The 452,894-nt window shown below is 70.6% G+C and carries 418 protein-coding genes, 1 tRNA gene and 2 riboswitches (2 of these 421 cut by a window edge); of the genes, 151 read left to right on the top strand and 268 right to left on the bottom strand.

Annotated features, from left to right (window positions below; all coding sequences use genetic code 11):
- A protein-coding gene (locus tag IFU40_RS04045; RefSeq protein WP_191925456.1) for a hypothetical protein crosses the window boundary here: on the top strand, positions 1-1,664 show its 3' portion. Its footprint begins 160 nt before the window's first position; only the last 1,664 of its 1,824 coding nucleotides appear in the window; its start codon lies off the left edge, out of view; it ends in the stop codon at positions 1,662-1,664.
- 62 nt (positions 1,665-1,726) lie between these two features.
- The gene (locus IFU40_RS04040; protein ID WP_191925455.1) at positions 1,727-2,728 is read left to right on the top strand and encodes a WxL protein peptidoglycan domain-containing protein; all 1,002 of its coding nucleotides are present in this window, start codon (positions 1,727-1,729) and stop codon (positions 2,726-2,728) included.
- Here the strand turns inward: IFU40_RS04040 and IFU40_RS04035 are convergent.
- The 5 genes from IFU40_RS04035 to IFU40_RS04015 all read right to left on the bottom strand — a co-directional run bounded on the left by IFU40_RS04035 (position 2,716) and on the right by IFU40_RS04015 (position 6,930).
- Positions 2,716-3,369 carry a biliverdin-producing heme oxygenase gene (locus IFU40_RS04035; protein WP_191925454.1) on the bottom strand — a complete coding sequence of 218 codons (654 nt, stop codon included), beginning with the start codon at positions 3,367-3,369 and terminating at the stop codon, positions 2,716-2,718. The genes IFU40_RS04040 and IFU40_RS04035 overlap by 13 nt on opposite strands.
- A 49-nt stretch (positions 3,370-3,418) precedes the next feature.
- The gene (locus IFU40_RS04030) at positions 3,419-3,727 is read right to left on the bottom strand and encodes a DUF2470 domain-containing protein (RefSeq protein WP_055832886.1); all 309 of its coding nucleotides are present in this window, start codon (positions 3,725-3,727) and stop codon (positions 3,419-3,421) included.
- A gap of 237 nt (positions 3,728-3,964) precedes the next feature.
- Entirely contained in the window at positions 3,965-4,924 is a 960-nt protein-coding gene (locus IFU40_RS04025; RefSeq protein WP_342343470.1) for a DNA-methyltransferase, read from the bottom strand.
- On the bottom strand, positions 4,921-5,970 hold the full coding sequence (locus IFU40_RS04020; protein ID WP_191925453.1) for a lipoate--protein ligase family protein: 1,050 nt from the start codon (positions 5,968-5,970) through the stop codon (positions 4,921-4,923). Before IFU40_RS04020 ends, IFU40_RS04025 begins: the two co-directional genes overlap by 4 nt.
- 9 nt (positions 5,971-5,979) lie before the next feature.
- The gene (locus tag IFU40_RS04015; protein WP_191925452.1) at positions 5,980-6,930 is read right to left on the bottom strand and encodes a DMT family transporter; all 951 of its coding nucleotides are present in this window, start codon (positions 6,928-6,930) and stop codon (positions 5,980-5,982) included.
- A 71-nt stretch (positions 6,931-7,001) separates the two neighbouring features.
- Here IFU40_RS04015 and IFU40_RS04010 point away from each other — a divergent pair, with 71 nt between their 5' ends.
- Positions 7,002-7,910, top strand: a complete 909-nt coding sequence (locus IFU40_RS04010; protein ID WP_191925451.1) for a LysR family transcriptional regulator — start codon at positions 7,002-7,004, stop codon at positions 7,908-7,910.
- A 51-nt stretch (positions 7,911-7,961) separates the two neighbouring features.
- Here the strand turns inward: IFU40_RS04010 and IFU40_RS04005 are convergent, their stop codons facing one another.
- The 3 genes from IFU40_RS04005 to IFU40_RS03995 all read right to left on the bottom strand — a co-directional run bounded on the left by IFU40_RS04005 (position 7,962) and on the right by IFU40_RS03995 (position 11,766).
- Positions 7,962-9,143 (bottom strand): ROK family transcriptional regulator, encoded by a 1,182-nt coding sequence (locus IFU40_RS04005; RefSeq protein ID WP_070409175.1) that lies wholly within the window; start codon positions 9,141-9,143, stop codon positions 7,962-7,964.
- Between the two features lie 101 nt (positions 9,144-9,244).
- Entirely contained in the window at positions 9,245-10,294 is a 1,050-nt protein-coding gene (locus tag IFU40_RS04000; RefSeq protein ID WP_070409174.1) for an ABC transporter permease, read from the bottom strand.
- Complete coding sequence (locus tag IFU40_RS03995) at positions 10,291-11,766, bottom strand: sugar ABC transporter ATP-binding protein (protein WP_055832879.1); 1,476 nt, start codon at positions 11,764-11,766, stop codon at positions 10,291-10,293. The genes IFU40_RS04000 and IFU40_RS03995 overlap by 4 nt, the downstream gene beginning before the upstream one ends.
- A 302-nt stretch (positions 11,767-12,068) precedes the next feature.
- Here IFU40_RS03995 and IFU40_RS03990 point away from each other — a divergent pair, with 302 nt between their 5' ends.
- The 3 genes from IFU40_RS03990 (at position 12,069) to IFU40_RS03980 (ending at position 15,431) form a co-directional block, all read left to right on the top strand.
- Positions 12,069-13,118, top strand: coding sequence for a substrate-binding domain-containing protein (locus IFU40_RS03990; protein ID WP_055832878.1), 1,050 nt, complete (start codon positions 12,069-12,071; stop codon positions 13,116-13,118).
- Between the two features lie 76 nt (positions 13,119-13,194).
- The gene (locus tag IFU40_RS03985) at positions 13,195-14,430 is read left to right on the top strand and encodes a Gfo/Idh/MocA family protein (RefSeq protein ID WP_249404031.1); all 1,236 of its coding nucleotides are present in this window, start codon (positions 13,195-13,197) and stop codon (positions 14,428-14,430) included.
- Positions 14,427-15,431, top strand: a complete 1,005-nt coding sequence (locus IFU40_RS03980) for a sugar phosphate isomerase/epimerase family protein (RefSeq protein ID WP_191925450.1) — start codon at positions 14,427-14,429, stop codon at positions 15,429-15,431. Before IFU40_RS03985 ends, IFU40_RS03980 begins: the two co-directional genes overlap by 4 nt.
- 182 nt (positions 15,432-15,613) lie before the next feature.
- Here the strand turns inward: IFU40_RS03980 and IFU40_RS03975 are convergent, their stop codons facing one another.
- Positions 15,614-16,462, bottom strand: a complete 849-nt coding sequence (locus tag IFU40_RS03975) for an alpha/beta fold hydrolase (RefSeq protein WP_191925449.1) — start codon at positions 16,460-16,462, stop codon at positions 15,614-15,616.
- Between the two features lie 144 nt (positions 16,463-16,606).
- Here IFU40_RS03975 and IFU40_RS03970 point away from each other — a divergent pair, with 144 nt between their 5' ends.
- The 3 genes from IFU40_RS03970 (at position 16,607) to IFU40_RS03960 (ending at position 20,210) form a co-directional block, all read left to right on the top strand.
- Positions 16,607-17,092 (top strand): MarR family winged helix-turn-helix transcriptional regulator, encoded by a 486-nt coding sequence (locus IFU40_RS03970; RefSeq protein ID WP_191925448.1) that lies wholly within the window; start codon positions 16,607-16,609, stop codon positions 17,090-17,092.
- Positions 17,093-17,100: 8 nt separating this feature from the next.
- On the top strand, positions 17,101-18,462 hold the full coding sequence (locus IFU40_RS03965; protein WP_181016026.1) for an MFS transporter: 1,362 nt from the start codon (positions 17,101-17,103) through the stop codon (positions 18,460-18,462).
- A 116-nt stretch (positions 18,463-18,578) separates the two neighbouring features.
- Entirely contained in the window at positions 18,579-20,210 is a 1,632-nt protein-coding gene (locus tag IFU40_RS03960; RefSeq protein WP_191925447.1) for a DHA2 family efflux MFS transporter permease subunit, read from the top strand.
- A gap of 142 nt (positions 20,211-20,352) precedes the next feature.
- Here IFU40_RS03960 and IFU40_RS03955 read toward each other — a convergent pair whose 3' ends face one another.
- Positions 20,353-21,483: a Gfo/Idh/MocA family protein gene (locus IFU40_RS03955; RefSeq protein WP_191925446.1), complete on the bottom strand. Its 1,131-nt coding sequence runs from the start codon at positions 21,481-21,483 to the stop codon at positions 20,353-20,355.
- Entirely contained in the window at positions 21,480-22,304 is an 825-nt protein-coding gene (locus tag IFU40_RS03950; protein WP_191925445.1) for a sugar phosphate isomerase/epimerase family protein, read from the bottom strand. The genes IFU40_RS03955 and IFU40_RS03950 overlap by 4 nt, the downstream gene beginning before the upstream one ends.
- Positions 22,305-22,409: 105 nt before the next feature.
- On the opposite strand from IFU40_RS03950, the gene IFU40_RS03945 reads away from it, so the two are divergent.
- Entirely contained in the window at positions 22,410-23,057 is a 648-nt protein-coding gene (locus tag IFU40_RS03945; RefSeq protein WP_191925444.1) for a TetR/AcrR family transcriptional regulator, read from the top strand.
- Positions 23,058-23,230: 173 nt separating this feature from the next.
- Here IFU40_RS03945 and IFU40_RS03940 read toward each other — a convergent pair whose 3' ends face one another.
- From IFU40_RS03940 to IFU40_RS03920, 5 genes are all read right to left on the bottom strand, one after another.
- Complete coding sequence (locus tag IFU40_RS03940) at positions 23,231-24,487, bottom strand: alpha-hydroxy acid oxidase (RefSeq protein ID WP_055940792.1); 1,257 nt, start codon at positions 24,485-24,487, stop codon at positions 23,231-23,233.
- A 66-nt stretch (positions 24,488-24,553) separates the two neighbouring features.
- Entirely contained in the window at positions 24,554-25,954 is a 1,401-nt protein-coding gene (locus tag IFU40_RS03935) for a rhamnulokinase (RefSeq protein WP_191925443.1), read from the bottom strand.
- Positions 25,951-27,987 carry a bifunctional aldolase/short-chain dehydrogenase gene (locus IFU40_RS03930; RefSeq protein ID WP_191925442.1) on the bottom strand — a complete coding sequence of 679 codons (2,037 nt, stop codon included), beginning with the start codon at positions 27,985-27,987 and terminating at the stop codon, positions 25,951-25,953. Before IFU40_RS03930 ends, IFU40_RS03935 begins: the two co-directional genes overlap by 4 nt.
- A 98-nt stretch (positions 27,988-28,085) precedes the next feature.
- Positions 28,086-29,252 carry an L-rhamnose isomerase gene (rhaI, locus tag IFU40_RS03925; RefSeq protein ID WP_191915498.1) on the bottom strand — a complete coding sequence of 389 codons (1,167 nt, stop codon included), beginning with the start codon at positions 29,250-29,252 and terminating at the stop codon, positions 28,086-28,088.
- The gene (locus tag IFU40_RS03920) at positions 29,249-29,611 is read right to left on the bottom strand and encodes an L-rhamnose mutarotase (protein WP_055832865.1); all 363 of its coding nucleotides are present in this window, start codon (positions 29,609-29,611) and stop codon (positions 29,249-29,251) included. Before IFU40_RS03920 ends, rhaI begins: the two co-directional genes overlap by 4 nt.
- 84 nt (positions 29,612-29,695) lie before the next feature.
- Here IFU40_RS03920 and IFU40_RS03915 point away from each other — a divergent pair, with 84 nt between their 5' ends.
- The 3 genes from IFU40_RS03915 (at position 29,696) to IFU40_RS03905 (ending at position 31,995) form a co-directional block, all read left to right on the top strand.
- Positions 29,696-30,694, top strand: a complete 999-nt coding sequence (locus IFU40_RS03915; RefSeq protein WP_070409963.1) for a LacI family DNA-binding transcriptional regulator — start codon at positions 29,696-29,698, stop codon at positions 30,692-30,694.
- Positions 30,695-30,845: 151 nt separating this feature from the next.
- Positions 30,846-31,004 carry a hypothetical protein gene (locus IFU40_RS03910; RefSeq protein WP_191925441.1) on the top strand — a complete coding sequence of 53 codons (159 nt, stop codon included), beginning with the start codon at positions 30,846-30,848 and terminating at the stop codon, positions 31,002-31,004.
- A gap of 4 nt (positions 31,005-31,008) precedes the next feature.
- Positions 31,009-31,995 carry an aldo/keto reductase gene (locus IFU40_RS03905; RefSeq protein WP_191925440.1) on the top strand — a complete coding sequence of 329 codons (987 nt, stop codon included), beginning with the start codon at positions 31,009-31,011 and terminating at the stop codon, positions 31,993-31,995.
- Between the two features lie 133 nt (positions 31,996-32,128).
- On the opposite strand, the gene rhaS is transcribed toward IFU40_RS03905, so the two are convergent.
- The 4 genes from rhaS to IFU40_RS03885 are packed head-to-tail and all read right to left on the bottom strand — an operon-like array spanning position 32,129 to position 36,842.
- Positions 32,129-33,169: a rhamnose ABC transporter substrate-binding protein gene (gene rhaS, locus IFU40_RS03900; RefSeq protein ID WP_055832862.1), complete on the bottom strand. Its 1,041-nt coding sequence runs from the start codon at positions 33,167-33,169 to the stop codon at positions 32,129-32,131.
- 48 nt (positions 33,170-33,217) lie between these two features.
- Positions 33,218-34,282 (bottom strand): ABC transporter permease, encoded by a 1,065-nt coding sequence (locus tag IFU40_RS03895; protein WP_191925439.1) that lies wholly within the window; start codon positions 34,280-34,282, stop codon positions 33,218-33,220.
- On the bottom strand, positions 34,279-35,313 hold the full coding sequence (locus IFU40_RS03890; protein WP_191925438.1) for an ABC transporter permease: 1,035 nt from the start codon (positions 35,311-35,313) through the stop codon (positions 34,279-34,281). The genes IFU40_RS03895 and IFU40_RS03890 overlap by 4 nt, the downstream gene beginning before the upstream one ends.
- Positions 35,310-36,842, bottom strand: coding sequence for a sugar ABC transporter ATP-binding protein (locus IFU40_RS03885; RefSeq protein WP_191925437.1), 1,533 nt, complete (start codon positions 36,840-36,842; stop codon positions 35,310-35,312). The genes IFU40_RS03890 and IFU40_RS03885 overlap by 4 nt, the downstream gene beginning before the upstream one ends.
- A gap of 143 nt (positions 36,843-36,985) precedes the next feature.
- On the opposite strand from IFU40_RS03885, the gene IFU40_RS03880 reads away from it, so the two are divergent.
- Positions 36,986-37,996: a substrate-binding domain-containing protein gene (locus tag IFU40_RS03880; RefSeq protein WP_191915493.1), complete on the top strand. Its 1,011-nt coding sequence runs from the start codon at positions 36,986-36,988 to the stop codon at positions 37,994-37,996.
- 88 nt (positions 37,997-38,084) lie between these two features.
- Here the strand turns inward: IFU40_RS03880 and IFU40_RS03875 are convergent, their stop codons facing one another.
- Entirely contained in the window at positions 38,085-39,563 is a 1,479-nt protein-coding gene (locus tag IFU40_RS03875; RefSeq protein ID WP_191915492.1) for an MDR family MFS transporter, read from the bottom strand.
- Positions 39,564-39,635: 72 nt separating this feature from the next.
- Between IFU40_RS03875 and IFU40_RS03870 the strand changes: the two genes are divergently transcribed.
- Positions 39,636-40,256 (top strand): TetR/AcrR family transcriptional regulator, encoded by a 621-nt coding sequence (locus tag IFU40_RS03870; RefSeq protein WP_191925436.1) that lies wholly within the window; start codon positions 39,636-39,638, stop codon positions 40,254-40,256.
- Positions 40,257-40,260: 4 nt separating this feature from the next.
- Here the strand turns inward: IFU40_RS03870 and IFU40_RS03865 are convergent, their stop codons facing one another.
- The 5 genes from IFU40_RS03865 to IFU40_RS03845 are packed head-to-tail and all read right to left on the bottom strand — an operon-like array spanning position 40,261 to position 45,263.
- Complete coding sequence (locus tag IFU40_RS03865; protein ID WP_191925435.1) at positions 40,261-41,082, bottom strand: nucleotidyl transferase AbiEii/AbiGii toxin family protein; 822 nt, start codon at positions 41,080-41,082, stop codon at positions 40,261-40,263.
- Positions 41,075-41,722, bottom strand: a complete 648-nt coding sequence (locus IFU40_RS03860; RefSeq protein WP_156784874.1) for a type IV toxin-antitoxin system AbiEi family antitoxin domain-containing protein — start codon at positions 41,720-41,722, stop codon at positions 41,075-41,077. The genes IFU40_RS03865 and IFU40_RS03860 overlap by 8 nt, the downstream gene beginning before the upstream one ends.
- 57 nt (positions 41,723-41,779) lie before the next feature.
- Positions 41,780-42,625 (bottom strand): transglutaminase family protein, encoded by an 846-nt coding sequence (locus IFU40_RS03855; protein WP_055832855.1) that lies wholly within the window; start codon positions 42,623-42,625, stop codon positions 41,780-41,782.
- Complete coding sequence (locus IFU40_RS03850; protein WP_055832854.1) at positions 42,622-43,554, bottom strand: alpha-E domain-containing protein; 933 nt, start codon at positions 43,552-43,554, stop codon at positions 42,622-42,624. The genes IFU40_RS03855 and IFU40_RS03850 overlap by 4 nt, the downstream gene beginning before the upstream one ends.
- Complete coding sequence (locus tag IFU40_RS03845) at positions 43,548-45,263, bottom strand: circularly permuted type 2 ATP-grasp protein (RefSeq protein ID WP_055832853.1); 1,716 nt, start codon at positions 45,261-45,263, stop codon at positions 43,548-43,550. Before IFU40_RS03845 ends, IFU40_RS03850 begins: the two co-directional genes overlap by 7 nt.
- Positions 45,264-45,381: 118 nt before the next feature.
- On the opposite strand from IFU40_RS03845, the gene IFU40_RS03840 reads away from it, so the two are divergent.
- Entirely contained in the window at positions 45,382-46,605 is a 1,224-nt protein-coding gene (locus tag IFU40_RS03840; protein WP_191925434.1) for a carbamoyl-phosphate synthase large subunit, read from the top strand.
- 79 nt (positions 46,606-46,684) lie between these two features.
- Here IFU40_RS03840 and IFU40_RS03835 read toward each other — a convergent pair whose 3' ends face one another.
- The 5 genes from IFU40_RS03835 to IFU40_RS03815 all read right to left on the bottom strand — a co-directional run bounded on the left by IFU40_RS03835 (position 46,685) and on the right by IFU40_RS03815 (position 52,349).
- Complete coding sequence (locus IFU40_RS03835; protein ID WP_191925433.1) at positions 46,685-47,866, bottom strand: zinc-dependent alcohol dehydrogenase; 1,182 nt, start codon at positions 47,864-47,866, stop codon at positions 46,685-46,687.
- Between the two features lie 90 nt (positions 47,867-47,956).
- The gene (locus IFU40_RS03830) at positions 47,957-48,676 is read right to left on the bottom strand and encodes a glycosyltransferase (RefSeq protein ID WP_191925432.1); all 720 of its coding nucleotides are present in this window, start codon (positions 48,674-48,676) and stop codon (positions 47,957-47,959) included.
- Positions 48,673-50,055, bottom strand: a complete 1,383-nt coding sequence (locus IFU40_RS03825) for a PIG-L family deacetylase (RefSeq protein WP_191925431.1) — start codon at positions 50,053-50,055, stop codon at positions 48,673-48,675. Before IFU40_RS03825 ends, IFU40_RS03830 begins: the two co-directional genes overlap by 4 nt.
- Complete coding sequence (locus IFU40_RS03820; protein WP_342343469.1) at positions 50,049-51,098, bottom strand: acyl-CoA dehydrogenase; 1,050 nt, start codon at positions 51,096-51,098, stop codon at positions 50,049-50,051. The genes IFU40_RS03825 and IFU40_RS03820 overlap by 7 nt, the downstream gene beginning before the upstream one ends.
- Positions 51,099-51,182: 84 nt before the next feature.
- Entirely contained in the window at positions 51,183-52,349 is a 1,167-nt protein-coding gene (locus IFU40_RS03815) for an alpha/beta fold hydrolase (protein WP_191925430.1), read from the bottom strand.
- A gap of 129 nt (positions 52,350-52,478) precedes the next feature.
- On the opposite strand from IFU40_RS03815, the gene IFU40_RS03810 reads away from it, so the two are divergent.
- The gene (locus IFU40_RS03810; protein ID WP_191925429.1) at positions 52,479-54,047 is read left to right on the top strand and encodes a molybdopterin-dependent oxidoreductase; all 1,569 of its coding nucleotides are present in this window, start codon (positions 52,479-52,481) and stop codon (positions 54,045-54,047) included.
- Between the two features lie 81 nt (positions 54,048-54,128).
- On the opposite strand, the gene rocD is transcribed toward IFU40_RS03810, so the two are convergent.
- From rocD to IFU40_RS03795, 3 genes are all read right to left on the bottom strand, one after another.
- A complete protein-coding gene (gene rocD, locus IFU40_RS03805; RefSeq protein WP_191925428.1) occupies positions 54,129-55,343 on the bottom strand; it encodes an ornithine--oxo-acid transaminase in 1,215 nt (404 codons plus the stop codon).
- On the bottom strand, positions 55,340-56,236 hold the full coding sequence (gene ddaH, locus IFU40_RS03800; protein ID WP_181015918.1) for a dimethylargininase: 897 nt from the start codon (positions 56,234-56,236) through the stop codon (positions 55,340-55,342). The genes rocD and ddaH overlap by 4 nt, the downstream gene beginning before the upstream one ends.
- 270 nt (positions 56,237-56,506) lie before the next feature.
- Positions 56,507-57,481, bottom strand: a complete 975-nt coding sequence (locus tag IFU40_RS03795) for a carbohydrate kinase family protein (RefSeq protein ID WP_191925427.1) — start codon at positions 57,479-57,481, stop codon at positions 56,507-56,509.
- Between the two features lie 203 nt (positions 57,482-57,684).
- On the opposite strand from IFU40_RS03795, the gene IFU40_RS03790 reads away from it, so the two are divergent.
- From IFU40_RS03790 to IFU40_RS03750, 9 genes are read left to right on the top strand one after another with little or no spacing between them, the layout of a single operon-like run.
- On the top strand, positions 57,685-58,698 hold the full coding sequence (locus IFU40_RS03790; RefSeq protein WP_198424671.1) for a sugar ABC transporter substrate-binding protein: 1,014 nt from the start codon (positions 57,685-57,687) through the stop codon (positions 58,696-58,698).
- A gap of 38 nt (positions 58,699-58,736) precedes the next feature.
- Positions 58,737-60,239, top strand: coding sequence for a sugar ABC transporter ATP-binding protein (locus IFU40_RS03785; protein WP_191925426.1), 1,503 nt, complete (start codon positions 58,737-58,739; stop codon positions 60,237-60,239).
- Positions 60,236-61,237 (top strand): ABC transporter permease, encoded by a 1,002-nt coding sequence (locus IFU40_RS03780; RefSeq protein ID WP_055940749.1) that lies wholly within the window; start codon positions 60,236-60,238, stop codon positions 61,235-61,237. Before IFU40_RS03785 ends, IFU40_RS03780 begins: the two co-directional genes overlap by 4 nt.
- Entirely contained in the window at positions 61,234-62,343 is a 1,110-nt protein-coding gene (locus IFU40_RS03775; RefSeq protein WP_191925425.1) for an ABC transporter permease, read from the top strand. Before IFU40_RS03780 ends, IFU40_RS03775 begins: the two co-directional genes overlap by 4 nt.
- Entirely contained in the window at positions 62,340-63,995 is a 1,656-nt protein-coding gene (locus IFU40_RS17160) for an FGGY family carbohydrate kinase (RefSeq protein ID WP_191925424.1), read from the top strand. The genes IFU40_RS03775 and IFU40_RS17160 overlap by 4 nt, the downstream gene beginning before the upstream one ends.
- Complete coding sequence (locus IFU40_RS03765) at positions 63,992-64,960, top strand: NAD(P)-dependent oxidoreductase (protein WP_191925423.1); 969 nt, start codon at positions 63,992-63,994, stop codon at positions 64,958-64,960. Before IFU40_RS17160 ends, IFU40_RS03765 begins: the two co-directional genes overlap by 4 nt.
- Positions 64,957-65,661, top strand: a complete 705-nt coding sequence (gene mtnC, locus IFU40_RS03760) for an acireductone synthase (protein WP_055832842.1) — start codon at positions 64,957-64,959, stop codon at positions 65,659-65,661. The genes IFU40_RS03765 and mtnC overlap by 4 nt, the downstream gene beginning before the upstream one ends.
- On the top strand, positions 65,658-66,290 hold the full coding sequence (gene mtnB, locus IFU40_RS03755; RefSeq protein WP_191915457.1) for a methylthioribulose 1-phosphate dehydratase: 633 nt from the start codon (positions 65,658-65,660) through the stop codon (positions 66,288-66,290). Before mtnC ends, mtnB begins: the two co-directional genes overlap by 4 nt.
- 43 nt (positions 66,291-66,333) lie before the next feature.
- Positions 66,334-66,915, top strand: a complete 582-nt coding sequence (locus tag IFU40_RS03750) for a 1,2-dihydroxy-3-keto-5-methylthiopentene dioxygenase (RefSeq protein WP_055940740.1) — start codon at positions 66,334-66,336, stop codon at positions 66,913-66,915.
- 145 nt (positions 66,916-67,060) lie between these two features.
- On the opposite strand, the gene arfA is transcribed toward IFU40_RS03750, so the two are convergent.
- Positions 67,061-68,575 carry an arabinosylfuranosidase ArfA gene (arfA, locus tag IFU40_RS03745; RefSeq protein ID WP_191925422.1) on the bottom strand — a complete coding sequence of 505 codons (1,515 nt, stop codon included), beginning with the start codon at positions 68,573-68,575 and terminating at the stop codon, positions 67,061-67,063.
- 519 nt (positions 68,576-69,094) lie between these two features.
- A complete protein-coding gene (locus tag IFU40_RS03740; protein ID WP_191925421.1) occupies positions 69,095-72,916 on the bottom strand; it encodes a proline dehydrogenase family protein in 3,822 nt (1,273 codons plus the stop codon).
- A gap of 189 nt (positions 72,917-73,105) precedes the next feature.
- Between IFU40_RS03740 and IFU40_RS03735 the strand changes: the two genes are divergently transcribed.
- Positions 73,106-74,083 (top strand): acetylxylan esterase, encoded by a 978-nt coding sequence (locus IFU40_RS03735; RefSeq protein WP_191925420.1) that lies wholly within the window; start codon positions 73,106-73,108, stop codon positions 74,081-74,083.
- Between the two features lie 41 nt (positions 74,084-74,124).
- Here the strand turns inward: IFU40_RS03735 and IFU40_RS03730 are convergent, their stop codons facing one another.
- On the bottom strand, positions 74,125-74,685 hold the full coding sequence (locus IFU40_RS03730) for an acyl-CoA thioesterase (RefSeq protein ID WP_055832831.1): 561 nt from the start codon (positions 74,683-74,685) through the stop codon (positions 74,125-74,127).
- Between the two features lie 141 nt (positions 74,686-74,826).
- Here IFU40_RS03730 and IFU40_RS03725 point away from each other — a divergent pair, with 141 nt between their 5' ends.
- Together IFU40_RS03725 and cofE are read left to right on the top strand one after the other, a co-directional pair.
- Entirely contained in the window at positions 74,827-75,333 is a 507-nt protein-coding gene (locus IFU40_RS03725; protein ID WP_191915450.1) for a GNAT family N-acetyltransferase, read from the top strand.
- A 1-nt stretch (position 75,334) separates the two neighbouring features.
- Positions 75,335-76,111, top strand: coding sequence for a coenzyme F420-0:L-glutamate ligase (cofE, locus tag IFU40_RS03720; protein WP_191925419.1), 777 nt, complete (start codon positions 75,335-75,337; stop codon positions 76,109-76,111).
- Between the two features lie 159 nt (positions 76,112-76,270).
- On the opposite strand, the gene IFU40_RS03715 is transcribed toward cofE, so the two are convergent.
- The 3 genes from IFU40_RS03715 to IFU40_RS03705 are packed head-to-tail and all read right to left on the bottom strand — an operon-like array spanning position 76,271 to position 79,836.
- Complete coding sequence (locus IFU40_RS03715) at positions 76,271-78,067, bottom strand: cytochrome b/b6 domain-containing protein (protein WP_191925418.1); 1,797 nt, start codon at positions 78,065-78,067, stop codon at positions 76,271-76,273.
- Positions 78,068-78,094: 27 nt separating this feature from the next.
- Positions 78,095-79,060, bottom strand: coding sequence for an electron transfer flavoprotein subunit alpha/FixB family protein (locus tag IFU40_RS03710; RefSeq protein WP_191925417.1), 966 nt, complete (start codon positions 79,058-79,060; stop codon positions 78,095-78,097).
- Positions 79,060-79,836, bottom strand: coding sequence for an electron transfer flavoprotein subunit beta/FixA family protein (locus tag IFU40_RS03705; protein ID WP_191925416.1), 777 nt, complete (start codon positions 79,834-79,836; stop codon positions 79,060-79,062). The genes IFU40_RS03710 and IFU40_RS03705 overlap by 1 nt, the downstream gene beginning before the upstream one ends.
- A gap of 174 nt (positions 79,837-80,010) precedes the next feature.
- Here IFU40_RS03705 and IFU40_RS03700 point away from each other — a divergent pair, with 174 nt between their 5' ends.
- The gene (locus tag IFU40_RS03700; RefSeq protein ID WP_055832825.1) at positions 80,011-80,538 is read left to right on the top strand and encodes a MarR family winged helix-turn-helix transcriptional regulator; all 528 of its coding nucleotides are present in this window, start codon (positions 80,011-80,013) and stop codon (positions 80,536-80,538) included.
- An 88-nt stretch (positions 80,539-80,626) separates the two neighbouring features.
- On the opposite strand, the gene IFU40_RS03695 is transcribed toward IFU40_RS03700, so the two are convergent.
- From IFU40_RS03695 to IFU40_RS03685, 3 genes are all read right to left on the bottom strand, one after another.
- Positions 80,627-81,415, bottom strand: a complete 789-nt coding sequence (locus tag IFU40_RS03695; RefSeq protein ID WP_191925415.1) for an enoyl-CoA hydratase-related protein — start codon at positions 81,413-81,415, stop codon at positions 80,627-80,629.
- An 80-nt stretch (positions 81,416-81,495) separates the two neighbouring features.
- Positions 81,496-82,674 (bottom strand): acyl-CoA dehydrogenase family protein, encoded by a 1,179-nt coding sequence (locus tag IFU40_RS03690; RefSeq protein ID WP_191925414.1) that lies wholly within the window; start codon positions 82,672-82,674, stop codon positions 81,496-81,498.
- Between the two features lie 81 nt (positions 82,675-82,755).
- The gene (locus IFU40_RS03685; protein ID WP_191925413.1) at positions 82,756-83,475 is read right to left on the bottom strand and encodes a VIT1/CCC1 transporter family protein; all 720 of its coding nucleotides are present in this window, start codon (positions 83,473-83,475) and stop codon (positions 82,756-82,758) included.
- A 164-nt stretch (positions 83,476-83,639) separates the two neighbouring features.
- On the opposite strand from IFU40_RS03685, the gene IFU40_RS03680 reads away from it, so the two are divergent.
- Positions 83,640-87,155, top strand: coding sequence for a choice-of-anchor I family protein (locus IFU40_RS03680; RefSeq protein WP_191925412.1), 3,516 nt, complete (start codon positions 83,640-83,642; stop codon positions 87,153-87,155).
- Between the two features lie 302 nt (positions 87,156-87,457).
- Here the strand turns inward: IFU40_RS03680 and IFU40_RS03675 are convergent, their stop codons facing one another.
- The 12 genes from IFU40_RS03675 to IFU40_RS03620 form a co-directional block, all read right to left on the bottom strand.
- A complete protein-coding gene (locus IFU40_RS03675; RefSeq protein WP_191925411.1) occupies positions 87,458-88,114 on the bottom strand; it encodes a bifunctional 4-hydroxy-2-oxoglutarate aldolase/2-dehydro-3-deoxy-phosphogluconate aldolase in 657 nt (218 codons plus the stop codon).
- Positions 88,111-89,010, bottom strand: coding sequence for a sugar kinase (locus IFU40_RS03670; RefSeq protein ID WP_191925410.1), 900 nt, complete (start codon positions 89,008-89,010; stop codon positions 88,111-88,113). The genes IFU40_RS03675 and IFU40_RS03670 overlap by 4 nt, the downstream gene beginning before the upstream one ends.
- A gap of 7 nt (positions 89,011-89,017) precedes the next feature.
- Positions 89,018-89,833 carry a 5-dehydro-4-deoxy-D-glucuronate isomerase gene (gene kduI, locus IFU40_RS03665; RefSeq protein WP_191925409.1) on the bottom strand — a complete coding sequence of 272 codons (816 nt, stop codon included), beginning with the start codon at positions 89,831-89,833 and terminating at the stop codon, positions 89,018-89,020.
- A 29-nt stretch (positions 89,834-89,862) separates the two neighbouring features.
- On the bottom strand, positions 89,863-90,702 hold the full coding sequence (locus tag IFU40_RS03660) for a class II fructose-bisphosphate aldolase (RefSeq protein ID WP_342343467.1): 840 nt from the start codon (positions 90,700-90,702) through the stop codon (positions 89,863-89,865).
- Positions 90,680-91,654, bottom strand: coding sequence for a 1-phosphofructokinase family hexose kinase (locus IFU40_RS03655; protein WP_191925407.1), 975 nt, complete (start codon positions 91,652-91,654; stop codon positions 90,680-90,682). Before IFU40_RS03655 ends, IFU40_RS03660 begins: the two co-directional genes overlap by 23 nt.
- The gene (locus IFU40_RS03650; RefSeq protein ID WP_206754865.1) at positions 91,639-92,616 is read right to left on the bottom strand and encodes an amidohydrolase family protein; all 978 of its coding nucleotides are present in this window, start codon (positions 92,614-92,616) and stop codon (positions 91,639-91,641) included. Before IFU40_RS03650 ends, IFU40_RS03655 begins: the two co-directional genes overlap by 16 nt.
- Positions 92,617-92,774: 158 nt before the next feature.
- Positions 92,775-93,638, bottom strand: a complete 864-nt coding sequence (locus tag IFU40_RS03645) for an ROK family protein (protein WP_191925405.1) — start codon at positions 93,636-93,638, stop codon at positions 92,775-92,777.
- A complete protein-coding gene (locus IFU40_RS03640) occupies positions 93,635-94,510 on the bottom strand; it encodes an SIS domain-containing protein (RefSeq protein ID WP_191925404.1) in 876 nt (291 codons plus the stop codon). Before IFU40_RS03640 ends, IFU40_RS03645 begins: the two co-directional genes overlap by 4 nt.
- 63 nt (positions 94,511-94,573) lie before the next feature.
- A complete protein-coding gene (gene kduD / locus IFU40_RS03635) occupies positions 94,574-95,344 on the bottom strand; it encodes a 2-dehydro-3-deoxy-D-gluconate 5-dehydrogenase KduD (protein ID WP_342343466.1) in 771 nt (256 codons plus the stop codon).
- Positions 95,341-96,519 carry a glycoside hydrolase family 88 protein gene (locus tag IFU40_RS03630; RefSeq protein ID WP_191925403.1) on the bottom strand — a complete coding sequence of 393 codons (1,179 nt, stop codon included), beginning with the start codon at positions 96,517-96,519 and terminating at the stop codon, positions 95,341-95,343. Before IFU40_RS03630 ends, kduD begins: the two co-directional genes overlap by 4 nt.
- Positions 96,520-96,631: 112 nt before the next feature.
- Entirely contained in the window at positions 96,632-97,723 is a 1,092-nt protein-coding gene (locus IFU40_RS03625; protein ID WP_191925402.1) for a LacI family DNA-binding transcriptional regulator, read from the bottom strand.
- Positions 97,724-97,942: 219 nt separating this feature from the next.
- Complete coding sequence (locus tag IFU40_RS03620; RefSeq protein ID WP_191925401.1) at positions 97,943-101,398, bottom strand: hypothetical protein; 3,456 nt, start codon at positions 101,396-101,398, stop codon at positions 97,943-97,945.
- A gap of 297 nt (positions 101,399-101,695) precedes the next feature.
- Between IFU40_RS03620 and IFU40_RS03615 the strand changes: the two genes are divergently transcribed.
- Positions 101,696-103,435 carry an alpha-L-fucosidase gene (locus tag IFU40_RS03615; RefSeq protein WP_191925400.1) on the top strand — a complete coding sequence of 580 codons (1,740 nt, stop codon included), beginning with the start codon at positions 101,696-101,698 and terminating at the stop codon, positions 103,433-103,435.
- Positions 103,436-103,696: 261 nt separating this feature from the next.
- Here IFU40_RS03615 and IFU40_RS03610 read toward each other — a convergent pair whose 3' ends face one another.
- The 8 genes from IFU40_RS03610 to IFU40_RS03575 form a co-directional block, all read right to left on the bottom strand.
- Positions 103,697-104,599, bottom strand: a complete 903-nt coding sequence (locus IFU40_RS03610; protein ID WP_191925399.1) for a carbohydrate ABC transporter permease — start codon at positions 104,597-104,599, stop codon at positions 103,697-103,699.
- A 37-nt stretch (positions 104,600-104,636) separates the two neighbouring features.
- Positions 104,637-105,644, bottom strand: coding sequence for an ABC transporter permease subunit (locus tag IFU40_RS17155; protein WP_191925398.1), 1,008 nt, complete (start codon positions 105,642-105,644; stop codon positions 104,637-104,639).
- Entirely contained in the window at positions 105,641-106,822 is a 1,182-nt protein-coding gene (locus IFU40_RS03600) for an ABC transporter substrate-binding protein (RefSeq protein WP_191925397.1), read from the bottom strand. Before IFU40_RS03600 ends, IFU40_RS17155 begins: the two co-directional genes overlap by 4 nt.
- 598 nt (positions 106,823-107,420) lie before the next feature.
- Positions 107,421-108,599: a thiolase family protein gene (locus tag IFU40_RS03595; RefSeq protein WP_191925396.1), complete on the bottom strand. Its 1,179-nt coding sequence runs from the start codon at positions 108,597-108,599 to the stop codon at positions 107,421-107,423.
- A complete protein-coding gene (locus IFU40_RS03590) occupies positions 108,599-109,783 on the bottom strand; it encodes a bifunctional 2-methylcitrate synthase/citrate synthase (RefSeq protein WP_191925395.1) in 1,185 nt (394 codons plus the stop codon). The genes IFU40_RS03595 and IFU40_RS03590 overlap by 1 nt, the downstream gene beginning before the upstream one ends.
- A gap of 209 nt (positions 109,784-109,992) precedes the next feature.
- Positions 109,993-110,892 carry a methylisocitrate lyase gene (gene prpB, locus IFU40_RS03585; protein WP_191925394.1) on the bottom strand — a complete coding sequence of 300 codons (900 nt, stop codon included), beginning with the start codon at positions 110,890-110,892 and terminating at the stop codon, positions 109,993-109,995.
- A gap of 76 nt (positions 110,893-110,968) precedes the next feature.
- Positions 110,969-112,495, bottom strand: coding sequence for an MmgE/PrpD family protein (locus tag IFU40_RS03580; protein ID WP_191925393.1), 1,527 nt, complete (start codon positions 112,493-112,495; stop codon positions 110,969-110,971).
- Positions 112,492-113,121, bottom strand: a complete 630-nt coding sequence (locus IFU40_RS03575) for a GntR family transcriptional regulator (protein ID WP_055941018.1) — start codon at positions 113,119-113,121, stop codon at positions 112,492-112,494. The genes IFU40_RS03580 and IFU40_RS03575 overlap by 4 nt, the downstream gene beginning before the upstream one ends.
- Before the next feature lie 213 nt (positions 113,122-113,334).
- Here IFU40_RS03575 and IFU40_RS03570 point away from each other — a divergent pair, with 213 nt between their 5' ends.
- Positions 113,335-113,649 (top strand): YbjQ family protein, encoded by a 315-nt coding sequence (locus IFU40_RS03570; RefSeq protein WP_055832815.1) that lies wholly within the window; start codon positions 113,335-113,337, stop codon positions 113,647-113,649.
- An 85-nt stretch (positions 113,650-113,734) separates the two neighbouring features.
- On the opposite strand, the gene IFU40_RS03565 is transcribed toward IFU40_RS03570, so the two are convergent.
- Complete coding sequence (locus IFU40_RS03565; protein WP_191925392.1) at positions 113,735-114,322, bottom strand: TetR/AcrR family transcriptional regulator; 588 nt, start codon at positions 114,320-114,322, stop codon at positions 113,735-113,737.
- A gap of 100 nt (positions 114,323-114,422) precedes the next feature.
- On the opposite strand from IFU40_RS03565, the gene IFU40_RS03560 reads away from it, so the two are divergent.
- On the top strand, positions 114,423-115,397 hold the full coding sequence (locus tag IFU40_RS03560; RefSeq protein ID WP_191925391.1) for a zinc-binding dehydrogenase: 975 nt from the start codon (positions 114,423-114,425) through the stop codon (positions 115,395-115,397).
- A 365-nt stretch (positions 115,398-115,762) separates the two neighbouring features.
- On the opposite strand, the gene IFU40_RS03555 is transcribed toward IFU40_RS03560, so the two are convergent.
- The 11 genes from IFU40_RS03555 to IFU40_RS03505 all read right to left on the bottom strand — a co-directional run bounded on the left by IFU40_RS03555 (position 115,763) and on the right by IFU40_RS03505 (position 128,585).
- Positions 115,763-116,242 carry an NUDIX domain-containing protein gene (locus IFU40_RS03555; protein ID WP_191925390.1) on the bottom strand — a complete coding sequence of 160 codons (480 nt, stop codon included), beginning with the start codon at positions 116,240-116,242 and terminating at the stop codon, positions 115,763-115,765.
- Positions 116,242-117,918, bottom strand: a complete 1,677-nt coding sequence (locus IFU40_RS03550; protein WP_191925389.1) for a DUF4407 domain-containing protein — start codon at positions 117,916-117,918, stop codon at positions 116,242-116,244. Before IFU40_RS03550 ends, IFU40_RS03555 begins: the two co-directional genes overlap by 1 nt.
- A 123-nt stretch (positions 117,919-118,041) precedes the next feature.
- A complete protein-coding gene (locus IFU40_RS03545; RefSeq protein ID WP_055832810.1) occupies positions 118,042-119,055 on the bottom strand; it encodes an aldo/keto reductase family protein in 1,014 nt (337 codons plus the stop codon).
- A gap of 89 nt (positions 119,056-119,144) precedes the next feature.
- Positions 119,145-119,777 carry a response regulator transcription factor gene (locus IFU40_RS03540; protein ID WP_342343465.1) on the bottom strand — a complete coding sequence of 211 codons (633 nt, stop codon included), beginning with the start codon at positions 119,775-119,777 and terminating at the stop codon, positions 119,145-119,147.
- Positions 119,774-120,937, bottom strand: coding sequence for a histidine kinase (locus tag IFU40_RS03535; protein ID WP_191925388.1), 1,164 nt, complete (start codon positions 120,935-120,937; stop codon positions 119,774-119,776). Before IFU40_RS03535 ends, IFU40_RS03540 begins: the two co-directional genes overlap by 4 nt.
- Before the next feature lie 83 nt (positions 120,938-121,020).
- A complete protein-coding gene (locus IFU40_RS03530) occupies positions 121,021-121,824 on the bottom strand; it encodes an ABC transporter permease (protein WP_342343464.1) in 804 nt (267 codons plus the stop codon).
- Positions 121,821-122,696 carry an ABC transporter ATP-binding protein gene (locus tag IFU40_RS03525; protein WP_191925387.1) on the bottom strand — a complete coding sequence of 292 codons (876 nt, stop codon included), beginning with the start codon at positions 122,694-122,696 and terminating at the stop codon, positions 121,821-121,823. The genes IFU40_RS03530 and IFU40_RS03525 overlap by 4 nt, the downstream gene beginning before the upstream one ends.
- Before the next feature lie 211 nt (positions 122,697-122,907).
- Positions 122,908-124,224: a 23S rRNA (adenine(2503)-C(2))-methyltransferase RlmN gene (gene rlmN / locus IFU40_RS03520; protein ID WP_194716732.1), complete on the bottom strand. Its 1,317-nt coding sequence runs from the start codon at positions 124,222-124,224 to the stop codon at positions 122,908-122,910.
- 140 nt (positions 124,225-124,364) lie between these two features.
- Positions 124,365-125,195: a PRD domain-containing protein gene (locus IFU40_RS03515; protein ID WP_055832807.1), complete on the bottom strand. Its 831-nt coding sequence runs from the start codon at positions 125,193-125,195 to the stop codon at positions 124,365-124,367.
- A 44-nt stretch (positions 125,196-125,239) separates the two neighbouring features.
- A complete protein-coding gene (locus tag IFU40_RS03510; protein WP_055832806.1) occupies positions 125,240-126,691 on the bottom strand; it encodes a family 1 glycosylhydrolase in 1,452 nt (483 codons plus the stop codon).
- On the bottom strand, positions 126,678-128,585 hold the full coding sequence (locus IFU40_RS03505) for a beta-glucoside-specific PTS transporter subunit IIABC (protein ID WP_191925386.1): 1,908 nt from the start codon (positions 128,583-128,585) through the stop codon (positions 126,678-126,680). The genes IFU40_RS03510 and IFU40_RS03505 overlap by 14 nt, the downstream gene beginning before the upstream one ends.
- Before the next feature lie 263 nt (positions 128,586-128,848).
- On the opposite strand from IFU40_RS03505, the gene IFU40_RS03500 reads away from it, so the two are divergent.
- From IFU40_RS03500 to IFU40_RS03485, 4 genes are all read left to right on the top strand, one after another.
- Positions 128,849-129,757: a PRD domain-containing protein gene (locus IFU40_RS03500; RefSeq protein ID WP_191925385.1), complete on the top strand. Its 909-nt coding sequence runs from the start codon at positions 128,849-128,851 to the stop codon at positions 129,755-129,757.
- Positions 129,758-129,947: 190 nt separating this feature from the next.
- On the top strand, positions 129,948-131,807 hold the full coding sequence (locus tag IFU40_RS03495; RefSeq protein WP_191925384.1) for a beta-glucoside-specific PTS transporter subunit IIABC: 1,860 nt from the start codon (positions 129,948-129,950) through the stop codon (positions 131,805-131,807).
- Positions 131,808-131,826: 19 nt separating this feature from the next.
- Positions 131,827-133,242, top strand: coding sequence for a glycoside hydrolase family 1 protein (locus tag IFU40_RS03490; protein ID WP_191925383.1), 1,416 nt, complete (start codon positions 131,827-131,829; stop codon positions 133,240-133,242).
- Between the two features lie 64 nt (positions 133,243-133,306).
- Entirely contained in the window at positions 133,307-134,149 is an 843-nt protein-coding gene (locus IFU40_RS03485; RefSeq protein ID WP_191925382.1) for a Cof-type HAD-IIB family hydrolase, read from the top strand.
- Between the two features lie 159 nt (positions 134,150-134,308).
- Here the strand turns inward: IFU40_RS03485 and IFU40_RS17150 are convergent, their stop codons facing one another.
- Positions 134,309-135,010: a GntR family transcriptional regulator gene (locus IFU40_RS17150; RefSeq protein ID WP_055832800.1), complete on the bottom strand. Its 702-nt coding sequence runs from the start codon at positions 135,008-135,010 to the stop codon at positions 134,309-134,311.
- 187 nt (positions 135,011-135,197) lie between these two features.
- Between IFU40_RS17150 and IFU40_RS03475 the strand changes: the two genes are divergently transcribed.
- The 6 genes from IFU40_RS03475 to IFU40_RS03450 are packed head-to-tail and all read left to right on the top strand — an operon-like array spanning position 135,198 to position 142,422.
- Positions 135,198-136,115 carry an ABC transporter permease gene (locus IFU40_RS03475; protein ID WP_055832799.1) on the top strand — a complete coding sequence of 306 codons (918 nt, stop codon included), beginning with the start codon at positions 135,198-135,200 and terminating at the stop codon, positions 136,113-136,115.
- A complete protein-coding gene (locus IFU40_RS03470; RefSeq protein WP_070409100.1) occupies positions 136,112-137,011 on the top strand; it encodes an ABC transporter permease in 900 nt (299 codons plus the stop codon). Before IFU40_RS03475 ends, IFU40_RS03470 begins: the two co-directional genes overlap by 4 nt.
- Complete coding sequence (locus IFU40_RS03465; RefSeq protein ID WP_191925381.1) at positions 137,008-138,678, top strand: dipeptide ABC transporter ATP-binding protein; 1,671 nt, start codon at positions 137,008-137,010, stop codon at positions 138,676-138,678. The genes IFU40_RS03470 and IFU40_RS03465 overlap by 4 nt, the downstream gene beginning before the upstream one ends.
- Complete coding sequence (locus tag IFU40_RS03460; protein ID WP_055832797.1) at positions 138,675-140,213, top strand: ABC transporter substrate-binding protein; 1,539 nt, start codon at positions 138,675-138,677, stop codon at positions 140,211-140,213. The genes IFU40_RS03465 and IFU40_RS03460 overlap by 4 nt, the downstream gene beginning before the upstream one ends.
- A complete protein-coding gene (locus IFU40_RS03455) occupies positions 140,210-141,433 on the top strand; it encodes an amidohydrolase family protein (protein WP_191925380.1) in 1,224 nt (407 codons plus the stop codon). The genes IFU40_RS03460 and IFU40_RS03455 overlap by 4 nt, the downstream gene beginning before the upstream one ends.
- Positions 141,433-142,422 (top strand): ornithine cyclodeaminase family protein, encoded by a 990-nt coding sequence (locus tag IFU40_RS03450; RefSeq protein ID WP_191925379.1) that lies wholly within the window; start codon positions 141,433-141,435, stop codon positions 142,420-142,422. The genes IFU40_RS03455 and IFU40_RS03450 overlap by 1 nt, the downstream gene beginning before the upstream one ends.
- A gap of 491 nt (positions 142,423-142,913) precedes the next feature.
- Here the strand turns inward: IFU40_RS03450 and IFU40_RS03445 are convergent, their stop codons facing one another.
- From IFU40_RS03445 to IFU40_RS03415, 7 genes are all read right to left on the bottom strand, one after another.
- Complete coding sequence (locus IFU40_RS03445) at positions 142,914-143,744, bottom strand: SDR family oxidoreductase (protein ID WP_191925378.1); 831 nt, start codon at positions 143,742-143,744, stop codon at positions 142,914-142,916.
- A complete protein-coding gene (locus IFU40_RS03440) occupies positions 143,741-144,517 on the bottom strand; it encodes an enoyl-CoA hydratase/isomerase family protein (protein ID WP_191925377.1) in 777 nt (258 codons plus the stop codon). The genes IFU40_RS03445 and IFU40_RS03440 overlap by 4 nt, the downstream gene beginning before the upstream one ends.
- Complete coding sequence (locus tag IFU40_RS03435; protein ID WP_191925376.1) at positions 144,514-145,275, bottom strand: SDR family NAD(P)-dependent oxidoreductase; 762 nt, start codon at positions 145,273-145,275, stop codon at positions 144,514-144,516. Before IFU40_RS03435 ends, IFU40_RS03440 begins: the two co-directional genes overlap by 4 nt.
- Before the next feature lie 45 nt (positions 145,276-145,320).
- The gene (locus IFU40_RS03430) at positions 145,321-146,280 is read right to left on the bottom strand and encodes a hypothetical protein (protein ID WP_191925375.1); all 960 of its coding nucleotides are present in this window, start codon (positions 146,278-146,280) and stop codon (positions 145,321-145,323) included.
- A 361-nt stretch (positions 146,281-146,641) separates the two neighbouring features.
- Complete coding sequence (locus IFU40_RS03425; protein WP_191925374.1) at positions 146,642-147,418, bottom strand: energy-coupling factor transporter transmembrane protein EcfT; 777 nt, start codon at positions 147,416-147,418, stop codon at positions 146,642-146,644.
- Positions 147,415-148,863 carry an ABC transporter ATP-binding protein gene (locus IFU40_RS03420; protein WP_191925373.1) on the bottom strand — a complete coding sequence of 483 codons (1,449 nt, stop codon included), beginning with the start codon at positions 148,861-148,863 and terminating at the stop codon, positions 147,415-147,417. Before IFU40_RS03420 ends, IFU40_RS03425 begins: the two co-directional genes overlap by 4 nt.
- Entirely contained in the window at positions 148,863-149,504 is a 642-nt protein-coding gene (locus IFU40_RS03415; protein WP_191925372.1) for an ECF transporter S component, read from the bottom strand. The genes IFU40_RS03420 and IFU40_RS03415 overlap by 1 nt, the downstream gene beginning before the upstream one ends.
- Positions 149,496-149,606, bottom strand: a riboswitch (TPP riboswitch). (Overlaps the previous gene by 9 nt.)
- Positions 149,607-149,642: 36 nt before the next feature.
- Here IFU40_RS03415 and IFU40_RS03410 point away from each other — a divergent pair.
- The 8 genes from IFU40_RS03410 (at position 149,643) to thiD (ending at position 157,475) form a co-directional block, all read left to right on the top strand.
- Entirely contained in the window at positions 149,643-151,226 is a 1,584-nt protein-coding gene (locus IFU40_RS03410; RefSeq protein WP_191925371.1) for a D-alanyl-D-alanine carboxypeptidase, read from the top strand.
- Between the two features lie 5 nt (positions 151,227-151,231).
- Positions 151,232-151,588, top strand: a complete 357-nt coding sequence (locus IFU40_RS03405) for a GntR family transcriptional regulator (protein ID WP_055832787.1) — start codon at positions 151,232-151,234, stop codon at positions 151,586-151,588.
- Positions 151,589-151,816: 228 nt separating this feature from the next.
- On the top strand, positions 151,817-152,125 hold the full coding sequence (locus IFU40_RS03400; RefSeq protein WP_191925370.1) for a hypothetical protein: 309 nt from the start codon (positions 151,817-151,819) through the stop codon (positions 152,123-152,125).
- Positions 152,126-152,257: 132 nt separating this feature from the next.
- Positions 152,258-153,589: an HNH endonuclease gene (locus IFU40_RS03395; RefSeq protein WP_191925369.1), complete on the top strand. Its 1,332-nt coding sequence runs from the start codon at positions 152,258-152,260 to the stop codon at positions 153,587-153,589.
- 207 nt (positions 153,590-153,796) lie between these two features.
- Positions 153,797-154,462 carry an SDR family oxidoreductase gene (locus tag IFU40_RS03390; protein ID WP_191925368.1) on the top strand — a complete coding sequence of 222 codons (666 nt, stop codon included), beginning with the start codon at positions 153,797-153,799 and terminating at the stop codon, positions 154,460-154,462.
- Positions 154,463-154,502: 40 nt separating this feature from the next.
- A riboswitch (TPP riboswitch) is annotated at positions 154,503-154,594 on the top strand.
- Positions 154,586-155,398 carry a hydroxyethylthiazole kinase gene (gene thiM / locus IFU40_RS03385; RefSeq protein ID WP_055940938.1) on the top strand — a complete coding sequence of 271 codons (813 nt, stop codon included), beginning with the start codon at positions 154,586-154,588 and terminating at the stop codon, positions 155,396-155,398. (Overlaps the previous riboswitch by 9 nt.)
- Positions 155,395-156,039, top strand: a complete 645-nt coding sequence (thiE, locus tag IFU40_RS03380) for a thiamine phosphate synthase (protein WP_191925367.1) — start codon at positions 155,395-155,397, stop codon at positions 156,037-156,039. Before thiM ends, thiE begins: the two co-directional genes overlap by 4 nt.
- Positions 156,036-157,475: a bifunctional hydroxymethylpyrimidine kinase/phosphomethylpyrimidine kinase gene (gene thiD / locus IFU40_RS03375; protein WP_191925366.1), complete on the top strand. Its 1,440-nt coding sequence runs from the start codon at positions 156,036-156,038 to the stop codon at positions 157,473-157,475. The genes thiE and thiD overlap by 4 nt, the downstream gene beginning before the upstream one ends.
- Positions 157,476-157,515: 40 nt before the next feature.
- Here the strand turns inward: thiD and IFU40_RS03370 are convergent, their stop codons facing one another.
- From IFU40_RS03370 to IFU40_RS03350, 5 genes are all read right to left on the bottom strand, one after another.
- Positions 157,516-157,701 (bottom strand): DUF5302 domain-containing protein, encoded by a 186-nt coding sequence (locus tag IFU40_RS03370; protein WP_055832781.1) that lies wholly within the window; start codon positions 157,699-157,701, stop codon positions 157,516-157,518.
- A gap of 106 nt (positions 157,702-157,807) precedes the next feature.
- Complete coding sequence (locus IFU40_RS03365) at positions 157,808-158,734, bottom strand: DnaJ domain-containing protein (protein WP_191925365.1); 927 nt, start codon at positions 158,732-158,734, stop codon at positions 157,808-157,810.
- 87 nt (positions 158,735-158,821) lie between these two features.
- A complete protein-coding gene (locus tag IFU40_RS03360; protein WP_191925364.1) occupies positions 158,822-159,349 on the bottom strand; it encodes a hypothetical protein in 528 nt (175 codons plus the stop codon).
- The gene (locus tag IFU40_RS03355; RefSeq protein WP_191925363.1) at positions 159,346-160,197 is read right to left on the bottom strand and encodes an LssY C-terminal domain-containing protein; all 852 of its coding nucleotides are present in this window, start codon (positions 160,195-160,197) and stop codon (positions 159,346-159,348) included. The genes IFU40_RS03360 and IFU40_RS03355 overlap by 4 nt, the downstream gene beginning before the upstream one ends.
- Before the next feature lie 120 nt (positions 160,198-160,317).
- A complete protein-coding gene (locus tag IFU40_RS03350; protein ID WP_191925362.1) occupies positions 160,318-161,382 on the bottom strand; it encodes a 3-hydroxyisobutyryl-CoA hydrolase in 1,065 nt (354 codons plus the stop codon).
- Between the two features lie 87 nt (positions 161,383-161,469).
- Here IFU40_RS03350 and IFU40_RS03345 point away from each other — a divergent pair, with 87 nt between their 5' ends.
- The 3 genes from IFU40_RS03345 (at position 161,470) to IFU40_RS03335 (ending at position 164,518) form a co-directional block, all read left to right on the top strand.
- The gene (locus IFU40_RS03345; RefSeq protein ID WP_191925361.1) at positions 161,470-162,747 is read left to right on the top strand and encodes an ABC transporter ATP-binding protein; all 1,278 of its coding nucleotides are present in this window, start codon (positions 161,470-161,472) and stop codon (positions 162,745-162,747) included.
- Positions 162,744-163,562, top strand: a complete 819-nt coding sequence (locus IFU40_RS03340) for an ABC transporter permease (RefSeq protein WP_055940919.1) — start codon at positions 162,744-162,746, stop codon at positions 163,560-163,562. Before IFU40_RS03345 ends, IFU40_RS03340 begins: the two co-directional genes overlap by 4 nt.
- 137 nt (positions 163,563-163,699) lie before the next feature.
- Positions 163,700-164,518: a sulfite exporter TauE/SafE family protein gene (locus tag IFU40_RS03335; protein WP_055832774.1), complete on the top strand. Its 819-nt coding sequence runs from the start codon at positions 163,700-163,702 to the stop codon at positions 164,516-164,518.
- Between the two features lie 96 nt (positions 164,519-164,614).
- Here IFU40_RS03335 and IFU40_RS03330 read toward each other — a convergent pair whose 3' ends face one another.
- Positions 164,615-165,004, bottom strand: coding sequence for a hypothetical protein (locus IFU40_RS03330; protein ID WP_055832773.1), 390 nt, complete (start codon positions 165,002-165,004; stop codon positions 164,615-164,617).
- 141 nt (positions 165,005-165,145) lie between these two features.
- On the opposite strand from IFU40_RS03330, the gene cofG reads away from it, so the two are divergent.
- The 4 genes from cofG (at position 165,146) to cofC (ending at position 170,952) form a co-directional block, all read left to right on the top strand.
- Positions 165,146-167,626 carry a 7,8-didemethyl-8-hydroxy-5-deazariboflavin synthase CofG gene (gene cofG / locus IFU40_RS03325; protein ID WP_191925360.1) on the top strand — a complete coding sequence of 827 codons (2,481 nt, stop codon included), beginning with the start codon at positions 165,146-165,148 and terminating at the stop codon, positions 167,624-167,626.
- A complete protein-coding gene (locus tag IFU40_RS03320) occupies positions 167,623-169,113 on the top strand; it encodes an NAD(P)-binding domain-containing protein (protein WP_191925359.1) in 1,491 nt (496 codons plus the stop codon). The genes cofG and IFU40_RS03320 overlap by 4 nt, the downstream gene beginning before the upstream one ends.
- Complete coding sequence (fgd, locus tag IFU40_RS03315; RefSeq protein ID WP_055832771.1) at positions 169,110-170,120, top strand: glucose-6-phosphate dehydrogenase (coenzyme-F420); 1,011 nt, start codon at positions 169,110-169,112, stop codon at positions 170,118-170,120. The genes IFU40_RS03320 and fgd overlap by 4 nt, the downstream gene beginning before the upstream one ends.
- A gap of 196 nt (positions 170,121-170,316) precedes the next feature.
- On the top strand, positions 170,317-170,952 hold the full coding sequence (gene cofC / locus IFU40_RS03310; protein ID WP_191925358.1) for a 2-phospho-L-lactate guanylyltransferase: 636 nt from the start codon (positions 170,317-170,319) through the stop codon (positions 170,950-170,952).
- 164 nt (positions 170,953-171,116) lie between these two features.
- Here the strand turns inward: cofC and cofD are convergent, their stop codons facing one another.
- The 6 genes from cofD to hemQ form a co-directional block, all read right to left on the bottom strand.
- Complete coding sequence (gene cofD, locus IFU40_RS03305) at positions 171,117-172,082, bottom strand: 2-phospho-L-lactate transferase (protein WP_191925357.1); 966 nt, start codon at positions 172,080-172,082, stop codon at positions 171,117-171,119.
- Positions 172,083-172,363: 281 nt separating this feature from the next.
- Complete coding sequence (gene hemL, locus IFU40_RS03300; RefSeq protein ID WP_191925356.1) at positions 172,364-173,704, bottom strand: glutamate-1-semialdehyde 2,1-aminomutase; 1,341 nt, start codon at positions 173,702-173,704, stop codon at positions 172,364-172,366.
- 103 nt (positions 173,705-173,807) lie between these two features.
- Positions 173,808-174,791 (bottom strand): porphobilinogen synthase, encoded by a 984-nt coding sequence (hemB, locus tag IFU40_RS03295; RefSeq protein WP_191925355.1) that lies wholly within the window; start codon positions 174,789-174,791, stop codon positions 173,808-173,810.
- Positions 174,788-175,603, bottom strand: coding sequence for a uroporphyrinogen-III synthase (locus IFU40_RS03290; RefSeq protein WP_055832767.1), 816 nt, complete (start codon positions 175,601-175,603; stop codon positions 174,788-174,790). Before IFU40_RS03290 ends, hemB begins: the two co-directional genes overlap by 4 nt.
- A complete protein-coding gene (hemC, locus tag IFU40_RS03285) occupies positions 175,600-176,598 on the bottom strand; it encodes a hydroxymethylbilane synthase (RefSeq protein WP_191925354.1) in 999 nt (332 codons plus the stop codon). The genes IFU40_RS03290 and hemC overlap by 4 nt, the downstream gene beginning before the upstream one ends.
- A complete protein-coding gene (gene hemQ, locus IFU40_RS03280; RefSeq protein WP_055832765.1) occupies positions 176,595-177,266 on the bottom strand; it encodes a hydrogen peroxide-dependent heme synthase in 672 nt (223 codons plus the stop codon). Before hemQ ends, hemC begins: the two co-directional genes overlap by 4 nt.
- 140 nt (positions 177,267-177,406) lie before the next feature.
- Here hemQ and IFU40_RS03275 point away from each other — a divergent pair, with 140 nt between their 5' ends.
- On the top strand, positions 177,407-178,195 hold the full coding sequence (locus tag IFU40_RS03275) for a bestrophin-like domain (protein WP_055832764.1): 789 nt from the start codon (positions 177,407-177,409) through the stop codon (positions 178,193-178,195).
- Positions 178,196-178,278: 83 nt separating this feature from the next.
- Here the strand turns inward: IFU40_RS03275 and IFU40_RS03270 are convergent, their stop codons facing one another.
- The 5 genes from IFU40_RS03270 to hemE all read right to left on the bottom strand — a co-directional run bounded on the left by IFU40_RS03270 (position 178,279) and on the right by hemE (position 182,019).
- A complete protein-coding gene (locus IFU40_RS03270; RefSeq protein WP_055832763.1) occupies positions 178,279-178,557 on the bottom strand; it encodes a hypothetical protein in 279 nt (92 codons plus the stop codon).
- Positions 178,547-178,957, bottom strand: a complete 411-nt coding sequence (locus IFU40_RS03265) for a phage holin family protein (protein ID WP_055832762.1) — start codon at positions 178,955-178,957, stop codon at positions 178,547-178,549. The genes IFU40_RS03270 and IFU40_RS03265 overlap by 11 nt, the downstream gene beginning before the upstream one ends.
- A gap of 3 nt (positions 178,958-178,960) precedes the next feature.
- A complete protein-coding gene (locus IFU40_RS03260) occupies positions 178,961-179,362 on the bottom strand; it encodes a hypothetical protein (RefSeq protein ID WP_055832761.1) in 402 nt (133 codons plus the stop codon).
- A 111-nt stretch (positions 179,363-179,473) separates the two neighbouring features.
- On the bottom strand, positions 179,474-180,985 hold the full coding sequence (gene hemG / locus IFU40_RS03255) for a protoporphyrinogen oxidase (RefSeq protein WP_191925353.1): 1,512 nt from the start codon (positions 180,983-180,985) through the stop codon (positions 179,474-179,476).
- Positions 180,982-182,019, bottom strand: a complete 1,038-nt coding sequence (hemE, locus tag IFU40_RS03250; protein ID WP_191925352.1) for a uroporphyrinogen decarboxylase — start codon at positions 182,017-182,019, stop codon at positions 180,982-180,984. The genes hemG and hemE overlap by 4 nt, the downstream gene beginning before the upstream one ends.
- Before the next feature lie 100 nt (positions 182,020-182,119).
- On the opposite strand from hemE, the gene IFU40_RS03245 reads away from it, so the two are divergent.
- The 3 genes from IFU40_RS03245 to IFU40_RS03235 all read left to right on the top strand — a co-directional run bounded on the left by IFU40_RS03245 (position 182,120) and on the right by IFU40_RS03235 (position 184,467).
- Positions 182,120-183,463 carry a glutamyl-tRNA reductase gene (locus IFU40_RS03245; protein WP_055833213.1) on the top strand — a complete coding sequence of 448 codons (1,344 nt, stop codon included), beginning with the start codon at positions 182,120-182,122 and terminating at the stop codon, positions 183,461-183,463.
- A 52-nt stretch (positions 183,464-183,515) separates the two neighbouring features.
- On the top strand, positions 183,516-183,797 hold the full coding sequence (locus tag IFU40_RS03240; RefSeq protein WP_055832758.1) for a hypothetical protein: 282 nt from the start codon (positions 183,516-183,518) through the stop codon (positions 183,795-183,797).
- A gap of 94 nt (positions 183,798-183,891) precedes the next feature.
- Entirely contained in the window at positions 183,892-184,467 is a 576-nt protein-coding gene (locus tag IFU40_RS03235; protein WP_191925351.1) for an HhH-GPD-type base excision DNA repair protein, read from the top strand.
- 92 nt (positions 184,468-184,559) lie between these two features.
- Here IFU40_RS03235 and IFU40_RS03230 read toward each other — a convergent pair whose 3' ends face one another.
- Positions 184,560-185,111 carry a hypothetical protein gene (locus IFU40_RS03230; protein ID WP_191925350.1) on the bottom strand — a complete coding sequence of 184 codons (552 nt, stop codon included), beginning with the start codon at positions 185,109-185,111 and terminating at the stop codon, positions 184,560-184,562.
- 164 nt (positions 185,112-185,275) lie between these two features.
- Here IFU40_RS03230 and IFU40_RS03225 point away from each other — a divergent pair, with 164 nt between their 5' ends.
- The 3 genes from IFU40_RS03225 (at position 185,276) to IFU40_RS03215 (ending at position 187,564) form a co-directional block, all read left to right on the top strand.
- Positions 185,276-186,568 (top strand): hypothetical protein, encoded by a 1,293-nt coding sequence (locus tag IFU40_RS03225; RefSeq protein WP_191925349.1) that lies wholly within the window; start codon positions 185,276-185,278, stop codon positions 186,566-186,568.
- Positions 186,569-186,639: 71 nt separating this feature from the next.
- The gene (locus tag IFU40_RS03220; protein WP_191925348.1) at positions 186,640-187,086 is read left to right on the top strand and encodes a hypothetical protein; all 447 of its coding nucleotides are present in this window, start codon (positions 186,640-186,642) and stop codon (positions 187,084-187,086) included.
- 7 nt (positions 187,087-187,093) lie between these two features.
- Positions 187,094-187,564 (top strand): hypothetical protein, encoded by a 471-nt coding sequence (locus tag IFU40_RS03215; RefSeq protein WP_191925347.1) that lies wholly within the window; start codon positions 187,094-187,096, stop codon positions 187,562-187,564.
- A 46-nt stretch (positions 187,565-187,610) separates the two neighbouring features.
- Here the strand turns inward: IFU40_RS03215 and IFU40_RS03210 are convergent, their stop codons facing one another.
- The gene (locus tag IFU40_RS03210) at positions 187,611-192,227 is read right to left on the bottom strand and encodes an SCO7613 C-terminal domain-containing membrane protein (RefSeq protein WP_191925346.1); all 4,617 of its coding nucleotides are present in this window, start codon (positions 192,225-192,227) and stop codon (positions 187,611-187,613) included.
- A 169-nt stretch (positions 192,228-192,396) separates the two neighbouring features.
- On the opposite strand from IFU40_RS03210, the gene IFU40_RS03205 reads away from it, so the two are divergent.
- Complete coding sequence (locus tag IFU40_RS03205) at positions 192,397-195,288, top strand: AAA family ATPase (RefSeq protein WP_191925345.1); 2,892 nt, start codon at positions 192,397-192,399, stop codon at positions 195,286-195,288.
- Here the strand turns inward: IFU40_RS03205 and IFU40_RS03200 are convergent.
- From IFU40_RS03200 to menC, 4 genes are all read right to left on the bottom strand, one after another.
- Positions 195,285-196,088, bottom strand: a complete 804-nt coding sequence (locus IFU40_RS03200) for an ABC transporter permease (protein WP_055832750.1) — start codon at positions 196,086-196,088, stop codon at positions 195,285-195,287. The genes IFU40_RS03205 and IFU40_RS03200 overlap by 4 nt on opposite strands.
- Complete coding sequence (locus IFU40_RS03195; RefSeq protein WP_191925344.1) at positions 196,085-197,095, bottom strand: ATP-binding cassette domain-containing protein; 1,011 nt, start codon at positions 197,093-197,095, stop codon at positions 196,085-196,087. Before IFU40_RS03195 ends, IFU40_RS03200 begins: the two co-directional genes overlap by 4 nt.
- 46 nt (positions 197,096-197,141) lie before the next feature.
- A partial coding sequence (locus tag IFU40_RS03190; protein WP_191925555.1) for a glycine--tRNA ligase occupies positions 197,142-198,527 on the bottom strand: 1,386 nt, incomplete at its 3' end.
- Between the two features lie 77 nt (positions 198,528-198,604).
- Positions 198,605-199,738, bottom strand: a complete 1,134-nt coding sequence (menC, locus tag IFU40_RS03185) for an o-succinylbenzoate synthase (RefSeq protein WP_191925343.1) — start codon at positions 199,736-199,738, stop codon at positions 198,605-198,607.
- A gap of 93 nt (positions 199,739-199,831) precedes the next feature.
- Here menC and IFU40_RS03180 point away from each other — a divergent pair, with 93 nt between their 5' ends.
- The gene (locus IFU40_RS03180; RefSeq protein WP_191925342.1) at positions 199,832-200,641 is read left to right on the top strand and encodes an SDR family oxidoreductase; all 810 of its coding nucleotides are present in this window, start codon (positions 199,832-199,834) and stop codon (positions 200,639-200,641) included.
- Positions 200,642-200,646: 5 nt separating this feature from the next.
- Positions 200,647-200,856 carry a hypothetical protein gene (locus tag IFU40_RS03175; protein WP_055832745.1) on the top strand — a complete coding sequence of 70 codons (210 nt, stop codon included), beginning with the start codon at positions 200,647-200,649 and terminating at the stop codon, positions 200,854-200,856.
- A gap of 45 nt (positions 200,857-200,901) precedes the next feature.
- On the opposite strand, the gene IFU40_RS03170 is transcribed toward IFU40_RS03175, so the two are convergent.
- Positions 200,902-201,588, bottom strand: a complete 687-nt coding sequence (locus tag IFU40_RS03170; protein WP_191925341.1) for a GNAT family N-acetyltransferase — start codon at positions 201,586-201,588, stop codon at positions 200,902-200,904.
- A 174-nt stretch (positions 201,589-201,762) separates the two neighbouring features.
- On the opposite strand from IFU40_RS03170, the gene IFU40_RS03165 reads away from it, so the two are divergent.
- On the top strand, positions 201,763-202,167 hold the full coding sequence (locus tag IFU40_RS03165; RefSeq protein ID WP_191925340.1) for an MFS transporter permease: 405 nt from the start codon (positions 201,763-201,765) through the stop codon (positions 202,165-202,167).
- Positions 202,168-202,207: 40 nt separating this feature from the next.
- Here IFU40_RS03165 and IFU40_RS03160 read toward each other — a convergent pair whose 3' ends face one another.
- Positions 202,208-203,536, bottom strand: coding sequence for an MFS transporter (locus IFU40_RS03160; protein WP_070409059.1), 1,329 nt, complete (start codon positions 203,534-203,536; stop codon positions 202,208-202,210).
- A 173-nt stretch (positions 203,537-203,709) separates the two neighbouring features.
- Between IFU40_RS03160 and purU the strand changes: the two genes are divergently transcribed.
- A complete protein-coding gene (gene purU, locus IFU40_RS03155; protein WP_055833210.1) occupies positions 203,710-204,591 on the top strand; it encodes a formyltetrahydrofolate deformylase in 882 nt (293 codons plus the stop codon).
- A 172-nt stretch (positions 204,592-204,763) separates the two neighbouring features.
- Here purU and IFU40_RS03150 read toward each other — a convergent pair whose 3' ends face one another.
- The 4 genes from IFU40_RS03150 to IFU40_RS03135 form a co-directional block, all read right to left on the bottom strand.
- Complete coding sequence (locus IFU40_RS03150) at positions 204,764-205,654, bottom strand: FHA domain-containing protein (protein WP_194716729.1); 891 nt, start codon at positions 205,652-205,654, stop codon at positions 204,764-204,766.
- Positions 205,655-205,668: 14 nt separating this feature from the next.
- Positions 205,669-205,941 (bottom strand): hypothetical protein, encoded by a 273-nt coding sequence (locus IFU40_RS03145; protein ID WP_055832739.1) that lies wholly within the window; start codon positions 205,939-205,941, stop codon positions 205,669-205,671.
- Positions 205,942-206,050: 109 nt separating this feature from the next.
- Entirely contained in the window at positions 206,051-207,016 is a 966-nt protein-coding gene (locus tag IFU40_RS03140; protein WP_070409946.1) for a serine hydrolase, read from the bottom strand.
- A 48-nt stretch (positions 207,017-207,064) separates the two neighbouring features.
- Positions 207,065-209,044, bottom strand: a complete 1,980-nt coding sequence (locus IFU40_RS03135; RefSeq protein ID WP_191925339.1) for a M13 family metallopeptidase — start codon at positions 209,042-209,044, stop codon at positions 207,065-207,067.
- A 99-nt stretch (positions 209,045-209,143) separates the two neighbouring features.
- Between IFU40_RS03135 and IFU40_RS03130 the strand changes: the two genes are divergently transcribed.
- On the top strand, positions 209,144-210,472 hold the full coding sequence (locus IFU40_RS03130) for an MATE family efflux transporter (RefSeq protein WP_191925338.1): 1,329 nt from the start codon (positions 209,144-209,146) through the stop codon (positions 210,470-210,472).
- A gap of 74 nt (positions 210,473-210,546) precedes the next feature.
- Here the strand turns inward: IFU40_RS03130 and IFU40_RS03125 are convergent, their stop codons facing one another.
- Positions 210,547-210,987, bottom strand: coding sequence for a RidA family protein (locus tag IFU40_RS03125; RefSeq protein WP_191925337.1), 441 nt, complete (start codon positions 210,985-210,987; stop codon positions 210,547-210,549).
- A 20-nt stretch (positions 210,988-211,007) separates the two neighbouring features.
- Positions 211,008-211,670 carry an RNA methyltransferase gene (locus tag IFU40_RS03120; protein WP_191925336.1) on the bottom strand — a complete coding sequence of 221 codons (663 nt, stop codon included), beginning with the start codon at positions 211,668-211,670 and terminating at the stop codon, positions 211,008-211,010.
- Positions 211,671-211,747: 77 nt separating this feature from the next.
- On the opposite strand from IFU40_RS03120, the gene IFU40_RS03115 reads away from it, so the two are divergent.
- The 3 genes from IFU40_RS03115 (at position 211,748) to IFU40_RS03105 (ending at position 214,170) form a co-directional block, all read left to right on the top strand.
- Complete coding sequence (locus IFU40_RS03115) at positions 211,748-213,025, top strand: Nramp family divalent metal transporter (protein ID WP_191925335.1); 1,278 nt, start codon at positions 211,748-211,750, stop codon at positions 213,023-213,025.
- A 9-nt stretch (positions 213,026-213,034) separates the two neighbouring features.
- Positions 213,035-213,670 (top strand): iron dependent repressor, metal binding and dimerization domain protein, encoded by a 636-nt coding sequence (locus IFU40_RS03110; protein WP_191925334.1) that lies wholly within the window; start codon positions 213,035-213,037, stop codon positions 213,668-213,670.
- Positions 213,671-213,738: 68 nt separating this feature from the next.
- Positions 213,739-214,170: a hypothetical protein gene (locus IFU40_RS03105; protein WP_070409053.1), complete on the top strand. Its 432-nt coding sequence runs from the start codon at positions 213,739-213,741 to the stop codon at positions 214,168-214,170.
- A 9-nt stretch (positions 214,171-214,179) separates the two neighbouring features.
- Here the strand turns inward: IFU40_RS03105 and IFU40_RS03100 are convergent, their stop codons facing one another.
- Both IFU40_RS03100 and IFU40_RS03095 read right to left on the bottom strand, forming a co-directional pair.
- A complete protein-coding gene (locus IFU40_RS03100; protein WP_191925333.1) occupies positions 214,180-216,615 on the bottom strand; it encodes an HAD-IC family P-type ATPase in 2,436 nt (811 codons plus the stop codon).
- 42 nt (positions 216,616-216,657) lie between these two features.
- Complete coding sequence (locus IFU40_RS03095; RefSeq protein ID WP_191925332.1) at positions 216,658-217,605, bottom strand: SDR family NAD(P)-dependent oxidoreductase; 948 nt, start codon at positions 217,603-217,605, stop codon at positions 216,658-216,660.
- Positions 217,606-217,797: 192 nt separating this feature from the next.
- Between IFU40_RS03095 and IFU40_RS03090 the strand changes: the two genes are divergently transcribed.
- From IFU40_RS03090 to IFU40_RS03080, 3 genes are all read left to right on the top strand, one after another.
- Entirely contained in the window at positions 217,798-217,968 is a 171-nt protein-coding gene (locus tag IFU40_RS03090; RefSeq protein WP_055832729.1) for a CsbD family protein, read from the top strand.
- 92 nt (positions 217,969-218,060) lie between these two features.
- A complete protein-coding gene (locus tag IFU40_RS03085; RefSeq protein WP_055934863.1) occupies positions 218,061-218,891 on the top strand; it encodes an HAD-IIA family hydrolase in 831 nt (276 codons plus the stop codon).
- A 26-nt stretch (positions 218,892-218,917) separates the two neighbouring features.
- Positions 218,918-219,067, top strand: coding sequence for a hypothetical protein (locus IFU40_RS03080; protein WP_156458661.1), 150 nt, complete (start codon positions 218,918-218,920; stop codon positions 219,065-219,067).
- A gap of 153 nt (positions 219,068-219,220) precedes the next feature.
- On the opposite strand, the gene pyrE is transcribed toward IFU40_RS03080, so the two are convergent.
- On the bottom strand, positions 219,221-219,799 hold the full coding sequence (gene pyrE, locus IFU40_RS03075; RefSeq protein WP_191925331.1) for an orotate phosphoribosyltransferase: 579 nt from the start codon (positions 219,797-219,799) through the stop codon (positions 219,221-219,223).
- A 117-nt stretch (positions 219,800-219,916) separates the two neighbouring features.
- On the opposite strand from pyrE, the gene IFU40_RS03070 reads away from it, so the two are divergent.
- Both IFU40_RS03070 and IFU40_RS03065 read left to right on the top strand, forming a co-directional pair.
- Positions 219,917-220,762, top strand: coding sequence for an exodeoxyribonuclease III (locus IFU40_RS03070; protein ID WP_191925330.1), 846 nt, complete (start codon positions 219,917-219,919; stop codon positions 220,760-220,762).
- A gap of 252 nt (positions 220,763-221,014) precedes the next feature.
- Positions 221,015-221,440, top strand: coding sequence for a YciI family protein (locus tag IFU40_RS03065; RefSeq protein ID WP_191925329.1), 426 nt, complete (start codon positions 221,015-221,017; stop codon positions 221,438-221,440).
- 175 nt (positions 221,441-221,615) lie between these two features.
- On the opposite strand, the gene IFU40_RS03060 is transcribed toward IFU40_RS03065, so the two are convergent.
- Positions 221,616-222,188, bottom strand: coding sequence for an NAD(P)H-dependent oxidoreductase (locus tag IFU40_RS03060; RefSeq protein WP_191925328.1), 573 nt, complete (start codon positions 222,186-222,188; stop codon positions 221,616-221,618).
- A gap of 143 nt (positions 222,189-222,331) precedes the next feature.
- On the opposite strand from IFU40_RS03060, the gene IFU40_RS03055 reads away from it, so the two are divergent.
- The 4 genes from IFU40_RS03055 to IFU40_RS03040 all read left to right on the top strand — a co-directional run bounded on the left by IFU40_RS03055 (position 222,332) and on the right by IFU40_RS03040 (position 226,366).
- Positions 222,332-223,591, top strand: a complete 1,260-nt coding sequence (locus IFU40_RS03055) for a sensor histidine kinase (protein ID WP_191925327.1) — start codon at positions 222,332-222,334, stop codon at positions 223,589-223,591.
- The gene (locus tag IFU40_RS03050) at positions 223,584-224,255 is read left to right on the top strand and encodes a response regulator (protein WP_191925326.1); all 672 of its coding nucleotides are present in this window, start codon (positions 223,584-223,586) and stop codon (positions 224,253-224,255) included. The genes IFU40_RS03055 and IFU40_RS03050 overlap by 8 nt, the downstream gene beginning before the upstream one ends.
- A gap of 111 nt (positions 224,256-224,366) precedes the next feature.
- Positions 224,367-225,251 carry an ATP-binding cassette domain-containing protein gene (locus tag IFU40_RS03045; protein WP_191925553.1) on the top strand — a complete coding sequence of 295 codons (885 nt, stop codon included), beginning with the start codon at positions 224,367-224,369 and terminating at the stop codon, positions 225,249-225,251.
- Positions 225,248-226,366 (top strand): ABC transporter permease, encoded by a 1,119-nt coding sequence (locus tag IFU40_RS03040; protein WP_191925325.1) that lies wholly within the window; start codon positions 225,248-225,250, stop codon positions 226,364-226,366. Before IFU40_RS03045 ends, IFU40_RS03040 begins: the two co-directional genes overlap by 4 nt.
- Positions 226,367-226,452: 86 nt before the next feature.
- Here IFU40_RS03040 and IFU40_RS03035 read toward each other — a convergent pair whose 3' ends face one another.
- The 3 genes from IFU40_RS03035 to IFU40_RS03025 all read right to left on the bottom strand — a co-directional run bounded on the left by IFU40_RS03035 (position 226,453) and on the right by IFU40_RS03025 (position 229,458).
- Positions 226,453-226,833, bottom strand: a complete 381-nt coding sequence (locus IFU40_RS03035; protein WP_191925324.1) for a VOC family protein — start codon at positions 226,831-226,833, stop codon at positions 226,453-226,455.
- A gap of 16 nt (positions 226,834-226,849) precedes the next feature.
- Positions 226,850-227,557 carry a hypothetical protein gene (locus tag IFU40_RS03030; RefSeq protein WP_191925323.1) on the bottom strand — a complete coding sequence of 236 codons (708 nt, stop codon included), beginning with the start codon at positions 227,555-227,557 and terminating at the stop codon, positions 226,850-226,852.
- A 119-nt stretch (positions 227,558-227,676) separates the two neighbouring features.
- Positions 227,677-229,458, bottom strand: a complete 1,782-nt coding sequence (locus IFU40_RS03025; protein ID WP_191925322.1) for a glycoside hydrolase family 15 protein — start codon at positions 229,456-229,458, stop codon at positions 227,677-227,679.
- Positions 229,459-229,571: 113 nt separating this feature from the next.
- Between IFU40_RS03025 and IFU40_RS03020 the strand changes: the two genes are divergently transcribed.
- Both IFU40_RS03020 and IFU40_RS03015 read left to right on the top strand, forming a co-directional pair.
- A complete protein-coding gene (locus IFU40_RS03020; protein WP_191925321.1) occupies positions 229,572-230,933 on the top strand; it encodes a glucose-6-phosphate dehydrogenase in 1,362 nt (453 codons plus the stop codon).
- Positions 230,934-231,320: 387 nt separating this feature from the next.
- Positions 231,321-231,905 (top strand): nitroreductase family protein, encoded by a 585-nt coding sequence (locus IFU40_RS03015; protein ID WP_191925320.1) that lies wholly within the window; start codon positions 231,321-231,323, stop codon positions 231,903-231,905.
- Positions 231,906-232,195: 290 nt separating this feature from the next.
- On the opposite strand, the gene IFU40_RS03010 is transcribed toward IFU40_RS03015, so the two are convergent.
- Positions 232,196-234,394 carry an ATP-dependent Clp protease ATP-binding subunit gene (locus IFU40_RS03010; protein WP_191925319.1) on the bottom strand — a complete coding sequence of 733 codons (2,199 nt, stop codon included), beginning with the start codon at positions 234,392-234,394 and terminating at the stop codon, positions 232,196-232,198.
- Between the two features lie 203 nt (positions 234,395-234,597).
- The gene (locus tag IFU40_RS03005) at positions 234,598-235,611 is read right to left on the bottom strand and encodes a GlxA family transcriptional regulator (RefSeq protein ID WP_191925318.1); all 1,014 of its coding nucleotides are present in this window, start codon (positions 235,609-235,611) and stop codon (positions 234,598-234,600) included.
- Between the two features lie 86 nt (positions 235,612-235,697).
- Between IFU40_RS03005 and IFU40_RS03000 the strand changes: the two genes are divergently transcribed.
- Positions 235,698-235,955 carry a hypothetical protein gene (locus IFU40_RS03000; protein WP_191925317.1) on the top strand — a complete coding sequence of 86 codons (258 nt, stop codon included), beginning with the start codon at positions 235,698-235,700 and terminating at the stop codon, positions 235,953-235,955.
- A 64-nt stretch (positions 235,956-236,019) separates the two neighbouring features.
- On the opposite strand, the gene IFU40_RS02995 is transcribed toward IFU40_RS03000, so the two are convergent.
- The 4 genes from IFU40_RS02995 to IFU40_RS02980 form a co-directional block, all read right to left on the bottom strand.
- A complete protein-coding gene (locus IFU40_RS02995) occupies positions 236,020-237,243 on the bottom strand; it encodes a glycosyltransferase (protein WP_191925316.1) in 1,224 nt (407 codons plus the stop codon).
- 4 nt (positions 237,244-237,247) lie between these two features.
- Positions 237,248-238,504 carry a glycosyltransferase gene (locus tag IFU40_RS02990; RefSeq protein ID WP_191925315.1) on the bottom strand — a complete coding sequence of 419 codons (1,257 nt, stop codon included), beginning with the start codon at positions 238,502-238,504 and terminating at the stop codon, positions 237,248-237,250.
- A 198-nt stretch (positions 238,505-238,702) separates the two neighbouring features.
- On the bottom strand, positions 238,703-240,880 hold the full coding sequence (locus IFU40_RS02985; RefSeq protein WP_249404029.1) for an ABC transporter ATP-binding protein: 2,178 nt from the start codon (positions 240,878-240,880) through the stop codon (positions 238,703-238,705).
- Positions 240,877-242,604: an ABC transporter ATP-binding protein gene (locus tag IFU40_RS02980; protein WP_191925314.1), complete on the bottom strand. Its 1,728-nt coding sequence runs from the start codon at positions 242,602-242,604 to the stop codon at positions 240,877-240,879. Before IFU40_RS02980 ends, IFU40_RS02985 begins: the two co-directional genes overlap by 4 nt.
- A gap of 127 nt (positions 242,605-242,731) precedes the next feature.
- On the opposite strand from IFU40_RS02980, the gene IFU40_RS02975 reads away from it, so the two are divergent.
- On the top strand, positions 242,732-243,325 hold the full coding sequence (locus IFU40_RS02975; RefSeq protein ID WP_055934912.1) for a hypothetical protein: 594 nt from the start codon (positions 242,732-242,734) through the stop codon (positions 243,323-243,325).
- 87 nt (positions 243,326-243,412) lie between these two features.
- Here the strand turns inward: IFU40_RS02975 and IFU40_RS02970 are convergent, their stop codons facing one another.
- The 5 genes from IFU40_RS02970 to IFU40_RS02950 all read right to left on the bottom strand — a co-directional run bounded on the left by IFU40_RS02970 (position 243,413) and on the right by IFU40_RS02950 (position 249,675).
- Positions 243,413-243,850 (bottom strand): heat shock protein transcriptional repressor HspR, encoded by a 438-nt coding sequence (locus IFU40_RS02970; protein ID WP_055832709.1) that lies wholly within the window; start codon positions 243,848-243,850, stop codon positions 243,413-243,415.
- A 96-nt stretch (positions 243,851-243,946) separates the two neighbouring features.
- Positions 243,947-244,942, bottom strand: coding sequence for a DnaJ C-terminal domain-containing protein (locus IFU40_RS02965; RefSeq protein ID WP_191925313.1), 996 nt, complete (start codon positions 244,940-244,942; stop codon positions 243,947-243,949).
- Between the two features lie 11 nt (positions 244,943-244,953).
- On the bottom strand, positions 244,954-245,568 hold the full coding sequence (locus tag IFU40_RS02960; protein ID WP_070409024.1) for a nucleotide exchange factor GrpE: 615 nt from the start codon (positions 245,566-245,568) through the stop codon (positions 244,954-244,956).
- Between the two features lie 9 nt (positions 245,569-245,577).
- Positions 245,578-247,452 (bottom strand): molecular chaperone DnaK, encoded by a 1,875-nt coding sequence (gene dnaK / locus IFU40_RS02955; RefSeq protein WP_055832706.1) that lies wholly within the window; start codon positions 247,450-247,452, stop codon positions 245,578-245,580.
- Between the two features lie 447 nt (positions 247,453-247,899).
- The gene (locus tag IFU40_RS02950) at positions 247,900-249,675 is read right to left on the bottom strand and encodes a DEAD/DEAH box helicase (RefSeq protein ID WP_191925312.1); all 1,776 of its coding nucleotides are present in this window, start codon (positions 249,673-249,675) and stop codon (positions 247,900-247,902) included.
- 127 nt (positions 249,676-249,802) lie between these two features.
- Between IFU40_RS02950 and IFU40_RS02945 the strand changes: the two genes are divergently transcribed.
- Positions 249,803-251,176 (top strand): MFS transporter, encoded by a 1,374-nt coding sequence (locus IFU40_RS02945; RefSeq protein ID WP_191925311.1) that lies wholly within the window; start codon positions 249,803-249,805, stop codon positions 251,174-251,176.
- Positions 251,177-251,422: 246 nt separating this feature from the next.
- Here the strand turns inward: IFU40_RS02945 and IFU40_RS02940 are convergent, their stop codons facing one another.
- The gene (locus IFU40_RS02940) at positions 251,423-251,944 is read right to left on the bottom strand and encodes a MarR family winged helix-turn-helix transcriptional regulator (protein ID WP_191925310.1); all 522 of its coding nucleotides are present in this window, start codon (positions 251,942-251,944) and stop codon (positions 251,423-251,425) included.
- Between the two features lie 106 nt (positions 251,945-252,050).
- Between IFU40_RS02940 and IFU40_RS02935 the strand changes: the two genes are divergently transcribed.
- Positions 252,051-252,758, top strand: coding sequence for a MarR family winged helix-turn-helix transcriptional regulator (locus IFU40_RS02935; RefSeq protein ID WP_191925309.1), 708 nt, complete (start codon positions 252,051-252,053; stop codon positions 252,756-252,758).
- 60 nt (positions 252,759-252,818) lie between these two features.
- Here IFU40_RS02935 and dcd read toward each other — a convergent pair whose 3' ends face one another.
- The gene (gene dcd / locus IFU40_RS02930; protein ID WP_191925308.1) at positions 252,819-253,424 is read right to left on the bottom strand and encodes a dCTP deaminase; all 606 of its coding nucleotides are present in this window, start codon (positions 253,422-253,424) and stop codon (positions 252,819-252,821) included.
- A 105-nt stretch (positions 253,425-253,529) separates the two neighbouring features.
- On the opposite strand from dcd, the gene IFU40_RS02925 reads away from it, so the two are divergent.
- Positions 253,530-253,603 (top strand) — tRNA-Gly (locus tag IFU40_RS02925).
- A 111-nt stretch (positions 253,604-253,714) separates the two neighbouring features.
- Here the strand turns inward: IFU40_RS02925 and IFU40_RS02920 are convergent.
- Positions 253,715-254,854 carry a zinc-binding alcohol dehydrogenase family protein gene (locus tag IFU40_RS02920; RefSeq protein ID WP_191925307.1) on the bottom strand — a complete coding sequence of 380 codons (1,140 nt, stop codon included), beginning with the start codon at positions 254,852-254,854 and terminating at the stop codon, positions 253,715-253,717.
- Positions 254,855-254,978: 124 nt separating this feature from the next.
- On the opposite strand from IFU40_RS02920, the gene IFU40_RS02915 reads away from it, so the two are divergent.
- Complete coding sequence (locus tag IFU40_RS02915; protein ID WP_191925306.1) at positions 254,979-255,494, top strand: TetR/AcrR family transcriptional regulator; 516 nt, start codon at positions 254,979-254,981, stop codon at positions 255,492-255,494.
- 48 nt (positions 255,495-255,542) lie between these two features.
- Here IFU40_RS02915 and IFU40_RS02910 read toward each other — a convergent pair whose 3' ends face one another.
- From IFU40_RS02910 to IFU40_RS02885, 6 genes are all read right to left on the bottom strand, one after another.
- On the bottom strand, positions 255,543-257,945 hold the full coding sequence (locus IFU40_RS02910; RefSeq protein ID WP_191925305.1) for a glycoside hydrolase family 3 C-terminal domain-containing protein: 2,403 nt from the start codon (positions 257,943-257,945) through the stop codon (positions 255,543-255,545).
- Positions 257,942-258,991, bottom strand: a complete 1,050-nt coding sequence (locus IFU40_RS02905; protein WP_191925304.1) for a family 43 glycosylhydrolase — start codon at positions 258,989-258,991, stop codon at positions 257,942-257,944. Before IFU40_RS02905 ends, IFU40_RS02910 begins: the two co-directional genes overlap by 4 nt.
- A 32-nt stretch (positions 258,992-259,023) precedes the next feature.
- Positions 259,024-261,636, bottom strand: a complete 2,613-nt coding sequence (locus IFU40_RS02900; protein ID WP_191925303.1) for an alpha-L-rhamnosidase — start codon at positions 261,634-261,636, stop codon at positions 259,024-259,026.
- Entirely contained in the window at positions 261,633-262,541 is a 909-nt protein-coding gene (locus IFU40_RS02895; protein WP_191925302.1) for a carbohydrate ABC transporter permease, read from the bottom strand. The genes IFU40_RS02900 and IFU40_RS02895 overlap by 4 nt, the downstream gene beginning before the upstream one ends.
- A gap of 7 nt (positions 262,542-262,548) precedes the next feature.
- On the bottom strand, positions 262,549-263,433 hold the full coding sequence (locus IFU40_RS02890) for a carbohydrate ABC transporter permease (RefSeq protein ID WP_191925301.1): 885 nt from the start codon (positions 263,431-263,433) through the stop codon (positions 262,549-262,551).
- Positions 263,434-263,497: 64 nt separating this feature from the next.
- Positions 263,498-264,772: an ABC transporter substrate-binding protein gene (locus IFU40_RS02885; protein ID WP_249404028.1), complete on the bottom strand. Its 1,275-nt coding sequence runs from the start codon at positions 264,770-264,772 to the stop codon at positions 263,498-263,500.
- A gap of 194 nt (positions 264,773-264,966) precedes the next feature.
- Here IFU40_RS02885 and IFU40_RS02880 point away from each other — a divergent pair, with 194 nt between their 5' ends.
- Together IFU40_RS02880 and IFU40_RS02875 are read left to right on the top strand one after the other, a co-directional pair.
- Positions 264,967-266,001 carry a LacI family DNA-binding transcriptional regulator gene (locus tag IFU40_RS02880; RefSeq protein ID WP_342343462.1) on the top strand — a complete coding sequence of 345 codons (1,035 nt, stop codon included), beginning with the start codon at positions 264,967-264,969 and terminating at the stop codon, positions 265,999-266,001.
- 447 nt (positions 266,002-266,448) lie between these two features.
- A complete protein-coding gene (locus IFU40_RS02875; RefSeq protein ID WP_191925300.1) occupies positions 266,449-269,220 on the top strand; it encodes a discoidin domain-containing protein in 2,772 nt (923 codons plus the stop codon).
- Positions 269,221-269,511: 291 nt separating this feature from the next.
- On the opposite strand, the gene IFU40_RS02870 is transcribed toward IFU40_RS02875, so the two are convergent.
- A complete protein-coding gene (locus IFU40_RS02870) occupies positions 269,512-269,871 on the bottom strand; it encodes a hypothetical protein (protein WP_055832624.1) in 360 nt (119 codons plus the stop codon).
- 132 nt (positions 269,872-270,003) lie between these two features.
- Between IFU40_RS02870 and IFU40_RS02865 the strand changes: the two genes are divergently transcribed.
- Together IFU40_RS02865 and IFU40_RS02860 are read left to right on the top strand one after the other, a co-directional pair.
- Complete coding sequence (locus tag IFU40_RS02865) at positions 270,004-270,612, top strand: YdeI/OmpD-associated family protein (RefSeq protein ID WP_191925299.1); 609 nt, start codon at positions 270,004-270,006, stop codon at positions 270,610-270,612.
- 82 nt (positions 270,613-270,694) lie between these two features.
- The gene (locus tag IFU40_RS02860; protein WP_191925298.1) at positions 270,695-271,393 is read left to right on the top strand and encodes an SGNH/GDSL hydrolase family protein; all 699 of its coding nucleotides are present in this window, start codon (positions 270,695-270,697) and stop codon (positions 271,391-271,393) included.
- A 64-nt stretch (positions 271,394-271,457) separates the two neighbouring features.
- Here the strand turns inward: IFU40_RS02860 and IFU40_RS02855 are convergent, their stop codons facing one another.
- The 3 genes from IFU40_RS02855 to IFU40_RS02845 form a co-directional block, all read right to left on the bottom strand.
- A complete protein-coding gene (locus IFU40_RS02855) occupies positions 271,458-271,895 on the bottom strand; it encodes a BLUF domain-containing protein (protein ID WP_191925297.1) in 438 nt (145 codons plus the stop codon).
- Positions 271,895-272,179 carry a hypothetical protein gene (locus IFU40_RS02850; RefSeq protein ID WP_055832616.1) on the bottom strand — a complete coding sequence of 95 codons (285 nt, stop codon included), beginning with the start codon at positions 272,177-272,179 and terminating at the stop codon, positions 271,895-271,897. The genes IFU40_RS02855 and IFU40_RS02850 overlap by 1 nt, the downstream gene beginning before the upstream one ends.
- 162 nt (positions 272,180-272,341) lie before the next feature.
- On the bottom strand, positions 272,342-272,731 hold the full coding sequence (locus tag IFU40_RS02845) for an ester cyclase (RefSeq protein WP_055832614.1): 390 nt from the start codon (positions 272,729-272,731) through the stop codon (positions 272,342-272,344).
- Between the two features lie 158 nt (positions 272,732-272,889).
- Here IFU40_RS02845 and IFU40_RS02840 point away from each other — a divergent pair, with 158 nt between their 5' ends.
- From IFU40_RS02840 to IFU40_RS02825, 4 genes are all read left to right on the top strand, one after another.
- On the top strand, positions 272,890-273,462 hold the full coding sequence (locus IFU40_RS02840) for a hypothetical protein (protein WP_191925296.1): 573 nt from the start codon (positions 272,890-272,892) through the stop codon (positions 273,460-273,462).
- Positions 273,463-273,652: 190 nt separating this feature from the next.
- Complete coding sequence (locus tag IFU40_RS02835; protein ID WP_191925295.1) at positions 273,653-274,360, top strand: ThuA domain-containing protein; 708 nt, start codon at positions 273,653-273,655, stop codon at positions 274,358-274,360.
- Entirely contained in the window at positions 274,333-275,487 is a 1,155-nt protein-coding gene (locus IFU40_RS02830; RefSeq protein ID WP_191925294.1) for a Gfo/Idh/MocA family protein, read from the top strand. Before IFU40_RS02835 ends, IFU40_RS02830 begins: the two co-directional genes overlap by 28 nt.
- 172 nt (positions 275,488-275,659) lie before the next feature.
- Positions 275,660-277,105 carry an HNH endonuclease gene (locus IFU40_RS02825; protein ID WP_191925293.1) on the top strand — a complete coding sequence of 482 codons (1,446 nt, stop codon included), beginning with the start codon at positions 275,660-275,662 and terminating at the stop codon, positions 277,103-277,105.
- Positions 277,106-277,204: 99 nt separating this feature from the next.
- Here the strand turns inward: IFU40_RS02825 and IFU40_RS02820 are convergent, their stop codons facing one another.
- The 11 genes from IFU40_RS02820 to IFU40_RS02770 all read right to left on the bottom strand — a co-directional run bounded on the left by IFU40_RS02820 (position 277,205) and on the right by IFU40_RS02770 (position 289,575).
- On the bottom strand, positions 277,205-278,818 hold the full coding sequence (locus IFU40_RS02820) for a GMC oxidoreductase (protein WP_191925292.1): 1,614 nt from the start codon (positions 278,816-278,818) through the stop codon (positions 277,205-277,207).
- Between the two features lie 26 nt (positions 278,819-278,844).
- A complete protein-coding gene (locus IFU40_RS02815) occupies positions 278,845-280,338 on the bottom strand; it encodes an MDR family MFS transporter (protein ID WP_191925291.1) in 1,494 nt (497 codons plus the stop codon).
- 130 nt (positions 280,339-280,468) lie between these two features.
- Positions 280,469-281,260, bottom strand: coding sequence for an SDR family NAD(P)-dependent oxidoreductase (locus tag IFU40_RS02810; protein ID WP_191925290.1), 792 nt, complete (start codon positions 281,258-281,260; stop codon positions 280,469-280,471).
- Positions 281,261-281,390: 130 nt separating this feature from the next.
- Positions 281,391-282,362, bottom strand: coding sequence for a fumarylacetoacetate hydrolase family protein (locus IFU40_RS02805; RefSeq protein WP_191925289.1), 972 nt, complete (start codon positions 282,360-282,362; stop codon positions 281,391-281,393).
- Positions 282,359-283,396, bottom strand: coding sequence for an amidohydrolase family protein (locus tag IFU40_RS02800; RefSeq protein WP_191925288.1), 1,038 nt, complete (start codon positions 283,394-283,396; stop codon positions 282,359-282,361). Before IFU40_RS02800 ends, IFU40_RS02805 begins: the two co-directional genes overlap by 4 nt.
- Positions 283,393-284,526 (bottom strand): FAD-dependent monooxygenase, encoded by a 1,134-nt coding sequence (locus tag IFU40_RS02795; RefSeq protein WP_191925287.1) that lies wholly within the window; start codon positions 284,524-284,526, stop codon positions 283,393-283,395. Before IFU40_RS02795 ends, IFU40_RS02800 begins: the two co-directional genes overlap by 4 nt.
- Positions 284,527-284,561: 35 nt before the next feature.
- On the bottom strand, positions 284,562-285,551 hold the full coding sequence (locus IFU40_RS02790) for a cyclase family protein (protein ID WP_191925286.1): 990 nt from the start codon (positions 285,549-285,551) through the stop codon (positions 284,562-284,564).
- Positions 285,548-286,495 carry a fumarylacetoacetate hydrolase family protein gene (locus IFU40_RS02785; protein WP_070409008.1) on the bottom strand — a complete coding sequence of 316 codons (948 nt, stop codon included), beginning with the start codon at positions 286,493-286,495 and terminating at the stop codon, positions 285,548-285,550. The genes IFU40_RS02790 and IFU40_RS02785 overlap by 4 nt, the downstream gene beginning before the upstream one ends.
- Positions 286,496-286,528: 33 nt before the next feature.
- A complete protein-coding gene (locus IFU40_RS02780; protein ID WP_191925285.1) occupies positions 286,529-287,545 on the bottom strand; it encodes a VOC family protein in 1,017 nt (338 codons plus the stop codon).
- Between the two features lie 108 nt (positions 287,546-287,653).
- Positions 287,654-288,412, bottom strand: coding sequence for a hypothetical protein (locus tag IFU40_RS02775; RefSeq protein WP_191925284.1), 759 nt, complete (start codon positions 288,410-288,412; stop codon positions 287,654-287,656).
- Complete coding sequence (locus IFU40_RS02770; RefSeq protein ID WP_191925283.1) at positions 288,409-289,575, bottom strand: Gfo/Idh/MocA family protein; 1,167 nt, start codon at positions 289,573-289,575, stop codon at positions 288,409-288,411. The genes IFU40_RS02775 and IFU40_RS02770 overlap by 4 nt, the downstream gene beginning before the upstream one ends.
- 112 nt (positions 289,576-289,687) lie before the next feature.
- On the opposite strand from IFU40_RS02770, the gene IFU40_RS02765 reads away from it, so the two are divergent.
- The 3 genes from IFU40_RS02765 to IFU40_RS02755 all read left to right on the top strand — a co-directional run bounded on the left by IFU40_RS02765 (position 289,688) and on the right by IFU40_RS02755 (position 292,521).
- The gene (locus IFU40_RS02765) at positions 289,688-290,956 is read left to right on the top strand and encodes an ROK family protein (RefSeq protein WP_191925282.1); all 1,269 of its coding nucleotides are present in this window, start codon (positions 289,688-289,690) and stop codon (positions 290,954-290,956) included.
- 84 nt (positions 290,957-291,040) lie between these two features.
- On the top strand, positions 291,041-291,544 hold the full coding sequence (locus tag IFU40_RS02760) for a hypothetical protein (RefSeq protein ID WP_191925281.1): 504 nt from the start codon (positions 291,041-291,043) through the stop codon (positions 291,542-291,544).
- The gene (locus tag IFU40_RS02755; protein WP_191925280.1) at positions 291,541-292,521 is read left to right on the top strand and encodes a restriction endonuclease subunit R; all 981 of its coding nucleotides are present in this window, start codon (positions 291,541-291,543) and stop codon (positions 292,519-292,521) included. The genes IFU40_RS02760 and IFU40_RS02755 overlap by 4 nt, the downstream gene beginning before the upstream one ends.
- A 74-nt stretch (positions 292,522-292,595) precedes the next feature.
- On the opposite strand, the gene IFU40_RS02750 is transcribed toward IFU40_RS02755, so the two are convergent.
- From IFU40_RS02750 to IFU40_RS02685, 14 genes are all read right to left on the bottom strand, one after another.
- Positions 292,596-293,609: a Gfo/Idh/MocA family protein gene (locus tag IFU40_RS02750; protein ID WP_342343461.1), complete on the bottom strand. Its 1,014-nt coding sequence runs from the start codon at positions 293,607-293,609 to the stop codon at positions 292,596-292,598.
- Positions 293,582-294,454 (bottom strand): ThuA domain-containing protein, encoded by an 873-nt coding sequence (locus IFU40_RS02745; protein ID WP_191925279.1) that lies wholly within the window; start codon positions 294,452-294,454, stop codon positions 293,582-293,584. Before IFU40_RS02745 ends, IFU40_RS02750 begins: the two co-directional genes overlap by 28 nt.
- Positions 294,455-294,457: 3 nt before the next feature.
- Positions 294,458-295,462 (bottom strand): sugar phosphate isomerase/epimerase family protein, encoded by a 1,005-nt coding sequence (locus IFU40_RS02740; protein WP_191925278.1) that lies wholly within the window; start codon positions 295,460-295,462, stop codon positions 294,458-294,460.
- A gap of 13 nt (positions 295,463-295,475) precedes the next feature.
- Positions 295,476-296,672 carry a Gfo/Idh/MocA family protein gene (locus IFU40_RS02735; protein ID WP_235561547.1) on the bottom strand — a complete coding sequence of 399 codons (1,197 nt, stop codon included), beginning with the start codon at positions 296,670-296,672 and terminating at the stop codon, positions 295,476-295,478.
- The gene (locus tag IFU40_RS02730) at positions 296,669-297,085 is read right to left on the bottom strand and encodes a C-glycoside deglycosidase beta subunit domain-containing protein (RefSeq protein ID WP_191925277.1); all 417 of its coding nucleotides are present in this window, start codon (positions 297,083-297,085) and stop codon (positions 296,669-296,671) included. The genes IFU40_RS02735 and IFU40_RS02730 overlap by 4 nt, the downstream gene beginning before the upstream one ends.
- Before the next feature lie 8 nt (positions 297,086-297,093).
- Positions 297,094-297,876, bottom strand: a complete 783-nt coding sequence (locus tag IFU40_RS02725) for a nuclear transport factor 2 family protein (RefSeq protein ID WP_191925276.1) — start codon at positions 297,874-297,876, stop codon at positions 297,094-297,096.
- A gap of 26 nt (positions 297,877-297,902) precedes the next feature.
- Complete coding sequence (locus IFU40_RS02720) at positions 297,903-298,949, bottom strand: sugar phosphate isomerase/epimerase family protein (protein WP_191925275.1); 1,047 nt, start codon at positions 298,947-298,949, stop codon at positions 297,903-297,905.
- Positions 298,950-299,044: 95 nt separating this feature from the next.
- Positions 299,045-300,151: a sugar phosphate isomerase/epimerase family protein gene (locus IFU40_RS02715; protein WP_191925274.1), complete on the bottom strand. Its 1,107-nt coding sequence runs from the start codon at positions 300,149-300,151 to the stop codon at positions 299,045-299,047.
- Positions 300,148-300,555, bottom strand: coding sequence for a C-glycoside deglycosidase beta subunit domain-containing protein (locus IFU40_RS02710; RefSeq protein WP_055832566.1), 408 nt, complete (start codon positions 300,553-300,555; stop codon positions 300,148-300,150). The genes IFU40_RS02715 and IFU40_RS02710 overlap by 4 nt, the downstream gene beginning before the upstream one ends.
- A gap of 90 nt (positions 300,556-300,645) precedes the next feature.
- Positions 300,646-302,160, bottom strand: coding sequence for a GMC oxidoreductase (locus IFU40_RS02705; RefSeq protein ID WP_191925273.1), 1,515 nt, complete (start codon positions 302,158-302,160; stop codon positions 300,646-300,648).
- Positions 302,157-302,951, bottom strand: a complete 795-nt coding sequence (locus IFU40_RS02700; protein WP_070408998.1) for a TIM barrel protein — start codon at positions 302,949-302,951, stop codon at positions 302,157-302,159. The genes IFU40_RS02705 and IFU40_RS02700 overlap by 4 nt, the downstream gene beginning before the upstream one ends.
- A 94-nt stretch (positions 302,952-303,045) precedes the next feature.
- Positions 303,046-303,882 carry a carbohydrate ABC transporter permease gene (locus IFU40_RS02695; protein WP_055832560.1) on the bottom strand — a complete coding sequence of 279 codons (837 nt, stop codon included), beginning with the start codon at positions 303,880-303,882 and terminating at the stop codon, positions 303,046-303,048.
- Between the two features lies 1 nt (position 303,883).
- Entirely contained in the window at positions 303,884-304,858 is a 975-nt protein-coding gene (locus IFU40_RS02690; protein ID WP_055832557.1) for a carbohydrate ABC transporter permease, read from the bottom strand.
- A 40-nt stretch (positions 304,859-304,898) separates the two neighbouring features.
- Positions 304,899-306,188, bottom strand: a complete 1,290-nt coding sequence (locus IFU40_RS02685; protein WP_191925272.1) for an ABC transporter substrate-binding protein — start codon at positions 306,186-306,188, stop codon at positions 304,899-304,901.
- Positions 306,189-306,411: 223 nt separating this feature from the next.
- Between IFU40_RS02685 and IFU40_RS02680 the strand changes: the two genes are divergently transcribed.
- Positions 306,412-307,350 carry a LysR family transcriptional regulator gene (locus tag IFU40_RS02680; protein ID WP_055833182.1) on the top strand — a complete coding sequence of 313 codons (939 nt, stop codon included), beginning with the start codon at positions 306,412-306,414 and terminating at the stop codon, positions 307,348-307,350.
- Positions 307,351-307,431: 81 nt separating this feature from the next.
- Here the strand turns inward: IFU40_RS02680 and IFU40_RS02675 are convergent, their stop codons facing one another.
- From IFU40_RS02675 to IFU40_RS02665, 3 genes are all read right to left on the bottom strand, one after another.
- Positions 307,432-308,910, bottom strand: coding sequence for a C-glycoside deglycosidase beta subunit domain-containing protein (locus IFU40_RS02675; protein ID WP_191925271.1), 1,479 nt, complete (start codon positions 308,908-308,910; stop codon positions 307,432-307,434).
- A 9-nt stretch (positions 308,911-308,919) separates the two neighbouring features.
- Positions 308,920-310,221: a C-glycoside deglycosidase beta subunit domain-containing protein gene (locus tag IFU40_RS02670; protein ID WP_191925270.1), complete on the bottom strand. Its 1,302-nt coding sequence runs from the start codon at positions 310,219-310,221 to the stop codon at positions 308,920-308,922.
- 120 nt (positions 310,222-310,341) lie between these two features.
- Entirely contained in the window at positions 310,342-311,553 is a 1,212-nt protein-coding gene (locus IFU40_RS02665) for an FAD-dependent monooxygenase (protein ID WP_191925269.1), read from the bottom strand.
- Positions 311,554-311,613: 60 nt separating this feature from the next.
- Here IFU40_RS02665 and IFU40_RS17145 point away from each other — a divergent pair, with 60 nt between their 5' ends.
- Positions 311,614-312,132: a MarR family transcriptional regulator gene (locus IFU40_RS17145; protein WP_191925268.1), complete on the top strand. Its 519-nt coding sequence runs from the start codon at positions 311,614-311,616 to the stop codon at positions 312,130-312,132.
- On the opposite strand, the gene pcaC is transcribed toward IFU40_RS17145, so the two are convergent.
- Genes pcaC through pcaH form a run of 5 tightly spaced genes read right to left on the bottom strand, consistent with a single transcriptional unit; the run spans position 312,117 to position 316,125 of the window.
- The gene (gene pcaC, locus IFU40_RS02655; RefSeq protein ID WP_070408993.1) at positions 312,117-312,512 is read right to left on the bottom strand and encodes a 4-carboxymuconolactone decarboxylase; all 396 of its coding nucleotides are present in this window, start codon (positions 312,510-312,512) and stop codon (positions 312,117-312,119) included. The two genes, IFU40_RS17145 and pcaC, sit on opposite strands and share 16 nt — an antisense overlap.
- On the bottom strand, positions 312,512-313,294 hold the full coding sequence (locus IFU40_RS02650; protein WP_191925267.1) for an alpha/beta fold hydrolase: 783 nt from the start codon (positions 313,292-313,294) through the stop codon (positions 312,512-312,514). Before IFU40_RS02650 ends, pcaC begins: the two co-directional genes overlap by 1 nt.
- Positions 313,291-314,763 carry a lyase family protein gene (locus IFU40_RS02645; RefSeq protein ID WP_191925266.1) on the bottom strand — a complete coding sequence of 491 codons (1,473 nt, stop codon included), beginning with the start codon at positions 314,761-314,763 and terminating at the stop codon, positions 313,291-313,293. Before IFU40_RS02645 ends, IFU40_RS02650 begins: the two co-directional genes overlap by 4 nt.
- Positions 314,753-315,316, bottom strand: a complete 564-nt coding sequence (pcaG, locus tag IFU40_RS02640; RefSeq protein ID WP_191925265.1) for a protocatechuate 3,4-dioxygenase subunit alpha — start codon at positions 315,314-315,316, stop codon at positions 314,753-314,755. The genes IFU40_RS02645 and pcaG overlap by 11 nt, the downstream gene beginning before the upstream one ends.
- Positions 315,316-316,125, bottom strand: coding sequence for a protocatechuate 3,4-dioxygenase subunit beta (pcaH, locus tag IFU40_RS02635; RefSeq protein WP_055832539.1), 810 nt, complete (start codon positions 316,123-316,125; stop codon positions 315,316-315,318). The genes pcaG and pcaH overlap by 1 nt, the downstream gene beginning before the upstream one ends.
- Positions 316,126-316,215: 90 nt before the next feature.
- Here pcaH and IFU40_RS02630 point away from each other — a divergent pair, with 90 nt between their 5' ends.
- Together IFU40_RS02630 and IFU40_RS02625 are read left to right on the top strand one after the other, a co-directional pair.
- Positions 316,216-316,968 carry an IclR family transcriptional regulator gene (locus IFU40_RS02630; protein WP_055832537.1) on the top strand — a complete coding sequence of 251 codons (753 nt, stop codon included), beginning with the start codon at positions 316,216-316,218 and terminating at the stop codon, positions 316,966-316,968.
- Between the two features lie 114 nt (positions 316,969-317,082).
- On the top strand, positions 317,083-318,264 hold the full coding sequence (locus IFU40_RS02625; protein ID WP_191925264.1) for a 4-hydroxybenzoate 3-monooxygenase: 1,182 nt from the start codon (positions 317,083-317,085) through the stop codon (positions 318,262-318,264).
- Positions 318,265-318,603: 339 nt separating this feature from the next.
- Here IFU40_RS02625 and IFU40_RS02620 read toward each other — a convergent pair whose 3' ends face one another.
- The 5 genes from IFU40_RS02620 to IFU40_RS02600 all read right to left on the bottom strand — a co-directional run bounded on the left by IFU40_RS02620 (position 318,604) and on the right by IFU40_RS02600 (position 323,758).
- Entirely contained in the window at positions 318,604-320,040 is a 1,437-nt protein-coding gene (locus IFU40_RS02620; RefSeq protein ID WP_070409936.1) for an amino acid permease, read from the bottom strand.
- 140 nt (positions 320,041-320,180) lie between these two features.
- Positions 320,181-321,179: a magnesium and cobalt transport protein CorA gene (locus tag IFU40_RS02615; RefSeq protein ID WP_070408988.1), complete on the bottom strand. Its 999-nt coding sequence runs from the start codon at positions 321,177-321,179 to the stop codon at positions 320,181-320,183.
- 65 nt (positions 321,180-321,244) lie between these two features.
- The gene (locus tag IFU40_RS02610) at positions 321,245-321,439 is read right to left on the bottom strand and encodes a hypothetical protein (RefSeq protein WP_191925263.1); all 195 of its coding nucleotides are present in this window, start codon (positions 321,437-321,439) and stop codon (positions 321,245-321,247) included.
- A 131-nt stretch (positions 321,440-321,570) separates the two neighbouring features.
- Entirely contained in the window at positions 321,571-322,479 is a 909-nt protein-coding gene (locus tag IFU40_RS02605) for an EamA family transporter (RefSeq protein WP_191925262.1), read from the bottom strand.
- Positions 322,480-322,486: 7 nt separating this feature from the next.
- A complete protein-coding gene (locus IFU40_RS02600) occupies positions 322,487-323,758 on the bottom strand; it encodes a serine hydrolase domain-containing protein (RefSeq protein ID WP_191925261.1) in 1,272 nt (423 codons plus the stop codon).
- A 197-nt stretch (positions 323,759-323,955) separates the two neighbouring features.
- On the opposite strand from IFU40_RS02600, the gene IFU40_RS02595 reads away from it, so the two are divergent.
- Positions 323,956-324,609: a biliverdin-producing heme oxygenase gene (locus IFU40_RS02595; RefSeq protein WP_055934960.1), complete on the top strand. Its 654-nt coding sequence runs from the start codon at positions 323,956-323,958 to the stop codon at positions 324,607-324,609.
- Here IFU40_RS02595 and IFU40_RS02590 read toward each other — a convergent pair.
- Together IFU40_RS02590 and IFU40_RS02585 are read right to left on the bottom strand one after the other, a co-directional pair.
- The gene (locus IFU40_RS02590; RefSeq protein ID WP_055832523.1) at positions 324,597-325,976 is read right to left on the bottom strand and encodes an ATP-dependent DNA helicase; all 1,380 of its coding nucleotides are present in this window, start codon (positions 325,974-325,976) and stop codon (positions 324,597-324,599) included. The genes IFU40_RS02595 and IFU40_RS02590 overlap by 13 nt on opposite strands.
- Positions 325,973-326,485 carry a MerR family transcriptional regulator gene (locus IFU40_RS02585; RefSeq protein WP_082516413.1) on the bottom strand — a complete coding sequence of 171 codons (513 nt, stop codon included), beginning with the start codon at positions 326,483-326,485 and terminating at the stop codon, positions 325,973-325,975. Before IFU40_RS02585 ends, IFU40_RS02590 begins: the two co-directional genes overlap by 4 nt.
- A 50-nt stretch (positions 326,486-326,535) precedes the next feature.
- Here IFU40_RS02585 and IFU40_RS02580 point away from each other — a divergent pair, with 50 nt between their 5' ends.
- A complete protein-coding gene (locus IFU40_RS02580) occupies positions 326,536-327,369 on the top strand; it encodes an NAD(P)/FAD-dependent oxidoreductase (RefSeq protein ID WP_191925260.1) in 834 nt (277 codons plus the stop codon).
- A 101-nt stretch (positions 327,370-327,470) separates the two neighbouring features.
- Positions 327,471-328,550: a hypothetical protein gene (locus tag IFU40_RS02575; RefSeq protein ID WP_070408984.1), complete on the top strand. Its 1,080-nt coding sequence runs from the start codon at positions 327,471-327,473 to the stop codon at positions 328,548-328,550.
- Positions 328,551-328,556: 6 nt separating this feature from the next.
- Here IFU40_RS02575 and IFU40_RS02570 read toward each other — a convergent pair whose 3' ends face one another.
- Both IFU40_RS02570 and IFU40_RS02565 read right to left on the bottom strand, forming a co-directional pair.
- Positions 328,557-330,542: a cytochrome c oxidase assembly protein gene (locus IFU40_RS02570; protein WP_191925259.1), complete on the bottom strand. Its 1,986-nt coding sequence runs from the start codon at positions 330,540-330,542 to the stop codon at positions 328,557-328,559.
- 77 nt (positions 330,543-330,619) lie between these two features.
- Positions 330,620-330,907 (bottom strand): HU family DNA-binding protein, encoded by a 288-nt coding sequence (locus IFU40_RS02565; protein ID WP_055832516.1) that lies wholly within the window; start codon positions 330,905-330,907, stop codon positions 330,620-330,622.
- A 203-nt stretch (positions 330,908-331,110) separates the two neighbouring features.
- Here IFU40_RS02565 and IFU40_RS02560 point away from each other — a divergent pair, with 203 nt between their 5' ends.
- From IFU40_RS02560 to IFU40_RS17140, 3 genes are all read left to right on the top strand, one after another.
- Positions 331,111-331,263 (top strand): hypothetical protein, encoded by a 153-nt coding sequence (locus tag IFU40_RS02560; RefSeq protein ID WP_156784865.1) that lies wholly within the window; start codon positions 331,111-331,113, stop codon positions 331,261-331,263.
- Positions 331,264-331,338: 75 nt separating this feature from the next.
- Positions 331,339-332,823, top strand: coding sequence for a helix-turn-helix transcriptional regulator (locus IFU40_RS02555; protein ID WP_191925258.1), 1,485 nt, complete (start codon positions 331,339-331,341; stop codon positions 332,821-332,823).
- Entirely contained in the window at positions 332,816-334,288 is a 1,473-nt protein-coding gene (locus IFU40_RS17140; RefSeq protein WP_191925257.1) for a LuxR C-terminal-related transcriptional regulator, read from the top strand. Before IFU40_RS02555 ends, IFU40_RS17140 begins: the two co-directional genes overlap by 8 nt.
- A 60-nt stretch (positions 334,289-334,348) precedes the next feature.
- Here IFU40_RS17140 and rpsN read toward each other — a convergent pair whose 3' ends face one another.
- The 11 genes from rpsN to IFU40_RS02495 all read right to left on the bottom strand — a co-directional run bounded on the left by rpsN (position 334,349) and on the right by IFU40_RS02495 (position 342,340).
- Positions 334,349-334,654 carry a 30S ribosomal protein S14 gene (gene rpsN / locus IFU40_RS02545; RefSeq protein WP_055832510.1) on the bottom strand — a complete coding sequence of 102 codons (306 nt, stop codon included), beginning with the start codon at positions 334,652-334,654 and terminating at the stop codon, positions 334,349-334,351.
- A 4-nt stretch (positions 334,655-334,658) separates the two neighbouring features.
- Entirely contained in the window at positions 334,659-334,829 is a 171-nt protein-coding gene (rpmG, locus tag IFU40_RS02540; RefSeq protein WP_013584775.1) for a 50S ribosomal protein L33, read from the bottom strand.
- Positions 334,829-335,065 (bottom strand): 50S ribosomal protein L28, encoded by a 237-nt coding sequence (rpmB, locus tag IFU40_RS02535; RefSeq protein WP_055832508.1) that lies wholly within the window; start codon positions 335,063-335,065, stop codon positions 334,829-334,831. The genes rpmG and rpmB overlap by 1 nt, the downstream gene beginning before the upstream one ends.
- Before the next feature lie 191 nt (positions 335,066-335,256).
- Positions 335,257-335,931 carry a DNA-3-methyladenine glycosylase gene (locus tag IFU40_RS02530; protein WP_191925256.1) on the bottom strand — a complete coding sequence of 225 codons (675 nt, stop codon included), beginning with the start codon at positions 335,929-335,931 and terminating at the stop codon, positions 335,257-335,259.
- Positions 335,928-337,352: a hypothetical protein gene (locus tag IFU40_RS02525; RefSeq protein WP_191916060.1), complete on the bottom strand. Its 1,425-nt coding sequence runs from the start codon at positions 337,350-337,352 to the stop codon at positions 335,928-335,930. The genes IFU40_RS02530 and IFU40_RS02525 overlap by 4 nt, the downstream gene beginning before the upstream one ends.
- Positions 337,342-338,199, bottom strand: coding sequence for a TIGR03943 family putative permease subunit (locus IFU40_RS02520; RefSeq protein WP_055832500.1), 858 nt, complete (start codon positions 338,197-338,199; stop codon positions 337,342-337,344). Before IFU40_RS02520 ends, IFU40_RS02525 begins: the two co-directional genes overlap by 11 nt.
- Entirely contained in the window at positions 338,192-339,220 is a 1,029-nt protein-coding gene (locus IFU40_RS02515) for a permease (protein WP_055832498.1), read from the bottom strand. Before IFU40_RS02515 ends, IFU40_RS02520 begins: the two co-directional genes overlap by 8 nt.
- Positions 339,207-339,620: a Fur family transcriptional regulator gene (locus tag IFU40_RS02510; protein ID WP_191925255.1), complete on the bottom strand. Its 414-nt coding sequence runs from the start codon at positions 339,618-339,620 to the stop codon at positions 339,207-339,209. The genes IFU40_RS02515 and IFU40_RS02510 overlap by 14 nt, the downstream gene beginning before the upstream one ends.
- Before the next feature lie 43 nt (positions 339,621-339,663).
- Positions 339,664-340,524, bottom strand: a complete 861-nt coding sequence (locus IFU40_RS02505) for a metal ABC transporter permease (RefSeq protein WP_070408977.1) — start codon at positions 340,522-340,524, stop codon at positions 339,664-339,666.
- Positions 340,521-341,333, bottom strand: coding sequence for a metal ABC transporter ATP-binding protein (locus tag IFU40_RS02500; protein WP_055832492.1), 813 nt, complete (start codon positions 341,331-341,333; stop codon positions 340,521-340,523). The genes IFU40_RS02505 and IFU40_RS02500 overlap by 4 nt, the downstream gene beginning before the upstream one ends.
- Positions 341,330-342,340: a metal ABC transporter solute-binding protein, Zn/Mn family gene (locus IFU40_RS02495; protein WP_070408975.1), complete on the bottom strand. Its 1,011-nt coding sequence runs from the start codon at positions 342,338-342,340 to the stop codon at positions 341,330-341,332. Before IFU40_RS02495 ends, IFU40_RS02500 begins: the two co-directional genes overlap by 4 nt.
- Before the next feature lie 168 nt (positions 342,341-342,508).
- Between IFU40_RS02495 and IFU40_RS02490 the strand changes: the two genes are divergently transcribed.
- On the top strand, positions 342,509-344,023 hold the full coding sequence (locus IFU40_RS02490) for a CoA-acylating methylmalonate-semialdehyde dehydrogenase (protein ID WP_070408974.1): 1,515 nt from the start codon (positions 342,509-342,511) through the stop codon (positions 344,021-344,023).
- Between the two features lie 84 nt (positions 344,024-344,107).
- On the opposite strand, the gene IFU40_RS02485 is transcribed toward IFU40_RS02490, so the two are convergent.
- Complete coding sequence (locus IFU40_RS02485; RefSeq protein ID WP_191925254.1) at positions 344,108-345,619, bottom strand: PucR family transcriptional regulator; 1,512 nt, start codon at positions 345,617-345,619, stop codon at positions 344,108-344,110.
- 85 nt (positions 345,620-345,704) lie between these two features.
- Between IFU40_RS02485 and IFU40_RS02480 the strand changes: the two genes are divergently transcribed.
- On the top strand, positions 345,705-347,030 hold the full coding sequence (locus IFU40_RS02480) for an aspartate aminotransferase family protein (RefSeq protein WP_191925253.1): 1,326 nt from the start codon (positions 345,705-345,707) through the stop codon (positions 347,028-347,030).
- A gap of 222 nt (positions 347,031-347,252) precedes the next feature.
- Here IFU40_RS02480 and IFU40_RS02475 read toward each other — a convergent pair whose 3' ends face one another.
- The 4 genes from IFU40_RS02475 to IFU40_RS02460 all read right to left on the bottom strand — a co-directional run bounded on the left by IFU40_RS02475 (position 347,253) and on the right by IFU40_RS02460 (position 350,444).
- Positions 347,253-347,669 (bottom strand): DoxX family protein, encoded by a 417-nt coding sequence (locus tag IFU40_RS02475; protein ID WP_191925252.1) that lies wholly within the window; start codon positions 347,667-347,669, stop codon positions 347,253-347,255.
- Positions 347,670-347,866: 197 nt separating this feature from the next.
- On the bottom strand, positions 347,867-348,466 hold the full coding sequence (locus tag IFU40_RS02470; RefSeq protein ID WP_206754868.1) for a methionine ABC transporter permease: 600 nt from the start codon (positions 348,464-348,466) through the stop codon (positions 347,867-347,869).
- A gap of 53 nt (positions 348,467-348,519) precedes the next feature.
- Positions 348,520-349,545, bottom strand: coding sequence for a methionine ABC transporter ATP-binding protein (locus IFU40_RS02465; RefSeq protein WP_191925251.1), 1,026 nt, complete (start codon positions 349,543-349,545; stop codon positions 348,520-348,522).
- The gene (locus tag IFU40_RS02460) at positions 349,542-350,444 is read right to left on the bottom strand and encodes a MetQ/NlpA family ABC transporter substrate-binding protein (protein WP_191925250.1); all 903 of its coding nucleotides are present in this window, start codon (positions 350,442-350,444) and stop codon (positions 349,542-349,544) included. The genes IFU40_RS02465 and IFU40_RS02460 overlap by 4 nt, the downstream gene beginning before the upstream one ends.
- A gap of 194 nt (positions 350,445-350,638) precedes the next feature.
- Here IFU40_RS02460 and IFU40_RS02455 point away from each other — a divergent pair, with 194 nt between their 5' ends.
- Positions 350,639-352,042, top strand: a complete 1,404-nt coding sequence (locus IFU40_RS02455) for an MFS transporter (protein ID WP_191925249.1) — start codon at positions 350,639-350,641, stop codon at positions 352,040-352,042.
- Positions 352,043-352,068: 26 nt separating this feature from the next.
- On the opposite strand, the gene IFU40_RS02450 is transcribed toward IFU40_RS02455, so the two are convergent.
- The 4 genes from IFU40_RS02450 to IFU40_RS02435 form a co-directional block, all read right to left on the bottom strand.
- On the bottom strand, positions 352,069-353,382 hold the full coding sequence (locus tag IFU40_RS02450; RefSeq protein ID WP_191925248.1) for a 2-oxo acid dehydrogenase subunit E2: 1,314 nt from the start codon (positions 353,380-353,382) through the stop codon (positions 352,069-352,071).
- Positions 353,383-353,461: 79 nt separating this feature from the next.
- Positions 353,462-354,439: an alpha-ketoacid dehydrogenase subunit beta gene (locus IFU40_RS02445; RefSeq protein WP_070408968.1), complete on the bottom strand. Its 978-nt coding sequence runs from the start codon at positions 354,437-354,439 to the stop codon at positions 353,462-353,464.
- Positions 354,436-355,566 carry a thiamine pyrophosphate-dependent enzyme gene (locus tag IFU40_RS02440; RefSeq protein ID WP_191925247.1) on the bottom strand — a complete coding sequence of 377 codons (1,131 nt, stop codon included), beginning with the start codon at positions 355,564-355,566 and terminating at the stop codon, positions 354,436-354,438. The genes IFU40_RS02445 and IFU40_RS02440 overlap by 4 nt, the downstream gene beginning before the upstream one ends.
- 96 nt (positions 355,567-355,662) lie before the next feature.
- On the bottom strand, positions 355,663-356,739 hold the full coding sequence (locus IFU40_RS02435; RefSeq protein ID WP_191925246.1) for a histidinol-phosphate transaminase: 1,077 nt from the start codon (positions 356,737-356,739) through the stop codon (positions 355,663-355,665).
- Between the two features lie 120 nt (positions 356,740-356,859).
- Between IFU40_RS02435 and IFU40_RS02430 the strand changes: the two genes are divergently transcribed.
- From IFU40_RS02430 to IFU40_RS02415, 4 genes are all read left to right on the top strand, one after another.
- On the top strand, positions 356,860-357,264 hold the full coding sequence (locus IFU40_RS02430) for a phage holin family protein (RefSeq protein ID WP_191925245.1): 405 nt from the start codon (positions 356,860-356,862) through the stop codon (positions 357,262-357,264).
- 34 nt (positions 357,265-357,298) lie between these two features.
- The gene (locus tag IFU40_RS02425; RefSeq protein WP_055935022.1) at positions 357,299-357,805 is read left to right on the top strand and encodes a low molecular weight protein-tyrosine-phosphatase; all 507 of its coding nucleotides are present in this window, start codon (positions 357,299-357,301) and stop codon (positions 357,803-357,805) included.
- Between the two features lie 27 nt (positions 357,806-357,832).
- Entirely contained in the window at positions 357,833-359,212 is a 1,380-nt protein-coding gene (gene purB / locus IFU40_RS02420) for an adenylosuccinate lyase (protein WP_070408966.1), read from the top strand.
- Between the two features lie 415 nt (positions 359,213-359,627).
- Positions 359,628-360,668, top strand: coding sequence for a zinc-dependent alcohol dehydrogenase family protein (locus tag IFU40_RS02415; RefSeq protein ID WP_191925244.1), 1,041 nt, complete (start codon positions 359,628-359,630; stop codon positions 360,666-360,668).
- 219 nt (positions 360,669-360,887) lie between these two features.
- Here the strand turns inward: IFU40_RS02415 and IFU40_RS16740 are convergent, their stop codons facing one another.
- Both IFU40_RS16740 and IFU40_RS02405 read right to left on the bottom strand, forming a co-directional pair.
- The gene (locus IFU40_RS16740) at positions 360,888-361,313 is read right to left on the bottom strand and encodes an amino acid transporter (protein WP_249404026.1); all 426 of its coding nucleotides are present in this window, start codon (positions 361,311-361,313) and stop codon (positions 360,888-360,890) included.
- Entirely contained in the window at positions 361,310-361,942 is a 633-nt protein-coding gene (locus tag IFU40_RS02405) for a hypothetical protein (protein ID WP_055832461.1), read from the bottom strand. The genes IFU40_RS16740 and IFU40_RS02405 overlap by 4 nt, the downstream gene beginning before the upstream one ends.
- A gap of 251 nt (positions 361,943-362,193) precedes the next feature.
- Between IFU40_RS02405 and IFU40_RS02400 the strand changes: the two genes are divergently transcribed.
- The 3 genes from IFU40_RS02400 to IFU40_RS02390 all read left to right on the top strand — a co-directional run bounded on the left by IFU40_RS02400 (position 362,194) and on the right by IFU40_RS02390 (position 364,915).
- Positions 362,194-362,967, top strand: a complete 774-nt coding sequence (locus IFU40_RS02400) for an ABC transporter ATP-binding protein (RefSeq protein ID WP_191925243.1) — start codon at positions 362,194-362,196, stop codon at positions 362,965-362,967.
- On the top strand, positions 362,964-364,292 hold the full coding sequence (locus IFU40_RS02395; RefSeq protein ID WP_191925242.1) for an FtsX-like permease family protein: 1,329 nt from the start codon (positions 362,964-362,966) through the stop codon (positions 364,290-364,292). Before IFU40_RS02400 ends, IFU40_RS02395 begins: the two co-directional genes overlap by 4 nt.
- Before the next feature lie 215 nt (positions 364,293-364,507).
- Positions 364,508-364,915 carry an NUDIX hydrolase gene (locus tag IFU40_RS02390; protein ID WP_055832454.1) on the top strand — a complete coding sequence of 136 codons (408 nt, stop codon included), beginning with the start codon at positions 364,508-364,510 and terminating at the stop codon, positions 364,913-364,915.
- A gap of 502 nt (positions 364,916-365,417) precedes the next feature.
- On the opposite strand, the gene IFU40_RS02385 is transcribed toward IFU40_RS02390, so the two are convergent.
- From IFU40_RS02385 to IFU40_RS02375, 3 genes are all read right to left on the bottom strand, one after another.
- Entirely contained in the window at positions 365,418-366,908 is a 1,491-nt protein-coding gene (locus IFU40_RS02385; protein WP_374754285.1) for an SDR family NAD(P)-dependent oxidoreductase, read from the bottom strand.
- Positions 366,909-367,047: 139 nt separating this feature from the next.
- Entirely contained in the window at positions 367,048-367,206 is a 159-nt protein-coding gene (locus IFU40_RS02380; protein WP_191925241.1) for a hypothetical protein, read from the bottom strand.
- A 9-nt stretch (positions 367,207-367,215) separates the two neighbouring features.
- Entirely contained in the window at positions 367,216-368,385 is a 1,170-nt protein-coding gene (locus IFU40_RS02375) for an acyltransferase family protein (protein ID WP_191925240.1), read from the bottom strand.
- A gap of 275 nt (positions 368,386-368,660) precedes the next feature.
- On the opposite strand from IFU40_RS02375, the gene IFU40_RS02370 reads away from it, so the two are divergent.
- Entirely contained in the window at positions 368,661-370,502 is a 1,842-nt protein-coding gene (locus tag IFU40_RS02370; RefSeq protein ID WP_191925239.1) for an AMP-dependent synthetase/ligase, read from the top strand.
- A complete protein-coding gene (locus IFU40_RS02365; protein ID WP_191925238.1) occupies positions 370,499-371,437 on the top strand; it encodes a DUF1295 domain-containing protein in 939 nt (312 codons plus the stop codon). Before IFU40_RS02370 ends, IFU40_RS02365 begins: the two co-directional genes overlap by 4 nt.
- A gap of 44 nt (positions 371,438-371,481) precedes the next feature.
- Here the strand turns inward: IFU40_RS02365 and IFU40_RS02360 are convergent, their stop codons facing one another.
- From IFU40_RS02360 to IFU40_RS02325, 8 genes are all read right to left on the bottom strand, one after another.
- The gene (locus IFU40_RS02360; RefSeq protein ID WP_191925237.1) at positions 371,482-372,141 is read right to left on the bottom strand and encodes a HEAT repeat domain-containing protein; all 660 of its coding nucleotides are present in this window, start codon (positions 372,139-372,141) and stop codon (positions 371,482-371,484) included.
- Positions 372,142-372,329: 188 nt separating this feature from the next.
- The gene (locus tag IFU40_RS02355) at positions 372,330-373,487 is read right to left on the bottom strand and encodes a GTPase family protein (protein ID WP_055832444.1); all 1,158 of its coding nucleotides are present in this window, start codon (positions 373,485-373,487) and stop codon (positions 372,330-372,332) included.
- 196 nt (positions 373,488-373,683) lie between these two features.
- Entirely contained in the window at positions 373,684-374,331 is a 648-nt protein-coding gene (gene pdxH, locus IFU40_RS02350; protein WP_191925236.1) for a pyridoxamine 5'-phosphate oxidase, read from the bottom strand.
- A gap of 111 nt (positions 374,332-374,442) precedes the next feature.
- Positions 374,443-374,595, bottom strand: coding sequence for a PLDc N-terminal domain-containing protein (locus tag IFU40_RS02345; RefSeq protein WP_156784863.1), 153 nt, complete (start codon positions 374,593-374,595; stop codon positions 374,443-374,445).
- On the bottom strand, positions 374,595-375,320 hold the full coding sequence (locus tag IFU40_RS02340; RefSeq protein WP_191925235.1) for a hypothetical protein: 726 nt from the start codon (positions 375,318-375,320) through the stop codon (positions 374,595-374,597). Before IFU40_RS02340 ends, IFU40_RS02345 begins: the two co-directional genes overlap by 1 nt.
- A 14-nt stretch (positions 375,321-375,334) precedes the next feature.
- A complete protein-coding gene (locus tag IFU40_RS02335) occupies positions 375,335-375,655 on the bottom strand; it encodes a hypothetical protein (protein WP_070408955.1) in 321 nt (106 codons plus the stop codon).
- Complete coding sequence (locus tag IFU40_RS02330) at positions 375,655-376,164, bottom strand: hypothetical protein (RefSeq protein WP_191925234.1); 510 nt, start codon at positions 376,162-376,164, stop codon at positions 375,655-375,657. The genes IFU40_RS02335 and IFU40_RS02330 overlap by 1 nt, the downstream gene beginning before the upstream one ends.
- The gene (locus IFU40_RS02325) at positions 376,155-376,463 is read right to left on the bottom strand and encodes a WXG100 family type VII secretion target (protein WP_191925233.1); all 309 of its coding nucleotides are present in this window, start codon (positions 376,461-376,463) and stop codon (positions 376,155-376,157) included. Before IFU40_RS02325 ends, IFU40_RS02330 begins: the two co-directional genes overlap by 10 nt.
- Before the next feature lie 312 nt (positions 376,464-376,775).
- Here IFU40_RS02325 and IFU40_RS02320 point away from each other — a divergent pair, with 312 nt between their 5' ends.
- On the top strand, positions 376,776-377,852 hold the full coding sequence (locus IFU40_RS02320) for an alkene reductase (protein WP_191925232.1): 1,077 nt from the start codon (positions 376,776-376,778) through the stop codon (positions 377,850-377,852).
- A gap of 86 nt (positions 377,853-377,938) precedes the next feature.
- On the opposite strand, the gene IFU40_RS02315 is transcribed toward IFU40_RS02320, so the two are convergent.
- Genes IFU40_RS02315 through IFU40_RS02300 form a run of 4 tightly spaced genes read right to left on the bottom strand, consistent with a single transcriptional unit; the run spans position 377,939 to position 381,779 of the window.
- Positions 377,939-378,565 (bottom strand): RraA family protein, encoded by a 627-nt coding sequence (locus IFU40_RS02315; RefSeq protein WP_342343460.1) that lies wholly within the window; start codon positions 378,563-378,565, stop codon positions 377,939-377,941.
- Positions 378,562-379,578, bottom strand: a complete 1,017-nt coding sequence (locus IFU40_RS02310) for a tripartite tricarboxylate transporter substrate binding protein (RefSeq protein WP_191925231.1) — start codon at positions 379,576-379,578, stop codon at positions 378,562-378,564. Before IFU40_RS02310 ends, IFU40_RS02315 begins: the two co-directional genes overlap by 4 nt.
- Before the next feature lie 46 nt (positions 379,579-379,624).
- Positions 379,625-381,148, bottom strand: a complete 1,524-nt coding sequence (locus tag IFU40_RS02305; RefSeq protein ID WP_070408949.1) for a tripartite tricarboxylate transporter permease — start codon at positions 381,146-381,148, stop codon at positions 379,625-379,627.
- A 1-nt stretch (position 381,149) separates the two neighbouring features.
- The gene (locus IFU40_RS02300) at positions 381,150-381,779 is read right to left on the bottom strand and encodes a tripartite tricarboxylate transporter TctB family protein (protein ID WP_191925230.1); all 630 of its coding nucleotides are present in this window, start codon (positions 381,777-381,779) and stop codon (positions 381,150-381,152) included.
- 147 nt (positions 381,780-381,926) lie between these two features.
- On the opposite strand from IFU40_RS02300, the gene IFU40_RS02295 reads away from it, so the two are divergent.
- Both IFU40_RS02295 and IFU40_RS02290 read left to right on the top strand, forming a co-directional pair.
- A complete protein-coding gene (locus tag IFU40_RS02295; RefSeq protein ID WP_055832427.1) occupies positions 381,927-382,766 on the top strand; it encodes a MurR/RpiR family transcriptional regulator in 840 nt (279 codons plus the stop codon).
- On the top strand, positions 382,763-383,950 hold the full coding sequence (locus tag IFU40_RS02290) for an MFS transporter (RefSeq protein ID WP_191925229.1): 1,188 nt from the start codon (positions 382,763-382,765) through the stop codon (positions 383,948-383,950). The genes IFU40_RS02295 and IFU40_RS02290 overlap by 4 nt, the downstream gene beginning before the upstream one ends.
- A gap of 10 nt (positions 383,951-383,960) precedes the next feature.
- Here the strand turns inward: IFU40_RS02290 and IFU40_RS02285 are convergent, their stop codons facing one another.
- Together IFU40_RS02285 and IFU40_RS02280 are read right to left on the bottom strand one after the other, a co-directional pair.
- Positions 383,961-384,524 carry a dihydrofolate reductase family protein gene (locus IFU40_RS02285; protein WP_191925228.1) on the bottom strand — a complete coding sequence of 188 codons (564 nt, stop codon included), beginning with the start codon at positions 384,522-384,524 and terminating at the stop codon, positions 383,961-383,963.
- Positions 384,525-384,528: 4 nt separating this feature from the next.
- Complete coding sequence (locus tag IFU40_RS02280; RefSeq protein WP_191925227.1) at positions 384,529-385,530, bottom strand: helix-turn-helix transcriptional regulator; 1,002 nt, start codon at positions 385,528-385,530, stop codon at positions 384,529-384,531.
- 98 nt (positions 385,531-385,628) lie between these two features.
- On the opposite strand from IFU40_RS02280, the gene IFU40_RS02275 reads away from it, so the two are divergent.
- The 5 genes from IFU40_RS02275 to IFU40_RS02255 all read left to right on the top strand — a co-directional run bounded on the left by IFU40_RS02275 (position 385,629) and on the right by IFU40_RS02255 (position 389,530).
- Positions 385,629-386,084, top strand: a complete 456-nt coding sequence (locus IFU40_RS02275) for a VOC family protein (RefSeq protein WP_191925226.1) — start codon at positions 385,629-385,631, stop codon at positions 386,082-386,084.
- Between the two features lie 23 nt (positions 386,085-386,107).
- Positions 386,108-386,512 (top strand): oxidoreductase, encoded by a 405-nt coding sequence (locus tag IFU40_RS16990; RefSeq protein WP_446724819.1) that lies wholly within the window; start codon positions 386,108-386,110, stop codon positions 386,510-386,512.
- Positions 386,513-386,611: 99 nt separating this feature from the next.
- Positions 386,612-386,881: a hypothetical protein gene (locus tag IFU40_RS02265; protein WP_191925225.1), complete on the top strand. Its 270-nt coding sequence runs from the start codon at positions 386,612-386,614 to the stop codon at positions 386,879-386,881.
- A gap of 67 nt (positions 386,882-386,948) precedes the next feature.
- Positions 386,949-388,127 (top strand): DUF262 domain-containing protein, encoded by a 1,179-nt coding sequence (locus tag IFU40_RS02260; protein WP_191925224.1) that lies wholly within the window; start codon positions 386,949-386,951, stop codon positions 388,125-388,127.
- Between the two features lie 251 nt (positions 388,128-388,378).
- Entirely contained in the window at positions 388,379-389,530 is a 1,152-nt protein-coding gene (locus tag IFU40_RS02255; protein WP_191925223.1) for a hypothetical protein, read from the top strand.
- 39 nt (positions 389,531-389,569) lie between these two features.
- On the opposite strand, the gene IFU40_RS16735 is transcribed toward IFU40_RS02255, so the two are convergent.
- The 4 genes from IFU40_RS16735 to IFU40_RS02235 form a co-directional block, all read right to left on the bottom strand.
- Positions 389,570-390,253: a hypothetical protein gene (locus tag IFU40_RS16735; RefSeq protein WP_249404025.1), complete on the bottom strand. Its 684-nt coding sequence runs from the start codon at positions 390,251-390,253 to the stop codon at positions 389,570-389,572.
- A gap of 34 nt (positions 390,254-390,287) precedes the next feature.
- Positions 390,288-391,964 (bottom strand): Eco57I restriction-modification methylase domain-containing protein, encoded by a 1,677-nt coding sequence (locus tag IFU40_RS02245; RefSeq protein ID WP_191925222.1) that lies wholly within the window; start codon positions 391,962-391,964, stop codon positions 390,288-390,290.
- A gap of 744 nt (positions 391,965-392,708) precedes the next feature.
- Positions 392,709-393,272 (bottom strand): dihydrofolate reductase family protein, encoded by a 564-nt coding sequence (locus tag IFU40_RS02240; protein ID WP_191925221.1) that lies wholly within the window; start codon positions 393,270-393,272, stop codon positions 392,709-392,711.
- A gap of 127 nt (positions 393,273-393,399) precedes the next feature.
- The gene (locus IFU40_RS02235; protein ID WP_191925220.1) at positions 393,400-394,272 is read right to left on the bottom strand and encodes a helix-turn-helix domain-containing protein; all 873 of its coding nucleotides are present in this window, start codon (positions 394,270-394,272) and stop codon (positions 393,400-393,402) included.
- Positions 394,273-394,425: 153 nt separating this feature from the next.
- On the opposite strand from IFU40_RS02235, the gene IFU40_RS02230 reads away from it, so the two are divergent.
- From IFU40_RS02230 to IFU40_RS02220, 3 genes are all read left to right on the top strand, one after another.
- Positions 394,426-395,691, top strand: a complete 1,266-nt coding sequence (locus IFU40_RS02230) for a multidrug effflux MFS transporter (RefSeq protein WP_191925219.1) — start codon at positions 394,426-394,428, stop codon at positions 395,689-395,691.
- The gene (locus tag IFU40_RS02225) at positions 395,691-396,263 is read left to right on the top strand and encodes a cyclophilin-like fold protein (protein WP_191925218.1); all 573 of its coding nucleotides are present in this window, start codon (positions 395,691-395,693) and stop codon (positions 396,261-396,263) included. Before IFU40_RS02230 ends, IFU40_RS02225 begins: the two co-directional genes overlap by 1 nt.
- Before the next feature lie 78 nt (positions 396,264-396,341).
- Positions 396,342-397,376 carry a zinc-binding dehydrogenase gene (locus tag IFU40_RS02220; protein ID WP_191925217.1) on the top strand — a complete coding sequence of 345 codons (1,035 nt, stop codon included), beginning with the start codon at positions 396,342-396,344 and terminating at the stop codon, positions 397,374-397,376.
- A gap of 103 nt (positions 397,377-397,479) precedes the next feature.
- Here IFU40_RS02220 and IFU40_RS02215 read toward each other — a convergent pair whose 3' ends face one another.
- Together IFU40_RS02215 and IFU40_RS02210 are read right to left on the bottom strand one after the other, a co-directional pair.
- Positions 397,480-397,911, bottom strand: a complete 432-nt coding sequence (locus tag IFU40_RS02215) for a cupin domain-containing protein (protein ID WP_249404024.1) — start codon at positions 397,909-397,911, stop codon at positions 397,480-397,482.
- Position 397,912: 1 nt separating this feature from the next.
- The gene (locus IFU40_RS02210; RefSeq protein WP_191925215.1) at positions 397,913-398,248 is read right to left on the bottom strand and encodes a carboxymuconolactone decarboxylase family protein; all 336 of its coding nucleotides are present in this window, start codon (positions 398,246-398,248) and stop codon (positions 397,913-397,915) included.
- A gap of 121 nt (positions 398,249-398,369) precedes the next feature.
- Between IFU40_RS02210 and IFU40_RS02205 the strand changes: the two genes are divergently transcribed.
- The gene (locus IFU40_RS02205; RefSeq protein WP_191925214.1) at positions 398,370-399,329 is read left to right on the top strand and encodes a helix-turn-helix transcriptional regulator; all 960 of its coding nucleotides are present in this window, start codon (positions 398,370-398,372) and stop codon (positions 399,327-399,329) included.
- A gap of 18 nt (positions 399,330-399,347) precedes the next feature.
- Here the strand turns inward: IFU40_RS02205 and IFU40_RS02200 are convergent, their stop codons facing one another.
- Positions 399,348-400,217 carry a helix-turn-helix transcriptional regulator gene (locus IFU40_RS02200; protein WP_191925213.1) on the bottom strand — a complete coding sequence of 290 codons (870 nt, stop codon included), beginning with the start codon at positions 400,215-400,217 and terminating at the stop codon, positions 399,348-399,350.
- 124 nt (positions 400,218-400,341) lie between these two features.
- On the opposite strand from IFU40_RS02200, the gene IFU40_RS02195 reads away from it, so the two are divergent.
- Positions 400,342-401,322, top strand: a complete 981-nt coding sequence (locus IFU40_RS02195) for an aldo/keto reductase (protein WP_191925212.1) — start codon at positions 400,342-400,344, stop codon at positions 401,320-401,322.
- Between the two features lie 55 nt (positions 401,323-401,377).
- Here the strand turns inward: IFU40_RS02195 and IFU40_RS02190 are convergent, their stop codons facing one another.
- Positions 401,378-402,220, bottom strand: coding sequence for an SDR family NAD(P)-dependent oxidoreductase (locus tag IFU40_RS02190; protein WP_249404023.1), 843 nt, complete (start codon positions 402,218-402,220; stop codon positions 401,378-401,380).
- Positions 402,221-402,275: 55 nt separating this feature from the next.
- Here IFU40_RS02190 and IFU40_RS02185 point away from each other — a divergent pair, with 55 nt between their 5' ends.
- Positions 402,276-402,860: a TetR/AcrR family transcriptional regulator gene (locus IFU40_RS02185; protein WP_191925211.1), complete on the top strand. Its 585-nt coding sequence runs from the start codon at positions 402,276-402,278 to the stop codon at positions 402,858-402,860.
- A gap of 82 nt (positions 402,861-402,942) precedes the next feature.
- On the opposite strand, the gene dnaB is transcribed toward IFU40_RS02185, so the two are convergent.
- The 11 genes from dnaB to rpsF all read right to left on the bottom strand — a co-directional run bounded on the left by dnaB (position 402,943) and on the right by rpsF (position 412,461).
- Positions 402,943-404,310 (bottom strand): replicative DNA helicase, encoded by a 1,368-nt coding sequence (gene dnaB, locus IFU40_RS02180; protein WP_055832400.1) that lies wholly within the window; start codon positions 404,308-404,310, stop codon positions 402,943-402,945.
- A 586-nt stretch (positions 404,311-404,896) separates the two neighbouring features.
- Complete coding sequence (locus IFU40_RS02175; RefSeq protein ID WP_191925210.1) at positions 404,897-405,640, bottom strand: amino acid ABC transporter ATP-binding protein; 744 nt, start codon at positions 405,638-405,640, stop codon at positions 404,897-404,899.
- Entirely contained in the window at positions 405,637-406,503 is an 867-nt protein-coding gene (locus IFU40_RS02170) for an amino acid ABC transporter permease (RefSeq protein WP_055832397.1), read from the bottom strand. The genes IFU40_RS02175 and IFU40_RS02170 overlap by 4 nt, the downstream gene beginning before the upstream one ends.
- Before the next feature lie 5 nt (positions 406,504-406,508).
- The gene (locus tag IFU40_RS02165; protein WP_235560495.1) at positions 406,509-407,375 is read right to left on the bottom strand and encodes an ABC transporter substrate-binding protein; all 867 of its coding nucleotides are present in this window, start codon (positions 407,373-407,375) and stop codon (positions 406,509-406,511) included.
- A gap of 61 nt (positions 407,376-407,436) precedes the next feature.
- A complete protein-coding gene (locus IFU40_RS02160; protein ID WP_191925209.1) occupies positions 407,437-407,865 on the bottom strand; it encodes a cupin domain-containing protein in 429 nt (142 codons plus the stop codon).
- A complete protein-coding gene (locus tag IFU40_RS02155) occupies positions 407,862-409,157 on the bottom strand; it encodes an amidohydrolase family protein (RefSeq protein ID WP_191925208.1) in 1,296 nt (431 codons plus the stop codon). Before IFU40_RS02155 ends, IFU40_RS02160 begins: the two co-directional genes overlap by 4 nt.
- Complete coding sequence (locus IFU40_RS16730) at positions 409,154-410,524, bottom strand: adenosylhomocysteinase (RefSeq protein WP_198424669.1); 1,371 nt, start codon at positions 410,522-410,524, stop codon at positions 409,154-409,156. The genes IFU40_RS02155 and IFU40_RS16730 overlap by 4 nt, the downstream gene beginning before the upstream one ends.
- A 189-nt stretch (positions 410,525-410,713) precedes the next feature.
- Positions 410,714-411,166 carry a 50S ribosomal protein L9 gene (gene rplI, locus IFU40_RS02145; protein WP_055832388.1) on the bottom strand — a complete coding sequence of 151 codons (453 nt, stop codon included), beginning with the start codon at positions 411,164-411,166 and terminating at the stop codon, positions 410,714-410,716.
- Between the two features lie 10 nt (positions 411,167-411,176).
- Positions 411,177-411,431: a 30S ribosomal protein S18 gene (gene rpsR / locus IFU40_RS02140; protein WP_055832386.1), complete on the bottom strand. Its 255-nt coding sequence runs from the start codon at positions 411,429-411,431 to the stop codon at positions 411,177-411,179.
- A 101-nt stretch (positions 411,432-411,532) separates the two neighbouring features.
- Positions 411,533-412,063 carry a single-stranded DNA-binding protein gene (locus IFU40_RS02135; RefSeq protein WP_055935146.1) on the bottom strand — a complete coding sequence of 177 codons (531 nt, stop codon included), beginning with the start codon at positions 412,061-412,063 and terminating at the stop codon, positions 411,533-411,535.
- Positions 412,064-412,068: 5 nt separating this feature from the next.
- On the bottom strand, positions 412,069-412,461 hold the full coding sequence (gene rpsF / locus IFU40_RS02130; protein WP_055832381.1) for a 30S ribosomal protein S6: 393 nt from the start codon (positions 412,459-412,461) through the stop codon (positions 412,069-412,071).
- Between the two features lie 225 nt (positions 412,462-412,686).
- Between rpsF and IFU40_RS02125 the strand changes: the two genes are divergently transcribed.
- Positions 412,687-413,811: a hypothetical protein gene (locus IFU40_RS02125; protein ID WP_249404022.1), complete on the top strand. Its 1,125-nt coding sequence runs from the start codon at positions 412,687-412,689 to the stop codon at positions 413,809-413,811.
- 28 nt (positions 413,812-413,839) lie between these two features.
- Positions 413,840-414,958, top strand: a complete 1,119-nt coding sequence (locus tag IFU40_RS02120; protein ID WP_191925206.1) for a hypothetical protein — start codon at positions 413,840-413,842, stop codon at positions 414,956-414,958.
- Positions 414,959-415,006: 48 nt separating this feature from the next.
- Here IFU40_RS02120 and IFU40_RS02115 read toward each other — a convergent pair whose 3' ends face one another.
- On the bottom strand, positions 415,007-416,077 hold the full coding sequence (locus tag IFU40_RS02115) for a putative FMN-dependent luciferase-like monooxygenase (RefSeq protein WP_191925205.1): 1,071 nt from the start codon (positions 416,075-416,077) through the stop codon (positions 415,007-415,009).
- Positions 416,078-416,103: 26 nt separating this feature from the next.
- Positions 416,104-417,237: a dimethylsulfone monooxygenase SfnG gene (gene sfnG / locus IFU40_RS02110; RefSeq protein ID WP_055935160.1), complete on the bottom strand. Its 1,134-nt coding sequence runs from the start codon at positions 417,235-417,237 to the stop codon at positions 416,104-416,106.
- A gap of 123 nt (positions 417,238-417,360) precedes the next feature.
- On the opposite strand from sfnG, the gene IFU40_RS02105 reads away from it, so the two are divergent.
- Entirely contained in the window at positions 417,361-418,422 is a 1,062-nt protein-coding gene (locus IFU40_RS02105; protein WP_194716727.1) for an LLM class flavin-dependent oxidoreductase, read from the top strand.
- A 356-nt stretch (positions 418,423-418,778) separates the two neighbouring features.
- Here IFU40_RS02105 and IFU40_RS02100 read toward each other — a convergent pair whose 3' ends face one another.
- The 5 genes from IFU40_RS02100 to IFU40_RS02080 all read right to left on the bottom strand — a co-directional run bounded on the left by IFU40_RS02100 (position 418,779) and on the right by IFU40_RS02080 (position 423,695).
- Positions 418,779-420,089, bottom strand: coding sequence for a PLP-dependent transferase (locus IFU40_RS02100; protein WP_191925545.1), 1,311 nt, complete (start codon positions 420,087-420,089; stop codon positions 418,779-418,781).
- Positions 420,082-421,023, bottom strand: coding sequence for an ATP-grasp domain-containing protein (locus tag IFU40_RS02095; protein WP_191925204.1), 942 nt, complete (start codon positions 421,021-421,023; stop codon positions 420,082-420,084). Before IFU40_RS02095 ends, IFU40_RS02100 begins: the two co-directional genes overlap by 8 nt.
- Before the next feature lie 79 nt (positions 421,024-421,102).
- Positions 421,103-421,558: a hypothetical protein gene (locus tag IFU40_RS02090; protein WP_191925203.1), complete on the bottom strand. Its 456-nt coding sequence runs from the start codon at positions 421,556-421,558 to the stop codon at positions 421,103-421,105.
- A gap of 86 nt (positions 421,559-421,644) precedes the next feature.
- Positions 421,645-423,408, bottom strand: a complete 1,764-nt coding sequence (locus tag IFU40_RS02085) for an alpha/beta hydrolase (protein WP_191925202.1) — start codon at positions 423,406-423,408, stop codon at positions 421,645-421,647.
- A complete protein-coding gene (locus tag IFU40_RS02080; RefSeq protein WP_191925201.1) occupies positions 423,405-423,695 on the bottom strand; it encodes a type VII secretion target in 291 nt (96 codons plus the stop codon). The genes IFU40_RS02085 and IFU40_RS02080 overlap by 4 nt, the downstream gene beginning before the upstream one ends.
- Before the next feature lie 195 nt (positions 423,696-423,890).
- Here IFU40_RS02080 and IFU40_RS02075 point away from each other — a divergent pair, with 195 nt between their 5' ends.
- Genes IFU40_RS02075 through IFU40_RS02060 form a run of 4 tightly spaced genes read left to right on the top strand, consistent with a single transcriptional unit; the run spans position 423,891 to position 427,374 of the window.
- On the top strand, positions 423,891-424,820 hold the full coding sequence (locus tag IFU40_RS02075; protein WP_070409928.1) for an ABC transporter ATP-binding protein: 930 nt from the start codon (positions 423,891-423,893) through the stop codon (positions 424,818-424,820).
- Complete coding sequence (locus tag IFU40_RS02070) at positions 424,817-425,614, top strand: ABC transporter permease (RefSeq protein ID WP_191925200.1); 798 nt, start codon at positions 424,817-424,819, stop codon at positions 425,612-425,614. Before IFU40_RS02075 ends, IFU40_RS02070 begins: the two co-directional genes overlap by 4 nt.
- A 28-nt stretch (positions 425,615-425,642) precedes the next feature.
- On the top strand, positions 425,643-426,761 hold the full coding sequence (locus tag IFU40_RS02065) for a sensor histidine kinase (protein ID WP_249404021.1): 1,119 nt from the start codon (positions 425,643-425,645) through the stop codon (positions 426,759-426,761).
- 7 nt (positions 426,762-426,768) lie between these two features.
- Positions 426,769-427,374: a response regulator transcription factor gene (locus IFU40_RS02060; protein WP_082509391.1), complete on the top strand. Its 606-nt coding sequence runs from the start codon at positions 426,769-426,771 to the stop codon at positions 427,372-427,374.
- On the opposite strand, the gene IFU40_RS02055 is transcribed toward IFU40_RS02060, so the two are convergent.
- The 7 genes from IFU40_RS02055 to IFU40_RS02025 form a co-directional block, all read right to left on the bottom strand.
- Positions 427,371-427,667, bottom strand: coding sequence for a hypothetical protein (locus tag IFU40_RS02055; RefSeq protein WP_191925199.1), 297 nt, complete (start codon positions 427,665-427,667; stop codon positions 427,371-427,373). The two genes, IFU40_RS02060 and IFU40_RS02055, sit on opposite strands and share 4 nt — an antisense overlap.
- Positions 427,668-428,214: 547 nt before the next feature.
- Positions 428,215-428,607 carry a DUF779 domain-containing protein gene (locus IFU40_RS02050; RefSeq protein ID WP_191925198.1) on the bottom strand — a complete coding sequence of 131 codons (393 nt, stop codon included), beginning with the start codon at positions 428,605-428,607 and terminating at the stop codon, positions 428,215-428,217.
- 96 nt (positions 428,608-428,703) lie between these two features.
- The gene (gene exaC, locus IFU40_RS02045) at positions 428,704-430,254 is read right to left on the bottom strand and encodes an acetaldehyde dehydrogenase ExaC (RefSeq protein ID WP_055832360.1); all 1,551 of its coding nucleotides are present in this window, start codon (positions 430,252-430,254) and stop codon (positions 428,704-428,706) included.
- A gap of 355 nt (positions 430,255-430,609) precedes the next feature.
- Positions 430,610-431,134, bottom strand: coding sequence for a hypothetical protein (locus IFU40_RS02040; protein WP_055832358.1), 525 nt, complete (start codon positions 431,132-431,134; stop codon positions 430,610-430,612).
- 82 nt (positions 431,135-431,216) lie between these two features.
- Positions 431,217-432,503, bottom strand: a complete 1,287-nt coding sequence (locus IFU40_RS02035) for a GAF domain-containing protein (protein WP_191925197.1) — start codon at positions 432,501-432,503, stop codon at positions 431,217-431,219.
- 198 nt (positions 432,504-432,701) lie between these two features.
- Positions 432,702-434,129, bottom strand: a complete 1,428-nt coding sequence (locus IFU40_RS02030; protein ID WP_191925196.1) for a CCA tRNA nucleotidyltransferase — start codon at positions 434,127-434,129, stop codon at positions 432,702-432,704.
- A 98-nt stretch (positions 434,130-434,227) separates the two neighbouring features.
- Positions 434,228-435,742 carry a DUF7059 domain-containing protein gene (locus tag IFU40_RS02025; protein WP_191925195.1) on the bottom strand — a complete coding sequence of 505 codons (1,515 nt, stop codon included), beginning with the start codon at positions 435,740-435,742 and terminating at the stop codon, positions 434,228-434,230.
- Positions 435,743-435,848: 106 nt separating this feature from the next.
- Between IFU40_RS02025 and IFU40_RS02020 the strand changes: the two genes are divergently transcribed.
- The 4 genes from IFU40_RS02020 (at position 435,849) to trxA (ending at position 441,139) form a co-directional block, all read left to right on the top strand.
- Positions 435,849-438,098 (top strand): DUF6049 family protein, encoded by a 2,250-nt coding sequence (locus tag IFU40_RS02020; protein WP_191916540.1) that lies wholly within the window; start codon positions 435,849-435,851, stop codon positions 438,096-438,098.
- The gene (gene murJ, locus IFU40_RS02015; protein WP_191925194.1) at positions 438,095-439,693 is read left to right on the top strand and encodes a murein biosynthesis integral membrane protein MurJ; all 1,599 of its coding nucleotides are present in this window, start codon (positions 438,095-438,097) and stop codon (positions 439,691-439,693) included. The genes IFU40_RS02020 and murJ overlap by 4 nt, the downstream gene beginning before the upstream one ends.
- Before the next feature lie 73 nt (positions 439,694-439,766).
- Positions 439,767-440,753 carry a thioredoxin-disulfide reductase gene (gene trxB / locus IFU40_RS02010; protein ID WP_055832346.1) on the top strand — a complete coding sequence of 329 codons (987 nt, stop codon included), beginning with the start codon at positions 439,767-439,769 and terminating at the stop codon, positions 440,751-440,753.
- A 62-nt stretch (positions 440,754-440,815) separates the two neighbouring features.
- Positions 440,816-441,139, top strand: a complete 324-nt coding sequence (gene trxA / locus IFU40_RS02005; RefSeq protein WP_191925193.1) for a thioredoxin — start codon at positions 440,816-440,818, stop codon at positions 441,137-441,139.
- A 186-nt stretch (positions 441,140-441,325) separates the two neighbouring features.
- Here the strand turns inward: trxA and IFU40_RS02000 are convergent, their stop codons facing one another.
- From IFU40_RS02000 to rpmH, 9 genes are all read right to left on the bottom strand, one after another.
- Positions 441,326-441,673: a hypothetical protein gene (locus tag IFU40_RS02000; RefSeq protein WP_055832342.1), complete on the bottom strand. Its 348-nt coding sequence runs from the start codon at positions 441,671-441,673 to the stop codon at positions 441,326-441,328.
- Between the two features lie 83 nt (positions 441,674-441,756).
- Positions 441,757-442,728, bottom strand: a complete 972-nt coding sequence (locus IFU40_RS01995) for a ParB/RepB/Spo0J family partition protein (RefSeq protein WP_191925192.1) — start codon at positions 442,726-442,728, stop codon at positions 441,757-441,759.
- Positions 442,728-443,654 carry a ParA family protein gene (locus IFU40_RS01990; protein WP_374754284.1) on the bottom strand — a complete coding sequence of 309 codons (927 nt, stop codon included), beginning with the start codon at positions 443,652-443,654 and terminating at the stop codon, positions 442,728-442,730. The genes IFU40_RS01995 and IFU40_RS01990 overlap by 1 nt, the downstream gene beginning before the upstream one ends.
- 4,819 nt (positions 443,655-448,473) lie before the next feature.
- Complete coding sequence (gene rsmG / locus IFU40_RS01985) at positions 448,474-449,103, bottom strand: 16S rRNA (guanine(527)-N(7))-methyltransferase RsmG (protein WP_191925191.1); 630 nt, start codon at positions 449,101-449,103, stop codon at positions 448,474-448,476.
- Positions 449,104-449,108: 5 nt separating this feature from the next.
- Positions 449,109-449,612, bottom strand: coding sequence for a Jag family protein (locus IFU40_RS01980; RefSeq protein ID WP_055832334.1), 504 nt, complete (start codon positions 449,610-449,612; stop codon positions 449,109-449,111).
- Between the two features lie 17 nt (positions 449,613-449,629).
- Positions 449,630-450,703 carry a membrane protein insertase YidC gene (gene yidC / locus IFU40_RS01975; RefSeq protein WP_156458668.1) on the bottom strand — a complete coding sequence of 358 codons (1,074 nt, stop codon included), beginning with the start codon at positions 450,701-450,703 and terminating at the stop codon, positions 449,630-449,632.
- A gap of 2 nt (positions 450,704-450,705) precedes the next feature.
- Positions 450,706-451,062: a membrane protein insertion efficiency factor YidD gene (yidD, locus tag IFU40_RS01970; protein WP_055832332.1), complete on the bottom strand. Its 357-nt coding sequence runs from the start codon at positions 451,060-451,062 to the stop codon at positions 450,706-450,708.
- Positions 451,059-451,397 (bottom strand): ribonuclease P protein component, encoded by a 339-nt coding sequence (gene rnpA, locus IFU40_RS01965; RefSeq protein ID WP_055935199.1) that lies wholly within the window; start codon positions 451,395-451,397, stop codon positions 451,059-451,061. The genes yidD and rnpA overlap by 4 nt, the downstream gene beginning before the upstream one ends.
- Before the next feature lie 8 nt (positions 451,398-451,405).
- Entirely contained in the window at positions 451,406-451,543 is a 138-nt protein-coding gene (gene rpmH, locus IFU40_RS01960; protein ID WP_013584598.1) for a 50S ribosomal protein L34, read from the bottom strand.
- Positions 451,544-451,837: 294 nt separating this feature from the next.
- On the opposite strand from rpmH, the gene dnaA reads away from it, so the two are divergent.
- Positions 451,838-452,894, top strand: partial view of a chromosomal replication initiator protein DnaA gene (gene dnaA, locus IFU40_RS01955; protein WP_070408910.1) — the 5' portion only. The gene runs 371 nt beyond the window's last position; only the first 1,057 of its 1,428 coding nucleotides appear in the window; its start codon is at positions 451,838-451,840; its stop codon lies beyond the right edge, outside the window.

Below are 452,894 nucleotides of genomic sequence, written 5' to 3'. Positions count from 1 at the left end.
CCGAGTCGAACGCCGCCGCCTTCGCCCCCGGCACGGTGAACCTGCTCTCGGCCGGCATCGTGACCGCCACCTCGGCTGCCGACCGCGTGACCTCGTCGAACTGGAAGCAGAGCGACGGCAACACGAAGATCCTGAAGCGCCAGTCCGACGGCAGCTATGCCACCGCCACCTTCGCGGGACTGCGAACGGATGCCGCCGGCACGACCATCACGACCGGCAACGGCCTGAACTCCGGACACATCGCCGAGATCACCGGCGGAACCGGCACGGTCGACGTCGACGCCAACACGGCGGTCATCCAGTGGACCGGCTCGTTCACCTCGGCCTACTACTCGGGCATGACCCGCTCGTGGATCACCGACCCGAAGCTCACCGTCGCCTCCGACGGCACCGGCACCGTCACCGCCACGCTCGGCGGCTACGGCACCTCGATGGACGACCCCGACAAGTTCGAGACCCTGACCCCGGCGACGAACGTGGTCGTCGCCACGCTCACCGGTGTCGACGTGACCCCCACCGGCTTCACCGTCACCCCCGACTACCTCGGCCGCACGATCACCGTGCCCGAGGGTTCGGTCGCCCAGGTCACCGGTGGGGCGAACTCCGGCGCGTTCCCGCAGACGTTCGTCGACTTCCAGGGCAAGACCGGCCAGGGACCGTACTGGTACTCCTCGGGAGGCGCCGCCGACGCGCGCAAGCCCGCCAGCGCCCTGTCGGTCGCCTACACGGCAGCCCCGGTCGCGGCGACCCCCACGGTCACCGTGTCGAAGACCTCCGGCCTCGCCCAGGGTGAGACCGTCACCGTCAGCGGGAGCGGGTTCCTGCCCTCGGGCACCGCCACCAACGGCACGCGCCCGCCGCTGGCCGGGCAGTTCAGCGGCACCTACGTCGTCTTCGGCAAGTTCGCCGACACGTGGAAGCCCTCGGCCGGAGCCGCCTCGTCGGCGCGCTCGGTGATCGCCCAGAAGTGGGCCGTCCCCGCCGCGAGCATGGCGACCATCGGCGGCGCGAACGGCGGCGCCGTCGAGCTGAACGCCGACGGCACCTTCTCGGTCGACCTGGCCCTGACGACCACCGAGGCGCAGAACCTCGCCGCGGGCACGTTCGGCATCTACACCTACGCCGGCAGCGGCGCGGTGTACGCGCCCTTCGAGACCGCCACCCCCGTCACCTTCGCCTCGTCGTCCGACGTCATCGTCGAGGTTCCGGCGTGGGTCGAGAGCCCCACCGGTTCGTTCGGCTGGGCGTTCGAGGGCACCTCGCCCGCCAACCTCGGCACCGCCGTGCAGGACGGCGCGAACTTCGTGGCATCCGGATCGCTCACCAACCTCGTCGTGACCGACACGCGCGCCGGGGGCTCGTCGCCCTACACCTGGAGCATCTCGGGCCAGGTCGGCGACTTCGCGTCGTCGTCGGGCGGGTCGTTCTCGGGCGGACTGCTGGGGTGGAAGCCCAAGGTGGTCTCCGCGGGCAGCAGCGTCGCCGGTGGCGCCGAGGTGACCTCGACGCGACTGGGCGGCACGGGCCTGGGCGCCTCGCGCGTGCTGGCCTCGTCGACCTCGGCCGTCAGCGCGACCGTGGGCGCCGACCTCTCGCTGGTCATCCCGGGCACCACCCCCGCGGGCGACTACACCAGCAAGCTCACCATCACCGCCCTGCAGTAAGACACTCCCCGGGGGTCCCGGCTTCGGCCGGGGCCCCCTTTCCCATCGACCCGGAAGACACCGTGACCGCCTCGCCCTCCCTTCGCGTCCTCGCCCTCGCCGGCACCCTCGTCCTCGGACTGTCGACCCTGCCGCTCCCCGCCGCGGCGGCCGACGGCGGTGTGGCGTGGAGCGTGCAGACCGCCGACAACGCCAACGGCACCGGACGCGCCAACTTCTCGTACGACGTCGAGCCCGGCGCGGTCGTGACCGACACCATGGTCGTCGTCAACACCGGCACCGAGCCGCTGCCCCTGGCCGTCTACGCGGCCGACGCGTTCACCGCGCCGAGCGGCGAGATCGACGTGCTCGTCGACGGGGCACCCTCGCTCGGCGCCGGCACGTGGGTCGCCGTGCCCCCGACGGCCCTGCAGCTCGCACCGGGCGAGTCCGCCGACGTCGCGTTCACGATCACCGTGCCCGCCGACGCACGCCCCGGCGACCACGCTGCCGGGATCGTCACGTCGCTGACGAGCCAGGACGCATCGAGCACGCTGTCGGTGGACCGCCGCCTCGGCACCCGCATCAACCTGCGCGTCGCCGGGGAGCTCACCCCCGCCGCCGCGGTGACGGGCGTGACCGCGAGCTACGAGGGCTCGTGGAACCCCTTCGATTCGGGCCGCCTGATCGTGCGGTACTCGCTCGAGAACACCGGGAACACCCGGCTGACGGGCCTCGAGACGGTCACCACCTCGGGCCTGGCCGGGGTGCTGTCGACGACGACGACGCCGACGCAGGTGACCGAGATCATCCCCGCCTCCACGATCGACATGGAGCGCGAGATGCCGGCCTTCTCGCTCGGCTGGATCACCGGCACGCTGACGATCGCCCCCGCGGGCGTCGGACTCGGGGCCGGAGCCGTGAGCGAGGTGGTCACCGACTTCGCGATCCCGGCCGTGCCGTGGAGCCTGTACGGCCTGATCGCCCTCGTCGCGGGTGCGGCCGTCGCGATCGCCCTGGTCGTGCGACGCTCGATGCGCCGCCGCGACGCGGGTCGCCCCGCCGCGGACGCTCAGGCGGTCTGAGCGGCCTTGGCCCGCGCCAGGTCGACGAACAGCTCGGTGTTGAAGCGGTAGGCGACGAGCACCTCGGCGATGACGCGCTCCTTCTCGTCGTCGTCCCAGGGGGCGGCGTCGAGCTGCTCGCGGTAGACGCTCTTGAAGGCCTCCGGGTCGGCGATGTCGCCGAAGAGGTAGAACCCGATCCCGTTGGTGTCGAAGCCGAAGCGACGCTGCATGAGGCGACCGATGAACTGGCCCCCCGACAGGTCGCCGAGGTAGCGCGTGTAGTGGTGCGCGACGAAGCCGCCGGGCCAGGTGGCCGCGACCCGGCGGATGCGCGAGACGTACGCCTGCGTGGTGGGCAGCGGCGTGATGCTCTCGCGCCAGTCGGCCCCGAGCAGGAACGCGAGGTCGGCCTCGAGGGCGGGGAGGCGCGTGAGCTTGTCGCTGAGGAACACGGATGCCACGGGGTCGCGGCGCATGCGATCGGTGGCCTCCTCGAGCGCCTCGTAGATGAACCAGTGCTGCACGACGAGGGCGACGTAGTCCTCCCGCGTGCCGGCACCGCTCATCAGGTCGTTCATGAACCCGGCGTGCTCGCTCGTGGAGTGGGCGCTGCGCGAGCGCTCACGAAGAGCCGTGGAGAAGGAGATGAGGTCGCTCATGGGGCCATCATACGCAGGAAGTTAGGTTCACCTAACCTCCATTTTCCGATCAGTGGGGGCGTGGCGTCAGGCCCAGTCGCGCGCAGGCCGCGTCGTACAGGGCCACCACCTCACGGCGCACCTCCCGGCGCTCGGTGATCGACCCCGCCGGCCACGGAATCCGCACCGACGACGTCGCCCCCTCGTCGGAGGTGACGTCCCAGTCGCCGCCGTCGCCGTCGAATCCGGTCATGACCGCGGCCGACACCACCGGGTGCGGTCCGAACGCGCGGACGATCAACACGTTGTCGTCGAGGTGGTCGGCGTTCATGTGCGCGAGGACGGCGCGACGGGTGTCGGGGTCAAATTCGTGCGTCATTAGGCAAGCCTAACTTGGCACCCTCCCGCACGCAGAAGGTCGCGTCGTCCCCGCCCCCGGCGGGTCGACATTCCACGATTGCAGGTCTCGCTCCCAGACATCGGGGCGCAAAACGTGCGCCGGGGCGGTCACCAAACGCCCCAGTGCACGAAACACGCCCCGCTTCCCCAGCACACCCCACCACGAACGACAGGCGAGAACGCTCCCCACGGGCGGCGCCGTCGGCGCCCTCGCGCCTCAGCCGCGCACGGAGGCGTGGGGCAGACGCTTTCGCATCACGGCCACCGCGTCGGCATTGTCGTCGATGAGCACCGCGTCGCGCCCGAGGGGGGCGGCGACGGCGCCGAGGGTGCCGCTGCCGGCGAACATGTCGAGCACGCGGTCGCCGGGGCGGCTCGACGCCTGCACCATGCGGCGCAGGACGCCCTCGGGCTTCTGCGTCGGGTACCCGGTCTTCTCGCGTCCCGTCGTCGGCACGATCGTGTGCCACCAGACGTCGGTGGGCATCTTGCCGCGGGCGGCCTTCTCGGCCGTCACCAGCCCGGGGGCCATGTACGGCTCACGGTCGACGGCGTCGGAGTCGAAGAAGTACCGCTGCGGGTTCTTCACGTAGACCAGGATCGTCTCGTGCTTCGTGGGCCAGCGGCGCTTGGTCTTCGCGCCGTAGTCGTAGGCCCAGATCAACTCGTTGAGGAACCTGTCGCGCCCGAACAGCGCGTCGCACATGACCTTGGCGTAGTGCACCTCGCGGTAGTCGAGGTGCAGGTACAGCGTGCCGTCGTCGGCCAGCAGGCGCCAGGCCTCCACCAACCGGGGTTCGAGGAAGCCCCAGTAGTCGTCAAACCGGTCGTCGTAGGTGCGCAGGTCACCGCGCAACCGCGCGTACTCGCGCCCGTGGAAGCCGCGCTGCACCACGGGGGGCGGCGGCGGCTCCTCTTCGGGGAACACGAGCATGTTCGGGTCGTCGACCGATGCCGCCGCCTCGGGCTTCTCGGCATCCGGGGTCTCGTCGACCGGGGCCTTGCGCGTCGCCGACTCGACCGCTTTGGAGCGCGTGCGCCCGGTGTTGAAGGGCGGGTCGAGGTAGACCAGGGCGAAGGAGCCGTCGGGGTAGCCCGGAGTGACGGCCAGGTTGTCGGCGTGGTGGATCTCGACGCCGCCCGGCTCGGGGGCGTCGGTGGGGATCGGGGCGCTCACGGGACGCGCTGCAGCCACGCGTCGGTGGCGAACTTCGACTGCACGAGCGCCTCGGCCTCGGCGTACTCCTCGTCGGTGATGTGACCGGGGGTCGCGCCGTAGAGGGTCGTGAACGTCTGGATGAAACGCTCGATGACCTCGTCGCGCGGCAGGCCCGTCTGGCTGCGCAGCGGGTCGACGCGCTTGGCGGCCGAGACCGTGCCCTTGTCGCTGAGCTTCTCGCGGCCGATGCGCAGCACCTCGGTGAGCACCTGACCGTCCATGTCGTAGCTGAGGGTCGCGTGGTGCAGCACCCCGCCGTTGGCGAGGCGCTTCTGCGCGGCCCCGCCGATCTTGCCGTGGGGCCCGGCGATGTCGTTGAGCGGCTGGTACACCGCGTCGATGCCCAGCGAGCGCAGCGCCTGCAGCACCCAGTCGTCGAGGAACGCGTACGAGTCGGCGAAGGTCATGCCCGAGACGAGGGAGGCCGGCACGTACAGCGAGTACGTCACGATCGAGTTCGCGGCCATCAGCATGGCGCCGCCGCCCGAGATGCGACGCACGACGTCGAAGCCGTGCTTCTCGGCGCCGGCGGGGTCGACCTCGTTGCGCAGCGACTGGAACGAGCCGATGACGACGGCGCTCTCGTTCCACTCCCACAGGCGCAGCGTGGGTGTGCGCAGCCCCGCGCCCACCCGGGTGGTGAGCACCTCGTCGAGGGCGAGGTTCATGCGCGGCGAGACGGGGGCGTCGTGTACGACCTCCCACTCGAAGTCGGCCCAGCCGGGGGCGGTGACGAGGGCGCGGCGGATGGCCGTGGCGACCGACTCGGGGGTGAAGCCGAGCAGCTGCGCCCCCTCGGGCAGCGCGGCGCGGATCGCCGCCGCGATCGTGGGGACGTCGGACTCCACCGGCAGACCGGTGACGGCCGCGTCGATGTCGTCGAGGGCGTCGTCGGGCTCGAGGAAGAAGTCGCCCGCGAGGTGGAAGCCGTGGATGCGGCCCTCGCGCTCCTCGAGGTCGACGACGACCAGCTTCCCGCCGGGGACCTTGTACTCGCCGTGCATGCTCTCAGCCTACGGCGACGGCGGCGCGACGAGCACGGGGCCGTCCATCGCCCGGGGCTCCCGCTCGGCGAGCGCACGGCGGTGTCGGCGCTCGATGGCCTGACCCGCGTACGACGCGGCGATCACGAGCGCGGCGCCCGCGAGGCCGGGGAGCCCCACCGCCTCTCCCCCGATCGCCACCCCCACCGCCAGCGCCCACACCGGCTCGGTGCCCATGAGGATGCTCGCGCGCGTCGCCGAGGTGCGGCGCACGGCCCACAGCTGCACGACGAAGGCGAACACCGAGCACATCAGGCCGAGGAACAGCACGTGGGCCCATCCGGATGCCGTGAGCCGTCCGACCGCCGGGGGCAGGTCGGCGCCGGCCACCGCTGACGAGGTCACGGCGCACACGACGAGTTGCACGAACACAACGGCGAGGGAGCTGTCGGAGCGTCCGCGGGTGAGGCGCGCGCTGGCGGTGACGTGCACCGCCCGCACGACGGCGGCCGCGATCACGAGGGCGTCGCCGATCGCCGGGGCGCGCAGGCCTCCCCCCGACACGAGCAGCGCCACCCCCACCACCGCGGCCACCGCCGCGACGAAGTACGACCGCGGCAGCCACGACCTGGCCGCGAGGCTCTCGAGCACGGGGGTGAAGACGAGGGCCAGGCTGATGAGCACTCCCGCGTTGGTCGCCGAGGTCAGGTGCACGCCCGCGGTCTCGAGGCCGATGACCGCCGCCTGCGAGCAGCCGAGCAGGGCGGCGACGGCGAGGCCCCGACCCCGCGGCATCCGCTCGCGCCGCGCGAGGCAGATCGCCCCCAGCGCCACCGCGGCCACGACGAAGCGCAGCGCCACGGCGGGGGCGACGCCCACCTCGTCGGTGAGTGCTTTGGCCGAGAGGAAGCTGGCCCCCCACACCGCCGCCACGGCGAGCAGCAACACGTCGACGGCGATCTCGGCGGGGCGGCGGGTCATGTCTCCAGCGTCGTCGCGCCCACTCGGAAGAACAACGGCCAGTGTCTTCACCGTCACGTAAGTTGTGACTTATGGATGCCGCTCACCTGCGCCTGCTGCGCGAACTCGGCGATCGGGGCAGCGTGGCCGCCGTCGCCGCCGCCCTGCACATCTCGGCCTCGGCGGTGTCGCAGCAGCTCGCGACCCTGCAGGCCCACGCCCCGGTGCCGTTGACCGTGCGCCGGGGGCGCGTGCTCACCCTCACCCCCGCGGGCGAGGCCCTCGCCGCCGCGGGCACCCGGGTCGATGAGGCGCTCACGGCCGCGCGCGAGGCGGTCGGAGCATTCCTCGACGCCGCTGATCGCCCGGTGCGGGTCTCGGCCTTCCACAGTGCGGGGCTGGCCCTGTTCGGTCCGCTGCTGCGCGAGCTCGACGGCACCCCGCCCCTGCAGCTCGCCGATGCCGACGTCGCCCATCGCGACTTCCCGGGCCTCACCGCCGACCACGACCTCGTCATCGCGCACCGCCTCGCCCACGATGCGCCCTGGCCGCGCGACCGCGTCGTCGCCACGGCGCTGCTCGCCGAGCCCCTCGACATCGCTCTGCCCGAGGCGCATCCCCTCGCCGCGCGCGATCGCCTGCGAGCGGTCGATCTGGTCGAGGAGACGTGGGTGTCGGTGCACCCGGGGTTCCCGCTCGCCGGGGTGCTCGACCACCTCGCGGCGCACGTCGGTCGGCCGCTGCGCATCGCCCATCGCATCAACGAGTTCTCGGTGACGGCCGAGGTGGTGCGCACGGGCGCGGCGATCGCCGTGCTCCCCCGCACGACCGCGCTCCCCCTCGCCGTCGACGGACTCGTGCTGCGCCCCCTCGCCGACCTCGAGCTCGTGCGATACGTCGACGCCCTTGCCCGCCCGGATGCCCTCGCCCACGCCGCGGTGCGGGACGTGCTGCGCGCACTGCGCACGGTGGCGGAACGGGCGACGGCCGCCGCGGGCTGAGACGCCGCGCGACGAGTTCGGCGGCACCCGTCGTCCGCTGTCGGGCCCGCCTCAGGCGGGAAGGAACGCGGCGGTGAACGACTCGGGCGAGAGCGCGTGCTCGATGGCCAGCATGCTCGCCCCCCGCACACCGGCGTGCTCGGCGGCGACCGACTGCACGATCGAGAGGTACTCCGTCGCCAGCGGCGTCGAGCGCGAATAGACCACTTCGCGCACCCCCGCGATGAGGTGCTCGCCCACGCGCGCCATCGACCCGCCGACGGCGATGACCGAGGGGTTCATCAGGCTGACGCAGGTCGTGAGCACCTCGCCGATGTCGCGGCCGGCCTGGCGCACCGCCTGGATCGCGTCGATGTTGCCGCGCTTGACGAGGTCGACCACGTCGGAGCCCGTGTGCGCCTCGATGCCCTGCGCGCGCAGAGCGCGGGCGATGGCGGGACCGGATGCCAGGGCCTCGAGGCATCCGCGATTGCCGCACTGGCACGGGATGTCGGCGCCGCGCGCGACCTGCACGTGCCCGATGTCGCCGGCGATGCCCTGCGCGCCGCGCTGCAGGCGGCCGTCGGAGATGATGCCGGTGCCGATACCGGTGGCGATCTTGACGAACATGAGGTGGTCGACCCCCGGCCAGGCGAGCCCGCGCTCGCCGAGCGCCATGATGTTCACGTCGTTGTCGACGAGTACGGGAACCGGCATGTGCTCGAAGATCCACGCGGGGATGTCGAAGTGGTCCCATCCGGGCATGATCGGCGGGTTCACCGGCTGACCGGTCGAGTGCTCGACGGGCCCGGGAACGCCGATGCCCATCGCGGCCACGTCGTCGACGGTGCGTTCCACCGAGGCGAGCAGTTCGCGCGCTCCGTCGACGAGCCACGTCAGCACGGGCTCGGGCCCGAGGGAGATGTCGAGGGACGCGCTCGTCTCGGCGAGCACGGTGCCGGCGAGATCGACGATCGCGACGGTCGCGTGCGAGGCGCCGAGGTCGGCGGCGACGACGACCTTGGCGGCCGGGTTGATCGCGAACTGCGACGGCGGGCGCCCGCCGGTCGACACGGCATCGGCCACGGGGGTGATCAGTCCCATGCGCATGAGCTCGTCGACGCGGACGGCGACGGTGGATCGCGCGAGACCCGTGGTCTTCGCCAACTCGGCCCGGGTGCGCGGGATCCCATCACGCAGCAACTGGAAGAGCTGACCGGCACCGTTGGCCGTCTGCACCGCATCTGTGCTCATCCGCTTCACGCCCTCAGTACACCATCACTTGCTATCGACACGATCCGCGAGCCGACGGCGACTGCACGGAAAGCGCAGTCACCGTCGACAGGAGTCGCGCCTCAGCCCCGACCCGGCGGGCGGGAGAAGCGCTGCTGCAGAAGGACCGCGACGACGATGATGACACCTTTCGCAACGGCCTGGACCGACGACGACAGGTTGTTCTGGATGAACACGTTGGTCAGCGTCGCGAAGATCAGCACCCCGAACACCGTGCCGGTGATCGTTCCCCGACCACCCACGAGCAGGGTGCCGCCGACCACGACCGCGGCGATGACGTCGAGTTCGAGCAATTGCCCGTTGGTCGAGCTGCCCGCCGTCGTCCGGCCCAGGAACATGACGCCGGCGATGCCCGACGCGAGCCCGACGAGCACGTAGAGCCACATGACGTGACGCCGCACGTCGATGCCGGCCAGTCGCGCGGCCTCGCGGTTGCCGCCGATGGCGACGGTGCGACGCCCGAACGTCGTGCGGTTGAGCAGCACCCACCCGAGCACGGCGACGATCGCGAAGATCCAGATGAGCATGTTCACCCCGAGGATGTCGGCGTTCATGAAGGTGATGAACCCGCGGTCCTGCACCACGAGGGTGCGCCGCTCGGCGAGGATCTCGGCCAACCCGCGGGCGCCGACGAGCATGGCCAGGGTGGCCATGAAGGCGACCACGTTCCCGTAAGCGATGACGATGCCGTTGATGAGGCCCGCCACCGCACCCACCGCGAGCGCGAAGAGCACGAAGACGATCCAGTGCATCGAGTCGGCGAGGTCCTGCACGACGGCGAGGGTGCCGACCACCGAGGCCAGCCCGGTGACCGAGCCGACCGAGAGGTCGATGCCCCCGGCGATGATCACGAGGGTCATCGCCACCGCGATCACCCCGGTGATCGAGGCCTGACGCAGGATCACGAAGACGTTGTCGACGGTGAGGAACGTGCCCGGCGCGGTGATCGCTCCGACGACGAACATCACCAGCAGCGCGATGACGAGTCCGATGTTGCGCCCGGCGGAACCGGACAGGATGCGCCGCCACGCCGGGGTCGAGGTGGCCGACGGGGAGAGTCCCGCTTCGGCGGGGACCGTGCGTGCACGGGTCGGGGTGGTCGGCTCGCTCACGCGGCGGATCCTTTCATGACGAGATCGAGCACGCCGTGCTCGTCGATCTGGTGGGAGGGGAGGGTGTCGAGGATCCGACCGTCGGCGACGACGAGCACGGTGTCGGCGAGGCCGAGCACCTCCTCGATCTCGCTCGAGACGATGACGACCGCGTTGCCGGCGGCGGCGAGGTCGCGGATGAGCGTGTAGATCTCGGCGCGGGCACCGACGTCGACACCGCGGGTGGGCTCGTCGAGCAGCAGCACGGTCGTGCCGTGCACGAGCCACCGCGCGAGCAGGATCTTCTGCTGGTTGCCGCCCGACAGGGTGCGGGCGGGGCGATCGGGGTCGGCGGGACGCAGTTCGAAGGCGTCGATCTGCTCGCGTGCGACGCGGCGGGCGGAGCGGTCGTCGAGGAACCCGCCCTTCGCGAACCGCTTCATCGAGGCGAGCGCGATGTTGACGAAGATCGGCTCGTCGAGCACGAGCCCCTGGCTCTTGCGCTCCTCGGGGGACAGTCCCATGCCCGCACCGACCGCGGCGCGCACCGATCCGCGGGGCAGCACCGCATCGCGCACGGCCACGCGTCCGGCCGAGGACTTGCGCGCCCCGTAGACCGTCTCGAGGATCTCGGAGCGCCCCGAGCCCACGAGGCCGGCGAGACCCACGACCTCGCCCGCGCGCACCGAGAACGACACGTCGGAGAAGACCCCGGCCAGAGCGAGTCCCTGGACGTCCAGCACGACGGGGGCGTCGGGTTCGATCGGCGCCCGCTCGGGGAAGACGTTGGCGATGTCGCGGCCCGTCATCAGGCGGATGAGTTCGGCGGTGGGGGTGTCGGCGGCCGCGAGACCCACGGCCGTGGTGCGTCCGTCCTTCAGGACCGTGATGCGGTCGCCGATCTCGCGGATCTCCTCGAGCCGGTGCGTGATGTAGACCACGGCGATGCCCTCCGCGGTGAGCTCGCGCACGACCGCGAACAGGTTCTTCACCTCTTCGGTGTCGAGGACGGCCGAGGGCTCGTCCATGATGATGAGCCGGATGTCGTGCGACAGCGCCCGCGCCATGCTCACGATCTGCTTGTTCGCGGCGCTGAGGCTTCCCACCTCGGTGTGCGGCGACAGGTTCGCGTGCCCCAGGCGCCTCAGCAGTTCGGTGGTGCGCCGGGCGGCCTCGGAGCGATGGGTGAAACCGCCGCGCGAGAGCTCGTGCCCGAGGAAGACGTTCTCGGCGATGGTGAGCCCGTCGACGACGTCGAGTTCCTGGTACATCGTGGCGATGCCCAACTCGATGGCCGCGTCGGGGTCGGCGATCTCGACGGTCTCGCCTCGCCACACGAGTTCTCCCCCGTCGGGACGGTGCACGCCGGCGAGCGTCTTGATCAGCGTCGACTTGCCGGCGCCGTTCTGCCCCAGCACGCAGTGCACTTCGCCGGGGACGATGTCGAGATCGACGCCGCGCAGGGCCTGGACGCCCCCGAACGACTTGGTCACGCCCCGGGCGACGAGTAATGACTGTTCATGGTCAACTTTGATCACGCGGCGAACATAACACGGTCACACGCCGGACGCGAGAGGCGTTCGATCCGCGCCGACGGCAGCGCATCCGCCGCGGTGATGAATCGTATGGCCCCGGGATTGCGGCGCTCGGCCCGCGCATTTCGCTTTTGACGAGGCTCAAACAAAAGTTGACTATTCGAAGAACCATTCTGCTAGCGTGAGCCCCGTCAAAGTGGACTCCTCCTCGGATCGGGGCCGCATTGGCACCTGCCGCATCACATTCAAGGAGGAAAGACATGCGCTCACAGCTGACTTCGCGCTCCCGCCTCATCCTGACGGGAACCGCCTTCGTCGCGGCCATCGGGCTGCTGGCCGGCTGCACCGGTTCGAGCGGCGACAACCAGAACGTCGTCGACCAGGGCACCACCACCGAAGAGAACGCCGCCAGCGGTGACACCGTCACCATCGGCTTCTCCGGCCCCGCCGCCGACCACGGCTGGCTCGGCGCCATCAACTCCGGTGCGCTCGCCGCCGCCGAGAGCTTCCCCGACGTCGACCTGCAGGTCGCCGAGGGCACCAACGACGTGAACGCGCAGATCGCCGCGGTCGAGACCTTCATCAACAACAAGGTGGATGCCATCGTGCTGCTGCCGAGCGACGGAGCCGCCCTCACCGAGGTCGCCACCCGCGCGATGGAGGCCGGCATCCCGGTCGTCAACGTCGACCGGGAGTTCTCGAGCCCCTTCGCCGCCCGCTCGACCGTGCTCGGCGACAACTACGGCATGGGCGTCAGCGCCGGCACCTACATCTGCGAGCAGCTGAGCGGCCAGAGCGACGCCGTCGTCGCCGAGATCGCCGGCATCGACTCGCTGCCGCTCACGCAGGACCGCTCGGCCGGGTTCAAGGACGCCCTGGCGGACTGCGGTCTCGACGTCGGCCCGCGCGTCGCGGCCGACTTCACGGTGGCCGGTGGCGAGGCCTCGACCTCGCAGCTGCTGTCGGCCAACCCGAAGATCGACGCCATCTGGAACCACGACGACGACCAGGGCATCGGCGTCCTCGCCGCCATCACGGCGGCCGGTCGCGACGAGTTCTTCATGGTCGGCGGCGCGGGCAGCCGCAACGCCATGGAGGCCATCCAGGCCGGGGACACCCCGCTGCAGGCGACGGTGATCTACCCCTCGACCCAGGCGGCCGACGGCATCGCCCTGGCCCGCCTGATCGCGCAGGGCAAGACCGCCGGCGACCTGATCACGCCGAGCGTCCCCAACCGCATCGTGCTCGACGCGCCGGTGGTGACGAAGGACAACGTGGACTCGTACATCGACCTGTCCTTCGAGTCCTGATCGATCGAACCACCACGGGGGCGTCTGCGATCGACGCGGGCGCCCCCTCCCCTTCCCCCATCGAAAGGCCGCGATCATGACCTCGCCCCTCCGCATCGCCATGATCGGCGCCGGATTCATGGGTGCCGCGCACTCCCAAGGGTGGCGCGTGGCCCCCCGCTTCTTCGACCTCCCCCTCGCCCCCGAGATGAGCGTGCTCGTCGGTCGCGACGCCGCACGCACCCGGGATGCCGCCGACACCTGGGGCTGGAACGAGAGCTCCACCGACTGGCGCGAGATCGTCGAACGCCCCGACATCGACGTCGTCGACATCGTCACCCCGGGCGACTCCCACGCCGAGATCGCCCTCGCCGCCCTGGCTGCCGGAAAGCACGTCCTGTGCGAGAAGCCCCTCGCCAACACCGTCGACGAAGCCCGCCGCATGGCCGCGGCCGCCGACGACGCCGCCACCCGCGGCATCCGTTCGATGGTGGGGTTCACCTACCGACGCCTGCCGGCCACCACCTTCGCGCGCGACCTCGTCGCCGCGGGTCGCTTGGGCACGATCCGCCAGGTGCGCGCCGAGTACCTGCAGGACTGGCTCAGCGACGCCGACGCGCCGCTCACCTGGCGCCTGCAGAAGGACCGGGCCGGCTCCGGCGCCCTGGGCGACATCGGCGCCCACGCCGTCGACCTCACCGAGTACATCACCGGTCAGCACCTCACCCGCGTGGCGGGAGTCCTCGAGACGATCGTCTCGGAGCGCCCGGTGCTCGCCGCGTCGTCGGGACTGTCGGGCACCGCGGGCGCGGACCGCGGACCCGTCACCGTCGATGACCTCGCCCTGTTCACCGGGCGTCTCGAGAACGGCGCCCTCGCCTCGTTCGAGGCGTCGCGCTTCCGCCTCGGCCGCAAGAACGCCCTGCGCGTCGAGATCTCGGGCAGCGACGGCGCGCTCTCGTTCGACCTCGAGAGCCCCAACGAGCTGCAGTTCTACGACGCCACCCTGCCGGCCTCCGAACAGGGCTTCCGCCGCATCCTCGTCACCGAACCCGAGCACCCCTATATGCGGGCGTGGTGGCCGACCGGTCACATGCTCGGGTACGAGCACGGGTTCACGCACCAGGCGAAGGACTTCGTCGAAGCCGTCGCCGACGGCCGCGATCCCCGCCCCTCCTTCGCCGACGGCCTGCACGTGCAGCGGGTGCTCGACGCCGTCACGCAGAGCTCCGGCGCCGACGGCGTCTGGACCGGCGTGGACCGGGCGAGCGCCCCGCCTCCGACAGCCGCGCGTTCGCGGCATCCTGAATCGACGAGAGGACTGACGCGATGACGCGACCGATCACACTCTTCACCGGCCAGTGGGCCGATCTGCCCTTCGAGGAGGTGGCCCGCCTCGCCGGCGAGTGGGGGTACGACGGCCTCGAGATCGCCTGCTGGGGCGATCACCTCGACCCATGGCGCTGGGACGACGAGGAGTACGTCCAGGGCAAGCTCGACGTGCTCGAGCGCAACGGCCTGAAGGTCTGGACGATCTCGAACCACCTCAAGGGCCAGGTCGTGTGCGACGACCCCATCGACCAGCGCCACCGTGACATCGTGTCGGACCGCGTCTGGGGCGACGGCGACCCCGAGGGCGTGCGTCAGCGCGCCGCCGAGGAGCTGAAGAACACCGCGCGCCTGGCATCCAAGCTGGGGGTGAAGACCGTCACCGGCTTCACCGGGTCGAGCATCTGGAAGTACGTCGCGATGTTCCCGCCGGCCACCGAGGAGATGGTCGAGGCCGGGTACCGGGACTTCGCCGACCGGTGGAACCCCATCCTCGACGTGTTCGACGAGGTGGGCGTGCGCTTCGCCCACGAGGTGCATCCGTCCGAGATCGCATACGACTACTGGACGACGAAGCGGGCGCTCGAGGCCATCGGCCACCGCGAGGCATTCGGCCTGAACTGGGACCCCTCGCACATGGTGTGGCAGGACATCGACCCGGTCGCGTTCCTGTGGGACTTCCAGGACAAGATCATCCACGTGCACTGCAAGGACACGAAGAAGCGTCTGACCAACGGTCGGAACGGCCGACTGTCGTCGCACCTGCCGTGGGCCGATCCGCGGCGCGGGTGGGACTTCATCTCGACCGGTCACGGCGACGTGCCGTGGGAAGACGCGTTCCGCATGCTGAACGCGATCGGCTACGACGGACCGCTGTCGGTCGAGTGGGAGGACGCCGGCATGGACCGGCTCGTCGGCGCACCCGAAGCGCTCGGATTCGTGCGACGACTGTCGTCGTACGAACCGTCGGGTGAGGCATTCGACGCGGCGTTCAGCCAGCACTGAGACCCGAGGGGGCATTCGGGAGCAGGGGGGCGTGGGGCCGGGCGCGGGGGGGCGTCCGGCCCCACCGTCGTTCCCGGGCCCCCTCCCCCTCGCGAGATCACGCGCTGTCGTCGAGACACCACGACACGACGGGTGATCTCGCCGACGCCGCGTGATCTCGGCATCCGATCACGCACGCCAGGTCAGGCGCGAGCGGGGAGGCGCGCGTCGAGCCAGGCGAGCAGATCGGCGCGCACGTGCGCCTGATCGATCTCGGCGAAGATCTCGTGGCGCGCGCCCGGGTAGACCAGCGTCGTGATGTCGGTGAGCCCCGATCGATCGCGGTAGGCGTCGGCCAGCAGGTGAACGCTCCGCGGGCCGCCGACGGTGTCGTCTCGACCCACCAGGAGCAGCAGCGGAAGGTCGACGCCGAGATCGCGGCGCGGGCGGCCGAACAGCTTCGCGGCCTCGATCGGCCCGAACAGCGCGAGCAGGGGCTTCGAGGTGGTCAGCGGGTCGGCGACGAAGTCGCGCCCGACCTGTTCGTCGCTCGAGAGCCACTCCATGCCCGACCCGCGCTGATGCTTCCACGGAGCGTTGAGGTCGCCGGCGTTCAGCGCCCCCGGCCACCGCAGGGCCGAGCCGCTCAGCACGACCGCGTCGTAGGCATCCGGATGCCGATCCACCAGCATCTGCGCGAGGAACGACCCCCACGAATGCCCGAGCAGCACCAGGGGCAGGTCGGGGTTCTCTTCGCGGATGCGCTGGCTCAGCGTCCAGACCGCGTCGCGGGCGGCGCCGAGACCGCCGGGCCCCAGCCGGCCGAGCTTGCGGTGATCGCCGTTCCACTGGCGCAGTCCGGTGCGCCCGTGCCCGCGGTGGTCGTCGGCATAGACGGTGTACCCGTCGGCGACGAGGGCCTCGATCAGGGCGCCGTACCGACCGGCGTGCTCTCCGACACCGTGCAGCAGCTGCACGATCGCCCGCGGCGTCTCGGCGACGTGCACGTCGTAGACGATCGTGATCCCGTACGCGTCGACGAACTCCGGCATGGGGCGAGTCTAGGGGCGGGGTGAGGGTGATCGGCCGGCCGAGTCCGCCCGCCACCGGTGGGCCGGAACACGCTCCCGGCGGGCCGGGTGACACGACCGCCATACCGTTAGCAAGACTAATGAGCTAGACTAACGATCACGAATATGAATGACAGCGTCGACGAATCCCCCCTTCACGACCTGACTTCTGCCCGCGGCGCTGAGCCCTCGCACGATCTCAGCGCCGCGGCATCGCAATTGCGCATGGCGACGTTCCGGCTCGCCCGGCGCCTGCGGGCACAGCGGGCCGTCGACACCATGAGCGACGGGCAGTTCGCCGTGCTCGCCGCCCTCACCGTGCACGGCGCGCACACCCTCGGCCAACTCGCCGACCGCGAGCGCGTCACCGCCCCGTCGATGAATCGAACGGTGTCCCTGCTCGAAGAGGCCGGGTACGTGACCCGCACCCCCGATGAGGTCGACCGGCGCAAGGTCACGATCGACCTCACCGACGACGGACGCACCGTCGTCGACGAGACCGTACGCCGCCGAGACGCCTGGCTGGAGGAAGCCCTGGCGGGACTCTCGCCCGACGACCGTCACACGCTGGCCCAGGCCGCGGAGATCATGAGAAAGGTGGCCGAGAGATGAGCACGTCGATGTTCCGGTCCCTCTCGATCTTCAACTACCGCGTCTGGTTCTTCGGCGCCCTCGTCTCCAACGTCGGCGCGTGGATGCAGGCGACGGCGCAGAACTGGGTCGTGCTCACGCAGCTGACCGACAACGACGCCGCCGCGATGGGCGTCACCATGGCGCTCCAGTTCGCCCCGCCCCTGCTGCTGGTGGGCGTGACCGGCTGGGTGGCCGACCGGTTCGACCGCCGCAAGCTCATCATGTGCACGCAGGCGTCGCTGCTGCTGCTCGCCCTCGCGCTGGGGACACTGCTGCTCACGGGCCTGATGACCCTGCCGATGATGTACGGCTTCGCCCTGGCGCTCGGCGTCGTCACCGCGTTCGACAACCCCGCGCGCCAGGCGTTCGTGTCCGACCTCGTCGCGCAGGAGAACGCCTCGAACGCGGTGGCCCTCAACGCCGCGTCGTTCAACACCGCCCGCCTCATCGGCCCCGCCGTGGCCGGCGTGATGATCGTCGTCGTCGGCACGGGATGGGTGTTCCTCGTCAACGCGGTGACGTTCCTCGCGATGATCGCCGCGCTGCTGCTCATGCGCCCCCACGAGCTCGTGGTGCACCACCGTCGTGGCGGACCCGCGCGTCTGGCCGACGGCTTCCGCTACGTCGCGCGCCGCCCCGACCTGATCGTCACGTTCGTGATGGTCTTCCTGCTCGGTGCGTTCGGCATGAACTTCCCGATCTTCGCCTCGACCATGGCGCTCGAGTTCGGTCGCGGGGCCGACGGCTTCGGGTTGCTGAGCTCGTTCGTGGCCATCGGCTCCCTCGCCGGAGCCCTGCTGGCCGCCCGCCGCGAGCGCGCGCGGATGCGCGTGGTGATCCTGGGCGCCGGCGGCTTCGCCGTGGCATCCACCCTCTCGGTCTTCGCCCCCAGCTACGGCGCGTACGCGGCCACGCTCGTGTTCACCGGCTTCGCCGTCGTGACCACCCTGACCACGGCGAACGGCTACGTGCAGACGACCACCGATCCGGCGCTGCGCGGACGCGTGCTGGCGCTGTACATGGCGATCCTGCTCGGCGGCACGCCGGTGGGCGCCCCGATCGTCGGTGCGATCGCGAGCGAGTACGGCCCGCGCGTGGCCATCGCCCTGGCCGCCGCCGTCGCGCTGATCGCGTGCGGCATCGGCGTCGTCTGGACGCTCGCCTCGGGGCGCGTGCACCGGCACGAGACCAAGCGCTTCCGCCTCACGCTGGATGAGACGCAGCCCCTGCACACCATCACGCCCGAGCCCGAGGACTTCAGCGACGAGGTGGCCGGCACGACGCCGCTGCCGCTTCCGCCGGCGGATCGCACGCCGCGCCTGACGTCGCGCCCGCGCCACGGCGGCTGAGTCACGGCGCCTGGGTCACGGCGGCTGGGTCACGGCGGCTGGGCGGCGCCCGGCGCGATGGGCCGTGCGCGAGAAACGGGCTAGATAGCTAGAAAAGCTAGCGATATACTCGTCGCATGGACACCGCCGGGAACCGCACCGGGCGCCGCTGGGCGGGGCTCGTCTTCATCAGCATCGCCGTCTCGCTGATCATCGTCGACTCGACGATCGTCAACGTCGCGGTGCCCTCGATCGTCGAGGACCTGGGGATCTCGTCGACCGAGGTGCAGTGGGTGCAAGAGGCCTACACCCTCGTGTTCGCCTCGCTCCTGCTCGTGTTCGGCAGCCTCGCCGACCGGTTCGGGCGACGCCGACTGATGCTCGTCGGCGTCGTCGTCTTCGCCGCGGCCTCGATCGCCGCCTCGTTCGCCCCCACGGGCGAGCTGCTCATCGCCGCGCGCCTCGTGCAGGGGGTCGGCGGGGCGATGATCCTGCCCACCACCCTGTCGCTCATCAACGCCACCTTCCGCGGGCGGGAGCGCGGCATCGCCTTCGCCGTGTGGGGCTCGACCATCGGGGGAATGGCGGCCGTCGGCCCCCTGCTCGGCGGCTGGCTGACCACCGCGTTCTCGTGGCGGTGGGCGTTCGGCATCAACATCCCGCTCGGGGTGATCATCGTCATCGGCGTGCTGCTCACCGTCGCCGAATCGCGCAGCGATCGCGCCGAGCGCATCGACGGGGTCGGCGCCCTGCTGTCGGTGCTGACCATGGCTCCCCTGGTCTTCGGCCTGATCGAGGGGCGCACCTACGGCTGGTGGACGATCGACGCCGTGCCGCAGATCGGCGGGTGGACCTGGCCGTTCGCCCTGTCGCCCGTTCCCCTCGCCTTCGCCCTCGCCCTCCTCGCCCTCGCCGCCTTCATCGCCTGGGGCCTGCACCGACAGCGGCAGGGACGATCCACGCTGCTCGCGTTCGCCCTGTTCCGCATCTCGTCGTTCCGCAACGGCAACATCGCCGCCGCCGTGGTATCGCTGGGCGAGTTCGGCATCATCCTGGCGCTCCCGCTGTGGCTGCAGTTCGTCGTGGGCTTCGATGCCCTGCAGACCGGCCTGCTGCTGCTGTCGCTGGCCGTGGGCTCGTTCGTCGCGAGCGGTGTCGCCGGAGCGCTCAGCGGCCGGGTCGCCCCGGTCTGGGTCGTGCGCGCCGGTCTGCTGGCCGAGATCGTCGGCGTCGCCGGCGTCGCCCTCACGATCGGTCCGGATGCCACGTGGGGACCGCTCATCCCGCTGCTGTTCGTCTACGGACTCGGGGTCGGCCTCGCCACCGCCCAGCTCACCGGGGTCGTGCTGGCCGAGGTCCCGTCCGCGGCCAGCGGACAGGCGTCGGGCACGCAGTCGACGTCGCGGCAGTTGGGTGCCGCTCTGGGCGTCGCGATCCTCGGCACGGTGCTGTTCTCGACGACGGCCGGGGTGCTCGCCTCGTCGCTCGATCAGCGGGGACTCCCCGCCGATCAGCGCGATCAGGTCGTGTCACAGGTGGTCGACAGCGCCGGCGCCGCGATCGCCGGTCTCGCCCAGTCGCCCCAGACCCAGGGCGCCGCCGCCGACGCGCGCGCCGCCTTCAGCGACGGCACCCGGGCGGCCGCGTTCACCGCCGCGGGCTTCCTCACCCTGGGCCTTGCGTCGACGCTCGCGCTCGGCGCCGGCGGCTCTCGCCGGCGTCCGGAAGGCGCGCCGGTCCACGAAGCAGGGAAAACCGACACGGCCTGAGACGACCCGGGCGGGATCGTCCCCGATCCCGCCGCCCGGGGCGGACTCGTCGGCCCGGTTCCGGTCACGGCGGCCCGTTCGGATCCGGGCGGCCGCTGTGCCGCTGAGCACCCCGGCCGCCCGTCGGCGGCCGGGGTGCTACTTAGAGGGTGCGGGCGAACGGGTCGAAGTCGCGCGGCACCGCCGGCACGGGCCCGCTCAGCGAGCTCCGCACCGGCACGAAGCCCGCTCCCGCAGCCGACTCCTCGGCCGAGAGCAGCACGTCGAGGACGTGGTGTCCGAGCTCGCCGGTCGCCACGTGGGGGCGCTCTTCGGCGATGGCCCGCACCATGTCGAGCACCCCGAGCCCGCGCCCGACGACGACGCCCTCCTGCGGCACCGCGATCCGCGGCTGCTCCGGCCGGTCGTCGTCGAGCAGCACCCCGAGCGGTTCGATGCGGGCGATTTCGCCCTCGAAGTGGTTCGGGTCGGGCAGCAGCAGCGTGCCCTCGGTGCCGTGGATCTCGAGCACGCCCGCGCGCTCGAGCGCCGAGTCGAAGCTGAACTGCCCCTGCGCCTGCTGACCGCCCTCGAACGCGGCGATGAGCTGCACGGTGGTGGCGACCTCGACGTCGAACACGTCGCCGGCGGCGGGCCCGGTGTGGATGCGGCGCTGCCGACGCGGTCGCGTGCCGACCGCGGCCACCCGATCGACCGGTCCCAGCAGGCTGACCAGCGCGCTGACGTAGTACGGCCCCATGTCGAGCAGCGGTCCCGCGCCGCGCGCGAAGAGGAACTGCGGCCCCGGATGCCAGAGGTCGGGCCCCTGCGTCTGGAACGACGCCTGAGCGAACAGGGGTTCTCCGATCGCCCCCTCGAGGATGGCGCGCTTGGCCGACTGGAACCCCGGGCCCAGGAGGGTGTCGGGGGCGGAGCCGATGCGCAGCCCCGCAGCCTCGGCATCGCGGAGCAGCTGCGCGGTGCTCTCGCGGTCGAGCCCCAGCGGCTTCTCGGTCCACACGTGTTTGCCCGCGTCGATCGCGGCGGACGAGACCTCGACGTGCACGGCCGGGACGGTGAGGTTCACGACGAGCTGCACGTCGGGGTGGGCGAGCACGTCGTCGGTCGTGCCCCACGCGGGCACGCCGTACTGCTCGGCGCGCGACCGCGCGCGCTCCGGGTCGAGGTCGGCGACGATGAGCACCTCGACGTCGGGGAACGCCGTGAGGTTGCTCAGGTAGGTGTCGCTGATGACGCCGGCTCCGATGATGCCGACTCCCACGGGGCCGCTCATGCCGCGAGGCCGTTCTCGAGCAGGAACGCGTGGCTGGCGGCGATGTCGTCGAACACGTCGCCGGGCGACTGGTCGTACTCGATGACGGCCCACCGCACGGCATCCGTCGCCCGCATCGCCTCGACGAGCGGAACCTCGCCCTCGCCCGGGCGGCGCTGGTCGAGGTGACGGGTGACGGCACGGTCGACGTCGGGGGCGAAGGGGTTCTCGGCCGGGACGAAGCCGTCCTTGACGTGCACGGCGAGCAGACGCGAACCGAGACGCTGCACGAGGGCGGGCACGTCCTGGCCCCCGGTGAGCGCCCAGAACAGGTCGAGCTCCACGGCGACGCGCTCGTCGGTGTGGGCCACGACGTACTCGAGCGCGCTGGTGCCGTCGAGGTCGATGAGGAACTCCTGCGCGTGGTTGTGGTACCCCACGGTGAGTCCGTAGCCGGCCGCCAGATCGGCGACGGCGTTGAGCCGATCGGCGATCTCGGCGACGCCGTCGGCGGTCGCCCAGCGCGCGGGCTCGACGAAGGGGTCGATCACCGTGCTCAGCCCGAGGGTCGCCGCCGCCGCCAGCACGGCCTCGGGCTCGGGCGTGGAGATGGAACCGTGGGGAGTCCACAGCTCGGTCGACAACAGTGGCGCGTGCCCGGTCGGGGCGGTGAGCCCGCTGGCATCCAGAGCCGCGCGGATCTCGGCGGGGCGGCTCACGAAGTCGAAGGCCTCGACGTGGCGCAGGCCGATCGCGGCGAGGCGATCGAGCGAGCGAGCCGGATCGGCACGGAATTCGTCGACCAGCGTGTAGAGCTGGACGGAAGAGGTGGGGAGCGACATCGGGCCTTCCTTGTTCGTCGTCGAACGGCGCGGGTGTCCGACGCCGGTGGGAACGCTACCATTAAACCATCCAGTGGTCACTTTTCAGCGGTCTACACTGACGGGATGCGGCGCGACGACGAGACCCCCGACGCCGGCGACCCGGCGGGCGACGGCGCCGTCCACGCCGCCGACGATCGCCTCGGCCGCTCCGGCGCGTACTCGAAGGGCGTCGCACGGCGGCAGGAGATCCTCGACCGCGCCATCGGCGTCTTCGCCGAACGCGGCGCCGAGGGGGCGTCGCTGCGCAGCATCGCACGCGCCCTGGGCGTCTCGCACGCGGCCCTGCTGCACTACTTCGACTCGCGCGAGCAACTGCTCGTCGCCGTGTACGACCACGCCAACCGTCAGACTCCCCCGGCACCCGACGCCACCGCGCTGTCCTCGCTCACCGACGCCGCCGCCCACAACACCTCGGTGCCCGGCCTCGTCGAGCTGTACACCACGCTCGTCGCCGCCTCACTGAAGGACGACAGCGCGACGGCCCGCGCCTACTTCACCGAGCGCTTCGCGCGCTTGCGCGGAGAGCTCGCCGCACGGCTGCGCAGCGAACAGGCCGAGGGACTCGTGCGCGCCGACCTCGACCCCGACCAGGTCGCCGCCCTGCTCATCGCCGCCTCCGACGGCCTGCAGGTGCAGTGGCTGCTCGAGCCGTCGATGCCCCTGGCCGACGTGCTCGGGGCGCTGGGCGGCCTGTTGGCGCCCGCCCGCTGACCCGGGCCCGCGGGTCTGCGCACGGCCCCCATCGACGTCGCGCGTACGGAGCGGCGCCGCGCCGGACACAACCTCCGCGATACGCACGACCTCAGCCGCATCCGTACGCATCGCGCGGAGGATGCGCGCATCACTGATCCTGCGCACGCCGCCGCGCGGATCACACCCGCGGATCACACCCGCGCGTCGGTCCCCTGACCGGCGACGGGCACCAGGCGCGTGAGCTGCGTGACGTGACGCGGCTCGAGCTCGTCGAGCGACGAGACGCCGAGCAGCGTCATCGTGCGCTCGATCTCGCTGCGCAGGATCTCGATCGTGCGATCGACGCCCTGGCGCCCCCCGGCCATGAGGCCGTAGAGGTACGCGCGCCCGATGAGCGTGAACTTCGCGCCCAGGGCGATGGATGCCACGATGTCGGCGCCGTTCATGATGCCGGTGTCGACCATGACCGTGGCGTCCTTGCCCACCTCGCGCACCACCTGCGGCAGCAGGCGGAAGGGGATGGGGGCGCGGTCGAGCTGGCGTCCACCGTGGTTCGACAGCACGATGCCGTCGACGCCCAGGTCGACCAGGCGGGCGGCGTCGGTGACGTTCTGCACGCCCTTGACCACGAGCTTGCCCGGCCACATGGCGCGGATGATGTCGAGGTCGTCGTAGCTGATGGTCGGGTCCATGGCCGCGTTCAGCAGCTCGCCGACGGTGCCGCCGGTCGTGCTCAGCGAGGCGAACTCCAGCTTGGGGGTGGTCAGGAAATCGACCCACCACCACGGCCGCGGAATGGCGTTGACGATCGTGCCCACCGTCAGCTGCGGGGGGATCGAGAACCCGTTGCGCTTGTCGCGCAGGCGGGCGCCGGCGATCGGGGTGTCGACGGTGAACTGCAGCGTGTCGAAGCCGGCCGCCGCGGCCCGCTCGACGAGACCGTACGAGATGGCGCGGTCTTTCATGACGTACAGCTGGAACCAGTTGCGCCCGACGGGGTTGGCCGCTTTGACACCCTCGATCGAGGTCGTGCCGAGCGTCGACAGGGTGAAGGGGATGCCGGCCGCCGCCGCCGCGGACGCGCCGGCCGTCTCGCCCTCGGTCTGCATGAGGCGGGTGAAGCCGGTGGGGGCGATGCCGAACGGCAGGGCGGACGGGCCGCCGAGGATCTGGCACGAGGTGTCGACGTGCGCGGCCGGGCGCAGGATGTCGGGGTGGAACTCCACGTCTTCGAAGGCGCGGCGCGCGCGGTCGAGCGAGAGCTCGCCCTCAGCCGCCCCGTCGGTGTAGTCGAAGGCCGCCTTGGGCGTGCGCCGCTTCGCGATCGAGCGCAGGTCGTCGATCGTCAGCGCCGCGTCGAGACGCCGTTTGCGCGCATCGAGCTCGGGCTTCTTGAACTGCATGAGCTCGAGGAGCTCGCCGACCTTCGGCAGCTGACGCTGAACCATGGGAATGCTCTCCTTCGTGTGGTCTGACCACATAATAGGGCCAACCGGACGTCGCCGGGAGGGGGTTCAGGGACGCGGATCGAAACGCCGGGGCGGGAACGCCTCGGCCACCCGCGCACGCAGGTCCTCGAGAGAGGCGCGGCGGCCGAAGACACCGAGCGCACGGGCCTGCACGAGCACGTTGCCGAGGGCGGTCGCCTCGACCGGCCCCGCCAGCACGACGCGACCCGAGCGGTCGGCCGTGGCCTGGCAGAGCAGGGCGTTCATGGCCCCACCCCCGACCAGGTGCACGACGTCGATGCGCCGATCGGCGAGCTCTCCCGCGGTGCGCAGGGTCGCCGCGAACGCCTCGGCGATGCTCTCGACGATCGCCCGCGCGAAGGCCGGACGCCCCTCGACGCCCGGAACCTCACCCCCGAGCAGGGCCGCGATGCGCGTCGGCATGTCGCCGGGGGCGGCCAACGACGCGTCGTTCGCGTCGAACAGGTGCGGGGGCTCGGGTGCCGCCGACGCGGCCGTCAGCAGCGACGGCAGATCGACGGGGGCGCCATCGGCCTCCGACCACGCACGCACCGTCTCGCTCAGCAGCCAGAGCCCGGTGACGTTGTGCAAGAACCGCACGCGCCCGTCGACGCCGCCCTCGTTGGTGAAGTTCGCCGCGCGAGCGGCATCCGTCACGATCGGGGCGTCGAGCTCCAGGCCCACCAGGCCCCACGTGCCGCACGAGATGTAGGCCGCGTTCGGGCTCGACAGCGGCACCGCCACGATGGCCGAGGCCGTGTCGTGCGACCCGACGGCGATCACGGGCCGCGCGCCCAGGGCGTCGGAGGTCGTGCCGATCGTGTCGCCCGGATCGACGAGCGGCGGCAGCACGCGCACCGGGATGCCGAGAGCCTCGGCGAGCGCGGTGTCCCACTCCCCCGTGTGCACGTCGAGCAGTCCCGTGGTCGAGGCGTTCGTGCGCTCGGCGACGGCGCGCCCGGTCAGCCGATGGGCGAGCAGGTCGGGGACGAGCAGGCTCGTCTCGGCCTCGGCGAGACGCGCGTCGGCGGCGTACTGGTACACGGTGTTGAACGGCAGGAACTGCAGGCCGGCGCGGCGGTACAGCTCGTCGAACGGCACCGTGGCGTGCACGAGGTCGACGCCGCGCGCCGTGCGCTCGTCGCGGTAGTGGAACGGCTCGGCGAGCAGTTCGCCGTCGCGGAGCAGCCCGTAGTCGACCGCCCACGAATCGATGCCTATGCTCTCGATCGCGGGTTCGCGGCGCAGCGCCTCGGCGAGCCCCGCGCGCACGTGCTCCCAGAGCGCATCGATGTCCCAGTGCCAGCCGTCGGCGCGCGGCACCGGACCGTTGGCGAAGCGGGCGACCTGCTCGAGTGCGAGAGTGCCCTCGCCGACGCGGCCGATCATCACGCGGCCGCTGGTGGCGCCGAGGTCGACGGCCGCGACCGCGCGGGTACGACTCATCGCAGGAACGCCGCGGCGACGCCGGAGTCGACCGGAACGTGCAGTCCGGTCGTGCGCGTGAGCTCGGGGCCGGTGAGCACGTACACCGCGTCGGCGACGTTCTCGGGAACGACCTCGCGCTTGAGGATCGTGCGGTTGGCGTAGAACTGCCCGAGATCCTTCTCGTCGACGCCGTAGGTCGCGGCGCGGTTGGCGCCCCAGCCCGCGGCGAAGATTCCGGAGCCGCGCACGACGCCGTCGGGATTGATGCCGTTGACCCGCACGCCGTACTCGCCGAGCTCGACCGCGAGCAGGCGCACCTGGTGCGCCTGATCGGCCTTCGTGGCCGAGTAGGCGATGTTGTTGGGACCGGCGAACACGGAGTTCTTCGACGAGATGTAGATGACGTCGCCGCCCATCCCCTGCGCGATCAGGGCTCTCGCCGCCGCCTTCGACACGAGGAACGAGCCCTTCGCCATGACGTCGTGCTGCAGGTCCCAGTCCTTCTCGGTGGTCTCCAGCAGCGGCTTCGACAGCGACAGCCCGGCGTTGTTGACGACGAGGTCGACACCGCCGAAGGCGAGCACGGTGGCGTCGATCGCGGCCTGCACGCCCTCGGCATCCGCCACGTTCGCCGCCACGCCGATGGCGACGTCGCTCGACCCGAGTTCCGCGGCGACCGCTCGTGCCTTCTCGAGGTCGAGGTCGGCGACGACGACGCACGCGCCCTCGGCCGCCAGACGGGTCGCGATGGCCTTGCCGATCCCGGATGCCGCACCCGTGACGAACGCGACGCGGCCCTGGTGGGTCTTGGGCTTGGGCGCCCGCAGCAGCTTGGCCTCTTCCAGCGCCCAGTACTCGATGCGGAACTTCTCGGCATCCGAGATCGGCGCGTACGTCGAGAGGGCCTCGGCCCCGCGCATGACGTTGATGGCGTTGACGTAGAACTCGCCCGCCACCCGCGCGGTCTGCTTGTTCGCGCCGTACGAGAACATGCCCACGCCCGGCACGAGCACGATGAGCGGGTCGGCGCCGCGGATCGCGGGGCTGTCGGCGTCGGCGTGGGCGTCGTAGTACCCCTGGTAGTCGGCGCGATAGGCGGCGTGCAGCCCGCGCAGACGCGCGATCGAGTCCTCGACGGAGGCATCGGCGGGCACATCGAGGATCAGCGGCGTGACCTTGGTGCGCAGGAAGTGGTCGGGGCAGCTCGTGCCGAGCGCGGCCAGGGCGGGAGCCTTCTCGGATGCCAGGAACTCGAGCACGACGTCGGCATCGGTGAAGTGGCCGATCATCGGCTTGTCGGTCGAGGCCAGACCACGGATGGTCGGAGCCAGGGCTGCCGCCTTCGCGCGCCGTTCGGCCTCGGGGAGCGCCGAGAAGCCGTCACGCACGCCGCCGAACGGCTCGGCGACCCCGTGCTGGTCGATGTAGGCCTGGGCGGTGTCGATGATCCAGAGGCTGTTGCGCTCGGCCTCCTCCGACGTGTCGCCCCAGGCCGTGATGCCGTGCCCGCCGAGGATCGTGCCGATCGCCTGCGGGTTCTTCGCCTTGATGGCCGCGATGTCGAGTCCGAGCTGGAAGCCCGGGCGACGCCACGGCACCCACACGACCGCGTCGCCGAAGATCCGCGTGGTCAGTTCCTCGCCGTCGGCGGCGGTGGCGATCGCGATGCCGGCGTTGGGGTGCAGGTGGTCGACGTGCGCGGCATCCACGAGTCCGTGCATGGCGGTGTCGATCGAGGGCGCGGCCCCGCCCTTGCCGTGCAGGCAGTAGTCGAAGGCGGCGACCATCTCGTCTTCGCGCTCGACGCCGGGGTACACCTCGACGAGCGCACGCATGCGGTCGAGCCGCAGCACCGCCAGCCCCTTCTCGGTCAGGGTGCCGAGGTCGCCCCCCGAGCCCTTGACCCACAGCAGCTCCACCGGCTCGCCCGTGACGGGGTCGATGTCGGTGCCCTTGGCGGAGGTGTTGCCGCCGGCGTAGTTGGTGACCTTCGGGTCGGAGCCGAGGCGGTTGCTGCGGGCGACGAGGTCGGCGGCGGTGGAGCGGGTCATGACGGTCCTCACGGGATTCGAAGGGGTGGGCGGCGGCACGACGGGCCGCGCGAGAAGAAGCGCCGGGGCGATGTGGGCGTCGCCCCCGCGGGGCGGGGTCAGGCGCCCCAGCCGGCCTGGGTTCCGCCCGCGCGCTCGTCGGCGAGGCGGGCGAGGTGGCCCGAGGCGGCGAAGGCCGCCATGGGGTCGGCGGGGAGGCCGCGCGATTCCCGCCACTCGGCGAGCGCCGGGCGCACGTCGGTGTAGAACGCGTCCATGAGCACGGCGTTGGCGCCGAGCACGTCGTTCGCCTGCTGCGCGGCGGCCAGAGCGTCACGGTCGACGAGCAGGGCGCGCGCCGTCATCTCCTGCACGTTGAGTACCGAGCGGATCTGGCCGGGGATCTTGTCCTCGATGTTGTGGCACTGATCGAGCATGAACGCCACGTCGGGGTTGTTCAGGCCCCCGCCGCGGACGACCTCGGTGAGGATGCGGAACAGCTGGAACGGGTCGGCCGATCCGACGATGAGGTCGTCGTCGGCGTAGAAGCGCGAGTTGAAGTCGAACGAGCCGAGCTTTCCGAGGCGCAGCAGCTGCATGACGATGAACTCGATGTTGGTGCCGGGCGCGTGATGACCGGTGTCGAGGCAGACCATCGCCTTGTCTCCGAGCGACGCCACCTGCGCGTACGACGTTCCCCAGTCGGGGACGTCGGTGTGGTAGAACGACGGCTCGAAGAACTTGTACTCCAGCACCAGGCGCTGGTCGTCGCCGAGGCGGGCGTAGATCTGCTGCAGCGAGTCCTGCAGGCGGTCCTGGCGACCGCGCATGTCGTTCTGCCCGGGGTAGTTGGACCCCTCGGCGAGCCAGATCTTCAGATCGCGCGAGCCCGTGGCATCCATCACGTCGATGCACGCGAGGTGGTGGTCGATGGCCTTCCGGCGGATGACGTCGTCGTGGTGCGTGAGGGCGCCGAACTTGTAATCCTCGTCCTGGAAGGTGTTCGAGTTGATCGTGCCGAGGCGCACGCCCAGGTCGTCGGCGTGGCGGCGCAGCGCCCCGAAATCGTCGACCAGGTCCCACGGGATGTGCAGGGCCACGCTCGGCGCGAGGGCGGTGAGGCGGTGGACCTCGGCGGCATCGGCGATCTTCTCGAACGCGTCGCGCGGGGTGCCCGGCGTCGGGAACACGCGGAAGCGAGTGCCGGAGTTGCCGAACGCCCAGGAGGGCAGCTCGATCGCCTGCTGTTCGAGGGCGGAGAGGATCTCGGGGCCGAGAGTGGTCATGACGGGTTCCTTCCCGCGTATGCGAGCTGGTCGGCGAGGTGGAAGACCTCGGTGAGGGCAGTGGCGGCCTGGTCGGGACGACCCTCGAGGCCGAGGAAGAACGGGGCCATCTCGGCCTCCCACGCGGCCGCGATCGGCGAGGCGGCCAGGTACGCCTGGGCGGCCGCGTCGTCGTCGGTCTCGTAGTAGCCGATGAGCCGCCCGTGCTCGCCGAGGAACAGCGAGTAGTTGCGTCGCCCGGCCGCGGCGATCTCGTCGAGCATCTCGGTTGGCACGGGCGTGTGCCGTGCGACGTACTCGTCGATCAGCTCGGGCCGGACGCGGAGTTCGAAGCAGACGCGCGTGGTCTGTGCGGACATGGGGCGGGTTCTCTTCCTCGAGAATGAATCGTTTCATCGCACGATAGCACAGCGGGTGTGTGCGTGCGATATCGTCGTCGGATCATGGCGGTCAAGATCACGGACGTCGCGGCGCGCGCGGGGGTCTCGGTGGGCACCGTGTCGAACGTCCTCAACGGTCGGGCCACGGTGTCGGCCGCCGCCGCCGAGCGCGTGCGCGCGGCCATCGACGCCCTCGGGTACGTGCGCAACGACGCCGCCCGCCAGCTGCGCGCCGGTCGCAGCCGCAGCATCGCGCTCATCGTGCTCGACGCCGGCAACCCCTTCTTCGCCGCCGTCGCCCGCGGCGCCGAAGCCCGCGCCGCCGACGACGGCTACGTCGTGCTGCTCGGCTCCAGCGGCGCCGCCCCCGACCACGAGCGCCTCTACCTCGACCAGTTCCGCGAGCAACGGGTGGCCGGGGTGCTGCTCACCCCCGCCGACGCCGACGGCGACGTCGTCGAACGCCTGGCGGCCGCCGGCATCCCCGTCGTGCTCGTCGACGAGCAGATGCACGGCTCCGACGTCTGCGCCGTCTCGGTCGACGACGTCGAGGGCGGCCACCTGGCCGTCGCGCATCTGCTCGCGCGGGGACGCCGCCGGATCGCCTTCGTCGCCGGCCCCCTGACCACGCGCCAGGTCGCCGATCGCCTCGCCGGAGCACGCCGCGCGGTCGCCGAGGTCGACGGCGCCGAGCTCGAGGTGATCGAGGCCGATGCCATGACCGTGCTCGCCGGCCGCGCCGCGGGTGAGCGCGTGCGCGAGCGCGCCGACCGCCCCGACGCCGTCTTCGCCGCCAACGACCTGCTCGCCGTCGGCGTGCTGCAGGCCCTCACGATGCTCGGTGACATCCGCGTGCCCGACGACATCGCGCTCGTCGGCTACGACGACATCGACTTCGCCGCCGCCACCGTCGTGCCGCTCACCTCGGTGCGTCAGCCCGCCGAGGCCCTGGGTTCCACGGCCGTCGACCTGCTGCTGCGTCAGCTCGACGGCGAGCTCGACCCCGCCGAGCGCCAGGTGAGGTTCCGTCCCGAGCTGATCGTGCGGGCGTCGAGCGGCTAGTCGCCGGCGGCCGCGGCCTTCTCGGCCGCCGGGCCCTCGGTGCCTCGACGCGCGCCCGCCCCTTCGCGGTGCCGCGGGCGAGGGAATCGCCGGTGAGGGGTGTACTGACGGGGCGTCCCTGCCCGTCGGGTTCGGGCGTAGCGTCGACCGCATGGACGACAGGGCCGACGGGCGCGGGGTCCGCGTCGCCGAGCCGGAATCGGGCAGCTCCGAGCGGATGCGGCGGCGCGCCGCCCGTCCGTCGACGACCGACGCCGAGTCCCGGGGTGGACTCGCACACGATGCCGCAGCGGCGGCGCGGGAGGAGTGACAGCATGCACACACGGACTCTGGGGCAGGGCCTCGAGGTATCGGCGGTCGGGCTCGGCTGCATGGGGATGTCGCAGTCGTACGGCCCGAACCCCGGCGACCGCGACGAGATGATCGCGGTGCTCCGGTCGGCTCTCGATGCGGGCGTCACCTTCTTCGACACGGCGGAGGTCTACGGCCCCTACGACAACGAAGAGCTGGTCGGCGAGGCACTGGAGCCGATCCGCGATCAGGTCGTCATCGCCACCAAGTTCGGGTGGGACATCCGCGAGGGGGCGATGGCCGGGCTCGACAGCCGCCCCGAGCAGATCCGACGGGTGGCGGACGCCTCGCTCACCCGCCTCCGCACCGACGTGATCGACCTCTTCTACCAGCACCGCGTCGACCCCGACGTCCCGATCGAAGACGTCGCGGGAACGGTCGGCGAACTCGTCGCCGCCGGCAAGGTCCGCCATTTCGGCTTGTCCGAAGCCTCGGCGGCCACCGTCCGCGCCGCCCACGAGACGTTCCCGGTGACGGCGCTGCAGAGCGAGTACTCGCTGTGGACGCGAGACCCCGAGGCCGAGATCCTCCCCACCCTCGCCGAGCTCGGCATCGGGTTCGTGCCCTTCAGCCCGCTGGGCAAGGGCTTCCTCACGGGCACCGTCGACACCTCGACGACGTTCAGCGACGGCGACATCCGTGCGCGCGTCCCCCGCTTCGAGGCCGACAACCTCGCCGCGAACCAGGCGCTCGTCGCGCAGGTGCGCGAGCTCGCCGCGCGAAAGGACTGCACGCCCGGGCAGATCGCCCTCGCGTGGCTGCTCGCCCAGGGGGCGCACATCGCCCCCATCCCTGGAACGCGCCGCACCGAGCGGATCCACGAGAACGCCCGCTCGAGCGAGATCGCCCTCTCGGCGGACGACAGGGCCGACCTCGACGGCCTGGCCCGTCGCATCGGCGTGCACGGCGACCGCTACAACGCGCAGCACATGGGATTCGTGGGCCGCTGAGGGCCAGGGGCGGGCTCGTGCCCGCCGGCTACGGCGCCGCGGTCCACTCCCGGGTGCCACGCGCGCGCCACGCCGCGAACGACCGAGGCCCCGACCGCCGCGAGGGCGGCCGGGGCCGGGGCGGGGCTTCGGATCAGAAGTCGAAGTCCGCGATGTTCGCCGAATCGAACACGTACGGGTCGCCCAACAGCACCGTCGCGTCAGCGCCGACGGTGAACTCGCCGAGCTTGCCGGCTTCGAACGTGTCGCCCTCGGCGCCGGTGATCTGCCCGTCGATCAGCGCCTTCGTCGCGAACGCCGAGAGGTAGCCGAGGTCGGCGGGGTTCCACAGCGCGAACGCGGTGATGGTGCCGTCCTGCACGTACTCGCGCAGCTGGTTGGGCGTGCCGAGGCCGGTGAGCGCGACCTTGCCCTTGTACTCCGAGGTCGACAGGTACCGGCCGGCCGCGGCGATGCCCACGGTGGTCGGCGAGACGATGCCCTTGAGGTTCGGGTAGGTCTGGAGCAGCGCTGCGGTGCGGTCGAACGAGGTCTGGTCGTCGTCGTCGCCGTAGACGACGTCGACGAGCTCGATGTTCGGGTGGTTGGCGGCGAGGTCGGTCTTCATCAGCTCGATCCAGGCGTTCTGGTTCGTGGCGTTCGCGGCCGCCGACAGCACGGCCACCTGACCGGAGTCACCGATCTGCTCGGCGATCAGGTCGACCTGCACCTTGGCGATGCCCTCGGCCGTGGCCTGGTTGATGAAGAGGTCGCGGCACTCGGCGTCGGTGTCGGAGTCGAAGGTGACGACCTTCACGCCGGCGCTGCGGGCCTCGTCGAGCGCGTCGCAGATCGCCGAGGGGTCGTTGGCCGAGATGACCAGGCCCCCCACGCCCTGCTGGGCCGCGGTCTGGATGTACTGCACCTGCGAGGTCGGGGTCGCCTCGCTGGGGCCGACCTGTTCGAAGGTGCCGCCGAACTCGCCGATGGCTTCTTCGCCGCCCTTGTTCGAGGTCTCGAAGTACGGGTTGCCGAGGTTCTTCGGCAAGAAGGTGATGGCCAGGTTTCCGCCATCCCCTCCGCCGGTGGATCCTCCGCCGCTACCGCCGGAGCAGCCGGTGGCGACGAGGGTGACCGCCAGGGCGAGGGCGGCGGCAGCGGTGCCGACGCGGGTCTTGCGAGTGAATGCGAACATCGTTGTTTCCTTCCGTTGTGCAGATGTGTGGCGCGGGTGGTGTGCGGGTCAGACGGTCGACGCCGGAGCGGTCGAGCGTGACCCCTTCCTCTTGCCGAGCGCGGTTGCGCGTCGAGATTGCAGCCAGGCGAGAAAACTGGCGGACACCACCGAGAGCACGAGGAGGGCTCCGGTGATGACGTTGATGATGTCGCTGGTGACTCCGGCCAGGCGCAGGGCGCTGCCCAGGGTGCCGATGAGCAGCACGCCCGCGATCACGCCGTGCAGGGCTCCGCGACCGCCGAAGATCGACACGCCGCCCAGCAGCACCGCCGCGATGATCTGCAGCTCCATTCCCATGGCGTTCTCGCCGCGGGCGTTGCTGTAGAGCAGGGTGAAGTACACCCCGGCGAAGCCCGACACCGCGCCGCTCAGCACGAACAGCAGGAACTTGGTGCGGGCGACGTCGATGCCCGAGAACTGCGCCGCTTCCTTGTTCAGGCCGATCGCGTACAGCGAGCGGCCGAACGGGGTGAGGTGCAGCAGCACCGCGAACACGATGGCGAGCACCGCGAAGGGCACCATGATCAGCGGCAGCGGCGTGCCCGGGATGTTGGCCTTGGCGAGGTCGGTCCACGTCTCGGGGAACTCGGTGACGGCCTCGGTGCCCAGCAGCCCCACCGCGATGCCGCGGAACAGGGCCAAGGTTCCGATCGTCACCGCGAGCGAGGGGAGCCCCACGACGGTGACGAGGAAGCCGTTGATCGCCCCGGCGACGAGGCCCACCACGACCGCGGCGAGGGCGGCGATCTCGAACGGCCAGCCGGCCTGGGTGAGCACCCCCACCGTGACGCTCGAGAGTCCGACGATGCTCGCGACCGACAGGTCGATCTCTTCGGTGATGATGATGAGCGTCATCGGTAGGGCGATGAGCAGGATCGGGGCGATGTCACGCAGCAGATACGTGACCGTCAGTGGGCTGTCGAAGTTGCGCACGGTCGCGATCGACACGACGATGACCAGCAGCAGGATGCCGATGATGGCAGCCTCGCGGGTGAGCAGGGCCCGACGCCAGAACGGGCGGGCGTGCGCGCGGTAGGTGCGCGCGCGGTCGTCGACGGTGGTGGAGGTCATCGACCCGTCTCCCTCTGTGCGGTGAGCGTGCGGGACTGGCGGACCGCGAGCACACGGTCGAGCACGATGGCGCCGAGGATGAGCGCACCCACGACGGCCCGCTGCCAGAAGTCGTCGATGCCGAGGATCGGCAGCGCACGGTTGATCGTGAGCAGCAGGTAGGCGCCGATCGCGGCGCCCCAGACCGTTCCCACGCCGCCCGAGATGGCGACGCCGCCGATCACGGCCGCGCCGATGGCCTGCAGTTCCCAGCCGAAGCCGGCGTTCGAGGCGACGGTGCCGTAGCGCGCGGCGTACAGCACACCCGCGAGGCCCGCCAGGGCACCGCTCGTGACGAAGGCGCCGATGATGCGGCGGTTGACCTTGAGTCCGTAGAGGTGGGCGGCCGCCGGGTCGGACCCGAGGGCGTAGAGCTCGCGACCGCTGCGCAGGTTGCGCAGGTACCAGGCGGCGGCGATCAGCACGATCACGGCGACGATCGTCAGCAGCGGGATGCCGAGGATCTGCCCGGTCCCGAGTCCCCGGAAGTCCGCGGGCAGGTCGCCGGCGTTGACGCGGTTGCTTCCCGCCCAGGCGACGTTGAGGCCGCGGTAGATGTACATCGTGCCGAGCGTGATGACCAGGGCGGGGACCTTGGCGTAGGCGACCAGCGCCCCGTTGACGAATCCGAGGATGCCGCCGACCACGATGCCCGCGAGGAACACCACCACGAGCGGGAGTCCCGGCACGTCGATGAAGAGCCGGCCGGTGAGGTACGCGGTGATACCCACGACGGAGCCGACCGAGAGGTCGACGTTGCGCGTGATGATGACGATCGCCTGGCCGACGGCCACGAGCAGCAGCAGCGAGGGGGTCAGCAGCAGGTCGCGGAAGCCGTCGGGAGAGAAGAGGAAGGTGGGGTTGTTCACCGTCGCGACGACGACGATCAGCACGAGCGCCAGCACGATGCCGCTCTCGCGCGCCGTGGCGACGTGCGAGACGAGTCGTGCCGCGGGGCTCGTGCCCGGACGGATGGGGGTGGCGGTGCTCACGAGGTGGCCTCCACATCGGCGGTCGCGGCGAACATGATGGTTTCGGGGGTGGCATCCGCTCGCGAGAACTCGCCCGTCAGCCGCCCCTCGCGCATGACGAGCACGCGGTCGGCCATTCCGAGGACCTCGGGCAGCTCGCTGGAGATCATGAGGATCGCGAGCCCCTGCTGGGCGAGTTCGGAGAGCAACCTGTGCACCTCCGACTTGGTGCCCACGTCGATGCCGCGGGTCGGCTCGTCGACGATGAGCACGCGCGGCTGGGTGGCGAGCCACTTGCCGATGACGACCTTCTGCTGGTTGCCTCCGCTGAGCGTTCCCGCGGTGGCATCCAGAGCGGCGGTCTTCACCTCGAGCCGGCTCGCCCACTCGCGGGCGGCACGGTTCTCGTCGGTGGTGCGCAGCAGACCCCACCGCGAGAGCTTCGTCCGGATCGCGAGGGTGATGTTGCGCGAGACCCCCTCGTCGAGCACGAGGCCCTGCTTGCGGCGATCCTCGGGGACGAGGGCGAGGCCTCGCGCGGTGGCGAGGCGGACGCTTCCCTTCGGCAGCGCTGCGCCGCTCAGCCGCACGGTGCCCGATTCGTAGGTGTCGACGCCGAAGATCGCACGGGCGACCTCGCTGCGGCCCGCACCGACGAGTCCCGCGAGACCGACGATCTCACCGGCGCGCAGCGAGAACGACACGTCGCGGAACACTCCGCGGCGCGTCAGCCCCTCGACCTCGAGCACGACCTCGCCCGGGGTGGACGGCAGCTTGGGGAACAGCTCGGTGACGTCGCGTCCCACCATCTGGCGCACGAGGTCGTCGACCGTGGTGTCGACCAACGACGTCGTGTGCACGTACGCGCCGTCGCGCATGACGGTGACGGTGTCGCACAGGGCGAAGACCTCGTCGAAGCGGTGCGAGATGAACAGCAGCGCGCGCCCCTCGTCGCGGAGGCTGCGGGCGACCGCGAACAGTCGCTCGACCTCGACGCCGCTGAGGGCGGCGGTGGGCTCGTCCATGATCAGCACGCGGGCGTCGAGCGAGATGGCCTTGGCGATCTCGATGATCTGCTGGTCGGCGATCGACAGCCCCTCGGTCACCCGGTCGGGATCGAGCGAGACACCGAGACGCGCGAAGATGCGGGTCGCCTCGTCGCGCATCTTCCCCCGGTCGATGCGCCCCAGACGCCCGGTGGGCTGGCGTCCCATGAAGATGTTCTCGGTGACCGACAGGTCGGGGAAGAGCGTGGGCTCCTGGTAGATCACGGCGATGCCGGCGGCCTTGGACTGCGCCGTGCTGGCGAAGTCGACGCTCTCGCCGTCGAGCAGGAAGTCGCCGTCGTCACGGCGGTACAGCCCCGCGATGATCTTCACGAGCGTGGACTTGCCCGCGCCGTTCTCACCGATCAGGGCGTGGACCGATCCGCGGTCGAGCGTGAGGCTCCCCGACCGCAGAGCAACCACGGGGCCGAACGATTTCATCACGCGCCGGAGCTCGAGGGCGTGGTGGGGCGTGGCGGGTGTCGCGTCCATCGCGTCAGCCATGCGGCCTCCTCATCGAGGGTGGAGCCGGTTGCCCGGCACAATCTGAATCGTTTCAGATTGGATGCCAGTCACTGTAGGGTGAGCCCGACGACGCGGTCAAGTCGGGATCGCGCCGAGACCGGATCGTGACGTGAGGAGGCGCCGTGTCGATCAGCATCCGCGACGTCGCCACCCTCGCGGGGGTCTCGGTGGGCACCGTCTCGAACGTGCTCAACAGACCCGACGCCGTCTCGGCCGCCTCGATCCAGCGGGTGAACCACGCCATCGAAGAGCTCGGGTACGTGCGCAACGACGCCGCCCGGCAACTGCGCGCGGGCGTCAGCACCACCGTCGGCTTCGTCGCCCTCGACGGGCGCAATCCCTTCTTCGCCGACGTCGTCGGCGGCGCCGAGAACGAGGCCACCGCGCGCGGCCTGGCGCTCCTGCACGGCAACAGCGACGAAGACGCCGCGCGCGAGACGCTGTACATCGACCTCTTCGAACAGCAGATGGTGCGGGGGTTGCTCATCGCCCCGTTCGGCGACGTCACCGCCCGACTCACCCGTCTGCGCTCCCGTGGCATCCCCTCGGTGCTCATCGACCGGTTCTCGGGCGACGCGCGCTTCTCGTCGGTGTCGGTCGACAGCGTCGCCGGGGGCCGACTCGCGGCCGAGCACCTGCTCGCGACCGGGCGCCGCCACCTCGCGTTCGTCGGCGGATCCTTCGACATCCGGCAGGTGACCGACCGCCTGGCCGGCGCCCGCAGCGCCGTCGAGAACAGCGTGCATCGCGCGAGTCTCGAGGTGGTCCCCACGCACGCGCTCACCGTCGACGAGGGCGTCGCCGCCGGTCGACGCCTGCTCGCCCGCGACAGACCGGACCGCCCCGACGCGGTGTTCGCCGCGAACGACCTGCTCGCCCTGGGACTCCTGCAGGGACTCGTCGTCGACGGCCGCATGCTCGTCCCCGACGAGATCGCCGTGGTGGGGTTCGACGACATCCCGTTCGCCGCCGCCGCGGCGGTGCCCCTCACCTCGGTCCGTCAGCCCAGCGCCCTCATCGGCGGCACCGCGATGCGCATCCTGCTCGACGAGGCCGACGACCCCGACCGCCCGACGCGGCAGACGGTGTTCGCGCCCGAGCTGGTGGCGCGGGCGTCGACGGGGGTGCCGTAACGGGGGCGTCGGCGCGCCGCCCGAGCATGACGAAACGCCGCTCCCGCGCGCGCCGTCGAACGGCCCGTGCGGGAGCGGCGTGGAGACGTCAGTGCGCCGGCATCGCCTCGGCGTCGTCGACCTGGGCCGGCGTCCGGACGAACGCCGCCAGCACGATGACCGCCAGCGACAGGCACGCCGCGACGAAGAACGCGGTGTGGATGCCGGATGCCGTGGCATCGACGGCCGATGCGCCCCGGTCGGCCACGGCCGACGCCGCGCCCACGGTCATGAGCGTGACGAACACCGCGGTGCCCGCCGCGCCCGCGAGCTGCTGCACGGTCGACACGATCGCGGAGCCGTGCGGGTAGAGCCGGCGCGGGAGCGATCCGAGCGCCGCGGTCATGAGCGGCGTGAACATGAACGCCAGACCCAGGCTCAGCAGGCAGTGCACGGCGATGACGAAGCCGACGGGGGTCGAGGTCGACAGGGTCGCGAAGCCCCAGAGCGCGACGCTGGCCACGATCGCGCCCGGCAGCACGAGCGGGCGCGCGCCGAACCGGTCGAACAGGTTGCCGACGAGCGGGGCCATGAGCCCCATCAGCAGACCGCCCGGCAGCAGCATGAGGCCGGTGGGCAGGGTCCCGAGGCCCAGCACGTTCTGCAGGTACAGCGGCAGCAGGATGAGCACGCCGAACAGCGTCGTCATCGCCACGACCACCAGCACCACGGCGACGCTGAAGGTCGAGTGCCGGAAGACGCCGAGGTTCAGCAGCACGCGGTCGGTCGCGCCGAGGCGCAGCTGACGCACGATGAACGCCACGAGCGCGACGGCGCCCAGGACCAACGGCATCCAGACGGGGACGATCTCGTGACCGCTCGCCGCTTCGCCGATGCTCGACAGGCCGAAGATGATGCCACCGAAAGCCAGGGCCGACAGCACGACCGAGAGCACGTCGAGGGTCACGCGGCGCGTGTCGGTGAGGTTCTGCACCCACCGGGCGCCGAGGGCGATCGCGACCAGCGCGATCGGGATCATGACGATGAACATCGCCCGCCACGGGAAGACCGACAGGATCAGACCCGAGACCGTGGGACCGACGGCCGGCGCCACCGAGATGACGATCGAGATGAGTCCCATCATGCGTCCGCGACGGTGGGCGGGGACGACGTTCAGGACGGTGGTGAACAGCAGCGGGATCATGATCGCGGTTCCCGACGCCTGGACGACGCGGCCCAGCAGCAGCACGCCGAACCCGGGGGCGATCGCGGCGATCACGGTGCCGAGGGTGAACAGCCCCATCGCGGTGAAGAACAGGGTGCGAAGCGGGAAGCGCTGGATGAGGAACCCGGTCGTGGGGATGACGACGGCCATCGTCAGCAGGAAGGCCGTGGTCAGCCACTGCGCGGAGGCGGCGGTGATGTCGAGCTCGCGCATGAGCTCGGGAAGGGCGACGCCCATGATCGTCTCGTTCAGGATGACGACGAAGGCGGCGACGACGAGCAGCGCGATGACGGCGCCGGGGCGCACGGCGGGCTTGACGCCGGCGCCGGGCGGGGCGGTGGGGACGGTTCCGGTGGAGACCATGGAGGACCAATCTAAGCAGGATGAGACAACTTGGCAGCTACTGCCAATAAGACATCGACTACTGTATCGGACATGAGCCCCCTGTCATCCCCCGCGGGTGGAGGTCTGCGCGACCGACGCCGCCGCGAGACGGCGGTCGAGATCTGCGCGGCCGCCCTCGACCTGTTCGAGCAGAAGGGCGTCACCGGCACCACGGTCGACGAGATCGCCGCCCGCGCGGGCGTCTCGCCCCGCACGTTCTTCCGCCTGGCCGGCACGAAAGAAGACGCCGTCTTCATCGACGACGGCCGCTTCGCCGAGGCGCTCGCCGGCGTCGGCGCGCCGGGCGACGACATCGCCGCACTCACGACGGCGCTGCGTGCCGTCTTCGCGCGCGAGCTGCGCGGTCTGGATGCCGATCCTCAGGCGCGCGAGAGGTTCCTCCGCGTGCGCCGGCTCATCGGCCACGAGCCCGCGCTGCTGGGTGCGGCCGTGCGCCGCGAGGCCACGTCATCCGACCGCTTCATCCCCGAGATCGCCGAGCGCCTCGAACGCCCCGACCTCGATGTGCGCGCCGCGCTCGGTCTCGCCGGCCTCGAGATGCGCACGACCCTCGACGAGTGGGCACGCCGCCACGACCGCGGCCAGGCGAGCAGCCTGGTCGACCTGCACCGCGAGGTGCAGCAGCAGATGGGCCGAGCCGCCGGCGCCTGACCGCTCAGGTCTCGCGCGTGGGCGCCTCGGCTCCCCCGGCGGCGGATTCCAACGCCGCCTCGACGACAGCAACGGCCACGTCCGGCGTGACCCGCACGAGGCACTGATGCCCCAGAGCGCGAGTCCACTCCGTGTGCGTTGGCACATCCACGAAGCTGACCTTCGACACAGTGGTGAGGGGGCCGAGCCGTCGGAAGATGTCGAGCGCCTCGCCCGTGATCTTCGACGCTTCGGCGAGGGCCCAGAGGTCGTAGAGATCGCGAGCGGCACCGCGATCACTCCACGCTGCCAGCTTCGACGCCACGAACGACGCGGCCGTGAGAACGCGAAGGCGCGCCGGCGGAGCATCTCCGTAACGCTGCTCGATGGACACCACCTCGGTCGGCCAGGCAGGATAGCCGACCGCCGAAACCAACTGCACTTGGATTCGCGTCTCCCCCACCTGCAGAACGGAAGCATGAGGATGTCGCGACTCAGTGAGCCGCGGAGTGAACTGCACTGCGCCGAACAGGCGCCCCAGTCGCCGCGAGAGAATGCCCTCGATCTGTTGCGCGACGTGTCGCCGCTCACCCAGGGCGATGAGATCGATGTCTTCGGACAGCCGAGTCTGCGGGAGGTGCGTTCGAGAGAGCGCCGTTCCGCCGAAGAAGACGACATGGTTCGTACTCAGCTCGGCGATGGCCGCCAGCGCATGGGAGACGACATGATCTCGGGCCACCTGCTCTGCGGCGACACCGAAGAGCCGTTGAACCGCGCGCCGCTCTTCCTCGTCGAGGACACCGACCGTCGGTCCACGACCACCGAACGTCGGGCGCGCCTCACTCATACTTCTCTCGCAGGCGTTCGAGTGCGGCGCGAGCAGCTTTGCCCGGGCGAGCAGAGCGTGCGAGGACATCCGCGTAATCGGGGACCTCGACCCGAGCGATCAGATTGTCGACTGCCCCATCGATCTCTTTCTCGAGGCCATCAGCGGGACGCCGCGAAAGCAGATCGAAAAGCGTCTGCGCCGGCGTCGTGACGAGCCCACGCCCAAGACTCGTGCGCTCCAAGACGAGATCGAGCAGATCAAAACGCCGCGGGACGAAGAGGACGGTTCCTCCGTGATCCAGTTCCAAGGCCGAGTGCTTCCCCCGGTCGACCGCGACGGTTGCTACACCGATCGCTCGGGGAAGGACTCCCCAGTAGCGGGCCGCGCTTGTTCCCATCAGGGCGGCCGACCGGCCGCCCACCCGTGCCGCAGCGATAGCCAAGGCGGTGGACTCGAGCGACGGTCGCCAAGAACGCCCGTCTTCCCCATCGGGGGGAGCGGTATAGACACCATGAGACAGTCGCACCAGCGCGCCGCGGTCCGTCAACCTCTCAACGGTTCGCCACGTGTTCCGAACGAGCGGAGGGAGGTCTTTCAGGCGGGCTGTGCGCAACGGTGACGCAGCAATCGACCGTGCGATGTCGACGTCGGCGCCCATGAACCCTCCTATACCCCTGGAACTATACGCTCTGCGTATATTTCCGGGTAACCAGCGTCAGGTCTCGCGCGTGATCGTGACCTTCACCTTGAGATTGCTCTTGCCGGGGCCGGCGTACACGCCGCGCAGCGGCGGCACGTCGTTGTAGTCGCGGCCGCGACCGACGAGTACGTGACGGTCGCCGATCTCGATGTTGTTGGTGGGGTCGAAGCCCTGCCAGTCGCCGGCGAACCACTCCACCCACGCGTGCGACTCGCCCGTCACGGCCTCGCCGACCTCGGCGGACGGCTTCGGGTGCAGGTAGCCCGAGACGTACCGGGCCGGGATGCCGACTTCGCGCAGCGCCCCGATCGCGATGTGGGCGATGTCCTGGCAGACGCCCTTGCGGGCCTCCCACGCGTCGACCGCGGTGGAGTGCACTCCCGTGACGCCCTGCATGTAGTCGATCGCGTCACCCACGGCCTCGACGATGGCGTGCGCGGCCGGACCCGGGCGGTCGTGCTGCGCGGCGATGGCACGGGCGAGCTCGGCCACCTCGGCGTGCGGGGTCGTGCGGCGGGTCTGCGTCAGCTGCTCGACCGTGGTGATCGAGCGCGCCGACTCGGACGCCAACTGCTCCCACGTGATGTCGGCGTGCTCGATCGGGCGCGGCCGCACCTCGACGAGTGAGCGCGCCGTGATCGTGAGCGCCTGGTGCGGCGACAGCACGTCGAACGCCGCGACGCGCGTGCCGAAGTAGTCGACGTACTGGTTCACCGAGGTCGAGGGCTCGATGTCGAGCGACGAACTCAGCACGAACTGGCTGTCGGTGGAGTGCGGCAGCATGCGCGCCTCGTTGTACGACGCCGAGACATCGCCCGGGTAGGCGAAGCCGGTCTGGTGTTCGATGCGGAGGCGTTTCACGAGATCTCTCCGATCCAGCTGGGCTCGGCCTGCGTCGGGAAGAACCGCGAGCGGATGGCCTCCGACGCCTCGCGCGAGACCGTCTGCACGCGCTGCATGTGTTCGGGCAACTCCGCGAGGATGTCGCTGACCGGGCGGTACTCGAGGTCGTTGCGGATCTGTCCGAGGGCGCGCAGCACCGTGTTGGAGTGTCCGACGCGGTCGGCGCGGGGGTCGATCGCGCTCATGCAGTCCTCTGCCCGCTGGATCGAGTAGATGATCGACCGCGGGAACAGACGGTCGAGCAGCAGGAACTCGGCGGCGTTGCGCGCACTGGGCATGCCGCGGTAGGTGCGCAGGTACGCCTCGTACGCCCCGCAGGAGCGCAGGATCGTCGTCCACGACGGACCCGACACCTCGGTGAGCGAGCGGGTGGCCAGCAGGCGAGCCGTCATGTCGGTGCGCTCGATGCTGCGCCCGAGGGTGAAGAACTGCCACGCCTCGTCGCGGTTGGTCGAGGAGTCGACGATGCCGATCGCGAGGGCGGCGCGCTCGCGCACCCACTGGAAGAACTCGTGCACCTTGTCGGTCTGCAGGCGGCGCGGCATGCGGGAGTTCGTGGTGTTGAGGATCTCCCACAGCTCCGTCGACACGATCTCGCGAGCCCGGCGGGCGTTCTCGCGCGCCGCGGTGATCGAGTAGGCGATGCTCGACGGGTTCATGCGGTCGACGGCCAGACGCGCGAGCACGTCGTCGCGGCGCACGGTGTCGAGCTCTTCGGGCCAGGCCGAGCCCATCACGCTGAGCAGCGACCGGCAGGCGGTGTCCTCGTCGATCCACGGATCCTCGAGCAGCAGTTGCAGGTGCACGTCGAGGATGCGCGCGGTCCCGTCGCTGCGCTCGATGTAGCGCCCGATCCAGAACAGGCTCTCGGCGATCCGACTCAGCATTCCGGCACCTCTCGCGCTTGCTGCTGCTGCTCGGCCTGGGGGCCGTGCTGCACGCCGGCATCCTGTTGCTGCTGCTCCTGCTGATCGCGGCCCGGGCGTTGGTCGCGGGGCGAGGTGGCGGGGGCGGGCTGGCCGTCGTAGATGATCGGGATCGACTCGGTGACCGCGGCCTGATCGGCCACGAGACCCGACACGCCCTGACCCTGGCCGTATTCGACGTGCGAGGGGGCCGCTCCGCCGACGATCCACGTGTCCTTCGACCCGCCGCCCTGGCTGGAGTTGACCACGAGCTGTCCCTCGGGGAGGGCCACGCGGGTCAGGCCGCCGGGCAGTACCCAGATGTCGTCGCCGTCGTTGACCGCGAAGGGACGCAGGTCGGCGTGCCGCGGGCGCATGCCGTCTTCGACCAGCGTGGGAATGGTCGACAGCATGACCACCGGCTGAGCGATCCACCCGCGCGGGTCGGCGAGCAGGCGCTTGCGCAGCGTGTCGAGTTCGGCCGGCGAGGCGTCGGGGCCCACGACCAGGCCCTTGCCGCCCGAGCCGTCGACGGGCTTCACGACCAGTTCGGGCAGACGATCGAGCACCTCTTCGAGGGCGCCCGGGTCTTCGAGCCGCCACGTGTCGACGTTCTTGAGGATGGGCTCCTCGGCCAGGTAGTACCGGATGAGCTCGGGCACGTAGGTGTAGAGCAGCTTGTCGTCGGCGACGCCGTTGCCGACGGCGTTGGCGATCGTGACGTTGCCCAACCGCGCGGCGAGCATGATTCCGGGGGCGCCGAGCATGGAGTCGGCGCGGAACTGCAGCGGGTCGAGGAACTCGTCGTCGACGCGGCGGTAGATCACGTCGACGCGCTGGGGGCCGCGGGTGGTGCGCATGAAGACCTTGCCGCCGATGCACAGCAGGTCGCGCCCCTCGACCAGCTCGACGCCCATGAGGCGCGCGAGCAGCGTGTGCTCGAAGTAGGCGGAGTTGTAGACGCCCGGGGTGAGCACGACGATGTTCGGGTCGTCGATTCCGGGCGGGGCCGACGCGCGCAGCGCCGACAGCAGCTTGTTCGGGTAGTCGCCGACCGGGCGCACCCGCATCGAGACGAACAGCTCGGGCAGGGTCTGCGCCATCACGCGGCGGTTCGAGATGACGTACGAGACCCCCGAGGGCACGCGCACGTTGTCTTCGAGCACCCGCATCTCGCCGTGCTCGTCGCGGATCAGATCGATGCCCGACACCTGGATGCGCACGCCGTTGGCACTGCGGATGCCGGCGGCCTGGCGGTAGAAGTACTGCGACGACGCGATGAGACCGGCGGGGAGGATGCCGTCGCGCACGCAGTGCTGGTTGCCGTACGCGTCGTCGAGGAAGGCCTCCAGCGCGCGGACGCGCTGCTTGACGCCGGCCTCGATGCGCGACCACTCGTCGTACGCGATGACCCGGGGCACGGCATCCAGGGGGAAGGGCCGTTCCTCGCCCGCGAAGTCGAACGTGACGCCCTGAGCCAGATACGAACTCGCGAGGGACTCGGTGCGACCGCGCAGTTCTTGCTGCGTCATCTTCGCGAGCGTCTGGTACAGCTCCCGGTACGCCTCGCGCGAGGGGACGGCGTCTCCGGGACCAGCCGGACCGCCGAACATCTCGTCGTACGCCGGAACGCCGGATGCGGTTTTGCGCGGCGCCAGCGTGGAGCCGTAACCGTCGAACAGGTCACCCATGCGATGACTCTACTCAGCGCCGTGTTGCCGACACGTTTCCTCCGCCGGTGACACGTGCGCGGACACGGGCGATCGATAGAGTGACGCCAACGTCCGCCGCCACGATAAGGGTGCCTCCATGCGCGTGCTCGTCACCAGTTCCCGCAACACTTTCGCTCTCGACCTGATCCGAAAGCTCGGCAGCGTCGGGCATACCGTGTTCGCCAGCGACACCTACGACGGGGCCGTGGGAAACCACTCGCGCTTCCTCGCCGGGCACCTCGCGACACCCTCTCCGCGCTTCGAGACCGACGCGTTCATCGCCGCGGTCTCCGACTACGTCGAGAAGCACAGCATCGACCTGATCATCCCCACGTTCGAGGAGGTGTTCTACCTCGCCGCGCGCGTGGCCGACCTGCCCTCGAGCGTGCGCCTGTTCGCCGGGGACTTCGCCGACCTGGCCCGCCTGCACGACAAGGCCAGCTTCCAGCGCCTGGCTCAGGATGCCGGGGTGCCCATCCCCGAGACGGTCGTCGTCACCTCGCCCGACGAGCTGCGCGCCGCCATCGACAGCTTCCCCCGCTTCTTCGCCCGCGCGGCCTTCTCGCGGGGCGGCGTGGGCCTGCTGACCAACACGGGTCCGCTGGCAGGCAAGATCCCCGTCGAGGAGTGCGTGCCCACCCCCGAGCAGCCGTGGCTCGTTCAGCCCTTCGTCGACGGACCCATGGTCTGCACGTACAGCGCCGTCGTCGACGGCAAGGTGCTCGCCCACACCACGTACAAGGCGGCCGAGCAGTGGGCGCACTCCACGGCCATCGCGTTCATCGCCGTCGACAGCACCGACACCCTGCGCTACACGCAGCAGCTCGTCGACGCGCTCGACCCCGGCTTCTCGGGCCAGATCTCGTTCGACTTCGTCGACCACGGCAGCGAGGCCGCGCCCGACTACAAGATCATCGAGTGCAACCCGCGTCCCACCAACGGCGTGATCCTGCTCGAGGCCGGCGATGTGTCGAAGGCGATCGAGGGCAAGCTCGACGAGCCCGTCGTCGCCATCGCCGGCACCGAGCGGCAGATCACCCTCGCGGTTCTCGCCGATGCCTTCACCGAGCCGCTGTCGCACCTGTCGAAGACGCTGCACGACCTGCTGCACGTGCGCGACGTGGGCGCCGGCTGGTGGGACGGCGCGGCGATGCTGTGGAGCCCCGCGACCATCGTGCACGGCGCGAAGATCTCGCACGGCGACCGTAAAGAGATCCTCGCCGCCCTCGGCGACGACATCGTGTGGAACGGCGAACCGATCGAGGGCATGTCCGACGCCGACGCCTCGGCCCTCGAGGCCGTGCACGCCGGCCGCGCCTGACGCGCGCGAGTCGCCGAGATTCGTCGCTTCCGGCATCCGCCGGGCGACGAACCTCGGCGACTCGCGCCACGGGTGCGGGTCAGGAGCCGGGGCGCAGGACGACCTTGATGCAGCCGTCTTCCTTCTTCTGGAACGTCTCGTACAGGCCGGGGGCGTCGTCGAGCGGCGCGTGGTGCGTGACGAGGTCCATCACGCCGAGCGGGTCGGCGGAGTCCTCGACCAGGGGCAGCAGGTCGTCGATCCACCGCTTGACGTTGCACTGGCCCATGCGGAAGGTGATCTGCTTGTCGAACATCGTCTTCATGGGCAGCACGTCGGCCTCACCGGCGTACACGCCGCTGAGTGAGACGGTGCCGCCGCGACGCACGAGGTCGATCGAGGCGTAGACCGCGGCGAGACGGTCGAGACCCGCCTTGTCCATGAGCGTGCGCGCCAGGGGGTCCGGCAGCAGGCCGATGGCGCTCTGCGCCAGCTTGATGCCGCCGTTGCCATGGGCCTCCATGCCCACGGCATCCACGACACCGTCGACTCCGCGCCCCTCGGTGAGGTCGACGAGCTCGTCGACCACCGTGTCGGTGAGGTCGTAGGTGAGCACGCCGTGGCGTTCGGCCATGGCGCGGCGGTCGGCCTCGGGCTCGATCGCGAGCACGCGGTAGCCGAGGTGCACGCCGATGCGGGCGGCGAACTGGCCGACGGGGCCGAGGCCCATCACCGCGAGCGTGCCCCCCTCGGGGACGTCGGCGTACTTCACGCCCTGCCAGGCGGTGGGCACGATGTCGCTGAGGAAGAGGTAGCGGTCGTCGGGCAGGTCGTCGCCGACGCGGATGTGGTTGTAGTCGGCGAGCGGCACGCGCAGGTACTCGGCCTGTCCACCCGGCACCTGGCCGTAGAGCTTGGTGTAGCCGAAGAGGGCGGCGCCGCTGCCGTACTCGCGCACCTGCGTGGTCTCGCACTGCGACTGCAGGCCGCGGCGACACATGAAGCAGTGCCCGCACGAGATGTTGAACGGCACGACGATGCGGTCGCCGACGGCGAGGTTCGTCACGGCCGACCCCACCTCGACCACGACGCCCATCGGCTCGTGTCCGAGCACGTCGCCCTTGTCGATGAACGGTCCGAAGAGCTCGTACAGGTGCAGGTCGGAGCCGCAGATCGCCGTCGAGGTGATCTTCACGATCGCGTCGGTGGGTTCGAGGATCTGCGGGTCGGGGACCTCCTCGACGCTCACGCTGCGCTTGCCCTGCCAGGTCAGTGCCTTCATCGTTGTGCCTTCCGTCGATTCCGGGGGACGCCCAGTCTGCGGCCTCGTGTCTCGCGCGACCGAGGTGGTTGACGAACCCCGGCGGATGGGTCACGCGCCCGGTGCCGCCAGCGGTGGAGCGTCGACCCACGCGTGCACCCGCCGCAGGAACGCGGCGTATCCCGCGGGCGTGCGCCCGGTGAAGCGACCCGAGGTCTCGACCTCGTGGGCGTCGCTCACCCGCACGACCGCACCCACGGCCCGCGCCGCCTGCACGAACGCCACGTCTTCGTGCTCGACGAGATCCCGGATGCCGCCCGCCGCGGCGTACACGCTCGCCCGCACCCCGAGATTGGCCCCGTGGACGTTGCCCGCGGGCTCGCCCCGGCGATGGGTCGAGCGCCAGTACGCCGCGTGTCGGGCGCTGAGGTCGGCGAAGTCGGGGCGCACCGTTCCCAGCACCAGATCGGCGCCGTCGCGCATCAGATCGAGCTGGTGGGTGATCCATTCGCGCGGCACGACGGTGTCGGCATCGGTCATCGCGATCCAGGTGTCTTCGGCGCGCACGTCGACGGAGGCCACCGCGTGCGCCGCGCCCACCCGGCGCGCGGTGCCGACGCTGCGTGCGTCGATCGCGATCGTGTCGACCGCCCATCGCCGCACCTGCAGGGCGGTGGTGTCGCGGCACGCGTCGAGCACCACGACGACCCTCGCGACCAGGTCGGTCTCGCGATCCCGCGCGTGCGCCACCGCCCGGGCCACCGACGCGAGGCAGCGTCCGATCAGCGCCTCCTCGTCGTGCGCGGGGATGACCACCGTCACCGCTCTCACGGCACGAGTCCCGCCTCGGTCGCCACCGACGACGCCCCCGGGCGTCCGAACACCTCGAGCACGAAGTCCTCCTCCTCGTGCCGCACGAGACGGACGAGGTCGGACCGGGCGGCGAGCGCGTCGTGCACGCTGTCTCCGCTGCGCGGGTACTCGGCGACCGGATGCCGCCAATGGCAGGCGACGAGGTGACCGTCGGCGCTCAGCGACGCGACGCTCGCCGTGAGCCCGCGGTCGAGGTCGCCGGCACCCCAGTAGTACGCCACCTCCGACAGCACGACGAAGTCGAACGGACCCTCGGGCCATTCGGCGGGGAGCTTCGCCCGACGCAGTTCGACGTCGTCGCGCGGACCGAGCCGTTCTCGCGCCCGGTCGAGGGCGGCCGGGGCGAGGTCGACCGCGAGGACGTGGTCGCACCGGGCGGCGAGCGCGGCCGTCAGCGCGCCCGTGGAGCAGCCGGCCTCGAACGCCGAGCGGTACCGGCGGCGCGGCAGCGCGGCGAGCAGCACGGAACGCTTGCGCTCCTCGTACCAGCGCGAGTCGAAGCCCCACGGGTCGTCGTGCCGGGCGTACATGTCGTCGAAGTAGTCCTGGCCGACGGTGTCCGCGGTGGGGTGCGGGTCGAGCGTTCCCGCGTCGGGTGCGACGAACACCTCCACCTCTCGCGCGAAGTGCGCGCGCATGCGGTCGTGCACCATCGGCTCATCGCCGGGAGCGGCCGACAGCGGGAGCAGCTGACTGGCGTGGGCGTCGACGGCGCGGGTCTTGGCATCCCGAGCCGCGGCGTCGAGGTCCAGACGCTCCGCGCGCGGCCAGGGCACGTCTCCCGGGCCGCCCCAGTGCCAGAGCCAGATCGGAAAGGCGCGCGAGCGCACGCCCCGGGCCGCCGAGACCTGCTCGACGATCTCTCCGACGACGCGGTGGTCGCGGTGCCCGTCGCCGCGCCACGGGGACAGCACCAGCACGCGCTCATCGCCCGCGCGGTCGAGGGCGTCGTGCAGCGCGGCGGCGATGACCTCCCGGTGTTCGTCGGTGCCGCCGTCGGGAAGACCGAGGAAGAGCGGGTCGGTCGAGAGACCGACGATGTCCGACGCCTCGAGCAGCTCCCGGCGGCGGCGCAGCGCGAGGGTGGCCGGGGTGTGCGTGGGCGATTCGGGGTGGGAGCCCTCTCCGTCGGTCACGACGACGAGGTCGATCGCGATGCCGCGGGCGGCGGCCGTAGCCAGCAGGCCGGCGGCACCGAGGCTCTCGTCGTCGGGGTGCGCGGCCATCACGATCACCCGGTCCACGTCGAGGTCGAGCGGGGCGAGGCGGCGCTCGGCGAGGGCCGCGGTCCAGACGCTCTCGGCGGTGCCGGGGTCGCGGTGGTCGAAGCTCACCATCGCCCGCCCTCCTTCGCCGCGTCGCCGCCGATCCGGGCGATGTCGCGTTCGGCGTGGTGCTGACGCACGTAGACCTGCAGGTCGGCGACGCGCCGCGCGTGGCTCTCGTCGGCGACGAGCGGCGACGGACCCAGCGCGTGCGCAGCCTCGGTGAGGGTCACCTCGACCGCGTCGGCGACCACGGCTCGCGCGCGGGCGGCCCGCAGACCCTCGGATGCCGAACCCCCCGCGCCGAAGACCGTCGCCGTCTCCACCAGCACGGCGCGCGCCGCCCACAGGGCCACGTCGGCCCGGCCGAGGTGCGCGCGAGCGAGCTGATCGGCACGCTCGCCGCGGGCGGCCGCGGCGAGCGCCGTGCGCAGCGGCATCGCCCCACCCCACCAGCAGGCGGCGACCCCGACGCCGCCGTGCGCGAAGCCGGGGCGACGCAGGTACCACCCGGGCTCGCCCACCGGCACGGCGATCGCCGCGTCGACGTCGATCGGGGCGCTGACCACCCGGTCGAGCCCGCGCGCGTGCCAGGGTCCCGGTCGCGCGGTCACAGCCGGGTCGCGCAGGTCGAGGGCGAACAGCTGGCGACGTTCGTCGTCGACCCAGGCCGTGACGAGCGCGTGGTCGAGGTCGGCGGCGAGCGAGCACCAGGGCTTGGTCCCGTGCAGCGTCCAGGTACCGTCATCCTGCCGCGCCTCGAGCCGGGCCCCCGGCCCTTCGGCGGCGAACACGCCCCACGAGCCGCTCGCGTCGAGATCGAGGGCGATGCCGGCCGCGGCCGCTTCGTCGAGGATGCCGAGCGCATCGAGGTGCGGCTCCAGCACGCGCGCCGCGGCGATGTCGCGCGCGGCGACCGAGGCGAGCAGCTCCCACGACGCGGCGAGCGACCGCGGCCGCGGCACGGCGACGACCCAGGCGAGCGTTGCGGCGAGGTCGGTGCCGAGGTCGTCCACGGCATCCGCGCCCCGCAGCGCGGAGCGCACGTCGTCGAGGTCGGTGGAGTCCTCGGGAACCAGCAGGGGGAAGGGGGGATGGTCGCCGTCGTCGGTCACCCTGACAGCATTCGCCCGGGAGCGACATTCGGGCAGATCCTTGACACCGCGGCTCGTCCCGGGCAGTGCACGGGGCGCCGCGGATCAGCGCTTCAGCACCCGCCGGCGCACCAGCGCATCGAAGCGGGCCAGTCCCACGAGCATCCCGGGGAACGACGCCGACAGTCCCTTTCGCGGCAGGCGATCCAGGGCCACCTCGTCTCGGGGAAGGCGGCCCTGCTGCCCGCGCACCAGCCGACGCGTCGCGTTGAGCAGCGCCAGGGGGTGGGTGTCGAGGGCGCTGTGCCCGTTGTGGATGCGCACGAGCACGGCATCCGGAGCCGACGCGACCACGCGCTCGGCGATGGGCGGCGGGGTGCGCAGGTCGCGGTCGCCCGAGAGCACCACGAGGGGCCAGTCGAAGGTGCGCACCGCCTCGACCAGGTCGTAGGGCTCCCCCGCGAAGGCCGGGTAGCGGTGCGCGAGGGGCAGGTAGGTCAGAGCCGGGTCGAGCGGGTGCCCGTCGGGAGTGCCGGCGTAGTGCAGCTCCCGGAAGGCGATGGTGCCCACGAGGTCGAAGTCGTAGGTGCCGGGGATCCGCGCGATCGAGCGACCGCGGGTGGCGTAGGCGCCCAGCGCCCGCCAGGCGAACCCCGGCTCGTGGCGTACGAGCGGGTGCACGAGATCGGTGCCGCCGAGTTCGTACGCCGCGCGCACGATGTCGAGCACGACCCGCTCGTCGACGCCGTCGGCCACGAGGCGTTTCACACCGCGGGCCATGTCGTCGTCGGCGTCCCAGAACAGCTCTCGCAGGCGCGCGCGCTCGAGGCCGATGTCGTGGGTCGACTGCAGGGCCGAGTCGAGCAGCATCGAGGCCACGCGCTGCGGATGCCGCGCCCCGAACGCCATCGCCAGATAACTGCCGTACGAGGAGCCGACGATCGCGGCCCGGTCGATGCCCTCGGCGTCGAGGACCGCGGCGAGATCGTCGAGCACGGCGGTCACGCGCATCGCCTCGGGCGGAAGGGGGCGCCCGTCGAGATCGCTGCGCGAGCGGCCGATTCCGCGGTGCTCGACCATGATCAGGTCGAGCCCGCCGCGGGCGGCCCAGCGCCGCAGCCCCGCGTACGGCAGGACCGACGCGAGGCCCGGTCCCCCCGGGATGACGACGACGGGCGTGGCACCGCGCGGACCGGAGCGGACGTAGGTCAGGTCGAACGCCGGCGCCTCGTCGGTGGCGGGGCGCCGGAGGGATCGCACACTCTCGCGCATGCCTGCACGCTACCCGCGCTCGCGACGGTGCGCGTCAGGCGGGGACCGCGGGTCCGGGACGGATGCCGGTTGGCTGTGAGTTCGGGCGACGACGGCGCCGCGGTCGTCCACGCTCCTTAAGCTCCGTTCGTGACCCCCACGCGCTCTCGAGCCCAGGATGTCCCGGCCGCCGTCGCCGGGATCTCGGCCGCCGTCCTCGGTGCCGGGCTCGGCGAGCTCGCTGCCGCCGTCATCGCCCCCGCGGCGAGCCCGTTCGCGGTGATCGGCGGCGGAATGATCGACATCGCACCCGCGTGGGCGAAAGACCTGGCCATCAGCCTGTTCGGCACGGGCGACAAGCTGGCGCTGCTCGTCGGCATCGCGGTGCTGCTGCTCGTGGTCGCCGGCGCCGCGGGGGTCGTGGAGCACCGTCGGGCCCCCTGGGGCCGGGTCGTGTTCGGGGCGCTCGGCGTCGTGGGCGCGATCGTGGCGATGACGCGCGCCGACGCGGGGATGCTCTCGCCGGTGCCGTCGCTCGTCGCCGGCGCGGCGGCCGCGGTGGTCGCCGCCCTGCTCGTCGCCCGCCTCCGCCGGCCCGCGGTGGCCGCCGCTCCGGCGACCGGGGAGGCCCCCGCCGCCTCGCCTGCGGACGGCCCCACCCGCCGGGGCGTCCTCGCCCTCTCGGGCGTCGCCGTCCTGGCCGGCGCCCTCGCCGCCCTCGGCTCCGTCGCCCTGAGCGGCGGCGCACGGGCCGTGACCGCCGTGCGCAGCGCGCTGCGCCTTCCGACACCCGTGACCACCACCGCGGTGCCCGCCGCCGCGGAACTCGGTATCGACGGGCTCGCTCCCGTCCTCACGCCCTCCGCCGACTTCTACCGCATCGACACCGCCCTCGTCGTCCCCCAGGTCGATCCCGCGACCTGGTCGCTGCGCGTCCACGGTCTCGTCGAGCAAGAGGTCGTGCTGCGGTGGGACGACCTGGTCGCGCTCCCCCAGAAAGAGACCGTCGCCACGCTCGTCTGCGTGTCGAACGGAGTGGGCGGCTCGCTCATCGGCACGGCGCGGTGGCTGGGTGTCCCGCTTCGCGACATCCTCGCGCGGGCTCGGCCCACCGCCGACGCCGACATGGTGCTCTCGCGCTCCATCGACGGGTTCACGGCATCCTCTCCGATCGAAGCCCTGACCGACGAGCGCGACGCTCTGCTGGCCATCGGCATGAACGGCGAACCGTTGCCCATCGAGCACGGTTTCCCGGTGCGCATGGTGGTGCCCGGGCTGTACGGCTACGTGTCGGCGACCAAGTGGGTCACCGAGCTCGAGGTCACGCGATACGCCGACGACGAGGGGTATTGGACCTCGCGCGGCTGGTCGGCGCGCGGCCCGGTGAAGCTCGCGTCGCGCATCGACGTGCCGCGCGCCGGGGCGCGCGTCCCGGTGGGCGACACCGTCATCGCCGGTGTCGCCTGGCAGACGCACGTCGGCGTCGCGGGCGTCGAGGTGCAGATCGACGACGGCGCCTGGCAGCCGGCGACGCTGGCCACGGCCATCTCGTCCGACACCTGGGTGCAGTGGAGCCTGCCGTGGAACGCCACCGGCGGCGATCACACCGTGCGGTGCCGCGCCATCTCGGCCGACGGGCAGACGCAGACCCCGAACGTCGCCGCCCCCGCCCCCGACGGCGCGACCGGCTGGGACGAGCTCACGGTCTCGGTCACCTGACCCCCCTCTCGACCGCGTGAGTCGCCAGGATGTGTCGCTCCCGGGTGGGCCCGGGCGACGAATCCCGGCGACTCGCGCGTGTTACGAGAGAACGTGCCGGAGCTGTTCGACCGCCCAGTCGAGCTCGGTCGCGCGGATCGTCAGCGGCGGAGCGATGCGGATCGTCTGCCCGTGCGTGTCCTTCACGAGCACACCGCGGGCGAGCAGCTTCTCGGCGATCTCGCGCCCGGTGCCCGCGGCGGGGTCGATGTCGACACCGGCCCAGAGGCCCGCGATGCGGACGGCCGTCACGCCGTGGCCGACGAGCGTGTCGAGGCGACCGGCGAGGTGCTCGCCGAGCGCCGCCGCGCGCGTCTGGAACTCACCGGATGCCAGGATCTCGACGACACGCAGTCCCACGGCCGCGGCCAGCGGGTTGCCGCCGAACGTCGATCCGTGCTCGCCGGCGCGGATGACACCGAGCACGTCCTCGTTCGCGACGACCGCCGACAGGGGCAGGATGCCGCCGCCGAGCGCCTTGCCGAGCAGGTAGACGTCGGGAACGACGCCCTCGCGGTCGCACGCGAAGGTCGTCCCCACCCGGCCGAGACCCGACTGGATCTCGTCGGCGATGAAGAGCACATCGTTCGCGGTGCAGATCTCGCGCACCCGTCGCAGGAACCCCTCGGGCGGGATGACGACGCCGGCCTCGCCCTGGATGGGCTCGAGGAGCACCGCCGCGGTGTTCTCGTCGATCGCCGCCGCGATGGCCTCCGCGTCGCCGTACGGCACGTGCACGAAGCCCGGCGCATAGGGACCGAAGTCGTCGTGCGCCGTGGGGTCGTCGCTGAAGCCGACGATCGTGGTCGTGCGGCCGTGGAAGTTGCCGTTCGCGACGATGATCGTCGCGGCATCCGCAGCGATGCCCTTGGTGCGGTAGCCCCAGGCGCGCGCGACCTTGATGCCGGTCTCGACGGCCTCGGCCCCTGTGTTCATCGGCAGCACGAGGTCTTTGCCGCAGAGCTGCGCGAGCGCCGTGGCGAAGGGACCCAGACGGTCGTTGTGGTACGCGCGACTGGTCAGGGTGAGACGTTCGAGCTGCTCGCGCGCCGCCGCGAGGATCGCGGGGTGACCGTGGCCGAAGTTCAGAGCCGAGTAGGCCGAGAGCAGGTCGAGGTAGCGCTTGCCCTCGACATCGGTGACCCACACGCCCTCGGCGCGCGAGACGACGACGGGGAGCGGGTGGTAGTTGTGCGCGAGGTGCGCGCCCTCTTCGGCGATCAGGTGCGCGCCGAGGTCGTCGACGGCGGCGCTCATCGGGATCCGCCTCGCAGCTCCAGCGTGCAGCACTTGATGCCGCCACCGCCGAGCAGCAGCTCGGAGAGGTCCACCTTCACGGGCGTGTAGCCGCGCTCGCGCAGCTGGGCCTCGAAGCCCACGGCGCGGGGCGAGATGATGACGTTCTTGCCGTCGCTGGCCGAGTTGAGGCCGAACACCGAGCCGTCGGCATCCGAGACCCGGATCGCGTCGGGGTAGCGCTCGCGCAGGATCGCCTGGCTCTTCTCGTCGAAGGCGTTCGGCAGGTAGGCGATGTTGGCCTTCTCGGCGCCCCCCGGTCCTTCCACGGGGTCGAGCACCGCGATCGCGGTGTCGAGGTGGTAGAACCGCGGGTCGGTGAGCGTCAGCGACACGACCTCGCGCGAGAACACCTCGCCCACCTCGCGGTGGCTGTCGCCGGTCGAGCGGAAGCCCGTCCCGGCGAGGATGGTGTCGCCCACGAGCAGGAAGTCCCCCTCGCCCTCGTTGACCTCGACGGGCTCGGCGACCTCGAAGCCGTTCGCGGCGAACCAGTCGATGAAGGCGGGCGCCTCGGCGGCGCGCTCGCGGAAGCGGAACTTGGGGCCGTAGGCGACGCCGTCGATGACGAAGCCGCCGTTGGCGGTGTAGACCATGTCGGGCAGTCCCTCGACGGGGTCGATCAGCTCGATCTCGTGCCCGAGCGAGACGTAGGTGTCGTACAGCGCCTGCCACTGCGTCAGGGCCAGGTTGGTGTCTGTGGGCCGCGAGGGCTCCATCCACGGGTTGATGCTGTAGCTCACCGTGAAGTGCTCGGGCCGGCACATCAGATAGCGACGGCGCTGCTGCACGCGCTCGGTTCCGGCCGCGGAGGCGGCGGTCGAGTCGGTGGCGGCGGTGGGGGTAGCGGACATCTCTGCTCCTCGGAGAAAAGGTGCGGCGGACGCTGTCCTGGGGCCTGGTGGCCCTTCAACTCGACGACGCCGGGGCGCCGTGCGGGGAAAGGTCGATCCGAGCACGCCGCGGCCATTCTCGCACGCGGGCGCGTAAGGGCGCGAGCGGCGCTGCGCGGGGGCGTGGCCACACGCTCCGCGATGTGCAGAACCTCCGCGGCATCCGACGCCGGACGACGGAGGTTGCGCGCATCGTGGAGGATGCGCCCCCGCGAACACCCGGGATGCCGCCTACACGGCGCCGCGTACGCCCTCGGCCCGCAGCCGCGCGACGTCGGACACGGAGTGCAGGCCCGCGTCGGAGCCGAGGCCCGTCGCCACGAGGCTGCCGCACGCCAGCCCTCGCTCGGCGGCCTCGACGACGTCGGCGCCGTCGACCAGCCCCCAGATGAACCCCGCGCTGAACGCATCGCCGCAGCCCGTCGTGTCGACCACGTCGACCGCGTATGCCGCGAGACGCATATCGCGCCGCTCGCGCGTGCTGATGCTGACCCCCGCGGCGCCGCGCGTGATCACGACGGTGGTGACACCGGCATCCAGGTAGAACGCGATCGCCTCGTCGAGCGTCGCCGCTCCCGCGAACGACAGCGCGTCCTCTTCGCTGGGGAAGAGGTAGTCGATGAACGGCAGACACGGCAGCACGGCGTCACGATCGGCGGGAGCGCCGGTCGGGATGAAGTCCATCGTCGTCACGACACCGGCCGCACGCGCACGACGGAGCAGCTCGACGCTCGGCGCCCCATCGATGCCGGGCAGCAGGCACGTGCCGCCCAGGTGCAGCACGGCGACCTCGTCGAGGTCGACGGCCGCCAGGTCGTCGGCGCGGATCGCGGCGTTCGACCCGATGACGTGCAGCGCCGGTCGACTGCCGTCGCGGCGGATCGGCAGCATCGTCGCCGAGGTGGGGTGCGCGGACCGCACCGCCAGGGCGTCGACGTCGACGCCCTCGGCGGCCATCGTCGAACGCAGGAACACACCCAGCGCGTCGTCGCCGACCGCCCCCACCGTGGCCACGGGCACGCCCAGGCGCGCGAGGTCGACGGCGGTCGCGGCGGCGGTGCCCGCCACGGTGAGGCGGATCTCGTCGAGCAGGGCGAGTCCCTGACCGGCAGGGATGGCGTCGACGTAGCGACCGAGCACGTCGGCGACGTGGAGGCCCACGGTCAGGACGCGACGGCCGCCGAGCGCACGGGTGGACTGCGACATGGGTCTCCTCGGTGTCGGGAACGGCCGAAGCCTACTGACGCGGTCACCGGTGACGACTTCATTTCACCGTGTGACGCCCGAGTCGAACGTTGTCTCGCCCCCTCCCTACGCTTCGAGAGTCCGCTCCCCGGCGGCACCCCACACAGCATCAGCGGCGACGCGCACCCCGACGCGAGCGCCCTCCGGCCCACAGGAGCCCCACCGTGAGAAAGTCCCTCCTCGCCCTTCCGGCGCTCGTCGTCGCGGCGGGCATCGCCCTCAGCGGCTGTTCGACCGTCTCGTCCGACGGCGCGGCCCCCAACGGCGAGGGCGTCGACGCCAGCCAGCCGCTCGCGGGCAAGACCATCGGCATCGCGGTCGTCGGAACGCAGCACTTCTGGGACCGTGAGGCCTTCCAGGGCGCGGTCGACGAGGTCACCAAGCTCGGCGGCACGCCGCTGACCACCGACGGCAACCGCGACAACACCCTGCACGCGCAGAACCACGACATCTTCCTCGCGCAGAACGTCGACGCGGTCATCACGATCCTCGGTGACGCCTCGGTCGACCCGAAGCTGCAGCAGCTGCACGACGCCGGCATCCCCGTCTTCGGGGTGGACCACGCCTCGGAGTACGCCGTCAACAACGCGCAGTCCGACAACCAGGTCGGCGGCGAGGCCCTCGGCAAGATCACCGGCGACGCCCTCGGCGGTCAGGGCAACGTCGCCGTGTTCAACGCGTTCGGCCAGAGCCTGTCGTTCTGCGGCGAGCGCTACGACGCGTGGAAGAACGAGCTCTCGACGGACTACCCCGGCGTCAAGCTCATCGAGCCCGAGCTCGCCGAGCAGTTCGCCAACGCGCCCGACGACGCGCGTCAGCAGACGCTCGCGCTGCTTGAGAAGTACCCGGTCGGAACGATCCAGGGCATCCACGTGGCGTGCTGGGACCAGCCCGCCATCGGCGTGGTGCAGGCCATCGAGGACTCCGGCCGCACCGACGTGAAGGTCACGGCCTTCGACGCCGGCCCCGACACCCTCGAGATCATGAGCGAGCCGAACAGCCCGTTCGTCGGCAACATCGCACAGCTCCCGCGCAAGATCGCCACGATCTCGGCCGACAACGTCGGCAAGTACTTCCTGGGCGAGACGGTCGACAAGGTCAGCTACGTCGACACGATCCCCGTCGCCGGTCCCGACGAGGCGAAGAAGGTCTCGAAGGAGCTGGGCTACACCCAGTGATCGAAAGCTCCTCCCCCCTCGTGACGCCGGTGCTCCGCATGACCGGCGTCACGAAGGCGTTCGCGGGCGTTCCGGCTCTCCGGGGCGCCTCGATCGACGTGCGCCCGGGCGAGGTGCACGGCCTCGTCGGCGAGAACGGCGCGGGCAAGTCCACGCTCATCAAGATCCTCGCGGGGCTGTACGAGCGCGACGGTGGCACCGTCGTCATCGACGGCACCGAGACCGAGCGGCTCACCCCCTCCGATGCGCACGCCGCCGGCATCCGGTTCGTGCACCAGGAGCTGCAGCTCGTGCCCGACATGACGGTGGCCGAGAACGTGTGGCTCGGCAACGAGCGGAGCGCGGGCGGGGTGCTGCGCGGCCGCGCGATGCGGGCGCGGGTGACCGAGGTGCTGCACGACGTGCTCGGCATCGACCTCTCTCCCCTCCGGCTCGTGCGCGACCTCGGGCCCGCCGAACGCAAGCTCGTGCAGGTGGCCCGCGCGCTCGTCGACGACAACGCGCGCGTCATCGTCTTCGACGAGCCGACCGCCCCGCTCGCGAGCGCCGAGGCCGAGCAGCTGCTCGGGATCATCGGCCGCCTGCGCGAACGCGGCATCTCGAGCCTGTACATCTCGCACTACCTCGGCGAGGTGACGCGCATCTGCGACCGCGTGACCGTGCTGCGCGGCGGCCTCGACGTGGGTCGCCTCGAGGCGGTCGGGCCCGACAGCGGCCGCGAGATGATCCGCCTGATGATCGGGCGCGAGATCGACGACCTCTACCCCGCCCGCCGTCCGCCGGTGACCGCGCCGGCCGTGCTGAGCGCCCGCGGCCTCGGTGTCGGCACCGTGGTGCACGGCGTCGACCTCGACGCGCGCCCGGGCGAGATCGTCGGGGTGACGGGGCTTCTCGGCTCCGGCGCCTCGGAGCTCGGCGAGGCCCTCGTGGGCCTTCACCGCCACACCGGCGAGCTGCGCCTCGGCGAGCGCCGCTTCCGCCCGTCGAGCCCGGCCGCCGCCCTCGAGGCCGGCGTCGTGCTCGTGCCCCGCGACCGCCGTCACGACGGTGTCGTGCTCGACTTCTCGGTGCAGCAGAACCTCACGCTCTCCACGCTCTCGACCGATGCCCGCGCGGGGCTCCTCGACGCCCCCGCCGCCCGCGCGCGCGCCGACGAGCTGTCGGAGCGCCTCGACATCCGCCCCCGCGACACGACCGCCCAGACGCGGCTGCTCAGCGGCGGCAACCAGCAGAAGGTCGTGCTGGGCCGCAGCCTCGCCGCCGGCGCGCGCGTCATCGTGCTCGACGAGCCCACCGTCGGCGTCGACATCGGCGCCAAGCAGGAGATCTACCGCCTGTTGGCCGAGCTCGCGGCATCCGGGACCGCGGTGGTCGTCGTCTCGACCGACCCCGCCGAGGTGCTCGGACTCGCCGACCGCATCGTGGTGCTCGAGCGCGGACGCATCGCCCACGAGGTGTCGACCGACGGTCTCACCCTCGAACACCTCAGCGCCCTCGTCACCGGCAGCGGTGACGCACGATCGGAAGGGGATGCCGCGTGAGCGCCCTCGCCGTCGAGCGCCCCGCGCTCGCTCCCCGCATCCGGAGCCTGCTGGCCCGGCGCGGCCCCCTGCTCGTCGTCCTCGCGATGACGGTGTACCTCGCCGTGACGGCGAAGGGCTTCCTCGGCCTCGCCAACGTCACCGCGAGCCTCACCCAGGCGGCCCCGGTCGCGCTGGTCGCGATGGGGCTCGCGATCGTCGTCATCGGCGGCGGCGACGACGTCGTGGTGGGCGGCATCGACCTGTCGATCCCCGCCACCGCCGCGCTGGCGACCGCGATCGTCAGCGATCAGCTGACCTCGTACGGCACGCCGTTCGCGGTCGCCTTCGCCCTCGGCATCCTGGTCACGACCCTGTTCGGCGTGTTGAACGCGATCCTCGTCGGCTGGGTGGGACTGTCGTCGATCCTGGCGACGCTGGCCGTGTACGTCGCGGTCGTGGGCATCACGCGCGTGGTCAGCGGCAACCGCCGCATCGACGTCACCGACCCTCTCGTCGTCGCCGTGCGCGATACGCGGATCGCCGGCATCCCCCTCGCCGCCGTGCTCATGCTGATCGTGGCCGCGGTGCTCGTGTTCGTGCTGGCCCGCACGCCCTACGGCCTGCGCCTGCAGGCGGTCGGCGGCAACCGGGATGCCGCGACCTTCGCCGGCATCCCCGCTCAGCGCTACATCATGTCGACGTTCGTCATCGCGGGCGTCGTGGCGGGGCTCAGCTCGCTGCTGCTCGTCGCGCGCGGCTCGGGCAGCAGCCCGGGAATCGACGAGCGCCTCATGGTCGACATGGTGCTGGCGACCTTCCTCGGCGCCGCCTTCACCCGCCGCGGCACGGTCACCGTGTTCGGCTCGGTGCTGGGTGCCCTGTTCGTGGCGCTGCTGTCGAACGGTCTGATCCTCTCGCGGGTCGCCAACGCGTGGGTCGACGGGTTCAAGGGCGTGCTGATCCTGCTCGTCGTAGCCGCGGCCGCGGCGCGCAAGAACGAGGAGTCCCGCGCATGAGCACGACCGCCCCCCGCGCCCGGTGGTCGGGCGTCGCCGGCTCGGCCGCCGCGACCGTCACCCGCTACGGCTTCGTCGCCGCGTTCGCCGTGCTCATCGTGTTCTTCTCGTTCGCGAGCGACGCGTTCCTGCGCCCGAGCAACCTGCTCAACGTGCTCGACGGCGTCGCGATCCTGCTGCTGGTCGCCCTGGCCCTCACCGTCGTGGTGTCGTCGGGCGGAATCGACCTGTCGGCGGCGGTCGCCGTGGACTTCGGCGCGTGGTTCGCGATCGTGTCGATGATGTCGTTCGGGATGCCGTGGCCCGTGGCCGTGCTGCTCGGACTCCTCGGCGGCGCGCTCATCGGCGCACTCAACGCCTTCCTCATCGTGGGGCTCGGGGTCACCCCCTTCCTCGCCACGCTCGGCACCTTCTTCATCGGCCGCAGCGCCCAGCAGATCGGCACCAACGGCGGGGCCAGCGTGAGCTTCCGCGCCGCCCCCGAGGGCTTCACCTTCCTCGGCTCGGGCGACGTGCTGGGCATCGGCATCCCCGTGATCATCGCCGCCGTCGCGGCGGTGGGTGTCGGCGTCCTGCTGCACCGCACCCCCGCGGGCGTGCGCATCCAGGCGATGGGCCTGCAGGACCGCGCGGCGGTCGTCGCGGGGCTGCGCACCCGCCGCATCCGCGTGCTCGTCTACGTCGGCGCGGGCGTGCTGTGCGCGGCGGGCGGCATCCTGCTGAGCGCATCGCTGCGCCTGTACACCCCGCTCGCCGGGTTCAGCTACCTGCTCGACGCCATCGCCGCGGTGTTCATCGGCGCCTCGATGCACCCGCGGTCGCGGCCCAACGTCCCCGGCACCGTCGTGGGAGTGCTGTTCCTCGGCGTGCTCGCGAACGGCCTCGACCTGCTCGGCCTCGACTTCAACGTCAAGGCCGCCGTGCAGGGCGTGGTGCTGCTCGTCGCCCTCGTGCTGGCGTACACCGTCGCGCAGCGCGCGCGGGCCGCGGCGGAGCGCCGGCCCGCCCCGGCAGCCCCCTCCGGCACCGTGGGCTCGGCCCCGGCCGGCGAGCGCACCACGATCCCGACCTCGACCACCGACACCACCTCGGGCGGCACCCCGTGAACCCCGCCGTTCTCGGCATCGACGCCGGCACCACCGCGGTCAAGGCCGTGCTGTACTCGCTCGAGGGCGAGACGCTCGCCGCCGGCCACCGGGCCGTGAGCGTCGTGCGCACCCCCGACGGCGGGGCCGAGAGCGACATCGACGCGGTCTGGGACGCCGTCGTCGGCGCCGTCCGCCAAGCCCTTTCGCTCGCGCGGAGCGCCCAGCCCGACGTCGTCGCGATCGGCGTCACGGGCCAGGGCGACGGTGCCTGGCTGGTCGACGACGACGGACGCCCGGTGCGCCCCGCGGCCCTGTGGCTCGACGGCCGAGGCGCCGACCGCGTCGCCGCCTGGCAGCGCGACGGGCGCGACGCCGCCGTCGTCGCCGCAACCGGCTCGGCCAGCTTCCCCGGCACCCTGCCCGTGTTGCTCGACGGTTTCGCCGAGACCGAGCCCGAGACGCTCGCCCGCGCGGCCCACCACCTCAACTGCAAAGACGCGGTGCGCCACCGCCTCACCGGCGAGGTCGCCACGGATCCCTCCGAGGCCTCGCGCACCTACCTCGACCCGGCAACTTTGGCGTACTCCGACGAGATGATTGACGCGCTCGGTCACCGCCGGTTCGCGCACCTCCTCGCCCCGGTGCGCGCCCCGCACGAGGTCGCCGGACCGCTCACCGACGCGGCCGCCGCCGAGCTCGGCCTCACCGCCGGGGTCCCGGTGGCCGTGGGACTCGTCGACTCCGCCGCGTGCCCGGTGGGCCTGGGCGCTCTGGCCGATCAAGACGGCTGGGTCGTGCTCGGCACCACCGCCACCGTGGCCGTCAACCGCGCCGATCGGGCCGCCGCCGACAGCGGGATCGGCATCCTTCTTCCCACCGGCCGCGGCACCCAGGTGATCGAGGCCCTGTCGTCGATGGTCGGCACCCCCAACCTCGACTGGGTGCGGGACTCGCTCGGGCTGTCCGGCCGCGGATGGAGCGAGCTGGAGCGCCTCGCCCGCACCGCGACCGACGGCAGCGGGGGCGTCGTCTACCTGCCCTACGGATCGCCGAGCGGCGAGCGCGCCCCCTTCGTCGACGCCGCGGCCTCGGCCTCGTGGGTGGGCATGAGCGTCACGACCACCCCGGCGCAGTTGCTGCGCAGCGTCTTCGAGGGGCTCGCGTTCACCGTGGCCGAGAGCCTCGACCTGCTGGATGCCGGTGACCGGGTGCCCGTGTGCGGCGGCGGCGCGCGCAGCGACCTGCTCTGCCAGTTGCTCGCCGACGTGTCGGGACGCACGATCGTGCGCACCGCCGACCCCGAGATCGGCGCACGCGGAGCCGCGACCGTCGCACTGGTGGCGGCCGGGCTCGCCGACGACCTGGCGGCCGCGGTGCGGGTGTTCCCCGCCGACACGGTCGAGTTCACCCCCCACCTCTCGCTCGCCCTGGGGGCTGCGCGCGACGTGTTCGCGCGCGTGCGCGCGGCGCTGCGGCCGGAGTGGCCCGCGCTGCGCGTGCTGGGTCGACTGTCGCCCCCGGCGGAGACGGCCGCGTCCGATCCCGCGCGCGAGGGCACGCGCCCCGCCTCCGACCTCGCCGAGACCGAGCGCACCGACGCCGCGGCCCCCGCCGCCCACCTCGACGCGTCCCGCCCCGAATCCCCCACTCCCGAGAGGACACCCGCGTGACCCGCATCGTCATCACGGCCCCCTTCGACCCGCGCACCGCCGCCGAGATCGCGGGCGACGTGCTCGTGGCATCCGAGGCCGAAACCGGCCAGTCGCTCGGCGCCCGCGCCGCCGCCGACCCCGCCTTCGCCGCTGCCCTGGCCGACGCCGACGTCGTGATCGCCGAGCTCGACCGCATCGACGACGCGGCCCTCGCGGCCGCCCCCCGCCTCGCGCTCGTCGTCGCGTGCCGCGCGAACCCCGCCAACGTCGATCTGGCCGCGTGCGCCGCGCACGGGGTCGAGGTGCGCACGACCCCGGGCCGCAACGCCGACGTCACCGCAGACTTCACCCTCGCGCTGCTGCTCGCGACGGTGCGCCACGTGCCCGCCGCCTCGGCGTGGCTGCGCGAGGGCCACTGGAGCGCCGACGACGTGTTCGAGCCCTACGCGCGCTTCCGCGGGATCGGGCTGTCGGGCCGTCGGCTCGGCGTCGTCGGCGGCGGAGCGGTCGGCCGCCGCGTCGTCCGGCGCGCCCAGGGCTTCGGCCTGCGCATCGCCGTGTACGACCCGTTCCTCGCCCCCGGCGCCCTCGGCGACGACGTGCAGCACGTCGAGCTCGACGACCTGCTCGCGCAGAGCGACATCGTCACCCTGCACGTTCCGCTGACCCCCGAGACGACGGGGCTGCTGGGGGCGCGCGAGTTGGCGCTCCTGCGCTCCGACGCCTACCTGATCAACGCCGGGCGCGCCGCCCTCGTCGATCGTGGCGCTCTGCTCGCGGTGCTCCGCGACCGACGCATCGCCGGCGCCGGGTTCGACGTGTTCCACGACGAGCCCCTCGCCCCCGACGACGAGCTGCTGAGCCTGCCGAACGTCACCCTCACCCCGCACATCGCCGGGGCCTCCGACGACGTCGTCGTCGAGCACTCCCGCCTGGCGGCCGCGGCCGTGGCATCGTTCTTCTCCCGGAAAGAGACCTCATGACCGTCACCCCCACCGCCGACGTCGTCGTGCTCGACATCGAGGGCACGACCTCGGCCGCCGGCTTCATCCTCGGCGACCTCTACGACTACGCCCGCCCGCGCCTCGACGAGGTGCTCGGCCGCGACGACGACACCGTCCGCGCCGCCCGCGCCGACGCGATCGTCGAGACGGGCCTGGATGCCGATGCCTCCGACGCCGAGATCGCCGAGGCGCTGCGCGGACTCATGGCGAAAGACGTCAAGTCGACGCCGCTGAAGACGCTCCAGGGCATCATCTGGGCCGAGGGCTTCGCCGCGGGCGAGATCCACTCGCAGTTCTTCGACGACGTGCCGCCACGCCTGCACGCGTGGCACGAGGATGGCATCCGTCTCGCCGTGTACTCCTCGGGCTCGATCGCGTCGCAGGTGCCGTGGTTCCGCCACGCCCCGCAGGGCGACCTCACCCCCCTCGTCGAGGACTTCTTCGACACCGTGAAGGCCGGCCCGAAGAAGGAGCGCGCGTCGTTCGATGCCATCGCCGCAGCGCTCGACGTCTCGCCCGAGCGCGCCCTGTTCCTCACCGACCACCCCGACGAGGTGACCGCCGCCCTCGCCGCGGGCTGGCAGGTCGTCGCCCTCGACCGCGCGGGCGAGCCGTGGGCCGGCGCCGACTTCGCCGCCCCCGCCGTGGCGTCCTTCGACGAGATCGAGGTCACCCGATGAGCCTTCCCGCCGCCGACCGCGTGCAGGCCGCCGGGGCGGCCCTCGCCGCCGAAGCCTCGCGTTTCTCGGGCTACGGCTGGATGCGGGGAACCTCGGGCAACCTCTCGATCGTCGTCGACCGCGACCCGCTCGTGCTCGCCGTCACCGCCTCGGGCCTCGACAAGTCGCTGCTCACCGACGCCGACGTCGTGCTCATCGACGCCGCCGGTCACGCCATCGACGCCGACGACCCCCGACCCCCGTCGGCCGAGTCGGGCCTGCACGCGCACATCGCCGCCCGCACGGGCGCGAACGCCGTCTTCCACGTGCACGCGTTCGACGCCGTCGTCGCCGGGCACCGGTGGCCGAGCGGCGTCGAGATCCGCGACATGGAGATGCTCAAGGGCATCGGCCACCTCGCCGACGACGAGACGGTCACCGTCCCCGTCATCCGCAACCATCAGGACATGACCGTCGAGGCCGGCTGGTTCGACGAGGTCTACCGACCCGCCACCGCCTCGGTGCCCGAGGTCCCCGCCCTGATCGTCGCGAACCACGGCATGTACGCCTGGGGTGCCGATGTGGCCGCGGCCCGTCGCCACCTCGAGATCACCGAGTGGCTCTTGCGCTTCGCCGTCGCGACGCGCTGAGCTTCGGCATCCCTCTTCCCCATCCCCAACGAAAGGAGCGGCCATGACCCTGCTGACCGTCTGGAAAGCGACCGACCCGAGCACGCCCGTGCTCGAGACCACCGAAGAGAGCGAGATCCGCGAGGCCCTCGCCGAACTCGGCGCCCGTTTCTCGCGCTGGGAGGTCAAGGACGTGCCCACCGGCGCCTCGCAGGACGAGGTGCTCGCGCTGTACGCCGACGAGATCGGCGAGGTGAAGGAGCGCGAGGGCTACACCCTCGTCGACGTCGTCGCCCTCGACCCCGCGCAGGACGACTACGACGAGGTCAAGACGCCGTTCCGCGAGAAGTTCCTGTCTGAGCACGCGCACGACGACGACGAGGACCGCTACTTCGCCAAGGGTGCCGGCGTGTTCTACCTGCACGCGAACGAGAAGGTGCACGCGGTGTACTGCGAGGCGGGCGACCTCATCTCGGTGCCGGCGAACACCACGCACTGGTTCGACATGGGCACCTCGCCCCACTACGTCAGCGTGCGCTTCTTCCACGACGACGACGGCTGGGTCGGCCACTTCACCGGCAGCCCGATCGCCGAGTCGTTCGCGTCGTTCGACCAGCTCGCGGAGCGTCGCGCGCAGCTCGCCTGACACCCCCGCGCGGTCCCGGGTCTCCGATCCCGTCGGAGGGACCGGCCCCGATCGCCCGCCCCGTCATCCGTTCCTCGGATGCCGCGGGGCGGGCGTTCTTCGTTCCCGCGGTCGTCCCGCGTCGGCCCGCACGCGCGCTCGGCGATCAGCGTGCCTGCAGCGCCACAGCCGCCCAGGCGATCGGCGGCAGGGTCACGTGCAGCAGGCCGTCGACGATGCGCGCGCCCTCCAGCGCGCGCGGCTGCACGCGCTCGGGGTCGTCGAGCGTGTTGCGGGCGGAGGGGTCGTCGTCGGCGAGCAGGTGCGTCTCGACGATCTCGACCTCTCCCAGACCGGTGATGTCGATCACCAGGTCGACGGCGTCGTGCCGCCCGCGGTGCACGACGAAGATCGCCGTGGCTCCCGTCTCGGCGTCGTGGGTGGACACGGCATCGACCCCCGAGACAGTGCCGTGCCTCGCCGTGTCGATCACGGGGGCGTCGATCCGCAGGCGCACCGCGACGCCCCGCGCGAGACGCGAGGTGATCGCGAAGGGGAAGAACGTCGTCTGACGCCAGGTCGGTCCGCCCGGTTCGGTCATGATCGGGGCGATCACGTTCACCAGCTGGGCGAGAGAAGCGGATGCCACGCGGTCGGCGTGCTTCAGGAGCGAGATCAGGAGGCTGCCGAACACCACGGCATCCACCACCGAGTACACGTCCTCGAGCAGCCGCGGGGCGACGGGCCAGTCGTCGATCGCGGTCGGCTTCACCGAGTCGACGCGATCGATGTACCAGACGTTCCACTCGTCGAACGAGATGTCGATGCGCTTGTCGGAACCCTTCACGGCACCGACGTGGTCGGCGGTGGCAACGACCTTCTCGATGAAGCCGTCCATGTCGACCGCCGAGGCGAGGAACGAGTCGATGTCGCCGTCGTGCTCCTGGTAGTACGCGTGGCACGAGATCATGTCGACGTCGTCGTAGGTGTGCTGCAGCACGACCCGCTCCCACTCGCCGAAGGTGGGCATCTGCGCCCCCGACGATCCGCACACGACGAGCTCGATCGACGGGTCGAGCTGGCGCATGCCCTTCGCCGTCTGCGCGGCGATCTTTCCGTAGTCGTCGGCTGAGTGGTGCCCCAGCTGCCACGGCCCGTCCATCTCGTTGCCCAGGCACCAGACGCGCACTCCGAGGGGGGCGGCGCGTCCATTGTCGATGCGCTGCTGCGACAGCGTCGTGCCGCCGGGCACGTTGCAGTATTCGAGCAGGTCGATCGCCTCGAGGGTGCCACGCGTGCCGAGGTTGACCGCCAACATCAGATCGCTGCCGGCCTTGTCGAGCCAGTCCGAGAACTCGTGCAGGCCGATCTCGTTCGTCTCGGTCGAGTGCCACGCGAGGTCGAGGCGGCGCGGGCGCTGTGCGCGCGGTCCGACGCTGTCCTCCCAGCGGAAGCCCGAGACGAAGTTGCCACCGGGGTAGCGGATGGTCGACACACCGAGCTCGCGCACGAGTTCCAGCACATCGCCGCGGAAGCCCTGCTCGTCGGCCTGCGGGTGACCGGGCTCGTAGATCCCGTCGTAGACGTGACGGCCGAGGTGCTCGACGAAGCCCCCGAACAGGCGGCGGCGCACGGCCCCGATCGCGAAGCGGGGGTCGACGGTGAGTCGGGCAGCGGTCATCGGTGCTCCTCGGGGTTCGCTGCGACGTTACCCCCGCGGGCACGGTCGGCTAAACGTTTTCGAAACCGGTGCCCCAACGACGTGTGAAGGTCACAATCTCGGTGGTTCCGCCGTCGTCTGCCGGAACCCCGTACACCCGAGCGTGCCGGTCAACGGTCACCCAGTTGTCACTCGCATCGAGAGCGTGGTCTTCATACCGGACAAACACTTCCACGGAGTGAGCACCGAGACCATCCGCCCACTCGATTACGGTTACGACCGAGTCGGCGTCAGTGATGTCCCATTCGTCTACGCGCCACGCCGACCCTGCTTCCAACGGCTCATTCCAAGCGCGCACTCTGTACTCGACCTCCTCGTCTGGAAGTGTTCCGACTGCATGAAACGGATCAACTATCTGGCACTGCATACGAAGACGTTATGCCTCGCGCTTTGAGCGCACGAGAGGGCGGCCGAGCATGCCCACGCGCTCAATCAGCGGTGCGGTGACCCTGGCTCCGGGGCTCAGACTCAGGCCCCGCCTCAGATGACCTCGGCGCTCCACGCGTCGCGCCGGCCGAAGCGGAACGCGCCGATCGACACCGACTGCTCGCGCAGGAACGGCAGCAGCTCCAGGCGCCCGGCCGTGGTCACCTCGTCGGCGTAGACCGTCTGCGACACGTCGCCCGCGACGGTCTCGGCGACGGCCGCCCGCAGCGTCGACACGGTCGCGGCGGGACCGACGAGTCGCACGCGGGCGAGCCGCGGGGCGGCGATCAGGTCGGTGGCCTCGGTCTCGGCGGCCTCCGGGGTGCCCCCCGCCAACCGCTGCAACCACTCCGCGTCGCTCTCGACCGAGACGGCGACGTTGCTCTCGCTGAGCAGGTGGCGCACCGCCGCGGGAAGGCCGACGGGTGAGCTGAGGGTGAACGTCGAGCCCGAGCGCACCGCCGCGACGAGGACGCGCAGCACCGCCTGCCACGTGGCGTCGGCGGTGGCGCGGATGGCGACGTCGGCCGGGCGGTACCGCCAGAGGTTGCGCTCGACGCCGAGGCGCGAGACGTCCTTCACGCGACCGAACTCGCGGTCCCAGGCGACGGCGTCCGAGAGCGCTCCGCGTCGCAGCCAATCGAAGGCCTCGTACGACAGGGTCGGCTGGGCCGCTTCGATGAGCCCGGTGATGCGGCTGTCGAGTCCGCGCAGATGCAGCGTCGACGACGCAGCCCCGCCCGACGACGGACGCCACGACCCCAGCGTCACGAGGCGGTGGGGTCCGCCCGACATCGCACCGGTGCCGACCGCGGCTTCGCCCCAGCCGCCGAGGGGCTCGCGCTGCACGACGGCGCCCGAGGTCGGACGGTTCACGCGGAGCACGGCCGCCTCGGCCGTGTCGAGCCAGAGTTCGAGGTCGGCCGCGTCGCGGGTGTGGAGCCCGGCGATGAAGCCCGAGCCGATCGCGTTCTGCATCTCGATCGCGCGGGTGACGGTCGGCGCGTGCAGGATGCCGAGCACCGGGGCCGCGATCGCGGCACGGGTGAGGTGCGACCCGGCGGTGACACCGGTGCGCACGCCCGGCGTCCAGAAGCGTCCGGCCGTCTCGGGTCCGAGGTCGAGTTCGCGCGGCTGCACCAGCCACCGTTCGCCGTCGCCGAGCACGGTCAGCGCACGGCGCACCTCGCCCGTGGGCTCTTCGACGAGCGGGCCGACGTCGGACAACGGATCGACCGCCGGCCCGACGCGCAGCGACGAGACGGCATCCTTCAGCTGGTCGGTGAAGCGCGACGAACGGGCCACGGCGCCCACGAGGATCACCAGCGAGGCGGCGGTGGCCGCTTGGCCCGCGCGCGCGAAGGCGCTGCCCACGATGTCGGCGACGGCCTCGTCGAGATCGGCCGACGGCGCGACGATCACGGCATTGCGTCCGGCGGTGAACGCCTGCACCGGCAGGGCCGGACGCCACGCGGCGAAGCGCTCGGCGGTCGAGCGGGCACCGGCCAGCAGCACGAGGTCGACACCGGGGTGCACGATCAGCGCGCGCCCCGAGGCGTCTTCGTTGAGGTCGACGAACGCCAGCAGGTCGCGAGGAACACCGGCTGCCCACAGGGCCTCGGCCACGACGGCGCCGCTGCGACGCGCCCGCGGCGACGGGGTGAGAAGCACCCCCGAGCCGGCGGCCAGTGCGGCGAGCGTCTCGGCGGCGCAGAGCCCCACCGGCGCGTTCCACCGCGGGGCGACGACTGTCACCCGGTCGGGGACGAACACCGCTCCCGGCACCCGGTCGAGTTCCTTCGCCGTCGCGGCGTAGTAGCCGGCCGCGTCGACCGCCTGGCTCACCTCGACATCGGCCTCGGCGACGAGGGCTCCGCCCTCCGACGCCAGCACCTCGATGAGCTCGGCGCGGCGTTCCTCGAGCGCGCGCGCCGCCGACAGCAGCACGGCGGAGCGGTCCACCGCCGCGAGCGCTCCCCAGGGCTCGGCGGCCGTGCGCACGCGCTCGATCACGGCGTCGAGGCCGGGTTCGTCGTCGATGCGTCCCGCCGCGGCGGTGGCGTCTCCGGCGGTCGACCCGTCGGCGCGACCGAGGGCGGCGAGCGCCCAGGCGCGGTCGTCGGGCACGGTGGGGTCGGTGTCGGCGACGTTGCGGAAACCGGGCGCGCCGCCCGCGAGCTCGGCGCTCTCGCGTGCCGAGAAGACGGCGGTGTCGACGAACGCCTGCCCGCCGAAGAGCATCTGCTGCACGTCGGGGCCGAGGGCGGAGGTGTCTCCGGATGCCGCGGCCTCCCGCGCGATGCCGAGCACCGCCTGGGTGAGTCCGGGCTCGGCGGCGTCGTCGTCGGCGCGCTCGCGCAGGATCGCGGGGTCGGGCGCGAGGTCGCGGTGCGGGGCGCGCCCCGCGGGTGCCGGAGCGTCGGCGGCGGCGAGGGCGCGACGTGCGCGGGCCGCCACGGCCGCGGTCTCGGGCACGACCGCGTCGGGCCGTGACACGTCGTCGAGGGGGGCCGTGTCGGCTCCGTCGGAAGGGTCCCGCTCCGCGGACGAATCCGCCGCGACGGCGTCGCCCGCGTCGTCGGGGTCTTCCGCGCGCTCCGCTCCCGCGGCCGGGCGCGGGGCGGCGGGCGCCGCGACAGGCAGCGCGGGAGCGCTCGCCACGACGCGCGCGTATGCCGCGGCCAGGCGGGCAGCGACCGCGTCGAGGTCGTCGGGATGCACGGCTGCGGCCTCGACGACGTGTGCGGCGTCGGGGAACCACGACGTCGAGGCGGGCAGCACCAGGATCGGCGCGGCCCCTGCGCTCGCTGCGACGGCGAGCACCAGGGCGGCGCGTTCGGGATCGGCGGTCGCGAACTCGACCGTGAGACCCTCGCGGCCGCGGGCACTCACCGCGTCGCGGAGCGCCCGCACGGCGAGGGCGTCGACGTCGTCGCGCCCGGTCACCGCCGGGGCGGCCCATCCGTGTCGGGCCGCGGTCACGGCATCCGGGGTCTGCGAGGGCGCATCGCTCAGCCGCACCGTCAGGCGGGCACCGCCGTCGGCGACGCGCGCGCGCGCCCACGCCGCCAGCTCGCGCACCGCGTCGAGGCTCTCGACGACGGCGACCGGCAGCGCGATCCCCGCCGTGAGATCCCGCAGGCGGGGCTCTTCGAGCACGCGGGTCAGTACGGCGACGGTGAGGTCGAGGTCGTCTCGGCCCTCGACGACGAGCGTCAGGTGGGTGCCGGTCGCGGCGGCATCGAGGTACAGCGGCAGGAGCCGCTCGGCGGCGTGCTCGACGTCGGCGTCGAACGCCCAGGGCGAGAGCCCCGCCACCGCGTCGGCCACCGCGAGCGAGAGCCGTTCGACGTCGTCGCGGGCGGCGAGGGCCCGGATGCCGTCGAGTCGGCGCCGCGCCGAGGCCTCGCCGAGCACGGCGGGACCGACGAGCCGCACGTCGACCGCGGCGTCGGGGGTACGGAGGGCGCCGATGCCGGCACCGAGGCGTTCGGGGCGGACGTCGATCGCGAGGCCCGCGACGAGATCGCGCAGGGCACGGCGGGCGAGGGGAACCGCGGGCGTCGGCAGCACGGGCGCCACCGCCCCGCCCAGCTGGATCGCTCCCCGCACGAACCAGGGCAGGGTCGCGGGCACGTCTTCGGCGAGACGGTGCAGCGCCGCGGCCGCGGCCGTCGTGCTCTCGGGGCGCAGCACGCCGTCGGCCACCGCGGCGGTGAACTCCGCGGCCTCGGCGTCGAGCGGCATCTCGCCACGGCGGGTCGGCGCGGCGGGGGCGGGGTGGCGCGGCACGAAGGTCGCCGCGCGCGCGGCTGCCCGGGCGGGAACGTCGGAGGAGAGCGCAAAACCGGTGGCGCGCGGGTCTTTCGTGCTCATGCGGCCAGCCTAGGGATCGCGCGCGTGGCATCCCGACGGCCCGCCGCGCAACCCGCGGATCGGCGCGGAGCGCGGGTCGCAGCGCGCCGGTCGCGGCGCACGGTTCGTTACGTGGCCGGTCGCGGCGCGGGGCGAGGCGCCGTCGGTTCGCTACTGTCGGGTCAGCCCTTCACCGACGAAAGACCACGCATGGCTCAGACCTTCACCGACCTGCCGCTCGAGCTGCTGCGCGAGTACCGCCCGGCGCTCACCGCACCCGCCGACCTCGACGCGTTCTGGGGCGAGACGCTCGCCGCGGCCCGCGAGGCCGCCGGCCCCACGGTCCTGACCCCGGTCGACGGCCCCGTGCGCGCCCTGAGCGTGCACGACCTGACGTTCACCGGCTTCGGCGGCGACGAGATCCGCGGCTGGGTGGTGCGCCCGCACGGCGACGAGGTGCTGCCCGCCGTCATCGAGTACATCGGCTACGGCGGGGGCCGCGGCCTCCCCGGTGAGCGCACGAACTGGGCCGCCGCCGGGTACGTCCACGTCATCATGGACACCCGCGGCCAGGGATCGGCCTGGAGCGTGGGCGAGACCCCCGATCCCCACGGCTCGGCCGCCGCGTTCCCGGGCGTGATGACCCGCGGCATCCGCGATCCCCGCGACTACTACTACCGCCGCCTCTGCACCGACGCCGTGCGTCTGGTCGACGAGGTCGGGCGGATGCCGGGAGTCGACGCCTCACGCATCGCGGTGACCGGAGTGAGCCAGGGTGGCGGACTCTCGATCGCCGCCGCGGCCCTCGCCGGCGACGCCGTGGCCGCGGCGCTTCCCGACGTGCCGTTCCTGTGCGACTTCCCGAACGCGATCGTGCGCACGCCGTCGGCCCCCTTCACCGAGATCACGAGGTTCCTCTCGGTGCACCGCGACGACGCCGCCCGCGTGCTCGAGACCCTGTCGTACGTCGACGGCGCCATCCTCGCCCGGCGCATCACGGCGCCGGCGCTCTTCTCGGTCGCGTTGATGGACGACGTCGTGCTGCCCTCGGGCGTGTTCGCGGCGTTCCACGCCCTGGCATCCGACGACGCGGCGATCGAGGTGTACCCGTACAACGGGCACGAGGGCGGCGGGTACCGCCACTGGATGCGGCAGGTCGCCTGGCTCGACGCGCGCTTCGCGCGCTGAGCGAGGCCGGGTCGGGCCGGACCGGGGAACCGGCCTTGACGTCACTCCCAGACGCTGGGCGCCGGACGCTTCGTCGACGGCAGCGATGAGCCGTCGGCCCACTCGTGCACCCATGCCTCGATGTCGGGCAGCCCCTCGGGCCGGCCGACCGCGGCGAAGAGCTCGTCGTGCGGCACCGTTCCGCCGGTGCGTCGTAGGATGCGGGCGCGGATGATCGCGCGCGCGTAGATCTCGCCCTTCACGAGCGCCCGGTGCTCGAGGTAGACCGCGCGGTCGTCGTGGCCGATCAGACGCGTCTCGAGGTCGAAGCGCTGCCAGAGCTCGAGCGAGCGGCGGAACGTGATCGTCTCGGCCGCCACCACGGCGTACCAGCCCTGCGCGGTCATCGCCGAGACGAGGCCCGCGCGGGTCAGCAGGTCCCACCGTCCGAGGTCGAACAGGGACAGGTACCGACCGTTGTTCAGGTGCCGCAGCAGGTCGATGTCGGTGGGCAGCACGCGGATGCGCAGCCGCGTCACCGTGTTCGGATCGAGGGGTCCCTCACGCCGCAGGCGACGGCGGGCACGGACGAGCACGAGAAGGGTGCGCCAGAGGACGTTCACGAGGGGCGAGCGTAGCGATTCGACGACGAACCGGCGATTGCTTTGTCGATTCACCACAGCACGCGCGGCGTGCCCCTCCGGCATCCGCGGCGCGTCCTCGCCCGATTTCCCGCGCGCCGAGCCCCCGCGTAGAGTCGCGCCATGACTGCGGAATCCCGAACCGACATCGTCGTCCGTCCGGTGCGAGACGTGGATGCCGAGGCCCTGGGCCGCGTGCACGCCACCTGCTGGCACGAGACCTACGATCACCTGATCAGCACCGCCGCCCTCGAAGCGGTCTCCCCCCGCCGTATGGCCGAGCTCTGGACCCACTGGGCTTCGCAGGGCGACGACTATCGCATGCACGCCGCTCTCGTCGACGGCGAGATCGTCGGCTTCGTCGGCTCGGGCCCCGCCCGCGACGACGACGCCCCGCGCGAGCGCGAGCTGTACTTCATCTACCTGCTCGACGCCTTCCACGGCACCGGAATCGGCCAGCAGCTCTTCGACGCCGCGATCGACGACGGCGAAGGCGTGTACCTGTGGGTCGCCGACGACAACCCGCGCGCGCACCGTTTCTACACCCGCAACGGGTTCTCGCTCGACGGCGCTTCGCAGGTGCAGCCGTTCCTCGGTGAGGAGCTCACCGAGGTGCGCTTCGTCCGCTGACGTGTTGCAGATCTGGGCCCTCGACGGCATTCGTGAGATCACCCCGGGCGACGACCTCGTCGGGGTGATCCTCGATGCCGTGACCTCGACGCCCGGCGACGAGACGGCCCTGCGCGACGGCGACATCGTCGTGGTCACGAGCAAGATCGTGTCGAAGGCCGAGGGCCGCATCATCCACGCGTCGGATCGCGAAGACGCCATCACGCGCGAGACGGTGCGGCTCGTGGCCTCGCGCACCTCGCCGGCGGGACACGTGACGCGCATCGTCGAGAACCCACTGGGCATCGTGTCGGCCGCGGCCGGCGTCGATGCGAGCAACACCCCCGAGGGCACGGTGCTGCTGCTGCCGGTCGACCCCGACGCCTCGGCGCGGGCGCTGGCGACCGGGCTGCGCACCGCCACCGGTGCCCACGTCGGCGTGATCATCACCGACACGCTCGGCCGCGCGTGGCGCGAGGGTCAAACCGACCACGCGATCGGGGCGGGTGGCATCCATGTCTTCGAGGATCTCCGCGGAACCACCGATGCCGAGGGCCGCCCGCTCGTGGTGACCCTGCCGTGCGTCGCCGACGAGCTCGCGGCCGCCACCGACCTGGTCAAGGGCAAGGCCGCCCGCCGCCCCGTGGCCGTCGTGCGGGGTCGCGCCGACCTGGTCGGCGACCTCGACCTGCCCGGTGCCCGCTCGATCGTGCGCGACCCGGCGCGTGACATGTTCCGCCAGGGCGCCGACGAGGCCTACGCCGAGGGCTTCGCCGCGGGTCGGGCGACCGCACGCTGAGCGCCCGCTCGTGCGCCCACCGCGCGCCGCCGCCCGGCGGCGGGGACGGGCGAGGGGCGGGCGTCGCGAGACCGCAGTTGATCGTCGAAGACGCACCCGTTCGTCGACGAACACATACGTCCTGGGCGATCGCGTGCGGTCTCGGCACCCCACCCCGGGTCAGCGCTGCTTGACGTCGCCGAACAGGCGGGCGATCGGCACGAGCACGCGCGGGCGGGCGGCCACCCATCCGGCGGCCATCACCAGCAGGGATGCCGCGAAGATCAGCAGACCGGTCGGATCGCTGGTGTACTCGCCCGGGTCGACGGACCCGCGGGCGGCGTACATGTGATTCAGGTTGCGCAGGGCGCCGGTGGCCAGCACGAGGCCGACGTGCACCACGATGAACGCCACGAAGAACAGCATCACCGGGAAGTGGATCTTGCGCGCCCACTCCACCGGGTACAGCCGGTTGAGGCGCTCGGCGTCCTTCGGCCACACCCCCGACAGTCGCACACCGCTGATGATCGCGAGCGGGGCGGCGACGAACGTGATCGCGAAGTACGACAGCTGCTGCAGGCTGTTGTAGTTGACCCAGCCGTTCTCGGTCGGCCAGTCGAGCGACACGTACTGCAGGGCCGCCGACAGGGCGTGGGGGAAGACCTCCCACGAGGTGGGGACGATGCGCATCCACTGCCCCGTGGTGAACAGCAGCACCACGAAGATCAGACCGTTCGCGATCCACAGGATGTCGACCGCCTGATGGAACCACAGGCCCAGGCTGATGCGGCGCCGCTTGTTCTTGCGCGGTGACCAGAACGCCGCGGGGCGCTTCTCGCGACGCACCTGCCAGCCGGTGCGGATGATGAACAGCAGGAAGAAGCTGTTGAGGAAGTGCGACCAGTTCAGCCACACCGGCAGACCGACGGGCGCCCCCTCGGGCAGCGGGTACTCGCCCGGGAACGCCGCGAGGAACTCCCGCCCCGGCTCGAGCGCCAGGACGAAGCGGGCGAGCAGCACCACGATCGCCGCGAGCGCCAGCGCGAACACGCCCAGCACGGCGGCCGATCCGAGCCACTGCACCGCCGTGTACGGACCGAGCCGCTTCGGCTCCGCGCCTTTCGACCGGTGTGCGGATGCCGCGGCCCCCGGCCAGACGGTTCGGGGCACGGTCAGCGGCGATCGAGGCGCGGCGGGGGTGACGGCATCCGGCGACGGCATCGCCGCGTCGGTGGGAGCGAACGCGGGCGCCTGGTCGGCGGACGGGGTCGGCACCGAGGAGGAATCGGAGCGCGATTGCTCCGCGGGCACCGCCGCGGCGGGCGGGGTCGGCGTCGAGACGGAACCGGAGCGCGATTGCTCCGCGGGCACCGCCGCCGCGGGCGATGGCTCCGACGGCGCGGACGACGGGCGCACGGATGCCGGCGGCCAGGGCTCGCCGCCCGGCTCGCGCGGCAGTCCCCGGCGCACGTCCGACGCGGCGTCACCCGACGCGGCTTCGCCCGACGCTGCGTCACCCGACGCCTTCGCGAAGGTGTCGTCGCCGGCACCGGTCGACCCGGACGGAGGGACCGTCTCGGCCGCCGCAGCCCCCGCGCGCGGACGCGCTTCGGCGACGGTGGGCTCCGCCGCGGTCTCGGGCGTGATGTCGGTCGGCGCCGGCGCGAGAGCCGGCGGCCAGGGCTCGCCGCCCGGCTCCCGCGGCAGACCCCGCCGCACCTCGGGCGCGCTCGCACGCGGGGCATCCGGAACCACGGGGCCGCCGGCGGCGGGGGGCGCGGCCGGGAGTGCGACGCCGGGCTGTGCCTCCGGCGGGCGCGACGCGACCTGCTCGGGCTCGACCGACCCGGTGCCTCGCGGTGCCGCCGACTCGTCGGCGGAGTCCTGCCCGGGCGCGCCGGACGCCGCGGGCGGCCAGGGCTCCCCGCCGGGGATGCGCGGCAGCCCGCGACGCGGGGTGGGTGGTGTGGACGCCATCTACTTCGTGGGGCTACTTCTCGCGGGCTACTTCTTGCGCGCGGCGAGCGCGCTGAGGAGTTGCGGGACGACGGTGAACAGATCTCCGACGATACCGAAGTCGGCGATGGCGAAGATGGGCGCGTCGGGATCTTTGTCGATCGCCACGATCGTGCGCGCGGTCTGCATGCCCGCGCGGTGCTGGATCGCGCCCGAGATTCCCAGGGCGACGTACAGCCGCGGTGACACCGACACCCCCGTCTGCCCGACCTGCGCCGCCGCCGGCACGTATCCCGCGTCGACGGCCGCGCGCGAGGCGCCGACGGCCGCTCCGAGCGCGTCGGCGAGCTGCTCGATGAGAGCGAAGTCCTCGCGCGAGCCCACCCCGCGTCCGCCCGCGACGACGGCCGCGGCTCCGCGCAGTTCGGGGCGCGACGAGGGCGCGGCGGTCTCGGCGAAGCGCTCGATCCGGGCCGCCGGGGCACCGGATGCCGTCACCTCGAGCCGGTCGACGACGAGGGGCTGCGCGTCGAGGCGCCCGTCGATGGCGCCGGGGCGCAGCGTCGCGACGAGGGGGCCGAAGGTCGGAGCACCCTCGACGGTGAAGCCGCCGCCGAAGGCCGAGTGCCGTGCGACGACGCCGAGGTCGTCGCGGCCCAGCCCCACGATGTCGGCCGCGAGCGGGAGCCGCAGGCGCGCCGCCAGTCGCGCGACGGCATCGCGCGTCTCGACGGCGTTCGAGGCCAGCACGAGGTCGACGTCTTCGCGCGCCACCGCCGCCGCCAGCGCGTCGACGACCGGCACGGTGAGGGCGTCGGCGTCGGTGGCGGCGGTGAGCACGCGCACAGCCCCGAGCCCCGCCGCCTCGGCGGCAGCGCCCTCGAGCACCGCCTCGGGGGCGGCGATCAGGGCGACGGGATCCCCCACCGCGGCCGCCGCCGTCAGCAGTCCCGGCGCCGACGCGGCGAGCGCGCCCCCGGGAAGCACCTCCAGCGAAACCAGCGCCGCGCCCATCACGCCACGCCCTCGGCCACGAGGAACGCGGCGAGCTTCTCGCCCGCATCGCCCTCGTCGACGATTTTCGTGCCCGCCGCACGCGGCGGACGTTCGGCGACCGACAGCATGATGTACCGCGGTACGGCGGGGTTCTCGGCCTCGACGCCGAGCGCTCCGGCATCGAGGGTCTCGTAGGGCTTCTTCTTGGCCGCCATGATGCCCTTGAACGTGGTGAAACGCCCCTCGGGGAGCGCCTCGGTGATCGAGACGACCGCCGGCAACGCCGCCGACACCCGCATCGTCCCCGCGTCGCTCACGCGATCACCGGCCACCGCGGCCTCCGATACGTCGAGGCTCGACAGGGCGGTCAGCTGCGGCACCCCGAGCATCTCGGCGATCATCGCGGGAACGACCGCTCCGCCGCCGTCGGTCGACAGGTTGCCCGCGATGACGAGGTCGAACCCGGTGCGTCGGATCGCGGCGGCCAGCACCTCGGCGGTCAGCAGCAGGTCGGCGCCGCGCAGGGTGTCGTCGACCACGTGCACGGCCGACGTCGCCCCCATCGCGAGGGCCTTGCGCACGGTCGCGGTCGCCGAGGCGGGCGCCATCGTCAGCACCACCACCTCGGTCCCCTCGTGCGCGTCGGCGTAGGCGAGGGCGGCCTCGACGGCGCGTTCACCGATCTCGTCGAGCACCGGCGCCGACGCTCCCCGGTCGGTCAGACCGGTTTCGAGGTCGAGACGACGCTCTCCCCAGGTGTCGGGTACTTCCTTGATCGCGACCACGATCTTCATCGACGCGGCTCCTTCGGTCGGGGGACGGATGCCGCGGCCTCGCCGCGGTCGGAAAGTGGCGGCGGGGAATGCACGGCCCTCGCGTCCGTCGAGGGGACGAGAACCCGCCGCCCGGCGCACCGCCGCCCGGCGCGGGCCGCGCGCGAGGGGTACCGTGAAGCGCGAGGAGGACCGATGACGCGACGACTGCCCGCCGACCCGATCGCCGAGGCCAAGCGCCAGTGGCTGGCGCACGGGTGGGACGACGCCGCCGACGGCATGACGGTCGTGACCTCGGTGATCCGTGCGCACCAGTTGTTGATGGCATCCATCGACCGGGCGCTGAAGCCCTTCGACCTGTCGTTCTCGCGGTTCGAGCTGCTGCGGCTGCTCGCCTTCACCCGCGAGGGACGGATGCCGATGGCCAGCGCCATCGCGCGTCTGCAGGTGCATCCGACGAGCGTGACGAACACGGTCGAGCGACTCGCGCGCGACGGATACGTGACCCGCGAACCGCACCCGACCGACGGCCGGGCCGCGCTGCTGTCCCTCACCGAGGCCGGTCGGCGGCGCGTCGACGAGGCGACCGACGCGCTGAACGCGGTGTTCGCCGACCTCGGGCTCGACGATGACGACGCGACGGCGCTGGTGCGGATCATCGCGCGCTTCCGCAAGGGTGCCGGCGACTTCGCCGACCCTGCGCCCGTGCCCGACCCGCTCTGAATCTCGCCGAGGCCCCGTGCCGCGGTCGTCCCGCGCGGCAGCCGCACGCGGCGGACGCCCGCCGCGAGATCCCGCCGCGCCACGCCGTTCATCGGTGGGTGAACGACGGAGCCCGCTTCTCGCGGAACGCCGCCATCCCCTCTTTTTGGTCGGCGGTGTCGAAGAGGGCGGCGAACGCCCGTCCTTCGAAGCGCAGGCCCTCGGCGAGGGTCGACTCCATCGCCACGTCGAGGGCGGCCTTCGCCGCGTACAGGGCGGGCAGGGGCTTCTCGGCGATCGTCGTCGCGACCGCCTCGGCCTCGGTGAGCAGGTCGGCGGCCGGCACCACGCGCGACACCAGTCCCGCGCGTTCGGCCTCGGCGGCGTCGATCATGCGGCCCGTCAGCACGAGTTCGGCGGCCTTGTAGTAGCCGAGCGCCCGCACGAGCCGCTGCGTTCCGCCCATGCCCGGAATGACCCCCAACTGCACCTCGGGCTGACCGAACCTCGCGCGATCGGAGGCCAGGATCACGTCGCACATGAGCGCGAGCTCGCACCCGCCGCCCAGGGCGTACCCCGACACCGCGGCGATGACCGGGGTGCGGACGGCGGCGAACCGACTCCACGCTCCGAAGTGGTCGGTGAGCGTCATGTCGAGTCCCGACATCTGCTCCATCTCTTTGATGTCGGCACCCGCGGCGAAGGCCTTCTCGCTGCCGGTGACGACGATCGCGCCGATACCCGTGTCGGCGTCGAAGGTTTCGGCGGCGGCGACCACGTCGCGCATCGTCTGGGTGTTCAGGGCGTTGAGCGCCTCGGGACGGTCGAGCGTGATCCACCCCACGCGACCTCGCCGTTCGACCCGGATCGTCTCGTACCCGGCATCCTGCTCCGTCATGTCACTCCCGTCGTGTCGGCGCGGACGACCCCGCACCGGCATGCTCGCACGCTCCCCCGACATCGGGCGAGGCTCTGGCGTCAGGCGGCCAGAACGCTCCGACCGACGATCAGACGCATGATCTCGTTGGTGCCCTCGAGGATCTGGTGCACGCGCAAGTCGCGCACGACCTTCTCGATGCCGTACTCCTGCAGATAGCCGTAGCCGCCGTGCAGTTGCAGGGCTTCGTTCGCGACACGGAAGCCCGCGTCGGTCGCGAAGCGTTTCGCCATCGCGCAGCGGGTCGCGGCATCGGGGGTCTTCGCGTCGAGGGCCCGCGCCGCGTCGCGCACGAGCAGCCGCGCGGCCTCGAGCTCGGTGGCCATGTCGGCGACGGCGAACACCACCGACTGCTTCTCGGCGAGCGCCTCACCGAACGTGAAGCGCTCGTGCACGTACGCGACGGAGCGGTCGAGGGCCCAGCGGGCGCCACCGATCGAGCAGGTCGCGATGTTGAGTCGCCCGCCGTTCAGCGCGGTCATGGCGATCGAGAACCCCCGGCCCTCGCCCCCGAGCAGGTTCTCGGCCGGCACGCGCACCTCGTCGAGGATCACGGGACGGGTGGGCTGGGCGTTCCAGCCCATCTTCTTCTCGTTCGCGCCGAACGACAGGCCCTCGGCGTCGGCGGGCACGAGGAACGCGCTGATCCCGCGCGCCCCCGGCTCGCCCGTGCGAGCCATGACGACGTAGACCGAGGCCTCGCCGGCACCCGAGATGAACTGCTTCACACCCGTGAGCACGTAGGTGTCGCCGTGGCGGATGGCCGAGGTGGTGATCGCCGCGGCGTCGGATCCGGCGCCCGGCTCGGTGAGGCAGTACGCACCCAGGTCGTCCATGGCGACGAGGCCGGGGAGCCATCGCGCTCGCTGCGCCTCGTCGCCGTAGGCGTCGATCATCCACGCGACCATGTTGTGGATCGTGATGTAGGCCGTCACCGTGGGGTCGCCGTACGCCAGCTCCTCGAAGATCGCCACGGCGTCCGCCCGCGACAGCCCGGCGCCGCCCACGTCCTCGTTGACGTAGACGCCGCCGAGACCCAGCTCTCCCGCGCGACGCAGCACGTCGCGGGGGAAGTGCTTCTCGGCATCCCATTCGAGGGTGTGCGGGGCGAACTCGGTCGCGGCGAAGTCGCGGACGGCGTCGAGGATGGCGGTGCGCTCTTCTGCCGACAGCGCGCCCGCGGGTGCGGCGGCGAGCGCGGGAGCAGGGGTGGTGTCCATGCGGCTCTCCTTCGTGGAGCGACGGCGTCGTCGCTTTCCTCAGATTACCTGGACGTCCTTGTAATTGATAGGGGGGTCGACTTACCCTGCCAGGCCGCCGAACAGCGAGCCGACGAGGTACGTCGCCCCGAGCGCGAGCGCCCCGCCGACCACCATCCGCACCACCGCGCGCCCCCGGCGGGCCCCGCCGATCCAGGCGGCGACGTACCCGGTGACGGCCAGCGCGAGCAGGACCGCAGCGAACGTCGCCGCCACGCGCACCTCGACCGGGAGGAGCAGGATCGTCAGCAACGGCAGCAGCGCCCCGACCGTGAAGGCCACCGCCGAGGCGAACGCCGCCGTCCACGGGCTCACCACGTCGTCGGCGTCGATGTTCAGCTCGACCGAGAGGTGGGCCTTCAGGGCGTCGGATGCCGTGAGCTCGGTCGCCACCCGCGTCGCCGTCTCGGTCGACAGTCCCCGGGCTTCGTACAGTCCCACGAGCTCGGTGAACTCGGCATCCGGGGCCTCCGCCAGTTCGCGGCGCTCCTTCTCGATGAGCGCGTGCTCGCTGTCGCGCTGACTCGAGACCGAGACGTACTCGCCGAGCGCCATGGACACCGCCCCACCGACCAGCGCCGCCATGCCCGCCACGAGCACGGGGGCGACCTCGCTCGTCGCCCCGGCCACGCCCACGACGACGGCGGCGGTCGACACGATGCCGTCGTTGGCCCCGAGCACCCCGGCGCGTAGGCCGTTGAGTCGCTGCGCGAGGCCCTGACGGTGCGGTTCGTCGGGGTGGGCACCGGACGGCGTGGTCATGCGCTCAGGCTAGACCGGCTCGGCCGCAACGGGAGCGCCGCGTCGCCGTTCGCCCCGCGTTCACCCGCGGGACACCGCCCCCGGGCAGACTCGCCCCGTTCGCCGCCCCCGCGGCGTGCCCGTGCCGCCCCACCGCACGCCACCCCTGCCCCGAGGACACAGCCATGCCTTCGCCCTTCCTTCGCCGTACCGTCGCGCTGACCGCGACCGCGGCGGCCGTGTGCGCGCTCGCCCTGTCGAGCGTCACCGCGGCGTCCGCCGCCATCGTCGCCGATCCGGTGCGCGACTCCCCCGCCGACAGCGCGGTGAGCCTGCGCCCGATCGGCACCTATGAGACCGGGGTGTTCGACCAGTCGGCCGCCGAGATCGTGCACGCGTACAAGAACCGCCTGTTCGTCGTCAACGCCCAGGCCGGGGCCGTCGACGTGCTCGACAGCAGCACCCCGACCGCCCCCACCAAGCTGTACTCGATCACCGGGACCGGCGTCGCCAACTCGCTCTCCGTGCGCGCCGACGGACTCGGCGTGATCGCCCTCGAGAACGTCGACAAGACGGCCCCGGGTCGCCTGGTGTTCTTCGACGCCGACGCCGCCGAGCCCACCGTGCTCGGCGAGGTCACCGTCGGAGCCCTCCCCGACATGGTCACCCTCTCGGCCGACGGCACGGTCGCCGTCGTCGCCAACGAGGGCGAGCCCGCCGACGACTTCACGGTCGACCCCGAGGGGTCTGTCGGCATCGTCACCCTGCCCGCCGAGAAGGCGGCCCCGAGCCAGGATGCCGTGCGCGCGGCCGGGTTCGGAGCCTTCGAGCAGGGCGGGTCGATGACCCTCGACCCCGCCGTCCGCGTCTTCGGCCCCGACGTCGCCGCCCCCGACCAGGGCGACACCCCGCTCGACGCCAACCGCGTGAGCCGCAACCTCGAGCCCGAGTACGTCGCCCTCGCCGGCGGCACCGCCTACGTCGCCCTGCAAGAGGCCAACGCCGTCGCGACCGTCGACCTGGCGTCGGCCTCGGTCACCGGCATCCGCCCCCTCGGATTCAAGGACTACGGCGTCGAGACCCTCGACGCGAGCGACCGCGACCCCGAGGACGCGCCGACCTACACGCAGAAGACCTACCCCGGCCTGTTCGGCATGTACATGCCCGACGGCATCCAGGCCTACGAGGCGAACGGCGAGACCTTCCTCGTCACCGCCAACGAGGGCGACGGCCGCGAGTGGGGCGCGTACAACGACACCGCCCGGGTGAAGGACCTCGGCGACGACGGCCTCGCCCCCGTCTGCGCCGACAGCCCGCTCGCCGGCTCGCTCGACGACGCCGACCTGGGCCGCCTCAACGTCGCCACCGACATGGGGCTGAACGCCGACGGCACCTGCTACTCCGAGCTGTACACGTTCGGCGGCCGCGGCTTCTCGGTGTGGACCACCGAGGGCGCCCAGGTGTTCGACTCGGGCTCCGACTTCGAGCGGATCACGCACGACGCCAACCCGGAGTTCTTCAACTCGAACCACTCCGAGTCGAACCTCGAGGGCCGCAGCGACGACAAGGGCCCCGAGCCCGAGAACCTCGCCATCGGGCAGGTCGACGGACGCACCTACGCCTTCATCGGCCTCGAGCGCGTGGGCGGCGTGATGACCTACGACATCACCGACCCCACCGCCGCGAGCTACGCCGGATACGTCAACAACCGCGACTTCTCGGTGTCGGTCGAAGACCAGCTGACCGGAGACGAGACCGCCGACCGCGCGCTGCTCTCGAACGCCGGCGACCTCGGCCCCGAGGGCATCGACTTCATCCCCGCCGACGCCTCGCCCACCGGTCGTCCCCTCGTCGCCGTCGGTAACGAGGTGTCGGGGACGACGACGCTGTTCGCGGTCGAGAACCCGAACGTGAAGAACATCGACATCCTCACGATCAACGACTTCCACGGTCGTCTGGAGGCAGGGTCCCAGGGCGAGGCCGGCGCCGCGGTCATCGCCGGAGCGGTGAAGGCCGCCGAGGCCGCCAACCCGAACACCGTGTTCGTCTCGGCCGGTGACAACATCGGAGCCTCGACGTTCACCTCGCTCATCCAGGACGACTCCCCCACGATCGACACCCTCGTCGCCTCCGGCCTCGACGTCTCTGCCGTCGGCAACCACGAGTTCGACCGCGGCTTCGCCGACCTGACCGACCGGGTGCTGCCCGAGTACGGCGGCGGCGAGTTCGGGCTCGGCGCGAACGTCTACAAGAAGGGTACGAAAGAGCCCGTGCTCGACGAGTACGCGATCAAGGTCGTCGACGGCGTGCGCGTGGCCTTCATCGGCACCGTCACCCCCGACACCGCCACCATGGTCGACCCGGCCGGCGTCGCCGACCTGGAGTTCGGCGACCAGCTCGAGGCCGCCGACCGCGTCGCCGACGAGATCACGGCCGCGGGCTCCGCCGACGTCATCGTGCTGCTCACCCACTCGGGCGCCGCGGTGTCGGACGACTGCGCCGCCATCGCGGCCGACCAGGCCGGCTTCGGCAACCTGGCCGTGAACGCCTCGCCCGAGATCGACGCGATCGTCTCGGCGCACACGCACCAGACGTACGCCTGCGACCTGCCCGTGGCCGGAACCGACCGCACGCGTCCGGTGATCCAGGCGTCGGAGTACGGCAAGGCGATGGGTCAGCTCTCGCTGAGCTGGGACACGCGCACCGGCTCGCTGGCATCCGTCACCGGCACGACCTTCCCCCTCGAGGGCGCGTTCGCCCCGGATGCCGCGATCGAGGCGCGCGTGGCCGAGTACGTCGCGCAGGCCGACGTCATCGGCGCGAAGCCCGTCGGCGAGATCAGCGGCGACATCCTGCGCGGCGGTACCCCGTCGGGCAGCGACCGCGGCGTGGAGTCGTCGATGGGCAACTCCGTCGCCGACGTGTACCTCTGGGCGACGTCGCAGAACCCCGCCTTCGCCGGCACGAAGGCGCAGATCGCCCTGATGAACCCGGGCGGCCTCCGCGCCGACCTGCTCAAGGGCGACGACGGCGTGGTCACCTACAAGGAAGCGGCACTGGTTCAGCCCTTCGCCAACACTCTCGTGACGGTGACGCTGACGGGTGCGCAGATCCGCGACATCCTCAACGAGCAGTGGAAGGCCGAGGGCGACCGCCCCAAGTTGCACCTGGGCGTGTCCGACGGCTTCACCTACGAGTACACGCAGGATGCCGCGAACCCCCGCGTGGGCTCGGTCGTCTCGATGGCGTACGAAGGCACGGCGATCGCCGACGGTGACACGTTCACCGTGGTGACGAACTCGTTCCTCGCGAACGGCGGCGACGGCTTCCCGACCTTCGCGGCCGGCACCGACCGCACCGACACCGGTCAGATCGACCTCGACGCGACGCTCGCGTACTTCGCCGCGACGCCGCTGGTCGACCCCGCGCCGCTCGGTCGCGCGATGGTCGCCTCGGGCGAGAACCCGAGCGAGCCCACGCCGGGTCAGCCCGTTCAGCCGGGTCAGCCCGTTCAGCCGGGTCAGCCCGTTCAGCCGGGTCAGCCCGCCGCGCCCGCTCCGGGCAAGCCGGGTGCGGAGCGCCCCGGTGGCGGCCTCGCGAACACCGGTGTCGAGGCCCCCTGGGGTATCGCCCTCGCGGGCGGGTTCCTCGTGGTGGCCGGCGGTCTCGCCTTCGCCCTGCGCCGACGCCGCACCGTCTGACGCCGCGCACCTGGCACGGGAACGGCCCTCACCCTCGCGGGTGGGGGCCGTTTCCCGTGGAGTGAGGGTCAGGAACCGTCGTCGGTCGGGCTCGAGGAGGTGCTGCGCGCCGACCTCGAAAGCTTCGATGAGCACCGGGGACGTCTGCCTTCACGCGACGGCTATCACCCGGGGTGCACGCGCACCGTCGCGGTCGATGGGGCGGATGCCCGCGCGGTCACTGTCCGGCCCCCACTCCCCTGGGCTCGCTCGAGGTTCTCGAACTCTGCGAAGGGTGCCATGGCTGACCTCCTCCGAGAGATTCACGGGCGAGCGCGGGGGCCCGCGACTGACGATGCCGAGGTCCGTCGGTCGTCCGCGGTGAGGAGGTGCGCGAGCTGCGCGAGTTGGGTGGGGTCCTCGAGGGCGGAGCCCACGGCGACGACCCGCACGCCCGCGTCGAGGAACCGCGCCGCGTTGGAGGCGTCGAGGCCCCCGGTCGCGACGAATCGCACCTGCGGGAACGGACCGCGGATGTGACGAAACCAGTCGGCGCCGAGCCAGGTCGCAGGAAAGGCCTTGAGCCACGTGAGGCCCAGCGCGACGCCGCGCTGCACGTCACTGGGCGACGCGACTCCGGGAAGGGGCGGGATGCCGCTCGCCTGCGCCGCGCGGACGATCTCGGGATCGAGTCCCGGCGAGACGAGGTAGCTCGCCCCCGCGGCCCGCGCGACGGCTATCTGATCGACCGAGATGATCGTGCCCGCACCGACGAACTTGCCGCGCTGCTCGCCGAGCCGAGCGACTTCGCGCAGCGCCCGCTCGTCCTCGGCGCTCTGCAGTGGAATCTCGACGGAGTCGATGCCGAGGTCCCACGCCGTGGCCGCGAGCGCGACGGAGCGCTCGATGCCCATGCCGCGCAGGATCGCCATGACGGGTGCATTCCCGAACAGCGGCGCGAAGTCCTGGTCGCTCGTCATGAGGGGTACCTTTCATCGACGAAATCGCTCGTGGTCTGCAGGGTCAGTGCGGCGCGGGCGTGACCGCGCCGCAACCGTTCGGCGAGGGGTGCGCCGTCGAGCAGGGCTCCGAGGTAGCCGCCGGCGAACGCGTCGCCCGCCCCGACCACCTCCACGACCTCGACGGGCCGTGCGGGTTCGAAGACGGTGTCGTCTGCCGTGAAAACGGTCGCCCCCACGTCGCCGTCCTTGACGACGAGCTCGGCGACCTCGGGGAGCAGGGCGCGGACGGACGTGGCATCCGTCGTCCCCCACAGCGTCTCGGCTTCGTCGCGGCCGACGAACACGACGTCCGCACGACGCGCGAGTGCTAGAAGCGCCGGGGCCGCCGCCGTGGCATCCCACAGCGGCGCGCGGTGGTTGACGTCGAAGCTCACCCCCACGCCGGCGTCCTGCGCGGCGCCGATCACGGCATCCAGGAACGCCGCGGCCGACCCCGAGATCGCGGCGGTGATGCCCGAGACGTGCAGAATCGAGACGCCGCCGAAGTCGACTCCGGCGGCATCATCAGCCGAGAGGCGTGTCGCCGCCGACCCCGCGCGGTAGTAACGGACTCCGCGCCCCGGATCTTTGACGTACACCCCGGTGGGATGCTGGCCGTCCAGCACGACGCTCGACACGTCGATTCCCCGGGCGGCGAGCTGCCGCACGATGCGGTGCCCGAGCGGGTCGTCGCCGAGGCGGCTGAACCACCGCGCCGAGTGTCCGAACGAGGCGACGTGGGCGGCGACGTTGGACTCGGCGCCCCCGGCGTCGACCTGGAAGACGATGGCATCCGTCAGTCGTTCCGCCACCGCGGGCGCCACCATCGCCATCGTCTCGCCGATCGCGAGCAGGACTCTTCGGGGTGTCGTCATCGCCGGGTCATCGCAGATCGGTGACCAGCGCGGCGTCCATGTCGTCGAACGCCTGGTTCTCGCCCGCCATCGCCCACACGAACGAATACGCCGCGGTCCCGACACCCGAGTGCAGCGACCAACTCGGCGAGATGACCGCTTGACGGTCGGCGACGACGAGGTGGCGCGTCTCTTCACGCTCGCCGAGAAGGTGAATGACGCGCGCGTCCTCGGCCACGTCGAAGTAGAGATAGCACTCGGTACGACGGTCGTGCGTGTGCGCCGGCATCGTGTTCCACATCGAGCCGGGATGCAGCTGCGTGACCCCCATGACGATCTGGCACGACTTCACGCCGTTCTCGTGGATGTACTGGTTCAGCGTCCGGCGGTTGGAGGTGAGCTGGTCACCGAGCTCGCGGACCGTCCCCTCGCCCGGCGCGACGAGGGCCGAAGGGTACGACGTGTGCGCGGGCGCCGAGAACAGATAGAACTGTCCGTCACCGTCGAAAACGATCGACCGGGTGCCGCGACCGAGATACAGGCACGCACCCTTGACGATCGTGTACACCTGGGCGTCGGCCGTCACGGTGCCCGTGCCACCGATGTTGACGATCCCGAGTTCACGGTGCTCGAGGAAGAAGTCGCTGCGGATCTCGGGATAGCCCGTCAGCTCGAGCGGCGATCCCGCGGGCACGACGCCCCCGAGCACGATCCGGTCGTGGTGCGTATAGACGAGACGGATCTCACCCGGCACGAAGACCTCAGGCACGAGGTAGCGGTCACGGAGATCGGCTGTCGTGGCGCCGGGGATCTGTTCGGGGTTGGTCGCGTATCGCTGTTCCATGGCTGCTCCTTGTCGTGGTGGGGTCTGTGTCAGTCGGCAGAGCGCAGCACTCGAAGCAGGCGCGCGATCTCGGTGGTGATGGTGTCGCGACCCTTGCCGACGTAGCGTCGCGGGTCGACGAGGGACGGCGCGTCCGCGATCACGCCGCGGAGACTGTCGGTGAAGAGCGAATTGAGATGAGTCGAGATGTTCACCTTCGTCATGCCGCTCGCGACCGCGAGTCTCAGCTGGTCGTCGCTGAGTCCCGAGGATCCGTGGAGCACCAACGGGGCGGAGACCGACTCGGCGATCCGCCCGACGAGGGGCGCGTCGATCGATGCGTTCCTCGTCGTCATCGCGTGCGACGTTCCCACCGCGACGGCGAGCCAGTCCACCCCCGTGGCTTCGAGGTAGCGTCGGGCGTCCGCCGGGTCGGTGCGAGCGCCCGGCGCGTGTACGCCATCCTTTCCGCCGACTTCGCCGAGTTCTGCTTCGATGAGCACGCCCCGTTCATGGCACCTCCGTGCGATGTCACGAGTCGAGGTGACGTTCTCGGCATACGGAAGCCGAGAGGCGTCGAACATGACGCTGTGCATGCCGAGCTGGATGGCCTCGTCGACGAGAGCGGGATCGTCGGCGTGATCGAGATGGACGAGGGACGGCACGCTCAGGGACTCGGCGATGCTGAGTGTGGCCAGAGCAAGGGGGGCGAGGGAGCCGTGGTAGGCGACGCAGTTCTGACTGATCTGAAAGACGACGGGGAGGTCCGCCTGTTCCGCCGCCTCGGCGATGGCCTCGGCGTGCTCGAGCAGGACGACGTTGAAGGCCCCGATCCCCGACACTTCTGCTTTGGCGTCGCGGACGATGTCAATCCTCGTGCGTGTGGTCACGGTGTGCTCCGATTTCTCGTGGAAGAGAGGGGGGGTCGGTCCGACGGCCGGTGGGTGCCCGCTCGGCGAGCGCCGCCAGCGCATCGGGGTCGATTTCACCGGCGAGGTCGCTGAGGACGGCGGCGGCACCGCAGGCGACCGAGGACAGCAGGGCGGAGCGCGGATCCTGGTCCACTGCGAGCGCCGCGACCAAACCCGCCGTCGCGGCGTCACCGGCACCGGTGGGATTGCCGGATATCCCGGGGATCGCCGGCTGAAGGTAGGTGGTGCCGTCCGGCAACCTCAGCGCCACACCGTCGGCGCCCCGGGTCACGACGAGGACCACACCGCGCTGCGCGAAGATCTCGACGGCGCCGTCGAGAAGGTCCGCACCCGTCGCCTCGCAGATCTCGCTTTCGTTCGCCTTGACGACGTCGGCGCCGACTTCTGCCGCGGCCACGAGCAACGGACCGCTCGTATCGACGAGCACTCGTGCCCCGCCGGCATGGGCTGCGTCGATGAGGAGAGCGAGATGTGCGGTTACGGATTGCGGAGGGAACGAACCTGCGATGACGACCCATCCGCCGGGCACAGCGTTGTCGCGGACTGCGGCAGCGAGACTCGTCCACTCGCTCTCCGCCAAGGGCGTCCCCGGCTCCGCGTACAGCGTCGGATGCACGATGCCGTCGACGACCGCCACGGTGGTTCGGGTGGACCCGCTCACCGGGCACGCCAGGAACGGCATCCCCGAGCGCGTCAGCTCGTCGCGAAAGAAAGCTCCTTGACCGCCGAGCGGAAGGATCGCGGCCGCGTCGCAGCCGAGGGCACGAAGCACGCGAGCCACGTTGAGGCCTTTTCCCCCGGCCGTCCGGCGCACGCCGTGGACACGGATCGTCTCTCCGATCGCCTGCTGCTCGACGGTATACGTGACGTCGATCGCGGGGTTGGGTGTGACCGTCAGGAATCGAGCCATCGTCCGTCTTTCATCGTCGAGATCGCCCCGTTCGCCGAGGCGACCAGGTTCGCGGGTGCACCCCTGTCCAGCCGCGGCGCGGGAAGTCCGAGGAGCTTCGCCGGGAGCGTGGCGGCGGCGTGGACGAGGAGGTCCCAAGCCATGCCGCGAGCGGACTGACGACGGACGATCTCCCCGAGAGTCCGCACGCTTCCGGCCAGGGAGGTGCCGTCGGCCAACCGGGCGGTTCCGTCCTCGACGACCACTGGTGACCCGGCGATGCCGTACGTGCCGTCGCCCAACCCGGTGGCTGACATCCCGTCGGAGATCAGGACGATTCGACCGGCAGCGGCGCTGAAGGTGGCATCCACGACGCGGTCATCGAGATGTGTGCCATCCGCGATCAGTTCGACGGCGACGTCGGTGCGTCCCAGTGCGACGCCCACGACACCCGGGTTCCGGTGGTGCAGTGAGGGCATGCCGTTGTACAGGTGGGTGATGACCGACGCGCCGGCGTCGATCGCCCGCTCGGTCGTCTCCGCGTCCGCGTCGGTGTGCCCGATCGCCACGACGACGCCATGGGCGGCGAGCAGATGGATGGCCTCCAGAGCGCCCGGCAGCTCCGGTGCGAGCGTGACCATTCGAATGCTGCCCTCGGCGGCGTCGAGGAAGAGGCCGACCTCGCGGACAGTCGGGGAGCGCAGGAGTTCGGCTGCATGAGCGCCACGTCGCGTCCGCGACAGCCACGGTCCCTCCAGGTGCAGCCCTGACAGTGCTCCCGACGCGACGAAGGGCCGCAGCTCGCGGATGCGCTCGAGCATCGCCCCTGTGACGCCGGTCGCCAGCGACGCGATGATGGTCGTCGATCCGGTGGAGTGATGGTGGTCGATAGCCGGCTGCGGGTCGACACCGACGTCGGAGAAGTCGACGCCCGATGCCCCGTGCACGTGCATATCGACGAATCCCGGGACGAGCGTGTCCACATGCCGCGTCTCCGCTATGGACGTGAGCTTCGAGGATGGTCGGCCATCGCCGCGCCCGACGATCGCCGCACCCTCGATGAGGAGCCAGCCCTCCCCGGCCTCTCCGTCCGCATCGACGATCCGCTCGGCGCTGAGCAGGGTGTGTTGGTGGTCCTGCGTCATCGGTCGCTCCACGCGAGTGCCGCGGCACCCATGGCCGCCGCCCTGTCGCCGAGCGCCGCTGCGCGCAACGCGGGCCGACGGAGACCACCCAGCTGGCCGTCCAGTCGTGCGGCCAGCGGCGCGAGCAAGGTTGCGCCAGCGAGCGACAGTCCTCCGCCGATCACGATCGTCTTCGGTGCGAGCACGGCGGTGAGTGCGGTGAGAGCCTCGGTGAGCACATCGATGGTTTCGTCCCACGCCCGGCAGGCCCGCGGATCGCCCGAGTCGACTCGGGCTGCAACCGTCTTGGCATCCGGCGCGCCCGCACGACGTGCGATGCCGGCTGCGGAGGCGACGGCCTCGAGGGGATCTCCCGCGTACGGACCGGTCCGGATCGGCATCTGCCCGATCTCGCCGGCCCACCCCTCGCCGACGATCGGTCGGCCGTCGACCAACAACGCGGCGGCGATTCCCGTGCCGATCGGCACGAACGCGATGATGCCGCCGGCGTCAGCGGCAGCCCCCCACATCGCTTCCGCGAGCCCACCGGCGCGAACGTCGTGCCCGAAGGCGACAGGTCGCCGGAGGCGGTGCTCCAGCATGGCCGCGATCGGCAGATCCGACCAGCCGAGGTTCACCGACTGCACGGCGATCCCGCGGGACTCGTCGACGATCCCCGGCACGACGACTCCGACGGGCTCGCCGCCGTCGCGCGTGAGGTCGGCAACAACCTGCGCGACTGTCGCGACGACCCCCTCACCATCGGGGTCGGGCGACGGCGTCGGCCGACGCACTTCGGACTCCACGCACCCCGCACGGTCGATCAGGACACCCTTGACAGTTGTCCCCCCGACGTCGACGCCGACCGTGCGGGGGCTCACGTGAGGATCACCGAGCGCGTCAGCGAGCGGGGACGATCCGGATCGAGACCGCGCCGCTTCGCGAGCGCGACCGCCAGTCGCTGCGCCACGATGAGTCGTGCCAGCGGGTCGAGGTCGTGATCGACGTAGGTGGCGCCCGCCGCCGCCACCTCGTCGGCGAGTCCTTCCGGGCTTCCACCCAGATTCCATACGAGCCGGCCCGGCTGCGCGATCGAGATGGGACCGTGCCGATAGTCCATGGCGGGGTACGACTCCGCCCAGAACTGGGCTGCTTCGCGCGTCTTGAGGGCGGCTTCGTAGGCGAGACCGATCGCCCAGCCCGTGCCGACGAACGTGGCCTGATCGATGTCGAGGAGCGGATCGATCTCGATTCGCAACGCGTCGCGGGCGTTGTCGATCGCGGTCGTCAGATCTTCGCCGGACCCGGCACGAAGCAGCGCAAGCACGCTTGTCGCGAACCGCGTCTGCACGACCGACTGCTCGTCGGCGAACGGCAGTTCGATCGTGTGGTCGGCCGCGGCGGCGGCCGGCGAGTCGGACACACCGGTGATCAGCAGCGTGCGTCCCGTGACGCGCGAAAGCAGCTCGACGACCTCCGTTGTCGTCCCGGATCGCGAAATCGCCACGACCAGGTCGTACCGGCGATTCGATGGGAACTCGCTCGCAGCGAACGCATCCGACTCGCCCAGCCCCGCGCTTTCGCGGTGAGCCGCCGCCGACATCGAGATGAACCAACTGGTGCCGCAGCCGACGAATGCAACCCGCTCCCCCACGGCGGGCAGCATGTCCACTGAATCACGTGCGAGCCGGGCCGCTGCCAGCCAGGTCTCGGGCTGGGACGCGATCTCCGCGTCGACGAATGTCTCTTCCATAACTTCTCCGTGTCGTTGTCGTTCATTCACGTCGGTCATCTGGGCTTCCGCGTTCGAGGCCTGTCAGCGAACGAGCCAGCCGCCATCGACGGGCACGATGGCTCCCGTTACGTAGGCTGCGGCGTCGGATGCGAGGAAGACGAAGGCGCCCTGCAGGTCGGCGGCATCGCCCCACCGACCCATCGGGATGCGGGCGACGATGGAGGCCTCGCGCACGGCATCGGCCCGGATCGCGGCTGTGTTGTCGGTCGCCATGTAGCCGGGCGCGATCGCGTTGACGGTGACGCCCGACGAGGCCCACTCGTTCGCGAGGGCTTTCGTGAGCCCCGCCACCGCATGCTTCGACGCCGTGTAGGCCGGGACGAGGATGCCCCCCTGGAACGACAGCATCGACGCGACGTTGATGATGCGCCCGCGACCCTGCGCGAGCATGTGCCCCCCGGCGGCCTGCGACAGGTGGAAGACGGCGTCGAGGTTGATGGACAGCACGTCGCGCCAATTCTCGACCGCGTACTCGGCGGCGGGCGCCCGGCGAATCGTGCCGGCGTTGTTGACGAGGATGTCGAGGTGTCCGTACTCGACGACAACCTCGTCGATCACCGACGCCAGGTCTTCCGCAGACGCGCCGATCAGATCTCGTCGGATGCTGTGCGCCCGGCGGCCTCGGGCCTCGATCTGCGCAATCGTCTCGGCGGGCTCGCCGCGGTCGAGGAGGGCGATGTCGGCACCCGCCTCAGCGAGGGCGATCGCGGCGGCCTTTCCGAGACCGCGGCTCGACCCCGTGACGAGAGCGACACGGCCGTCCAGACGGAAGGAATCCAGGATGCCGGTCACCAGTAGGTCTTCCAGCCAGGTCGCGCGATGCGCGCAAGCGCTTCGAGGTAGAAGTAGTCGCCCCAGAGGTTTCCCTCGTCGACCCCCACCCCGTGCGGGAGGCTGTAGACGCCGTGCAAAAGGAGGGCGTCCGAGTCCTCGGGGCGCGCAGGAGCGCAGTGTGCGGTCAGCGCGGCGACCATGTCCCGTGCCGCACGCTCCGCGCGCTCCGCCCTGATCGGATCGGGGTCGATCTCGGCGAGTTCGAGCAGTCCGCACGCCGTGATCGCGCCCGCGGAGCTGTCGAGCGGCTCGTCGTCACCGTCACCGAAGTCGAGGTCCCAGTACGGCACGAGGTTCGCGGGGAGGTGGGCGAGGAAGTAGTCCGCGCAGCGCCAGGCCGCCTCGAGATCCCGTTCGTCTCCCGTCGTTCGGTAGTTCAGCGCGAAGCCGTAGACACCCCACGCCTGACCTCGCGACCAGCTGGAGCCATCGTTCGCACCCTGCGCCGTCGAGCCCCGCAGGGGCTCACCCGTTTCGGGGTTCCAAAAGAACGTGTGGAACGTCGAGTCGTTTTCGCGGATGATGTGCTCGCGCAACTGGGCAGTGTGGCGTCGGACGGCGTCGGAGTATCGAGCGTCACCGGTCTGCTCGGCCGCCCACGTGAGCAACGGCATGTTCATCAGGCTGTCGATGATCGTGCGCCCTTGCTGATCCGGGTCCTCGAGATCTCCCCAGGCCTGGATGATTCCGGCCGGCTCGAGGAATCGGCGCATGAGCACGTCCGCCGCGAGGAGCCCCGCATCCCGGGCGTCCTCACTCCCGAGCAGGCGCCACTCGGCGACCGACGAGAGGCTGTAGAGGAACCCGATGTCGTGCATATCGAGGTCCTCACCGCTCTGCGCGCGGCGGGCGAAGTCCACGGTGTAGATGTGCGCGGAGTCGCGAAACAGCTCGTCCCCGCTGAGCTCCCACGCGAGCCACTGCATGCCCGACCAGAAGCTCGTCGTCCAGCCCTGATTTCCCCCCTTGGGGATGCCGTCTCTCGCGGGACGGAGCGGGTACCGGCCCGCGACTGTGGTGTCGTCAGGAAAAACTCCGGGGAAGGAAGCGACGTTCCGCCGGATGGTGAGCAAGGCTGCGGCAAGCGCCGCCTCGGTCGCGGGTGACGTGAATGTGGGCGAAGCGGAAGTCATCAATGAGGTCCTTTGGAAGCAGAACGGGTCACTGACCCGCAACTCCCACGTTCCTCGTCCTGAGGATCTAATGCACGGATGTGCACACGTTCGCACACCTCAAGGATGAAAGTTAAACGGTCTCCCGCCGTCTAGTCGAGTCCCGCACGACGAGTGCCGGCAGCAGTTGTACTCGTGCCTGTGCAGGCAGGCGACCGACTCCATCACGCTGATTGATGAGTCCTACGCACGTGCGCACGGCGACCGCGCCCACGTCGAACTTGGGTGGGGATACGGCGGTGAGCGGGACGGTCGCAAGCGAAGCGATCTCGTCGTCGTAGGCGACGATGGCCAGCTCCTCGGGAACCTTGATGCCCCGGTCCATCGCCCTGTCGAGGAGGGCGATGGCGACGGCGTCGGGGAGGACGAGTACGCCGTCGACCTCTGCCTTGACGAGCTCGTCGAAGATCTCTTCGCAGGATGCGCGCTGCTCCGGAGTGCCGACCGACCCTGTGAGATCGAACTCGAGGAGAGGTGAGTCGGGAAGCAGATCGGCCATCGTGCGACGGTATCCCTCGTGCAGGGGGTCCGCGGTGGTGCCGCGTGTCGGCGAGACGATGGCTATGCGCTTCCGACCGGATTCGACGAGATGTCGGATGGCGAGCATCGATCCATAGGCGTGGTCGCTGCGTACGCCCCCTAACGGCACCTCAGCGGGTTTGTCGGCGAGTGAACGCTCCATGATCACGACGGGGATGCCGGCGTCTGCGAGCAGGCGGTAACTCTCCTCGGCTCCGGAGGCGGTCTCTCCAGGCGGCCCGCTCGGAGTGACGACGAGCCCGTCGATGCCGATGTGGATCAGGCGTGCGATCTGGTGCCGTTCGATGTCCTGCTGGTATTCGGTCACTCCCAGTACCAGCCGAACGTTCTGTTCTGCTGCTGCGGCCTTCGCACCGTTGATGAATCCGGGGAAGTAGTAGTTGGCGGAGGGAACGATGAAGCCGATGGTCAGCATCGGGGTGCGGCCGCGTGCGGCAGACGGAGGCGGGCGTCGCACGGCGCCGCCATGGACGCGGGTCAGGAGACCGTCGCGTTCGAGATCGAACAGGTCGCGGCGGATGGTCATGCCCGAGACTCCGGTGCGCGAGGCGAAGTCCGAGACCGTGACGCCCCCTCGAAGCTCTACTTCACGGAGGATTGCCTGTTGTCTTTCGGAGGGCAACATACACCCATTGTCGACTAATGCTCAGATCTGCACAAGAAGACGCACATGAGAACAGAGTTGGACGAATGTCGAGTGCGAATCCATGCCGCCCACCCCGTGCGCGACAGCCGACATCGTCCGGGGTCCGATCCGCGGCAGGTGTTGCGCGATCGACCGTCGCGGTGCTCGCGGACCCGGCGTCGGCCAGGCCCGCGAGCACCGGATGGGGTTCTCGGTGGGTCACCCGCTCCCGGGGCTCGTGGTGACGGGGACGTCCGCGGCGGCACGATCGGGGGCACCCGTGACCGACCGGGCGAACAGGGCGTAGGCGTCGCCCGCGATCGCGACCTTCGGGGAGAAGGTGGTTTCCACGCCGCCGCCCGTCAGCGTGAAGGGGGTGAACGACTCGAGGGTCAGCACCGTGTCACCCGCGTGCTCCTTCACGCCGAGGACCTTCATCGAGAAGCCGGAGCCGTCGCCGAATGCCGTGAGGATTCGCTCGCCGATCAAGGCAGCCGGATCGGCAAAGGTGCCGTCGACGGTGATCGTGTTCTCGCGGTCGACCTCCGGGTCGAGCCCGAGATTGGTCGAGGATGTCGTCGCAGCGATGATCTTGACGCGCTCCGTGTCGGCTCCGATCAGGGCGTAGTCGTCGGCTATGACTTTCCCCGTGCCATACACGTACGACGAGAGAAGTTCACCGGTCTGCGCATCCGTCCGCGCCAGCGCGATGCTGCCTGCGAAAGTGATGCCGTCGACGATCCGCTCGGTCGTGTCGTCGCTGACGTAGACGATGTCGGTGTATTCGCCCGAGTGCACTCGCGCGATGGTGGTCATCGGGTCACCGTCACTCGGTGCGAGCCAGTCGACTTCATTCACGAGACCTGATTGCCCACTGGCGGTCGCTTCGTACACGGCGCCGTACTGCGTGACCTGACCAGGCGCGTCGAGGATCGTTCGGCGCGTCAACTGCGGCGCGGTGAGTCGCGTTTCGTCGGATTTGGTTGTGATGACCCGGGTGCGCGGTAGCTGCGACATGAACAGGTCTGACCCGGGCACGCCGTTCATGAACGTGTGCACGGCTGAGCCGGACTCGGCACCCGTCCAGGTGAAGTCGAACCCGTTGGTTCCGCTTCCTACCATCGGGTCGAGGAACCAATTGCGGTGCTGGGGGTACCCCTGCGTGCTGTTGATACTGGTGAGGTACGCGGCCAGGTTCGGCTGGCCGGTTCCGGTCATGGTGACGCCATTGGTCTGCACCGTCATGGCCTCGAGTTCGGCGCCACGCTGATAGATCTCGTGCGCCTGCCCGCCCTTCAGCCTTGCAAGGTCGAACGTGTAATTGCGGTTGCCGCCGAGGTTCACCAGCATCTCGAGCCGGCGGTTGACGTCCGCGCCTTTGCCCGCGACGCCGAGCACGGAGGTCTCGACGACCTGCACCTGCTTGTCGTTGGCGCTGCCGTCGTCATAGGCGAGCACCGCGGGGCGCACCCACTGCTCTCCCGGTGTCTGGTTCACACCGTCCGCACGCCACACCCAGGGGGTGTTGCCCCACACGGGGCTCATCGACGGGTAGCGCAGGTTGGTGCCGCTGCCGTCCGGGTAGGTGGTGCCACGGACGTAGCCACTGTACGGAAGCAACTCCACACCGCCACCCCACAGGTCGATCCGGTTGGCGTTGAAGTGGTGGTGACCGGAGCCCCAGCGGTTGGTCTTCGGCGCGTAGATGCCGATGTGGGTGGCGTCAGCGGTGTCACCTTGGTGCAGGCCGTAGTAGCCCGTGTCGGCCAACTCGATGTTCTTGAGGCCCTTCTGGACGATGGGCAGCGGCGTCGGGCTGCCGGACTTGCCGTCGGCGTCGTTGACGGGAATCGTCGTGCCGTCAGGGTAGATCAACTGCTCGGACGCGAAGTCCGCCGACGCGGTCAGCAACGGCCATCGTGGGGTGAGGTCGGTGCGGTCGAGGGCGAGACCCAGACGAGTGTCCGTGAAGCCGGCGGGATCGCTGTACGCCTTGATCACGTCGACCGTCGTGGTCACGTTGCCTCGTACTTGATCACTGTACGCAGCTGTCTCTTCGTGCCAGAAGCCGTCGGCGAAGTAGTTGTCCGGGCTCAGAAGCCGGTCGTAGACGTCGACGACACGGCGCATCAGCAGCGGGTCGTCGAGGAGGGATGCCGCGACGGCCGCAGGGCGGGCACTGTACGGATCGCGGTTGTCCATCCGCGGACGAGACAGCACGGCGTCGGTCGCAACGTACGCCGACCCGCGAACGAGGACCTCTTGGACGAGGGTCTTCAGCTCGTCTGCCGCGATCGTCGGTTCGAGCAGGCCCCACACGTCGGCGTCGAACATCGACCCGAAAGCCCAGGTGATGTCGGGCTGTGCCGCAGAGGCGGTCGCGTCGCCGTAATTCTTCAGGTTCACGATCCGCGGGTAGTCGAGGGCATAACTGTGCATGATGAGGAGGGAACGCTTGGCATAGGCCGTGTCACCCGTAACTTCGTAGAGTCGCGCGAACAGGCGCGCGTACACTCCGAACTTCGACGCCGTGTTGAGAACCGTGATCCCGGCGGAATCGGCCCGCACGGCCTTCACGAACGCGTCTTCGTTCATATCCATATACGTCTGCACCAGCGGATACGCGGCAACGATCTGCTCGACGTTCCATTCCGACTGCGCTCTCACCCCCGAGAACAGCGCTGCGTTCAAGTGCGAACGGCCGATCGAGCGCGCCGATCCGACGTGAACCGGTTCCGTGACCGTGAGCTCAAAAGTGGTGCTCACCCCGGAGCGGGTCTCCGTCGCCGTTATCGTCGCGGTGCCGGCGCTGCGCGCGAGAATCGCCTGGCCGAACGGCCATGCGACGGCGTTGTCCGATGAGGTGAAGGTGTAGCCCGAAGCGACGGCTTCGACCGGAACAGCCGTCGCCACCGGGTAGTACACCGTGCCTTTCTCCTTCGCCGCGTCCGCAATCGCCAGCGACTGCACAGACGGTGTGATCGTTCCTGCCCGGACGGAAGCGAGATACGTTCTGGTCGGCGTCTTCGCAGCGTTCGCGGACTGAACGATCTTGTTCTGGAGCACACCGACGTACGTGCCGAGGTCAAGGTCCCTGATGAGGGGCGAACCATTGAGCCACACGCTGTATCGGTGGTTCGGCGAGTCGAGGTCGATGGAAATGTCGTACCACTCGTTTGCCGCGTACGAGCGGAGGACGGTGCCGTTCCAGTCCTTGATCTTGCCCGCCGCGTCGAATGTCAACAGCGTCGGCCAGGAGCCGGTTCCGCTTGCTGGTGTCATGCTGCGCACTTCGAACAGGCTGCGCGTGGAGTCTGTGCTGGAAAACTTCACGCGCGCTTCGATCCCTGTACGCAGGGTGCGATTGATTCCGCCGCGGAAGGCGTTCACCGCTGTTGTGGTCGCCTCGAGCATGAGCGCCTTGCTGTCGCCGTCGACGACGGTGCCAGCGTTGTTCGCGCCGGCTGTGATGGCGATGCTTCCGAAGAATTTCGTGTCGACGGCGATCTTGTTGTCGACGGGCTGGAGATCGCGTGCGGTGAAGTCGTGATTCACCCAGTCACCGGTGACCACACCTGGCACGGAAAGGTTGGCCGCAGCAGCGGGCAGGACAGTGGAGCCACCCACCAAGATGGCGGTGATGGCGAAGACGACAGCCGCTTTCATGCTCTTCATCGAGCATCCCTTCGAAGTAGTGCTCCCGCCCGGCGGGAGAGGCGTGTTCATCTGGAGAACTCCTCGACCGTCCGAGAAGTCCTGCGGAAGTTATCACCGCCTCGGGTGCGCTGTTCCCGAATTGCGCACAAGTGAACACTCTCCGCCCGAGGAACACGAGGGGCGCTGAGCAGTTCTGAGCAATTGGGATCGCCATGCCCCTCCCGCGTGCTAGACAGACGACACCTGCATCACGGAGACCCGCATCGATGCCGAGGACACCAGCGAACGAAGGAGAACAAGCTCTTGCCTCCGCAATTGAAGGTCACCGGCGGCGAAGAGCTGCATGGCGACATCCCCCGGATCGGACAAACGATCGCTGACATCGAACGTCGACGCGCGTGGGAATCGTGGCGGTTCGGAGCATTTGTTCACTGGGGCCCCTCCGCCGTGCTCGGGGGGTGGCGCGACGGCGAGCCCGTCCCCGGTTTGGCCGAGTGGATCCAGTCGACCGCACGTATCCCGCGCGAGGAGTATCGGGCCCTCGCCGCGCAGTTCGACCCGATCGGATTCGACGCCGACGAGTGGGTGAGGCTCATCGTCGGTGCAGGTGCGCGATATCTGGTGTTCACCGCGAAGCATCACGACGGATTCTCGATGTACCACTCCACGGTGAGCGACTTCAACATCGTCGATGCAACTCGGTTCGGGCGCGACCCTCTCGCAGAACTCGCCGCCGCGTGCCGTCGTCACGGGATCGCTCTCGGCTTCTACTACTCGCACATGATCGACTGGGCCGAGCCGGATGCGGTCGGCCCGCGCGGCAACGATTGGGACTTCGACCCTGCCGAAGGCGTCTTCGAGCGCTACTGGCGCGGGAAAGCAATTCCACAGCTCACCGAGTTGCTCACCGGGTACGGAGACATCGCATCGGTGTGGTTCGACATGCCCGCCGGCATCGACCCCGGGCACGCCGCAGAGGCATCGGCTCTCGTGCGCCGCCTCCAGCCGGATGCCGTCATCAACAGTCGTCTCGGCGGTGGCAGCACTCCCGACTACCTGTCGATGGACGACAACTACTTCAACGCGATCCTTCCGATGAGCGCGTGGGAGACCGCCGCGACAACCAACGACTCCTGGGGCTATGCGTCCGGCGAGAGAGTCTGGAAGACATCCGCGAGCCTGTGCGAGACGATTGCGTTCGCGGTTTCGCGTGGTGGCAATCTTCTCCTCAATCTCGGCCCGGACGGCGAGGGGCGAATTCCTCCCGAAGCCGGCGCGCAGTTCCTCGACATCGGTCGATGGATGCGGCGTGACGAGAGTGCAATACGAGAAGCCGGCAGGTCACCGTTCCCCACGGGATTCGACTGGGGATACATCACGTCGCACGGCACGACGCTCTACGCCCACGTGACCCATCCCTCGCGCGACGCGATCGCACTGCCCGGACTGAGGACAGCCATCGTCGCAGCGCATCACGTGCAATCCGTCGGCAGGTCAGAACTCGTTCGGATCTCGCCGAGCCCGGATGACGCGGAGCACAACGCCCCGATCATCGCTGGCCTCCTCGATCCGATCGACGAGCTCCCCCGCGTCGTCCGCATCGAGCTCGCTGGGCTCCCGCAGGTCGATCCTGTTCCCGTCCAGGCGTCCCAGGACTCCCTCCGCCTCGACCTGTGGGCGGCCGACGATGCACCCGACGACATCGCGTGGAGCTTCGACCTGACGACCACCGGCGACTATCGGATCGTCCTGCTCAGCAAGGAGACCTCGGGCCATGCTTCTCCCCGATGGGACGGCGAAGGCCTCACCGGACGGCTCGAATGGGTGGGCCCCGATGGCATCCAGCTCGCACACGAGTTCACGGTGCATGACGACGGCCGGGAACAGAGCCCTGTTCTGTTCTTCTGGCAGATCGTCCGGAGCGTACTCCGCACGGTGACTGTCGCCGCCCCCGGTCGCCACATGCTGCGCATTCGGGGACTCAAGATCGCCGACTCGAAGTGGACCGTCGATTCGCTGAACCTCGTGGCGGTGAGGCTCGAACCCCGATCGTGAGGGGTTCCGCCCGAGATACGACAGCCCCGCGCCGGCGGCGTGAACGCTGTCGGCGACGACGGCCGCGGCACCCGCGGCCTCGGCCGCCCGCCGAGGTGGATGCGCAGGACTCACGCGTCCGCTGCGCTCGGGTCGCACAGCGCCCCTCCGGCGATGAGCAACGCCGGAGGGGCGTGGCAGACCACGCGGAGCAGGAGAGTTCGTCGCGCTCCGGGACGCGTGACGCTGCGGGGGAGCGCGTTCGAACGTCCTCCCGTCGGTCTACTTCGTCGCGCCCAGCGTCATCCCCTCGATGATCCGTCGACCGACCCAGAGGTACAAGACGAGGATCGGGAGGACCGTGACAGCGATGCCCGCAAACATGCCACCCCAGTTCATACCGTTGTACTGCATCTGCTGGAGATACCCGAGCAAAGCCAGGGGGAGGGTCTGGAGCTCCTGGGACTGCAAGAAGACGAGCGCGAAGAACGTCTCCCCCCAGTGGCCGATCACGTTCAGGATGACGAGCGTGATAAGCCCGGGCCGCGCGAGCGGGAGCATGACGCGCCAGAACGTGAGTGCCGGCGTGGCGCCGTCCAGGGCGGCCGCCTCTTCGAGTTCGACAGGCAGCGTGCGGAAGAACCCGGTGAGGAAGAACACCGCGAACGGAAGTGAGGTTCCGACGTAGATGATCAGGAGCCCGAACAGGTTGTTGACCAAGCCGATCGGGGCGAGCATTGCGAACATCGGGAGGAAGATGGCCTGGGCGGGGATCCCGACGCAGATCGCGAACAATGAGGTCAGCGGATTCGCTGCGCGATTGCTGAAGCGGCTCAGCGCGTATGCGGCTGGTGCCGCGAAGAGAATCGTGAAGAAGGCCGTACCCAGCGTCAGTACGACCGAATTGAACGTGGCCACGCCGAAGTTGCCGGTGGACCACGCCAGGGCGAAGTTCTCCCAATGCAGTTGGGTCGGCAATGCCCACGGCTGGTTGAGGATGTCGCGGCTTTCTTTGAACGCCGACATGAGGAGCCAGGCCAGCATCGCCACATTGGCGATGACGACGATCGCGACGATGGGCGTGCTGAGCACTCGTTGGAGACGGCTGGCAACGGCCGGCTTGCGCACGCGCCGTCTGCGACGTGCGTCCGGGACGACCGCAGTGACGGTGTCGTTGAGGGTCATGATCCGTCCTTCTAATTGCAGTGGGTGAGGCAGTCCGTCACATCTCGATGCTCTCGCGCCGCATGATGCGGCGGATGAGCACGACGAGAACGCCGATCAGAGCGAGCATGACCAGGGCGCTCGCCGCGCCACGGCCATAGCTAGGGATGCCTGCGGGGTTGAAAACGGATGCGTACGTGTAGAGAGCGATGGTCCAGGTTGCCGGGTCTGGCAGCCCGCTGGACGACCCGGCGATGGCCAGGATGAACTCGAAGGTCTTGAGCGCGTTGATCGTCCAGAGCACGGCGCAAACGGTGATGACGTCCCACGACAGCGGCAGTGTCACGTATCGGAATCGCTGCCACATGTTCGCCCCGGCCAAAGCGCAATCCTCGTAAAGGTAGGGAGGGATCTGGTCGGCTCCGGCGAGCAGGACAGTTGCGTAGAACCCTGTGCTGAACCAGATGATGCCGAGCAGGATCACTCCGAACCGGTTCTCTTGCGACAGCCATGCCGGCGGGTCGCTGATTCCGACCGACGTGAGGACCTCGTTGACGAGCCCATCCGCCTGGAAGAGGAAACCCCAGACGATCGAGAGGACGATGCCAGGGATGATCACGGGGAAGAAGACGACGGCGCGCGCGAACGCCCGACCTCGCCCGATCATGTCCTTCATCAGGGCCAGGAGGATGAAGCTGCCCGCGAAGACACCAGCTCCTGCGACCAGGACGACGAGACCGGAGTTCGTGAACGACTTCAAGAAGGTGGGGTCGCGGACCAGGTAGAGGTAGTTCTTCAACCCGACCCATTCCATCGGCCCGGCACCCGGCCAGTTCTGCAAGCTGATCCACGACGTGCCGACCAGCGGGATGAGCATCAGGACGGTGAACAGGATGAGGGCCGGCAGCACGAACGGCCAGAACAGCCGGCGTCGGGCTGCTTCGAACGAGCCGCGGCTCGGGCGTCGGGGCGTGCGCGCGGCGCGAACGGCAGACCGAGGCCCGCGGGCCGGGGCCGACGTGACGTCGGCCCCGGCCTGCGGGCGAGCCGCGGTGTGAGTCGTCACTGGTTGAGCTCCCAGTAGCTGATCGTCTGCTGCTTGATCTCGGCGATGAAGCCCTTGGCGTCGGTGCCGCCCGTGATGAGCTTCGTGACGAGCGGTTGGTACACCTTGGTCGCCCAGTCGCCGCCGTAGCTCTGCCCGATACCGTCATCGTCCAGGACGAGCTCGTCTGCCTGCTCGAGCGTGGCAGCGGCACCCTTCACCGCATCGGCCTCGATCACGTCGGCTCGTGCCGAGATGGTCGCCGTCGCGTCGGTGTACGCCTGCGCGCGATCCTTGCCGTACAGGTAGGCGATGAACTGCTGTGCCGCGTCGGCGTGGGCAGCTTTCGACGGGACCACCCAGCCGTACGCCGTCGTGGGTGCGTACGCGGCACCCGCCCCGTCGTCGGGGAATGCCAGGCTCGCGAAGTCGAATCCGTCGGCGGCGTTCGGCGCCGTCTCCCCGGGGAGCCACGAGCCGTTCAGGATGAAGTTGGCCTCCCCCGATGCCCACTTCTGCTGGATCGCGGGAAACTTGCTCGCGTTGTAGCCGTCGATGAAGTAGCCGCCGTCGACGAGGTCCTGAATGCGCTCGGCTGCTTCGAGGTAGCCCTCCTCATCCCACGTCGCGCCCGTCTTGTCGCCCGCGGCCTTGTTCAGCGCGCCGGGACCGAGACGGTGAAGGAGGAGGTTGTTGTACCAGTAAGCGTTGTAGCCGAGGATGTCGGCATCCAGGGCCAGCGGGGCCCCGAGATCCCGCGATTCGTCCAGCACCTCGACGAAGTCGTCCCACGTCGCGACGGCCTTGTTCGCGAGCTCCGGGAACCGAGCCGCGTCGTACCAGATGTCGTAGCTCGTCATTGTCCAGGGAATGACGACCTGGGCGCCGTCCTTGGACTGGCTGGCCTTCAGGTACGTCTGCGGGATGACATCACCGACGGTTTCGTCGCTCCCCGGGATCTTCAGGTCGAGCACCGCGGACAGATCCGCGGCCGTGCCACTGGCGACCATCACCGACTCGACCGCCCACAGCGGCCTGTCCGTGAGGTCTGCGGCGGGCGATGTCGCAAGCGTCGGCTGCAGCTTGGTCAGCACATCCCGCCCGACCCACTGCGCGTCGACGGTGATTCCGGTGTCTTTCTCGAAGTCCTCGATGATTCCGGCAAGTGCAACCTGTGCGGGCTCGCCTTCCTTGAACATCGACCAGTATGTGAACCCGTCGGACGTCGCTGCTTCGTCGCCTGAGGCGCCGCCGCCTGCACAACCGCTCAGCGCGACGGCGCCCACCGTAACGAGTGCAGCACCAATCCAAGCTCGGGTCTTGCGAGGGTGAAGTGTCATCTACGTAACTCTCTGTGAAGGGTCGGGGACGAGGTGTGACGCAGTTACGTCGTCAGCGGCGGTCGAGTACAGACCGAGGACACCCACACGCTCTCGACACCCATCGTCGCTGGCTTGCGCGGGGCGTGGTGCTGCCAGGCGGAGCGAGTTGGTTGATGCGTGAGATCTCCGTTGATCAGGATCGAACCGTCACGGTAAATAGTGCGCGTTTGCCTCAAACTGCCCAAGCGTTTGAACATTTATGCACAACAGGTGCCCAGACCTGGACGGGGCCGTCAGATATCCGCGGCCCCGGGCGGCACGAGGCGAGAACGCGGCTCGCCCGAATGGGGAGTCTTCAGACGGGGAGGCACCGCCGGAGCGCGCCGACCCGCGGACGACGCCGTCGGGATGCCGAGCGGCACGGCCCTGCGTCGGCCTGCCCGCGGCGGACCCCGCCGTTGTGCACGCCGAGGCGTCAGTACCGCCGCAGCAGCGCCGCCAGCGCCTGGCCGCCGCCGATGCACATCGTCACGACCGCGTACTCGAGGTCGCGGCGCTGCAGGTCGAGGGCCGCCCGCACCGTCAAGATGGCGCCTGTCGCGCCCACGGGGTGGCCCAGGGCGATCGCGCCTCCGTACGGGTTCACCTTCTCGGGGTCGAGTCCGGCGTCGCGGATCACGGCGACCGCTTGAGCGGCGAAGGCCTCGTTCAACTCGATCACGTCGACGTCGCCGGGGGTGAGCCCGGTCTGCTCCCACAGCCGTTGCAGCGCGAGCACGGGGGCGTAGCCCATGATCTCGGGGTCGACGCCCGCGGTCGTCACGGCCTCCAGGGTGACGAGGCCCGTCAAGCCGCGCTCGCGCACGTCGTCCTCGCGCATGAGCACGGTCGCAGCGGCGCCGTCGTTGATGCCCGACGAGTTGCCCGCCGTCACCGACCCGTCCTTCTCGAATGCCGGGCGCAGTCCCGCGAGCGCCTCCCTCGTGGTGCCGGGTCGCGGATGCTCGTCGACCGAGACCTCGACCGGCCGCTTACCGCCGGTGGTCACGGGCACGATCTCCTCGGCGAAGGCCGCGCGCGCGGCATCCGTCGCCGCCCTCCGCTGGCTCTCGACGGCGAAGGCGTCCTGCTCCTCGCGCGACACCCCGTATCGGGATGCCACGACCTCGGCCGTCGTGCCCATGTGCCGGCCGCTGAAGGGATCGGTCAGGATCGCCAGCGTCCCGTCGAGGAGGGTGCGGTCGCCGAGCCGGCTGTTGCCGCGGGCGCCGTAATCGAGGAAGGGCGTGCGCGACATGCTCTCGTCGCCGCCGGCGACCGCGACGTCGATGCCACGCCAGCGCAGTTCCTGCGCCGCCGACCAGATCGCCTGCAGGCCCGAACCGCAGAGGCGGTTCACCGTGAACGCGGGCACGCGGGTCGGCAGCCCCGCCGCGAGGGCCACGCGGCGAGCGTTGTAGGCGTCGGGGCCATTCTGGGCGATGCAGCCCATCACGACCTCGTCGACGGCGTCCTTGTCGACGCCCGCTCGCCGGAGAGCCTCGGTCACGGCCACGGCGCCGAGCTCGAAGGCATCGACGCCTGACAGCGCCCCGCCGAAGGAGCCGATGGGCGTGCGCGCCCCCGACACGACGACGATGCGCGGTGCGGTCATCAGCCCGCCGCCTCTTCGGGGCGCTCCTGGGCGTCGATCACGGCCGCGTCGGGGACGTACCCCGCGATGTGCCGCTCATCGGGGCCGACGTACTCCGACAGGGGCCGGATGAGGGCGTTCGACGCCTGCTGCTCACGGATGTGCGCCGTCCAGCCGGTGATGCGCGCGGCCACGAACAGGGGCGTGAAGGTGAGCGTGTCGAAGCCCAACAGCGCATACGCCGGACCCGAGGGGTAGTCGAGGTTGGGGTAGATGCCCTTCCGCTCCACGAACTGGCTCTCGAGCGCGTCGTACAGCGCGGCGACGTCGGGGCGGTCGTAGTGGGCGACGAGGGTGTCCAGCGCGGCCTTCATCGTGGGCACACGCGAGTCGCCGCGCTTGTACACGCGGTGACCGAAGCCCATGATCTTGCGCTTCTCGCCCAGGGCGGTGTCGAGCCAGGGGCCGACGTTCTCGGCCGAACCGATCTCGTCGAACACGTGCAGCACGGCCTCGTTGGCGCCGCCGTGCAGCGGCCCCTTGAGCGCGCCGATCGCCCCGACGACGGCGGAGTAGAGGTCGCTGAGCGTCGACGCGATCACGCGCGCGGTGAACGTCGAGGCGTTGAAGGAGTGCTCGGCGTACAGGATCATCGAGCGATTGAAGGCGTCGACGACGACGGGGTCGGACTCCTCGCCGAACGTCATCCAGAGGAAGTTCGCCGAGTAGTCCAGGTCGTCGCGGGGCTCGATGGGCTCCTCGCCCCGCCGGCGGCGCTGACCGTACGCGACCACGGCGGGCAGCTGCGCCCACAGACGGATGCTGCGCTCGAGGTTCTCTTCGGGGGTGCCCACGGCATCCATCACGTTCGCGATGCCCGCGGTCTCGCGCGCGCCGATCACGCTCACGGCCGTCCGCACCTCATCCATCGGGTGCGCCGAGGTGGGCAGCAGGTCGATCGCGGCGCGGACGTCGTCGGGCAGCGCCCGGTGCTGACGCTCGGTCCGGCGCAGGGCGTCGAGCTGCGCGGCATCCGGAAGCTCACCGTTCCACAGCAGGTACGCCACCGCCTCGAACGGCTGCGTCGCGGCGAGCTCCTGCACGGGGTACCCGCGGTACAGCAGGCTGTTGGTGTCGGGGTTGACCTTGCTGATGGCGGTCTCGTCGACCGTGACGCCGGCGAGGCCTTTCTTGATGTCGGTCATCGTCTCTCCCTCGAGTCGTGCTCGGTTCTACTCTGTCTCACCCCGGCCGCCTGCCGGCAACCCACCCGTGTCCCACTTGGTGCAGAAAACAGGCGCTGAACCTGCACGGAGTGGGACACCCCGCCGTCGCGAACCCGCCCGTGTCCCACTTCGAGCAGAAAACAGGCGCATAACCTGCACGGAGTGGGACACGCTGGCCTGCCGCCGCCTCAGCGCTCGACGGTGAAGTCGAACACGTCGGCGTCGAAGCGCGTGTAGCCCTCGTAGTCGATGAGGTCGTACAGGTCGGCGCGGTGCTGCATCTCGCCGAGCTGCTCGCGCAGGTGCCCCTCGGATGCCAGGGCGTCCAGGCCCCGACCGGCGGCGCCCATCGCGAGGCGCAGCAGCGACACCGGCCAGATGACCAGGTTCACCCCGGCGTCCTGCAGCTGGGCGGTGGAGAACAGCTCGCTCTTGCCGAACTCGGTCATGTTGGCCAGGATCGGCACGTCCAGCGCGGTGCGCATCGCCTCGAACTCGCCGAGATCGCGCATCGCCTCGGGGAAGATCGCGTCGGCGCCGGCGTCGACCAGGGCCTTCGCGCGGTCGATCGCGGCATCCAGCCCCTCGACGGCCCGCACGTCGGTGCGCGCCATGATGAGGAAGTCGGGGTCGCGCCGGGCATCGACCGCCGCACGGATGCGCTTGATCGCGGTGTCCGCATCCACCACGCTCTTGCCGTCGAGATGGCCGCAGCGCTTCGGATTGACCTGGTCCTCGATGTGCGTGCCGGCGAGCCCCGCGTCTTCGAGCGTCTGGATGGTGCGGGCCACGTTCATCGGCTCACCGAACCCGGTGTCGGCGTCGATGATGGCCGGCAGCTCCGTCATGCGCGCGATCTGCTGCCCGCGTCCGGCGACCTCGGTGAGGGTCGTCAGGCCGATGTCGGGCAGGCCCAGGTCGGCCGAGATGACGGCCCCCGAGATGTAGACGCCGTCGAAGCCCTTGCGCTCGATGAGCCGAGCCGACAGCGGGTTGAAGGCTCCCGGCATCCGCACGAGTTCTCCGGATGCCAGCTTCTCGCGCAGCGCGCGACGCTTCTGCTGCGGGGTGGTCTGGGCGTACAGCATCAGCGGGCTCCCTCGGGGGTGTGGAGCTCGCGCACCGGCGGCTCGGGCTTCTCGGGCGCGCATCCGCCGCCGCGCATCAGAACAGCCCCTTCGGGGCGGGGGCCAGGGCCAGCACGCCGGGCTTCGCCACGATCGTGAGCTGCATGACTTCGGCCGGGGTCAGTTCGGGCAGACGCTGCACGAGCTCGAGGAAGCGCTCGATCTCCTCCGACTGCAGCACCGGTTCGGCGAGCGTGCGGAACTTGCGGATGTAGTCCTCACGCGCGAACGGACGGGCACCGAGCGGGTGGGCGTCGGCGACGGCGATCTCGTCCTGCACCGTCGAACCGTCGATCAGCGTGATGACGACGCGGCCGCCGAACGCCTTCTCGTTCGGATCCTCCGAGTGGTAGCGGCGCGTCCACTCGGCATCCTCGGCCGTGGTGACCTTGTGCCAGAGGGCCACCGTGTCGTCCCGGCCCGCGCGCTCCGGCGCATAGGAGTCGACGTGATGCCACGCGCCGTCCTGCAGGGCGACGGCGAAGATGTACGGGATCGAGTGGTCGAGCGTCTCGCGCGACGCGGTCGGGTCGTACTTCTGCGGGTCGTTCGCCCCCGAGCCGATCACGTAGTGCGTGTGGTGGCTGGTGTGCAGCACGATGGATGCCACGTTCGCGGGGTCGCGCAGGTCGGGACGCTCCGTGCCCAGGCGGCGGGCCAGGTCGATCCAGGCCTGCGCCTGGTACTCGGCCGAGTGCTCCTTCGTGTACGAGTCGAGGATGCCGCGCTTGCTCTCGCCCTCGCCGGGCAGCGGCACGTCGTACGAGGCCTGGGGGCCGTCGAGCATCCACGCGATGACGCCGTCTTCGCCCTCGTAGATGGGCGAGGGACTGGTCTCGCCGCGCATCGCCCGGTCGACGGCCTCGATCGCCATCTTCCCCGCGAAGGCGGGGGCGTGCGCCTTCCACGTCGAGATCTCGCCCTTGCGCGACTGGCGCGTGGCGGTGGTGGTGTGCAGGGCCTGACCGATGGCCTGGTAGATCGTCTCCTGATCCAGGTCGAGCAGGGTGCCGATACCGGCGGCCGCGGCGGGGCCGAGGTGGGCGACGTGGTCGATCTTGTGCTTGTGCAGCGAGATCGCGCGCACGAGGTCGATCTGGATCTCGTACGCCGTGGCCAGGGCGCGCACCACGGCGGCGCCGTCACGTCCGGTGTGCTGCGCGACGGCGAGCACGGGCGGGATGTTGTCGCCCGGGTGCGAGTAGTCGGCGGCGAGGAAGGTGTCGTGGTAGTCGAGCTCGCGCACGGCCACCCCGTTGGCCCACGCGGCCCATTCGGGGCTGGAGCGGCGTTCGAGCGCGCAGCCGAACACCGTGGCGCCGGATCCGCCGATCGACACGGCGTGATCGAGTGCCTGCTGGCGCGCGGCGCTGACCGGCTGCCGCGTGATCGACGCGGCGGCGACGGCGGCGTTGTCGATGAGGCGGTTCACGATCATGTCAATCACGTCGTCGTCGACCGCGACGGCGTCGGTGGCGACCCGGGCGAGCGCCCAGGCGAGCTGTCCCTCGCGAGCGAGGTTCTCGTCGCTGCGGTGTACGCGCACGTGGTGGGTGATCGTCATGAGGGGTCCTCCGTGAGGGCTTCGAGGATGGTGGTGAGGGCGTTGTGCAGGTGCACGTGGGTGGCGTGGGCGGCGAGTTCGGGATCGCCGGCGCCGATCGCTCGCGCGATCAGTTCATGCTCCCCGGCGGAGGCCGAGAGGCGGAGGGGGTTGTCGCGCGCCATGCGCCGCACGCGCACGAGGTGGGTGCGGACGCTGCGGAGGGCCGCGGAGAGGTAGGGGTTGGCGACGGCGTCGTCGATCCGGGCGTCGAAGCGCGCGATGAGGGAGTAGTACGCGTCGGCATCGGCGGTGTCGACGGCGGCGAACTCGCCGGCGAGCGCCGTGAAGAGGCGACCGTCGCCCCGAACCGTGGCGCTGCGCGCCGCCTGGGTCTCGAGGGCGCGGCGGAGTTCGAACAGAGCCCGGATGTCGTCGGCGTCGATCCCGGCCACGACGGTGACGCGCGGCGAGGCCTGGGCGACGAGACCATCGGATGCCAGCCGACGTAACGCCTCGCGCAGGGGGGTGCGACTGACACCGAGGCGGGTGGACTGCTCCACCTCGCCGAGGACGGTTCCGGGGGCGAGAGCGCCCGTCTGGATCTCGTCGAGGAGGGTCGCGTAGGCCCGTTCTCCTGCTCGCATACCGCACCCCCTCGTCGTGTATACATTACGCGCCGTTTGGACGGATGGCCAGCCGACAGGAGCCCCCTGGGTATACACACGGCGTCGCCAGCGCGCGGCATCGCGGCCGCCCTCTCGCACACCGCCGCACCGCTCGGCATCCGCTCGACTCACCGTCCGTGGGGCGCGGATCCGCACTGGCGCCCCCGCCCGCCGCGCTGCCACACTGGGCGCATGCTCGTCACAACCATGAACGATGTCCCCGGCCGCCAGATCGTCGAGGTGTACGGCGAGGTGACCGGCCTCACCGTGCGCGCCCGCAACATCGGCGTGCAGTTCGGCGCCGGCCTCAAGTCGATCTTCGGCGGCGAGCTCGAGGGCCTCACGAAGCAGCTGCAGCAGAGCCGCGACGAGGCCAAGCAGCGCCTCGTCGAGCAGGCGCAGGCCCTGGGCGCCGACGCGGTCATCGCGATGCGATTCGACACGAGCGAGGTCGCGCAGAACTTCCAGGAGGTCGTCGCCTACGGCACGGCCGTGAAGCTGGCCTGATCCCGCCGCACCCGTCGCGCTCCTTACGCGCGAGGTGCCGGATTGTGTCGCTGAGGTGGTCGCGCGAGCGACGATCTTCGGCGACTCACGCGCTTCGTTGCCACGACTCCAGGGTCGTCGGAATGGATGCCAGGGTCGCCAGCGACGCGTCACGGTCGGCGCGCGCGAGGGTGAGCCCGGCCACCACGAGCGAGGCGCAGACCGCGGCGAGGGCGTCCACGGCATCCGGGGTCAGATCCGGGCGACGATCGGCGACCGCCGCGCGGATGGCGGAGCGCATCTCTGCCGCGTAGTCCGACACGAGGGTGCGCACCTCGGCGTCGTCGGTGGCGAGCGGCGACGAACCGGCGTTGAGCAACAGGCAGCCGAGTCGAGCCCGCGGGGTGTCGGCCTCGATCGCCGCGCGCATCTCGCCGACGTACGCCTCGAGGGCGCCGGGGTCTCCCCCGCCCAGGGGACGCAGGCGCGTGCGCACGATGTCGTCGAGGTAGCCCGCGAGCACGGCGTCGAACAGACCGCGTTTGCTGCCGAAGGCGTGGTAGATGCTCGAGCGGGTGAGGCCGGTCGCCTCTTCGAGCTCGGCGATGCCCGCCTCGGCGTAGCCGCGCCGCCAGAATACGTCGCGCGCGGCGTCGATCACGACGGAGCGCTCGAAGCTCGGCATCCTGCCCATGGGTGTCCTTCTCTCGCGCCGCTCACGAACTCCCGGGTTGCGGTCTCAGACCCGAGGTCTATATTAGACCGGTCGTTACAAAATAACCACAGGAGGAATCATGCGCGCAGTCATCCACCACGAGTTCGGCGAGCCGGCCGACGTCGTCGGCGTCGAAGAGGTCGAGAACCCGACCCCCGGCCCCGGCCAGGTGCGCCTGCGCGTGCTCCTGTCGCCCATCCACAACCACGACCTGTGGACCATCCGCGGCACCTACGGCTTCAAGCCCGAGCTGCCCGCGCGCGCCGGCACCGAAGCCGTCGGCGTGATCGAAGAGCTCGGCGAGGGCGTCGAGGGCCTGACCGTCGGTCAGCGCGTCGCCACCGGCGGCACCTTCGGCGTGTGGGCCGAGCAGGTCGTCGCCCAGGCCGCCGGGCTCATCCCCGTCGCCGAGGGGCTGTCCGACGAGGTCGCCTCGCAGCTCGTATCGATGCCCTTCAGCGCCATCAGCCTGCTGCACTCGCTCGACCTGAAGCCCGGCGATTGGATCGTGCAGAACACCGCCAACGGCGCCGTCGGCCGCATGGTCGCGCAGATCGCCCGGGCGCGCGGCGTCAACGTCGTCGGTCTGGTGCGTCGCCAGAGCGCCGTCGACGAGCTCGCCGCGCAGGGCATCGACAACGTCGTGTCGACCGACACCGACGACTGGCGCGACAAGGCCCTCGCCCTCGTCGGCGACGGAAAGGTCGTCGCGGGCGTCGACTCCGTCGGCGGATCCGCCGCGGGTCAGGTGCTGTCGCTGCTCAGCGAGAACGGCACCCTCGTGATCTTCGGCTCGATGGGCGCGGGCACGCTCGAGCTCGGCGCCGGCGACCTCATCTTCCGTCAGGCCACCGTGAAGGGCTTCTGGGGCAGCGTCGTCAGCAAGACGATGGATGCCGAGACCCGCGGCGCCCTGTTCGGCGAGCTGTCGCGCTACCTCGCCGACGGCACCCTGACGCTCCCCGTCGCCGCCACCTTCGGCCTCGACGACATCGTCGAAGCCGTCACCGCGAGCGACGCCCCGCGCGTGGGCAAGGTGCTGCTGCGCCCGTGACCCGGTAGCGCCGCGGTGCCCGCCCTCGCGGGGGCACCGCGGCGCGCCCGCCCCGCGTGCTCGCCCCGCGCCCGCCCTCGCGCCGTCCGAACCCGACGTTGAGTGTCCAGGACACGCCGCACCGCGCACCGGGGACACGGCGTGTCTTGGACACTCAACGGTTCTTACCCGCCCGGGCGGCGGCGAGACGCCCCACCCCCCACGCCCCCACGCCCGCGCCCAAATACGCGGCCGAGCCCGCGCCCGCCCCCACGCCGCCCAAACCCGACGTTTCAGTGTCCAGAACACGCCGCACCGCGCACCGAGGACGCGGCGTGTCTTGGACACTCAACGGTTCTCACCCGCACGGGCGACGGCGAGACGCCTCACGCGCCGCGCGAAGCCTCCAGCGCCGCGGCCAGCGCGTCGATCGCGGGACGTTGGCCCTTCACGAGGGCGTCGCGGGCGGCATCCAGGCCCATCCATTCGACGCGGTCGACCTCGGGGAACGCGGCCGTTTTTCCCGAGCGCGGTGGCCAGACCATCTCGAAGGTGCCGAACGTGAAGCCGGATGCCGTGAACCCGGCGCCGTCGCCCGCGAACACGACGACCTTCTTGCCCGACGAGTACGCGAACGTGCCGAGCTCGGCCCACGGCGTCTCGGGCGGTTCGACACCGAGCTCCTCGCGGAACTCACGGTGGGCGGCATCCAGAGCGCCCTCGGTCTCGGGGTCGAACTCCCCCTTGGGGATCGACCACGCGCCCGCGTCCTTCTTCGCCCAGAAGGGCCCGCCCATGTGCGCGACGAGCACCTCGGGCGCCGGGGTCAGCCGGTACAGCAGCAGCCCCGCGCTCCAGGCGACCATCAGGCCGTCGCCACCGGCACGCGGGCGGCCTCGTCGGCGATCACGTCGGCACGTTTGCGGAACGTGCGGGCGGTGACGCGGTCGAGGGCGATCTGCCCGCGCATCTTCTCCGCCTTCTCGTACAGCGACGGGCCCCCGAAGCCGGTGAGCACCTTCACGAGCACGGGGAGCAGCTCGATCATGAAGAACAGCGCCGCGATCAGGTAGTGCGCCCAGCGCAGGGCGGGCTCGCGGTCCGACAGGCGCTCGAGGGCCGTGATCTGGCTGAGCAGTCCGACGGCGCCCGCGTTGCCGTCGGCGATCGACGACGCGCGCGCGTTGTACGCGGCCAACGCCGACTCGTACTGGGTGCGGGCGGCGGGCAGCTGGTCTTCGGCCTGCTGTTTGTTCTGGTCGGCCGACGACGCTGCGGCCTCGGCGCCCGAGGTGTTGGCGGCGGCGAGGGTGGACTGCGCCTGCTGCAGCTGCGTCGACAGCGCGTCGTACGACGACTGCGCCTGGGCGAGCTGGGCTTGGGCGGCGTCGGAGCTCGCGCCGGTGCCGGCGAGACCGGTGCAACCGGGCACGGTGCCCGCGCCCTGGCCGGTGAGCTCGCACTGGTAGACCGCGCGCGCCTGGTCGATGACGCTCTGCTGAGCGGCGAGCTGCTGGGTGAGCTGGTCGACCGTCTGCTGCGCCGCGGCCGACTCGGCCGACGTCGACGAGGTACCGCTGACGATGCCGGTGGCCGCCTGGTTCTCGAGGGCCGACACCTGGGCGCTCGCGGCGTCGAGGGCCTGCTTCTCGGGACCGCTGGTCACGGCATCCTGATCGGTCAACGCCTGGGTGACGTTCGTGGAGTTCACCTCGCGGGCGATGTCGTTCTGGAACACCTGCAGCACGAGCGGCTCGGCGACGACGATGCCGATGAGCGCCGCCATGATGATGCGGGGGAACGCGAGGCCGAGCAGGCGGAAGACGTTCTTCGTCGAGCGCATCGTCGAGGTGAGGAAGCGGTCGAGGTTGTAGATGATGAGGCCCCAGATCAGGGCCAGCGGGATCGCGAGGAAGATGCTGACGCGCACCCCGGTGAGCAGGGCGAACATCATCGACAGCGACGAGACGAGCGCCGTTCCCGCAAGCACCAGGAACATCTGCACGAAGCGCGGCACCTCTTCGGGAACCTCGTCGAGCACGTCGTTGTCGGCACCGCCGAGCACCGCCATCCGTCGCACGAGCGACAGGCGCGGGCGCCGCGGGTCGTGTCGGCGCAGGCGCGGCGGGCGGGGATCGGATGCCACCGGGGCGGCGACGGCGGCGGGCTCGCCGTTCGCGGAAGGCTCGTCGTGCGCTGCGGGCTCGTCGTGCGCGGAGGTCACCGCGTCGGCCTCGCGATCGAGCACGACCGTCTCGTCGGCGCCGGCGTCTGCGGCCGGGAGCGGGGTGGTCTCGCTCTCGGCGCCCGCGCGATCCGCTTCACGCGGCTCGGCGGGGCGGCGCTCGATCGGGAGCGTCGGGTCGTCGTCGGCGGGCGGGGCTCCCCACGGCTCTGACGTGTGGTCGTGCGGCGCGGGACGGGCCGCCGCGGTCTGCGCGGCGAGGATGTCGTCGAGGTACTGCGCGCGTTCCTCGTCCGTCGTGAACTCGATGCGACCGCCGGAGCCGAAGCGGCCGGGTCGTGGATCGGAAAAGGACATTCGATGAGGGTAAGACGCGTTCCTGTCGATCAGATGAGCGAGGCCGGGGGCGCGCGCGGGTCTCACAGCCCCGGAATGAGTCGGGCGGGCCGGACGCGAACGTCCGACCCGCCCGTACGGTCGTCAGACCAGGCGTTGCTTCGGCGAGACCTCGTACGTGTTCTCGGGGTCGGAGAACACCTCGTCGCCGAGCGCCGCGTCGATGGCGGCGAGCGTGTCGGCATCGAGGGTGACGCCCGACGCCTTGACCGTGTCGGCGAGCTGCTCGGGACGGGAGGCTCCGACCAGGGCCGCGGCGATGTTGGGGTTCTGCAGCACCCACGCGATCGCGAGCTGCGGCATGGCGAGCCCGGCCTCGTCGGCGATGGGCTTGAGGCGCTGCACGGCCTCGAGCGTGTCGTCGTTCAAGAAGCGCTTGATGAAGGTGGCGCCGCTCTTCTCGTCGGTGGCGCGCGAGCCCTCGGGCGCCGGCTGGCCCGGCAGGTACTTGCCGCTCAGCACGCCCTGCGCCATGGGCGACCAGACGATCTGCGAGATGCCGAGCTCTTCGCTGGCGGGAACCACCTTGCCCTCGATGACGCGCCACAGCATGGAGTACTGCGGCTGGTTCGAGATGAGCTGGATGCCGAGCTGCTTCGCCAGCGCGTGTCCCTCGCGCAGCTGCTCGGCGGTCCACTCGGACACACCGATGTAGAGGGCCTTACCCTGCCGCACCACGTCGGCGAAGGCCTGGAAGGTCTCTTCGAGCGGGGTCTCGTAGTCGAACCGGTGGGCCTGGTACAGGTCGACGTAGTCGGTGCCGAGGCGCTTCAGCGACCCGTTGATGGAGTCCATGATGTGCTTGCGGCTGAGCCCGGTGTCGTTCGGACCCGCGGGACCGGTGGGGAAGTACACCTTCGTGAAGATCTCGAGCGACTCGCGCCGCTGACCCTCGAGGGCCTTTCCGAGAACCGTCTCGGCCGCTCCGTTGGCGTAGCCGTCGGCGGTGTCGAACGTCGTGATGCCCGCGTCGAGCGCGGCGTGCACCGTCTTGATGGCCGCATCGTCTGCGACCTGCGACCCGTGCGTCACCCAGTTGCCGAGGGTGATCTCCGAGATCTTGAATCCACTGTTTCCGAGATAGCGATAACCGACCATCACTCCACGCTAGCCGCGGCCTCCGACACCGGGGCCCGAATCCCCTGGTGGCGAAATCGGCCCCGCGCACCGCGGTCCCGCGCACCGCGTCACAGGATGCCGAGCTCCATCGCCCGCGTGACGGCGCGGGTGCGGTCGGCGACGTCGAGCTTGGCGAACGCCTTGAGCAGGTGCGTCTTGATCGTCGCCTCGCCGAGGTGCAGGCGCACCCCGATCTCGCGGTTGCTGAGTCCCTGCGCGACGTGGCCGAGCACCTCGACCTCGCGGGCGGTGAGCGCAGGTCTCTCGGCGGGTCGCCCGGTCTGCGCGACGAGCACGCGCGCCACGCTCGGCGCGAGGGCCACCTCGCCGGCGGCCACGGCGCGGATCCCCGCCAGCAGCTCCTGCTCGGGCGCGGCTTTCAGCAGGTACCCGCTCGCCCCGGCGGCGATGGCCCGCACGACGACGTCGTCGCTCTCGTAGGTCGTCAGCACGATGATCCGCGCCGTCGGCACGCTCTCGCGCAGCATCGCCGTCGCCTCATCGCCGTCGCGGCGCGGCATCCGCATGTCCATCAGCACCACGTCGGGGCGTTCGCGCTCCACGACGGTCACCGCCTCGATCCCGTCGGCGGCCACGCCCACCACGCACATGTCGTCGGCGGCATCCAGGATGCCGGTGAGCCCGGCCCGCACGATCGGATGATCGTCGACGACCACCACGCGGATCACACGGCCGGTCACGCGCGCACCGCCGCGCGCGGAACGCGGGCCGTGAGCACCGTGGCCCCGGGGCTGCCGTCGATCAGCAGGTCACCGTCGAGGTGCCCGAGCCGCGCGCGGAGCCCCTCGAGCCCGAACCCCTGCGCCCGGGCGGCGGGGTGGAAGCCGGCGCCGTCGTCGGCGATGCGCAGTTCCACGCCGTCGTCGAGCTCGGTCAGCGTCACCTCGACACGTCGTGCGCCCGAGTGCCGGCGGGCGTTCGACAGGCCCTCCTGGGCGCACCTCAGCAGCGCGACCTCGCTCTCACGGTCGAGGCCCGTGACGGCGTCGGCGCGCAGGTCGATGCGCAGCCCCGATTCGCGGCCGAGACGGTCGACGAGCACCGTCAGGGCGGCGACCAGCCCCTCGCCGTGCGACACGGGCGCCCCGCCCGCGACGAGGGTGCGCGTCTCGGTGAGGGCCGCGCGCGCGGCCTCTTCGACCAGGCCGAGGGTGGAGTCGGCCAGGACGCCCGCCGCGAGCTCCCGGCGCGAGCGCTGAACGAGCAGCACCGTCCCCGCCAGCGTCTGCGCGATGGTGTCGTGGAGTTCGGCGGCCAGACGTCCACGCTCCTCGACGACGCCCGTATCGCGGTGCAGGGCGGCGAGTTCGTCCTGCGCGGCGGTGAGTCGATCGAGCAGGCCCTGGGTCTCGGCTGCGTGCCGGTAGACGGCGGTGAACCACAGACCGAGGCCGATGTTGCCGGCGAACGACGTCGCCTGGATGATCGCGGCGCGCTCCCACGCGCCGCCGTCGCCGCCCCAGGCCAGCGCGACGAGCACGAGCACGCTCGACAGGGCGGTCCAGGCGATCGCCGTGCGCCGGCGCGACGAGATCACCCAGAGCAGGGGGTACGCCGCGAACTGCAGCATCGCGATCCACGGCACGCACGCGATGGCCAGGGGAAGGAGCAGCAGCGTCGACACCGCCAGCCCCGTGGCGACCCGCGGCGCTCCCTGCTCGCTCAGCACGCGAGGGAGGGCGACGAGCACGAGCGCGGCGTGCACGACGACGGCTCCCAGCGCCACGAGCGCCGGCCCCCAGGGGACCGCCCCGACGACCCCGGCCACGAGGGCGATCGCGATGCCCACGGCACCCGCGATTGCGTAGACCAGGGTCCATCCGCGCACGGCCGAGGCCACGGCATCCGCCCGCTCCCGCTCCCCGTGCGGGCCATCGGTCCCAGTCGCTACGGCGCCACCGGAGGCGACGATTCCCGCGCCCCTCACGCGTCTTTCCGGATCCATCGGAACGTCGCCCGCACCACCGCGAGCCCCACGACGAGCCAGAGTCCCGTCACGAGCAGGATCAGCGGGTGCTCCCACGACCCCGACGGCTCGGCCGCGGCGAAGCCCTCGGGCAGGAAGACCGAGCGGAAGCCCTGCGCCAGCCACTTCAGCGGGAACACGCTCGCCACGTTCTGCAGCCACTCCGGCAGGGCGGCGAAGTTGATGTAGACCCCCGAGATGAACTGCAGAAGCAGCACGATCGGGATGACGACGCCCGTGGCGCTGCGACCGGTGCGCGGGAGGGCCGAGAGCCCGATGCCGAGGATCGCGCAGGTGGTGACGCCCAGCAGGAACACCCACGCGAAGGTCAGCCAGCGCTCCGGTTCGGTGGGCAGCGGCACGCCGAAGAAGACCGCCGCGACGACGATCAGCAGCACCGACTGCAGAAAGCCGGTCACCAGCACCTGCCCGAGCTTGCCGATGAAGTACGACACGGGGCTGAGCGGAGTGCCACCGAGGCGCTTGAGGGTGCCGTCGCTGCGTTCCATCGCGACGTCGATCGACATGTTCTGCAGACCCGACAGCAGCACGCCCGCGGCGAGCATGGCGGGCAGGTAGAACTGCGCGGCCTTCACCTCGTCGCCCGGGGGACCGAAGGTCTGCGCGTCGAAGGCGACGGCGAAGATCAGCAGGATCATCACGGGGAACAGGAAGGTGAAGAACACCGAGTCGCCCTGGCGGAAGTACGCGCGCACCTCGAACCCCACGCGTGCGGCACCGAGCCGCAGCACCCGGCTCACGCGGCACCCCCCGCAGCCGCGGTGCGGCGCTCATCGGCACCGAGGAACGACAGGTACACGTCTTCGAGGCTCGGGCGCACGACCTCGAGCCGCTCGGGTTCGCCGCCTCGGGCGTAGAGGGCCGCGACGAACGCGCCCGGGTCGTCGGTGCGCTGCTCGCGCGTCACCCCGCCCTCGCGCCACCGAACGAACGGCACGCGGGCGTCGGGTCCGCCGAGTTCGTCGATGCGGCCCACGGATGCCACCTGCCCGGCCACGATGATCGCCGCGCGCTCCGAGAGCTCGGCGGCCTCGTCGAGGTAGTGGGTCGTGAGCAGGATGGTGGTGCCCTCCGCTTGGAGCAGGCGGATGAGGTCCCAGAACTGCCGCCGCACCTCGGGATCGAAGCCCGTGGTGGGCTCGTCGAGGAACAGCAGCTCGGGGCGGCCGATGATCCCCAGCGCCACGTCGACGCGGCGACGCTGCCCGCCCGAGAGCTTGCGCACGCTGACCGTGGCCTTCTCGGTGAGACCGACCGCGGCGATGACCTCGTCGACGTCCCGCGGGCGCGGGTAGAACGAGGCGAAGTGGGCGAGGAGCTCGCGCACGGTCGCGGTCGGCACCTCGCCGGTGTTCTGCAGGACGATGCCGAGTCGCGCCTTCCAGTCGAGGCCCCCGCGGTGCGGGTCGACGCCGAGCACGCTCACCTCACCGCTCGTGCGGTCGCGGTAGCCCTCGAGGATCTCGATGACGGTGCTCTTGCCGGCGCCGTTGGGGCCGAGCACCGCGAACGTCTCGCCTCGTCGGATGTCGAAAGAGACCCCGCGCAGCGCTTCGACGCCTCCGCGGTAGGTCTTGCGCAGGTTCTGCACTCGCACGACGTGTTCGCTCATGCCCTCAGTCTGACCGCGCGCGGCACCGGCCGGGAACGACGGACCGGTGGACTCGGCATCCACCGATCGGTGGACGCGCGACCACCACCCCCACGCAGAAACGCCGATCCTGCGCATGAACGCTCAGCCAGCGGGTTTCTGCGCAGGAAGAGCGTTTATGCCCGGGGTTGCGAGAGCGCTCGACGGGCACCGCCGAACGCACGGGCGGGCGTCAGCCGACGGGCGTCGCCGCGGCGGCCACCGCGTCGTCTTCGGTCGCCACGAGCTGACCGCAGGCGCCGTCGATCTCTTTGCCGCGGGTGTCGCGGAGGGTCGTCGGAATGCCCGCGTCGTTCAACCGGCGCACGAACTCGTTCTGCACGGGCACCTCGGATGCCGTCCAGATCGACCCCGGAGTCGGGTTCAACGGGATCGGGTTCACGTGCACCCAGCCGCGACCTCGGGCGTTGAGCTTCTCGGCAAGAAGGTCGGCGCGCCAGGCGTGATCGTTCATGTCCTTGATCAGGGCGTACTCGATCGAGACACGGCGGCCGGTCTTGTCGAAGTAGTTGCGCGCGGCATCCAGTGCCTCGTCGACCTTCCACTTGGAGTTCACCGGGATGAGCTCGTCGCGCAGGTGGTCGTCGGGAGCGTGCAGCGACAGGGCGAACGTCACCGGGATGTCTTCGTCGGCGAGCTTCTTGATCGCGGGTACGAGTCCGACGGTCGAGACGGTGATGCCGCGGGCGCTCATGCCCAGGCCGTGGTCCTTGTCGACCATCACGCGCACGGCCTGCATGACCCGCGCGTAGTTGGCGAGCGGCTCGCCCATACCCATGAAGACGATGTTGCTGACGCGGTCGAGCGAGTGATCGTCGTGCTTCTTGCCGCCCAGGCCGCCGGCGGCGATGAGGGCGTTGGCCCGGACGATCTGCTCGATGATCTCGGCCGCCGACATGTTGCGGGTCAGACCCGCCTGGCCGGTGGCGCAGAAGGGGCAGTTCATGCCGCACCCGGCCTGGCTCGACACGCAGAGCGTGATGCGGCCGGGGTAGCGCATGAGCACCGACTCGACGAGCGCGCCGTCGTGCAGCTTCCAGAGGAACTTGATCGTGTCGCCGCGGTCGGTCTCGAGCCGGCGCACCTCGGTGAGCAGCGGCGGCAGCATTCCCGCGACGAGCTCTTCGCGACCGGATGCCGGCAGGTCGGTCATGTCGGCGGGGTCCGACGTGTAGTGCGTGAAGTAGTGCTTCTCGAGCTGCTTCGCGCGGAAGCCGGGCAGGCCCAGCTCCTTGGCCTTCTCGACCCGCTCCGCGGGGGTGAGGTCGGCGAGGTGCACGGGGGGCTTGCCGCGCTTCGGGCTGGCGAACTGCAGCAGCGGACGACCGGTCTCGTCTGTCGCCTGCTTCCATCCCTCGGTCGCGGGGCGCACCTGGCGGACGCGCGTCGACGGCGCGGGGCGCGTCTCGCGGATGCCGGTGTTCGCCGGGGCCCCCTCGGGGCGCACCTGCCGGGGCGTGGTGGAGCGCACGGGGGGCTGATCGGTCATGGTTTCCAGGTTACCCGGCGCGCCTGCACCGCGGCTGGACGCCCCCGCCCGAGAGCCGCGTGAGTCGCCAGGAATCGTCGCAGCGGACCCTCACCGGGCGACGAATTCCGGCGACTCACGCAGCAGCGCAGCGGGGGTGCTCAGGCGGATTGCGCCCGCGCGATGTGCAGAGCGAGGTAACCGACCTCCTCGTCGGAGATCTCCACCTCGTGCTCCTTGCGCACGAAGGCGCGCACGCGCTCGGCCGTGGCGACCGCCCGCGGGTGCTTCTGCGTCATGGTCGCGAAGAGCAGGTCGTCGTCCTGCCCGGCCAGGCGGCCCGAGAACAACCGCTCGGCGAAGAACTGCAGGTGGGTGAGGAACCGCCGGGTGTGCAGATCGTCGCCGTCGAGCGCCACGCCCCCGGAGTGCGTGACGATCGTGGTGATGTCCGACACCAGCCCCACCACGCGGATCGAATCGACCGCCGGACGCCCCACCTCGGAGTTGACGAGATGGAACGCGATGTTGGCGGCCTCCTCGTCGGGCAGGGCGACGCCGGTGCGCTCGCGCAGCAGCGCCAGCGCCCGTAGGCCCACCTCGTACTCGCCGGGGTAGACCGTCCGCACCTCCCACGCCAGGCGGTTGGTCACCTGCAGCCCCCGCCGTTGACGTTCCACGGCGAAGTGCAGGTGATCGGTGAGGGTCAGGTAGATGTGCGCATCGAGCTGGATGCCGGAGTTCTCGGCATCCAGCACGATGGCCCGGGTGAGCTCGACGAACTCCCCCGGAATCTGAGCCAGCAGCTCGACGAGGTTGCGCTGGTCGGCGTCGTCGAGGGCGACGAAGACGCGATCGGTCGCCTCGGGGGCGACGCTGTCGCCCTGCTTCGCGCCGAAACCGATGCCCTTGCCCAGCAGCACGCGCTCCACGCCGCGCTCGTCCTCGACGAGCACGACGCTGGAGTTCAGCACCTTCTTGATGATCTGCATGGGTGTCTCCGTCGACCCCGGGGAACGCGCATCGAGTGCGGCGGTCACTCCAGGTCGGCCCCGTTCGAGGAGATGACCTTCTGGTACCAGAAGAACGAGTCCTTGCGGCGCCGCTCCCCGGTCCCGTTGCCGAGGTCGTCCTGATCGACGTGGATGAAACCGTACCTCTTCGAGATCTGCGACGACGAGGCGCTGATGATGTCGATCGGGGCCCAGCTCGTGTAGCCGCGCAGGTCCACGCCCTCGTCGACGGCGCGGATCATCTCCGCGAAGTGCGAGCGGAAGTAGTCGATGCGGTACGGGTCGTGGATGCGCCCGTCGTCGGTCAGCTCGTCGCGCATGCCCAGACCGTTCTCGACGATGAACAGCGGCTTGCCGTAGCGGTCGTAGAGGTCGATGAGCGCGATGCGGAGCCCCACCGGATCGATCTGCCAGCCCCACTCGCTCGAGGCGAGGTACGGGTTCTTCACGCCCAGCACCGTGTTGCCGGGCGTGCGCTCGGCATCCGGACGCACCGACTCGGTGAGGGTCATGTAGTACGAGAACGAGATGTAGTCGACCGGGTGGTCGCGCAGCAGCTCGACGTCGCCGTCCTCGAAGGGGATGACGACACCCTGCCGCTCCAGCGCGTTCAGCGCGAGGCGCGGGTAGGCGCCGCCGGCCTGCACGTCGGTGCAGAGGTAGAGCATGCGCTCCTTCGCCTGGGTGGCGGCGACATCGTCGGGGTGACAGGTGTTCGGGTAGGTGGTGAGCATGGTGAGCATGCACCCCATCTCCGACGCGGGCCACATCTCGTGCAGCATGCGGGTGACCGACGCCGACGCCACGAACTGGTGGTGCAGAGCGGTGTAGCAGGCCTGCTCCAGCGACCCCTCGACGGTCTCGTCGATGATGCCGCCCGAGGTGAACGGGTGCCGGATGATGCCGTCGATCTCGTTGAACGACAGCCACAGGTCGACGAGGTGGCCGAAGCGCTCGAAGCACGTGCGCGAGAAGCGCTCGAACAGCGCGATCGTGCTCCGGTCGACCCACGCGTTGTTCTTCAGCGCGAGGGCGAGCGGCGGGTCGTAGTGCGACAGCGTGACGAGCGGACGGATGCCGAGACGGCGCATCTCCGTGAACAGGTCGAGGTAGAAGGCGATGCCCTCCTCGTTCGGTTCGAGCTCTTCGCCGGTCGGGTACAGGCGCGACCACGCGATCGACACGCGCAGCACCGAGAAGCCCATCTCGGCGAACAGCGCCAGGTCGTCGCGGTACCGGTGGTAGAAATCGATGCCCCGGCGCTTCGGGTAATACGCGATGTCGTCGTCGGCCATGGCCTCGCGGATGCTCTCCAGCGTGTGCTGGTGGTGCACCGCGTACTCACGCGGGTCGACGTGAGGCCGGTATTTCGCCACGTCGGAGACCGCGGGACCGCGACCCCCTTCGTTCCAGGCACCTTCGGCCTGGTTGGCGGCGAGGGCGCCGCCCCAGAGGAATCCGTCAGGCAATCCCATTCGCGGTCTCCTTCTCTTCGGTCGACAGGAGCGCGGCGCCCGCGGCGACGCGTCCCGTCACGAGGGGGGCGACGTCGTAGGCGTCGCCGTTGAGCACGACGACGGGCGTCGTGATGTCGAGGCCCGCGGCTTCGATGGCCGCGAGGTCGGCGATGAGCACGGGCTGGCCCGCGGTCACATGATCGCCCTGCGCGATGAGGGCGGTGAAGGGGACGCCTTCGAGGCGCACCGTGTCCAGGCCCACGTGCACGAGCACTTCGAGACCGTCGTCGCCGAGGATGCCGAGGGCATGGCGCGAGGGCAGCAGGCTCGACACGGTGCCGGTGATGGGCGCGCGCACCTCGCCGTCGGTGGGGCGGATGGCCACGCCCGGTCCGAGGATGCCGCCCGAGAACACCGGGTCGTCGACCTGATCGAGCGGAACGACCTCGCCGGTCATCGGGGCGATGATCCCGGCGTTCGAGACCGGGCCGGCGTCGGCTGCGGGCGCCGCGACCCCCGCCTGCTCGTCGAGCAGGCGCACCGTGGCGGAGTCGGAGTCCTTCCAGATCACCAGCGACACCGCGAACGACACGATCATCGCCACGAGGGCGCCGATGACGGCGTGCAGCAGGTTCCAGGGGTTGGCCATGTCGATGAACATCGAGATGCTCGCCGCTCCCGGGCTCACCAGGGCGAAGGCCGAGATGGCCGCGATGCCGAGGTACGCGCCGCCCACGAACGAACCGATGACGACCGAGATGATCGCGCGGCGGTTCTGCAGCGTCACGCCGTACAGCGCGGGCTCCGTGATACCGAAGAACGCCGAGATGCCCGACGAGATGGCGGTACCGCGCAGCGTCTTGTTCTTCGTGCGCACGGCGATGGCGAGGCTCGAGCCCGACTCGGCGAGGTTGTGAGCGAGCGAAGCGACGAGGTAGAAGCTCTCGCGACCGCTCGCGGCCATCGTGGCCACGGTGGGCGGGATGAAGGCCTTGTGCATGCCGACCGAGACGATGAAGGGCAGGGCTGCGGCCATGAGGGCGACGGCCACCCAGCCGAGGGTGCCGTACAGCCACAGCATCGCGCCGGTCAGGAGCGAGCCGAGCCAGAACCCGAGCGGGCCGAGCAGGAAGATCATGGCCGGGGCGACCACGACGAAGCAGATCAGCGGCACGAGGAACGTGCTGATGACGCTCGGGCTGACGCGGCGGGCGAAGCGCTCGACGACGGCGAGCAGCAGCACGGCCAGGATCGGGGGGAAGACCTGGGCGTTGTAGGCGATGGCGGGGACGGCGATGCCGAAGAGGGCGACGCCGCCTTCCTGCGTCAGCAGACCCGCGAAGGTCGGGAAGACGAGCAGTCCGACGATGCCGAGGGCCAGCGGGATGTTGGTGTCGAGCTTCTTCGCCGCGGTGTAGGTCACGAGCAGGGGCAGGAAGAAGAACACCGCATCGGGGATCGCGGTGAGCACCTGATAGGTCTGGTCGCTGGTCTGCAGCCACCCGAGGGCGACCGCGAGGATCAGGAACGACTTGAAGATTCCGGCGCCCGCGACGGCCGGGATGATCGGGGTGAAGACGCCGACCACGAAGTCCATCGCGATCGATCCGGCGCCCTTCCACGTCAGCTTCGGCTTCGCGGCATCCACGCGGGCCGCGGAGCGGGTTCCGCCCCCGCGCACCTTCTCGATCTCGCGGAAGTAGTCGGCCACGTTCGAGCCGATGATGACCTGGGTCTGGGTGCCGCGCACGACGCCGATCACGCCGGGGGTCGCCTTCAGCGCCACCTCGTCGGCCTTCGTCTCGTCGGTCAGGGTGAATCGCAGACGGGTCGAGCAGTGGTGCAGAGCGGCCACGTTGGCGGCTCCACCGACGTGCTCGAGAATGCTGCGCGCGCTGTCTGAGGTGGTCATCGACGTCCTTCCTTGGATCGACGGACACATCGACCGGGCGTCGGCGCCGCGGTCGCCGGGCACAAAAAAAGGACCCGAAGGCGGCGCTCTCGCACTGCTTTCGGATCCTGCCTGCATGACCAGTCACATGTCCGTCGGCGACTCTACACGAGTCCGCCGCCCGGCGCCCCGCGCGTGAGTCGCCCGGATTCGCCGCCCGGCACCGCCTCGCGGCGACGAATTCTGGCGACTCGCGCGCGACGTGCCGCTCTAAACTGCATCCCATGCCCGGTGCCGGTGATGCCCCCATCCCGCCCGGCGGCGTGCAGAAACTTCTGAACAACAACGTCGTCGTGGCGATCGACGCCGACGGCCGCGAGCGCGTGCTCATGGGACGCGGCATCGGCTTCCAGCTCAAGCACGAGGGGCACGTCGACCCCGCCAAGGTCGAGAAGACGTTCGTGCTCGACCAGGCCACCGACACCGCGCACGCGCAGAAGCTCCTCACCGACGCGCCCTACGCCCTGGTGCAGGCGGTGCTGCGCGCGGTCGACGAGGCCGAGCGCGAACTGGGCCGCGACCTCGGGCGTCGGCTGCCGCTCGCCGTCATCGACCACGTCAACTACGTCATCGAGCGCCTCGACCAGGGCATCCGCATCCCCGTCACCTCGATGCCCGAGCTGCGGATCCTCCACCCCGACGAATCGCGTGTCGCCGAGCGCATGGCGGCCTCGATCGCGGCATCCCTCGATCGCGACCTCCCGCGCGAAGAGGGCGTGTTCCTCACGATGCACCTGCTCAACGCGACGCGCGACGAGCCCAACGGCACCGCGGCCCTGCTGTTCCGGCGCGTGCAGCACGTCGTGCGCACGGTCGAGACGGGCCTCGGCGTCACCCTCGACACCGCCGGCCCCGACTACGCGCGGTTCATCCTGCACGTGCGGTTCCTGCTGCAGAGGCTCGTGGACCGCTCGATGCTCACGAGCGGCGACTCGTCGTTCTTCGAGTTCGCGAAGCACCGCTACCCCCGCGCCTTCGGCATCGCCGAGGCCGTGAAGGCCTACGTGCTCGCGGCGACGAGCTCGACCCTCACCGACGAGGAAGTGCTCTACCTGACCGTGCACGTCGAGCGATTGGCGACGAGCATGGGGCGCGCCGACACCTCTGGCGCACCCGACGCACCGGTGCTATAGTCACGGACGCAGGTTCACACCTGCCGACGATTTCCGGATTGTTACCGCGCGAGCGGGCAAGACCTGAATCCACATCGCTGACGAGCGATGAACGGATTCGGGTCTTTTTTATTGCCCGAAAACAATCCGGGTCGTCGCCACAGAACATTCGACGGGCCGCATGGATGCGGCGAAAGGCAGGCGGATTCCGATGGCGGATTACGCGAAGACAGCGGCGGCGGTTCTCACCGGCGTCGGCGGAGAAGGCAACGTCACCTCGCTCGTGCACTGCGCGACGAGGCTCCGATTCGTGCTGAAAGACGAGAGCAAGGCGAGTGCCGCAGCCCTCCGCGCCACCCCCGGCGTGATCACCACCGCCCAGGCGGGCGGGCAGTACCAGGTCGTCATCGGCAACGACGTGCCCGAGGTGTTCGCGGCGATCCAGTCGCAGACGAAGCTCGGCGCGGGCTCCGACGACACCGGCGAGAAGACCCCGAAGGGCAACCTCTTCAACCGGTTCATCTCGATGATCTCGGCCATCTTCACGCCGATCCTCTGGGCGCTGGCCGGCACCGGTCTGCTCAAGGCGTTCCTCGCCGCGGCCGTCACCTTCGGGTGGATGGATGCCACGACCACCACGTACACGATCCTCAACGCCCTCTCCGATGCGCTGATCAACTTCCTCCCCCTCGCCCTGGCGATCACCGCGGCCCGCTACTTCAAGGCCGCCGAGTTCACCTCGCTCGCCATCGCGGGAGCGCTCGTCTACCCCTCGATCACGGCCCTCACCGGCGTTCCCGACGTGACGTTCTTCGGCATCCCGGTGACGATGGTCAGCTACGTCTCGAGCGTCATCCCGGTCATCATCATCGTGTGGCTGCAGAGCCACGCCGAGCGTTTCCTCTACGCGAAGCTGCCCGGCGCCATTCGTCGCTTCGTCACCCCGATGCTCGTCGTGCTCGTGGCCGTGCCGCTGATCTTCGTCGTCATCGGTCCGCTGTCGGCGCTCGTGGGCGGCGGACTCGCCTCGGCCATCGGCTGGGTGTTCCAGACCGTGCCGTGGGCCGGTGGCGCCATCATGGGCGGCCTCTGGCAGGTCTTCGTGATCTTCGGCCTGCACTGGGGCCTCGTGCCGCTCTTCCAGCTCGAGTACCAGACCACCGGCATGATCCTGCTCATCGGACCCGTCTTCGCCGCCGTGCTCGCCCAGGCCGCCGCGGTCGCCGGTGTGCTCGTTCGCACCCGCAACAAGAGCCTCCGCTCGCTCGCCGCCCCGGCGACGCTGTCGGGCTTCCTCGCCGGCATCACCGAGCCCGCGATCTACGGCATCAACCTGCCGCTCAAGCGCCCCTTCGCCTTCGGCATCGTCGGCGGCGCCGTCGGTGGCGCGCTCATCGCGATGGGCGGGGTCTTCTCGAAGGCGTTCGTCGTCCCCTCGGGTCTCGCGCTCCCCGCCCTGCTGGGCAACGGCAACATGGTCATGCTCGCGATCGGCCTCGCCGCCGCGATCATCATCCCGTTCCTGCTGGTCGTGCTCATCGGCTTCACGGACCCCGTCGACACCGCCGCCCCCGCAACCCCGGCCGCGGCGACCGACACCGAGGTGTCGAACCCCGTCGACGGCACGGTCGTCGCCCTCAGCGAGGTTCCGGATGCCGCCTTCGCCGACGGCTCGCTCGGCAAGGGCGTCGCGATCCGGCCCACCTCGGGCGCGGTCTACGCCCCGTTCGACGCCACCGTCGTCGCCGCTTTCCCCACCGGTCACGCGATCGGCCTGCGCGGCGTGGACGGCGTGGAGCTGCTGATCCACGTCGGCCTCGACACCGTCAAGCTCGGCGGCCAGCACTTCACCCTGAAGGTGCAGTCCGGCGCCGAGGTGAAGGCCGGCGACCTGCTGCTCGAATTCGACGGCGCCGCCATCGAGAAGGCCGGGTACGACCTGATCACCCCGGTCATCGTGACCAACGGCGACCTGTATCCCGACGTCGCCGACGTGGCTTCCGGACCCCTCTCGCACGGCGAGACGCTGTTCCGCGCCATCTCGGTCGACTCCCTCTCCACCGCCCGCTGACCCCCTGGAGGCACAGACTATGACGACCACTTCCTTCCCCGACGGCTTCCTCTGGGGCGGCGCGACCGCCGCGAACCAGATCGAGGGCGCGTACGACGCAGACGGCAAGGGGTACTCGGTGCAGGACGTGATGCCCCGCGGCATCTCGGGTCCCCGCAGCGACCAGCCCACGCCCGACAACCTCAAGCTCGTCGGCATCGACCACTACCACCGCTACGCGGAGGACATCGCGCTGTTCGCCGAGATGGGCTTCGGCGTCTACCGGTTCTCGATCGCGTGGAGCCGCATCTTCCCGAAGGGCGACGAGACCGAGCCCAACGAAGAGGGCCTGGCGTTCTACGACCGCGTGCTCGACGAGCTCGAGAAGCACGGCATCGAGCCGCTCGTGACGATCTCGCACTACGAGACGCCGCTGCACCTGGCCGAGGCCTACGGCGGCTGGACGAACCGCGAGCTGATCGGGTTCTACGAGCGCTACGCCCGCACGCTGCTCGAGCGCTTCGGCTCGCGCGTGAAGTACTGGCTGACGTTCAACGAGATCAACTCGCTGCTGCACGCCCCGTTCATGAGCGGCGGCATCCCGATCCCCGAGGGCGGCGTTCCCGAGCAGCAGCTGTACCAGGCGATGCACCACGAGCTCGTGGCATCCGCCCGGGCCACCCGCATCGCCCGCGAGGTCGCCCCCGAGGCGAAGGTCGGCTGCATGGTGCTGTCGATGCCGATCTACCCCCTCACCCCGTCGCCCGACGACGCCCGCGCCGTCATGGACGCCGACCACGGCAACCTCGTCTACGGCGACGTGCACACCCGCGGCGAGTACCCCGGGTACTTCCTGCGGACGCTGCGCGAGAAGGGCATCGAGCTCGACATCACCGATCAGGACCGCGACGACCTGACGAACACCGTCGACTTCGTCTCGTTCAGCTACTACATGTCGATCGCCGAGACCGCCGACCCCGCGAAGCGCGCCGAGGGCGAGGGCAACATCATGGGCGGCGTCTCGAACCCCACGCTCGAAGCGAGCGAGTGGGGCTGGCAGATCGACCCCGTGGGCCTGCGCCTCGTGCTGAACCAGTTCTGGGACCGGTGGCAGAAGCCGCTGTTCATCGTCGAGAACGGCCTGGGCGCGCGCGACCAGCTCGTCGAGGTCGACGGTGAGAAGACGGTCGTCGACGACTACCGCATCGCCTACCTCAACGACCACCTCGTGCAGGTCGGCGAGGCGCTAGAAGACGGCGTCGACGTGCTCGGCTACACCTCGTGGGGCTGCATCGACATCGTCAGCGCCAGCACCGCTCAGCTCAGCAAGCGATACGGTTTCATCTACGTCGACCGCAACGACGACGGCACCGGAACGCTCGACCGCTACCGGAAGAAGTCGTTCGGCTGGTACGCCGACGTCATCCGCACCAATGGCGCGTCGCTGACGCGCTGACCCCCCCCTGATCGGATCGGCCCCGGGTCCTCACGGCCCGGGGCCGACCTCTTGGAGTACATCTATGACCCGCATCGCCTTCCTCGACGTCGACGGCACGATCCTCGAGCACGGTTCGGTGATGGCGCCCTCGACCGCGACCGCCATCCGACAGGCGCGAGAGAACGGGCACCTCGTGTGGCTCAGCACCGGCCGCTCCGCCGGCGACATCCACCCCGACGTGCTCGCCATCGGCTTCGACGGCGCGATCACCAACGGCGGAGCGTATGCGACCCAGGCCGATCGGACGCTGGTGGAACGCCCCCTCGCCCGCGCCGACGTCGACACCCTCGAGCGGTACTTCGAGGCCCACGGCATCCACTACTTCCTTCAGACCCACGGCGGCGTCTTCGCCAGCCCCGGCATGGGCGCCGTGATGAACGAGTACCGGCGTGAGCGTCACGCCCAGCGCGCGGCCGAGCTCGAGGCCCAGGGGCTGCCCCCCGAGCAGCCGCTGTGGCGCGAGCCCCGGCCGGTGTCGGAGGTCGACCGCGACGCCGTCGCCAAGGCCGTCTTCGTCAGCCCCTCGACCGACACCGTCGCCCACGCCGCCGCCGAACTCGGCGACGGGTTCCACGTCATCCCGGGCTCGATCCCGCTGCCCGGCGGCTCGAACGGCGAGATCGGCCAGGCCGGCGTCACCAAGGGCTCCGCGATCACCGACGTGCTCGCCGAACTGGGCCTGTCGGCGACGGACGCCATCGGCATCGGCGACAGCTGGAACGACGTCGAGATGTTCGAGGTCGTCGGCACCCCCGTCGCGATGGGCAACGCCGTGCCCGAGCTGCAGCGCCTCGCCGGCCGGGTGACCACCGCCGTGCTCGACGATGGCGTGCACAACGCGTTCGCGGAGCTGGGCCTGATCTGACGGGTCGTGGGCCCACGCGGTCCACATGCAGGAGCGTTGGTTCGTGCGGCGCCTCACACGCAGCGCGACAGCACATGCGCCACACCGGTCATGCAGATGGACCCGCGGCCCGCGTTACTCGCAGCCGGGTGGGGCAGCGCGGGCGCCCTTTCGGCGCGGTCAGGCCCCCGACGTCACCCGGCGCGACCGCCGGCGACGCTCCGCCCGCTCGACGGGGGGAAGCCGCTCGACCAGACCCGGCATCGACTCCACGCGGGCCCGCTCGACGTGCGCGGCGGCGAGCGTCTGCGCGAGCGAGACGTGCCCGCCCACGATCGCCTCCACCATCTCGGCGTGCTCGTCCCATCGACCGGGGGTGTCGCGTTCGGGTGTCAGACGGAAGAGCCATCGCGTGCGCCCCGTGAGCAGACCGCTCATCCGCGAGAGCAGCGCGTGACCGGCGAGGGCGAAGATCTCGTCGTGCAGATCGGAGTTGCGCGACGAGGCCGACGCCGCGGCGACCGACGCGACGTGCGCCACGTCGAGCGCGGCCCGCAGCGCTGCGGTGTCGGCGCCCGCGGCGGCGCGCTCCGCGGCGAGTGCCGCGGCGAAGGGCTCGAGGTGCATGCGCATGTCGAACAGCTCCCTCGCGTCGTCGACCGTGAAGCGGTGCACGACGGCCGCACGGCGATGGGCCGACGACACGAACCCCTCGGCCTCGAGCACGTGCAGCGCCTCTCTGACGGGCACCCGCGAAACGCCGAGCTCCTCGGCGATGTCGCGTTCGCCGAGCTTGTCGCCCATGTCGATCTCACCGGTGATGATGCGCTCGCGCAGGATGTGCGCGATGCGCCGGCCGGTCGCGTCGATGTCGTCGTCCACGCCTCCATCCTGACAGGGGTGAGACGTGGGAGGAAACCGTCGTTTGGTATTCCAAACGACGCAATATGGGTCGCTCGAATGGCTTGAATCGCAATTTGGTACTCCAAAGTGACGCCCGCGTAAGGATCACATTGCGTGTTCGTTACATCGCCTTGGTATACCCGTTGCGCGCCGTAGCGTCACCTCCGTGCTCGCCTTCCTCCTCCGCCGCCTCGCCCTGGCCGGCGCCACGGTCTTCCTCGTGGTCACGATCGGCTTCGTCCTCGGTCGCCTCACCGGCGCCCCCGGCGCACTCCTGCTCCCCGACAACGCCAGCAGTGCCGACGTCGACGCGCTCAACGCCAGCCTCGGCTTCGACCGCCCGGTCATCGTGCAGTACCTCGACTTCCTCCGCGGAGTCGTCGTCGGCGACCTCGGCGACTCGTACCGCCTGCACGAGTCCGCGCTCGGGCTCGTGTGGGAACGCCTCCCCGCCACGGTCGAACTCGCCTTCTGGGCGTTCCTGGCCGGCTTCGCCCTCGCGCTCGTGGCAGCCGTCGTCATCCACCTCAGCGGCAGCCGGATCCTGCGCGCCGTCGTCGGCTGGCTCGGCGCCACCCGGCAGGCGGTGCCCGACTTCTTCTTCGCCCTGCTGCTCGTGCTGATCTTCTCGGTCACGCTCGGCCTGCTGCCGTCGCTGGGCCGCACGAGTCCGGCGAGCCTCGTGCTCCCGGTCGTCACCCTCGCCACCGGCCAGTTCGTGATGTATCTCCGCCTGCTCGACGCCGCGCTGAGCGATCAAGCCGAGCAGGACTACGTGCGCACGGCCTTCGCGATCGGCCAGTCGCGACCGACCATCCTGTTCACGCAGATGCTCCCCAACGCCCTGCCGCCGGTGCTCGGCATGGCCGGCCTCAACCTCGGCGGTCTGCTCGGCGGCACCGTCGTGGTCGAGGTGGTGTTCGCCTGGCCGGGGCTCGGCAGCCTGCTGACGGCCGCCGTGAGTCAGCGCGACTTCCCGATCGTCCAGGCGGGGCTCCTCTTCGTCGCCGTCGCCTTCGTCGTCGTCAACACCCTCGTCGACCTGCTCGTCGCCCGCATCGACCCCCGAACGGCCACCTCATGACCACCGTCGCCCTGCCCCCGCTCCCCGAGGCCGCGACCTCGGCACCGCCCCCTCGCCCCCGTCGTCGGCGCCTGCGCCCCTCGGCCGTCGTCGGCATCGTGATGCTCGCCGTCGTGGTCGGCGCGACCGCGCTGCGTCCCGTGCTGCCCGGCTTCGACCCGCTCGGGCAGGACCTGTCGCGCGTCCTGCTCCCGCCCTTCGTCGACCCGGCGCACCCGCTGGGCACCGACCCGCTCGGGCGCGACCTGTTCAGCAGGATCGCCCTCGCCTCCGCCGTCACCCTCGGCATCACGGTGGCCATCGTGTGCCTCAACGCGGTGATCGGCACCACGGTCGGCATCCTGGCCGGCTTCTTCGGTGGGCGGATCGAATCCGCTCTGTCGGTGCTGTCGAACACCGTGCTGGCGATGCCCGTCGTCCTGCTGCTCATCGCCGTCTGCGCCGTCGTCCCGCCCAGCGCGGGGCTCACGATCCTCGTCGTCGGCTGCACCTGGTGGGTGGGCTACGCCCGGGTCACCCGCAACGTCGCCGCGGCCCTTCGGGCGCAGGACTTCGTCGTGGCACCGCGCACACAGGGTGCCGATCGCTTCTGGTCGCTCACCCGGCACGTGCTGCCGAACGTCTGGCCGCACACGCTCATCATCGCCGCGACCGACATCGCCACGATCGTGCTCGTCGAGGCGTCTCTGGAGTACCTCGGTCTCGGCGTGCAACCGCCCACGCCCAGCTGGGGCGCCATGATCTACGACGGCCAGAAGTACCTGGCCACCGACCCCTGGCTGGTGATCCTGCCCGGGATCGCGATGTTCCTCGCCGTGGGCGGCGTGCAGTTCCTCAGCCAGCAGTTCACCGCCGAGGCGCGTGGCGCCTTCCTGCGCAAGGGAGCCCGACGATGACCCGTCCCGTCCTGTCCGTCGAGAACCTGCGTCTGGATGCCACGACCGACGAGGGCCACCGCACCGTGGTTCACGACGTCTCGTTCGAGGTGGCGCCCTCGTCCGCGCTCGGCGTCGTCGGCGAGTCCGGCTCCGGCAAGAGCCTCACGATGCTCGCCGCCCTCGGCCTGCTGCCCCCGGGCGTGCGCGTCGCCTCGGGCAGCGTGCGCATCGACGGCCGCGACGTGACGTCGATGAGCGAGCGGGAGCTCCGCAGCATGCGCGGTCGGGTGACCGGGATGGTGTTCCAAGACCCGATGTCGGCGCTCAACCCGCTGCGCTCGGTGGGGGCGCAGGTCGCCGCGGCGGTGCGCGCCCACTCCCCCGCCACCTCGCGCACCGCCGCCCGCCGACGCGCGGTCGAGCTGCTGCAATCGGTGGGCGTCCGCGACGCCGCTGACCGCGCGGCGTCGCGGCCCCATCAGTGGTCGGGCGGCATGCGCCAGCGCGCGGTCATCGCCATGGCCATCGCCAACGACCCGCTGCTGCTCATCGCCGACGAGCCCACCACGGCACTCGACGTCACGGTCCAGGCGCAGGTCATGGCCCTGCTGGACGACGTGCGCGAACGCACCGGGTCGGCGTTGGCGCTCATCAGCCACGACCTGGGCCTCGTGGCCCAGCACACCGACGACCTCGTCGTGATGCGGTCGGGACGAGTCGTCGAGCACGGTGAGACCCGCGCGGTGCTGTCGGCCCCCGCTCACGAGTACACGCGGCGGCTGCTCGCGGCGGCGCCGTCGACCCGCACCGGGGCAGACCGCCCGGCGCTCGTCGAGACCGCCGAGGAGCCCGCCCTGGAGGTGACCGACCTCGTCGTCGAGTACCCCGGTCGTCGAGGCCGGCGCACCCGGGCGGTCGACGGGGTGTCCCTGCGCATCCGCGCCGGAGAGACCGTCGCCGTCGTCGGGGAGTCCGGATGCGGTAAGTCGTCGCTGCTGCGCGCCATCCTGGGCCTCACCCCGGCGAGCGCGGGCACGATCCGCTTCGAGGGGCGCACCGTCTCACCCGACATCGCCGGGCGCAGCGCCGAGATCCGCTCGCGTGCTCAGGTGGTGTTCCAAGACCCGTCGTCGGCGCTGGACCCGCGCATGAGCGTCGCCCGCTCCGTCGGCGAACCGCTGAAGATCCGCCGGAGCTTCACGTCGGCGCGCGTGCGCACGCTGCTCGACGGGGTCGGCCTCGACAGCTCGTTCGACGATCGTCTGCCCACCCGCCTGTCGGGCGGGCAGCGCCAGCGCGTCGGCATCGCGCGCGCTCTCGCCCTCGACCCGGCGATCGTGCTGCTCGACGAGCCCGTCTCGGCGCTCGACGTGTCGATCCAGGCGCAGGTGCTCGACCTGCTGGGCGGTCTGCAGCGCGAGCAGCGACTCGCGTACCTCTTCGTCTCGCACGACCTCGGCGTCGTCCGCGGCATCGCGGACCGCGTCGTCGTGATGCAGGCCGGACGCATCGTCGAGGAGGGCCCGACCGAGCGCGTCTTCGCCGAGCCCCGGCATCCGTACACCCGCACCCTGCTCGACGCCATCCCGCACCTCTTCTCCGACTCACCCACCCGCCCCGCGTCACCCGCCCTCGCCGACTCACCCACCCTCTCTGCGTCGCCCACCCGAAAGGCCCTCTCATGACCCGCTCGACAGCCCGCCGCGCCCTCGCAGGCGCCGCCGCCCTCACCCTCGGCAGCGTGATCCTCGCCGGATGCGCCGGCGGATTCGACTCCCCCACCGGCTCGGGCGAGACCGCCCGCACGAGCCTGACCGCCGCTCTGCCCACCGATCCGAGCTCCATGGACCCCATCCGTTCGGGCGCGCTGGTGGTGCTGTCGGTCTTCTTCCACACCCACGATCAGCTGGTGAAGATCGCCGCCGACGGCACCCTCGAGCCGAAGCTCGCGACGGACTGGAAAGCCAACGACGACCTGACCCAGTGGGAGTTCACGCTCACCCCCGACGTGACCGCCAGCAACGGCGAGGCCATCGACGCCGACGACGTGGTCTTCACGTACGAGACGATCCTGGGCGATCCGAGCGGCGAGAACTACGCCTACCTCTCGTCCCTCGACAGCGTCGAGGCGGTGGATGCCACCACCGTGCGCTTCACCCTCAAGCAGCCGTTCTCGGCCTTCCCCCGCAACACCTCGCTCATCTCGATCGTGCCCGCCGACACCTACCAGCAGATGGGGGCCGACGCCTACGCCCGGGAGCCGATCGGATCGGGGCCCTACGTCTTCGACAACATCACCACGGGCGTGTCGTACGACCTGAAGCGCAACGACGACTACCGGGGTCCGGCCCCGGTCATCGAGGAGATCTCGCTGCAGCCGGTGTCGTCCACCGAATCGCGCGCGAACGGCGTGCTCTCGGGCAGCCTCGACGTCGCCCAGATCGGACCGACGCAGGTGGCCTCGGTGCAGGCCGCGCCGTCGGCGCAGACCTTCTCGGCCGCCTCGAACGGGGTCGTCTTCCTCGGCGTGAACTCCACCGCCGGCCCCCTGCAGGACGTGCGCGTGCGCCAGGCGGTGGCCAAGGCCGTCGACACCCAGGCGATCGTCGACTCCCTGCTGTCGGGACTCGCCGAGCCCGCGAAGGCCATGATCGCGCCGGCGGTGGAGGGCTTCTCCGACTCCGTCCAGCCCGTCGGCTACGACCCCGACGGCGCGCGTGCGCTGCTGGCCGAGGCCGGCTACGACGGCACGCCGATCCCGTTCGACTACGCCACCGACGGTCGCATCCCGCTCTCGAGCGAGGTGGCCCAGAGCATCCAGGGCTACCTGCAGGCCGTCGGCATCGCCGTCGACATGCGCGGCGCCGACCAGCAGAGCCACACGCTGAAGGTGCGCGGCCGCGAGATGCAGGGCGTCTACCTCAACACCTGGGCCCCCTCCACGCTCGACGGCGACCTGCCCCTCACCGACTTCTACGAGACGGCGGGCAACAACAACTACGCGCAGGATCCCGCCACCGCCGCCTGGGCGGCGGAACAGCGCGGGGTCGAGGGCGACGCACGCCAGCAGGTCTTCGAGGAGCTGTTGGACTACAGCAACACGCAGGGCTACTTCGTTCCGCTGTACGTGCCCTTCAACAACTTCGCCGCCGTGAGCGGACTGCGTTGGACCCCGCGCGCCGACGGTCTGTACGACTTCACCGGAACGAGCTTCGAATGACCTCCACCGTCCTCACCGACGTCCGCCCCTGGGGCGGTCCCCTCTCCGACGTCGTCCTCGCGGACGGCCTGATCGCCGGCATCCATCCGGCGGGCACGGAACCCATCGACCCCGCGACCGAGACGGTGTCGGGCCGCGGACGCATCCTGCTGCCGTCGTTCGCCGACGTGCACGTGCACCTCGACTCGACGCGCATCGGCCTACCGTTCCGGCCGCACACCGGGGTGCCCGGGGTGTGGGGCATGATGCTGAACGACCGCGACAACTGGCGCCACGCCGAGCGGAGCATGGAGCACCGCGTGGCGACGACGCTCGAGGGCGCGATCGCGCGCGGCACGACCCAGGTGCGCACCTACGCCCAGGTCGACGTCGACGCGGATCTCGAGAGATTGGATGCCGTGCTCGCGGCGCGCGAAGCGAACCTCGACCGGTGCGAGGTCGAGATCATCGCGTTCCCGCAGGCGGGTCTGCTGCGCGAGGCGGGATCGATCGAGGTGCTCGATCGGGCGATGGCCCGCGGGGCCGATGTGGTCGGCGGGATCGATCCGTGCGCCCTCGATCGCGACCCGGTCCGGCATCTCGACGCCGTGTTCTCCATCGCGGAGCGCTACGGCGCCCCCATCGACATCCACCTGCACGAACCGGACCAGCTGGCGAAGTTCTCGGCCGAGTTGATCGTCGAGCGCACCCGCACCCTCGACATGCGGGGCCGCGTCACCATCTCGCACGGCTACGGCCTGGGGCGCCTCCCCGAGGCGCAACTGCGGGCGCTGCTCGAGCAGTTCCGCGACCTCGGCATCTCGATGGCCACGATCGCACCCCCGTCGCCGCTGCCCACACGCCTGCTCGACGAGTACGGCATCGCGCTGGGCCTCGGGCAGGACGGCCAGCGCGACTACTGGTCGCCCTACGGCAACACCGACATGCTCGATCGCACCTGGCAGCTGGCCTTCACCAACGGCTTCCGCCGTGACGACGACATCGAGCACTGCGTCGCGATCGCCACGGTGGGCGGTCGCGCGGTGATGGGCCGCGCGGCCATGCCCGCCCTCGGCGCCGACCGCCCCGGCGTCGGGATCGGCGACCCCGCCGACCTCGTGCTGGTCGCCGGCGACACCGTGACGGCGGCCGTGATGGACCGCCCGAGCGACCGCACCGTGCTCTTCCGCGGTGTCGTCGTCGCCGACGCCCTCGAGCTGACCGACGGGAGCCGCGCCTGATGCTGCTGCTGAGCACGCCCCAGCTGGAGGGTCTCGTCGACCGCGAGGCCATCGCCGAGGCCGTCTCCCGCGGGTTCGCCGAGATCGCCGAGGGCCGCGCCGATCAGCCCGGCCCGACCTCGATGTCGACGCCCGCGGACTCCAACCGCTTCATCCTGATGTCGGCGGTATCCGAGGCCTCCGACCTCGCGGGGGTCAAGCTCCTGGCCGACGTCCCCGACAACGCGGGGCGCCGGCTGCCGACCCAGCGCTCGATGATCCTCGTCGTCGATCGCGTCGACGGGTCGCCGGTCGCGCTGCTGCACGGCGCCGTGCCGACCCGGGTGCGCACCGCCGCCGCCAGCGCGGTGGCCACCCGCACGCTCTCGCGCTCCGACAGCCGGACCCTCGGGCTGATCGGCGCCGGGGCGTTGGCCCGCGAGCACGCCCTGGCGCTGCGCGACGTGCGGCCCTTCGACCGCGTCGTGGTGTGGTCGCGCACGCGCGAGCGCGCCGAGGGTCTCGCCGCCGACCTTCGAGACGAGGGATGGCCCACGACGATCGACGTCGTGGCATCCCCCCGCGAGGTGCTCGAGGAGGCCGACGTCGTCTGCACGCTGACCCCGTCGGTGGAAGCCATCGTCGAGGGCGCGTGGCTGCGCCCGGGTCAGCACCTCAACGTCGTCGGCGCCCGCCCGCGCGCGGATGAGCGCGAGGTCGACGGTGCGGCCATGGCCCGGTCCTCGATCTGGGTCGACGACCGGGCGACGGCGCGCACGAAGTCGGGCGACCTGCTGCGGGCGATCGCCGAGGGCGCGATCTCCGAGGCCGACGTCGTCGGCACGATCGGAGAGGTCGTCGCCGGTCTGGCGCGGGGCCGTCGGTCGCCCGGCGAGATCACGCTGTTCGACTCGGTGGGGATCGGTGCGCAGGACGTCGCGGTCGCCGACGTCTTCATCCGCGCCGCCCGCGCGCAGGGCCTCGGCACGACGGTCGACCTGAGCGCCTGAGCGCCTGTCGCTCGCCGGCGGCTCGGACGCTGCCGCCCCCGCGCTGCCGGCCCGAGCTGGTGCCCCGCGCTGAGAAACGCGATCCACGCGGCATCCACGCGGCGGCGCCCGCTCGGCATCCGCGATGTCGATAAACGCTGTTCGTGCGCATAAACGCGGTGACGGGGCGTTTATGCGCACGAATGGCGTTTATGGACGCACCACACCACCGCGACTCCTCGCCCGCTGGGGGCCGTGCGCCATTGCGGCACCGCGCACCTCTTGCGCGTCGGACTCGCCCGTCGGTCTGTCGTGCGAGCGGGCCCCCCACCGATAAACGCCATTCGTGTCGATAAACGCGGTGACAGAGCGTTTATGCGCACGAATCGCGTTTATCGATGCCGACCGCAGCGCCCCGCGCCGACGGAGGACGCCACGCCCACCGCGGGGCCCCACGACCCCACGCCCACCGCACGACCTCCACCGCCCGGCGAAGAGACCGGAACGCCGCGTCAGTCCAAAAAGATGTCGGGGTACATCGCGGCATCCGGCGTTCCGGGCACGGCGGCGTAGCCCGAGAAGTCCGTCACCCCGGCGGCCAGCAGCACGTCCTCGACGATCAGCGTCTGCCCGGTCCGCTCGCGCGCCGGTGCGGTGAGCACCTCGTACGCCGCGTCGGCGTAGATCTCGGGCGTGCGCGACACGGCCATGAGCCGGTCGCCGCCGATGACGTTCTGCACCGCCGCGGTCGCGATCGTCGTGCGCGGCCACAGGGTGTTGGCGGCGATCCCGTCGCCCGCGAACTCCTCGGCGAGGCCCAGCGTCGCCATCGTCATGCCGAACTTCGCGAGGCTGTACCCGGTGTGCGCCCCCAGCCAGCGAGGAGTGACGTTCAGCGGCGGCGAGAGCGACAGGATGTGGGGGTTCTCGGCATCCCTCAGCGAGGGGACCGCGGAGCGCGAGAGCAGAAACGTGCCGCGGACGTTCACGTCCTGCATGAGGTCGTACTTCTTCGTCGCGAGCTCGAGCGAACCCGACAGGTCGATGACGCTGGCGTTGTTCACGACGATGTCGATGCCGCCGAACTCCCCCACGGTGCGCCGCACGGCCTCGGTGATCGACTCCTCGTCGCGCACGTCGCCGACGATGGGCAGCGCCTGACCGCCCGCCGCGCGGATCGCCTCGGCGGCGGTGTGCACCGTGCCCTCGAGCTTGGGGTGCGGGGTGTCGGTCTTGGCCAGCAGCGCGATGTTCGCACCGTCGCGCGCGGCGCGCAGCGCGATGGCGAGGCCGATGCCGCGGCTGCCGCCCGACATGAGGATGGTCTTTCCGGCGAGCGTCACGAGCGTCCTTTCGCGGAGGCGGCGGCGAAGGCGGCGACCCGCGCTTTCGCCTCGGGGGTGTCGAAGGCGGCGCCGATCGTGGCGGCCTCGTCGGCGAGGTTCTCGGCCAGCGTGCGTCCGGCGCCCACGCGCACGAGGCGCGTCGCCTGACCGAAGGCCGTGGTCGCACCGTCGAGCCAGAACCGCGCGATCTCGTTCACGCGCGGCGTGAGATCGCCGGATGCCACGACCTCGGCCACCAGCCCCCAGTCCAGGGCCTCGGCGGCCGAGAGCATGCGGTCCTGCAGCAGCAGCTGCAGCGCACGCCGCTGACCGATCGCCGCGGGCAGCAGGGTGGAGACGCCGAGGTCGGGGGTGAGCCCGATGTTCGCGTAGCGACTGACGAAGCGGGCGTTTTCGCTCGCGACGACGTAGTCGGCGGTGAGCATGAGACCGAGCCCGCCACCCGCGACGGCACCCTGGACGGCTGCGACCATCGGCAGCGGCGCCTCGGCGAAGGTGCGGATGCCGTCGTGGATCGCCTCGGCCGTCTCGGTCACCTCGCGACCCGACGCGCCGGTCGTCGCCATGGCCACCACGTCGCCGCCCGCGCAGAACGCGGGGCCGGTGGCATCCAGGATCACCGCTCCGACGGACGCGTCCGACGTCACCTCGTGCGCGACCTCGCGCCAGCGGCGCGCCATCGGGAAATCCATCGCGTTCAGCGACGCGGCGCGGTCGAAGGTGACGCGCGCGAGCCCGTCCTCGACGTGGAGCAGGATGCCGTCGGTCATTTCGGTGCCATCCGGATCGCGCCGTCGAGGCGGATCGTCTCGCCGTTGAGGTAGCCGTTGTCGGCGATCGCGAGCACGAGACGCGCGTATTCGTCGGGGGTTCCGAGGCGGGAGGGGTAGGGCACCTGCTGGCCGAGCGAGTCCTGCGCCGCCTGCGGGAGGCCCTTCAGCATGGGGGTCTCCATGATGCCGGGGGCGATCGTGACCACCCGGATGCCGTAGCGGGCGAGCTCTCGCGCGAGGGGCAGCGTCATCGCGTGCACACCGCCTTTGCTGGCGGAGTAGGCGGGCTGGCCGATCTGTCCGTCGAAGGCGGCGACACTCGCCGTGTTCACGATGACGCCGCGGTCACCGCTCTCGGTCGCTTCGGTCTTCGCCATGACGGCCGAGGTCTGCGCGACGACGTTGTAGGTGCCGATGAGGTTGACGCGCACGACGCGCTCGAAGTCCTGCAGCGAGGTGGGCGCGCCCTCGCGGTCGAGCACCTTGGCGGGAGGCGCGATGCCGGCGCAGTTCACGACCACGCGCAGGGGGCCGGCTTCGGCGGCGCGGGCGGCAGCGTCCGCGATCTGATCGGCATCCGTCACGTCGGCCGCGACGAAGGACCCACCGAGCCCCTCGGCGACGTCGGCGCCGTTCGAGGAGGGCAGGTCGACGATCGTGACGTTCGCGCCCGCCGCGGTGAGACGGCGGACAGTGGCCAGGCCCAGGCCCGAGGCACCGCCGGTGACGAGGGCGGAGGCTCCTGCGATATCCATGCATTCTCCTTCGAAGCTGAAACCGGGTCCCACCCTAGTCGAGACTCAGGATCGCGACGAGCCCCGCCCGCGCGTGCGCCCGGGGTGGGTGCGGATGGCCGCGGTGGCCGCTCCGTCGACGAGCAGGATGACCTCTTCGGGATTCCAGTCGTACGCGGTGCGCAAGCGTTCACCGAGCGCCGTCGTCGCGTTCGGCACCGACGTCTCCACCCCGCCCGCCACGTCCGCCGCCTCGGGATCGAGGTCGCGCGCGGCGGCGCGCAGGTCGGCGAGAAGAGCGCGCATGCGGTCGGGCCCGTACGCCGCGGATGCCAGATCCCAATCGCCGAGGACGACGGCGGCGCCGGGTGCGCACCGCGTCGGGGGCTCGGCGACCCGGGGACCGAAGCGCAAACGCACCACCGACGCGCCGTTGAACAGCACGGCGAGCGCGCCCAGCACGGTGGCCGGAGCGAACGAGAAGGCCGTGAGATACAGCGGGGAGTCCCAGCCCGCGCCGAACCCGACCACGACGCGCGCGAGGCTGTACAGCGCGTAGACCGCGGTGACGACGGCGATGACCCGCAGCGGCCCCGACGGTTCCACGCGAGCGCGGATCGCCGCCCACGCGCAGGCCCCGCTGACCACCGTCAACGCCAACGCCTTCACCGCGAGCGACGTCGGCAACGGCACGGTCGCGGTGACCGTGGCCACCAGCAGCGCCAGGACGAGCGTCGCCATCGAGGTGCGAATGGCCCGGGACCCGTCGAGCACGCGCACCGCCACCAGGAGCAGGGCGGGCGCGAGCACCATCGCCACGTCTCCCGCGACCAGGGTGATCATGCCGCCGCCCGTGCCGTAGATGAGGTACATCGCGCTCGAACCGACCGCGCACACTCCCGACACCGCGGCGAAGCGCAGGAAGAGGGTCATCGCCCCGGGGGTCGCGACCCGCGGCAACGCCACGAACAGCACCGCGGCCGCGACCGCGACGCTCACCGCCAACAATCCGATCGACAATTCCATGGCATCCCCCGTGCTCATTCTGCCGCGCTCCGACCCGCCGCACGTACCCCTCGCCCCGCCCCGCCCAGCGCCCCGCCGTCTCCCCGCCCGCGCCCCGCCCGCTCCCCCGTTGAGTGTCCAAGACGCGCCGCGCCGCCCGGGCCCACCCCGGCGTGTTCTGGACACTCGACGGCATCGCCGCCGTCCGCGGGTCGCGGGGGTGCGCCGGGCACGCGAGGGTCGTGCGACGAGCATCCCCGTTGTCGGAGAACGGCACGCGACCTGAGCGTTCTCTTCCCCCCTCACCCCCCGTTGAGTGTCCAAAACACGCCGCGCGGGGCCCCCGGGCCGCGGCGTGTCCTGGACACTCAACGGAAGTCGGTCACGTCCCCACCACGCGGAACGCCCCCGTCACCACCGCCGCCGCCAGCGCGACGGCGATGAGCGCGACCGCGCCGGCGAGGGCCACGGCATCCCGACCCGACAACGTCGACGAGCGCGACCAGGTGCGCTCGACGTCGGCACCGAAGCCGCGGGCCTCCATGGCCGTGGCGAGGGTCGTGCCGCGGCGCACGGCGAAGACCAGCAGCACGAACGCCATCGACAAGAAGCGGCGCACGGCCCCGCGGTCGCCCAGACCGCGGGCACGGCGGGCCAGGGTCATCGTGCGCCAGTCGTCGACGAAGAGTCCGACCGTGCGGGCTCCGGCGAGCACGCCCAGCACGAAACGGCTCGGCAGTTTGGCGATCTGGGCGAGGGCGTCGGCGACCTCGGTCGGGTCGGTGCGGGCGAACAGCAGCAGGGTCGGTAGAGCCAGGGCGAACACGCGCAGCAGCACGGCCACCGACAGAGAGAGGGAGTCGTCGCTGATCGTGGCGAAGAGGAACGAGCCGTACACCGTTCCCCCGGGGCGGGCGTACAGCAGCATGCTCACCGCAGCGACGGGGGCGAACAGCGCGATCGGCAGCAGGCGTTTCGCGAGCGTGCGGTAGCCGACGCCCGTCAGCGGCACGAGCAGCAGCTCGAACACGATCGCGGTCGCCGCACTCACCACGTCGATCGAGGCGAGCAGGGGAACCGACAGCACGAGGGCGATGGCGATCTTCGTGACCGGGTTCACGCCGTCGAGCCAGGCGGCTCCGCGCACCTCGACGGTCACGCCGCGCCCCCGAGCGTGATGCGGTGCTGCCCGAGGTGGCGCACCACGTCGGCGTCGTGCGTGACGGCGACCACCGTGCGCCCGCGCGCGATCTCGCGCTGCAGCAGGCCGACGAGCTCGCTCCAGCCGCGGCGGTCCTGCCCGAACGTCGGCTCGTCGAGCACGATCACCTCCGGAGACGCCGCGAGCACCGTCGCCACCGACAGCCGCCGCTTCTGCCCGCCCGACAGGGTGAAGGGGTTGGCCAGGGCCAGGGATGCCAGATCCAACCGCTCCAACAGCTCGTCGACGATCGCGTCGACCTGCGCCGCCGGCATCCGCAGGGCTTTCGGTCCGACGGCGAGCTCGTCGCGCAGGGTCGCCGCGAGGAACTGGTGCTCGGGTTCTTGGAAGACCGTGCCGATCCGCGTGAGCAACTCGGTCGAGCGCCACCGCGACGGCCGTCGCCCCCCGCGGGCGGCGAGCGACTCGGCGGCGACGACCTCGCCCGACAGCTCGGGCAGGAGTCCCGCGAGCGTCAGCGCGAGCGTCGACTTGCCCGCGCCGTTGGGGCCGGTCACGACCGTGCCCGCGCCACGCGGTACGACCACGTCGAGCCCGGATGCCACGACCGTGCGCTTCTCGCGCCCGATCGACAGCGCCGCGGCCGAGAGCACGGCATCCGGGGTCTCGATCGGAGCGAGCACGGGGAGGTCGACCGGGCGACCGGGCACCCAGACGCCCGCCGCGGCGAGCGCGTCACCGTGGTCGGCGAACACCCGCGCCGGCGGGCCGTCGGCCAACACTCCGCCGCCGGGGGCGAGCACGACGACCCGTGTCATGAGGTCGGCCCAGACGGCCGTGCGGTGCTCGATGAGCACGACGGTCGTCCCGTCGCTGCGCGTGATGTGCTCGACCGCCCGGCGCACCTCGGCCACGCCGTCGGGGTCGAGGTTCGCCGTCGGCTCGTCGAGCAGCAGCAGTCCGGGGCGCATCGCGAGCACGCCCGCCAGCGCCAGACGTTGCTTCTGCCCGCCCGACAGCGCCTTGGTGGGGCGGTCGAGGGGAACGTCGAGACCCACGGATGCCACGGCCTCGGCCACCCGCGCGGGGATCTCGGCCGCGGGGAGGCCGAGGTTCTCGCATCCGAAGGCGACGTCGTCGCCCACCTTGGACAGCACGATCCCCGCCTCGGGGTCTTGCAGCACCAGGCCGATGCGGCCGCGCTGCGACTCGGGGGCGGCGCCGTCGACGAGGATGCGTCCGGTGCGCTCGCCCTCGTCGCTGCCGCCGAGCAGGCCCGCGAGTCCCGCGAGCAGCGTCGACTTGCCGGCCCCCGAGGCGCCGAGCAGCAGCACGCGTTCGCCGGGCTCGACGATCAGGTCGACGTCGCGGGTGGCGGGGAGCTTGCGGCCGGCGTAGCGCCAGCCCCATCCCTCGACGTCGACGCGGGCGGGGCCCGTCATCAGACGTCGCGGCGCAGTTCCCGCCCCACGGCGAATCGGCTGAGCGCCCCGGTGGCGGCGAGCGCACGCACGAGCAGCCAGCCGACGAGGCCCGCCAGCAGCGCGCCCGAGATCACGAGGGTGCCGAGGTACAGCAGGTTGAACTCGACGGTCTTGGCGATGTTCGGCGAGCTGCCGACGAAGAACTCCAGCACCCAGGCGCCGACACCGGCGCCGACGCCCGCGAGCATCGCGACGGGGAGCGTGAAGCGCAGGTAGAGGAAGGCGAGGAAGATCAGCTCGGCACCGAGGCCCTGCGCGAGGCCCGAGAAGATCGTGCCGATGCCCCAGGCGTTGCCGATCAGGGCCGACACGACCGCCGCGATCAGCTCGACGAGAAGGGCGGCGCCGGGCTTTCGGATGATGAGCCCGCCGATCACCCCGCCGATCAGCCAGATGCCGACGGCGATGCCGCCGAGGCCGGGCGTGAGGGCATCCATAGCGCCGAACCAGATTCCGCCGACGGTGTTCCAGCCCCAGAACACGAGACCGATCGCCACGCCCAGCACGGCGGCGACGACGATGTCGACGACGCGCCACTGGAAGCGGTTCGCGGGGGCGACCGCCGAGCGGTTCGCGGGGGCAGACGTAGACGTGTGCATTGTGCTCCTCCCTGCGCCGGCATGATCCGGATCAGGTTCGACGGTCGAAGCGTGGATTCGCTTCCTCTCAGCCCGGCTCACCGGACTCCCGTGGTTGTCGTGACGAGTATAGGGGTGCGCCCGGGGTAGCGTGGGCGGGTGCACGAGCAGACCCCGGAGACACGGCGCGCGCGGCGTGACCCGGCGGACCCCGCGCCCGAGGGCGAAGCGACACCGGATACCGAGATCCCGCCCGTGACGGCGGACGGCACGGCCACCGCGGAGCCCGGTGCAGAGGCAGCCTCCTCAGGCGCGGACACATCTGCTCCCGTCGCGGCCGGGGACCCGGCATCCACACCGCCCTCCGTCTCACCGACCTCCGACGCACCGGCCGCAGAGTCCACCACGGCCGCCTTCGCCGCCCTGGGCTGGGTCGATCCCGCCGAGGCCGGCGCCGCGCGACCCGCACCGGCGTTCGTGGTGTCGGGTGCGACCGCGCGCCAGGCCGACCTGCTCGCCGGCACCCGCCGCCGGATCCTGCGGCCGGCCACGGTCGTGCCGACCGTGCTGCTGATCTTGCTCGTCGCCGGCTACGCGGCGGCGACCCTGCTGTGGCCGCTGACCGCCGTCGCCCCCACCGTGCGCGCCGTGGCCGTGCAGCCCACGGCCGCTCCCTCCGCCGTGCCCGCCTGGCCCGCGCAAGGAGAAGCCGCGATCGCCATCGACGGCGTGCCCGAGACGCTGTCGTCGTCGGCGAGCGCGCCGGAGTCGATCGCGAGCATCACCAAGGTCGTCACCGCCCTCGTCGTGCTCGACCGACTCCCCCTGGCTCCCGGCGAGCAGGGCAAGTCGTACGCGTTCACGCAGGCCGACAGCGCCGATTACTGGCAGTACCGCGCCCGCGGCGAATCGTCGCTCGACGTTCCCGTCGACGGCAGTCTCACCGAGCTGCAGATGCTGCAGGGCATGCTCATCGCCTCGGCGAACAACTACGCCCAGCGGTTGGCATCCGACCTCTTCCCCTCGGATGCCGAGTTCGCGGCCGCCGCGAACGCGTACCTCGCCGAGCGCGACATCACCGGAGTCACCATCGTGAACCCGACGGGGATCGAGGCGGGCAACACCGCCACCCCCGCCGCCCTCATCGCGCTGGCGGAACGGGCACTGGCCAATCCCGTGATCGCCGAGATCGTGCGGACCCCCGAACTGACGCTCCCCGGTGCGGGCACGTTCAAGAACGGCAATGCGCTGTTGGCCGATCCGGGAATCGTCGGGGTGAAGACCGGCACCCTCGACGCGTGGAACCTGCTCACCGCCAAAGACATCGCGGTCGGCGGCACGACGGTGCGCGCCTACGCCGCGGTGCTCGGCCAGCCCGGACCCGACACGCGCAATCAGGCGGCGCGCGACCTGTTCACGCGCATCGAGCAGGAACTGCAGCCCAGCCCCTCGGTGACCGCCGGCACCGTCGTCGGCAAGGTCGAGACGCTGTGGGGCCCCGACATCGACGTCGTCACCGAGGCCGACGCGACCGTCGTGCTGTGGAACGGCGGCGCCGCGAAGCACACCGTCGACTTCGACCTGGGCGACGCTCGGGAGCCCGGCACCACGATCGGCACGCTGACCGTGACCGGCCCCGTCGACGCCGACACCGTCGACGCGCAGCTCACGGGCGAGATCGAACCGCCCGACCCGTGGTGGCGCCTCACCCACCCCCTCGACCTCTTCGGACTGAACGGCTGACGGTCATGGATTTTCGACTGGATGCCGCCTCCCCCACCCCGCCGTTCGAGCAGGTGCGCGCGCAGATCATCGCCGCGATCGACGACGGAACGCTCGTCGCCGGCACCCGGCTGCCGCCGGTGCGCACTCTCGCGGGCGACCTGAACCTCGCGGCGAACACCGTCGCCCGCGCCTACAAGGAGCTGGAAGAGGCGGGGTACGTCGAGACGCGCGGCCGCGCCGGCACGCTCGTCAAGGGCACCGACGCCGCATCGTCGCGCGCCGCCCAGGCGGCACGGACGTACGCCGAGACGGTGCGCCGCCTCGGCGTGGATCCGGGCGACGCGGTGGAGCTCGTGCGCGCGGCCCTGCGCGACGGCTGACGGGATCGCGGCGCTCGGCCCCCGGCGCGGAGCGTGCGCTGCGCGGGGTCTGTCGAACGGCTCGTTCGCGCGTGCGGCCCTGTCGCCCCGCTCCCGCGTGGCGGGGGCTCTGCCCCGCGGCTCGTGTCGTCGTGGCGGTCCCGGGGCGCGCCGAAGGGAGCGGACTCGCCCCGGCATCCCGAGGTCCACGGTGCACCTGGAGCCCGCCTCCTGCGATAGACATCTCCCATGCCCGATCACCACGAGCCCGGGAGCGGCACGGAGCCGGAACGGCGCGCAGAACTGGCGCGCATCGAGCGCCAGCTCTCGGAATCGGTCGAGGCCGCCCTGCGCTATCCCAACAGCCGTCGGTTCGCGATCCACCAGGACGAGCTGCAGGCGCGCGCCAATGTCATCCGGTCGCAACTCGGCGAGCCCGAACGACCCCTGGGGCCCGTGGGGGGACGCCCGGGCCGCTGGCAACGGGCGCTTCTCCTGGCCTCGCTGGCCGCGGCCGTCCTCGTCGTCGTCTGGCTCGTGGCGTCGAGCATGCTCTGACGGCCGCACGAGACGGACGACGTCCCAGCCCGGCCACGCACCTGTCCTCCACAGGCGAGGAAAGTGCAGATCCGTCCCCGGAACGCTCCTCGCGGACCGCCCAATGTCGGAGGTCCTCGCTAGCATGCACACATGCACATCGACACCTCACCGACGGGCCCGAAGGGCGGGCCGAAAGCCCTCTCCGCGGTGCTCGCCGAGGTGCTCCGCACCGGTGCCGATCTGGCCGTGGCCGAGGTTCAGCGCACCCGCGCGCTGGCCGAAGCGGGGCACCTCGCGCTCGGCGCCATGGCCGACCGACCCCCGTCGGGGCGGGTGGCCGAGATGGCGTTGCGCGAAGTGGCGTCCGAGCTCGCCGCCGCCGAGAATCTCTCGGACCGCAGCATGCAAACGCAGATCAACGCGGCGATGACCTTGGTCGACGACTACCCCGCCACCCTCTCGGCATGGGAGGCCGGCGCGATCGGTCGACCTCACGTCCGCACGATCCTCGACGCCGGCGAGCCCCTTTCTCCCGACGTCCGCGGTGAGTTCGACGTGCTGGCCGTGGCCACCGCCGAGGGGCTGAGCCCCGGGCGTCTGCGTTCGCGTCTTGCAGTCCTCGCCGAGCGGCTGCAGCCGACCACCCTCACCGAGCGCCACCAACGGGGTCGAGAGACGCGGGGCGTGCGCATCGTGACCGGTCGCGACGGCATGTCCGATCTGGTGGCGACCCTGCCGACCGTTCTGGCCGTGGGCGTCTACGACCGGCTCACCCAGCAGAGTCGGGCGCTGATCGACGCGCGCGGCGAGACCACGGTGTCGGTCGCCGACGAACGCACCATGGCGCAGGTGCGGGCCGATGTGCTGGCCGATCTGCTGCTGACCGCCGCACCCGAGGCCGATCCGACGCGGGGCGATGACGGCCCCGGCGTCCTGGGGGCGATTCGCGCTCGGGTGCAGGTCGTCGTGCCCGCGCTCACCATGATCGACCCGGGCAACGAGAACCTCGAGCCCGCCGAACTCGTCGGGCACGGCCCCATCGACGCCGATACGGCGCGCAGCCTGGCCGAGTCGACGACCGTTCCGTGGGACCGCGTCATCACGCACCCCGTCACGGGCTCCGTGCTGTGCACCGACACTTACCAGCGCACCTCCGCGATCGACCGGTTCCTGCGGGCCCGCGACCGACACTGCCGCTGGCCCGGGTGTACCGTCCCCGCGGTCCGCTCCGAGGTCGATCACACCCACGACTACGCCCTCGGCGGCGCCACCGAGGTGGGCAACCTCAGCCACCTCTGCCAGCGACATCACACGCAGAAACAGTTCACCCGCTGGACGGTCAGACAACTGGCCGGTGGGGTGCTCGAATGGACGAGTCCGACCGGCCGGGTCTACAGCGACGAACCGCTCCCCTACTCGCCGGCGGTGAGGTTCCTGCCCGCCGACCCCTCCCCGCCCGAACGGGAACGCGCCCCCTTCTGAGCGCTCTGGGGTGCACGCCCTCTGCCCGCCAATCTCCGCGCTCGGACCGACGAGTCGCACTTTGGCGCGCGGGAGCAGGACGTGGGAGTATCACGCGGGAGCAGGCCGCCGGGACGAGCCGCCGCTTCCGCCGCCTCGACTCCCGTCCTCGCTACCCGAGCAGGTCCACGATCGCGCTCCCCGAGCACCCGCCCTACGCTCGACTCCGTGCCCCTCGCCCTCGTCACCGGCGCCGCTCGCGCGAACAGCATCGCCGCGGGCATCGTCCCGCGCCTCGAGGCCGACGGATGGGAGGTCGTCACGAGCGACCTCGCGACCGGCGACTACCCGTGCGATCTGTCGAGCCCCACCGCCCCGACCGACCTGGTCGCCCGGATCTCGAGCGAACGCGGACCCCTCCACGCGCTCGTGCTCAGCCACGCGCACGACGTGGAGACGGGCATCCTCGACACCACCGCCGAGAGCTTCGACCACCACGTCGCCGTCAACGCCCGCGCCTCACTGCTGCTGATCGCCGCGTTCGCGCGCCAGGTCGATGCCGGCGGCGGCGCGATCGTCGCCTTCACGAGCGACCACACCACGGGCAACCTTCCCTACGGCGCATCGAAGGGTGCCCTGGATCGCATCGTCATCTCGGCCGCCCGCGAGCTCGGACCCCGCAACATCTCGGCCAACGTCGTGAACCCGGGCCCCATCGACACCGGATGGATGGATGCCGAGACCCGCGACGCTCTGACCGGGTACCACCCGCTCGGCCGCATGGGCACCCCGCGAGACATCGCGGGTGTCACGGCCTTCCTGCTCTCGGAGCCGGGACGCTGGATCAGCGGTCAGCTGCTGCAGACCGACGGCGGGTTCTCGGCGCGATACTGAGCGGCGCGGTACCGACCGTCGCGCCTGTGCTAACGTCACCGGCAGTGACACGGGGTGCCCTTCGGGGCTGAGAACACACCCGTCGAACCTGATCTAGTTCGTACTAGCGAAGGGATGTCGCGAATGGTCGTTCGCACGTCGTCGTCTCCGTCCGCCCCTCTCACCGCCCCCGCCCCCGCCGAGGCGCTCGCGGCGCTGCGCGAAGCCGCGCCGCTCACGCAATGCATCACCAACGCGGTGGTCACGGGCTTCACCGCCAACGCCCTGCTGGCCCTCGGCGCCGCCCCCGCGATGTGCGACATTCCGGGCGAGGCAGGCCTGTTCGCCGGCATCGCGGGCGGAGTGCTCGTGAACCTCGGCACCCCCACCGCCGAGCAGCGCGAAGCCGCCCGCGAGGCCGTTCGGGCGGGAACCCCGTGGGTGCTCGATCCGGTCGCGGTCGGTGCGCTGCCCGTGCGCACGGCGCTCGCGCACGAGCTGCTCGACGCACGCCCGGCGATCATCCGCGGCAACGCGTCCGAGATCCTCGCCCTCGCGGGATCCGGCGCCGGCGGGCGGGGCGTCGATGCGACCGACTCGACCGACGACGCCCTCGAGGCCGCTCGCGCGCTCGCCCTCCGCACCGGCGGCACGGTCGCCGTCTCGGGAGAGACCGACCTGATCGTGGATGCCGAGCGCACGGCGTCGGTGCCCGGCGGCAGCATCCTGTTGACCAGGGTCACCGGCGGCGGCTGCGCCCTGGGGGCGGCGATGGCGGCCTTCGTCGCCGTCGTGCCGCCCTTCGACGCGGCCGTGGCGGCGAGCGCGGTCTGGGCCGTCGCGTCGGAACGCGCGGCAGCGCACAGCCGGGGACCCGGGTCGTTCGCGGTGGCGTTCCTCGATGAGCTGGCCGCCGTGCGCCCCGCCGATCTCGACGGCCGGGTGCGACTCTCGTGAGCGACCTGTCGCTCCACCTCGTCACCGACCACCGCGTGCCCTTCGCTCGACTGCGCGACATCGTCGACGCGGCCGTCGACGCGGGCGTCACCGTCGTGCAGCTGCGCGACAAGGTCGCCTCGGGCCGCGAGCTGTTCGCCCGCACCCTCGACCTCGCCGATGTGGTGGCCGGTCGCTGCGCGTTCGTCGTCGACGATCGCCTCGACGTCGTGCTGGCCGCCCGCGACCGCGGCGCCCGGGTCGACGGCATCCACCTCGGCCAGGACGACGTGCCGATCGGTTCGGCGCGCGCCCTGCTGGGAACCGACGCCCTGATCGGATGGACGGCCCACACCCCCGCGCACCTCACCGCCGCGGCCGCGTTGCCCGCGGGCACGGTCGACTACCTCGGCGTCGGCGTCATCCGCGCGACGACGACGAAGCCCGACCATCCGCGACCGCTGGGCATCGACGGCTTCGCCGAACTGGCGGCCTCGACCGCGTCGCCGTGCGTCGCGATCGGCGGGATCGACGTCGACGACGTCGCCGCCCTGCGCGCGGCGGGAGCGGCGGGGGTCGCGGTGGTGTCCGCCGTGTGCGCGGCCGACGACCCGGGCGCCGTCGTGCGGCGACTGCGTGCGGCGTGGGGAGCAGAAGGGTGAACGGGTCGAGCCCGCGCGTGCTGAGCATCGCCGGCACCGACCCGACGGGCGGCGCCGGCATTCAGGCCGATCTCAAATCGATCGCCGCGTTCGGCGGCTACGGCATGGCGGCGGTGACGGCGCTCGTCGCGCAGAACACCTCGGGCGTCCGCGACGTGCACGTGCCCCCGACGGCGTTCCTCGACGCACAGCTCCGCGCCGTGAGCGACGACGTCGAGATCGACGCGGTCAAGATCGGCATGCTCGGCTCGGCCGAGGTGGTCGCGACGGTCGACGCGTGGCTCGCCGACGTGCGTCCGCCCGTCGTCGTGCTCGACCCCGTCATGATCGCCACCAGCGGCGACCGCCTGCTCGACACCGATGCCGAAGCGGCCGTCCGCGCCCTGTGCCGACGCGCCGACCTCGTCACCCCGAACCTCCCCGAGCTCGCGGTGCTCGTCGACGAGCCCGTCGCGACGACGTGGGAGGCCGCCGTCGTCCAGGCTCAGACGCTCGCGGCCTGCGCCGACACCGCCGTGCTGCTGAAGGGCGGGCACCTCGGCGGCGCGAAGAGCCCGGATGCCATCGTCGACGCCACCGGCGTGCACGTCGTGCCCGGCCCCCGCGTCGCCACCCGCCACACCCACGGCACGGGATGCTCCCTGTCGTCGGCGATGGCCACCCTGGCCGCTCACGGGCTGAGCTGGCCCGAGGCCCTGACGCGGGCGAAGCGCTGGCTCACCGGCGCGCTCGAGCACGCCGAGGCACTCCAGGTCGGCGTCGGGAACGGCCCCATCGACCACCTGCACGAGCTCCGTCCGCACATCGACCTCGGCCGCTCGTGGAGCAGCGAGCGGTGGGAGGCCACGGCCTCGACCCGCGCCGACGTCGACGCGTGCGCGTTCGTGCGGGGCTTGGCATCCGGAGACCTCGACCGCGGCGCCTTCGAGTGGTACCTCGGCCAAGACCTGCTGTACCTGCGCGAGTACGCGCGGGTGCTCGCGCGCGCCGCGGCCCTCGCCCCCACGGTCGATGAGCAACGCTTCTGGGCCACGGCGTCGGTGTCGTGCCTGGTCGAGGAGGCGGCGCTGCACCAGTCGCACGTCGACCCCGCGGGCCTCGCTCCCGCTCCCGCGACCTCGGCGTACACGGACCATCTGCACGCGGCATCCACCGCCGGGTCCTACGCGGTGCTGGTGGCCGCGATCCTGCCGTGCTTCGTGCTGTACACCGACATCGGCGTCCGTTGGCGCGGCACGTTCACGTCCGGGCATCCTTACGCGGACTGGCTCACGTCGTACGGCGACGAGGCGTTCGAGACGTCGTCGGCCGAGGCGTCGCTCATCGTGGATGCCGCCGCCCGAGAGGTCTCCGCCCGCACCCGTGCGGCGATGGCCACCGCGTACGACCGGTCGATGCTCCTCGAGCTGGCGTTCTTCGAGGCCCCGCTCGTGTGAGGGGCCGGGGCCCCTCACACGCACGCGATGCGGGGTGGGATCATCCCCCGCTCTTGCGGCGGAACTCCCTCTTGGTGACGGCTCCGTGCGTTCCCTGCACGGCGGAGTTTCCGTCGAGGTGCGCCTGACCGGAACGGTGCTGGCCGTTCTTCTTCTCGAGCGCTTCTTTGAACTTGCGCTTCATGTCGTCGGATGCCGAGGCATCCGAGGTCTCGTCGGTACTCATGCCTCCACCCTAGGCACGTGCGCGCGGGGTGTCTCGCGGGCCAGGCGAGAACGCCGCGATCGGCGAAGCGGCGGGACAGCCCCGGGAGCCCCTCCGGAGACGCCCCTCAGACGTGACGCACGCGCTGCTGCAACCGCGTGCGGATGTCGAACAGCTCGGTGCCGCCGACCTCGCGCGCCCCGGTGATGCCGCGCCGCAGCAGGGTGGTCAGGGCACTGCGCGTCACCAGCGCGACGGGGGTTCCGCGCACCTTTCCGAGCTCGGTGATGGCGTCGAGCACGGCGTCGTCGGGCAGCACGACCATCGCGCCGCTGAAGCGCACACCGGCCGCCCGCGCGATCACGCGGGCGCGAGACACGAGCTCGGTCACGGGCGACCCGATGACGTGGGCCCCCGAGATCTCGCCGCGGCGCACCCCGACGGGGCCGCCGAAGTCCTCGCTCAGCAGGGCGTACAGTCCGCTCGGGCCGAGCACGAGATGGTCGAGCTTCTGCTCGGGATCACGCCCGTCACGATCGGCGAACACGTCGTGCCACACGGTGTAGCCCATGCCGAGCTCCGAGACGAGACGCGCGGTCTCTTCCTCGGCGAGCGCGTCGGCGAGGATGTGGCGGATCTCGGGCGGCGCCGAGCGCACGAGCGCCGGGTCGTACGGGTCGGCGATGTCGACGCCGCGGCCCACCCACTCGCGGATGAGGTCGAGGTACCTCTCGCGCCGCCACCCGCCGGGCTGGCCGTGCGATCGGGCGCGCGGGCGCGTGTCGGCGGGGCGGGAGGGACCGGATGCCGAGACCCCGCCGCCCCACTCCCCGGGCACCGTTCCGCGACCGCGGTCGTAGGCGCTGCGGGCATCGGGCGTACCGATGAGCTCCCACGCGCGCTGCACCTGCACGAACAGGGCGGCGTCGCCGCCCGTGTCGGGGTGCGTCTCGCGCAGGCGCACGCGATACGCGCGACGCAGGCCTTCGTCGTCGACGTCGGGCGCCACGCGGAGCACCTCGTATGCCGAGGACGACATGGGGCTGTCGAACACGTCCGTCTTCCGTTCCGCCGCGGGCGAGCGGCACCTCTCAGGCTAACCCGCCGAGATCCCCCGGGGTCGCGAGCGCCACCCGGTCGCTCAGCGCCGCCGATCCTTCCGCCGCGCGTACGCCGCCGCATCGCGGCTCGACAGTGCCAGCAGCACGAGCACGTCGAGGCTCAGGGTCGCCAGCGTCGTGCGCACCGTGATCTCCTCCCCCAACTGCCACCAGCCGGTGAACGCCGCCGAGATCGACACCACCGAGATGAGCATCACGGCCACGCGGGCGAGGTTGCTCCCCCACAGCAGCAGGATGCCGAACACCACCTGCACCACGAAGATCGTCGCGAGCACACCGGCGAACAGACCGAAACCGACGTCGAGGTCGGACAGGGTCAGGGTGTCGGGCTCGATGGCCGAGCCGTTCGCCGCCCCCGCCACCGCCCGCATCCACGACGGGAGCCCGAACACGACGGTCGCTCCCCAGAGCACCCCGGCCACCGATCGCAGCAGCACCAGCACCGCACCGGCGACCGTCGCGACGGGGCGACGCATGGCCGGGTCGACGGGGACGGGGGCGGCGAGGGGTTCGAAGGCCGCGCGCTTGCGGGGATGCCGAGTGATCACGGTCGCACCTCCGTCGAGGCGGCGGGGGTCACGGCATCCGGGATCTGCACGGCCCGCACGTCGATGATCGGCAGGTCGCCGTCGGTGGTGATGCTGTCGCCGCCGCCGTTGCGCGAGTGGTACCCGGTCGCGAAGTCGCGGATGACGTCGACCGCCACCGCGGGCACGGCGGTGACGCTGGCGACGATGTGGTCGCGCTCGATGTCGGTGTCGGCGTCGATGCGGTGGGTCACCTGCAGTGTGAACAGCGACAGGCCCACGGCCCGGTCGAACGTGCCGGCGGCGAGCCAATCGACCCGACGCCCTCCCGGCAGCAGCCACCCCTCGGGGCACCGCCACAGGCGCACGTGGTGGCGTTGGGCGGGAGAGCCCGCGACCTCCTGCTGGTAGGCCAGGTCCTGCATACGTCCGAAGAGGAAGAGCGGGCTGACGGGGGCTCGCGGATAGCTGCGGCGCCGCAGCGTCGAGGCGATGATGCGCCACGACGAACCCATGCTCACCGGGTCGGCGGGGATCCAGCCGGCCTCGGCCATGACCGCTTCGATGCGCGCCCGGTCGCCCTGGAACGCGAGGTTGACGGGGTCGCCGAGCAGACCGTCGGAGGTGCGGGTGCGGCCCATGAAGTAGTCGGGCACGTAGATCGCGGTGAGGATCCGGTGCAGTCGCGGCAGCACCAGGTAGGCGAGCAGACCCCAGAACGCGATCGCCATGAGCACCCCGCCCCACCCGAGCCGGAACGACTGCGTGAAGCTCAGGTAGGCCAGCCAGATCGCGGCGAGACCGGCGAACACGAAGAAGAACCCGTCGAGGGCGTGTCCGAACGACCAGCGTCGTCGCGGCGCGGTCATCTCGTCGCCGCCCGCGAGTCGCTCCCCGCGCCGAAGGCCGGGGGCACGGCGATCACGGGAACAGAAGACGTCACGGCCGAGGGCACGGCGATCACGGGAACAGGGGACATCATGGCCGGGTCACCACAGCGCCGGGTTCGGCTCGTACGCGAAGGCCTCGGCCACGCGGTCGGTGGGGAGATCGTCGAGGCGGGCCGGCGACCACGACGGCGAGCGGTCCTTGTCGACGACCTGCGCGCGGATGCCCTCCACCAGGTCGGGCTGCGTCTGGGCGAACCACATCACCAGGCCGTATTCCTGGGCGAGGGCCGCGCGCAGCGACGGCAGGGCGCGCGCCCGACGCACCGCCTCGAGCGTCACGGCGAGCGCGGTCGGCGCCGACGCGGCCAGCAGCTCGGCCGTCTCGCGGGCCTCGGGCTCGGGCCGCGCACGCAGACGGTCCACGATGGCGGGAACGTCGTCGGCCGCGAACGCGTCGTCGATCCATTCCCTCGCCGCGATCAGCCTCGACGGCTCGGGGCTCTCGTCGAACAGCAGCACGAGCTCCGTCGGGCTCGACGGGTCGGCGCGGTTCTCGAGGGCTTCGTACAGGGCCTCGAGGTGGGCGGCGGGCACCATGTGGTCGGCGAAGCCGGCGTAGATCGCGTCGGCGGCATCCATCGACCCCCCGGTCAGCCCGAGGTACTCGCCCAGGCGACCGGGCGCGCGAGCCAGCAGCCAGGAGCCGCCCACGTCGGGGGTGAAGCCGATGCGCGTCTCGGGCATGGCGAGCCGCGACCGGTCGGTGACGACGCGGATGGCCGCGTGGCCGGCGAGGCCGATGCCGCCGCCCATGCACACGCCGTCGGCGATCGCGACGACGGGCTTGGCCGAGGTGGCGATGAGGTGGTCGAGCGCGTACTCCTCGCGGAAGAACGCGTGCACCTCGTCGCCGCGGCCGCCGACGACCATCTCGTGCAGGGCGCGCACGTCGCCGCCGGCGCAGAACCCGCGCTCGCCGGCCCCGTCGAGCAGTACGACGTCGACGTCGGTGTCGCGCTGCCACCGGTCGAGAGTGAGGGTCAACGCGCGGATCATGTCGAGGTCGAGCGCGTTGATCGCGCGCGGACGATTCAGCGTCAGACGACCGAGGCCGCGCCTCGACCGCACGAGGACGCTGTCGTCATCGGTTCGCTGAGCGTGCACGGTGCCACGTTACACACGCCCCGAGATGGGTTTTCGGCCTCGGATCGGGGAAGATAGGCGGAACGCCCATCGAACGAGAGGTGCCCGATGCCCGACGGACAGGTGCTCGAGCTCAATGGGCTCACCAAACGCTTCGGAGCCGTCTCGGCGGTCGACGGCCTCGACGCCCGCATCGAGCCCGGCCAGGTCACCGGCTTCCTGGGCCCGAACGGTGCCGGCAAGACCACGTCGCTGCGCATGCTGCTGGGTCTCGTGCAGCCCACCGCGGGCACCGCCACCATCGGCGGCAAGCGCTACGCCGACCTCGCCTCTCCGCTGCAGAGCGTCGGCGCCGCCCTCGAGGCGTCGAGCTTCCACCCCGGCCGCTCGGCCGCCAACCACCTCAAGGTCTATGCGCGCGCGGCGTCGCTGCCCGTCTCGCGCGTCGACGAGGTACTGGGCCTGGTCGGTCTCGCCGACGTCGCCGGACGCCGCGTGGGCGGCTTCTCGCTCGGCATGCGCCAGCGCCTGGGCCTGGCCACCGCGCTGCTCGGCGACCCCGGCGTGCTCGTGCTCGACGAGCCGTCGAACGGCCTCGACCCCGAGGGCATCCGGTGGATGCGTTCGCTGCTGCGTCACCTCGCCGAAGAGGGACGCACGGTGCTCATCTCGTCGCACCTGCTCGCCGAGGTGCAGCAGACCGTCGACGCGCTGCTGATCATCTCGCGCGGTCGCCTGGTGTTCCAGGGCGGGGTCGAAGACCTCGCCGACCCCGAGGAGTACGCCACGGTCGTCGACTCCCCCGACCGCACCGCCCTGTCGAGCGTGCTCGACGAGCGCGGCATCGACTACCAGCTGCTGCGCAACGGCTACACGATCCGCCACCACGAACCGGTCGAGATCGGCGCCCTCGCCGCGGGCGCCGGTATCGCCCTGTCGAACCTGCAGAGCAAGGGCGCCAGCCTCGAAGACATCTTCCTCGAGCTCGTCAGCGGCGTGCGCGTGCACGCGAGCGCTGCGGCGGGCGGCGCTGCGGCGGCTCCTGCTCCGACTCCGGATGCCGAGACCCCCGCCCCCGCGTCCACGCTGGCGCCCGAGCCCGTGCTCGCACCGGCGGCTGCCTCGACGGCGACGACTGCCACAGCCGACGAGGTCTCCCCCCGACCCCACGAGTTCGACGACGACGATCCCCGCCCCTCGACCGCGATGGTCGCCGTCATGGCCCCGCCGCGATCCGCGCGCGTCACCGCCTCCGAGGGGGCGTCGTCGAGCGACGACTCACCGCGCCGCTCGTACTCCGTCGCCTCGACCGGCGTGATCGATATCGTGCCCACCGCCGACCTCGACCACACGGACCAGACAGACCACACGGGGGTGCAGCGGTGAGCCTCGTCGCAGCGACACGATCCGAGTACACCAAGCAGTTCACCACCGCCGGCTGGTGGGTGCTGGCGATCGTCCTCGTCGCCTACGTCGCCTTCACGGCCGGCGTGCTCGCCTTCGTCTTCGGCGGCGTCGCCTCGGGTCGCCTCGGCGGCGCCACCGGCCCCGCGATGTCGGCCGAGGGCGTTCCGGGCCTCGTCTACAGCTCGGCCAGCGCCGTCGGGTACGTGTTCCCCCTCCTCGTGGGCACGCTCATGGTCACGACCGAGTTCCGTCACAAGACGCTCACGCCGACGTTCCTCGCCACCCCGCGCCGCGGCGTGATCCTGGGCGGCAAGTTCGCCGTGGGCGTGCTGGTGGGCCTGCTCTACGGCATCCTCGGTTCGGCCGCCGCGATCGGCGCGGGCGCCGGAGTGCTGAGCATCTTCGGCATCGACACCGCCCTCGGCTCCGCCGACACCTGGGAGCTCGTGGGCCGCATGCTGCTGGCCTTCGCCCTGTGGGCGCTGGTGGGCATCGGCGTGGGCACGGTGGTGCGCAACCAGGTCGCCGCCATCGTCATCGTGCTCGCCATCACCCTCTTCATCGAGCCGATCGTGCGCACCATCGGCGGCGTGGTCGAGGGCTTCGACGACGTCGTGAAGTGGTTCCCCAGCGCCGCGAGCGACGCCCTGGTCGGCCAGACCATCTTCAGCTCGGTGTCGACCACCGGCGCGTCGACGCTCGACTGGTGGGTCGGCGGCCTCGTGCTGCTCGGGTACGCGGTGGTGCTGGTGGTCGTGGGGATGCTCACCACCTGGCGCCGCGACATCGACTGATCGGCGATCGCCCGGCGCGCACCGACGCCGCTCGCCGACCGCGGCGCCCGTCACGGGCGACGCCGCGCAGACCACGCCGCCCGTGACGGGCGACGCCGCGCATTTGGCGCCGCCGCCGGCACCGGCGAGAATCAACCGTGCTCGATGGACCGGTGATCGCCGAATGGCTCCCCGTGTCGGTGGCATCCCTCCTGCTGCTGCTGGTCGCCGCGGGCGTCGCCGGATGGGTCGACGCGGTCGTCGGCGGCGGCGGACTGATCCAGTTGCCGGCGTTGGTCATCGCCGTGCCGAAAGACGTCGCGACCCCGTTCATCCTGGGCACGAACAAGCTGTCGTCGTTCTTCGGCACGCTCTCGGCGAGCGGGGTGTACCTGCGCAAGATCAGGGTGCAGCTCGTGCTCCTGCTGCCGCTGGTCGCCGGCGCGTACGCCGGTTCCACGGTCGGTGCCGCCCTCTCGCGCTTCGTTCCGCGCGAGGTGCTGACGCCCGTGGTGCTCGTCGCGGTGATCGCGGTGGCGCTGTACACGCTCTTCAAGCCCCGCATGGGACTGCACCACGAGCCGCGGCACACCCGACCGGCGGCCATCGCCTGGCGGGCGGGCGTGATCGGTCTGCTGGTGGGTTTCTACGACGGCATCCTGGGTCCGGGGACGGGGTCGTTCTTCGTCATCCTGATCGTCGCCGTGCTGGGGTACGGCTTCCTGCAGGCGAGCGTGAACGCCAAGATCGCGAACCTCACCACCAACCTCGCCGCCCTGGCCGTCTACGGCGTGCACGGCGAGATCCTGCTCGCCCTGGGCTTCGCCATGGCCGCGATGAACATCACCGGCGGGTTCATCGGCGCGCACATGGCCACCCGCAAGGGCAGCGGCTTCGTGCGGATCGTGTTCCTGGTGACCCTGTCGCTGCTCGTGGTGAAGCTCGCGTGGGACACCGTGGTGCAGTTCACGGCGTGAGCCCGAACGCCGGGCGCGTGGAGCGGGCGCGTGTAGCGGGCGCGTGTAGCGGGCGCGTGTGGCGGGCGCGTGTAGCGGGCGCGTGTAGCGGGCGCGTCAGCGGACGATGTCGGCCACGTCTTCGGGCTCGGATGCCACGTCGAGACGCAGCGCCCGCAGCAGCGCCACCCCGTGCTTGGTGGTGAGCACCAGACGCTCGTACTCGTCGTGACCCGTGAGGTCGACGACGACGCTGGGTTTGCGACCGCGGATGACGACGAAGTCGTTGCCGCTCGCCGACTTCCACGTGCCCATCCCGACGGCCACCGGCAGGTTGATGCCGGGATTCGGCACGCCGCGCAGCCACGTCCAGGCGTCGTCGGTCAGTTGCACGCGCTCGATGTGCTCGCGCGGCACGACGATGTTGGTCTTGCGGAAAGACATCGCTCGCTCGGTCGGCGACAGCACGACTTCGAGCTGCGTCGAGTCGAGCAGCAGGGTCACCATGCCTTCCATCCTGCCAGCGTCGACGGGGCGCGACGGGCTCGGCACCTCACGAGAGCGCAACGATCACCCGCCGCACGCACGCGCCGCGCGACGCCCCGCCTCACCGGCCCGGATGTCGGAGGCGAGGGATAGCCTGGGACGATGAGTACGGGCAGTGTTGCGCCGCGAGTCGCACCGGCCCGCGGCACGTCGATCGACGACCTCCTCGCGCGCATCCGCGCCGGGCACCGCCCCGACGTCGATGAGACCGACGCCCTTCTGCACGCACCGCTCGACAGCCTGCTGCCCGTCGCCGCCGCGCTCCGCGACGAGGGGCTCGTCGACGCCGGCCGCCCCGGCGTGGTCACGTACTCGCGCAAGGTCTTCGTGCCGCTGACGACCCTGTGCCGCGACCGCTGCCACTACTGCGTCTTCGTCGACACCCCCGGCCAGCTGAACCTGCTGCGCAAGCCCGCGTACATGAGCCCCGAGCAGGTGCTCACCGTCGTGCGGCAGGGACAGGCCCTCGGCTGCAAAGAGGCGCTGCTCACCCTCGGCGACCGCCCCGAAGAGCGGTGGCCCGAGGCCCGCGCCTGGCTCGACGCGCACGGCTTCGCCTCGACCATCGACTACGTCGCCCACATCGCGCGCCTCATCACCGCCGAGACCGGCATGCTGGTGCACGCCAACCCCGGCGTCATGCACCCCGACGAGCTGGCGGCGCTGCGGCCCGTCTCGCCCTCGATGGGCATGATGCTCGAGACCACGTCGCGTCGCCTGTTCGAGGAGCCCGGCCAGGTGCACTTCGGCTCGCCCGACAAAGACCCCGACCTGCGCCTCAGCGTCATCGACGACGCCGGCGCCGCCGGCATCCCCTTCACCACCGGCATCCTGGTGGGCATCGGCGAGACGGTGCGCGACCGGGCCGAGTCGCTCGTGTCGATGCGCGACCGGCACGACCGGCACGGACACGTGCAAGAGATCATCGTGCAGAACTTCCGCGCCAAGCCCCGCACGGCCATGCAGGGCGCGCCCGACGCCGATCTGGCCGAGTACGTCGCGGCGGTCGCCACGGCCCGGCTCGTGTTCGGTCCGCGCATGCGCATCCAGGTGCCGCCGAACCTGTCCGACCCGGGCGAGCTGGGTCTGCTGATCGCGGCGGGCATCGACGACTGGGGCGGCGTGTCGCCGCTCACGGCCGACCACGTCAATCCCGAGCGTCCCTGGCCGCAGATCGACGACCTCGCCGCCCAGACGGCCGCGCACGGCTACACGCTGCGCGAACGCCTCACCGCGCATCCGGAGTTCGTGCGCGACGCGGCGCGCTGGATCGACCCCGCCCTGCACGCTCCCCTGCGGGCGCTGGCCGATGCCGAGGGGCTCGCCGCCGACGTGACGCCGCACGCCAGCCTGCCCGAGGACACGCACGCCGTGACGAGCGGAGGACGGGGGACGGAGGGAGGACTCCCTCTCGACGTCGCGTCCTCCGCCCGTCCCTCGTCCTCCGCCCATCCCGGCTCGACACCCTCAGCCCACCCCGGGAGCCCCGCCGGAGTGCCCGGCGGAGTGCCCGGCAGCGACCTGGGCGTCCGCCGTCTCGCCGAGCGGGCGGCATCCGATCCCCTGTCCCTCGACGACGCCGACTGGGTGCGCCTGCTGCGCACGACCGGCGCCGAGCTCGACGACCTCACCGCCGCCGCCGACGACGCGCGCCGCTACACCGTCGGCGAGCCGATCACCCTCGTGCAGAACCGCAACCTCACCTCGACGGGCTTGCGCCGCACCGGCCGCACCGCGCCGGGCGAGTTCGACCTCGACGACGCCACGGCCATCGCCGCCGACGCCGCCGTCCTCGGCGCGACCGAGATCTGCATCCAGGGCGCGTTGCGCGGCGACGAAGACCCCGCCGGCTATCTCGACCTCGTGCGGGCGGTGAAGCGCGGGGCTCCCGGCATCCACGTGCACGCTTACCGTCCGCTCGACGTGCGCGACCTCGCCGACCGCGGCGGACTCGGTCTCGCGGGCGCCCTCGCGGCCCTGCGCGAGGCGGGCGTCGACACCGTGCCGGGCACCGGCGTGAAGGTGCTCAGCGAGCGGGTGCGCGCCCTCGTCGCGCCGGGCGACCTCGAGATCGACCACTGGGTCGAGGGCATCACCGCGGCTCACCGCGCCGGTTTCCGCTCGACCTCGGTGCTGTTCTACGGCCACGTCGAGACCGCCGAGGAGCGCATCGCGCATCTGCGGCGCCTGCGCGAGATCCAGACCGAGACCCGCGGCTTCGCCGAGTTCGTGCCCATCCCCCTGCCCGGCGGCGACGTGCCGCTGGTCGCCGACCGCGCCCCGATCGACGAGCATCGCGCGATGGTCGCCGTGTCACGGCTGATGCTGTCGGGCAGCATCCCGCACGTGCAGATCCCCTGGACCCGCGTGGGCCGAGACACCGCCGCCGTGCTGCTGCGTTCCGGCGGCGACGACCTGGGCGGCACGCTGTACGACGGACGCGTGCGGCCCGACACGGGCATCGAGCAGGGACTCGAGCTGCCGGTCGCGGCGGCCGAGCGCATCGCCCGCAGCCTCATGCGACCGTTCCGCCTGCGCACGACCGACTACCGCGTCGCGGCAGAGGGCGGAGCCCGCGCGTGAGGGTCGTCGACGTCGCGATCGTCGGCGCAGGCTTCGCCGGCCTCGCCATGGCCGGGGCGCTCCGCCGGGCCGGGCGCGACGACTTCGTCGTGCTCGAGCGCGCCGATGACGTGGGCGGCACCTGGCGCGACAACACCTATCCCGGCGTCGCGTGCGACGTGCCCGCGCACCTCTACAGCCTCGCCGCGCACCCGAACGCCGGGTGGACGCGCACCTTCGCACCCGGCGGCGAGATCCAGGCCTACCTCCGTGACGTCGCCGATCGCGAGGACCTCGGCGATCGGCTGCGGCTGCGCACGCCCCTGCTTGGAGCGGAATGGGATGCCGCCGACGCCGTCTGGCACCTCGACACGGGTCACGAGACCCTCACCGCGCGCTCCCTCGTCCTGGCCTGCGGACGCCTCACCGAGCCGCACGTGCCGGCCATCGACGGCCTCGAGTCGTTCGACGGGCCCCTCTTCCACTCCGCGCGGTGGGACCACGACACCGACCTCGCCGGCATGCGGATCGCGGTCGTCGGCACCGGCGCCAGCGCCGTGCAACTGGTTCCCGAACTCGCCCGCCGTGCCGCCCACGTGACGCTCTTCCAGCGCACCCCCGCGTGGATCGTGCCGCGCGGCGGAGGCGACATCGCGCCCGCCGAGCGCGCGCACCTCGCCGCGCACCCGGGGGATCTCGCGCGACTGCGCGCCGAGCTGTACGCCGAGGGTGAGGCGCGCTTCGCGTCACGCTCGGGTGACGCCGTGGCCTCCGCCGATGCCCGCGCCCACGCGCTCGCGCACCTGCACGCCCAGGTCGCCGACCCGGCTCTGCGCGCAGCCCTCACCCCCGACTACTCCTTCGGCTGCAAACGCGTGCTGCTGTCCGATGCGTTCTACCCCGCCGTCGCGTCCGAGGCCGTGAGCCTCGAGCCCACCGCCCTGGCCGCGGTCGACGGCTCGACGCTGACGGCGCAGAGCGGCGCGACGTACGAGGCCGACGTGCTGGTGCTGGCCACCGGGTTCACCGCCGCCGAGCAGCCCTACGCCAACCTCGTGCACGGAGAAGACGGCACCCTCGCCGCGCACTGGGCCGAGGGCATGACCTCGTTCGGCTCCACGGTGGTCGCCGGCTTCCCCAACCTGTTCGTGCTGAACGGCCCGAACGCGAGTCTCGGGCACAACTCCTCGGTCCTCATGGCCGAGGAGCAGTCGGCGTACGTCGTGCGGGCCCTGGCCGAGCGCGACCGCCGACCCGAGCGGGTGCTGCGGGTACGCCCCGAGGTCGAGGCGGCGTACACCGACGAGATCGCCGCGGCCGCGGCATCCACCCCCTGGCTCACCGGCGGATGCCGCAACTGGTACGTCGACGACCGGTCGGGGCGGCTGACCCTGCTGTGGCCGGGCACCGTGCAGGCGTTCCATGAACGACTCGCCGGCACCGACGGGTCGGAGTTCGAACCCGCGCGCACCCCCGTGCGCGGTGGCGACGTTGAAGGAGAGAAATGACCGTTCCCCTGCGTTTCGGATACAAGGCTTCGAGCGAGCAGTTCGGACCCAACGAGCTCCTCGACTTCGGCGTGCTCGCCGAGAAGATGGGTTTCGACTCGGTCTTCCTCTCGGACCACCTCCAGCCGTGGATGCACGACGGCGGACACGCCCCCAACGCCCTGCCCTGGCTCGGCGCCCTCGGCGCGCGCACCGAGCGCGTCATCATCGGCACGAGCGTTCTCACCCCGACGTTCCGCTACCACCCCGGCGTCATCGCCCAGGTGTTCGCCACCCTCGGCGTGATGTACCCCGGCCGTGTCGTGCTGGGCGTCGGCACGGGTGAAGCCCTCAACGAGGTGACCCTGGGCCTCGACTGGCCCGAGGCGCCCGAGCGCTTCCAGCGCCTCAAAGAGGCCATCGCGATCATCAACGAGCTCTGGGCCGGCGAGCGGGTCACCTACGAGGGCACCTACTACTCGGTGAAGGATGCCACGATCTACGACCGCCCCGAGCAGAAGGTGCCGATCTACATCGGCGCCTCCGGCCCCGCGGCCACCCGCCTGGCCGGACGCATCGCCGAGGGCTACATCACCACGAGCGGCAAAGACCCCGCCCTGTACACCGACACGCTGCTGCCCGCGCTCGACGACGGCCTCGGCAAGGCCGGCCGCACCCGCGACGACGTCGACACGCTCATGGAGGTCAAGGTGTCTTACCACCCCGACCACGACACCGCGCTCGAGAAGACGCGGTTCTGGGCCCCGCTCGCACTCAGCGCCGACGAGAAGATGAGCGTGCACGACCCCCTCGAGATGCAGCGGCTCGCCGCCGAACTGCCGATCGAACGCGTTGCGTCGCGGTTCATCGTCTCAACCGACCCCGACGAGCACGTCGAACGCATCGCGCGATACGTCGACCTCGGCTTCCGCCACCTCGTGTTCCACGACCCGGGCCACGACCAGGAGGAGTTCCTGCGCATGTACGGCGAGGAGATCCTGCCGCGCCTGCGCAAGCGCTTCGCCTGAGTCGGGTCGGCGGGGCGCGGCGACGACGCGGCGGGGCTGGCGACTCAGCGGCGCCGCGGAGGCGGCCGCGCGAGCGGCCCGCTTGCGGGGCGCCGGTGGGCCACACTCCTGAGAAAAGGTCCCCACGCTGCCCCCTACCCGCCGAAAGCACGACCCCCAGCCCGAGATCTCAGGAGTTCGGCACACAATGGAGGCGATGAACATGCTTGACGTCCCCGCCTGGACGATCATCGTGCCGGTCAAACCCGCCGCGGTGGGCAAGTCGCGCCTGACCGACGTCGGCGTCGACCGCGAGGCACTCGCGCGTGCCATCGCGCTCGACACCGTGACCGCTGCAGCCGCGGCGGCCCGGGTCGCCCGCGTCATCGTCGTGACCGACGACGCGGGGGTGCGCGCCGAGCTCCGCCGTACCCGCAACGTCGAGGTCGTGCCCGAGGGCGACACCCGCGGCCTCGACGCCGCCATCGCCCTCGGCGCGGCCGCGGCCGGTGTCGCCACCGCGCGCGCCGCCCTGCTCGGCGATCTGCCGGCCCTGCGTCCCGCCGATCTCGACGCGGCCCTCGAGCTCGCGGCATCCGTCGAGCGGGGAGTGGTTCCGGATGCCGAGACCACCGGGTCCACCCTCGTCACCGCCCGAGCGGGGGCGGTGTGGGTCTCGGCGTTCGGCGAGGACTCCGCCGCCCGTCATCGCCTGCTCGGGTGCACCGACCTGGCCGTCGAGCGTGCGTCGTCGCTCCGCCGCGATGTCGACACGGCCGATCAGCTCTCGCAGGCGGTCGCGCTGGGCGTGGGCCCGCGCACGTCGGCCGTGTTGGCGTCGGCGGCGGCCTGACCGCTCGCCCGCGCGCCCACGCGCCCGCCCACGCCCCGCGCCCACGCCCCGCGCGCAGCGCGCGGCGGCTCAGGCCGCAGCGCCCACCGGCGAAGCGCATGCCCCGCGCAGAGCGCACCGGCGAAGCGCAAGCCCGCACGCAGCACACACCCGCGAACGGCTCCTCAGGCGCGCAGCGCCGCCTCGGCGATCGCCGCCGAAGTCGTCTCGTCACGCATCCACAGCGGCGCGACCACCGTGCGGATCCCCGCCGCCTCGACCTCGGGCGCGGCGGCGGCGTCTTCTTCCGCCAGCAGCCACGCGTCGAGCACACCACCCGCCGACCGTGCCGCGTAGTGCCGCGCGACGGCCGATGCCGAGGTCTCGACGCCGATCGCCGTGAGGCAGACATCGGCCATGCCGCGCACGACCCGCCCGGCGATGATCGGCGAGACGCCCACCACCCGCGCCGACGTCGCCCGCAGGGCCTCGCGCATTCCGGGGACCGCGAGGATCGGACCGATCGACACCACCGGGTTCGACGGCGCCAGCAGCACCACATCGGCCTGGGCGATGGCATCCACGACCCCGGGGGCGGGCACGGCGCCGGCGATCCCGGGATTCTCGAAGGCCCGCGGAGTCAGCGTGGCGCGGTGCCGCGTCCACCATTCTTGGAAGTGCAGGCGTCTCCCGTCCTCGAGCAGCACGTGCGTGTCGACCTCGGTGTCGGTCATGGGCAGCAGCCGCACGCCGAGCGGCCAGCGCTGCGCCATGCGGGCCAGCACCTCGGTGGGGGTGAGGCCGTCACGGAGCCAGCCGGTGCGGGCGAGGTGAGTGCCCAGGTCGAGGTCGCCGAGCGTGAACCACGGCCAGCCCGCCCCCCAGGCCTGGAGTTCCTCGTTGACCCGCTCCGTGTCGCCCGCGCGTCCCCACCCGCGCTCGGTGTCGTTGACCCCGGCGAGGGCGTAGGTGAGGGAGTCGACGTCGGGCTGCAGGCGCACACCCGACAGCCACAGGTCATCGCCCGTGTTGACGACGACGGTCGCATCGGGGGCACCGAGGCGCCGCAGCGCCGCGCGGACGCCGAGCGTGAACTTCGACCCTCCGACTCCACCGGCGAGGACGACGACACGGGGCTGGGGAGAAGTCATGCGTCCAGTCTTCCACCGGGCCCGGGGACGAGCCCGTCGTCGAGCTCAACTCGGTCGGGCGCCGCCCCCTCCGCGGGGGCAGGGCTGCCAGGTGGCGCGCCGACGCCGCGGGGCCATCGACGTGGGCCACCACGCCGAAAGTCGCGAGAGGAACGCCGAGAAAGAGGGCGGGGCGGCGTGGGCGGGGAGCATGATCCCAGCCTCGTCGCCCGGGTCCGCCCGCACATCATCACGAAGGACGAAACCGCTCCCTCGCGAGGATGACCCCGGCGAGGGCGCCGTTACTGGGCGAGCAGCGTCGGGTCCAAGGCCTCCGCCGCCGCCTTCGCCGCGGCCGGCAGGGCGTCGACCACGTGCGCGAGGGCGTCGTCGTCGTGCGCCGCGGTGAGGAACCACGCCTCGAACACGCTCGGGGGCAGCGAGATGCCGGCATCCAGCATCGAGTGGAAGAACGCGGCGTACCGCCACGACTGCTGGGTGAGCGCCGTGGCGTAGTCGAGCGGGATCTCGGGCAGGAACGCGACGCCGAACAGCGAGCCCGCGCGCGGGATCGCGTGCACGACCCCCTCGGCGCTCAGGGCGGCGTCGAGCGCGTCGGCGACCCGCTCGGCCGCGGCGTCGACGGTCGCGTAGACCTCGGGCGTCGCGAGGCGCAGCGTCGCCAGGCCCGCGGCGACCGACAACGGGTTCCCCGACAGCGTGCCCGCCTGGTACACCGGGCCGAGGGGCGCGAGGTGGTCCATGATCTCGGCGCGACCGGCCAGGGCGGCCAGCGGCATGCCCCCGCCGACGACCTTGCCATAGGTGAGGATGTCGGGCAGGTACGTCTCGCCTCGCGAGGCCTGGAGCCCCCAGAAGCCGGCGGGGTGCACGCGGAAGCCCGTGAGCACCTCGTCCATGATGAGCAGCGAGCCGTGGCTGTGCGCGATCTCGGCGAGCGCGGCGTTGTAGCCCGGCAGCGGCGGCACGACGCCCATGTTGGCCGAGGCCGCCTCGACGATGATCGCGGCGATGTTCTCGCCGTGCACCGCGAACGCCTCGCGCACCGCGTCGAGGTCGTTGTAGGGCAGCACGAGCGTCTGCGCGGCGATCGGTGCGGGAACACCGGCCGAGCCGGGCAGGGCGAGCGTGGCGACCCCCGATCCGGCGGCCGCCAGCAGCCCGTCGGAGTGACCGTGGTAGTGCCCGGCGAACTTGATGAGCAGGTCACGGCCGGTGACTCCGCGCGCCAGTCGGATGGCGGTCATGGTCGCCTCGGTGCCGGTCGAGACCAGGCGCACCTTCTCGATCGGTGCCAGATCGCCGACCTGCACGCGGTGGGCGATCAGGTCGGCCAACTCGACCTCGGCCCCCGTCGGCGCGCCGAAGGACAGACCCCGGGATGCCGCCGACCGAACCGCCTCGACCACCTCGGGGTGCGCGTGGCCGAGAAGGGCCGGACCCCACGAGGCGACGAGATCGACGTACTCGCGCCCTGTGGCATCCGTGATGCGCGGCCCCGACGCCGACTGCATGAACCGCGGTGTCCCGCCGACGGACCCGTAGGCGCGAACGGGTGAGTTCACCCCGCCCGGGATGACGTCTTTGGCGCGGGCGAACCACTGGTCGTTGAGATCGGTCATGCGTCAATTCTCCCGGGTGCACGCGCGTGAGTCGCCAAGATCTGTCGCTTCCGCGGACAGCGAAGCGACAAATCGTGGCGACTCACGCGAAAAGAAGGGGGGCTCAGAGCTCGGCGCGCAGCCAGCGGGCCGCCTCGACGGCCCAGTACGTGAGGATCGCGTCGGCGCCGGCGCGGCGGATGCCGAGCAGGCTCTCGAGGATGGCACCGCGGCGGTCGATCCAGCCGTGCGCCGCAGCGGCCTCGACCATCGCGTACTCGCCCGACACCTGGTAGGCCCACACCGGCACGTCGACCGAGGCCTTCACGTCGGCGAGCACGTCGAGGTACGGCAGTGCGGGCTTGACCATGACCACATCGGCGCCCTCTTCGACGTCGAGCAGCGCCTCCCGCACGCCCTCGCGGCCGTTGCCGGGGTCGAGCTGGTACGAGCGGCGGTCGCCCTTCAGCTGCGAGTCGACGGCCTCGCGGAAGGGGCCGTAGAAGGCTCCGGCGTATTTGGCCGAGTAGGCGAGGATCAGCGTGTCGGTGAAGCCCTTGGCATCCAGCGCCTCGCGCACCGCGCCGACCTGGCCGTCCATCATTCCCGACAGGCCCAGCATCGCCGAGCCCGCCCGCGCCTGCGCGAGACCCATGGCCGTGTACCGCTCGAGGGTCGCGTCGTTGTCGACGGCACCGTCGTCGCGGAGCACACCGCAGTGCCCGTGGTCGGTGAACTCGTCGAGGCACAGGTCGGTCTGCACGACCAGCGCGTCGCCCACCTCGGCCACGACGGCCTCGGTCGCGACGTTCAGGATGCCGCGGGGGTCGTCGGCTCCCGAGCCCACGGCGTCGCGCGTCTCGGGGACGCCGAACAGCATGACGCCGCCGATGCGCTGCTCGGCCGCCTCGGCCGCGGCGCGGCGGAGCGAATCGAGCGAGTGCTGCACGATGCCGGGCATCGAGCCGATCGGACTCGGCTCGGTGATGCCCTCGCGCACGAACATCGGCAGCACGAGCTGCGACGGCACGAGGTGCGTCTCTCGTGCGAGACGACGGACGGCGGGGGTGCGACGCAGGCGCCGCGGGCGGTGCTCGGGAAAGCTCATGAGGTCGATTCGTCGGGGGCGAGGGTGAAGCGGGCGACGGCCTCGATCAGCGACTCGACCGTCTGCGTGTCGGCCACGACGTCGACGCTGAGACCGGCGCGCTTGGCGTCCTTCGCGGTGCGCGGGCCGATCGCGGCGATGACGGTGGATGCCGGAATCTCGGGGAACTGATCGACCACCTGCTCCGCGACCGAACCACTGGTGACGAGGATGGCGTTGATGCGACCGGAGTGCACGTCGCCGGCGATCTTGTCGGACACCGGCACACCGACGGTGCGGTAGGCGACCACGCTGCGCACGTCGTGCCCGGCCTCGATCAGCAGGCGCGTGAGCACGGGCTTGGCGATCTCGCTGCGCAGGGTCAGCACCTTGCGCGGCTCGGACTCGAGGTCGATCATCTGCTCGGCCATGCCCTGGGCCGAGTTGTCGCGCTCGGGGACGAGGTCGACGTGGTAGCCCACGGCCTGCATCGCCGCGGCCGTGGTCTCGCCGACGACGGCGACCTTGGTGCCGGCGGGGATGACGGCCTTGTAGGCGTAGAGGACGTCGACGGTGGTCGCGCTGGTGAGCGTCAGCCAGTCGAACACCCCGTCGGCCAGCTCGGCGAGCGCCTGCTCGAGGGTGGCCTGGTCGTTCGTGGGCGCGAAGTTGATCAGCGGTGCGATGACGGGAACGGCCCCGCGCTGACGCAGACTCGCCGCGACGCCGTCGCCCCAGGGACCACCGCGCGGCACGAGGACGCGCCGGCCCGCGAGGGGCTTGGGCGTGCTGCCCGTCGTGGGGTGCGGCGTGTGCCGGTGGCCTTCATTCATGTGGTCGACTCTCGTGGTACCAGGTCGGCCGCCCCACGTTCGAGCAACCGACGCGCGGCTTCTCGGCCCGCTCGCGTCGCTCGCGCGATCGGACCCCCGTCGTCGGCAGCATCCGCTCCATTGCCGCTGCCCGTTTCCCCACCATACCCCGGTGCGAGACGCACAGTTCGGTCTATGCCGATCCTTCGTGCACCGTCGAGCGCGTAGACCACCGCGCGCAGCCGCAGGTCCCCGTCGGCGAGGGAGGCGTGCGTGCCGACGGGAGCACTGCACCCCGCGTCCAGCGCCGAGAGCACGGTGCGCTCCGCGGTGATCGCGACGCGGGTGTCCTCGTCGTCGAGCTGCACGAGCGCGGCCAGGATCTCGGGATCGATGTCGTCGCGCGTCTCGATGGCGAGCGAGCCCTGCCCCGGGGCCGTCGGCCACTCCGCGAGCCCGAGCGCCTCGGCGTGCAGTCCGCCCAGGTCGCCCCCGAGGCGCGAGATGCCCGCGGCGGCGAGGATGACGGCATCCAGTTCCCCGTCGCGCACGCGCCCCAGACGCGAGTCGACGTTGCCGCGGATGTCGCGGATGTCGAGACGGGGGTTGTGCCGCCGGGCCTGGGCGATGCGGCGGGGCGATCCGGTCCCCACCCGCGCGCCCGCGGCCAGCGACCCGAGGGGCGCGCCGTCGCGGGTCACGACCACATCGCGCGCGTCTTCTCGCGGGGGCGTGGCGGCGATGACGAGCCCCTCGGGCTGCGCCGTCGGGAGGTCTTTGAGCGAGTGGACGAGGAAGTCGCAGCGGTCGGCGGCGAGAGCCTCGCGGAGACCGTTCGCGAAGACGCCGCGTCCGCCCAGCTGAGACAGCGAGGCGCGGTTGACGTCGCCCTCCGACACGATGGGCACGAGTTCGACGGGGCAACCGGATGCCGCGGCCACGGCATCGGCGACCATCTGCGACTGCGCCATCGCCAGCGTGCTGCGACGAGTCCCCAGCCGCAGGGGCGCGCTCACTGCAGGATCTCGGGGATCTCGTCGAGCGCGACCAGACGGCCGGTGTAGAACGGCACCTCCTCGCGCACGTGGCGGCGAGCCTCGGTGTAGCGGAGGTCGCGCATCATGTCGACGAGGTCGGTGAGCACATCGGCCTCCATCGGCAGGAGCCACTCGTAGTCGCCGAGGGCGAACGAGGCCACCGTGTTGGCGATGACGCCGCGGTACTGCGACCCCTTCTTGCCGTGCTCGATGAGCATCTCGCGGCGCTCCTCCTCGGGGAGGAGGTACCACTCGTAGCTGCGCACGAAGGGGTACAGGCAGAGCCACTGCTGCGCCTCGATGCCGCGGAGGAAGCCGGGCACGTGCGAGCGGTTGAACTCCGCGTCGCGGTGCACGCCCATGGCGTTCCAGGTGGGAAGGAGGTTCTTCAGCAGCTCGGTGCGGCGCAGGCGCCGCAGGTCGCGCTGAAGGGCCTGGGGGTCTTCGCCGTGGAGCCAGACCATGAGGTCGGCGTCGGCGCGGAGGCCGCTGACGTCGTAGAAACCGCGGACGGTGACGCCGTCGGCCTCGACGAGCGAGACGAGGTCGGCGAGCTCGGTCGCCTCGGTGGCGGTGACCGGGTTCTCGGGATCGCGGCGGAAGACCGCCCACAGCGTGTACACGGAGGAGGAGCTGTCGTGGGACATGCCTCCAGTTTCGTCCCGTCGGGGCGGGGGGCCAAACCGGTTGACTCGCCGCCGAAGCACACTCTTGCGTGCACGCGTCGACGCGCATTGATAATGTGCGTCGACGGCGTCGGGGGACGCCGCCCGCGAAAGGGTGCCCGATGTGGCTGTACGACCTCCCCATGGCTGTGGGGTTGCCGATGTTCATCCTGCTCGTGGTGGGAGGCTCGTGCGGAATCCTGCTGGTGCTGCGCAAGTGGGTCTTCAGAGTCGCCCCGCAGGGTGACGAGTGGGACCGCGTGCTCAGCTACGCGGTCGGCGCCTACGGCGTCTTCTACGGCGTGACGCTCGCCCTGATCGCGGCCGCCGCGTACGGCAACTTCACCGAGGTCGACGGCGTCGTGCTCGATGAGTCGTCGTCATTGGCCACGCTGTACCGCAGCGCCACGCTGCTGCCCGAGCCGCAGGCCGACGAGCTGCAGGAGCAGATCGTGCAGTACACGCGCAACGTCATCGACGAGGACTGGCCGATGCAGCGGCACCTGGAGATCCCGATGGAGACGGATGCCAACATCACCGCCATGCAGAGCGCCATCGAGGCCGTGGAGCCGACCTCGGCGGTCGAGGTGGTCTACGTGCAAGAGGCCCTCGAGCAGTTCCAGCAGTTGGTGCACGACCGGCGCGACCGCATCGCGCTGACCCACCTGGCCCTTCCGAGCGTGCTGTGGATCGTGCTCGGGGTGGGCGCGGTGCTCAACGCCATCCTCATCGGGCTGATCGAGGTGCGGAACCTGCGCGTGCACCTGCTGATGTCGGGCATGCTGGCGCTGTTCGTCGCCCTGCTGCTGTACGCCATCGCCGGGTTCGACCACGCGTACGCCGGTCCGATCGCGGTGACGCCGGAGTACTTCCAGGATCTTCTGGACGGGTTGTTCGCGAACGAGCCGTAGACGGACTCGGATCGGCGCTCGGGCCGGTCCCTGCGAACGACGAAGCGGCCCGCCCCGACGGGGACGGGCCGCTTCGATGAGCGTCAGCGCGTGTAGGCGCGGACGATGCTCCAGACGGCCAGGCCGACGAGGCTCGCGACCCCCGCGACGACGGCGGCAGCCGCGGCGGGATTGCGCTGCGCGCTCTCGCGCACCTCACGGACCTTGTCGTCGACGGCCTCGCTCGCGCGGCGCGGGATGTTCGCCTTGTCTTCGAGGGCGGCCAGGGCGGCCTTCAACTCGGCGCGGGCCGACTGGACGGGATCGGTGATCCCCAGTGGCACGGCGGTGCGGGGCACGGGAACGGGACGATCAATACTCATCGCGGGCCTCCTTGACGATGCGGACGTCTTCGGCGATCGCTTCGCCGGGGTTCTCGCGCTTCGACAGCTTCTTGAAGCGCAGGTAACCCAACAGAGCCAGGATCGCGGTGATGACGATCATCACGCCGAACACGACGATCGCCGAGAGCCAGACCGGCCACCACGACGACAGTCCCGCGATGACGAACGCGAAGAACACCGGCACGGCCCAGAACAGCACGATGAGCGCGCCGACGAACCAGCCGGCGCCGATCCCGGCGTCTTTGGCCGTGCGCTGCGCCCACGCCTTGGCGCCGTTGATCTCGGCGACGACGAGGTTGCGCACGAGCTCGGGGATGTCGCCGACCAGAGTGAACAGGCTGTCGTCGGAACGATCGCGGAATCCGCGAGGAGTGGTCATGCCTCAGCTCCCGGACGAGGTGGAGCCGCTCTTGGACGCGCGCGCACGCGTGGTCGCGGCCTTCTCGGCTTCCTTGGCGTCGTCGACGGAATCCTCGACGACGTCGGCGACCTCGGAGGCCGACTGCTTCGCCGCCCGCGTGGCGCGCTCCGCGCGCTCCTGGGCGGTGCCGGACTGGGTCGCGGCGCCGGTGACCGACTTCGCGCCCTTCCACACCACACCGGGGACGGACTTGAGGGCCGAGACGCCGAACGCCTTGACCTTCTCGACCTGTCCCTGGACGACGGGCTGGTCCCAGACCTTCTCGGCCTGCGTCTTGATCTGCTCGTACCGGTCGCGGCCTGCGCGTGCACCGAGCACGTAGCCCGCCACGAGTCCGACGACGAGTGCTGCTTTGCCCCTCATGGGGTCTCCTCACGCTCGAACGAGTGCTGGTCGACTCTCACAGTAGCCATGTATTCCCATTACGGCATCCACCCTTGACACACGGCGGCGGATGACGAAGAACGGCGCCCGTCAGTGTCGCCAGAGCGCGTCGCTGCGCACACGGTCGGCCTCGTCGCGCGCATCGGGGATCACCTGCGCCAGCCCGGTGCCCGAGATCCACGCGCCCGTGGCCCCGAGCCCCGCGACGGAGCGGATCGCCCCGCGCGCGGCGGCCGTCTCGGCGGCCCGTCCGATGGTCGCCGCCGGCTGCGACTGCACGTAGCGCACCCGGTGCGCGGCACGCAGGGTCGAGCTCGGCAGCTCGACGCCGAGCAGGGCGGCGGCCTCCGAGAGGGCGAGGGCGGCGGCGGCATCGTCGTCGAGGGCGGAGGTGGCGGGCTCTTCACCCTGTGCTCCGAACGAGACCCGCACGACGTGGACGCCGGGCTCGGTGGCATCCCGCACCCAGTCCCACTTCGCACTCGAGTGGGTGAGCGCTTTGGCGATGTGGCTGCCGGGCACGGTCAGCACGCCGGTGCCGCGCGGCGCGCGATCGAGTTCGGGCGCGTGCACGACGAGCGTGACGACCTCGACCACCGGCGCCACGGGGTCGCCCAGGTCGAGACCCGGGACGACCGGGGCGAGCAGGGCGCGGGCGGCGCCCTCGGGAAGCGCCACGATCACGGCGTGCGCATGGAGGGGCTCATCGTCGGCCGAGGTCGCCACGGTCCATTCGCCGCCGTCGCGCGGATCGAGGCGCTCGGCGGCGACGCCGGTGCGCAGCTCGACCCCGCGCTCGACGAGCTGATCGACGAGGGCGTCGACGAGACGCGACATGCCGCCCGCGATCCCCTCGACCGCTCCGCCGGGCGCCGCGGTCTTCGACGCGGGACCGCCGGCGACGGGGACATCGGATGCCGGAGCATCGGCGGGCCGCGGAGCCGAACGACGCGCCCGCAGGTCGGCGACGGCGCCGGTGAGCGAGCCGACGCGGGTGAGGGCGGCGTTCAGGCCCGGGGCGGCCAGGTCGACGTCGATGTCGTCGGGGCGGGCGGAGTACACCCCGCTCGTGACGGGGGCGACGAGGCGGTCGAGCACGCGCGCGCCGAGACGCGAGCGCACGAGCTTGCCGAGGCTGTGCTGGTGCCCGATGGTGAGCGGGGGCCGCAGGCGGTCGACGTAGGCACGCCACGCTCCCGACCATCCGATGACACGGCGCACGTCGGGCGCCCAGGGATTGTCGGGGATGCCGAGCACCCCGCCCTTCGGCAGCGGGGCCGCCCCGACGCCCGGCACGCCGACCACCCACGCACCGGCCGGATTCGGCGACACGATGTCGTCGGCGAGGCCGAGGTCGTCGAGGAGCTCGCGCACGATGCCGCCGCGCGTCGCGAAGCTCTCGGCCCCCACGTCGAGGGTGATGCCGCCGACCTGGGCGGAACGCACGACACCGCCCACCGCGTCGGACGCCTCGAGCACCGTGACCCGCAGGCCGACCTTGGCGCACTCCCGCGCCGCGACGAGACCCGACACTCCCCCGCCCACGACGACCACGTGCGTCTCGTGCGCGTGACGCGCCAGCCGCTCGAGGGGCTCGCTCACGCGTCTGCGCCGTGCGCGCGGGCGACGATGCGCGTCAGCACCTCGGGATCGGTGTCGGGGGGCACGCCGTGGCCGAGGTTGAGCACGTGCGCGCGGGCCGCGCGGCCGCGGGCCAGCACGTCGTCGACGTGCGCGGCCAGCACCGACCAGGGCGCGCCGAGCAGTGCCGGGTCGATGTTGCCCTGCAGGGTCACGTCGGGACCGACCAGGGCCGCCGCCTCGTCGAGCGGCATGCGCCAGTCGACGCCGACCGCGTCGGCGAGCCCGCCGAGGCGCATGTCGTCGAGGAAGGCTCCGGTGCCCACGCCGAAGTGGATGCGCGGCACCTCGATGCCCTCGAGCGCCGCGTGCGAGTGCGGGGCGATGAACTCGCGGAACGTGGCCGGCGAGAGCGACCCGGCCCAGGAGTCGAACAGCTGCACGGCCTGCGCGCCCCCGTCGATCTGCGCGTCGAGGAAGGCGCGCGAGACTTTCGAGAGCCAGCCGGCCAGGCGGTGCCACGACGCCGGGTCGGCGTGCATCATCCCGCGGGCCCGCAGGTGCTCCTTCGACGGACCGCCCTCGACCAGATAGGCGGCGAGGGTGAAGGGCGCCCCCGCGAAACCGATCAGGGGCACCGCGTCGTCGAGCTCGGCGGTGACCAGGCGCACGGCCTCGCGCACGGGCTCCGCCGCGGAGGCCACCTCGGCCGGGTCGATCGCGGTGATCCGCGCCACGTCGTCGGCCGTGCGCACCGGATCGGCGAACACCGGCCCGCGGCCCGGCTCGATGACGACGTCGACGCCCGCGAGCCGCAGGGGTACGACGATGTCGCTGAAGAAGATGGCGGCGTCCACGTCGTGCCGGCGGATGGGCTGCAGCGTGATCTCGGCCGCGAGGTGCGGGGTGAGGCACGCGTCGAGCATGCGGGTGCCCACGCGCAGCTCGCGGTACTCGGGCAGGGAGCGCCCCGCCTGTCGCATGAACCACACCGGCTGCCGCTCGGGGCGGTCGCCGCGGAGGGCACGGAGCAGGGGCGCGTCGAGGGAGGCCATGGCATCCATCCTCCCACTGGGCGACGGCCGACCAGGGGGATGCCTCGACGTCGAGCGGCCCACCGGAATACCCCACGGGGCGCGGGCGTAGAATATGAACGTGCTGCTGTGCGTCAGCGCGAGTCATAAGACCGCGTCCTTCGAGCTCCTCGAGCGGCTCAGCGTACCCGCGACCCCGGTCGCGCCTCTGATCGCCGAGCACGACGAGTGCGTTCAGGGCGCCGTCGTGGTGGCGACCTGCAACCGCTTCGAGGCGTACGTCGACATGGACGAGCCCGTCACCGCGGGCGTCGCCCTCGGCATCGAGGCCACCCTCGCCGCCATCGAGACCGCCACCGGCGTTCCGGTCAGCGAACTCGAGGGCTCGTACACCGTGCTGGGCGGAAGCGACGTGGCCGAGCACCTGTTCTCGGTGGCATCCGGCCTCGAATCCGTCGTCGTCGGCGAGGGCGAGATCGCCGGCCAGGTGCGCCGCGCGCTCACCGAGTCCCGCGCCCTCGGCACCACCTCCGCCGAACTCGAGCGCCTGTTCCAGCGGGCCTCCGAAGCGCAGCGCGGCGTGAAGAACTCCACCGCCATCGGCCGCGCCGGCCGCTCGCTCGTGCGCCTGGGCCTGGAGCTCGCCGACAGCCGCATCGCCGACTGGTCGACGCAGCGTGTGCTGCTCGTCGGGACCGGCGCGTACGCCGCGGCCACGGTCGCCGCCCTCCGCGATCAGGGCGCCGCCGACATCTCGGTGCACTCCCCCTCGGGTCGGGCGACCAAGTTCGCGACGAAGCACGGCCTGCGTGCCGTCTCGGCCGAGACGTTCCCGATGGCGGTCGCCCACGCCGACCTCGTCATCACCTGCACCACCAGCGAGCACCACGTCGTCAGCGCCGCGACCTTCGCCGCGGGCCGCACCCGCGCCGAAGCCGCCGTCGAGGCGACCGCGGGCGGATGCCCCGTCGACCACACCGCGCGGCGCCTGGTGATCGACCTGGGCCTGCCCCGCAACGTCGACCCCGACGTCGCGACCGTGCCGGGCGTCGACCTGCTCGACCTCGAGACCATCCGCCTGCACGCCCCGCTCGAAGAACTGCAGGCCACCGACGCCGCCCGCGACCTCGTGCGCGACGCCGCCCGCCGCTTCGTCTCGGTCGGCGAACGCAAGAACATCACCCCCGCCGTCGTCGCCCTGCGCGCCCACGTGTTCGGCGTGCTCGACGCCGAGGTGGCGCGCGTCCGCGCCCGCGGCGACGAGGGCGGACAGACCGAGCAGGCGCTCCGCCACCTCGTCGGCGTGCTGCTGCACACCCCCACGACCCGCGCGCACCAGCTGGCCGAGACCGGCCGGGCCGATGAGTACGTCGACGCCCTGTCGGCGCTGTTCGGCATCGAGGTCACCGAGCCCCTCGTCGAGCGCGGCACCGCGCGCCCCGACGGCATCGCCGACGCGGGCTGAGGCACGCCGGCTCGCGCTGAGGCGCGGGCGTCCGTCGGGCAGGATGGATGCCGTGAGCACACCGGCATCCGAGGTCTACGTCGTCGCGGGAGAGGATCGCGCCCGCAACGGACTGCGGTGGGCGAGCACCGTGGTGCTCGGCCTGTTCGACGCGGGCAGCGTCGCGCCATCGGTGAGCGAGGTCGTGATCCGGCGCGTCGACGGGTCGATCGTGAAACGCCTGCCTCCCGGTGACGTCGACGACTTCACCGCGCAGCTGAACGAGATCACGGCCGACCTCGCGACGATGTCCGCCGTGCCCTTCGCCGAGAAGTGGATCGCCGAGCCGGCGTGAGCGGAGACCGACCGCGAGACCGCCCCCGCTGATACCTCGGGTGCACGATTCCCTCGCCGCACCCCTCGCGCGGGGAACGCGCGAGAATGAACGCATGAGCCTGCGCATCACCGACGACCCGGCCGCCGACGAACTGCTGTCGAGCAACCCGCTCGCGCTGCTGATCGGCATGCTCCTCGACCAGCAGGTCGCGATGGAGACCGCGTTCGCCGGTCCGCTGAAGATCCAGGAACGCGTCGGATCGATGGATGCCGCGACCCTCGCCCACGAAGACCCCGACGACTTCGCGGCCACCTTCTCGCAGTCGCCCGCCGTGCACCGCTATCCGGGCTCGATGGCGGGGCGCGTGCAAGCGCTGTGCGCGGCCCTCGAGGAGGACTGGGGCGGCGACGCCAAGAACCTCTGGACACGCGACGACCCCGACGGCGCCACGGTGCTGAAGCGCCTGAAGGCGCTTCCCGGCTTCGGCGAGCAGAAGGCGAAGATCTTCCTCGCCTTGCTCGGCAAGCAGTGCGGCTTCGACGGGGCCGGGTGGCGTGAGGCCTCAGCGCCCTACGGGGAAGACGGATCGTTCCGCTCGGTCGCCGACATCACGAGCCCGGAATCGCTCACCCGGGTGCGCGAGCACAAGCGCGCGGCGAAAGCCGCAGCCAAGGAAGCGAAAGCCTGAGGCTCGCCCGCGGGCGCCGAGGGGCAGCCTGCTGTTCCTCGCGTTCACCGCGTTCACGCGAACGAGCGCCTTTCGGGCACGGGCCTTTTGCGCTACTCGTCGCGCCCCGTGAAACTGCAGTCGACGGATCCGGCGCGTTCGTCGGAGACCAGGATGTTGCCGTCGCGGCGGATCTCGCACGAGATCACCGTGGTGGGGGTCGACGCCTGTGCTCCGATGCCGATGACCGTCGCGCTGGAGTCGAGAGTGATGGTCTCGCCCGAGTCCCACTTCTCGTTCGTGCGATCGGCGCCTTCCCTGATGACCACGTTCACGGGTTCCGGCGAGTCGACCGTGAGCGTGTACGTCGCGGACGGGGCCAAGGCTCCCCCGAGGAGTACTGCGCCGATGGTGACGGCGGGAGCGACGATCGCCAACGCGGACAGCACGATGGCGATGATCCGGCCGAAGCGAGGGGCGGCGACTCCGCGCGCCCGGACCGCGAGAACGAGCGCGACCGCACCGATGACCACGGGCACGATCAGCACGGCCACGCGCGACCAGGACAGGAGCATGCCGACCGCGAAGAAGGCGAGAGCGGCGACCGAGAGAGCCATACTCGCCACACGCATCCGCGACACCGCGAGCGTTCGACCTTCGGTCATTTGTTTCCCCCATTCACGACACGACGATCTTAGGTGGGGTCAGGCACTTTCACCCGTTGGGGTTCTCTTTCGCGACGCGATATGCAGAATAGGGGGAGGGGCGGCTTCGGTGGTGGAGATGATCAGCGGTCGCCCGTTCGCAAGCGACGGATGAGGACATTTCTGTGAGCTACGACGACTTGGACAGTTCAATCGGCGCGTTGAAGAAGGCGGCGATCGACGCCTTCATGGCTGACGACGGCTTCTACGAAGACAAGTTCGGCACCAACTACTACTACAAGTGGGGCTGGGCGCCGAACGGCTACGAGATGCCGAACGCCTCCGGCGAGGGCGGCGGCAAGGTCGACGGCATGCCCTGGAACGACGACATCTCTTACGACGGCGTCCGCTCGCGTGTCGACGACGTTGTCGACAAGTGGCGCGCCCTGCCGACCGGCGCCGACGCCGGGGTGTACAAGACGTCCACGTCGAGTGCGGCCGCCAGTCTCGGGGCATCCGGAAGCGGTGCGTCCGTCGCCGACGACGGAGCGATCCTCACCTCGACGAACACCATGGGCGATCTGCTCACGCAGGAGTTGGTCGCGTCCTTCATCGGGCCGATGCTCGACAAGTACTACACCCAGTTCAAGGGTGTCTCGCAGAGTCTCGGAGCCGCTGCCGCGATCCTGCAGATGAACTACACGATGCAGTCGACCATGTGGGAGGGCGTGCGCGACGACGTGGCCACCATCGTGGAGAACGCCAAATCCGCGTGTGCCGAGTACGCCGAGAGCAAGGGTTCGGCCGACTTCCAGATCACGCTGGGAGTGGTGGCCACGGTCGCCGCAGCGGTGGCGACCGTGGCCACCGCCGGCGCGGCAGCACCCCTTGTCGGCGCGATGGTCACCCTTTCGTCTGCCGCCTCGACCGCGGTCGCCGCCATCAGCGCGGATGCCTCGATCACCGGCGGAAGCTACGACGAGATCATGTCGTCTTTCGAGGAAGCCCTCGAGACACTCCGCGTGGCGGTCTCCGATCAGGAGTCCGAGGTTCGCACCATGCTCTCCGGCGCCGTCGATGCGATCATCGCCGACCCGGGCGGCTTCGATCTGAACCGCTACCGGATCGAGCCGCAGGATCAGAACTTCTCCGACGAGATCGTGATGGTACGTCAGCACACGAATACCGTGTCGAGCAATATGCAGCGTGTGATCGAGGGCCTTGATGCCGCGAAGACCGCGCTCGGATCCCCGCCCTATTCGGACCCGACGCCGCACGCCGCGATCTCGAGCGGAACGCACTCGAATGCGCTGAATCTGTTCGACTACACGGCCGATGCGATCAATTCGACCCTGCAGGAGTACTCGCGCGGCAAAGATCTCTTCGACGCCGAAGTGGAGAACTACTTCAACGCCGACGAAGAGAACCAGCGACTCGTCGAGCAGCTCGCTGCGTCGGAAGCCCTCACGCCCAACTGATGAGACTCATCCGGTACCCGGACCACAGCAGAACGGATCACATCGCAATGGAAAGCCGTGTCTTCGGACCCGTGGAGCTCGTCGGCGGCGTCGGCGGCGCCGTGTTCGAAACGACGACCGAGCTCAGCGGCGCCACCGTGCCGTTCCGCCTCGAAGTGGACTACCCGTCTCGATTCGATGAGCGGCAGGTCGAGCAACTCGACGCCATCCTCCTGGGCTGGGAGCGGATCGACATGATGGCCCGTGACGCGCTGACCGCGGCTCTGGACGATCCCGATTCCGCTCCATCGGCACTCTTCCGGGAATGGGAAGAGGAGTTCGCGTCGGGGAACGGCGACACCCGCGATTTCCTGGCCGAACTCAAGCCGGAGAGCGTCACGATGCTGTGGGACGCTCCGGGCTCCCACCAGGATCGCATCGTGATGCCCTGGGGCTATTCGCTGGCGGCCGGCTCGGTCGTTCTGCGCTTTCGCGAGCGCGTGGGTGTCGAGATCGATCCGGTCCGCAGCGCCGTCTGAGGGCGTCGTGCTCTCCCTTCGCGAGCCAGTGAGCGATCCGGTGCAGCGGGCGATCACGCGCTCCGCCCTCCGGCGTGGCGTGATCGCCGCGGTTCTCGTTCCGGTCACGCTCGTCATCCTGCTCGTGGCGCTCGACGTGTGGCGCGCCTCGGTTGGTGCGGCCTTCCTCGCCCTCCCCGGCAACCTGCTTCTCGCCGTGCTTTTCGCGGTGGTGGCGATTCGGGCGTTCCTCCTCGCCCGTCGAGGTGCGCAGACCGAGCGGGGGGCGTCCACCGATCGTGCGCTCGTGCTCGTCTGCCTGGTCGTCGGCGGCTTCATGCTGGTGCTTCCCGCCCTCACGGCGCTCGGTGCCCCCGGCGGTATCGCCGTGGCGATCTACGCCGTGGCGATCACCGCGGTCCTGGTGGTCCTCTGCCGCTCGAACTGGAGGACCCCCTCTTCCGGGGCTCCGCTCGCCGCTCACGGCCCCGTGATCTGAACCCTCCGGGCGACTCGGGTTACCTGTCGGTCGCCCCGAGTCGCACTCAGCGCAGGGAGCGGATCGCCAGCGCCACCGCCTTCACCTCGCGGATGCGACGCTCGTACGTCGCGGCGACGACGATGAGCAGGACGCCGGCGATGCCGAGCCACAGCCACCAAAGACCCGTCGCGCTCTCGTAGAGCGCGGTGATCCCCGGCCACAGCTGGGCGACGGCGTGCACGATGAGCACCACCCCGCCGAGCAGCACGGGGGCCTGCCAGCGCAACCGTGCGCCGATGAGGAGCACCGCGAGAGCGACGACGCCGAGCGCGAGGACGCGCCAGAGGGCGTTGTCGGCGCCGAAGTCGAACAGCAGCGAGGGGACGAGAAGCAGCCCGAGACCGATCCCCAGGGCGGGCCATGTGCGCAGCTCGGGATGCCGATGCAGGGCCCGGATGCCGTGGAAGACGACGGCTGCGGCGAGAGGAGCGGTGGCCGCCTCGACGGGGTCGGCGCTCCCGAGGACCATCGCGGTGAGGGCGAGGACGGTGGACAGGGCGATCACGGCCCAGAACACGATCCGGCCGCGCCACCACAGCCCCAGGGTCAGGACGGCGACGAGCGTCACGACCAGGCGCACAGCGCCCTCCCCCGTCGCCGACAGACGCGCCAGTGTCAGCGCGACCGCGACCGAGGGGGCGGCGAGGGCGAGGACCACCGGCATCCACGAGGCGACGGCTGCGCGGCGCCGGAGCAGCAGCACGGCCACACCCGCCAGCGGGACGGTCGCGAGGAGCATCCAGACGTCGAAGAGCGGTGTGGCGAGTTCGCGCAGGGCGCGGAGCGACGCGGCGACGATCAGCGCCAGTCCCGCGACCGCGATGACGGGCGTCAGGAGCGGGGCGAACGCGTGCCGCAGAAGGAGCACCGCCCCCACGAGCACGGCGTTCGCCGCGACGGCGACGCCGATCGCCCGGGCCGGCGACGCGTCGGCGAGCACGGCGGAGGGCAGCAGTCCCACGGCCAGCCCCGCCGCGGCGAGCAGCACGAAGGGCGGCGTGATCGGGCGGCGGCGCTCGAGCAGGGCGGCGGCGATCCAGGCCAGGGCGAGCGGTAGCGTCATCCACTCGATCGGGCGCACGTCGACTCCCACCCCGGCGACGGCGACCAGACCCGCGCCGCCGAGTCCGGCGATCGACAGAGGGATGCCGAGCAGCGGCGATGCGGATCGGACAGCGCCGACGCCGAGGGCGCCGAGTACGACGATCGCTCCCACCGTGCGGACGATCGGCCCCCCGTCGGCGGCGACGAGCGCCGTCGAGCCCAGGGCGAGGATCGCGGCCGCCGTCACCGCGGCGATGCGCGCCGATGCCAGCGCCCACGGCGCAGGGCGACGGGCCACTCCCTGCGCGGCCACCCCGATCGCGACCGCCGTGACCATCAAGACGAGATCGGCGAGACCGATGCCCTCGCGACCGGCCGCGTGCCCGAGCTGCGAGACCGTCAGCAGCACGAGGGCGAGCGCTCCCGAGGCACCGACGGCGACGGGCAGCTCGTCGGGAGTGCGCGCGGGGCGCACCCAGGCTCCGGCGACGAGCACCGTGGCCGAGACAGCGCCGACGACGAGAGTGCGGACGGCGTCGTCGGGAGTGGCCAGGGCGCTGGGGGCGAGAGCGACGGTGATTCCCGCGGCGGCGATGACCGAGGGACCGGCCACGGAGCGACCGTCGACGAGACGTCGCGCACGCTCGTGACCGGCGGCCAGAGCGAGGAGCGCAACGCCGACGGGCACCGTGAACGCTTCGACGGCCTCGGTCTGCTGCCAGAACAGTCGGGTCCACAGCGCCAGCGTTCCCAGCAGGAGCGCGAGCCAGACGAGATGACGCCGCGGGCCGCGCGACCGGAAGAGGCCATCGACGTCGGTCGCCCAGATCATCGCGGTCACCGCGGCGAGCAGGAGGGGGATCCACCGCACGCCCTGCGACGGAGCATCGGCGATCGACAGGGCCACGACGATCGCCGTTCCGGCGTCGAGGAATGCGCGGGTGAGAGCGTCGGCGCGCAGCAGGCGGAGCGCCACCGCAGCGACCACGAGGGCGATCGCCGCGAGAACGACCACGCGCGCGAGAGGGGCCGCGTCGACGAGACGCAGTGCCGCCCCGGCCGCGCCCGCCACGAGCAGGGGAGACAGGAGGGCCGCGGCCGGCCTCGCCACACGCCACGACCGGTAGGGCGCCGTGAGCACGGCTGCCGACGCCCCCGCCGAAAGGGCCGCCGAAGCGACTATCCAGACGTCGGCCGCCACCCCCGTGCGGAAGAAGAGCGCCAGTGGTCCCACGGAAGCGATCACCGCGAGGGCCGACACGATTCCGGATTGGCGTTGCGCCGCGGTGAGCCCCACCCCGCGGGCGAGCGGGAGCACGAGGACGATCAGACACAGGGAGGCCATGACGAGCGACGCGATGAAGAGGGAGAACCCCTCGATGACGACATCGGCGCCGATGCGCATCGCCGGGGGCACGAACGGAGCGCTCCCCGACACGAACAGCACGACCGACACCGTAGACGGCACGCGGAGCCCCGGGTGCACGCCCGCGGCGGCCGCGAGGACGGCGGCCACGACGATCGAAGCGAGCCCCCAGGCGAGCGGAGACGAGAACGACAGCAGCCACCCGATGCCGAGGGCCATCGACCCGGCCACCGCGGCGAGCGCGATGTCGCCGCGCCGGCGCCGGAGGACGATGAGGGCGACGACGGCCAGCACGAGGTACCAGCCGACGACGAGCAGGAGCACCCGCAGCTGGGGCCCGACGAGCAGGGCGACGGTCGCCGCGGCGATGAGCGCGGGCGATCGGCGTTGCGGCCACGACCCCGAGAGGCGCCAGACGACGGCGGCGAGGGCGACGATGGCGGCGAGCGCGATGACGGCGGCGGTGCTCGTGGCATCCGGAGCTGTGGTGTCGACGGCGGACTGCCCGAACGTCGAGATGATCGAGCGCACCGGGGCGCCGAAGGCGGTCAGCGCCCAGAAGAACGGGACGACCGCGGCGAGCGCGGCGGCGAGAGCGGCCGCCCAGGCAGCGGTCACGACGGTGGTCCGACCCACGCCGGGGGTGGCGCGGCGCGCAGCGGCGTCGAGACCGAGCGCGAGAGCGGCGGCGATGAGCACGGGAACCGTCGCCGACAGCGCGGCGTCGGCCGTGCGGACGGCGGAGGCGGCGACGCCCACGCCCAGGACGAGCACCGACAGCACGGCCGCGGTGGGGGCGAGACGCGCGGCATCGCGCCGGGCGAGCGAGCGGGCGTGCAGCGCGAGAGCCACCGCGAGGGCGGCCGACAGCAGAGCGGGAGTGACGGTGCTGCGCGGGTCGACGAGCAGGGCGGCGGTCAGTGCGACGGCCGCACCGACGGCGGCTAGTCCGCGTACGACGGCGATCTCGACGGCGAGTGTCGGCCGCGGGCGGCGGGCGAGGAGCGGGGCCAACGGGGCCGCCAGGGCGACGACGAGGAGCGCGAGGCCCCCGGCGTACCCGCCGAGGGCGGCATCTCGCTCGACCAGGCCGGTGACCAGCACCGCCGAGCCGATCGCGAGCGACACGACCGCGGTCGACAGCGGGGCACGGAGCCGCGAGAGCCGCGCCCACCCGACGAAGGCTCCGCCCGCGACGATCGAGGTGACTCCCCAGAACACGCGGGGCTCGACGTTCATCGCCCCGCCCAGGTCGTTGGCGCGCACGGCCCAGACGTCGAGGGCGACGAAGGCGATGCCGAGCAGAGCGATGCCCTCAGCGGTGGCTCCGAGACCGCGTCGGCGCAGGATCGACGCGGCGGCGATGATCGCGGCGGTCACCAGCCCGATGATGATCGACCGCAGCACGAGGCCACCGCTGATCCACGCGACGGTGAGGAAGAAGGCCGCCGCGACCGCGAGCAGCACCACGCCCACCGACAGCAGGAACACCTGCACGCTCGAGCGGCGCGGCTTCGCCCGCGCGGACGGGGCCGGCGGGAACCCGACGGGCGGGGACCCCGTCGGCGCCGCCACGGCGGAGGGCGGGCCCCCGACGAACGGCGGGGCCGGGGCGGGGGAGGGCGGCGTCGGCGCCGCGGCCGGGGCGTGTGCCGAGGCGGCGGCCGGGGCGGTCGACGGGGCGAGGGGCACAGGAAGAACCGGCGCCCCCGATGGCGGCGCGAAGACCACCTCGGTCGCCGCGACCTGAGCCGAGGCCGCCGCGGAGGGCTCCGCCGCCACCGGGGTCGCAGCGGCGGCGGCGGTCGTGGCGGCGGCGCCGGTCGCGGCGGGGGCACGGGGCACCTCGGTCGGGACCGGTCCCGCCGGCGCGGGGAACCCCGGCGGGGTCTCCGACACCGTCGGCGTCCGCTCCCCCGCAGCCGGAGTGGCCGCAGCCGGAGCGGCCGCAGCCGTCGCTTCCGCGGCCGCGGCTTCGCGGTGGACCCGCAGGAGCACGTCGGTGCGCTCGTCGACGAGCTCGACGATGCGTTGCGACAGCTCGAGCACGTGCGCGGTGCGTGAGTCGGCGAGGTTCAGTCCGCACGAGACGCACGGCGTCGCGGTGATCGGGGTGAAGCACGACGGGCAGCGCGAGGTGTCGACGAGCGCTCCCGACCCCGGCGGCCAGGCAGGACCGGAGAACTCTCGTCCACCATCGACTTCCGTCATCGTGCCCCCTCGGCGTCGGTCGTCGACCCCAGGCTAACGAAGTCCCGCCTCCGGCCTGTGTCATCCACCCCCGCCCCTCCTCCCCAGGGGGCGCGGTGCGGCCGTCGACCGAACAGCCGATCCCCCCGCGCTCGGCGGGGACCGTCTCGCGCGACCTAGTCTGGACATCGTGCGGGTGAGGTTCTTCGGCGGCCTGGCCGTGACATCCGACGACGGCGAGGCCGTCGTCGTTCCCGGGCGTGCGCGACAGGCCCTGCTGCTGCGCCTCGCCATCGATGCCGGGACGACCGTGGGCACCCGCGCGCTGGCCGAGGACGTCTGGGTGCGCGACGCCCCCGACGATCCCCGCGCGGCCCTGCAGTCGCTCGTCTCGCGCCTGCGCGGGTCGCTGCCGGCGGGGCTCGTCACGTCGACCCCCGGCGGGTACCGGCTCGAGCTCACACGCGACGACATCGACGTCACCCGCTTCGCCGACCTGGTCGCCGAGGCCCGAGCGGCGAACGACCCCGAGCGCGCTCGCACGGCGCTCGCGCTGTGGACCGGCGACGTGTGGACCCCGCACGAGGGCTTCGACTGGCTGGTGCGCGACCTGCTCGAAGACCGCGCCCACGCCGAGGGCCTGATCGCCGCCGCCGCGAAAACATCGACGGCATCCCCGCCCACCGCGTCCGCATCCCCGCCCGCCGCGGCCGCACCGGCGGCGTCGCCCGTCGGAGCCGCGCTGACCGCCCTCGTCGGCCGCGGCGACGAGCTCGACGCGATCCGCGAGCGGCTCCGCACCGACCGCCTCGTCACCGTCATCGGTCCCGGCGGCGCCGGCAAGACCACGCTCGCCATCGAGACCGCCCGCGCGGTCGCCGATTCGATCGTCGTCGAGCTCGCCCCGGCCGCCGCCGGAGACGTGTGGACCGCGATCGCCGGCGCCGTCGGCCGTCGCATCCGCCTGCCCGAGACCGCGGCCACCCCGGTCTCTCCGCTCGACCGGGTCACCGAGGCCGTGGCCGGCCGCGACGTCGTGATCGTGCTCGACAACTGCGAGCACCTCGTGCGCGAAGCCGCGGAGGCCGCCCTGGCGCTGCTGCGCATGAGTCCCGGCGTGCGCGTGCTCACCACCAGCCGCGAGCCCCTCGGCATCCCGGGCGAGGCGTTCGTCGATCTCGGGCCGTTGCCGCCGACCGATGCCCGGGTGCTCTTCGCCCAGCGCGTGCGCTCCGCACGCGGCCGCCTGCCCGACGACGACGAGCGCGCCACGGCGGAGCGCATCGTGCAGCGCCTCGACGGCCTGCCGCTCGCGATCGAACTCGCCGCCGCCCGCACTCGAACACTCACCCTCGCCGAGATCGACGCCGGCCTCGACGACCGGTTCGCGCTGCTGTCGCACGGTCCCCGCCTGAGCGTGGAGCGCCACCGCACCCTGCGCGCCCTCATCGACTGGAGCTGGGACACCCTCTCTGCGGGCGAACGCATCGCACTGCAGGCCTCGGCCGTCTTCGCCGACGGTATCGGCGCCGGGGACGCGGCGGCCGTGGCTGCCGCCTTCGAGGTGGATGCCGAGGAATTCGACGCCCTCGTCGACCGCTCGCTGCTCGTGCGTCGCGACGCCCGCTTCCGCATGCTCGAGACCGTGCGCGAGTACGGGCTCGACCGCCTGCGCACCGACGGCGCCGCCGAGACGTACCGCCTGCGCGCGGCCGTGGTGCTGACGGAGCTCGCCGCCGCCCGCGAGGCGCGTACCCGCGGACCGGGCCTGCGCGACGCCCTCGCCTGGTTCGACGCGAACGACGAGAACCTCACCGCGGCCCTGCGCGTCTGCGCCGAGGCGCACGACCGGCGCGCGGGGGTGCGCCTGCTGCGGAGTCTCGTGTGGCCCTGGGCCGTGCGCGAACGCACCGACGACCTGCGCCGCGCCGTCGCCGAGTTCGCCGATCCCACCGCCGCACTCGACGACGAGCCCCGCGTGGTGGTCGAGGCGGTCGCCCTGTTCGCCGCGGCGTTCCCCGCGCCGGGTCGGCCGTCGACGGTGACTCTCGAGAGCTACACCGCCCGCCGCGCCGAACTCGAGCAGGCGGCTCACCGGAATCGATCCGACGTCACCGCGCTGGTGCCGCCCCTGCTGCGCCTGGCCCAGACGGTGCTGCGCAGCGGCGCCGGCGACGCCGCGCGCACGTGGCACGTCGACGTCACCGACGAGGAGTTCGCCGCCGCCCCGGCGTGGACGCGCGCGATCCTGCACGCGCTGCGGGCGGGAGCGGCGCAGAACTCCGGCGACATGACCGCGTTGGACCGCGAGAGCGAACGCGCGCTCGCGATGTTCGAGACGATCGGCGACCCGTGGGGCACGGGCTTCGCGAGCCAGCTGCGCGCGGAATGGCTCACGCTCGCCTGCCGCCTCGACGACGCCTTGGCGGTCACTGACCGCTCGGCGGCGGCCGTGCAGGGCCTGTCGTCGGTCCCCGACGTTCTGCAGCAGCAGTCGCAGGCGGTGGGCATTCTGCTGCGACTCGGCCGCCTCGACGAGGCACGGGTCCGCGCGCGCGCGATCGACGACGCGGCCCAGGCCGACGGATCGGTGCGCTCGCTCGCCCAGGCGTACATGACCGCGGCCCAGGTCGAGGTCGCGGCGGGCGACGGCGAGGCCGCCCTGCGGGTGGTCGGCCTGGTGGATCTGCGCGGGCAGCCCGGCATCCCCGAGCAGTTCTCGGCGTGGCTCGACGCGCAGCGCGCCCAGGCCCTGCTGCTGCTCGGCCGAGACGACGAGGCCCGCGTGACGCTGCGCACCGCGCTCTCGGCGGCGATCTCGTCGCAGGACCACCCGATCATCGCGTCGGTGCTGCTCGCCGTCGCGGGGTGGAACGCCGTCACCGGGCGCTCCGGTCGCGCGCGCGAGGCCCTCGCCCGGGCCACCGCGGTGCGCGGGGCCGCCGACGTGCACGACCCGTTCCACGTGTGGGTGAGCGCACGCACCGGAGCGGGCGCCGAGGAGACCTCGACGCCCGCTGGTGGCATCCGTTCCGCCCTGTCGGACGTGGATGCCGAGACCCTCACGGCCCTGCTCGACTAGGCCTTGCGCATGTAGGCGCGCACCGTGAGCGGGGCGAAGACCGCCACGATCACCGCGGCGCCGAGCAGCGACACGAGCACGTCGGAGCCGACGACGCCGTTGTTGACGAGGTCGCGCACCGCCGACACCAGGTGCGACACCGGGTTCGCGTCGACGAACCACTGCAGCCACGAGGGCATGGTGTTCGAGGGGACGAAGGCGTTCGAGAGGAACGTCAGGGGGAAAAGGATCAGCATCGAGATGCCCTGGACGCTCGACGCGCTGCGCGCGATGACGCCGAAGAAGGCGAAGATCCAGCTGATCGCCCACGAGCAGACGATGACGAGCAGTCCCGCAGCGACCACGGCCCAGAGACCCCCGGCCGGACGGAATCCCATCAGGTAGCCCATCGCGAAGGTGATCGTGGTGGCGATCGCGTAGCGGACGGTGTCGGCCAGCAGGGCGCCCGACAGCGGCGCGATGCGCGCGATCGGGAGCGAGCGGAACCGGTCGAAAACGCCCTTGTCCATGTCTTCGCGCAACTGCGTCCCCGTCACGACCGAGGTCGTGATCACGGTCTGCACGAGGATGCCCGGAATGATGATGGGCAGGTAGTTCTGCACGTCTCCGGCGATCGCCCCGCCGAAGATGTACGTGAACATCAGGGTGAACAGGATCGGCTGCACCGTGACGTCGATGAGCTGCTCGGGCGTGCGGCGGATCTTCAGCAGACCGCGGCCCGCCATCGTGAGGGTGTTCTGGACGGTCTGGGCGAGACCCGCGGTGCGGGGCAGGTCGCGCGAGAGGGTGAGGGCGCTCATGCGCGGACTCCTTCGAGAGGGGCGGCGCTCTCGCGCACGCCGGCGTCGTCGGCCGGCACTCCGGCGCCGGTCAGGGTGAGGAAGACCTCGTCGAGGGTGGGCTGCTGCACGCTGAACTCGCTCAGGTGCACCCCCGCCTCGCGGAAGGCCACGAGCAGATCGGTGACCCGGTCGGGGTCGGACATCGGCACGGTGAGGCGCGCCGCCTCGGGCGAGACGATCGCCGTCGCGTCGAGCACCCGGGCCACGGTCGTGCGGGCGAGGTCGAGGTCGGAACCGGGCTGCAGCCGCAGCACGAGCGAGGCCTGACCGACCGACGCCTTCAGCTCGAGGGCCGTGCCCTCGGCGACGACGCGGCCGCGGTCGATGACGGCGATGCGGTCGGCCAGCTGGTCGGCCTCGTCGAGGTACTGGGTGGTGAGCACGACGGTGGAGCCCGACGACACGAGCCGCCGGATCGTGTCCCACATCTGCCCGCGGGTGCGGGGGTCGAGGCCCGTGGTGGGCTCGTCGAGGAAGATGAGCGGCGGCTGGGCGATGAGGGAGGCCGCGAGGTCGAGCCGGCGACGCATGCCGCCCGAGAACTTCGCCAGGGGGCGGGAGGCCGCCTCGGTCAGGCCGAACTCCTCGAGCAGGTCGCTCGCCTTGCGGCGCGCATCGCGGCGCGAGAGGCCGAGCAGCCGGCCGAAGATCATGAGGTTCTCGGTGGCCGAGAGCTTCTCGTCGACCGAGGCGAACTGCCCGGTCAAACCGATGAGCTGGCGCACGACGTGGGGCTCTCGAGCGACGTCGTGGCCGAAGATCTCGGCGCGACCGCCGTCGGGACGCAGCAGCGTCGTGAGCATGCTGATGGTGGTGGTCTTGCCGGCGCCGTTGGGGCCGAGCACGCCGTAGACGGTGCCCGCCTCGACGACGAGATCGACGCCGTCGACGGCCCGGTTCGAGCCGAACGTCTTGACGAGGCCCTCGGCGCGGACCGCCGGGACGCGGGTGGATGAAGTGGTCATGACGCAAGAATGCGCCGGGGGCTCTGTCGCGCCCCTGTCACGGGGNGGCTCCGCGCAGGCGCTCGGCCAGGTAGCCCTGCAGGGCGTCGAGGCCGATGCGCTCCTGGCCCATCGTGTCGCGGTCGCGCACGGTCACGGCGTTGTCGTCGAGCGAGTCGAAGTCGACCGTGACGCAGAACGGGGTGCCGATCTCGTCCTGACGGCGGTAGCGGCGGCCGATGGCGCCGGCGTCGTCGAAGTCGATGTTCCACCCGGCCGCACGCAGCGTATCGGCGACCTCGCGCGCCAGCGGCGACAGGCGCTCGTTGCGCGACAGCGGCAGCACGGCGACCTTGACGGGCGCGAGGCGCGGGTCGAGCTTGAGCACCGTGCGGGTGTCGGTGCCGCCCTTGGCGTTGGGCACCTCTTCTTCGCGGTAGGCGTCGACGAGGAACGCCATCATGGCGCGCGTCAGACCGAACGAGGGCTCGATCACGTACGGCGTGTACTTCTCACCCGAGGCCTGGTCGAAGAAGGTGAGCGACTGGCCCGACGCCTCGGAGTGGCTCTTGAGGTCGTAGTCGGTGCGGTTGGCGACGCCCATGAGCTCGCCCCACTCCTTGCCCGGGAAGCCGAAGCGGTACTCGACGTCGATCGTGCCGGCGGAGTAGTGCGCGCGGTCGTCCTCGGGGACGTCGAAACGCTTCATGTTCTCGGCGTCGATGCCCAGGTCGAGGAACCAGTTCCAGCACGCCTCGACCCAGTGCTCGAACCACTCGTTCGCCTCGGCGGGCGGCGTGAAGTACTCGATCTCCATCTGCTCGAACTCGCGCGTGCGGAAGATGAAGTTTCCGGGGGTGATCTCGTTGCGGAACGCCTTGCCGACCTGGCCGACGCCGAACGGGGGCTTGCGACGGGATGCCGTGAGCACGTTCGAGAAGTTCACGAAGATGCCCTGGGCGGTCTCGGGACGCAGGAAGTACAGGCCCGACTCGTCGTCGACGACCCCGAGGTAGGTCTTCACCAGGCCCGAGAACGACTTGGGTTCGGTGTACTGCCCCTTGTTGCCGCAGTTGGGGCAGGGCACGTCGGCCAGACCGTTCTCGGCCGGGCGGCCCTTGCGCGCCTCGAAGTCCTCGATGAGCGTGTCGGCGCGGAAGCGCTTGTGGCAGCTGAGGCACTCGACCAGCGGGTCGGTGAAGGTGGCGACGTGCCCCGAGGCCTCCCAGACGCGCTTGGGCAGGATGATGCTCGAGTCGAGCCCGACCATGTCGCCGCGCCCGCGCACGAACGTCTGCCACCACTGCCGGCGGATGTTCTCTTTGAGCTCGGTGCCGAGGGGGCCGTAGTCCCACGCGGAGCGGGAACCGCCGTAGATCTCACCGGCCTGGAAGACGAACCCGCGGTGGCGGGCGAGGGCGATGACCTTGTCGAGGCGGGACTGTTCGGCCACGGTGGCTCCAATGGTCGGGAAAGCTGTGGGGATGCGGCGCGAGTGCGCGGCTCCAGTTTATCGAGCGCCGGCCCTGCTCACCGTGTGAGCCTCTCGCGGCGCACGGTGAAGCCCTCGAGCGCCGCCGCGTCGATCTCGACGCCGAGGCCCGGACCGGTCGGCACGCGCACGTGTCCGTCGTCGAGCACGGCGGGTTCGGTGACGATGTCGCGCTCGTAGAAGCGGGCGGATGCCGAGATGTCGCCGGGCAGCGTGAAGCCCGGCAGGGCCGCGAGGGCGGCGTTGGCGGCACGGCCGATGCCCGTCTCGAGCATGCCGCCGCACCAGACGGCGATGCCGGCGTCGCGACACAGGTCGTGCACCGCGACGGCCTCCAGGTACCCGCCGATCCGACCCGCCTTGACGTTGATGATCGACCCCGAGCCCAGCGCCAGGGCGTCGGCCGCCGCCTTCGCCGACACGATCGACTCGTCGAGGCAGACGGGGGTCCGCAACCGCGCGGCGAGCGTCGCGTGGTCGACGAGGTCGTCTTCCTGCAGCGGTTGCTCGATGAGCAGCAGGTCGAAGCGGTCCAGTTCGGCGAGGGTGTCGGCATCCTGCAGCGTGTAGGCCGAGTTCGCGTCGACCTGCAGCGGGATGGATCCGAAGGCCTCGCGCACGGCGGCCGTGTCGGCGAGGTCGCGCCCCGGTTTGATCTTGATCTTGATGCGCACGTAGCCCTCGTCGAGGTACCCGCCGACGACGTCGACGAGCGCCGCGGGGTCGCGCTGGATGCCGACCGAGACGCCCGAGGGCACCCGGGTCTTCTCGGCGCCGAGGTACTGCCCGAAGCTGCGCCCCTCGGCGCGCAGGGCGGCGTCGATCACCGCGAGCTCGAGCCCCGCCTTGGCCATGCGGTGCCCGACGAACGGACGCAGGATTCCGGGGACCTCTTCGGGCGCGAAGGCGCGGCGCTCCAGCAACGCCGGCGCCAGGTACCTCGCCAGCACGTCCCACGCGCTCGCGGTGTACTCGCTGGAGTACAGCGGCGCAGCCATGGTCACCACCTCGCCCCACCCCCGCCCGTCGGGGGTCTCCGCCGCGACGACGATCACCTCGCGCACGGTCTCGGTGCCGAACGACGTCGTGAAGGGCGAGACGAGCGGGATCTGCAGCACGCGCAGCTCGATGGCATCCAGGGTCACGGGGGCGGCGGCGCGGGTGAGCGGCATGACGGCAGGGTAGCCGGGCCGGGACCGTAACGCCCGCGTCCGACGCTGGCAAGGCCGCCGACTGCGCCGGGGCGCACGCGTAGCGTCGGTCGCATGAGCGACTTCACCCCGCGCCACGCGATCGTCACCGGCTCCGACTCGGGCATCGGTGCCGCCACCGCCCTCGCCCTGGCCGACGCCGGCATCGACGTCGCGATCACCTACCACTCCGACAAGGACGGCGCCGAAGAGACCGCCGAGGCCGTCCGCGGCCGCGGCGCCCGCGCGATCGTCGCGCAGTTCGACGCCACCGACTTCGACTCCGTCCCCGGGGCCGTGAACGCCATGGCCGATGAGCTCGGCGGACTCGACGTCTTCGTCAACAACGCGGGCGGCGGCATCGGGGGCACGTTCCTCGACCTCGACCTGAAGACCTGGCGCACCGATATCGCCCTCAACCTCGACGGAGCGTTCCTCGCCCTGCACACCGCGGCCCGCCGCATGGTGCAGGCCGGCAACGGCGGTCGCCTCATCGCGGTGTCGAGCGTGCACGAGCACCAGCCCCGCGTGGGCTCCGCACCCTACGTCGCCGCCAAGCACGGTCTCGGCGGCCTGATCAAGACGATGGCGCTCGAACTCGGCCAGTACGGCATCACCGCGAACGCCGTCGCCCCGGGCGAGATCGCGACGCCCATCAACGACATGTCGGCCGACGACGCGGAGCGCACGCATCGCCCCGGCATCCCCCTCGGCCGCCCCGGCAAGCCGAGCGAGGTGGCCGACGTGATCCGCTTCCTGGCCTCGCCCTCGGGATCGTACGTCTCGGGCGCCAGCTGGGTCGTCGACGGCGGAATGCTGCAGATGGGCCCGCAGGCGGGCTCCCACATGGAGTCGGACGCCTGGCGTTCGGCGGGCGAGGAGTGAGCGCGATGAGCGACGAGAAGAGCTTCGAAGAGAACCGTCACGACCAGTTGACGAGCGCACCGAAGGCGACCGAAGAAGACGCCGCCCCGCGTTTCGACGTCACCGAGCACGACGGGGTCACGCGCATCGACGTGCGCGACGACGCGGCTGTGCGCCCGGGCCCCGGCCAGGGCGACCCGGCAGCCGAGAAGGACACCCCGATCACCGAGCAGTGATCCCTGCTGCGTCGCCCGCCCCCAGGGAGCGGGCGACGCGAGGCGTCACCGCACGATGAGGTATCCGCGTCGATCGAAACCGCCGACGCGGCGACCGGATGCCCGGTGCTCCCGCAGCTCGTCGCGCACGCGTACGCGCCACCCGGCGGCGGCCACCGGGTCGCTGCGGCGGAGCGCCGCGACGTCGTCGGGCACGGCCACGGCGGCGAGGATCTCGGCATCCGCGGGGGGCGGTGCAGGCGGCTCGGCGAGCGCCCACGCGACCATGAGGCGGTCGGACTCGTCGCCGCGGTTCACGGCGTCGTCCATCTCGCCGTACTGGTTGACGAGGTAGTCGGTGACGCGGGCGCCGAGCACGGCCAGGTTGAAGTGGGCGTTGCGCGCGACGAGCGGGTCGAAGGTCCAGGTGATGTGCCCGACCCCGCGCTCCAGCGCCCAGGCCCGTTGGTGCTCCTTCAGCTGGCGACCGAGGCCGCGGCCCTGGTACCCGGGCACGATGCCGGTGATGTGCGAGTGCATCGAGCGTTCGGCGGGCGGTGCGAAGAACGCCGCCGACGCGCCGACCATGCGATCGCCGTCGAACAGGCCCACGACGTAGTTGCCCGCGTGCTCGAGGGCGCGCAGGATGTTCGCCGGCATCGTTCCGCGCTCGCCCCACACCTCGTCGAGTACCCCCGCGGCCCGGTGGATGCCGTCGATGTCGCCCAGCGTGCGGATGTCGATCGCGCTCATGCTCCGAGTCTCGCACCGGGTCCGCCGGGCGCATGTCGGGGAAACCCCGTCGGAGCGTGACGATTCCGCCGCCCGGAACGTCTCCTCCGTGACGACACCGTCACCTTCACGAGAGGACATCGACATGGCATCCACGATCATCGACTCCCGCGTCACGTCGCTCGAGGTGCACCCGTGAGGCGCGTGACCTCGGGTGCCCGTCGCCGGCCCCGCGGCGTGTTCATCGCCACCGGCGTGGGTGCGGCCCTCACGGTGATCATCGCCCTGGCGCTGTACCTGCCCCTCGTCGGCTTCCTCGCCGCAACCACGGCCGGCACGGCGGGCCTCGTTCCGTTCCCCGCCGGCGGTGTCGCCCTCGCGACCCTGCTCGGCGTCGTCGTGGCCGCGGGCGCCCTGCTGGTGGCGGTCACGCGCCGCCGCGTCTGGCTCGCGTGGACCTTCGCGGTCGTCGCCGTGCTCGCCGCCCTCGCGACGACCGTGTATCCCCTCGTCGCGGTGGCCGTCGGTTCGGCCGACCGGGCCTCCGACGTGGTGCCGCTGCTCATCGACCTCTGGCAGCGGGTGACCGGCCTGGGCTGACCGGAGCGATCCGTCCTCCCTGCCGGCCTCACCGCAGGCGTCAGCGCGGCAGCTTGTCGAACCCGCCCACGTGACGGATCGTGCGCCCGCGCTCGACGGCGATCGCGATCCCCCCGACGAGCCACAGCGGCACCTGAGTGAGGAACGCCAGGCGGAAGGCATCCAGAGAATAGGTCGCCGGGGTCCCCGCCCCCTGCACGTCCATCGCGACGCCGATGAACAGGATCGCGAGGAGCGCGGCGAGGAAGCCTCCGCCGTTGACGATGCCCGTCGCGGTGCTGAGCCGGTGGCTGGGAGTGAAGGTGCGCGCGTGGTCGAACGCGATCATCGAGGCGGGTCCCCCGGTCGACAGCGCGAACATCAGCACGATCAGCAGCCACACCGGGGCGGGCCCCGGCCAGGCGATCACGGCGATCCACACCACCGCCTGGAACGCCACGACCGGGAGCACGAGCCAGCGCGAACGACGGGTGGGATGCCGACTCGACAACGCGCCGATGACCGGACCGCACACGATGCCGAACAGCACGAGCGTCGTCATGATCAACGACGCCGTCGCCGCCGGCAGCCCCTCGCCCGCGGTGAGGAACGGGAAGCCCCAGAGCAGCATGAACGCCGTTCCCGCGAAGGGGGTGGCGAAGTGCGACCAGAAGCCGAGGCGGGTGCCGGGGTGCGCCCACGACTCGCGGAACCCCTGCCGCAGGTCGGCCGCCGAGGTCACGACCCGGATCGCGCCGGTCTGCGTGTCGACCGAGGTGTCGACCGGGTCGGTGCGACGCTCGGGCGGACGGTTGCGGATGATCGCGTACGTCAGCACCGCGAACAGCACCCCGAGTCCCGCGACGCTGCCGAAGGCGACGCTCCAGCTCGTGGCGTGCAGCAGCGCGGCGAGCGGCACCACGGCGATGATCTGGCCGAACTGGCCGATGATGCCGGTGAGCTGCACCAGCAGCGGCGCGCGTTGCGCCGGGAACCACGTCGCGATCACGCGCAGCACGCTGGGGAAGATGGCGGCGTCGCCCGCCCCGATGAGCACGCGGGCCAGGATGCCGATCCCCACCGCATCGGCGAACGCCATCACCAGCTGGCCGAGCGCCATGAGGACCATGCCGATCGCGATCATGGGCCGCGCGCCGAAGCGGTCGAGCAGCAGGCCCACCGGGATCTGCATGGCGCCGTAGACGAAGAGTTGGATGACGGCGAACATCGACAGCGCCGACGCGTCGGCGTGGAAGCGGGTGGCGGCATCGACGCCCACGGCCGAGAGCGACGTGCGGTTGACGATCGAGACGACGTAGGCGAGCAGACCGACGCCCCACAGCACCCAGGTGCGCCACCCCGGCCGGTCGAGGCGCAGGGCGTTGTTCACGTCTCCCAGGCTAGCCCTGCCCGCCGACATCGAGGCTGGTGCGGTCAGCCCGGCGCACCGGGGCGCGATCGGTGCACCGGGGCGCACGATGACCGCCCCGCTGCACGAACAGCGCCCCGCTGTGCGCCGCAACCGTGGTCGGGGACCCCGTCCGCGCACGGCAGAATGGTCCGATGGTCTCCGCGAGCCCCCACCTGCAGCCCGATCACGCGTGTCTCATCGTGCACGGCAGTGACACCCCCGGCATCATCGCCGCCGTCTCGGCCCTCATCGCGCGGCAGGGCGGCAACGTCGTCGCCTTCGACCAGTACTCCGACCAGCTGCGCGGCGGCGCGTACTTCCAGCGCGTGGTCTTCCACCGCCCCGACCTGCCCGCGGCCCTGCCCGAGATCGAGGCCGACCTCGCGAAGACGCTCGGCGACGGCTTCGAGCTCGAGTGGACCCTCACCGACCTCTCGACGCCGAAGCGCATGGCGATCCTGTCGTCGAAGCAGGACCACTGCCTCCTCGACCTGCTGTGGCGTCACCGCCGTGGCGACCTGCCCGTGAGCATCCCCATGGTGGTGTCGAACCACACCTCCTCGGCCGACGACGTGCGCTCTTTCGGCGTTCCGTTCTTCCACGTCCCCTCGACGCCCGGGCCCGACAAGTCGGCATCCGAGGCCCGCATCCTCGAGCTGCTCGTCGGCAACGTCGACTTCATCGTGCTGGCGCGGTACATGCAGATCCTCTCGCCCGACTTCCTCGAGAAGATCGGGGTGCCGGTGATCAACATCCACCACTCGTTCCTGCCGGCCTTCATCGGCGCGGAGCCGTACAAGAAGGCCAAGCAGCGCGGGGTCAAGCTCATCGGCGCCACCTCGCACTACGTCACGAGCGACCTCGACGAGGGCCCGATCATCGAGCAGGACACCGTGCGCGTCACGCACGCCGACTCGGCGGCCGAGCTCGCCCGTCGCGGCGCCGACGTCGAACGCCAGGTGCTCTCGCGCGCGGTCCTGTGGCACGCCGAAGACCGCGTGCTGCGCGACGGGAACCACACGATCGTCTTCTGACGCGGTCGTGAGGCGGCGTCGCTACCGCCACGCCCGACCGAGGACGCATTCGTTCGTCGAGACCGCATCCGATCGAGCGCACTCACGTGCGGCCTCGACGAACGGATGCGTCCTCGACGAACGGATGCCGCTTCGACGGCGCCCAGCCCGCCCGGCCAGCCCGTCCACCGTCTCAGTCGGGATCGCTCGCGCGGCTGAGCGGGCCGCTCCCACCCCGCGGCGGCTGCTTGCGCTGACGCGCCAGCTCGCCGCCGACGCGCCCGCCGTACGGTCGGCCGTGATCGGCGAACTCGGCGCGGAAGTAGGCGAGCCGCCAGTCGCCCAGCTCGATGCGCGCACCGGTGCGCAGGATGCGCCCGCCGCGGTCGCGGCCGGGACCCTGCTCGCGCGCCCCGCCGCCCCCGACCTCGTCGAAGCCGTACAGCACGTACTCGTCGTCGCCCTCGTGGCGGATCTCGGCGTGCACCGGCGCCAGGCCGGGCAGGCGCAGGTCGACCTCTTCGCCCGAACCGATCACGGTCTTCTCGGGCAGCAGGTCGAACTCGCGCGGCCGCGAGCCGTCCCACGTCGCGTCGCCGACCGCGAAGATCAGGCGCGGCCGCCCCGAGCCGGGCGTGTAGTGCGTCGTGGTGATGCGGCGACGTACCGTGCGGTTGACGGTGGGAACCAGCGGCATCGGGGTGCCCGGCGGGATCGGGAAGACCGACCCCCGACCGTTCCGTTTCATCAGCAGCGGTGCCACCGCCGCGACGGAGCCCAGTCGGATGTGCGCCGACCCCGTGACCGCCCGCTGCAGCGCGCTGCGCTTGACGTCGCCGAGGTGCAGGATCGGACCGTCCGGCCCCTCCACGCGCACCGAGATGCCCCGGGATGCCAGGGCATCGGCCAGGGTGGACAACTCACCCAGGGTGCGCCGGCCGCGGCCCGGCAGGCGCGAGGGGTCGCTCACGAAGACGCGCACCTCGGAGCCCGCGGCGGTCACCGTGCCCTCGAACGGAGGCGACCCGGCATCCTCCGTCTCGTCGCGCTCCGAGAAGGCGAGGTCGATGTCGAGACGCACCATGACGGCGCCGCCCCTCAGCTGCCGCGGTGCGGGTCGGACCCGGCCGCGGTGTCGTCGCTCGTCGTGACGCGCAGGGTGCCGTTGAGCTTCCAGGTCGCGCGCGGGGCGTCGGGGCCGATGTCGCGGGGAACCTCGACGGTCATGTCGACGAACGAGTAGTTGACGGCCGCGCCGCGACCGGTCAGGTACGACCACATCTCGCGACCGAGGTCGGTCCAGTCGGTGATGGAGTGGCCCTCGGGGCCGGCGTTGTCGGCGAACGGGTCGGTGGTGGAGGAGTCGGACATGGCCCCGGTCCCTTCTTTCGTGTGGAGGCCAATAGCGTCCCAGCGACCCTCCGCGCCGGGGAAGGGATTGCGTTCGCGAGCCCGGTGGGGGAGCATTCTTCACCGCCCGTCAGTACACGTACTCCATCAGCTCGACACCCAGCACGCGGAAGGCGTCGTGCGCCCGCAGACGGTGGGCGATCGAGAGGTCGTCGAAGTTGACGATCAGCGCGAACGCGACGCCCGCGCGCGGTCCGCCCAAGACGCCGGCCTCGGCGCGCACGCCCGCCGCGCGACCCGTCTTGTTGACGAACAGCAGCCCGTGCTGATCGTTCTCGTGGGCGAAGGGATCGAGGCCGGTGGCGGATGCCACGAGCGACAGGTCGTGGTTCAGGCTCAGCCACTCCGCGACCTGCGCGCTGACCCCCGGCGACACGATGGTCGAGTTCACCAGACCGGCGAACACGTGCGCCATCTCGCGCGCCGTGGACAGGGCCAGATGGGGGGCGTCATCGGGTCCGCGGGCGTCGCGGAACCGGTCGAGCAGCGCCGTGCGCCGCAGGCCCAGCTGTTCGACCCGCGCCCGCACCGATTGCAGCCCCACCCGGTGCACGAGGGCGTTGACCGCCAGAGCGTCGCCCGACGACGCGGCCAACGCCGCGAGATCGGCCACGGGCAGCGCCGGGGCCTTGAGGTGCTGCCAGACCCCGCCCTGGGCGGCGTCGTGCACCGACGCGCGGTCGACGATCTCGAGCGGGTCGAGGCGCCCCGCCTCGATCGCGGCGGCGACCTCGATCAGCAGCGGCACCACGCCGAGGCCGCCGACGGGCAGCGTCACGAAGTCGTCGCCCGACAGCACCTCCGCCCCACCGTCGAGATCGTCGATGCGCACCGAGACCTTGGCCCCCGACGCCGCCAGCTCGTCGAGCGAGCGCAGCGTCGCCGTGAACGACCGACGACCGGCCGCGGCGCGACGCGGGAGGCGCTTGGGCCCCTTGCGTCCCGCCCCGCGCAGGGCGGGGGCGTCGCGACGAGACGACGACTCCACCGGCCCGCCGACGGGGTCGGGCACGGCGGGCTCGGGAACCGGGGGCATGCCCACGAGCGTGGCTCCTTCCGGGTCAGGAGGGCAACAAACGCGACCTCACCAAATGGTGACGCGCTGGTCGGCGTCGAGCCAGAGGGCGTCGCCCTCGGTGACGCCGAACGCCTCGTAGAATGCGTCGATGTTACGCACGATCTGATTGCAACGGAACTCGTTCGGCGAGTGCGGGTCGATGGTGAGCAGACGGATCGTCTCGGCGTCGCGCCCCTTCTGCTGCCAGATCTGAGCCCAGCTCAGCAGCAGACGCTGGATGCCGGTGAACCCGTCGACGTCGGGGCCCTCACCCGCCGTCTCGCCCTGGCTCTCGAGGAACAGGCGGTATGCCGCGATCGCGATGCCGAGGCCGCCCAGGTCGCCGATGTTCTCGCCGATGGTGAGCGCGCCGTTGACGTGGTGCTCATCGGCGAGCCCCTGCGGCACGAGCGCGTCGTACTGGGCGATGAGGGCCTTGGTGCGCTCCTCGAAGGCCGCGCGGTCGGCATCCGTCCACCAGTCGCGCAGCGACCCGTCACCGTCGAAACGGCTGCCCTGGTCGTCGAAGCCGTGTCCGATCTCGTGACCGATCACCGCACCGATGCCGCCGTAGTTGGCCGCGGCGTCACGGTCGGCGTCGAAGAACGGGTACTGCAGGATCGCGGCGGGGAACACGATCTCGTTCATGAGCGGGTTGTAGTACGCGTTCACGGTCTGCGGGGTCATGTACCACTCGTCGCGGTCGATCGGCTGGCCGACCTTCGCGAGCTGGCGGTCGTGCTCCCACAGGTGAGCGCGGCGCACGTTGCCGATCAGGTCGTCGGCGACGACCTCGAGCTCGCCGTAGTCCTTCCAGCGCACGGGGTAGCCGATCTTCGGCGTGAACGCGTCGAGCTTCGCGAGGGCGCGCTCGCGCGTCTCTTCGGTCATCCACTCGAGGCCGCGGATCGACCGACGGTACGCCTCGATGAGGTTGGCGACCAGGCCGTCCATGGCGTCCTTCGCCGCCGGCGGGAAATGCCGCTCGACGTAGACCTTGCCGATCGCCTCGCCCAGGGCGGCCTCGACGAGACCCACCCCGCGCTTCCAGCGCTCGCGGTTGACCGGCACGCCCGTCAGCTGGGTGCCGTAGAAGGAGAAGTTCTCGGCGACGAAGTCGTCGGAGAGGAACGACGCCGCGGAGTGCACGATCTTGAACCGCACCCACGCCTTCCAGTCGTCCAGGCGCTCCTCGACCAGCAGCCCCCCGAGCGACTCGATGAAGCTCGGCTGATAGACGACGACCTCGGCGAGCGCGTTCTCGTGCCCCGGCGCGACGGCGGAACGCCACGGCTCGAGGTCGAGCCCGGCCAGGGCGACGGTGTCGTCCCACGACTTCAGGTTGTACGTCTTGACCGCGTCGCGGTTGTCTTCGCGCGACCAGTGGTGCGTGGCGATCTCGGTCTCGAGGGCGAAGACGCGGTCCGCGGATGCCGCGGCCTCGGCGACGCCGGCCAGGTCGAGCAGGCGCTCGATGTGGCCGCGGTACGCCGTGCGGGTCTCGTCGAAGTTCTCGAGGCGGTAGTAGCTCTCGTCGGGCAGCGAGATGCCGCTCTGGTACAGCACCGGGACGTAGCGGGTGGGCGCGCCCGGGTCGGGCTCGACGAACAGCGCCAGCAGACCGCTGACGCCGTCGCGCTCGAGGTCGCCGATGAGCTGCAGCAACGAGGCGATGTCGGTCACGGCGTCGACGCGCTCCAGGCGGGCCTCGATGGGCGCGCGGCCGAGCTGCTCGATGCGCTCGGTGTCCATGAAGCTCGCGAAGAGATCGCCGATCTTGCGGGCCTCGGTGCCGGGCTCGGCATCCTGCGACTCCTGCACGATGGTGCGCACGTTCGCCTCGGCCTGCTCGGCGATGAGGTGGAACGAGCCCCAGCGGGCCTTGTCGTCGGGGATCTCGGTGCGCTCCAGCCAGCGGCCGTTCACGTGGCGGAACAGGTCGTCCTGCGGGCGGATCTCGTCGCTGAGCTCTTCGAGCGCGAGACCGGAACGGAGGTTGTCGGTCATGCAGTCAGGATAAGTGCCCCACATCGGTGCGGGCTCGGAACGGCGGTCGCTGACCGCACGGTCCCGGGCGGTGTCGCACCCCCGCCCTAGGCTCGGAGCGTGACCACCCGCCCACCCGAGACGCTGAACCGCGCGATCCTCAGGCTCGCCGTCCCGGCGCTGGGCGCGCTCATCGCCGAGCCGCTGTTCCTCATCGTCGACGCGGCGATGGTCGGGCACCTGGGCGTGGCGCCCCTGGCCGGTCTCGGTATCGCGGGAGCGGTGCTGCACACCGTCGTCGGGCTCATGGTGTTCCTCGCGTACTCGACGACCCCCGCCGTGGCACGCCGCTTCGGCGCGGGCGAGTTCGGTCGCGCGGTCTCGGTGGGCATCGACGGCATGTGGCTCGCCGTGGGTCTCGGCGCGCTGCTCGCGGCGGTCGGCGTACTGGCGACGCCCGCGATCGTCGACGTGTTCGGCGCCGCCCCCGACGTCGCCGAGAACGCGCGCACGTACCTGTCGATCTCGATGTGGGGCCTGCCCGCCATGCTGGTCGTGTTCGCGGCGACCGGGTTGCTCCGCGGGATGCAGAACACCGTGACGCCGCTGTGGATCGCCGGCCTCGGCTTCGGCGCCAACGCGCTGCTCAACGCCGTCTTCATCTACGGCTTCGGCTGGGGGATCGCCGGCTCCGCCGCCGGAACGGTCGTGGCGCAGTGGGGAATGGTGGGCGCGTACGTGCTGGTCGTGCGGCGATTGGCCCGTCGGCATTCGGCGTCCATCCTCCCCGAGCGCGCGGGGCTGAGCGGCACGGCCCGTTCGGGCGGCTGGCTGTTCCTGCGCACGGTGAGCCTGCGCGTGGCGTTCCTCGCCACCGTGGCCGTCGCGACCGGTCTGGGCTCGGCGGAGCTTGCGGGGTGGCAGATCGCGTTCACCATCTTCTCGACCGCGGCGTTCGCCCTCGACGCGCTCGCGATCGCCGCGCAGGCGCTGATCGGCAGCGCCCTGGGCGCCGGTGACTCCCCGACCGTCGGCCGGGTGCTGCGGCGCACGAGCGCCTGGGGTGTGTGGTTCGGCCTCGCCGTGGGGGCGATCGTGGCCGCCGCGTCGGGCGTGGTGGGGCTCGTGTTCACCGGCGATCCCGCGATCGCCGCCCTCATCCAGCCGGCGCTACTCGTGCTCGCCCTGGCGCAGCCGCTCGCCGCTTTCGTGTTCGTGCTCGACGGGGTGCTGATCGGCGCGGGCGACGCGCGCTACCTCGCCCTCGCGGGCGTGCTCAACCTGGTGCCGTACGTGCCCGCGCTGGTCCTCGTGGCGCTCTTCGCCGGCGGCGGCGCCACGGGGCTCGCGTGGCTGGCCGCGTCGTTCTTCGGCGTCTACATGCTCGCGCGCGCGCTCACCCTGGGGCTCCGCGTGCGCGGGCAGAGGTGGATGACGGCGGGCGGGTGACGCCCGCCCCTCGATCCCCCGGGCCGACCTCGCCGCGGAGCCGGTGAGGGCATCCACCCGACCCGCGTCGGGGCTCAGCCGCGGGCGTCGACGCCCTCGGCCGCGACCTCGTCGAGCACCGCGGCGACGGCTTCGATCTCGACCAGCTGGCTGTCGTAGCCCAGCACCGTGACCCCGATCAACGTGCTCGGCACGTCGTGGTCGCCGAACGCGGCGCGCACGACGTCCCACGCCGCGACCAGGTCGGTCTGACGCGTGGATGCCACGAGCACCCGCGTCGAGATGACGTCGGTGAGCTGCGCCCCGGCATCGGCGAGCGCGGTGACGAGGTTGTCGACGCAGCTCCGGGCCTGTGCCGCGACGTCGCCCACCCCGACGGTCGCGCCGTCGGCGTCGAGGGGGCAGGAGCCCGCGAGGAAGATCAATCGGGCCTCGGCGGGGGCTGTCGCGGCGTAGGCGTACTCGGCGACGCTCGACAGCGAGGCCGAACGGATGAGGGTGACGGCTTGCGGCATCCCTCCACCCTCGCACGGGCTCACGCCCAGCGACGGCACCATTCGTACATGATCACGGCGGCCGCCGACGCGGCGTTGATCGACCGCGTCGACCCGTACTGCGTGATCTCGACCACGCCGGTCGCGGCCTCGATCGCCTCGGGCGACAGACCCGGGCCCTCCTGGCCGAACAGCAGCACGCAGCGCTCGGGCAGGTCGGCCCGGTCGACCGGCACCGATCCCTCGACGTTGTCGACGGCGATCACGGGCAGACCCGCCTCGCGCGCCCAGGCGGTGAACGCCGCGACGTCCTCGTGGTGACGCACGTGCTGATAGCGGTCGGTCACCATCGCGCCGCGGCGGTTCCACCGGCGCTTGCCGACGATGTGCACCTCGGCGGCCAGGAAGGCGTTGGCGCTGCGCACGATCGATCCGATGTTGAGGTCGTGCTGCCAGTTCTCGATCGCGACGTGGAAGGGATGCCGCTGCGCGTCGAGGTCGGCGACGATGGCCTCCATCGACCAGTAGCGGTATCCGTCGACGACGTTGCGCGTGTCGCCGTGGGCGAGGAGATCGGGGTCGTACCGCGGGTTGTCGGGCCATTCCCCGGGCCAGGGTCCGACGCCGTGGGTCGGAACGGCGGCGCCCCCGTCGGGTTCTGGCGCGACCCGGGGCTCGGGCGCGGGGTCAGCGGCATCCGTCACCGGTTCAGGCTACCCGGGCCGCACCCGCGGCCACTCCCCCGCTTTTCGGTCGCCCGAAATATCGATAGGGTTTCGGCATGCCGAAAAATGACCTGGCCGCCGACCGACGCCACGCCCCCGGGCGCGGGCTGTGGCTGCTCGGACCGGCGATGGTCGCGGGGGTCGCCTACCTCGACCCCGGCAACGTCGCCAGCAACATGACCGCCGGCGCGACCTTCGGCTACCTGCTGGTGTGGGTGGTCGTGCTGGGCAACGTCATGGCGTGGCTCATCCAGTACCTCTCGGCCAAGCTCGGCATCGTCACCGGCGAGAGCCTGCCCCAGGTGCTCGGACGCCGCATCCAGCGGCCCTGGGCCCGACGCCTCTACTGGGTACAGGCCGAGCTCGTCGCCATGGCCACCGACATCGCCGAGGTCATCGGCGGCGCCGTGGCCCTGAACCTGCTGTTCGGCATCCCGCTCGTGTGGGGCGGCGCGATCACCGGTCTCGTGTCGATGCTGCTGCTCGTCGTGCAGTCCCGGCGGGGTGCGCGGGCGTTCGAGACCGTGCTGATCGGGCTCCTGCTCATCATCGCGGCGGGATTCACCTTCGGCCTGTTCTTCGCGCCGCCCGACCCCGCCGGCGTGGTCGAGGGGCTCGTTCCGCGTTTCGAGGGGACGAACTCGGTGCTGCTGGCCGCGTCGATCCTGGGCGCGACGATCATGCCGCACGCCATCTACGCGCACTCGGCGCTCAGCCGCGACCGCTTCGCCCCCGGGTCGCCGACGGCGGCAGCCGACCTCGAGCAGGCCCGCGGCATCTCGACGCTCCGACTGCTGCGCGCCACCCGCTGGGACGTCACCATCGCCCTCGTGGTCGCCGGAACCGTCAACCTCGCGATCCTGCTGCTGGCCGCGGCGAACCTCGCCGGCGTCGACGGCACCGACAGCCTCGAGGGCGCCTACGCGGCTCTCCGCGACGGACTCGGCCCGGTCGTGGCGACCATGTTCGCCGTCGGGCTGCTCGCGAGCGGGCTCGCCTCGACCTCGGTCGGTGCGTACGCCGGCGCCGAGATCATGCACGGCCTGCTGCGCGTGCGCGTCCCCCTGCTGGTGCGGCGGCTCGTCACCCTCATCCCCGCACTGGTCATCCTGGCCCTCGGCGTCGACCCCACGCTCGCCCTGGTGCTCAGCCAGGTCGTGCTGTCGTTCGGCATCCCGTTCGCGCTCATTCCCCTCGTCGCCCTCACCGCGCGGCGCGATCTGCTCGGCGCGCACCGCAACCGGCCGCTCACCACCGCCGGCGGGGTGCTGGCATCGGTGTTCCTGGTCACTTTGAACGCCGTGCTCCTGTGGCTGGTCTTCGCCGGCGGATAGGCTGACGACGTGGAATCGCCCGTGTCCGACGACTATCTCAAGGCGATCTACCACCACACCGAGTGGCAGGACTCCCCGATCACGCCCTCGCAGCTCGCCGCCGTGCTGGGCCTCGCTCCGTCGAGCGTGACCGAGATGGTGAAGAAGCTCGCCGCCCAGGGCCTGGTGACGCACCGGCCGTACGGTCCCGTGTCGCTCACCGCGGCGGGCGGCCGCCGCGCCGCCGGGGTGATCCGGCGCCACCGCCTGATCGAGACCTGGCTCGTGCGCGAGTTCGACTACGCCTGGGACGAAGTGCACGACGAGGCCGAGGTGCTCGAGCACGCGCTCAGCGACCGACTGCTGGAGGGCATCGACGCCCGGCTCGGGCGACCGCGCTTCGACCCGCACGGCGATGCGATCCCGGATGCCGACGGCACGGTGCACCGCGAAGCCTTCGTGCTGCTCGCCCAGGCGTCGACGGGCCACACCGGGCGCGTGCTGCGGGTGAGCGACCGTGACCCCGAGCTGCTGCGGGCGCTGGTGGAGCGCGGCATCGACGTGGGGCACGAGATCGAGGTCGTCTCCGACGCCGTGGTGCGCGCGGACGGCGTCGACGTGACGCTTCCCGACGGCGCGGGCACCTCGGTCTGGCTGACGCGCTGAGGATCGCCCCCGCTGTCGCTACGCTGACCCCACCGGCACCCTGCCCCGCCGTCGATCGTGAGGCCCCCATGACCACTCCCGCCACGGTGCGCCGCCCCGTCGCCGTCACGGTCGCGATCGTGCTGGTCTACCTGGGCGGGCTGCTCAACACCGCGCTCGGCATCCTCGTGCTGCTCACCCGCTACGAGGTGACCGACGACCTCGTGCTCCCCGTCTCGCTCGTGGGTGCCGCGACCATCCTGCTGGGCCTGCTCACCGTCGCCGGCGGCTCGGCGCTCGCGCGCGGCAGTCGCCTCGCCCGCACCCTGCTCACCACCTACCTGACGGTCCTGGTCGTCCTGCAGGCCGCGGCGCTGGCGTTGACCGAGCTCGACCCGACGATCATCGTGGCGCTGATCGCGGCGCTCACGGTCATCGCGGCGATGTGGATCCCCCCGCACGCCCGACGCTACTTCGCGCGCACGGGCGCCGAGTCTGCGGCCTCGACGCCGGTGATCTGACCCGTCGCGTCAGCGTCGAGACCCCTCGGCATCGGCCCGCAGCAGACGCCGCACGAACCGGCGATGGGCGAAGCGCACCGCCTCGATCGCGGCGATCGCGACCACGACGATCATCGTGATCAGCACCGCTCCGTCTTCGCCCGGGTCGCGCAGCTGGAAGAAGTCGCCCAGCGCCGGCACCGTGAAGATCGCCGTGAGGGCGATGAACATGGCCCCGATGACGAGCACCTTCACCCGCGTGACCGGCCGCGAGAGCACCGTCAGCACCCAGATCGCGACGATGGCGAGGATGATCGTCGCCCCGGTGCGCAGCTGCTCGACGCTCAGCCCCATGCCCAGCGCGAACCGCGTGTACACGGTGAGCGCGATGGCGATCACGATCCCGGCCGGGATCGCGAAGCTCAGCGACCTCTTCAAGAAGCCCGGCACGTAGCGCTGTGTGTTCGGGAGCAGGGCGAGGAAGAACGCCGGGATGCCGATCGTGAGGCCATCGGTGATCGACAACTGCCGCGGGAGGAAGGGGAACTCCATCACCAGCGCCCCGAACAGCACGGCGAGACCCGTCGCGTAGACGGTCTTGGTGAGGAAGAGCATCGACACGCGCTCGATGTTGGCGATCACCTGACGACCCTCGGCGACCACCGACGGCAGGTGCGAGAACCGACCGTCGAGCAGCACGAGACGCGCCACCGCCTTGGTGGCCGCCGCGCCCGAGTTCATCGCGATGCCGATGTCGGCCGTCTTGATCGCGAGTGCGTCGTTGACCCCGTCGCCCGTCATGGCCACGACGTGCCCGCGCGCCTGGAGGGCGGTGACCATGCGCCTCTTCTGGTCGGGGGTGACCCGGCCGAACACCGTGTGCTGTTCGAGGATCTCGCCGAGCTCGACGTCGTCGTCGGGGAGGCGCCGGGCGTCGTAGCCCTCGTCGACCTCGAGCCCCACCTCGCGCGCGATCGCGGCCACGGTGCGGGGATTGTCGCCCGAGATCACGCGCACGCCCACGCCCTGGTCGCGGAAGTAGGCCAGCGCCTCGGCGGCGTCGGGGCGCACCGCCTCGACGAAGGTGAGCACGGCGACGGCCACGGGCGCGGCGGGAAAACGTTCGGCTTCGACATCGGCGTCGTCGAGCGGTGCGTCGGTGTGGGCGAGAACGAGCGTGCGGCGCCCCGACGACGCCAAGCGGGTCACGGCCGCGCCCAGCTCGGTGCCGGCGTCGCCCGCGACGTCGCCGAAGACCATCTCGGGCGCACCGAGCACCCAGGTGCCGGACGGGCCCGCGGCGAACGACACCGCGCTCCATTTGCGTGCCGACGAGAACGGGATGCGCCGGGAGGCGTCGAGCGGGGCCTCGACCGGGAACGGCTCGCGCAGGCACTGCGCCGTGGCGTTGGCGTCGGGCGCCGCGCCGTACCACCCCAGGGTCTGCTGCCACCCCGCCCGTTCGGCCAGCGGCAGCGCGGCGTCGAACCGGATCTCGCCCGCGGTGAGCGTGCCCGTCTTGTCGAGGCAGATGACATCGACGCGCGCGAGGCCCTCGACCGCCGGCAGCTCGTTGACGAGCACCTTCTGCCCCGCCAACCGGGCCGCCCCGACGGCGAACGCGATCGAGGTCATCAGCACGAGCCCCAGCGGGATCATCGCGGTGAGCGAGGCGATCGTGTTCACGACGGCCTGCGACCAGGTGCCCTGCTGCCACGCCTGCACCCACCCGCCGGCGACCATCATCTGGGCGTTCAGCACCAGCAGTCCGATGGGACCGACGCCCCAGCCGACCCACCGCAGCACGCGGTCGATCGAGGTGCGCAGTTCGCTCGAGACGAGCTGGAAGCGTTTCGCCTCGGTGGCGAAGGCGTTCGCGTACGACTCGGCGCCCACGCGCACGACGCGGGCCGTGCCCTCGCCCGCCACGACGATCGATCCCGACAGCGCCTCGTCACCGGGCCTCTTGTCGACGGCATCCGATTCGCCGGTCAGCATCGACTCGTCGATCTGCAGCGCCCCCGAGTCGACGACGACGGCGTCGGCCGACACCTGGTCGCCGGCGCGCAGCACCAGCAGATCGTCGCGCACGACCTCGGACGGGGCGATCTCGACGTCGACCCCGTCGCGGCGCACCCGGGCGCGCGGTGCGTTGAGCAGCGCGAGCCGGTCGAGCGCCGCCTTCGCGCGGAACTCCTGCACGCATCCGATCACGGCGTTCGACAACGCGGCCACGCCGAACAGGGCATCCTGCCACCGGCCGAGCAGCAGCAGAACGAGGAAGCACGCGCCGACGATCCCGTTGAAGAGCGTGAAGACGTTCGACCGCACGATGTTCCACGCGCTGCGGCTGCTGTCGGCGGTGAACGCGTTGGTCTGCCCCGAGGCGACCCGTTCGCCCACCTCGGCCGCGCTCAAGCCACGGGCGTCGTCGAACTCGATGCTGTCGGCGATCGCCTGGTCCATGCGATCACTGTAGGGCCCGCCGGCGACATCGACGGGGGCGGATCACGACGCCGCGCGCCGCGCGCGGTCGAACGGCCAGCGCACGTGCGTCGCCGTCTCGCACGCGCGCCACAGCTCGGCGCCGAGTTCGCTCCCGCGGATGCGGCGCGCCGGCGTGGCCGGGCGCGGGGCCCCCCGCGCGACGAGTGCCGGCCCGTACATGGCCCCGCCCTCGGCGTGCGGGTCGACGAGCGCCCGCACCAGCGCCCAGGCGCCGTGCTCCTTGGACTGGGTGATGGGCGCCTGCAGGTTGTCGAGGAAGCGCTCGAGCCGCGTCGGCTCGTTCACGCCCCGGACGCCGCGGGTGCGCCCGCTCGTGGAGTAACCGGGGTGCGCGACGAGGCTCTCGACGGGGACGTCGTGGGCCCGCAGCCGCCGGTCGGCCTCGAGCGCCAGGGCGGTCGTCGCCGCCTTCGACTGCACGTACGCGCGCCACGGGGTGTAGCCCTCGGTGAGCTCGGGGTCGGTGGGAACGTGCCTCCACAGCGAGGTCGACATGCTCCCCACCCAGACCATGCGGCCCCGCGCGGTGGCGAGGGGCTTGAGCAACTCGCCCGCCAGGGCGAAGTGCCCCAGCACGTTGGTGGCGAACACGAGCTCGTGCCCGCCGGCCATCTCGCGGGTCTTGGGCGGATGCACCACGCCGGCGTTCAGCAGCAGACCGTCGAGCCGGCCGCGTGCGCGGGCGGTGGCGGCCGCCGCCCGCACCGACCCCATGTTGCTGGTGTCGAGCAGCAGCGTCTCGATGTCGGCATCCGGATCACCGCGCGTGACGGCGGCCTTCGCCGCGGCGAGGGCGTTGGGGTTGCGTCCGGTCAGCACCACGTGGGCTCCGGCGGCGGCGAGCTGCACGCACGAGAAGAAGCCGAGGCCGCGGGTGGCTCCCGTGACCAGGTAGGAGCGCCCCGTGAGGTCGGGGAGGTTCTCGGGGTCCCATTCGGTGCGCGCCACCCTTCGACCCTAACCAGATCGCGCGCCGCCGTCACGGGTGCATTCCGTGCGAGGAATATCGGCACGCGGGAAAATTTTCCGAACATCGCGTGACGAATCGTCCCGTCGTCTCGTCTCATCCCCGAGCGCACCCGCTCCGTCGCGACGAACACCCGCCGCCGACGCCGTCACGACAGGTAAAGGAGTCAGGCCATGGGTCTCGACGACAAGATCAAGAACGCCGCTCAGGACATCGTCGGCAAGGCGAAGGAAGCCATCGGCAACGCGACCGACAACGACAAGCTGGCCGCAGAGGGCAAGGCCGACCAGGTGAAGGCGGATGCCAAGAAGGCCGGCGAGAACGTCAAGGACACCTTCAAGTAATCCGCCACCGCGGACGGGCGGGCATCGGCTTCGGCCGTGCCCGCCCGCGCTCGTTCCGGCGGCGTGTCGGAGGCCGGGGCTAGGCTGGCCGCATGCGGACCCGAGGCGACATCGAGTGCTGGCTCACCGACATGGACGGCGTTCTCGTCCACGAGAACACCCCCATCGCGGGAGCGTCCGAGTTGCTCGCGCAGTGGCGCTCCGAGGGCACTCCGTTCCTCGTGCTGACCAACAACTCGATCTTCACCCCGCGTGACCTCAGCGCGCGGCTGCGGGCATCCGGCCTGGTCGTGCCCGAGGCGTCGATCTGGACGTCGGCGCTCGCGACGGCCGACTTCCTCAAGTCGCAGATGCCCGGTGGATCCGCCTTCGTCATCGGCGAAGCGGGTCTGACGACGGCCCTGCACGAAGCCGGGTTCATCATGACCGAGACCGCTCCCGACTACGTGGTGGTCGGTGAGACGCGCAACTACTCGTTCGAGGCCATCACCAAGGCCATCCGTTTCATCCGCGGCGGAGCCCGCTTCATCGCGACGAACCCCGACGCCACGGGCCCGTCGACCGAGGGTGTGCTGCCCGCCACGGGCGCCATCGCCGCCCTCATCACGAAGGCGACCGGCAAAGAGCCGTACATCGTGGGCAAGCCCAACCCGATGATGTTCCGCTCGGCGCTCAACCGCATCGGCGCGCACAGCGAGAACACCGGCATGATCGGCGACCGCATGGACACCGACATCGTCGCCGGCATCGAGGCGGGCCTGCACACCGTGCTCGTGCTCACCGGCATCAGCGACCAGCGCGAGATCGAGCGCTATCCCTTCCGCCCCGACGAGATCCTCGGCTCGATCGCCGAACTCGTGCGCCAGGAGCCCCTCGAGACCGACCTCGCCGACGGCGAGGAGGGCCTCGAAGCGGGTCTCTGAGCCGCCCCGACCGAGAGGACGACCGCATGGACGACCGCACGCTCTGGCTGATCGTCGCCTTCTTCATCACCCTGGGAACGCTCGTCGCGTTCGTGGTGCAGTGGAGACGGTCGCGCCGCGGCGGCGGTGGCCGCGATCCGTTCGATGGGCCGGGGCCCGGAGACGACTCGCCCTGAGGGCGGGATCGAGGCGGCGCGCCGGGTGCCCGGCATCCGTGGGTCGGACCGCGTCAGGAGACAGGCGACGCCACCGACTCACGCCTCGGCGGCGTGTTCGCGTCGTGGGCCCCGCTCTCGTGACGGGCGCGGACGGGCGGCGCGGCGATCCGACTACTGCGGCGCGAGCCCCAGGTCGTCGAGGTCGACCGAGGCGAGCCACTGCAGGCCCTCGGCCTCGATCGCGGCCTGTGCGCCGGTCTTGCGATCGACGATCACGGCGACGGCCACGACCTCCGCGCCCTCGCGGCGCAGCGCCTCGACGGCCTTGAGCGCCGACTGACCGGTGGTGGAGGTGTCTTCGACGACGACGACGCGCTTGCCGACGATGTCGGCCCCCTCGATCTGACGACCGCGGCCGTGGTCCTTCGCCTCTTTGCGCACGACGAACGCGTCGAGCGGACGACCGGCGTGCACCGACTCGTGCATGACGGCGTTGGCGATGGGGTCGGCGCCGAGCGTGAGCCCGCCGACGGCGACGACGCCGTCGAGGTCTTTCACGAGGTCGAGCACGAGACGCCCGATGGCGGGGGCGGCACGGTGGTCGAGGGTGAGCTTTCGCATGTCGACGTAGTACGTCGCCTTCTTGCCGCTCGAGAGGGTGAAGTCGCCGTGGAACACCGCCTCGTCGGAGATGAGGCGGATGAGCGCCTGACGGTCGGCTTCGAGCTCGGAAGTGGAGGCGGTGGTCACGGCGTCGAGTCTAGAGGGGCGGGCACACGGCGGGCGGGCACGGGGGCGTCGCGGGGTGACCGTGTGGCACCTGTCGCACGCTCATCGATGTCGACGCACGAAAGTAGGCTGGATGCCATGCGCCTGGCCACCTGGAACGTCAACTCCATCCGTGCCCGCGTCACCCGCACCGTCGAGTTCTGCGTGCGCGAGCACATCGACGTGCTGGCGATGCAGGAGATCAAGTGCAAGACCGAGCAGTTCCCCTACGCCGCGTTCGAAGAGGCGGGGTATCACGTCGCCGCGCACGGCCTGAATCAGTGGAACGGCGTCGCGATCGCCAGCCGCGAGCCCCTCGAGGACGTCGAGATCGGATTCCCCGGCATGCCCGGTTTCGAGAAGGGCAAAGAAGGCCCCGATCTTCCCCAGGAAGCCCGGGCCATCGGTGCGACCGTGGGTGGCGTGCGCGTCTGGAGCCTGTACGTGCCCAACGGGCGCGGGCTCGACGACCCGCACTTCACGTACAAGCTCGACTGGCTCGAGAAGCTCCGGCAGTACACCGCCGACACCCTCGCGGGCGACCCCGACCTGCCCCTCGCGCTGACGGGCGATTTCAACATCGCGCCCACCGATGCCGACAACGGCGACCCGACGATCGTGCAGGGCGCGAGCACGCACGTCTCTCCCGCGGAGCGGGCGGCGTTCTCCGCCTTCGAGACGGCCGGACTCACCGACGTCGTGCGGCCCCTCCTTCCCACCGGTTACACCTATTGGGACTACAAGCAGCTGCGCTTCCCCCGCAACGAGGGGCTCCGCATCGACTTCATCCTCGGCTCGCGGGCCTTCGCCGACGCCGTGCAGGGCGCCGAGATCCACCGCAACGAACGCAAGGGCGAGGTTCCGAGCGATCATGTTCCCGTGGTGGCCGACCTCGACCTCTCGGGCGCCGACGATGACGACGACCTGCCGATGATCTTCGGCTGAGCGCCGGCTCAGCGGGCACCCGACCGCTTGGGCGGCGGCGCAGCATCGAACGCGCGCACCGGAATCTTCTCCGTGCCGCCGCGGGCTCTGATTCCGGGGCACTCCCGCGATTCCGCGCCGCACCACGTCCGCGGCATCCGGAAATTCTCTCGGCCCCCGACGATTCCGCCCGGCGCCGTTCGACGCGATAGTAGGGGAAGGCATTCGCTCCCCTCAGTTCGCTCGCGAGAGCACCCACGAGAAGAGTCCACGATGAAGTTCATGCTGATCATGCGCGGCACCGACGAGGCGTACGCGGCGTACAAAGAGATCCCCTTCGAGCAGGTCATCAACGAGATGGGCGCGTACAACGAGTCCATGATCACCGCGGGCGTGCTCGTCGCCGGCGACGGCCTGGCCGAGGACATGAGCGCCAACTTCGTCGTCGAGTTCGGCGGTGAGGAGCCGGTCGTCACCGACGGCCCGTACGGCGAGACGCACGAGCTGTTCAACGGCTTCTGGATCATCGAGGTGTCGACGCGCGACGAGGCCGTCGAGTGGGCCCGGCGCGCACCGCTCATCGCCGGCAACAAGCTCGAGGTGCGCCGCGTGACCGACGAGACCGACTTCGCGGCGTTCGCCGACAACGAGTACATCCAGAAAGAGGAGGGCTGGCGCGAAGAGCAGTCCTCGCGCTGACCCCGCGGTGAACGCCGACACCGACGTCTCGCGTCGCGTCGTTCGGGGCGCCTTCTGTGCATCGGGGCGTGCGTCGTCCGCCCCCGTGCACAGAACGCGCCCCACACCCTGACCGCCCCGCGTCGAACGACGGCGGGGCCGGGGCGAACCCCGACCCCGCCGTGATGCCCGATCGTCAGGCCGCGGGGACCTCGGCGGGCGCGGTGCGCTCGATGAGCGTCACGAGCGCCTCGATGATCGACCGGAGGAACGCGGCCGTGCCCTCGTCGGTCACGGTGCCGTCTTCCTCGAAGAGGCCGGGGGTCGACTGGATGTAGCCCTCGGGCTGCCCCAGGACGAGGGCGTTGTAGTGCAGGAGCACGGAGCGCAGGTGCTGCTGGCCCGCGGCGGTCGCGACGCCGCCCTGCGAGGTGCCGATGACGGCGGTCGGCTTGTCGTTGAACGACGCCTCGCCGTAGGGGCGGGCCGACCAGTCGAGGGCGTTCTTGAGCACGCCGGGGATGGAGCGGCTGTACTCGGGGGTGACGATGAACATGCCGTCTGCGTCTTCGATGGCCTTCTTGAACTCCGTCGCCACTTCGGGGAAGTTGCCGTCGTAGTCGGGCGAGTAGAAGGGGAGGTCCTTGATCGGGATCTCCTTCAGGGTCACGCCCTCGGGGGCGACCTTCTCGAGCGCCTTCGCGAGACGGCGGTTGATCGAGGTGCTGGAGATGCTTCCGACGATGTAGCCGATCGTGTACTCGGTCACGGTGATCCTCTCTGGGATGACGGGGGCGCCGAACGCCCAGGTTCATTCACGTGCAAGCATCGTGAACGCCCCGGTATTCCCCGGGTCGCGTGCTCCGTCGCGCGGGGGATGCGTGTGCCGCGGCTCACCCCTACCGTGGAGGGATGCCCCGGCTCACCCGCTCCCAGCAGCGCAACGACATCGTGCTCGCGGTCGTGCTGCTTCTCGGTGGGCTGCTCAGCGCGGTGCTGTCGTCGGTCTCGGGCATCTACGGCGACCAGCAGGGCTCGCTCGCGATCGCCCTCGGGTACGTCGCCGTGCTCGCGATCCCGCTCGCGTTCCGCCGGCGCTGGCCATCGGTGGCGGCGGTCGTCGTCTCGGTCGCGTACTTCTTCGCCGTGACGTTCCGCATTCCCGAGCTGTACGCCGGCAACATCGCGATGTTCATCGCGCTGTACACCGTGGGCGCCTGGGAGCCCCACCGTCGCCGCGCCACGATCGTGCGGGTCGCGATCATCGTCGGCATGTTCGCGTGGCTGTTCGTGATCATGTTCCAAGACGCCACGCAGCCCGTCGATCCGGCCGTCGAGGGCGCGTTCTCGCGCGCCGGAGCCTTCTCGCCCTTCGTGGCCTACCAGCTGCTGATGATCGGCGTGAACGCCCTCTACTTCGGCGGCGCCTACTACTTCGGCAACCGCACGTTCCAGCAGATGCGGCAGCGGGCCGCACTCGAGGAGCGTACGGCCGAACTCGAGGCCGAGCGCGAGGTGACGGCGGCGCAGGCCGTCGCCCTCGACCGCGTGCGCATCGCGCGCGAACTGCACGACGTCGTCGCGCACCACGTGTCGCTCATGGGGGTGCAGGCGGGCGTCGCCCGGTCACTGCTCGCGCGAGACCCCGACAAGACGCGCGAGGTGCTGGCGGGCATCGAGGTGTCGGCGCGCACGTCGCTGCACGAGCTGCGTCAGCTGCTCGAGACCCTCCGCACCCCCGGCAGCGAGGCGGCCCCCGACACCGCGCCGACCACGCACGGATTGACGTCGATCTCGGCGCTGGTCGACGAGGCCTCCGCCGCCGGACTGCCCACCACCCTCACGATCATCGGAGAGCCCACGAGCGATCCGGCGCCTCTCGTGCAGGTGAACCTGTACCGCATCGCGCAGGAGGCCCTCACGAACGCGCGTCGGCACGCCGGCCCCCGTGCCACCGCCGACGTGCGCCTGCGATTCGATCCGGATGCCATCGAACTCGAGGTCGCGAACACGGGGCGCGCCGGGTCGGCGGCGTCGGGGCTCGGCCAGCTCGGCATGCGCGAGCGCGCGGCCGTCTCGGGCGGAACGATCGACATCGGCCCGCGCTCGCGCGGCGGGTATCTCGTGCGGGTGCGCGTCCCGGTCGTGGACGCCGAGGTGGCGCATGTCTGAGCTGAGGGTGCTGCTGGTCGACGACCACGCGATGATGCGCGCGGGCTTCCGCACCATCCTGTCGCTCGAAGACGACATCACCGTCGTCGGCGAGGCGGCGTCGGGGGTCGAGGCCCTCGCCGCGGCGCGCGCGCTGCGTCCCGACGTGATCTGCATGGACGTGCAGATGCCCGACATGGACGGCCTCGACGCCACACGCCGACTCACCGCCGACCCCGGCTCCGACGCCGCGATCCTCATCGTGACGACCTTCGACCGCGACGACTACCTCTTCGCCGCCCTCGCCGCCGGCGCCAGCGGGTTCCTGCTGAAGAACGCCGGTCCCGAGGAGCTCGTCGCGGCCATGCGGATCGTGGGTGCCGGCGACGCCCTGCTCGCCCCCGAGGTCACCCGTCGGGTCATCGAACGCTTCGCCACCGGTGCGCCCGAGCCGGCGGCATCCCCTCTTCCGGTTCCCCCGCCCGCTCTCGCCGAGTCCCTCACGGAGCGGGAGTCGGAGGTGCTGCGGCTGGTCGCCGAGGCCCTGAGCAACGCCGAGATCGCCGCCCGCCTGTTCATCGGCGAAGCGACGGTGAAGACGCACGTGTCGAACGTGCTGCAGAAGCTCGGCGCGCGCGACCGCGTGCAGGCCGTGGTGCTGGCGCATCGGCACGGCCTGGCCTGAGCCGCCCCCACCGGTCCCCCGCGAGGGGGAGCCGCCCGACCCTCCCCAGGGCGGAGGCGCCGGACCCCCGCCCTCCGTAGCGTGGGACGCACCGAGAAGAAGGGACGCACCGTGCTCGAGCTGGACGGCATCACCAAGAGGTACGGCGACCGCCGTGTGCTCGACGACGTGAGCTTCGGAGTCTCCCCCGGGCGACTCACGGGTTTCGTCGGCGGCAACGGCGCCGGCAAGACGACCACCATGCGCATCGCCCTGGGCGTGCTGGCCAAGGACGGCGGCACGGTGGCGCTGAACGGCGCGCCCCTGACCACCGCCGACCGGCGCCGCTTCGGGTACATGCCCGAGGAGCGCGGGCTCTACCCGAAGATGAAGGTCGCCGAGCACATCGCCTACCTCGCTCGCCTGCACGGCTTCGGCAAGGCCGAGGCGAACGAGAAGGCCACCGCCCTGCTCGAGCGCCTCGGACTCGGCGAGCGCCTCGGCGATCTCGTCGAGACCCTGTCGCTCGGCAACCAGCAGCGCGCGCAGATCGCCGCCTCGCTCGTGCACGAGCCCGACGTGCTCATCCTCGACGAGCCGTTCTCGGGCCTCGACCCGCTGGCTGTCGACGTGGTCGCCGGCGTGCTGCAGGAGAAGGCGGCGGCGGGCGCCGCGGTGCTCTTCTCGTCGCACCAGCTCGATGTCGTCGAGCGCCTCTGCGACGACCTCGTCATCATCGCCGGCGGCACGATCCGCGCGGCGGGCACGCGCGACGAACTGCGCGCCCAGCACGCCACCCACCGGTACGAGCTGGTGTCGCGCGGCGACGCCGGCTGGCTGCGCGACGAGCCCGGCATCACGGTGCTCGATTTCGACGGCGGCTACGCCCTGTTCGACGCCGACGACGCCACCGCCGCTCAACGCGTGCTGCGGGGGGCGGTGTCGCGGGGCGACGTCGTCAGTTTCGCGCCCCAGCGTCCCACCCTCGCCGAGATCTTCAAGGAGGTCATCCAGTGAGCACTCCGTCGCCCACTCCCCGTCACGCTCCCAGCGAGCTGCAGAGCGTCTGGCTCGTCGCCGAGCGCGAGATCGGGTCGAAGCTGCGCAGCAAGTCCTTCGTCATCTCGACCGCCATCCTCGTCGTCGCGGCCCTCGCCTCGGTGATCTGGGGCGGGTTCGCCGCCAGCAACGCCAGCGGCAGCGGCATCCCCGTCGCCGTCACCTCCCAGACGCAGAGCGCCGTGTCGAGCCTCGACGGGCTCGAGGTCACCGTCGCCGCCGACGACGGTGCCGCGACCGCCCTCGTCGAGGACGGGACGGTGGATGCCGCCCTGGTCTCGGGCTCGTCGGATGCCGCGTTCGACTACACCGTCGTGGTGAAGGACAGCGTGCCCTCGACCTTGCTGCAGATGCTGAGCGAGACCCCGCCCGTGCAGGAGCTCGAACCGGGTGCGGGAGCGGCGAGCGCGTTGCGCTACCTCATCGCCCTCGGCTTCGGCCTGGTGTTCCTCATCGCCGCCTCGACCTTCGGCGGCACGATCGCGCAGAGCGTGGTGGAAGAGAAGCAGACGCGCGTGGTCGAGATCCTCATCTCGGCGATCCCCGTGCGCACCCTGCTCGCCGGCAAGGTGCTGGGCAACACGGTGCTCGCGATGGCGCAGATCGTGCTGCTGGCGGCCGTGGCCGTCATCGGTCTCGCCGTCACGGATCAGGCCGGGGTGCTGAGCGCCCTCGGGGCACCGATCGCCTGGTTCGCGATCTTCTTCCTCTTCGGGTTCGTGCTGCTGGCGGCGCTGTTCGCCGCGGCCGCCGCGATGGTCTCGCGCCAGGAGGACATCGGCGCCACGACCACCCCCATCACCATGCTGATCATGGCGCCGTACTTCCTCGTGATCTTCTTCAACGACAACCCCGTCGTGCTGACGGTCATGTCGTACGTGCCGTTCTCGGCACCGGTGGGGATGCCGCTGCGCATGTACCTCGGCGACGCGCAGTGGTGGGAGCCCGTGCTCTCGCTGCTCATCCTGCTCGTCTCGTGCATCGCGGCCATCGGCGTCGGCTCGCGCATCTACCGCAACTCACTGCTGCGCATGGGCGCACGCGTCAAGCTGGCGGAGGCGCTGAAGGGCTGATCGAGCGGCTCACGTCGGAGGGGGATGGATGCCAGGGGTTCGGCATCCATCCCCCTCTTCGCGCCGTGACGCCGGTCTCGGCGCCGTCACTCCTCGAGCACGGCGAGCACGTTGCCCGCCGGGTCGCGGAACCAGGCGATGAGCGGGCCGCCCTCGCGCATGATGCCACGCTCATCGGTGGGGATATCGGAGTCGGGGGAGATCTTGGTGTCGACGCCGCGGGAACGCAGGTCGTCGACGGCGGCCTCGACGTCGGCGACGGGGAAGTTCAGCACCGTGAACGTGGCGGGCTCGTGATGCGGTTTGCCGTAGACGAGCACGCTCCCGCCCGATCCGAGCTGGAGCGAGAGGAAGCCCGTGTCCTCGAACACCTCCACCGTCAGGCCGAGGGTGTCGGCGTAGAACCGGTGGGCCGCGTCGAGGTCGTCGACGGCGAAACCCGAGAAGGCACCGGCGGGATCGAACATGATCGTGCTCCTTCGTTCAGCGCGCCACGAAGGCCGTGACGCTGTCGGACAGGCGGATCGGGATGCCGTCGATCACCGACCGCACCGGCTCCCCGATCGCGACGGTGAGTTTCTCGTCGACGCCGAAGACCGCGGCCCCCGTCTGCGCGCCGCTCGCGCACCCCGCCGACCACGGACTGTTGTCGGTCGAGGTGAAGGTCGCGATGCAGCGCCCGTCGCCGTCGTCGGGTTGCGCGAGGTAGATGCGGAAGTCGCTCACCGTCGCGATGTAGCGCGTGCTGGCGGGGTCGATGCCGCTGTCGCGCAGGATGTCGGCCGAGATCACGTCTTCGACCGTCTGCGGGAACGTCAGCTCGGGCAGGCTCGCCGCCGCGGGGTCCGGGGTCGCGGCGGTCGAGGGCACGGCCGACAGCCCCGCGCCGATCGCGGCGCCGACGCCGAGCAGGGCGAGGGCGCCGACCGCGGCGAGCGCCCACCGCAGGGCGGGGCGCGGTGAGCGGGCATCGGCGTCCGCGGGCTCGGCGCCCTCGGGCGCGGCATCCGGGGTCGGGTCGTCCGACGCGTCGGGGTCGCGCCGGGGCGCACGCTCGGGCTCGCCGCTCCCGGTGCGGCGCACCCGCTCTTCGAGCTCGCCGAGGCGCTCGATCATCGCCGGCGTCGCGGCGGCGCCGTCGGCACCGTAGACCCGCTCGCGCAGGTGCCGCAGCTCGACGTCGTCGTCCATGCGTTGACTCTAGAGCCGCGCCGGGGCGGCGGGGGCGGGAAGCCGGGTCGAGACCATCGGGGCCTCCGCGACGTCAGGCGCGCGCCGTGCAGGTCGAGCGACCCGACGCCGCGACGAGATCAGGCGCCGGGGCGCGGCGCCGTCGCATCCAGCGCGTCGGCCGCCCCCACCAGCGCGAGGTGCGACAGCGCCTGCGGGGTGTTGCCGACCTGGTGACCGGTGGTGGGGTCGTACTCCTCCGACAGCAGGCCGAGGTCGTTCGCGACGGCGGTGAGCCGGTGCATCAGCGTCACGGCCTCGTCGCGGCGACCGCTGTGCGCGTACTGCCCGACCAGCCAGAAGGAACAGGCGAGGAACGGATGCTCGTCCCCGGTGAGGCCGTCGACACCCGTCGTGCGGTAGCGCAGCAGCCACCCATCGGGCATGAGCGTCTCTTCCATGCGGGCGACGGTGGCGAGCATGCGGGGGTCGTCGTACGCGCAGAACCCCACCTGGGGCAGCACCAGCAGCGAGGCATCGACCTCGTCGGTACCGAAGTGCTGCGTGAACCATCCGCCCTCGTGCACCCCGTGCGCGTCGATGTCGGCGCGGACCCGATCGCGCAGGGTGCGCCAGGTGTCGACGTCGCCGTCGCGCCCGCCCTCTTCGACGGCGCGGATGCCGCGATCGAACGCCGCCCACACCATCGCCCGCGAGTGGGTGAAGAAGTGCGGCTCGCCGCGCATCTCCCAGATGCCCAGGTCGGGCCGGTCGACCTCGCTCGCGAGCTGGTCGAGCAACGCCCGCTGCAGCGACCACGAGAACGTCGTCTCTTCGACCCCGGCGTTCCGCGCCGCCTCGAGCGCCACCATGACCTCGCCGATCACGTCGGCCTGGTACTGGTCGACGGCGCCGTTGCCGATGCGCACGGGGGCGGCTCCCCCGTACCCGGGGAGGCTGGTGATCTCGCGCTCCGGCAGGTCGCGCTCACCCGCGATGCCGTACATGATCTGCACGTCGGCGGGGTCCCCGGCGATCGCCCTCAGCAACCAGGTGCGCCAGCGCTGTGCGGCGTCGAGGTAGCCGTGGTCGATGTACGCGCTCAGTGTGAGGGCCGCGTCGCGCAGCCAGACGTAGCGGTAGTCCCAGTTGCGCGAGCCTCCGAACGCCTCGGGCAGCGAAGTCGTGGCCGCGGCGACGATGCCGCCCGTCTCGGAGTGCGTGAGCGCGCGCAGCACCATGAGGGAACGGGTGACGAGGGCGGCGTGCGTGCCGGCGGACTGCACGCGGTCGGCCCACGACGACCACCACTCGCGCGTGCGCTCCAGCGCCGCCGACACGTCGAACGACACCGGCGGGTCCTGCCACGACGGCCCCCACGACAGGACCGAGTCGACGCGGTGGCCCGGGCTCGTCGTCCACCGGCCGCGGTGGGCGGTGCCGACGGCGATGAGACGGGGGCCCCGCAGGGTCACGGCGTCGGGGCCGGCGACGGCGAGGATCGCGTGCTCGTCGGCGTGGCCGATCTGCCGCACCCAGGGCACGGCACGGGCGTAGTCGAAGCGCAGACGCACCTCGCTGACGAAGTCGACCTGGCCCGAGACCCCGACCACGCGGCGGATGACCGCCTCGACCCCCTCGTCGACGGGCATGGCGTCGTACACCTCGGCGACGCCGGTCTCGGTCTCCCAGCGGGTGACGAGCACGAACGTGTCGCCGTCGTACCGACGCGTCGCACGCGCCTCGGGGTCGGCCGGGCGCAACGACCACGCGCCGTGCGACTCGTCACCCAGCAGGGCGCTGAACATCGAGCCGCTGTCGTACCGCGGCAGGCAGAGCCAGTCGATGCTCCCCCGCGAGGAGACGAGGGCGGCAGACCGGCAGTTGCTGAGGACGGCGTAGTCCTCGATCGGAGTCGTCACCCTCGGATCATGGCAGCAAACACCCGCATCGCACCTATGGGCTCCATGAGTGGCATCCCTCGGTCATCCGCAAGGGCGGGGCGAGGTCGGAAGGTGTCGCTACGCTGAGCGGCATGGCGGCGGACACCACCCTGATCATCCTGGGCGCTTCAGGCGACCTCACTTCTCGACTGCTCCTCCCGGCCCTGGGCCAACTGCTCGTGCGCGAGCCCGGGCGGTCGGTGCGCCTGCACGGCGCGGGAATGGACGACTGGACCGACGAGCACTGGCGCGAGGTGGTGCACCGGGCGTTCCAGACGATGGACGCCGAGGCCGCCTTCGACTCGGTCTCGGCCACGACCTACTCTCAGGCCGACATCACGAAGGCCGCCGACCTGCAGCAGCTGCTCGACGACGCCGAGGGGCGTCCGGCGCTGTACTTCGCCGTTCCGCCGGCCGTGGCCGAGAAGTCGTGCCTCGCACTGAGCGACGTGACCATTCCCGAGGGAACGATCCTCGCGCTCGAGAAGCCGTTCGGCACCGACGAGGCCAGCGCGCACAAGCTCAACCAGCAGCTGGCGACGCTCGTGCCCGAGGACCAGGTCTTCCGCATCGACCACTTCCTGGGGCGCTCCACGGTGCTCAACCTGCTCGGCGCGCGCTTCGCCAACCGCATCATCGAGAGCGTGTGGTCGGCCGACGACATCGCGTCGATCACCGTCGACTTCCCCGAGAAGCTCGGCCTCGAGGGCCGCGCGGGGTATTACGACTCCGCCGGCGCGCTCGTCGACATGATCCAGAGCCACCTGCTGCAGGTCATGGCCTTCGTCACGATGGAGCCGCCCTCCACCCTCGACCAGCTCGACCTGCGCGATGCCACCTCGGCGGTGCTGCGGGCGACCCACGTGCTCGACGACGACCCGGTGAAGAACTCCCGGCGCGCGCGGTACACGGCGGGCGACGTCGGCGACCGCCACTTCCCCTCGTACGTCGACGAGCCGGGCGTCGATGCGTCGCGCGGCACCGAGACATTGGCCGAGATGACCGTCGAGGTGCGCACCTCCCGCTGGCAGGGGGTGCCGATCACACTGCGGTCGGGCAAGGCGCTGGATGCCGGAGACCCGGCCGCGACCGTCACCTTCAAGCCCGTGCGGCACCTTCCCGGCGGCTTCGTCGGCGAGAGCGACCCGTCGGTGCTCGTCTTCTCACTCGGCCCCGACACGATGAGCCTCGGGCTCAACGTCAACGGCGCCGACGACCCCCTCGAACTCGAGCGGGTGACGCTGGCCGCCGACCTCGGCGTCGGCGGACTGAAGGCGTACGGCGAAGTGCTCTCGGGCATCCTCGACGGCGACGCCATGCTCGCGGTGCGCGCCGACGCGGCCGAGCAGTGCTGGCGCATCGTGCAGCCCGTCATCGACGCGTGGCGCCAGAACCGGGTGCCGCTCGACGAGTATCCGGCGGGTTCCACGGGCCCCGAGTCCTGGAAGCTGTGACACGGAGGGGCTGAGGTCCGGTCGGGGCGCCTCGCCGCGGCGGCCGCCGCGTGCACAACGGCGGGGGCCGGGCAGACACGCCGGGGTATCGGCATCCCGAACCGGCGTGTTGCGGCCTGGCCCCGCCGTTGTGCACGGGTTGCCGAGGGGTCGACGTTATGCACGGCCGCCTGCGCCGCCGCGTGCACAACGGCGGGGCCGGGGCAGACACGCCGAGGTACCGGCATCCCGAACCGGCGTGTTGCGGCCTGGCCCCGCCGTTGTGCACGGCCAACGGGACCGAGGCTGGACGACCCATACCGTCACGAGGGAACACGAAAGAGGCCGGGTGTGTTCAATGGTGGAGGTCAATGGCGACCGGATCCGTCCCCGTTCTCAGGAGTAGCCATGTCCCTCACCCTCGACCGCACCGCACCCACCGACGCTCCGATCCTCGGCGTGCTCGCCGAGCGCTGGAGCACCCGCGTCTTCGACCCCGAGACGCCGATCGACGAGACCGCGCTGCGCTCCGCCCTCGAGGCCGCCCGCTGGGCACCCTCGGGCATGAACCACCAGCCCTGGCGCCTGATCCTCGCCCGTCGCGGTTCGGCGGCGCACGAGAAGATCGTGTCGGCCCTCATGGGCTTCAACCAGGCCTGGGCCCCCGCCGCCGGCGCCCTGCTCGTCGTGCTCGCCGAGCACGAGACCGCCGAGGGTGACGCGCGACCGTGGGCGCTCTACGACGCCGGCCAGGCCGCCGCGCACTTCACCGTGCAGGCACACGCCGAGGGTCTCGCGACGCACCAGATGGGCGGCTTCGTGGCCGACGACCTGCGTGCCGCCTTCGACATCGAGGCGCGCTTCACCGCCGTCACCGTGATCGCGGTCGGCGCTCTCGGCGACATCGACGCCGCCGAAGAGGGCCTGCGCCAGCGCGAGCTCGCTCCCCGCGAGCGCCGCTCCGTGGCGGACTCGCTGCTCGTCGACGACTGAGCGGCCCACCCGCGGCGAACGCCCGCCGCACCGGAGACCCCGCCGAGGGCCCTTCCGGTGCGGCGGGCGTTCCTCATGGCGTCGGCGCACGGCCGACGCGCTCTGCCGACGCCCTCTTGCGCATAAACGCTCATCCTGCGCAGAAACGCTCAGCCGACGCGTTTATGCGCACGATGAGCGTTTATGCGGGAGGGGCCGGGACGCGGAGACCGGCACGCGCGATGCGCGGCCGACCGCACACGAGAGGGGGATGCCGCGCACCGCGCGCCGCATCCCCCTCTCGCGTTCGACTACTCGACGATCTCGGCCTCGATCACGTCGTCGTCGCCCGGCTCGGGCTGGGCGGGGCCCGCGCTCGCCAGCACGAGCGAGTCGCCGTCGCTCGCCACGTCGACCCGCACCACATCGCCGTCGCGCACCGTGCCGGCGAGGATCGCCATTGCGAGGCGGTTCTGGATCTCGGTCTGGATCAGGCGACGCAGCGGCCGGGCGCCGTACACCGGGTCGTACCCGCGTTCGGCGAGCCACGAGCGGGCATCGGGCGTGACCGCGAGGGACAGCCGGCGCTCGCGCAGTCGCTTGTGCAGGGCATCGACGGCGAGTTCGACGATCTGCGCCAGGTCGTCCTGGCTCAGGGCCTGGAAGATGACGATGTCGTCGAGGCGGTTCACGAACTCGGGCTTGAAGGCCTGGCGCACCAGCGCCTGCACCTGCTCGTGCTTGGTCTCGATCGACAGCGTCGGGTCGATGAGGATCGGCGAGCCGAGGTTCGAGGTGAGCACCAGGATGACGTTGGTGAAGTCGACCGTGCGGCCCTGTCCGTCGGTCAACCGACCGTCGTCGAGCACCTGCAGCAACACGTCGAACACCTCGGGGTGCGCCTTCTCGACCTCGTCGAGCAGCACGACACTGTAGGGACGACGGCGCACGGCCTCGGTGAGCTGGCCGCCCTGCTCGTACCCGATGTACCCCGGAGGGGCACCGACGAGGCGCGAGACGGAGTGCTTCTCGCCGTACTCCGACATGTCGATGCGCACCATGGCGTGCTCGTCGTCGAAGAGGAAGTCGGCGAGCGACTTCGCCAGCTCGGTCTTGCCGACACCGGTCGGGCCGAGGAACAGGAACGATCCGACCGGGCGGTTCGGGTCGCTGATCCCGGCGCGCGAGCGGCGGACGGCGTCGGACACCGCCTTCACGGCATCGCGTTGCCCGATCAGGCGCTTGCCGAGCTCGCGCTCGAGGTGCAGCAGCTTCTCGGTCTCGCCCTGCAGCAGGCGCCCGACCGGAATGCCGGTCCAGGCGGCGATGACCGCCGCGATGTCCTCGTCGGCGACCTGATCGTTGACCATCCGGTCGCCGGTGGGCTCCTCGCGCTCGGCGGCCATGAGCTCGCGCTCGAGCGCCGGGATCTCGGCGTACAGCAACCGCGACGCGCGTTCGAGGTTGCCCTCGCGCTGGGCGCGCTCGGCATCCACTCGCGCCGAGTCGAGACGGGTCTTCAGGTCGCCGACGCGGTTGAGCGAGGCGCGCTCGCGCTCCCACCGGGCCTGCAGCTCGTCGAGTTTGGCCTGCTCGCCGGCGAGGGTGTCGCGGAGCGTGGCGAGACGCTCCTTCGAGGCGGCGTCCTTCTCTTTCTTCAGCGCGAGCTCTTCGAGCTTGAGCCGATCGACGTGTCGGCGCAGCTCGTCGATCTCGAGGGGCGCGGAGTCGATCTCCATGCGCAGACGCGAGGCCGCCTCGTCGATCAGGTCGATGGCCTTGTCGGGCAGCTGGCGCGCGGGGATGTAGCGGTTCGACAGCGACGCCGCCGCGACCAGCGCCGCATCGGCGATGGCGACCTTGTGGTGCGCCTCGTAACGCTCCTTCAGGCCGCGGAGGATCGCCACGGTGTCTTCGACCGTGGGCTCGCCGACGTACACCTGCTGGAAGCGGCGTTCGAGAGCGGCATCTTTCTCGATGAACTCGCGGTACTCGTCGAGCGTGGTCGCGCCGATCAGCCGCAGCTCGCCGCGGGCGAGCATGGGCTTGAGCATGTTGGACGCCGCGACCGAGCCCTCGCCGCCGCCCGCGCCCATGAGCACGTGCAGCTCGTCGATGAACGTGATGACCCGCCCATCGGACTCGGTGATCTCTTTCAGGACGCTCTTCAGCCGCTCTTCGAACTGGCCGCGGTACATCGCGCCGGCGACGAGCGCCGAGATGTCGAGCGACACGAGTTCTTTGTTCTTCAGGCTCTCGGCGACGTCGCCCGCGACGATGCGCTGCGCGAGCCCCTCGACGACGGCAGACTTGCCGACGCCGGGTTCGCCGATGAGCACGGGGTTGTTCTTCGTGCGGCGGGTGAGCACCTGGCTGACGCGGCGGATCTCGCCGTCGCGCCCGATCACGGGGTCGAGCTTGCCCTGGCGGGCACGGTCGGTGAGGTTGATGCCGAACTGCTCGAGGGCGCTCCGCGCGTCCTCCTGCCCCGGCTGTGGCGTGGCGTTCATGTGTTCTCCCAAAATCTGTTCGCCGTCTCAAAAACTTGAGTTGCGTGGACTCAAGTTTAGCAGTGCACCGGCGAGAGAACAACGGATGCCGCGGCACAGGCGGTAGCGCGGACGCGGGCGCGGCGTGAGCGCGGGCGCGGGCAGCGCGGGAGCGGTGGCGGTGTGAGAGCGGTGGCGGTGCGAGAGCGGGCGCGGTGCGGCCCTCAGGCCGGGATCGGCTCCGCCGTCGCCGGGGCCGACACGGTCGCGGAGGCGACTCGCTCATCCGCGTTGCACGAGAAACGCGCGCGGTAGGCGGTCGGGGTGAGTCCCATCGCTCGGGCGAAGTTCTGGCGCAGCACCGCCGCCGAACCGAAGCCGCACTCGGCGGCGATGCGGTCCAGCCCCAGATCGGTCTCTTCGAGCAGCCGCTGCGCGTGCAGCAGGCGTTGGCGCGCGAGCCAGGCCGCGGGCGTGGCTCCGAGATCCGCCTTGAAGCGGCGGGCGAAGGTGCGCGGTGACATGTGCGCGCGTGCCGCGAGTCGATCGACCGAGAGCTCGGCATCCAGGTTCTGCAGCATCCACTCGGTCACCGGAGCCAGCGAGAGCGACGAGTCGATCGGGATCGGCGAGGCGATGAACTGCGCCTGGCCTCCGTCGCGCTGCGGCGCGACGACCATGCGTCGCGCAATGCGGTTGGCGAGCTCCGAACCGAGCTCCTGGCGCAGCAGGTGCAGGCACGCGTCGAGTCCCGCGGCGGTTCCGGCGCTCGTGACGATGTTGCCCGACTGCACGTAGAGCACGTCGGGGTCGACCTCGATCTCCGGATACATCCGCGCCATGACATCGGCGTAACGCCAGTGCGTCGTGGCGCGCTTTCCGTCGAGCACCCCGGCGGCGGCGATGACGAACGACCCGCTGCACACGCTCAGCAACCAGGCGCCACGGGCATGGGCGGCGCGCACCACCTCGACCACGCGCGGGTCGACGGTGCCCCACTGATCCCGCGGGATGGGGGCGAGAACCAGGATGTCGACGTCGGACGCCGCCTCGAGACCGAGATCGACGTTCACCGAGAAACCGATGTTCGAGGGCACGACCCCGGGTTCGGGCGCAACGATGCGGAAGTCGAAATTCGGGATGCCGTCGTCGCTGCGGTCGAGGCCGAAAGCTTCGCACGCGAGGCCGAACTCGAACGGGGCGAAGCCGGGCTGGATGACGACGGCGACCGAGCGCATGCGAACCTCCGGTGTGGCAGAAATATGACGGACACCGTCCATCATGCCACTCGTGACACTTTCCCTCCACTCGTAGCGTCTCTGCCATGGCTTATTTCATCGCCCTCGGCATCCTTTCGCTCGCCGGCATCGTCGGCACCGTGTGGCTCGTGCGGACCGACGGGTACGGGCGCATCCCCACCGACCCCTCGCGCGTCGCCCCCTCATCGCACCGCTCGATCCGCTCGCGGGAGAAGACGATCCAGGCCGCTCCCGCGGTCGAAGCCGCACGCCCGAGCATGCACGTCACCCTGCCGTCGGCCTCGACGGCCACCGCTCCGCTGCGCATCGTGGGAACGGAGTGACCCGACGACGCGGCACACGCGGCCCCGGCACGGCCGAGGCTCGGCGGGCGTGGGATCCGCCGGGTCAGCGCCCCGCGGCGACCGCCCGCTCGTACACGGCGACCATCGCCGCCGTGCGCGACGACTGGCGGAACCGCTCCGCGACGCTCGCGTCGGGCGTGACCGGCGACCCGTCGGCGATGTCGGCGGCCGCGCGGCGGAGGGTCTGCGAGAGCGCCGCGACCGTGGCATCCGGAACCGTCCAGATCCCGGCGCCGAGCTCGGCGCCGATGTCGGGGTCACTGACGACGGCGGGGGTGCCGAGTGAGGCGGCCTCGAACACCGTCATGCCCTGCGTCTCGAAGCCGATCGACGTCTGCACCACGGCGTCGGCGTCGGCGAGCCGGCGGAGGGTCTCGGCGTACGACAGGCGTCCCGCGAACGTGACGGATGCCACCGGCGCCCGGCGCTCGATCAGCCGCTGCGCGGCACGGAGCTGACCGCCGCCGCCGATGATCTCGACCTCGGCGTCGATCCCCGACTCGGCGACCGCCTCGAGGAAGGGGAGCAGGCGCTTCTCGGGGCTCATGCGGCCGAGCCAGACGAAGCGCGGACGGCCCGGGCGACGCTCGGTGGGTCCGGCCGCGAGGGCGGCGTCGAGCGCGTCGTCGTCGATGCCGTTCCAGATCACGTCGACCGCGTCGGCGACACCGTGCCGTTCCAGACGACGCGCGAAGTGACCCGAGGGGGCGGTCACGGCGCGGGACACCGCGGCCAGACGGCGAAGGTACGCCCAGCCGTCGATGTCGCTGCCGGCCGGCGCGATATCGCGCCCCGCCACCGGCGCGGTGACCTGTCGCGGCAGCGCGCGTCGCGCCCACGCGTTCAGCGCGCGCAGTACCAGGCCCGGGAACGGGGCGGTCGCCTCGATGCCCACGTCGACGCGGTTGTGCATCGTGTGCACGACGGGCAGGCCGTGCCGCGCCGCGAAACGGTGCCCGATGTACGCGCCCCAGAAGTCGGCCTGCACGTGCACGACGTCGACCGGCAGGCGCGCGCCCATCTCGGAGTCCACGCACCGGTCGGTCCGGGCACCGGGCCAGGTGAGCGCGTACTCGCGATCGAGCGTGAGGGGGATCGAGGGCAGGTCGAGGTAGGCGGTGTCGTCGGGCGCAGGGCGGTGCAGGCGCGGAGCGACGACGGTGACGACGTGGCCCGCGCGCTCGAGGAATCGTTTCTGCAACCGCATCGACACCTGCGCGCCGCCCAGCGACTCGAGGTGCTGGTCGGCGAACATCACGACGTGCACGAGGTCACTCCGGGAGCGGGCGTCCGCGGTACAGCGCCTCGAAGGTGTCGAGGGTGCGGCCGATGTCGTGCACGATCACGCCGTCGAGCGACGCCTGCTGCATCCGCCGGCGCTCGTCGGGAGCGGCGGTGAGCACGTCGGTCAACCGGGCCGCGAGCTCGTCGGCGTTTCCGGGCTCGAACAGGTACCCGTTCTCGCCGTCGTGCACGAGGTGCGGGAGTGCGACCGCATTGGCGGCGACGATCGGCAGGCCGGAGGCCATGGCCTCCATCGTCGCGATCGACTGGAGCTCGGCGATCGAGGCGATCGCGAAGACCGACGCGCGGGAGTAGAGCGCGCGCAGCTCTTCTTCGGACGTGTGGCCGTGGAAGGTCACGCGGTGCGCGAGACCGAGCTGCTCGGCGAGCTGCTCGAGGTTGCGGCGCTGGTCGCCGCCACCGACGATGTCGAAGGTCACGTCGAGGGCGGGGTCGATCTTGGTCATCGCGCGCAGGATGACGTCGATGCCCTTCTCGGTGGTGAGGCGTCCGACGAAGAGGATGCGGTTCGCGTCGCGCGGCTCGAGGTCGGGCGTGTAGTTCGAGCGGTCGATACCGCAGGAGATCGGGATGACACCCTCGATGCCGATCGTCGCCTGCAGGAAGTCGGCGGCCCGACGCGTGGGCGTCGTGACGGCGCGCGTCATGACGAAGGTGCGCTTGGCATCGGCCCAGGCCAGCTTGAGCATGATGCGGTCGAGGAAGTCGGGCAGGGTCGTGAAGTCGAGGATGTTCTCGGGCATCACGTGGTTGGTGGCGATCACCGGGATGCCGCGCTTGCGCGCCTCGCGGGCGAGTCCTCGGCCGATGATGATGTGCGACTGGATGTGCACGACGTCGGGCCGGATCTCATCGAGCATGAGTCGCGCGTAGTGCTTCGCGCGCCAGGGCCATACGAACGTGAGCCAGTCGTGCGGAAGGAAGCGGTACGACGGAAGACGGTGCAGCGTCATCGGCTGCCCCTCGATCACCTCGGTCGCCGTGCCCGCGTGGCCACGGCCGATGCTGGGCGCGGCGACGTGCACGTCGTGACCGCGGGCGACAAGACCGGCGGCGAGGCGCTCGGCGAAGCGGGCGGCCCCGTTGACGTGGGGCAGGAACGTGTCGGCGCCGATGAGGACCGTGAGCGGACGTTCGGCCGGGGTGGGAGTCTCGCGCGAGACGGCGGGATCGTGCGCGTCGTCGGATACGGGATGGTCGGCGGGCGTCGCAGAAGTGGTCACGGGTGGTGAGGCCTATCTATGCGGCGGACGGGTCGCACGGTGCGGTTCATGCGCTCGCACCACTGTACCCGAGCGGTTTTCGCGAACCCGGAGCCGTCTCCCGGTGTGGAGGACGGGTGGCGTGGGCGCTCGACGCGTGCCGGACGCGGCACCGCCCGCCCGGCGTGGCACCGGGCGGGCGGGTCGGAGCGGGTCGAGTCAGTCCCGACCGTCGAGCCGCGGGTCGGGCGTGGGAGCACCGTGCGCGGGGCGCGGCGGCCCGTCGGTCCCGGCGGGGGCGGGAACCTCGGATGCCGCGGCCGCCATCGCCGACACCACCACGGCGTCGTCGGTGGCCGGCGCCTGCCGGGGATCAGCCGCGCGGGGGGCTTCGGCCGCCCCGAGATCGACGTCGGCGGTGGCCTGCTCGAACTGCGAACGGTAGAGCCGGTAGTACGCCCCCTCGGTGCCGATCAGCTCGTCGTGCGTGCCCTGCTCGACGATGTCGCCGTGCTCCATGACCAGGATGAGATCGGCATCGCGGATCGTCGACAGGCGATGCGCGATCACGAACGACGTGCGTCCTTCGCGCAGCGCGGCCATGGCCTGCTGCAGCAGCAGCTCGGTGCGCGTGTCGACCGACGAGGTCGCCTCGTCGAGGATGAGCACCGACGGACGCGCGACGAACGCCCGCGCGATGGTGATGAGCTGTTTCTCACCCGCCGAGACGTTCGCGGCGTCTTCGTCGAGGACGGTGTCGTACCCCTCGGGGAGCGAGTGCACGAACTGGTCGACGCGGGTGGCGACGGCGGCTTGCTGGATCTCGTCGTCGGTGGCGGTCTCGCGGCCGTAGCGGATGTTGTCGCGGATCGTCCCGGCGAACAGCCACGGGTCTTGCAACACCATGCCGGTGCGCGAGCGGACGTCGTCGCGGCGCAGTTCGGCGATGTCCTGACCGTCGAGCAGGATGCGTCCGCCGTCGAGCTCGTAGAACCGCATGATCAGGTTGACCAACGTGGTCTTGCCGGCCCCCGTCGGTCCGACGATGGCGACCGTCTGACCCGGCTCGACCCGGAACGACAGGTCGCGGATGAGCGGGCGATCGGGCGAGTACGCGAAGCGGACGTTCTCGAACTCGATGACCCCGCGACCGTCGCCCGGGCGCGGGGCGTCGGGGGCGTCGGGGTCTTGCTCGTCGGCATCGAGCAGGGCGAAGACGCGCTCGGCCGAGGCCGTACCCGACTGCACGACCGCGGCCATGCCACCCAGCTGCGACAGGGGCTGCGTGAACTGCTGCGAGTACTGGATGAACGCCTGCACGTCGCCCAGGCGGATCTGCCCGCCGGCCACCATGAGTCCGCCGAGCACCGCGATGCCGACGTAGGTGAGGTTTCCGACGAACATCATGCCCGGCATGATCATGCCGGAGAGGAACTGGGCCCGGAAGCTGGCCTGGTAGAGCTCTTCGTTCTCGACCTCGAACTTCTCGCGGGCGTCTTTCTCGCGGCCGTAGACCTTGACCAGCGCGTGACCCGAGAACGACTCCTCGACGCGGGCGTTGAGACGGCCCACCTTCTTCCACTGCTCGCCGAAGGCCTTCTGCGACTTCGGGCCGATCACCCCGAAGATGACCGCCATGAGCGGGAGCGAGATGAGCGCGACGAGGGCCAGCTGCCAGGAGATGGTGAACATCATGATGAGCACGCCCACGACCGTGAGCACGGAGGTGAGGGCGCTCGAGAGCGACTGCTGCATCGTCTGCGTGATGTTGTCGATGTCGTTCGTGACCCGCGAGATGAGCTCACCGCGCTGCACCTTGTCGAAGTACGACAGGGGGAGCCGGTTGACCTTGGCCTCGACGTCTTCACGCAGGCGCCACATCGTGCGCACCATGATGATGTTGATGACGTAGCCCTGGATCCACGACAGCAGCGACGAGCCGACGTAGATGGCCAGTACCGTCACGACCACGATGCGCAGCGCATCGAAGTCGACGCCCGCGCCGACCTGGAAGTTGTCCATCGCGCCGACGATGTTGGCGATGTCGCCCTGCCCGGCGGAGCGCAGGGCGTCGACGACGGCGTCTTTCGGGGTGCCGGCCGGGAACTGCTCGGCGAGCCCGCGCGAGACCACGCCCTCGAAGATGATGTTCGTGGCGTTGCCGAGGACGCGCGGGGCCAGCACCGCCAGCACGACACCGAGGGCCCCGAGCACCGAGACGAGCCCGAAGGCCCCGGCGTGGGGTCGTAGGAGTCCGATCAGCCGGCGGAAGCTCGAGCCGAAGTCCGAGGCCTTGCCCGGCGCGACGCTGTCCCAGTCGCCGGAGTTCAGACGGGCCTGTTCAGCGAGCTCGAGTTCGGCGCGCTCTTCTTCGGTGCGGGTGTCGGGAGTGCTCATGCTTCGACCCCCAGCTGCGACTCGACGATCTCGCGATAGGTGGTGCTGGAGCGCAGCAGCTCGTCGTGCGTGCCGAGGCCGGCCATGCGTCCGTCTTCGAGCACGACGATCCGGTCGGCACCGGTGATGGTCGAGACGCGCTGCGCGACGACGATCTTCGTCACCTCGGGGAGCTCTTGCCACAACGCCTGCCGCAATCGGGCGTCGGTGCTGAGGTCGAGGGCCGAGAACGAGTCGTCGAAGACGAGCACCGCCGGCCGGTGCACGATCGCTCGGGCGATGGCGAGGCGCTGGCGCTGCCCGCCCGAGACGTTGGTGCCGCCCTGGGCGATCTTGCCGTCGAGGCCGCCCTCCATCGCCTCGACGAAGTCGCGACCCTGGGCGATCTCGAGCGCGTGCCACAGTTCGTCGTCGGTGGCGTCTTCGCGACCGAAACGCAGGTTGGATGCCACCGTGCCGCTGAACAGGAACGGGCGCTGCGGCACCAGGCCGATGCTCTTCCACAGCAGGTCGAGGTCGGCCTCGCGCACGTCGACGCCGCCGACGCGGACGACTCCCGCCGTCACGTCGAACAGACGCGGGAGCAGGGAGACGAGGGTCGTCTTTCCCGCCCCCGTCGATCCGACGATCGCCACGGTCTCGCCGGGGTGGGCCGCGAACGTGACGCCCGACACCACGGGCGACTCGGCTCCCGGGTACGCGAAGGCGACGTCGTCGAACTCGACGGTTCCGACCGAGGGGAAGACGCTCACCGGGTTCGCCGGACGCTCGAGCGTCGAGTGACTGTCGAGCACCTCTCCGATGCGCTCGGCCGACACGGCCGCGCGCGGGATCATCACCGTCATGAAGCTCGCCATGAGCACGCCCATGAGGATCTGCGCCACGTACTGCATGAAGGCGAAGAGGGTACCGATCTGCACGCCGCCGGCGTCGACCTGGATGCCGCCGAACCAGATGACACCGACGACGGTGACGTTGAGCACCAGCATCGCCAGCGGGAACAGCAGCACGAAGAGCGAGCCCACCTTGCGGCCGACGTCCATGATGTCGGTGTTCGCCTCGCGGAAGCGCTCTTCTTCGATGCGCTCGCGCACGAAGGCGCGCACCACGCGCACCCCGGTCAGCTGTTCGCGCATCACCCGGTTCACGGCGTCGAGCTTGGACTGGTAGCTGCGGAACAGCGGCACCATGCGGGCGATGATGAGGGCGACCGCGACCAGCAGGATCGGAACGGCGACGCCGAGCAGCCAACTGAGACCGACGTCTTGCTGCAACGCCATGAAGATGCCGCCGAGGGCGAGCAGCGGGGCGCTGACGAGCATGGTGGCACCCATCATCGCGAGCATCTGCACCTGCTGCACGTCGTTCGTGTTGCGCGTGATGAGGGAACCGGCGCCGAACTGCGACAGTTCGCGCTCGGAGAAACCGCTGACCTTCTCGAACAGATCGAGCCGGATGTCGCGGCCCGCGGCCATGGCGGCGCGCGCGGCGAAGTAGGTCGCGACGACCGAGGCGACGATCTGCCCGAGCGAGATGCCGAGCATGATCATGCCCTGCGACCAGATGAACCCCGTGTCGCCCTGGGCGACGCCGCGATCGATGATGTCGGCGTTCAGGCGCGGCAGGTAGAGGGATGCCATCGCCGCGACGAACTGGAACACCAGCAGCGCCACGAGGAGCCAGCGGTACCGGGACAGGTAGCGGACGAGGATCTTGCCGAGCATGGGACCTCCGGAGCAGGTCTGACGCGGCCGCCGTGACCGCGAAGACCAGCCTGGCACCAACCTCCGACACCGGGGAACCTTTTCTGCAACTCAGCGCCCGTTCGGTCGCGGCTCGTAGGGTGGAGCCATGTCTCGACTGCAGGCCGACGCCGCCGCCGACCTCTGGGTGCCCGTGACCGGTTCGCTGGGCCTGCGCGGCCGACGACACCGCAAGGCCGCCATCGGCATGCTGCTCGGGCAGGCCGCCCGCACGACCGGCACCGCCCCCCGCCCCGGCGGCGGCGCCTTCGCCTGGATGCTGAGTCAAGCCGCTCCGCTGCTCATGCGTCGCGCCGGTGGCCGCGTTCTGGTGTGGGTGTGGAAGAGCGCGCCCGAACTGCTCGTCGTGATGGCACAGCTGCAAGAGGCCACCGCGCAGCTGCGCACCGCGCGCGCGATGATGCCGATGGAGTACGACGACACCGAGTCGTTCCGCAATCCGCATCTCGGCGTCGGCGAGAAGCTCGCGATGCCGCTGCCGGCCGATCCGAAGACTCCCCCCTTCGCGACCTACACGTGGGACACGGGCTCGCACTTCGTCACGGTGACGGCGGTGTGCGCCGACCGCGAGCGGTTCGGCACCGTCATCGGCGCGGTCGACGACATCGCACGCACGCTCCGCGTCGTCGACGACCTCTCGGTCGGAGAGACGCCGACGGTGCTGCGGATCGATCCGGCCTGAGCCGCTGCGCCGCTCCGGCCGAGCCGTCGGGGCACCGTGCGCACAGACCCTTCGACGCGCTCAGGACCTCGGTGCAGCGACGGGATGTCAGTCGTCGTGGATGTCGCGCGGGCGCCAGAGCACGATGTCGGTCGCGCGACGCACGCGCGAGCCGTGGCGGAGCGTCACGACCGAGCCGGTCGCGCCGGCGGCGAAGACGCGCGCACCGGGGCGGGACTGCCGCTCGATCGTGAGCTGCCGCTCGAGGTCGTTCACTCGGCGGGCGAGATCGTGCACGCGCTCCTCGAGGGCGAGGAGGCGCGCGATCGCGGGAAGGCTCATGCCCTCCCCCGACAGGCGGGCGACCTCGCGCAACTGCTGCACGTGGCGGCTCGAGTAGCGACGCGACCCGCCCTGGGTGCGCGCGGGCACGACGAGGCCGAGCCGGTCGTACTGCCGCAGCGTCTGCGGGTGCATGTTCGACAGCTCGGCGGCGGCGGCGATGGCGAAGATCGGGGCGTCTTCGTCGATCTCTCTCTCGGACACGTCTTCACCTCTTTCGTCGTGCCGGCTGCGGGTGCCGGGTTCTCGGCATCCTGACGTATCGAATGCCGAGAACCGCGACGACGCGCGTGGGATGCGTCAGCGCGCCTTGGCCATCAGGTCGGCGCGCGGGTTCTCTTTCGGTTCGAGCTCGTGGAAACGCTCGAGGGCTTCACGGGCCGCATCGTCGAGGTGCGTGGGAACCGCGACCTGAACCTCGGCGAGCAGGTCGCCGACGCCCTTGGTCGACTCGATACCGCGCCCCTTGACGCGCAGCACCCGTCCCGACGGGGTACCGGGGGCGACGCGCAGTCGCACCGGCTCCCCCCCGAGTGTCGGGACCTCGATCGTGGCGCCCAGAGCCGCCTCGGTGAAGGTGACCGGCACCGTGACCCGCAGGTGGAGGCCGTCGCGCGTGAACACCGGGTGCGGACGCACCGCGACGGTCACGACGATGTCGCCGCTCTCGCCGCCGTCGGGCGACTTGCGTCCGCGGCCGCGCAGGCGGATCTTCTGCCCGTCCGACACCCCGGCCGGGATCTTCACCTTGAACGGCACGTTGTCTTCGCCCTGCAGGGTGATCGTCTCGCCCTTGGCCGCCGTGATGAAGTCGATCGTCGTGCGCGCCGTGACGTCGGATCCGCGCTGCGGTCCGCCGTAACCGCGGTATCCGCCCGAGGTCTGACCGAACCGGCCGGAACCGAAACCGGCGCCGCCCTGCTGGTCGAACATCGAGAAGAAGTCGTCGAAGCCCCCCGGAGGAGCCCCGGCGCCGCCACTGCGCGGTTGACCGAACCGGCTGAAGACGTCGTCGAAACCGCCGCCGCCGCCGGTACCCGGTGCCGAGAAGCGCGCCCCCGAGCCCATGGCCCGGATCTGGTCGTACTCCTCGCGCTGCTCCGGATCGTTGAGCACCGAGTAGGCCTCGCTGATCTCTTTGAACTTGGCCTCGGCCTTCGCGTCACCCGGGTTCGAGTCGGGGTGGTACTGGCGCGCGAGCTTGCGGTAGGTCTTCTTCAGATCGGCCGCGCTGACGCTCTTGTCGACGCCGAGGACCTTGTAGAAGTCCTTGTCGAACCAGTCCTGACTCGCCATCTGTCCTCCTCTTAGGCCGGCACGGCGACGACGACCTTGGCCGGTCGCAGCTCGATCGAGCCGAGGCGGTAACCCACCTCGACGACCTCGAGGATCGTCGTCTCGGTCACGCCGGGGGTGGGCGCCTGGAAGATGGCCTCGTGCTGCTGCGGGTCGAAGACGTCGCCGACGGCGCCGTACGACACCACGCCGAGGCGCTCGGCCACGGCCCGCACCTTGTCGCCGATGGCGGCGAAGGGCGTGCCCTCGACGAGGTCGCCGTGCTTGACCGCGCGGTCGAGGTCGTCCATGACGGGCAGCAGGCCCTTCACGGCTTCGCCCTTGGCCCGCTCGATCTCGCGCTCGCGCTGGTCTTCGGTGCGCCGGCGGTAGTTGGCGTACTCGGCCTGCAGCCTCTTGAGGTCGATCAGCAGCGAGGCCTCCTTGTCGGAGGAAGCCCCCTCTGCCGCGGCCTCGGGCGTCTGCTCGGCGCCGAGGATGTCGTCGATGGTCAGGCCCTCGGCATCCGCGTCGGTCGTCTCGGACTGCTCGCCCGACGGCGCGGGGCCGGAGGTGTTCTCCTCCGGCCCCGTCTCGTCAGGACCGGCGCCCGAGCCCGTGGGCTGTTCGTCGTCCTTGTGTGCCATGGTCTCTGCTTACTTCTTCGTCTCGTCGGTCGGCTCGTCGTCGACGACCTCGGCGTCGATGACGTCTTCCTCGGGGTTCGGCGTCTCACCGTTGCCGGGCTGGCCGACGTTCGGGTCGGCGGGCTCGCCCGCGGCCTGCGACGAGGCGTAGATGGCCTCGCCGAGCTTGCCCTGGCTGGCGTTCAGCTTGTCGAACGCGGTCTTGACCGCGTCGTCGTCATCGCCGGCGAGTGCCGTCTTGAGCGCGTCGACATCGCCCTGGACCTCGGTCTTGACCTCGGCGGGGAGCTTGTCTTCGTTCTCTTTGATCAGCTTCTCGATCGAGTACGACAGGGTCTCGGCCTGGTTGCGGGTCTCGGCGGACTCGCGGCGCTTCTTGTCGTCGGCCGCGTTCTCTTCGGCCTCGCGCACCATGCGCTCGATGTCTTCCTTGGGCAGCGACGAGCCACCCGTGATCGTCATCGACTGCTCCTTGCCGGTGCCCTTGTCCTTCGCCGAGACGTGGACGATGCCGTTCGCGTCGATGTCGAAGGTGACCTCCACCTGCGGGATGCCACGGGGAGCCGGGGCGATGCCGGTGAGCTCGAACGTGCCGAGCGGCTTGTTGTCGCGGGTGAACTCGCGCTCGCCCTGGAAGACCTGGATCGCGACCGACGGCTGGTTGTCGTCGGCGGTGGTGAAGGTCTCGCTGCGCTTGGTCGGGATGGCCGTGTTGCGCTCGATGAGCTTGGTCATGATGCCGCCCTTGGTCTCGATACCGAGGCTCAGGGGGGTGACGTCGATGAGCAGCACGTCCTTGCGCTCACCCTTGAGGACACCGGCCTGCAGGGCTGCGCCCACGGCCACGACCTCGTCGGGGTTGACGCCCTTGTTGGCGTCCTTGCCGGTCTCCTTCTTCACGAGCTCGGCGACCGCGGGCATGCGGGTCGAGCCGCCCACGAGCACCACGTGCGCGATGTCCTCCACCTTGACGCCGGCCTCGCGGATGACGTCGGAGAAGGGCTTGCGCGTGCGGTCGAGGAGGTCCTTGGTGAGGTCCTCGAACTTGGCGCGCGTGAGGGTCTCGCTGAGCGAGACGGGGCCCGAGTCGGTGAGCGACAGGTAGGGCAGGTTGATGGAGGTCGAGGTCGAGCTCGACAGCTCCTTCTTGGCCTGCTCGGCCGCTTCCTTCAGACGCTGCAGGGCGATCTTGTCGCCCGAGACGTCGACACCGGTCGTGTCCTTGAACTGCTTGATGAGGTAGTCGACGACCCGCTGGTCCCAGTCGTCGCCACCGAGGCGGTTGTCACCCGAGGTGGAGCGCACCTGGATGGTGGAGAAGTCGTCGTCCTTGCCCACTTCGAGCAGCGAGACGTCGAACGTTCCGCCACCGAGGTCGAACACGAGGATGAGCTCGTCTTCTTTGCCCTTGTCGAGGCCGTACGCGAGAGCCGCGGCGGTGGGCTCGTTGATGATGCGCAGCACGTTGAGGCCCGAGATCTCACCGGCCTCCTTGGTGGCCTGGCGCTCGGCGTCGTTGAAGTACGCGGGGACCGTGATGACCGCGTCGGTCACGGTGTCGCCCAGGTACTCCTCGGCGTCGCGCTTCAGCTTCTGCAGGATGCGGGCCGAGATCTCCTGCGGCGTCCACTTCTTGCCGTCGACGTCGAACGACCAGGTCGTGCCCATGTGGCGCTTGACGCTGGAGATGGTGCGGTCGACGTTCGTGACGGCCTGGCGCTTGGCGGTCTCACCGACGAGCACCTCGCCGTCCTTCGTGAAGGCGACGACCGAGGGGGTCGTGCGGAAACCCTCGGCGTTGGCGATGACCTTGGGCTCGCCACCCTCGAGCACGCTCACGACGGAGTTGGTCGTACCGAGGTCGATTCCCACTGCACGGGGCATATGTGTCTCCTTGCTTGTGAGTCGGACGGATGCCACGACTCGGGGTGTGATGAAAGTCTCTGCGGGGGTTGAGCCCCGATGACTCAAGGTTATCGGGGCCCTGCATCGAGGTCAAGCCGAGTTGATATGAATTGGCTCAACTTCTGGATGCCGTGTGTCGCGCGCCGCCGGCCATGTCCCGAAATGTGCAGCAGCGAGGGGTCTAGGCAGCACGAAGTGGGACATGCCCCGCCCCACAGCGTGCCCAGCGTCTCGCGCAGCGCAAACCGTGTCCCGAAATGTGCAGCCCCGAAGGGCCCAGGCAGCACGAAGTGGGACATGCCCCGCGCCACAGCACGCACGCGGCGTGAGGACGACACCGGGCGGCGGCCGCGCCTGCGAACCGCTGCACGCACGACGCCCCCACGACCCGAGGGTCAGCGGGGGCGTCGAACGGATGCCGCGGGGTCAGTCGCGATCGCGGTCGCTCTCACGGCGCTGCGGGCGGTCGCTGCGCTTGGCGGAGCGTCCGCCACCGTCGAGGCGCAGGTCGATCAGCTGGCCCGAGATGCGGGTGTCGGCGAGGCGGCCGATCGTGTCGCTCGACAGGTCGGCGGGCAGCTCGACGAGCGAGAAGTCCTGACGGATCTGGATCGCACCGAAGTCGTTGCGACGCAGCCCACCCTCGTTCGCGAGGGCGCCGACGATCTGACGCGGCTCGACCCGCTGGCGACGACCGACCGCGATGCGGTAAGTCGAGAAGCGCCCCGAGGTGTCGCGGCGCGGACCGCTGTCGCGCGATCCACCGTCACGCGAACCCCCGTCGCGGGAAGCGCCGTCGCGCGCGGGACGCTCGCTGTCGAAGCGCTGCTGGCGGAAGGCCTCGGCCTCGAGCAGCAGCGGGGTGTCGCCCTGGGCGACCACGGCGAGCGCTGCGGCCACGTCGGCCTCGGGCACGTCGTGGTGCTCGACGTAGTGGGCCACGACGTCGCGGAACGTCGCGATGGCGGCGGTGTCCTCGAGGGCGGTGGTGATCGCGTCGTCGAAACGGGTGAGGCGCGTGGCGTTGACGTCGTCGACGCTCGGCAGCGACATCTCGGTCAGCGGCTGGCGCGTGGCCTTCTCGATCGCGGTGAGCATGCGGCGCTCGCGCGGGGTGACGAAGCTGATCGCGTCGCCCGTGCGGCCGGCGCGACCGGTGCGGCCGATGCGGTGCACGTACGACTCGGTGTCGATCGGCAGGTCGTAGTTGACCACGTGGCTGATGCGATCCACGTCGAGACCGCGCGCGGCGACGTCGGTGGCGACGAGGATGTCGAGCTTGCCGGACTTCAGCTGGTTGACCGTGCGCTCGCGCTGCACCTGGGCGACGTCGCCGTTGATGGCGGCGGCGGTGTACCCGCGGGCACGCAGCTTCTCGGCGACCGTCTCGGTCTCGTTCTTCGTGCGGGTGAAGACGATCATGCCCTCGAAGTTCTCGACCTCGAGGATGCGCGTGAGGGCGTCGATCTTCTGCTGGTACGACACGATCAGGTACCGCTGGCTGATGTTCGTCGAGGTCGCGGTCTTGGTCTTGACCGTGATCTCTTCGGGGTCGTTCAGGTACTGAGCCGAGATGCGGCGGATCTGCGCCGGCATGGTGGCCGAGAACAGCGCGACCTGCTTCGTCTTGGGGGTGTCGGCGAGGATCGTCTCGACGTCTTCGGCGAAGCCCATCTTGAGCATCTCGTCGGCCTCGTCGAGCACGAGGTACTTCAGCTCGCTCAGGTCGAGGGTGCCCTTGTCGAGGTGATCCATGATGCGACCCGGGGTGCCCACGACGATGTCGACGCCGCGGCGCAGCGCCGACAGCTGCTGGCCGTAGCCCTGACCGCCGTAGACGGGGAGCACCGAGACGCCCTTGATGTGGGCGGCGTACTTCTCGAACGCCTCGCACACCTGGAGCGCGAGCTCACGGGTGGGGGCGAGCACGAGGGCCTGCGGGTTCTTGTGGCCGGTCTCCATCTGCGACAGCACCGGCAGCGCGAAAGCCGCGGTCTTGCCGGTACCGGTCTGCGCGAGACCGACGACGTCGCGACCCTGCAGGAGCACGGGGATGGTCGCGGCCTGGATGGCCGACGGGGTCTCATACCCAACGTCCTTGAGGGCTTTGAGCACGTTGGCATCCAGACCCAGGTCGGAGAAGGTGAGCGGGGCGGGGGTGGTCTCCGCCTCAGCGGAGTCGACGGGGTTTTCGGATGCCATGACTCCACGGTAGTCGGCTCCGCGCCGCCGTGCGGGCTCGGCGGTAGCCTGAATGAGCGCGCCAAGGGTGGCGCGGCGTCGCCTCGGGGGTACCGGGCGTTCACCGGAGGGGCCTAGCGTGACCCATATGACCCCTCCCGAGCCCGCCTCCGCCCCCGTCAGCACCCTCCGTCGGCCGGTGCTCGCCTGGGCCCTGTGGGACTGGGGATCCGCCGCCTTCAACGCGGTCGTGACCACGTTCGTGTTCAGCACCTACCTGGCGAGTTCGCTGTTCGTCGATCCCGCCGTGGTGGCTGCGGCGAACGGCAACGACGACGACCCCGCCCTCGTTCGCGCGCTCGCCGACAATGCGAGCCTGGTCGGCGTGGCGCTGATGATCGCCGGCATCGTCGTGGCGCTCGTCGCCCCCGTGCTGGGCCAGCGCTCCGACGGTACGGGGCGCCGCAAGCTCTGGCTCGGCATCAACACCGGCCTGATCGTGCTGTCGATGGCCGCGATGGTCTTCGTCGAGGGCACACCCGAGTTCCTCGTGCTCGGCGCCACCCTCATCGCGGTCGGCAACGTCTTCTTCGAGTTCGCCAGCGTCAACTACTACGCGATGCTCACGCAGGTCTCCACGCGCGAGAACATCGGCCGCGTCTCGGGCTTCGGCTGGGGCATGGGGTACGTGGGCGGCATCGTGCTGCTGCTCCTGCTGCTGGTGCTGTTCATCCAGAGCTTCGGCGCACCCGACGCCGGGGGGCTTCTCGCCGTGCCCAAGGAGGGCGGGCTGAACATCCGCCTCGCGGTCCTGGCATCCGCTGTCTGGTTCGGCGTGTTCGCCGTTCCCGTTCTGCTGCGCGTTCCCGAGATCCCGCCGCAGCAGCGCCGGGTGCGCGTCGGCTTCTTCCGCTCGTACGTGGTGCTGTGGGGCACGCTGCGCTCGCTGTGGCGCGACAGCCGGCAGGTGCTGCTCTTCCTGGTCGCCAGCGCGGTGTTCCGCGACGGCCTCGCCGGCGTGTTCACCTTCGGCGCGATCATCGCCGCGCAGGTGTTCGGCTTCAGCTCGACGGAGGTGCTCTACTTCGCGGTCGCGGCGAACGTGGTGGCCGGTATCAGCACGTTCTTCTCGGGGCGCCTCGACGACCGCTTCGGACCGAAGCGCGTGATCGTCGTCTCGCTGATCGGCCTGATCGTCCTGGGCAGCGTCATCCTCTTCATCGGCACGTCGGTGCCGGCGTTCTGGGTGGCGGGCCTCGGACTCGGCCTGTTCGTCGGACCCGTGCAGTCGGCCAGCCGGTCGTTCCTCGCCCGGGTGGCTCCGGAGGGTCGCGAGGGTGAGATCTTCGGCCTGTACGCCACGACGGGCCGGGCGGTGTCGTTCCTCGCCCCCGGTCTGTTCGCTCTGTTCGTCGGGATCACCAGCGACACCCGCCTCGGCATCGTGGGCATCGTGCTGATCCTGGCGGTCGGGCTGGTGCTGATGGTTCCGGTGAAGGCGCGGCCGGCCGTCATCCGCTGAGGCGGGCCGGGGGCGCTCCGGCCGGGGCTCCCCGCGCGGCCAGCCCCGGGCGCCGAGTGCTCGGGCCGGGGCCGCTCGCGGGCCGGGCGCTCGATCCGGGCTCCTCGCGGGCCGAACTCCTGAGAAACGCACCCGCGCGCCGCGCGCACCCGCGTCGATCCGGCGCGAACTCTGCGGTCGACTCGGAGATCTCAGGAGTTTCGCACGCGTCGAGACCTCGCCTCGGCGATTCGAGACAGAGCGAGCTCAGTCGCGCGGCCAGGCGTCGGCGAACTTGCCGAGCAGGCGGGCGAACTCGACGCGCTCGTCGTCGGTGAACGACTCCAGCGCGGAGCGCACGGCATCCCGTCGTCGACCGCGGAAACCCGAGACCATCCCCTCGCCCTCGGGCGTGAGGCGCACGCGCGTGCGGCGGGCGTCGTCGGGGTCGGGCTCGCGCGCGACCAGACCCATCTGCGCCGCCTGCTGAACCAGACGCGAGGCGCGGGGCTGGTCGACGCCCACCGCCTCGGCGATCTCGCTCACCGACAGCGATCCGGATGCCGCGATCAGAGCGTCGAGCAGGCGCAGGCGTGCGGGTCCGCCGAAGCGCCCCTGTGCGGGGTCGGCCCAGGGCGGGGTTCCGCGCCCCCAGGGCCCGCCGAATCCCCCGCGTTCGCCGTGAACGTGCGGGTGATGGTGGCCCTCCGTGCCGAAGGGCGGGCGCGGGCGGCGTCCGCGCAAACGCCCGAGGGCGGCGGCGATCTCGTCGGCGGGGTCAGTGGCCATGCGGGAATTTTACATGTCGCTTGACAAGCATCAGAGATACATGTCACAGTACATCTGTTGTCACATGACATGTATCGGCGGATGGACCGCCCCGAAAGGACACCCCATGAACACCTCCACATCACCTGATGCCCGCAGCCTCGCCCACCGCCTCACGACGGTCGGTCACGCGCTGCACCACCGCCTCTTCACGCAGCTGCGCGACAGCGAGCTGCACCCCAAGACCGTGATGATCCTCAGCGCCATCGACGGACGGATCGACGCCCCCTGGGTGCGCGACCGTCTCGCCCGCGGCGGCAAGCGCGTCGACGCTCTCGCCGAGCGCGGCTGGATCGAGCGCGGCGACGACGGCTGGCGACTGACCGACGGGGGTCGCGAGATCCTCGACCGGGTGGATGCCGACCGCGCGGCCCTGCTGGCCGACGTGCCGGCCGAGCAGCTGGAGCGCCTGACGACGGCTCTCGACGCCCTCTCGGACGCGCTGGGAGTCGACGCGACCGAGGCGTCACCGGAGCGCGGCTTCCGCGGCCCGGGACGCGGCGGTTTCGGCCCCGGTTTCGGCCCCGGCCCGCGCGGGTTCGGTGCACGCTTCGGCCGGGGTTCCGGCCACGGCGATCACGAGGCCGAGCACGGCGGTCACCGCGGACACACCGCGGATCGACCGTGCACAGGCAACGAGCGCGACCACGGCGGCCGAGGCTTCGGCCGGGACGGCCACAGCCACCACCGTGGTCACCGAGCCGCGCAGCACGCGTTCGAGCGCGGCTTCGACGCCGGGTTCCGCCGCGGCCGCGAGTCGTCGGCATCCGAATGATCCCGCGAAACCACGAAGCGGCGAGGACTCCCGAGGGAGCCTCGCCGCTTCGTCGTCGGGTCAGCGCCCGACGGACCCGGCCTCGGTCGAGCCGACGTCGGTGCGGTGGAAGTTGAGCGCGGAGCGCGAAGCCGTCGGCCCGCGCTGACCCTGATACCGGTTGCCGTACGGGCCCGAGCCGTACGGGTTCTCGGCGGGCGAGGTCAGGCGGAAGTAGCAGACCTGTCCGATCTTCATTCCCGGCCAGAGCTTGATCGGCAGGGTGGCGACATTCGAGAGCTCGAGCGTCACGTGGCCCGAGAAGCCCGGGTCGATGAACCCCGCGGTCGAGTGCGTCAGCAGCCCCAGGCGGCCGAGAGACGACTTGCCCTCGAGGCGCGCGGCGACGTCGTCAGGAAGGCTGACCCGCTCGAAGGTCGATCCGAGAGCGAACTCGCCCGGGTGCAGGATGAACGGCTCGTCGGGAGCGACCTCGATGAGACGCGTCAGCTCGGGCTGCTCCTCGGCGGGGTCGATGAAGGGGTACTTGTGGTTGTCGAACAGCCGGAAGTAGCGATCGAGGCGCACGTCGACGCTCGAGGGCTGCACCATGGCCGGGTCGAAGGGGTCGAGCCCGAGGCGGTTCGCGTCGAGTTCGGCTCGGATGTCGCGATCGGAGAGCAGCACGGCCCCAGCCTAGGGCGAGGGTCGTTTTCGCGGGGGTCTGTGACGGACGACGGGGAGCACGACGACCGGACGCTGTTATGCTGGCCGGGCTGCCGCAAGGCGCACGGGGCTGTAGTTCAATGGCAGAACTTCTGCTTCCCAAGCAGATAGCGCGGGTTCGATTCCCGTCAGCCCCTCCATGTGTGACTCCCGGACCTGTTCCGGACTCTCCCGCGTCGCTTCAGACTGATGACCTTTCGCCCGGCGCTCGCTGTTCCCGCGCCGCGCTCCGACGCCTCCTCGTGGATCGATCACGATCCCGTCGGTGCGTGGTCGAGGGTGACGACGAGTTTCCGCGCCGATACGCCGAGGCGAAGGGTGTCGATGGCTCCCTGGATCGCCGGAAGGCCGTGTCCCGCGATGTGGGCCTCGGGGTAGAGATGGTGGCTGCCCGAAGCGAGAGCGGCGGGGAGATACCCACCCCAGACGGCCGGGCCCACGGGAGACGTGGCGATGGCGCTTCCCCAGATGAACGAAGCTCCGATACCGCGGGGGCGACTGCGCACCTGGAGGAGAGCCGTCCGCGTTCCGAGCTTCAGGAAGAGGCGGATGCGAGCGAGGGAGAGGCCTCGACGGCGCGGTTGATCGTAGAACGAGACGGGAGGGCTCGCCATCGCGATCTGCGTGGCACCGGTTGCGCGCGCGATCCTCAGACAGGGCTCGGCCGACCCCGTCGCCACGGCGAGGATCCCCGCCACCGCGGAGCCGCCGACCTCATCGATGATCCGATTCGCAGCGTCCGGGTCGTGGTAGTCGAAGACGGCTTCCGCCCCCAGCCGCCTCATCTGTTCGTGGTTCTTCGCCGAGGCTGTCGTGACGACCCGATAGCCGGCCGCTCGGGCGAGCTGGATCGCATTGCCTCCGACCGCCGTCGCGCCGCCCCAGATCACGACGACCTCGTCGCGAGGCGCCGAGTTTCCGAGACGGGAGTAGTCCAGTCCCAGTTGGTCCTTCTCGAACAGGCCGGCCGCCGCGGTGGATATCGCCAGAGGCAGGACGGCGGCCTCCTCGAAGGCGATGGCGGCCGGCAGGACGGCGGCCAGGCTCGCGTCGACCGCGACGTAGGCCTGGAAACCGCTCTCGGAGACGGCGTCCCGTCCTTTCTCCAGGCCCATCGCGTACGCCACGACGCGGTCTCCGACGGCGAAGTCGTCCACGCCGGCACCGGTTTCGACGACGACGCCCGCGACGTCCTCCCCCAGGACCACCGGGTAGCGCAACCATCCGTACATGACGGTGCCGTTGGACTGGATGATCGCGTCGAGCGGATTCACCGCCACCGCGCGCACCTCGAGCAACAGCTGCCCCACCCCCGGCTTCGGCATCGGCGCAGCTCGGACCGTCAGGTCTGCATAAGGAGAATCGATCCACGCCGCCGAGTTGTCGCTCATTCTTCCGCTCTCCGATTCTGATGACATTGCGTGTCATCGTGACCGATCTTACGACAGTTCGTGTCATCATGGGTCCATGCCTCGATGGTCACCGGACGCTGCTTTGCGGATGGAAGCCGCGGCGATGACCCTGTTCGCCGACCAGGGGTACGCGGGGACCACGGTTCCCCAGATCGCCGAGGCGGCGGGGCTGACCACACGGACGTTCTTCCGCCACTTCGCCGACAAACGCGATGTGCTGTTCCTCCGGGATCGCGAGTTCCCGCAGGCGGTGAGCGACTTCATGGCATCCATCCCGCAGGAACGCGGCGCAGCGGCCACCGTGCGCGAAGGTCTCGCCGCCGCATGCCGAGGCATCCAGGGCTGGCGAGAACAGATCGCGCGTCGACGCAGCATCATCCAGAGCGAACCGGCGCTGCACGAGCGCGATCTTCTGCGCAGTCACTACCTCGCGCGCGCCATCGAAGGATCCTTGAACCAACGGAGCATCGCCCCCGGGCCTGCGCACGCCTGGGCAGCCCTCGCCGTGACCTGTTTCGACCTCGCGGTGGACCGATGGCTTCAAGGCTCCGCCGATCTCCCGCTCGAGGATGCGCTGACGACGGTGTGGACCGACATGCGGGAATGGTTCAACGCATGACAGGGCGTACGCCTCCGACCCGGCTCGGCGCGAAGGAGACGGACTCGGTCAGGGCAGGCGGATGATTTCACTGAAGGCGCGATCGGCACTCGACAATCCGGCGAAGAGGCGGAAGTCACCGCTGACGCGTTGCCATCCCTCGGGTGACCAGCGCTTCACCTGTTCGCGCGCGACGCGCACGGTGACCGACCGGTCGCCGTTGCCCGCGAGCTCGACAGGAACGAAACCGAGCAATGCGGCGGTGCTGTCGGGCTCGCCTCCGTAGAGCTGCACCACAGTCCCCCCGGCGCGCTCTGACGTGTTGCGCAACTGGGCTGTCGCCGTCACCGCATCGCCGTCGACGCGGTACGCGACCGACGTCACGCGGATCGCCGCGTACCCCAGGCCGAAACCGAACGGGAACGCCGACGCACGGTCGCCCGCTTCGTATCCGCGGTAGCCGACGTTCACGCCCTCCGAGTAGACGGTGCGTCCGTCGACACCGGGGTACCCGTCGGCAGCGAAAGCCACGTCCTCTTCGGATGCCGGAAAGCTCAGCGGCAGTCGGCCTCGAGGTTCAGCGTCGCCCGCGAGGAGCCGTGCAAGACCGGCGGTTCCCGCTTCTCCCGCCTGCCACCCATGAAGAATCGCGGCGAAGGGAAGGTGCGGGAGGACGAGAGGGCCGCTCCCCAGCGTCACGAGCACCACCCGCGACGAGGCGGTGAGCGCCTCGAGAACACGCACCTGATCCTCGGGCAACCGCAGGGATTCGACGTCCATCGCCTCGCCGGACGCTCGACCGACGACAGCGATCACCACGTCCGAATCCTCCACCGCGTCTATCAACGTGGTCCGGTCATCCGTCTTGAGCACGCCGAGAGAGAGGAAAGGAGCGAGCGGGGTGCCCGGCGCCGAGAGGGCTGCTCCGGTGCGGTAACGAACGTCGACAGCCACCGTCTCGCCCGCGTCCATGTCCACGAGATGATGCAGCGGGTAGTGGGGTCCGCCGATCATGGGCGAAGCCTCGCGCGAGCCGGCGGTGACGAGGCCGCCGTCGATGAACAGTTCCGCGGATCCGGCGAAGTCGAGGGTGAAGCGGTACTCGCCCCGCAGGCGGGCGGTGAAAGACCCGGTGATCTCGGCGGAGTACGTGGACGAACGCATGTCCTCGGCTCTCACGGCGAACGTGTCCAGCTGCCTCACCGTCGCGACGCCCGTCTCGCTGTCTCGCTCGACGGCAGTGATCTCAGCGAAGCCGTCCGCGTTCTCCTCCGAGGCCACGGGCGTGTCCGCGGCCGCGGTGCGGACGTGGTGCGCGTCGATGCCCACCGCGCGGAGCGCCTCGGTGAGTGACGGGGAGCGGCCGTGGTCCACTTCGACGGCAGCGGAACCGCCGATGATGAGCAGATGGTCCAGGGAGTCGGGGCTGACGACCGCGACGCGCACCCCGGATGCGAGAGGCAGGGTCCCATCGTTGGCGAGGAGGACCGTCCCCGCGGTGACGATGTCGCGCGCCAGGTCGCGGGCCAGGGGGGTTCCGAGGCCCGACGGATCACCGACCGCCGGCTCCAACCGCACGAGCCGCGCCGCTCGCACGACGTGGGAGACCAGCTCGTTCAGATCGTCGTCGGCGAGGGCGGCCACCATTTCGGCGGTGCGCCCATGCGCGGGGCCCAGCGCCGGCAGATCCAGTCCGGCACGGAGGGCCGCCTCGTCGTCGCGCACGGCGAAAAGGAAGTCGGGAAGCGTGACTCCCTCGAAACCCCACTCCTCTCGCACCATCCGCCATAGCTCGGGGCTCTGTGCGGGGTATTCGCCATTCACACGGTTGTACGAGCTCATCAAGCCGGCGACCCGATGCGCGCGAACGGCGCGCTCGAACGGCCACAGGTAGACCTCTCGAAGGGTGCGTTCGTCCACGATGACATCCACCGCGTCGGTTCGAGCCGCCCCCGGTCCCGTGCCGTCGCCCGGCGCGATGTTCTCGCCCGTACGAAGAACCTCGGCGTTGTTGGCGACCAGATGCTTGACGACCGGGAGCACCCGCTCGGCCTGGATCCCGTCGATGATCGCCCCACCGATCTGAGCGACGAGTTCGGGATCCTCTCCGAGACCCTCGCCCGTGCGCCCGTCGCGGGGGACGCGCGCGACGTCGAGGACGGGGCCGAGAAGCACGTTCGCTCCCGCTGCACGCGTCTCTCTCGCGAGAGCACGGCCGTAGCGCTCAGCGAGTCCGACGTCGAAGGACGCCGCAACCGCGAGGGGCGAGGGGAACGCGGTCGCTCCATCCGCCCCGCGCACACCGTTCGGACCATCCACGTAGACGAAGGGCACGACGCCGGGAGCCCCCTCCCACAGCCCGAGGGCGACCGCCTCCCGCTCCGACCTGGGCATGCCCTCCGCCGCGGCTCGCGTACCACCGACGGCCGTCCGGCGGAAACCGCCCGGCGAGGTGGGCGCGGGATCGGTCACTCGTAGTCCTCGACGCGCCACTCATCGTGCCAGTCGATGAGGGGACGGTCGCCTTCGAAGCGGATGGGGAGCCACACGTAGTCCGCGATGGTGGTGTTCACGTCGGCGAATTCCTCCATGGGTTCGTCCCCGTCGCGCCCCGGAGCAAAATGCTCGACGAAGGCCTGGTGCGCACGTTCGCCGTGTTCCAGGTAGCGAGGGAGCCACCGGTCCGCGATCGCGATGTACAGATCTTTCTTGCCCGGATGCCGGAACACCGACGAGATCTGCGAGTGGAACGAGGTGCGGGACGCATCGTCGGGGTGCAGATCGCCCAGGACCGTGAAGGGGCCGTGGTAGCTCGGTGCGACGGCGGACTCCGATGGGTTGGGGTAGTAGCCCGTGGTCCCCGAGGTCAACACGTAGTGCTTGCGATCCCGCGCGAAGTACGCCGGGGCCTCACGGACGAAAGGCGGCTGCGGCTGCGGGAAGTGCGTGCTGTAGTACCCGGTGACGTTGGTGTAGTCGCTCGTCAGGTCGGCGCAGATGAGCTCCGAGTGCACCCGCTCGAAGTAGTAGTACCCCTTCCCGTCGTGGGGATCGACGACCAGGTCGAAATCGCCGGCGGACATGTCCAGCGGCTTCAGCCAGGACTGCACGATGCGGTAGGGGCCCAGGATGGTGTCTGCTTCGAGGACCGTGGACCGCTGCAGCGACCCCTTCGTCATCACCTTGATCCAGCAGACGAACTTGCCGGTCTCGCGATTGTGGATGATGTGCGGGCGGTCGAGGTACTGGGAAGGGTGAAGCGGCGACGATTCGTCCACCTCGTCCGGCGGGATGATGAGCCCCCGGTCCTCCCAGTTGTAGAGGTCCGTGGAGGAGTAACAGCGGACGCCCCAGTGCCAGATGCCGCTCCCGGGCTCTGAGCGCTCCTTGTTCTCGCCATACCAGTAGAAGACGCCGTCGACGTCGAGGACGGATCCTCCGTGGGCGTGGATGCGGTTGCCCTCGGTATCCCTCCACGGTTGGCCGGGAGTGATCGAGGTGCGGGGTTCGGTAGTCATATGGATCCTTCGAGAGGGCGAGGGTGCAGTGTTCAAGATTTCGATCGGTCCGGTGCCACGAGCTGTCGGCCCGACACCGGCGGATCCTCGTGCGCCGGGCGGAAGGCGACGGTGAAACGGTGCTCTCCTGGTCCGATCTCGTGCGCGGGAGCGCCGGGCAACTGGACGGTGCCGGTCGCGCCGGGCGGAACGGTGGCGGTGAAGGTGAGGGAGTCGTCGGATCGCGTCCACCTGGCAGCGGCTACGCCCGCGGGGCTGTCGTGCCGCGCTTCGGCGTAGGTGAGCCCGCCGCCCGGCAGGGGGGCGAACCTGAGGTGTTTCCACCCCACGCCGTCGGCCGCGAGACCGGCGACGCGGCGATGCAGGAAGTCCGCCACGGCGCCCAGGGCGTAGTGGTTGAAAGAGGTCATATCGCCCGGGTTGATGGTGCCGTCCGGGAGCATGCTGTCCCACCTCTCCCAGATGGTGGTGGCCCCCATAGTGACGGGGTACAACCAGGACGGGAGGTCCTCCTGCAAGAGCAACGCATAGGCCGCGTCGGGGTCGCCCGCCGCGACGAGGGCATCGCAGATGATGGGTGTGCCCACGAAGCCCGTGGTGATCCGATATCCACTCGCCGCGACGAGTTCGAGCAGACGCGCCCCGGCATGCTGTGCGGATGCCGCGTCCGGGAACAGGTCGAAGACGAGAGCGACCGCAATGGACGTCGGCGTGTCGCTCACGACTCGGCCTGAAGCGGAGAGGTACTCCGCTTGGAACGCGGAGGTGGCGTGCGCTGCCATCTGCTCGTAGCGGAGAGCATCGGAGTTCTTGCCCAGCACGTGAGCCGTGCGCGCGAGAAGGCGCGCGGTCTTGACGTGGTACGCCGTCGCCACGAGGTACCGGTCGGTGTGGGAGTCTCCCGGGCTTTCCGGTGGTGCTGCAGGATCCAGCCAGTCGCCGAGCTGGAACCCCGTGTTCCAGAGGCCGGAGCCTCCCGTCAGGGTGTGGACCAACTCGACCCATGCCCGCATCGACGGGTACTGCCGTTCGAGGACTCGCGCATCGCCGTCGTGCTCGTACAGGCTCCAGGGCACGATGACCGCGGCGTCGCCCCACGCTGCGGTGGGGAAATTGGGGAAACCGCATTCGACCCACGGCACGAACTGCGGCACGTGTCCATCGGGCCACTGTTCGGCGGCGAGGTCCTGCAACCACCCCGTCAGGGTGCCGTGCGCCGCGTAGAGGGAGAGCGCGGTCGGCGCGAACACCTGGATGTCACCGGTCCACCCCATGCGTTCGTCGCGTTGAGGGCAGTCAGTGGGGAGGTCGACGAAGTTGTCACGCATACTCCACACGACGTTGGAGTGCAGTTGATTGAGCCCGGGGTGCGAGGACGCGAACCACCCGGTGCGCACCATGTCGGTATGGGTGACGACGGCCTCGACATCGCCTCGGTCGAGCCGCCCCGGCCAGTTCTCGATCTCCGCGTAGCGGAACCCGTGAATGGTGAACCTCGGTTCCCATTCCTCGATCCCGTCGCCGCGACAGACATAGGTGTCGACCGAGAAGGCCCCGCGAAGAGGGCGCGTACCCAGCGCCTCGCCTTCGAGCACCTCTGCGTGATGGAGGCGGATGACCTGACCCGCGGCTCCACGAGGGCGAATCCTGAGCACCCCGGAGATGTTCTGCCCGAAGTCGAGCCGCCAGCGCCCATCGGGGAGATGCTCGACGTCGACGGGAGCGAGCGTCGTGATCGCCCGCACGGGCGGACCGGTCGGAGGTTCGATGACAGCGCTGAACTGCTCACGCGTGAAGACGGTCGGCGAGGCCCAGTCCGTGCTGTCGAACTCCGGTGAAGACCACCCCTCAGGGTGTGACCTCGCGTCGAAGGTCTCGCCCTCGTACAGGCCGACCTCGGTGATCGCAGACCGATGCCAACGCCAGGCGTCTTCGAGATCCACACGGTGCACGGCACCATCGCGGGTGGTCAATTCCACCTGCAGGAGGATGCTGAGGTCCTCGCCGAAGAAGTCCCAGACGCCTCCGTCGAACCCGATGTGCCCGCGATACCATCCATCGGCAAGCCACACCCCGATCGTGTTGGCGCCTTCCCGCAACGCCGACCCGATGTCGTGTGTCTGATACCGCAGTCGGTGACGATAGCTCGTCCACCCCGGAGCCAACCTGTCGTCCGAGGGGGTGACGCCGTTGACCTCGAGTTCGTACACGCCGTGCGCGGTCGCGTAGATGCGCGCGCGGGCGATCTCCCCCGCCGGCACGGGCAGCTCGAACGAGGCACGCATGAGGTACGCCGGCCGCAGTCGAGCATCGGCCTTCGCCGACGGCGACACGAAGTTCGCGGCCCACTCCGAACCCAGTCCCGCCTCGACCTGCAGCGGCTCACTCCACTCCGGGGCGGTCGCTTCGCGGATACGAAGCCATCCCCCGTCGCGGGGCGCGAGCGGTGCGAACGGCCAGCGAGCGAGTGTCGCAGAGGCGGACTGCGATGTCTCGACCGTTCCGTCGTAGCGTTCGAAAGCCATCTCGAAGGCCGACGGATCGGCGTATCCATGGCGCCAGGAAACGCGCGGGGCAGCTTCGGCGATGCCGACCGTCTGCGCACCGCGTCGGTTCTCGAGCCAGATCTCGTCGATGGCGCTCATCCCTTCACCGATCCCGCCGTCAGACCCTTCATGACCTGCTGGTTCAAGAAGAGGTACAGGAGCAGCGTGCCGAAAACGTTCACCGCGATGGCCGCGAAGGTGGGTCCGTACTGCACGGCACCGTACTGTCCCGTGAAATTCAGAAGCCCCACCTGGATCGTGCGCAGATCGCTGCGCGTGGTGAAGGTCAGCGCGATCAGAAGGTCGTTCCAAAGGAAGAAGAACTGCACCAGCCCGACCGTGAAGAGCCCGTTCCTGACCAGCGGAAGTCCGACCAACCAGAAGGAGCGGAAGATGCTCGCTCCGTCCAGCGTCGATGCTTCGAAGATCTCGCGGGGCACGGCACGGAAGAACGTCGCCATCATGAACACGGTCAGCGGCAGGCCGATGGCGATGTACGTGAGGATGAGCGGCCACAGCGAACCGGTGAGTCCGGTTCGGAAGTACACCGTGAACAACGGCAGAAGGATCATCTGAGCGGGCACCATGATGCCGGCGAGGAACAGGAGAAGAACCGTTCCGCGTCCCTTCCACACCATCACTTCGAGGGCGAAGCCGGCCGCGGCGCCGAGGACCAGGATGATGACCAGGGCGGGGAAGACGGCGAGGACGCTGTTGAGGACGTACTGTCCGAAGTTCCCCGTCGTGAACACCTCAACGTAGTTGTCGAATCCGAAGGACCGAGGCAGCGCCCAGAACGGCTCGTTCAGAAATTCGTCCTGCGATTTGAAGGAACCCAACAGCATCCACAGCATCGGATAGATCTCGACCACGAGAAGGATGCCGATGAGGATACGGAGGGGAAGGCGTCGCGCGAAGTCGGCTGCGCCCCTGGGGCGGCGGGGCGGAACGGGGGTGCCTGCTCGGACTCGTTTGCCCGTCGTGATCAAGGTCGTGGTTGTCATGATCTCGTCACTCCTTGGTGATGTCGCGCCGCGTGGAGCGGAAGATGAACACGGTGAACAGAAGGCACAGGATCGTGAGCATCAGCGCGATCGTGCTGCCGTACCCGTACTGCCCGTAGGTGAACGAGGTGCGGAACATCAGCAGCGTCAGAGGCGTGGTCGCATTACCGGGGCCACCGTTGGTGAGAGCGACGACGGTGTCGAAGACTTTCAGCGTTCCGTTGATGCTGAAGATGATCGAGGACAGCAGGACGGGCAGCGACAGCGGCAGAACGATGCTGCGGATGAGCTTCCAGCCGGCCGCCCCGTCGATGCGTGCGGACTCGATGAGCTCGTCGGGAATGTCGACCAAGCCGGCGTACAGAAGCACCGCGTAGAAGCCCATGGACCGCCACAGGTCCATGAGGATGATGATCCAGAATGCGGCACCCGGTGTCCCGAACCAGTCGACGGATTCCATACCGAACGCATTCAAGAGCGTGTTGACCGGTCCGGTCGTGGGCGCAGCCTCGAAGAGCCGCTGGAAGAGCAGGGCGACGGCCACGGTGGGCAGCACGACGGGGAAGAACACGATGGTGCGGATCAGGCCCGAGGCCTTCCGCAGCCAGAAAACGTACATGAGCGAGAGGAAGTACCCGCAGGTGACCTGCAGCACCGTCAAGACGACGGCGTACTTCAGGGTGAAGAGCACCGCGTCCCATGCCGAGGGGTCCTGGAAGAACGTCGCGAAGTTGTCGAATCCGTTGAACTCGAACCCGGTGACGGGGTTGCCGTCCTGCACGGTGTAGAACAACGACCACACGATGGGGACGAGCATGATGAGGGAATAGACGAGCAGCGCGGGCCCCAGAAGGACCAGGATGGCGCGCTTGTCTCCGAGGACTTTGTGCATGGCGGTTTCTCTTCTGTGAAGCGTTGATAGAGGCGGGTGGCGCGCGCCACCCGCCTCTCGGGATTCAGCCCTTGTCGTTCGCAGACTGGACGAGCTTCATGAAGTCCTGACCGCTGATCGCTCCTGTTGCCAGGCCGCCGCCGTTGGTCTGCGAGACGCTCGTACCCTCCGAGGTGAACAGCGCTTCGAACCACAGCACGCTCTCACTGGCGTCGTTGATGGTCTTCTGCACGGCCTGCGTCGTCGAGGGCAGATCCGCCGGCGGGTTGTCCACCACGAAGCCGGAAACCACTCCGCTGTCTTTCAGCACGGTGTCGCCGTAGTTCTCGGCGATGCACTTGAGCCAGGCGCCCTTCTTGTCGTCGTAGCCGTTCTGAGCCATCATCACCGGGACGCCGACGTTCGCCGGGATCTGGTCGATGTCGCCGGCGCCACCGGAGACCGCGGGGAACTGAGCGAAGCCGATGTTGTCGGGGCCCCCGATCTGGTTCTGCGCTTCGTCGTTGAAGTTCGACAGTGCCCAGCTGCCCATGTAGAACATGGCGGCTTTCCCGGTCAGGAAGGAGTTGATCGCGGCGTTGTAGTCGACCGAACCGACGGCGTCGCCGAAGTAGCCGGCCTGGCCGAGCGCTGCGACCGCGTCGGCGGCCGCCACGTACTCGGGGTCGGTCAGCTTGGCATCTCCGTCGGCCACTTTCTGCAGCGCATCGGGGCCGAGGTCGCGGAAGATGTAGTCGCCCACGAGGCGGGTGATCGGCCACCCGTCCTTGCCGTCAGCCGAGAACGGCTGCACTCCTGCAGCATCGAGCTTCGCGGCCGCGGCGACCAGGTCGTCCCAGGTCTGGGGAGGCTGGATGTCGTTGTCCGCCAGGATCTGCTTGTTGTACCAGAACCCCTCGATGTTGAACTCGGTGGGCAGGGAGTACAGGTTGCCATCACCGTAGAGGGCCTTGATGGTGGACTCCGCCGCCGGCAGGATCCGATCCGCGACGCCCTGATCCTCCAGGGCCTGAGACAGGTTGACGACCTGCCCCGCATCGATGAACTGCTGCATCAGCGCCGGCGTGCCCGCAGCCATCGAGATGCTCGACAGCCCGTCCTGGCTCGCGAGCAGCTGCAGCTGCTGGTCCCACTGCGTGCCGGCGACATTGTCGGTGGCGAGCGCAGCGGCAGCATTGGCGTCCGAACACGCACCCGCGGCGAGGGTCTCGAGCGTTCCGACGATGGTGGTGTTCTCGGTCTGACCGAGGTATGAGAACCCTTCGGACGCCGCGGATCCTCCCCCGCCCGTACCCGAGCAACCGGCGAGGGCGACGGCGCTGGCGCCGACCAAAGCCATCGCTGGCAGCATGCGCCGGAGGCGCGTCGATGCTGTGGTCACAATTCCTCCTTGAACGTGTCGCCTCGTTTTTGAAGCGCTCCAACGAAAGCTAAGCGATGCACGAGCGCGTGTCAACGTGAAGAGGTTTCATTTCTGAAACGCTTCATTGTCGAGTTGACACACCCGTAGAGTTGTGGACACAGAGGAGCGATGTGACCACCAACGAAGCGCTTGCCAAACCGCGTCCGAACATGACGGATGTCGCGCGTCACGCGGGCGTGGCGCTGGGCACGGTCTCCAACGTTCTGAACAACCCCGAGAAGGTCAGCGAACGCACCCGGCGGAAGGTGTCGGCCGCGATCGCCGAACTCGGATACATCCGAAACGACGCGGCGCGCTCGCTCGCGGCGGGCCAGAGCACGACCGTCGGGCTCGTCGTCGCCGACCTGGGCAACTCGTTCTTCGTCGACATCGCCCGGGGCACTGAGCGCTTGCTGCGACTCAGCGGGATGAACGTTCTCATCGCCAACACCGATGTGGATCCCGCACGCGAGGTTCAGAATCTCGAGCTGTTCGAGCGATCCCGGGTCGCAGGGATCCTGTTCGCCCCGCTCGACACCCCGTTGGCCACCGCGGGAACGCTTCCCGTGCATTCCACCCCCACGGTGCTCGTCAATGCACCCGCGCCCAATCCCGCGTACGCAGGCGTCGCCGTCGACGAGATCTACGGCGGATCCCTCGCCGCTCAGCACCTCCTCGACCTCGGCAGACGCAGGTTCGTCTTCGTCGGCGGACCGATGTTCCTCTCTGCCGTGAAGGACCGCTACACCGGCGTCGCGCACACAGCGGCCGAGGGCGGAGCGACGGTCTCCGTCATCGAGACGACGGGGCTGGGCATCCGTCACGGCCGCGTGGCAGCGGAGGGGATCTCTTCGCGCGACCCCTACACGTACGACGCGATCGTGTGCGCATCGGACCTCCTCGCCATCGGCGTGATCGACGGCCTGCGCGGACAGCACGGCTTCGACGTACCCGGCGACCTGCTGGTGACGGGATACGACGACAACCACTTCGCTTCGGAGAGCGCGGTCCCCATCACGACAGTGAGCCAGCCCGGAGAAGAGATGGGAAGAGCCGCGGCTGAACTGCTCTTGCAAGAGATGTCCGGGGCGCCGACGGGCAGCCCCTCGATGTCCCTCAGACCGCATCTCATCCCTCGACGCTCGACGCTGGGCGGAACGGCCTGACGGCACTCGAGCCACGCTCGCACCCGGTCGGACCGCGCGTCGCCGGCGCGATTCCGACCCGTCCCGAGGAACGACGGTGCGCCCCTCGATCGACGCGGTCGTCTTCACCGTGGCGGTAGGTCGTCGACCCGCAGCGCTGGGCGGTCGAGCTGAAGCGCTTCAAAAAGTTGTTGACATGCGGATACCGCGTCGATCTAATGGTCCACGTCACGCACGGCTCAGCCGCGGTCCCCCTGTCTTGAAGGGCGGCAGCGCGGGATCGACGCGCGCTTGATGCGTCCGCAGAAAGCGGATGCCACCCGGCAAAGGAGCTGGTCGTTGTCCCCTCGAACTCGTAAATACGCCGCCGGATTCGCGCTGGCGTCAGCTGTCGCGGTCGCGTTGAGCGGGACCGTTCTCCCCCTCGCCCCACCGCACGCAACCGCGGCCACGGGCGCGGGCGGATCGGTGGCTGTCTCCTACACGTCCTACAACGTCGATGAGGGTTCCTACCGACTCTCGCCGCAAGCCGAGAAGAACCTGGCCCCGCTGAGCGCGAGCACGACGACGACCATCAACGTCGACCCGTCCGTTTCGTACCAGACCTATGACGGATGGGGTTCTTCCCTCGAAGACACCACGATCTACCATCTCGGTCGGCTCGACCCCACCGAGAGAGAAGGTGCTCTGCAGGCGCTGGTGAGCAAGGCCAACGGCAACAACATGAATCTGTGGCGGACCACCATCGGCTGCGCCGACTTCTGCCGCAGCGCCAAAACGACGGGCTTCTGGACCTACGCGGACAACAACGGCACACCGGACCCGACGTTGTCGACCTTCTCCATCGCCCGCGACGTGAGCGACGGCAAGATCGCGGTGATGCAGCGCATGCGCGAGATCAACCCCGAGGTGCGTTTCTACGCTTCCCTGTGGTCGCCGCCCGCCTGGATGAAGACCAACGCAAGCATCACCGGCCCCGAAGGGGTCTTCGGTCACTGCGCGACGAATGGCACCGAGCCCCGCGTGCAGCACGGCAATTCCGGGCCGAACCACACGGGTTCCGCCAACGACTACTACCCCGCGCTGGCGGACTATTACGTCAAATACATTCAGGCCTACGCCGCCCAGGGGATCCCGATCTACGCCGTCACCCTGCAGAACGAACCCGATATCCAGATGCCCTATCCCACGACCTGCTTCACTCCCGGACAGATGCAGGACTTCGCGAAGGTCCTCGACCAGAAATTCTCTGCGGCCGGCATCACCGCGAAGGTCTGGGGCATGGACGCGAACCTCACGGGCGACACCTTCGCCTACACGGACGCCCTCCTGGGTGACAGCGCGACCAACCCGACGGTGGACGGGATCGCCTTCCACAACTACGACAGCACCACCATGTGGCAGCCCAACGTCGTCGCTGCGCAGTACCCGGGCAAGACCCAGCACATGACGGAGATCACCCAAGGCGCCAACAAACTCATCGAGTTCTTCCGCGGCGGGGTGAGCAGCTACTCCGGCTGGGCGACGATGTTCGAGTACACCCAGTGCAACGCCATCGACGACACCACGAACGATCTGGTCCTGTGCAACGCGGGACCGAGCTGGTGGATGGACCGACGGGTCAACCCCAACGACCCGGATGCCGACACCCCATCGCTCATCTCGCCCCGCGTCGGCGACCCGACCCATTACGACCTCAACGGTTGGTACTACATCTGGGGCCAGTTCTCCCGGAACATCCAACTGGGAGCGAAGCGCATCGATTCGACCGACCGCATGGGCACGATCTCGAACGTCGCATTCCAGAATCCCGACGGCTCCGTCGTGGTCGTCGTGGCGAACCGGCCCGATGCGACAGGCCGCACCGACGCCGACGCAGCGCGATACAACACGACGCAGCTCGACACCGGGCCCGCACCCATCCGTATCGCGACCCCGGACGGCGAGTTCTCCGACGTGGTCCCCGGCGACACCATCGCGACCTACGTGTACACGCCCACCACCGGCAATTCGCTCAGCAGAGCGGGATGGACGGCCTCGGCCTCGAACACCTCGGACGCGTTCACACCCGCGCAGGCCATCGACGGCAACCCTCGCACGCGCTGGATGTCCGGCGTGGATCAGGCAGCAGGTCAATCCTTCACGCTCGATCTCGGCGCCACTCGAACGTTCGATCAGGTGTCCCTGAACCAGATCCAACTGCCGACGGACTCCCCGGCGAGCTACTCGCTGCACACGTCGACGGACGGCTCCACGTGGGGTTCCGCCATCGCGACGGGAAGCGGCACCTCGTCGTTCACGAATATGGCCTTCGCCTCAACCTCCGCGCGGTACCTCCGCATCAGCCTCACCGCCGCTGCCGGCAAATGGTGGTCGATCGGAGACCTCAGCGTCTACGACAGCACGACGGGGTTGCTCCCCCGCGGCACGGGGACGCCAACGGCCACGACGGCCGCTCAGAACACGTCCGCCAACGCCCTGTGGGATGGAACAGCCTCGACGCGGTGGACCACGGGCACCGCGCAGACGGTTGGACAGTCGGTCAGACTCGATCTGGGCACGCAACGATCCTTCACCGCTGTCGAGCTCGATGCCGGCCAATGGTCAGGGGATTTCCCTCGCGGGTTCACCGTGCATGTCTCCAACGACGGCAGCACCTGGGGAACCGCCGTCGCCACAGGGGGCGGCACATCGGCCCTCACCCGCATCGAGACGGGTGCCCGCTCCGCCCGCTACATCCGTATCCAGTTGACCTCCGGCTCCAGCACGAACTGGTGGAGCATCGCGGAGGCCCGCGTCTACAACGGCGCGCGGTCGACGACGTCGGGAGTCACCTGGTCATCGCTCAGCCACACCGGCTGGGCCGCGAGCGCCTCACTCAACAGCTCCGCGGCGAACGCGGGTATCGATCAGTGGCTGGATTCCCGATGGCAATCGGCGCAGGCGCAGATGGGCAATGAGTGGTTCGAGGTGGATCTCGGCGCACCTCGTGCGCTCAAGGGCGTGCAGCTTCTGGCCACCGGCGGCCCCGACAACGGCGGGGGAGACTACCCCCGCGGATACGAGGTCTACACGTCGACAGACAAATCCACCTGGACCAAGGTCGCTGCCGGCGAGGGGTACGGAGTGATCACCGCGCTGTTCGCCCCCAGGAGTGCCCGATACATCAACGTCCACAACACCGGGAAAGACCCCGGGCGCTGGTGGTCGGTCGGGATGCTCAACGTGCTGACGAATTGACACCGGGGTGCGTCGCCACCTCAAAGGGAGCGACGCACCTGATCGTCAGCGACGGCGGTAGCGCGGGGAACCCCGGCTGGTGCGGATGAGTCGTCCCCCAATGGCATCCGACATCCGCCATGACAGGCCCCCGGCGTCCGGGCGGCGCCCGCGAAACAGCGGAGCCGCCCGGACTGTCCGGGGCTCACACGCCGGGACGGTAAACCGGCCGCCGTCGGCGTGGATGCCTCACGCTACGTCGGCGCGCGGCGGCGAGGGTGGGCTTGACGAGCTCCCCCCTCGGGTGCGGGCTCAGGCGCGCGTGAACCCCTCGAGGTCGGGGTCCCAGAAAGCGTCGGGATTGGTGTCGTCGCTCGTCTGCTCGTGGGCGACAGCGGTCGACTGGGGGTAGCGCCGGTGCTGACGGAGCTGCTCCGCGGCCCAGCCGAAGTCGGGCTCCTCGCGCTCCCACGCCGCCGGCGCGCTCAGCACATCGTTGCCCACACCGATGACGAGCTCCGCCTGTTCGGTCTCGCCGTCGTCGGTGACGATCGGGATGCTCACCGCTTCGGCCTGCCCGTCGGCGGCGATCGACGCGGTCAGCTGCACCAGCGCCTCGGCAACGTCGTCGGTCGTGGTCACGGTCTCGCCCGCATAGGTCACACATCGCATGCATCCATGACACCGGATGCCGAAGGCCGCCGGGGGCCGCTTGCCTCGCACGTGCCCGCTCCGATAGGGGGGCGCCGTGTCGGAGGTGCGCGTTATCGTGCTCGTGCGGCCCGCGCGAAGGAGGCACTCCACATGACCGACCCCCTCGAACTCACCGTCGTCGACGCCGACGCCTGGCGGGCCTGGCTCGACGAGAACGAGAGCACGAACGACGGCGTGTGGCTGGTGCTCGCCAAGAAGGGCACCACCGCCCCGACCTCGCTCACGTACGCGCAGGCCCTCGACGAAGCCCTGTGCAGCGGCTGGATCGACGGGAGAAAGCAGTCGCGCGACGCCGCCACGTTCCGCCAGCACTTCACCCCGCGCCGCGCGCGGTCGATGTGGTCGACGCGCAACGTCGGAATCGTCGACCGCCTCGCCGACGAGGGGCGAATGCGCGAACGCGGTGCCGCCGAGATCCGGCGCGCACAGGCCGACGGCCGCTGGGAGCGCGCCTACGCGGGGTCCGCGGCGATCGAGGTCCCCGCCGATCTTCAGGCGGCACTGGATGCCGAGCCCGCGGCCGCGCGTCGCTTCGCGGCGTTGAACAAGTCGGAGCGGTACTCCGTGCTGCACCCCGTCGTCACGGCGACGTCCGAGACCGCGCGCGCGGCGCGCATCGCCCGCCACGTCGCGCGGCTCGCGGCACCGGCCGCCGACCACCCCGAGACACCCGAAAGCGGGTCCACGCTCGGCGCGTGACGCGACGGCAGGCGCCCGGCGCGATCCGGCACGGTTCACCCTGGACGGCCCCGCCCCTCGCATCCGCGCCGACAATGAGAGCATGCGCGCGCGACGACTGCTCAGCCTCGTGGTGGTGGCATCCGCGATCCTGGCGGGCACGGCCTGCTCGGCTCAGACCTCCCCCGCCCCCGTCCCCGCTCCGACGGGCGACGGACCGGTCGTCTCGTTCTACGGCGACTCGTACACGCGCGGGACCGGGGCGAGCTCGTCCGACCACCGGTGGTCGACGATCGTCTCGGTCGAGCGCGGGTGGCAGGAGATCAACCGCAGCGAGAACGGCCTCGGCTTCGTCAACCGCCGAGCCACGATGGGGGCGGGTCTCGACGACATTCCCGCCCTCGTCATCGACGACCAGCCCGACATCGTGTTCGTCACGATGGGCCTGAACGACAACTTCAGTTACGACCGCGCGGCCGACCAGATCCGCGCGACGATCGACGACGACCTGCAGCGCCTGCACGACGGTCTGCCGCAAGCGCGCATCGTCGTCGTGGAGCCGTTCTGGTACACCGCGGAACGCCCCGCCTCGGTCGACGTGATCGCCGGGTGGGTCGAGGACGCGGCCGAGAGGATCGGCGCCGACCACATCGAGGGAGCGAGCCACTGGCTCGACGGGCACTACGCCGACGACGCCGAGAGCTGGATGGCATCGGACGGCTTGCACCCGAACGACACCGGATACGCCGTCATGGCCGAGAAGATGGATGCCGCGCTCCGCGGCCTCGACCCGCCGCTGTGACCGGTAAGGAGATCACCTGCCCGCTCTGCTGAACGGCTCGACCGCCGTCGCGGCGGTGACGGGATCAGCGGTCGCCCGCCGTGCGGGCCCGGAACCAGACCGTCAACTCGCGCACCGCCCGCGAGCTGATCTCGTCGTCGGCGGACTCGAGGTCGTCGAAGGTGTCGCGGAACCCCTCGGGGGGCGGCGTCGACGGCACGCCGATGGGCTCGTACCCCATCGTCCACTCGTCGAAGCGGCGGTCGTCGAGGTCTTCACGGAGCAGGATGCGGATGTCGTGGTGCCGCGCGTCCTCACGGATCTTCGCGATCAGGGCGTCCACCGCGTCTTGCGGCCCCTCCAGCACCTGGAAGAAGCGCCCGCGGCGATGCAGCAACATGCCCGTGAGGTCGTGCTCGTGATTCGAGCGCCGACTCTGCGCGAGCAGCGCGGCCAGACGCTCGTCGTCGAAGGGGTCGGTCTCGGTGCTGACGTACGAGACGGAGACGAGGGGAGCCGCCATCAGCGCACCCCGCCCTGGCCGAGCCCGCGCGGGGCCGGCACGCGAACCTGCTGCAGGGTGATCTCGGCGTCCTGCGGGGGCTGCCCGTTGGTGACGGCCGCCATCGCGGCGGTCAGCGCGTCGAAGCGTCCGACGACGCGCGAGCGACCGTCGAAGGCGAGGAAGCCCCCGTCGGCCTGGCGATCGATGTACCCGAGGAAGGCGCCGTTGCGGCTGCCGACGTGGAACCCGTCTTCGACACGAGCCCACACGACGCCCGCGCCGGGGCGTTCAGTCGCGTGCATGGGACACCGCTCCTTCTGCCCGTTGAATGACCGGGCATGAGCGAAGCTACCCGGCACCTCCGACACCGCTGCGCCCTTGACAGGCGAACCGCGACCCGTCCGCCGCCGGCGCGGCATCCGGACCCGTCGCCGCGCCCACTCCGGCGATGGCAGTGGGAATCCTCAGCCCAGGAGCGCGCGCACCTGGGCAGCGTCATCGGTTCCGGATGCCTCGACGACACGCCCCCGCTCGATCCGGTACATCGCGAACGCGGCGATGCTGGCGCGCCGACGCGTGGGCGCGAGGTGCCCGTACGGGCCGGTGTGCGTCCCGCCCCCGCGCAGGTGCACGGCGAGGCGGTCGTCTTCGACGAGCAGCTGGATGCGCTTCCACTGCCAGTCGGGGAAGCCCCGCAGCAGGTCGGCGTAGTCGGCGATCCACGCGTCGGCGCCCGCGGGGAGGTGCGCACGACGGACTCCAGGGTCGAGGAAGCCCCGCACGTCGTCGAGATCGTGGCGGTTGAGGGCGTCGAGGAAGTCGGCGAACCACTCTCGCGTCTCCCAGGACTCCACCCGTCCATTATCGGCGGGGTGGGGCGGGCGGGGATCGGCGGGCCGGGTTCGAGGCGGGGTGTGGGGAGCGGTTCGGCACCTCGCGGGCGGAGCGCGGGGCCTACTGCCCTGCGGGGGAGGACGCCAGGACCGCGGCAGCGCGGCTCTAGGCTCGCCTCATGGATGACGCACATCGCACGCGGGCGGCTCGCGAGGGCGACGCGCGACCGGGCGGTTCGCGGGCCGGCGGTTCGCGAACTAGCGCCCGCTGGCGCGACGTCCTGCGGGCGGCGGCGCGAGCCTGCGCGATGTTCCTGCTGGCCATGCTGGTCGTCATCGTGATCGACACGAGCGTGCAGGCCGTCCAGCAGGCCCCGTCGCTCGGCGTCAGCCCGGTGCACGCGTTCACCACCCTGGCCATCACCCTGACCGCGGTCGTGGGACTCGTCGGGGGCGCACTGACCGTCGCCGTCGCGGCCGTGGCGGTCGGGCCGGCATGGCTCGTCGCGAGCGCCCTGCGCCGGGTGAACTCGACGGGCGTGCAGCTCGCGGTGTGGACCGTCTTCGGCGCCCTCACCGGACTGCTCGTCGTGGGGCTCTCCGCACTCGTGACCGACGACGGCCCGCCCACGCTCCCGGAGACAGTGGTCGTCGTGGTCGTCGCCGCAGCCTCGGTCGATTACGGCTGGTGGCGCGTGTCCCGATCGAGGCGGCGGCCCATGGACGACGAGGGCGTCGATCGCGCGAGGTAAGGGGTACGGGCTCGCCCGTGCGGACGACCGCCGGAGGGCTCCGGGGTCGGAGGCGCGATGGCGGAGCAGGCAGCGCGGGCCGACGTGTCCGGTTCGCGCAGATCACGCGGGCGATGTCGGGGGTCGACGGTAGCGTGACCGTCGATGCCGTCGTCGGGTCGATGGCATCCGGATGCCGAAGGGGGCGACGATGACGTCACGCACAGCTCTGATCGTGCGCGGGGGGTGGGAGGGCCACCATCCCATCGAGGCGACCGACATGTTCGTGCCGTTCTTGCGCGACAACGACTTCGACGTGCGCATCGAGGACGGACCGGGCGTCTACGCCGACGACGATCTCATGCGGGGCGTCGACCTCGTCGTGCAGTCCGTGACAATGAGCGAGGCCGATCGCGAGAGCATCCAGGGTCTGCGGCGCGCGGTGGCCGCCGGAACCGGGCTCGCCGGATGGCACGGCGGCATCGTCGACTCGTACCGCCACGAAGCGGACTACCTGCAGTTGGTGGGCGGCCAGTTCGCCGCCCACCCGTCCAAGGATCCGGGCGATCGCGTCGGAGACGGGACCGACGTGTTCCTCGACCACCGCATCGAGCTCACCGACCTCGGCCGCACGCACCAGATCATGAGCGGGATCGTCGATTTCTCGCTCACGACCGAGCAGTACTGGGTGCTGCACGACGATCTGAACGACGTACTCGCCACCACCACCCACCCGGTTCGCGTCGACGAGCCGTGGCACCGACCGATCGTCTCTCCCGCCGTGTGGACGCGGGCCTGGGGCGAAGGACGGGTGTTCGTCGCGACCCCCGGCCATGACCCCTCGGTGCTGGCCGACGACAACGTGCGCACCATCATCGAGAGGGGGCTGCTGTGGGCGAGCCGACGCGCATCGGTCTGATCGGCCTCGGGGTCATCAGCGAGCAGTACCTCGACACGCTGCGCGAACACCCCGCCGTGCGCATCGCCGCGGTCGCCGATCTGCGGGCGGAACGCGCCGCCGAGGTGGCGGCGTCGCTCGACCACGCGCGGGCGCTGAGCGTCGACGCGCTGCTCGCCGCCGACGACATCGACGTGGTCGTGAACCTCACGATCCCGGCCGCGCACGCCGACATCGCCCGGGCGGCGATCGCCGCCGGCAAACGCGTGTTCGGAGAGAAGCCTCTCGCGACGACCCTCGACGACGCGAAACAGATCGTGGCGGATGCCGAAGCGGTCGGCGTCGAGATCGGCAGCGCACCCGACACGGTGCTCGGAACCGGCATCCAGACGGCACGCGCGGCGGTCGAGAGCGGCCTGATCGGCACGCCCACCGCCGCCACGGCGACGTGGGTGTCGGCGGGCCATGAGCACTGGCATCCGAATCCCGACTTCTACTACCGCCAGGGCGGCGGGCCGCTGTTCGACATGGGGCCGTACTACCTGACCTCGCTGGTGCACCTGCTGGGGCCCGTCGTCTCCGTCACCGGCGACGTCTCGCGCGGACGCAGCGAACGCGTCATCGGATCGGGGCCCCGCGCGGGCGAGAGCATCGCGGTCGAGGTCGACACGCACGTCACCGGAACGCTCCGGCACGCCTCCGGCGCGCTGTCGACGGTGACCTTCAGCTTCGACGCGGCCGGGTCCACGGCGAGCCCGATCGAAGTGCACGGTGAGGCCGGTTCGCTGGCGGTGCCGGATCCGAACAACTTCGACGGGGTCGTACGGCACCTGGCGCCGGGCGCCCGCGACTGGGTCGAGCTGCCGCCGACCGCCGGGTACGTTGCCGCGGGGCGCGGGATCGGCGTGATCGACATGGTGCGCGGAGGCGCCAAGCCCGACGGCGCGGCGGGCGGTGGCGCGTCCTCGCCCGGGCGCGCGAGTGGGGCGATGGCGCTGCACGTGACCGAGATCATGACGGCGCTGCCGCTGTCTGCGCGGGAGGGCCGACGCATCGTGCTCGAGACCACGGCTCTGGTGCCACCGCTCGTTCCGTTGACGCCGGTGGAGGTGTGGCGGGGCTTCCCTGCGCGTGGCGCGGCCGGGTAGCGAAGGCGCCCGCGGAACCCGTGGGCCTTCGCGAATCGCGCGGTATGCGCGCGACATCTCTTCGCGCCGAGTGATGCCCCGCCACTCCTCCCCATCGGCCGAGTCCCGTCATCCATCCCGATCTCGCCGCAGACCTCGTCAGGGTGTCGAAGGCCCCCGCTAGCGTGCACACATGCAATCGCCGGCCTCGTCACCAGAACCCGATCACGGGGCTCCGGCTCTCGCGTCGGTGGTGACCGACGTGCTCGATCTGGATGCCGCGATGGCCTCCGTCGAAGCCCGGCGGGTGCGCGCGTTGGCTCGAGCGGGGCGTCTCGCCCTCTGGGGACGCGCAGGGCGACCGGCGTCGTCGCGGGAGGCCGATCTGGCCCTCCGGGAGGTGGCGTCCGAGATCGGGGCGGCCGAGCACCTGTCGGATCGCACCGTGCAGGCGCAGATCCGACACGCGATGCTGATCGCCGAGAGCTTTCCGGCGACGCTCGACGCTTGGCAGTCGGGCGCTCTGGCGCGAGCGCACGTCCACGTGATCACCGACATCGGCGCGACGCTGCCCGCGGAACGACACCGGGAGTTCGACGCCCTCGCCGCCGCGGAGGCCGAGGGGCTCAGTCCCGGCCTGCTCCGGACGCGCCTGGCGGCACTGGCCGAGCGGCTGCAGCCGACCACCCTCACCGAACGCCACCGCGCCGGTCGCGCGCGGCGGAACGTGCGGGTCGTCCGGGGCGACGACGGCATGTCCGATCTCATTGCGACGCTGCCGACGGTGCTCGCGGTCGGGATCTACGACCGGCTGATGCAGCAGAGCCGAGCACTCGTCGACGCTCGTGACGCGCGGCCCCCGGTCACCGCGACACGGGACAGCGGCGAGGCGAGCCGCGCGCCCGCCGGTGGCGCGCCCGTGAGTGACCGGATGCCGCAGGCGCCACCCGCGCCCGACGTGCGCACGCCTGATCAGGTGCGGGCCGACCTCCTCGCCGACCTGCTCCTCACAGCATCGCCCCTGTCCGACCCGACCCGCGACGACGACGGGCCGGGGACCATCGGAGCCATCCGCGCCCGGGTGCAGGTCGTCGTTCCGGCCCTCACGATGCTCGACCCCGGCCGAGAGAACGCCGACCCCGCCGAGCTGGTGGGGCACGGTCCCATCGACGCCGCCACCGCTCGCCGGCTGGCCGAGACGACCACACGTCCGTGGGACCGCGTGATCACCCACCCCATCACCGGGGCCGTGCTGCACGTCGACACCTATCAGCGCACGGCCGCCATCGACCGTTACCTGAGGGCGAGAGACCGCCACTGCCGCTGGCCCGGGTGCACCGCCCCCGCAATCCGGTGCGAAGTCGACCACACGCACGATCACGCTCTGGGTGGCCGTACCGAGACGGGCAACCTCGCCCACCTGTGTCAGCGTCACCACACCCAGAAGCAGTTCACCGCCTGGAAGGTGCGGCAACGTGAGGGCGGGGTGCTCGAATGGACCTCGCCCACCGGGCGGACGTACGTCGACGAGCCCCTCCCCTACCCGCCCGCCGTGACTTTCGTTCCCGGCCCTCGACGCGGCGCGCCACCCCCATCCGCTGCGCCGAGACCGCGCGACGAGAGCCCCGGGCACAGATGAACACCGGGAGATCTGTGCGCCCCCGCGAGCGTGTTCGCCTGCACCACCGGAGCGATCCTGAGCGCCGGGGCCGGGACGCCGATCGTCCCGGCCCCGGCCTCAGACGGTGGCTCCTCCGGGGCGCTCCTCGTCGGTGCGGTCCGCATCCGCGCGCAGTTCGTCGGCGAGGTGACGGGCGCCGCGCACGGCGATGGCGACGCTCGTCAGGGTGGGGTTCATCGTGTTGGCGGTCGGGATCAGACCGTTGCCGCCGACGAGGAGGTTGTCGAAGCCCCACACGCGGGAGTACGGGTCGGCGACCGAGGTGGCCTCGTCGGTGCCGGCGCGCATCGTGCCCATGTAGTGCAGGCTCGAGCCGTTGGGGAGCAGGCGGGGTTCCGCGATGAAGGTGCCCAGCGCCGAGCCGGCGCGGCGGAGGCGCTGCGTGGCCTCGGCGATCTCGGCTTCCTCGCGTTCGGTGAGGGCGTACTCGATCGTGAAGTTGGGCAGACCGCGGTAGTCGAGCTCGTCGTCGCTGAAGGTGGCGCCGTCTTCGACGCGGGGGAACTTGCGTACGCCGAAGCCCATGTTGACGTATCCCCAACGGTTGCCCGCCTGGGGGTGGGCCGGGTCGAGGGGGAAGGGAGGGTTCTCGGCGTACATGATCTGCGCCGAGTACGGGTGGGCGGGCTCCGAGAAGGGGATGCGGTTGACCGCGGCGACCGGGTCGGCGGGGTTCGTGGCGCGGCGGGCGAGTTCCGCCTCGAGCTCGTCGTCCGAGACGAGGGCGCTCATGCGCTCCTGGTCGAGGGACACGGTGCTGATGACAACGTGGTGCTCGGTGAGGTAGCGGCCCAGCGGCGCGGGACGGATGCCCGAGGCCCACAGCAGCTGCGGCGAGCGGAAGGCGTCGGCGGCGACGATCACGGCATCCGCGTCGACGAAGGATTCCTCCCGGGTGCGGAGGTCCTCGACGACGAGTCCGCGTACGTGGGTGCCGTCGTGCTCGATGCGACGCACGAGGGTGAGATCGCGCAGGTCGAAGCGGGCGGCGGTGTCGGTTCCCGGCTCGATCAGGGGTCCGAGCACCATGTCGGCGCCGGCCCAGCGCATGGAGCCGTCGGGCTGCGGGTCACCGGCGACGGGGAGGGTGCTGACGCCGTAGCCCTCGGGCAGTTCGGCGGCGAACTCCCGGTCGAGCAGGGTGCGGATGGCCGCGCCGACGGGCGAGTCCGAGAAGGCGGCGCTCTGGTGGTGCAGGAGGTCCTCGGCGGTGGTGATGAGGTCTTCCCATTCGTCGTCGGCGATGAAGTCGAGCTTCTCGCTGAAGGCGGGGCGTGGGATCGCGCAGGTCCAGTGCGAGCCCTGGCCGCCGACGTTGGTGGCGGCGGCCGCGGCGGGGAAGGTCGGCGCGTGCGCCGAGCCCTCGCCGCCGAAGTCGAGCAGGTGGGTGCCCTGGCGGGCGGTGAACATGCCCTCGACGACGGCACCGGCGGGCAGGCCCAGCGACTCGCGGAAGTCCCCGGCCTGCGGGCCCTGCGAGCGCTCGCGGGCGCGGGCCTTCTCGTCGGGGTCGACGATGTTGCGCACGCTCTCGCCCGGGCGTTCGGTGACCTGCGGGCCGGCCTCGAACATGATCACGCGCGCGGTGGGGAGGTTCTCGAGCAGGACGCGGGCGTAGGCGGCACCGATGGGCCCGCTGCCGACGACGGCGATGGTGGGGGTGTCGGACATGTTCTCTCCTTCGAGACGGGCGGGGATCAGGCGGGTTGACGGACGGCGGCGGGGGCCGCCGGGGTGGGCGTCTCATCCGACAGACGTCCCGGGGGAAGCAGCAGCGCGATGACGACGCCGCAGGCGTAGACGACCGCGAGGCCGAGGAAGACGGGGGCGAAGACGTCGTGGTAGATCGCGGCGACCTGGTCCTGCAGGTCGGCGGGCGCGGCGCGGACCGCCGCGGGGGTCAGGGTGCTGGCATCCACCCCCGAGGGGAGGTTCGCCGCGACGCCGAAGCCGACCACGCCCCCGATGACCGCGGTGCCGACGGCTGAGCCGACCTGGCGCACGATGTTGGTCGTGGCGGTGACGGCGCCGAGGTCGTCGCGCCGCGCGGCGCTCTGGACGACGGCGAAGATGAGGTTCATGAAGGAGCCGGTCCCGATGCCGACGGTCGCCATGACGATCATCGGAACCCACAGCGGCGCTCCCACGGGGAGCGCGGCCATGACGCCGAGGCCGGCGGCTCCGAGCGCGGTGCCGATGACCGGGTAGGCGCGGTAGCGGCCGGAGCGGCTCACGAGCCACCCGGTGAGCAGGTTGCTGACGAGCATGCCGAGCACGGTCGCGATGGGGACGAGACCCGACACGGTCGCCGTCGTGCGGTACGCCATCTGGATGTACGTGGGCACGTACGCGACGACCGCGAACAGACCGGCGCCGATGATGAGCGAGAGGCCGAGGCAGGCCAGGATCGTGCGGTTGCGCAGGATCCGGGGCGGCAGGATCGGCTCGGCCGCGCGCCGCTCGATCGCGACGAGGGCCAGGATGCCGACGACCGCCGCGACCGCGCAGATGACCGCCGCGGGGCGCAGGCCTTCGTCGCCGATCCAGGTCACGGACAGCACGAGCGCGAGCAGCGAGCCGGTGAACACGACGGAGCCGGGGATGTCGAAGCGCGGGTGGGCGCCGCCGGGAAGGCGCGGGAGGGCGATCAGGGCGAGGGCGAGGGCGACGAGACCGACGGGGATGTTGATCCAGAACACCCACGACCATCCCCAGTAGTCGGTGATCAGACCGCCGACGACGGGCCCGACGACGATCGCGACGGGGAAGGCAGCCCCGATGACGGCCATGTAGCGGGGGCGCTGCCGGGGGCTGGTGACGCGGGCGATGATCGTCTGCGACATCAGCTGGATGCCCGCCGAGCCGAGACCCTGCAGGACGCGCGCGGCGATGAGCCAGCCCAGGTCGGGCGCGAAGCCGCAGATGAGCGAGGCGACGAGGAAGGTCACGATCGACACGAGGAACACGCGGCGCGGCCCGACGATGTCGCCGAGCTTGCCGAGCACGGGGAGCATGGCGGTCGCGGCCAGCGTGTAGCCGACCATGATCCAGCTCATGTGCTCGAGGGCGCCGAGGTCGCCGGCGATCGTGGCGAGCGAGGTCGAGACGACGGTGTGGTCGAGGGCGCCGAGGAACGACACCGTGAGCAGGGCCGCGACGAGGATGCGTACGCGGGCGGGAGAGAGAGTCATTCGCGGGGCGCCCGTACGACCGGGCGATCGACGCGACCGTATGTGCCGCTCCGGCTCCCTCACCGGGCGAACGGGCTGCGTGAGCCCCGACGTCCCCCTCATCATAGCCGACTTATGTCGAAATTCAACATTACGGCGAGCGGAGCGCATCCGAGAGGTACGTGGCCGCACCCGACAGCGCCTGACCGCCATCGACGCCGATCTCGGCGCCCGTGAGGAAGGTCGCGGCATCCGAGAGCAGGAAGGCGACGATCGACGCCACCTCACCGACCTCACCCGCGCGGTGGAGCGGGATCACGGCCGCGTTCGCCTCGGCGAAAGCGGGCGGGGCGCTCGCGGTCATGGGGGTGCGGATGTAGCCCGGGTGCACGAGGTTCACCCGGATGCCGCGGGGCCCGAGCTCCGTGACGCACGCGTGCGTGAGGCCCCGCAGGGCCCACTTGCTCGCGGTGTACGCCGCCGTGTAGTGCCCGGTGAGCCCCGCGACCGAGCCGATGTTGACGATCGAGGATCCGGCATCCATCAGCGGAAGGAGGGCCTGGATGCCGAGCATCGCACCCGTGACGTTCACGGCGAACACGCGATCCCAGTCGGAGCGATCGAGTGAGCCGATGCGCGCGCGGTGGGTGATTCCGGCGTTGTTGACGAGCCCGCGCACACGACGACCCGCCAGGGCGCTCGCGAGGGCTGCCCACTCGGCCTCGGACGAGACGTCGAGGCGCCGGTAGGCGATCGAGTCCGGAGGAGCCGCGGACAGCAGATCGGGGGCCGCGGCGGCCAGGTCGACGGCGACCACCTCGGCGCCCGCGCGAGCGAGGGTCAACGCGTCTTCGGCCCCCTGCCCACCCGCCGCTCCGGTGACGACGAACAGGTTGCCGGCGAGACCGGGGAGCCGCAGGGCGGGGTCGCCGTCGGACGTCATCGCGATCGCCGCCGGGTCGGCCGCGACCGATCGTTCGCGAGAGGGAGACCCCGCGGCCCTCGTCGCGACGGACGCCGGCTCCCGCCACCCGAACACCGGTGCGGGGCTCGGGCGGCACCGTGACGCGAGCTCATCTCGCGCGCGCTCGCGACCGGACGCGGGCCCGGGGTACGGGCGGCGCCGCAACGCGCTCGCCGACGACGTTCACGACTTCGCCGACGCCCTCGATCACCAGGCGCACCTCGTCGCCGGGTGCGAGCGGGCGGGGGTCGAGGCCGCCGCGACGGCCCCACAGCTCGCCGAGGCAGCCCCCGTTGCCGACCGTGCCCGAGCCGAGCACGTCGCCCGGGACGACGACGGAGTTGCGCGCGGCGTACGCGACGAGCTCGGGAAAGGGCCAGCCCATGTTCGACACGAGGTCGTGACCGATGCGTTCGCCGTTGATGAAGAGTTCGGCGCGCACGGCGAGGAAGCCCTCGTCGTCGAGGAAGGGTTCCAGCTCGTCGGCCGTGACGATCCACGGTCCGAGGGTCATGGCGAAGTCCTTGCCCTTCGCGGGCCCCAGGCGCACCTTCATCTCCCGCGACTGCAGGTCGCGGGCCGACCAGTCGTTCATCACGGTGTAGCCGAAGATGTGGTCCGCGGCGGCGACGGCATCCAGATTCTCGCCGTCCGAACCCGGGACCGCGCCGATGACGGCGGCTAGCTCGAGCTCGACGTCGAGGCGCTGCGTCTCGGGGATCGCCACGACGTCGCCCGTCGCGCGGACGGTGTGCGGATTGGTGAAGTAGAACGTGGGGGCCTCGTACCACTCGGGCACGACCTCGCTCTTTCCGTCGACCGAGGCGCTCACACCCTCGACGTGCTCCTCGAAAGCCACGAAGTCGCGGATCGACGCCGGAACCAGCGGGGCGAGCAGGCGCACCTCGGCCAGGGGGCGCGCGGTGTCGGTGTCACGACGGGCGAACAGCGCGGGGAGCGCGCTCAGACCCTGAGCGAGCACCTCGGCGACCCGTAGGCCGTCGGGAAACGGGACGACGGTGTCGGCATCGACGAAACCCTCACCGATGTCGGCACCGTCGGCCCAGCGCGCGATCCTCACGCGTGCACCCGGGTGCGCAGCAGGTCGGCGGCGTTCTCGCCCAGCACGGCGCGGACGGCCTCATCGGGCAGTCCCGCCCCGCGCACGAACGCGACGGGCTCGTCGAGACCCATGTCGAAGGGGAAGTCGCTGCCGAGGAGCACGCGGTCGGCCCCCGCCACCTCGACGAGCCAGCGCAGCGCCCGCTCGTCGTGCACGACGGTGTCGAACCAGATCCGCGAGAGGTACGTCGACGGCGCGTGCGCGCAGCCGTGCGCCTCGGGGCGCACCCTCCACGCGCGGTCGGAACGCCCGATCGCGGTGGGAAGGTACCCGCCGCCGTGCGCGGCGACGAGTCGGAGCCCCGGATGCCGGTCCAGCACGCCCGCGAAGATCAGGTGCGACAGCGCGACGGCGTTCTCGGTCGGCTGCCCGACGGCATTGGAGAGGTAGAAGCGGTCGAGGCGCTCGTCGAGCGAGCAGCCGAACGGGTGCAGGAACACCACGGCCCGCAGCTCCGCCGCGCGCGCCCAGAAAGGCTCCAGACGCGGGTCGCTGAGCTCGACGTCGCCCGCGAACGACGAGATCTCCACACCCGCGAGACCGCGACCGAGCACGGCGTCGTCGAGCGCGTCGACGACGAGGTGCGGGTGCTGCAGCGGCACGACGCCGAGGCCGACGAGGCGGTCGGGGGCGGCGGCGACGTGCTCGGCGATCAGGCGGTTCGCCTCACCGCTCGCCCAGGTCGCGAGACCCTCGTTCGCCCACGGGTAGAAGTGGTTCGGAGAGGGGCTGACCCACTGCCGGTCGACGCCCTGCGCGTCCATCGCGGCCAGGCGGGCGCCCACGTCGGTGAGGCGCGGGAAGCGCTCGCCGATCATGCGGCCCGACGCCTGCAGGCTCTCGACGCCGTTGCGCCGCCGCTCGAGGTCGGCCGCGGCCTGCACCTCGTCGGGCACGCGACGCTCGACCTCGGCGTGCAGGCCGGGCATGAGCAGGTGCGCGTGGACGTCGGTGATCTCGCCGTTCGCGGCGCCGTCGCTCGTGAGGCTCACGCGCGGGCCGCCGTGAGCTGCGCGACACCGAACATCAGACCGCCCATGTCGGCGTCGCGGACGCCGTCGAGCTGCCACTGCCCGAGCTGCACCGAGGCCTCGACGATGGCCTTGGCCCGCTCGACGCGGCGGGCGTGGAACTCGTCCCACAGCGCCTGGTCGACGGCATCCCGGTTCACGAGGAGCTCGCTCAGCACGGCCGCGTCTTCGAGGCCCTGGGCGGCGCCCTGGGCGATCGTGGGAGGGCAGCTGTGCGCGGCGTCGCCGATGACGACGGCGCGACCGCGGTTCCACGGCGCCTCGACGAGGTGGCGAGTGAACCACGTGTAGTTGGCGTCGGCGCCGGCCTCGATGTCGGCGCGGATGTGGTTCCACGGACCGTCGTAGGCGCGGGACTGCTCGACCATGATGCGGCGGGCCTCTTCGGGCGTGGCGCCGGAGCGGTCTTGAGCCGCCTCGACGAGGAAGGCGTACATCGTGTCGTCGCCGGTGGGGGTGTACCCGGCGATGTACATCGGTCCGCCGTAGTACAGCTCGCTGCGGTCGACGTCGGGCGGGAGCGACACGAAGGTGCGCCAGATGCCCATGCCGGTCTGCTCGGGCGCGACGTGGATGCCGATCATCTCGCGCACCGCGGAGTGCAGGCCGTCGGCCCCGACGAGCAGGTCGAACGTGCCCGCGGGCTCGCCGTCGACCTCGATCGCGACGCCGTCGTCGGTCTGCGAGACGCGTGTCACGCGCTGACCGAAGTGCACGCGCGCCCCGTTCTTCTCGGCCGCGGCCAGCAGGATGCGGGCGAGGTCGGGGCGCGACATGCCCATCGTGGAGGGGTAGTCGGGACCACCGGTCTTCAGGTCGGGGAGAGCGGCGACGACGGGGGCGCCGGGGCCGGGGGCGCGCAGGTTGAGGCCCTCGAACGCCTTTCCGGCTGCGGCGATCTCGTCCCACACGCCGAGCTCGTCGAAGACGCGCAGGGCGTTGCCCTGCAGCGTGATGCCCGATCCGCGCGTGGACAGCGCGGGCTGGGCGTCGTAGAGGTCGACCTCGACGCCGGCCTCGCTGAGGAAGATGGCGGTGGCCAGGCCTGCGACGCCGGCTCCGGCGATCGCGACTTTCTGAACGGCGGTCATGTCAGAACCTCTCTGTTCTGGGACGGGGTGGGGGATTACAGCAGGGCGACGGGGTTCACGGGCGATCCGACGGCCCCGGTGATCGGCAGCGGCGGCGCCGAGAGCAGGAACTCCCAGCGTCCCGCGGAGGCGCAGTGTTCGGCGAGCGCGTCGAGGTTCCACATCTCGCCGATCGTCAGGCCCATGTTCGGGATGACGACCTGGTGCAGCGGCTGGAACGCGGGCACGTCGAACTCGTTCGGTCGCACCTCGAAGCCCCAGGTGTCGGTCGCGATGGCCGCGATCTCGGTGCGGTGCAGCCAGCCGGCGGTGGTGAGCGAGAGCCCGGGGGCGGGGCCACCGGCGTAGTCGCCCCAGCCGTCACGACGGGCGCGCGTGTAGTGGCCGGTGCGCACGAGCACGATGTCGCCGCGACCGATCCGCACTCCCTCGGCCGCCGCGCACGCGTCGAGGTCGTCGGCGGTGATGGCGTGACCGTCGGCGAGCTCGCCGGTCTCGGGCGCGAGGTGGCGGCCGAGGTCGAGTAGCACACCGCGCGAGACGATGACGTCGGCCGCGTGCTCGATGCCGGTGACCAGGTCGCCGTCGCTGGTGACGACGTCGCCCGCCCGCCGCCCGTTCCACGCGAAGCCGTGGTCGAAGATGTGGCCGAGGCCGTCCCACTGGGTCGAGCACTGCAGGGGCATCGAGATGACGTCGTCGGCTCCGCCGATGCCGTGGGGGAAGCCCTGGTTGCCGCGCTCGGCGTCGGTTCCCGTGTCGGTCATCGTGTGCACGGGGTTGGTGCGTCGGCGCCAGCCCTTCTGCGGGCCGTCGGTGTCGAAGGGTTGCGACAGCGAGATCGAGACGCCGTCGCGCACCAGCGCGGCGGCCGCCCGGCGTTTCTCGGCGTCGATGAAGTTCAGGGTGCCGAGCACGTCGTCGTCGCCCCACCGCCCCCAATTGCGATAAGCCTCGGCGCGTGCCGCGATCTCGGACTCGGGGTTCTGGCGGTCGAGGTCGGCCGGGTTCTCGGACGGCGTCATTCCGCGTCCTCCGCCACGCATCGCACGACCTGCGTGCCGAGCGCGCCGATGGTTCCCGTCATGACGTCGCCGTCGCGCAGGAAGCGCTTCCAGTGCTGTCCGTTGCCGGCGGGGCTGCCGGTCAGCAGCAGGTCGCCGGGCAGGAGCGGGTGGGTCTGAGACGCCGCCGAGACGAGCGCCGGCACGTCGAACAGCAGATCGGACGTCGAGGCATCCTGCATCACCTGACCGTTCAGTTCGAGGCGCACGGGGGTGTCGGCGGGATCGACGAAGTGCGCGGGGACGAGCAGCGGGCCCGTCGGCAGGAACCCGGGCGCGTTCTTCGCCCGGTACCAATCGGTGCCGATCTCTTTCATGTCCTTGCGGAACACGAGGTCGCGCGTGGTCACGTCGTTCACGATCGTGTACCCGGCGACGTGGTCGAGGGCGTCTTCGCGCGAGACGCGGAACGCCTCGCGGCCGATGACGACGGCCAGCTCCAGCTCCCAGTCGTGCACCTCGCTGTACGCGGGCAGGACGAGGGGAACGTCGTCGCCGACGACGCAGGCGGTCAGGCCGATGAAGAAGTACGGCTCGCCGCTGCGGGCGCGCTCGTCCATCATGTCGGCGGCGAACGCGCGGGCCTCGTCGGGCGTGCGATCGGTGTTCTGCGTCAGGCCGGCGGCCACGAGCTCGATGACGTGCTCGCGGTAGTTGGCGCCGGTCTGCAGCACCTGTCGCGGCTCGACGGGAGCGGTGAGGGTGACGTCGGTGATCGGTCGCCACTCCCCCGGCGCGTCCGCGAGGGCGGCGATCCGGTCCCAGTCGGGGTCGGCGAGGAAAACGTTCAGACCGCCGCCCAGCACGTCTGCGTCGAGCGGGCGGATGCGGTCGCCGGCCACGAGGCCGACGCGCACGGCATCCCCGTCGCGATAGCGGGCGAGTGCGTAAGGTGCGGTCGTCATGTCATTCTCACTTTCCCCGACCGGGATCGTCGGTCAGCCCCGGCCCTGCTGGGCGTAGGGGTTCAGCAGTGCGTCCTTGATCTCGTCGGGCACACCCTCTTCGGTGGCGCTGGGGCCGTCGGCGGGCGGGAACGACTCGGTCATCGACATCGGCATGGCGCCGTTGCGGTACATGTTGTTCGAGCCGAGCGACGGCTTCCAGGTGTTGGCCTCCCAGTCGGGCACGTAGTTGCGGTAGCCGCCCGTGTTCAGCTCGATACGCAGGCTCGAGGGCTCGCGGTAGTAGAGGAACGTCTGCTCGCCGATGCCGTGGATGTTCGGACCGTATTCGATCGGCACGCCGTTCTCCATGAGCGTGTCGGCGGCGATGAGGAGCTCTTCGCGGGTGTCGACCCAGAAGGCGTAGTGGTTCACGCGACCGGCACGGCTCGATCCGTCGAGCACGACGCCGAGGTCGTGCGACTTCTCGTTCGTGGTGAGCACCGAGAACACCGAGATGGGCGCCTCGTCGAGCACGGTGCGCGCCATGAAGCGGAAGCCGAGCGTGTCGACGTACCACTGCACGAACGCGTCGACGTCCTTGGCCGCGACCGTGACGTGGTCGAGCTGGCGCGGGGCACCGGCGACCGGGCTGCGCTTCTCGGGACGGTCGGGGTAGATCGAGGCGGTGTGCGGCTCGGCACGGTGACGCTCGACGTCCCAGTGCAGGGTCATGTTGTGCCCCTGCGGACCGGTGAAGCGGAACGCGCGCCCGATGCCGCGTCCCTCGAACCACTCGCCCTCGATGCCCGCGGCCTGCACGCGCTTCGCGGCCTCTTCGAGCGCCTCGGCCGACGAGGTGCGCCAGGCCATGGTCTCGAGAGCCGGCTCGTCGCCCTGGGCGACGACGACGGAGTAGGCGTAGTAGTCGCCCCAGCAGCGGAGGTACACACGGCCGTCTTCGCGGGCGACCTCGGTCAGCCCCACCTGGTTGACGTAGAAGTCCACCGAGGCCTCGACATCAGGAGTCGTGATCGCGACGAACGACAGATGAGAGAGAAGCTTGATCATCTTCGATCCTTTCGGTGAATCGGGTCGTTCCGACTCTTCTTCCACTATCCGACCGAAGTCGGTATCAGGGAACCCGATTCTGTGGATGCCGGACATCGGCCTGACTGATCAGCCCAGCGCGAGAACGTCGTCGTGTCGCAGGTCGTCGAGATCGGCGAGGACCGCTCCGGTGGCGACCGCCTCGATCACCCGACGGAGCCCCAACCGCTCAGCCGATTCCCGCCGCGGCGAGACGATCCTGCGTCCTCGTTCGTCGTCGTGGGCGACCTGCGTCGTCATCGTCGCGGCATCCACCCGCACCTCGACCCTCCGCGGGCCCAGCGCGAGCGCCGTCACCGCGCCACCGGCCCCCGACGGACCACCGCGGCCCCCGCCCGCGACCGCGCGGGTGACGCTCGCACCCCCCGCGGCGCCGCGGAGCGCGAGGGTGGCGGCGAGCGGGGTCACCGCGCGGGCCACGACCTCGAGCGGGCCCCCGCCCAGCACCCGCGCCCACCCGACGGCGTCGCGAAGAAGGGTGGCGGCATCGGCCGGCGGCCCCCACGCGTCGACGGTGACGTGCAGCGGGGCGAGGGGCGGTTCCGCATCGGCCGCCACGTCGGCGCGCAGACGTCGACGCACCACCACGACGGGCACGGGCAGATCGCGCAGTGCACGGTGCACGGCCTCGGATGCCGGACGGGGCTCGTCGAGCACGATCCCGGCCGCATCACGGGCGTCGGACACGCGGTCCCACCACGCTCCTCGACCGTCGATCACGCGTACGGGCCCCGCCTCGGTCGGATCGGCGAGCCGGGCACGCGGCGCCAGCTCGGCGATGGCCGCCCGGTAGGCGGGAAGATCGGTCGAGACGACGACGGCGGTCATGTCGCGCTCCCGGCGGGTGCGGGTGCGGGGAGGGTCGGGCCGGCGCTCGGAGCGGTGCTCTGGTCGAGGCTCGAGGCCGTGCTCGGGCCGGTGCTCGGGTCGGGCGCGACGACCGAGCCCGGGGCGCCCCCGCCTCGGATCACCGCCGAGGCCGCGTCGGCGACGGCGAGCACGAAGGCCGCGTCGGCGCGGAGCTCGTCGTACTCCATGGCCGTGTCGCCGCGGAGCAGGGCCGCGAGGGCACCCCATTCGGCGTCGTAGCCGTCGCGCCGGTCGAGGGGATACACGGTCTCGACACCGCGCGCGTCGCGCACCGCGATGCGGGCACTCCCCGCGTGCACGAAGGGCGGCGGGAAGTCGACGTCGATGCGGTCACCGGCCGTCGTGATGCTCACGCGCCAGAGCGAATCCGCCCCCTCGGGAACCATCACCACCGTGAAGCGCACCACCGCATCGGCCGAGCGGAGCCCGAGATCGAAGCCGATCGGCGCGATCGGGCGCGCCCACGCCACCTCGGTGGCATCCGGAACGAGGTCGCGCACGAGGGGCAGGTCGTGCACGGCGAGTCCGACGATGAGCTGGCGCACGATCGCGGCGCTCTGCGCGGGGTCGGACAGATCCAGCGGGGGCCTCGCCGATCCGGGCGGGGCGGGCAGCGGCTCGCCCATGACGAGCGCGTGATAGCGGTCGTTGGGCGAGAGGCACAGGGTGACGGCGACCGCCGCGATGCGCCGGTCGATGGCATCCAGGTGGTGAGTCGCACGTACCCACGCGGGGTCGAACAGGTGGTTCGTGCCGACGACGAGCAGGGCGCCCGCCGCGGCGCAGGCGGCGACGATCTGCTCCGCCTCGTCGGGGGAGGTCGCCAGGGGTTTCTCGCAGAACAGGGCGCGGCGACCGGCGGCCAGGCTCGCCCGCACGTGCGCGGCGTGCTGCGCGGGCGGGCTGCAGATGGCCACGACGTCGACGTCGGGATCGGCCAGCAGGGCGTCGAGACCCGACGAGGAGCGGGCGCCGAAGCGCTCGGCGATCGCCGCCGCCCGGCCGCTGCCCGCATCGCTGACGTGGACGAGCCGGAAGTCACCGGCCGTGCGCGCCAGGGTCGGGGCGTGCAGCGCGGCGACCCCCGGCCCCGCCCCGATGATGCCTACGCCCCACGCCATGTCCGCTCCCTCGCGTCCACTTCAGCACAAAAAACGCTGAAGTCAGAGACTAATGAACCATAGATGGGGCCAAACCGGCAGTCGCGGGGTGGGCTTGTGTGAAGATCAACGCATGGCCAACGTGTCCACCCTCCGCTTCGGCGCGCAGACCGATGAGGTCACGAGCCTGCTGCGCATCGTCAACATGGTCCGCCTCGGCGAAGCCGTCACCCGGCCCGAGATCGGTCGCGTCACCGGACTCGGCCGCGGCGTCGTCGCACAGCGCGTCGACCGCGCCGTCGAGATGGGCTTCCTCGAAGACGCCGAGTACGCCCCGTCCTCGGGCGGCCGCGCTCCCCGCACCCTGCGCTTCCGCGCCGAGCGGGGCCGCATCGTCGTGTGCGCCCTCGGCGGGCTCCACATCCACGTGGGAGTGACAGACCTCGACGGCGAGATCATCGACGAGGCGCACCGCGTCTGGGACATCGCCCGCGGCCCCGACGAGACGCTCGCCACCGCCACCGCCATGGTCGACGAGTTGCTCGCCGGCGACGACGGCTCCCCCGTCTGGGCCCTCGTGGTGGGCCTGCCCGGACCCGTCGACTTCGAGACCGGACGCCCCGTGGCCCCGCCCATCATGCCCGGCTGGAACGGCTTCGACGTGCGCGGCGCCTTCGAGCGACGCTACGACGCCCCCGTGTGGGTCGACAACGACGTGAACCTGCTGGCCGCCGGCGAACGCGCCCGACGCCGCGACGAGGGCGTCGACCTCATCTACTGCAAGGTGGGCACCGGCATCGGCGCGGGACTCGTGTCGCACGGGCGTCTGCATCGCGGCGCAAACGGCGCGGCCGGCGACGTCGGCCACGTGCGCGTGCCCGGCGCCGAGCAGACCTGCCGCTGCGGCAAGACCGGGTGCCTCGAGGCCGTGGCCGGCGGGTGGGCGCTCGTGCGCGACGCCCGCGCCGCGATCGCGGGGGGCGCCACCGGCGCTCTGGCCGCGATCTTGGCATCCGGCAAAGACCTCGCCCCCGAAGACATCGCCCTCTCGGCCGAGCGGGGTGACGCTCTCGCCATCTCGCTCGTGCAGGCCGGGGCGCGTCAGATCGGCGAGGCCGTGGCCGCCCTGGTCAACATGTTCAACCCGAGCGTGATCGTGATGGGGGGTGCTCTCGCCTCGGCCGGCGAGCTCTTCCTCGCCGAGGTGCGCCACCGCGTCTACGAGCTCTCGCTGCCACTGGCGACGCGGGACCTGACGATCAAGGTGAGTGAGAACGACAGCCGCGAGCCGCTCCGCGGGGGCGTCGATCTCGCGCAGGAGCAGCTGTTCGAGATCAGCCTTCCCCGGTGGTTCGGCGAGGGACGCCCGACGGTCGCCGCAGTGCACGGCACGGTCGACTAACTTCTTCCTTTTTTCGACATTAGTCGTTAGGTTGTGAGCGGAAGCGCGCCACGGGGTGCGCCGCGACACGAGGACGTGCCCGCCATGACCCTTTCCGCTCTGCGCGACGACGCTCTGCGCTCGTCTCCCGAACGCTCCGGCGACGTGCCCGGCGTCTCCGCCGGCACCGAGGTACGGCTGTCCCTGCCGTGGATCCGTTCCCTGCCGCTCGCGAGCCTGCTCGACCCCGTCGTGCATGTCGGAGGCCGTCGATACGATCCCGTCATCGTGCTCGGCGATCGCCGCCTCGCCGCGGCCGACCTCGCCGACGAAGAAGGGTGGTGGTACCTGCAGGATCGCGTCGTATTGGAAATCCCGGATGCCACGACCCCCGGCATCCACGAGGTGTCGGTGTCGTTCCGGCTCGAGATCCCGTACCTGCCCGGCGGGCCGGACGATCCCCTGCGTCTGCCGTTCGTCTTCACGAGGGAGCTGGAGAGGGACGCGACGGCGTCGAGCGTGTCGGGCGATGTGGGGCGCGATGTAACCCCCGATGTGGCGCGGGATGCGGCGGGCGATGCGGCGCACGATCCGGAGGAGCTGTCATGACGATTCCCGCGGAGTGGACGCTGGCGGCGAGCGCCTTCAACGTCACCCCCGAGGTCGTTCGCGCCGAGCGCTCGGCCCCCGACCTCGCCCTCACGCTCGTGGAGCGCGGCATCGCGACGGCCATCGAGATCGAGCTGGGCCAGATGTGGCGCGGGTTCCCCGACCCGCCCGCCGCCGAGACGACGGCGTTCCACGACCGGCTCGCCGCCGCGGGCGGGCGTGTGAGCATCGTGGGCGTGAGCATCGACGAGTTCGATCGCGGACGACGGCGCACGGATGCCGAGCGCCGCGCGTTCCTCGCACCGCAGCTGCGCGCCGCGGCGAGCGCGGGAGCCGCGGGCGTGCGCCTGCCCATCGGACAGGCCGGATCGCTGCTCGCGGGCCTCGTGCCCCTGCTCGACGAGCTCGACCTCGTGCTGTACGAAGAGGCGCAGGGGCATCAGACCCCGACCGACCCGGGCACGGCCGCCGCGTACGACCGCATCGCCGAACTCGACACCCCGCGCGTGCGGTTGCTGCTCGACATCAGCATGCTCATGCCGGCCCTGCCGGTCACCTACCTCAAGAAGCTCGAGCGCGGCGGCCTCCCCGCGGATCTCGTGCGGCGCCTGCGCGACGAGTGGCGCGACCCCGCCACCCACGGCGCGGTGATCGACGTGCTCCGCTCCGGCGGGGTGCCGGGACCGGTGCACACGCTCTACATGAACCTGCTGGTGCGCTTCGGTCGCTCGAACGTGGCCGACCTGGCATCCGTTCTGCCCCTGCTCGGGGCGCTGCACTTGAAGTTCTGGGACCTCGACGACGCCGACGGGCGCGTGTCGACGCCGATCCGCGAGGTGGGGCGGGCGCTGCGCGCCACGGGCTTCGCCGGCACGCTCTGCAGCGAGTGGGGCGGTCAGGAGTGGCTCGACGACGACCCGTGGGAGATGACCGAACGGCACCTGGCCCTCGCCCGCACGGCGCTCGCTCCCGCCTGAGCCCCGGCGAGTCGCCAGATCTGTCGCTCAGGTGGGCGCGCGACCGACAGATCGTGGCGACTCATGGCGGCCCGTCAGCGCGGCTGCAGCCCGGCGGCTCGGTAGATCTCGTCGACCACCCGCATCGTCCCCACGCCGCGGCGGGCGTCGAGGATGCTCGGCGACCCGTCACCCAGCACCGTGACCAGGTGCTCGAGCTGGCGCGCGTAGCTGTTCTCGTCGGGGTCCGCGGCGACCGAGCGCAGCACGGAACCGTCGGTCGAGGTCACCGTGAGGGTCGCCCCCCACTGCGGCACGATCACGCTCGTCGCCCAGAGCGATGCGGCGCTGCCATCGACCCGCACCCACATCGCCCCCGCGTCGTCGCCGAGGAACGAGGCGCGCAGCAGAGCGGGGATGCCGCCGGGCAGGCGCAGCTCGGCATCGGTTTGCAGGTCGATCCGCGGATCGGCGTCGGAGATCTGCGCCGTGGCCGACACCACCTCGAGCTCGCCCCACGCCGCGCGCATCAGGTCGACGGCGTAGCAGCCCACGTCCATGACCGCTCCGCCGGCCAGGTCGCCGTCGAGGCGGATGTTTCCGGGCTGCACGACGAAGTGCGGAATGCTGAAGTCGATCTCCACCAGCTTCACCTCGCCGAGCACGCCCGAACCGATCGTGTCGAGAAGGTCGGCGATGAACCCGTGCAGGCGGTAGTGGAACCCGACGAAGGCGCGGCGCCCCGCGGCATCCGCCGCATCGGCGATCGCCGCGGCCGTGGTGCCGTTCGCCGAGAGCGGCTTCTCGCACAGGACGTGCTTGCCCGCGGCCAGCGCCCGCGTCGCCCACTCGGCGTGCACGACGGGCGGCAGGGCCAGGTAGACGAGGTCGACGCGCGGGTCGGCCAGGACGGCGTCGTAATCACCCCACGCGGGCAGGTCGAGACGGTCGGCGAAGACCCGCGCCCGCTCGGGATCGCGCGCACCGATCGCCACGACCCCGACCCCGTCGACGCCCCGGGCCGGCTCGACCATCGCGCGTTCGGCGATCCCGCCCGCGCCGAGGATGCCGACGCCGAGCATCACCCCTCGCCGTGGTAGTACGGCCACGGGTTGATGCGGCGGTCACCGCGACGATCGGGGCCGGTCAGCGTGACCTCGCCGGTCGCCGCCCACTCGACACCCCGCGGGAACATGCGAATGAACTCGATGCGACGGAACGTGTCGATGTCGTGGCCGATCGTGATGGTGAACGACCGACCCGCGCCGTACTCGTTGATCCAGGCGAGGGGCTGCTCGGTGTTGATACCGGGGAGCGCCGCGATGCCGCCCTCGGGGATGTCCACCGGGTAGTGCGACATCGGCCACACCGGCGCCTTCTCGTACGCCTCGAGGTCGTCGAAGGTCGTGAGCAGCACCTGGGCACCGTCGTACATCTGCACCCCGACGAGGATGTCGTCGCCGGTGACGGTCCAGGTCGCGTTGACACCTTCGGTGATCGGATGCCGCGGCTCGGTCGTGTGCAGCTGCGCCTCGCCCCACGGGCGGGGGCGCAGGCCCGTCTCCCACGCGCTGAGCTTCGCTCCGCGCATGACGTTGTACTCCTCGGGGTACCCCCAGCGGTCCTCTTGCGCGGCGGAACCGTGGAACCACACGATGCCCTTGCCCTCGTCGTGCACGAAGCGCAGGATCGCGGCATCCGTCTCGTCGCCGAAACCGGTGGCGATGTCGTGGTAGCCGTCGCGGCCCTCGAAGATGACGATGAGCACGTCGTACTTGTCGATGACGCTCGCGGGAAGGCCGCGGGGATCCTCCACGACGCGGACGGTGAAGCGCCCGGTGTCCTCGAGGAGCGTGGTGATCCACTGGTTGTGCAGGCGGAAGCTGCGGTGCGCGTTGTCGTGCTCGATCGTCATGTGCCCCGAGAGGATCAGGACCTTCAGGGTGTCGGTCACGGGTCAGCCTCTCGAGGAGAACGCGGCGTCGAACAGCTGGTGCGGCGGGGTGATCTCGCCGAGCTTGCGTACGAAGGCGAGCGCCTCGGGGCCGCCGACGAGGCGGTCCATTCCGGCGTCCTCCCACTCCACGCTCGTGGGTCCGTCGTAGCCGATGGCGTTGAGCGCGCGGAAGAGCGGCTCCCACGGCACGTCGCCGTGCCCGGTCGAGACGAACGTCCACCCGCGGCGCGGGTTGTCCCACGAGAGGTGCGAGCCGAGAACGCCGTTGCGACCGTCGAGGTTGGTCGTGGATTCCTTGCAGTGCACGTGGAAGATGTGGTCGGCGAAGTCGAGCACGAACGCGACCGAGTCGAGCTGCTGCCAGACGAAGTGCGACGGGTCGAAGTTGAAGCCGAAGCTCGGGCGGTGGCCGATGGCCTCGAGGGTCTTCTTCGCGGTCCAGTAGTCGTAGGCGATCTCGGAGGGGTGCACCTCGAGCGCGAAGCGCACGCCGACCTCTTCGAACACGTCGAGGATCGGATGCCAGCGCGCGGCGAAGTCCTCGTAGCCGCGCTCGATCATGGCGTCGGAGGCGGGCGGGAACATCGCCACGTACTTCCAGATGCTCGACCCGGTGAAGCCGGTGACCGTCGTGACCCCGAGCTTCGCGGCGAACCGCGCCGTGTTCTTGAGGTCTTCCGCCGCACGCTGCCGCACGCCCTCGGCGTCCCCGTCGCCCCAGACGCGGGAGGGCACGATGTCGTGGTGCCGCTCGTCGATGGGATCGTCGCAGACGGCCTGGCCGACGAGGTGGTTGGAGATCGTCCAGACCTTCAGGCCGTTCTTCTCGAGGATGTCGAGGCGCGACTGCACGTAGTCGGCATCGTCCCAGCGCGCGACGTCGATGTGGTCGCCCCAGCAGGCGATCTCGAGGCCGTCGTAGCCCCACTCGCCCGCCAGGCGGGCGACCTCTTCGAAGGGCAGGTCGGCCCACTGGCCGGTGAACAGGGTGATCGGGCGGGCCATGGCGGCGGTCCTTTCAGAGAGCGGGAACGGGCGAGCCGACGCGCGTCCACGCGGAGTCGGCGGCACTGCTGCGCTCGACGGCGTCGAGCACGCGCTGCACGCGCAGGCCGTCGTCGAACGAGGGGTGGGGGTCGGTGCCGGCGGCGATCGCCTCGACGAGGTCGACGACCTGGTGGCTGAAGCCGTGCTCGTAGCCGAGCATGTGGCCGGCGGGCCACCACGCCGAGACGTAGGGGTGCTGCGGCTCGGTGACGAGCACCTGGGTGAAGCCCTGGCGCCCCTCGGGGGCGGTGCGGTCGTAGAACCGCAGGCTGTTGAGGTCTTCGAGGTCGAACGCGAGCGCGCCGCGATCACCCGACACCTCGATGGTCAGGGCGTTCTTGCGCCCGGTCGCGAAGCGCGTCGCTTCGAACGAGACGAGTGCGCCGTTCGTGAGGCGTCCGGTGAAGAGGGCGACGTCGTCGACGGTGACGGCGCCTCTCTCGATGCCCCCCGCCCCCTTCGACAGTCCCATCGACCCGTCGGTGGGCAGGGGGCGTTCGGCCACGATCGTGTCGATCGTGCCCGAGACCCTCTCCACCCCGAGGTCGGTCACGAACTGCGTCATGTCGATGATGTGCGCGCCGATGTCGCCGAGCGCCCCGGAGCCGGCGTGCTCCTTCTGCAGACGCCAGGCGAGCGGCGTCTCGGGATCGACGAGCCAGTCCTGGCGGTACGCCGCGCGCACCTGCTGCACGGTGCCGACGGCTCCCTCGGCGATCATGTCGCGCAGCAGTGTGACGGCGGGAACCCGGCGGTAGGTGAAGCCCACCATCGACCGGACGCCACGAGCCCGGGCGCGCCCGGCCGCCTCGGCCATCGCTTCGGCTTCGGCCACGGTGTTGGCCAGCGGCTTCTCGCAGAGCACGTGCTTACCGGCCTCGAGGGCGGCGATCGCGATCTCGGCGTGGGATTCCCCGGGCGTGACGATGTCGACGATGTCGATGTCGTCGCGCGCGATGACCTCGCGCCAGTCGGTGGCCGACTCGGCCCAGCCCCATTTCGCGGCGGCCGAGGCCACGGCATCCGCGTTGCGTCCGACGACCACGGTCATCTCGACCGCGCGCGGCAGGTCGAACATGCGCGGCGCCTGGCGCCACCCGACGGAGTGGGCGGCGCCCATGAAGCCGTAGCCGATCATGGCCACGCGGAGGGGCTGGGCGTTCGTCATGCCAGGACCAGTTCGCGCTCGACCGGGACGCGGTTGGTGACGTAGCGGCCGGGGCCGCCGTCGGCGCCCGGCATGATCTGCATGTAGAGCAGACGCATGGTCAGGACGACCTCGACGGTGACGGTCTCGCCCGCCGCCGGCGGGGTGTCGAGGTGGATGAGCACGTCGGGGCGGTCGGCGACGAACCAGAGCGTCTCGGACTGCTCGGGCAGTTCTTCGATCCGGTACTCGCGGCCCTCGAGCGAGAAGCGCAGGTCGTCGGCGGCGACGGCGACGCCGTTCACCGTGACGCCGACGTTGTCGACGGCCGACAGCCAGAGGCTGCGGTACCAGGGCAGCTGCACCGAGACGGCGAGGCCGTCGTCGGTGCGCCAGACGTCTTTCTCGGCGAAGAGGGAGTTGTGGGTGGCCATGGTGTCTCCTAGGCGAACGTGTCGGTGAAGCTCGCGTGCGCGACGGGCGGCACCGGCTCGAGCTTCTGCGTGGTCTCGGGGCTGTAGGGGTGGTTGGTGTCACGCACCGGCTCATCGGCCGGCGGCATGAACACGGGCTTGCCGTCGTCGCCGAAGTACATGAGATCGAGGTCGAACGCGCCCTGGTTCTTCAGGCCGAAGCTGACCCAGTTCTCTTCGAAGGGGGCGCGGGCGAGCTCGTAGCAGCGGAAGGTCCAGAACTTCCACTCGCCGTCCTGTTTGCGGAAGTCGATGGCGTACTTGCACCACACCCAGTGCGCCCAGACCTTCTTGCCGAGCACCTCGGTGGGCGAGTACATGTCGGGGAACGCTTCGGCGACGGTCGGGTCGGTCAGGCCCGACTCGGTGCCCGCCATCATCCAGACGCCCTTGGCGGTCTCGCCGTCGGCGGCCACCTCGATGACCGGGGTGTTCGTCGAGTGCAGGATGAGCTTGCCCTCGGGGTGCGGGCGTCCGCGGTGGTAGTCGGTGACGCTCTGCCAGGTCGTGTACTGGCCGGCGTTGGTGTACCGCGCCCGGATGCCCTCGGTGCCCTCCTTCACCCACAGCGGGATGATCTGCTCGTCCTCGAACGCGTTGTGCAGGTACATGTACCGGTTGAACAGGTTCTCGACCTGCCCGCGGTCCTCGGCGCGCTGCGCCAGGGCGTGGGCGGCCACGACCTGGTCGCGCAGGCGTGCGACCTCGGCGATCAGATCGGCGACGGATGCTTCGGTGGCGGTGTTCGACATGCTCACTCCTTCGTGTGCGCGACGGTTCAGGCGGGCTGATGCGCGGCCGGCTGCTCCGCGACGGTGTCTTCGATGGCCGTGCGCATGAGCGTGTGCTGCTTCTTGACGAGGTCGATCGGGTCGCTCTCGCCGAGGTCGCTGAACGCGTGGCCTTCCCACTCGCTCGAGAGGTAGCCCTCGTACCCGCCGAGCACGAACTGCTTCACGATGCGCGGGATGTCCATGGCCGGCTCTTCGCCGTCGGCGCCGATGTCGTAGAACTTCGCGTGCACGTGGAAGATCTGCGGCATGATGTCGAGCCACTCCTCCGGAGCGACGAGACCGTGCATGTTGAAGGCCAGACGCGTGAAGGGTCCGAAGCGCAGGAAGTCGACGCCCTCGCCCGAGAGGTAGTCCTCGAACTTCTGGTTGCGCACGTGCATGGGCGTGGGCTCGTGCCAGATCTCGTCCATGACCGAGAAGTGCTTCTCGTCCATGCCCATCTGCCCGAGGGTGCGCAGTAGCGTCGGCGACAGCGAGTGCATGGTCGACGAGAAGTCGGCGGTGAAGCCGAGGCGGTCCGACTGCAGCTCCTCGTACATCTCGCGCATCTCGAGCACCTTCGGGTCGTTGGGCCCCGACGGTGCGTGGATCTCGTACCCGAGCTTCTGGTCGTACTTCTCGGCGAGGGGGAGCAGGCTCCGCAGCAGCTCCTTGCCGTGCGAGCGGATGACGATCTTCTTGAAGCCGAGGGTGTGCGCGGCCTTCAGCTGACGGGCGAGGAAGTCGTGCTCCTCGTCGAGCGTCATGTCGCGGCTCTTGCGGCGGCCCATGTCGAGGTTCGTCCCGACGGCGCTGGCTTCGAGGCCGTACTTCTCGAGCGAGTCGAACCAGAGCTTCACGAAGTCGGCGTCGACGTCGGGGTACGAGCGCAGCAGCTGCGCGAAGTTGAACTCGACGCCCGGGCCGATGCCCTGGTCGTGCACCTCTTTGATGAGGGTCTCGGGGGTGTACTGCCCCGCGGCGAACTCGCTGGTCATCGAGTAGAGCGTGGTGCCGAGCTTGATGCCGGTTCCGGCGATGCCGTCACTCATGTGAGGGGTCCTTTCAGATGCGCACGTGCGTGCGCGAAGTCGGGTGCGCGCGGGGGCGCGGAGAGGGGATGCGCGAGGGTGCGCGAAGGGAGGGGTCAGGCCCGCAAGGCGTGCGAGAGGTGCGCGTCGAGGGCGCGGCGTGCCTCGGCGGCATCCGTGATCATTCGCGAACCGGCCGCTTCGGCCGCCGTCCGCTGCACGAGCTGCTCGCCCCGGATGATCTCGAACGGGCTCTGCCAGTGGTTCCAGTGCCAGCCCTCGTACTCGCTCGAGACGGCGCCGCTGTATCCGTTGTCCACCAGCAGGGTGATGAGGTCGGCGACGGGCACCGAGGGTTCCTGGCCGTTCTCGTCGATGCCGAAGAACTTGCCGTGCACGTGCTTCACCCACGGCATGATCTCGAGCCAGTCGTCGACGCGCGCCGGGCCGAAGAGCCCGGTGCCGTTGATGCCGAAGTCGATGCCGAGGTCGGGGCGGCCGTACTGGTGGCCGAGTCCGATGAAGCGGCCGAAGCGCTGGCCGTGCTCGGCCTGGTCGGCCGGCGGGCCCTGCTCGTAGTACTCGTCCCACAGGGCGACGACGGCCGAGAGCAGCTCCTCCGAGGCCCCGCGGCGGCGGTACGCCTCGATGAGCGAGGGGGCGAAGCCGCTGACCGTGGCACCCCAGTCCATCGTGAAGCCGAGGAAGGGCGACCCGACCTTCTCGTAGCGGTCGCGGAGCGCGAGGATGCGCGGGTGCGAGGCGTATTGGTCGGCGTGCACCTCGAGGGCGAGCGTGACGCCGTACTCCTCGGCGATGGGGGCGAGGGCCTCCATCGAGTCGGGGGTGATCGAGATCTGCACGCGGGCGATGGGGAAGCCGAGCTTCGCTGCCGCCGCGATCTGCTTGCGCATGTAGGCGAGGAGCTCGTCCTGGTTCATGAGCGCGTCGGGCCGCAGGCCGATGTCGGCGTTGACCGCGAGCGAGGTGCGCACGAGCGCCACCTCGTCGATGAGGTCGTTGAAGCGGCCGGCGAACCGGTCGTCGATCTCGGGGAAGCCGCGGAAGCTCGAGAAGCCGATGATCTCCAGTCCCGGGCCGAAGCCTTCGGCCGCGGTCTTGCGGATCAGCTGGTCGAGGTCGTACTCGCGGCCGTGGAAGGCGCGGGTGAAGCTGTAGAGGGTGACGCCCTGGATGGGGGTGCCCTTCTGCTGAGCGGTCATGCGCGGGCCTCCTCGACCTGGCGAGCGGTCATCGTCTTGGTGTCGTGCTCCTCGATGTGGAGCACCTGGTCGTCGGCGATGATGATGTACGGGATGTAGAGCTCGAGATCGACGCGCACCTCGTGCTCTCCGGCATCCGCGGGGACATCCCCCGACAGCACGGCGGAGTCGGTGGGGAACCACCACTGCTCCGTGTTCGTCTTCATCTCGGCGAAGGTGAACTCCTCGCCGTTCATGCTCCACCGCAGGGAGTCGGCGGGCGCCTCGACGCCATCGACGGTCAGTGTGGCTCCCGAGATGCAGGATGCCGGCAGCGCCCGGTACCAGGGCAGGCGCACCTCCACCGACGCGCGCCCGTTCCGGGCGGTGAGCGTCCCCTGCTCGATGATGCGATCCGGGATCACGATGACCTCCTCGTCGGTGCGACCGAAGCCGCAGACCTCTTTGTCTTGATTTCTACATTCTAATGTCTGTTTCCTGCATAAGCAAGGAAATCAGGTGAGGGATGCCGCGATCTTCCGCGCTCCGCGCACCGCCAACGCCACCGAGGTGAGCGTCGGATTGCACGCCGTCGACGTCGGGATGACGCCGTTCCCCGCCACGAAGAGCCCCGGCACGCCCCACACCTGGCTGTCGGTGTCGCACACGCTCGTGCCGTCGTCGGCGACGCCCATCCGCGTCGACCCCTGGTAGTGCAGCGACGATCCGGGGGGCAGCGTGAACGGTCGGCTGTCGAGAGGATCGCCGACGGCCTCGCCCAGGCGCACGATCTCGTGCCGCGCCCGCTCGATGACCTCGTGGTCGCGGGCGGTGAGCCGGTAGTGGATGCGCGGGGCCGGCATCCCGTAGCCGTCGACGTGCGCGTCGTCGAACGCCACCCGGTCGTCGGCCTGCAGGTCCTTCGCGCAGAACAACCCCAACCCCACGATCGAGCCCGGCACGACCGGATCGTCTTCGGCGAGGGGAATCGGCGAGGCGTCGAGCTGCATGATCTGCCCGTGGAAGGGCGAGCCGTCGATGAAGGGCACCCAGCTGACACCGCTGTACTCGGCGAGTCCCGTGGCGGGCGCGTCGGCGCCCAGCGGCGGCATGTCGCGCAGGCGAGCCGCGAAGACGATCTGCGCCTGGTCGTTGAGGTAGCGGCCGAGGGCGTCGGGACGCACGCCCGAGGCCCACAGCAGCTGCGGCGAGCGGAGGGCGTCGGCGGCGACCACGACGAATCGCGCCGCGACCTCGTGCTCCTCACCCGAACGCAGGTCGCGCACGACCACGCCCGCCGCCCGCCCCGCCGTCACCACGACCGAGGTCACGAGCGACTCGTCGATCAGCGTGAACCCGGGGTTCTCGCGCGTGACGTCGCCGAGCACCACGTCGGACCCCGACCACACCAGGCGGCCGTCGTCGCGGCGATGCGCGGCCAGCGGCATCCGCTGCACCCTCGTGGCCTCCACGCGGCCCTCGTCGACCGCCGCGGAGAGGCGCTCGCGCACGATCGCGCCGAAGGGTGCCCCATCGAACGCGTCGGTACGCACCCCGAGCAGCCGCTCGCCCTCGGTGAGCAGCTCGTCGAGGTCGGGCAGGAAGCCGATGCGCTCGCTGTCGTTCGGGCGCGGGCAGGCGCCCGTCCAGTGCGCCGACATGCCGCCGACGTTGCTCGACATCGCCGCGACCGGCATGCCGTCCTCACCGTCGAACGCGTAGCCGTCGTCGAGCAGGTAGGTTCCGGGCCGCGCACCGCGCACCCCGGCCTTCGCCGCGCCGGGGTTGGCGACCTTGGCTCCGCGCTCCCCCGGGCCCTCCGACGCCGCCTGCGCGCGGGCGCGCTCGGCGGGGTCGGCGATGTTCTTCACGTGCGCACCGGGAGGGTTCGACACGGTCGGACCGACCTCGAACATCGCGATGGTCGCACCCGGCGCCTGCTCCGACAGGATCCGCCCGTACGCGGCTCCCGTCGGACCGCTGCCGACGATGACGACGTCGACCGAACCGGGGTACTGCCGGGCGCTCATGCCGAGCGCGCGATCTCGACGACGTGGGCGACCGAGGCCTCCGACGCGGTGGTCGGGTAGTACTCCAGGCCCACCGGGCCGTCGTAGCCGCTGGCGCGGAGCAGCCCGAAACGCTCGGTCCAGTCGAGCTCGCCGGTGCCGGGCTCGCCGCGGCCGGGAGCGTCGGCGAGCTGCACGTAGTGCACGAGGTCGCCGGCGTTCTCGAGCTCGGCCCGCATGTCCTCGCCCTCAACGGCCGAGTGGTAGATGTCGTACAGCACGCCGAAGTGCGGCGAAGCGACGCCGCGGGCGACGTACACGGCCTCCGAGGTACGGTCCAGGAGCGACCCCGGGTGGTCGACCCGCACGTTCACCGGCTCGAGCACCAGGCCGATGCCCGACCCGTCGATCTGGGCGATGGCCTTCTGGTAGATCTCGACGAGCTTGTCGAGCTGCACCTGGCGCTTCCACCCGCCGAAGCCGGTTCCGCTTCCCACGACCATGCGCGGGCAGCCCAGGTCACGGGCGATCTCGACGCCCTCGTCGAGCTTGCGGAAGAACTCGGAGTGGTCCCACGGCGGGATCATGAACTGCGTGCGGGGCTCGGCGAGCTGAGCGGTCAGCTGCACACCGGTCTCTTCGAGCGCGGCCTTCAACGCCGGCAGGTCCTTGGGGGTCGAGGGGGCGTCGACACCGGTCGGACCCCACATCTCCACGGCGTCGAAGCCCGCCGCCGCCGCCGCGCGCACGCGGTCGTGGTAGTCGCCGGCCTCGGTGAAGAGGAGCTCGATGTTGGGGGCGAGTTGGTACACGGGGTGTCCTTTCGGGGGGCGCGGGCGCGACGATCGACGGATGCCGCGCTCCGCGGCATCCCGGTGGGCGGGCTCAGCCCGCGAGGAGAAGGCGTCAGCCCTTCAAGCCGCCGGCGAAGCCCTGGATGAAGCGCTTCTGGGCGAAGAGGTAGAAGGCGAGGATCGGGATCATCGAGACGATGACGATCGCGAAGATCTGGTTCCAGGCCGAGACCAGCGAACCGATGTAGTAGTACATGGCGACCGGCAGGGTCTGGTTCGCCGATCCCCCGAGGAAGATCAGCGAGGTGAAGAAGTCGTTCCACACGATGAGGCCGGCGAGGATCGCCACCGTTCCGGTCGCGGGCGACATCAGCGGAAGCACGACCTGGAAGAAGATCTGCGTGCGGCTCGCGCCGTCGATGGTCGCGGCCTCCTCGTACTCGGTGCCGAGGCCGCGGAAGAACCCGGCGTAGAGGAAGATCGCGAGCGGCAGCAGCATGCCGCTGTAGAGCAGGATCATCCCCCACACTGAACCGGTCAGGCCGATCGAGCGCGCCCCGATGTACAGCGGGACCGTCCCCAGTTGCGTGGGCAGGATGATCGCGACGAGGAACAGGTAGTAGACGCCGCGGCTCCAGCGCCGCGTGCTGCGAGCGATCACGTAGCCGGTGAGCGAGCCCAGCAACACCATGAGGAAGATGCTGCCGGCCGTGATGATCACGCTGTTGAGCAGGCCCTGGATGACGTTCGCGTTGCCGGTGGCCGTGAGGACCTTGGCGAAGTTGCCGAAGTCCGGGGCCGAGGGCGGGGCGAGCGTCGACGACGTGATGACCTCGCGGTCGGACTTCAGCGCCGTGGTGACGAGGAAGTAGAACGGCAGGAGGAAGACCAGGGCGACCAGCCAGAAGCCGACCTCGCGCAACGCGGTGAGCTTGGTGTAGCGGAACATGTCAGTTCTCCTCGGGGCGCTCGGCGGTGGCGCGCTGCTGGATGACGGCGAAGACGAGGATGATCACGGTCAGCAGCAGCGCCAGGGCGGCGCCGTAGCCGAAGTTGCCCAGGGCGAACGACTGCTTGTAGACCTGCGTGGCCAGATTCTCGGTGGCCCCGGCAGGTCCGCCGCCGGTGAGGGCCATGATCTGATCGAACACGCGCAGACCGTTGACGAGGCCGAGCGTGGTCGCGATGGCGACCGCCGGGCGGATGGAGGGCAGCGTGATGTGCCAGAAGCGCTGCCAGACGGTGGTGCCGTCGATGGCCGCCGCCTCTTCGATCTCGACCGGCACGGCCGCCAGTCCCGCCATGTAGATCACCATGGCGAAGCCGATGTTCTGCCACACCAGCACGACCAGGACGGTCCAGATCGCCCAGGTGGGGTCGGCGATCCAGGCGCGGGCGACGGAGTCGAGCCCCGCTCCCCGCAGGATCACGTTCAGCGGGCCGTTGAAGTCGAAGATGAACTTCCAGATGTACGAGGTGGCGAGGGGGCTGAGCACCACCGGCATGAAGAAGAGCGTGCGCAGGATGTACCGCGACTTGAGTCCGCGGTTCAGGCCCACCGCGATGCCCAACCCCAGGATGTTGCTGATGATGACCGAGCCGAAGGCCAGGAACAGGGTGTTCCCGAGGGCGCCGATCTTCGTCGGGTCCTGGAAGATCCGCACGAAGTTGTCGAGACCGACGATCTCGAAGGCCCCGATCCCCGTCCAGTTCGTGAAGGCGAAGAAGCCGCCGATCCCCGTGGCGAGGTAATGGATGCCGAGGACGAAGACGATGCCGGGCAGTGCCCACCACCAGTAGCCGAACTTCAGCTGACCCGACCGGCGGGGCGGGGGAACGCGGCGACCGCGCCCCCCGCGCCGGGGAAGGACCACGCGCTCGGTCTCGGTAGCGACCTGTTGTCCGCTTCGGAGTGTTGTGCTCATGTCCTTCTCGTCATCGTCTCGTCGTCGGCATCCAACGGGCTCACTCGCCCCAGGCGTTGTCCATGTTCTGCAGCACCTGATCGATCTGCGTCTGACCGGTCAGCAGCCCCTGCACGCCCACCTGCAGCGCCTCGTACACGGCCGGGTTGGGCCAGACGTTGTTGGGGAGTGTCGTGTAGGACCCCTCGGCGAGGATGTCGACGATCGGGGAGTAGATGGTGTCGCTGAGGTCGAGGTTCTTGTACTCCGAGATCGGCAGCAGACCCGACACCTCGTAGTACTTCTCCTGCGCTTCGGGCGTGGACAACCACTCGACGAAGGCCGCCGCGGCATCCTTCTTCTCGGACTTCGCGTTGATCGAGATCGTGTAGTTCGAGCTGGCGAGCACGAACGGCTTCTCTCCCTTGGCGGCCGGGAACGGCTGCACCTTGAAGTTCGCCTCGGCGGGAGCCGCCGACGCGATCTCGACCGCGGAGCCCGACGGGATGAAGCTGCCGATCGAGGTGCCCTGCGCGAGTCCGTTGGTGATGGCGTCGAAGCCACCGCCCTCGGCACCGGGCTGGAAGCATCCGCGGTCCTTCAGGTCGATGATGGTCTGCAGCGCGTCCTTCCACCCGGTGCTCTCGGCGAAGGTCGTGTCGCCCGCCGCACGCTCGGTGTTGAAGTCGGGCTCGACCTCGTAGACGCGCGTGGCGGCGATGCCCTGCGCCGTCAGACCGGCGTTGGGGCCGGCCGCGCCGGCGAGCGCAAGCATGGACTTCCCCTGCCCGGTGAGCGTCTCGCACTCCGCGTAGAACTGGTCCATCGTGGTCGGCCACTCGTCGATGCCGTTCTGGGCGGCGGTGCCCATGCTCGCGACGACGGCGCCGATGGTGAAGTCCATGGGCTGCCCGTAGGTCTTGCCGTCGATCTCGAACAGCGGTTCGCTGCCGGAGGGGACGAGCGAGGTGGCGGTGTCGCCCAGCGGCTCGAGGAAGCCGGCCTCGGCGAGGGGGACGAGACCGCGGGCGTCACCCGAGCCGGGGGTCGTCTGCACGACGTCGGAGGCGTTACCGGCCTGGAACTGCGTGCGGATGGTCTCGCCGTACTTGTCGTTCGGGGTGGGGTTGGTGGTGATGGTGATGTCGGGGTTCGCCTCCATGTACGCCTTCGCGAGCGCCTCGTAGGGGCTCTCGAGGTTGTTCGAGGTGGCGAAGGTGAAGGTGAACGAGTCGGCGTTCCCGTCGCCCGAGCCCGAGCCGGAGCCGGAGCAGCCGGCGAGAACGAGGGCGGCGGTGGCGGGAACAACGAGAAGACCTGCGATGCGCGTGAGGCGACGTTGCTGAGTCATGACAGCCTTTCTGACGACGTTGTCGGCGGACCCTTCGATGGGAGCACCTGTGCTGTGTGTCCCAGTATCAGTGGGATGCGCCGAAAACGCACATAAGTCTTCGCGATGCGGCGCATAAGGCGATGAGGCCGCGACCGCATCGCCGTCAGGCATGAGCTCTGGCCCCGCATAGACGCCATTGATACAGTGCAGGGACAGCTCCCCAGCGAAGGATCACGACGTGGTGACCGATCATGCAACGCTCTCGCGCCTCGACCTGAACCTCTTGGTCGCGCTCGACGCCCTCCTCACGGAGCGCAGTGTCACCCGCGCCGCCGAACGGCTGCACCTGAGCCAACCGGCCCTCAGCGCCTCGCTGTCGCGCCTGCGCACCCACTTCGACGACCAGATCCTGGCCCGCCGCGGCAACACGTACGAGCTGACCCCGTTCGCCGTGCGCCTCACCGAGCACACGACCACGGCACTCGAGGCCGCGCGGAGGGTGTTCGAGAGCCAGGCATCGTGGTCGCCCGCGGAGTCCACCCGCGAATTCTCGATCTACGGGTCGGACTACGGCTTCGTCACCGTCGGCACGATCGTCTCGCAGCTCGCCGCCGAACAGGCCCCCGGCGTGCGGTTCCGCTACATGCTGCACAACCCCGGCATCGTCGAGGACGCGGCGAACCGCTTGCGCTCGGCCGACGCCATGGTCATCCCGCACGGCCCCGTCTCGGGCCTGCCGTATCTCGACCTCTGGCAGGACGACTGGCTCGCCGTCGTCGCCGACGACAACGACGACGTGGGCGACGTCCTGACGATGCAGAACCTCGCCGACATGCCGTGGGTGCTCACGTTCCAGTCGCGATCGGCCTTCACCTCCGCCGCCCGCCAGGTGCAGCAGCTCGGCGTCGAGCCGCACATCGAGGTGGTGCTCGAGAGCTTCCTGTCGGTCGGCCACTTCGTCAGCGGCACCCGCCGGGTCGGCCTGGTGCAGTCGGCCCTCGCCCCGCACCTGCTGCGCATCGGCGGGATCCGCGTCGTCCCCCTGCCGTTCGAGGCGACGCCTCTCGTGAGCGCGCTGTGGTGGCATCCCTCGCACACGCGCGACCCCGAGCACGAGTGGATGCGCGGCCTGTTCACCGAAGCCGGCCGCGTCATCGCCGCCGGCCACGCGCCCGCGTAACCGACGCCCGATCGCGCGGCGGGGTCGCCCCCACGGTCGGGGTGCGGCGAGCCCCCACGCGCGCCGCACCCCGCGGTGCCGTCAGACGGCCGCCGTCACCGCTCTCATCGACGCGCGGATGAGGTCGTGCTGGCGCCGCACGAGCAGCAGCGGGTCGACCTCGCCCAGTTCGGCGAAGGCATGACCCTCCCACTCGCTCGACCAGAAGCCGCGGTAGCCGCCCTCGACGAACACCCGCACGAGCTCGGGGTAGTCGATCGCGGGCTCCTGGCCCTGCTCGTCGATGTCGTAGAACTTCGCGTGCACGTGCAGGATCTGCGGCATGATGTCGGCCCACTCGCGCGGATCGACGTGCCCGTGCATGTTGAAGGCCAGGTGCGCGAACGAGCCGAGGCGACCGGGGTCGAAGTCGCGGCCGCGGAGGTAGTCGAGGAACTCCTGCTGACGCTCGCGCATCGCGGCATCGGTCGCCCAGATCTCCTGCAGCTTCGCCACCGCCTCGTCGTCGAGTCCGGCGCGGCGCACGGCCCGCAGCAGCGTCGGCGACATCGCGTGCATGGTCGATGAGAAGTCGGCGACGAAGCCGAGCAGGGGCGAGTCGAGCTCGGCGTAGGTCTCGCGCACGCGCAGGATGGGCTCGGCGTGGGGCCCCATGGGCGCGTGGATCTCGTACGCGAGCTTCAGCTCGAGCTCCTCGGCGATGGGCAGCAGCCGGCGCAGCAGCGCGGGCTGGGCGCTCTGGATGCGCACGAGCGGGAAGCCGAGCTTCTTCGCGCCCTCGAACATGAGCTTCGAGAACGCGAACTCCTCGTCGGGGGTCATGTCGCGATCGCGGCGACGACCCATGTCGAGGTTCGCGCCGAACGAGCTCGCGACGAAGCCGTGCCGGTCGAACGCCGCCCGCCACGTCCGCGCGAAGTCGTCGCCGACCACGGGGTACGTCGGCACCATCTGGGATGCCACGATCTCGATGCCAGGACCGATCCCCAGCTCCGCGACCCGGTCGAGCAGACCGTCGAAGTCGAAGTACCCCGCGCGGAACTCGGCGCTGGCCGAGTACAGGGTCAGGCCCAGCTGGAACGGGTCGTCGTCGCTCGCCGGGGGCGGCGGCGTCACATCCGACACGAGCGCGGGGATCCCGGCATCCACGTCGACGACGGTGAGCGTCTTCACGTCGTGCACGACGTTCGGCACGTACATCCCGGGCCCGCCGTCCTGGCCGGGCGCGATCTGCATGTACGGCAGGCGCAGCTCGCCGTGCAGCACGACGTCGTGCGTCTCGCCGAGCGCGACCGGGTCGGCGCGGCGGGCGATCAGCAGCGGGTGCTCCTGCAGGAACCAGAGCCGTTCGCTCTGCTCGGGCAGCTCGTCGAGCCCGAAGACGGTGTCGCCGAACGCCACGCGGAGGTCGTCGGCATCCACCCGCTCGCCATCGACGGTGAGGTCGAGCGAGGTCACCGACGAGAGCCAGAGGCTGCGGTACCAGGGGATGGTCAGGCGCAGCGCGAACCCGTCAGGGTGCGTGCGCAGGCTGTCGTCGTGAATCAGTCCGTTCGGCATGGGGTGTCCTTAGATCCGGTCGGCGATCTGCCGCATGAGCGAGTGCTGGCGGCGCACCTGTTCGATCGAACGCCAGGGCTCCCGCACCCCCTCGTATTCGCTGGAGAGGTAACCGGTGTAGCCGGCGTCCTTGAGTGCCTTCAGCACGGGTTCCCATGGGATCTGCTGGTCGTCGAGCTGCTCGTCGATGTCGTGGAACTTCGCTTGGATGAACACCACGTTCTCGATCACGTCGAACACGTCGGCGGGGTCGACGTGGATGCCGTCGAGGAACGCCGGGCGTTGGCCGGGCAGCTCGCCGGGTCCGAGCGGGATCGGTCGGTCCTGGAAGATGCCGGTGTCGAGCAGCAGGCCGAAGTGCTTCGTGCCGGTGCGGCGGATGAGGGCGATGTAGTCGTCGACGACCTCGTGCTTGATGGGGGTCGGCGAGTGGATCTCGGGGCAGATGATGACGTCGAGCTCCTCGGCCAGCGGCAGCGATGCCTCGACGACCTCGGTCCAGATGGGGTGCGGGATCAGGTCGCTCGACACGACGCCGATCTTGGGCCGCACGAACCGGAAGCCCAGGCGCTTGGCGAGCCGCAGGTCGCGCTGCAGCGCGGCCGCGCCCTCGTCCACCGTCATGTCGCGGGCGTTCGGCCCGCTGGAGTGCAGCCGCGTGTCGATCCAGGAACCGAGGTTGGTGGGCTCGAGGCCGTACCTCTCGAGCAGGGCGAACCACTCGTCGACCCACTCGTCGGAGGGGTGCGGGTAGTTCGGCACGTGCGCTTCGCCGAGGATCTCGACGCCGGTGGCCCCCAGGTCGGCGATCGAGGCGAGGGCGGTCTCGAGGTCCATGACCGTGCCGTAGTCGCCCATGTAGCTGTAGAGCGAGACGCCGTAGCGGAAGGGGGCGCCGGATGCCTCGGGCGCCAGCGTGACGTGCTTGGTCACCCGGTAGCGGCTCGGCTGGTGCTCGAGCGGAATGTACGAGGCGCGCAGGCGCAGATCGATCGAGAGCTCGTGCACGCCGTCGGGGAGACCGCCGGGCAGCGGGACGGTGATGATCGCGGCGTCTTCGAGGGGCCAGCGCACCCCGTCGCCGTCCCACAGTTCGGCCAGCGTGTACTGCCGACCCTGCAGGGTCCACAGCGGTACCTCGGATGCCACGTCGACCAGCCCCGGAATGCTCACGCCGATCCCGTCGATCAGTGACGCCGCCATGCCGCGGTACGACGGCATCCGGACGCGGAACTGGAAGCCGGTGATCTCGTCACCCTCGCGGACGTTTCGGAATCCGACGGACTGGATGAGGTCTCTTTCGAGAAGCATCGTCGCTCACTCTCTGTGGGGTGACTTCGACGCTACCCGCCTTATGCTTTATTCCGACATAAGCCGTTGTGATGCGGCGCATCACGTTCGCGCGGACGGTGACGCGACCTCACCGACACATCACCCCAGGTGCGCGTAGTCCGGCAGGTCGATGGCGTCGGCCGGCGGCGTGAAGAGTCCCCCCGTGAGACGCTTCGCGAGGGGAGTGGATGCCACCCGCAGCGCGGTCCGGAATGCCCCCACGCCGACCCGCGAAGTCGGGTTGGCCAGCCGCGGCGTCCCCGGGGGCAGGTTCTGCGCCTGCGCGACATAGGGGCGCATCAGGCGCTCGTACCCGCCGAATGCGTCGCGGTGGTCGACATGGGCGGCCAGTTCGCCCGCCAGCACGTACGCACCGACGAGGGCGAGGCTCGTCCCCATTCCGCTGACCGGCGAGGCGCAGTACGCGGCGTCGCCCACGAGCGCGACCCGACCGCTCGACCAGCGGGGAGTCCGCACCTGACCGATCGCGTCGGTGTACAGCTCGTCGGCGCGGTCGAAGGCGTCGAGCACGCGTTCCGCCTCCCAGCCGGCGTCGGCGAAGACGTCGCGCAGGCGGCGGCGCTGGGCGTCCACATCTCCGCGCTCGCTCCTCGGGCGCGCACGATCGGTGACCACCGACAGCGTCGCGCGGATCGTGCCGTGCGGGTCGGGGCGCAGCGTGATCGACCGGCCGCCCGGCGCGGAGTACCAGCGCCACCAGTCGTCGTCTTCGGCGGTGCGCGGGATCGTCCCGTACGTCGTCTCGAGCCCCAGCGAGCGGATCCGCGGCTCCTCGCCGAAGACGAGCCCGCGGGTTCGCGAGCCGATTCCGTCGGCGGCCACGACGAGGGCGAAAGTCTCCTCGGGCGCTCGCTCGAAGCGCACCGTGACACCGTCGGCATCCTGCTCCAGCCCGGTGACCCGGTCGCCGAAGCGGTACTCCGTGCGTCCGGTCGTGCGTTCCACGAGCAGTTCCGCGAGGTCGCCGCGCAGGATCTCGAGCTCGGCGGTGGCGCCGTCGGAGTCGCCGCGGCCGGCCGGGAACTCCGCGACCGTGCGTCCGTCGCCGTCGACGAACCGCGTGCCGACCTCGCCCGTGGCCGCCGCCCGCACGTCGGACTCCAGGTCCATCCGCCGCACCACCTCACGTCCGGCTCCGCGCACGTCGACGTTCTGCCCGCCGGTGCGCAGCGCGTCGGCGCGTTCGACGATCACCGCCTCGTAGCCGTATCGGTTCAGCCAGTACGCGAGCGCCGGGCCGGCGATGCTCGCCCCGCTGATCAGCACGCGTCGGTCGGAGGTCGCCGCCATTCTTCACCCGTTCCGTTGATAATCAATGAGATTAGCAATCTACACGACTATCCTGGACGAGTGGCCCCGCTCGACGACCCTCCCGCTGCGCACGACGACCGCCGTGAGCGCGAGCGTGCGCGCCGAAGCGACGCCCCGCTGGGCGACGACGATCTGCGGGCGCGCGTGCAGCGCGTCGCCCTGCGCCAGCAGCAGTTCGAGAAGCACGTCGCCGCCGCCCTCGCCGTCGACGCACCCGGGCTCGAGGCGATGGACCACCTCATCTCGACGGGACCCGCCACCCCCACCGAGTTGGCCCGGCGCCTCGGCATCTCGACCGCCGCGATGACGCTGGTGCTGCACCGCCTCGAGAACGCCGGGCACATCCGCCGCGAACGCCACCCCCACGACGGCCGCAAGCTCGTGGTCACCGCCGTCGACGACTCCCGCGACAGGGCGCGCGAGCTCGTCACGCCCCTCATCGAGGGCGTCGAGACGGTGGTGCAGGCCATGGACACCGCGGAGCGCGCAACCGTGCAGCGCTTCCTCGACCGGCTGATCGACGCCTACGACGACGCCCTCGATCACTCCGGCGCGTGAGTCGCGTCTTCGGCGAAGACCTGCGACGCGATGCGGAACGCCGTGTTCGCGGCCGGCACGCCCGAGTAGATCGCCGCCTGCAGGATGACCTCGCGGATCTCGTCGATCGTCAGGCCGTTGCGCAGCGCCGCCCTCAGGTGCATCGCGAGCTCCTCGTGATGTCCGTGCGCGATGAGCGAACTGAGCACCGCGATCGAGCGCGACCGGCGGTCCAGACCCGGACGCGACCAGATGTCGCCCCACGCGACGCGCGTGATGAAGTCCTGCCAGTCGGCGGTGAGGTCGGTCGTCGCCGCGGTCGCGCGGTCGACATGCGCGTCCGAGAGCACCGCGCGGCGCACGGCCATCCCCTGGTCGTGGCGTTCCTGGTCGGTGGGCATCAGGCGGCCTTTCGAGAGGTGGAGGCGAAGAACGAGCGCAGCAGGGCGGCCACGGCCTCGGGCTGCTCGGCGGGGGGCAGGTGCCCGGCGCCGTCGATGCGCTCGACCCGACCGTTGCGCACGCCCGCCGCGATCTCGACGGCCTTGGCCTCGGGGGCGACGGCGTCGAACGCCCCCCACGCGGCGAGCACGGGCACGTCGATCCGGCCGAGATCCGACCGCATGTCGTAGGCGGCGAGCGCCTCGCAGCAGCGGGCGTAGCTGTCGTCGTCGGCGTCCTGCAGCGCGTGCAGCAGCCGGCCGGTCAGCTCGGGGCGCCGCGCGATCGAGTCGGGGGCGAACCAGCGTTGGGCCGAGGCGACGATGAGGCTCGACGTGCTCTGCGCCCGCGCCTGCGCGGCGCGCTCGGCCCAGGCGCCGGGGTCGCCGAGCTGGGCTCCGGATGCCACGATCGCGGCGGCACGAAGACGATCGCCGTGCCGCAGCGCGAGCTCGAGTCCGGTGGCTCCCCCGAGCGAGACGCCGGCGTAGAGGAAGGTGTCGTCGGGTACGGCCGCGGCCACGGCATCCGCGAGGTCGGCGACCGTGAACGCCTCGCGCGCGACGGGCCCCGTGCCGTGGCCGGGGAGGTCCCACGCGGCGACGCGGTAGTCGTCGGCGAGCAGCGGCACGACGTCGTCCCAGAGGATGGTCGAGGTGCCGAGCGACGGCCCCAGCACCACGAGCGGCGCGTCGGGCGGGCCGACCGGCTCGGTCAGCGAGATCAGCGACACCGCACTCATTCGTCCACCCCGTGTTCGTCCAGGCTGTGTTCGTCCAGGCTGTGTTCGTCCGGCCCGTGTTCGTCCGGCCCGTGTTCGTGTGCGCCCGATGCCGCGCGTTCTGCGCGGCCGCCGCCTGTCTCGCCGCCGACCCCGCCCCGCGCCAGCCACGGCGCCAGGCCGACGTACGCCGACGGGTCGAGCACGGCGTCCACGTCGAGTCCCGCCGCCTCGGGCAGCGCGCGCAGGCGCTCCGCCAGGTCGCCGTCGCCGGCGAGCAGCTCGGCGAACCGCGGCGCGCCGATGAGCGGCACGAGCACTCCGCGCAGCCGCTCGCTCACGAGTCGACCGCCGGTCAGCCCGGCGTTGCGCTGCGCCGCCGACACGTCGACCCGCAGGTGAGACGCGAGCGACGCCGCGTGCCGCGCCGCCCCCAACGCCAGACGCAGCAGCTCGCGCAGCGTCGGCCACTCCGCGTGCCAGGCGCCGTCGGGACGCTCGTCGACGGCGAGGGAGGCCGCGAGGTGCAGCGTCGCCCCCAGCTGCGGAGCGCGCAGGGCGGCGGAGCGGATCAGCACCGCCTCGGCGGGGTTCTGCTTCTGCGGCATGGCCGATGATCCGCCGCCCACGCCCTCCGACACCTCGCCGATCTCGGTGCGACCGAGGGTCGCGACGTCGGCGGCCAGCTTGCCGAGCGCGTCCAGAACCTGCACCAGGGCATCGCCGAGCTCGGTGATCGGCCAGCGGGTGACGTGCCAGGGAGCATCGGGGGCGTCGAGGCCGGCGGCCCGGGCGAACGCCGCGGGCAGCGCCGCCGCGTTCTCGTGCGAGCCCGTGATCTCGACGAACGAGGCCAGGGTGCCGCCGGCGCCGGCGAGCTGCGCGGGGTACGCGAGCGCATCGATGCGCGCGAGCGCCCGCTCGATGCCCCGCGCCCACGTCGCGGCCCGAGCGCCGACCGTCGTGGGGACGGCGTGCTGGGTGAGGGTGCGAGCGGCCGCGACGTCGTCGGCGTGCGTGACGGCGAGCTCCCGGGCCCGCTCCCCCGCGATGCGCAGCGACGAGCGCACCTGCTCCATGGCGCGGCGCGCGACGATCATCAGCGCGGTGTCGAGGATGTCCTGGCTGGTGGCGCCGCGGTGGATCCACGACCGGCAGTCGGCCGGCACCTGTTCCTTGAGCATGCCGACGAGCGGGATCACGGGGTTCCCCCCGGCGACCGACGCCGCGACCAGCGCGCCGACATCGACATTGCGCGCGGGGAGATTCCGCGCGGGCGAGCCGCCCCTCTCGTCGAGCCCGAAGACGTGGTCGACCTCGACCGCCACCTGCCGCGGCGCGACGCCGAGGTCGGCGTAGGCGGTGACCAGAGCGCACTCCGCGCGAACGAGCGCGTCCAGCACGAACCCGTCCGACACGAGCAGGTCGTGCCCCACCGTCACCGGCGAGAGCAATCCGACGTCGACCACCGTGGGGGGCTCAGAAGGCAAGGAAGACCGTCTCATTCTCGCCCTGCAGCCGGATGTCGTGCCGCAGGCCGCCGTCGGCGGTGCGCGTCGCGACGACAGTAGCGCGCTCCTGCGGCGTCAGAGAGGTCAGCAGCGGGTCGACGGCGAGCGCGGCGTCATCACCGGGCACGTAGATGCGGGTGTGCAGCTTGTCGGGCAGCCCCCGCGCGAACACGATCGCCGCGTAGAAGGCGGCGCGGCCCCCGATGCCACCGGGCTCGCGGGTCCAGAACTCGAAGTGCCCCTCGTCGTCGGTGAACGCGCGGCCGAAGCCGGTGAAGGTGTGGTCGTCGCGGCGCAACGCGCCCCGCGCCCGCGGCACCGAGCCGTCGGCCTCCGCCCCGAAGATCTCGATGAGCGCATCGGGGATGGGTGCTCCCGCGCCATCGAGGATCGTGCCGCCGAGCACGATCGCGCCGGGCGAGTGCGGGAAGGCGACCTGGTGCTGCTTCGGGAACTCCAGGCCGTAGGCGAAGAACGGCCCCACGGTCTGGCCGGGGGTGGCGCGGTGGGTCTTGGGGGGGACGGCGCTCATCACTCGTCGCCTTCCTGCTCGAAGTAGGTCGCATCGGCGCCGTCGACGACGATGTCGAAGCGGTACCCCGTCGCCCATTCGGGCGAGGTGAGGTCGTGGTCGTAGACGCCCACGAGGGCGTCGCGGTCCTTCTGCCGGTGGATGCTGTTGTAGATCGGGTCGAGCGCGAACAGCGGGTCGCCGGGGAAGTACATCTGCGTGACGAGCCGCTGGGTGAACGACGAGCCGAACACCGAGAAGTGGATGTGGGCCGGCCGCCAGGCGTTGCGGTGGTTCTTCCACGGGTAGGGGCCGGGCTTGATCGTGGTGAAGCGGTACTCGCCGTTCTCGTTCGTGACCGCGCGCCCCGCGCCGGTGAAGTTCGGGTCGAGCGGGGCGGGGTGCTGGTCGCGCTGGTGGATGTAACGCCCGGCCGAATTGGCCTGCCAGATCTCGATGAGCTGGTTCGCCACCGGGCGTCCCCACGAGTCGAGCAGGCGCCCCTGCACGCTCATGCGCTCACCCAGCGGTTCCCCGGCGTGCTGCAGCGTGAGGTCGGACTCGATCGCGGCGACGTCGCGCTGCCCGAAGGCGGGCGAGAACAGCTCGATCGTCTCGGGGTCGACGAGCCGGGGATTCTTGGTCGGATGCCGCAGCACGCTCGAGCGGTACGCGGGGAAGTCGTGCGCGGTCGCGCCGAGGCGCTCACCGGCGGCATCGAGGGCGTCGAGTTCGGCGTGACGGGCGCGGATCTCGTCGACGATCTGACTCTGCGTCGCCTGGTCGGGGGCGGCGAGCAGCGTCTCGGGGGCGGCGGCGGGGTGCGACATGGGGTCTCCTTCGACACGTCCATCGTCCGGCACCGGCCACCGAGGCGCCAGGGCGTTCCCGCTGAATGGGAGTCATGGCATCCTGAGCCCATGGCGAACTCCTCCTCGGGCGATTCGGTCACCGACCGGCTCGTGCGCATCCTCGAGACCTTCACCCCCACGCGCACCGCCCAGACGACGGCCGACATCGGTCGTCGCGCCGACCTGCCGAGCTCGTCCGCGCACCGGATCGTGAACGAACTCGTGGATGCCGGACTCCTCGAGCGCGACGACGAGCGCCGCGTGCGCGTGGGCATGCGACTCTGGGAGCTGGCGACGCGGTCATCGCACGCGCTGCGCCTGCGGCAGGCCGCCCTGCCGTATATGGAGCGCGTGCAGCAGAGGGTGCGCGAGCACACGCAGCTCGCGATCCTCGAGCACGACGAGGCCCTGTTCCTCGAGCGTCTGAGCGCGCCCGACTCCGGCGCCAACATCACCCGCGTCGCCGGCCGCCTGCCGGTGCACGCGTCGTCGTCGGGGCTGGCACTGCTGGCCTTCGCTCCGCACGACCTGCAGGAACGCGTGCTGGCGGGCCCCCTCGAGGCGGTGACCCCCGAAACGATCGTCGATCCGGCCGCACTCCGACGCACGCTCGCCGAGATCCGCACCCTGGGGCGGGTGGTCGCCCCGGGATACGTCGACGCGGTGTCGACCGGCGTCGCCGTGCCCGTGCGAGACGAGACCGGGGCCGTGATCGCAGCGCTGTCGGTGGTGCTCCCCCGCGATGCCGAGACGCAGTTCGCGCTCGTCGAGCTGCACCGCGCCGCCCGCGACACGGAGCGCGCGTTGGGCTACCGCCGCTGACGGCCGCGCGCGAGCGCGTGAGCTCCTCTACCGCGTCCCGATGAATGGGAGAGTGCGGCTGGGCGGGCGGGGGTGAGGGGCACCATCGACTCAGCACCGTCGAAGGAGACGCCCATGAACCCCACCGTCCGCACCCGCGTCGCCATCGTCGGCGCCGGCCCCGCGGGGCTGCTGCTCTCGCACCTGCTGGCCCAGTCCGGCATCGAGTCGATCGTCATCGACCAGCGCTCCCGCGACGAGATCGAGAGCACCATCCGCGCCGGCATCCTCGAGCAGGGCACGGTCGAACTGCTCGACACGATCGGTCCCGCCTCGCGCGCCCGCACCGTCGGGAACCGCCACGACGGGATCGAACTGCGCTTCGAGGGCGAGGGGCACCGCATCGACTTCGCCGACACCGTCGGTCGCGCCGTCTGGCTGTACCCGCAGCACGAGGTACTCAAAGATCTGATCGCCGCGCGCCTCGAGGCCGGTCAAGACCTGCGCTTCGGCGTCACGGCCGAGCGCATCGACGACGCCGACACCGACCGGCCCCGCGTGATCGCGACCGATGCCGAGGGCGCCCCGTTCGAGATCCAGGCGGACTTCGTCGTCGGCTCCGACGGCTCCCGCAGCGTCGCCCGCGCGAGCGTCACCGGCTCGAGCCAGGGCGGCTACTTCCGCGAGTACCCGTTCGCCTGGTTCGGCATCCTGTGCGAGGCGCCGCCCAGCAGCGAGGAGCTGATCTACAGCAACTCCCCCGACGGTTTCGCGCTCGTCAGCCAGCGCTCCGACACCGTGCAGCGCATGTACTTCCAGTGCGACCCGCACACCGACACCGCGGCGTACTCCGAGGAGCAGCTGTGGGACGAGCTGCAGAAGCGCGTTCCCGGAACGACGCTGAAGCAGGGCCCGATCTTCCAGCGCGACGTGCTGCGCTTCCGCAGTTTCGTGGCGCACGAGCTGCGTCGCGACCGCGTCGCCCTCGTCGGCGATGCCGCCCATACCGTGCCGCCCACGGGCGCGAAGGGCATGAACCTCGCGATCGCTGACGTGCGCCTGCTCGCCGCCGCCCTCGGGGCCCTGCTGGTCGACCGCGACGCGCGCCTGCTCGACGCGTACCCCGAGACCGCGAGCCGCCGCATCTGGAAGGCCCAGCACTTCTCGTGGTGGATGACGAGCCTGCTGCACGTGGCTCCGGATGCCACCGACTTCGACCGCCGCCGCCAGCTCGGCGAGCTGCGCACCGTCGTGGAATCGGAGCACGGCCGCGCCTACCTGGCCGAGGCGTACTGCGGCTGGCCGTTCGACGCCTGAGCCCCGCCCGTGCGGGCCCGCTCCGGTCCGGCCTTGCGCTCGCCCCGTCCCTGCGCCCGCGCCCGCCCTGCTCCCGTCCGGCCCTGCGCCCGCCCTTGCGCCCGCCCGGCCCTGCGCCCGCGCCCGCCCTGCTCCCGTCCGGCCCTGCGCCCGCCCTTGCGCCCGCCCGGCCCTGCGCCCGCGTCCGCCCTGCTCCCTCCGGGCGCCCGAACCCCTGTTGAGTGTCCAGAACACGCCGCCCCACGCCGCCCCGATGCGGCGTGTTCCGGACACTCAACACCGGGGGTGACGGCGCGAGGGGTCACGGCCGAAGAGGACGCGCGCGCGGAGGGGGCGAGCTCAGCGCTTCGGGAAGGGGCTCGGGACCAGGGGCACCGCGCCGGTGTGGCCCTCGCGCTCGGCGGCGAGCTCGGCGATGCGTTTGCGGCACGCGAACCAGCCGATCGTGATGAGGATGCTCGCCCCGATCGCCACGAGCAGCGTGGCGGGTGAGTCGATGAACACCAGCACCATCACCACCGCGAGGAACACGAGCGTGAGATAGCCCGTGTAGGGCGCCCAGAACAGCCGGAACGCCGGTCGCACGAGCTCACCGCGGTCGGTCAGGCGCTTGAACTTCATCTGGCAGACGATGATGGTCGCCCAGGTGACCAGGATGCCGACGGCGGCGACGTTCAGGACGGTCTCGAAGGCGTCGCTGGGGTTGACGTAGTTGATCACGACGCCCAGCAGCGCGACGACCGCGGTGATCGCGATCCCGCCGTACGGGACGCCGGCCTTGTTCATGCGCGCCGCGAACTTCGGGGCCGAGCCCGCGACCGCCATCGAACGCAGGATGCGGCCGGTGGAGTAGAGCCCCGCGTTCAGCGACGACAGCGCCGCGGTCAGCACGACGAGGTTCATGATGACGTCGACCCCGGGCACCCCGATCGAGGCGAAGAACGTCACGAACGGGCTCTCGTCCTTGGAGTACGCCGTGTACGGCAGCAGGAGCGAGAGCAGCAGCACCGAGCCGACGTAGAAGATCGCGACGCGGAAGATGACCGAGTTGATCGCGCGCGGCATGATCTTCTCGGGGTTCTTCGTCTCGCCGGCGGCGGTGCCCACGAGCTCGATCGAGGCATAGGCGAACACCACGCCCTGCATCAGGATGATCGCGGGCAGGATGCCGTTGGGGAAGAACCCGCCGTTGTCGGCGATGAGCGAGAAGCCGACGGGTGCGCCGGTGGGGGTGCCGAAGACGACGAAGTAGATGCCCACCAGCAGGAACGCGACGAGGGCGGTGACCTTGATGAGCGCGAACCAGAACTCCAGCTCGCCGAAGACCTTCACCGACACGAGGTTGACGGCGAGCACCGTCACCAGGGCGGCCAGGGCCCACACCCACTGCGGGACCGCGGCGATCCACGGCACGTACTTGCCGAAGAAGTTCATGTAGAGCGCAGCCGCGGTGATGTCGACCATCGTCGTCGTCGCCCAGTTGATCCAGTAGAACCAGCCCGAGACGAATGCGGCTTTCTCACCGAAGAACTCGCGGGCGTACGAGACGAACGACCCCGACGTGGGCCGGTGCAGCACCAGTTCGCCGAGCGCGCGCAGGATGAAGAACGCGAAGAGGCCGCACACCGCGTACGAGATGACGATGGCGGGCCCGGCCTGGGCCAGGCGTCCGCCCGCACCGAGGAAGAGGCCGGTGCCGATGGCGCCACCGATGGCGATCATCTGCACCTGACGCCCGGTGAGCCGCTTGTGGTAGCCGGCGTCCTCGAGCTGCACGGTCGACGTGGGGGTCGGCTCGACGGCATCGCCGGAGCGCGGGGTGGAGTCGTTCACCTCCCCATCATTCGATTCACGCAGCGTCTGTCCAGGAAGCGCGCCGCGTGCCGCGGCATCCCGAGCTCACGGATACCGCGGGCTCAGAGCCACTTCTTCCACTTGAACGTCAGCCACAGACCCGCCGAGACGGCCACCATCAGCAGTAACGCGAGCGGGTAGCCGTACTGCCACTCGAGCTCGGGCATGTTCTTGAAGTTCATGCCGTAGATGGCTCCGATGAGCGAGGGGCCGAACAGGATCGCCGCCCAGCCCGAGATCTTCTTCACCTGCTCGTTCTGCTCGAGCGAGGTCTCGGTCTGGCGCTGGGTGACCAGGGTGGCGTTCACGGTGAGGGCGTTGTCGAGGATGGCGCGCAGCGCCGTGAGCTTGTCGCACTGGCGCAGCACGTGGTCGAGCACGTCGCGCAATGACCGCTGCAACTCGATGTCGACGCCGTACTTCTCGGATCCGCGCAGCAGCGCCTCGAGCATGTCGCGCAGGGGTTCGGTCGCGCGTTGGAAGTGGATCACCTCGCGGGCGAGCTCGTAGATGCGCTGGGTCAGTTCGGCGCCGCCCGCCCCGAACAGCTGGTCCTCGATCTCGTCGACGTCGTTCTGCAGGCCCCGCGCCACGGGGTCGTACTGGTCGACCACCTCGTCGAGGATCGCGTAGAGCACCGCTTCGGGGCCCCGCGCCAGCAGGTCGGGCTGCTTCTCGAGGCGGTGGCGCACGTGCGCGAGGTCGGGGACCTCGGCGTGACGCACCGTCACGACGTAATCGGGCCCGATGAACACGTGCAGCTCGCCGAATTCGATCGTCTCGGTCGCGTCGATGTAGCGCGCCGGGCGCAGCACGGCGAAGAGATTGCCGCCGTACCGCTCGAGCTTCGCGCGCTGGTGGCCGGTCAGGGCGTCTTCGACGGCGAGGGGGTGCAGCGAGAACTCGGCGGCGACCCGCTCGAGCTCTTCGGGCGAGGGCCGCAGCAGGCCGATCCAGGCCATCCCGCCGTGGGCTTCCATGTACTCGAAGGTCTGGTCGAGACTCGAGGGATTCTCGATGCGGTGACCGCCGACGTACACGGCGCTGTCGATGATGGGCATGGTTCCGTTCTACCCCCGCCAGGTGTCCGTGGGGTGACAGCGAGCCCTGCGCGGGCCGAGCGGGTTCAGCGCCGCGCGCGCCCCTTGTTCGCGACCTGCATCGACCCGGCGATCGTCAGCACGACGCCCATGGCCGCGGCGAGGCCGTTGTTGGCGACGCTCGCACCCGACGAGATGTCGACGATGGCCAGCACGAGGTTGACCACCCCCGCGACGATCATGAGCCAACCGACGAAGGAGAGGAGTTTGAGGCGATCCACGGGTGAACCATAGCGCGAAAAGAGCGACCCCGGTCGCTCCTTCTTCGGGTCCTTCCGCTATGGTTCGCGAGCGAGATCCGCCTGCCGGCGCCCCGCCCCCGTGCTCACGACCGGGCCGGGCGTGGCATCCCTCAGCCGAGGGGCTCGCCGAGCGCTGCGGCGGCACCGGGTCCCGGATGCCGTGCCCCGGCCGCGCGTCGTGTCGCCGCCCGCACGGCGCCGATGCTGGCCGCGATGACGAGCCCGATGCCGACGAGCTCGAGCCACGAGAGGTGCTGCCCGAGCAGGAGGAACCCGGCGATCGAGGCCGTCGCCGGCCCCAGGCTCATCAGGATCGCGAACGCCGAGGCGGGGAGCCGCCTGAGCGCGATGAGCTCCAGCGCGTAGGGGATGGTCGACGATAGCAGCGCCACCGCCGCTCCCACCGCGAGCAGATCGATGCGCAGCAGCGCGGACCCCGCCTGCCACACCCCGAACGGCAGGGCGATCACGGCGCCGACCGTCATGGCGAGGGCGAGACCGTCGAGGCGGGGGAACTCCCGGCCGACGCGCGCCGAGGCGAGGATGTACAGCGCCCAGCTCACCGCGGCCCCCAAGGCGAAGACGACTCCGAGCGCGTCGAGGCGGTCCCACCCGCCCGCACCGAGCGCCACCACCCCGGCCAGGGCGAGCCCGGCCCACAGCCACCGGGCCAGGCCCGCCGAGGTGAGGATCGACAGGGTCAGCGGGCCGAGCACCTCGATCGTGACGGTGACGCCGAGCGGCAGCCGCTCCAGCGCCAGGTAGAACAGCCCGTTCATGCTCGCGAGGACGACGCCGAAGCCGACGACCGAGCGCCACGCCGCCGCGTGGTGCCCCCGCAGGCGAGGCCGCGCGATGAGCAGCAGCAGGACGGCCGAGAACAGCAGGCGCAGCATGACGATGCCGAGCGGTCCGGTCTGCGGGAAGAGCATCACCGCGAACGAGGCGCCCACCTCTTGGCAGGCCAGGCCCACCAGCACGAGCGACGCGGCCGACCCTTGGCCGCCGCGAGCGATCATCGCGGGGTCACGCGGCGGGCTGCGGGCAGATGGCGTTGGCCAGGATGCCGTCGCGCATCTGCTGCGAGGTCCACGGCAGGCCCGCCTCGGGGGCGGTCTGCCCCTGCGCCGCGGGGGCCTTCGACGCGATGGCCGCCAGCTCCCACGCCAACCACGCCGACGTCATCTTGTTGCCGCCGGAGTTGTTCAGCACCACGGCGATCGACATGCCCGTGCGGGGGTCGGCGAACGCGCCGACCATGTAGCCGGGCATCCATCCGTACTGTCCGATGAGCGACCCGGCCTGGAAGGCTCCCCCCGACGCCGTGAACCACGTCGGCTGGTCGCCCCCGACGGGGACGGGTGAGGCGAAACGGTCGTCGCCGTCGGGGAGCAGGGCACCCGAGGCGAGGGCCTGGGCGTAGTGGCCCAGGTCGGTGATGTCGGTCACGGCACCCGCGGCGGCACCCCCGTAGCTCGCCGACATCTCGGTGAACTCGCGCGGGTCGGTGCAGTTCCATACGCCCTCGGGGCTGGGCTGCGACCAGTAGCCCTGCAGCGACGACGCGGCGGGGTTCGCGGGGGCCGAGGACGGCAGCGCGGTCGCGTCGAGACCGAGCGGCTCGGCGACCCGCTCCGAGATGACCTGCGCGAGCGACTCGCCCGTGGCCCGCTCGACCGCGAGGCCCGCCAGCAGATAGTTCGTGGCGGAGTCGGCGAACGAGGCGCCCGGGGCGTTCACGCGGGGGCTCGCGATGCCGTAGGCCATGAGCTCGCGCGGGTTCCACGCGCGGTCGGGGTTGTTGAGCACCATGCCCTCGAGCACCGAGGTGTACGACGCGAGTCCCGAGGTGCCGTCGCACAGCTGACGCAGCGTGATGTCCTCGTATCCGGGCAGGTTGCTGACCCACTGCGTGATCGGGTCGCTGAGGCTCAGCGTCCCGTCGGCGGCCAGTCGGTACACGGCGTCGCAGGTCATGGCGCCGGTCACGTCGGCCGCGCGGAAGGTCAGGTCGGTGGTGACCTCGGCGCCGCCGGGGCCCTGCGTTCCCAAGCCCGACACCCAGGTGCCGCTCCAGGGTGCCCAGACGCCCACGATGGCGCCCGTCGAACCCGTGGCGGCCATCGCGGTGGTGACGGCGTCCTGCAGCTCCGAGACGGTGGCCTCGGGAAGGGGGGCGTCGACCTGCGCGGGAACGTCGAGGGCCACCGACGCCTGAGGCGTGCAGCCGCTCAGAACCACGGCGAGCGCGCTGGCGCCCGCGATCGCGATGGCCGCGGAACGACGCCATCCCCGCATGTGTTACCCCCAGGAATCCGAGCGCGGCGAAGCGCCCGCTCGAAAGATTCAAACACACGCCGCCTGAACGTCACCGCCCCTTGCATCCTGGACTCGTCACGTCTGCATCACATCTGGGGGCGGCCGCGGGGCGGATGCCGCGAACTCCGTCGAAATCAGGGGTTAGGCCAGCCTAACTCTTTGCGTATGATGACGTCATGAACGCCGTCATCCCGTTCTCCACCGCGCTGCGCGAACGTTCCAGCAGTGCGCACTCCACGAACGAGTGCGACGGGTTCATGACCGAGCTGCTCACCGGCAGCGGCACCCGCGACGACTACGTCGCCCTCGTCGCCCAGCACTGGTTCATCTACTCGGCCCTCGAGGAGTCGGCGGTCGCTCTGCGGCGCGACCCCGTGGCATCGGTGTTCCTCAGCGACAAGCTCACGCGCCTCCCCGCCCTCGAGGCCGACCTCGCGTTCCTGCTGGGTCCGACGTGGCGCGAGAGCGTCACGCCGCTGCCCACCACGCAGGCGTACGTCTCGCGCATCCGGCGCGTGGCGGCCACCTGGCCCGGCGGCTTCGTCGCGCACCACTACACGCGGTACCTGGGCGACCTGTCGGGCGGGCTCTTCATCGGCCGGCTCATGCAGCGCCGCTTCGGTTTCGACACCAACGGCATCGGCTTCTTCCTCTTCGGCGACATCGCCGACCCGAAGGCGTTCAAGAACGTCTATCGCGAGCAGCTCGACGCCGCCCCCTGGGACGACGACGAGAAAGAGCGCGTCATCGCCGAGGTGCTCGTCGCCTACCGCTTCAACACCGAGCTGTTCGCCGACCTCGCGCGCGCGAAGGCGGCTCAGGTCGCCTGAGCCGCCGCCTGTTGGCGGCCGAGCCACGCCTGCTTCATGAAGCGGCGCACGTCTTCGTCGACCCGGATGTCGCTGGGCCGGAGCGGGCGCGTCAGGTACAGGCCGTCGATCGAGGTGAGACGGCTGAGCGCGACGTAGGTCTGCCCGGGGGCGAAGGCGCCGGCGCCGAGGTCGACGACGGCGCGGTCGTAGGTCTTGCCCTGCGACTTGTGGATCGTCACGGCCCACGCCAACCGCAGCGGGAACTGCGTGAACTCCGCGACGATCTCGCGCGAGAGGTTCTTCGTGCCCGGGTCGTAGGCGTAGCGGTACCTCTCCCAGACCGCGGGCTCCACGTCGTGCTCGGTGCCGTCGACCTCGACGCGCACGCTGTCGCCCGCGATGCGCGTGACGGTGCCGATCGTGCCGTTGACCCAGCGCGGCGCCTCGCCGAACTGCGCCCCGTCGTTGCGCAGGAACATCACCTGCGCGCCGACCTTGAGCGTCAGCTCCATCTCGGCGGGGTAGTTCGCCTCGCCGCGGCCGAAGTCGCCCGAGATCTCGGCGGCCGCCGTCTGCGTGCGCCCGATGAGCTCGTCGAGGTGGCGCCGGTTGATCGTGTTCACGCGGTCGTTGCGGGTGGCGAGCGTGATGATCGGGTGCTCGCCGTCGGCGGGGTGAGGAGGGGTGCGCGCCCCGGCGGTGTTGAGCACCTCGGCCATCTCGGCCGTCACCCGTCCGTAGCGCACCGCGTTGAGCAGGGTCTTGAACCCGGGGTCGGACTGCCGGTGGATCTCGACGAGCTCGTTGACGTGCAGTTCGGCGCCGTGCCGGCCGATGTCGATGAGACCGTCGCTGGCCGACTCCCCCGACCACACCTTGGCGTCGAAGAACCAGAACGAGCGGTAGTGGTCGTCGATGTAGCGCGCCTCGTCGCCGCGCGGCGGCACCGGGGCGAGCTGGTACGGGTCTCCGAACATCACGACCTGCGTGCCGCCGAACGGCTCGGCGCGACGACCCCGGGCCTGACGCAGGGAGCGGTCGATGGCATCCATCAGGTCGGCGTTGACCATCGAGATCTCGTCGATCACCAGGGTGTCGATCGCGTTGAGGATCTTGCGGGTGGCGTCGTTCTGGTCGATGTCGCCGTTCGCGATGAGACCGATGGGCAGGCGGAACAGCGAGTGGATCGTCTGGCCCTCGACGTTCAGGGCCGCGACCCCCGTCGGTGCGCACACGGCGATCTGCTTCTTCGTGTTCCACGCCAGGTGCTGCAGCAGCGTCGACTTGCCCGTGCCCGCCCGGCCCGTGACGAACACGTGCTCACGGGTGTCCTCGATCAGCCGGAACAGCGCCTGCTGTTCGGCGGAGAGGGGCGGCGTGGTCACCGGTTCATGCTAGTTCGCACCGCCGTCGCCGGGCGGCGGGGTGTGGACGCGTCGTCGGACCGGGAGCGGGCAGGCGTCTCGCACGACGGCTCGGTGCGCACCAGCAGCCAGCGCGCCTCGCCCGAGAGCACGTCGGCGACGTGGCTGCGGAACCGCGGGCACTCGGTGATGTCGTGCGCGCGGCACCGCAGGGCGTGCTCGGTCATCGCGCGGGCCTGGGCGATGTCGGCCGCGCGCCGATCGAGCTCGGCCACGTGCTCCTCGAGCACCCGGTGGCGGTCGGGCGCGTCCTCGTCGAGCAGCACCTGGATCTGCTCGAGCGACAGCCCCGCGGCCTTGTTGCGCAGGATCACGGCGATGCGCACGCTGTCGCCCTCGTCGAAGCGCCGGCGCCCCGCGGCATCCCGCCCCGGGCGCAGCAGCCCCTCGTCTTCCCAGTAGCGCAGCACGTGCGTCTCGAGCCCGAATCGCGCCGCTGCCTCGCCGATCGACTCCCCGCTTGACTTCATGTCGACATGAAGTCACACCATGGACGAGAACGCAAGCGGAAGGAACCCTCATGTACGACGCGATCATCATCGGCGGCGGCCCCGCCGGGCTGCAGGCCGCCCTCACCCTGGGTCGAATGCACCGACGCACCCTGCTGCTCGACTCCGGCACGTACCGCAACGCCACCGTGAGCCACGCCCACAACCTGCTCACCAACGACGGCCGCGACCCGGCGGAGCTGCGTCGACTCGGTCGTGCCGAGATCGGCGCGTACGCGACGGTCGAGATCCGGGATGCCGTCGCCTCCACCGTGGCGCAACAGGGCGACGAGCTGACGGTCACCGTCGACGACGAGCCCCTGCGCGCGCACGCGGTGATCCTCGCCACCGGCGTGACCGACGATCTCCCCGCGATCCCCGGCCTCGCCGAGCAGTGGGGCGACCGCATCGCCAACTGCCCCTTCTGCCACGGCCACGAGTTCGCCGGTCGTCCCGTCGCGGTCGTGAACGCCTCGCCGCACGCGGCGGTGCTGGCCCGCATGCTCGAGCCCGTGGCATCCGAGGTGCACGTGGTCGACCCGGCACGCGTCGAACGGGTCGACGGCACGGCCGACGGGCTCCGCCTGCTGCTCGACGAGGGCGGGCACCTCGACGTGGCCGGCGCGTTCATCGCTCCCACCTGGCGCCCGAGCGCCCCCTTCGCCGCCCAGCTCGATCTCGCCGTGACCGAGGCGGGGGCCGTGCGCACCGACGCCTTCGGGCGCACCAGCATGCCCGGTGTCTACGCGGTCGGAGACCACGCGCAGGCCGAGCACCTGCCCGGGCCGATGTTCTCGCTCGCCGCGGCCATCGCCGCGGGGCAGCTGGCCGCGGTCGCCGTCGTGCACTCGCTCGTCGCCGACTGAGACGCGCGACGCGGGCGCCACTCCGCCCCTCCCGGTGCGCCCGCGTGACGCCGCGGGGCGGCGCGCGGCATCTGCGCAGGTGGGCTTCTTAGACTGGGGGCGTGGACAACGCCGGCGGGGGCCCCGCGACGCCCAGGGGCGTCACCGGTGCGCGCCCGCGCGGGCGGTTCGAGATCCCGGCGATCATCGTCATCGGCATCCTGCTGCTCGCCGCCCTGGGCGGGGGAGCCGCGTCGCTGTACCGGGAGTTCTACAGTCCCCGCGCGTTCGTCATGCACTACCTCGAGCTGCTGCACGACCGCCGCGCGGCCGAGGCGCTCGCCGTTCCGGGTGTCGCCGTCGACTCCGCCGATCTCGAGGCAGCGGGCCTTCCGGCGACCGCGTCCGAGGCGCTGCTGAGGCCCGAGGCACTCACCCCGTTGATGGATGCCGCGATCGTCGACGAATCCGTCGAGGGAGACGTCACCCGCCTGACCGTGTCGTACACGGCGGGCGGGTACGCCGGCACCACCACGCTGTCGGTGCAGCGCGACGGCGGGTCGAGCCTGCTGCCCCGCTGGCGGTTCGCCCGGAGCCCGCTCGCCGTGATGGACCTGTCGGTGCAGGGGTCGATGCGCTTCTCGGTCAACGGCTTCGAGGTCGACAAGCGCCAGGTGTCGATCGAGGGGGCCGACACCGATCCCGCGGCCGAGGTGCCGCTGCTCGTCTTCTCTCCCGGGCTGTACTCGGTCGCCGTCGACACGGCGATCTCGGCGACCCCCGGGGTGGCCGTGCTCGCCGATGCGCCCCTGGCCGGCATCCCGATCGACGTGCAGGCCGAACCGACCGAGGAGTTCATCGCGGTCGTGCAGCAGCGCGTCGAGGACTTCCTCTCGTCGTGCGCCGAGCAGACGGTGCTGCAGCCCACCGGGTGCCCGTTCGGGTTCACCGTGCGCAACCGCATCGACGGTGCCCCCGCATGGTCGATCGTCGAGCAGCCCGTCGTCACGGTGGTGCCCGACGGCGCCGGCTGGCGCATTCCGTCGGCCAAGGCGGTCGCGCACATCCGCGTCGACATCCGCTCGATCTTCGACGGCAGCGTGCGCTCGGTCGAAGAGGACGTGCCCTTCCGCGTCGACGGCGCGATCACGGTGCTGCCCGACGGCACCGCCTCGATCCTCGTGGGCGGGCAGTCCGACTGAGCGGGATCAGCCGCGCTGGCGTGCGGCGACGCGGGCGTCGCGCTCGGCCATGCGCGCCAGCTCTTCGTTGTACGCGTCGAGTTCGAGGTCTCCGACCCGGTCGACGTGCCGATCGCGGCGCTTCTGCTGCCGTTCGTCGCTGCGGCTCCACTGGATCGCGACGGTGATCGCCAGGATGAGCGTCGGGATCTCGCCCACCGACCAGGCCACGCCACCGCCGACGTACTGATCCTGCAGGGGTGTCGCCCCCCAGGTGCGCCCCATCGCGCCGAACCACTCGGCGACCATGAGGCCGGAGTTCATCATGATCGCGATGCCGAAGAACGCGTGCATCGCCATGATCGCGATGAGCACCAGCAGACGCATCGGATAGGGCAGGCGGTAGGGCACCGGATCGATGCCCACGAGGCTCAGCACGAAGAGGTACCCCGTGACGAGGAAGTGCGCGACCATCCAGATGTGGCCGACGTGGTCGTACAGCGACCACCGGAAGAGGTCGGTGTAGTAGAACGCCCACAGCGAGCCGATGAACAGCCCCGCCGCGACGTACGGGTTGGTGAGCACCTTCGCGACCGGGTTGTGCACCGCCCAGAGGATCCATTCGCGACCACCGCGGGTGCCGTCGTCGCGTTTGCGGATGGCCCGCGCGGCCAGCGTCACCGGCGCCCCCGTCACGAGCAGCAGGGGGATCGCCATCGACAGCAGCATGTGGCCGATCATGTGCATGCTGAACAGGTAGTCCTGGTACACGTTGATCGGTCCCGAGGTGACCCAGAACACCCCCAGCATGCCCAGGATCCACATCACGGTGCGGTGGATGGGCCAGGCGTCGCCGCGGCGGTGCAGGCGCCAGACGCCGGCCAGGTAGAAGAACACGGCGAAGGCGACGACGAACGCCCACAGCAGGTCGACGTCCCACGCGGTGAACCAGCGCTCGAGGGTGAGCTCGGGCGGCAGGGGCGAGCCGGTGAGCACCTCGGCCGGGGTCTGACCGACCAGCGGCGCCTCGACGGGCGGGGCGGTGCGCGCCAGAGCGGCGGCGGCACCGCTGGCGACACCCATGAAGACCAGTTCGAGGGTGAGGATGCCCCAGAACCGCCGCGAACCGGGCTCGTCGGCCATGCGCGAGATGAGACGGCGGCGGTACCACGCGCCGAGGATGCCCATCGCGAGGAGTGCGGCGACCTTGACCAGCACCAGGAAGCCGTAGGTCGAGAAGAGGTTCGACACGTCGAGCAGCGTGATCGAGGCGCGGACGGTGCCCGAGACGGCCACGACGACGAAGGCCACCAGCGCGATCGACGAATAGCGCAGCAGCACCGCCTGCAGCTGCCGGCGCGACATCGCCGGGCGCACGACCACGAGCAGGACGAGACCGCCCAGCCACACGGCCGCGGCGATGATGTGCAGCACGAGCGAGATCACCGCGGCGTTGTGACTGGCCTCGGTGCCCGCGTGACCCTGCGTCCCCATCGGGATGAGCGATGCCAGAGCCAGGATCGCGACGAGCAGGGTGGGGATCCACGACCGCACGGCGAAGGTCAGCACGGTCAGCACGGCACCGGCGATGGTCGTGATGAGCCACGCCTGACCCAGCGGACTCTCGACCAGGAAACGGCCGAGCTGCTGACCGAAGACGGCGTCGAGGGTGGGCTTGGCGTTCAGGACGTTCAGGAACGTCAGGTACCCGGTGGTGGCGGCGGCGATGGTGAAGACCGCCGCGCCGATCGACGCGGTGTCGAGGGCGATCTCGAACGGCCGCTCCCCCGCGGGCAGGGCGAACAGCGCCAGCACGAGGGAGCCGACCAGGGTGGCCGCCGAGAGGTTGACCAGCACGGTCGCGATCGGGAGCCCCCACCGCACGACCGGACCGGGGTCGGCGAGCTGCACCTCAGCGGCTCCGCCGCCGTACGCCAGTCCCGCCACGACGGCGATCAGCGAGACCGCGATCAGGATGACGGGTCCCGCGACGCGGAGAAGGCGGGGATTCACCCCTCCAGACTACGTCGCGTACACACAGCACAGGGGGGATGCCGATGGCATCCCCCCTGTGAAGGTTCGAGGTCGTCTTACTTGACGGCGGCCTTCAGCTTCGAGCCCGCGGTGACCTTGACGCGCTTGCCGGCGGGGATGGCGATCTCTTCGCCCGTCTGCGGGTTGCGGCCCGTGCGCGCCGACGTGGCGACCTGCTCGAAGGCGATCCAGCCGGGGATCGAGACCTTGCTGCCCTTGGCGACCGCCTCGGAAACGGTGGAGAAGAGGGAGTCGAGCACGCCCGACACGGCGGACTGGCTCTGGCCGGTCGCGCTGGCGATGCTCGCGACGAGCTCGGTCTTGGTGATGGACTTGTCGGCCATGTGGTGTGTCCTCCAGGCGGCGACGAGCGCCGTCTCTCGTTACTCGGACGAGGAGGAATCCTCCTCGGTGGTCGGGAGACCGCCTCGACAGTATCAACCGAACCGCGGAAATACGCGGATTTTGACGGATTTCGTCCCTTTCGCCGGGGGTGTGTCGCGGGCTCGGGGATTTCGCGGGCCGGTGACGGCGCACGGGTCGGCCCGTGGACGACCTCATCCTTCGAGCTCTCGGCAGGGCTCAGGTCTCCGGGCGGGTGAATCGCGAGGCGCAGGCGGGCGAAGTCCGGCGGCTTCACCCCGCGGTTGATGCGACGCTCGAATTCACCTGGAAAATAGTGAAATTCGTGCCCCTATGATGTGCCTACGAGAACGGGCTCCGGTTCGTGCCCGACGAACCGCCCCCGTTCGATCGGCCCGAATGTGGAGGGTCCATGCCCCGTAGCCGCACCTCGATCGATGCGCGAGCCGCCCAGCACGCGGCCATCGTCTCCACCGTCATTTGCCTCGCCCCCGGGCACGGACCCCCGCACCAGCGGCATCTGTCGCTCCTCGCCGCCGCCGCCGCTCCCCCCGTCCCCCCGACGTGGACCGACCCGGCCGCCCGAGCGGTGATCGCCCTCTTCGCCGCGCGTGCACGCCGCGACAACCTCACCGACGGTGCCGACTTGGTCCGCCGCTATTTCGAGGGGGTGAGACTCACCCGCCCCGCCGAGTTGGCCGACGGCACGCGCTCCCAGCTCCACTCAAGCGTCGGCGAGTACTGCAACGCCGTCGGGTGGCCGCAGATGGGCGCCCGTTTCGGGGCCGAAGCCCTGCTCTTCGCCGACACCGAGGCGCTGCGCTACCGCGCGCTCACCGTCATCGCGCTCGGCCAGGCGCTCAACGGCGAGTACGAATCAGCCCGGGTGTCTCTCGCGAACGCGCGGGAGGTGTTCGCCGCGCAGGGCTGGGCACGGGCGGACACCGCGTACGTCGAGTTCCTGGCGGAGACGCTCATCGCCTCCGCCCATCTCCAGGTCGACCGCCTGCATGCCGTGTCGGCCGCGATGACAGCCGCTCAGCCCGACGACCCGTACTGGGCGCATTCGGCACGATCCGTCGAGGCGATGGCCCAGATGCTGCGCGGCGACATGGACGGTGGCCTGGCGGCGATCCAGACCCTGCTGTCAGAGGAGGGCGCACGGCACAGCCACATGATGACGCGGCATTTCCTCGTCTGCATGCGCTCCGACATGCTCGTGGCACAGGGTCGTTCCGCCGAGGCCTTGGCGACGCTCGCGCCGTACGAGAACCCGGACGGACACGGCATCTGCTTCTCGATGCAGCGCGCGGCGAGCCTGCTCCACCTGGGCCGCGAGCGGGAGCTCCTCGCCGAGACCGAAGCCTGCGTGGCGACCGGGGCCGACCATTGCCTTCGCACGCTCACCCCGCTTCTGCTGCGCAGGGCGCTGGCGCATCGGCGACTCGGCGAGCGGGACCGCGCAACCGCCAGCACCGAGGCGGCGATGGTTCTGCTGCTGCGCACGGGCACCTCGGGGACCCCCTTCGTCATGCTTCCCCACGGCGAGACCCGCGATCTCATCGCCGCCGTCATGCTCGAGCGTCCGGAGTTCCGCGACGCGATGCCGTGCGTGTTCGACGCCCTGGCGGTCGTCACCGCACCCGACCTCCCGGCACCCCGCTTCGGCCTGCTCGCGGGGCTGACCCCGACGGAGCGCACCCTGACGCACCGATTGACCACATCGCTCAGCATCGCGGGCATCGCCGAGGAACGCGGGGTCTCGGTGAACACGGTGAAGAGTCAGGTGCGATCGGTCTACGCCAAGTTGGGGGTACGCGGCCGGTACGAGGCCGTCGAGGCGCTGACGCGCTCGGCGAACGCGCAACCCGCCTGCGGTCGGACCGCCGGTGGCTGATCCCGGCGAGGCGATCAGGCGGGCACACCCCCTGAACGTCGAGCCGCACGACACGCTTCGAGCGGCCGCGCTCCTCACCGCGAGTCGACTGCTTCCCGGCTCCGGTGTGCCCGAACCCCGCCACCTCGCCCTGCTCGCCGAGACGGAGGCCTTCGACCCCCCGCGACGATGGACCGACGACAGTGCACGGATCCTCTCCGCTCTTCTCGTCGCTCGCGCACGCCGCGACGCCCTGGGCGACGGCATCGCGCTCATCGCGCGCTACTTCGACGGCACGCATCTGAATCGCCCCGCCGGACTGTCGCCGGGCGCCCGGTCGGAGCTGCTCTCCAGCGTGGGCGAGTACCTCTGCGCGGTCGGGTCCCCCCAGTCGGGTGTCCGCTTCGGGGAAGAAGCACAGCTCTTCGCCGACACCGACGCGCTGCGCTATCGCGCTCTCGCGGTGAGCAGCTTCGGCCTCGCCCTGAACGGCGAGAACGAGCGCGCGGCGCCCACGATGCGCGCGGCCACCGAGCTCTTCGACGAGGCCGGGTGGGACCCCCGCGAGGGCTCCTTCCTGATCCTGCTCGCCGACTACTTCGTCTCCGCAGCACGCATGGACCACGAGAGGCTGTCCGCGATCAGCGGGGAGCTCGCCGCCCTCGCCCCCGACGACCCCTATCTCGACTACGCCTCCCGCTCCACCGAGGTCATGTGCCTCCTCATCCGGCGCGAGTTCGCCGACGGCATCGCGGCGAGCTGGCAGTTGCTGCACGGCAGCCGGCGGCACAGCAGCCAACGCGTGGTCCGCCATCTGCTGATGTGCATCCGCTCCGACCTCTTCCTGGCCCACGACCAGTACGCCGACGGGCTCGCGGTGGTGGCCTCGGCGGTCAGCCCCGAGGGGCACGGCACGTGCTTCGCGAAGCAGCGCGCCATCGCGCTGCTGCTGCTGGGCCGCGAGCGCGAGGCGCTCCTCGAGACCGACGCGTGCGCCGCCTCGGAAGACGACCACTGCCTGCGCACCCTCCCGCGGCTGATGCTGTTGCGTGCGATCGCCTTCCGGCGCATCGGCCAGGAGCGACGCGCCCGCCAGAGCATGGCATCCGCGCTGATGCTGATCTCGCGCACCGGAAGCTCGCGGACGCCCTTCATCATGATCCCCGCCGTCGAATGCGCCGATCTCGTCGAGGCCGCGGCCGAGGATCATCCCGAACTCGCGGGCACGGCGGCATCGATCCGTGACGCCCTGCTCCAGCTCGCCGCGCGCCCCCACGCCGCGCCGCCCGCCCGCGACGTACCGGGGCTCACCCCCACGGAGCACGCCCTGGCCGCGCTGCTGGCCACCGGCTCGAGCCTCGCCCAGATCGCCCGCGAGCGAGGCGTCTCGGTGAACACGGTCAAGAGCCAGGTGCGATCCATCTACGTCAAGCTCGGCGTCAGCACCCGCGCCCAGGCGGTCGCGCACCTGAGCGCGGACGCCTGAGAACGCCGAAGGGCGGGGATCCCTTTCGGAACCCCCGCCCTCGGCGTGTGTGTCTGGTGCTTACCAGCTCGACTTGGTCACACCGGGCAGCTCGCCACGGTGGGCCATGTCACGGAAGCGGACGCGCGAGACGCCGAACTTCGTGAGGACGCCACGGGGGCGGCCGTCGATGACGTCGCGGCTGCGCACGCGGGCGGGCGAGGCGTTGCGGGGGAGCTTCTGCAGCCCCACGCGGGCGGCCTCGCGGGCCTCGTCGGTGGCGGTCGGGTCGACCAGGGTCTTCTTCAGCTCGGCGCGCTTCGTCGCCCAGCGCTCGACGACGACCTTGCGCTGCTCGTTGCGCGCGATCTTGCTCTTCTTGGCCATGTGCTTAGCGCTCCTCTCGGAAGTCGACGTGCTTGCGGACCACGGGGTCGTACTTCTTGAGCACGATGCGGTCGGGGTTGTTGCGGCGGTTCTTGCGCGTCACGTAGGTGTACCCCGTGCCGGCCGTCGAACGCAGCTTGATGATGGGACGTACGTCCTGAGCCTTCTTCGCCATTACAGCTTCACGCCCTTCGCCTGCAGGTCACGAACGACGGACTCGATGCCGCGTGCGTCGATGACCTTGATGCCCTTCGCCGAAACGTTGAGCTTGATGTTGCGACCCAGCGACGGAACGAAGTAGGTCTTCTTCTGCACGTTCGGGTCGAAGCGGCGCTTCGTCCGGCGGTGCGAGTGCGAGATGTTGTGACCGAAGCCGGGAACCGCTCCAGTCACCTGGCACACTGCTGCCATGGTGATGTCTCCTTCTGTACCGTGACACCGGACGGTGCCACCCAAGATCCCTTGTCTGCACCCCGTTCGAGCACGACACGAGGCCGCGGTCGAGAATCGGGGAGCGAACTGCGTGCTGGAGTGCGCGCAGACAAGGGGTCAGTCTAGCACGGCCCTGACCCGGACCCCCGGACCGGTCGACGGGACCGGCCTCAGCCACCCGCCGCCTCGGCGGCGCCCCGCCCCCACCGGAACGCCGACACCGTGGCATCCCCCTCGATCCAGAACCGCCACGGGAACGCCGCGGTTCCCGCGACCCCCGCCACCCCCACGCGCGGCCCCGTCGCGACGTCGCGTACCGGTGTCTCGGGCAGCAGCAGACGCGCCCGCGCGCCCGCCTGCTCGACCCCGGTGATCGCGTCGATGCCGTCGTGCACCGGATGCCGCAGCCCGACCGCGTCGCCGAGTCGCCCGGGTCCGCGCGCGAGGTCGCGGGCGGAGCGCACCGCCCCGCGCCGTTCGAGTCGGCGCCGCTCCGCCATGTCGGCCCCCTCGACGACCTCGCCGCCGCGCAGCAGCACACCGCCGGCCACCCCGTCGGGTGCGCAGACGACGTTGACGCACGAATGGATGCCGTGACTCAGGTACACGTAGAGGTGCCCCGGCTCACCCCACATCGTGGCGTTGCGCGCGGTCGGTCCCATGCGGGCGTGCGAGCCCGGGTCGGGCTGCTCGCCGGTTCCGCGGCCGTGGTACGCCTCGACCTCCGTGACGCGCAGCACGACGCGCTCCCCGCCGACGACGGTCTCGAGCCGCGCGCCGAGCAGACGCGGCGCGACCTCGACCGGCAGGGCCGAGAGGTCGTCCCGCGTCGCGGGGCGGCTCACTGCGGGGGCACCTGGCACCACGACAGGTCGAAGCCCTGCAGCGCGACGAGCTCCTGGCCCGTGTCGACCTCGACGAGATGCGTCTGCAGCTTCTCGGGCAGCGGCAGTTGGTAGCGGTCGAACGGGTTGTCGACGGCGCGGGGCGCCACGAGCACGGCCGCGTACCGACCGCTCGGCGACACGCAGGTCTGCAGCACCGTGTCGGAGCCCGGCACCTCGAGCAGCGATCGCACGGCGCCGTCGGTGTCGACGTGCGCCACGGTCGTCGAGCGCGACACCCCGTCGGCGCTGATGTCGGCGAACGAGCGGATGGTCCCCGCCCCGGCGCCCGGCACGGGGGTCGCCCGCCCCGCCAAGCCCGGGGGGTCGACCGGTTGCACGAGCGGCTGCTCGGATCCATCGGTCAGGTTGATCTCGCGGATGCCCTCGACCCGCTCGACGATCGCCACCGACGACCCGCGGGCGATGCCGTCGATCGACACCGCGCTGCCCAGCGGAGCGGCGTTGCCGCCCTGCGCGTCGGTGAGCAGCAGGCGCGAATCGAAGGTGAGCACGAGCATGCTGTCGGTGTCGGGCACGAACCGCCAATCGGCGATGCGCACGTCGCCGCCGTTCAGGCCGACCTCGGTGGGGGCGGCGTCGTCGGCCGCCGACGCCGTGAACAGGCGGCTCTCGCGTCCGCCGGCGGCGCCCAGATCGGCATCCGAGAAGGTGAAGCCGATGCGCTCTCCGCGATCGGCCGACTGCAGGTTCGACACGAAGCCGGGTCCGGGCAGGGCGATGTCGCGCGGATTGCCCCCGTCGGAGTCGGTCACGATGACGCGGGCCGTGTCGCCGTCGCGCACCGAGATGACCAGGTGGTTCGCCGTCGCGCGGAAGTCCTCGATGTGCGCGTTGACGAAGACCGGCAGCCCCGCCTCGCCCTGCAGGTCGGTGCGGAAGATCGTGTCGCCCTCGGGGGTGCCGCGCTGCATGAGATAGGCCTGCAGCGGCGGTGTGCGGAACGTCTCGGTGAGGGTCGACGCCGGCCCCGCGCCGAGGCCGCTGACGCCGTTGACGGTGATGCGGTAGTCGGTGTCGTCGCGCAACGGCAGCGTGAAGCGCACCCCGACGCTCCGTCCGGCGGTGTCGACCGTGAACGGCGTCGCCGGCTCGACCTGCACCTGCGAGGGGTCGACGGTCTCGAGGGACTGCGTCGTGGTGAGGATGACCCGGGATCCGGATGCCGCGACGGCGGCGGTCGGGTCGACCTGCACGTCGGTGACACGCGGGCCCTGCGCCACGGCGACGACGCCGCCCACGCCGCCCACCAGCGCCAGCGCCCCCAGCACGGCGGCGAACGCGACGAGGAAGCCGCGCCCGCGCCGGCGGCGGGCGCGGGTACGACGGGAGTCGCCGCCGCGGCGCGAATCAGTACTCATACGGGTCCGTCGGCTCGTCGATCGAGGCGACCTGCTCGGCGTGCACCTCGAGCTTGCCGTCGCCGCTGGAGCGCACCGTCCCCGTGACCGTGACCCACTGCCCGGTCGAGGGCGCATCGCCGGTCGCGGCGATGGGCAGGCGCGCGGTCTGCGCGTCGATGACGCAGTGCGTGATGACCAAACGCGTGAGATCGAAGCTCGCGCCGTCGCCGCCGGGGGTGATGAACCCGGTGAGGGTGACCGGCTTGCCGTCGAAGGTCTCGGGGTTGGTCGCGTGGGCGAAGACCGCCGACCAATCGCCGACGCCGAACGTCGAGGTGTCGCCGGAGGCCGCCAGGGTGATCACGTCGGATCCGGCGAACAGCGGCGGAGCCCCCACGTCGCGCGACACGGCGAGCTCGGTCGAGAGCGAGGCGGCCGGGGTCAGCAGCACCGCGATGACGGCGCCCGAGGCGAGCACGCCCCCGGCGAAGGCCGCGACGCCCCCGGGGGTGAGCCGCGGACGCGCGGCGAGATGGTCGTGCGCGGCCCGGTCGTGGGCGTCGGTCGGATCGGAGTGCTCGTGGTCGGCGTGCGCGAAGGCCTCGCGGCGAGCCGAGGCCGCCGCGGGTGCGTGCCCGTGCTCGTGATCGTGCCCGTGGTCGGCTTCCGCGCCGAGGGGCAGGGCGAACGAGGCGACCGCCCCGATCAGCGCGACGACCGACATCCCGACCGCGAACCACGCCGAATCGGGGTTGATGTACAGCGACATGCGGCCCGTGACCCACAGGGTGATCGTGGTGATCGACAGGCAGGCCGTCAGGCCCACCCCGAGCCAGCGTGTGGCGAGGGCACTCGTTCTAGACAAGGAGGTTCACCACCGTTCCGAGGGCGAAGGCGAACAGCACGACCACCACGGTCATCCCCACCAGCACACGGGTGCTGAACGTCGTGCGCAGCAGCGCCATCATCTTGAGGTCGATGATCGGGCCGACCACGAGGAAGGCCACGAGTGATCCGGGCGTGAACGTCGAGGCGAACGACAGGGCGAAGAACGCGTCGACGTTCGAGCAGAGCGAGACCACGATGGCCAGCAGCATCATCGCGGCGATCGACAGGGCCGGGTCGGACCCGATCGCCAGCAGCGCGCTGCGCGGAATGAGCACCTGCACCGCGCCCGCGATCAGAGACCCGATGATCAGCGCCGGCATGACCGACCGCAGCTCGACGACGAGCTGGGCGAGCGTCCGGCGCCCGCGGCCGCCGCGCTCCTGCACGACGATCTCGCAGGTTTCGAGGAACCGTTCGGTGAGCAGCTTGTCGGGATCGGGATGCCGGCTGTACAGCCAGCCGAGCAGGTTGGCGACGAGGAACCCGCCGATCAGGCGCGCCACCAGGATGCCGTCGCTGAAGCCGAAGGCCGCGTGCGTGCTGATGATGACGATGGGGTTCACGATGGGCGCGGCGACGAGGAAGGTCAGGGTGTCGGAGACCCCGAAGCCGCGCATGAGGAGCCCGCGGGCGAACGGCACGTTGCCGCACTCGCAGACCGGGATGAACATGCCCAGCAGCGACAGCACGGCTCGGCGCGCCCAGGGCGCGCGCGGCATCCATCGCTCGATCGCCCCCGGCGGCACCCACACCTGCACGATGATCGACAGCACGACGCCGAGGATCACGAACGGCAGCGACTCGATGAGCACGCTGAGGGCGAGGGTCAGCCCGTCCTGCGCGCGGGTGGGGAGCGGCTGCGAGAAGAACGTGGGCGCGAACGCGTCGACGAGGAACAGCGCCGAAACCACGACGACACCCAGTCCGAGCGCGACCAGCGTCCGCGACGCGCCGGTGCGCGCGGGCGTGGACGCGGCGGTGCGACTAGTCGTCGCCACGCTCGCGAGCCCGCGCCTGGGTGCAGGCGGTGCAGATGCCGAAGATGTCGACCACGTGCTCGGCCTCGGTGAAGCCGTGCTGCGCGGCGGTGCGCTGCGCCCACTCCTCGACGTCGGTGGCGGCGATCTCGACCGTGACGCCGCACGAGCGGCAGATCAGGTGGTGATGGTGACCGCGGGTCTCGCAGGCGCGGAAGAGGTTCTCGCCCTCGGGGCTCTGCAGGGAGTCGGCGTCGCCCTTGGCGGCGAGGCCCGCGAGCGTGCGGTACACCGTGGCCAGGCCGATGCCGGTGTTCTCGTCGCGCAGTGTGGCGTGCAGCGCCTGCGCGCTGACGAAGCCGCCCGCGCCGGACAGGGCTTCGCGCACGCGTTCGCGCTGCCACGTATTGCGCTGGACCATGGCGGCGAGTCTATCGAGGGGATCGGTGAATCGGCTGGGCGCGTTACAGGGCGCGGGTGGTGCGATCGCGCCGGGCGCCGATGACGCGGCAGACCAGGTAGATCAGGAACGAGATCGTCGTGATGTACGGGCTGACGGGCAGCGTGCCCGCGACCGCGAGCAGCACGCCGCCCACCGCCGAGACGAAGCCGAACAGCGCGGCCAGCACGGGCACCGACAGCGGACCCGACGCCACCCGCATCGCCGCCGCCGCAGGCGTCACCAGCAGCGCCATCACGAGCAGCGCACCGATGATGTGCACCGCGACCGCGACGATCAGGCCCAGCAGCAGCATGAACGCCAGTGACACCGCCGTGGTGGGCACACCCCGCGCGGCGGCGGACTGCGGGTCGAGCGAATCGAAGCGCAGGGGGCGCCAGATGAACAGCAGCGCGAGCAGCACGAACAGCCCGATGACCACCAACCAGCCGAGCTGCGCGCTCTGCACCGACACGATCTGGCCGGTGAGCAGGCTGAACCGCGTGGAACTGCGGCCGTTGTACAGCGACAGGCACAGGATGCCGACACCCAGACCGAACGGCATGAGCACGCCGATGATCGAGTTGCGGTCGCGGGCGCGGGCACCGAGCAGGCCGATCAGCGCCGCCGCGATGAGCGAGCCGACGATCGAGCCGGTCACCACGTCGACGCCGATGAGCAGCGCCACCGCGGCGCCCGCGAACGACAGTTCGCTGATGCCGTGCACGGCGAAGGCCATGTCGCGCTGCATCACGAACACGCCGATGAGCCCGCCCACGAGACCGAGGACGGCCCCGGCGTAGACGGAGTTCTGCACCAGCTCGAGGATGGCGCCGTACTGGCTCACCCCGCCGAAGAGGGCGTTGCCGACGTCGGACCAGTTCATGCGTCGTCCTCGTCGTGGTGGTGGTGGGCCTCGTCGGCATCGGGGGCTCCGACGACGATGAGCTGATCGCCCGCGCGCACCACGTACACCGGAGCCCCGTAGAGGGCGGTGAGGGTCTCGGTCGTGAGCACCTCGTCGGGGGTGCCCAGGGTGAAGCGTCCGTGGGCGATGTAGAGGATGCGGTCGACGCGCGAGAGCACGGGGTTGATGTCATGGGTGACCAGCAGCACGGCGGCGTCGCGCTCACGGCGGTGCCGGTCGATGAGACGCACGACCGCCTGCTGGTTCGCGAGGTCGAGGCTGGTCAGCGGCTCGTCGCACAGCAGCAGTGCGGGGTCGTCGGCGAGGGCCTGGCCCACGCGCAGCCGCTGCTGCTCACCGCCCGAGAGCAGTCCCACCGGACGATCTCCGAACTCGGAGGCGCCGACGGCCTCGAGCAGCCCGTCGATGCGCGCACGGTCCTTCTTTCGCGACAGCGGCAGGCCCAGGCGGTGGCCGTCGACGCCGAGGCCGATGATGTCGCGACCGCGCAGCGGCGTCTCCCGCGGCAGAGGGCGCTGCTGGGGGATGTACCCGATGCGGCGGTTGCCGGCGCGACGCACCGGCGCTCCGAGCGCCTCGACGGTCCCGGCGCTCAGACGCTCGAGGCCGAGGATGGCGCGCAGCAGCGTGGTCTTGCCCGAACCGCTGGGTCCGAGCACCGCGACGAGCTCGCCGGGCTCGACCTCGAGGTCGAGCCCGGACCACAGCTCGCGGCCGCCCCGCTCGAGGGCGGCGCCGCGGATACGCAGCGGTGCGGCGGCGTTCACGCCGCCAGCGCGTCGGACAGCGCCGTGATGTTGCTCTGCATCCACGAGAGGTAAGTCTGTCCCTCGGGGAGCGTTTCGGTGAACTCGACCACCGGGATGTTCTTGGCCTTGGCCTCGTCCTCGACCTGCGTGACCTCGGCGCCGCCGGTCTGCGGGTTCACGATCATGACCGAGATCTGCCCCGAATCCAGCAGCTGCAGCGACTCCAGCAGGGTCGCGGGCGGCACGTCCTGGCCCTCTTCGACCGACTCGCTGAACTCGTTCGGGGTGGCGTTGGTCAGGCCCGCGGCCGTCGTCAGGTACAGCGGGACCGGCTCGGTCACGAAGATCTTCGCTCCGGCATCCGTCGCCTCGATCTGGCCGAGGGAGTCCTCGAGACCGGCGATCTCCTTCGTGAACGCTTCCGCGTTGGCGGTGAAGGCGGCGGCGTGGTCGGGCGCCAGCTGGCCGAGCTCGGTGGCGATCGCCGCGGTGAGGTCTTCGACCGTGTGCGGGTCGTACCAGACGTGCTCGTTGAAGCCCTCGATGTGGTCGTGTCCGTCGTCGTCGGCGTGGTCGTGGTCGTCGGCGCTCTCGCTCGGAGCCGGGCTCGCCTCGTCGGCGTGGGCCTCGTCGTGCGACGCCGCCCCCGGGTAGTCGTGGTTGTACTCGACGGCCGTGAGGACCGGGGCGGTCGAGCCGCTGGCCTGCACGAGGCCCTCCATGAAGGCGTCGTAGCCCGCACCGTTCTCGATGACGAGACCGGCGTTCTTCAGCGTCAGCTGGTCTTGCGCGCTCGCCTCGTACTCGTGCGGGTCCTGCGTGGGCGAGGTGATGATCGAGGTCACGTCGACGAAGTCGCCGCCGATCGCCTCGGCGATCGAGCCGTACACGTCGGTGGATGCCACGACGCTGACCTTTCCGGCTGAATCGGCGGAGGAGGCCGCGGGGGAACCGCCGGCGCAACCGGCGAGCGCGAGAACGGAGACGGCCCCGAGGGCGACGGGGGCGAGGATGCGACGGGTCATACCGACATCGTATCGCTCGTGATAATCGTTCTCAAACTCAGTACGCGTCGCATACGACTCTCCCAGGGAGGGACCCTCAGACATCCCGTGCCGATCTGTCCCGCAGTCGGCGACGAGCTCGCCGCTTTGTCAGCGGCGCGAGACGCGCGCGCGGCCTTTACTGGGGGCATGACCGACACCGACCTCCCCGTCATCACGCACTGGATCGACGGCGCCGCCGCCACGTCCGCCGGCGGACGCACCGCCCCCGTCTACAACCCGGCCACCGGCGCGGTGCGGGCCCACGTCGCCCTCGCCGACGAGGCCGACGTCGCCGCCGCCGTCGCCTCGGCCGGACGCGGGTTCGTCGCGTGGAGCGCGTTCTCGATCGCCAAGCGCCAGAGCGTGCTGTTCGCCTTCCGCGAGCTGCTCAACGCCCGCAAGGGCGAGCTGGCCGAGATCATCACCGCCGAGCACGGCAAGGTGCACTCCGATGCCATGGGCGAGATCCTCCGCGGCCAGGAGGTCGTGGAACTGGCCACCGGCTTCCCCCACCTGCTCAAGGGGGCGTACTCCGAGAACGCCTCGAACGGCATCGACGTGTACTCGCTGAAGCAGCCGCTCGGGGTGGTGGGCGTCATCAGCCCCTTCAACTTCCCGGCGATGGTGCCGATGTGGTTCTTCCCGATCGCCCTCGCCGCCGGGAACGCCGTGATCGTCAAGCCCAGCGAGAAGGATCCCTCGGCATCCCTCTGGCTCGCACAGCTGTGGAAAGAGGCAGGCCTGCCCGAGGGCGCCTTCACCGTGCTGCAGGGCGACAAGGTCGCCGTCGACGGTCTGCTGAACGCGCCCGAGGTGCAGTCCATCTCGTTCGTGGGGTCGACCCCCATCGCGCAGTACATCTACGAGACCGCCTCGAGGAACGGCAAGCGCGTGCAGGCCCTGGGCGGCGCGAAGAACCACATGCTCGTGCTTCCCGATGCCGACCTCGACCTCGTCGCCGACCAGGCCGTGAACGCCGGGTTCGGGGCGGCCGGAGAACGCTGCATGGCCATCTCGGTCGTGTTGGCCGTCGAGCCCGTCGCCGACGCGCTGATCGCCAAGGTCACCGAGCGCATCGCGAAGCTGCGCATCGGAAACGGCGCCGCCGCCGACGAGCCCGACATGGGACCCCTCATCAGCGAGGCCCACCGCGACAAGGTGTCGTCGTACGTCGACATCGCCGAAGCAGACGGGGCGAGGGTCGTCGTCGACGGCCGCGGCTACGTGGTCGACGGCCACGAGGACGGCTTCTTCTTCGGTCCGACGCTGCTCGACGCGGTGCCCACCAGCTCACGCGCCTACACCGAGGAGATCTTCGGCCCCGTGCTGTCGGTCGTGCGCGTGCAGACCTACGACGAGGGGCTCGCACTCATCAACAGCGGCGAGTTCGGCAACGGCACCGCCATCTTCACCAACGACGGGGGAGCGGCCCGTCGCTTCCAGAGCGAGGTGCAGGTGGGAATGATCGGCATCAACGTCCCCATCCCCGTGCCCGTGGCCTACCACTCGTTCGGCGGCTGGAAGAAGTCGCTCTTCGGCGACGCGAAGGCCTACGGCGTGCACGGCTTCGACTTCTTCACGCGCGAGAAGGCCGTCACGAGCCGCTGGCTCGACCCCGCCACCCACGGCGGCATCGACCTGGGCTTCCCGCAGAACACCTGACGCCGCGGCCCTCTCGCGTGAGGTGCCGATATTTGTCGCTTCGCCCTCGGTGGGGGCGACAGAATCTGGCGCCTCACGCGGGTCCTACTCGGGGTCGGCGAACTCCAGAGCGGCCCACAGCTCGGCCCGTGCCGCGAACGACGACAGGTCGAGCTGGAGGAGCTGCTCGAGGTGGGCCATGCGCGCGCGCAGCGTATGACGGTGGATGCCAAGACCTCGCGCCGCGGGATCCCAGGCGCCGTTGGCCTCCAGCCACGCCCGCGCCGACGCCCGCAGCCGCTCGCGCTCCTCGACCGGCAGCGCCTCCAGCGGCTGCAGCACGGTGCGCGCGAGCACGGAGCCCCCTCGCTCGCGGAGCGCCTCGACCAGACCCCGACCGGCGAGCTCCGCGTACGCCCGCAGGTGCCCGGGGGCGGCGTCGCGCGCGGCCTGTTCCGCGTGCCGCAGGGTCGACGCGAGCGCGTCGCCCGCGCCGTGTCGCGCGGTGCCGACCGCGAGGCCGCGCCGCTCGGCCAGCGCAGCGAGCGCGTCGCCCGCCCCCTCGGCGAGCAGCACGATCACGTCGTCGCCGCGCTCGGCCGAGAACAGTCGCTGCGGGTCGCTCGAGACCAGATCGAGCTCGTCGAGCAGCCCGGGGACCGCGGCCGCGTCGCGGACCACCCCGACCAGGTGGGGAGCCGCCGGAAGACCCCCGAGCGACGACGCGGCGACGCGGCGCGCCGTGTCTTCCTGCCCCGCGACGAGCATGTCGACCACGCCCGCGCGCACCCCCCTCATCGAGGTCTGCAGGTTCCTCTGCTGCTCGAGCGCGATGCTCGCCAGGGCGACGACCGTGGCCACCAGGTCGCGACCGGCCGGATCGAGGGGCTCCGGACCGCCGACGGCGAGCACCCCGCGCAGGCGGGAGCTCTGCCCGATCGTCTGCAGCAGCGCGCCGTTCGCCGACGGGATGACGAGGCTCGCCGCCGTGCGCCGTTCGAGCAGTCGCCGCACTTCGCGCCCGACCTCGCCCTCGACGTCGTCGGGGGCCGATCGCAGCCCGGGCAGCGCCAGACGCCCGCCGACCGCGTCGTACAGGTCGACCCACGCACCGAGCAGGCGCGACAGCGTGTGCAGGATCTCGCGCAGACCGTCGTCGCGTACCGCCGCCCGTGCCACGGCCCGCTGCGCGTCGAGCAGCCATGAGAAGCGGGCAGCGCGCTCAGCGGCGAGAATGTCGGCGACGAAGCGGATGATGCCGATGAAGGGCGCCCGCCCGGCGATCTCCACGATCGGAAGCCCCGCCGCCTCCCCCGCACGCACGACGGCAGCGGGAACGCGCGCGTGGATGATGTCGGTCGCGAAGCCGACCCCCACCACTCCGTGCGCACGCAGGCGGCGACAGTACGCGGCCACCGTCTCGGCATCCGGATCGTCCGAGAACTGGGCGCCGTTGGTCAGCAGCAGGTTCCCCGACTCGAGCCACGGGGTGGGGTCGAGCAGGTCGGAGCTGTGCACCCACGACAGGGGCAGATCGAGCGCGTCGTCGTCGAGCCCCGTCAGGGAGCGCACGGGGAACGAGCCGTCGTCGAGGAGGACGCGAAGGGTGGCGGGCATGGGGGGCCAAACTGTCGATCGTTCCCCGACATTACCGACAAAACGGCGCTGCCGACGCGTGCCCCCGGCGTCGCACACTGGGGGCATGGCCACTCCCCTCACGACGACCCGAAACGCCGAGATCAGCGAGCGCGACCGCTCGAGCGTCTTCCATTCGTGGTCCGCTCAGCGCACCCTCGCTCCGCTCCCCCTCGCCGGAGGCTCGGGCGTCGAGGTGTGGGATGCCGACGGCCGCCGCTACCTCGACTTCTCGAGCATGCTGGTCAACGTCAACATCGGCCATCAGCACCCCCGCGTCGTCGCGGCGATCCAGGAGCAGGCGGCGCAGCTGACCACCGTCGCCCCCGCGCACGCGAACGAGATGCGCGCGCACGCCGCCGAGCTCGTGCTCGAGCGCGCCCCCGAGGGTTTCTCGAAGGTGTTCTTCACCAACGGCGGTGCCGATGCCAACGAGAACGCCATCCGCATGGCGCGGCTGACCACCGGCCGCGACAAGATCGTGTCGCACTACCGCTCGTACCACGGCAACACCGGGGCGGCCATCGTCGCCACCGGCGACTGGCGACGGATGCCGAACGAGTACTCGCGCGGTCACGTGCACGTCTTCGGTCCCTACCTCTACCGCTCCGAGTTCTGGGCCGAGACGCCTGAGCAGGAGTGCGAGCGGGCACTGCGCCACCTCGAGCGCACGGTCCAGGCCGAGGGGCCCGACACCATCGCGGCGTTCCTGTTCGAGACGATCCCCGGCACCGCCGGCATCCTGGTTCCCCCGCCCGGATACCTCGCCGGGGTCCGCGAGATCGCCGATCGCTACGGCATCCTGCTCATCCTCGACGAGGTCATGGCCGGCTTCGCACGGGCGGGCGAGTGGTTCGCCTTCGACGCCTTCGACGTGCGACCCGACCTGATCACCTTCGCCAAGGGCGTGAACTCCGGCTACGTGCCGGTGGGCGGTGTCGTCATCTCGGATGCCGTGGCCCAGACCTTCGAGGACCGCGTCTTCCCCGGCGGGCTGACGTACTCCGGACACCCGCTGGCGGCAGCGTCCATCGTCGCGGCCCAGCAGGCCATGGCCGACGAGGGCGTGATCGAGAACGCGCGACGCATCGGCGACGAGGTCATCGGCCCGCGCCTGCGCACCCTGGCCGAGGAGTCGCCGCTGGTCGGCGAGATCCGCGGTCTCGGAGTGTTCTGGGCCGTCGAGCTCGTCGCCGACCGGGCCACCCGCGAGCCGGTCGCCGCCGCGCGCATCGGCGCGATCAAGGCCGCGATGCTCGAGAAGGGCGTGCTCGGCTTCTTCGCCGAGAACCGCGTGCACGTCGTTCCGCCCGCCGTCATCGGCGATGCCGACGCCCACCGCGGCCTCGACGTGCTGGCCGAGGTGCTGAAGGCCGAGGGCGCCCGCGGCTGACGCCGCGCCCCTCGGGGTTGAGTGTCCAGGACACGCCGCGGTCGCCGGTCCGGCACGGCGTGTCTCGGACACTCAATGCCTCCGCGCAGCCGCGCCGCGCCGCGCCCACCTCCCGTTGAGTGTCCAGAACACGCCGCACGCGCAAGGCCGAAGCGGCGTGTCTTGGACACTCAACAGGGTGGGGGATGCCGCGACCATGCGGCGCGTCGAGCAACGCGGAGATCAGCGTGCGCGGGCTCGTCGCCGCGTTCGCCAGGCCTTCCACGCTCCGGTCGACCACAGGGCCCAGATCACCAGCACAGGCTGGAAGAGCAGACGGATGCCGCGGGCCAGGTCGGTGTCGAGGCCGAACGCATCGGTGCCCCGGACGAACTGCTCCACGTTGCCGGGGAAGATCGCGACGAAGAAGGCCGCGACGATCCAGCCGACTACAACGCGCCGGCGGCGGAGGACGACCAGAGCGAGTCCGAGCGCGATCTCGACGACCCCGGATGCCACCACCGTGACGTCGATCGGGAGCGGAAGCCACGAGGGCACCTGGGCGACGAACTCGTCGCGCGCGAACGAGAGGTGCGCGGTGCCGGTGAACACGAGCGCGGCACCGAGCAGCCAGCGGGCGAGGGTGCGGGGGAGGCTCATCCTCCGAGGGTAGGCGGGATCGCCGTCATGACCCGTCGTCCCGGGGTCGTCGCCCTCCGTCGAGCGTCCAGGACACGCCGTGCGCAGGGGCCCACCACCGGCGTGTCTTGGACACTCGAGGAGCTCGACGCGCGGCCGCGCGTTGCGACGGCCGCCGGCGCCCGAGGTTGCGACGGCCGCCGGCGCCCGAGGAGGAGTCAGCGCCGCAGGATCCGCTGCGCGAGCGCGTTGCCGATCAGCTGCCCGGCCTGCACGATCACGACGATGATCGCGACCGTCACCCACGTCGCCTGCGCGTTGAACTGCTGGTAGCCGTAGATGATGGCGAAGTTTCCGAGCCCGCCGCCGCCGATGTAGCCCGCCATCGCCGACATATCGACGACCGCGATGAACATGAACGTGTACCCGAGGATCAGCGGCGCAAGCGCCTCGGGGATCACGACGCCGAACAGCACCCCGATCCGCCGGGCGCCGACCGCGCGCGCAGCCTCCACGGTGCCGGGGTCGACGGCGACGAGGTTCTGCTCCACCACGCGGGCGATCACGACCGTCGCCATGATCGTGATGGGCACGATCGCGGCATCCGTCCCCAGGGTCGTTCCCGTCACCGCACGCGTGACCGGGGCCACCGCGGTGAGGAAGATGATGAACGGAATGGGACGGATCAGGTTGATCACGAGGTTCGCGATCGCGAAGACCACGCGGTTGGCGAACAGGTTTCCCGGACGCGTGGCGTACAGCAGTGCGCCGATGACCAGCCCCGCGACGCCCGCGATGAGCAGCGACACGGCGACCATGTAGACCGTCTCGCCGATCGACTGCAGCAGAACCGGGGTCAGGGTCTCCCACTTCACGAGCGCACCTCCCGTGCGGGCAGGACGACGTCGGTGTGCGCGCGCAGCTCCGCCACCACGGCGTCGAGATCGTCGCTGTGCACGCGGTAGGTGAGCGTGCCCAGCTGCCGGCCGAGCACGTCGGTCACCCCGCCGTAGACGACCGAGTGACGGGCGTCGTGGCGGTGGAAGACGTTCGAGACGTCTTCGCTCGAGAACTCGTTCACCTCGACGCTGACCAGGTCTCCCCCACCCGCGGCGAGCGCGGCCAGCGCCTCGCCCGAGGGCACGCCCTGCGTCACCGCGGCGACGAACCGCTTGGTCAGGTCGGCGCGCGGGTGCGCGAACACGCGGTACGTGTCGCCGCTGTCGACGACGCGACCGCCGTCCATGACGATCACCTGGTCGCACAGCTCGTGCACGATCGAGATCTGGTGCGTGATGACGACGATCGTGATGCCGAGACGCCGGTTGATCTCGCGCAGCAGGTCGAGCACCTCGGCCGTGGTCTGCGGGTCGAGGGCGCTGGTGGCCTCGTCGGCGAGCAGGATGCGCGGGTCGGTGGCGATCGCCCGGGCGATGCCGACGCGCTGCTTCTGCCCGCCCGACAGGCGCCGGGGGTACTGCTTCGCCTTGTCGCCGATGCCGACGAAGTCGAGCAGCTCGGCGACCCGCTTGTCGCGGTCGGCCTTCTTCCACCCGGCCACCTTGAGCGGATAGGCGACGTTGGCCGCGACCGTGCGCGAGGTGAACAGGTTGAACTGCTGGAAGATCATGCCCACGCGGCGCCGCAGGTCGCGCAGCTTCGCCTCGGATGCCGCCCCCACGTCGACGCCGAGCACCTCTACGGTGCCCGACGTCGGCTGCTCGAGTCCGTTCAGCAGCCGCACGAGGGTCGATTTGCCGGCGCCGGAGTACCCGATCACCCCGACGATCGACCCCTCCTCCACGCGCAGCGACACGTCGTCGACGGCCGTGGTGGTGGAGCGGCGATCGGTGCGGAAGCTCTTCGAGACGCCCCGCAGCTCGATGACCGCGGTCATCCGTTCTGGGCCTTGAGTGCGTCCTCGAGGGTGGTCAGTTCGTCCTGCAGCTGGGCGGCGGTCCAGTCCGCCTTGAACTGCAGGTTGCCCTGGTTGAGCTCGGTGACCGCCGCCTCGACCTCGGTGCTGTGATACGCCGTGACCAGCTTCTCCCAGCGGGGGTCGTCCTTCTTGTCGTCGCGCGTGACGAAGGCGTTGATGTACGGCGCGAGCTGCGGGTTGTTCAGGTCTTCCTTGAAGATGATGAGCTCGTCGCCGAGCCCGCCCTTCTGCGCCTGCGTGTTGTTCACGATCGCGGCCTGCGCACTGCCGTCCTTGAGCGCCGTGACGGTCTGGTTCGTGTCGACGGGCAGCAGCTCGACCTTGGTCGTGACGATGTCGGCCGGCGTCGAGAGGGCGCTGCCGCCGCCCTTCAGGGTGAGGAGCCCCGCCGTCTGCAGGTTGAGCAGACCGCGGGCGAGGTTGGTGGGGTTGTTGGGGATCGCGACCTTGGCGCCCTCGGGCAGGTCCTTCACATCGGTGTACTGCTCGGAGTACAACGCGAGCGGGTAGACCGCGGTGGCCCCCACCGGCACGAGGGTGCCGTTGTTCTCGACGTTGAACTGCGACAGGTAGATGAGGTGCTGGAAGAGGTTCACGTCGAGCTCGCCGTCTTGCACGCCCTGGTTGAGCTGCACGCCGTCGTTGATCGTGCGCACCTCGAGGTCGATGCCCTCTTCGGCGAGCTTCTGCTTCAGCACCGTCCAGTGCGCTTCGGTGCCGTCATCGGCGCCGAGGACGATGCGCGAGGAGTCGTCACCGGATGCCGCACCCCCGGCGCACCCGGTGAGGGCGAAGAGCAGGGCTGCGGTGGAGGCGCCGAGGATCGTGGCCAGGCGTGCGGTGCGGCGTGAAGTCATAAGTCCACGTCATCACGCGCGCCGGGGATGCCGAAGTCGAGGCGTTACGCGTGGTCACGGGGTGTCATGCGGGGTAACGGATTGGGTGGATGCCGAGTGCTCGGCGAAGATCGCGCGGCCCGGGGTGCCACGACCGACGGATAACCTCGAGAGTGATGTCACGGGATGAGAACGCGCGAAGAAATCTGTCCCGGATGCCACGACAGGGCGTCGTCGTGGCCGTCCTCGCCCTCGCGGGCCTGTGCTCGTCGTTCATGTTCACCCTGGTGGTGCCCATCCAGTCGCAGCTGCCCCAGCTGCTGGATGCGTCGCGCGACGACACCGCCTGGGTCGTGACCTCGACGCTGCTCGCCGCGGCCGTCACCACCCCGATCGCCGGCCGCCTCGGCGACATGTACGGCAAGCGGCGCATCGTGCTCGTGCTGCTGGCGGTGATGATGCTGGGCTCGGTGATCGCCGCCCTGTCGACCGGCATCATCGGCATGATCATCGGGCGCGCCCTGCAGGGGGCCGTCGTGGGCGTGGTGCCGCTGGGCATCTCGATCCTGCGTGACGTGCTGCACGAGAACCGCGTCGACAGTGCGATCGCGCTCATGAGCGCCACGCTCGGCGTGGGTGGCGCTCTGGGACTGCCGATCAGCGCCCTGGTCGCCGAGAACACCGACTGGCACTGGCTGTTCTGGATCGCCGGCGGCCTCGGCGCCGTCGTCTTCGTGCTGACGCTCTGGATCGTGCCGGTGAGCGTGCTCCGCACCGCCGGACGCTTCGACTACCTGGGCGCGGCGGGTCTCGCGGTCGGCCTGATCGGTGTGCTCCTCGCCGTGTCGCGGGGGAACGCGTGGGGCTGGACCTCACCCGTCACCCTCGCCCTCGCGATCGGCGGGGTCGCGGTGCTGCTGCTGTGGGGCTGGTACGAGCTGCGCATCGACTCCCCGCTGCTCGACCTGCGCGTCGCCGCCCGCCGCCCAGTCCTGCTCACGAACCTCGCCTCGGTCGCGATGGGCTTCGCCCTGTTCACCTCGAACGTCGCCTACCCGCAGATGCTCGAGCTGCCGATCGCGACCGGCGTGGGTCTCGGCCTGTCGCTTCTCGCGGCGAGCCTGGTCGTCATGCCCTCGGGGCTCGTGATGATGGTGCTCTCGCCGATCTCCGGCGCCCTCGCGCGCACGATCGGCCCGCGCGTGCTGCTGGTCGCCGGAGCGATCTCGCTCATCGTGGCCTACGGCTTCAGCCTCACGTTCTCGAGCGAGGTCTGGCACTTCGTCGTCGCCAACATCCTCATCGGCTTCGGGATCGGCTTCGGCTACGCCGCGATGCCGATGCTCATCATGCGCGCGGTCCCGCCGAGCGAGACGGGCGCCTCGAACGGCCTCAACGCCCTGGCCCGCTCCCTCGGCACGAGCACCTCCGCCGCGATCGTCGGCGTGGTGCTCGCGACACTCTCGACCGGTGAGGGCGACACCCGCGTGCCGACGGCCGACGCCTTCCAGGTGTCGTTCCTGCTCGGCATCGGCGCGGCCGTCATCGCGCTGGTCCTGGCGCTGCTGATCCCGAAGCGGAGCGCACCCGCCCCCGAGCGGGCGTCACTCCCGGAGTGACCCCGCCGACCTGAACCGCTCCCCGCTCAGTCCAGCAGCAGCGCCGGCTCCTCGAGCACGGATGCCACGTCGGCGATGAACCGCGAGATCCCGTCGCCGTCGACCACGCGGTGATCGAACGACCCCGACACGGTGGTCACCCAGCGGGGGCGCACCTCGCCGTCGACGACCCACGGCTTCTGGCGGATCGCGCCCAGGGCGATGATGCCGGCCTCACCCGGGTTGATGATCGGGGTACCGGCATCCACTCCGAAGACGCCGATGTTCGTGATCGTGAACGTTCCGCCGGTCTGGTCGGCCGGGCTCGTCTTGCCCTCGCGCGCGGTGAGGGTGAGGTTCTCGAGCGCCTTGGCCAGCTCGCGCGTGTTCATCGCCTGCGCGTCTTTGATGTTCGGCACGAGCAGGCCGCGCGGGGTGGCGGCGGCGATGCCGAGGTTGACGTAGTGACGCACGCTGATCTGCGCGCCGTCCTCGGTGTCGACCCAGGCGGCGTTGATCATCGGGGTGCGGCGCAGGGCCCAGATCACGGCGCGCGCCATGATCAGCAGCGGCGAGATCTTCACGTCGGCGAAGTCGGCCGAGGCCTTGAGCCGCTTGACGAACTCCATGGTGCGCGAGGCGTCGACGTCGACCCACACCGAGACGTGCGGGGCGGAGTAGGCGCTCGAGGTCATCGCGTTGGCGGTCGCCTTGCGCACGCCGCGCACCGGGATCGACTCCTCGCGGGCGTCGGCGACCGGCGCCGGGGCGGCGGGGGCGGGCACGGGGATCGTCTCTTCGCGCACGGCGCCCCACGCCGGCGTCTCGATGTTGCGGAAGACGCTGGCCTGGTCGGCGTGCTTCACGACGTCGTCGCGGGTCACTTCGCCCGCGGGACCGCTGGGCGTGACGGCCGACAGGTCGACCCCGAGGTCGCGCGCGAGCTTGCGGATCGGGGGCTTGGCGACCACACCGACGGATGCCTTGACCGGACGCTCCGCGGGTGCGCGACGCCGCGACGACACCGCTCCGCCCGTGCCGTAACCGACCAATACGGCACCGCCGGCGTCGTCGGGCTCGGGCACCGTGGTGGGGGCCGCGGGGGCCGGGGGCGCGGCATCCGCGGAGCCGATGGTGATGATCGGAACGCCCACCTCGACGGTGGCGCCCTCGACGGCGAGGAGTTCTCCGACCGTGCCCGAGAAGGGCGAGGGCAGCTCGACGAGCGACTTGGCGGTCTCGATCTCGACGATCACGTCGTTGACCTCGACGGTGTCGCCCGGGGCGACGCGCCACTGCACGATCTCGGCCTCGGTGAGGCCTTCTCCGACGTCGGGGAGAACGAAGGTCTGCTCGGTCACGGTGTGTCCTTTGCTCGGGAGCCAGCTTGTCACCGGCGACGCCGCAACGGAATGCTCCGGCGGGCGGGAGGGCAGCGGGTCAGTAGGCGAGAGACCGGTCGACGGCCTCGAGGATGCGGTCGGCGTCGGGCAGGTACGTGCCCTCGAGCTTCGCGGGAGGGAACGGCACGTCGAAGCCCGACACCCGCAGCACGGGGGCCTCGAGGGCGAAGAACGCCCGCTCCATGACGGTGGCCGCGATCTCGGAACCGAGCGAGGTGAAGCCCGGTGCCTCCTGCGCGTAGACCATGCGTCCGGTGCGGCGCACCGAGTCGAGCAGCGGGCCGTAGTCGACCGGCGAGAGCGACCGCAGGTCGATGACCTCGCAGCTCGTGCCCTCGCTCTCGGCGAGCGCGGCCGCCTGCAGCAGGGTGGTGACCATGGCGCCGTGACCGACGAGGGTGACGTCGGTCCCGCGGCGCACGATGCGGCTGGCGTGCAGCGGCAGCGCGGGGGCCTCGGTGTCGACCTCGCCCTTCTGCCAGTACTTCGCCTTGGGCTCGAGGAAGATGACGGGGTCGAGCGAGGCGATGGCCTGCTGCATCATCCAGTACGCGTCGTTGGCGTTCGAGGGGCTGACGACCCGCAGGCCCGGGGTGTGCGTGAAGTACGCCTCGGGGCTCTCCTGGTGGTGCTCGACCGCGCCGATGTGTCCGCCGTAGGGAATGCGGATGACGACGGGCATGCGCACGCCGCCCTCGTGGCGGTTCGTGATCTTCGCCAGCTGCGAGGTGATCTGGTCGAACGCGGGAAAGACGAAGCCGTCGAACTGGATCTCGAGCACGGGCTTGAACCCGCCCATCGCGAGGCCGATCGCGGTTCCGACGATGCCCGACTCGGCCAGGGGCGAGTCGATGACGCGGCGCGGTCCGAAGTCCTTCTGCAGCCCCTCGGTGACGCGGAAGACGCCGCCGAGCGGCCCGATGTCCTCGCCCATGAGCAGCACGCGGTCGTCGGTCTCGAGCGCGCGGCGCAGGCCCGCGTTCAGGGCCCGGCTGATCGGCAGGTTCTCGGTCATTTCGCGCCCCCCTCCATCGACGTCTCGTAGTCGTCGAGCCAGCGCTGCTCCGACTCGATGAGCGCATGCGCCTCGGAGTAGACGCTCTCGAACATGTGCACCCGGGGCAGGCCGCCGAGCTCGTTCGTGCGGGTGCGCACGTCGTCGGCGAGCGCCCGGCCCTCGGCATCCGCGTCGTCGAAGAACTGCTGCGAGGCGCCGCGGCCCTCGAGGAACGCGCGCATGCGGACGATCGGGTCGCGCCGGCCCCACGACTGCTCCTCGTCGGAGGTGCGGTACTTGGTGGGGTCGTCGCTCGTGGTGTGCGCGCCCATGCGGTAGGTCATCGCCTCGATCGCGCGGGGTCCGCCACCGGCCCGGGCCTCGTCGAGGGCGAGCTTCGACACGGCGTAGCTGGCGAGCACGTCGTTGCCGTCGACCTGCAGGCTCGGGATGCCGTACCCCTCGCCGCGCTTGTACAGCGGAGAGCGCGACTGGGTGGCGACGGGCACCGAGATGGCCCACTGGTTGTTCTGCAGGAAGAAGACCTCGGGGGTCTGGAAGCTCGCGGCGAAGACCATCGCCTCGTGCACGTCGCCCTGGCTGGAGGCACCGTCGCCGTAGTAGACGATGACGGCCTCATCGCGCTCGGGGTCGCCGGTGCCGCTCTTGCCGTCGAAGACCAGGCCCATCGCCAGGCCCGTGGCGTGCAGCGTCTGCGCGCCGAGCACGAGCGTGTAGATGTGCGTGTTGCCGTTCTTCGGGTCGGTCGGGTCCCACCCGCCGTGGGTGAGTCCGCGCATGAGCCGGATGATGTCGAGCGGGTCGACGCCGCGGATGCGGGTGACCACGTGCTCGCGGTACGAGGGGAACAGGTGGTCCTGGGCCCGCGCGGCGCGGGCGGAGCCGACCTGCGCGGCCTCTTGACCGAACGAGGGGGGCCACAGGGCGAGCTGCCCTTGACGCTGCAGGTTGGTCGCCTGCACGTCGAAGGCGCGGATCGAGACCATGTCGCGGTAGAACGTCTCGAGTTCGGCGTCGGTCAGCGCGTCGATGAGCGGCAGATAGCGCTCGGCCGTGGGCGTGGGGGCCAGCGAACCGTCGGCGGCGAGAACGCGCACGAGAGCGGGGTCATCGAGCGGGGTCATGCTCCCACGCTAATGCTCGCCTTATGCCGAGGACCGCATGAGGTGCACAACGGATGCCGCGATTCGGGGTTCGATACCGACAAACGCCGCACCCGGTCAGCGCGGAGCGACGGAGGCCGCGGCCTCGACGATCCGATCGAGGGACTCCTCTTCACCGATCGAGATGCGCACGCCGTCGCCCGCGAAGGGACGCACGACCAAACCCGCCTCTTCGAACGCCGCGGCGACCTCGACAGCCCGCTCCCCGGCGGGGAGCCACACGAAATTGCCCTGGGTGTCGGGCACCGGCCAGCCCGCCTCGCGCAGACGCGCGACGAGACCGTCGCGGCGCTGGGCGATGACGGTGACGCGCTCGAGCAGTTCCGACTCGGCGCGCAGGCTCGCGAGCGCGGCCTCTTCGGCGGCGGCCGTCACCGACAGGGGAATGGCCGTGCTGCGCGCGGCGTCGAGCACACGCGTGTGGCCGATGGCGTATCCGACGCGCAGGCCCGCCAGACCGTAGGCCTTGCTGAAGGTGCGCAGCACCACGATGTTGGGGCGGGCGATGATCGCGCGCACGCGGTCGCCCTCGACCGACGCGGGGTCGGTGACGAACTCGGCGTAGGCCTCGTCGAGCACGATGAGCACGTCGGCGGGTACGGAGTCGACGAAGGCGGCGAACTCGTCGTGGGTGACGGTGGGGCCCGTCGGGTTGTTCGGGCTGCACACGATGATCAGGCGCGTGCGATCGGTGACCGCGGCGGCCATCGCGGGCAGGTCGTGACGGAAGTCCGCGGTGAGCGGCACCGGCACGCTCGTCGCCCCGGCGACCGCGACCAGAGACGGGTAGGCCTCGAACGAGCGCCACGCGTACACGACCTCGTCGCCGGGACCCGAGGTCGCCAGCAGCAGCTGTGCGAGCAGCGACACGCTGCCGGCACCGACGTGCACGTCGTCGGGCGAGACGCCGTGGCGTGCGGCGAGACGTTCGCGCAGGCGGGCGGCCGTGGCATCCGGATACCGGTTGATGCCGGTCGCCCCCTGGATCGCCTCGAGCACCCCGGGGAGCGGGTCGAACGGGTTCTCGTTGCTCGACAGCTTGAACGCGTCGGGGCTGGCCTGACGCCCCTGGCGGTACGCCGGCAGCGCGGCGATCTCGGGGCGGATACGGGGCAGAACCGGCTCGTCACTCACCCCGCGAGCCTAACCGCGAGGCCCCCGCGCGCGTCAGTCCCCTCTTTCGACGGCTTCTCCACAGCCCGCGGAGCGGGATCGGTCCCGGGTGCAGCGCCCCGTCCGTGCCAAGGTGGAGGCATGCGCTTCGTCGTTCGCGTGGCCGTCAACGCCTTCGCCATCTGGATCGTCACCCTGCTGCCCGCCCTAGAGGTGCGGCTCATTCCGTTCGCGCCGGGCGAGGCCCTGCAGGTCGCCCTCACCGTGCTGGTGGTCGGGCTCATCTTCGCGCTCGTGAACACCCTCATCGGCACGGTGGTGAAGTTCGTCGCGATCCCGCTCTACATCCTCACGCTCGGACTCATCTCGCTCGTCATCAACGGATTCCTGCTGTGGCTGACGGCCGTCATCACCGAGAACTGGGACTGGGGCCTGCGCACCGGCGAGTTCTGGCTCACCGCCGTCGCGGCCCTGCTCATCGGCATCATCAACGCCGTCCTCGGTGGGCTGCTGCGCCCGCGCAAAGAAGAGCGCTCACGCCGCTGATGCGCGAAAAGCGCTTCCCCGCCATGATGGGGGGATGACCGCGAGTGCCGACGCGCCCTTCCGCGTCGTGTTCGTGTGCAGCGGCAACATCTGTCGCTCCCCCATGGCCGACGTGGTGTTCCGCCGTCTCGCGGAGATCTCGGGGCTCTCGTCACGCGTGGCCTCCAGCTCGGCCGGTACCGGCGACTGGCACGTGGGCGAGCGCGCCGACCACCGCACCCTCGCGGTCCTGGACCGCCACGGCTACGACGGTTCGTCGCACCGCGCGCGGCAGTTCCAGTACGCCGACTTCGAGCACAACGACCTGGTCGTGGCGCTCGACCGCAGCCACGAGCGCGTGCTGCGCGGCTGGGCGCACGACGACGACGCGGCCGACAAGATCGCACTGCTGCAGTCGTTCCTCCCCGATGCCGACACCCTCGACGTGCCCGACCCGTACTACGCCGGGGCCCCGATGTTCGACGAGGTGCTCGGTATGATCGAACGCGCAAGCCGAGCCCTGTTCCGACAGCTCGAGCCCGCCATCCGTACCGCGGGCTGACCCGTTCGCGCGATCCCCGGGAGACCCGTGTCCTCTCTGCCTCCGCAGCCCCTCAGCCCCCTCGACGGCCGGTACTTCGCCACCGTCGCAGAACTCGGCGACTACCTGTCGGAGGCGGGCCTGAACCGCGCCCGCGTCGAGGTCGAGGTCGAATGGCTGCTCGCCCTGACCGACCGTTCGCTGTTCGGCACCTCGCCCGTGTCCGACGCCGACCGCACGCGTCTGCGGGCACTCTACGAAGAGTTCGGCGCCGACGAGATCGCCTGGCTCAAAGAGAAAGAAGCCGTCACCCGCCACGACGTGAAGGCCGTCGAGTACCTCGTGCGCGACCGGCTCGACACCCTCGGGCTGACGGCGCTCGCCGAGCTGACGCACTTCGCGTGCACCAGCGAAGACATCAACTCCACCGCCTACGCCCTCACCGTGCAGCGCGCGGTCGAGCGCGTGTGGCTGCCGAAGCTCCGCTCGGTCACCGCCGCCCTCGCCGAGCTCGCCGTCGAGCACCGCGACGCGGCCATGCTCTCGCGCACCCACGGCCAGCCCGCCACGCCCACCACCATGGGCAAAGAGATCGGCGTCTTCGCGTGGCGCCTCGAGCGCGTCATCCGCCAGCTCGACGCCGGGGAGTACCTCGCCAAGTTCTCGGGCGCCACCGGCACCTGGTCGGCGCACGTCGCCGCCGAACCCGACGTCGACTGGCCCGAGCTCACGCGCACGTTCATCGAGTCGCTCGGCCTGGGCTTCAACCCGGTCACGACGCAGATCGAATCGCACGACTGGCAGGTCGAGCTGTACGACCGCGCGCGGCACGCGGGCGGCATCCTGCACAACCTCGCCACCGACATCTGGACCTACATCTCACTCGGCTACTTCACGCAGATCCCCGTCGCCGGCGCCACGGGGTCGTCGACCATGCCGCACAAGATCAACCCGATCCGGTTCGAGAACGCCGAGGCGAACCTCGAGATCGCCGGCGGACTGTTCGGCACCCTGGCATCCACCCTCGTCACCAGCCGCCTGCAGCGCGACCTCACCGACTCGACCACCCAGCGCAACATCGGCGTCGCCTTCGGCCACTCGCTGCTCGCGCTCGACAACCTGCAGCGCGGGCTCACCGAGATCTCGCTCGCCGAGAAGGTGCTGCTGGCCGACCTCGACGTGAACTGGGAGGTGCTCGCCGAGGCCATCCAGACCGTGGTGCGCGCCGAGATCGCCGCGGGCCGCTCGCGCATCACCGACCCCTACGCCCTGCTCAAAGACCTCACACGCGGTCGGCGCGTGGGCGGCGCCGAGCTGGCGGAGTTCGTGCGCGGCCTCGACATCGGCGACGCCGCGAAAGAGCGCCTGCTCGCGCTCACGCCCGCCGCGTACGCGGGGCTGGCGTCGAAGGTGGTCGACGCGCTGTAGGGCGGGGCCGCCGCGGGGGCAGCCCACGGCGCGAGCCGACGTCTGTGCTCTCGCTCCGACCTCGGAGCCATGTGCCGAACTCCTGAGAAGGGGGGCGCCTCTGCCTCCGAGACGGGAGAAACGGCGCGAGCAGGCAATTCCTCAGGAGTTCGGCTCGCCCCGAAGAGCCGCCTCCCCGCCCCCGCCGACCTTCCGACGCCCACCCCGTCGGTCGGCCCGTCGACAACCGTTGCCCCTCGGCGCGTGCCGGACTCCGGAGAAATCGACGGCGTGGGCGGATCGGCCCCGGTTTCTCGCGGGTCTTGGCTCGACGGCCACGATTTCTCAGGAGTTCGGCACACCGTGCATCCCGTGACACACCGCCACGCGGCGACCCCGGCGACGCGCAGAAGCCGCGGACGGGAGAATGGATGCCATGCGCGCGATGATCATGGATGCCCTGGCCGAGCCGCTCGAGGTGCGCGAGGTCGAGGCCCCGACCGCCCCGGCGGGCGGCGTCGTGGTCGAGGTGCACGCGACCGGCCTGTGCAAGAGCGACTGGCACGCCTGGGTCGGCCACGACGACGTGTCGCTGCCGCACGTTCCCGGTCATGAGCTGGCCGGTCTGATCGTCGAGGTGGGCGATGGCGTCCAGCGCTGGAGCGTCGGCGACCGCGTGACCGTGCCGTTCGTGATGGGCTGCGGCGCGTGCGAGTGGTGCCTCGGCGGCAACGCGCAGGTGTGCCCCGACCAGCAGCAGCCCGGGTTCACGCAGTGGGGTTCCTTCGCCGAGCGGGTGGTGCTGCGCGCGGCCGACACGAACGTCGTGCGCATTCCCGACGGCGTCTCGTTCGAGGCGGCCGCGGCCCTCGGCTGCCGCTTCGCCACGGCCTACCGCGCGCTCACCGGCCGCGCGCGCGTGACGGCCGGGGAGTGGATCACCGTGGTCGGCGCGGGCGGGGTCGGACTCAGCGCCGTGATGATCGGCGTCGCCCTCGGCGCGCGCGTGATCGCCGTCGATCGCACTCCCGCCGCCCTCGACGCGGCGCGGCGCCTCGGCGCGGAGCACGCCCTCGTCGCCGACGGCTCCGACATCGCCGCGGCGGTGCACGAGCTCGCCGGCGGCGGAAGCCACGTCTCGGTCGACGCGGTCGGCAGCGCCCAGACGGCCCGTGACGCGGTGCTGAGCCTGCGGCGCCGCGGACGCCACGTGCAGATCGGCCTGCTGCCCACGGCCGACGGCCTGACGTCGATGCCGATGGCGCGCGTGATCGCATGGGAACTCGACCTGCTCGGCAGCCACGGCATGGCCGCGGTCGACTACCCCGAGATGCTCTCGCTCATCGAGAGCGGTGCCCTGCGCCCGCACGACCTCATCGAGCGCGTCATCGGCCTCGGCGAAGCCGCGACGCTGCTGCCGGGCATGGACTCCGCGTCACCGGCGGGCATGACGATGATCGACCCGCGTCGGGCCTGAGCGCGGGGGCGGCACGCGCCCAGCGTCACGGTCGGTGCGCGCCGAGGTCGGTGCGGGGCCGAAGCCGACGCACGGCTGGCGCGCTCCGGGGGCCGGAATCCGGCCGGGATCGGTGCTCGGCGGAGGAGATGTGGCCGAGGGCGTACCGAATTCGGCGCTGAGCCCTCCGCTCGTCCCAGGCCCTCCGCTCGTCACCGCGCGGGCGCGATGCGGTCGGCGTCAGACCTTCGGGGCGGCGGTGTCGCCGTCGGGGCCGTCTGCGGCGCTCCGGGTCGGTCGCTTCGCGTCCGTGGGGTCGGTGGTCGCCGCCGGGTTCGGTGCCGCAGGGGCCGCCGCGGCCGCGCCGGTGGCAGCGGCATCCTGATCATCCGTCGGCAGCAGCAGCGGACGGTCGATGGTCGCGGTGACCTTCGAGGGGTCGACCATGAGCAGCAGCAGTGCCACGCTGACGAGCGTGACGATGAACGTCGCTCCCGCGGCCACCGCCGCCACCACGAGGGCGCGCTGGATCTCTTCGGCGGGCCGGGTCTGGAAGAACCCCATCGACATGAGCGTGACGAAGCCTGCGAACAGAGCGGCGACGAAGGCGAGGCCCAGAAGCTGAACGGGCTTCATCAGGTCGCGGCGGGTGGGCTTGTCGGTCATGACGCGGCCTCTTCCGAAGGTAGGGCCGGAGCGGCCTCGGGGCGGCGGGGTGAGAAGCCCGCGATGGCCAGGAACACGGCGACGACCGCCGCGTATCCGCCGAAGAGTCCCACGGCGATGGTGATTCCGGTGAGGGTGAACGAGCCCGCCCCGGCGATGCTGTAGTCGAGCGTGTACTGCTGGAACGGCAGCAGCAGTGCGGCGCCGAGAACCAGGCTCAGGATGCCGATGAGCACCCCGTCGCGCACACCGTCGGTGCGGCCGGCGCGGCGATCGCGCCGTGCCCCCAGCAGTTCGATGAGCCCGGTGAGCAGAGCCCACGCGATGACGACGCCGAAGAAGAAGCCCGTGGTGCGCCACGCGGGCACGCTGCTCGCCAGGCCCGCGAGGATCGAGACGACCGCGAGCAGCACGGGAGTCGCGCGCTCGGCGCGGGGGAAGACGAGCCAGGCCGACAGGGCGAAGACGAGGCCCGTGGCGAGCGCGAACCCGCTGAACACGCCGAGCCCGAGGGGCGCCGAGTGATCCGGGGAGAACGTCACCATGACGGCGGCGAGCGCCGCGAAAAGGGCGCGCGCGAGCTGCACGTGGCGCAGGTCGAACGAGCGCACAGAGGAAGGAGTGGTCACGGAGAGTCCCGGAGAGGCGGAGTCGATGGCATCCAGTCTATTCCTCGGCACCTGTGCGGACCTCGGGGCCGCTCGACGTCGAGACGCCCGGGCCCCACGGGTCCCTGCCACGGTCGACGCCGACGGGAGCCTCGTCTCGGCTCGGTCTTCGAGCGCTACGAGGCGACCGGGCCCGCGAATCGTCCTCGCGACCGACCCGGATACCTCCCCCGACGGACGACCCACCCGCCCCCTCTCGCTGGAATGGAGACATGACTTCCTCCCCCGTCCTCACCGCCACCGGCCTCGTCAAACGCTACGGAGAGCTGCGCGCCCTCGACGACGTGTCGCTGACCATCCACGGCGGCGAGTCCGTCGCCGTCATGGGCCCTTCGGGCTCGGGCAAGACGACGCTGCTGCACTGCCTCGCGGCCGTGATCGCCCCCGACTCCGGCTCCGTCGTACTCAGCGCCCCCGGCGTCGAAGCCCGCGAACTCGTCGGACTCGGCGAGGGCGAGCGCGCCCGCGTGCGCCGCGAGTCGCTGGGCTTCGTCTTCCAGGAGCACCTGCTGCTGCCCGAGCTCACCGCCGTCGAGAACGCCGCCCTGCCGCTGCTGCTGAAGGGCCTGCGTCGACCGGATGCCGAACGCCATGCCGCCGGCTGGCTCGCCGCCCTGGGACTCGCCGGAATGGAGGACCGCCGGATCGGCCAGCTCTCGGGCGGCCAAGCGCAGCGCGTGGCGATCGCCCGCGCCCAGGTCACCGGAGCCCCGGTGGTCTTCGCCGACGAGCCCACCGGCGCCCTCGACTCGGCGACCTCGGCCGAGGTGCTGACCGCGCTGCTGCACGCGACGACCGGGCAGGGGCGCACGCTCGTGATGGTCACGCACGACGCCGACGTAGCCCGCCGCTGCTCGCGGATCGTGCAGGTGCGCGACGGGCGCATCGTCGCGGACTCGGCGGCGGATGCCACGGCGCCGGGCGCCGGTTCCGCCACCGCCACGCTTCCGGGTACCGCATCGCTCTCGACGGGTCTCGACCGATGAGCGCCGTCCTCCCCCTCACCCGCCTGCTGTCGCGTCCCGCCCGACAGGGGCGCGCGGCGATCGCCCTGCCCGTCGTGGCGTTCGCCGTCACCACCGCGTTGCTGCTGGTGGTCGCCGGGGGCGCGCGCATGTTCCTCGTCGACCCGCGCACGGCGGACGAGGGCGGCTTCTACGGCATCCTGGCCGTGCTCGCCCTGGTGCTGCTGGCCGTCCCCCTCGTCACGCTGGGAGCCGCGGCCGCGCGCCTGACCAGCCGCCGCCGCAACGACCGCCTCGCGACCCTGCGACTGCTCGGCGCGAGCGGACGCGAGCTGTGGTCGCTGACGGTGCTCGAGGCGACGGTCATCGCCGCGGCAGGAGCCGTCGCCGGTGTCGTCCTCTACGGTGCGCTTCTGCCGCTGGTGGGTCTGCTGCCGTTCTTCGGCGGGCCCGTGGGCATCGCCGCCGTCGCCGTCGACCCGCTGCTCGGCGCCGCCGTGCTCACCGCGGTCGTGCTGATCGGCGCGGTGAGCGCGGCGGCGAGCCTGCGCCGCGTGACCGTGACCCCGCTGGGGGTGCGCACCCGCAGCGAAGCCCCGCCGAAGAGGACCACGGCGTTCGTCACCGGCGGCATCCTGATCGCGGGCGTCGTGGCGCTGGTATCGAACTTCAGCGTCGTGGGCGAGCTGGTCGGTCCCGCCGTGAGCGTCGCCGTGCTGCTCGCCCTGTTCGCGGGAGCGCTGGGTCTGCTCAATCTCATCGGCGCCCCGATCATCGCCGCCCGCGGGCGCGCGATGGCCCGCCGCGCCCGCACTGCCGCCCAGCTCGTCGCGGGCCGCGAGCTCGCCGCGCACGCCGGCCCCGCGTGGCGCCGGGTGTCGGGCATGGCCCTCGTGTCGTTCATCGCCGTCGTCGCGGGCTCGGGTCTGGCGATCGCCGACGTCGCGTCCGAGGCCGGGCAGATCATGGCCGACATCCGCACCGGGGTGCTCGTCACCCTCGGCATCGCCTTCGTGCTGCTCGCCTGCGCGGTCGGCGTCACCCAGGCGGCGTCGGTACTCGAGGAACGCGAGCTGATCGTGGGGCTCGACCGCCTCGGCATCCCCGATGCCGAGCTCCGCCGCGCCCGCCGCCTGACGGTGATGGTGCCGCTGCGCTGGGCCGCCGTCGGAGGCGCGTCCCTCGGCCTGATGCTGGCCGCGCCCGTCGTCGGGATCAGCCTGCTCGTCGCCCCGCTCGCGGTGCTGACGATCGTGCTCACCTTCGCCGCCGGGTTCGCCCTGGTCGCCGCCGCCCTGGCGTCGACGCGGCCGATCGTGAACGGGATCCGCCGCAGCGCGGCGTGACGGGGGGGGTGCGGGCGGGCGCAGTGCAGCTGCGGGGGCGCGCGGGTGGGGCTGCGGCGGCGTGGGTCGTGAGCGTATCGGCGCGAGCGGCTCGTTCGCACCTCGCCCACACGCCGTCGAGTGTCCAAGACACTCCGCACCCACCCCACGCGCAGCGGCATGTCCTGGACACTCGACGATCCTTCCCGCGCCCGGGTGAGTGCTACCGTGCCGGAGTGATCCCGGATGCCACTCCCCCGCGCCGTATCCACGTCTCGGCCGCGGTCATCACCGACGCCGAAGGCCGCTTGCTGGTCGTGCGCAAGGCCGGCACGACCGCGTTCATGCAGCCCGGCGGCAAGCCCGACCCCGGCGAGACGCCGGCCGAGACGCTCGCCCGCGAGCTGGCTGAAGAGATCGGCGTGCGCGTCTCGCCCGACACGCTCGAGCCGCTCGGATCCTTCACCGCGAGCGCCGCGAACGAGCCGGGCTTCGAGGTCGTGGCCGAGGTGTTCCGCGTCGACATCGGCGACCAACAGCCGATCCCGGATGCCGAGATCGCCGAACTCCGCTGGGTCACCGCCGCAACGGCATCCGGGCTCGAGATCGCCCCCCTCGCCCGCGAGTTCTTCCTGCCCGCCTGAGCGCCCGCGCGCGGTCCAACCGCCGTTGAGTGTCCAAGACGCGCCGCTAAGCCCTCCGCCCGCACGGCGTGTTCCGGACACTCAACACCGGGCGCGGCGCGGCAGCGGCCGCGCGACGCCCAGCGCGGCGCCGCGACGAACCGCGCCGACGCGACGGCTCACCAACGCACCGCCGCCGACCGCCACACCCCGCGCGCGGTCCAACCGCCGTTGAGTGTCCAAGACGCGCCGCGATGCCCGCCACCCGCACGGCGTGTCCTGGACACTCAACACCGGGGCACGGCGCGACAGCGCAGCGCGGCGCACCAACACCGCGCGCGACGCGACGGCGCAGCACCCCCGCGCGCGCACCAACCACCGTTCAGCGTCCAAGACACGCCGCAAAGCCGCCCGCCCGCACGGCGGGTTCCGGACACTCAACACCGCGCGCCGCCGCACAGCACCCCGCCAGCACGGCGTGTCCTGCACACTCACGCGCGCGGAACGCGACCCGCGGCCGAGCTCACCACGAGCTCTTGCGGTAGTCCTTCAAGAAGATGCCGAACAGGTCTTCGCCGGCCTCACCGCGCACGATCGGGTCGTACACACGGGCGGCGCCGTCGACGAGGTCGAGCGGGGCGTGGAAACCCTCCTCGGCGAGGCGCACCTTGGTGAAGTGCGGGCGCTCGTCGGTGATCCAGCCGGTGTCGACAGCCGTCATGAGGATGCGGTCGCTCTCGAACATCTCGCGCGCGCTCGTGCGGGTGAGCATGTTCAGCGCGGCCTTGGCCATGTTGGTGTGCGGGTGGCCGGGGCCCTTGTACCCGCGGCCGAACACGCCCTCCATCGCCGAGACGTTGACGATGTACTTGCGCTCAGCGGTCGAGGCGGCCATGGCCGGGCGCAGGCGGCTGACGAGCAGGAACGGCGCGGTCATGTTGGCCAGCTGCACCTCGAGCATCTCGAGCGGCTCGACCTGGTCGACGTGCTGCGTCCAGCTGTTGATGCGGTCCTCGTCGGGCACGAGCCCGCCGGCGTCGATCGCGGTGCCCGCGGCCAGACGGTCGAGCGACGAGGAGCCCGCGGCCATCGCCTCGGCGGTGAGCTCGTCGGCGGTGCGGGCGGCGGCCGCGAGGATCGGATGCGACGACACCGACTGCGCGAGGGCGAGCGGGTGGGCGTCGTTGGTGTGGCCGAAGGTGAGCAACTCGGGCAGCGGGCCATCGGGAAGCGGTGCCAGTTCGGCATCCACCAGGGGTTTGTAGGCCCCCGGCGAGCGCCGCACGGTCTGCGCGGCGTTGTTGATGAGGATGTCGAGCGGACCCGCGGATGCCACGGACTCGGCGAGTCCGATCACCTGGGCGGGGTCGCGCAGGTCGATGCCGACGACCTTGAGCCGGTGGATCCAGTCGGCGCTGTCGGGCAGCGACGAGAAGCGGCGCACCGCATCGCGCGGGAAGCGCGTGGTGATGGTCGTGTGCGCGCCGTCGCGCAGCAGGCGCAGCGCGATGTACATGCCGATCTTGGCGCGACCGCCGGTGAGCAGCGCGCGCTTTCCGGTGAGGTCGGTGCGGGCGTCGCGCTTGGCGTGGCTCATGGCCGCGCAGTCGGGGCACAGCTGGTGGTAGAACGCGTCGACGAGGGTGTAGTCCTCTTTGCAGATGTAGCAGGCGCGCGCCTTGATCAGCTCGCCCGCGAACGGTGTGGTCGCGCGGGTCGCCAGCGGAATGCCGCGCGTCTCGTCGTCGATGCGGTCGGCGGCCCCCGTCGCGGTGGCGGCCACGACTGCGCGGTCGGCGTCGGCGATGCGCTGGCGCTTCTCACGGCGCGACTGGCGCTTGACGTCTTTGTAGAGCTTTCCGGTCTGGCGGCGCAGGGCGATGTACGCGGGGTCTTCGGGGTCGAGCGATGCGGCGGCGTCGATGACGCGCAGCGCGATCTCGAGCTCGGTCGGATCGATGGATGCCGCGGCCCCGGCGTCGAGGGCCGAGTCGGTCGCCACGTCGCGCGGCACGTCGCGGGGCGCGTCGTGAGGGGCGTCGAGGTCGGGGTTCGAGGGCGTTTCGGGCACAGGGAAGTGTACCGAGGCGTTGCTGAACGGCGAATGGGCCGGATGCGGCGGCGGAACGGATCAGCCTGTTCCGGTGGCGCGGCTAGGGCTTTCCGCCGTCGATCCACCGCGTGTGCGCCTTCAGCGCGTGCAGCACGGCCAGGCGCACGACGACGTACAGCGCCGCCCCGACCACCACGAGACCGAGGCCCCAGGTGAGCAACAGGATGAGCAGGTGGGCACCGCCGACGGCCGAGAACATCCGGCGATGCTACCGGCGGGCGTCGGTCGTCGCCAGGGTCGCGGTCGAGCGGGCCGTCGCGCGTGCCCGATCGCGGCGCAGCAGCCACCGCTGCGCGGGGACCTCGACCGCTTTGTGCAGCACCCACGCGATCGCCAGGGCGATGCCGAACGCGGCGAGCGCGAGCAGCACGGCGCGCCGCCACGGCAGCTGCGGATGCCCGTCGGGCCAGGCCGACGACACCGACGCGATCACGAGCAGGTGCACCAGGTAGAACGCGAACGAGACACGACCGAGTTCCTGCCAGAGCGGCCGAGCCAGGAACGTCGAGTTCGACCGGGCGTCGGCGTCGGCGAGCGAGGCGACGAGCAGGGCGAAGAAGCCGACGGTCGCGGCGAGGCCGGGGTGCACGTCGGTGCCGGGAAGGGTCGGGGCCTCGGACAGCGCGTATCCGGCGAGGGCGAGCGGCACCGCGAGCGCGAGGCGCACGGGACGCCAGTCGCTGTTCTTCATCAGCAACGCCAGACTCACGCCGATGACGAACTCGGGCATACGCAGCAGCGGTGTCGATGCGGCCGACAGGGGCACGGGCGACACCGCGGCGATCTGGGGCATGAGGGCCACGAGGACCAGGGATGCCACGACCACCACCACGAGGGTGCGGTTCGACGCGCGCACGAGGGGGCGGATCAGGAACGGGAAGCTCAGGTAGAAGAACGCCTCGCACACCAGCGACCAGCTCGCGGGGTTGCCCGCCTGCCACCAGTCGGGCACCCAGCCGTTGACGAGGAGGACGTTGGCGACGACGGGCGCCGCGCCGTCGGCGCGGATCTCGGGCACCAGTGTCGCCGCGGCGACCAGCGCGAGCCCGACGCCGACGAGGTGCAGGGGATAGACGCGGGCGAAACGGTGCCACCAGAACGACCGCGCCGACTGCTGCGGCTTGTAGCCCCACGCCAGCACGAAGCCCGAGAGGATGAAGAACAGCGTCACCCCGGTCTTGCCGGCCTCGAACAGCACGCCCCACACGACCCCGGCGTTCCCGCCGAAGTACTCGACCGCCATGATGTGGTGGCCGAAGATCAGCATCGCGGTCGCCCAGCGAAGCCCCGTGAGCGACGGCAGGGTGCGCACGTGCGAGAGGGGGCCGGGGGCGGCCTCGGTTGCGGCGCGCTGCACGGTCGGCGCGGAAGCGGTCATCGTGCTGATGGTCATCGCCTCCGTCTCGTGTTCGATCGCGACCCCACGCTCTCGACGACACCAGAGGAGTCGACCTGAGCACGTGCAGTCGCGCAGACCGGATGAGACGGTACTCCCCCGCCTTGAGGAGATGCCTGAAAAGGTCGGGGCTTGACGGGGGGACCCCTCCCTTCCTCCCCTCCCTCGCACGCAGTACCCATCCGATTCACGCACTCCTCCGAACACTGATCGGCGGCCCGTCGCTCCGAAGGCCGCGCACTCGCACCGGAGGACACATGCTCGAGACGACCACGCCTGCCTTGGCCCGCCTGGATGCGTTCGCCAACGTCACCGACCTGCTCGCGCGTCGAGCGGCCGAAGCCCCGGAGCACGTCGCGTTCGAGGTGCCCACCGACGACGCCTCGTCGTGGCGCCCGGTGACGACCGCCGCGTTCCTCGACGACGTGCGCACTCTCGCCAAGGGAATGATGGGTGCCGGGCTCGCCGCGGGCGACACGGTCGCCATCATGGCTCCGACACGCTACGAGTGGGCCGTCGCCGATCTCGCGACCTGGTTCGCCGGCGGCGTCGTCGTTCCGGTCTACGACTCCTCGTCGGCCTCGCAGGCCGATGCGATCGTGCGCGATGCCGGCGTGCGCCTGGCCGTCGCCGGGTCTCGCGCGCACGCCGACCTGCTGGACGCGGCGCTCGCGCAGGCGGGGACCGACGCGCTCGGCACCTGGGCGATGCGGGGAGTCGATGGCATCCCCTCCCTCGACGACCTCGTCGTGCTCGGCGCGCACGTCTCCGACGCCGAGCTCGAGAGCCGGCGCACGCTCGCGGGACACGACGACCCCGCGACGATCGTCTACACCTCGGGCACGACGGGCGAGCCGAAGGGCGCCGTGCTCACGCACGCGAACTTCCTCGGACAGGTGCTCAACATCGCCGCGGCCTACCGCGAGGTGGTCACCCCGACGGGCAACACGATCATCTTCCTTCCGCTCGCGCACGTGCTCGCCCGCGGGCTGCAGCTGATCTGCATCGCCAGCGGCATGCGCATCGCGCACCTCTCCGACCCGGCGAAGGTCGTGCCCGCCCTGGCGGTGCTGCGCCCGACGTTCCTCGTCGTCGTGCCGCGCGTGCTGCAGAAGATCCAGGCCGCCGCCGCCGACAAGGCCGCCGCGAAGGGTCTGAGCCGGGTCTGGGCGCGCGCCGTGTCGACGGCCGTCGCCCGCGGACGCTTCGCCGAGAAGCAGGATGCCGGCCATCGCCGCCGCGTTCCCCTCGGCCTCCGCGTGCGTGCCGCCGTCTTCGACGCCCTCTTCTACTCGCGGCTGCGCGCGGTGATGGGCGGACGTGTCGGCTACATCCTGTCGGGCGGGGCGACCCTCGACGGCATCCTGTCGCTGTTCTTCCGCGGGATCGGGGTTCCGGTCATCGAGGGCTACGGGCTCACCGAGACCACCGCGCCGCTGACGGGCAACCTGCCCGGCCGCATCGTCTCGGGCACGGTCGGGCTTCCGCTGCCCGGCTCGACGGTGCGCATCAGCGCCGAGGGCGAGGTGCTGGCTCGCGGGGTGGGCGTGTTCGCCGGGTACCGCGACCCCCGCCACGACGCCGACGCCTTCGTCGACGGATTCTTCCGCACGGGAGACCTGGGCCGCATCGACGACGGGGGGCGCCTGATCCTCGAAGGCCGCCTGAAAGACGTCATCGTCACCTCGAACGGCAAGACCGTGGTGCCCGCCCGCTGGGAGGGCGCCGTCGAGGCGAGCCCGCTCGTGCAGCACGCCGTGATGGTCGGCGAGGGCAAGCCCTACCTCTCGGCCCTGCTCATCCTCGACCCCGAGCAGTCCGCCGCCTGGGCCGCCGCGAACGGCGCGGTGCTCGAGCCCGGCTCACCGGGAGAGCTGCGCGCGATCGACGAGCCGCTCCTGTGCGCTCACCTGCAGTCCACCGTCGACGCCGCCAACGCCCTCGTCGCGCGCAGCGAGCAGGTGCGCCGGTTCACCCTCGTGCTCGCCGACCTCGACGACCGCGAGCTCGTCACCCCCACGCTCAAGATCAAGCGCCGCGAGGTGCTGCATCGCGCCGCCGACACGATCGACACCCTGTACCGAGGAGCCGCATCATGACCGCACCCGTTCCCCCCACCACGAGCGGGTCCGCCGACACGCAGAACCGCAAGGCCATCGTCGCCGTCGTCGTGGCCCTCGCCGTCGGCGCCGGGGTCGCCGTGGCCGGCAGCCATCGCGGCGCGCAGGTCGGTGGCATCCCGGTGTTCGCGCTCGCGGTGGCCGCGGCCTTCGTCATCCAGTTCCTCGTCTTCGTGCCCTCGGCGCTTCGCCGCACCGAGCGGTTCTTCGACCTCACCGGCAGCCTGACGTTCATCTCGGTGTCGGTCGCGCTGGCGTTCCTCGCGCCCGCGCAGGATGCCCGCGGGTGGATCCTCGCCGCCATGGTGGTGCTGTGGGCCGCACGCCTGGGGTCGTTCCTGTTCGCGCGCGTGCACCGCTCGGGCTCCGACGGACGGTTCGACGAGATCAAGACGAAGCCGCTGCGTTTCTTCCAGGTGTGGTGCATCCAGGGCCTGTGGGTCGCTCTCACGGCCTCGGCCGCGTGGATCGCGATGAGCGCGGATGCCACCGACCGGGCGCCCCTCGACGGTTTCGCCGTGGCGGGCATCGTGGTCTGGCTGCTCGGAATGGTGCTCGAGGTGGTCGCCGACCTGCAGAAGCAGGCGTTCCGCGCCGACCCGGCGAACAAGGGCGAGTTCATCCGCACGGGCCTGTGGTCGCGTTCGCGACACCCCAACTACTTCGGCGAGATCCTCGTGTGGGTCGGCGTCTTCCTCGTCGCGGTGCCGGTGCTGCAGGGGTGGCAGTGGATCGCGGTCCTCTCGCCGCTCTTCGTCATCCTTCTGCTCACCCGGGTCAGCGGCATCCCGCTGCTCGAGAAGCGCGCCGACGAGCGCTGGGGCGACCGCGCCGACTACCGCGCGTACCGTGACGGCACGCCCGTGCTGATTCCTTCGCTCACCGCGCCGTCGGCGAAGGCGACGCGGCGGTAGGTGACCGCGGGATCGACCCGCGGCCGGGCTCAACGCCCCGGGCGTCACTCCTCCGCGGGCAGCGCCCGCTGCGCGACCACCCGCCGCGCTTCGACGACGGCCTCGGCGAACTCGGTGTCGGGGTCGTCCATGACGATCGCCGTGGCCCGCGCGTGGGCGCTCACGACGTCGTAGGGCGACGCGGCCGCGCGCTCGACGGCCGCCTCGGCCCGGAATCCGATGGCGGCGAACGCGCGGCTGAGGCTGCGCTGCGTGTCGTGGTCGCCGCGGCCGAACTGGGTCGACAGTTCGTCGGCGAGGCTCTCGTGCTCGCCGTCGGGAACGAGCCCGGATGCCGTTCGCCACGCCGCCCGCGCCACCTCGGGGTGCCGATCACGTAGCACCGCCGGGGTGATCGCCGTGAACGCCGCGGGGTCGCCGATCTTCGACAGGGTGTGCAGCGCCTGGCTGCGCGCCTGGGGGATCTCGGATGCCACTTCGGGAAGCAGCGCGGGCACGCTGCGGGCCGGGTCGTGCCGCGTGAGCGCCCAGGTCAGCATGTCGCGCACGAAGAAGTCGGGCTCGACCGCGCACCGGGCCACCAGCTCGGCGACGTAGCGGTCGTCGGGTCGCGTTCCCGCGGCGAGCGCGGACTGCAGGCGCGCGGATGCATCGGGGTGTTCGAGGGCGGCGCGGAGGCGGTCGGCGGGGGTTTCGTCGGTCATGGTGCCTCCCAGCGTTTCACGCGGCGGGGCCGCGGGGGTCGTGAGGCTTGGTCGATTGCGGTGCGGGGAGCCGTGACGAGCGGAGGGGATAGGGCCACTGGAGGACGCGTGAGCGGCATCCGTCCTCCGCTCGTCCCTGCCCCTCCGCCCTTCCCGGGCTCGATCCTGCGACCCCGACGCCGGCTGCGCTACTTCTTCAGCACCCGCCGCTCGATCAGCTTCCGAGCGACGTCCATGAAGTTCGGCGCGTACTTGGCCCACTCCTGGTCGAGCTTGCGGACGTCGATCTTGCCCGTGTGCAGGAGTTCGCAGATCCTCAGCCAGCTCTCCCCGGTCGCCGCCGTGAGGGCGCCCGCCACCGCCGCGTTCACCACGACGCCGGCGCCGGGGATCAGCTTCAGGAAGCTCGTCGCCAAAGCTCGACCCGCCACCTGCACGCCGAACTGGGCGAGGGCTCCGGCCGAGAGCATCGTCTTGACCTCGAGGTCGTAGACCGCGGCGATCCGCCCCATCATCGTGAGCTGGATCGGCGCAAGAGTGAAAGCATCCGAGACAGGAAGCGGAACGGTCGCCGCTCCCGCGGCTGCCGCGGCCGCTGCCGCGATGATCGGGCGAGCCATCTCGCGCTTCCACGGGAGGTTGAGGCGCTGTGCGATGCGAAAGGCGTCCTTGTCACGCTCGGGAGCGAGGGCGAGCGTCTCGGTGACAAGGTCACCGAGGCCGTGCCCCTTCCCCTTCCCGTGCCGGTCGCGCGTAGAGGTGAGGATGACGCGCCGATACGGCACACGTAGGCGTTCGCCGGTCGCGGCATCGGTCGGGTCGTTCAGCCAGTCGACGAAGGCCTCCACGTCTTTGGCCACGCTCTGATGCCCGGTGATCGGGTTCTTGATCCAATCGACCTTGGTGAGCACCAGGATGACGGGAAGTCCACGGGCGTCGAGTTCACGGATCATGGCGATGTCGGCGGGCGTGAGGCGATCGTCGTTGGCCTTCACGCAGTACCAGACGACCGAGATCTGGTGGTCGCCGGAGTGCGCCGCGATCGCGTCGAGGTGGTTTCGGAGTTGCTGATCGGGCGGAATGGGCGATCCGATCTCGAAGCCCTCGACGTCCCAGATGCCGAGGGAGTCGTCGCTGTAGAACTGCACCCCGCGAGTGACCGGGAGCCCTCGTCCGACCTTCGCCCAATCGCGCCCGAACACGGCGTTGACGAGCGACGACTTGCCCACTCCGGAGGTCCCGACGATCGCGAGATTGAACCGGCCGTAGCGCGACCGCGCCTCCGACGACGCGTCGACGAACGCCTTCTCGTCGATCGCGGGCTTCTTCGCGTCTTTCTTCGCCATTACGCCCCCTCGCTCGTGCATGTCTCGTCAGTGTCGCATTCGACGCGCCCCCGGGACCGCCCATGGACATCGGCGCCGCGCGGTGTCCCGAGCACGAACGTGGTCGGCGGTGACGGTCAGGCGAGCAGGAAGGGCGCCGTGTGTCCGGGCATGTTCGCGCTCAGGGCTGACCCGCGCTCAGCTCATGAAGGCGTCGTCACGGCTGCCGCCGGTACGCCGCCCACTCCCCCGCCAGGTCGTCGCGTGAGAACACGATGCGGTCGTGCAGTCGCGACGGCCGCCCCTGCCAGAACTCGATCTCACGAGGCTCGACCCGGTATCCACCCCAGTGCGGGGGGCGCGGCACGGACTCGTCGTCGGCGAATCGGGCGCCGATATGGGCCATCTGCTCCTCGAGGGCGGTTCGGGATGCCACCTGCTCCGACTGGTGGCTCGCCCAGGCCGACAGTTGCGAAGCGCGGGGCCGCGAGGCGAAGTACGCGTCATCACGCTCGGGCGGCAGCGGCGTCGCCGTACCGAGCACGATGACCTGGCGCTGCAACGCGTACCAGGGGAACAGGATCGACACCGAAGGATTCTCGGCGAGCGCGCGGCCCTTTCGCGACAGGCGGTTGGTGAAGAACCACAGCGCGCCGTCGTCGTCGATGCCACGCAGCAGCACGGTGCGCGAGGTCGGTCGGGCCTCGGCATCCACCGTCGAGACCACCATCGCGTTCGGCTCGGGCAGGTCGGCCGCGTCGGCGAGCCAGCGTTCGAAGAGCTCCACGGGCGAGGCGCTCAACGCGCCGTCGTCGAGCGCGTCGAGGGCGTAGTCGAGGCGGTGGGCGAGGGGGTTCTCGGTCATCGCGCAGTCCTCCGGAGCGTGTGCAGGAGGCCCATCGTACGCAGCCACAACGGTGAGGCGGGCCCGACGGCACAGAACGGCCGCGGACCTCGCCTCACCGAAGCGCCGAGCTCACAGGCCGGCGATGCGGGCCGATCCCACGACGAAGTACACGAGGATTCCGACGAACGCCACGACGAGCACGACCGCACTCCAGAACAGCGCGATGCGCAGACGACGCGTCTGCGGGGATTCGCCCGGCCTGTTCCAGGGGGCGCGCGCCATCACTGGAGCACCGCCGGCCACGCGGGGATGGTCGTTTCGAAAGTCCCGATCACGCCGGCCGTCGTCGCCTTCGTGTCGTCGAAGAGATCCGTCACTTGGTTGTAGAGGGTGATGGCCGAGATGATCATGCCGACGACGCCGATGACACCGACGACGATCGTCTCCCATCCGACGATGAGCAGCACGAGCGAGACGATGAAAGCCAGCACCGCCAGAGTGATGTCGCGCAGGCTCTTGAAGTACGACTCGATTCCGTCGGCGAGATCGCGCAGGCTCTGCCCGATCGGAGTCGCGTAGGTGTCGATGTCGCGGACGGCAGCGTCGCGGCCGTCGATCTTGGCGCGGTAGGTCTCGCTGGCCACGCCGTCGTCGTAGTTCGAGGGCAGGGCCGAAGGAATGTTGCCGAGAACCAGTCGATCGGCGAGATCGCGGGCAGGCGTGACGAACGAGCTGTCGATGGTGTCGGCCGCCGCGCGCAGGTTGTCGGGGCTTCCCACGTACTGCACCTCCATGCGCAGGACGGCGACGACGAGTCTGCCCTCTCGCACGTGGTCTGCAAGAGCCGCTTTGGCCTGGTCGGCGATGGGATTGACCATCGGTCCCGCGATGGGCCAGGCCTTGAGGTAGATGTTCAACAGGTGGTCGATGATGACCGGCCCGTTGGTGCTGATCCAGTCGAGATTCTCATCCGCCTGACGCAGAGAATCTTCGATCTGGTGTTTCATGTCGTCGACAAAACTCATCCGTCGATCTCCGCTTCCAAGGCCGCGATCTCTGCCGCGGACATTCCGTGTGATTCTCCGTAGACGATGGCGGCGCGAAGCAGCTTCTCTTCGAAGCGCAGAAACTCCTCGCTTCCCCCATCGAGGTAGGCGCCCAGTGATTCCTTGGCCGTCTCGTACGCCGCAGCGATCGCGGCGGCATCGAACGGTCCCGAGAAATCCGGGGTGGCGATCGCGGGCCATGCGTTCTTCGCCGTGACCAGACGCTCGCTCGCGTCTTCCCAGACATCCTCGGCGTCGGCGGTCATGACGTCGATGTTGACGACGACATCGCTCATCAGTGCACCATCCCTTCTTGTGCTGCGGCCTGTCGGGCCAGCGTCACGATCGACGCACTCAGATCCTCGGTGGCGCGCGACAGGAGCGCCCCCTCCGACCCGCGAACCTCGACCGGGCGGCCGAGCACCGTGGTCAGCGTCACCGCACCATCGGGACTCGTATGCGTCGCCGGTTGTGCACCGGCGCCGCGATCGCGGATCGCTCGAAGTGCCTCGGGGTCACGGATCAGACGCTGCGTGACGGCCGTCGGAACGGGGGCGGTCGCGAGCGCCAAGGTCACCTTGTGCATGAGCTCGTCGCCCGCGAAAGAGGCGCGCGTCTCGTCGTCGATGTGCACAGCCTCCATCACGCCATCCAGGTCGTAGAAGACCCGCACACCCGGGTCGGGCGATTCGTCGGGAAGTCCCGCCGCGAGGGATGCGCGCAGGCGCTCCCCCGACGCGCGCAGAGACTCGACGCCGGCCCGCAGCTGGCCGATCCTCGCCTGTCGATCAGCGCTCAGCTCCACAGTGCAGCCACCTCTGTCCGCGCCGCCAGGTGGTGGTCGACGCTGGAGCCGGCCAATCCACCGGCCCTGCTGAGCAAGCCGCTGAGCCGCTGCATCGACGCGTTCCACTCGACCTGTGCGCGTTGGTAGGCGTCGAACGCCTCTCCCGACCATTCGCCGCTCAGCGCGTCGAGCCGCTCCCCCAGCGACCCGAGCTGACGATCGATGGATGCGACGGACTCCGACAACGACGATTGCAAAGCCCGAACCGACTCGGTGCTCATCGAATAGTTGCCGGCCGTCGTGGACGATGTTGACATGCGTTCCCCCCTAGGCTCATGCCGTGAACGGGAGACAACGCTAGTCCGCAGAATCCCCGGATGCCAGGGGTGAACCCGCGTTCTCATGCGCGTCTCATGAATGCTCCGCGGGTTCGGGTCGGTAGCCCGCGATGCCGCCGCGCGGAGCAGCCCGCCCCGGCTCGATGCCCGCGGAAGAATGCCCGCCGCGAAGCGAACGTCCGTGCGCGTCCGGGTCAACCCACCCCGCTCCTCCGTGCGCCCCCGGTGGAATAGGTCTCCGCCTCCTCCCGTTGAGCAAGCGTGACCTCCTCCCCTCACGAAAGGACTCCCGTGAGCCTGTTCCACCCCACCACCGTCGGCGATGTCGATGTTCGAAACCGCGTTTCGCTCGCCCCGATGACCCGCCTGCGCGCGTCGGCCGACGGCGTTCCCGGCCCGATCGTGGCGAAGTACTACGCACAGCGCGCGGGCATCGGCCTCCTCGTCACCGAGGGCGTCTTCCCGAGTGACGAGTCGCGCGCCTACCCCGGACAGCCCGGTATCGTCACCGACGCCCAGGCCGCCGGCTGGGCCAAAGTGGCAGAGGCCGTGCACGCCGAGGGCGGCACCGTCTTCATGCAGCTCATGAACGGCGGACGCGTCACGCACCCCGCCATCACCGGCACCGACCGCATCGTCGCCCCCTCGGCGATCGCGATCCAGGGCGACACGCGCCTGGCAGACGGCACCAAGGTCGCCTACGCCGAGCCGCACGCGCTCGAGACCTCCGAACTCGCCACGGTGCGTGACGAATTCGTCGCCGCCGCCCGTAAGGCAGTGGATGCCGGCTTCGACGGTGTTGAGCTGCACGGCGCCAACGGATACCTGCTGCACGAGTTCCTCTCCCCCGCCTCCAACCAGCGCACCGACGAGTACGGCGGGTCGCCCGAGGCCCGCGCCCGCTTCGTCATCGAGGTCGCCGAGGCCGTCGTGGCCGAGATCGGCGCCGGTCGCGTCGGCATCCGCATCTCGCCCGCCCACAACATCCAGGACGTGTGGGAAAAAGACGAGGCTGAGACCCGCGCCACCTACGAAGCGCTCATCGCCGGCCTCGCGCCTCTGGGACTCGCGTACCTGAGCGTGCTGCACGCCGACCCCGCGGGCGAGCTGATCCAGGACCTCCGCCGTGCGTTCGGCGGCACGTTCATCGTGAACTCGGGCTTCTCGAGCATCACCACGCGCGACGAGGCCGTCTCGGCCGTCGACGACGGCATCGCCGACCTGGTGGCCGTCGGTCGCCCCGCGATCGCCAACCCCGACCTCGTCACGCGCTGGGAGCAGGGCGCCGACGAGAACGAGGTCGACCAGGCGTCGGTCTACGGCGGCGACGAGCGCGGCTACACGGATTACCCGTTCTTGCAGGGCTGAATCACGTCGAAGGGCCTCGCACGGACGGTGGATGCCGTTCGCGCGAGGCCCTCGTCCTGACCGAGGATGCGGATGCCGGTGCGGACTCAGCCCACCGACGCCCGGATGCTCGCCCGCTTCCGGGCCTCGCTCTCGAGCTTCTGCTCCGCCAGGTCGACGATGGTGTCCAGCTGCGCGCGGGGGATGAACACGACGCCGTCGGCGTCGGCGACCACGACGTCGCCCGTGAGCACGGCCACTCCCCCGATGGCGACGGCGCCGCCGATCACCCCGGGGCCGTTCTTGTAGGGGCCGGCCGGCGTGACCCCGCGAGCGAAGACGGGGAGCCCCAGCTCGCGGATCGCGTCGACGTCGCGCACGCAGCCGTCGACGACGAAGCCCGCCACCCCGAGGCTCCGCGCCCGCTCGGCGATGAGGTCGCCGATCAGGGCCCTCGTGGTGTCGCCGAAGCCGTTGAGCACGATGACCTCGCCCGGCTGCACGACGTCGAGCGCGGCGTGCACGATCTGGTTGTCGCCCGCCGCCGTGAGCACGGTCAGCGCCGGTCCCACCAGGCGCGCCCCCACCCACGTCGGTGAGATCCCGGCATCCGGAGACCCGAGGCGCTGCATCGAGTCGACGACCGCCGAGGCGGCCAGGGGCGAGAGACGTTCGCGCTCGGAGGCGCTGAGGGGTGCACGCTCGGCGACGGCTGTCGCGACGGCCGAGGTCACTTCGAGACCTGCAGCAGCTCGTCGATGATGGGAGAGATCGTGGCTTCGCGCTCTTCCCACAGCGTCTCGACCTCGGCACCCGGCATCCACGAGGCGACGGTGGCCGCGTTGGTGAGCTTCTCGACGACCGCGGGGTCCTCCGCGGCGACCTTGAGCGCGGCCTCCAGCGAGGAGCGGATGTTCTCGGGCGTCTCGGCCGGCACCGACAGGGTGAAGCGGCTGTTCATCGGCGCCACCTCGTAGCCCGCGCCGGTCAGGGTGGGCACGTCGGGCATGAGCTCGCTCTGCTCGTCTTCGACGATCGCCAGCAGGCGGATGTCGCCGGACTTGTAGGGGCCGTAGAAGCTCGAGACCCCGCCGAGGGCGAAGTTCACCTCGCCCGACATGACGGCGGCCACCTTGTCGGCACCACTGTTGTAGTGGACGATGTTGAACCCCAGGTCGAGTTCGTTCTCGAGGATGCGCAGATTGACGTGGTCGTCGCCGGCGCGCGAGTCCGTTCCCGCCGTGATCGTGCCGGGGTCGTCTTCGACGGCGGCGAACAGGTCGTCGATGGTCTTGTAGGGGCTGTTCGCGGCCACGCCGATCACGACCGAGTTGGTGGCGAAGGAACCCACCGGCAGGAAGCTCTCGCGATCGAAGGTGGCGTTCTTCGAGGGGTCGAGGTAGCGACCGAGGATCGACGGGATGTTCGTGTAGCCGAACGTCGTCCCGTCGGGTGCCGAGGTGGCGAGCTTGCTGAGGCCGACGACCTGGCTGCCGCCCTCGAGGTTCACGACCTGGATGTTGGCGTCGAGGGATTCCTGCATGGCCGGCGCGACGATGCGGGCCAGGATGTCGTTGCCGGCACCGGCTGCCGAGGGGACGATCCATTCGATGTCGGTTCCGGCGGCGGGCCAGGCCTCGTCGGCGCCGTTGCCGTTCGAGGTGGTGCCGGCGGCGGACGAGCATCCGACGAGGGCCACGGCAGCGAAGGCTGCGACGGCGGTGAGGGTCAGGGAGCGGGTTCGCATGCTGATTTCTCCTTCTGGTGGGGATGACGGGTGAGCAGGGACAGGACTAGGCGTCGATCCGCGCGCGGGAACGAGACCGCGACCGCGACCGCACGAAGGCGGCGAGGGCGGGGCGGCTCGCTCCCAGCGCGACGGCGAGGGCGCAGACGAGGAGCAGGCCGGTGGCGATCGGGCTGCTGGTGAACACTCCCCAGTCGCCGCGCGACAGGGCGAGCGAGCGCTGGAAGTTCTCCTCGAGCATCGGCCCGAGGATGATCGCGAGCACGAGCGGCGTCAGCGGCACGCGCAGCAGGTGGAAGACGTACCCGATCACGCCCGCGGCGACCATGACGAAGATCTCGAAGGTGCTGCCGTTGATCGAGTACGTGCCGAGGAACATGAACGCGAGGATCGCGGCCATCAGGTAGGCGAACGGCAGACGGAGCACGGCGATCCAGACGCGCACGAGGGGCACGTTGAGGATCAGCAGGATGACGTTGCCCACCAGGAAGCTGGCGATGATGGCCCAGGCGACCTCTGGGTTGTCGCGGAACAGGAGCGGCCCGGGGATGAGGCCGTTGACGGTGAACGCCCCCGCCATGATCGCGACCGTGGCCGACGTCGGGATGCCGAGGGTGAACAGCGGGATCATCGACGACACCGCGAGGGCGTTGTTGGCGGACTCGGGTCCGGCGACGCCCTCCATGGCGCCGCGGCCGAACTCCGAGCGGTGCTTCTTCGAGAAGCGCTTCTCGGCGGCGTACGAGGCCAGCGACGTCGCCGCTCCGGGCGAGCCGGGGAGCAGGCCCATGAAGAAGCCGATGATCGAGCCGCGGAAGAAAGGCTTCCACGAGCGGCGGAAGTCGTCGCGGGTGGGGTAGAGCCGTCCGATCGAGAGGGGCTTGGCGATGCCGCCTGGGCCGCGCTGGGCCTGGGCGAGGATCTCGCTGAGCCCGAAGGCACCCATCACGATCGCGACCAGGCCGATGCCGTCGAACAGCTGCGGCATGTCGAATCCGAAGCGCACGATGCCGACGCCCGGGTCGAGGCCCACCGTCGCGATCGCCAGGCCCACGCCGGCGCTGATGAGCGCCTTGGCGGGGTTGCTGCCCGCGAAGCTCGTGATGAGCAGCAGCCCGAGGAACGACACGAGGAACAGCTCGGGGGCGCCGAACTCCAGCGCGATCCGCGCGAAGGGGGCGACGAGCACGAACCCGACGACTCCGACCAGCCCGCCGATGAACGACCCGACCGCCGCGATCACCAGGGCCGGGCCGCCGCGCCCGCGCTTGGCGAGCTCGTAGCCGTCGAGGGTCGTCGCCACCGACGAGGCTTCGCCGGGGATCCGCAGCAGGACGGCGGTGATCGTGCCGCCGAAGGCCGCGCCGTAGAGGATGGCGGCGAGCATGATGATCGCCGTCGTGGGCGAGAGCCCGAAGGTCACCGGGATGAGCAGCGACACGGCGGCTGCGGGCCCGAAGCCGGGCAGCACGCCGACGAGCATGCCGAGCACGCAGCCGAGAAGGGCGAAGAGCAGGTTCTCGGGGGTGAGGACCGTGAGGAGTCCCTGGAAGAGAGCGCCGAATTCCATGTCAGAGGCCGATCATGCGGAGCACGGTGATGCTCGAGTGCGGGAGGGCGGTGCCGAGCAGGTCGGCGAAGACGAACCGGCTGATGACGGCGACACCGACAGCGATGAGCAGGGCGACCCACCAGCGGCGAGCGCTCACGAGGGTCATCACGCTGAAGAGCAGCAGCGTCATGGTGATGAGGTAGCCGAGCACCGGAAGCAGGATCGCGGAGAGCACGAGCGCCCCCGCCACGATGGCGACGCGCAGCACTCCGCGACGGTCGGGGAGGGCGATGTCGTCGTCTTCCTCGTCGATCCCGTCGACGACGAGCACGCCGATCGCTGTGTCGGTGGGCGGGTCGACGCGGTTGGCCTCGAACGGGGGCCGTGTGTCCGACCGGCTCGCCTCGCGGCGCCGCGCCGTAGCCGCCCCGAGCAGCTGGAGCGCCCAGAGGACAGCGCCAAGCGCGATCGTGGCGCCCGCGACGACCGGGAAGAATCCCGCGCCGACCCCGGTCACGTTCGTCAGGCCGTAGCCGAAGCCAGACACCATGACCGCGATGCCGGCGACGGCACCGATCGCCACGACAGACCATTCCAGGTACTGCCGCGCCCTCGTCGAGGACGAGGTCTCCACCACATCAGACGCCATCGTCATCCGCCTCTCTGCGGGTTTCCGTGCTAGGTGTGTGTGCAAGGCGTTCCACGCAACTTGCGCACTTGCACAGGATTGCAGGATGGTCCAGACTTGTCAACAACCGACCCGCTCGACCGGCGTCGTGCCCTCGAAGGAGAGAACATGAGCTTTCGCGCCGTCGCGACTCGCAACACCGCCGCCCTGAGCGCTACGGAGCAGAAGGTCATGACGGTGCTGCTGAGCGCTGCGACGTCATCGACGACGGCGGCCGACGTGGCTGCCCAGGCCGGCACGCACGAGTCGACCGTGGTGCGCCTCGCGCAGAAGCTGGGCTACCGCGGGTATCCCGACCTGCGCCGCGACCTGCGCGCCGACGAGGTGAACCCTGCGCTCTCCGGTGCGCCGATGCGGCAGGAGTCCGGGGCCGACCTGGCGTCGTTCGTCGCGGATGAGCGAGCGGGCCTCGAGCGCCTGTCGGAGTTCGTCCCCCAGTCCGCGATCGACGCGGCTGCCCGCGACATCGCCGGCGCCGGCGTCGTCTACATCTTCGCCAACGGCGACGCCCGCTCGCTGCAGGAGCTGCTCGCCCGCCGCTTCCGCCGACTGGGGATGGTCGTAGTCACCCTCTCGCCCCAGGCGAAGGACCTCGCCGAGCGTTTCGTGCCGTTCGACTCCACCAGCATGCTGATCGGCTTCGCGCTGCGCGAGACGCCGCGCATGCTCCCGGCCCTCATCGCCGAGGCGCAGCGCCGACGCGGACGCAGCCTGCTCATCACCGACGTGCCGGGCGCGCAGTTCCGGCCCGCTCCCGACCACCTCATCGCGGCCCTCCGCAGCGCCGACAGCGAGTACCGCACCCTCTTCGTGCCGATGGCGATCTGCTACGCGCTCCAGCTCGCGGTGTACCACCTCGACTCCGAGCGCTACCACGCCGTGCGCGAAGACATCGACGGCCTCACCCGCATGCTCGGCGGCACCGACGAGATCCCCCTCCGGCCGTGACCGGCCCCGCCTGGCGGGCGGCACTCAGCACCCAGGCGGCACTGTCGCAAGCCTCGTGGGTCGGCGTGCGGCTGATGGTCGGCTACCGCGCGCTCGAGCTCGGCGGCGATCCACTGCTGCTCGCCGCGCTCGCGGCATCCTTCGCCGTTCCGACGATCGTCGCGGCGCTTCCCGCGGGCCGGATCTGCGACCGCGTCGGCGGCAGCACCGTCGCCTTCGCCGGGCTTGTCATCGCCTCGATCGGCGCGATCGTCGTACTCGCCCTGCCCTTGACCGTCCTCCTGCTGTTCGCCGCGACCCTGACCATCGGCCTGGGCCACCTCTGCGTGATGATCGGCCAGCAGACCTTCGTCGCGCACGCGAGCCGCGGGGGCTCGATGGACAGCGGCTTCGGCACCCTCAGCGCGGCGGCATCCATCGGTCAACTGATCGGTCCCCCGGCCGTCACCATCGCCGCGACCCTGGCCGCACGCGATCAGCCCGACACGACCGCGGGCTTCGCCGTCTGCCTCGCCTTCACGGTGCTCGCTCTGCCGCTGATCCTCTTCCTGCGCCGCGGCGACACGCACCGCCGAGTCGCCGCCGCGAAGGCCCCGCGCGCTCCGCTCTCGGCGGTGATGAAGGCCCCCGAGTTGTGGCGGGCCCTCGCCGTCAGCGGAGCCGTGCTCGTGACGGTCGACCTGCTCTACACCTTCGTGCCGCTGTGGGCGGTCGAGAAGGGCATCGCCCCGGTCACCGTCGGTCTGCTGCTCGCCCTGCGCGCGGTCGTCTCGGTCGTGAGCCGCCTCGGCCTCGCCCGCATCGTCGCGCGATTCGGCCGCCGCACCCTGCTCGTCGTGGCGATGCTCATGGGCGTCGCGAGTCTCGTCGCCCTGCCGTTCGCCAACCAGTGGGGCGCGATCCCCGTGATGATCGCGCTCGGTATCGCCCTCGGCCTCCCCCAACCCCTGACCATGGCCTGGACGACCGCGATCACCCCGCCCGCGGTGCACGGCGCCGCCCTCGGACTGCGGCTGACCGCCAACCGCGTGCTGCAGGTGCTGATCCCGGTGAGCGTGGGCCTCGTCGCCGGTCCTCTCGGACTCGTGGCGATCTTCTGGTCGAACGCGGCCGTGCTGGCCGTGGGGGTGGCCATTGTGGCGACGTCGCGTACGAGTGATCGTGACGGGGAGGGTTCGGAGTAGCGGGCAGCCGCTACGAGACGGCTTGGTACCGCTGGACGGTGGCGCCCGAGCGGAACTCTCGTCGCTCGACAAGCTCGAGTCGCATTTGATTCCAGATGCCATCGAGCAGGCGTGGCCCGCGCCCGGCGACCACCGGGTGTACGACGAAGGTGTATTCGTCGATCAGCCCCGCCGCGGCGAGCGCCACAGGGAGATGCACGCCGCCTAGCGAGATCCCCCGGCCGGGCCGCTCCTTCAGCGTTCGAACGGCTTCGACAACGTCACCGGTGAGGAGCTCGGCGTTCCAGTCCACGGCGTCGAGGGTTCCGGATGCCACCACCTTGCGCATCGGATCCATCACCTCCGAGAAGGCCACCTCATCGGCATCCATCCAGTCGGGCCACTGTCCCGACTCCGGCCGCCGCCACGACCCCTGCATCAGCTCGTACGTGACGCGGCCGTAGAGGAGCGTGTCCGAGCGACGCAGCTCGTTGGTCCAGAACGCCATGGATTCGGAGTCCGGCGGAAGGCCGGCCTCGTGGTGGACGCAGCCGTCGAGGGTGACGTTTATGGCGTAGCGGAGGGGTTGGGTCATGTCGTTAGCTTCCTCGTCTGATCCCCTCGGCGGTAGAGACTCGCCCGACCGCTGCGAACCGCTCCGCCTGCGCCGCGAACGCCTCCACCAACTCCGCCGGCCCCACCACCTCCATCGCCACCTCGAACCGTCCGAACGATGCGGCGAGGGCACCCCACGACCACGAACCGGCTTCGAGGGTGCAGCGCTCGTCGTCCACAGCCGTGACAGTTCCGTCGCCGGCGAAAGGCAGCACGTCGCGGGCCGGCGCGTGCAACAGCACCGTCCCCCGGCAGGCCCACTCATTGGTGTCCGACCCCTTGAACCGCGCCGAGACGAACGCGTCGACATCACCGCCTGGCACGACCCGCGGCACGAACGGAGCTCCCGACGGCACTCGCGGCCGCACTCGATGCGCCGAGAAGAGCCGCCAGTCCTCCCGGTCGAGGTCCCACGCGAGCAGGTACCACCTGCCCTGCGACGCGACGAGATGGTGCGGCTCGACCCGCCGGGCCGGCCCCGGCTCGGCGTCGTCCCCCTCACGAGGCAGGTAGTCGAAGCGGACCGTCACCCGGTCACGCAGCGCCTGCCCCAGCGTCAGGAGCACGTCCAGGGGCACCGCGAGGGCCGGCGCATCACCGGGACGCCCGACCGTGGTCACCTCGACGGCATCGAGCCGGTGCCGAACCCGCGATGGCAGCACCTGACGCATGGTCCCGAGTGCGCGCACTGCCGCCTCCCCGATATCGGCGCCCAGCGCAGGGGCCGCCCGCAGCGCGATCGCGACCGCGAGCGCCTGGTCGTCGTCGAAGAGCAGCGGCGGCATGTCGTTGCCCGCCTCGAGGCTGTATCCGCCGTCGGGCCCCATCGCGGCCTCGATGCGGTAACCCATCTCGCGAAGACGGTCGATGTCACGCCGCACCGTGCGATGGCTGATGCCCAGCCGCGCCGCCAACACCGACCCCGGCCAGTCGCGCCGGGCCTGCAGCAGCGACAGCAGAGTGAGCAATCTCGACGTCGTGGCCATGTCGTCCACGTTAAAGCGAATAGAGGACAGAAACAGACCTATACGGCTGAGACCGTTGATCTACAAGCCGATCCCGGCCGAGACATCGAGGAGCAGACATGTCCGTGCAGACCACCACCCACCTGAACTTCCGCGGCGACGCCCGTGAGGCGCTCGCTTTCTACCAGTCCGTCTTCGGCGGACACCTCGTCGTCAACACCTACGCCGACTTCGGGATGCCGGCCGACATCCCCGGGTCCGACAAGGTCGTCTTCGGCCTGGTCGCCGCCGAGAACGGCTTCCGAATCATGGGCTACGACATCCCCGGCCGCACCGAGGGCGGCATCGCCGGCGGCGGGTCCACCTCTCGCGAGAACAACGCGACGGTCACCGACCAGGCGCTGTTCGTCTCGATCAGCTCGCCGACGCTCGACGAGCTGCGGGGCTACTGGGACGCCCTTGCGGTGGATGCCACGATCGTCGAGCCGCTGGCGGCTTCGGCGTGGAGCGCCGGGTTCGGGATGCTGACGGACCGGTTCGGCGTGACGTGGAGCGTTTCGGTTGCGGCAATGTGAAGCGGACTCCGTAGCGGTCGGCGATTCGTAGCCAGCCCGGCATCGTCACCGACGCCCAGGCCGCCGGCTGGGCCAAAGTGGCAGAGGCCGTGCACGCCGAGGGCGGCACCGTCTTCATGCAGCTCATGAACGGCGGACGCGTCACGCACCCCGCCATCACCGGCACCGACCGCATCGTCGCCCCCTCGGCGATCGCGATCCAGGGCGACACGCGCCTGGCAGACGGCACCAAGGTCGCCTACGCCGAGCCGCACGCGCTCGAGACCTCCGAAGCCCGTAAGGCAGTGGATGCCGGCTTCGACGTCCATTTCCGCAGGCGTAACCCGTCCTACTTCGGAGCCTCGCGCGAGGCCCCTCGGCATACGCCGGTCGGTAGCGCTGCATCGCGCCCGAGCGGAAGCCCCACGACCCGACGAGGCCGAGCTTAAGCTGATCCCCGGGTTCATTTCCTGGCCGCAGCCCTCCGAGAAGGCCACCCCGCTGGCTTCCACCCAGTCGAGCCGCTCCCCGTCTGGCAGGCTAGACAAATGACTGACAATTACCCGAGCGTGACAACGTTGACTTACACCGACTTCGCCAGCGTGGACTGCATCGTGACACGTGAATCAGCCCTCGACGGCAACTCAGGGTCTTCGTCAGTGCAGGTGAAGGTGCACGCGGGCCACATTGCTCTCGATGACGAGATGGTGGGAATCGGTGACCTTCAAAATTTCACTATTCACCTGACCGGTGAGAGCGAGCACGCAGTTCTCGCGAAGCTGTTCCGCAATGTGGCTCAGGTGCTTGACCCGGAGTAGAACACAGTCGAGGCGCGAGACGCGCGCGTCAGGGGCAGGAGTCGGTCTACTAAGGTGTGGAAGCACCATGAAGATCGACAAATCCGACCCCGAACTCGAGACCCTCATCTCCCGGATCCGCAACGATGAGCTCGATCTGCAGCCGGATTTTCAGCGTGGCGAGGTGTGGGACTCGAAACGGCGACAGCGGTTGGTCGATACGGTGCTTCGAGGCTGGTACGTCCCAGCAGTGCACATCGTTCGGAGCGACGATGGCGACGAGGAAGTCCTGGATGGACAGCAAAGACTGGCCGGCATCCGTGACTTCTTTGATGACCGCGTCAAGATTGACGGCTTCATCGAGCCGAGAGACCCGAAGATCGAGGCGCTACACGGGCTTCGCTACTCGCAACTCCCCGACTCTGTACGCAAAGCGGTCAATCGCTTTGTCGTGCAGACGATCACGCTCACTGCCTACGACCCAGACGAGCCGAATGAGCTCTTCTTTCGCCTGAACCAGGCGTACAACTTGACGCCGCCTGAGAAGCGAAACGCCCTGCGAGGAGAAGCTCGCGATCAGGTGAAGACCCTAGTGCAGGAGTTGACGGAGGACGGCCTCCTTGACCGCCCCATGATTGGTTTCGGGAACGGACGGCTCGCGTTCGATGACATCGTCGCGAGGACATGCGTTGCCATTGAGATGGGTACCCTCTCGACCCACATCAACAACAACGTCGTTGAGGATTACTACAGACGCAAAGACGGATTCAGCAGCTCAACCATTCGTGCCGTCCGCGATTCTGGAAGACGCCTCGTCGCTCAGATCATGGAGGCGAGCGACCAGGGGCTGAAAATTCGATTTAACAAGGGCACCTTGCAGACTTGGCTGATCTACTGCGACTGGGCGCCCAGGCGCTTCGGAGACCTGCCAGCCGACCTTCTCGCCCGTTTCGAGAACGACCGGACCCGGCTGCGTAGCGGTGAGTTCGACACGGACACTGCCCACCTCCGACGAGCACTGGCGGAAGTCCTTCGCCAATATGACGACCGAGCATCTTATCGAGTCACCGACGTGTCGTCGGTCCTAATCCGAGACCTGTCTCTCCACCTCTTCGCGCAGGTGATTTTCAACTATCCTGCATACAAGAGTTCGGACCACCTCTTCGGACGTCTGACCAGCGAACCCGATCAGACCCCAACCCTGATAGGGGAATTCCTCGAAGCGACGAGATGGGGCGAGCTCGGAGCAGCTAGGTCGACCTCGTGAGAACTGCAGAGGAAGCTCGGGTCTGGCGCCAGGTACAACGAAAGTTCAACTCGCTACAGTCCGAGCCGGTTACCGTGGAGGGTATCGTCGTCGACATTGCGGCACCCTGCACGGTACTTGGCGGTCGGAATGGAACGGGCAAGTCACGAATCCTTCGAGCTCTCCAGTCTGAACTGGGCGAGCGAAGCGTTTACATCAATCTGCACGCTCTATGCGAGCAAACTTTGAGCATCATTCGATCCCGAGAGGACGTGGATGACCTCAAGGACGAGGTCCAAGCGATGCCGCTCACGGACGCCCAGGTCGAAGCGGTGCAAAGTATCGTCAACCGCGACTACGACCGGTTCGAATGGTATGGGCTCGACATCGTACCGGGTGACGACCTAGTCGCGGACCGGTTCTCGTGGGGTGCTGACCAACCAACAGTTCCCTACTTCGAAGCCTCCTACCGCGGCGTTGACTACGACTCGACGACCATGGGGCTCGGTGAGCTTTCGGTTCACCTGTTGTTTTGGATCTTGCAGCAGTACGAGCTGACCGAAGAACTCGTGATTCTTGTCGATGAGCCCGACGCATACCTTCCGCCCATCGCGGCCTCGGCGCTGCTGGCGAGGATGCTGAGCGTCATTCTCGAGAAGCGGACAAAATGGCGCATGGTCGTGTCCACACACTCGGCTGACATCATCGCGGCAGCCGTCGGTCACGATTCATTTTTGTTCCTGGAGATTGACCCGGGGGGTGCGGTCCAGGCAACCTCAAGCAAGGATGACGTCCACATAAGTGAGCTCTTGCTCGCGCGGCCCGAGGTACGACACGTTGTCTTCGTTGAGGACGAATCGGCGTACCATCTGGCGCGTGCACTGATTGAGGGTATGGATCGCCGCGTGGGGGGATCGCTCAGTCTCGTGTGGGGCAACGGTTTCGGGTACATGCGCGCCCTACAAGATCCGCTCCGGAAGGCCCGTCACCAGGACATAGGGTTCGTCATGGTGTTCGATGGGGACCAGCGTCCGGCACCCGCAGTGCCGATCAAAGAAGCTGATGCTGCCGAATCGGTCGTCGGCGCAGTCGCACCAACAGGATCCAGGGTGCCGCCAGTTTCAGAATGGCAGGCCGTCTACCTACCCACGAGCTCGGACCCCGACAAGCTGTACAAGTCACTGCTTTCCGACCGGGAAGTGCTGGCCGCACGTCTGGGGCGCCCACTAACTGAGCTGAATCGAGTAATCAGCGCTCTCGAGGGGAAGGACGCGCACGACTGGGTGAACGGGATCGCGTCGGGCATGGATCGCACTAAGACGCTCGCGGCGTTTGCGGAGCTATGGGTCGAACTTCACCCAGTTGCGTCCGCCTCGTTCCGGAACGAGCTCGCAACGGTACTCATGCCGCTGCGTCGACGGTGATCACCGGGGCGCCGGACAGAGCCAACAGGAGCCGACGCACTACATCTTAGTTATGGCACCGTCACTGCCGTCGTAGAGGTCGAAGTTCCTCTCGCCGATCAGTTCTATGACGTCGTCAAGTGCTTCGTCGAGATCCACCTCCCGCTGGGAGTCGTGCACCTCGAAAGCGCGAAGCGACGGCCGAACGCTGTTCGCGTCAAGCAGGAACAGGTAAAACCGCTCGAACTGCTCCTCGCGACCGCTTGGATCTGGACGCCGCGTGAACAGCCTCAGTCGAGGAAACGCGTTCTCGAAGGTGCTCTTCCGGCGGTCGGTGCCGTCGTGCTCGGCACCGGAGTCCAGGAACAGGAACGCGGTGAGCACCGCATAGGGGAAGCGGCGGTGCAGCGTAACCGACTCCACGAGCAGATCCCCGCGACGGTTCGTGAGGTTCTTTTGGTAATTACGGGTGGCGTTGTCGCGGAACATAATGGTTTTCACGCTGACGGCGAAGATGAGTCCGGACTCCTCGGTCGCCCATGACACATCGACCTTCTTCGCGCCGATGCCACCCGCGAGGCGCCGTTCCGTGCCAGAAAGCCCGAGCTGGCCGGGGCCAGCGGGCAGGGTGCCGGTCATCCCGCGGTCGCGGAGCTCCGCGGCAATGGCGAGAGCCAGACCATCGGAGAGGCGCTGGTTCCAGTTCTTCTTGTTCGCCTGGGTGTCAGTGTCGGCGGGCTTCATTCCCGCAGCGGTGATGGCGGCGAGCAGGCGGTCCTTAAACCTTGACACGCTGGCTCCGGGCGGTGCGTCGAGCCGATAGCTCGGCGTGCGCGTCGCTGAGCGCTTTCACATCACTTCGCTTCATACCCAATTCGCCTATGAGCAGCACCTCATCGACGAGCTTCGACGCCTCAACGAGTCGACCGTATCGCAGGCGCGTCGCGAGCTGCGGACGGATCGCTACGAGAGCGCCCGTCGCCGCTTCCACGACAGCAGGGGAAGGGACGGGCAGCCGGTCGGCCTCACGGGGCTCAATCTTCAGCATGCCGCCGCCATAGGAACGCCCCACGGTCTCAGCCCCGACGAGCGTCATCGAAGTGAGAGCAGCAACAGGTAGGAGCTTGCGCCCGAGGCTGCGGTGCTCCGGCTGAAGATAGATGCCGTGCACGCTGTTCAGGTGTAGCGCCTTGGCTTCGTTCGTCGTGATGCGCGGGGTGTCGGCGTTCATGTATGTAAGGAAGAGATCGGCAGGCCTCACCAACGGCACCTGCCACCAGGTCTTTCGCACCCGGCACTTGTACGCGGTGTGGACGCTCGTCGCTTCACCTGCCGCAATGTACTCGAGGGCTGCGTTGCTCGGGTGATCGCCAGGGCGGAATAGGTACGTCGCCGACCCCTTCAGCCCAAGTGCCTTCCAGGCGTCGGTGCCGAAGGCGAGGCCGCGAAGGTGGCTGCTGCCTGGAGGGCTGAGCTTGATGAGGTCAGACGGCGCCAGTCCAAGGTCCTCCACCTTCTGCGGCGACAGCGAGAAGTACTTGTTGTTGCCGGTCACCATGCCGAGCGTCGTGTCGCCCCATGATTCGAGGGGCGTGAAGCCGCCGTCGTCCAGCAGCCTGCTGTAGACACCGAGGGCGGCGGAGGGGAGGAGCGACGGCGTCCACTTCTCCGAGGGGTCGGACGGTGTCCACGTCGTCGCGGCCAAGGCGTCTGACAACGCAGCGGCGTTCTTCGCCTGGTAGATGGAGGCGTGCTTCGTCCCGCCCTCTTCGTATCCATCGGCGAGAAGTAGGACGACCTCCTCCTGCACCTCGGGGAACACTCGCTCGGTGAACAGGACGAGGTCCACGTGCGCGAATTTGTCGAACAGGAACCGACGGACCTCGGCGGCGTAGTTGACGCTCAGCAGCTCGGCGGGGACGACCAGGCCCAGGCGTCCGCCCTTTTGAAGCATCAGCGCTGAATGCACCGTGAACGCAGCCCACGACGAGGCGAGTCCGCTCATGTTGATGCCAGCGCGCAGCGCGGCCTCGCGGCTGCGGGCACGCGCGTTGCCGGAGAAATCCTGGTATCGGATGTATGGCGGGTTACCGATGACCGCCGTGTACGTCGGCTTCGGCTCGACCAAGAAGAAGTCGGAGGTCTGGATGCTTGGGTATCCGCCTGCCTTACGGACGAGGCGCTCAGCCTCCGCGGCGCTGGCCGAGTGAATCTCCACGCCGTCCACCCGTGGCGCCCCTTCGAGGACACTTTCCGCCGCCCGGAGCTGACGAAGTCGTCCAACTGCCTGCGTCAGGAATGCAGCCTCGCCGCACGACGGCTCCAGAACGAGGTCGGATGAGCTGCGAACAGCCCAATTGGTCACGAACTCTGCGATGGCGTCCGGTGTGAAGAACGCTCCGCGGGCCTTTCGAAGTTCCGTCGTGTCGGGGACGGGGGCGAGGTTCGTAGACACGTTCCCATTGTGTCGTGAAGCTCCGACAACGAGCGCCAGCGACTCGCAAAGCGCCCCGTCGTCTGGTGCGGCTCCAAACTCGGGACGGTCAGCGGCGGCCGACTCCGCGCAGCCGAACCCGCCGCAGCAGCCCGCCTGTACATCACACCTAGCCGTCAGGCACGCACTTGGGCGTCGAACATGCTCACCATGTGGCTAGTGGAGCAGGGATAAGGGGCGGAACCGAGTGTTCAGCGCTGACTCAGAGACGAGCGTGCCTCGCTCGGTGGCAAACAGCGACGTGTCGCCGTCGAACCGGGGGAGACCCCGCTCGGGCCACTCCGCGAGGATCTCCTAGGCCCACGTGAACATCGCCCAGACATAAAGAACGCCTGCAGTTCCCTGTGACAGATGTCCGCCGACGGCCAACATGCCCCGCCCCCGGGGACCTCCGCGCGAGCTCGCAGAACTGCGTCCTCATTCGGGGAGACCTTCACGGCGTACTTCTCGTCATCTGCCAGAGCCCTGAGTGAACTACCCAAGAGGCGCCCCCGTGTCATCTCGAGCGAGCGCGGCCTGCAAGTTGAGGTGGCGCACAACAGCCTGCCAGCGAGAGTCGTGGGCCTCCGTGATTGATACAGGCCATGGGGTCTGTTGCCGACGTAGAGGGGCGCGTCGTTGACACGACCGCGAGTGGCGGTGACGGTCGTCCAGCCGCAGGAGTACAGCGTGCCCTCGCCGCGGCGAAAGTGCTGCCCGCAATACCTAGACAGCCCTCCGGTACCGCTGCACCACAACCCCCGACCCGAACTCCCGCCGCTCCACAAACTCCAACTCCACCTGCTCCCGCACCCCCTCCAGCAACCGCGGCCCCCGCCCCGCGACCACCGGGTGCACGACGAACGTGAACTCATCGATCAGCCCGAGCTCCGCGAGCGCCACCGGCAGCCGCACCCCACCCACTGAGATCCCCCGCCCCGGCTGCGCCTTCAACTCCTCGACCGCAGCACCGAGGTCACCGAGCACGAGCGAAGCGTTCCAATCCACGGCGTCCAATTCCGTCGACACGACGTGCTTCCGCATCGGGTCAATGACCTCCGAGAAGGCGACCTCGCTGGCATCCATCCAGTCGGACCACTCCCCCGATTCCGGTCGCCGCCAGGCAGACTCCATCAGCTCATACGTGACGCGGCCGTAAAGCAGCGAGTCGGAGCGGCGCAGCTCGTCGGTCCAGAACGCCATCGACTCGGCATCCGGAGGTAAGCCCGCCTCGTGGTGGACGCACCCGTCCAGCGTGACGTTGATGCCGTAGCGAAGCGGTTGGGTCACGGCGGTCTCCCTCGACGCGGGCGGTGGTGGCGTCAGGCTAGCGCGGCCGCCGGAGCGCCGACAGGGCACGGAAACCGACGCACACCGTCAGCCGCCGGGGGCGACGACGATGGCACCCCGGCATCCGTCAAGACGCCGGTTGCGCCGCCGCCTCAGCAGCCCACGACGCCAACAACCGCAACCGCTCGGCTGACGGCGAGCCGGGCTCGGCGGAGTAGATCAGCAGTACCTGCCCCGGCTCGGCCGTGATCGCGAGCTCCTCGTAGACGAGGGTCACCTCGCCGACGACGGGGTGGTGGAAGCGCTTCTGACCGGATCCGTGGGTGCGCACGTTGTGCGCCGCCCAGAGCGTGCGGAACACCTCGCTCCTCGTCGAGAGTTCGCCGACGAGGTCTTGGATGCCCTTGTCATGCGGATCGCGGCCGGCTTCGGCGCGGATGACGGCGACGCACATGTCGGCGAACAGGTCCCAGTCGGGGTAGAAGTCGTGCGCGGCCGGGTCGAGGAATTGGAAGCGCGCAAAGTTCGGCACGCGCCCCGCGTCGCCGATCAGGGGCGAGTAGAACGCCTTGCCCAGGGTATTGAACGCGACGATGTTCTGACGCTGATCCCGCACCACCGCGACCGAATCGGTGATGGATGCCAGTGCCCACTCCAAGCTGTTCCGGGGTGACGCGGGTTTGCTGCCACGGCGGCGGTTGCGGCCCGACGACGGGATGCCGTCGGCGTTGCGCGCAAGGTCGAGCAGGTGGGAGTGCTCGGCATCCGAGAGCTGCAGGGCGCGCGAGACCGCGTCGAGCACGGCCGCGGAGGCTCCGGCGATCGACCCTCGTTCCAGCTTCGAGTAGTACTCGACGCTGACCCCGGCGAGCGCGGCGACCTCGCTGCGGCGCAGCCCCTCGACCCGGCGATTCGGCCCGGCGGGGATGCCGGCGGCATCCGGCGACACCCGGGCGCGACGGGTCATGAGGAACTCCCGCACCTCTGATCGATTGTCCATGTGCCCCAGGGTAGGTCGCCCCGCCCGCGGGAGGGATGCCCTCGGAGGGGACCCCTCCGGGTGGGCACGCTCCCCGCGCAACAGGGGTTCCCTGCCGGTACACCTCTCATCAGAGACTCCCCGGCTACGCGCTGAGCGCGCACCGTGGATGACATGACCGCACAGATCTCACCCTCGCGGACGGAGTTCAGCCGCATCCTGCCCACTCTGCTCCTGCTGCTGACGGTGTTCGGTCCGATCTCGATGGACCTCTACCTCCCCGCCCTCCCCGCCTTGGCTGCGGAACTCGGTGCGGCCACCTCGGTGGCCCAGCTCACCGTGACGGCCTGTCTGATCGGCCTCGCCCTCGGGCAGCTGGTCGCGGGTCCCCTGTCAGACCGGTTCGGGCGACGCGGCATCCTGCTCCTCGGCATCGTCGCGTACATCGTCACCTCGGCGCTGTGCGCGATCAGCCCCACGGTCGAGCTGCTGATCATCGCGCGATTCGTGCAGGGTCTGGCCGGCGGGGTCGGGATCGTCATCGCGCAGGCAGCCGGTCGCGACATCTACACGGGTGGCGCACTGGTGCGTTTCTACGGCCGCCTCACCGTGGTCGGCGGACTCGCCGCGATCATCGGCCCGCTCCTCGGCGGGATCTTGAACACGGTCGCTGATTGGCGGGGACTGTTCGTCTTCCTGGCTCTCATCGGCGCGGGCATCCTCGTCATCGCCCTGCGGATGTTCCCCGAGACCCTGCCCGCGGAGAGCCGCGCGACGGGCGGCCTCACGCACACGCTGCGCGACTTCCGCACGCTGCTCTCCGACCGGGTGTTCGTCGGCGCGATCCTGAACCAGGGGTTCCTGTACGGCGCGCTGTTCGCCTACCTCGCCGGGTCCACGTTCGTGCTGCAGGACATCTACGGGCTGTCCCCCCTCGCGTATGCGCTCGCCTTCGGTCTCAACTCCGCGGGGTTCATGACCCTCGGCTACCTCGCCGGCCGGGCCGCAGAACGGTGGAGCATCACCGGCACCTTGACCGTCGGCATCCTGGTCGCCGGCATCGGCGCGCTCGGGTTGCTGTCGTCGGGACTCACCCGGATGCCGCTGTGGGTGGTGATCGTGTCGCTGTTCCTGCTCGCCGGTGGGGTCGCGATCTCGTCGCCACCGGCGACCACCCTCGCGCTCGTCGACTACCCGCAGATGGCCGGCACCGCCTCATCGCTGCTCGGCATGGTGCGGTTCGGGTTCGGGGGGATCGCCGCGCCCCTGGTCGGGGTGGCGGGGGCGCTCAGCATCCTCCCCCTCGGCGTGGTGACCACCGTCGCGGTGCTGCTTGCCGGCGCCGCCTTCCTCCTGCTCGTTCGCCGACCCCAGCCGCGCGCGTCAGCCGGCCCCCTCACCGACGACGAGTACGCCGGGACCGCGAAGGATCGCAGCTGATGACCGCGTTCACCGGCAGGGAGCGGGAACGCCGACGTCGTGCGCTGCTCGCCGTCACCGTCGGCGCGCTCGTGACCGCGGCGATCACCGCCTGCTCCCCCACCGCCGCATCGTCGGTTCCGCCCGCGGCCTCCGCCACACCGACGGCCGCCGGCGTCGAGTCACCGTCGGCACCGGCACCGACGCCCACCGATGAACCTGGGCAGATCGCGGGCACGGTGGTGCGGTTCACGTCCGACCGCACGAGCGTCGACGTCACAGTCGGGGAGGACAGTCCCGGCGTGCGCGACTTCCTCTCCCTCCTCCCGACGGAGCTGAGGTTCGAGGAGTTCGCCGGCCGCGAGAAGATCTCCTACCTCCCCCGCGAGCTCGTCCACGACGGCTCGCCCGGCTCCGACCCCGAGGACGGAGACCTCATCTACTTCACCTCGTGGGGGAACCTCGGCTTCTACTACGACGCCGACGGCATCGGCTTTTCGGATGCCACCCTGCACATCGGCACGTACGTCGCGACCGAGGAGCAACTCTCGCTCCTCGAGGGCGGTCCCGTGACCGTCGAGATCGTCGACTGACGCCGGCGAGCGCCGTGTTCGCCTGACGCGACGGCGGCTCGTCCGATCCCACCCGCACCACCCGCAAAGGAGAACATCATGCGCGCAACCCTCATGTACGCCGCCGGTGACGTCCGCGTCGTCGACGTGCCCGAACCGACGATCCAAGAGTCCACGGACGCGATCATCCGCGTCACCTACGCCTGCGTCTGCGGGTCGGACCTGCACCCCTACCACGACCTCGGCGACACCCCGGAGGGTCGCCGCATGGGCCACGAGGCCATCGGCGTCATCGAGCAGATCGGCGCCGACGTCACCACCCTCGCCGTCGGCGACACCGTCATCGTCCCATTCGCCTGGTCGGACGGCACCTGCGCGTTCTGCCGCGACGGGATCACCACCTCCTGCGTGCACGGTGGGTTCTTCGACGGCGCTCCCTCGGCCACGCAGGCCGAGATGCTGCGCATTCCCTACGCCGACGGAACCGCCGTCGCCATCCCCGCCGGAACCGACGAGGCGCTCATGCCCTCGCTTCTCACCCTCTCCGACGTGTACCTGACCGGCTACCACGCCGCCGTGCGCGGCGGCGTGGAGGCGGGCAAGACCGTCGCCGTGATCGGCGACGGAGCCGTCGGGCTCTCCGCCGTCCTGGCCGCACGTCAGCTCGGCGCCGAGACGATCATCCTGATGGGCCGTCACACCGCCCGCACGGATCTCGGCCGGGAGTTCGGCGCCACCCACGTCGTCGCCGAGCGCGGCGAAGAGGGGATCGCGAAAGTCCTCGAGCTCACCGGCGGCGAAGGGGCGCACGTCGTCCTGGAAGCGGTCGGACACATGCCCGCGTACGAGCAGGCGTACGGCATCGTCCGCCCCGGCGGCGTCATCTCGCGCGTGGGCGTTCCCCAGTACGAGGATGCCGCCATCGGCTTCGCCTCCCTCTTCGGCAAGAACGCCACCCTCACCGGCGGCCCCGCCACCGTGCGCGCCTACCTCGAGGCCGCCATCCCCCAGGTGATCGACGGCACGATCGATCCCGGAAAGGTCTTCGACCGGGAACTCCCGCTCGACGACATCGCCGAGGCCTACCGGCTCATGGACACGCGCGAAGCGTTGAAGGTGCTCATCCGCCCCTGAGAGGGTGAGCGGCGCCCGCGCGGGGTGTCGGGGCGCCCGCCCCGCCCCCGCGCGTGGACACCTCCGCCGCGAGCGGGGTGCTTGCTTTCAGACGATCTCGCCCTCAGCCTGCCGATTCCCCGCCCCGCTCCAGGCCGAGCGCGTCGTAGTCCTCGTCGGCGACGGGCTCGAGCCACTCGTTCGAGGTGTTCTCCCCCGGCACGGCGATGGCGACGTGACTGAACCACGAGTCGACCTTGGCGCCGTGCCAGTGCTTCGTGCCCGCGGGAATCTCGATGACCGTGCCGGGAGTGAGGCTGACGGGCTCCTCGCCCTCTGCCTGGTACCAACCGCTGCCGGCGGTTGCGAGCAGGATCTGCCCCCCACCGGCGGTGGCGTTATGGCGGTGCCAGTTGTTGCGGCATCCCGGCTCGAAGGTGACGTTCGCGATGCTCATTCCGAGGCTCGCGAGGGGGGCAAGGTAGCTCTGCCCGGTGAAGTACTGCGCGAAGGCGTCGTTCTCGTCGCCGCGCGGAAACAGGCTGTCGAAGGTCATTTCAGTCATCCTTCTGGTCGGTGATGTCTTTCAGCACGGTCATCGCGGCCATGCCGTTGGGCCAGCCGGTGTAGAACGCGAGGTGGAGGATCGTTTCCTTCAACTCCTCGGTGGTGACCCCGTTCGTGCGGGCATAGTCGAGGTGGAACCGCAGCTGATCGGTCTTGCCCATGGCGGTCAGGGCGGCGACGGTGATGAGACTCCGGTCGCGTTTGGAGAGGTCGCCGCGCTCCCACACCTCGTCGAACAGCACCTTGTCGGTGTAGTGGACGAGGCCCGGTGCGAAGTCTCCGAAGGCGCGCTGCCCTCCGGTCCATCCGTTCTGCTCTTCGGTCATGGTGTCCTCCTTCTCAGACGTCACCACTGAACCGCCTCCCGCGCGGAGGAGGGAGTCTCTTGCGTGACGTGTACCGACAGGGCATCCCACGGCGCGGTGGCCCGCGCGTAACGTCGAACTCATGGACAACAGGGCAGAGGTGCGGGAGTTCCTCACCTCTCGTCGCGCGAAACTCACCCCGGACGACGTGGGGATCTCCGGCGGCAGCAACCGGCGGGTGCCGGGCCTGCGCCGCAACGAGGTCGCCACGCTCGCCGGCGTGAGCATCGAGTACTACTCCAAGATCGAACGCGGGCAGATCTCCGGCGCGTCCGAATCCGTCCTGCACGCGATCGCGCAGGCCCTGCAGCTCGACGACGCCGAACGCGAGCACCTGTTCGATCTGGCCCGAGCGGCTGGACAGACGCCGCCGAGATCGCGTCGCAAGCCGGGCACCCCGGCATCCATCCGCTCCGGAATGGAGCTGATGCTCGACGCGATCACGGGCGGCGCCGCGATGGTGCGCAACGGCCGGATGGACATCCTCGCCGTCAACGCCCTCGGACGCGCCCTGCAGACAGAGGTGTTCGAGTCACCGGGCGACGGGAACCTCGCCCGGTACACCTTCCTCGACCCTCGCGCCCACGACTTCCACCCGAACTGGGAGAAGGCGGCCGACATCACGGTCGGCATCCTCCGCACCGAGGCCGGCCGCGACCCCTACGACCGCGACCTGCAGGATCTCGTCGGTGAACTCTCCACCCGCAGCGACGAGTTCCGCGTCAGATGGGGTGCCCACGACGTGCGACAGCACGGCGCCGGGAAGAAGCAGTTCACCCACCCCATCGTCGGAGCACTGGAACTGAGCTACGAGGACATGCAGTTCGTCCAGCATCCAGGGCTCACGTTCCTCGTCTACGTCCCGCAGACCGGTTCGGAGAGCGAGGAGCGGTTCCGGCTGCTCGCCAGCTGGCAAGCGACGAACGATGCCGCACCGTCGACCAGACCACGTCATTCGCCGACGGCGGCGTCCGAGCGGCTGTCCCCTGCTTCAGCGAAGAGAACCGGAAAGCCAACGACCCCCTCGCGGCATCACGACTGAGTTCGAATGCCCTAGAGATCAGTGCGGGAGGGGCGTGCGCGTTTCGGCCCAGTTGGCCAACAGCTGCATCCGCTCGTGAGTGGTCGATCCGGGTTCGGCAGAGAAGACGATCATCTGCAGGCCACGGTCGGATGCCAGATCCATGGCCTGGAATGTCAGGTCGAGGTCGCCGACCACGGGGTGGTGAACAGATTTGAGTCCGGTGCGATGCTCGCGCACGTCGTGGGCACCCCAGAGTTTCCGGAACAGGTCGCTCCGGGTGGACAGCTCCCCGACGAGGTCACTGAGCTGCCGGTCGTAAGGCGAGCGGCCCGCCTCGGCGCGGAGGACCGCGACGATCTGGCGGGTCTGCGCCTCCCACTCCCGGTAGAACGTTTGCGCGCGCGACTCGAGGAACAGGAAACGGGCAGCATTCGCGGGTTGCTGGGCGCCGTCGAGCATCTCCGAGAACAGCGCACGACCGAGTCGGTTGGTGGCGACAGCGTCGAGGCGCCCGTTCTGAACGTAGACGGGCACCGTCGACATCGCATCGATGGTCTGCTGCAAACCCTCGGTGACCTGCGACTTGCGAGACACGTTGCGCCGCTGCGGCGGTCGAGCGCCGGCGTTGGCCGAACGGATCAAGTCGTTGAGGTGCGCATGCTCCGCCTCGTCGAGCCGCAGCGCTCGGCTGACCCCATCGATCACCGCTTCGGACACGCCCGTCGCGTTCCCCCGCTCGAGGCGCTTGTAGTACTCCGCGCTCATCCCCGCCATGAGTGCGACTTCTTCCCGGCGCAGCCCGGGCACCCGCCGACGCCCACCGAAATCCGGAAGGCCGACGTGTGCAGGGGTCAGTTTCGCGCGCCTCGTGGTGAGGAACTCGGTGATCGCGGCGGCGGTGTCCATCTCACCGAAAGTACGCCGATTCCGAGCGGGGAGAGGGTCCCTGTCAGTGCACCCGTAGCCAGGGCCACGCTAACTCGGGAAAAGGAGCGTTGACTCGAACCGATCACCACGACAGGGGAACACCATGAAGAACGCACACCTCGGAGATCTCGACGTCTCCCGCATCGGCCTCGGCGCGATGACCATGGCCGGCACCTATACGACCGGCGGAGGGCTCGACAACGACGAGTCGATCCGCACGATCCACCGCGCACTCGAGCTCGGGGTCACCCACATCGACACCGCAGAGATCTATGGGCCGTACCTCAGCGAGGAGATCGTCGGTCAGGCGATCAAGGGACGCCGTGACCAGGCGAAGATCGCGACCAAGTTCGGTCTCGTCTCCCACTCGGGCGGTGGCCCCGGCACGATCGACAGCAGCCCCGCGAACATCAAGGCAGCGGTGGAGGGGTCACTGCGGCGCCTCGGCACCGACCACATCGACCTGTACTACCAGCACCGCGTCGACCCGAACACGCCCATCGAGGAAACCGCCGGGGCTGTCGCCGATGTGATCGCGGAGGGAAAGGTCTTGCACTTCGGTCTTTCTGAAGCGTCGGCGCAGACCATCCGCCGCGCACACGCCGTGCAGCCGGTGACCGCTCTGCAGACGGAGTACTCGCTGTGGACCCGCGACGTGGAAGCGGAGATTCTGCCGGTCCTGCGTGAGCTCGGCATCGGCTTCGTGCCGTATTCGCCGCTCGGGCACGGCCTGCTCACCGGGCAGATCCGCTCCGCAGCGGACATCCCCGACGATGACTGGCGCAAGACCAACCCCCGCTTCGTCGGCGAGAACTTCGCACGCAACCTCCGTCTGGTCGACGAGGTCCGCGCGATCGGCGCGGAGATCGGAGCCACCCCCGCGCAGACCGCCCTCGCCTGGATCCTCACCCGTGGCGACGACATCGCCCCGATCCCCGGCACCCGCCGCGTGGAGCGGATGGAAGAGAACACCGCGGCGGATCAGGTCGAGCTGACCGAGGACCAGATCACCCGTCTGACGAGCTTGGAGCCGGCCGCGGGCGACCGCCACGACGAGGCGAACATGGTCTCCATCGACACGTGAGCCCTTCTGAAACGCGCCGCCCGGCGGCACGACGAACGACCCCGATCGCAACCGGTCAAGTACCTGCCTCGTCGGTCGCAGCCGACGGCCAGCGCGGGTCGAGGTCGTAGTCCTCGATCCGCTTATCCAGCGCGGCACGCACGTGCCCGGGAGCGTCCTCTCCAACGAGAAGGCGCAGACGACGATCGCTATGGTCCGCGACGTGCGATAGGACGGCGGCCGCGATCGCGGTGGACGACGTTCCACCGCCCGTGCCGCTGGGCGGCCACGGCACTTCGGCTGTGCCGAAGAGACGGACCCGCAGGTTGTCGTAGGCAGGAGCGGGCGTAGCAAAATGCATGCTGCCGGCGCCCCATTCGGTGTCGATAGCTCCGGGCTCGACGATGGTCGTGCGGACACCGAACTCGGCGACTTCGGCCGCCATCGCCTCGCTCCACCCTTCGAGACCCCACTTCGCCGCGTTGTAGAGACCCAGCGTGGGCATAGTGCCGGCGGCTCCGACCGTCGATATCTGGACGATGTGCCCTCCTCCCTGGCGGCGCATGACCGGAAGCGCAGCCTGCGACAGCCAGAGCGGCCCGAGAAGGTCGGTATCGAGGAGATCTCGCGCCTCGTTCTCGTCCACTTCTTCGATCGCTCCGATGAGGCCGTAGCCGGCGTTGTTCACCAGGACGTCCAGGCGCCCGAGCTCCGACGCCGCTGTCTCGACGACAGCCGTCGCCATCGCCCGATCGCGCACATCCAGGTGTCTGACGTGCAACTGCTCATGAGCGGGGAGGGTGTGTTCGCCGCGCACGGTAGCCACGACCGTGTGCCCCTCCGCCAGCGCAGCGAGAGTAAGGGCGCGGCCGAGCCCGCGGCCGGCTCCGGTGATCATCCAGACCTGTCGAGTGCTCATCCGGTCACTCTATCCAAAACGAGACGCAGCGTCCCTTTTTGGATATGATCAGACCATGGCCAGCACACGAACGCGCGCACGGGTGCATGAGGCGGCTCTTGCTCTCGTAGGTGATGCCGGAATCGCAAAGGTCACGATGGAGGGCATCGCCGCCCGCGCGGGCGTGGGCAAACAAACTCTTTACCGAACCTGGCCGTCGACGTCGACGATCCTGTTCGACGCGTTGCTCGCCCGGAGCGAGACTTCCGAGGGCGTTGTCGCCGTGCCCGATAGCGGCGACTTGAGGTCCGATCTTCTCCTGCTGGTGCAGCAGACAATCCATGAGCTGACCTCGCCCGCGACTGAGCCGTTGTTGCGCGCAGTCACCGCCGCCATCCAGACGGACTCTGACCTTGCCCGCCAGTACCGCGACCTATTGCTCGAGCCCCAGATGTCCGCCGTCGCCCAACGCCTCGAACGTGGCGGAGTCACCGAGCCCGATGCGGCGGCGGAACTCTTGCTCGGTCCAGTCCTCCATCGCTGGCTGCTCCGCAGGGGCACCTTCGACCACGGTTGGATGGAAGATCACGTCGACCGCACGTTGCGTGGCGTGGCGTGGAGGTCGACTGACCAGATGAGCTCGACCAGCCGAAGGTCGTGAACCGCGTCCGCCAGGAGCTTGTCGCCTCGAGGCATTCACGGCGGCAATCTGACGTCTTCCGCGGGGATCCACAAAAAGAGAACTACATCCCCGGCGCCATATCCGCGAACCGCGAATAATGCCCCTGGAACGCCACCGTGATCGTGTCCGTCGGCCCGTTACGGTGCTTCGCCACGATGAGATCCGCCTCGCCCGCGCGCGGCGAGTCCTTCTCGTACGCGGCCTCACGGTGCAGCAGCACCACCATGTCGGCATCCTGCTCGATCGAGCCCGACTCACGCAGGTCGCTCAGAGCCGGCTTCTTGTCGGCACGCTGCTCAGCGCCACGGTTCAGCTGCGACAGGGCGATGACGGGAACCTGCAGCTCCTTCGCCATCAGCTTCAGGGCACGCGAGAACTCGCTGACCTCCTGCTGACGCGACTCCACGCGCTTACCGCTCGTGAGCAGCTGCAGGTAGTCGATGACCACCATCTTCAAGCCCTCACGCTGCTTGAGGCGACGGCACTTCGCGCGGATCTCGACGAGCGTCATGTTGGGGCTGTCGTCGATGTAGAGGGGCGCGTCGTTGATGCGACCACGCGTGGAGGCGACGGTGGTCCAGTCGCGCGAGTCGAGCGTTCCCTTGCGCATGCTCTGCAGCGGGATCGAACCCTCGGCGCTGAGAAGGCGCATGGCGATCTCGGAGCGACCCATCTCGAGCGAGAAGAAGATGCACGGCGCGTTCGACTTGATCGCGGCCGCGCGGGCGAAGTCGAGCGCGAGCGTCGACTTACCCATGGCGGGGCGCGCGGCGAGCACGATCATCTGGCCCGGGTGCAGACCGTTGGTCAGTTGGTCGAGACCGGCGAAGCCCGTGGGGATGCCGGTCATCGACCCGTCGCGACCGCGGGCGGCCTCGATCTCTTCGACCGCGGCATCCACCGCCATCGTCAGGGGAATGTAGTCGTCGGCGCTGTCGTCGCCCGAGACGTTGTAGATCTCGGCCTGGGCGCTGTTGACGAGATCGACCGGATCGCCCTCGCCCGCGTAGCCCATCTGCACGATGCGCGTGCCGGCCTCGACCAGGCGGCGCAGCAGCGCGCGCTCGGCGACGATCGAGGCGTAGTAGCCCGCGTTCGCCGCGGTGGGCACGATCGAGGTGAGGGTGTGGAGGTAGTCCGCTCCCCCGGCTCGCTGCAGCTCGCCGGTCTTGATCAACTCGTCGGTGACGGCCACGACGTCGGTGGGCTCGCCGTGCGAGTACAGGGTGAGGATGGCCTCGAAGATCAGCTCGTGCTTCGGCACGTAGAAGTCGGGGCCGCGCAGGCTCTCGATGACGTCGGCCACGGCGTCTTTCGACAGCAGCATGCCGCCCAGTGCGCTCTGCTCGGCGAGGGTGTCGTGCGGCGGAGTGCGCTCGGGACGCGGGGCTTTTCCGAGACGCTCTTCGGCGATGTCAGCGATCGACACGGGCTCTCCTTCTGATCTCGGGCGCCCTCCGTCTCGGCGCTCCCCCGCGCGCGTGTGCGGCTGCGGGGACGGGACGTCGCGGCGACCTCGGAAGCATCAGATCACGGACGTCCGACATCGACACGAGCGGGTGGTGAGGGGATGCCCGATGGGCTGCCCCCACGTTAAGAGCACCTCTTCTCCCACGCAAATGTGCCTGTGGATAACTCTGTGGAGAAGATGCGGGAAACGCCGTCACGTCTGTGCACAACTACTGTGGATAACCCGGTGGATGGATCGGATTTCAGGCCCTTAAGTGCTGCCTGATCAGGGATTTACTTCTCCACAGGTTTCCTGAGGAAATTCGATGTGAAGTTTGCGTTGAAGGTTGTCCGCTAGGGACGCACATGTGTACAACTCGGGGGATAACTTCACCGACTCGTACTGACGGGCGGGGTCCGTGTCAAGTTTTTCCCCACCCTCGGCGTGTCGTTCGGACACCCCGAGGTCAACCGGTGTTAACCCGCGCCTCAACCGTCACAGGAGCCCCGCTGCGGGCACGCCGACCGCCCCGACGACCACGAGCACGGGGTCGAGACGATCGTCGTCAGAGCGCCCCGCCGCGACGTTCGCGCTCAAGGAACGCGATGGTGTCGGGGTGCTGCGGAGTGTCGAGGATCTGAGCCGGAGTGCCCTGCTCGACGATCCGTCCGCCCTTCATGAACACGATGCGGTCGGCCACCTCGCGGGCGAACGACATCTCGTGCGTCGCCATGAGCATGGTCGACCCGCGATCGCGCAGCACGCGCACCAGGTCGAGCACCTCACCGACGAGCTGCGGGTCGAGCGCCGAGGTGATCTCGTCGAGCAGAAGCAGCTCGGGGTCGGTCATGACCGCGCGCACGATGGCCACGCGCTGCTGCTGACCGCCCGAGAGGCGGTCGGGGAACTCGCGGGCCTTCGCGCCCAACCCCAACTGCTCGAGAAGCTCGTTCCCGCGCGCGTACGCCTCGCTCTTGCTCGCGCGGTGCACCTTGCGCGCCGCAAGGGTGACGTTGTCGATGACCCGCAGGTGCGGGAAGAGGTTGAAGTGCTGGAAGACCACGCCGATGCGGGCCCGAGCGGCATCCTGATCGACGGTCGGATCGGTCAGATCGTCGCCGTTCAGCAGGATCTGGCCGTCGTCGACGCGCTCGATGAGGTTGATGGTGCGCAGCAGGGTCGACTTGCCCGACCCCGAGGCGCCGATGAGCACGACGACCTCGTGCTGGTCGATCGACAGGTCGATGCCGTCGAGCACGACGTGCTCACCGAAGGCCTTGCGCACGTTCTTGACGTCGAGGACGCTCATACGACGCCACCCATCTGCTCGCGGCGGGCCAGTCGCGCCGAGACGTAGTCGGTGAGGCGGATCATCGGCAGGGCCATGGCCACGAACAGCAGCGCCGCCACGATGTAGGGCGTGAAGTTGTACGACTGTGCCGCGGCGATCTGCGCCGCGCGCACGGCATCCACCGCTCCCAGAACCGAGATGAGACCCACGTCCTTCTGCATCGACACGAAGTCGTTCATCAGGGCGGGGACGACCTTGCGCACGCCCTGGGGGATGACGACGATGCGTAGCGTCTGTCCGTGTGTCAGGCCCAGCGAGCGCGCGGCGACGCGCTGCGAGGGGTGCACGGCCTCCATACCGGCGCGGAGCACCTCGGCGATGTAGGCCGAGTACGTCAGCACGATGGCCACCGTGCCCCACAGCACCACCGGCACGCGACCGAAGACGCCGAGGGCGGGCAGACCGAAGCCGACCAGGTACAGCACGATCAGCAGCGGAATGCCGCGGAAAAGATCGGTGTACACCGTGGCGAGGGCACGGAGCGGGAAGAACACCGGGCCCCGCAGCGAGCGCAGCACGGCCAGGGTGGTGCCGAGGATCGCGACCGAGATGGCCGCGACGATCAGCACCTGGATGTTGACCCACAGCCCCGCGAGCACCGACGGGAAGCTCGCCAGCGCGACGTCGACGTTGAAGAAGCTCCGCCGCACGTCTTCCCAGCCGGGGCTCGACAGGATCGCCCAGCCGACGACGACCACGAACACGACCGAGCTGATCAGCGCGATCAGCACCGACCTGGTCGACTGCTGACGCCGTGTGGAGCGCCGGGCGAGTTCGAGCTCGCTCGGGCTCCACACGCCGCCGGGTGCGGGGGTGGCCACCGTGGTTACTTGAGCACGGGCGCGGCGGCCGTGCCACCGAGCCACTTCTGCTGCAGCTCGTCGAGCGTGCCGTCGGCGCGCAGGGCGTCGACCGCCTCGGTGACCGGGGTGGTCAGCGCCGAGTCCTTGGGCAGCACGTAGGCGAGCTCGTCTCCGCCGGCCGACGAGTCGGGCAGCTGGCCGACGACCTTGCCGTCGTCGAGCACGGCACCGGCGAGGTAGAACGCGGTCGGCAGGTCGACGACGATCGCGTCGACCTGGCCCGACTGCAGGGCGGCGACGGCGTCGTCGTTCGAGTTGAAGACGCTGAGGTTCGTGGTGCCGAGCTGGTCGGCGGCCACCTGGTAGCTCGTCGTGGCGCTCATGACGCCCACGGGAACGCTCTTCAGCTCGGCGACGCTCGTCGCACCGGCCACGGGCGAGGCACCGGTCGTCACGACGGCCTGCGTGGTCGTGTAGTACGGCGATGAGAAGTCGACGGCCTCTTTGCGCTCGTCGGTGATCGAGAACTGCTGCACGTTCATGTCCCAGTCCTTCGGACCGGGAGCGATGGCGCTGTCGAAGTTGGAGCGCACCCACACCACGTCGCTCGTCGCGAAGCCGAGCTTCTCGGCGACGGCGCACGAGACGGCGGCCTCGAAGCCCTCGCACGACGCGGGGTCGTCGTTCTCGACCCACGGCGAGAACGCCGGCTCGCCCGTGGCGATGGTGAGCTTGCCTGCCGTCACGGTCTGCAGCGCCCCCTCGGAAGCGGGGGCGGCGCCGGCGTCGGAGCCCGTGGGGGCGAAGGCGCAGGCGGTGAGCGAGACGACCGTGGCGGTGGCCACGGCGGTCAGGGCGGCGGCGCGGCGCAGGCGTGCGAAAGTGGTCACGATGTCTCCTCGTGGACGTATCGGGGTCATCCCCGGAGTGCTGTGATGTGCACAGCCTAAATCACGGGGCGAGGCGCCAATCCTCGAAGCTGAAACCTGGCGACACGAGGCAGCTGACGACGACCTCGGACTCCCCCGCCAGCCGAGCGGACTGCCATACCCCGGCGGGCACGGTGTGCTGCAGCACGTGGCCCGCGGCGAGGTCGGGACCGAGCGTCACGGTGCGCGCCTCCCCCGGCTCGGCGCCGTCGCCGCCCAGCGACAGCTCGAGCGTTCCGGGGCCGTGCCAGAGCCACACCTCGTCACTCGTCACGACGTGCCACGCGCTCTCTTCGCCCGGGGTGAGCAGGTAGTGGATGCAGGTGGCCGCGGGCCGCACGCCCGCGGGCGTCTCGACCGCGTAGCCGCCGGTCCACATGCGGCGGAACCAGCCGCCCTCGGCGTGGGGCTCGAGATCGAGCAGGACGGCGGTGGCGGGGCGATCGGTCATGCGAGGACTCCGGTCTCTCGGGTGAAGCCGGCCGAGACCCACCGGGCCTCGCCGTCGATGAAGGTGGCGGCCGCGGAACCCGCGCCGTCCACCGCGAGATGCTCGATGGTGTCATCGACGTCCGACACTGCGACGTCGAAGAACGCCAGGTCGGCGACGGCGCCCACGGCGAGGTACCCCGTGCGGGCGGGTCCGGTGTCGAGGCCCATCGCGTGCGCCCCACCCAGCGTGGCCGCGCGCAGCAGCAACTCCGACAGGTCGCGGTTCACGTACCCCTGGGTCCGCGCGAGGCGATGCAGGGCCGACACGTCGGCGAGCAGGTCGAGTGAGGGACTGGATGCCAGGGAGTCGGTGCCCACGGCGAGCGCATTGCCCTCGATGAGGTAGGCGGCCACGGGCGGCTCGTCGAGCCCGATGACGGCGTTGGAGCGCGGGCAGAGCGCCACCGTCGTGCCGCGGGCGCGCAGGATCGCCCGGTCGCGCGCGGTCATGTACACCCCGTGCGCGATGTGGCAGTCCGGCCCCAGAACGCCCAGCTCGTCGACGAACTCCGTCGCCCCGGTGCCGAAGCCCTCGTCGCGCAGCGCCCGGAAGCTCGACGGTCGATGCACCTGCCACGGCACGGCCTCGCCGTGCTCGCGCTCGAACGCCGCCTCGCCCAGGTGCAGGTGCAGCCGACTCCCCCGCTCGCGCACGATGTCGGGGATCTCGAGCAGCGGCTCCACGTCGAGCGAGTATGGCGCGTGCGGCGACAGCCCCGTACCGGGAGGGCCGGGCAGCGCATCGAGCCGTGCCTCCACCTCCGCGCGGCCGCGTTGGGCCCACGCCGCGTTGGTCCAGCTCATCACCTCCCAGTAGGTGATGCCGTGCAGCCGCGCGTCGTGCAGCGCCGAGGCCGCCTCGACGTCGGTGACGATGTCGGCCACCGCCGTGGTCCCCGCGGCGATCATGGCGAGCGCGCCGGTTCTGGCATCCGCCGCCCAGTCGTGACCCTCCCGGTAGACGGGCGTGAACGCCTCGTCCCAGTCGTCGAAGCCCGCGTAGGAGCCGCGTCCGACCTCGGCCATGCCCGTGTACTGCAGGTGCGAGTGGGCGTTCACCAGGCCGGGGGTGAGCACGCCCGGCCAGTGCACCTCGTCGAACGCCACCCCTCGCGCGCGCAGCTCGTGCCGCACCCATTCCCGGTCGCCGACGTGACGGATGCGCCCGCCCGCCACGGCGATCGCCCCGCCCGGAATCGGCGGAGCCGTGATGGGCAGAACGAGGGATGCCGAATACAGCACGACGTTCATGCGGCACCGCCCCGGTAGCGCGGGGAACGCCAGTCGTCGAGGCCGTCGGCATCGAGGACGCGAGGGGCGTCGAGGTCGGCCCCGCGCACGGCCAGCGCCGTGCGGGCCACGAGGTCGTCGACGCCGGCGTCGAGCGCGTACACCCCGGGGGCGGGGCGACGCGACAGCAGCTCACCGAGGGCGGCGAGCTGCACGGCGAAGGACAGGTCCATGATCTCGATGGGGTTGCCCTCGGCCGCGGTGATGTTCACCGCTCCCCCGCCGCCGAGCAGCAGGGCGGCTCCCGCGTCGGACACCTCGCCGGGCACTCCCCCGGCGACGGCGATGATCCGCGCCCCCGCGGCGATCTCGGGGGTCACGGTCGACGGAACACCGGTCGCCGACACCACCAGGGCTCCGGGCGCCAGCTCGCGCGCCGCCCCCGTGGCGAAGCCGTCGTGCCGCGCCTCGAGGGCCCGGACGGGATCGGTCTCGGCGATCCGCACCTCGGCGCCGAGGGCACGCAGGTGCCCCGCGACGCCCCGACCCACCGGACCGTAGCCGAGCACCACAGCGGGCTGGTCGGTCAGCGCGATCCCCCGCTCCTCGAGAAGATCGGCGATCGCGAACACGCACGATTGCCCGGTGCCGTATCGGTTGTCGAACATCGTCTTGGTGCGGGCGTCGTTGACGGCCATCACGGCGCAGCGCAGCAGGCCGGCGTCCTGCATCCGGCGCAGCGGCGTCAGCCCGCTCGTCGTCTCTTCGCACGCACCGATCCAGACGTCGACGAGCGCGGGATCGTCCTCGTGGGCCAGGCGCACCAGGTGCGCACCATCGTCGAGCAGCACGTCGAGGCCCGCCCGCAGAAAGCCGAGGGCGGCGGCCCGTTCTTCAGCCCCGGCAAGGGCGGGATCGGCGGTCACGGCGAAGCCCCGCGCGCGCAGCTCGTCGGCGACCGCGACATCGGTCTCGTCGGGGTGCGCGTAGACCGACACCTCGGCGCCCCGCTCGCGCAGCAGCAGCGACAGCACAGCGGTCTTGGGCTCGAGCACCATCGCCACGCCCACCCGCAGGCCGGTCAGGTCGAGGCGCTCCGCGAGAGCGGCGGCGACGGGCATGTGGGTGCGCGCGAAGGCGATGCGGCCGGCGGCGTCGCCGCGCTCGGAAAGGGGCACTCCGTCGAGCGTGGTGGTGTCGGCATCCAGATCGAACTCGACGCGACCGCGCGCCGGCGACGGGCTCGGGATGCCACCCAGCCGGGCGAGCAGAGCGTGCAGGTCGGCGGAACCCTCGCCGCGCACCGCGAAGGGGCGGCCGGCGATCACGAGGTTCGAGGCGCGCGCGAAGCGGCGGACGATGCGCTCGGGTGCGCGGGGGTCGGTCACGGCTCTCAGCCTAGGCTCGGCGGCACCGGTCCCCTCGACGGTCACGGGGTCCTCACCGGGCGCGGACCGGGAGCGGTCCCGGTGGAGGAGCCGTTCGAGCCCGCACGTCGCGTACGGCGGGCCCGCCGCAGGACGCGAAAAGGCCCCGCCCTGCCGAAGCAGGAGCGGGGCCGATTCGTGCGTCGCGAATTACTTCGCGGCAACCACCTGGAGGGTGATCACGGCGGTGACGTCGTCACGCAGGCGAACGGTCGCCTCGTGCTCGCCGACCGACTTGATCGCCGAGGTGATCTGGATCTTGCGCTTGTCGAGCTCGCCGAGACCGGCGGCCTTGACGGCGTCGGCGACGTCGCCCGTCTTGACCGAACCGAAGAGGCGACCCTCGTTACCGGCCTTGACGGCCAGCTTGACGGTGTTCGACTCGAGCGTGTTCTTCAGGGCCACAGCGTCTTCGTGATCGTGGATCGCGCGGCTCTCGCGAGCGGCACGGATCGACGAGACCTGCTTCTCGCCACCGCGCGACCACGCGACGGCGAAACCCTGGGGGATGAGGTAGTTACGGGCGTACCCGTTCTTGACCTCGACAACGTCACCGGCGCTACCGAGCCCGGTGACCTCATTCGTGAGAATCAGCTTTGCCATCGGGTGCTCCTTAGCGGCCAGCGCCGGCGTAGGGCAGAAGAGCCATCTCGCGCGCGTTCTTGATGGCGCGGGCGATCAGGCGCTGCTCCTGCACGGAGACACCGGTGATACGACGGGCACGGATCTTCCCGCGCTCCGAGATGAACTTGCGGAGGGTGGGGACGTCCTTGTAATCGATGACGCCGACGCGAATCGCCTTCGCGGGGGCTGCGTTCTTCGCGCCCTTCCGCGGCTTGCGGCGGTCGCCAGTGGCCTTTCCAGCCATGCTTCCTTCTTTCGTGTGGTTCGGATGCCTGCTCGGTCACGCGGACCGGCGGATGGCATCCGGAATTTCAGGGATCGTCACGCTCGAGAGCGCGGCGAAGATCAGAACGGTGTGTCGTCTCCGTAGGAACCGGGAGTGCTCCACGCGTCGGCGCCGCCGCCGCTGTTGCCGCCGTTGTTCGACCCGGGGGTCGACCACGGCTCATCAGCCGACTGCTGCACCTGCGGGCGCTGTCCGCCACCGCCACCGCCGCCACCACCGCCGCTGGACGCGGCACGGGTGACCTGAGCGGTCGCGTAGCGGAGCGAGGGTCCGATCTCATCGACTTCGAGTTCGATGGAGGTGCGGTTGTTGCCCTCGCGGTCCTGGTACGAACGCTGCTTGAGGCGACCGGTCGCGATGACACGGGAACCCTTCGTCAGCGAACCGGCGACGTGCTCGGCGAATTCGCGCCACACCGAGGCACGCAGGAACAGCGCCTCGCCGTCTTTCCACTCGTTCGCCTGACGGTCGAACGTGCGGGGAGTCGACGCGATGGTGAAGTTCGCGACCGGAAGACCGTTCTGCGTGTAACGCAGTTCGGGATCGGCCGTGAGGTTGCCCACAACGGTGATGACGGTTTCGCCGGCCATCGTCGTTACTTCGCAGCCTTCTCGGCGGACTCGACCTTGCGGGGAGCGGCGGCCTTGCGAGCAGCCTTCTCCTCGGAGCGCTTGGCTTCGGCGGCAACCTGAGCGATGGCCTCTTCAGCCCGCAGGACCTTGGTGCGCATGATCTGCTCGTTCAGCTTCAGCTGACGGTCGAGCTCGTTCGTGGCAGCGCTGGTCGCGACGAAGTTGACGACGGCGTAGATGCCCTCGTTCTTCTTGCGGATCTCGTAGGCAAGGCGACGGCGGCCCCAGATGTCGATCTTGTCGATGGTTCCCCCATCGGCCGTGATGACCTTGAGGAATCCGTCGAGCTTCGGAGCGACCTGGCGCTCGTCGACCTCGGGATCGAAGATGACCATGAGTTCGTACTGGTGCGTCACTAACCCACCTCCTTCGGACTAGAACGGCTGACGGGCATTTCCCGGCAGCAGGAGGGTGTGGTGCACGTTGTCGCGGGCTTATACGCGCATGGGCGTGACCGGACAACCTTCGTAGTCTAACGGATGCCGGCTCCCCCGGGGAATCGGCGATCGGTAGCGTGGAGCACACCGACGGCGGGGGGCCGCATGACAGGGATACGACCGTTCGACGCGAGGGCACTCCTGATGCCCGAGGACCGCGCGGGCGCGCACGCCTTCACCGCACGGCTGCGCGCCGAGGGTCGCCTGCCGTCGGGCAACGGTGCCGTCGCGGTGGTCGCGTACACGATCGCGTTCGCGATGATCGCCGGAATGGGAGTGTTCTTCGCGTTCCTGGTCGCGGTCTTCGCCTCGGTGCTGCGCGAGGGCGCGATCGTCGTCGGGTTCCTCTTCGTCGTGCCCGTGCTGCTGGGACTCGGCGCCCTGATCGCCGGCATCCTCGTCGCGCAGCGTGGCGTGCGGGCGCAGGAAGACCGCCGGTGGCGGATCGCCGGGTTCGCCCGCGACGTGGGCATGGAGTACATCCCCGCGGTGCCGGCGCCCCCGCTTCCCGGGGTGATCTTCTCGCTCGGCAGCGCTCGCACGGCGACCGATGTGGTGCGGGGCCTGCAGCCGCGCTTCGTCGAGATCGGCAACCACTCGTACGTCGTGAGCAACGGCAAGAGCAGCACCACCGTGCGGTGGGGCTACATCGCCATCCGCCTCGGCACGCCGCTCCCCCACATCGTCCTCGATGCCACGGCGAACGACGGCGCGTTCGGGTCGAACCTTCCGGCGTCGTGGGTGCGAGGCCAACGGCTCAGCCTCGAGGGAGACTTCGACCGCCATTTCCGCCTGTTCTGCCCCGAGGGCTACGAACGCGACGCGCTGTACCTCTTCACTCCCGACGTCATGGCCCGGTTCATCGACAACGCCGCGGTGCTCGACGTCGAGATCGTCGACGACTGGTTGTTCCTCTACTCCCGCGAGGAGTTGTCGAGCGTCGATCCGGGGCGCTGGGCGTGGGAGTTCTCGGTGATCTCCGCGCTGCTCGACAAGCTCGAGCAGTGGGAGCGATGGCGCGACGACCGCGTGACCGCCGTGTCCGCGCCGGCTCCGGCCCCCGTCACCCACGCCGGGGGAGCGGCATCCGGGGGCGTACCCGTCGTGCCTGCCGGCCTGCTCCAGCCGCACCCGCGGGGCGTGGCTCCGGCGGGCAGGCGACTGCGTCGCAGCAATCCGTGGGTCGTCGTGCTGGTGATCGTGGGCGGGGCACTCGCCCTGGGCCTGGTGATGCTGCTCGTGCCTCTCCTGCTCGTGCTGTCGCTGTGAGTACCGTCGACGAAGGGAGGCGATCACGATGACCCGCACCGCACCGTTCGACCCCGCGCCGCTCACCGAGCCCGTCGACCGCGCGACGGCGCGCGCGTTCAGCGCGCAGCTTCGACGCGAGGGCCGACTGAGCGGTCGACTCGTGTCGATCGTCGTGCTGGTGATCGTGGGCGCCGCGTTCCTGCTCGTGGCTGTGCCGGTCTTCGGCGCGATCGTCGCGTCGTTCTTCGCACGCGACGGCTCCGGCCCGATCTCCGTGCTGGTCCTGGCCTTCTTCCTGGCCGTCGCCGTCTTCACGGGTGTGGCGATCATCCGCGGCCTCGGGGGAGCGGCCGTGCGCCGATACCGCCTGGACCGCTTCGCGCGCGCCAACGGGATGACCTGGCATCCGGGGTTCGCGAACCCCGAGCTTCCCGGCATGATCTTCGGCCTCGGTCGCGCTCGCGAGACCAGCGATCTCGTGCGCGGAGAACGTCCGCGGACCGTGGAGATCGGCAACTTCTCGTACGAGACCGGGTCGGGCAAGAACAAGCAGACGCACCGGTGGGGGTACGTCGCCCTCCGCCTCGACACCCCTCTTCCGCACATCGTGCTGGATGCCGTGGGCAACAACGGCCTCTTCGGGGGAACCAACCTGCCCGTCTCGTTCGGCCCGCGCCAGCGACTCAGTCTCGAGGGCGATTTCGACAAGCACTTCGCGCTGTACTGCCCGGAGGGGTATGAGCGGGACGCGCTGTACCTCTTCACGCCCGACGTGATGGCACGCTTCATCGACAGCGCCGCCGCACTCGACGTGGAGATCATCGACGACTGGCTGTTCCTCTACTCGCGGCGCGAGCTGTCGACGCTCGACCCCGCCGTCTGGGAGTGGTTGTTCGTGACCGTCGACGCGATCGACGACAAACTCGCGCAGTGGGCGCGCTGGCGCGATGAGCGGTTGTCGGCCGCAGCCTCGTCGGGGGTGCCCACGGTTTCGGTCGAGGCCGGAGCACCGCATCCGGCCGCTCCGCTGCTCACTCCCCCACCCCGGGGCGTCGCCGTGCCTGGTCGACGGTTGAAACGCCGCTTCTCGTGGGTCACCGTCGTCGTCGCGGCCGCCATCGGCGGCTGGTGGGTGTTCACCCTCGTCTTCGACCTCTTCCGTTGACGGGATCGAGGCGAACGCATTCCGACAGCGGAATGTATGCCTCTGGCGTCATACGTCGATGTCGGCCCCGAGATTCCGAAGCTCACGGGCGGCCTCTGCCCCCGTGCGCAAGCCGATACGGGGGGCCACCTCCTCGGCCAGCAACTCCAGCGAGCGCAGCGTCACCTCGTGCGCGGGGTCGACGGAATGCACCTGGAACGCCACGTCTGTCGCCCGGGCCAGGGTGAGATCGGCGGTCAGTGAGGCCACGACCTCGTCGACGGTGCCGAGGTGGGTGTCGGAGTCGCGCGCCAGATCTCGCAGATCGCCCGAGTCGTCGCGTCGAAGGAAGGTGCGGGTGAGGCGCCGGATGCCGCGCTCAGCTCCGCGCCAGGTCTCGTCGAGGTCGGCAGCGTCGACCACCACCGCCGTGCGCGAGGCGAGGATGCGGGGCTCGACCCCCGACGGCAACGCCGCGAGGTAGGCCTCGACGATCGGCAACTGGACATCGTGCAGCGCCTGCCCGGGTTCTCGCGGCTGCGTGCGCGAGAGCAGAAGACCGTCCCCCTCCCGCCCGGCGCGACGCCCGCCGTCGACCGAGAAGGTCGCCTGCCAGAGGCGTGAGCCCAGGTAGGGAGCTGGGGGGTTGAGCCGCAGCTCCGTGTCGCGGATCCCGCGCCCGGCGAAGGCGTCGCGGAGTACCGAGACGTGCTCGGCCTGGATCTCACGCCGGTCGTCGGACGAGCGGCGGAACGCGGCGAACGACGAGGGAGTGCCACCGGTACCGATGCCGAGCTGCACGCGCCCTGCGCTCAGGGCGTCGACGAACGCGGCATCTTCGGCCACGCGCACCGGGTCGTCGATGGGCAGCGTCACGATGCCGGTTCCCAGGGCGATGTGGTCGGTCTGCACGGCGGCCGCCGCCAGGAACGGGAAGGGCGACGGCAGTCCCCCCTCGTCACGGTCGAAGTGATGCTGGGCGACCCACAACGACGCGAAGCCGAGCCTTTCGGCCGCACGCACCTGTTCGAGCGCCGCGCGATACCGCTGGCCGTCGGTTCCGGCATCCAGAAGTCGGGTGAAGAACCCCAGCCGCGCGCCGACCCGCGTGCTCTCGGGCACCCCGCTGATTCGCGCCATTCTTCGAGCCTAAGCGGGGCCTCCGGTCAACGGGCCGGTACCGCGATCGCGTCCCCGGTGCGCGCGAGATCGGCCTCGAGCTCGCGCACGATCGGAATCACCGTCTCACCGAAGTGCTCGAGCTCCTCCTGGAAATGCAGGAAGCCCAGCAGGAACAGATCGACACCGCGCTTCTTGTATTCGATGATCCGTTCCGCGATCTGCTGCGCGTCGCCGAACAATTTCGTGCGGAAACCGTCGTTGTACTGCACGAGGTCGTCGAGCGACGAGTCGGCCCACATGCCCTTGCCGTCTTTCGTGGCGGCACCGGCTTCTTGCACGCTCCGACGGAATCCCTGCACCGCGCTGTCGTCGGCGTGCTCGATGATGTCGCGCAGCTGCGCCTCGGCCGCGGCACGGCTGTCGCGCTGGATGACGAAGCCGTTCAGGCCGAAGCGCGTGCGGCGCCCGTGCTCGGCGGCGACGCGCGTGACGTCGTCGTACTGCTCGGTGAAGCCGTCGAAGTCCTTGCCGTTCGAGAAGTACCAGTCCGAGAAGGCGCCGCCATTGAATCGCGCGGCGGTGCTGTTCCCGCCCTGGAAGATCTCGGGGTGGGGGCGCCCCGGCACCTCGTACGGGAACGGACGCAGCGTGAAGTCGGTGATGTCGTAGTACTTGCCGTGGAACGAGAACTTCTCCTGTGTCCAGAGGCCCCGCAGCACCTGGATGAATTCGGCGGCCCGCTCGTACCGCTCATCGTGTTCCAGCCATTCCAGACCCAGGTCGGTGTACTCGTCTTTGAACCATCCGCTGACCACGTTCACCGCGGCCCGCCCGTGCGAGAACTGGTCGGCGGTGTTGATGAACTTCGCGAGAACCGCCGGATGCCAGATCCCCGGGTGGATCGCCGAGATGACCTTGAGTCGCTCGGTGTTCAGCAGCAGCGCGAGGCTGATCGAGGTGGACTCGTGCTGCTGGGCCGCGCCGTAGCTGGAGGCGTACCGCACCTGGCTCAGCGCGTACTCGAAGCCGACGCGCTCGGCCGTCTGCGCCAGCTTCACGTTGTAGTCGTAACTCCAGTCGGTGCGCTGCTCGATCGAGCTGATGACCAGTCCGCCACTGACGTTGGGAACCCAGTAGGCGAACTTCAGGGGCTCGTGGGTGGGGGAGATGTCGGTCATGGAATCCTCCTCGCGGATCGGAACACGGCCACCGTCGCACCGGGTCGGCTTCGGGTCAACGTCATGTGACGGCCCGTTTCGCCCCGTGACCCCGGGCGTCTGGGAACGGGTGAGGATGGACCAATGACCTCCCCCCAGCGCGTGCGATTCGGCTACTGGACCCCGATCTTCGGCGGGTGGTTGCGCAACGTCGACGACGAGCAGACGCCCGTGTCGTTCGCCCACATCACCGAGATCGCCCGCGCCGCCGAAGAGGGCGGCTTCGACCTGACGCTCATTCCCGAGCTCAACCTGAACGACATCAAGGGCGTCGAAGCCCCGTCGCTCGACGCGTGGGCGGTGACCGCCGGTCTGGCGGCGGTGACCTCTCACCTCGAGCTCATGACGGCGGTGCGCCCGGGGTTTCACAACCCGTTCCACACCGCGAAGCAGGCGGCGACCATCGACGAGATCAGCGGGGGGCGCTTCACGCTGAACGTCGTGTCGGCCTGGTGGGCCGAAGAGGCCAAGCAGTACGACGGCCTGTTCAGCGCGCACGACGACCGTTACGCCCGCACGATCGAGTGGGTCGAGGTGCTGCGGGGCCTGTGGACGCAGACCCCCTTCGCCTACGAGGGCGAGTACTACCGCACCGAGGGCACGTACACCGAACCGAAGCCGCAGGTGCTTCCGCGCCTGTACGCCGGGGGCGAGAGCGAGGCCGGTCGCACCGCGATCACGCGCTTCGCCGACGCGTACCTGACGCACGGCGGCACGCTCGAGGAGCTGTCGACGAAGGTGGCCGACATGCGCCGTCGGCGCTCCGAGGCCGGCGCCTCGCCGTTCGAGGCGTTCGGCATGGCCGCGTACGCGATCGTCCGCGACACCGACGACGAGGCCCAGGCCGAGATCGACCGCATCACCGACGTGCGCGGGGGAGCGGCCTACGGCTCGTACCAGGACTTCGTGACCAAGTCGAAGCTCGACACCCCGGTCGACCTGAAGGAGTACTCGGTGTCGAACCGCGGCCTGCGGCCCAACCTCATCGGCACGCCCGATCAGGTCGCCGAACGCATCGTCGAGTTCGCGAACGTCGGCGTCTCGACCCTGCTGCTGCAGTTCTCGCCGCACCTGCCCGAACTGCAGCGTTTCGCCGCCGACGTCATCCCGCGCGTGCGGCGCCTCGAGGCGCTCCGCGACGCCTGATCGCGCCGCCTTCCCGCTGCGCCCGCGGCTCTCCTGGCGAGGGTCTCGAACACGCCGCGCTCTTCGTGGGCTTCCCCCGCGTTGAGTGTCCAGAACACGCCGCTCAGTCGGGGGGGCTGCGGCGTGTCTTGGACACTCAACGGGGCGGGAGAATGCGGTCTGCGCGTCTCCACGCCGCGCGCGCTACGCGGGCGTCCCCAGCGTTGAGTGTCCAGAACACGCCGCTCAGTCGGGGTGGGGTGCGGCGTGTCTTGGACACTCAACGGGGGGCGGGGGAGTGCGGCGTCGGCGGCAGGCCGCTGAGTTCAACGAAGCCGGAGGCTGACGGATCGGCTCGCCAGGCGGCGCAGCCGGCGTCAGACCGCGCGAAGCGCCTGATCCAGGTCGGCGATGAGGTCTTCGGCATCCTCGAGGCCGATCGACAGACGCACGAGACCGTCGCCGATGCCGAGGCGGTCGCGCGTTTCTTGCGTGAAGCCGAGGTGGGTCGTGGTCGCGGGGTGCAGCGCCATCGAGCGGGTGTCGCCGATGTTCGTCATGCGGCTGAACAGGCGCAGCGCGTCGAAGAACCGCTCTGCGCCGTCGCGGCCCCCGGCCACCGTGAACGAGAATACCGATCCCGAGAGCCCGCCGTAGTCGCGGACGGCGAGCGCGTGCTGCGGGTGCGACGGGAGTCCGGCGTAGTCGACGCTCTCGACGCCCTCGTGCTGCTCGAGCCACGTCGCGATCGTGTGTGCGCTGGCGAGGTGTTGGCGCATGCGCACCGACAATGTCTCCATCCCCTGCTGCAGCAGGAAGCCGTTGAGCGGCGACAGTGCGGGACCGGTGTCGTTGGCGATGCCGAACCGCAGGAAGAACTCGAACGCGCGGGGGCCGAACGCGTCGACGAACGAGGCGTGCTCTGCGATCGGCGTGTCGGTGAGTCCGGGATAGGGGCGATCGGATGCCGCCCAGTCGAACGTTCCGCCGTCGACGACGGCGCCGGCGAGATTGGCGCCGTGACCCGAGAGGAACTTCGTTGCGGAATGCACGACGATGTCGGCGCCGTGTTCGACGGGACGGATCAGGAAGGGGGTCGCGATCGTGTTGTCCACGACGAGGGGGATGCCGTGCCTGCGTGCCACTCGGGCGACGGCGTCGATGTCGACGACGTCGTTCTTCGGGTTCGGCAACGTCTCGGTGAAGATCGCCTTGGTCTCGGGCCGAATGAGGGAGTCCCACTCGCGCTCGTCGCTGGGGTCCCAGACGTAGTCGACGGTGACACCCATGCGCGCGAAGGTGCGGTCGAACAGCACTCGGGTTCCGCTGTAGATGCTCGCGGTCGACACGAGGTGCTCGCCGCTGCCGGCGAGGCCCAGCAGGGCCATGGTGATGGCGGCCTGACCGGAACCGACGACGATCGTGCCGGCCCCGCCTTCGAGCGACGCCAGTCGTGCTTCGGCGACCTGGTTCGTCGGGTTCAGGTTCCGCGAGTACAGGTGCCCCAGGTCGGCGCCGCCGAATCGATCGGTGGCCTCTTGGAACGAGGCGAAACGGTACGCCGCCGACAGGTGCACCGGGGTGATGCGGGAGCCGTGCGTGAGGTCTTCGACCTCACCGGCGTGCACCTGACGCGTCGCGAACCCGAAGCCGTGCCACTCGGTGTGCGGCGGGGCGGCCTCAGCCACGGGCACCCACGACCTCTTGGGGGAGCAGCGCGCCCAGCCAGCGCGCGATGGCACGCGGTCCCGAACGCGGCGCGGTCGCCTCGACGTCGGGGTTGTAGTTGGTGTTGGTGTTCACGTCGTAGGTGACGGTGCGTCCGTCACGGGTCTCGATGAACTCGATCCCGGCGATGCCGACCCCCTCGGCGGCGAGGAAGGCCAAGTAACGGTCGATGAGTGCCTGATCGACGTCATCGCGGAGGCGGAAGAGGGGCTCGGGCTCGACACCGTCGGCTCCGGGCACCGCGCAGGCCTCGGCCGGGCAGAGCTCGAAGCTGCCCGCGCTCGTGTCGACTCGAACGGCGTAGACGAACTCGCCCGCCACGAACTCGGCGCGGGTGATGAACGGCGCCTTCGCGACCAGGAGTTCTTGCAGCAGCGTGATGCCGTCGGGCGACGGCTCGAACTCGGGGGAGGAGACCCATTCCGAGAACTCGGCCACGGAGTCCCAGCGGCGTACGCCGAGGCCCTTGCCTCCCTGGTTGTGCTTGCTGATGAACGGTGCCCCGAACTGCTCGGCCTTCGCGGCGAGATCGTCGACGCCGAACACCGCGACGGTGCGCGGCACATCGATACCGGCGTGACGCAGAGCCGCATGCTGAGCGACCTTGCTGACCTCGAGCTCCAGCACGTCGGCGCCGTTGATGACGGTGCGCCCCCACGACGCCAGCCAGCGCAGCACGGCACGGCCGAACTCCTTGCTGTGCGCGTGATTACGCGTATGCGCCGAGGCACTCAGACGCGACCAGAAGATGCCCTCGGGCGGCTCGACCGACAGGTCGATCGACCCATCGGTGAGCAACCACTCCTCGAACGGCACACCCTCGGCGGTGAACGCCGCCTCGAACGGCGGGAGCCACTGGGGGTTCTCATGGATGACGTAGACCTTGCCCGACATGTGGTCAGGCTAACCCGAGGCTCGGACATCGCGGGTGCGGAGCGTCACCGGAGGACACCCTGAAGATCGTTCGGTCCTCTCAGTGCGTCGTGCCCAACGACGTGTGGGAAAGAGAGGAACGTGTCACGCCGTTCAGCAGAAACACGTCACCAGGGACGCAGGGGCTGACATAGCCAAAGTTGGCGATCCCGGTTCCGAGCCAGAGACTCGAAATGGAACCGTCCTCCCTCACTCCCTGCAGAAAGGGCGGGTCGGAAAGTATGTATCGGACGGGATCAAGATCGCGGTTGACTGCCGTGGCCGCGTCGACACCCAAGGTCGACCATCGCCCGCGAACAAGCTCGATCAAATCTTGAGGTCGTCCGGGAAAATCCGCCGCGAGCCTCGAATCGAGACGCAATTTAACCATTGTCTGCCCATCAGCAATCCCGCAAGATAGCCATTGTTCATCTGTCGACCACCCGTCCTCACCCACGACACCTCGCACAGCGGCGTATAGGTCATTCCCATGAGACAGAACATCGTCGACGGTCATGGCTTCTCCCTCAGATTGATTCGTGGGCGAGCAGCCCGTAAGTGCGATGCACGCCAGGAGAACGATCGTGACTTTCAACCGTCGTCTCACAGTTCGTTCTCACCCCATTTCTTTCCATTTCTCACCGCGCGATCCTCGGCGGTGCCACCCAGAACGAGACGCTCGTCGTTGCCCATCGTTGCGAGCGCCGTGTTGTACATCGAGGTGGTGTTCGACGTGAAGTAGCTGGCGTCCGCCGCCGTCTCCGCCCCGATCGGCCCATGCTTGGACACCGCAAGAAGCTCCTTCCCTTCGACGACTGCGGACTCCGACGAGAACACCGAGGCTCCGAACCCGCCACTCGTCGGGTCTGTGCGTCCGGATAAGACCTGGCCGATCGGGGCCCACTCGTCACGCCTCGATTGCGATGAGAAAACCTGCCCCTCGGGGACATTCAGTGTCGAGGCATCGCCGACTTCGCCAGAAATTCCAGCGGAGCCGAGCATCACGAGGTGATCCGCCTCCGCTTGCTGGAGCGCGAGGGTGGCGACGTCCGTTCCGTAGGAATGCGCAATGACGGAAAGTTCCACCAGAGAACCGTTGCCAGCTGTAACTCGAAGCGATTCCAGGTCGTACGCGAGACTGCGGGCTCCGACTGAGGCTCGGTCATCGGAGATCACTTCTAACGCGTGGCTATCCGGCATGGGTGGGTGATACCCGATCCAGGCAATCACGCCAAGATCATCGCGACCGACGCCGGATAGGCGAGCTTGCTGCCCGGCGAGGGCATCAGCGACCTCCGCGTACGCCTCCATGTCACCCCCGACCGTCGTCCCCATCCCCGGCACGATCACCGAAATGTGATGAGCCCGATCCAGATCGCCCACCGCCACCTGCGCCAACGGGGGCCGGTCGAGCACGAGCGAGGCGAGGGTGTTGCCCGTGGCAGCTCTCCCCAGTGCCTCCAGCGCAGCGACCTGATCGGACTGATCCCAGGGGCTGTTCCTGGCATCCTGGAGCGCTTGCGCGAGCACGATGCGATTCGCGCGGTCCCGAGACGCGTACGCGACGCCGCCCAGGTTCCCGATCACCCCGGGTGCTTCGGTGATGAGCACCTCGCGCACGTCGGGGTCGAGATCGCGCCACCACGGCGCGATGGCCGCAGGGTCGGCCTGTGCGAGCCTCACCACCAGGTCGGGCCGTGCCCTCAGCAGAGCGGTCAGGGCAGACGAATCGAGCGCGGACATCACCGACAGCATGTGCGCCGACGGCACCGCGGTGCGCCCGAGGCCCTCACCGATCGAGACCCAGACCTCGCCTCGCGCGCGAAGCGGCTCGATCAATGCGCGCACCGCGGCCGCAGCGATGTCACCCGCGGCGAGCACGTCGGCGCACGCGTCGGCGAGCATCGCTTCGGCCCGGCGCAGGGCCTCAGCGCGGGAACTCGGCGCTGCGCCCTGATGGCGTGCGTCCGAAATGACCAGCGGCCATCCGCTCGCGAAGGAACGGAACGCGGGTGGCTCGCCACCGTCGGTCGGCAGCGATGAGGCGTAGGCCCATGCCTCGATGGCATCCTGAGCCAGCCCCTGGGCGCGCGACAATGCGCGGCCATAGGTCTGCATCGGTTCGACCAGGGCCTCCAGCGCCTCACCGATCAGCTCCCATCGCCGCGCGATGAGGTCGATCCGCGCGCCGTACGCGTCGGAGGCGCTCCCCGTCCATCCGTCGATCTCGTGCTGTCGCCGAAAGGAGTGAGAGATGTCATCGGCGACCGAAGATCGCTGCCCGCCGAGACGCGCGAGTTCGTAGGCCGCCTCGACGGAGCCGGGAACCAGCTCAGAGGCCAACGTCGTCGCGCCCAGGGCACTCATCGCTGCGCGCCGATGGCGCGGGCGTCTCGTTCGCCGTCGGCATCCGCTCGCTCGTAGATCTGCGCGGTGGCGCGCAGACTCGCTGCCACGGCGTCGATCTGCGTCGTGGCCTCCGTCCAACCGCCCGTCAAGGACTGCAGCAACTCCTCGGCCGCCGCGCTCAGCCGCGCGTGCCCCAGGTTGCGTGTCGGAGTCAACGACGTCTGTGCCCCAGCGTGGTCCGCCGCGGCGTCGAGCACGTACGCCGCACGGCGCAGTGCCTCCGGCTCGACCGTGAATTTCTGCATCCCCGCACGGTACTGAGGTCTGAGCAGTCGCCTCGGGAGTTATCCACAGATCCACCCCTCACGGGGAAAGGTTCGCCCGCGCTCGTCGCGGGAGCGCCGAACTTCACCCATCCACCCCGACCCATGACGAACGTCACCCCCACGACGTGACCCACGCCCCCCGTGCCGACCGTCGTCCCCGACCAGCATGAACACATGACCTCCTCCACCCCCACCCCCGTCGCGATCGACGCGCGGGGCGTCGTCAAGAGCTTCGGCTCCGTCCACGCCGTGCGCGGCGTCGACCTCACCGTCCGTCCGGGCGAGATCGTGGCCTTCCTCGGCCCGAACGGCGCGGGCAAGACCACGACGATCGACATGATCCTCGGCCTCACGAACCCCGACGCCGGCTCCATCCAGGTGTTCGGACACACTCCCCGCGGCGCCGTCGCCCGCGGCCTCGTCTCGGCCGTGCTGCAGACCGGTGGCCTCCTCAAGGACATCACCGTCCGCGAGACGGTGGCCCTCACGGCCAGCCTGTTCGCCGAGAAGCGTCCCGTCGACGAAGCCCTCGAGCGGGCCGGCATCCAGAGTCTGGCGAACCGTCGCGTGGGCCTGTGCTCCGGGGGCGAGCAGCAGCGACTCCGTTTCGCGATGGCCCTCGTGAGCGATCCCGCACTGTTGATCCTCGACGAACCGACCACCGGTATGGACGTGGAGGCGCGCCGCTCGTTCTGGAGCGCGATCCGGGCGGATGCCGCCCGCGGACGCACCGTCATGTTCGCCACCCACTACCTCGACGAGGCCGACGAGTACGCCGATCGCATCGTGCTGATGAGCCGCGGTCGGATCGTCGCCGACGGGAGCACCGCCGAGATCAAGAATCTCGTCTCGGGTCGGGTCGTCCAGCTGACGCTCCCGGATGCCGACCTCACGGCGCTCGCGTCGATTCCGGGCGTCGATTCGGTCGAGGCCGCCGGCGAGCGCGTCACGATCCACACGCGTGATTCCGATGAGCTCGCCCGACACCTGCTGACCGCCACCCCCGCGCGCGATCTCGAGATCACCGCCCAGAACCTCGAGAGCGTCTTCCTCGCCCTCACCGCCGACGCCGCGGAACCCGCCCTGAACGGAGCAGTCCGATGACCGCCATCACCCTCGACCGACCGGTGCCCGCCCTCGGCGGGTTCACGCTCACCTATCTGCGCCTCGAGCTGATGCGCAAGATCCGCAACCCGCGCGGGTTGTTCTTCACCGTGGCGTTCCCCGTGCTGATGTTCTTCATCGTCGGGTATCAGCTGCTCGACGAACCGCTGACGGCGACTCCGGTGGCATCCGGGGGAGTGTCGGTGGCCGCGTACATCATGGTGTCGATGGCGATGTACGGAGCGATGATGTCGGCGACCCAGACCGGGGCGTCCGTCGCCGCCGAACGCGCGCAGGGGTGGACGCGGCAGTTGCGCCTCACGCCGCTGAACCCTGTCGTCAATGTCGCCGTGAAGACGATCGCGGGCATGATGTTCGGTCTCGTCGCCATCGTCGCGACCTACGTCGTCGCCATGTTCTCGGGCGTCGAGTTGTCGGCATCCCAGTGGATCGTGTCGGGCCTGGCCGCGTGGCTGCTCGCCGGTGCGGTCTTCACGACGCTCGGGCTCATGGTCGGCTACATGGTGCCCGGTGAGAACGTCGCGCAGATCACGAGCCTGGTCGTCGTTCTGCTGTCGTTCCTGGGCGGCCTGTTCTTCCCGCTGTCGAACATGCCGGACTTCCTGCAGGTCATCGGCAAGCTGACGCCCGTGTACGGCATCGGTGAGCTGGCGCGGTCACCGCTGACGGGGGATGCCTTCGACATCGGCGCCCTGATCAATGCGGTCGTCTGGCTCGCGGTGTTCGTCACGGGCACGGTCGCCTTCTTCCGTCGCGATACGCGGCGAGGGTGAGCGACGAGGGCGTCCTATGGTGAACGTGATGAACGAGCAGGCCGCCCCCGCCGCCGGGTCGGCACCCTCCGCGGGTGCCGGCTTCGCCATGTCGAACCGCGGGTGGTTCATCGGCGCGGGCATGTCTCTCGCCTGGATCGTGCCGACGATGTACACGCTGTGGGCGCAGCCTTCGGCCGTCACCATCGTGCCGACGCTTCTCGTGGCGGTCTTCGGCGGCGCCTTCCTGTGCACGGTTCCGGTGATGCGGCGACTGCAGCCCGGTGCGGTGCGCCTCGTTCCGGCGGCGGTGCTCTTCCTGCTGAGCTTGTCGCTCATTCCGTGGCTCGGCGCCGACGTGCGCTGGTTGTGGACGTTCGTCGGCGTGGCCCTCGCCGTCTCGCGCATGCGGCGCAGCATGCTCTGGATCGCCCTCCTGGTGCTGGCCGGCCTCACCTTCGCCGTGGGGGTGTGGGACGACGCCGACGTCGGCAACAGCGCCCTGAACGCCGCCGTCATCCTCTCGGTGTCGGTGATGATGGCGACTCTCACCGGCAACATCACCACCCTGGCGCGTCTTCGGGCCGCGCAACATCAGGTCGCCGAGCTCGCCGCCGAGCGCGAGCGGGGCCGCGTCGCTCGCGACGTGCACGACATCCTCGGCCACTCCCTGACGGTCATCACGGTCAAAGCCGAGCTGGCGGGGCGACTGATGGATGCCGGATCCCCGGCCGCGCGCGACGAGATCGCCCAGATCGAGCAGCTGGCGCGGGGCGCGTTGGCCGACGTGCGCGCGACGGTGCACGGTTTCCGCGGTGTGAGCATCAGCGGGGAGCTCGCCGCGGCGCGGGCCGCCCTTGAGAGCGCCGGGGTGACGCCCGACCTGCCCGGGTCGACCGAGCAGGTCCCCGCCGATCGTCGGGAGCTCGCCGGATGGGTGGTGCGCGAGTCGGTGACCAACGTCGTACGGCACGCCGGTGCTCACGCGTGCCGCGTGCGTCTGAGCGCCCGCGGTGTCGAGGTCGACGACGACGGATGCGGACCGTCTGCCACGGCATCCTCGGGGTCGGGGCTCACGGGCCTGCGCGAACGCGTCGAGACCGCGGGTGCCCGCCTCACCGTGGGTCGCAGTGATCTCGGCGGGTTCAGAGTGAAAGTCACGTGGTGACGCGATGGTGATCCGGCTTCTCATCGCCGACGACCAGGCTCTGGTGCGCGGTGCCCTCGCCGCCCTGCTCGGGCTCGAGAACGATATCGAGGTCGTCGCCCAGGTCGGGCGCGGCGACGAGGTCGTCGAAGCGGCTCGCGCGTCTCAGGCGACGGTGGCGCTGCTCGACATCGAGATGCCCGGTATCGACGGCATCGCCGCGGCGTCGCTCCTGCGTTCCGAGGTTCCCGGATGCCGTGCCCTCATCGTCACGACCTTCGGCCGGCCGGGCTACCTGGCACGGGCCCTTCAGGCCGGGGCATCGGGCTTCGTCGTGAAGGACACTCCCGCGGCCGAGCTGGCCGATGCCGTGCGGCGCGTGTCGATGGGGCTGCGAGTCGTGGACCCGGCGCTGGCCGTCGAGTCGCTGGCTCAGGGCGACTCGCCCCTCACGGAGCGTGAGACCGACGTGCTCGCCGCAGCGCGGTCGGGCGGATCGATCGCCGACATCGCGCGGATGGTGCACCTGTCGGAGGGCACGGTGAAGAACCATCTCTCCAGTGCGATCGGCAAGACCGGCGGGCGCAATCGGGCGGACGCCGTGCGAGTGGCTGTCGACCGGGGCTGGCTCTAGCCGCGACGCGGTCGTGCGGGTGCGTCGGGCAGGAAGAGTGCCAGCGCGACCAGGGGAGACGCCACGATGCCGGTCACCGCTGTCGCGACGGACCAGGAGCCGTCGATGTACAGCGTCCGCCCACCGCCGCCCGGGTCCTTCGTTCCCTTGTAGGTGACGAGGTAGGGGACGACGATGGTCGTCGCCGCCTCGGTCGCGACGATGGCCAGCAGCATCAGCCCGGTCGCCACCAGGGCCGCGGCGATGAGCGGGGCCAGGACGAGGGCGAACGCGCGACCGGCGCTGAACTTCATGGGGGCACCCTCCGCGCGAGCCGCTCGCGCGGCTGCCGGGTCTCCTGCCCGGACCGACGACACGCTAACGGCGCCCGCTTCCGCCGCCGAGGGGGGTGGGCGCCGTTTTCGCCCGACGCCGTGGCGTTTTCGCCCGTGAGCCGTCATTCGTGCCGATCGAACCCTTCGCGGGTCGAGCAGGGAGAGCCCGGCAATCGCGGGTGGCGCGGGTGGTTCCGCCCGCCGGGCGGGTGAAACAGGCGCTCTCACCGCCGCGGCGATGGAACACTGGCGAGTCGACCAGACCTCGAGAGAACGAAGCTCCCCGTGCAGAACACCGTCGACATCTCGCTCATCATCTGCGTCTACGCGGTGGTGATCGGCGCGGGCTGGGGCACGCTGGTCGACCCACTCCGGCCGGCGTCCTCCTGGATAGCCGCTGGCGGAGCGGTGCTGACGGGGTTCCTGATCGCCGGCCTCGCTCCCGCCGCGGTGATGTCCGCCCCGCTCCTCGTTCTCGCGTTCAGTGTCGCGACCTTCCTTCGCGACCGCCGGTGGCGCCGCAGCCTCATTCCGGGAGAGTCGTCACCCCGAACGCCACCGCCTCCTGCTCCGTCAGCATCCGCGAGCGAATGAGGAATCGCATGCCCGTCGGACCCTCCACCGAGAAGCCCGCCCCGCGCCCGGGCACGACGTCGATCGTCAGGTGCGTGAACTTCCAGTACTCGAACTGCGACTCCGACATGTAGACCTCGATGGGGTCGTCGAGGCCCACGTCGATGGTGCCCAACAGCACGTCGCTCGGACCCGTGAGGAACATTCCCACCGGGTAACACATCGGCGAGCTGCCGTCGCAGCAGCCGCCGGACTGGTGGAACATCAGTGGGCCGTGCTTGACCGTCAGGTCGCGCAGGAGCGCGGCCGCGGCATCCGTCACGTCGACGCGGGAGAGTTCTGGCATCCGTTCCGTCCTTCTTTCACCACCGTGTCCCACTTGGTGCAGAAAGTAGGTGTCCGATCTGCACGAAGTGGGACACGGCGCGCCCATCAGCAGGACTCAGAAGAAGCCCATGGCCCCATCGGCATACGACACCAGCAGGTTCTTCGTCTGCTGGTAGTGGTCGAGCATCTTCAGGTGGTTCTCGCGGCCGATGCCGGACTGCTTGTACCCGCCGAACGCGGCGTGCGCGGGGTACTGGTGGTAGGTGTTCGTCCACACACGCCCGGCTTCGATGGCGCGGCCGGCACGGTAGGCGGTGTCGCCACTGCGGCTCCACACACCCGCGCCGAGGCCGTACAGCGTGTCATTGGCGATCGAGATCGCGTCGTCGAAGTCGTCGAACGAGGTCACCGACAGGACGGGACCGAAGATCTCCTCCTGGAAGATGCGCATGTCGTTCGTTCCCTCGAACACCGTCGGCGCCATGTAATAGCCGTCCGTCAGATCGCCGCCGAGATCGACGCGTTCGCCACCCGTCAGCAGCTTCGCGCCGCCCGCCTTGCCGATGTCGATGTACGACAGGATCTTCTCGAGCTGGTCGTTCGACGCCTGTGCGCCGATCATCGTCTCGGGGTCGAGCGGATTGCCCTGGCGCACCTTCTTCACGCGCTCGAGGCCGTCACCGAGGAACTGGTCGTAGATCGACCGCTGGATGAGCGAGCGCGACGGACACGTGCACACCTCGCCCTGATTCAGCGCGAACATCGTGAAGCCCTCGAGCGCCTTGTCGTAGTACGCGTCGTCGCTGCGCAGGGCGACGTCTTCGAAGAACACGTTCGGGCTCTTGCCGCCGAGTTCCAGCGTCACCGGGATGAGGTTCTGCGAGGCGTACTGCATGATCAGACGCCCCGTGGTGGTCTCACCGGTGAACGCGATCTTGCGGATGCGCTTGTGCTGCGCCAGCGGTGCCCCCGCCTCGATGCCGAAGCCGTTGACGATGTTCACGACGCCCGCCGGCAGCAGGTCGCCGATGATGTCGAACAGGAACAGCAGCGATGCCGGGGTCTGCTCGGCCGGCTTGATCACGACGCAGTTGCCCGCGGCGAGCGCCGGCGCCAGCTTCCAGGCGGCCATGAGGATGGGGAAGTTCCACGGGATGATCTGCCCGACCACACCGAGCGGTTCGTTGAAGTGGTAGGCCACCGTGTTCTCGTCGAGCTGGCTGAGCGAGCCCTCCTGGGCCCGCAGCACGCCCGCGAAGTAGCGGAAGTGGTCGACGGTCAGCGGGATGTCGGCGGCGAGCGTCTCGCGCACCGGCTTGCCGTTCTCCCACGTCTCGGCGACGGCGATCTTCTCGAGGTTCTCTTCGATGCGGTCGGCGATCTTGTTCAGGATGACGCTGCGCTCGGCGGGAGTGGTCTTCTTCCACGACGCGAACGCCTTCCAGCCGGCCTCGACCGCGCGGTCGATGTCGTGCGCGTCGCCGCGTCCGACCTCGCAGAACGGCTTGCCGGTGACCGGGGTGATGTTCTCGAAGTACTCGCCGCTGTGCGGTTCGACCCATTCGCCGCCGATGTAGTGCCCGTACCGCGAGCGGTACTCGGCGACGGCTCCGCGGGTTCCGGGAGCGGCGTAGACGCTCGAGACGCCTTCTTCGACGATGGTCATGCGTGTCTCCTTCGACGGTCATGAGTCGCCGCGACGGCTTCGGGCGGCGATGCGCCGACGCTACGCCGGGGGAGGTTGCATCCGGTTGCACCCGGGACGCACGCGCGGGCGGACGGCGGCGTAGCCGTCCCAACGAGACCGCACCCGTTTGCCGAGACCGCACCCGATTGGCGGCAAACGCATGCGTCCTCGTCAAAAGGATGCGGTTCCGATCACCCGCCGTCCGTCCGCCGCCCGGGGTGGGCACGCGCGGCGAGCGAACGCCACCGGGTCCGACGCGGGGACCGCGGCCCCCGCACGCACCGACAACGGATGCCACGACCCCGAGGCCGTGGCATCCGTTCAGCGCGAGAGGCTACGCGTCGGCGTCAGCCAACACCGACCGGAGCGGCGGAACGTTGACCTCGTGCAGGTCGACGCCGTCGAGGCGCTCGATGCTCTGCACGCGCGGCGCGATGACGCGATCGTCGGCGACGATCCAGCTGCCGACCAGCAGGAACCGGTCGTTGCCGGCCGTGATCGGTCCGGTGAGCGCGAAGGTCTGGTGCGTGGGGGTGAGGAACGTCACGCGGACGGGCGTGCCGTGGGGGAGGGTCGAGGGATCGACGACGTCGGCGCCCAGAGCGGCCTCGGGCTGTTCGATGCCCACGTCGATGCGCTGGATCTCGGAGCTCGTGGCGAGGATGACATCACCGACGAGCGGCTGACCGCCCACGCCGATGCGCACGGTGCCCTCGAGGGCGTACAGGCCGTAGCGGGGGGAGCGGACGATGACCCGGGCGATATCGCCGGCCTTCACCTCGGCGAGGGCCTCGCGAATGCGCCCCACGTCGCGACGGGCGCGAGCTGCCGAGAAGATGTCGAGCGTTTCTTCGTCCATATGTTCAGCGTAACGAGGGGTTCCGACATCGGGAACGCCCGCGGCCCATCGCCGGGCGAACACCCGGCGAACGGTGGCCCGCTCACGCCCGCTCGAGCCGTTCCAAACGCGCGACGAGCCCCGAGCGCTTCGGGGAACGCGGGGGGAGCATGCCCAGACACAGCCGTAGCACCTCCTCGTCGTCGCACGCCTCGGCGGTCTCGGCATAAGCGAGCAGCACGTCGACGCTCGCCTCGGCGATGAGCGCTTCGCGCAGCGCCGAGCGCACCGACTCGCGCACCTCGACGACCCCCGGTGCGTCCGACTCCGGCAGCACCGAGCCCGCGTACGCCGCCAATGCCACCCGGTGCGCTCCGCGATCGAGCAACGACAGCACGTGCTGCGCGTCGGTCTCGAGATCCTCCAGCAGGCGATAGGGGCGGGATGCCGGAACCAGACGCGACGCGACGGGGACGAGCGCGCGGCGCAAGCGCACCATCTCGGGCCGCAGCGTCTCGACGGCGGGGTGTCCGTAGACCGCTTCGCTCAGCGCCTCGGCCGACAGCCCTTCTCGGTGCACGGCGAGAAGCAGCAGGATCTCGGCGTGCCGCGCGCTGAGTTCCCGCACCGCCCCATCCACCTCCAGCAGCGCACGATCGCGACCCAGGATGCGCAGCAACGCGCGCGACGGCGCCGCCCGCTTCGGCGCGGGTGGATGCTGCGCGCGCAGTCGCGCGACGAGGATCTCGCTCTCGATCGCGCGGGCCGTGGCATCCACCAGCAGTTGAGCCTGGGGCGTCACGGCCTCGGGCCCGCCCGTGACGTCGATCACACCGATCAGGCGCCGCGTCTCGGGATCGTGCACGGGAGCCGCGGTGCACGACCACGGCTGCACGAGCCGGTTGAAGTGCTCGGCGCCGCGGATCTGCACCGACCGGTCCAGGGTGAGCGCCGTTCCCGGGGCCGAGGTGCCCACGGCGTCCTCCGCCCAGTTCGCGCCCGCGACGAAACCCATGTCGCCGGTGAGCGTGCGGATGTGCCTGTCGCCCTCGACCCACAGCAGGCGCCCGGCAGCGTCTCCGACGGCGACCACGACGCCCGATTCCTCGGCCGTGCCGGGCAGCAGGAGCGACCGCACCATGTCCATCACCCCCGCCAACGGATGGGCGCGACGATAGGCCTCGAGCTCATCGCTGGCGAGCTCGAGCGAGGGAAGCCCCTCGGGTCCGACCAGCGACGCCAGCGACCGCCGCCACGAGTCCTGCACGAGCGGCCGCACGTCGTCGAGGCGTCGATCCTCGTTGCCGGCGAGCAGCTCGTCGTGGGCGCGCGCGATCAACAGTCCCGAGGTCTCGGGAGAGATGGCCGGTCGCGACCAGGAAGAGGACACAGGACTCCCATCGGCGGTGACGGAGGTGGGTCTCAGTGTAGGTCGACGGCCGGGTCGAGGGGAGGGGTCGGGCGTTTCGGGGCGCGAGCGGTGCACCGGGGCGGTCAGTGAGCACCCCGCTGCACGAAACGTTCCCCGGATGCCTCTCATCCGAAGCGGGCAGCACGCACCCCGAGCGTCGTCGTCAGACGAACGGCGTTACCCCCGCGTCGCCCACCACTGCCGCAGCCGCTTCTCGGCCTCGTCTTCGCCGAGTACGCCCTCGTCGAGGCGCAGCTCGAGCAGGAACCGGTAGGCCTCGCCCACCTCACGACCGGGCTTCACACCCAGCACCTCTTGAATGCGGTTGCCGTCGAGCTCGGGGCGGATCGCGTCGATCTGCTCCTGCTCGCGCAGGGCCGAGATGCGGTTCTCGATGTCGTCGTACGCGGATGCCAGGCGATGAGCCTTGCGCTTGTTGCGCGTGGTCACGTCGGCCCGCGTGAGGATGTGCAGGCGTTCGAGCTCGTCGCCGGCGTCGCGCACGTAGCGTCGGACCGCGGAGTCCGTCCAGGCGCCCTCGGCGTAGCCGAAGAACCGCAGGTGCAGTTCGACCAGGCGTGAGACGACGGTCGTGGTGTTCGCGTCGAAGCGCAGCGCCTGCAGACGCTTGCGGGCCAGGCGTGCGCCCTTGATGTCGTGGTGGTGGAAGGTCACGCCGCCGCCCGGCTCCAGGCGCCGCGTCGCGGGTTTGCCGATGTCGTGCAGCAGCGCCGCGAGACGCAGCGGCACATCGGGGGCGGCATCCGGGTGCCGTTCCTTCTCGAGCGCGATGGCTTGGCGCAGCACGGTGAGCGAGTGCTCGTAGACGTCTTTGTGGTGGTGGTGCTCATCGACCTCGAGGCGCAGCGCCGGTACCTCGGGCAGGAACTCGTCGATCAGGCCGGTCTCGACCAGCACCCGGATACCGCGGACGGGGTCGTCGGTCTGGAGCAGCCGTACGAGCTCGGCCTGCACGCGCTCGGGGCTGACGATCTGCAGCGAGGCGCGCAGCTCGACGATGGCGGCGAGCGTGTCGGGGTCGAGGGTGAACTCGAGCTGCGACGCGAATCGGGCTCCGCGCAGCATGCGCAGGGGGTCGTCGCCGAAGCTCACCGCGGGATCGATGGGGGTGCGCAGGCGCTGGGCCAGCAGGTCTTCGACGCCGCCCGTCGGATCGACGAGGGTGCGGGCGGGAACCCGCAGCGCCATGGCGTTGACCGTGAAGTCGCGGCGGTTGAGATCGGCCTCGAGCGTGTCACCGAACTCGACCGTGGGCTTGCGGGTGACGCCGTCGTAGCTGTCGGCCCGGTAGGTCGTGATCTCGACCTGCTCGCCCTTCACCCTCGCCCCGATGGTGCCGAAGGCCCGACCGACGTCCCACTGCACCGACGACACCGGCTTCACCAGGGCGAGGATCTCGTCGGGACGGGCGTCGGTGGTGAAGTCGAAGTCGTGGGTGATCCGGCCCAGCAACGCGTCGCGGACGGGTCCCCCGACCAGGGCCAGGTCGCGACCGGCGTCGGCGAAGACGCGGGCGAGCGTGGCGACCACGGGGTGGGCCGCCAGCTCCTCCAGGCGCGCGAGACCGTCGACCATGTTCAGCATGCCTTCGAGCCTATCCGGGGCCGCCGACAGCCACCGCAGACGTGCTCCGCGCCAGACGCGAGGGCCGACGGCACCCTGTCCGCAGACACCGGCGGGTGTCAGTCGTCGGCGAAGTCCACGAACCCGGTCACCAGCAACTCACGTACACGCGGGAGTAGGTCGACGCGGAGGGCCTCGGCATCCACCTCGAGCAACTGCGCGATCGCGTCGACGAGCACGCCCACCGACAGATCGCCGTCGCACGCGCCCACGAGCGCCGCCAACGCGGGGTCGACCTCGAGCGTGCGCGCGAAGCCCCCGCCTTGGCGCAACTCGATGACCGAGGGGTCCTCTTCACCCGGTCGGTGGTGCCGGGCCTCGGTCACGTCGGGGGCGACGCGCAGCACGCTGTCGGCCAGGCTCTCGTCGTCGAGCAGCGCCGCGCGATCGTGCGCGGCGAGGCAGGCGGCAAGGTGCGACCCGAACCACGCCTCGCCGCCGCCGTCGACCCGCTCGAAGCGGGCGAGCGTGGGGGCTCCGGCGAGCGGCTTGCGCACGAGCACGTAGCCGAAACCGATGCCGGTCACCCCCCGCTCGGCGAAGTCGTCGAGCCAGGCGTCGATCAGCCGCGCGTACGCGGGGGTGCCGGCGACCGTGCCGCCGTCGCGCACCCACAGTTCGGCGTAGGCGAGCGGATCGAGCACCTGCCGTTCGACGACCCAGGCGTCCATCGACGTTCCGATCCAGTCGCGCACCCGATCAAGTCCCGACTCGCCCTCGCGGTACTCCCAGTTGCCGAGCGACTGCGCGACACCGCCGGGGGACAGGTGCGCGCCCACACCGCCCATGACCGACGCGACGAGCGCGTCCCCTTCGAGACCACCGTCACGGTATTCGTACGCCGGAACACCGGCCACGCGGGGAGTGATGACGAACGGGGGATTGGAGGCCACGCGGTCGAACGTCTCGCCGGCGACGGGTTCGAAGAGCGAGCCGTGCCGCGTCTCGATGCCGTCGACGTCGTTGAGCAGGGCGTTCAGCCGGGTGAACCGCAGCGCGCGCTCCGAGATGTCGGTCGCGACGACGTGGTCGACCAGACGACGCAACCGCAGGGCCTGGATGCCGCACCCCGTGCCGAGATCGAGGGCGGTGTGCGCGCGACGCGTGAGTTGCAGCCGCGCCAGGGTCTCGGAGGCGCCCCCCACCCCGAGCACGTGGTTCTCGGGGAGCGGGCCCTCGAGCGCCGACTCGTCGAGATCACTCGCGATCCACCATTCGACGTCGCCCTGGTCGTCGGAGAACCCCTGCGGGCGCAGCAGCACCGCCGGGGTGACCGCATCGCCCGACCCCTCGATGAGACCCAGAGCCACGGCTCCGTCGACACGCAGCGCGGGCAGCGCCGCCTCGACGTCGCCGCGTGCCACGGGCAGTCCCAGACCCCAGAGGCGTCCCAGCACGGCCAACGCGTCACCCCGGTCACCCAGAGCGCGCGTGGCGGGGCGACGCAGGCCGCGGGCGAGAGCGTCGTCGGCCTGGGCCCCCCACGCCTCTCGCAGTGCAGCGCTGGCGAAGCCCGCCGCACGGAGGTCGTCGGCGAGGGCGCGGCACAGCAGGGCGTCGGGTTCGGGGAGCACCGGTCCATTCAACCGTCTGCGCGGGGCTATCGGGGGGCTCCGAGGTGCGCGGGCCTAGACTCAACGCGGTGCGAGGCCCCCTCGTTCCACCGACGCTCGTATGAACGTGACCTCCCAGCCTCCGGGCTCACCCGTGCCGCGGCGCTCCCTCACGCGCCGGCTGCTGGCGACCCTCGCCGCCGGCGCCCTGGCGTTCGGACTCGCGGTCCCGGCGATGCCCGCCGCAGCTGCCGCACCGAGCCCCTCGCCGTCGGCCTCGACGACGCCGGCCGTCCTGTCGGCCGCACCCGTCGCCAACGGCATCCTGCGCCCCGGTGAGGCGCTGACGGTCGCCGTGACCCTGGCGGCGGGTTCCGGGTCGGCCGTCGCGACCCCCGTCGGCCTGCAGCTGGGAACGGCGCCCCTGAGCGACGACGCGGCCCTCGAGCGCTGGCTCGGCGGCGACACCACCGGGGTCACCCTGCAGCAGGTCGCCACCGGATCGATGGATGCCACCGCCTCCGGCGCCCAGACCACCACGGCACTGTCGGTACCGGCGACCGACGCCGCGCTGGCCGGACGCGCGGCGGGCGTCTACCCGGTGCGCGTGACGGCCGACGGCGCGGGTCTGCGCACCCCGACCGTGGTCGTCGTTCCGAATGACGCGGGCGCGCAGACGCCCGTCGCCCTCGTCGTTCCCATCACGGCCGCCCCCATGACCCGGGGGCTGCTGAGCGCCAGCGAACTAGCGGAGCTCACAGCGGTCGACGGCGCGCTCTCGGCCCAACTCGATGCGGTCGACGGAACCGGGGCGACCCTCGCCGTCGATCCCGCCATCCCCGCGGCGATCCGGGTTCTCGGCTCCGCCGCACCCCCCACCGCCGTGGCCTGGCTGCAGCGTCTGCTGGCGCTGCCCAACAACCGCTTCGCGCTGCAGTTCGGTGACGCCGACATCGCCGCGCAGTTGCGAGCCGGCCTCACCGCCCCCCTCTCACCCACGTCGCTGCAGTCGTACATGGCGGCCGCCGACTTCACCCAGCCCGCGCCCGCCGTCTCGGCGGTGTCGACGCCCGATCCGTCGACATCGGCGACGCCGGGCCAGCCGTCCTACCCGTCGCTGACGTCGCTGCTCGACATCGGTTCCGCCACCCCGAACGTCTTCTGGCCCGCCACCGGGTCGGCCGGCGCCGACACCGTCACCGCCCTCGGTGCCCTGGGGACCGCCGATCAGCCCGCCCACGTGCTGGTGCCGTCGACCAGCGTGGTCGGGGGCGCACGTCAGGCCGCCGCCGCCGTGGCAGGCGTATCCACCCCCGTCTACGACGCCGAGGTCTCGCGTGCTCTCGCCGACGCCGCCGGACAGAACGACACGACCCGACGGGGGTCGGCGCTCGCGGCCGCGCAGGCGTACCTCGCCCTGGCTCGCGCGGCCACCGGTGACCAGCCCGTCCTCGCCATCCTCGACCGCGGCACCGACCGCTCGCGCGTGAGTCTCCGCGCGACCCTGGGCCTCGTCGCGACGGCGCCGGGGTACAGCAGCTCCACGCTCGCCGCGGTGTCGACGATCCCGGCATCCGAGACCACCCTCGCCGAGGCGACGGTCGACACCGCCCGCGTCACCGATGTCGCCGATCTGGTCGCCGATGAGCAGGTCATCGACCGTTTCGCGACGATCCTCGACCAGCCCGAGCTGCTCACCGGACGCGAGCGCGCCGAAGTCCTCCAGGTGATGAACGTGTCGTGGACGGGGGATGCCGCCCGCAAGGCCGTCTCGGACCACCGCGCCGCGACGCGTACGACGCTCGATTCCGTCGGCATCCTGTCGTCGGATTTCCGACTCGTGAGTTCCAGCGCGCCGCTGCGGCCGTGGGTGCGCAACGACCTGCCCTGGCCCGTCACGGTCGTGATGGCCGTGGACCCCAACGACGTGCGACTCCGCGTGCAACCCCGCACGACCGTCAACGCTCAGGCGTCCGCCAACACGCGCGTCGAGGTCCCCGTCGAGGCGCGCATCGCCAATGGCGAGGTCAGCGTCGCCCTGCAGCTGTACAGCCCCACCGGAGAAGCCGTGGGCTCGCCGCAGGTGGTCGACGTCGAGGTGCGGGCCGAGTGGGAGAGCATCGGCCTCATCGTCATCATCCTGCTGATCGTGGCGTTCCTGAGTCTCGGCGTCGTGCGCACCATCGCCCGTCGCCGTCGAACGCGCGCCGAGGGTGACGAGACTCCGGATGCCGACCCCCCGCCCGACGGCAGCATCGTGCGCAAGAGCCCGGATGCCGATGGGCGCAGCCCGGCATCGGACGACAGTGCCCCCGACACCGATGACGACGGCACCGGCCCGCTGTCATCCGAATCCACCGAGGAGAACCGCCCGTGAGCAGTATCGGACGGGCGAGTGTGCTCATCGGAGCGGGGACCATCGCGTCGCGCCTGACCGGTCTGCTGCGCACCATCGTGCTGGTCGCGGCCATCGGTTCCATCGGTGGCGCGGGTGACGCCTTCGCCGTCGCGAACCAGCTGCCCAACAACATCTACGCGATCATCTCGACGGGTCTGCTGACCGCCGTGGTCGTCCCGCAGATCGTCAAGGCGGCCGCGCACGCCGACGGCGGCCAGGCATTCATCTCCAAGCTCTTCACGCTGGGCACGGTGGGCCTGCTGGGGGCCACCGCGCTCGCCATGGTCGCCGCGCCCCTGTTGGTGCAGGTGTACGCGAGCAAGTTCACCGACGATCAGCTGGCACTGTCGACCGCCTTCGCCTACTGGTGCCTTCCGCAGGTCTTCTTCTACGGTCTGTACGCACTGCTGGGCGAGATCCTGAACGCCCGGCGCGTCTTCGGGCCGTACACGTGGGCGCCGATCGTCAACAACGTCATCTCGATCGCCGGGTTCGGCGTTTTCATCCTGATCTTCAGCGGACCGCAGGATCGCGTCGACGCGTGGACGCCCTCGATGATCGCGACGCTCGCCGGCACCGCCACCGCCGGCATCGTCGTACAGACCCTGGTGCTGCTGTTCTTCTGGCGGCGGGCGGGGCTCACGCTGCGGCCCGATTTCCAGTGGAAGGGCGTGGGCCTGCGCCACATCGGGCGTCTCGCGGGCTGGACCTTCCTGATGGTCGTGGCGGGTCAGCTCGCCGGCATCGTGCAATCCAACGTGCTCTCGGGCGCCTCGGGGAACGACCCCGCCATCTTCGTCTCTCAGAACGCGTGGCTGCTGTTCATGCTCCCGTATTCGATCATCGTGCTGTCGATCGGAACGCCGTACTTCACCCAGCTCAGCGAGCACGCGGCCGCGGGTCGCCACGACCAGGTGCGCGCAGACATCTCGCGCAGCATCCGCACGCTCGGCTTCTTCATCGTCGCGTCGGCCGCGGCCCTCGCCGTCGCCGCGGTTCCCGCCAGCCGCATCTTCACCACGACCGCGGAGCAGGCCGTCGCCGCGGCACCGGTGCTGCTGTGCTTCCTGGTCTGCCTCGTGCCCCTCGCCGTGCTGTTCGTCGTACAGCGCACCTTCTACGCGTACAACGACACGCGCACACCCTTCTTCTTCACGCTTCTCCAGTGCGCCCTCGTCGCCGGCGGCGCAGTCCTCGCCAGTGCCGTTCTCGGTCGCGGCGAGCTGGCGGCGGGTGTGGCCCTGACCCAATCCATCGCCAGCGTCGTGCAGGTCGTCGTCGCTACCGTGCTGCTGCACCGTCGCCTGTCCGGCATCGGAACGGCATCATGGCTGCTCGCCCTCGGCAGGTTCGCGTTGGCCGCCCTTCCGGCGGCGGCCGCCGGGTACGGGGTGCTTCTGCTGCTCGGTGGCACGGATGGCTGGACGACCAGCAGCGCCCTCGCGGGAGCGGCAGGTGCCGCCATCGTCGGGTCCGTCGTGCTCGCCGTGTACCTCGGCATCCTGGCGCTCTTCCGCACCCCCGAGCTCGCGCCGGCGCTCGCCCTGGGCCGACGCTTCCTCCCCCACCGCTAGCCCCGGGTTCCCGGAATACCCCGGGGCTACCATGGGTTTCATCCGACGGAATCAACGAAGGGAACGCGCTACCGTGCGTCACGTCATCATCATCGGATCGGGCCCCGCCGGCTACACCGCCGCCATCTACGCCGCCCGAGCCAACCTCGAGCCCCTCGTCGTCGCGAGTTCCGTCGAAGCCGGCGGCGACCTCATGAACACGACCGAGGTCGAGAACTTCCCCGGCTTCCCCGACGGCATCCAGGGTCCTGACCTCATGGCCAAGATGCAGGCGCAGGCCGAACGCTTCGGAGCGCAGGTGTTGTACGACGACGTCGTGTCGCTCCAGCTCGACGGCCCCGTCAAAACCGTCACGCTCGGCAGCGGCAAGGTCGAAGAGGCTATCTCGGTCATCTACGCCACCGGCTCCGCGTACCGCAAGCTCGGACTCGAGGGCGAAGAGCGACTCTCGGGCCGCGGCGTCTCGTGGTGCGCCACGTGCGACGGCTTCTTCTTCCGTGACCGCACCATCGCCGTCGTCGGCGGCGGCGACTCCGCCATGGAAGAGGCGAACTTCCTCACCAAGTTCGCGTCGAAGGTCTACATCATCCACCGCAAGGACTCGCTGCGGGCGTCGAAGATCATGCAGGAGCGTGCTTTCGCGAACCCCAAGATCGAGTTCATCTGGAACTCCGCGGTCGACGAGATCCTGGGCGACGACGCCGTGAACGGTGTGCGCCTGCGCTCGACGGTGGACGACACCGTGAGCGAGCTCCCCCTCGACGGTCTGTTCGTCGCCATCGGCAACGACCCCCGCACCCACCTCGTGCACGACAAGCTGCAGCTCACCGACCAGGGCACCATCTGGGTCGACGGCCGTTCCTCGCGCACGTCGGTCGAGGGTGTCTTCGCTGCCGGCGACGTCATCGACCCGACCTACCGCCAGGCCATCACGGCCGCCGGCAGCGGTACCGTCGCTGCCCTCGACGTGGAACACTTCCTCGCCGCCCGCGGCGAGGCCGGCGAGCCCGCGGTCGCGGAGAGCCCCATCGAGGGCCTTCCCGACGCCGCTGTCGTCTGAGGAACAAAAGAACGCTCACCAGCGTTTTCATTCACTGAAGCTTCCATCTAAGGAGATATGCAATGACTGCCAAGGCGACGACCTCCGCAACGTTCGAGCAGGACGTCCTGCAGGCTGACGGACCCGTTCTCGTGGACTTCTGGGCCGAGTGGTGCGGACCGTGTCGCATGGTCGCCCCCGTCCTCGACGAGATCCAGAGCGAGAACTCGGGCAAGATCACGATCCTCAAGCTCAACGTCGACGAGAACCCCGACCTCGCGATGAAGTACCAGATCACCTCCATCCCCGCGATGAAGGTCTTCCAGGGCGGTGAGGTCAAGACGACCATCATCGGTGCGAAGCCCAAGTACGCACTCGAGCAGGACCTCGCGCCGTTCCTCGGCTGAGTCCCCGCGATCATCGAATCCCCGGCGCCACGACGTCGGGGATTCGTCGTTTCCGGAAGGGACAGCCCTGCCGAGGTGCCCACACGTCGAGAGAGGGATGCCGGTACGCGACCGCCGCTCGACGGAACGCGGTCGGTGCCCGACGCAAAGCGGTGCCGGCTTCGCCGGCGCGGGGGTCTCCCGCCGTCAGGAGGCGTCGAGTCGAGCGCTGGCGTCCCACACCCGGTGCGACTCTTCTTCGCCCAGGATGCGCCACACAGCCCGCGTCAGAGCCGGATAGTCGAGGGCGATCTGACGGAGCACACGGTAGTTGCGGGCGCGATTGGGGCGAACGCCGCCGTTCTCTGTGATGTTCTCGGCCCGCAGAGTGAGGACCACGAGTTCATCCACGTTCGGCAGGTCTTCCATGAAGTCCCAGGGATCTTCGCCGCCCCGCAGGCGTTCGTGAATCAGCACCGCGAGTTCGTCGGACGCCTCGGCACGCAGCAGCTCCAGGCTGGCACGACGGCGAGGGTTTTGGTCGTTCGAAGTCACCCATCCAGGTTACGTCGAGCCACCGACACCGGGATCGTCTGGCGCCCGGGTGTGGACAAGTGTGCGCACCTGTGGGGTGGGTCTCAGCCCGTGTACCCGTCTTCGCCCAGGGTCGCCAGGATCCGGTTCAGATCCTGGATTGAGGCGAAATCGATGCTGATCTGGCCTTTTTTCGCGGTGAGAGAGACGCGGACCTTCGTGTCGAACCGATCGCCCAAACGCTCGGCGACCTCGTCGAGGCCTGCACGACGCGAGCCTGCCTGCGGTTTCTGCCGCACCGGCGCCACCCCGGGCATCTTCGCCGCGGCTTCGGCCGCGCGCACAGACAGATCCTCGTTCACGATCTTGTCGGCGAGCTTCTGCATCTCACGCGGGTCGTCGAGCGACAGGATGGCGCGGGCGTGTCCGGCACTCAGGACTCCGGCCGCCACTCGCTGCTGAACGGGGACGGGCAACTTCAACAGGCGGATCGTATTGCTGATCTGCGGGCGCGACCGGCCGATCCTCGTGGCGAGTTCCTCCTGCGTGATCCCGAAATCCTCGAGCAGCTGCTGGTACGCCGACGCTTCTTCCAACGGATTCAGTTGGGAACGGTGAAGGTTCTCGAGCAGAGCATCACGCAGCAGGTACTCGTCTTCGGTCTCACGGACCACCGCGGGGATGGTGTCGAGGCCTGCCTCGCGAGACGCGCGGGTGCGGCGCTCGCCCATGATGAGCTCATAGGTGCCGTCGCCCTTGTCCCGGACCACGACGGGCTGCAGCACGCCGAACTCGCGCACCGAGTGAACGAGCTCAGCGAGATCGTCGGAGTCGAAGTGCGTGCGCGGTTGACGCGGGTTGGGAACGATCAACTTGGGGTCGATGTGCACGAGCCGCGCGCCCGGGACCGTGACGAGAGCATCGGCCTCGACAGATGCGTCAGTCTTCTCCGCGGACTCCGCCTTCGACGAGTTCGACGCACCGGGGAAGAAGACGTCGACCGGACGGGACTCCGACGGCTCTGCGGTGGGAATGAGGGCGCCGATACCGCGACCCAGACCGGTTCTCTTCGCCATCAGGAATCCTTCTTGGTGGTGTCGCGCGCGACGATCTCAACCGCCGCTTCACGGTAAGCGATGGCCCCCGCTGATTGGCCATCGTACGCGATGACCGTCTGACCGAAGCTCGGCGCCTCGGAGACGCGCACCGATCGGGGAATCACCGTGTCGAGGACCTCGTGGGTGAAATGTGAACGCACTTCTTCGGCGACCTGCTGAGCGAGACGCGTACGGCCGTCGTACATCGTCAACAGGATCGTCGATACGTGGAGCGAGGGATTGAGGTGCTTCTGAATCATCTGCACGCTGCCCAGAAGCTGACTGAGGCCCTCGAGCGCGTAGTACTCGCACTGAATGGGGATCATGACCTCATCGGCGGCAGTGAACGCGTTGATGGTCAGCAGGCCCAGGGACGGCGGGCAGTCGATGATGACGAAGTCGAGGTGGTTATCGTCGATCGCGAGGTAGTCGCGGAGAGCTCCGCGCAGTCGGTGCTCCCGAGCAACCTGCGAAACAAGCTCGATCTCAGCGCCGGCGAGGTGAATGGTGCTCGGTGCGCACAGAAGATTCGGTGACTCCGGGCTCGTCTGCACGATGTCGGCGAGCGGGAAGTCGTCGATGAGAACGTCATACACACTCGGCGTCTCAGCGTTGTGAGCGACTCCCAAAGCGGTCGACGCGTTGCCCTGTGGATCGAGATCGATCACGAGGACGCGGGCCCCGATCGACACGAGAGCGGCAGCCACGTTTACCGCGGTCGTCGTCTTTCCTACGCCGCCCTTCTGGTTCGAGACAGTGAAGACGCGGGTGCGTCCCGACAGCTCGACCTCGCGCGAATCAAGGGCACGGCGTCGCGCAGAAAGGTCAGCGATCTCACGAGCGATGGGGGAGTCCTCGAAGGAAGAGGACGCAGATGCCCCATCGGACTGTTTCACGTGAAACACCTCTCCGTTGCCGAACTTGCTCAGTCTACTCGCGCCATCCCCGGATACCCGGGTGGGACCGTCATTTGTGCAACCAACACCGCTCGACGGGGTTGTGCCGGTCCACCTTTCTCCGCGGACGGCTATCCTCGCGCCGCGATCACGATGAGCGTCCATCGCTCCGTCCTCGGGTGATACCCGAGCCTTCCTGCTGTGTCCTGCGTGGCGGGATCATGGGGCACGACGTCTCGGCTGAAGAGGCGAGCTGCCCGCGCAACTCGCTGCGGGCAGCTTTGAGTGGACGACTCCCACGACATGTGAGGTGTCTGCCCGACTGGCTTCAGGGAGCGGAGGGTTAACGGTGCAGGCACCTGGCGATGCGATCCGCCGACACTGACGGCTCTCGTCTCGCAACAGGATCCAAGCTCCCCGGTTCACGCTGGGTTGCGTTCTGTACTGCGTGGCTGCGCCTGTCCGAAAGTTGCGCGTGGAATATGCGAACGCGACCGATGTGTTTCACGTGAAACATCAGCCATCGCTGTTGTCTGAAAGTGGGTGCGTGGCTCGGTCTCATCGGCAGGCCACTAGTCAGTGAGCGGCCACCAACCAGTGAACCAAGGCGTGTGCTCTCGTCCTGACCGGGCTCGACAGGGCTTCCAGCCAGATCCGAGGGGATTGCGGCGCACAGCCGGAAGCGCGGTGTCGTAACGATGGCGGCAGGCAGCGGTGTGGCTCCACGCGTGGCACGCATGCGGGAATGTTTCACGTGAAACATCCCGCCCGGTCCATCCAAATCCGAGATTGCGGCGATAGGGCCGGCATCCCCCGCGCCTGGAATGCGCTCGAGACTACCCAGGTCCCCGTCGACTCGCTCCGAACGAGGATGTTCATCCTGGCGCATCGCCCAGCCAGGACTGCCCTGCGCGCGTTCGATCGCTCAGTGTTTCACGTGAAACATCGCCCAGCCTGGCGCGTGCGCATGATTCGCTCGGTTCGCTTCCCATCCGGACCTCGACTGCAGGGAAGGAGACCTTCCCATCTGGCACCATTGCTCAATCTCAGGACACCCCAGTCAGTCGACCATCATCGCGCCCCGCTGCCCGCCGGAGCGAGAGCGCTCAATGGGCCATTACCGCCCGTCGGCTCGACTGCGGCACGCATCTGGGGGTAACCAAACCGGTGCATCATGAGGCTCGTCTCTCCCTTCGGGGCACTGGTGTCCAGAACGGCTTCGATCGTGGTCCGCAGATGCGCCTTCTCTGAGCAGCCCAGCGCCCCACGTGAGCGCATACTCCGGCCTCGATCACAGCTTGCACGACGATCTCCTGCCGTTATGTGCGAGTCGACGCCGGTCACTTGGGGAGGCAGCGAACTGGGATACTCGTCCACCATCGGGGGAGTGGGGTCCGTCCTTCGCGTCATCCCCGACGCGCACGAAGCAGGTTCGCACGGAGCGCGCCCAGAGCATTCTGATGCAGCAGACACGTGCAGCGCCCGCGAGCTCGGCGGTCACTGGTCAAGCCGCGTTCCCGGTGGGTCCCCGATCGACGCTCAGACAGCATCTGAAGTCCGACCCGCTCCAGCATGACGATGGCCAACGCGCTTCACGACGCGATCCCTGTCGTAGACGGGCGCGGGGAGGCAGGGCTCCCTGTGCGCCGCTTACTGGTGCAATGCGGCGGATCTATCGGCCGGTGACATGCGCGATGTTTCACGTGAAACATGGACTGTCATTCAACGCCCCGGACTTCGGCGTTATACCCGTGGACGTGGACATGACGCCCCGCCAAGTGGCCAAGAGTTCCTCGGATCCGACGGAGCCCAGCACTGGACACCTGCGGTGCTCGTGGGGGCTCGAGACACATCTATCGGTGTCGGAAAGGTGAACGCCTTCACCGGCATTTGGCCCCGGGATCTCGCGCACCGATACGCCCGAAGTGACGTCACTTGGTGCTCTCGTGTTCTCAAGCCGAAGAACTACGGCACTGGTTCGCCACCCTCACGCATGACCTGGCCGAGCCACAGCGGCACGACCCGCATAGCCACTCGCGCGCTCCCCTGTCTGCACGAATCGCGGGGTAGTCGCGGCGCAGCAAAGCGCGGGGGCCTCAGCGTGTCGGACGACGCCGCTCTCTGAGCCGCGCAGAAGCCGGAGTACGCCGCGACCGTCTCTCGATCCATGCAGGGGAGCATCCACCGAAGCGGGGTGTACGGCGTCGTCCGACCTTGCCAGTGCGCTGTCCCGCCACGGATGCGGCAGCCAATGCGCATGAGAGTGCTCCCGACCGCCCTGGGCGCGGCCACGACAACACTTCGCCGCGCGGTGCATCTCCCTGCACGACATAGGTCCGGCACGACATAGGTCCGGCACGACATAGGTCCGGCACGAAAGAGGTCGCGGCACGGAGTGCGTCCCCGCACGTCGCACCGCCCAGCACATCGCATCAGGCTGCACACACGACCGGCACGGTGGCTCCGGGGGATGGCCCCTTCTCGCCGGGCCGAGCCTCGATTGCCCGGAATGGCACTCGTCCGGATTCGACTACTTCGGTGTCGCCTTCCATGCACCGTCAACTCCATGCCGACCTCTCTACGCAGCGGCGACCACCACACGAGACGCCGAGTGGTTCTGCGGGGCGCGCGTCGGCCTAGTGTGCACCCTTCGGCTGGCACCGTGCCGGTCGATGACGGCCGCGGTCAGTGAGCCCGCGACCGTGAGGAGATCCCGTCCTCATCCGAATCAGGCGCCGTGACCACGTCGCCAGTCCATGGGAGGCATCCCAATCACCAACCACCCTCCCGCCACGCCGACCCCTCCGGCGAGACGGCTTGTTGGGAGAACGACTGGTTGGGACCAGGGCTGTGAGCGAAGCAGGCCAGACCCCCGCCGGCTGACCGAGTCATCCCTGAGCGCGGTAGGTCAATGCACCGCCATCGCTCATTGCGCAGGCGTCCCACGTCCCACGAGAGGTGGCGCGCGGAGATCAGGCCGCACGCACTTGCGCCGTCCGCACTGGTCTAGACATGCGGGAGGTTCAAGACACCCCGCTGGAACCAACGTCTTGGGAAGAGACAACCGAAAGGCCAGCCCCATACCGACCGATCAGCATGTCGGCCCGAAGCCACTACCCAGCCCCACGGGAAGCGCCTGGGCTGCGCAAAAATGGGCGGGGGAGCGGCCCGACCATCGATTCACTGCCGCGATTCCGCGCCCACGAGAAGAGAGCTAGGCAACGTGCTCATGCGGGAACAGCCCCGCACCGACGTTCTCTCCTGCCACCCTCTCGACCTGAACTTCAATGTTTCACGTGAAACACACACGGGCCGGTCTAACAGCAAGCCGGAGAGTCGGGATGTTTCACGTGGAACGCAAGAGCGACACCGCCTATCCGCGCCTGCTGCTCACCTCTCGCTGACCCACCAAGCCCTCTGCAAGCGCACGCCAGCACAGGGGCTCCAACGGGGCACAGATCACGTCATCCTTCGCCCCTGTGCTCCATGTCACGCAGGGCGGTCGTTGTGCTCTGGCCGCGCCGAACGATTCAGATGGTCACAACCGAGTTCCCCACGCCACTCCGAGACACGGTGCCATCACTGACCCAGGCCCACACCCCGGTCAGGGGAGCGTCGAACACCGACTTGCGGCTCACGCCCAGACCTCCCCGGGCCCCACCCACGACGACCGCGTCGAGCTGGCTCCACAGCCCGTAGCCGCCACCTCACGATCGTCACCGTGCATAACGGGATCCCACCCATCGTGGGGCACGTTCACATGTGCAGATCATTGGGGCAGCGAGGGGCTCGAATGAATCCGCCTACAGTCGTGAATCCACGAACACCGTGGTGTGCGCAACGCCATCCGGACCGAGACGAGACCCCCGGATTCCGCTTCGTGCGGATCATGACAACGGCCCCACGTTCTCGCAACCGGTCAGCACGTTCCCCACCCGTACGCGAACTGCACCAGGGCATTCGCCCGAGCCACCATCACACTCTGTAGCAGCAAGGACGGTCGATGCCTCCGAACTCCACCGCACACGGCAGACGCGCTCCCTGAGGTCTCGTTGTCACGCCTGCGCAGCAGATCCCTGCCGGTCCGCGGGGCTTCAGATCGGCACGGTGCCCCGTTCCGTCTCACCGTCGACGAGACTCTATTCCCGCATGCCTCGTCGCAGGCTCACCGAAGAGGACGACCATGGCTGCAGAGCTCTCGCCGCAACTCGGACTCGAGCGCGTCCTCCCACCTCACGACGTTCCGCGCACGCGAACCGGTCGTGAGAGCGGGGGCGGACGTGACGTGGTGGACAACGTCGGCGAACGCGGACGCAATGGTGACTTGTCTGGCATCCAGAAGAAGACAGGTCTCTCAGGAGGCGCACGATGGCAGTAGATGAACGCTCCACGCGCATCCCATCTGACAGAAGTCATGCGGCGCGAGATGCGTCGGATGCACCCGTCCTTGCCGACCTCATGGTCGCCCACAGGAGCATCGCGCCGTCCGTGTTGGTTCACCCACAACTATATTCGAATGAATAGATTAGCGGGTGGTGGTGCGAACGCTGGCTCCCCGCAAGATGTCTCGGTCCGGCCGCAGCCCTGGACCATCGTGCGTGGGCACGCACCGAAGACAGCCCCTGGCGCTGCTCGAGACCACCACACCGCCACCGTGGGGAAAGGGCGCAGACTCGCGTCAGCGTCGTCTCGGACGACCGCCGTGTCCGCCCCTCACTCCATACCCGCCACGGGCGCACACCATCCGTGCTGCACCCGCCGGGGACACCCGCGCGCTCGTGCGTGGGCTCTCAGCGGCGTCTGCAGCCCCTCAGAGCGTCCAAGAACGCTAGCGCGAGACGGTGGCCAAGAAGACGCGCGTGGGCTCGTCCAGCACACCCTCGCCCACGACCTCGACCGAGACGTCTGTGAGGCCGAGCTTCCGAACCTGCTTCGCTGCCGATTCGATCTCTGCGCCCACGCTGGCTCCCTTGAGGAACACCAGCCTCCCACCAGGGCGGACCAGGGGAGCGGTGAAGGGCAGGAGGGTGCGAAGCGCACTGACGGCTCGGGCGGTCACCACGTCGAAGATGCGCCCGCGGGCCCACTCTTCGGCACGCATGCGTTCGACCGTCACGTTGTCGAGCTCCAGCTCGGCAACCTGCTCGGTCAGCCACGCCGTACGGCGCTCCATCGGTTCGATGAGCGTCCACTCGACGTCGGGCCGAGCGATGGCGAGCACGAGACCGGGAAGGCCGGCGCCCGAACCCACATCCACCGATCGCCCGGAGAAGTACGGCACCGTGATCGCACTGTTCAGAACGTGTCGCGTCCACAGCCGCGGAACTTCCTGGGGGCCGATGAGACCCCTCTCTTCGCCATGCTCGGCGAGAGCGGCGACGAACTGCCGCGCACGGTCGATGCGGTCGCCGAACAGCGCGACCGCTGCCGCCGGCTCAGGCTCGAGCTGTTCCGGCATCCTGATCAGCCGCGTCGCAGCACGGTGTGGCGGTCAGCGCCCTCACCGAACGACTCAGAGGTGTAACCGCGGTCCGCGGCGATGTCGTGCACCAGTTTGCGCTCGTAGCTCGACATGGCCGGCAGGGACGCCTGTGTCGCACCCTCGTTGATCCGCTCGATCGCCAGGTCGACGAGGGCTTCGAGCTGGCGCTGACGCGCATCACGCGACCCGCCGATGTCGAGGATGAGCCGAGAGAATCGCCCCGTCGAGTTCTGCACGGCCAGGCGCGTCAACTCCTGCAGGGCCTGAACGGTGTCGGGGTGCGAGAGCGTCGAGAGGGCCTCCGCGTCATCGGCCTCGACCGACACGTAGGCACGCCCCCCACGTACATCGAGGGCGAGGTCGCCCTCGATATCGGCGATGTCGAGGAGTCCCTCGAGGTAGTCGGCAGCGATGTCGCCTTCTTGCTCGAGCTGCTCCTCGGTGGCGGCGGTCTGTTCGGGTGCGATCTGATCGGACGTCGTCATCGTGATCTTTCGGGTCGTCAGGGCGCGGGGGACGAGCCGGGCGTGCCGGCCGATCCGCTCGCCGTACCGGTGTTCTTCGTGGTCTGCTGCTTCTTGGCGCGCTGCTTGCCCACGGGCTGCTGCCGCTTGGGCTGCGCTGCACGCACACGCTCGGCCTCTTCGAGAAGACGCTGCTGTTCGGCCTGGTACTTCTCGATCGGAACGACCTTTCCGGTCGCATCGATGGCCTTCCCCTTGCGCGCGAGACGCTCCTCACGAGCCTTGGCCGCGTCGGATCCGGGTGTGGGCATCTCGCGGATGACCACGAACTGCTGGACCATCGTCCACAGGTTGCTGACGAACCAGTAGATGACGACACCGAGCGGGAAGAAGACACCCGAGAAGATGAAAGCCAGCGGCAGGATGTACAGCATGATCTTCTGCATCTGGTACGCCTGACCGGTCTTGGCCTCGGGCGACAGGTTCTTCGAGATGATCTGCAGCTGCGTGAAGAACTGCGACCCGATCATGAGCACCACGAGCGTCAGCAGGATGGCGACGGTGACCTGGCCGTCGGCCTGACCCCATGCGGTGACGAGGTTGACGTGCATGGATGCCACGTCGAACAGGCGCGCGTCGTAGAACTCGGTCGTCAGCTCGGGGGTGAGCAGTCCGACACCGCCGACGCCGCTCGCGGCGTGCTTGGAGACGTCGTTCAGAACGCTGAAGAGCGCGAAGAAGATCGGCATCTGCACCAGGAGCGGCAGGCAGCTCGACACCGGCGTCGTGCCGTGCTTCTTGTACAGCGCCATGGTCTCGCGGCTCATGGCCTCGCGAGAGAGCTGGTCCTTCTTACCGCGGTACTTCTCCTGCACCTTGCGCAGCTCGGGAGCGATCTCCATCATCTTGCGCTGGCTCTTGATCTGCTTGACGAAGAGCGGGATGAGGGCCGCGCGCACGATGAGCACGAGTCCGACGATCGACAGCACCCAGGTGATGCCGGCGGCGGGAGCCATGCCGAACGCCGTGAACAGGGAATGCCAACCGACGAGTACGAGCTCGACAGCCCACTTGAGGGGCCAGAGAAGGGTCCCAATGAGATCGAATTGCACGATCAGTCCTTTCGGGAAGGCACGACGAAACCGTGCGGAGTGAGTTCGTGGCGGAAGGCGCGGTGCGGACGGACATCGTCGATGCCCCCCTGAGCCCAGGGATGACAGCGTGCGAGACGGGCCGCGGTGAACGCGACGCCCTTGACGAGTCCGTGTTGTTGCACCGCTCCCACCGAATAGGCGGAGCATGACGGGTAGTACTTGCACACGTCGCCGTAGACGTGCGAGATCGTCGCTCGATACGCGTGCAGCAGGGCGAGCCCTGCATTCCGGGGGAGGAGGGGGAGGGATGCCAGGACGGCGTCCGGTGCCAGGCGACCGGCCCCGGTGGCCGATGTCGGCAGTGTCGACGCACTCATGCGACGGCCTTGCGTTGCAGACACCGCACCACATCGGCGCGAAGTGTCGCGTAATCCACGGTCGCCGCGGACGGCAGAGCGCGGATGACGATAGAGGCGCCCCCGTTGATGGACGGGAGCGCCTCGGCGCACACCGCTTTGAGGCGGCGGCGAATGGTGTTGCGGGTGACGGCGGAGCCGACCTGTCGGCTCACGATGAAGCCGAAGCGAGGCGAACCACTCTCAGCCGACGATCCGACGTAGGTCACGGTGTGCGCTCCGGCACAACGAGAACCCCGTCGGACTGTGGTTTTGTAGTCCGATCCGCGGGTGAGTCGGTTCGGCTTCGCCAGCACCTGGTAGGTCAGGCCGAAAGCTCGGTGCGGCCCTTGGCGCGACGCGCCGCGAGGATGCCGCGGCCGGCGCGGGTGCGCATGCGGGCACGGAAGCCGTGCTTCTTGGCGCGGCGGCGGTTGTTGGGCTGGAAGGTGCGCTTGCTCATGGGTCACTCCGGAGGTGATGTCGCCCGATGCTCTTCTGCCGGGGACGGGGGTCGGGACTGCCATATAGGCATAAGTCAACCGACTAAGGCTACGTCGAGCGGGGCGTTAACTCAAACTGGGAAGCCGACCGCTCATTATCCCCAGGCTCCGTCCACAAGCGTGGCAAAGACACGCGGCCGGGACTTACAGTGGATTTTGCTCCTCGAGAGCCGCGAACTAGCGTGGCCCCCGGAGTTATCCACAGGTTCGACGCGACTCGTCGATCGCCGTCGCGTCTAGATCCCGGAGGGGATATGTCTCTGCACGAAGTACCGGATGTTCCCGTCTGGTCCGCCGTGCTAGACCATCTTCTCACCGACGATCGGGTCACCCCGCAGCTGCACGGCTTCCTCAATCTGGCGGTGCCGCAGGGTGTGATGGGCGGGACCCTCTACCTCGACGTCCCCAACGACCTGACCGCGGCGCAGTTCAACAAACGCATGCGCGCGTCGATCCTCGAAGCGCTCGCTCAGGTGCAGGGGAGTGACCCGGAAGTGGGCACCTTCCGCGTCGTGGTCAATCCCGACCTCGTCGAATCCCACCGCACCTCGTCCCGTGACGATGACCGGCCGTCATCATCCGGCCCCGCCGTCTCTGTGCACGCGGCCGTCATCGAACAGACACCGGAGCCGATCGTGCCGGCGTCTCGGAACGACACCCGCCTGAACCCGAAGTACACCTTCGACAACTTCGTCATCGGGCAGTCGAACCGTTTCGCGCACGCCGCTGCCGTCGCGGTCGCCGAAGCACCGGCCAAGGCGTACAACCCGCTGTTCATCTACGGCGACTCCGGCCTCGGCAAGACGCACCTCCTCCATGCCATCGGCGACTACGCGGCCAGCATGTACGCGGGCATCCGCGTGCGGTACGTCTCGAGTGAGGAGTTCACGAACGACTTCATCAACTCGATCGCGAACAACCGCGGCTCGGCGTTCCAGGCGCGGTACCGCGAAGTCGACATCCTGCTGATCGACGACATCCAGTTCCTCCAGGGTCGTGCCGAGACGCAGGAAGCCTTCTTCCACACCTTCAACACGCTCCACGACCACGACAAGCAGGTCGTGATCACCAGCGACCTGCCGCCGAAGCAGTTGACCGGATTCGAAGACCGCATGCGCAGTCGCTTCGAGTGGGGACTCATCACCGATGTGCAGGCCCCCGACCTGGAAACGCGCATCGCGATTCTGCGGAAAAAGGCGCAGAGCGAGCGACTGCTGATTCCCGACGACGTGTTGGAGTACATCGCCACCGTCGTCTCGTCGAACATCCGTGAGCTCGAAGGGGCGCTGATCCGCGTCTCGGCCTTCGCCA

The organism is Microbacterium sp. CFBP 13617 (assembly GCF_014839445.1).
GTDB lineage: Bacteria > Actinomycetota > Actinomycetes > Actinomycetales > Microbacteriaceae > Microbacterium.
The sequence above is the reverse complement of the archived record's forward strand: the minus strand, read 5'-3'. Positions and strand labels throughout refer to the sequence as shown.

What these genes read in the sequence shown, in the direction of transcription:
- IFU40_RS04035 (WP_191925454.1), bottom strand. Translation starts at nt 3,369, where the DNA reads ATGAGCGACCTCATCTCCTTCTCCACGGCTCTTCGTGAGCGCTCGCGC.
- IFU40_RS04030 (WP_055832886.1), bottom strand. Translation starts at nt 3,727, where the DNA reads ATGACGCACGAATTTGACCCCGACACCCGTCGCGCCGTCCTCGCGCAC.
- IFU40_RS04020 (WP_191925453.1), bottom strand. Translation starts at nt 5,970, where the DNA reads ATGCACGGCGAGTACAAGGTCCCCGGCGGGAAGCTGGTCGTCGTCGAC.
- IFU40_RS04015 (WP_191925452.1), bottom strand. Translation starts at nt 6,930, where the DNA reads ATGACCCGCCGCCCCGCCGAGATCGCCGTCGACGTGTTGCTGCTCGCC.
- IFU40_RS04010 (WP_191925451.1), top strand. Translation starts at nt 7,002, where the DNA reads ATGGATGCCGCTCACCTGCGCCTGCTGCGCGAACTCGGCGATCGGGGC.
- IFU40_RS04005 (WP_070409175.1), bottom strand. Translation starts at nt 9,143, where the DNA reads ATGAGCACAGATGCGGTGCAGACGGCCAACGGTGCCGGTCAGCTCTTC.
- IFU40_RS03990 (WP_055832878.1), top strand. Translation starts at nt 12,069, where the DNA reads ATGCGCTCACAGCTGACTTCGCGCTCCCGCCTCATCCTGACGGGAACC.
- IFU40_RS03985 (WP_249404031.1), top strand. Translation starts at nt 13,195, where the DNA reads ATGACCTCGCCCCTCCGCATCGCCATGATCGGCGCCGGATTCATGGGT.
- IFU40_RS03980 (WP_191925450.1), top strand. Translation starts at nt 14,427, where the DNA reads ATGACGCGACCGATCACACTCTTCACCGGCCAGTGGGCCGATCTGCCC.
- IFU40_RS03975 (WP_191925449.1), bottom strand. Translation starts at nt 16,462, where the DNA reads ATGCCGGAGTTCGTCGACGCGTACGGGATCACGATCGTCTACGACGTG.
- IFU40_RS03970 (WP_191925448.1), top strand. Translation starts at nt 16,607, where the DNA reads ATGAATGACAGCGTCGACGAATCCCCCCTTCACGACCTGACTTCTGCC.
- IFU40_RS03965 (WP_181016026.1), top strand. Translation starts at nt 17,101, where the DNA reads ATGTTCCGGTCCCTCTCGATCTTCAACTACCGCGTCTGGTTCTTCGGC.
- IFU40_RS03960 (WP_191925447.1), top strand. Translation starts at nt 18,579, where the DNA reads ATGGACACCGCCGGGAACCGCACCGGGCGCCGCTGGGCGGGGCTCGTC.
- IFU40_RS03955 (WP_191925446.1), bottom strand. Translation starts at nt 21,483, where the DNA reads ATGAGCGGCCCCGTGGGAGTCGGCATCATCGGAGCCGGCGTCATCAGC.
- IFU40_RS03950 (WP_191925445.1), bottom strand. Translation starts at nt 22,304, where the DNA reads ATGTCGCTCCCCACCTCTTCCGTCCAGCTCTACACGCTGGTCGACGAA.
- IFU40_RS03945 (WP_191925444.1), top strand. Translation starts at nt 22,410, where the DNA reads ATGCGGCGCGACGACGAGACCCCCGACGCCGGCGACCCGGCGGGCGAC.
- IFU40_RS03940 (WP_055940792.1), bottom strand. Translation starts at nt 24,487, where the DNA reads ATGGTTCAGCGTCAGCTGCCGAAGGTCGGCGAGCTCCTCGAGCTCATG.
- IFU40_RS03935 (WP_191925443.1), bottom strand. Translation starts at nt 25,954, where the DNA reads ATGAGTCGTACCCGCGCGGTCGCGGCCGTCGACCTCGGCGCCACCAGC.
- IFU40_RS03930 (WP_191925442.1), bottom strand. Translation starts at nt 27,987, where the DNA reads ATGACCCGCTCCACCGCCGCCGACCTCGTCGCCCGCAGCAACCGCCTC.
- rhaI (WP_191915498.1), bottom strand. Translation starts at nt 29,252, where the DNA reads ATGACCACTCTCGGCCCCGAGATCCTCTCCGCCCTCGAACAGCAGGCG.
- IFU40_RS03920 (WP_055832865.1), bottom strand. Translation starts at nt 29,611, where the DNA reads ATGTCCGCACAGACCACGCGCGTCTGCTTCGAACTCCGCGTCCGGCCC.
- IFU40_RS03915 (WP_070409963.1), top strand. Translation starts at nt 29,696, where the DNA reads ATGGCGGTCAAGATCACGGACGTCGCGGCGCGCGCGGGGGTCTCGGTG.
- IFU40_RS03910 (WP_191925441.1), top strand. Translation starts at nt 30,846, where the DNA reads ATGGACGACAGGGCCGACGGGCGCGGGGTCCGCGTCGCCGAGCCGGAA.
- IFU40_RS03905 (WP_191925440.1), top strand. Translation starts at nt 31,009, where the DNA reads ATGCACACACGGACTCTGGGGCAGGGCCTCGAGGTATCGGCGGTCGGG.
- rhaS (WP_055832862.1), bottom strand. Translation starts at nt 33,169, where the DNA reads ATGTTCGCATTCACTCGCAAGACCCGCGTCGGCACCGCTGCCGCCGCC.
- IFU40_RS03895 (WP_191925439.1), bottom strand. Translation starts at nt 34,282, where the DNA reads ATGACCTCCACCACCGTCGACGACCGCGCGCGCACCTACCGCGCGCAC.
- IFU40_RS03885 (WP_191925437.1), bottom strand. Translation starts at nt 36,842, where the DNA reads ATGGCTGACGCGATGGACGCGACACCCGCCACGCCCCACCACGCCCTC.
- IFU40_RS03875 (WP_191915492.1), bottom strand. Translation starts at nt 39,563, where the DNA reads ATGGTCTCCACCGGAACCGTCCCCACCGCCCCGCCCGGCGCCGGCGTC.
- IFU40_RS03870 (WP_191925436.1), top strand. Translation starts at nt 39,636, where the DNA reads ATGAGCCCCCTGTCATCCCCCGCGGGTGGAGGTCTGCGCGACCGACGC.
- IFU40_RS03865 (WP_191925435.1), bottom strand. Translation starts at nt 41,082, where the DNA reads ATGAGTGAGGCGCGCCCGACGTTCGGTGGTCGTGGACCGACGGTCGGT.
- IFU40_RS03860 (WP_156784874.1), bottom strand. Translation starts at nt 41,722, where the DNA reads ATGGGCGCCGACGTCGACATCGCACGGTCGATTGCTGCGTCACCGTTG.
- IFU40_RS03850 (WP_055832854.1), bottom strand. Translation starts at nt 43,554, where the DNA reads ATGCTGAGTCGGATCGCCGAGAGCCTGTTCTGGATCGGGCGCTACATC.
- IFU40_RS03845 (WP_055832853.1), bottom strand. Translation starts at nt 45,263, where the DNA reads ATGGGTGACCTGTTCGACGGTTACGGCTCCACGCTGGCGCCGCGCAAA.
- IFU40_RS03840 (WP_191925434.1), top strand. Translation starts at nt 45,382, where the DNA reads ATGCGCGTGCTCGTCACCAGTTCCCGCAACACTTTCGCTCTCGACCTG.
- IFU40_RS03835 (WP_191925433.1), bottom strand. Translation starts at nt 47,866, where the DNA reads ATGAAGGCACTGACCTGGCAGGGCAAGCGCAGCGTGAGCGTCGAGGAG.
- IFU40_RS03825 (WP_191925431.1), bottom strand. Translation starts at nt 50,055, where the DNA reads ATGGTGAGCTTCGACCACCGCGACCCCGGCACCGCCGAGAGCGTCTGG.
- IFU40_RS03815 (WP_191925430.1), bottom strand. Translation starts at nt 52,349, where the DNA reads ATGCGCGAGAGTGTGCGATCCCTCCGGCGCCCCGCCACCGACGAGGCG.
- rocD (WP_191925428.1), bottom strand. Translation starts at nt 55,343, where the DNA reads ATGAGCGCCGCCGTCGACGACCTCGGCGCGCACCTGATCGCCGAAGAG.
- ddaH (WP_181015918.1), bottom strand. Translation starts at nt 56,236, where the DNA reads ATGTCCGCTACCCCCACCGCCGCCACCGACTCGACCGCCGCCTCCGCG.
- IFU40_RS03795 (WP_191925427.1), bottom strand. Translation starts at nt 57,481, where the DNA reads ATGTCGCAGTCCACCCGTGCGCTCGGCGGCCGTCGCGTCCTGACCGTG.
- IFU40_RS03785 (WP_191925426.1), top strand. Translation starts at nt 58,737, where the DNA reads ATGACCGGCGTCACGAAGGCGTTCGCGGGCGTTCCGGCTCTCCGGGGC.
- IFU40_RS03775 (WP_191925425.1), top strand. Translation starts at nt 61,234, where the DNA reads ATGAGCACGACCGCCCCCCGCGCCCGGTGGTCGGGCGTCGCCGGCTCG.
- mtnC (WP_055832842.1), top strand. Translation starts at nt 64,957, where the DNA reads ATGACCGTCACCCCCACCGCCGACGTCGTCGTGCTCGACATCGAGGGC.
- mtnB (WP_191915457.1), top strand. Translation starts at nt 65,658, where the DNA reads ATGAGCCTTCCCGCCGCCGACCGCGTGCAGGCCGCCGGGGCGGCCCTC.
- IFU40_RS03750 (WP_055940740.1), top strand. Translation starts at nt 66,334, where the DNA reads ATGACCCTGCTGACCGTCTGGAAAGCGACCGACCCGAGCACGCCCGTG.
- arfA (WP_191925422.1), bottom strand. Translation starts at nt 68,575, where the DNA reads ATGACCGCTGCCCGACTCACCGTCGACCCCCGCTTCGCGATCGGGGCC.
- IFU40_RS03740 (WP_191925421.1), bottom strand. Translation starts at nt 72,916, where the DNA reads ATGAGCACGAAAGACCCGCGCGCCACCGGTTTTGCGCTCTCCTCCGAC.
- IFU40_RS03735 (WP_191925420.1), top strand. Translation starts at nt 73,106, where the DNA reads ATGGCTCAGACCTTCACCGACCTGCCGCTCGAGCTGCTGCGCGAGTAC.
- IFU40_RS03725 (WP_191915450.1), top strand. Translation starts at nt 74,827, where the DNA reads ATGACTGCGGAATCCCGAACCGACATCGTCGTCCGTCCGGTGCGAGAC.
- IFU40_RS03715 (WP_191925418.1), bottom strand. Translation starts at nt 78,067, where the DNA reads ATGGCGTCCACACCACCCACCCCGCGTCGCGGGCTGCCGCGCATCCCC.
- IFU40_RS03710 (WP_191925417.1), bottom strand. Translation starts at nt 79,060, where the DNA reads ATGGGCGCGGCGCTGGTTTCGCTGGAGGTGCTTCCCGGGGGCGCGCTC.
- IFU40_RS03705 (WP_191925416.1), bottom strand. Translation starts at nt 79,836, where the DNA reads ATGAAGATCGTGGTCGCGATCAAGGAAGTACCCGACACCTGGGGAGAG.
- IFU40_RS03700 (WP_055832825.1), top strand. Translation starts at nt 80,011, where the DNA reads ATGACGCGACGACTGCCCGCCGACCCGATCGCCGAGGCCAAGCGCCAG.
- IFU40_RS03695 (WP_191925415.1), bottom strand. Translation starts at nt 81,415, where the DNA reads ATGACGGAGCAGGATGCCGGGTACGAGACGATCCGGGTCGAACGGCGA.
- IFU40_RS03690 (WP_191925414.1), bottom strand. Translation starts at nt 82,674, where the DNA reads ATGGACACCACCCCTGCTCCCGCGCTCGCCGCCGCACCCGCGGGCGCG.
- IFU40_RS03685 (WP_191925413.1), bottom strand. Translation starts at nt 83,475, where the DNA reads ATGACCACGCCGTCCGGTGCCCACCCCGACGAACCGCACCGTCAGGGC.
- IFU40_RS03680 (WP_191925412.1), top strand. Translation starts at nt 83,640, where the DNA reads ATGCCTTCGCCCTTCCTTCGCCGTACCGTCGCGCTGACCGCGACCGCG.
- IFU40_RS03675 (WP_191925411.1), bottom strand. Translation starts at nt 88,114, where the DNA reads ATGACGAGCGACCAGGACTTCGCGCCGCTGTTCGGGAATGCACCCGTC.
- IFU40_RS03670 (WP_191925410.1), bottom strand. Translation starts at nt 89,010, where the DNA reads ATGACGACACCCCGAAGAGTCCTGCTCGCGATCGGCGAGACGATGGCG.
- kduI (WP_191925409.1), bottom strand. Translation starts at nt 89,833, where the DNA reads ATGGAACAGCGATACGCGACCAACCCCGAACAGATCCCCGGCGCCACG.
- IFU40_RS03655 (WP_191925407.1), bottom strand. Translation starts at nt 91,654, where the DNA reads ATGGCTCGATTCCTGACGGTCACACCCAACCCCGCGATCGACGTCACG.
- IFU40_RS03640 (WP_191925404.1), bottom strand. Translation starts at nt 94,510, where the DNA reads ATGGAAGAGACATTCGTCGACGCGGAGATCGCGTCCCAGCCCGAGACC.
- IFU40_RS03630 (WP_191925403.1), bottom strand. Translation starts at nt 96,519, where the DNA reads ATGACTTCCGCTTCGCCCACATTCACGTCACCCGCGACCGAGGCGGCG.
- IFU40_RS03625 (WP_191925402.1), bottom strand. Translation starts at nt 97,723, where the DNA reads ATGTTGCCCTCCGAAAGACAACAGGCAATCCTCCGTGAAGTAGAGCTT.
- IFU40_RS03620 (WP_191925401.1), bottom strand. Translation starts at nt 101,398, where the DNA reads ATGAAGAGCATGAAAGCGGCTGTCGTCTTCGCCATCACCGCCATCTTG.
- IFU40_RS03610 (WP_191925399.1), bottom strand. Translation starts at nt 104,599, where the DNA reads ATGACCCTCAACGACACCGTCACTGCGGTCGTCCCGGACGCACGTCGC.
- IFU40_RS03600 (WP_191925397.1), bottom strand. Translation starts at nt 106,822, where the DNA reads ATGTTCAAGGAAGGCGAGCCCGCACAGGTTGCACTTGCCGGAATCATC.
- IFU40_RS03595 (WP_191925396.1), bottom strand. Translation starts at nt 108,599, where the DNA reads ATGACCGCACCGCGCATCGTCGTCGTGTCGGGGGCGCGCACGCCCATC.
- IFU40_RS03590 (WP_191925395.1), bottom strand. Translation starts at nt 109,783, where the DNA reads ATGACCGACATCAAGAAAGGCCTCGCCGGCGTCACGGTCGACGAGACC.
- prpB (WP_191925394.1), bottom strand. Translation starts at nt 110,892, where the DNA reads ATGCTGTACGCCCAGACCACCCCGCAGCAGAAGCGTCGCGCGCTGCGC.
- IFU40_RS03580 (WP_191925393.1), bottom strand. Translation starts at nt 112,495, where the DNA reads ATGACGATCACCCACCACGTGCGCGTACACCGCAGCGACGAGAACCTC.
- IFU40_RS03575 (WP_055941018.1), bottom strand. Translation starts at nt 113,121, where the DNA reads ATGCGAGCAGGAGAACGGGCCTACGCGACCCTCCTCGACGAGATCCAG.
- IFU40_RS03570 (WP_055832815.1), top strand. Translation starts at nt 113,335, where the DNA reads ATGCTCGTCACAACCATGAACGATGTCCCCGGCCGCCAGATCGTCGAG.
- IFU40_RS03565 (WP_191925392.1), bottom strand. Translation starts at nt 114,322, where the DNA reads ATGGGCAGGATGCCGAGCTTCGAGCGCTCCGTCGTGATCGACGCCGCG.
- IFU40_RS03560 (WP_191925391.1), top strand. Translation starts at nt 114,423, where the DNA reads ATGCGCGCAGTCATCCACCACGAGTTCGGCGAGCCGGCCGACGTCGTC.
- IFU40_RS03555 (WP_191925390.1), bottom strand. Translation starts at nt 116,242, where the DNA reads ATGGTCGCCTGGAGCGCGGGGCTGCTGCTGTACCGGCTGACCCCGGCG.
- IFU40_RS03550 (WP_191925389.1), bottom strand. Translation starts at nt 117,918, where the DNA reads ATGTCCTTTTCCGATCCACGACCCGGCCGCTTCGGCTCCGGCGGTCGC.
- IFU40_RS03545 (WP_055832810.1), bottom strand. Translation starts at nt 119,055, where the DNA reads ATGGTCGGTTATCGCTATCTCGGAAACAGTGGATTCAAGATCTCGGAG.
- IFU40_RS03525 (WP_191925387.1), bottom strand. Translation starts at nt 122,696, where the DNA reads ATGAGCGAACACGTCGTGCGAGTGCAGAACCTGCGCAAGACCTACCGC.
- rlmN (WP_194716732.1), bottom strand. Translation starts at nt 124,224, where the DNA reads ATGACCGATCAGCCCCCCGTGCGCTCCACCACGCCCCGGCAGGTGCGC.
- IFU40_RS03515 (WP_055832807.1), bottom strand. Translation starts at nt 125,195, where the DNA reads ATGCAGATCATCAAGAAGGTGCTGAACTCCAGCGTCGTGCTCGTCGAG.
- IFU40_RS03510 (WP_055832806.1), bottom strand. Translation starts at nt 126,691, where the DNA reads ATGGGATTGCCTGACGGATTCCTCTGGGGCGGCGCCCTCGCCGCCAAC.
- IFU40_RS03505 (WP_191925386.1), bottom strand. Translation starts at nt 128,585, where the DNA reads ATGACCACCTCAGACAGCGCGCGCAGCATTCTCGAGCACGTCGGTGGA.
- IFU40_RS03500 (WP_191925385.1), top strand. Translation starts at nt 128,849, where the DNA reads ATGCCCGGTGCCGGTGATGCCCCCATCCCGCCCGGCGGCGTGCAGAAA.
- IFU40_RS03495 (WP_191925384.1), top strand. Translation starts at nt 129,948, where the DNA reads ATGGCGGATTACGCGAAGACAGCGGCGGCGGTTCTCACCGGCGTCGGC.
- IFU40_RS03490 (WP_191925383.1), top strand. Translation starts at nt 131,827, where the DNA reads ATGACGACCACTTCCTTCCCCGACGGCTTCCTCTGGGGCGGCGCGACC.
- IFU40_RS03485 (WP_191925382.1), top strand. Translation starts at nt 133,307, where the DNA reads ATGACCCGCATCGCCTTCCTCGACGTCGACGGCACGATCCTCGAGCAC.
- IFU40_RS03470 (WP_070409100.1), top strand. Translation starts at nt 136,112, where the DNA reads ATGACCACCGTCGCCCTGCCCCCGCTCCCCGAGGCCGCGACCTCGGCA.
- IFU40_RS03465 (WP_191925381.1), top strand. Translation starts at nt 137,008, where the DNA reads ATGACCCGTCCCGTCCTGTCCGTCGAGAACCTGCGTCTGGATGCCACG.
- IFU40_RS03460 (WP_055832797.1), top strand. Translation starts at nt 138,675, where the DNA reads ATGACCCGCTCGACAGCCCGCCGCGCCCTCGCAGGCGCCGCCGCCCTC.
- IFU40_RS03455 (WP_191925380.1), top strand. Translation starts at nt 140,210, where the DNA reads ATGACCTCCACCGTCCTCACCGACGTCCGCCCCTGGGGCGGTCCCCTC.
- IFU40_RS03450 (WP_191925379.1), top strand. Translation starts at nt 141,433, where the DNA reads ATGCTGCTGCTGAGCACGCCCCAGCTGGAGGGTCTCGTCGACCGCGAG.
- IFU40_RS03440 (WP_191925377.1), bottom strand. Translation starts at nt 144,517, where the DNA reads ATGACCGACGGCATCCTGCTCCACGTCGAGGACGGGCTCGCGCGCGTC.
- IFU40_RS03435 (WP_191925376.1), bottom strand. Translation starts at nt 145,275, where the DNA reads ATGGATATCGCAGGAGCCTCCGCCCTCGTCACCGGCGGTGCCTCGGGC.
- IFU40_RS03430 (WP_191925375.1), bottom strand. Translation starts at nt 146,280, where the DNA reads ATGGAATTGTCGATCGGATTGTTGGCGGTGAGCGTCGCGGTCGCGGCC.
- IFU40_RS03420 (WP_191925373.1), bottom strand. Translation starts at nt 148,863, where the DNA reads ATGACGGGCCCCGCCCGCGTCGACGTCGAGGGATGGGGCTGGCGCTAC.
- IFU40_RS03415 (WP_191925372.1), bottom strand. Translation starts at nt 149,504, where the DNA reads ATGCACACGTCTACGTCTGCCCCCGCGAACCGCTCGGCGGTCGCCCCC.
- IFU40_RS03405 (WP_055832787.1), top strand. Translation starts at nt 151,232, where the DNA reads ATGGATTTTCGACTGGATGCCGCCTCCCCCACCCCGCCGTTCGAGCAG.
- IFU40_RS03400 (WP_191925370.1), top strand. Translation starts at nt 151,817, where the DNA reads ATGCCCGATCACCACGAGCCCGGGAGCGGCACGGAGCCGGAACGGCGC.
- IFU40_RS03395 (WP_191925369.1), top strand. Translation starts at nt 152,258, where the DNA reads ATGCACATCGACACCTCACCGACGGGCCCGAAGGGCGGGCCGAAAGCC.
- thiM (WP_055940938.1), top strand. Translation starts at nt 154,586, where the DNA reads ATGGTCGTTCGCACGTCGTCGTCTCCGTCCGCCCCTCTCACCGCCCCC.
- IFU40_RS03370 (WP_055832781.1), bottom strand. Translation starts at nt 157,701, where the DNA reads ATGAGTACCGACGAGACCTCGGATGCCTCGGCATCCGACGACATGAAG.
- IFU40_RS03355 (WP_191925363.1), bottom strand. Translation starts at nt 160,197, where the DNA reads ATGACCGCGCCGCGACGACGCTGGTCGTTCGGACACGCCCTCGACGGG.
- IFU40_RS03345 (WP_191925361.1), top strand. Translation starts at nt 161,470, where the DNA reads ATGCCCGACGGACAGGTGCTCGAGCTCAATGGGCTCACCAAACGCTTC.
- IFU40_RS03330 (WP_055832773.1), bottom strand. Translation starts at nt 165,004, where the DNA reads ATGGTGACCCTGCTGCTCGACTCGACGCAGCTCGAAGTCGTGCTGTCG.
- cofG (WP_191925360.1), top strand. Translation starts at nt 165,146, where the DNA reads ATGAGTACGGGCAGTGTTGCGCCGCGAGTCGCACCGGCCCGCGGCACG.
- fgd (WP_055832771.1), top strand. Translation starts at nt 169,110, where the DNA reads ATGACCGTTCCCCTGCGTTTCGGATACAAGGCTTCGAGCGAGCAGTTC.
- cofC (WP_191925358.1), top strand. Translation starts at nt 170,317, where the DNA reads ATGAACATGCTTGACGTCCCCGCCTGGACGATCATCGTGCCGGTCAAA.
- cofD (WP_191925357.1), bottom strand. Translation starts at nt 172,082, where the DNA reads ATGACTTCTCCCCAGCCCCGTGTCGTCGTCCTCGCCGGTGGAGTCGGA.
- hemL (WP_191925356.1), bottom strand. Translation starts at nt 173,704, where the DNA reads ATGACCGATCTCAACGACCAGTGGTTCGCCCGCGCCAAAGACGTCATC.
- hemB (WP_191925355.1), bottom strand. Translation starts at nt 174,791, where the DNA reads ATGAGCTTTCCCGAGCACCGCCCGCGGCGCCTGCGTCGCACCCCCGCC.
- IFU40_RS03290 (WP_055832767.1), bottom strand. Translation starts at nt 175,603, where the DNA reads ATGAATGAAGGCCACCGGCACACGCCGCACCCCACGACGGGCAGCACG.
- hemQ (WP_055832765.1), bottom strand. Translation starts at nt 177,266, where the DNA reads ATGTCCCACGACAGCTCCTCCTCCGTGTACACGCTGTGGGCGGTCTTC.
- IFU40_RS03275 (WP_055832764.1), top strand. Translation starts at nt 177,407, where the DNA reads ATGTGGCTGTACGACCTCCCCATGGCTGTGGGGTTGCCGATGTTCATC.
- IFU40_RS03270 (WP_055832763.1), bottom strand. Translation starts at nt 178,557, where the DNA reads ATGAGTATTGATCGTCCCGTTCCCGTGCCCCGCACCGCCGTGCCACTG.
- IFU40_RS03265 (WP_055832762.1), bottom strand. Translation starts at nt 178,957, where the DNA reads ATGACCACTCCTCGCGGATTCCGCGATCGTTCCGACGACAGCCTGTTC.
- IFU40_RS03260 (WP_055832761.1), bottom strand. Translation starts at nt 179,362, where the DNA reads ATGAGGGGCAAAGCAGCACTCGTCGTCGGACTCGTGGCGGGCTACGTG.
- hemE (WP_191925352.1), bottom strand. Translation starts at nt 182,019, where the DNA reads ATGGCCTCCCTCGACGCGCCCCTGCTCCGTGCCCTCCGCGGCGACCGC.
- IFU40_RS03235 (WP_191925351.1), top strand. Translation starts at nt 183,892, where the DNA reads ATGAGCCTGCGCATCACCGACGACCCGGCCGCCGACGAACTGCTGTCG.
- IFU40_RS03230 (WP_191925350.1), bottom strand. Translation starts at nt 185,111, where the DNA reads ATGACCGAAGGTCGAACGCTCGCGGTGTCGCGGATGCGTGTGGCGAGT.
- IFU40_RS03210 (WP_191925346.1), bottom strand. Translation starts at nt 192,227, where the DNA reads ATGACGGAAGTCGATGGTGGACGAGAGTTCTCCGGTCCTGCCTGGCCG.
- IFU40_RS03200 (WP_055832750.1), bottom strand. Translation starts at nt 196,088, where the DNA reads ATGAGCGCCCTCACCCTCTCGCGCGACCTGCCCCGCACCGCGGGTCTC.
- IFU40_RS03195 (WP_191925344.1), bottom strand. Translation starts at nt 197,095, where the DNA reads ATGACCACTTCATCCACCCGCGTCCCGGCGGTCCGCGCCGAGGGCCTC.
- menC (WP_191925343.1), bottom strand. Translation starts at nt 199,738, where the DNA reads ATGCCGCTCACCCGCGCCGCCGCCCCCGTGACCCTGGATGCCATCGAG.
- IFU40_RS03180 (WP_191925342.1), top strand. Translation starts at nt 199,832, where the DNA reads ATGAGCGACTTCACCCCGCGCCACGCGATCGTCACCGGCTCCGACTCG.
- IFU40_RS03175 (WP_055832745.1), top strand. Translation starts at nt 200,647, where the DNA reads ATGAGCGACGAGAAGAGCTTCGAAGAGAACCGTCACGACCAGTTGACG.
- IFU40_RS03170 (WP_191925341.1), bottom strand. Translation starts at nt 201,588, where the DNA reads ATGAGCGCGATCGACATCCGCACGCTGGGCGACATCGACGGCATCCAC.
- purU (WP_055833210.1), top strand. Translation starts at nt 203,710, where the DNA reads ATGGTCTCCGCGAGCCCCCACCTGCAGCCCGATCACGCGTGTCTCATC.
- IFU40_RS03150 (WP_194716729.1), bottom strand. Translation starts at nt 205,654, where the DNA reads ATGGTGCGTCTCGACATCGACCTCGCCTTCTCGGAGCGCGACGAGACG.
- IFU40_RS03145 (WP_055832739.1), bottom strand. Translation starts at nt 205,941, where the DNA reads ATGTCCGACTCCTCCACCACCGACCCGTTCGCCGACAACGCCGGCCCC.
- IFU40_RS03140 (WP_070409946.1), bottom strand. Translation starts at nt 207,016, where the DNA reads ATGCCCCCGGTTCCCGAGCCCGCCGTGCCCGACCCCGTCGGCGGGCCG.
- IFU40_RS03135 (WP_191925339.1), bottom strand. Translation starts at nt 209,044, where the DNA reads ATGACCGACAACCTCCGTTCCGGTCTCGCGCTCGAAGAGCTCAGCGAC.
- IFU40_RS03125 (WP_191925337.1), bottom strand. Translation starts at nt 210,987, where the DNA reads ATGCCGCAAGCCGTCACCCTCATCCGTTCGGCCTCGCTGTCGAGCGTC.
- IFU40_RS03115 (WP_191925335.1), top strand. Translation starts at nt 211,748, where the DNA reads ATGCCGAAAAATGACCTGGCCGCCGACCGACGCCACGCCCCCGGGCGC.
- IFU40_RS03105 (WP_070409053.1), top strand. Translation starts at nt 213,739, where the DNA reads ATGACCACTCCCGCCACGGTGCGCCGCCCCGTCGCCGTCACGGTCGCG.
- IFU40_RS03100 (WP_191925333.1), bottom strand. Translation starts at nt 216,615, where the DNA reads ATGGACCAGGCGATCGCCGACAGCATCGAGTTCGACGACGCCCGTGGC.
- IFU40_RS03090 (WP_055832729.1), top strand. Translation starts at nt 217,798, where the DNA reads ATGGGTCTCGACGACAAGATCAAGAACGCCGCTCAGGACATCGTCGGC.
- IFU40_RS03085 (WP_055934863.1), top strand. Translation starts at nt 218,061, where the DNA reads ATGCGGACCCGAGGCGACATCGAGTGCTGGCTCACCGACATGGACGGC.
- IFU40_RS03080 (WP_156458661.1), top strand. Translation starts at nt 218,918, where the DNA reads ATGGACGACCGCACGCTCTGGCTGATCGTCGCCTTCTTCATCACCCTG.
- IFU40_RS03070 (WP_191925330.1), top strand. Translation starts at nt 219,917, where the DNA reads ATGCGCCTGGCCACCTGGAACGTCAACTCCATCCGTGCCCGCGTCACC.
- IFU40_RS03065 (WP_191925329.1), top strand. Translation starts at nt 221,015, where the DNA reads ATGAAGTTCATGCTGATCATGCGCGGCACCGACGAGGCGTACGCGGCG.
- IFU40_RS03055 (WP_191925327.1), top strand. Translation starts at nt 222,332, where the DNA reads ATGCCCCGGCTCACCCGCTCCCAGCAGCGCAACGACATCGTGCTCGCG.
- IFU40_RS03050 (WP_191925326.1), top strand. Translation starts at nt 223,584, where the DNA reads ATGTCTGAGCTGAGGGTGCTGCTGGTCGACGACCACGCGATGATGCGC.
- IFU40_RS03035 (WP_191925324.1), bottom strand. Translation starts at nt 226,833, where the DNA reads ATGTTCGATCCCGCCGGTGCCTTCTCGGGTTTCGCCGTCGACGACCTC.
- IFU40_RS03030 (WP_191925323.1), bottom strand. Translation starts at nt 227,557, where the DNA reads ATGGACGACGACGTCGAGCTGCGGCACCTGCGCGAGCGGGTCTACGGT.
- IFU40_RS03020 (WP_191925321.1), top strand. Translation starts at nt 229,572, where the DNA reads ATGGCGGCGGACACCACCCTGATCATCCTGGGCGCTTCAGGCGACCTC.
- IFU40_RS03015 (WP_191925320.1), top strand. Translation starts at nt 231,321, where the DNA reads ATGTCCCTCACCCTCGACCGCACCGCACCCACCGACGCTCCGATCCTC.
- IFU40_RS03010 (WP_191925319.1), bottom strand. Translation starts at nt 234,394, where the DNA reads ATGAACGCCACGCCACAGCCGGGGCAGGAGGACGCGCGGAGCGCCCTC.
- IFU40_RS03005 (WP_191925318.1), bottom strand. Translation starts at nt 235,611, where the DNA reads ATGCGCTCGGTCGCCGTCGTCATCCAGCCCGGCTTCGCCCCGTTCGAG.
- IFU40_RS03000 (WP_191925317.1), top strand. Translation starts at nt 235,698, where the DNA reads ATGGCTTATTTCATCGCCCTCGGCATCCTTTCGCTCGCCGGCATCGTC.
- IFU40_RS02985 (WP_249404029.1), bottom strand. Translation starts at nt 240,880, where the DNA reads ATGAGCACTCCCGACACCCGCACCGAAGAAGAGCGCGCCGAACTCGAG.
- IFU40_RS02980 (WP_191925314.1), bottom strand. Translation starts at nt 242,604, where the DNA reads ATGCTCGGCAAGATCCTCGTCCGCTACCTGTCCCGGTACCGCTGGCTC.
- IFU40_RS02975 (WP_055934912.1), top strand. Translation starts at nt 242,732, where the DNA reads ATGTCTCGACTGCAGGCCGACGCCGCCGCCGACCTCTGGGTGCCCGTG.
- IFU40_RS02965 (WP_191925313.1), bottom strand. Translation starts at nt 244,942, where the DNA reads ATGGCGAGTCAGGACTGGTTCGACAAGGACTTCTACAAGGTCCTCGGC.
- IFU40_RS02960 (WP_070409024.1), bottom strand. Translation starts at nt 245,568, where the DNA reads ATGGCACACAAGGACGACGAACAGCCCACGGGCTCGGGCGCCGGTCCT.
- dnaK (WP_055832706.1), bottom strand. Translation starts at nt 247,452, where the DNA reads ATGCCCCGTGCAGTGGGAATCGACCTCGGTACGACCAACTCCGTCGTG.
- IFU40_RS02950 (WP_191925312.1), bottom strand. Translation starts at nt 249,675, where the DNA reads ATGGCATCCGAAAACCCCGTCGACTCCGCTGAGGCGGAGACCACCCCC.
- IFU40_RS02945 (WP_191925311.1), top strand. Translation starts at nt 249,803, where the DNA reads ATGACCCCTCCCGAGCCCGCCTCCGCCCCCGTCAGCACCCTCCGTCGG.
- IFU40_RS02940 (WP_191925310.1), bottom strand. Translation starts at nt 251,944, where the DNA reads ATGGCCACTGACCCCGCCGACGAGATCGCCGCCGCCCTCGGGCGTTTG.
- IFU40_RS02935 (WP_191925309.1), top strand. Translation starts at nt 252,051, where the DNA reads ATGAACACCTCCACATCACCTGATGCCCGCAGCCTCGCCCACCGCCTC.
- IFU40_RS02920 (WP_191925307.1), bottom strand. Translation starts at nt 254,854, where the DNA reads ATGAGCGACAACTCGGCGGCGTGGATCGATTCTCCTTATGCAGACCTG.
- IFU40_RS02915 (WP_191925306.1), top strand. Translation starts at nt 254,979, where the DNA reads ATGACCCTGTTCGCCGACCAGGGGTACGCGGGGACCACGGTTCCCCAG.
- IFU40_RS02905 (WP_191925304.1), bottom strand. Translation starts at nt 258,991, where the DNA reads ATGACTACCGAACCCCGCACCTCGATCACTCCCGGCCAACCGTGGAGG.
- IFU40_RS02900 (WP_191925303.1), bottom strand. Translation starts at nt 261,636, where the DNA reads ATGAGCGCCATCGACGAGATCTGGCTCGAGAACCGACGCGGTGCGCAG.
- IFU40_RS02895 (WP_191925302.1), bottom strand. Translation starts at nt 262,541, where the DNA reads ATGACAACCACGACCTTGATCACGACGGGCAAACGAGTCCGAGCAGGC.
- IFU40_RS02890 (WP_191925301.1), bottom strand. Translation starts at nt 263,433, where the DNA reads ATGCACAAAGTCCTCGGAGACAAGCGCGCCATCCTGGTCCTTCTGGGG.
- IFU40_RS02885 (WP_249404028.1), bottom strand. Translation starts at nt 264,772, where the DNA reads ATGGCTTTGGTCGGCGCCAGCGCCGTCGCCCTCGCCGGTTGCTCGGGT.
- IFU40_RS02870 (WP_055832624.1), bottom strand. Translation starts at nt 269,871, where the DNA reads ATGCGATGTGTGACCTATGCGGGCGAGACCGTGACCACGACCGACGAC.
- IFU40_RS02865 (WP_191925299.1), top strand. Translation starts at nt 270,004, where the DNA reads ATGACCGACCCCCTCGAACTCACCGTCGTCGACGCCGACGCCTGGCGG.
- IFU40_RS02860 (WP_191925298.1), top strand. Translation starts at nt 270,695, where the DNA reads ATGCGCGCGCGACGACTGCTCAGCCTCGTGGTGGTGGCATCCGCGATC.
- IFU40_RS02855 (WP_191925297.1), bottom strand. Translation starts at nt 271,895, where the DNA reads ATGGCGGCTCCCCTCGTCTCCGTCTCGTACGTCAGCACCGAGACCGAC.
- IFU40_RS02850 (WP_055832616.1), bottom strand. Translation starts at nt 272,179, where the DNA reads ATGCACGCGACTGAACGCCCCGGCGCGGGCGTCGTGTGGGCTCGTGTC.
- IFU40_RS02840 (WP_191925296.1), top strand. Translation starts at nt 272,890, where the DNA reads ATGGATGACGCACATCGCACGCGGGCGGCTCGCGAGGGCGACGCGCGA.
- IFU40_RS02835 (WP_191925295.1), top strand. Translation starts at nt 273,653, where the DNA reads ATGACGTCACGCACAGCTCTGATCGTGCGCGGGGGGTGGGAGGGCCAC.
- IFU40_RS02825 (WP_191925293.1), top strand. Translation starts at nt 275,660, where the DNA reads ATGCAATCGCCGGCCTCGTCACCAGAACCCGATCACGGGGCTCCGGCT.
- IFU40_RS02820 (WP_191925292.1), bottom strand. Translation starts at nt 278,818, where the DNA reads ATGTCCGACACCCCCACCATCGCCGTCGTCGGCAGCGGGCCCATCGGT.
- IFU40_RS02815 (WP_191925291.1), bottom strand. Translation starts at nt 280,338, where the DNA reads ATGACTCTCTCTCCCGCCCGCGTACGCATCCTCGTCGCGGCCCTGCTC.
- IFU40_RS02810 (WP_191925290.1), bottom strand. Translation starts at nt 281,260, where the DNA reads ATGACGTCCGACGGCGACCCCGCCCTGCGGCTCCCCGGTCTCGCCGGC.
- IFU40_RS02795 (WP_191925287.1), bottom strand. Translation starts at nt 284,526, where the DNA reads ATGACCGCCGTTCAGAAAGTCGCGATCGCCGGAGCCGGCGTCGCAGGC.
- IFU40_RS02790 (WP_191925286.1), bottom strand. Translation starts at nt 285,551, where the DNA reads ATGACGCCGTCCGAGAACCCGGCCGACCTCGACCGCCAGAACCCCGAG.
- IFU40_RS02785 (WP_070409008.1), bottom strand. Translation starts at nt 286,495, where the DNA reads ATGACGACCGCACCTTACGCACTCGCCCGCTATCGCGACGGGGATGCC.
- IFU40_RS02780 (WP_191925285.1), bottom strand. Translation starts at nt 287,545, where the DNA reads ATGATCAAGCTTCTCTCTCATCTGTCGTTCGTCGCGATCACGACTCCT.
- IFU40_RS02775 (WP_191925284.1), bottom strand. Translation starts at nt 288,412, where the DNA reads ATGACCGCCGTCGTCGTCTCGACCGATCTTCCCGCCTACCGGGCGGCC.
- IFU40_RS02770 (WP_191925283.1), bottom strand. Translation starts at nt 289,575, where the DNA reads ATGGCGTGGGGCGTAGGCATCATCGGGGCGGGGCCGGGGGTCGCCGCG.
- IFU40_RS02765 (WP_191925282.1), top strand. Translation starts at nt 289,688, where the DNA reads ATGGCCAACGTGTCCACCCTCCGCTTCGGCGCGCAGACCGATGAGGTC.
- IFU40_RS02760 (WP_191925281.1), top strand. Translation starts at nt 291,041, where the DNA reads ATGACCCTTTCCGCTCTGCGCGACGACGCTCTGCGCTCGTCTCCCGAA.
- IFU40_RS02755 (WP_191925280.1), top strand. Translation starts at nt 291,541, where the DNA reads ATGACGATTCCCGCGGAGTGGACGCTGGCGGCGAGCGCCTTCAACGTC.
- IFU40_RS02740 (WP_191925278.1), bottom strand. Translation starts at nt 295,462, where the DNA reads ATGGCCCGCCCGATCACCCTGTTCACCGGCCAGTGGGCCGACCTGCCC.
- IFU40_RS02735 (WP_235561547.1), bottom strand. Translation starts at nt 296,672, where the DNA reads ATGACGAACGCCCAGCCCCTCCGCGTGGCCATGATCGGCTACGGCTTC.
- IFU40_RS02730 (WP_191925277.1), bottom strand. Translation starts at nt 297,085, where the DNA reads ATGGCCACCCACAACTCCCTCTTCGCCGAGAAAGACGTCTGGCGCACC.
- IFU40_RS02725 (WP_191925276.1), bottom strand. Translation starts at nt 297,876, where the DNA reads ATGTCGAACACCGCCACCGAAGCATCCGTCGCCGATCTGATCGCCGAG.
- IFU40_RS02720 (WP_191925275.1), bottom strand. Translation starts at nt 298,949, where the DNA reads ATGAGTGACGGCATCGCCGGAACCGGCATCAAGCTCGGCACCACGCTC.
- IFU40_RS02715 (WP_191925274.1), bottom strand. Translation starts at nt 300,151, where the DNA reads ATGACCGCTCAGCAGAAGGGCACCCCCATCCAGGGCGTCACCCTCTAC.
- IFU40_RS02705 (WP_191925273.1), bottom strand. Translation starts at nt 302,160, where the DNA reads ATGAGCGCCCGGCAGTACCCCGGTTCGGTCGACGTCGTCATCGTCGGC.
- IFU40_RS02695 (WP_055832560.1), bottom strand. Translation starts at nt 303,882, where the DNA reads ATGTTCCGCTACACCAAGCTCACCGCGTTGCGCGAGGTCGGCTTCTGG.
- IFU40_RS02690 (WP_055832557.1), bottom strand. Translation starts at nt 304,858, where the DNA reads ATGAGCACAACACTCCGAAGCGGACAACAGGTCGCTACCGAGACCGAG.
- IFU40_RS02685 (WP_191925272.1), bottom strand. Translation starts at nt 306,188, where the DNA reads ATGACTCAGCAACGTCGCCTCACGCGCATCGCAGGTCTTCTCGTTGTT.
- IFU40_RS02675 (WP_191925271.1), bottom strand. Translation starts at nt 308,910, where the DNA reads ATGCCGAACGGACTGATTCACGACGACAGCCTGCGCACGCACCCTGAC.
- IFU40_RS02670 (WP_191925270.1), bottom strand. Translation starts at nt 310,221, where the DNA reads ATGCTTCTCGAAAGAGACCTCATCCAGTCCGTCGGATTCCGAAACGTC.
- IFU40_RS02665 (WP_191925269.1), bottom strand. Translation starts at nt 311,553, where the DNA reads ATGGCGGCGACCTCCGACCGACGCGTGCTGATCAGCGGGGCGAGCATC.
- pcaC (WP_070408993.1), bottom strand. Translation starts at nt 312,512, where the DNA reads ATGCCCACCGACCAGGAACGCCACGACCAGGGGATGGCCGTGCGCCGC.
- IFU40_RS02650 (WP_191925267.1), bottom strand. Translation starts at nt 313,294, where the DNA reads ATGAGTGCGGTGTCGCTGATCTCGCTGACCGAGCCGGTCGGCCCGCCC.
- pcaG (WP_191925265.1), bottom strand. Translation starts at nt 315,316, where the DNA reads ATGAGCGCCGTCCCCCCCAAGACCCACCGCGCCACCCCCGGCCAGACC.
- pcaH (WP_055832539.1), bottom strand. Translation starts at nt 316,125, where the DNA reads ATGTCGCACCCCGCCGCCGCCCCCGAGACGCTGCTCGCCGCCCCCGAC.
- IFU40_RS02630 (WP_055832537.1), top strand. Translation starts at nt 316,216, where the DNA reads ATGGCGAACTCCTCCTCGGGCGATTCGGTCACCGACCGGCTCGTGCGC.
- IFU40_RS02625 (WP_191925264.1), top strand. Translation starts at nt 317,083, where the DNA reads ATGAACCCCACCGTCCGCACCCGCGTCGCCATCGTCGGCGCCGGCCCC.
- IFU40_RS02615 (WP_070408988.1), bottom strand. Translation starts at nt 321,179, where the DNA reads ATGCCCATCATCGACAGCGCCGTGTACGTCGGCGGTCACCGCATCGAG.
- IFU40_RS02605 (WP_191925262.1), bottom strand. Translation starts at nt 322,479, where the DNA reads ATGATCGCTCGCGGCGGCCAAGGGTCGGCCGCGTCGCTCGTGCTGGTG.
- IFU40_RS02600 (WP_191925261.1), bottom strand. Translation starts at nt 323,758, where the DNA reads ATGCGGGGATGGCGTCGTTCCGCGGCCATCGCGATCGCGGGCGCCAGC.
- IFU40_RS02595 (WP_055934960.1), top strand. Translation starts at nt 323,956, where the DNA reads ATGAACGCCGTCATCCCGTTCTCCACCGCGCTGCGCGAACGTTCCAGC.
- IFU40_RS02585 (WP_082516413.1), bottom strand. Translation starts at nt 326,485, where the DNA reads ATGAAGTCAAGCGGGGAGTCGATCGGCGAGGCAGCGGCGCGATTCGGG.
- IFU40_RS02580 (WP_191925260.1), top strand. Translation starts at nt 326,536, where the DNA reads ATGTACGACGCGATCATCATCGGCGGCGGCCCCGCCGGGCTGCAGGCC.
- IFU40_RS02565 (WP_055832516.1), bottom strand. Translation starts at nt 330,907, where the DNA reads ATGGCCGACAAGTCCATCACCAAGACCGAGCTCGTCGCGAGCATCGCC.
- IFU40_RS02555 (WP_191925258.1), top strand. Translation starts at nt 331,339, where the DNA reads ATGCCCCGTAGCCGCACCTCGATCGATGCGCGAGCCGCCCAGCACGCG.
- rpsN (WP_055832510.1), bottom strand. Translation starts at nt 334,654, where the DNA reads ATGGCCAAGAAGAGCAAGATCGCGCGCAACGAGCAGCGCAAGGTCGTC.
- rpmG (WP_013584775.1), bottom strand. Translation starts at nt 334,829, where the DNA reads ATGGCGAAGAAGGCTCAGGACGTACGTCCCATCATCAAGCTGCGTTCG.
- rpmB (WP_055832508.1), bottom strand. Translation starts at nt 335,065, where the DNA reads ATGGCAGCAGTGTGCCAGGTGACTGGAGCGGTTCCCGGCTTCGGTCAC.
- IFU40_RS02525 (WP_191916060.1), bottom strand. Translation starts at nt 337,352, where the DNA reads ATGAGTACTGATTCGCGCCGCGGCGGCGACTCCCGTCGTACCCGCGCC.
- IFU40_RS02510 (WP_191925255.1), bottom strand. Translation starts at nt 339,620, where the DNA reads ATGGTCCAGCGCAATACGTGGCAGCGCGAACGCGTGCGCGAAGCCCTG.
- IFU40_RS02505 (WP_070408977.1), bottom strand. Translation starts at nt 340,524, where the DNA reads ATGAACTGGTCCGACGTCGGCAACGCCCTCTTCGGCGGGGTGAGCCAG.
- IFU40_RS02495 (WP_070408975.1), bottom strand. Translation starts at nt 342,340, where the DNA reads ATGACCCGTCGCATCCTCGCCCCCGTCGCCCTCGGGGCCGTCTCCGTT.
- IFU40_RS02490 (WP_070408974.1), top strand. Translation starts at nt 342,509, where the DNA reads ATGACCGACACCGACCTCCCCGTCATCACGCACTGGATCGACGGCGCC.
- IFU40_RS02485 (WP_191925254.1), bottom strand. Translation starts at nt 345,619, where the DNA reads ATGCCCGCCACCCTTCGCGTCCTCCTCGACGACGGCTCGTTCCCCGTG.
- IFU40_RS02480 (WP_191925253.1), top strand. Translation starts at nt 345,705, where the DNA reads ATGGCCACTCCCCTCACGACGACCCGAAACGCCGAGATCAGCGAGCGC.
- IFU40_RS02475 (WP_191925252.1), bottom strand. Translation starts at nt 347,669, where the DNA reads ATGAGCCTCCCCCGCACCCTCGCCCGCTGGCTGCTCGGTGCCGCGCTC.
- IFU40_RS02470 (WP_206754868.1), bottom strand. Translation starts at nt 348,466, where the DNA reads ATGGTCGCCGTGTCGCTGCTCATCGCGGGCGTCGCGGGGCTGGTCATC.
- IFU40_RS02465 (WP_191925251.1), bottom strand. Translation starts at nt 349,545, where the DNA reads ATGACCGCGGTCATCGAGCTGCGGGGCGTCTCGAAGAGCTTCCGCACC.
- IFU40_RS02460 (WP_191925250.1), bottom strand. Translation starts at nt 350,444, where the DNA reads ATGACTTCACGCCGCACCGCACGCCTGGCCACGATCCTCGGCGCCTCC.
- IFU40_RS02455 (WP_191925249.1), top strand. Translation starts at nt 350,639, where the DNA reads ATGCCACGACAGGGCGTCGTCGTGGCCGTCCTCGCCCTCGCGGGCCTG.
- IFU40_RS02445 (WP_070408968.1), bottom strand. Translation starts at nt 354,439, where the DNA reads ATGACCGAGAACCTGCCGATCAGCCGGGCCCTGAACGCGGGCCTGCGC.
- IFU40_RS02440 (WP_191925247.1), bottom strand. Translation starts at nt 355,566, where the DNA reads ATGACCCCGCTCGATGACCCCGCTCTCGTGCGCGTTCTCGCCGCCGAC.
- IFU40_RS02430 (WP_191925245.1), top strand. Translation starts at nt 356,860, where the DNA reads ATGCGCTTCGTCGTTCGCGTGGCCGTCAACGCCTTCGCCATCTGGATC.
- IFU40_RS02425 (WP_055935022.1), top strand. Translation starts at nt 357,299, where the DNA reads ATGACCGCGAGTGCCGACGCGCCCTTCCGCGTCGTGTTCGTGTGCAGC.
- IFU40_RS02415 (WP_191925244.1), top strand. Translation starts at nt 359,628, where the DNA reads ATGCGCGCGATGATCATGGATGCCCTGGCCGAGCCGCTCGAGGTGCGC.
- IFU40_RS16740 (WP_249404026.1), bottom strand. Translation starts at nt 361,313, where the DNA reads ATGACCGACAAGCCCACCCGCCGCGACCTGATGAAGCCCGTTCAGCTT.
- IFU40_RS02400 (WP_191925243.1), top strand. Translation starts at nt 362,194, where the DNA reads ATGACTTCCTCCCCCGTCCTCACCGCCACCGGCCTCGTCAAACGCTAC.
- IFU40_RS02395 (WP_191925242.1), top strand. Translation starts at nt 362,964, where the DNA reads ATGAGCGCCGTCCTCCCCCTCACCCGCCTGCTGTCGCGTCCCGCCCGA.
- IFU40_RS02380 (WP_191925241.1), bottom strand. Translation starts at nt 367,206, where the DNA reads ATGTTCTCGGCCGTCGGCGGTGCCCACCTGCTCATCCTGTTGCTCACC.
- IFU40_RS02375 (WP_191925240.1), bottom strand. Translation starts at nt 368,385, where the DNA reads ATGACCGCTTCCGCGCCGACCGTGCAGCGCGCCGCAACCGAGGCCGCC.
- IFU40_RS02370 (WP_191925239.1), top strand. Translation starts at nt 368,661, where the DNA reads ATGCTCGAGACGACCACGCCTGCCTTGGCCCGCCTGGATGCGTTCGCC.
- IFU40_RS02365 (WP_191925238.1), top strand. Translation starts at nt 370,499, where the DNA reads ATGACCGCACCCGTTCCCCCCACCACGAGCGGGTCCGCCGACACGCAG.
- IFU40_RS02360 (WP_191925237.1), bottom strand. Translation starts at nt 372,141, where the DNA reads ATGACCGACGAAACCCCCGCCGACCGCCTCCGCGCCGCCCTCGAACAC.
- IFU40_RS02355 (WP_055832444.1), bottom strand. Translation starts at nt 373,487, where the DNA reads ATGGCGAAGAAAGACGCGAAGAAGCCCGCGATCGACGAGAAGGCGTTC.
- pdxH (WP_191925236.1), bottom strand. Translation starts at nt 374,331, where the DNA reads ATGACCGAGAACCCCCTCGCCCACCGCCTCGACTACGCCCTCGACGCG.
- IFU40_RS02345 (WP_156784863.1), bottom strand. Translation starts at nt 374,595, where the DNA reads ATGGCGCGCGCCCCCTGGAACAGGCCGGGCGAATCCCCGCAGACGCGT.
- IFU40_RS02340 (WP_191925235.1), bottom strand. Translation starts at nt 375,320, where the DNA reads ATGAAACACCAGATCGAAGATTCTCTGCGTCAGGCGGATGAGAATCTC.
- IFU40_RS02335 (WP_070408955.1), bottom strand. Translation starts at nt 375,655, where the DNA reads ATGAGCGATGTCGTCGTCAACATCGACGTCATGACCGCCGACGCCGAG.
- IFU40_RS02325 (WP_191925233.1), bottom strand. Translation starts at nt 376,463, where the DNA reads ATGTCAACATCGTCCACGACGGCCGGCAACTATTCGATGAGCACCGAG.
- IFU40_RS02310 (WP_191925231.1), bottom strand. Translation starts at nt 379,578, where the DNA reads ATGCGAACCCGCTCCCTGACCCTCACCGCCGTCGCAGCCTTCGCTGCC.
- IFU40_RS02305 (WP_070408949.1), bottom strand. Translation starts at nt 381,148, where the DNA reads ATGGAATTCGGCGCTCTCTTCCAGGGACTCCTCACGGTCCTCACCCCC.
- IFU40_RS02300 (WP_191925230.1), bottom strand. Translation starts at nt 381,779, where the DNA reads ATGGCGTCTGATGTGGTGGAGACCTCGTCCTCGACGAGGGCGCGGCAG.
- IFU40_RS02295 (WP_055832427.1), top strand. Translation starts at nt 381,927, where the DNA reads ATGAGCTTTCGCGCCGTCGCGACTCGCAACACCGCCGCCCTGAGCGCT.
- IFU40_RS02285 (WP_191925228.1), bottom strand. Translation starts at nt 384,524, where the DNA reads ATGACCCAACCCCTCCGCTACGCCATAAACGTCACCCTCGACGGCTGC.
- IFU40_RS02280 (WP_191925227.1), bottom strand. Translation starts at nt 385,530, where the DNA reads ATGGCCACGACGTCGAGATTGCTCACTCTGCTGTCGCTGCTGCAGGCC.
- IFU40_RS02275 (WP_191925226.1), top strand. Translation starts at nt 385,629, where the DNA reads ATGTCCGTGCAGACCACCACCCACCTGAACTTCCGCGGCGACGCCCGT.
- IFU40_RS02265 (WP_191925225.1), top strand. Translation starts at nt 386,612, where the DNA reads ATGACTGACAATTACCCGAGCGTGACAACGTTGACTTACACCGACTTC.
- IFU40_RS02260 (WP_191925224.1), top strand. Translation starts at nt 386,949, where the DNA reads ATGAAGATCGACAAATCCGACCCCGAACTCGAGACCCTCATCTCCCGG.
- IFU40_RS16735 (WP_249404025.1), bottom strand. Translation starts at nt 390,253, where the DNA reads ATGAAGCCCGCCGACACTGACACCCAGGCGAACAAGAAGAACTGGAAC.
- IFU40_RS02235 (WP_191925220.1), bottom strand. Translation starts at nt 394,272, where the DNA reads ATGGACAATCGATCAGAGGTGCGGGAGTTCCTCATGACCCGTCGCGCC.
- IFU40_RS02230 (WP_191925219.1), top strand. Translation starts at nt 394,426, where the DNA reads ATGACCGCACAGATCTCACCCTCGCGGACGGAGTTCAGCCGCATCCTG.
- IFU40_RS02225 (WP_191925218.1), top strand. Translation starts at nt 395,691, where the DNA reads ATGACCGCGTTCACCGGCAGGGAGCGGGAACGCCGACGTCGTGCGCTG.
- IFU40_RS02220 (WP_191925217.1), top strand. Translation starts at nt 396,342, where the DNA reads ATGCGCGCAACCCTCATGTACGCCGCCGGTGACGTCCGCGTCGTCGAC.
- IFU40_RS02215 (WP_249404024.1), bottom strand. Translation starts at nt 397,911, where the DNA reads ATGACCTTCGACAGCCTGTTTCCGCGCGGCGACGAGAACGACGCCTTC.
- IFU40_RS02210 (WP_191925215.1), bottom strand. Translation starts at nt 398,248, where the DNA reads ATGACCGAAGAGCAGAACGGATGGACCGGAGGGCAGCGCGCCTTCGGA.
- IFU40_RS02205 (WP_191925214.1), top strand. Translation starts at nt 398,370, where the DNA reads ATGGACAACAGGGCAGAGGTGCGGGAGTTCCTCACCTCTCGTCGCGCG.
- IFU40_RS02200 (WP_191925213.1), bottom strand. Translation starts at nt 400,217, where the DNA reads ATGGACACCGCCGCCGCGATCACCGAGTTCCTCACCACGAGGCGCGCG.
- IFU40_RS02195 (WP_191925212.1), top strand. Translation starts at nt 400,342, where the DNA reads ATGAAGAACGCACACCTCGGAGATCTCGACGTCTCCCGCATCGGCCTC.
- IFU40_RS02190 (WP_249404023.1), bottom strand. Translation starts at nt 402,220, where the DNA reads ATGAGCACTCGACAGGTCTGGATGATCACCGGAGCCGGCCGCGGGCTC.
- IFU40_RS02185 (WP_191925211.1), top strand. Translation starts at nt 402,276, where the DNA reads ATGGCCAGCACACGAACGCGCGCACGGGTGCATGAGGCGGCTCTTGCT.
- IFU40_RS02175 (WP_191925210.1), bottom strand. Translation starts at nt 405,640, where the DNA reads ATGAGCGTCCTCGACGTCAAGAACGTGCGCAAGGCCTTCGGTGAGCAC.
- IFU40_RS02160 (WP_191925209.1), bottom strand. Translation starts at nt 407,865, where the DNA reads ATGACCGATCGCCCCGCCACCGCCGTCCTGCTCGATCTCGAGCCCCAC.
- IFU40_RS02155 (WP_191925208.1), bottom strand. Translation starts at nt 409,157, where the DNA reads ATGAACGTCGTGCTGTATTCGGCATCCCTCGTTCTGCCCATCACGGCT.
- rplI (WP_055832388.1), bottom strand. Translation starts at nt 411,166, where the DNA reads ATGGCAAAGCTGATTCTCACGAATGAGGTCACCGGGCTCGGTAGCGCC.
- rpsR (WP_055832386.1), bottom strand. Translation starts at nt 411,431, where the DNA reads ATGGCTGGAAAGGCCACTGGCGACCGCCGCAAGCCGCGGAAGGGCGCG.
- IFU40_RS02135 (WP_055935146.1), bottom strand. Translation starts at nt 412,063, where the DNA reads ATGGCCGGCGAAACCGTCATCACCGTTGTGGGCAACCTCACGGCCGAT.
- IFU40_RS02125 (WP_249404022.1), top strand. Translation starts at nt 412,687, where the DNA reads ATGCCCGAGGACCGCGCGGGCGCGCACGCCTTCACCGCACGGCTGCGC.
- IFU40_RS02120 (WP_191925206.1), top strand. Translation starts at nt 413,840, where the DNA reads ATGACCCGCACCGCACCGTTCGACCCCGCGCCGCTCACCGAGCCCGTC.
- IFU40_RS02115 (WP_191925205.1), bottom strand. Translation starts at nt 416,077, where the DNA reads ATGGCGCGAATCAGCGGGGTGCCCGAGAGCACGCGGGTCGGCGCGCGG.
- sfnG (WP_055935160.1), bottom strand. Translation starts at nt 417,237, where the DNA reads ATGACCGACATCTCCCCCACCCACGAGCCCCTGAAGTTCGCCTACTGG.
- IFU40_RS02105 (WP_194716727.1), top strand. Translation starts at nt 417,361, where the DNA reads ATGACCTCCCCCCAGCGCGTGCGATTCGGCTACTGGACCCCGATCTTC.
- IFU40_RS02095 (WP_191925204.1), bottom strand. Translation starts at nt 421,023, where the DNA reads ATGTCGGGCAAGGTCTACGTCATCCATGAGAACCCCCAGTGGCTCCCG.
- IFU40_RS02090 (WP_191925203.1), bottom strand. Translation starts at nt 421,558, where the DNA reads ATGACCGTCGACGATGTTCTGTCTCATGGGAATGACCTATACGCCGCT.
- IFU40_RS02085 (WP_191925202.1), bottom strand. Translation starts at nt 423,408, where the DNA reads ATGAGTGCCCTGGGCGCGACGACGTTGGCCTCTGAGCTGGTTCCCGGC.
- IFU40_RS02080 (WP_191925201.1), bottom strand. Translation starts at nt 423,695, where the DNA reads ATGCAGAAATTCACGGTCGAGCCGGAGGCACTGCGCCGTGCGGCGTAC.
- IFU40_RS02075 (WP_070409928.1), top strand. Translation starts at nt 423,891, where the DNA reads ATGACCTCCTCCACCCCCACCCCCGTCGCGATCGACGCGCGGGGCGTC.
- IFU40_RS02070 (WP_191925200.1), top strand. Translation starts at nt 424,817, where the DNA reads ATGACCGCCATCACCCTCGACCGACCGGTGCCCGCCCTCGGCGGGTTC.
- IFU40_RS02065 (WP_249404021.1), top strand. Translation starts at nt 425,643, where the DNA reads ATGAACGAGCAGGCCGCCCCCGCCGCCGGGTCGGCACCCTCCGCGGGT.
- IFU40_RS02055 (WP_191925199.1), bottom strand. Translation starts at nt 427,667, where the DNA reads ATGAAGTTCAGCGCCGGTCGCGCGTTCGCCCTCGTCCTGGCCCCGCTC.
- IFU40_RS02050 (WP_191925198.1), bottom strand. Translation starts at nt 428,607, where the DNA reads ATGCCAGAACTCTCCCGCGTCGACGTGACGGATGCCGCGGCCGCGCTC.
- exaC (WP_055832360.1), bottom strand. Translation starts at nt 430,254, where the DNA reads ATGACCATCGTCGAAGAAGGCGTCTCGAGCGTCTACGCCGCTCCCGGA.
- IFU40_RS02040 (WP_055832358.1), bottom strand. Translation starts at nt 431,134, where the DNA reads ATGGACGAAGAAACGCTCGACATCTTCTCGGCAGCTCGCGCCCGTCGC.
- IFU40_RS02030 (WP_191925196.1), bottom strand. Translation starts at nt 434,129, where the DNA reads ATGCTGAACATGGTCGACGGTCTCGCGCGCCTGGAGGAGCTGGCGGCC.
- trxA (WP_191925193.1), top strand. Translation starts at nt 440,816, where the DNA reads ATGACTGCCAAGGCGACGACCTCCGCAACGTTCGAGCAGGACGTCCTG.
- IFU40_RS01995 (WP_191925192.1), bottom strand. Translation starts at nt 442,728, where the DNA reads ATGGCGAAGAGAACCGGTCTGGGTCGCGGTATCGGCGCCCTCATTCCC.
- rsmG (WP_191925191.1), bottom strand. Translation starts at nt 449,103, where the DNA reads ATGCCGGAACAGCTCGAGCCTGAGCCGGCGGCAGCGGTCGCGCTGTTC.
- IFU40_RS01980 (WP_055832334.1), bottom strand. Translation starts at nt 449,612, where the DNA reads ATGACGACGTCCGATCAGATCGCACCCGAACAGACCGCCGCCACCGAG.
- yidD (WP_055832332.1), bottom strand. Translation starts at nt 451,062, where the DNA reads ATGAGTGCGTCGACACTGCCGACATCGGCCACCGGGGCCGGTCGCCTG.
- rpmH (WP_013584598.1), bottom strand. Translation starts at nt 451,543, where the DNA reads ATGAGCAAGCGCACCTTCCAGCCCAACAACCGCCGCCGCGCCAAGAAG.